Origin of the sequence: Motiliproteus sediminis, from assembly GCF_017912535.1 — a bacterium.
In the GTDB taxonomy this organism is placed as follows: Bacteria; Pseudomonadota; Gammaproteobacteria; order Pseudomonadales; family Balneatricaceae; genus Motiliproteus; species Motiliproteus sediminis.
The window spans coordinates 57,672-453,073 of record NZ_JAERQK010000003.1 but is presented as its reverse complement, the minus strand read 5'-3'; the positions used below and the strand labels follow the sequence as shown (position 1 = coordinate 453,073).

368 protein-coding genes, 5 tRNA genes and 1 other RNA gene (1 of these 374 only partly in view) are annotated in these 395,402 nt (G+C 59.8%); 173 read left to right on the top strand and 201 right to left on the bottom strand.

From position 1 onward, the window contains the following. The 4 genes from JJQ76_RS08975 to JJQ76_RS08960 all read left to right on the top strand — a co-directional run. Positions 1 to 941, top strand: a 941-nt coding sequence (locus JJQ76_RS08975) for an alanine/glycine:cation symporter family protein (protein ID WP_210396447.1), incomplete at its 5' end; no start/stop codon positions are given. 60 nt (positions 942 to 1,001) lie between these two features. Then, a complete protein-coding gene (gcvT, locus tag JJQ76_RS08970) occupies positions 1,002 to 2,129 on the top strand; it encodes a glycine cleavage system aminomethyltransferase GcvT (protein WP_210396446.1) in 1,128 nt (375 codons plus the stop codon). Positions 2,130 to 2,201: 72 nt separating this feature from the next. After that, positions 2,202 to 3,155: a lipoyl synthase gene (gene lipA / locus JJQ76_RS08965; RefSeq protein ID WP_210396445.1), complete on the top strand. Its 954-nt coding sequence runs from the start codon at positions 2,202 to 2,204 to the stop codon at positions 3,153 to 3,155. Further along, entirely contained in the window at positions 3,152 to 3,700 is a 549-nt protein-coding gene (locus JJQ76_RS08960) for a hypothetical protein (RefSeq protein ID WP_210396444.1), read from the top strand. The genes lipA (JJQ76_RS08965) and JJQ76_RS08960 overlap by 4 nt, the downstream gene beginning before the upstream one ends. Before the next feature lie 10 nt (positions 3,701 to 3,710). Here the strand turns inward: JJQ76_RS08960 and JJQ76_RS08955 are convergent, their stop codons facing one another. Then, complete coding sequence (locus tag JJQ76_RS08955; protein ID WP_210396443.1) at positions 3,711 to 4,277, bottom strand: 2-hydroxychromene-2-carboxylate isomerase; 567 nt, start codon at positions 4,275 to 4,277, stop codon at positions 3,711 to 3,713. Between the two features lie 107 nt (positions 4,278 to 4,384). Between JJQ76_RS08955 and JJQ76_RS08950 the strand changes: the two genes are divergently transcribed. Further along, positions 4,385 to 4,714 (top strand): late competence development ComFB family protein, encoded by a 330-nt coding sequence (locus JJQ76_RS08950; RefSeq protein WP_210396442.1) that lies wholly within the window; start codon positions 4,385 to 4,387, stop codon positions 4,712 to 4,714. Positions 4,715 to 4,835: 121 nt separating this feature from the next. Here JJQ76_RS08950 and JJQ76_RS08945 read toward each other — a convergent pair whose 3' ends face one another. The 3 genes from JJQ76_RS08945 to JJQ76_RS08935 are packed head-to-tail and all read right to left on the bottom strand — an operon-like array spanning position 4,836 to position 8,232. Next, entirely contained in the window at positions 4,836 to 5,579 is a 744-nt protein-coding gene (locus tag JJQ76_RS08945; protein ID WP_210396441.1) for a ferredoxin--NADP reductase, read from the bottom strand. A gap of 60 nt (positions 5,580 to 5,639) precedes the next feature. Further along, the gene (locus JJQ76_RS08940; protein ID WP_210396440.1) at positions 5,640 to 6,215 is read right to left on the bottom strand and encodes an acyl carrier protein phosphodiesterase; all 576 of its coding nucleotides are present in this window, start codon (positions 6,213 to 6,215) and stop codon (positions 5,640 to 5,642) included. Positions 6,216 to 6,231: 16 nt separating this feature from the next. After that, the gene (locus tag JJQ76_RS08935; RefSeq protein WP_210396439.1) at positions 6,232 to 8,232 is read right to left on the bottom strand and encodes a methyl-accepting chemotaxis protein; all 2,001 of its coding nucleotides are present in this window, start codon (positions 8,230 to 8,232) and stop codon (positions 6,232 to 6,234) included. 274 nt (positions 8,233 to 8,506) lie between these two features. On the opposite strand from JJQ76_RS08935, the gene JJQ76_RS08930 reads away from it, so the two are divergent. Then, a complete protein-coding gene (locus JJQ76_RS08930; RefSeq protein WP_210396438.1) occupies positions 8,507 to 8,719 on the top strand; it encodes a cold-shock protein in 213 nt (70 codons plus the stop codon). 41 nt (positions 8,720 to 8,760) lie between these two features. Here JJQ76_RS08930 and aceK read toward each other — a convergent pair whose 3' ends face one another. Together aceK and JJQ76_RS08920 are read right to left on the bottom strand one after the other, a co-directional pair. After that, complete coding sequence (gene aceK, locus JJQ76_RS08925; RefSeq protein WP_210396437.1) at positions 8,761 to 10,506, bottom strand: bifunctional isocitrate dehydrogenase kinase/phosphatase; 1,746 nt, start codon at positions 10,504 to 10,506, stop codon at positions 8,761 to 8,763. A gap of 85 nt (positions 10,507 to 10,591) precedes the next feature. Continuing rightward, a complete protein-coding gene (locus JJQ76_RS08920; RefSeq protein WP_210396436.1) occupies positions 10,592 to 12,778 on the bottom strand; it encodes a YgiQ family radical SAM protein in 2,187 nt (728 codons plus the stop codon). 269 nt (positions 12,779 to 13,047) lie between these two features. Here JJQ76_RS08920 and JJQ76_RS08915 point away from each other — a divergent pair, with 269 nt between their 5' ends. Then, complete coding sequence (locus tag JJQ76_RS08915) at positions 13,048 to 13,434, top strand: DUF3461 family protein (RefSeq protein ID WP_210396435.1); 387 nt, start codon at positions 13,048 to 13,050, stop codon at positions 13,432 to 13,434. Between the two features lie 4 nt (positions 13,435 to 13,438). Here the strand turns inward: JJQ76_RS08915 and JJQ76_RS08910 are convergent, their stop codons facing one another. From JJQ76_RS08910 to JJQ76_RS08890, 5 genes are all read right to left on the bottom strand, one after another. Beyond that, positions 13,439 to 15,445, bottom strand: a complete 2,007-nt coding sequence (locus JJQ76_RS08910) for a transglutaminase TgpA family protein (RefSeq protein WP_210396434.1) — start codon at positions 15,443 to 15,445, stop codon at positions 13,439 to 13,441. Further along, positions 15,442 to 16,413 (bottom strand): DUF58 domain-containing protein, encoded by a 972-nt coding sequence (locus tag JJQ76_RS08905; protein ID WP_210396433.1) that lies wholly within the window; start codon positions 16,411 to 16,413, stop codon positions 15,442 to 15,444. The genes JJQ76_RS08910 and JJQ76_RS08905 overlap by 4 nt, the downstream gene beginning before the upstream one ends. A 4-nt stretch (positions 16,414 to 16,417) precedes the next feature. After that, positions 16,418 to 17,317, bottom strand: coding sequence for an AAA family ATPase (locus JJQ76_RS08900; protein ID WP_210396478.1), 900 nt, complete (start codon positions 17,315 to 17,317; stop codon positions 16,418 to 16,420). Positions 17,318 to 17,387: 70 nt separating this feature from the next. Next, a complete protein-coding gene (locus tag JJQ76_RS08895; RefSeq protein ID WP_210396432.1) occupies positions 17,388 to 19,061 on the bottom strand; it encodes an adenylate/guanylate cyclase domain-containing protein in 1,674 nt (557 codons plus the stop codon). 67 nt (positions 19,062 to 19,128) lie between these two features. After that, the gene (locus JJQ76_RS08890; protein WP_210396431.1) at positions 19,129 to 20,454 is read right to left on the bottom strand and encodes an HD-GYP domain-containing protein; all 1,326 of its coding nucleotides are present in this window, start codon (positions 20,452 to 20,454) and stop codon (positions 19,129 to 19,131) included. 333 nt (positions 20,455 to 20,787) lie between these two features. Here JJQ76_RS08890 and JJQ76_RS08885 point away from each other — a divergent pair, with 333 nt between their 5' ends. The 3 genes from JJQ76_RS08885 (at position 20,788) to JJQ76_RS08875 (ending at position 23,670) form a co-directional block, all read left to right on the top strand. After that, entirely contained in the window at positions 20,788 to 22,050 is a 1,263-nt protein-coding gene (locus tag JJQ76_RS08885; protein WP_210396430.1) for a PilT/PilU family type 4a pilus ATPase, read from the top strand. Next, a complete protein-coding gene (locus JJQ76_RS08880) occupies positions 22,047 to 23,153 on the top strand; it encodes a class I SAM-dependent RNA methyltransferase (RefSeq protein ID WP_210396429.1) in 1,107 nt (368 codons plus the stop codon). The genes JJQ76_RS08885 and JJQ76_RS08880 overlap by 4 nt, the downstream gene beginning before the upstream one ends. A 73-nt stretch (positions 23,154 to 23,226) precedes the next feature. Continuing rightward, positions 23,227 to 23,670 carry a YtoQ family protein gene (locus JJQ76_RS08875; protein ID WP_210396428.1) on the top strand — a complete coding sequence of 148 codons (444 nt, stop codon included), beginning with the start codon at positions 23,227 to 23,229 and terminating at the stop codon, positions 23,668 to 23,670. 248 nt (positions 23,671 to 23,918) lie between these two features. Here the strand turns inward: JJQ76_RS08875 and JJQ76_RS08870 are convergent, their stop codons facing one another. The 3 genes from JJQ76_RS08870 to JJQ76_RS08860 are packed head-to-tail and all read right to left on the bottom strand — an operon-like array spanning position 23,919 to position 26,632. Further along, positions 23,919 to 24,581 carry a DUF3299 domain-containing protein gene (locus tag JJQ76_RS08870; RefSeq protein ID WP_246480489.1) on the bottom strand — a complete coding sequence of 221 codons (663 nt, stop codon included), beginning with the start codon at positions 24,579 to 24,581 and terminating at the stop codon, positions 23,919 to 23,921. A gap of 18 nt (positions 24,582 to 24,599) precedes the next feature. Then, a complete protein-coding gene (locus JJQ76_RS08865) occupies positions 24,600 to 25,955 on the bottom strand; it encodes an FtsX-like permease family protein (RefSeq protein WP_210396427.1) in 1,356 nt (451 codons plus the stop codon). Between the two features lie 38 nt (positions 25,956 to 25,993). Continuing rightward, the gene (locus JJQ76_RS08860) at positions 25,994 to 26,632 is read right to left on the bottom strand and encodes an ATP-binding cassette domain-containing protein (protein ID WP_343232508.1); all 639 of its coding nucleotides are present in this window, start codon (positions 26,630 to 26,632) and stop codon (positions 25,994 to 25,996) included. Between the two features lie 492 nt (positions 26,633 to 27,124). On the opposite strand from JJQ76_RS08860, the gene JJQ76_RS08855 reads away from it, so the two are divergent. After that, on the top strand, positions 27,125 to 27,577 hold the full coding sequence (locus JJQ76_RS08855) for a cytochrome c (protein WP_210396425.1): 453 nt from the start codon (positions 27,125 to 27,127) through the stop codon (positions 27,575 to 27,577). A 21-nt stretch (positions 27,578 to 27,598) separates the two neighbouring features. Here JJQ76_RS08855 and JJQ76_RS08850 read toward each other — a convergent pair whose 3' ends face one another. The 11 genes from JJQ76_RS08850 to JJQ76_RS08800 form a co-directional block, all read right to left on the bottom strand. Beyond that, positions 27,599 to 27,937 carry a hypothetical protein gene (locus JJQ76_RS08850; protein WP_210396424.1) on the bottom strand — a complete coding sequence of 113 codons (339 nt, stop codon included), beginning with the start codon at positions 27,935 to 27,937 and terminating at the stop codon, positions 27,599 to 27,601. A gap of 55 nt (positions 27,938 to 27,992) precedes the next feature. Next, the gene (gene sthA / locus JJQ76_RS08845; protein ID WP_210396423.1) at positions 27,993 to 29,393 is read right to left on the bottom strand and encodes a Si-specific NAD(P)(+) transhydrogenase; all 1,401 of its coding nucleotides are present in this window, start codon (positions 29,391 to 29,393) and stop codon (positions 27,993 to 27,995) included. Positions 29,394 to 29,477: 84 nt separating this feature from the next. Continuing rightward, positions 29,478 to 29,723, bottom strand: a complete 246-nt coding sequence (nqrM, locus tag JJQ76_RS08840; protein ID WP_210396422.1) for a (Na+)-NQR maturation NqrM — start codon at positions 29,721 to 29,723, stop codon at positions 29,478 to 29,480. An 8-nt stretch (positions 29,724 to 29,731) separates the two neighbouring features. Continuing rightward, entirely contained in the window at positions 29,732 to 30,766 is a 1,035-nt protein-coding gene (locus JJQ76_RS08835) for an FAD:protein FMN transferase (RefSeq protein WP_343232507.1), read from the bottom strand. A 12-nt stretch (positions 30,767 to 30,778) separates the two neighbouring features. Then, a complete protein-coding gene (nqrF, locus tag JJQ76_RS08830; protein WP_210396421.1) occupies positions 30,779 to 32,002 on the bottom strand; it encodes an NADH:ubiquinone reductase (Na(+)-transporting) subunit F in 1,224 nt (407 codons plus the stop codon). A gap of 37 nt (positions 32,003 to 32,039) precedes the next feature. Further along, entirely contained in the window at positions 32,040 to 32,648 is a 609-nt protein-coding gene (nqrE, locus tag JJQ76_RS08825) for an NADH:ubiquinone reductase (Na(+)-transporting) subunit E (RefSeq protein ID WP_210396420.1), read from the bottom strand. A gap of 13 nt (positions 32,649 to 32,661) precedes the next feature. Further along, entirely contained in the window at positions 32,662 to 33,312 is a 651-nt protein-coding gene (locus tag JJQ76_RS08820; RefSeq protein WP_210396419.1) for an NADH:ubiquinone reductase (Na(+)-transporting) subunit D, read from the bottom strand. Positions 33,313 to 33,315: 3 nt separating this feature from the next. Next, positions 33,316 to 34,098, bottom strand: a complete 783-nt coding sequence (locus tag JJQ76_RS08815) for a Na(+)-translocating NADH-quinone reductase subunit C (protein WP_210396418.1) — start codon at positions 34,096 to 34,098, stop codon at positions 33,316 to 33,318. Beyond that, on the bottom strand, positions 34,088 to 35,296 hold the full coding sequence (locus tag JJQ76_RS08810; RefSeq protein WP_210396475.1) for an NADH:ubiquinone reductase (Na(+)-transporting) subunit B: 1,209 nt from the start codon (positions 35,294 to 35,296) through the stop codon (positions 34,088 to 34,090). The genes JJQ76_RS08815 and JJQ76_RS08810 overlap by 11 nt, the downstream gene beginning before the upstream one ends. 2 nt (positions 35,297 to 35,298) lie before the next feature. Continuing rightward, positions 35,299 to 36,633, bottom strand: a complete 1,335-nt coding sequence (locus JJQ76_RS08805; protein WP_210396417.1) for a Na(+)-translocating NADH-quinone reductase subunit A — start codon at positions 36,631 to 36,633, stop codon at positions 35,299 to 35,301. 252 nt (positions 36,634 to 36,885) lie between these two features. Further along, complete coding sequence (locus JJQ76_RS08800) at positions 36,886 to 38,322, bottom strand: glyceraldehyde-3-phosphate dehydrogenase (RefSeq protein ID WP_210396416.1); 1,437 nt, start codon at positions 38,320 to 38,322, stop codon at positions 36,886 to 36,888. 187 nt (positions 38,323 to 38,509) lie between these two features. Between JJQ76_RS08800 and mfd the strand changes: the two genes are divergently transcribed. Both mfd and JJQ76_RS08790 read left to right on the top strand, forming a co-directional pair. Next, complete coding sequence (gene mfd, locus JJQ76_RS08795; RefSeq protein ID WP_210396415.1) at positions 38,510 to 41,959, top strand: transcription-repair coupling factor; 3,450 nt, start codon at positions 38,510 to 38,512, stop codon at positions 41,957 to 41,959. Then, a complete protein-coding gene (locus JJQ76_RS08790; protein WP_210396414.1) occupies positions 41,956 to 43,005 on the top strand; it encodes a CsiV family protein in 1,050 nt (349 codons plus the stop codon). Before mfd ends, JJQ76_RS08790 begins: the two co-directional genes overlap by 4 nt. A gap of 292 nt (positions 43,006 to 43,297) precedes the next feature. Here the strand turns inward: JJQ76_RS08790 and JJQ76_RS08785 are convergent, their stop codons facing one another. The 5 genes from JJQ76_RS08785 to JJQ76_RS08765 form a co-directional block, all read right to left on the bottom strand. Continuing rightward, positions 43,298 to 45,343: a molybdopterin-containing oxidoreductase family protein gene (locus tag JJQ76_RS08785; RefSeq protein ID WP_210396413.1), complete on the bottom strand. Its 2,046-nt coding sequence runs from the start codon at positions 45,341 to 45,343 to the stop codon at positions 43,298 to 43,300. 115 nt (positions 45,344 to 45,458) lie between these two features. After that, a complete protein-coding gene (locus JJQ76_RS08780; RefSeq protein WP_210396412.1) occupies positions 45,459 to 48,368 on the bottom strand; it encodes an EAL domain-containing protein in 2,910 nt (969 codons plus the stop codon). Between the two features lie 230 nt (positions 48,369 to 48,598). After that, positions 48,599 to 50,869: a phosphoenolpyruvate--protein phosphotransferase gene (gene ptsP, locus JJQ76_RS08775; RefSeq protein WP_210396411.1), complete on the bottom strand. Its 2,271-nt coding sequence runs from the start codon at positions 50,867 to 50,869 to the stop codon at positions 48,599 to 48,601. A gap of 132 nt (positions 50,870 to 51,001) precedes the next feature. Next, positions 51,002 to 52,519: a diguanylate cyclase domain-containing protein gene (locus JJQ76_RS18235; protein WP_210396410.1), complete on the bottom strand. Its 1,518-nt coding sequence runs from the start codon at positions 52,517 to 52,519 to the stop codon at positions 51,002 to 51,004. Between the two features lie 143 nt (positions 52,520 to 52,662). Continuing rightward, entirely contained in the window at positions 52,663 to 52,980 is a 318-nt protein-coding gene (locus JJQ76_RS08765; RefSeq protein WP_210396409.1) for a DUF1820 family protein, read from the bottom strand. A gap of 183 nt (positions 52,981 to 53,163) precedes the next feature. On the opposite strand from JJQ76_RS08765, the gene miaB reads away from it, so the two are divergent. The 5 genes from miaB (at position 53,164) to lnt (ending at position 58,467) form a co-directional block, all read left to right on the top strand. Then, on the top strand, positions 53,164 to 54,507 hold the full coding sequence (miaB, locus tag JJQ76_RS08760; RefSeq protein WP_210396408.1) for a tRNA (N6-isopentenyl adenosine(37)-C2)-methylthiotransferase MiaB: 1,344 nt from the start codon (positions 53,164 to 53,166) through the stop codon (positions 54,505 to 54,507). Positions 54,508 to 54,580: 73 nt separating this feature from the next. After that, the gene (locus tag JJQ76_RS08755) at positions 54,581 to 55,564 is read left to right on the top strand and encodes a PhoH family protein (RefSeq protein WP_210396407.1); all 984 of its coding nucleotides are present in this window, start codon (positions 54,581 to 54,583) and stop codon (positions 55,562 to 55,564) included. Beyond that, the gene (gene ybeY, locus JJQ76_RS08750; protein WP_210396406.1) at positions 55,561 to 56,040 is read left to right on the top strand and encodes an rRNA maturation RNase YbeY; all 480 of its coding nucleotides are present in this window, start codon (positions 55,561 to 55,563) and stop codon (positions 56,038 to 56,040) included. The genes JJQ76_RS08755 and ybeY overlap by 4 nt, the downstream gene beginning before the upstream one ends. Beyond that, a complete protein-coding gene (locus JJQ76_RS08745) occupies positions 56,037 to 56,888 on the top strand; it encodes a CorC family transporter (RefSeq protein WP_210396405.1) in 852 nt (283 codons plus the stop codon). The genes ybeY and JJQ76_RS08745 overlap by 4 nt, the downstream gene beginning before the upstream one ends. Before the next feature lie 7 nt (positions 56,889 to 56,895). Then, positions 56,896 to 58,467: an apolipoprotein N-acyltransferase gene (gene lnt / locus JJQ76_RS08740; RefSeq protein ID WP_210396400.1), complete on the top strand. Its 1,572-nt coding sequence runs from the start codon at positions 56,896 to 56,898 to the stop codon at positions 58,465 to 58,467. On the opposite strand, the gene JJQ76_RS08735 is transcribed toward lnt, so the two are convergent. Further along, positions 58,400 to 58,948 carry a zinc ribbon-containing protein gene (locus JJQ76_RS08735; RefSeq protein WP_210396398.1) on the bottom strand — a complete coding sequence of 183 codons (549 nt, stop codon included), beginning with the start codon at positions 58,946 to 58,948 and terminating at the stop codon, positions 58,400 to 58,402. The two genes, lnt and JJQ76_RS08735, sit on opposite strands and share 68 nt — an antisense overlap. Positions 58,949 to 59,091: 143 nt before the next feature. On the opposite strand from JJQ76_RS08735, the gene leuS reads away from it, so the two are divergent. From leuS to JJQ76_RS08690, 9 genes are all read left to right on the top strand, one after another. Next, entirely contained in the window at positions 59,092 to 61,683 is a 2,592-nt protein-coding gene (leuS, locus tag JJQ76_RS08730) for a leucine--tRNA ligase (protein ID WP_210396396.1), read from the top strand. A gap of 1 nt (position 61,684) precedes the next feature. Beyond that, the gene (locus JJQ76_RS08725; RefSeq protein WP_210396395.1) at positions 61,685 to 62,188 is read left to right on the top strand and encodes an LPS-assembly lipoprotein LptE; all 504 of its coding nucleotides are present in this window, start codon (positions 61,685 to 61,687) and stop codon (positions 62,186 to 62,188) included. Next, positions 62,185 to 63,204: a DNA polymerase III subunit delta gene (gene holA, locus JJQ76_RS08720; protein WP_210396393.1), complete on the top strand. Its 1,020-nt coding sequence runs from the start codon at positions 62,185 to 62,187 to the stop codon at positions 63,202 to 63,204. Before JJQ76_RS08725 ends, holA begins: the two co-directional genes overlap by 4 nt. Before the next feature lie 140 nt (positions 63,205 to 63,344). Continuing rightward, positions 63,345 to 63,932, top strand: coding sequence for a GspH/FimT family pseudopilin (locus tag JJQ76_RS08715; protein ID WP_210396474.1), 588 nt, complete (start codon positions 63,345 to 63,347; stop codon positions 63,930 to 63,932). Continuing rightward, the gene (gene pilV, locus JJQ76_RS08710) at positions 63,923 to 64,483 is read left to right on the top strand and encodes a type IV pilus modification protein PilV (RefSeq protein WP_210396391.1); all 561 of its coding nucleotides are present in this window, start codon (positions 63,923 to 63,925) and stop codon (positions 64,481 to 64,483) included. The genes JJQ76_RS08715 and pilV overlap by 10 nt, the downstream gene beginning before the upstream one ends. Before the next feature lie 2 nt (positions 64,484 to 64,485). After that, positions 64,486 to 65,616, top strand: coding sequence for a PilW family protein (locus JJQ76_RS08705; RefSeq protein WP_210396473.1), 1,131 nt, complete (start codon positions 64,486 to 64,488; stop codon positions 65,614 to 65,616). Next, a complete protein-coding gene (locus JJQ76_RS08700; RefSeq protein ID WP_210396389.1) occupies positions 65,613 to 66,089 on the top strand; it encodes a pilus assembly PilX N-terminal domain-containing protein in 477 nt (158 codons plus the stop codon). The genes JJQ76_RS08705 and JJQ76_RS08700 overlap by 4 nt, the downstream gene beginning before the upstream one ends. Before the next feature lie 30 nt (positions 66,090 to 66,119). Next, entirely contained in the window at positions 66,120 to 70,691 is a 4,572-nt protein-coding gene (locus JJQ76_RS08695) for a PilC/PilY family type IV pilus protein (protein WP_210396388.1), read from the top strand. After that, the gene (locus JJQ76_RS08690) at positions 70,691 to 71,167 is read left to right on the top strand and encodes a type IV pilin protein (protein WP_210396472.1); all 477 of its coding nucleotides are present in this window, start codon (positions 70,691 to 70,693) and stop codon (positions 71,165 to 71,167) included. Before JJQ76_RS08695 ends, JJQ76_RS08690 begins: the two co-directional genes overlap by 1 nt. A 71-nt stretch (positions 71,168 to 71,238) precedes the next feature. Here the strand turns inward: JJQ76_RS08690 and lipA (JJQ76_RS08685) are convergent, their stop codons facing one another. From lipA (JJQ76_RS08685) to JJQ76_RS08625, 13 genes are read right to left on the bottom strand one after another with little or no spacing between them, the layout of a single operon-like run. After that, positions 71,239 to 72,213: a lipoyl synthase gene (lipA, locus tag JJQ76_RS08685; RefSeq protein ID WP_210396386.1), complete on the bottom strand. Its 975-nt coding sequence runs from the start codon at positions 72,211 to 72,213 to the stop codon at positions 71,239 to 71,241. Positions 72,214 to 72,215: 2 nt separating this feature from the next. After that, positions 72,216 to 72,857: a lipoyl(octanoyl) transferase LipB gene (lipB, locus tag JJQ76_RS08680; protein ID WP_210396385.1), complete on the bottom strand. Its 642-nt coding sequence runs from the start codon at positions 72,855 to 72,857 to the stop codon at positions 72,216 to 72,218. Then, positions 72,857 to 73,123, bottom strand: coding sequence for a DUF493 family protein (locus JJQ76_RS08675; protein ID WP_210396383.1), 267 nt, complete (start codon positions 73,121 to 73,123; stop codon positions 72,857 to 72,859). Before JJQ76_RS08675 ends, lipB begins: the two co-directional genes overlap by 1 nt. A 29-nt stretch (positions 73,124 to 73,152) precedes the next feature. Further along, positions 73,153 to 74,007: an aminotransferase class IV gene (locus JJQ76_RS08670; protein WP_210396381.1), complete on the bottom strand. Its 855-nt coding sequence runs from the start codon at positions 74,005 to 74,007 to the stop codon at positions 73,153 to 73,155. Between the two features lie 13 nt (positions 74,008 to 74,020). Further along, positions 74,021 to 75,175, bottom strand: coding sequence for a D-alanyl-D-alanine carboxypeptidase family protein (locus JJQ76_RS08665; RefSeq protein WP_210396379.1), 1,155 nt, complete (start codon positions 75,173 to 75,175; stop codon positions 74,021 to 74,023). Positions 75,176 to 75,233: 58 nt separating this feature from the next. Then, positions 75,234 to 76,061: a septal ring lytic transglycosylase RlpA family protein gene (locus JJQ76_RS18140; RefSeq protein ID WP_281411971.1), complete on the bottom strand. Its 828-nt coding sequence runs from the start codon at positions 76,059 to 76,061 to the stop codon at positions 75,234 to 75,236. Continuing rightward, positions 76,046 to 77,056 (bottom strand): lytic murein transglycosylase B, encoded by a 1,011-nt coding sequence (gene mltB, locus JJQ76_RS08655; RefSeq protein WP_246480487.1) that lies wholly within the window; start codon positions 77,054 to 77,056, stop codon positions 76,046 to 76,048. The genes JJQ76_RS18140 and mltB overlap by 16 nt, the downstream gene beginning before the upstream one ends. A gap of 48 nt (positions 77,057 to 77,104) precedes the next feature. After that, complete coding sequence (gene rodA / locus JJQ76_RS08650) at positions 77,105 to 78,250, bottom strand: rod shape-determining protein RodA (protein WP_210396377.1); 1,146 nt, start codon at positions 78,248 to 78,250, stop codon at positions 77,105 to 77,107. Beyond that, positions 78,250 to 80,124, bottom strand: a complete 1,875-nt coding sequence (gene mrdA, locus JJQ76_RS08645) for a penicillin-binding protein 2 (RefSeq protein ID WP_210396376.1) — start codon at positions 80,122 to 80,124, stop codon at positions 78,250 to 78,252. Before mrdA ends, rodA begins: the two co-directional genes overlap by 1 nt. A gap of 8 nt (positions 80,125 to 80,132) precedes the next feature. Then, positions 80,133 to 80,600 carry a 23S rRNA (pseudouridine(1915)-N(3))-methyltransferase RlmH gene (gene rlmH, locus JJQ76_RS08640; protein WP_210396375.1) on the bottom strand — a complete coding sequence of 156 codons (468 nt, stop codon included), beginning with the start codon at positions 80,598 to 80,600 and terminating at the stop codon, positions 80,133 to 80,135. Positions 80,601 to 80,603: 3 nt separating this feature from the next. Next, on the bottom strand, positions 80,604 to 80,942 hold the full coding sequence (rsfS, locus tag JJQ76_RS08635; RefSeq protein WP_210396373.1) for a ribosome silencing factor: 339 nt from the start codon (positions 80,940 to 80,942) through the stop codon (positions 80,604 to 80,606). A 6-nt stretch (positions 80,943 to 80,948) separates the two neighbouring features. Further along, positions 80,949 to 81,614 carry a nicotinate-nucleotide adenylyltransferase gene (nadD, locus tag JJQ76_RS08630; RefSeq protein ID WP_343232505.1) on the bottom strand — a complete coding sequence of 222 codons (666 nt, stop codon included), beginning with the start codon at positions 81,612 to 81,614 and terminating at the stop codon, positions 80,949 to 80,951. A 1-nt stretch (position 81,615) separates the two neighbouring features. Next, positions 81,616 to 82,872 carry a glutamate-5-semialdehyde dehydrogenase gene (locus JJQ76_RS08625; protein WP_210396372.1) on the bottom strand — a complete coding sequence of 419 codons (1,257 nt, stop codon included), beginning with the start codon at positions 82,870 to 82,872 and terminating at the stop codon, positions 81,616 to 81,618. A 139-nt stretch (positions 82,873 to 83,011) separates the two neighbouring features. On the opposite strand from JJQ76_RS08625, the gene JJQ76_RS08620 reads away from it, so the two are divergent. Next, positions 83,012 to 84,373 carry a HAMP domain-containing protein gene (locus tag JJQ76_RS08620; RefSeq protein ID WP_210396370.1) on the top strand — a complete coding sequence of 454 codons (1,362 nt, stop codon included), beginning with the start codon at positions 83,012 to 83,014 and terminating at the stop codon, positions 84,371 to 84,373. A 15-nt stretch (positions 84,374 to 84,388) separates the two neighbouring features. Here the strand turns inward: JJQ76_RS08620 and parC are convergent, their stop codons facing one another. The 8 genes from parC to JJQ76_RS08580 are packed head-to-tail and all read right to left on the bottom strand — an operon-like array spanning position 84,389 to position 93,430. Continuing rightward, positions 84,389 to 86,680 carry a DNA topoisomerase IV subunit A gene (gene parC / locus JJQ76_RS08615; protein ID WP_210396368.1) on the bottom strand — a complete coding sequence of 764 codons (2,292 nt, stop codon included), beginning with the start codon at positions 86,678 to 86,680 and terminating at the stop codon, positions 84,389 to 84,391. 60 nt (positions 86,681 to 86,740) lie between these two features. Continuing rightward, a complete protein-coding gene (locus JJQ76_RS08610; RefSeq protein ID WP_210396366.1) occupies positions 86,741 to 87,436 on the bottom strand; it encodes a sensor histidine kinase in 696 nt (231 codons plus the stop codon). Next, on the bottom strand, positions 87,433 to 89,007 hold the full coding sequence (locus JJQ76_RS08605; protein WP_210396364.1) for a response regulator: 1,575 nt from the start codon (positions 89,005 to 89,007) through the stop codon (positions 87,433 to 87,435). Before JJQ76_RS08605 ends, JJQ76_RS08610 begins: the two co-directional genes overlap by 4 nt. 31 nt (positions 89,008 to 89,038) lie before the next feature. After that, positions 89,039 to 90,934: a DNA topoisomerase IV subunit B gene (parE, locus tag JJQ76_RS08600; protein ID WP_210396362.1), complete on the bottom strand. Its 1,896-nt coding sequence runs from the start codon at positions 90,932 to 90,934 to the stop codon at positions 89,039 to 89,041. Then, a complete protein-coding gene (locus JJQ76_RS08595; protein WP_210396360.1) occupies positions 90,927 to 91,547 on the bottom strand; it encodes a YqiA/YcfP family alpha/beta fold hydrolase in 621 nt (206 codons plus the stop codon). The genes parE and JJQ76_RS08595 overlap by 8 nt, the downstream gene beginning before the upstream one ends. Positions 91,548 to 91,598: 51 nt before the next feature. After that, entirely contained in the window at positions 91,599 to 92,363 is a 765-nt protein-coding gene (locus JJQ76_RS08590; RefSeq protein ID WP_210396358.1) for a metallophosphoesterase, read from the bottom strand. After that, positions 92,360 to 92,806: a DUF1249 domain-containing protein gene (locus JJQ76_RS08585; RefSeq protein WP_343232504.1), complete on the bottom strand. Its 447-nt coding sequence runs from the start codon at positions 92,804 to 92,806 to the stop codon at positions 92,360 to 92,362. Before JJQ76_RS08585 ends, JJQ76_RS08590 begins: the two co-directional genes overlap by 4 nt. Then, a complete protein-coding gene (locus JJQ76_RS08580) occupies positions 92,807 to 93,430 on the bottom strand; it encodes an NUDIX domain-containing protein (RefSeq protein WP_343232503.1) in 624 nt (207 codons plus the stop codon). 160 nt (positions 93,431 to 93,590) lie between these two features. Between JJQ76_RS08580 and hemG the strand changes: the two genes are divergently transcribed. Continuing rightward, complete coding sequence (gene hemG, locus JJQ76_RS08575) at positions 93,591 to 94,928, top strand: protoporphyrinogen oxidase (protein ID WP_210396355.1); 1,338 nt, start codon at positions 93,591 to 93,593, stop codon at positions 94,926 to 94,928. Next, complete coding sequence (locus tag JJQ76_RS08570; RefSeq protein ID WP_210396352.1) at positions 94,894 to 95,988, top strand: M48 family metallopeptidase; 1,095 nt, start codon at positions 94,894 to 94,896, stop codon at positions 95,986 to 95,988. The genes hemG and JJQ76_RS08570 overlap by 35 nt, the downstream gene beginning before the upstream one ends. On the opposite strand, the gene JJQ76_RS08565 is transcribed toward JJQ76_RS08570, so the two are convergent. Together JJQ76_RS08565 and JJQ76_RS08560 are read right to left on the bottom strand one after the other, a co-directional pair. Continuing rightward, positions 95,985 to 97,040, bottom strand: coding sequence for a hypothetical protein (locus JJQ76_RS08565; RefSeq protein WP_210396350.1), 1,056 nt, complete (start codon positions 97,038 to 97,040; stop codon positions 95,985 to 95,987). The genes JJQ76_RS08570 and JJQ76_RS08565 overlap by 4 nt on opposite strands. A gap of 87 nt (positions 97,041 to 97,127) precedes the next feature. Beyond that, positions 97,128 to 97,748 (bottom strand): MiaE family protein, encoded by a 621-nt coding sequence (locus JJQ76_RS08560; RefSeq protein WP_210396467.1) that lies wholly within the window; start codon positions 97,746 to 97,748, stop codon positions 97,128 to 97,130. Positions 97,749 to 98,013: 265 nt separating this feature from the next. Between JJQ76_RS08560 and acnB the strand changes: the two genes are divergently transcribed. Beyond that, positions 98,014 to 100,614 carry a bifunctional aconitate hydratase 2/2-methylisocitrate dehydratase gene (acnB, locus tag JJQ76_RS08555; protein ID WP_210396348.1) on the top strand — a complete coding sequence of 867 codons (2,601 nt, stop codon included), beginning with the start codon at positions 98,014 to 98,016 and terminating at the stop codon, positions 100,612 to 100,614. Between the two features lie 116 nt (positions 100,615 to 100,730). Then, on the top strand, positions 100,731 to 101,138 hold the full coding sequence (locus JJQ76_RS08550) for an immunity protein Imm33 domain-containing protein (protein WP_210396346.1): 408 nt from the start codon (positions 100,731 to 100,733) through the stop codon (positions 101,136 to 101,138). Here JJQ76_RS08550 and JJQ76_RS08545 read toward each other — a convergent pair. Further along, on the bottom strand, positions 101,123 to 101,899 hold the full coding sequence (locus JJQ76_RS08545) for a hypothetical protein (RefSeq protein ID WP_210396344.1): 777 nt from the start codon (positions 101,897 to 101,899) through the stop codon (positions 101,123 to 101,125). The two genes, JJQ76_RS08550 and JJQ76_RS08545, sit on opposite strands and share 16 nt — an antisense overlap. Positions 101,900 to 101,904: 5 nt before the next feature. After that, positions 101,905 to 102,468 (bottom strand): hypothetical protein, encoded by a 564-nt coding sequence (locus JJQ76_RS08540; protein ID WP_210396343.1) that lies wholly within the window; start codon positions 102,466 to 102,468, stop codon positions 101,905 to 101,907. A gap of 318 nt (positions 102,469 to 102,786) precedes the next feature. Between JJQ76_RS08540 and JJQ76_RS08535 the strand changes: the two genes are divergently transcribed. Together JJQ76_RS08535 and JJQ76_RS08530 are read left to right on the top strand one after the other, a co-directional pair. After that, positions 102,787 to 104,229 (top strand): sensor histidine kinase, encoded by a 1,443-nt coding sequence (locus JJQ76_RS08535; RefSeq protein ID WP_210396342.1) that lies wholly within the window; start codon positions 102,787 to 102,789, stop codon positions 104,227 to 104,229. Beyond that, the gene (locus JJQ76_RS08530; protein WP_210396341.1) at positions 104,226 to 104,867 is read left to right on the top strand and encodes a response regulator; all 642 of its coding nucleotides are present in this window, start codon (positions 104,226 to 104,228) and stop codon (positions 104,865 to 104,867) included. The genes JJQ76_RS08535 and JJQ76_RS08530 overlap by 4 nt, the downstream gene beginning before the upstream one ends. On the opposite strand, the gene JJQ76_RS08525 is transcribed toward JJQ76_RS08530, so the two are convergent. Beyond that, positions 104,836 to 105,372 carry an O-acetyl-ADP-ribose deacetylase gene (locus tag JJQ76_RS08525; protein ID WP_210396340.1) on the bottom strand — a complete coding sequence of 179 codons (537 nt, stop codon included), beginning with the start codon at positions 105,370 to 105,372 and terminating at the stop codon, positions 104,836 to 104,838. The genes JJQ76_RS08530 and JJQ76_RS08525 overlap by 32 nt on opposite strands. A 307-nt stretch (positions 105,373 to 105,679) precedes the next feature. On the opposite strand from JJQ76_RS08525, the gene nhaB reads away from it, so the two are divergent. Continuing rightward, positions 105,680 to 107,191 carry a sodium/proton antiporter NhaB gene (nhaB, locus tag JJQ76_RS08520; protein ID WP_210396339.1) on the top strand — a complete coding sequence of 504 codons (1,512 nt, stop codon included), beginning with the start codon at positions 105,680 to 105,682 and terminating at the stop codon, positions 107,189 to 107,191. A 63-nt stretch (positions 107,192 to 107,254) separates the two neighbouring features. Here the strand turns inward: nhaB and JJQ76_RS08515 are convergent, their stop codons facing one another. From JJQ76_RS08515 to JJQ76_RS08470, 10 genes are all read right to left on the bottom strand, one after another. Continuing rightward, entirely contained in the window at positions 107,255 to 107,668 is a 414-nt protein-coding gene (locus JJQ76_RS08515) for a c-type cytochrome (RefSeq protein WP_210396338.1), read from the bottom strand. A 70-nt stretch (positions 107,669 to 107,738) separates the two neighbouring features. After that, positions 107,739 to 108,743 carry a UDP-N-acetylmuramate dehydrogenase gene (murB, locus tag JJQ76_RS08510; RefSeq protein ID WP_210396337.1) on the bottom strand — a complete coding sequence of 335 codons (1,005 nt, stop codon included), beginning with the start codon at positions 108,741 to 108,743 and terminating at the stop codon, positions 107,739 to 107,741. Further along, positions 108,736 to 109,218, bottom strand: a complete 483-nt coding sequence (locus JJQ76_RS08505) for a low molecular weight protein-tyrosine-phosphatase (RefSeq protein WP_210396336.1) — start codon at positions 109,216 to 109,218, stop codon at positions 108,736 to 108,738. The genes murB and JJQ76_RS08505 overlap by 8 nt, the downstream gene beginning before the upstream one ends. 3 nt (positions 109,219 to 109,221) lie before the next feature. After that, entirely contained in the window at positions 109,222 to 109,623 is a 402-nt protein-coding gene (locus tag JJQ76_RS08500; RefSeq protein WP_210396335.1) for a bacteriohemerythrin, read from the bottom strand. A gap of 13 nt (positions 109,624 to 109,636) precedes the next feature. Next, on the bottom strand, positions 109,637 to 110,416 hold the full coding sequence (gene kdsB, locus JJQ76_RS08495; protein WP_210396334.1) for a 3-deoxy-manno-octulosonate cytidylyltransferase: 780 nt from the start codon (positions 110,414 to 110,416) through the stop codon (positions 109,637 to 109,639). After that, the gene (locus JJQ76_RS08490; RefSeq protein WP_210396333.1) at positions 110,416 to 110,601 is read right to left on the bottom strand and encodes a Trm112 family protein; all 186 of its coding nucleotides are present in this window, start codon (positions 110,599 to 110,601) and stop codon (positions 110,416 to 110,418) included. Before JJQ76_RS08490 ends, kdsB begins: the two co-directional genes overlap by 1 nt. Then, a complete protein-coding gene (gene lpxK, locus JJQ76_RS08485) occupies positions 110,602 to 111,585 on the bottom strand; it encodes a tetraacyldisaccharide 4'-kinase (protein WP_343232502.1) in 984 nt (327 codons plus the stop codon). Then, a complete protein-coding gene (locus tag JJQ76_RS08480; protein WP_210396332.1) occupies positions 111,585 to 112,004 on the bottom strand; it encodes an ExbD/TolR family protein in 420 nt (139 codons plus the stop codon). Before JJQ76_RS08480 ends, lpxK begins: the two co-directional genes overlap by 1 nt. Before the next feature lie 9 nt (positions 112,005 to 112,013). Then, complete coding sequence (locus tag JJQ76_RS08475) at positions 112,014 to 112,634, bottom strand: MotA/TolQ/ExbB proton channel family protein (protein WP_210396331.1); 621 nt, start codon at positions 112,632 to 112,634, stop codon at positions 112,014 to 112,016. A gap of 55 nt (positions 112,635 to 112,689) precedes the next feature. After that, a complete protein-coding gene (locus JJQ76_RS08470; RefSeq protein WP_210396330.1) occupies positions 112,690 to 114,939 on the bottom strand; it encodes a DNA internalization-related competence protein ComEC/Rec2 in 2,250 nt (749 codons plus the stop codon). Between the two features lie 95 nt (positions 114,940 to 115,034). Between JJQ76_RS08470 and JJQ76_RS08465 the strand changes: the two genes are divergently transcribed. Beyond that, a complete protein-coding gene (locus tag JJQ76_RS08465) occupies positions 115,035 to 115,568 on the top strand; it encodes a DUF2062 domain-containing protein (protein WP_210396329.1) in 534 nt (177 codons plus the stop codon). A gap of 62 nt (positions 115,569 to 115,630) precedes the next feature. Here the strand turns inward: JJQ76_RS08465 and lolD are convergent, their stop codons facing one another. Both lolD and JJQ76_RS08455 read right to left on the bottom strand, forming a co-directional pair. After that, positions 115,631 to 116,314, bottom strand: coding sequence for a lipoprotein-releasing ABC transporter ATP-binding protein LolD (gene lolD / locus JJQ76_RS08460; RefSeq protein WP_210396328.1), 684 nt, complete (start codon positions 116,312 to 116,314; stop codon positions 115,631 to 115,633). Then, entirely contained in the window at positions 116,307 to 117,551 is a 1,245-nt protein-coding gene (locus JJQ76_RS08455) for a lipoprotein-releasing ABC transporter permease subunit (protein ID WP_210396327.1), read from the bottom strand. The genes lolD and JJQ76_RS08455 overlap by 8 nt, the downstream gene beginning before the upstream one ends. Positions 117,552 to 117,649: 98 nt before the next feature. On the opposite strand from JJQ76_RS08455, the gene JJQ76_RS08450 reads away from it, so the two are divergent. The 4 genes from JJQ76_RS08450 to JJQ76_RS08435 are packed head-to-tail and all read left to right on the top strand — an operon-like array spanning position 117,650 to position 119,721. Beyond that, positions 117,650 to 118,207: a PilZ domain-containing protein gene (locus JJQ76_RS08450; RefSeq protein ID WP_210396326.1), complete on the top strand. Its 558-nt coding sequence runs from the start codon at positions 117,650 to 117,652 to the stop codon at positions 118,205 to 118,207. Next, entirely contained in the window at positions 118,204 to 119,064 is an 861-nt protein-coding gene (locus JJQ76_RS08445; protein WP_210396325.1) for a DNA replication terminus site-binding protein, read from the top strand. The genes JJQ76_RS08450 and JJQ76_RS08445 overlap by 4 nt, the downstream gene beginning before the upstream one ends. Next, complete coding sequence (locus JJQ76_RS08440; RefSeq protein WP_210396324.1) at positions 119,061 to 119,435, top strand: hypothetical protein; 375 nt, start codon at positions 119,061 to 119,063, stop codon at positions 119,433 to 119,435. The genes JJQ76_RS08445 and JJQ76_RS08440 overlap by 4 nt, the downstream gene beginning before the upstream one ends. Beyond that, a complete protein-coding gene (locus JJQ76_RS08435; protein WP_210396323.1) occupies positions 119,425 to 119,721 on the top strand; it encodes a helix-turn-helix domain-containing protein in 297 nt (98 codons plus the stop codon). The genes JJQ76_RS08440 and JJQ76_RS08435 overlap by 11 nt, the downstream gene beginning before the upstream one ends. A 167-nt stretch (positions 119,722 to 119,888) precedes the next feature. Here JJQ76_RS08435 and JJQ76_RS08430 read toward each other — a convergent pair whose 3' ends face one another. After that, the gene (locus tag JJQ76_RS08430; protein ID WP_210396322.1) at positions 119,889 to 120,227 is read right to left on the bottom strand and encodes a hypothetical protein; all 339 of its coding nucleotides are present in this window, start codon (positions 120,225 to 120,227) and stop codon (positions 119,889 to 119,891) included. A gap of 142 nt (positions 120,228 to 120,369) precedes the next feature. On the opposite strand from JJQ76_RS08430, the gene JJQ76_RS08425 reads away from it, so the two are divergent. Then, on the top strand, positions 120,370 to 121,767 hold the full coding sequence (locus JJQ76_RS08425) for an FGGY family carbohydrate kinase (protein WP_210396321.1): 1,398 nt from the start codon (positions 120,370 to 120,372) through the stop codon (positions 121,765 to 121,767). Here JJQ76_RS08425 and JJQ76_RS08420 read toward each other — a convergent pair. From JJQ76_RS08420 to JJQ76_RS08405, 4 genes are all read right to left on the bottom strand, one after another. Beyond that, complete coding sequence (locus JJQ76_RS08420; protein WP_210396320.1) at positions 121,753 to 122,487, bottom strand: glycerophosphodiester phosphodiesterase family protein; 735 nt, start codon at positions 122,485 to 122,487, stop codon at positions 121,753 to 121,755. The two genes, JJQ76_RS08425 and JJQ76_RS08420, sit on opposite strands and share 15 nt — an antisense overlap. A 12-nt stretch (positions 122,488 to 122,499) precedes the next feature. Continuing rightward, a complete protein-coding gene (locus tag JJQ76_RS08415; protein WP_210396319.1) occupies positions 122,500 to 123,177 on the bottom strand; it encodes a DUF1614 domain-containing protein in 678 nt (225 codons plus the stop codon). A gap of 66 nt (positions 123,178 to 123,243) precedes the next feature. Continuing rightward, a complete protein-coding gene (locus JJQ76_RS08410; RefSeq protein ID WP_210396318.1) occupies positions 123,244 to 125,385 on the bottom strand; it encodes a tRNA(Met) cytidine acetyltransferase TmcA in 2,142 nt (713 codons plus the stop codon). Positions 125,386 to 125,443: 58 nt separating this feature from the next. After that, positions 125,444 to 126,157, bottom strand: a complete 714-nt coding sequence (locus JJQ76_RS08405) for an SIMPL domain-containing protein (RefSeq protein ID WP_210396317.1) — start codon at positions 126,155 to 126,157, stop codon at positions 125,444 to 125,446. A 699-nt stretch (positions 126,158 to 126,856) separates the two neighbouring features. Here JJQ76_RS08405 and JJQ76_RS08400 point away from each other — a divergent pair. The 4 genes from JJQ76_RS08400 to JJQ76_RS08385 are packed head-to-tail and all read left to right on the top strand — an operon-like array spanning position 126,857 to position 131,053. After that, a complete protein-coding gene (locus JJQ76_RS08400; protein ID WP_210396316.1) occupies positions 126,857 to 127,708 on the top strand; it encodes a putative selenate ABC transporter substrate-binding protein in 852 nt (283 codons plus the stop codon). Beyond that, entirely contained in the window at positions 127,708 to 128,397 is a 690-nt protein-coding gene (locus tag JJQ76_RS08395) for an ATP-binding cassette domain-containing protein (RefSeq protein ID WP_210396315.1), read from the top strand. Before JJQ76_RS08400 ends, JJQ76_RS08395 begins: the two co-directional genes overlap by 1 nt. Further along, positions 128,394 to 129,908: a PhnE/PtxC family ABC transporter permease gene (locus JJQ76_RS08390; protein WP_210396314.1), complete on the top strand. Its 1,515-nt coding sequence runs from the start codon at positions 128,394 to 128,396 to the stop codon at positions 129,906 to 129,908. The genes JJQ76_RS08395 and JJQ76_RS08390 overlap by 4 nt, the downstream gene beginning before the upstream one ends. Further along, the gene (locus tag JJQ76_RS08385) at positions 129,908 to 131,053 is read left to right on the top strand and encodes a methyltransferase (protein ID WP_210396313.1); all 1,146 of its coding nucleotides are present in this window, start codon (positions 129,908 to 129,910) and stop codon (positions 131,051 to 131,053) included. Before JJQ76_RS08390 ends, JJQ76_RS08385 begins: the two co-directional genes overlap by 1 nt. A gap of 135 nt (positions 131,054 to 131,188) precedes the next feature. Here JJQ76_RS08385 and dsdA read toward each other — a convergent pair whose 3' ends face one another. Beyond that, entirely contained in the window at positions 131,189 to 132,508 is a 1,320-nt protein-coding gene (gene dsdA, locus JJQ76_RS08380) for a D-serine ammonia-lyase (RefSeq protein WP_343232501.1), read from the bottom strand. 88 nt (positions 132,509 to 132,596) lie between these two features. Continuing rightward, positions 132,597 to 133,562 (bottom strand): tRNA dihydrouridine synthase, encoded by a 966-nt coding sequence (locus JJQ76_RS08375; RefSeq protein ID WP_343232500.1) that lies wholly within the window; start codon positions 133,560 to 133,562, stop codon positions 132,597 to 132,599. A 137-nt stretch (positions 133,563 to 133,699) separates the two neighbouring features. Here JJQ76_RS08375 and JJQ76_RS08370 point away from each other — a divergent pair, with 137 nt between their 5' ends. Then, entirely contained in the window at positions 133,700 to 134,482 is a 783-nt protein-coding gene (locus JJQ76_RS08370) for an enoyl-CoA hydratase (protein WP_210396312.1), read from the top strand. On the opposite strand, the gene JJQ76_RS08365 is transcribed toward JJQ76_RS08370, so the two are convergent. Then, on the bottom strand, positions 134,479 to 134,706 hold the full coding sequence (locus JJQ76_RS08365; protein WP_210396311.1) for a hypothetical protein: 228 nt from the start codon (positions 134,704 to 134,706) through the stop codon (positions 134,479 to 134,481). The two genes, JJQ76_RS08370 and JJQ76_RS08365, sit on opposite strands and share 4 nt — an antisense overlap. Before the next feature lie 117 nt (positions 134,707 to 134,823). Between JJQ76_RS08365 and JJQ76_RS08360 the strand changes: the two genes are divergently transcribed. Continuing rightward, the gene (locus JJQ76_RS08360; RefSeq protein ID WP_210396310.1) at positions 134,824 to 135,438 is read left to right on the top strand and encodes a flavin reductase family protein; all 615 of its coding nucleotides are present in this window, start codon (positions 134,824 to 134,826) and stop codon (positions 135,436 to 135,438) included. Here the strand turns inward: JJQ76_RS08360 and JJQ76_RS08355 are convergent. From JJQ76_RS08355 to JJQ76_RS08345, 3 genes are all read right to left on the bottom strand, one after another. Then, complete coding sequence (locus JJQ76_RS08355; protein WP_210396309.1) at positions 135,435 to 137,411, bottom strand: ATP-binding protein; 1,977 nt, start codon at positions 137,409 to 137,411, stop codon at positions 135,435 to 135,437. The two genes, JJQ76_RS08360 and JJQ76_RS08355, sit on opposite strands and share 4 nt — an antisense overlap. Beyond that, the gene (locus tag JJQ76_RS08350) at positions 137,411 to 138,109 is read right to left on the bottom strand and encodes a response regulator transcription factor (protein WP_210396308.1); all 699 of its coding nucleotides are present in this window, start codon (positions 138,107 to 138,109) and stop codon (positions 137,411 to 137,413) included. The genes JJQ76_RS08355 and JJQ76_RS08350 overlap by 1 nt, the downstream gene beginning before the upstream one ends. Before the next feature lie 80 nt (positions 138,110 to 138,189). Next, positions 138,190 to 138,405 carry a hypothetical protein gene (locus tag JJQ76_RS08345; protein ID WP_210396307.1) on the bottom strand — a complete coding sequence of 72 codons (216 nt, stop codon included), beginning with the start codon at positions 138,403 to 138,405 and terminating at the stop codon, positions 138,190 to 138,192. Positions 138,406 to 139,108: 703 nt separating this feature from the next. On the opposite strand from JJQ76_RS08345, the gene JJQ76_RS08340 reads away from it, so the two are divergent. The 6 genes from JJQ76_RS08340 to JJQ76_RS08315 all read left to right on the top strand — a co-directional run bounded on the left by JJQ76_RS08340 (position 139,109) and on the right by JJQ76_RS08315 (position 148,278). Next, the gene (locus tag JJQ76_RS08340) at positions 139,109 to 140,056 is read left to right on the top strand and encodes a LysR family transcriptional regulator (protein WP_210396306.1); all 948 of its coding nucleotides are present in this window, start codon (positions 139,109 to 139,111) and stop codon (positions 140,054 to 140,056) included. Positions 140,057 to 140,209: 153 nt separating this feature from the next. Next, a complete protein-coding gene (locus JJQ76_RS08335) occupies positions 140,210 to 142,384 on the top strand; it encodes a malate synthase G (RefSeq protein WP_210396305.1) in 2,175 nt (724 codons plus the stop codon). Between the two features lie 193 nt (positions 142,385 to 142,577). Continuing rightward, positions 142,578 to 144,863, top strand: a complete 2,286-nt coding sequence (locus JJQ76_RS18230; protein ID WP_210396304.1) for an NADP-dependent malic enzyme — start codon at positions 142,578 to 142,580, stop codon at positions 144,861 to 144,863. Positions 144,864 to 145,373: 510 nt separating this feature from the next. Continuing rightward, a complete protein-coding gene (locus JJQ76_RS08325; RefSeq protein WP_210396303.1) occupies positions 145,374 to 146,981 on the top strand; it encodes an isocitrate lyase in 1,608 nt (535 codons plus the stop codon). A gap of 271 nt (positions 146,982 to 147,252) precedes the next feature. Further along, positions 147,253 to 147,825: a hypothetical protein gene (locus JJQ76_RS08320; RefSeq protein ID WP_210396302.1), complete on the top strand. Its 573-nt coding sequence runs from the start codon at positions 147,253 to 147,255 to the stop codon at positions 147,823 to 147,825. Positions 147,826 to 148,083: 258 nt separating this feature from the next. After that, entirely contained in the window at positions 148,084 to 148,278 is a 195-nt protein-coding gene (locus tag JJQ76_RS08315) for a hypothetical protein (RefSeq protein ID WP_210396301.1), read from the top strand. A 130-nt stretch (positions 148,279 to 148,408) separates the two neighbouring features. Here the strand turns inward: JJQ76_RS08315 and JJQ76_RS08310 are convergent, their stop codons facing one another. Further along, positions 148,409 to 149,242: an FkbM family methyltransferase gene (locus tag JJQ76_RS08310; protein WP_210396300.1), complete on the bottom strand. Its 834-nt coding sequence runs from the start codon at positions 149,240 to 149,242 to the stop codon at positions 148,409 to 148,411. Positions 149,243 to 149,272: 30 nt separating this feature from the next. Then, positions 149,273 to 149,980 (bottom strand): DNA polymerase III subunit epsilon, encoded by a 708-nt coding sequence (gene dnaQ / locus JJQ76_RS08305; protein WP_210396299.1) that lies wholly within the window; start codon positions 149,978 to 149,980, stop codon positions 149,273 to 149,275. Between the two features lie 118 nt (positions 149,981 to 150,098). Between dnaQ and rnhA the strand changes: the two genes are divergently transcribed. Continuing rightward, on the top strand, positions 150,099 to 150,563 hold the full coding sequence (gene rnhA, locus JJQ76_RS08300) for a ribonuclease HI (RefSeq protein ID WP_210396298.1): 465 nt from the start codon (positions 150,099 to 150,101) through the stop codon (positions 150,561 to 150,563). 70 nt (positions 150,564 to 150,633) lie between these two features. On the opposite strand, the gene JJQ76_RS08295 is transcribed toward rnhA, so the two are convergent. The 7 genes from JJQ76_RS08295 to JJQ76_RS08265 all read right to left on the bottom strand — a co-directional run bounded on the left by JJQ76_RS08295 (position 150,634) and on the right by JJQ76_RS08265 (position 160,606). Then, a complete protein-coding gene (locus JJQ76_RS08295) occupies positions 150,634 to 151,569 on the bottom strand; it encodes a LysR family transcriptional regulator (RefSeq protein ID WP_210396297.1) in 936 nt (311 codons plus the stop codon). A gap of 74 nt (positions 151,570 to 151,643) precedes the next feature. Continuing rightward, positions 151,644 to 154,772 carry an efflux RND transporter permease subunit gene (locus JJQ76_RS08290; RefSeq protein ID WP_210396296.1) on the bottom strand — a complete coding sequence of 1,043 codons (3,129 nt, stop codon included), beginning with the start codon at positions 154,770 to 154,772 and terminating at the stop codon, positions 151,644 to 151,646. A 12-nt stretch (positions 154,773 to 154,784) separates the two neighbouring features. Then, entirely contained in the window at positions 154,785 to 155,918 is a 1,134-nt protein-coding gene (locus tag JJQ76_RS08285) for an efflux RND transporter periplasmic adaptor subunit (RefSeq protein WP_210396295.1), read from the bottom strand. 209 nt (positions 155,919 to 156,127) lie between these two features. Next, entirely contained in the window at positions 156,128 to 157,429 is a 1,302-nt protein-coding gene (locus JJQ76_RS08280; protein WP_210396294.1) for a sodium ion-translocating decarboxylase subunit beta, read from the bottom strand. 12 nt (positions 157,430 to 157,441) lie between these two features. Continuing rightward, complete coding sequence (oadA, locus tag JJQ76_RS08275) at positions 157,442 to 159,247, bottom strand: sodium-extruding oxaloacetate decarboxylase subunit alpha (protein ID WP_210396293.1); 1,806 nt, start codon at positions 159,245 to 159,247, stop codon at positions 157,442 to 157,444. 51 nt (positions 159,248 to 159,298) lie between these two features. Further along, entirely contained in the window at positions 159,299 to 159,550 is a 252-nt protein-coding gene (locus JJQ76_RS08270) for an OadG family protein (protein WP_210396292.1), read from the bottom strand. A gap of 240 nt (positions 159,551 to 159,790) precedes the next feature. Then, positions 159,791 to 160,606, bottom strand: coding sequence for a class I SAM-dependent methyltransferase (locus JJQ76_RS08265; protein ID WP_343232499.1), 816 nt, complete (start codon positions 160,604 to 160,606; stop codon positions 159,791 to 159,793). Positions 160,607 to 160,696: 90 nt separating this feature from the next. Here JJQ76_RS08265 and gloB point away from each other — a divergent pair, with 90 nt between their 5' ends. From gloB to JJQ76_RS08215, 10 genes are all read left to right on the top strand, one after another. Next, on the top strand, positions 160,697 to 161,470 hold the full coding sequence (gene gloB, locus JJQ76_RS08260) for a hydroxyacylglutathione hydrolase (protein ID WP_210396291.1): 774 nt from the start codon (positions 160,697 to 160,699) through the stop codon (positions 161,468 to 161,470). A gap of 115 nt (positions 161,471 to 161,585) precedes the next feature. Next, the gene (locus JJQ76_RS08255) at positions 161,586 to 163,256 is read left to right on the top strand and encodes a LysM peptidoglycan-binding domain-containing protein (RefSeq protein ID WP_246480483.1); all 1,671 of its coding nucleotides are present in this window, start codon (positions 161,586 to 161,588) and stop codon (positions 163,254 to 163,256) included. 116 nt (positions 163,257 to 163,372) lie between these two features. Continuing rightward, positions 163,373 to 165,190 carry an extracellular solute-binding protein gene (locus JJQ76_RS08250; RefSeq protein ID WP_210396290.1) on the top strand — a complete coding sequence of 606 codons (1,818 nt, stop codon included), beginning with the start codon at positions 163,373 to 163,375 and terminating at the stop codon, positions 165,188 to 165,190. Next, positions 165,190 to 166,293 (top strand): microcin C ABC transporter permease YejB, encoded by a 1,104-nt coding sequence (locus JJQ76_RS08245; protein WP_210396289.1) that lies wholly within the window; start codon positions 165,190 to 165,192, stop codon positions 166,291 to 166,293. Before JJQ76_RS08250 ends, JJQ76_RS08245 begins: the two co-directional genes overlap by 1 nt. Positions 166,294 to 166,309: 16 nt before the next feature. Beyond that, positions 166,310 to 167,335, top strand: a complete 1,026-nt coding sequence (locus JJQ76_RS08240) for an ABC transporter permease (RefSeq protein WP_210396288.1) — start codon at positions 166,310 to 166,312, stop codon at positions 167,333 to 167,335. A 17-nt stretch (positions 167,336 to 167,352) separates the two neighbouring features. Further along, positions 167,353 to 168,993 (top strand): ABC transporter ATP-binding protein, encoded by a 1,641-nt coding sequence (locus tag JJQ76_RS08235; RefSeq protein WP_210396287.1) that lies wholly within the window; start codon positions 167,353 to 167,355, stop codon positions 168,991 to 168,993. A gap of 20 nt (positions 168,994 to 169,013) precedes the next feature. Beyond that, on the top strand, positions 169,014 to 169,760 hold the full coding sequence (locus JJQ76_RS08230) for a DUF2971 domain-containing protein (protein WP_210396286.1): 747 nt from the start codon (positions 169,014 to 169,016) through the stop codon (positions 169,758 to 169,760). A 39-nt stretch (positions 169,761 to 169,799) separates the two neighbouring features. After that, positions 169,800 to 170,291, top strand: coding sequence for a hypothetical protein (locus tag JJQ76_RS08225; RefSeq protein ID WP_210396285.1), 492 nt, complete (start codon positions 169,800 to 169,802; stop codon positions 170,289 to 170,291). A gap of 854 nt (positions 170,292 to 171,145) precedes the next feature. Further along, the gene (locus JJQ76_RS08220; RefSeq protein WP_210396284.1) at positions 171,146 to 172,321 is read left to right on the top strand and encodes a type III PLP-dependent enzyme; all 1,176 of its coding nucleotides are present in this window, start codon (positions 171,146 to 171,148) and stop codon (positions 172,319 to 172,321) included. 131 nt (positions 172,322 to 172,452) lie between these two features. Continuing rightward, positions 172,453 to 173,097: an alanyl-tRNA editing protein gene (locus tag JJQ76_RS08215; RefSeq protein ID WP_210396283.1), complete on the top strand. Its 645-nt coding sequence runs from the start codon at positions 172,453 to 172,455 to the stop codon at positions 173,095 to 173,097. A gap of 56 nt (positions 173,098 to 173,153) precedes the next feature. Here JJQ76_RS08215 and JJQ76_RS08210 read toward each other — a convergent pair whose 3' ends face one another. The 7 genes from JJQ76_RS08210 to JJQ76_RS08180 form a co-directional block, all read right to left on the bottom strand. Beyond that, positions 173,154 to 173,837, bottom strand: coding sequence for a hypothetical protein (locus tag JJQ76_RS08210; protein ID WP_210396282.1), 684 nt, complete (start codon positions 173,835 to 173,837; stop codon positions 173,154 to 173,156). Next, positions 173,837 to 174,400: a cyclin-dependent kinase inhibitor 3 family protein gene (locus JJQ76_RS08205; RefSeq protein WP_210396281.1), complete on the bottom strand. Its 564-nt coding sequence runs from the start codon at positions 174,398 to 174,400 to the stop codon at positions 173,837 to 173,839. Before JJQ76_RS08205 ends, JJQ76_RS08210 begins: the two co-directional genes overlap by 1 nt. Positions 174,401 to 174,539: 139 nt before the next feature. Further along, entirely contained in the window at positions 174,540 to 175,952 is a 1,413-nt protein-coding gene (locus tag JJQ76_RS08200) for an AMP-binding protein (RefSeq protein ID WP_210396280.1), read from the bottom strand. Beyond that, positions 175,934 to 176,920: an o-succinylbenzoate synthase gene (gene menC / locus JJQ76_RS08195; RefSeq protein ID WP_210396279.1), complete on the bottom strand. Its 987-nt coding sequence runs from the start codon at positions 176,918 to 176,920 to the stop codon at positions 175,934 to 175,936. Before menC ends, JJQ76_RS08200 begins: the two co-directional genes overlap by 19 nt. Before the next feature lie 15 nt (positions 176,921 to 176,935). Further along, positions 176,936 to 177,832, bottom strand: a complete 897-nt coding sequence (menB, locus tag JJQ76_RS08190; protein ID WP_425515228.1) for a 1,4-dihydroxy-2-naphthoyl-CoA synthase — start codon at positions 177,830 to 177,832, stop codon at positions 176,936 to 176,938. Between the two features lie 15 nt (positions 177,833 to 177,847). Then, positions 177,848 to 179,584: a 2-succinyl-5-enolpyruvyl-6-hydroxy-3-cyclohexene-1-carboxylic-acid synthase gene (gene menD / locus JJQ76_RS08185; protein WP_210396278.1), complete on the bottom strand. Its 1,737-nt coding sequence runs from the start codon at positions 179,582 to 179,584 to the stop codon at positions 177,848 to 177,850. Further along, the gene (locus JJQ76_RS08180; RefSeq protein WP_210396277.1) at positions 179,550 to 180,899 is read right to left on the bottom strand and encodes an isochorismate synthase; all 1,350 of its coding nucleotides are present in this window, start codon (positions 180,897 to 180,899) and stop codon (positions 179,550 to 179,552) included. Before JJQ76_RS08180 ends, menD begins: the two co-directional genes overlap by 35 nt. Positions 180,900 to 181,240: 341 nt before the next feature. Here JJQ76_RS08180 and JJQ76_RS08175 point away from each other — a divergent pair, with 341 nt between their 5' ends. Together JJQ76_RS08175 and JJQ76_RS08170 are read left to right on the top strand one after the other, a co-directional pair. Beyond that, the gene (locus JJQ76_RS08175) at positions 181,241 to 182,590 is read left to right on the top strand and encodes a (Fe-S)-binding protein (protein ID WP_210396276.1); all 1,350 of its coding nucleotides are present in this window, start codon (positions 181,241 to 181,243) and stop codon (positions 182,588 to 182,590) included. A 173-nt stretch (positions 182,591 to 182,763) separates the two neighbouring features. Further along, positions 182,764 to 183,327: a hypothetical protein gene (locus tag JJQ76_RS08170; RefSeq protein WP_210396275.1), complete on the top strand. Its 564-nt coding sequence runs from the start codon at positions 182,764 to 182,766 to the stop codon at positions 183,325 to 183,327. A gap of 57 nt (positions 183,328 to 183,384) precedes the next feature. On the opposite strand, the gene JJQ76_RS08165 is transcribed toward JJQ76_RS08170, so the two are convergent. Continuing rightward, positions 183,385 to 185,352 carry a methyl-accepting chemotaxis protein gene (locus JJQ76_RS08165; RefSeq protein ID WP_210396274.1) on the bottom strand — a complete coding sequence of 656 codons (1,968 nt, stop codon included), beginning with the start codon at positions 185,350 to 185,352 and terminating at the stop codon, positions 183,385 to 183,387. Between the two features lie 124 nt (positions 185,353 to 185,476). Continuing rightward, positions 185,477 to 185,686 (bottom strand): hypothetical protein, encoded by a 210-nt coding sequence (locus JJQ76_RS08160; RefSeq protein WP_210396273.1) that lies wholly within the window; start codon positions 185,684 to 185,686, stop codon positions 185,477 to 185,479. Positions 185,687 to 185,813: 127 nt separating this feature from the next. On the opposite strand from JJQ76_RS08160, the gene JJQ76_RS08155 reads away from it, so the two are divergent. Together JJQ76_RS08155 and JJQ76_RS08150 are read left to right on the top strand one after the other, a co-directional pair. Next, positions 185,814 to 186,932 carry a phosphoserine transaminase gene (locus JJQ76_RS08155; RefSeq protein WP_343232498.1) on the top strand — a complete coding sequence of 373 codons (1,119 nt, stop codon included), beginning with the start codon at positions 185,814 to 185,816 and terminating at the stop codon, positions 186,930 to 186,932. A 130-nt stretch (positions 186,933 to 187,062) separates the two neighbouring features. Beyond that, positions 187,063 to 188,226, top strand: coding sequence for a phosphoglycerate dehydrogenase (locus JJQ76_RS08150; protein WP_210396271.1), 1,164 nt, complete (start codon positions 187,063 to 187,065; stop codon positions 188,224 to 188,226). 4 nt (positions 188,227 to 188,230) lie between these two features. On the opposite strand, the gene JJQ76_RS08145 is transcribed toward JJQ76_RS08150, so the two are convergent. Next, positions 188,231 to 188,926, bottom strand: coding sequence for a zinc-dependent peptidase (locus tag JJQ76_RS08145; protein ID WP_210396270.1), 696 nt, complete (start codon positions 188,924 to 188,926; stop codon positions 188,231 to 188,233). Between the two features lie 120 nt (positions 188,927 to 189,046). Here JJQ76_RS08145 and JJQ76_RS08140 point away from each other — a divergent pair, with 120 nt between their 5' ends. The 9 genes from JJQ76_RS08140 (at position 189,047) to JJQ76_RS08100 (ending at position 194,219) form a co-directional block, all read left to right on the top strand. Continuing rightward, positions 189,047 to 189,541 (top strand): GNAT family N-acetyltransferase, encoded by a 495-nt coding sequence (locus tag JJQ76_RS08140; RefSeq protein ID WP_210396269.1) that lies wholly within the window; start codon positions 189,047 to 189,049, stop codon positions 189,539 to 189,541. Positions 189,542 to 189,808: 267 nt separating this feature from the next. Beyond that, positions 189,809 to 190,330 carry a 3'-5' exonuclease gene (locus JJQ76_RS08135; RefSeq protein ID WP_210396268.1) on the top strand — a complete coding sequence of 174 codons (522 nt, stop codon included), beginning with the start codon at positions 189,809 to 189,811 and terminating at the stop codon, positions 190,328 to 190,330. 141 nt (positions 190,331 to 190,471) lie between these two features. Beyond that, complete coding sequence (locus JJQ76_RS08130; RefSeq protein ID WP_210396267.1) at positions 190,472 to 191,254, top strand: SDR family oxidoreductase; 783 nt, start codon at positions 190,472 to 190,474, stop codon at positions 191,252 to 191,254. Then, positions 191,254 to 191,739 (top strand): hypothetical protein, encoded by a 486-nt coding sequence (locus JJQ76_RS08125; RefSeq protein WP_210396266.1) that lies wholly within the window; start codon positions 191,254 to 191,256, stop codon positions 191,737 to 191,739. Before JJQ76_RS08130 ends, JJQ76_RS08125 begins: the two co-directional genes overlap by 1 nt. Before the next feature lie 18 nt (positions 191,740 to 191,757). Further along, the gene (locus tag JJQ76_RS08120) at positions 191,758 to 192,384 is read left to right on the top strand and encodes a LysE family translocator (protein WP_210396265.1); all 627 of its coding nucleotides are present in this window, start codon (positions 191,758 to 191,760) and stop codon (positions 192,382 to 192,384) included. 8 nt (positions 192,385 to 192,392) lie between these two features. Further along, complete coding sequence (locus JJQ76_RS08115; RefSeq protein WP_210396264.1) at positions 192,393 to 192,800, top strand: VOC family protein; 408 nt, start codon at positions 192,393 to 192,395, stop codon at positions 192,798 to 192,800. Between the two features lie 3 nt (positions 192,801 to 192,803). Continuing rightward, positions 192,804 to 193,226: a GFA family protein gene (locus JJQ76_RS08110; protein WP_210396263.1), complete on the top strand. Its 423-nt coding sequence runs from the start codon at positions 192,804 to 192,806 to the stop codon at positions 193,224 to 193,226. A gap of 103 nt (positions 193,227 to 193,329) precedes the next feature. Beyond that, complete coding sequence (locus tag JJQ76_RS08105; RefSeq protein ID WP_210396262.1) at positions 193,330 to 193,929, top strand: YigZ family protein; 600 nt, start codon at positions 193,330 to 193,332, stop codon at positions 193,927 to 193,929. Then, positions 193,926 to 194,219: a hypothetical protein gene (locus JJQ76_RS08100; RefSeq protein WP_210396261.1), complete on the top strand. Its 294-nt coding sequence runs from the start codon at positions 193,926 to 193,928 to the stop codon at positions 194,217 to 194,219. The genes JJQ76_RS08105 and JJQ76_RS08100 overlap by 4 nt, the downstream gene beginning before the upstream one ends. Here JJQ76_RS08100 and JJQ76_RS08095 read toward each other — a convergent pair. Beyond that, the gene (locus JJQ76_RS08095; protein ID WP_210396260.1) at positions 194,203 to 194,964 is read right to left on the bottom strand and encodes an alpha/beta fold hydrolase; all 762 of its coding nucleotides are present in this window, start codon (positions 194,962 to 194,964) and stop codon (positions 194,203 to 194,205) included. The genes JJQ76_RS08100 and JJQ76_RS08095 overlap by 17 nt on opposite strands. After that, the gene (locus JJQ76_RS08090) at positions 194,961 to 196,055 is read right to left on the bottom strand and encodes a M14 family zinc carboxypeptidase (protein WP_246480478.1); all 1,095 of its coding nucleotides are present in this window, start codon (positions 196,053 to 196,055) and stop codon (positions 194,961 to 194,963) included. Before JJQ76_RS08090 ends, JJQ76_RS08095 begins: the two co-directional genes overlap by 4 nt. A gap of 188 nt (positions 196,056 to 196,243) precedes the next feature. On the opposite strand from JJQ76_RS08090, the gene JJQ76_RS08085 reads away from it, so the two are divergent. The 10 genes from JJQ76_RS08085 (at position 196,244) to JJQ76_RS08040 (ending at position 204,630) form a co-directional block, all read left to right on the top strand. Further along, positions 196,244 to 197,008 (top strand): META domain-containing protein, encoded by a 765-nt coding sequence (locus JJQ76_RS08085; protein WP_210396259.1) that lies wholly within the window; start codon positions 196,244 to 196,246, stop codon positions 197,006 to 197,008. Between the two features lie 125 nt (positions 197,009 to 197,133). After that, a complete protein-coding gene (locus JJQ76_RS08080; protein WP_210396258.1) occupies positions 197,134 to 198,252 on the top strand; it encodes an HD domain-containing phosphohydrolase in 1,119 nt (372 codons plus the stop codon). Then, complete coding sequence (locus tag JJQ76_RS08075) at positions 198,249 to 199,664, top strand: GGDEF domain-containing protein (protein ID WP_210396257.1); 1,416 nt, start codon at positions 198,249 to 198,251, stop codon at positions 199,662 to 199,664. The genes JJQ76_RS08080 and JJQ76_RS08075 overlap by 4 nt, the downstream gene beginning before the upstream one ends. Positions 199,665 to 199,765: 101 nt before the next feature. Then, positions 199,766 to 200,125: a MaoP family protein gene (locus JJQ76_RS08070; protein WP_210396256.1), complete on the top strand. Its 360-nt coding sequence runs from the start codon at positions 199,766 to 199,768 to the stop codon at positions 200,123 to 200,125. Further along, a complete protein-coding gene (locus JJQ76_RS08065) occupies positions 200,118 to 200,558 on the top strand; it encodes an ATP-dependent zinc protease family protein (protein ID WP_210396255.1) in 441 nt (146 codons plus the stop codon). Before JJQ76_RS08070 ends, JJQ76_RS08065 begins: the two co-directional genes overlap by 8 nt. 49 nt (positions 200,559 to 200,607) lie before the next feature. Next, a complete protein-coding gene (gene rimK / locus JJQ76_RS08060) occupies positions 200,608 to 201,519 on the top strand; it encodes a 30S ribosomal protein S6--L-glutamate ligase (RefSeq protein ID WP_210396254.1) in 912 nt (303 codons plus the stop codon). A 1-nt stretch (position 201,520) separates the two neighbouring features. Continuing rightward, positions 201,521 to 202,561, top strand: a complete 1,041-nt coding sequence (locus JJQ76_RS08055) for a succinylglutamate desuccinylase/aspartoacylase family protein (RefSeq protein WP_210396253.1) — start codon at positions 201,521 to 201,523, stop codon at positions 202,559 to 202,561. Between the two features lie 68 nt (positions 202,562 to 202,629). Continuing rightward, complete coding sequence (locus tag JJQ76_RS08050; RefSeq protein ID WP_210396252.1) at positions 202,630 to 203,526, top strand: LysR substrate-binding domain-containing protein; 897 nt, start codon at positions 202,630 to 202,632, stop codon at positions 203,524 to 203,526. After that, complete coding sequence (locus tag JJQ76_RS08045) at positions 203,523 to 203,792, top strand: biotin/lipoyl-containing protein (protein WP_210396251.1); 270 nt, start codon at positions 203,523 to 203,525, stop codon at positions 203,790 to 203,792. Before JJQ76_RS08050 ends, JJQ76_RS08045 begins: the two co-directional genes overlap by 4 nt. 94 nt (positions 203,793 to 203,886) lie before the next feature. Next, complete coding sequence (locus JJQ76_RS08040) at positions 203,887 to 204,630, top strand: TSUP family transporter (protein WP_210396250.1); 744 nt, start codon at positions 203,887 to 203,889, stop codon at positions 204,628 to 204,630. Between the two features lie 181 nt (positions 204,631 to 204,811). Here the strand turns inward: JJQ76_RS08040 and JJQ76_RS08035 are convergent, their stop codons facing one another. Then, positions 204,812 to 206,701 carry a GumC domain-containing protein gene (locus JJQ76_RS08035; RefSeq protein WP_210396249.1) on the bottom strand — a complete coding sequence of 630 codons (1,890 nt, stop codon included), beginning with the start codon at positions 206,699 to 206,701 and terminating at the stop codon, positions 204,812 to 204,814. Positions 206,702 to 206,823: 122 nt separating this feature from the next. Here JJQ76_RS08035 and hxpB point away from each other — a divergent pair, with 122 nt between their 5' ends. Next, positions 206,824 to 207,492 carry a hexitol phosphatase HxpB gene (gene hxpB, locus JJQ76_RS08030; RefSeq protein WP_210396248.1) on the top strand — a complete coding sequence of 223 codons (669 nt, stop codon included), beginning with the start codon at positions 206,824 to 206,826 and terminating at the stop codon, positions 207,490 to 207,492. Here hxpB and JJQ76_RS08025 read toward each other — a convergent pair. The 9 genes from JJQ76_RS08025 to JJQ76_RS07985 all read right to left on the bottom strand — a co-directional run bounded on the left by JJQ76_RS08025 (position 207,489) and on the right by JJQ76_RS07985 (position 218,247). Then, the gene (locus JJQ76_RS08025; protein ID WP_210396247.1) at positions 207,489 to 207,836 is read right to left on the bottom strand and encodes a HopJ type III effector protein; all 348 of its coding nucleotides are present in this window, start codon (positions 207,834 to 207,836) and stop codon (positions 207,489 to 207,491) included. The two genes, hxpB and JJQ76_RS08025, sit on opposite strands and share 4 nt — an antisense overlap. 1 nt (position 207,837) lies before the next feature. After that, entirely contained in the window at positions 207,838 to 208,437 is a 600-nt protein-coding gene (locus tag JJQ76_RS08020; RefSeq protein WP_210396246.1) for an HD domain-containing protein, read from the bottom strand. 242 nt (positions 208,438 to 208,679) lie between these two features. Next, positions 208,680 to 209,669 (bottom strand): DUF2955 domain-containing protein, encoded by a 990-nt coding sequence (locus JJQ76_RS08015; protein ID WP_210396245.1) that lies wholly within the window; start codon positions 209,667 to 209,669, stop codon positions 208,680 to 208,682. 11 nt (positions 209,670 to 209,680) lie between these two features. Next, entirely contained in the window at positions 209,681 to 210,781 is a 1,101-nt protein-coding gene (locus JJQ76_RS08010) for an HlyD family secretion protein (protein WP_210396244.1), read from the bottom strand. Between the two features lie 55 nt (positions 210,782 to 210,836). Further along, positions 210,837 to 212,255, bottom strand: coding sequence for a phospholipase D family protein (locus tag JJQ76_RS08005; RefSeq protein WP_210396243.1), 1,419 nt, complete (start codon positions 212,253 to 212,255; stop codon positions 210,837 to 210,839). Between the two features lie 176 nt (positions 212,256 to 212,431). Beyond that, positions 212,432 to 213,556 (bottom strand): hypothetical protein, encoded by a 1,125-nt coding sequence (locus JJQ76_RS08000; protein WP_210396242.1) that lies wholly within the window; start codon positions 213,554 to 213,556, stop codon positions 212,432 to 212,434. Between the two features lie 61 nt (positions 213,557 to 213,617). Next, entirely contained in the window at positions 213,618 to 214,733 is a 1,116-nt protein-coding gene (locus tag JJQ76_RS07995; protein ID WP_210396241.1) for an HD-GYP domain-containing protein, read from the bottom strand. A 135-nt stretch (positions 214,734 to 214,868) separates the two neighbouring features. Then, entirely contained in the window at positions 214,869 to 216,767 is a 1,899-nt protein-coding gene (gene gss, locus JJQ76_RS07990; RefSeq protein WP_210396240.1) for a bifunctional glutathionylspermidine amidase/synthase, read from the bottom strand. Positions 216,768 to 216,777: 10 nt separating this feature from the next. Then, positions 216,778 to 218,247, bottom strand: coding sequence for a RimK family protein (locus JJQ76_RS07985; RefSeq protein WP_210396239.1), 1,470 nt, complete (start codon positions 218,245 to 218,247; stop codon positions 216,778 to 216,780). Positions 218,248 to 218,473: 226 nt separating this feature from the next. On the opposite strand from JJQ76_RS07985, the gene JJQ76_RS07980 reads away from it, so the two are divergent. From JJQ76_RS07980 to JJQ76_RS07960, 5 genes are all read left to right on the top strand, one after another. Then, positions 218,474 to 219,631: a GNAT family N-acetyltransferase/peptidase C39 family protein gene (locus tag JJQ76_RS07980; protein WP_210396238.1), complete on the top strand. Its 1,158-nt coding sequence runs from the start codon at positions 218,474 to 218,476 to the stop codon at positions 219,629 to 219,631. Beyond that, positions 219,628 to 220,140: an MgtC/SapB family protein gene (locus JJQ76_RS07975; protein WP_210396237.1), complete on the top strand. Its 513-nt coding sequence runs from the start codon at positions 219,628 to 219,630 to the stop codon at positions 220,138 to 220,140. Before JJQ76_RS07980 ends, JJQ76_RS07975 begins: the two co-directional genes overlap by 4 nt. Before the next feature lie 110 nt (positions 220,141 to 220,250). Beyond that, positions 220,251 to 220,718: a bacterioferritin gene (gene bfr, locus JJQ76_RS07970; RefSeq protein ID WP_210396236.1), complete on the top strand. Its 468-nt coding sequence runs from the start codon at positions 220,251 to 220,253 to the stop codon at positions 220,716 to 220,718. A 10-nt stretch (positions 220,719 to 220,728) separates the two neighbouring features. Continuing rightward, positions 220,729 to 221,202, top strand: a complete 474-nt coding sequence (bfr, locus tag JJQ76_RS07965) for a bacterioferritin (RefSeq protein ID WP_210396235.1) — start codon at positions 220,729 to 220,731, stop codon at positions 221,200 to 221,202. An 84-nt stretch (positions 221,203 to 221,286) separates the two neighbouring features. After that, a complete protein-coding gene (locus JJQ76_RS07960) occupies positions 221,287 to 221,481 on the top strand; it encodes a (2Fe-2S)-binding protein (protein WP_210396234.1) in 195 nt (64 codons plus the stop codon). 127 nt (positions 221,482 to 221,608) lie between these two features. On the opposite strand, the gene fabV is transcribed toward JJQ76_RS07960, so the two are convergent. The 3 genes from fabV to JJQ76_RS07945 all read right to left on the bottom strand — a co-directional run bounded on the left by fabV (position 221,609) and on the right by JJQ76_RS07945 (position 225,579). Further along, positions 221,609 to 222,811 carry an enoyl-ACP reductase FabV gene (fabV, locus tag JJQ76_RS07955; protein ID WP_210396233.1) on the bottom strand — a complete coding sequence of 401 codons (1,203 nt, stop codon included), beginning with the start codon at positions 222,809 to 222,811 and terminating at the stop codon, positions 221,609 to 221,611. A 90-nt stretch (positions 222,812 to 222,901) separates the two neighbouring features. Further along, positions 222,902 to 224,044 (bottom strand): GGDEF domain-containing protein, encoded by a 1,143-nt coding sequence (locus JJQ76_RS18225; protein ID WP_210396232.1) that lies wholly within the window; start codon positions 224,042 to 224,044, stop codon positions 222,902 to 222,904. Between the two features lie 65 nt (positions 224,045 to 224,109). Beyond that, a complete protein-coding gene (locus JJQ76_RS07945) occupies positions 224,110 to 225,579 on the bottom strand; it encodes a cobyric acid synthase (RefSeq protein ID WP_210396231.1) in 1,470 nt (489 codons plus the stop codon). 88 nt (positions 225,580 to 225,667) lie between these two features. Here JJQ76_RS07945 and cbiB point away from each other — a divergent pair, with 88 nt between their 5' ends. From cbiB to JJQ76_RS07925, 4 genes are all read left to right on the top strand, one after another. Further along, the gene (cbiB, locus tag JJQ76_RS07940; RefSeq protein WP_210396230.1) at positions 225,668 to 226,597 is read left to right on the top strand and encodes an adenosylcobinamide-phosphate synthase CbiB; all 930 of its coding nucleotides are present in this window, start codon (positions 225,668 to 225,670) and stop codon (positions 226,595 to 226,597) included. After that, entirely contained in the window at positions 226,594 to 227,613 is a 1,020-nt protein-coding gene (gene cobD, locus JJQ76_RS07935) for a threonine-phosphate decarboxylase CobD (protein ID WP_246480474.1), read from the top strand. Before cbiB ends, cobD begins: the two co-directional genes overlap by 4 nt. Next, complete coding sequence (gene cobO / locus JJQ76_RS07930) at positions 227,603 to 228,211, top strand: cob(I)yrinic acid a,c-diamide adenosyltransferase (protein ID WP_343232497.1); 609 nt, start codon at positions 227,603 to 227,605, stop codon at positions 228,209 to 228,211. Before cobD ends, cobO begins: the two co-directional genes overlap by 11 nt. Positions 228,212 to 228,377: 166 nt before the next feature. Next, a complete protein-coding gene (locus JJQ76_RS07925; RefSeq protein WP_210396229.1) occupies positions 228,378 to 230,198 on the top strand; it encodes a sensor domain-containing diguanylate cyclase in 1,821 nt (606 codons plus the stop codon). Here the strand turns inward: JJQ76_RS07925 and JJQ76_RS07920 are convergent. From JJQ76_RS07920 to JJQ76_RS07895, 6 genes are all read right to left on the bottom strand, one after another. Next, a complete protein-coding gene (locus JJQ76_RS07920) occupies positions 230,195 to 233,302 on the bottom strand; it encodes an efflux RND transporter permease subunit (RefSeq protein WP_246480461.1) in 3,108 nt (1,035 codons plus the stop codon). The genes JJQ76_RS07925 and JJQ76_RS07920 overlap by 4 nt on opposite strands. A gap of 9 nt (positions 233,303 to 233,311) precedes the next feature. After that, positions 233,312 to 234,559: an efflux RND transporter periplasmic adaptor subunit gene (locus tag JJQ76_RS07915; RefSeq protein WP_210396228.1), complete on the bottom strand. Its 1,248-nt coding sequence runs from the start codon at positions 234,557 to 234,559 to the stop codon at positions 233,312 to 233,314. Then, positions 234,552 to 235,946, bottom strand: a complete 1,395-nt coding sequence (locus JJQ76_RS07910) for an efflux transporter outer membrane subunit (protein ID WP_210396227.1) — start codon at positions 235,944 to 235,946, stop codon at positions 234,552 to 234,554. Before JJQ76_RS07910 ends, JJQ76_RS07915 begins: the two co-directional genes overlap by 8 nt. Positions 235,947 to 236,061: 115 nt before the next feature. Next, positions 236,062 to 236,547 carry a DUF1499 domain-containing protein gene (locus tag JJQ76_RS07905; RefSeq protein ID WP_210396226.1) on the bottom strand — a complete coding sequence of 162 codons (486 nt, stop codon included), beginning with the start codon at positions 236,545 to 236,547 and terminating at the stop codon, positions 236,062 to 236,064. A gap of 76 nt (positions 236,548 to 236,623) precedes the next feature. Then, positions 236,624 to 237,577 carry an HlyD family secretion protein gene (locus JJQ76_RS07900; protein WP_210396225.1) on the bottom strand — a complete coding sequence of 318 codons (954 nt, stop codon included), beginning with the start codon at positions 237,575 to 237,577 and terminating at the stop codon, positions 236,624 to 236,626. A 6-nt stretch (positions 237,578 to 237,583) separates the two neighbouring features. Continuing rightward, positions 237,584 to 237,970 (bottom strand): DUF3302 domain-containing protein, encoded by a 387-nt coding sequence (locus tag JJQ76_RS07895; protein ID WP_343232496.1) that lies wholly within the window; start codon positions 237,968 to 237,970, stop codon positions 237,584 to 237,586. Positions 237,971 to 238,089: 119 nt separating this feature from the next. Between JJQ76_RS07895 and JJQ76_RS07890 the strand changes: the two genes are divergently transcribed. Both JJQ76_RS07890 and JJQ76_RS07885 read left to right on the top strand, forming a co-directional pair. After that, the gene (locus JJQ76_RS07890) at positions 238,090 to 238,938 is read left to right on the top strand and encodes a DUF2971 domain-containing protein (RefSeq protein ID WP_210396224.1); all 849 of its coding nucleotides are present in this window, start codon (positions 238,090 to 238,092) and stop codon (positions 238,936 to 238,938) included. 93 nt (positions 238,939 to 239,031) lie between these two features. Continuing rightward, positions 239,032 to 239,721 carry a hypothetical protein gene (locus tag JJQ76_RS07885; RefSeq protein WP_210396223.1) on the top strand — a complete coding sequence of 230 codons (690 nt, stop codon included), beginning with the start codon at positions 239,032 to 239,034 and terminating at the stop codon, positions 239,719 to 239,721. 37 nt (positions 239,722 to 239,758) lie between these two features. On the opposite strand, the gene JJQ76_RS07880 is transcribed toward JJQ76_RS07885, so the two are convergent. The 5 genes from JJQ76_RS07880 to JJQ76_RS07860 form a co-directional block, all read right to left on the bottom strand. Further along, on the bottom strand, positions 239,759 to 240,595 hold the full coding sequence (locus JJQ76_RS07880) for a 23S rRNA (adenine(2030)-N(6))-methyltransferase RlmJ (protein WP_210396222.1): 837 nt from the start codon (positions 240,593 to 240,595) through the stop codon (positions 239,759 to 239,761). A gap of 162 nt (positions 240,596 to 240,757) precedes the next feature. Further along, entirely contained in the window at positions 240,758 to 241,396 is a 639-nt protein-coding gene (gene bluB, locus JJQ76_RS07875) for a 5,6-dimethylbenzimidazole synthase (RefSeq protein ID WP_210396221.1), read from the bottom strand. Between the two features lie 176 nt (positions 241,397 to 241,572). Further along, positions 241,573 to 241,648: transfer RNA gene (locus JJQ76_RS07870), tRNA-Ala, on the bottom strand. A gap of 29 nt (positions 241,649 to 241,677) precedes the next feature. Then, positions 241,678 to 241,753: transfer RNA gene (locus JJQ76_RS07865), tRNA-Glu, on the bottom strand. A 36-nt stretch (positions 241,754 to 241,789) separates the two neighbouring features. Continuing rightward, positions 241,790 to 241,865 (bottom strand) — tRNA-Ala (locus JJQ76_RS07860). 260 nt (positions 241,866 to 242,125) lie between these two features. Here JJQ76_RS07860 and JJQ76_RS07855 point away from each other — a divergent pair. Next, the gene (locus tag JJQ76_RS07855; RefSeq protein ID WP_210396220.1) at positions 242,126 to 242,476 is read left to right on the top strand and encodes a hypothetical protein; all 351 of its coding nucleotides are present in this window, start codon (positions 242,126 to 242,128) and stop codon (positions 242,474 to 242,476) included. 60 nt (positions 242,477 to 242,536) lie between these two features. Here the strand turns inward: JJQ76_RS07855 and gltX are convergent, their stop codons facing one another. Next, a complete protein-coding gene (gene gltX, locus JJQ76_RS07850) occupies positions 242,537 to 244,027 on the bottom strand; it encodes a glutamate--tRNA ligase (RefSeq protein ID WP_210396219.1) in 1,491 nt (496 codons plus the stop codon). Between the two features lie 152 nt (positions 244,028 to 244,179). Between gltX and znuA the strand changes: the two genes are divergently transcribed. Continuing rightward, positions 244,180 to 245,106 (top strand): zinc ABC transporter substrate-binding protein ZnuA, encoded by a 927-nt coding sequence (gene znuA, locus JJQ76_RS07845; RefSeq protein WP_210396218.1) that lies wholly within the window; start codon positions 244,180 to 244,182, stop codon positions 245,104 to 245,106. Between the two features lie 352 nt (positions 245,107 to 245,458). Here the strand turns inward: znuA and JJQ76_RS07840 are convergent, their stop codons facing one another. From JJQ76_RS07840 to JJQ76_RS07830, 3 genes are read right to left on the bottom strand one after another with little or no spacing between them, the layout of a single operon-like run. Beyond that, positions 245,459 to 246,064, bottom strand: coding sequence for a nucleoside deaminase (locus JJQ76_RS07840; RefSeq protein ID WP_210396217.1), 606 nt, complete (start codon positions 246,062 to 246,064; stop codon positions 245,459 to 245,461). Positions 246,065 to 246,087: 23 nt separating this feature from the next. Continuing rightward, positions 246,088 to 246,945, bottom strand: coding sequence for a sulfurtransferase (locus JJQ76_RS07835; protein ID WP_210396216.1), 858 nt, complete (start codon positions 246,943 to 246,945; stop codon positions 246,088 to 246,090). Between the two features lie 44 nt (positions 246,946 to 246,989). Next, a complete protein-coding gene (locus tag JJQ76_RS07830; protein ID WP_210396215.1) occupies positions 246,990 to 248,267 on the bottom strand; it encodes a tryptophan--tRNA ligase in 1,278 nt (425 codons plus the stop codon). A gap of 172 nt (positions 248,268 to 248,439) precedes the next feature. Between JJQ76_RS07830 and JJQ76_RS07825 the strand changes: the two genes are divergently transcribed. From JJQ76_RS07825 to yaaA, 3 genes are all read left to right on the top strand, one after another. Next, positions 248,440 to 248,727 carry a hypothetical protein gene (locus tag JJQ76_RS07825; protein WP_210396214.1) on the top strand — a complete coding sequence of 96 codons (288 nt, stop codon included), beginning with the start codon at positions 248,440 to 248,442 and terminating at the stop codon, positions 248,725 to 248,727. A gap of 87 nt (positions 248,728 to 248,814) precedes the next feature. Then, on the top strand, positions 248,815 to 249,048 hold the full coding sequence (locus tag JJQ76_RS07820; protein WP_210396213.1) for a DUF2789 domain-containing protein: 234 nt from the start codon (positions 248,815 to 248,817) through the stop codon (positions 249,046 to 249,048). A 65-nt stretch (positions 249,049 to 249,113) separates the two neighbouring features. Further along, positions 249,114 to 249,893 (top strand): peroxide stress protein YaaA, encoded by a 780-nt coding sequence (gene yaaA, locus JJQ76_RS07815; RefSeq protein WP_210396212.1) that lies wholly within the window; start codon positions 249,114 to 249,116, stop codon positions 249,891 to 249,893. Positions 249,894 to 249,972: 79 nt separating this feature from the next. Here the strand turns inward: yaaA and hpf are convergent, their stop codons facing one another. Next, positions 249,973 to 250,320, bottom strand: a complete 348-nt coding sequence (gene hpf / locus JJQ76_RS07810; RefSeq protein ID WP_210396211.1) for a ribosome hibernation-promoting factor, HPF/YfiA family — start codon at positions 250,318 to 250,320, stop codon at positions 249,973 to 249,975. A 138-nt stretch (positions 250,321 to 250,458) separates the two neighbouring features. Beyond that, positions 250,459 to 250,737, bottom strand: a complete 279-nt coding sequence (locus JJQ76_RS07805; RefSeq protein ID WP_210396210.1) for a peptidylprolyl isomerase — start codon at positions 250,735 to 250,737, stop codon at positions 250,459 to 250,461. 114 nt (positions 250,738 to 250,851) lie between these two features. Here JJQ76_RS07805 and nhaD point away from each other — a divergent pair, with 114 nt between their 5' ends. The 4 genes from nhaD (at position 250,852) to JJQ76_RS07785 (ending at position 254,359) form a co-directional block, all read left to right on the top strand. After that, positions 250,852 to 252,276, top strand: a complete 1,425-nt coding sequence (gene nhaD / locus JJQ76_RS07800; protein WP_210396209.1) for a sodium:proton antiporter NhaD — start codon at positions 250,852 to 250,854, stop codon at positions 252,274 to 252,276. A 514-nt stretch (positions 252,277 to 252,790) separates the two neighbouring features. Further along, positions 252,791 to 253,171, top strand: a complete 381-nt coding sequence (locus tag JJQ76_RS07795; protein ID WP_210396208.1) for a hypothetical protein — start codon at positions 252,791 to 252,793, stop codon at positions 253,169 to 253,171. 18 nt (positions 253,172 to 253,189) lie between these two features. Then, positions 253,190 to 253,825 carry a hypothetical protein gene (locus JJQ76_RS07790; RefSeq protein WP_210396207.1) on the top strand — a complete coding sequence of 212 codons (636 nt, stop codon included), beginning with the start codon at positions 253,190 to 253,192 and terminating at the stop codon, positions 253,823 to 253,825. Between the two features lie 66 nt (positions 253,826 to 253,891). Next, complete coding sequence (locus tag JJQ76_RS07785) at positions 253,892 to 254,359, top strand: hypothetical protein (RefSeq protein ID WP_210396206.1); 468 nt, start codon at positions 253,892 to 253,894, stop codon at positions 254,357 to 254,359. Positions 254,360 to 254,766: 407 nt separating this feature from the next. Here JJQ76_RS07785 and JJQ76_RS07780 read toward each other — a convergent pair whose 3' ends face one another. The 4 genes from JJQ76_RS07780 to JJQ76_RS07765 are packed head-to-tail and all read right to left on the bottom strand — an operon-like array spanning position 254,767 to position 258,641. Further along, on the bottom strand, positions 254,767 to 255,645 hold the full coding sequence (locus tag JJQ76_RS07780) for a Tim44 domain-containing protein (RefSeq protein WP_210396205.1): 879 nt from the start codon (positions 255,643 to 255,645) through the stop codon (positions 254,767 to 254,769). A 26-nt stretch (positions 255,646 to 255,671) separates the two neighbouring features. Continuing rightward, positions 255,672 to 256,550, bottom strand: a complete 879-nt coding sequence (locus JJQ76_RS07775) for a DMT family transporter (protein WP_210396204.1) — start codon at positions 256,548 to 256,550, stop codon at positions 255,672 to 255,674. Continuing rightward, positions 256,550 to 258,250, bottom strand: coding sequence for a potassium channel family protein (locus JJQ76_RS07770; RefSeq protein WP_210396203.1), 1,701 nt, complete (start codon positions 258,248 to 258,250; stop codon positions 256,550 to 256,552). The genes JJQ76_RS07775 and JJQ76_RS07770 overlap by 1 nt, the downstream gene beginning before the upstream one ends. Before the next feature lie 7 nt (positions 258,251 to 258,257). Then, entirely contained in the window at positions 258,258 to 258,641 is a 384-nt protein-coding gene (locus JJQ76_RS07765) for a DUF6394 family protein (protein ID WP_210396202.1), read from the bottom strand. A 129-nt stretch (positions 258,642 to 258,770) separates the two neighbouring features. On the opposite strand from JJQ76_RS07765, the gene JJQ76_RS07760 reads away from it, so the two are divergent. Together JJQ76_RS07760 and JJQ76_RS07755 are read left to right on the top strand one after the other, a co-directional pair. Next, positions 258,771 to 259,043, top strand: a complete 273-nt coding sequence (locus JJQ76_RS07760; RefSeq protein ID WP_210396201.1) for a hypothetical protein — start codon at positions 258,771 to 258,773, stop codon at positions 259,041 to 259,043. An 81-nt stretch (positions 259,044 to 259,124) separates the two neighbouring features. Next, entirely contained in the window at positions 259,125 to 261,884 is a 2,760-nt protein-coding gene (locus JJQ76_RS07755) for an insulinase family protein (protein ID WP_210396200.1), read from the top strand. Between the two features lie 8 nt (positions 261,885 to 261,892). Here JJQ76_RS07755 and JJQ76_RS07750 read toward each other — a convergent pair whose 3' ends face one another. Beyond that, positions 261,893 to 262,471 carry a hypothetical protein gene (locus JJQ76_RS07750; RefSeq protein WP_210396199.1) on the bottom strand — a complete coding sequence of 193 codons (579 nt, stop codon included), beginning with the start codon at positions 262,469 to 262,471 and terminating at the stop codon, positions 261,893 to 261,895. Next, entirely contained in the window at positions 262,472 to 263,914 is a 1,443-nt protein-coding gene (gene sbcB, locus JJQ76_RS07745; RefSeq protein WP_210396198.1) for an exodeoxyribonuclease I, read from the bottom strand. Between the two features lie 73 nt (positions 263,915 to 263,987). Between sbcB and JJQ76_RS07740 the strand changes: the two genes are divergently transcribed. Together JJQ76_RS07740 and JJQ76_RS07735 are read left to right on the top strand one after the other, a co-directional pair. Next, positions 263,988 to 264,479, top strand: coding sequence for a YchJ family protein (locus JJQ76_RS07740; RefSeq protein WP_210396197.1), 492 nt, complete (start codon positions 263,988 to 263,990; stop codon positions 264,477 to 264,479). 184 nt (positions 264,480 to 264,663) lie between these two features. Beyond that, positions 264,664 to 267,399: a DUF349 domain-containing protein gene (locus tag JJQ76_RS07735; protein WP_210396196.1), complete on the top strand. Its 2,736-nt coding sequence runs from the start codon at positions 264,664 to 264,666 to the stop codon at positions 267,397 to 267,399. A 4-nt stretch (positions 267,400 to 267,403) separates the two neighbouring features. Here JJQ76_RS07735 and JJQ76_RS07730 read toward each other — a convergent pair whose 3' ends face one another. The 3 genes from JJQ76_RS07730 to JJQ76_RS07720 all read right to left on the bottom strand — a co-directional run bounded on the left by JJQ76_RS07730 (position 267,404) and on the right by JJQ76_RS07720 (position 270,838). Continuing rightward, positions 267,404 to 269,113, bottom strand: a complete 1,710-nt coding sequence (locus JJQ76_RS07730) for an AMP-binding protein (RefSeq protein WP_210396195.1) — start codon at positions 269,111 to 269,113, stop codon at positions 267,404 to 267,406. Positions 269,114 to 269,229: 116 nt separating this feature from the next. Then, complete coding sequence (locus JJQ76_RS07725; RefSeq protein WP_210396194.1) at positions 269,230 to 270,009, bottom strand: class II glutamine amidotransferase; 780 nt, start codon at positions 270,007 to 270,009, stop codon at positions 269,230 to 269,232. Positions 270,010 to 270,088: 79 nt separating this feature from the next. Next, positions 270,089 to 270,838, bottom strand: a complete 750-nt coding sequence (locus JJQ76_RS07720) for a TIGR00266 family protein (protein ID WP_210396193.1) — start codon at positions 270,836 to 270,838, stop codon at positions 270,089 to 270,091. A gap of 307 nt (positions 270,839 to 271,145) precedes the next feature. On the opposite strand from JJQ76_RS07720, the gene JJQ76_RS07715 reads away from it, so the two are divergent. Beyond that, positions 271,146 to 272,330 carry an acetyl-CoA C-acyltransferase family protein gene (locus tag JJQ76_RS07715; protein ID WP_210396192.1) on the top strand — a complete coding sequence of 395 codons (1,185 nt, stop codon included), beginning with the start codon at positions 271,146 to 271,148 and terminating at the stop codon, positions 272,328 to 272,330. Between the two features lie 97 nt (positions 272,331 to 272,427). Beyond that, the gene (gene putA / locus JJQ76_RS07710; RefSeq protein ID WP_210396191.1) at positions 272,428 to 275,547 is read left to right on the top strand and encodes a bifunctional proline dehydrogenase/L-glutamate gamma-semialdehyde dehydrogenase PutA; all 3,120 of its coding nucleotides are present in this window, start codon (positions 272,428 to 272,430) and stop codon (positions 275,545 to 275,547) included. Between the two features lie 7 nt (positions 275,548 to 275,554). On the opposite strand, the gene ppnN is transcribed toward putA, so the two are convergent. The 3 genes from ppnN to cobB all read right to left on the bottom strand — a co-directional run bounded on the left by ppnN (position 275,555) and on the right by cobB (position 278,929). Beyond that, positions 275,555 to 276,928: a nucleotide 5'-monophosphate nucleosidase PpnN gene (gene ppnN / locus JJQ76_RS07705; RefSeq protein ID WP_210396190.1), complete on the bottom strand. Its 1,374-nt coding sequence runs from the start codon at positions 276,926 to 276,928 to the stop codon at positions 275,555 to 275,557. A 64-nt stretch (positions 276,929 to 276,992) separates the two neighbouring features. After that, positions 276,993 to 278,216, bottom strand: a complete 1,224-nt coding sequence (locus tag JJQ76_RS07700; protein ID WP_343232495.1) for an MFS transporter — start codon at positions 278,214 to 278,216, stop codon at positions 276,993 to 276,995. Then, positions 278,213 to 278,929 carry a Sir2 family NAD+-dependent deacetylase gene (cobB, locus tag JJQ76_RS07695; protein ID WP_210396189.1) on the bottom strand — a complete coding sequence of 239 codons (717 nt, stop codon included), beginning with the start codon at positions 278,927 to 278,929 and terminating at the stop codon, positions 278,213 to 278,215. The genes JJQ76_RS07700 and cobB overlap by 4 nt, the downstream gene beginning before the upstream one ends. A 113-nt stretch (positions 278,930 to 279,042) precedes the next feature. On the opposite strand from cobB, the gene JJQ76_RS07690 reads away from it, so the two are divergent. Then, the gene (locus tag JJQ76_RS07690; RefSeq protein ID WP_210396188.1) at positions 279,043 to 280,425 is read left to right on the top strand and encodes a PhoH family protein; all 1,383 of its coding nucleotides are present in this window, start codon (positions 279,043 to 279,045) and stop codon (positions 280,423 to 280,425) included. A gap of 200 nt (positions 280,426 to 280,625) precedes the next feature. Beyond that, positions 280,626 to 283,223, top strand: a complete 2,598-nt coding sequence (locus JJQ76_RS07685) for an EAL domain-containing protein (RefSeq protein ID WP_210396187.1) — start codon at positions 280,626 to 280,628, stop codon at positions 283,221 to 283,223. An 82-nt stretch (positions 283,224 to 283,305) separates the two neighbouring features. On the opposite strand, the gene JJQ76_RS07680 is transcribed toward JJQ76_RS07685, so the two are convergent. Both JJQ76_RS07680 and JJQ76_RS07675 read right to left on the bottom strand, forming a co-directional pair. Further along, the gene (locus JJQ76_RS07680) at positions 283,306 to 283,506 is read right to left on the bottom strand and encodes a hypothetical protein (protein WP_210396186.1); all 201 of its coding nucleotides are present in this window, start codon (positions 283,504 to 283,506) and stop codon (positions 283,306 to 283,308) included. Then, entirely contained in the window at positions 283,507 to 284,565 is a 1,059-nt protein-coding gene (locus JJQ76_RS07675; protein ID WP_210396185.1) for a porin, read from the bottom strand. 417 nt (positions 284,566 to 284,982) lie between these two features. Here JJQ76_RS07675 and JJQ76_RS07670 point away from each other — a divergent pair, with 417 nt between their 5' ends. Next, positions 284,983 to 286,767 (top strand): DEAD/DEAH box helicase, encoded by a 1,785-nt coding sequence (locus tag JJQ76_RS07670; RefSeq protein ID WP_210396184.1) that lies wholly within the window; start codon positions 284,983 to 284,985, stop codon positions 286,765 to 286,767. A 70-nt stretch (positions 286,768 to 286,837) separates the two neighbouring features. Here JJQ76_RS07670 and JJQ76_RS07665 read toward each other — a convergent pair whose 3' ends face one another. The 3 genes from JJQ76_RS07665 to trmH form a co-directional block, all read right to left on the bottom strand. After that, entirely contained in the window at positions 286,838 to 287,167 is a 330-nt protein-coding gene (locus tag JJQ76_RS07665) for a hypothetical protein (RefSeq protein ID WP_210396183.1), read from the bottom strand. Positions 287,168 to 287,217: 50 nt separating this feature from the next. Beyond that, complete coding sequence (locus JJQ76_RS07660) at positions 287,218 to 287,694, bottom strand: cupredoxin domain-containing protein (RefSeq protein WP_210396182.1); 477 nt, start codon at positions 287,692 to 287,694, stop codon at positions 287,218 to 287,220. A 153-nt stretch (positions 287,695 to 287,847) separates the two neighbouring features. Further along, a complete protein-coding gene (trmH, locus tag JJQ76_RS07655; protein WP_210396181.1) occupies positions 287,848 to 288,507 on the bottom strand; it encodes a tRNA (guanosine(18)-2'-O)-methyltransferase TrmH in 660 nt (219 codons plus the stop codon). 138 nt (positions 288,508 to 288,645) lie between these two features. Here trmH and JJQ76_RS07650 point away from each other — a divergent pair, with 138 nt between their 5' ends. From JJQ76_RS07650 to JJQ76_RS07640, 3 genes are read left to right on the top strand one after another with little or no spacing between them, the layout of a single operon-like run. After that, a complete protein-coding gene (locus tag JJQ76_RS07650; RefSeq protein ID WP_210396180.1) occupies positions 288,646 to 289,503 on the top strand; it encodes a prephenate dehydratase in 858 nt (285 codons plus the stop codon). Continuing rightward, on the top strand, positions 289,500 to 289,967 hold the full coding sequence (locus JJQ76_RS07645; RefSeq protein ID WP_210396179.1) for a hypothetical protein: 468 nt from the start codon (positions 289,500 to 289,502) through the stop codon (positions 289,965 to 289,967). The genes JJQ76_RS07650 and JJQ76_RS07645 overlap by 4 nt, the downstream gene beginning before the upstream one ends. Before the next feature lie 2 nt (positions 289,968 to 289,969). Continuing rightward, a complete protein-coding gene (locus JJQ76_RS07640) occupies positions 289,970 to 290,605 on the top strand; it encodes an SCO family protein (RefSeq protein ID WP_210396178.1) in 636 nt (211 codons plus the stop codon). Here the strand turns inward: JJQ76_RS07640 and JJQ76_RS07635 are convergent. From JJQ76_RS07635 to recQ, 5 genes are all read right to left on the bottom strand, one after another. Then, a complete protein-coding gene (locus JJQ76_RS07635; RefSeq protein WP_343232494.1) occupies positions 290,602 to 291,156 on the bottom strand; it encodes an elongation factor P hydroxylase in 555 nt (184 codons plus the stop codon). The two genes, JJQ76_RS07640 and JJQ76_RS07635, sit on opposite strands and share 4 nt — an antisense overlap. Continuing rightward, positions 291,153 to 291,827, bottom strand: a complete 675-nt coding sequence (locus JJQ76_RS07630) for a hypothetical protein (RefSeq protein ID WP_210396177.1) — start codon at positions 291,825 to 291,827, stop codon at positions 291,153 to 291,155. The genes JJQ76_RS07635 and JJQ76_RS07630 overlap by 4 nt, the downstream gene beginning before the upstream one ends. 95 nt (positions 291,828 to 291,922) lie before the next feature. Beyond that, complete coding sequence (gene ttcA / locus JJQ76_RS07625; protein WP_210396176.1) at positions 291,923 to 292,849, bottom strand: tRNA 2-thiocytidine(32) synthetase TtcA; 927 nt, start codon at positions 292,847 to 292,849, stop codon at positions 291,923 to 291,925. Positions 292,850 to 292,938: 89 nt separating this feature from the next. Then, complete coding sequence (locus tag JJQ76_RS07620) at positions 292,939 to 293,364, bottom strand: YqaA family protein (RefSeq protein WP_210396175.1); 426 nt, start codon at positions 293,362 to 293,364, stop codon at positions 292,939 to 292,941. 327 nt (positions 293,365 to 293,691) lie between these two features. Beyond that, the gene (recQ, locus tag JJQ76_RS07615) at positions 293,692 to 295,494 is read right to left on the bottom strand and encodes a DNA helicase RecQ (RefSeq protein WP_210396174.1); all 1,803 of its coding nucleotides are present in this window, start codon (positions 295,492 to 295,494) and stop codon (positions 293,692 to 293,694) included. A gap of 283 nt (positions 295,495 to 295,777) precedes the next feature. On the opposite strand from recQ, the gene JJQ76_RS07610 reads away from it, so the two are divergent. Then, positions 295,778 to 296,233 (top strand): hypothetical protein, encoded by a 456-nt coding sequence (locus tag JJQ76_RS07610; RefSeq protein ID WP_210396173.1) that lies wholly within the window; start codon positions 295,778 to 295,780, stop codon positions 296,231 to 296,233. 94 nt (positions 296,234 to 296,327) lie between these two features. After that, positions 296,328 to 296,939 carry a YecA/YgfB family protein gene (locus JJQ76_RS07605; protein WP_210396172.1) on the top strand — a complete coding sequence of 204 codons (612 nt, stop codon included), beginning with the start codon at positions 296,328 to 296,330 and terminating at the stop codon, positions 296,937 to 296,939. On the opposite strand, the gene JJQ76_RS07600 is transcribed toward JJQ76_RS07605, so the two are convergent. The 6 genes from JJQ76_RS07600 to JJQ76_RS07575 form a co-directional block, all read right to left on the bottom strand. Continuing rightward, positions 296,936 to 297,322 (bottom strand): hypothetical protein, encoded by a 387-nt coding sequence (locus JJQ76_RS07600; protein WP_210396171.1) that lies wholly within the window; start codon positions 297,320 to 297,322, stop codon positions 296,936 to 296,938. The two genes, JJQ76_RS07605 and JJQ76_RS07600, sit on opposite strands and share 4 nt — an antisense overlap. Positions 297,323 to 297,378: 56 nt before the next feature. Continuing rightward, complete coding sequence (locus tag JJQ76_RS07595; protein ID WP_210396170.1) at positions 297,379 to 298,503, bottom strand: phospholipase D-like domain-containing protein; 1,125 nt, start codon at positions 298,501 to 298,503, stop codon at positions 297,379 to 297,381. Positions 298,504 to 298,544: 41 nt separating this feature from the next. Next, positions 298,545 to 300,365 carry an ABC transporter ATP-binding protein gene (locus JJQ76_RS07590; RefSeq protein ID WP_343232493.1) on the bottom strand — a complete coding sequence of 607 codons (1,821 nt, stop codon included), beginning with the start codon at positions 300,363 to 300,365 and terminating at the stop codon, positions 298,545 to 298,547. Positions 300,366 to 300,371: 6 nt separating this feature from the next. Continuing rightward, entirely contained in the window at positions 300,372 to 300,683 is a 312-nt protein-coding gene (locus JJQ76_RS07585) for a BolA family protein (RefSeq protein WP_210396169.1), read from the bottom strand. A 9-nt stretch (positions 300,684 to 300,692) separates the two neighbouring features. Next, positions 300,693 to 302,087 carry a DUF3422 family protein gene (locus tag JJQ76_RS07580; protein WP_343232492.1) on the bottom strand — a complete coding sequence of 465 codons (1,395 nt, stop codon included), beginning with the start codon at positions 302,085 to 302,087 and terminating at the stop codon, positions 300,693 to 300,695. Positions 302,088 to 302,226: 139 nt separating this feature from the next. Further along, complete coding sequence (locus JJQ76_RS07575) at positions 302,227 to 302,589, bottom strand: hypothetical protein (RefSeq protein WP_210396168.1); 363 nt, start codon at positions 302,587 to 302,589, stop codon at positions 302,227 to 302,229. A 69-nt stretch (positions 302,590 to 302,658) separates the two neighbouring features. Between JJQ76_RS07575 and JJQ76_RS07570 the strand changes: the two genes are divergently transcribed. Both JJQ76_RS07570 and JJQ76_RS07565 read left to right on the top strand, forming a co-directional pair. Beyond that, on the top strand, positions 302,659 to 303,333 hold the full coding sequence (locus JJQ76_RS07570) for a hypothetical protein (RefSeq protein WP_210396167.1): 675 nt from the start codon (positions 302,659 to 302,661) through the stop codon (positions 303,331 to 303,333). Next, on the top strand, positions 303,317 to 304,096 hold the full coding sequence (locus JJQ76_RS07565; protein ID WP_210396166.1) for a class I SAM-dependent methyltransferase: 780 nt from the start codon (positions 303,317 to 303,319) through the stop codon (positions 304,094 to 304,096). The genes JJQ76_RS07570 and JJQ76_RS07565 overlap by 17 nt, the downstream gene beginning before the upstream one ends. Here the strand turns inward: JJQ76_RS07565 and JJQ76_RS07560 are convergent. Then, positions 304,093 to 304,761 carry a haloacid dehalogenase type II gene (locus tag JJQ76_RS07560; protein WP_210396165.1) on the bottom strand — a complete coding sequence of 223 codons (669 nt, stop codon included), beginning with the start codon at positions 304,759 to 304,761 and terminating at the stop codon, positions 304,093 to 304,095. The two genes, JJQ76_RS07565 and JJQ76_RS07560, sit on opposite strands and share 4 nt — an antisense overlap. A gap of 174 nt (positions 304,762 to 304,935) precedes the next feature. Here JJQ76_RS07560 and JJQ76_RS07555 point away from each other — a divergent pair, with 174 nt between their 5' ends. From JJQ76_RS07555 to JJQ76_RS07540, 4 genes are all read left to right on the top strand, one after another. Next, positions 304,936 to 305,724, top strand: a complete 789-nt coding sequence (locus JJQ76_RS07555) for an RMD1 family protein (protein WP_210396164.1) — start codon at positions 304,936 to 304,938, stop codon at positions 305,722 to 305,724. Positions 305,725 to 305,815: 91 nt separating this feature from the next. Continuing rightward, positions 305,816 to 306,346 (top strand): hypothetical protein, encoded by a 531-nt coding sequence (locus tag JJQ76_RS07550; RefSeq protein WP_210396163.1) that lies wholly within the window; start codon positions 305,816 to 305,818, stop codon positions 306,344 to 306,346. A 179-nt stretch (positions 306,347 to 306,525) separates the two neighbouring features. Further along, positions 306,526 to 307,890: a TrpB-like pyridoxal phosphate-dependent enzyme gene (locus tag JJQ76_RS07545; protein ID WP_210396162.1), complete on the top strand. Its 1,365-nt coding sequence runs from the start codon at positions 306,526 to 306,528 to the stop codon at positions 307,888 to 307,890. Positions 307,891 to 307,900: 10 nt separating this feature from the next. After that, positions 307,901 to 308,770, top strand: a complete 870-nt coding sequence (locus tag JJQ76_RS07540; protein WP_210396161.1) for a DMT family transporter — start codon at positions 307,901 to 307,903, stop codon at positions 308,768 to 308,770. A gap of 31 nt (positions 308,771 to 308,801) precedes the next feature. On the opposite strand, the gene JJQ76_RS07535 is transcribed toward JJQ76_RS07540, so the two are convergent. Next, positions 308,802 to 309,446: a nitroreductase family protein gene (locus JJQ76_RS07535; RefSeq protein ID WP_210396160.1), complete on the bottom strand. Its 645-nt coding sequence runs from the start codon at positions 309,444 to 309,446 to the stop codon at positions 308,802 to 308,804. Between the two features lie 134 nt (positions 309,447 to 309,580). On the opposite strand from JJQ76_RS07535, the gene JJQ76_RS07530 reads away from it, so the two are divergent. Next, positions 309,581 to 310,174, top strand: a complete 594-nt coding sequence (locus JJQ76_RS07530; protein WP_210396159.1) for a DUF6515 family protein — start codon at positions 309,581 to 309,583, stop codon at positions 310,172 to 310,174. 4 nt (positions 310,175 to 310,178) lie between these two features. Here the strand turns inward: JJQ76_RS07530 and JJQ76_RS07525 are convergent, their stop codons facing one another. Then, a complete protein-coding gene (locus tag JJQ76_RS07525) occupies positions 310,179 to 310,355 on the bottom strand; it encodes an oxidoreductase-like domain-containing protein (protein WP_210396158.1) in 177 nt (58 codons plus the stop codon). Between the two features lie 201 nt (positions 310,356 to 310,556). On the opposite strand from JJQ76_RS07525, the gene JJQ76_RS17925 reads away from it, so the two are divergent. The 7 genes from JJQ76_RS17925 to JJQ76_RS07485 all read left to right on the top strand — a co-directional run bounded on the left by JJQ76_RS17925 (position 310,557) and on the right by JJQ76_RS07485 (position 320,117). Further along, complete coding sequence (locus tag JJQ76_RS17925) at positions 310,557 to 312,338, top strand: flagellinolysin (RefSeq protein ID WP_281411966.1); 1,782 nt, start codon at positions 310,557 to 310,559, stop codon at positions 312,336 to 312,338. Between the two features lie 80 nt (positions 312,339 to 312,418). Beyond that, positions 312,419 to 312,961: a hypothetical protein gene (locus JJQ76_RS07510; protein WP_210396157.1), complete on the top strand. Its 543-nt coding sequence runs from the start codon at positions 312,419 to 312,421 to the stop codon at positions 312,959 to 312,961. A 67-nt stretch (positions 312,962 to 313,028) separates the two neighbouring features. Beyond that, positions 313,029 to 314,132: a substrate-binding domain-containing protein gene (locus JJQ76_RS07505; protein ID WP_210396156.1), complete on the top strand. Its 1,104-nt coding sequence runs from the start codon at positions 313,029 to 313,031 to the stop codon at positions 314,130 to 314,132. Then, positions 314,129 to 315,970, top strand: a complete 1,842-nt coding sequence (locus JJQ76_RS07500) for a LuxQ periplasmic sensor domain-containing protein (protein WP_210396155.1) — start codon at positions 314,129 to 314,131, stop codon at positions 315,968 to 315,970. Before JJQ76_RS07505 ends, JJQ76_RS07500 begins: the two co-directional genes overlap by 4 nt. A gap of 129 nt (positions 315,971 to 316,099) precedes the next feature. Beyond that, positions 316,100 to 317,269, top strand: a complete 1,170-nt coding sequence (locus tag JJQ76_RS07495; RefSeq protein ID WP_210396154.1) for a DUF3095 domain-containing protein — start codon at positions 316,100 to 316,102, stop codon at positions 317,267 to 317,269. 328 nt (positions 317,270 to 317,597) lie between these two features. Continuing rightward, entirely contained in the window at positions 317,598 to 318,650 is a 1,053-nt protein-coding gene (locus tag JJQ76_RS07490) for a Glu/Leu/Phe/Val dehydrogenase dimerization domain-containing protein (protein ID WP_210396153.1), read from the top strand. A 63-nt stretch (positions 318,651 to 318,713) separates the two neighbouring features. After that, positions 318,714 to 320,117, top strand: a complete 1,404-nt coding sequence (locus tag JJQ76_RS07485) for a sodium-dependent transporter (protein ID WP_210396152.1) — start codon at positions 318,714 to 318,716, stop codon at positions 320,115 to 320,117. Positions 320,118 to 320,182: 65 nt separating this feature from the next. On the opposite strand, the gene JJQ76_RS07480 is transcribed toward JJQ76_RS07485, so the two are convergent. After that, on the bottom strand, positions 320,183 to 320,449 hold the full coding sequence (locus tag JJQ76_RS07480; protein WP_210396151.1) for a hypothetical protein: 267 nt from the start codon (positions 320,447 to 320,449) through the stop codon (positions 320,183 to 320,185). Between the two features lie 326 nt (positions 320,450 to 320,775). Here JJQ76_RS07480 and JJQ76_RS07475 point away from each other — a divergent pair, with 326 nt between their 5' ends. Then, positions 320,776 to 321,348 carry a GIY-YIG nuclease family protein gene (locus tag JJQ76_RS07475; protein ID WP_210396150.1) on the top strand — a complete coding sequence of 191 codons (573 nt, stop codon included), beginning with the start codon at positions 320,776 to 320,778 and terminating at the stop codon, positions 321,346 to 321,348. On the opposite strand, the gene JJQ76_RS07470 is transcribed toward JJQ76_RS07475, so the two are convergent. The 4 genes from JJQ76_RS07470 to JJQ76_RS07455 form a co-directional block, all read right to left on the bottom strand. Next, complete coding sequence (locus tag JJQ76_RS07470; protein WP_210396149.1) at positions 321,345 to 321,638, bottom strand: hypothetical protein; 294 nt, start codon at positions 321,636 to 321,638, stop codon at positions 321,345 to 321,347. The genes JJQ76_RS07475 and JJQ76_RS07470 overlap by 4 nt on opposite strands. A gap of 147 nt (positions 321,639 to 321,785) precedes the next feature. Further along, on the bottom strand, positions 321,786 to 322,058 hold the full coding sequence (locus JJQ76_RS07465) for a hypothetical protein (protein WP_210396148.1): 273 nt from the start codon (positions 322,056 to 322,058) through the stop codon (positions 321,786 to 321,788). Between the two features lie 77 nt (positions 322,059 to 322,135). Next, the gene (locus JJQ76_RS07460) at positions 322,136 to 323,068 is read right to left on the bottom strand and encodes a D-2-hydroxyacid dehydrogenase (protein WP_210396147.1); all 933 of its coding nucleotides are present in this window, start codon (positions 323,066 to 323,068) and stop codon (positions 322,136 to 322,138) included. A gap of 51 nt (positions 323,069 to 323,119) precedes the next feature. Beyond that, the gene (locus JJQ76_RS07455) at positions 323,120 to 323,611 is read right to left on the bottom strand and encodes an MOSC domain-containing protein (protein WP_210396146.1); all 492 of its coding nucleotides are present in this window, start codon (positions 323,609 to 323,611) and stop codon (positions 323,120 to 323,122) included. 109 nt (positions 323,612 to 323,720) lie between these two features. Here JJQ76_RS07455 and JJQ76_RS07450 point away from each other — a divergent pair, with 109 nt between their 5' ends. From JJQ76_RS07450 to JJQ76_RS07440, 3 genes are all read left to right on the top strand, one after another. Further along, positions 323,721 to 323,912: a hypothetical protein gene (locus JJQ76_RS07450; RefSeq protein ID WP_210396145.1), complete on the top strand. Its 192-nt coding sequence runs from the start codon at positions 323,721 to 323,723 to the stop codon at positions 323,910 to 323,912. 224 nt (positions 323,913 to 324,136) lie between these two features. Further along, entirely contained in the window at positions 324,137 to 324,820 is a 684-nt protein-coding gene (locus JJQ76_RS07445; protein WP_210396144.1) for an LOG family protein, read from the top strand. 115 nt (positions 324,821 to 324,935) lie between these two features. Next, positions 324,936 to 325,595, top strand: a complete 660-nt coding sequence (locus JJQ76_RS07440) for a class I SAM-dependent methyltransferase (protein ID WP_210396143.1) — start codon at positions 324,936 to 324,938, stop codon at positions 325,593 to 325,595. 24 nt (positions 325,596 to 325,619) lie between these two features. Here JJQ76_RS07440 and JJQ76_RS07435 read toward each other — a convergent pair whose 3' ends face one another. Together JJQ76_RS07435 and JJQ76_RS07430 are read right to left on the bottom strand one after the other, a co-directional pair. After that, positions 325,620 to 325,943, bottom strand: a complete 324-nt coding sequence (locus JJQ76_RS07435; protein WP_210396142.1) for a HesB/IscA family protein — start codon at positions 325,941 to 325,943, stop codon at positions 325,620 to 325,622. A gap of 287 nt (positions 325,944 to 326,230) precedes the next feature. Next, positions 326,231 to 326,881 carry a hypothetical protein gene (locus JJQ76_RS07430; RefSeq protein WP_210396141.1) on the bottom strand — a complete coding sequence of 217 codons (651 nt, stop codon included), beginning with the start codon at positions 326,879 to 326,881 and terminating at the stop codon, positions 326,231 to 326,233. 284 nt (positions 326,882 to 327,165) lie between these two features. Here JJQ76_RS07430 and JJQ76_RS07425 point away from each other — a divergent pair, with 284 nt between their 5' ends. After that, positions 327,166 to 328,704 (top strand): alanine/glycine:cation symporter family protein, encoded by a 1,539-nt coding sequence (locus JJQ76_RS07425; protein WP_210396140.1) that lies wholly within the window; start codon positions 327,166 to 327,168, stop codon positions 328,702 to 328,704. 770 nt (positions 328,705 to 329,474) lie between these two features. Here JJQ76_RS07425 and JJQ76_RS07420 read toward each other — a convergent pair. Beyond that, the gene (locus tag JJQ76_RS07420; protein ID WP_210396139.1) at positions 329,475 to 329,963 is read right to left on the bottom strand and encodes a tellurite resistance TerB family protein; all 489 of its coding nucleotides are present in this window, start codon (positions 329,961 to 329,963) and stop codon (positions 329,475 to 329,477) included. A 143-nt stretch (positions 329,964 to 330,106) separates the two neighbouring features. On the opposite strand from JJQ76_RS07420, the gene JJQ76_RS07415 reads away from it, so the two are divergent. After that, positions 330,107 to 331,153: a substrate-binding domain-containing protein gene (locus JJQ76_RS07415; protein WP_210396138.1), complete on the top strand. Its 1,047-nt coding sequence runs from the start codon at positions 330,107 to 330,109 to the stop codon at positions 331,151 to 331,153. Between the two features lies 1 nt (position 331,154). Here the strand turns inward: JJQ76_RS07415 and JJQ76_RS07410 are convergent, their stop codons facing one another. Continuing rightward, on the bottom strand, positions 331,155 to 332,189 hold the full coding sequence (locus tag JJQ76_RS07410; protein WP_210396137.1) for a GGDEF domain-containing protein: 1,035 nt from the start codon (positions 332,187 to 332,189) through the stop codon (positions 331,155 to 331,157). Positions 332,190 to 332,352: 163 nt separating this feature from the next. Beyond that, on the bottom strand, positions 332,353 to 333,069 hold the full coding sequence (locus JJQ76_RS07405) for a YebC/PmpR family DNA-binding transcriptional regulator (protein WP_210396136.1): 717 nt from the start codon (positions 333,067 to 333,069) through the stop codon (positions 332,353 to 332,355). 237 nt (positions 333,070 to 333,306) lie between these two features. Between JJQ76_RS07405 and JJQ76_RS07400 the strand changes: the two genes are divergently transcribed. Beyond that, positions 333,307 to 333,816, top strand: coding sequence for a cytochrome P460 family protein (locus JJQ76_RS07400; protein WP_210396135.1), 510 nt, complete (start codon positions 333,307 to 333,309; stop codon positions 333,814 to 333,816). 40 nt (positions 333,817 to 333,856) lie between these two features. On the opposite strand, the gene JJQ76_RS07395 is transcribed toward JJQ76_RS07400, so the two are convergent. Beyond that, positions 333,857 to 335,110, bottom strand: a complete 1,254-nt coding sequence (locus JJQ76_RS07395) for a cyclic di-GMP phosphodiesterase (RefSeq protein WP_281411965.1) — start codon at positions 335,108 to 335,110, stop codon at positions 333,857 to 333,859. Positions 335,111 to 335,339: 229 nt separating this feature from the next. On the opposite strand from JJQ76_RS07395, the gene JJQ76_RS07390 reads away from it, so the two are divergent. After that, positions 335,340 to 336,581 (top strand): sensor histidine kinase, encoded by a 1,242-nt coding sequence (locus JJQ76_RS07390; RefSeq protein WP_210396133.1) that lies wholly within the window; start codon positions 335,340 to 335,342, stop codon positions 336,579 to 336,581. A 153-nt stretch (positions 336,582 to 336,734) separates the two neighbouring features. Further along, positions 336,735 to 337,514, top strand: coding sequence for a hypothetical protein (locus JJQ76_RS07385; RefSeq protein ID WP_210396132.1), 780 nt, complete (start codon positions 336,735 to 336,737; stop codon positions 337,512 to 337,514). A 56-nt stretch (positions 337,515 to 337,570) separates the two neighbouring features. Here the strand turns inward: JJQ76_RS07385 and JJQ76_RS07380 are convergent, their stop codons facing one another. Then, positions 337,571 to 337,852, bottom strand: a complete 282-nt coding sequence (locus JJQ76_RS07380) for a peptidylprolyl isomerase (RefSeq protein ID WP_210396131.1) — start codon at positions 337,850 to 337,852, stop codon at positions 337,571 to 337,573. 170 nt (positions 337,853 to 338,022) lie between these two features. On the opposite strand from JJQ76_RS07380, the gene JJQ76_RS07375 reads away from it, so the two are divergent. Beyond that, entirely contained in the window at positions 338,023 to 338,676 is a 654-nt protein-coding gene (locus JJQ76_RS07375; RefSeq protein WP_210396130.1) for a TetR/AcrR family transcriptional regulator, read from the top strand. A gap of 40 nt (positions 338,677 to 338,716) precedes the next feature. On the opposite strand, the gene JJQ76_RS07370 is transcribed toward JJQ76_RS07375, so the two are convergent. From JJQ76_RS07370 to JJQ76_RS07360, 3 genes are all read right to left on the bottom strand, one after another. Beyond that, complete coding sequence (locus JJQ76_RS07370) at positions 338,717 to 339,472, bottom strand: TIGR01458 family HAD-type hydrolase (protein ID WP_210396129.1); 756 nt, start codon at positions 339,470 to 339,472, stop codon at positions 338,717 to 338,719. 55 nt (positions 339,473 to 339,527) lie between these two features. Further along, entirely contained in the window at positions 339,528 to 340,802 is a 1,275-nt protein-coding gene (locus JJQ76_RS07365; protein ID WP_210396128.1) for an FprA family A-type flavoprotein, read from the bottom strand. A 203-nt stretch (positions 340,803 to 341,005) separates the two neighbouring features. Continuing rightward, on the bottom strand, positions 341,006 to 341,500 hold the full coding sequence (locus tag JJQ76_RS07360; protein WP_210396127.1) for a hypothetical protein: 495 nt from the start codon (positions 341,498 to 341,500) through the stop codon (positions 341,006 to 341,008). Between the two features lie 184 nt (positions 341,501 to 341,684). Between JJQ76_RS07360 and JJQ76_RS07355 the strand changes: the two genes are divergently transcribed. The 3 genes from JJQ76_RS07355 (at position 341,685) to JJQ76_RS07345 (ending at position 344,973) form a co-directional block, all read left to right on the top strand. Continuing rightward, positions 341,685 to 342,410, top strand: coding sequence for a trypsin-like peptidase domain-containing protein (locus JJQ76_RS07355; protein ID WP_210396126.1), 726 nt, complete (start codon positions 341,685 to 341,687; stop codon positions 342,408 to 342,410). Positions 342,411 to 342,664: 254 nt separating this feature from the next. Further along, positions 342,665 to 343,801 carry a hypothetical protein gene (locus JJQ76_RS07350; protein ID WP_210396125.1) on the top strand — a complete coding sequence of 379 codons (1,137 nt, stop codon included), beginning with the start codon at positions 342,665 to 342,667 and terminating at the stop codon, positions 343,799 to 343,801. Next, positions 343,801 to 344,973 carry a hypothetical protein gene (locus JJQ76_RS07345; protein ID WP_210396124.1) on the top strand — a complete coding sequence of 391 codons (1,173 nt, stop codon included), beginning with the start codon at positions 343,801 to 343,803 and terminating at the stop codon, positions 344,971 to 344,973. The genes JJQ76_RS07350 and JJQ76_RS07345 overlap by 1 nt, the downstream gene beginning before the upstream one ends. A gap of 445 nt (positions 344,974 to 345,418) precedes the next feature. Here JJQ76_RS07345 and JJQ76_RS07340 read toward each other — a convergent pair whose 3' ends face one another. Together JJQ76_RS07340 and JJQ76_RS07335 are read right to left on the bottom strand one after the other, a co-directional pair. Beyond that, complete coding sequence (locus tag JJQ76_RS07340; RefSeq protein WP_210396123.1) at positions 345,419 to 346,453, bottom strand: sodium:calcium antiporter; 1,035 nt, start codon at positions 346,451 to 346,453, stop codon at positions 345,419 to 345,421. Positions 346,454 to 346,589: 136 nt separating this feature from the next. Then, the gene (locus JJQ76_RS07335) at positions 346,590 to 348,566 is read right to left on the bottom strand and encodes a di-heme-cytochrome C peroxidase (protein ID WP_210396122.1); all 1,977 of its coding nucleotides are present in this window, start codon (positions 348,564 to 348,566) and stop codon (positions 346,590 to 346,592) included. 384 nt (positions 348,567 to 348,950) lie between these two features. Here JJQ76_RS07335 and JJQ76_RS18220 point away from each other — a divergent pair, with 384 nt between their 5' ends. Continuing rightward, a complete protein-coding gene (locus JJQ76_RS18220; RefSeq protein ID WP_210396121.1) occupies positions 348,951 to 349,721 on the top strand; it encodes a PEP-CTERM sorting domain-containing protein in 771 nt (256 codons plus the stop codon). 134 nt (positions 349,722 to 349,855) lie between these two features. On the opposite strand, the gene JJQ76_RS07325 is transcribed toward JJQ76_RS18220, so the two are convergent. Genes JJQ76_RS07325 through JJQ76_RS07315 form a run of 3 tightly spaced genes read right to left on the bottom strand, consistent with a single transcriptional unit; the run spans position 349,856 to position 355,501 of the window. Beyond that, on the bottom strand, positions 349,856 to 353,344 hold the full coding sequence (locus JJQ76_RS07325) for an SbcC/MukB-like Walker B domain-containing protein (RefSeq protein WP_210396120.1): 3,489 nt from the start codon (positions 353,342 to 353,344) through the stop codon (positions 349,856 to 349,858). Further along, a complete protein-coding gene (locus JJQ76_RS07320) occupies positions 353,341 to 354,060 on the bottom strand; it encodes a DUF4194 domain-containing protein (RefSeq protein ID WP_210396119.1) in 720 nt (239 codons plus the stop codon). The genes JJQ76_RS07325 and JJQ76_RS07320 overlap by 4 nt, the downstream gene beginning before the upstream one ends. Then, positions 354,050 to 355,501, bottom strand: coding sequence for a Wadjet anti-phage system protein JetA family protein (locus JJQ76_RS07315; protein ID WP_210396118.1), 1,452 nt, complete (start codon positions 355,499 to 355,501; stop codon positions 354,050 to 354,052). Before JJQ76_RS07315 ends, JJQ76_RS07320 begins: the two co-directional genes overlap by 11 nt. 280 nt (positions 355,502 to 355,781) lie before the next feature. Between JJQ76_RS07315 and JJQ76_RS07310 the strand changes: the two genes are divergently transcribed. The 3 genes from JJQ76_RS07310 (at position 355,782) to JJQ76_RS07300 (ending at position 358,202) form a co-directional block, all read left to right on the top strand. Then, a complete protein-coding gene (locus JJQ76_RS07310) occupies positions 355,782 to 356,303 on the top strand; it encodes a GbsR/MarR family transcriptional regulator (RefSeq protein ID WP_210396117.1) in 522 nt (173 codons plus the stop codon). Positions 356,304 to 356,394: 91 nt separating this feature from the next. Then, a complete protein-coding gene (locus tag JJQ76_RS07305) occupies positions 356,395 to 357,309 on the top strand; it encodes a DUF808 domain-containing protein (protein ID WP_210396116.1) in 915 nt (304 codons plus the stop codon). Between the two features lie 80 nt (positions 357,310 to 357,389). Beyond that, positions 357,390 to 358,202, top strand: a complete 813-nt coding sequence (locus tag JJQ76_RS07300) for a hypothetical protein (protein ID WP_210396115.1) — start codon at positions 357,390 to 357,392, stop codon at positions 358,200 to 358,202. A 13-nt stretch (positions 358,203 to 358,215) separates the two neighbouring features. On the opposite strand, the gene xni is transcribed toward JJQ76_RS07300, so the two are convergent. Both xni and JJQ76_RS18215 read right to left on the bottom strand, forming a co-directional pair. Continuing rightward, positions 358,216 to 359,046, bottom strand: a complete 831-nt coding sequence (gene xni, locus JJQ76_RS07295) for a flap endonuclease Xni (protein ID WP_210396114.1) — start codon at positions 359,044 to 359,046, stop codon at positions 358,216 to 358,218. Then, on the bottom strand, positions 359,046 to 359,426 hold the full coding sequence (locus JJQ76_RS18215; RefSeq protein WP_210396113.1) for a helix-turn-helix domain-containing protein: 381 nt from the start codon (positions 359,424 to 359,426) through the stop codon (positions 359,046 to 359,048). The genes xni and JJQ76_RS18215 overlap by 1 nt, the downstream gene beginning before the upstream one ends. A gap of 100 nt (positions 359,427 to 359,526) precedes the next feature. Here JJQ76_RS18215 and JJQ76_RS07285 point away from each other — a divergent pair, with 100 nt between their 5' ends. From JJQ76_RS07285 to JJQ76_RS07260, 6 genes are all read left to right on the top strand, one after another. Next, positions 359,527 to 360,948, top strand: a complete 1,422-nt coding sequence (locus tag JJQ76_RS07285; protein ID WP_210396112.1) for a NosD domain-containing protein — start codon at positions 359,527 to 359,529, stop codon at positions 360,946 to 360,948. A gap of 103 nt (positions 360,949 to 361,051) precedes the next feature. Then, positions 361,052 to 361,127: transfer RNA gene (locus JJQ76_RS07280), tRNA-Asn, on the top strand. A gap of 27 nt (positions 361,128 to 361,154) precedes the next feature. After that, positions 361,155 to 361,230, top strand: a tRNA-Asn gene (locus tag JJQ76_RS07275). Positions 361,231 to 361,565: 335 nt separating this feature from the next. Beyond that, positions 361,566 to 363,326, top strand: a complete 1,761-nt coding sequence (locus JJQ76_RS07270; RefSeq protein ID WP_210396111.1) for a sensor histidine kinase — start codon at positions 361,566 to 361,568, stop codon at positions 363,324 to 363,326. 279 nt (positions 363,327 to 363,605) lie between these two features. Continuing rightward, on the top strand, positions 363,606 to 364,223 hold the full coding sequence (locus tag JJQ76_RS07265; protein WP_210396110.1) for a LysE family translocator: 618 nt from the start codon (positions 363,606 to 363,608) through the stop codon (positions 364,221 to 364,223). A gap of 6 nt (positions 364,224 to 364,229) precedes the next feature. Further along, positions 364,230 to 365,126, top strand: a complete 897-nt coding sequence (locus JJQ76_RS07260; RefSeq protein ID WP_210396109.1) for a DMT family transporter — start codon at positions 364,230 to 364,232, stop codon at positions 365,124 to 365,126. Between the two features lie 9 nt (positions 365,127 to 365,135). Here the strand turns inward: JJQ76_RS07260 and JJQ76_RS07255 are convergent, their stop codons facing one another. Next, positions 365,136 to 365,573 carry a YbaN family protein gene (locus tag JJQ76_RS07255; RefSeq protein WP_343232491.1) on the bottom strand — a complete coding sequence of 146 codons (438 nt, stop codon included), beginning with the start codon at positions 365,571 to 365,573 and terminating at the stop codon, positions 365,136 to 365,138. Further along, on the bottom strand, positions 365,560 to 365,877 hold the full coding sequence (locus JJQ76_RS07250) for a DUF1244 domain-containing protein (protein ID WP_210396108.1): 318 nt from the start codon (positions 365,875 to 365,877) through the stop codon (positions 365,560 to 365,562). Before JJQ76_RS07250 ends, JJQ76_RS07255 begins: the two co-directional genes overlap by 14 nt. Positions 365,878 to 366,219: 342 nt before the next feature. Between JJQ76_RS07250 and JJQ76_RS07245 the strand changes: the two genes are divergently transcribed. Both JJQ76_RS07245 and JJQ76_RS07240 read left to right on the top strand, forming a co-directional pair. Further along, positions 366,220 to 366,558 carry a P-II family nitrogen regulator gene (locus JJQ76_RS07245; protein WP_210396107.1) on the top strand — a complete coding sequence of 113 codons (339 nt, stop codon included), beginning with the start codon at positions 366,220 to 366,222 and terminating at the stop codon, positions 366,556 to 366,558. A gap of 32 nt (positions 366,559 to 366,590) precedes the next feature. Then, a complete protein-coding gene (locus JJQ76_RS07240; RefSeq protein WP_246480460.1) occupies positions 366,591 to 367,877 on the top strand; it encodes an ammonium transporter in 1,287 nt (428 codons plus the stop codon). Between the two features lie 96 nt (positions 367,878 to 367,973). On the opposite strand, the gene JJQ76_RS07235 is transcribed toward JJQ76_RS07240, so the two are convergent. Together JJQ76_RS07235 and JJQ76_RS07230 are read right to left on the bottom strand one after the other, a co-directional pair. Continuing rightward, positions 367,974 to 368,243, bottom strand: coding sequence for a hypothetical protein (locus JJQ76_RS07235; protein ID WP_210396106.1), 270 nt, complete (start codon positions 368,241 to 368,243; stop codon positions 367,974 to 367,976). A gap of 125 nt (positions 368,244 to 368,368) precedes the next feature. Then, a complete protein-coding gene (locus JJQ76_RS07230; RefSeq protein WP_210396105.1) occupies positions 368,369 to 369,724 on the bottom strand; it encodes a DEAD/DEAH box helicase in 1,356 nt (451 codons plus the stop codon). Between the two features lie 150 nt (positions 369,725 to 369,874). Between JJQ76_RS07230 and JJQ76_RS07225 the strand changes: the two genes are divergently transcribed. The 6 genes from JJQ76_RS07225 (at position 369,875) to JJQ76_RS07200 (ending at position 378,210) form a co-directional block, all read left to right on the top strand. Beyond that, positions 369,875 to 370,153, top strand: a complete 279-nt coding sequence (locus tag JJQ76_RS07225) for a hypothetical protein (RefSeq protein ID WP_210396104.1) — start codon at positions 369,875 to 369,877, stop codon at positions 370,151 to 370,153. 105 nt (positions 370,154 to 370,258) lie between these two features. After that, positions 370,259 to 372,286 (top strand): sensor histidine kinase, encoded by a 2,028-nt coding sequence (locus JJQ76_RS07220; protein ID WP_210396103.1) that lies wholly within the window; start codon positions 370,259 to 370,261, stop codon positions 372,284 to 372,286. Beyond that, positions 372,286 to 374,457 carry a putative bifunctional diguanylate cyclase/phosphodiesterase gene (locus JJQ76_RS07215; protein WP_210396102.1) on the top strand — a complete coding sequence of 724 codons (2,172 nt, stop codon included), beginning with the start codon at positions 372,286 to 372,288 and terminating at the stop codon, positions 374,455 to 374,457. Before JJQ76_RS07220 ends, JJQ76_RS07215 begins: the two co-directional genes overlap by 1 nt. A 258-nt stretch (positions 374,458 to 374,715) precedes the next feature. Beyond that, complete coding sequence (locus JJQ76_RS07210) at positions 374,716 to 375,693, top strand: YbgA family protein (protein ID WP_210396101.1); 978 nt, start codon at positions 374,716 to 374,718, stop codon at positions 375,691 to 375,693. Further along, positions 375,683 to 376,561: a MerR family transcriptional regulator gene (locus JJQ76_RS07205; protein ID WP_210396100.1), complete on the top strand. Its 879-nt coding sequence runs from the start codon at positions 375,683 to 375,685 to the stop codon at positions 376,559 to 376,561. The genes JJQ76_RS07210 and JJQ76_RS07205 overlap by 11 nt, the downstream gene beginning before the upstream one ends. A 245-nt stretch (positions 376,562 to 376,806) precedes the next feature. Further along, positions 376,807 to 378,210 carry a solute carrier family 23 protein gene (locus JJQ76_RS07200; protein ID WP_210396099.1) on the top strand — a complete coding sequence of 468 codons (1,404 nt, stop codon included), beginning with the start codon at positions 376,807 to 376,809 and terminating at the stop codon, positions 378,208 to 378,210. A 65-nt stretch (positions 378,211 to 378,275) separates the two neighbouring features. On the opposite strand, the gene JJQ76_RS07195 is transcribed toward JJQ76_RS07200, so the two are convergent. Then, complete coding sequence (locus tag JJQ76_RS07195; RefSeq protein WP_210396098.1) at positions 378,276 to 379,562, bottom strand: M18 family aminopeptidase; 1,287 nt, start codon at positions 379,560 to 379,562, stop codon at positions 378,276 to 378,278. Positions 379,563 to 379,570: 8 nt separating this feature from the next. After that, positions 379,571 to 380,080 (bottom strand): BamJ family beta-barrel-assembly machinery protein, encoded by a 510-nt coding sequence (gene bamJ, locus JJQ76_RS07190; RefSeq protein ID WP_210396097.1) that lies wholly within the window; start codon positions 380,078 to 380,080, stop codon positions 379,571 to 379,573. Between the two features lie 165 nt (positions 380,081 to 380,245). Here bamJ and JJQ76_RS07185 point away from each other — a divergent pair, with 165 nt between their 5' ends. The 3 genes from JJQ76_RS07185 (at position 380,246) to rpsA (ending at position 384,999) form a co-directional block, all read left to right on the top strand. Then, positions 380,246 to 382,327, top strand: a complete 2,082-nt coding sequence (locus JJQ76_RS07185; RefSeq protein ID WP_210396096.1) for a carboxy terminal-processing peptidase — start codon at positions 380,246 to 380,248, stop codon at positions 382,325 to 382,327. 4 nt (positions 382,328 to 382,331) lie between these two features. After that, on the top strand, positions 382,332 to 383,108 hold the full coding sequence (locus JJQ76_RS07180; protein ID WP_210396095.1) for a hypothetical protein: 777 nt from the start codon (positions 382,332 to 382,334) through the stop codon (positions 383,106 to 383,108). Between the two features lie 208 nt (positions 383,109 to 383,316). Beyond that, positions 383,317 to 384,999, top strand: a complete 1,683-nt coding sequence (rpsA, locus tag JJQ76_RS07175) for a 30S ribosomal protein S1 (RefSeq protein ID WP_210396094.1) — start codon at positions 383,317 to 383,319, stop codon at positions 384,997 to 384,999. Positions 385,000 to 385,054: 55 nt separating this feature from the next. On the opposite strand, the gene JJQ76_RS07170 is transcribed toward rpsA, so the two are convergent. Further along, complete coding sequence (locus JJQ76_RS07170; RefSeq protein WP_210396093.1) at positions 385,055 to 385,927, bottom strand: LytTR family DNA-binding domain-containing protein; 873 nt, start codon at positions 385,925 to 385,927, stop codon at positions 385,055 to 385,057. Positions 385,928 to 386,073: 146 nt separating this feature from the next. On the opposite strand from JJQ76_RS07170, the gene JJQ76_RS07165 reads away from it, so the two are divergent. Continuing rightward, entirely contained in the window at positions 386,074 to 386,604 is a 531-nt protein-coding gene (locus JJQ76_RS07165; protein ID WP_210396092.1) for an outer membrane beta-barrel protein, read from the top strand. Between the two features lie 61 nt (positions 386,605 to 386,665). On the opposite strand, the gene JJQ76_RS07160 is transcribed toward JJQ76_RS07165, so the two are convergent. The 8 genes from JJQ76_RS07160 to JJQ76_RS07125 form a co-directional block, all read right to left on the bottom strand. Further along, the gene (locus tag JJQ76_RS07160) at positions 386,666 to 387,112 is read right to left on the bottom strand and encodes a YcgN family cysteine cluster protein (protein WP_210396091.1); all 447 of its coding nucleotides are present in this window, start codon (positions 387,110 to 387,112) and stop codon (positions 386,666 to 386,668) included. Beyond that, positions 387,112 to 387,399 carry a YcgL domain-containing protein gene (locus JJQ76_RS07155; RefSeq protein ID WP_343232490.1) on the bottom strand — a complete coding sequence of 96 codons (288 nt, stop codon included), beginning with the start codon at positions 387,397 to 387,399 and terminating at the stop codon, positions 387,112 to 387,114. Before JJQ76_RS07155 ends, JJQ76_RS07160 begins: the two co-directional genes overlap by 1 nt. A gap of 11 nt (positions 387,400 to 387,410) precedes the next feature. Beyond that, complete coding sequence (gene rnd / locus JJQ76_RS07150; RefSeq protein ID WP_210396089.1) at positions 387,411 to 388,580, bottom strand: ribonuclease D; 1,170 nt, start codon at positions 388,578 to 388,580, stop codon at positions 387,411 to 387,413. Beyond that, positions 388,577 to 389,173, bottom strand: coding sequence for a recombination mediator RecR (gene recR / locus JJQ76_RS07145; RefSeq protein WP_210396088.1), 597 nt, complete (start codon positions 389,171 to 389,173; stop codon positions 388,577 to 388,579). Before recR ends, rnd begins: the two co-directional genes overlap by 4 nt. 2 nt (positions 389,174 to 389,175) lie before the next feature. Continuing rightward, positions 389,176 to 389,502 carry a YbaB/EbfC family nucleoid-associated protein gene (locus tag JJQ76_RS07140; protein WP_210396087.1) on the bottom strand — a complete coding sequence of 109 codons (327 nt, stop codon included), beginning with the start codon at positions 389,500 to 389,502 and terminating at the stop codon, positions 389,176 to 389,178. A gap of 6 nt (positions 389,503 to 389,508) precedes the next feature. Next, entirely contained in the window at positions 389,509 to 391,476 is a 1,968-nt protein-coding gene (gene dnaX / locus JJQ76_RS07135; protein WP_210396086.1) for a DNA polymerase III subunit gamma/tau, read from the bottom strand. Positions 391,477 to 391,712: 236 nt separating this feature from the next. Then, an RNA gene (ffs, locus tag JJQ76_RS07130) (signal recognition particle sRNA small type) lies at positions 391,713 to 391,809 on the bottom strand. A 79-nt stretch (positions 391,810 to 391,888) separates the two neighbouring features. Beyond that, positions 391,889 to 392,434 (bottom strand): TlpA disulfide reductase family protein, encoded by a 546-nt coding sequence (locus tag JJQ76_RS07125; protein ID WP_210396085.1) that lies wholly within the window; start codon positions 392,432 to 392,434, stop codon positions 391,889 to 391,891. A gap of 113 nt (positions 392,435 to 392,547) precedes the next feature. Here JJQ76_RS07125 and mnmL point away from each other — a divergent pair, with 113 nt between their 5' ends. Then, the gene (mnmL, locus tag JJQ76_RS07120; protein ID WP_210396084.1) at positions 392,548 to 393,468 is read left to right on the top strand and encodes a tRNA modification radical SAM protein MnmL/YtqA; all 921 of its coding nucleotides are present in this window, start codon (positions 392,548 to 392,550) and stop codon (positions 393,466 to 393,468) included. Positions 393,469 to 393,516: 48 nt separating this feature from the next. Here the strand turns inward: mnmL and JJQ76_RS07115 are convergent, their stop codons facing one another. Continuing rightward, the gene (locus JJQ76_RS07115) at positions 393,517 to 394,212 is read right to left on the bottom strand and encodes a Crp/Fnr family transcriptional regulator (RefSeq protein ID WP_210396083.1); all 696 of its coding nucleotides are present in this window, start codon (positions 394,210 to 394,212) and stop codon (positions 393,517 to 393,519) included. A 60-nt stretch (positions 394,213 to 394,272) separates the two neighbouring features. Beyond that, positions 394,273 to 394,965 carry a hypothetical protein gene (locus JJQ76_RS07110; RefSeq protein ID WP_210396082.1) on the bottom strand — a complete coding sequence of 231 codons (693 nt, stop codon included), beginning with the start codon at positions 394,963 to 394,965 and terminating at the stop codon, positions 394,273 to 394,275. 141 nt (positions 394,966 to 395,106) lie between these two features. Here JJQ76_RS07110 and JJQ76_RS07105 point away from each other — a divergent pair, with 141 nt between their 5' ends. After that, positions 395,107 to 395,402, top strand: partial view of a succinylglutamate desuccinylase/aspartoacylase family protein gene (locus JJQ76_RS07105; RefSeq protein ID WP_210396081.1) — the 5' end (the start) only. The gene runs 940 nt beyond the window's last position; the window shows 296 of its 1,236 coding nt (coding positions 1–296); it begins with the start codon at positions 395,107 to 395,109; the stop codon falls past the right edge of the window.

Genomic DNA, 395,402 nt, shown 5'->3' with positions numbered 1-395,402 from the left:
GTAAAAAATGGGCCTGGATGGGCACCCTGTTCGCCATCTTCGGCACCATCGCCGGCTTCGGCATCGGCAACACCGTCCAGTCCAACTCCGTGGCCTCGGTACTGGAAGCCAACTTCGGCCTGCCACTGTGGATCTCCGGCGTGGTGCTGATGGTGCTGACCGCGGCGGTGCTGCTGGGTGGGATCAAGCGGATCGGTAGCGTGGCCGGCACGCTGGTGCCCTTTATGGCGATCGCCTACCTGCTGGCCGGTCTGACCGTGCTGGCGATCAACGCCGAAGCGATTCCGGCAGCGCTGGACCTGATCTTTACCCACGCCTTTACCGGCACCGCAGCCGAAGGTGGCTTTGCCGGGGCGGCGGTCTGGGCGGCGATCCGCTTTGGTGTGGCCCGCGGTATCTTCTCCAACGAGGCCGGTCTCGGTAGTGCACCGATCGCCCACGCCTCGGCGCAGACCAACAACCCGGTACGCCAGGGGCTGATCGCCATGCTCGGTACCTTTATCGACACTATCATCATCTGCTCCATCACCGGCCTGGTGATCATCACCTCCGGCACCTGGACCAGCGGTGAATCCGGTGCAGCGCTGACCTCCATGGCCTTTGCCGACGCCCTGCCGGGTGTGGGTAACTATCTGGTGGCGATCTCGCTGGCGATCTTCGCCTTTACCACCATTCTCGGCTGGAGTGTCTACGGCGAGCGCTGCGCCGAGTACCTGTTCGGGGTGAAAGTGATCGTACCCTTCCGCATTCTGTGGATTGTGGCGGTACCGGTAGGCGCTATGATCGGCCTGGACTTTGTCTGGCTGCTGGCGGACACCCTCAACGCGATGATGGCGATCCCCAACCTGATCGCGCTGGCACTGCTGAGCCCGGTGGTGTTCAAGCTGACGCGGGAGTACTTCGATCCTGCGTCCGTCGCCGCACGTGAACAGACCAGCTAATGAACCAACCGATCAGCGGGTCATCAGCCCGCTGATCATTGACACATTCAGGAGACGCTGATGACAGCCCCAACCGAGACCCTTGCCAAAACTCCGTTGTACGACCTCCATCTGGCCCAAGGCGCCAAGATGGTTCCTTTCGCCGGTTACGAAATGCCAGTGCAGTACCCTCTGGGGGTCAAGAAAGAGCACCTGCATACGCGTGAAAAAGCAGGCCTGTTTGACGTTTCCCACATGGGTCAGGTGCATCTGACCGGGGCTGACGCAGCCGCTCAACTGGAGAAGCTGGTGCCGGTAGACATCATCGGCCTGCCGGCAGGCAAGCAGCGCTACGCGCTGTTTACCAATGACCAGGGGGGCATTATGGATGACCTGATGGTGAGCAATCTGGGCGACTCGTTGTTGGTGGTCGTCAATGCTGCCTGCAAAACTCAGGACATCGCGCACATGCGAGCCAATCTCGGGCCCTCGGTCACCATTGAGGTGCTGGATGATCGGGCACTACTGGCCATTCAAGGGCCCGCGGCCGCTGCGGTGATGGCCCGACTGGCCCCGGAAACCAGCGATATGGTGTTTATGGACTACCGCTCCATGGCCATCGCCGGCATTGATTGTTTCATCGGCCGTGCCGGCTACACCGGTGAGGATGGCTTTGAGGTATCCGTGCCCGCCGCCGATGCACTCCGTTTCGCCGAGCTGCTGCTGGCAGAACCTGAAGTCGAACTGATCGGCCTCGGCGCACGCGACTCACTGCGGCTTGAATCCGGCCTCTGCCTGTACGGTCATGATATCGACACCACCACCACGCCGATTGAAGCCAGCCTGATCTGGGCAATCAGCCCCTGTCGCCGCAGCGGCGGTGAGCGCGAAGGCGGTTTCCCCGGTGCCGCCGTAGTGCTGGAACAGATCCGCACCAAAGCGGTTGCACGCAAGCGCGTCGGTCTGATTGGCCAGTCGCGCGCACCGGTGCGCGAAGGCACCGAACTGGTGGACGCCGACGGAGCGGCCATCGGCACCGTAACCAGCGGCACGCTGGGCCCGAGCGCCGGTTATCCGGTGGCGATGGGTTACCTCAGTGCCGAATACGCCACCCTCGACACCGAGGTTTACGCCATGGTGCGCGGCAAACCATTGGCGATGACCGTGGCCAAAATGCCGTTTGTACCGCAGCGCTATTACCGTGGTTAATCGGGCTGACATGACCGCACAAAACGGCCTTCGCAACACCACAAGGCCGTTGTTTACCGCCGGGAGGCTAACATGGAGCTGATTGAACTGGCCCAACTCAAAGGTGAGTCCAAGATGTCTCGCCTGAAACACAAGCCGGACGCCAATCGGCCACGCTTGCGCAAGCCTGAATGGATTCGCATAGACGCGCGCAGCAACGCCAACGTAGCGGCGGTAAAGGCGGAGCTACGCAGCAAAAATCTGCATACCGTGTGTGAGCAAGCCTCCTGCCCTAACCTGGCTGAATGCTTCAGCAAGCGCACCGCAACGTTTATGATCATGGGCGCAATCTGCACCCGTCGCTGCCCCTTCTGCGACGTTGCCCATGGTCGCCCTTTGGCGCTCAACCCCGATGAACCGGCGGAGGTTGCCAACACCGCCGCCAAACTCGGCCTCAGCTACGTGGTGATCACCTCAGTGGATCGCGATGATCTGCGTGACGGCGGCAGCGCCCATTTCGCTGCCTGCGTGACCGCCATGCGCAAACGCAACCCGACAACCCGCATCGAGATTCTGGTGCCGGATTTCCGCGGCAAGCTGGACCTCGCCCTTGCAACCCTGGACAGCGCACCACCGGACGTATTGAATCACAATTTGGAAACGGTACCACGGCTCTACCAACGTTGCCGTCCCGGCGCCAGCTACCGGGGATCTCTGGAACTGTTGCGCCGCTACCGCGAACGGCATCCCGATTTGGTGACCAAATCGGGGCTGATGGTGGGTCTGGGCGAAACAGTGGCAGAGATTGTCGAAGTAATGCACGACTTGAGAAGCCATGGTGTAGAGATGCTCACCATCGGTCAGTACCTACAGCCCAGCCGCCACCACCTCGCGGTGGAGCGCTACGTCACCCCGGAGGAGTTCGGCGAACTGGAACAACTCGGGTATGACCTCGGTTTCAGCAATGTCGCCGCCGGCCCGATGGTGCGCTCCTCTTACCACGCGGACCTGCAAGCCAGTGGCGAGCCGCTGGGAAGGTCGCTATGATCCTTCAGCCCCACGACGCCGCGCTGGTTTACCTGCAGTTGGCCGCGGCGACCGGGCGGGCGGAGCTATACGAAGATCAGCTGTTATCACCCCTTCGCCTGCAGCACAGCGCCACCGACCCGCGGCTGCTGATTGCGCTGGGGGAGATCAGCGGCTGCGACCGCCCGCTCACCCCACTCCAACTCACTCGATTGTCCGATGCATTACTCCTCTGGCTGTCGGTGAATGAATGGCTGGTGCTACCCCACGGCCGCTTTGGCCACGACCTTGAGCAGGCGCTGTATCAGAGCTTTGGTGACGGTATATCGCTGGAACTGATCCCGGACGGAACCTTCGAAGCTGCCCTCAGCCCGGCAGCCCGGACCATGGTCGAGGCTGCTCCCGGATATCCCTTGAACAGCCCGCAAACGGACAGGTCGGCGCCACCCTGTGTGCCTGCCAGTGTCTGCATCCATCCCTGGACTCGCGGCGCCAGCTATGATCTGTTGCTAACCCGTGCTGACCTCAAGCAACTGCAGTCATGGATGGACCCACTCCAGCACTAGCCACGCGGGCCTAGCCGTTTAGGGCCCGCTCCACCAGAAAAAGGCGATCGTTGCCAAAGAAGAGCTGATCATCAACCACTAAAGACGGAACCCCGAACCCCCCTTTGGCGATCAACTCCAGGGTACCCTGTTGCAGCAGTTCACGCGCCTGTGGCGTCTCAGCTGCGGCCAGAAGTTCGCTACCAACCAACGTTTCGAGCACCTCCGGGTCACCCAGATCACGCCCTTCGATCCACATAGCTTCGAACAACACTCGCGACAACTCCATCCGCTCCGCTTCGCCCAGGGTCGACAATACCGTCATCGCCCGTCCGGTTCGTTGCGGGTGCAGCGCCGGCCACTCAAAGGGAATACCGTAATAGCGGGCCAGCTCGGCGGTATCACGGCGCAGGTAGTCGGCCTTGGCCGCAACGCTGAGCGGCGGCGGATTGCCGCTCTGCTCCAGCAGTCTTGGCAATGACACCGGCTTGAGCAGCATTGCCGCGCCGCTGCGCTTTACCAGCCCCGGGAGGCGGCAGAAGCAAAGGTAAGCATAGGGACTGAGAACATCATAGTAGAACTCGATGGTGCGGTGCACGGGGCCTCCTTTCCAACCAGATAACAGCGCATTAAGGGCGGGGTACACCCACCGAAGGTTCTGATCTACACTACAGCAACGCAATGAAATAACGAAGGAATACAGTCATGTCGATCGGCGAGAATATTCACAATTACTATGAGAAGATGGTCAACGACGAACTGAGCCAGCGCTTTCTGGAAGGCAACGCCGATGTTGATTATCTGGCGGACGTTGCTTGCGTGGCGCTCAATCACCTGCCACCGCGCTATTTCCGCCACGAGATCGATATGGCTTTTTACCTCTCGCCGCTGGAGTTCGAGGAGATGCGCACCAAAGTCAAAGCCGCAGTAGACGACGCGATTGAATACGTGGATCGCAGTCATCGCGAAATGGAGCAACCGGCCGGCGCGTCAAAAGCCGAACCGGTACCCGAAAGTGACGCGCTCGAACAGTGATTCCAACCTTCGCCTGATCGCCGCCCTCCATTCAGGGCGGCGATCACATTGACTCCACCACCCGGATCACATCAGGTTCGAGACGACGGTACCGACCGGCTGGCACCAAGGGGGGATCCCCCTACCAATAACGCTCCACTGTGATATGTCCCGGAGTGTGGCGTAGATTTTTCTGTAATCCCCGCGACTTGAGTATCTCCATACTGTCTTTAACCATCTCGGGATTACCGCAGATCATCACCTGACTGCTGCTGGGCCGCAGGTTAACGCCGGTGCGTTGCTCCAGCGAGCCATCCTCCAGAGCGGTAGTGATCCGGCCAGGCATGGCACCCTTGACTTTTTCCCGGCTGACGAAAGGTAGCCAGACAAAATGCTCGGCATGCTTTTTTGCCAGTGCATCCATGCGGTCGGCATAACAGAGGTCCTTTGCTTCACGCACCGCGTAAGCCAACACTACCTTGTCAAAACGCTGCCAGGGATCGGCAGTTTTAAGGATCGACAGAAACGGACCGATGGCGGTGCCGGTTGCCAACAACCACAACTCGCGCCCGTCAGGCACTTCGTCCAAGGTTAGAAAACCTGCAGCCTTGGGAGCCAGCCAGATGGTGTCGCCGATTTCCAGTTCCAGCAGTTGATTCGACAACGGGCCGCCGGGAACAGAATTGAAAAAGAACTCGTGGTAGGTCGTACCAGGCGGATTAACAAAGGAGTATGGCCTGGCGATTCGGGTGCCATCGATATCCAGCGCCAGGCGGGTATACTGGCCCGCTTTATAGGGTTCGATATCGGCTTCGATCTGTAGCGAGTGCAGCTCGTCGGTCCAGCGACGATTTTGCAACACCTTGCCTTCCACCCACTCGGTCATAGCGCCTCCACGCGTGCTAATTTCCTGTCACTATAGACCCTTAGGCGATGATCTGCGGTATCAGTGCGATGCTTTTACATAGTTGATTAACGCCGGAAAGAACTGCTCGAAATCCTGTTCCAGCGCCCGATAATGGCGCCGTACCTCTTCACCGCCCTGCGCCAGACTCGTCGGCCGGCTAAGCCGGTCAGCGGTACGCGCCAGCGCTGTATCGATGCCCTCCAGTTCAGCGTAAGCGGCTAGCCAACGCCGCGTATAGAGCCGCCGCAGTGGTTCACGCATTCGAGCAGGAATCGGCCCCGTATAGCGGGCCAGATCGGCGTACGTTTGATCAAGGAAGGCTGCCAGTGAGAGGGAGTGATAACGCGGCCAGTGACGACAGAGGAAGTGATCGAAGGTCAGGTCGATGATAATACCGGCGAAACGGCGCCGCGGTCCCTGTAACCGCTGGCGCGCCCCAGCGACAACCGGATGCTGATCGGTAAAGGCGTCAATGCGACGATGCAGCAAAATACCCTCGCGCACGGCGGCCGGCAGAGTATCGCTGACGGAGCCACGATAAAAATCCCCCATCAAATTGCCCACACGCGACTCCGGCGTCGGATCGGCAAAGTACAGATGGGCGAGGTAATTCATACCCTCATTCTAGTCGCTAAGCTCGATCGGATCGACGGCTGAAGCACGCCCCTAGCTGCTGCAATCGCTCGCCCAAAGCGGCTAGATTGGCGGCCACCCGGCGAGAGTTTCTGGCGCCCGCGCGGGTCCGCTCCACTTCGCTCTCGATCCCGTGCAGACCGCTGTTGATCGAAGCGGTCTGCTGCAACTGCTCCCGTGCGATCGCAGTAATTTCGCCGTTACAGCGGGCAATATCATTGATAGCCGCTGCAATCCCACCCAGAGCCTGCTGCACCGACAGAGCTTGTTTCTCCGTTTCACCAGCCAGTGAGGCGAGTCCTCCCATCGCCTCGGTGACGTTACCAGTGGTGTTGACCAAACGCTTGATGTTGGCTTCGATGGACTCGGTCGACTGCTGGGTTTTCTGCGCTAACGCTCGCACTTCATCGGCAACCACCGCGAAACCGCGCCCATGCTCTCCCGCACGAGCCGCCTCGATAGCGGCATTCAGGGCCAACAGATTGGTCTGCTCCGCTACCGCCTCAATCATCGCCAACACCCCTTTGATCTGTTCGGTTTCGGCGCTCAACGACTGTACCTGCTCAGCGCAGTCGCGCGCCGTCGCAGCCATCCGCTGGTTGGTATGAGCACTCTCATCCACGACCGGCAGTTCGGCCGCCACCCGTGATGAAACCGTTCGCGCGTGCTGCTCCGCCTGTTCGGCTTCGCCAACCACCTGCTCACCCCGCTGCTGCAACTCCTCCGAAGCTCCGGCGATCTGCTCCACCGCCCCTTGCAGGCGCTGGGCAGCATCTTCACTGACAGCCACATCCGCAGCCACCTGCTCGCCATTGACTACCAACTGTTCGATCCCCTGCTCCAGCTCCTCCACCATGGTAGCGATATGGGCGACAAAGCGGTCGAAGTCTGCCGCTATCCGACCCAACTCATCACGCCCGTCCACATCGAGACGTTGGTCCAGTTCGCCCCGGCTGGCGATGCTGGCCATCGCGCGGTGTAGTGCCAGAATCCGTACCACCATCAGTTGGCGCACGCCTAGCCCCACCAGAAGCACGGCCACCAACACCATCAGCATACCGATGCTGGCCCGCAGCGTAACGCCCTGCAGAAGCTGCTCCCGCTCTTTGGCAGCCGTATCCTGCTGCTGCTTGAGCGCCAGACTCAAGTGATTGTTCTGGTCCAACGTGTGCTGAATATCGACGCTGGTAGCGGCAACCTCCGCCGCCCGCTGGTTAACCGCCTGGGTGCTCTGTTTGACCGCAGCCGCATAGCGAGCAGCCGGCTCGCGTACCGCATCCATGACCACCGCTATGCGCTCTGTCTGTAGCTCGCGGTAACGGTCCAGTCGCGATGCAACGCGGTGATCAGACAGGTCGTAACGTAGATACCCCTTGCGCAGATTACGTCGGGCACTGGCCAGCTTCTTATCCAGCCTTGCCAGTTTGGCGTCAGTCGCGTCGGTTTTTCCGGCCAGGTCCATGATCTGATCCAGCAGCGCAGCGTTGGCTGACTCTTTGAGCGCATGAGCCGCCAACGCGCGGTCAATCAGGCGTTCACTTTGAAACTTCAGCAGCGCGATTCGCAATGCGTCCCCAGCGAGATCCTCCTGCAACCGCCGCCGCTCCGTTTCCACCTCAGCGCTTACGGTTGCCGAGACTTCGCCCGCCAGGACTTCATCGGTCAGCTCGCTACCGATACGACGCTCGTCAGCGGCATAGCGCATCACCCGCTCCAACAGTCCGAAGCCTTTACCTTCGAGCTGCTCAAGGCTCTGTTGATAGGCAGCGCTTAACTCACCGTAGGTCTTTAGCAGGTCGAGATTACGACGCTGCAGAGTTTGGTCCGACTCGCTCAGCCCCTGCCGCTTTGCGGCCAATGCGCTGTCGGCTTCAATCAGTGCACCTAGCGCCTGTGCGTCCCTGAGCATCACCAACCCGAAAATACCGAACAGGATCAACATCAAAAAGGTGACGCCGATGGTCAGCCGCTGCAGTCCCAGATCTCTAGCCCAGCGCATAGGTACTCCTTTACTCGTTATTCGACTCCGAAGCATTAACGAGTATGCCAGTATTTGCCAGGGAAACAGGGGGGACCAGATCAATAACCGGACCAGTTGTGCGTTTTATAGCCATGGGTTAGAGTCTGACGCGTAGCTTTGATCCTGACGGCAAAACCCCGGCCTGCGGAATCCGATGTACCGCGTCAGCTTCGGTTCGACGGCGCCAGCGTTGCAAGGCATACAAGAATAACAAGCCCAGCCAACCTGCTTATACAGCAACGGAGTTTGAATAATGTCCGACGTTATTACCGGGACCGTTAAATGGTTCAACGATGAAAAAGGTTTTGGATTTATTGCCCAACAAAGCGGACCCGACGTATTCGTCCACTACACCGCGATCAACAGTAACGGTGGCCGCCGCAGTTTGAGCGACGGGCAAACGGTTTCATTCGAAGTAACCGATGGCCAGAAAGGGCCGCAAGCGGTCAACGTTACCCCGGTGTAACCCCCTCTCCCCCAAGGGCCTGCTGGCGCGGGCCCTTGTTATCACAGCCATTGTGCACCCCGATCAAATCGCTTGCGGCGGCGATAGGGAAATACATCCACCACCTCTCCGGCAATGATCGCCTCCTGCAGGCCCTGCCAGTAGGCGGGATCAAAGATCTCGCGATGGCGCTGCATGAAGACGCGCCTCACGTCGGCCCGACTGGCCAGATAGGCGGCAAACTCTTCCGGAAACACATCGTTGGGCGCAACCGAATACCAGGGTTCGCTGGCCAGTTCGTCTTCGGGGTAGCGTGGCGGCGGTACCCGCCGGAAATTGCATTCGGTCAGATACAGGATCTCGTCATAGTCATAGAAAACTACCCGCCCGTGACGAGTTACGCCAAAATTCTTGAACAACATGTCACCGGGGAAAATATTGGCCGCTGCCAGTTGGCGGATAGCGTTGCCGTATTCGTCGATAGCATCGTTGAGCCGAGCTTCGTCGGCATCGTCGATATAGAGGTTTAACGGAATCATGCGCCGTTCGGTCCACAGGTGGCGCACCCTCACCTTGTCCCCCTCGACACTGACCGACGACGGCGCCACTTGCAGCAACTCCGCCAGCAGCTCATCACTGAAGCGATCCCGTTCGAACACAAAGTTACTGAACTCTTGCGTATCCGCCATCCGTCCCGCTTTATCGTGCCGTTTCACCAGGCGGTATTTTGCCAGCACCGTATCGCGATCGACCTCTTTGGTGGGGTGAAACCTGTCCTTGATGATTTTAAAGACCACGTCGAGAGACGGCAGGGTAAACACCGCCATCACCATGCCCTTGATTCCGGGCGCGACCACGAATTGGTCGCTCGATGCAGCCATATGGTCGAGAAAATCGCGGTAAAAGACAGTTTTACCGTGTTTATAGAAGCCCAGCGAACTGTACAGTTCGTACAGCTGCTTACCCGGCATCAACTGCTGTAGAAAGCGCACATATTCAAACGGCACCGGCGCCTCCACCATAAAGTAGGAGCGGGTAAAGCTAAAGATGATGCTGACCTCGTCCGGATTGAGGATCAGGGTATCGACATACACCCCGCCACGCTCGTTATTTAGAACCGGCATCACAAACGGCATCCCGCGCTTGCCATCCGCACCGACCACACGGCCAACCAGATAGGCCCCCTTATTGCGATAGAAAACCGACTTGATGATCTCCAGTACCGCATCGCCACCGACTCGCACCCCGTCAACCGGGTGCTCTTTGATGTAGCGCACCAGATTGCGTATGTCGCGGCGGCGATTTTCATACGGTATGCAGAAGGCATAATCGTCCAGGATCTTCCCGATCAGGCGCGGTAACGAGCCACGCAGTGGGTAACGATTAAGGATACCGGTGGCGGGCGGTGACCAGTTCGGCGGCAGTTCGGAGCGAATGAAGATTTTCTCTTCATCGATGGCCTGATGGGCGAAAGTACGACAGTAAATGGAGTTGAAATAGGTCTCGGCCAATTCGCCATGGGGGCGTTCAACAATCAATGCCACATAGGCGCGCTTGGCCCGTTTCCATACCTGATCACTGGAGAGAGCACTGCCCACCGCGGCGTGGCATTGTTCTACCGTTTGTCCAACCGACTGGTCATAAAGGTCGACCCGCTCGGTGGTAGCGCTTTGCATGCCGTGCCAGTCTGCACGCTCAAAGCGCTGCCGGGCACCTGCTGAGAGCTGTTCGAAGCGAGCACGGTAGTGGTCAAAGCCGCGCACGATGGTCTGCGCAATGGCATCTGCCCGCTGGGCGTCGGTTGACATTCGCTCCTCCTGTGCTTGGCCGGCAGCTCAAAACCGGTGCTTCGAGTCAGAGCATAGTTTAAGCGTTGAACCAGAAACCCGCTGGTCAGGAGCCTTTGGCCGCAGGTCTCGCGAGGGAACGCCGGGCATTTGCGCTACGACCCGATGTTGCAGATGAGCGTTGACTGCCGGGCTTGAATCCCGTGGCATCACCAGCTGCCCGCGCCTTGCCACGCCCGGCCTTTCGGCGCGGCCCCGCCGCGGCCTTGGCTCGTGATTGTGGCGTTTCGCCCGGTGGTACCAGCGCTTTGGGGCCACGCCCAATCAGTTCCCTCCGCCCCATTTTCAGCAACGCCTCACGAATCAATGGCCAGTTTTCCGGATCGTGGTAACGCAGTAACGCTTTGTGCAACCGACGCTGGCGAGCGCCTTTGGGAACGGTGATGGTTTCGCTGTCTTTACCGATCTTCTTCAACGGGTTGCGACCACTGTGATACATGGTGGTGGCGTTGCACAGCGGTGAGGGAATAAAGTTCTGTACCTGATCCAGCTTGAGGTTGTTCTGTTTCAGCCACAGCGCCAGATTCAGCATGTCTCCATCCTCGGTACCGGGGTGGGCCGAGATAAAGTAAGGGATCAGGTACTGCTGCTTGCCCGCTTCGCGCGAGAAGCGTTCAAACATTTTCTTGAAGCGGTAATAAGTGCCCATACCCGGCTTCATCATCTTTGACAGCGGCCCCTCTTCGGTATGTTCCGGGGCAATCTTGAGGTAGCCGCCCACATGGTGAGTCACCAGTTCGCGCAGGTATTCCGGGTCCTCCACCGCCAGATCGTAGCGCAAACCCGATGCAATCAGCACCCGCTTGATTCCCGGTAACGAACGGGCCTTGCGGTACAGTCGGGTCAGGTGACGATGATCGGTACCCAGGTTGCTGCAGATGCCGGGATAGACGCAGGACAGCCGCCGACAGGAGGCCTCGATGTTGGGGTCTTTGCAGGCCAGGCGATACATGTTGGCGGTCGGCCCACCCAGATCGGAGATAGTACCGGTAAAGCCCTCAACCCGGTCCCTGATTGCTTCAACCTCTTTGAGGATGGAGGCCTCCGAGCGATTCTGGATGATCCGCCCTTCGTGCTCGGTAATGGAGCAGAACGTACAGCCGCCAAAACATCCGCGCATGATATTGACCGAAAAGCGGATCATCTCCCAGGCCGGGATTCGCGCCGCGCCATAGGCAGGGTGCGGCGCACGCGCGTAGGGAAGGTCGAACACCGCATCCAGTTCCGGCGTATCCAGCGGCAGCGGTGGCGGGTTGACCCACAGGTCACGGTCACCGTGGCGCTGCACCAGTGCACGCGCGTTGTGGGGATTGGTCTCCAGATGCATCACCCGTGAAGCGTGGGCATACATCACCGGATCGCTACTGACGGTAGCGTAGTCCGGCAGACGAATGCAGGTCAGATCGCGGGGATAACGGCGGTCCAACAGGCGCACGGGCTGAGCCCCCTCCGACTCATGCTCCTTTTCGCCGTCACTGCAAGGCGTCTCATGATAGGGGTTTTGCGGTGCAGCGGTTCTGCCGGGGCGATCCACCTCGGTGGAATCGATCAGGGCGAACTCCGCTGGCACCTCGCGCCGCATCACTGCCGTACCGCGCAGGTGGGACAGCTCGGCAATGTCGCCGCCGGTGTCCAGATGCCGAGCCACGGTGATTAACGCCTGTTCGGCGTTGCCATAGAGCAGCATCTCTGCCTTGGAGTCCGGCAGCACCGAACGGCGCACCTTGTCGGACCAGTAATCGTAGTGGGCGATGCGGCGCAGGCTCGCTTCGATTCCTCCAAGAATGACCGGCACCTCGCTGAACGCCTCGCGACAACGCTGAGCATAAACCACCACCGCGCGATCAGGCCGTTTACCGCCCTCACCGTCGGGGGAATAGGCATCGTCGTGGCGTAGCCGTCTTTCCGCGGTGTAGCGGTTGATCATCGAATCCATATTGCCGGCGGTAACGCCGAAAAAAAGTCGCGGCCGGCCCAGACGCTGAAAATCACGCTTATCACGCCAGTTCGGCTGGGCGATGATGCCCACCCGCAACCCCTGCGCTTCCAGTACCCGACCGATCACCGCCATACCGAAGCTGGGATGGTCAACGTAAGCATCGCCCGTCACCAGAACGACATCACACTGGTCCCAGCCCAGCGCTGTCATCTCAGCCCTGGACATGGGCAGAAAGGGAGCGGGGGGACGCGTCGTGGCGCGACTTTTAAGGGAGATTTGACGTGCTGCGCTCATGGGAGCCTTTGACCAAGCTGAAAGGTCAACCATTATACGGGCTTTGCACCTCAAGCGACAGCCGCCGGATGGTCGCTCCGGTGATCGCAGGGTAACGATAGCGGGGATGTGCAGGCACGGTCGGACTACGGCGACCAATATAAACAACACAAACGTTTCTTATATTGATCAAAGACAGGGTTTTGAGGTTGCCAGTTTTCATCCGGCTCGACTAAAGTTGAACGACATCATCCCTAACCCGACCCCCTGAACCCGAGCAAGGATTCTTCATGAGCAGCTACCCTACCCTTACCGAAATGGGCATTACCACCCTCGAGGAAATCACCAAATACACCCTGCGCCAAGAGGGCGATCAGGACGTACTCAAGATCTATTTCCGGCGGGAAAAGGGATCGCTGCTACCGAAAAGCAAGAAGTTCAAGTTCGGCCGTCATACCAAGACGGTACGGGTCGACAGCAGTCAGAACAAATACAAAGAGATTCAGGAAACCGCGCCGTTCTTGATGAGAGCGATCGATGAGCTACACCAGCTGGTCAAGCATGAGCACGAAGTCAAAGACCTGCGCGAAAAGCTGCTCGACGACGTCGCCCATCTCGAAAAGGTGATGCTGACCAAAATCGCCGAGATTCGCCGCGACATCGAACAGATAAAGTAGCGTTTCAGGCCAGGCTGCGCCGCAACCGACGTAGCCGTTTGACCGCACCGGGAGTAGGCTCGGCACGATAGAGATGATCGTCCAGCAGCCGAGCGCACTGCTGATACTGGCGCGCCTGGCCCGGAAACGTTTCTCCCAGACGCTGCAGGTAACGGCCGGGCGCTTCGCCCGGTTGCCGCGCCACCCCGCGACGCTCCCCGTCGGCACACAGGCGCTGGTACTCCTTGAGCACCGGGTCGCGTGTCGTGGCGCCATTGCGCCACAGCACCCAAAGCGCCAGCACACCCAACACCGCAGCGATGGCCACCACCAGCGCTACTCCCAGCCGCCGCCAGTCAACCCCGCCCAGCCAACTGGACAGCCAGCGTCGCTGGCTATCGGCATCGTAGCCCAGCACCGACCGGTGCCAGGCAAAGTTGAGGTAATCCCAGCCCAGACGTAGCTGTGACACCCAGGCCCACTGGCGGTACTGCAGCGGGCTGAATCCGCTGTCAGCCAGGAAACTACCCTCGCCGGCGACCGCCTGTTCCAACCCCTCGGCCACGCGCGACGGCGCCACCACTGCGGTGGGGTCCACCCGTTGCCAGCCCTTGCCGGGCAGCCATACCTCTACCCAGGCATGGGCATCGAACTGATGCACCAGCACATAATTGCCCAGCGGATTGAACTCTCCGCCCTGATAACCGGTTACCACGCGCGCGGGCTGTCCGGCCGCACGCAGCAGGAACACCAACGCACCGGCATAGTGAGCGCAAAAGCCCCGGCGGCTGTCGAACAGAAACTGGTCAACGCGATCACCGGACAGTAGCGGCGGCTTGAGGGTATAACTGAACGGTTGCTGCCGGAATAAAGCCAGCGCATTGCTGACCAGTTCTTCGGCGTCGCCGGAACGCTGTCGCAACTGCAGCGCCAACTCCCGACTACGCGGATTTCCGTCTTCGGGCAGCTGCAGATTTCGCCGGGCCAGCCAATAAGGCAGCTCCGGATCAAGGCGATGATTCAACGCGGACTCAACCCGGTAGCTGAACGGCTGACTGACGGGAACCCGGTTGACCAGCCGGAAGTCACGGGTCTGGCCGATCCCGCGTTGATCGCTGCGGGCCAGATCGAGGGCGAACAGCCAGCGCTTGTCGGTCGGCTCCATAATCACCCGGTAGGCCGTAGCTTGCCCCAACGCTTGCTGGCTGCTGCGCCACGGATTGGGGTTGCCGGGCCAAACCACCCAGTCAGGGTGCAACTGTTGGGGGTGACGACGCCAGGTGCGGCCGTCAAACTGGTCCAGCACCAGGGCTCGCCAATACAGCTGATCGGTTGCCGGGACCGCGCCTTCGAATTCGACCCGAAAAGCCAGTGCCGGCGACTGCGACAAACGCGCAATGTCGCCGGGTGTCATCTCGTCGGACAACCCGGTGCGTGCGCTAGCGGAAGGCTGCTCTAACGCCCAGATCGGTCCAATGCGCGGAACCAACAGGAACAGAACCAGAGTCAACGGCACGCTCTGCAGCATCAGCCTGGCCGCCAACCATGCGGTACGGCGCGGCGCCGTCTGTAGCGGCGACTGATGCAACCCCAACAGAGCTGCGGTGACCAGAAAACAGACCAGCAACAGATAGAGGGTATCGACGATCTCCAGCCGGAAGAAAAATGCCGTGGCCACCACGAAGTAGCCCAGGATCACCACGACGAACGCGTCACGCCGGGTGTGCGTTTCCATCAATTTGAAGCAGAAGCCCAAAAGCAACAGTGCCGATCCGGCTTCAGGCCCCATCAGGGTGCCGTAGTGTCCCCACACCGCGGCGCCACCGGAAAACACCAGCAATGCGCGCAGCCAGCCTCCGGGTAGCGCCCAGCGGCCACGGTAGACCATGATCCGCCAGCCACCGCACAACAGACACACCAGGGTTACCCAGATGGGCAGCCGGTCAACGTGGGGAATGATACCGGCAAACATGGCCACCAGTAGCCAAGTCATGGCGTTGCGTGGAATCTGATAGGCCACGACGCCGGTCATGGTTGGACCTCTCCATAGAGAGCCAGTGCCTCCAGGCAGTGGCGGCGATGCAACGCGCCATCGGCGGGACCCAACTCGACACCCGGTAGTCGCAAGCCGTAACTGTGGCCCTCTTCGGCCAGCTTGCAGACCCAATAGCAGAGTCGCCCCAGCCGCTCCTCAACGCCGAATCCCGCAAACGCCTCCCACTCCAACCACCATTCACTGCTACGTCGGGTAACAAAGGTTTTACTGTGCAACTCCTGGGTCCGGGCATAGCTGCGCCAGGCAATGTGGCGCGGATTATCGCCGCGTTGGTATTCCCGCAGGCCATGAAAATCGTCGCTGCCCTCCTCGGTCTGCTGTTCACCGGGACGCTTATCAACATGCAAGCGCTGCGAATAATCACAGACGATGGGGCGCGGATAAACCAGCACTGCCATATCCAGATCGATCCAGCTCCAGGCCCGTTGCAGGCCCAGGGGGTAGTTACTTTCCAGCATGAGTCTGCGCGGTCGGTAGCGCCCTCGCCGCGTGACGGGCAGCAGCAGAGTGGCTGCGGCAGTATCGCAGTCAACCAGATCGACATACTGGGGTATTGCCCGCCCCCAGCTAAGCTTTACCGCTTGGTGCTGGCGACCACCGGCGGCGCTCAAGCGCAGGGTAAAGGCCGCTTCTTCGCCGACAAAAGCACCCTCGGCACGCCCGGCACTGACCCTGAGGCCGGAGAGATTAGCAAAGGTATGCAGGATGCTGATCATGAACAAACTGACTAACAGAAACGCCGTTCCCAACACCAGGCTGTTGCTGTAGTTGATACCGCCCAGGAAAATGGCGAAGGTCATCAGCAGAAAATAGACGCCGTTGCGCGTCGGCAGAATGAAGATGCGGCGCTGGTTGAGCGTTGTAGCGCGTGTTCGCGGAAGGCGCCGGCGCAGCCAGTTGTCAGACCACTGCCGCCACCACCGGCGAACCATCAGCACCGCCATCACCCTACTCCGTCACGTCGACCGCATCGGCGAGCAAACGGGCCAGCGACACGCCGCGGTGGCCGCTGTGGTCTGAAGCGCCTCGCAAGCGGTGTTCTGCCACTGCGGGCAAGACTCGCTGCAGGTCTTCAGGTATCACGTAGTCGCGCCCTTCCATCAGTGCCCACGCCTGGGAGGCGCGCTTGAGCGCCTGCGCTCCTCTGGGAGACAGGCCACAGTTGAAGTCACTGCTCTGGCGGCTGAAATCGAGCAACCGCTGAAGGTAATCGATCAGGCTGTCGGAAACAAAAATCTGCTCCACCTGGCACTGGATACGCTGCAGTGCAGGCAGGTCGATCACCGCGTCAAGACGGTCGATAAAGCGCCGCGGGTCCTGCCCCATTAGCATCTGCCGCTCCGCTTTCTGATCGGGATAGCCCAACTCGATGCGCATCAGAAAACGGTCCAGTTGTGATTCTGGCAGGGCAAAAGTACCGGCCTGGCTGGCGGGGTTCTGGGTCGCAATCACAAAGAACGGCGCCGGTAACGGCATGGTTACCCCGTCAGCAGAGACCTGACGCTCCTCCATCGCCTCCAGCAGTGCGCTTTGCGCCTTGGGCGTTGCCCGGTTGATCTCATCGGCCAGCACCACCTGGGCGAATACAGGCCCTGGCTGAAATTCGAATGCACCCCGTTCGCGATCAAAAACAGAGGCGCCGATGATATCGGCCGGCAGCAGATCACTGGTGAACTGAATCCGTTTGAAGCTGAAACCCAGTACCGTTGACAAGGTTCGCGCCAGTGTGGTCTTGCCCATTCCGGGCAGATCCTCAATCAGCAGATGCCCGCCGGCAAACAAACAGGCCAGCGCCAGGCGCACCTGGGTGCGTTTACCCAGGACCACCCGCTCCACTGCATCCACCATCTGGGTGATCTGGTCGCGGCTGACAGCACGAGCCCGACTGTCATCGACCGCACGGCTGTTCGGGGGCGTATTACTCATATGCTCGGTCCTTGAATGGCTGGTTGCTGCTCTGGCTGATTTCGAGCTGTTGGGGGTGGGTCACCAGCATCACATCAATGGGCTGGTACCGACCACGAAGCGGCAACTGTCGGATATCGCCCGGATAATCCACCCCGGCCGCGGTGATCACATCCAACGATACCAGCAAGGGCACCTTTAGCGGCTTGCTCTGGGACTCCAACCGCGCAGCGGTGTTGACCGTATCACCCACCGCCGATAACAGCGGCGAACTGGGAGGCCCCATGGTACCCACCACCGCTTCACCACAGTGGATACCAATTCCGATACGCAGCGGCTGTTCAAGTTCCCGCTGCAGGCGCTGATTGAGCGATTCCAGCCGGCGAAACATCGATTGTGCCCCGCGCAGTGCGTCCTGGCACGCCGTCTGGATATCGCCCTCAAGACCATACAGTGCCATCAGGCCATCGCCATTAAATTGGGCATAGTGGCCATTGGTCTCAACCAGGGCAGCCGACATCTCGGCGAAAAACTGATTGAGTATAAACACCACGTCATAGGGTAACCGCTGCTCGCCCAAGCGGGTGGAATCGCGCAGATCGACAAACAACACTGCCACCGCCTGCTCTTTACCTTCAATGCCACCGGGGCGACGCACGTAGTCCATGCCGTAGCCGGGCGGTATCAACGGAATGACTGCAATGTCGCTGTTGACCCGTAGCTGGCAGGCCAGGCGCGTCGCGGCATCCGCGCGGATCCCCTCCAGCGCACGCCGCTCGGCATCACCGGGGGGCGCCAATTGCTCCAGTCCGCGGGTTACCCGGACCCGGCAGGTGGTGCAACGCGCCCGTCCGCCACATACCGACGAGTGATCGACGCCCGCTCCGCGCAACGCATCGAGCAAGGTTTCCCCCGCCGGCGCGGCGATCACGCCGCGTTCCGGATGCTCGACCATTACCGAGCCAAAATTCACACGATAGACAGCACGCGCATAACGCGCCAGCACCACCAGCAGCAAGCCGCCCAGATAGAGGTTCATCAGCAGGCTTTCCAGCCCGCCGATAAAGGCCATGGTGTCAGGATCGCGGGCAACCAGCGCCGCTTTACGTGCGGCCATATCCACGGTGCCCAGCTCCCAGCCGATACGGTAGAAGCCCATCAACGCCAGCATCGGCACCAGGGTGGCTAGCACCTGCCACAGCCCCAGCACCTGCCGGTACCCCTGCTTCAGCCGCAACCAATAGTGCAATCCGATCAGCAGATGAGCCCAGACCACCAGAATCAGCGCAGTCTGTCGCTCCACCTGATTGGGCAATGACCATAACGCGGTAATAACGTGCCGGTATTCAACCTCTACCCCCATGAGATCCATGGTCACCCGGGTACCGATCAAATGCACCAGCAGCAGCGGAGGTATCGCCAGCCCCAGAATAAGCTGTGCCGCTTCCCACAGCGGCATCCGCAGAGTCGAGCGACGGTACAGCGCGTAGTAGGCCAGGAGCACATGAGTCAGTAGGGAGCCGTACAGCAGGAGTTTGAGTGGCGGGCTGCCCCAGGCTGCCGCCAAGCGCTGTCGGACCGCCTCCATCGCATCGAGCGATGCCAGACCGAGGGCATGATTGAGGAGGTGCAAGACAACAAAGACTGCCAGCACCACGCCGGTAAACAAACGCAGATTGCGCACCATCAGGCGTTTTCTACTCTATTGGAGGCTTGTTGAAGGGTAAGGGTAGACCAGCGCCATCACCCCCGGTTCAATGGATCACCACCTGATCCAGGTCCGCCATCTGTTCAAGACCCTGTTGCAACACCTCCGCCGACGCGCCCTGCAGTGCATGATCGTCATGCAATGCAGTCAGTACCTTACGCAACTGATTGAACTGCCAGTTAACTTCCCCTAGCATCAGGTGAAGCTCATCCGCCATCGCGTAGAGTTCATGCTCCTCGGCAGCCCGCTCAATCAACTGTTTCAAACTTAACGACAGCAACCCCGATGAGGCTACCGCGAACCAACTGTTCTGAACCTGCAGCGAGGCAGTACGCAGTCGACCCGCTGCCGGCTGTTCCGGCAACACCTCCATCAATTGCGCCACCGATTCGAAACAGCGTTCCAGATGCTGATGGGCAGCCAGCATCTGCTCTATGATGCTGGGCATCTGGTCGTCCGAATGCATCCTTGCCTGCTGCAGCTCGCCGGAGCGGATGATGCTCACCGCAGCCCGATACGCCTCCTGATCGTAACTGCGTGCGTTCAGCTGCAGAATCGGCAGCAGGTTAGCCAGATTGCTACCGGGACTTTTAAATCTCAGCATCCGCACCGCACAGAGGCTGTCGGCAACCGCCACCACCTGCCCTACGGTGGACAGTTCTTCGGCAAATCGCGCGGACGGATAACCGGTTCCATCCCGGCGCTCATGATGTTCAAGCGTGGCGCGCGCCACGCCCGCGGGCAAGTGTGGCACCTGACGCAAGAACAGTTCACCGATACGGGGATGGCTCTGGATAGCCCGCCACTCTTCAGTGGTCAGTTGGCCTTGCTTGTCGAGAATCTCAGCCGCGATATGCAGCATGCCGGAATCGTGCATCAATCCCGCTAAAAAGGCTTCGTTCTGGGATTCAAGGTCAAGTTTCATCTGGCGCGCCAGCGCCAGTGACAACCAAGCGCAGAAGATACCTTTCTGATAATCATGGGGCCGGCGCATGGCCATTACCGTCAACTTCTGCATCAGCAACGGGTAGCGCGCATATTCGCGACACTGCTCCCGCAACGACAGGTCGAGCGCAATCGCTTGATTGATAGCCAGACAGTCAGGGTAACGCTCAAACAGCTGTTCAAACGCCTTCAGCAGCCGACCACTGTCGATCTGGTTGGAAAGGTCAACCGAATGTTCCAACGGTCGGGTCAGCTTGTGCCGGATCACCCGCTCAGCCAGCTCTTCGGACAGCGGCGTACCCTTCTTTATTAGCAGCGCGCCCTGTTCGGTATAGATATCTTCAGCGGCAAGCACTTGGTTGCGCGCGTTCACCTTGGACAGGTGACGGGCATATTCGTCGACAACATTGGCATCGAGTTCGCTCATCTTCGCACTCCTTCGACGATAGAGACCTCTGCGAGGATTCAGGTCGCCGACTGTCGTTGGCCGCCTGATACTCGGTTTAATTATCCTCTCTTGAGGAGCGGAGAAATTGTCCTGCATCAACCTTTTATCCGCCCCGCTGAACAATCTTGTCCAACTGTACAAAAAACGCGCTAACCCCCTTGCATCACACTGCTCCCGCATTAAAGATAACGGTATAAAAAGAGCATTGATCCAGGCCAAAGAAATCTCATTTGCCTGGCCTTGAGGGCCGGCATCACCCCGATCGGGTGATACAATGCCGCCGGTCAAAAAATCCAATCAGTGAGGTACGCAATGGCGGAGGAACTGGATAAATATCTGGAGATGATGGTGGATATGGAAGGCGCGGACCTGTTTCTCGCCACCAACGCCAAGCCCAGCTCCAAAATCCACGGCAAACTGGTCCCTCTGGCCGAACATGTCATGCCACGCGGGCGGATCAAGGAGATCGCCTACGACATCATGGATGAGGAGCAGATTGCCGAGTTCGAAAAGCGCCCGGAGATGAACCTGGCCATATCCAAGCCAGGGCTGGGGCGTTTTCGGGTCAACATCTTCCGTCAGCGACACGAATACTCGATGGTGATCCGCTCCATCAGCACGGACATCCCCGACATCAAGAAGCTCGGTTTGCCGGAGACGTTGCCCAAGCTGATCATGGAGAAGCGCGGGTTGATTCTGTTCGTCGGTGGCACCGGCTCCGGAAAATCGACCTCGCTCGCGTCACTGATCGATTACCGCAACAGCAACAGCGCCGGCCACATCATTACCATCGAGGATCCGGTAGAGTTCGTTCACCGGCATAAGAAATCGATCATTAATCAGCGCGAAGTGGGAGTGGATACACTGTGCTACCGCGACGCGCTGGAAAACACCCTGCGCCAGGCGCCCGATGTGATCCTGATCGGCGAGATCCGCAGCGCGGAAACCATGGAGCACGCGTTGGCGTTCGCCGAAACCGGCCACCTCTGCCTCTCCACCCTGCACGCCAACAACGCCAACCAAGCGCTGGGGCGGATCATCAACTTCTTTCCCGAAGAGCGGCATAAGCAGCTGCTGCTTGATATATCCCTCAACATGAAAGGGATCATCTCGCAGCGCCTGATACCCACCGTAGACGGCAAGCGCGCCGCCGCCATCGAGGTGATGACCGGCTCCCCACGAGTGTGTGAACTGATCAAGAACGGCCAGATCGACGAGCTCAAGGAGGTGATGGAAAAGTCCGCCAGCTCCGGAATGCAGACGTTCGACATGGCGCTGTTCAACCTGTGGAAAGGGGGCCGCATCTCGGCCGAGGAAGCGTTGCGCAACGCGGATTCGAAAAACAACCTCGCCCTGCGTATGCGCCTGGTCGCCAAACAACGGGCGGAAGCGGCAGAAAGCAAGGGCGAGGACGCTGCACCCGGCCCCGACACCAGCAACACAGACGAGCCAAAGCTGTCGCTATCGCTGGAACCGGTGGAAGAAGAGAAGCCGGATGATGACAGCCCCGAGCAGGATGATGCTCGCGGCCAGGTGTACAACCGTGCCTCGAGCAAAGGCCCCGCCAAGGAGTGACACTGGCACTGCGGTCCGGATGCGAAGCCCACTGCCCCGGCTGCCGGCACCGCACCCTCTCCGGCGATGACAGCCTGCGCCAGAAGTACCAGTTTCTCGCTTCACAGCTTGAACCCTGGCAGGCGCAGTTACAACCGGTGGCCTCAGTCACCGGTGAGCAGCGCTGGGGTTACCGTGACCGCGTGCAGCTGAGCTGCGCCTGGCAACAGGGTTGGCGCGCAGGCCTGCGCCGGCGCGACGAGCTGATCCCGATCCCCCACTGTCCGGTACAGAGCCCGCGCGTTCGCCGCGCACTGGCACTGCTGCTGCCGCTGTTACCACCGCCCGAGCAGGACTTTCAGCTCGCGTACTGGGTCCAGAGTGGTGCGCAACTGGTGCTGGTACTGAAACAAGCCGCGCTCCCCGAATGCCCTTGGTTGAGCGCGCACCTCTGGGCACAACTGCAACACCTGGGCATAGAAGGCCTGTGGCTCCATCTGCACCCCAGCGCTGGTCGCAAGGTATTGGCAAAACCAGGCTGGCACCTACTGCGGGGCGCGGCCTATTCCCGTGACGCTTCCGGCCTGATTCATGGCCCCGCCGCGTTTCAGCAGCTCCTGCCACAGCTGTTTAATCAGGCCCTCGATTGCGCCGAAACCTTCTTGCAGCCAAGCGCCAGCACGCGAGTACTGGATCTCTACAGCGGCAGCGGCAGTAGCCTGCGGCGCTGGCACCAGCATGGCGCGGCCGTGTTGGGCGTAGAGATCAGCGCCGCTGCTATCGACTGTGCCGCCCGCAACGTACCAGAAGCCCCCATACTGAGGGGCAGCTGCGAAAACCGGTTGCCCCAGCTGGAGCAGTGGCGCAGAGAGAATTCCAACGCCCACTATCTGCTATATACCAATCCACCGCGCACCGGCATGGAATCGGCGGTAACCGACTGGGTCGCCCAGCAACTGCGCCCTACACGCATCGCCTACCTGTCCTGCAGTGCCGGAACGCTGGCCCGCGATCTGGCTCAACTAACCGCCAGCGGGTACCGCGTTGAGACACTGCAGCCATTCGACTTCTTCCCCCAGACGCATCATGTCGAGACACTGGCCCTGCTCCAACGAGAGGGATAACCGGTCGCACCAGCGATCAGGCTTATTTATACTGGCCGCTACCCTGCCCCAGCGCTGTTGCGAAGGAAAAACGATGCCACTGACTGTTTATCTATCCGGCGAAATACACACAGACTGGCGCCAGCAGATCATTGCCGGCTGCGAGGCCAGACAGCTCCCGTTTCACTTCACCTCGGCAGTAACCGATCATGATGCTAGCGATGCCGCCGGTGACCCCCTGGGCACCGAAAGCGACAACTTCTGGCGCGATCATAAGTCCGCCAAGGTCAACGCTATCCGCACCATCTCGTTGATCGAACAGTGTGATCTGGCGGTGGTCCGCTTTGGCAGTCAGTACAAACAATGGAACGCCGCCTTCGATGCCGGCCAGCTTGCGGCAAAAGGCAAGCCCTACATCACCCTGCATGAGCGTGATCTGGTTCACCCGCTGAAAGAGGTGGACGGCGCTGCCATGGCCTGGGCACAAAGCCCTGAACAGGTGGTGGAACTGTTGGCTTATATCGCCCGTGAAAAGTAGAGGGCCTTAAGTCATCGACCGCTAACAACTCGGGCAGCCAACGTCGGATGCAGGAAACACCCGCTGTTTGGACCGGCCCGTTCAGGCAATCGATCGGTCGGCTTTGCGAACAAAGTAGTCAGTTAAACTTCTCTAATTATTAGCGACCTAAGGGCTGTAAATTCTAGACAGCGAGACCTTTTTTCCGAAATGAGGTGTTAGGCAATGAAAGCTCTACGTGCCGAAGAAACCACGATCTAAAGCCTTCGTTACTGTGAAGCTTCAAACTCAAGGTCATCGACCACTAACTGGTAGCCGGTTTCTATCTGACTGGCACCGTCAACCAGGCTTAATTCTGGGTTCGCCGCTTCAGTGCGCATCAGGCCTCTGACTTTTACAATGGTGTAGAAGTGGGTTGGCGGCGGCACCGGGGATGTCAGGCGGGCATAAACGATCTGATTGGGTGGTGGCGGCGGTTCATGGATGCAGGCTCCTATGTAGGGCACCAGTAAGAATTCGCTGACCAATTGGCCGGTAAACTCTAGGGGCAGAAAGAATCCGCGCATTTCGATGCGTTGCTGGTTGAGCTCAGGATTAGTTGTTTTTCCTTCGCGAATATACTGCTCAATCAGTTTTTCACGCGTTTTGAACAGCTGATCGACGTCCAAACCCTCCTGAGTCAGGATTACTCGCTCAATTTCGGCCTGCTCCATCAGCTCTGGATTAACCTCAAGACCTTGCGCCTGGTTATCTACCACATCAGCGATTATCGACAGGCGATCCAGCTGCAGGTCGCTGAGTGAGTCGAAGGGATTATCCATCGGGGGCGGCAGGTGGGCAGTAAGGGTTTCCCAGGTGATCTGGCGTACCTCAGCAGCAACCGATAACTGGGCAACCAGCCCCAACAGAGCCATCGTTAGCAAGCGTTTCATAGTGTTCCTTTGATCACCCTAATGTCTGGCTGAAAGGCCATCGGCCAGCGTGTAGTAGTAGATATGTACTGCGGGGATCAGACTAATGACAAGGCCAGCCACCACAATACCGGCTAACCAATAAATCTGCTCCAGAGATAACCACTGAAAGTGCAGATCAATTCCCCACTGGCTGAGTAGCCAGGGCTGGGCCAGCGCAATCGATCCGTACAGGAGCCCTAACCCAAGCAGCAGACCCAGTAACAGAATCACCAGTGCCTCACCGAGGATCAATGTAACAATATGGTAAGGCCGTGCTCCAATCGCTCGCAGCATCGACATTTCACGACGGCGTTGCTGCAGGCTGTTCAGCAAAATGATCAGCATCCCCACCAGACTGACGAGCAGGACCAGCGCCGACACCAATAACAGTGCGTTTTCTGCGACCGATACGAGATGCCACAGTTCCAGCAGCGCCACACCCGGCATCACCGCAGTAAGCGGCTCAATCTTGCTGGTGTTAATCATGTGCTGCATGGCCAATGCCTGGTTACGTTGTTTTAAACCGAGATAAAAGCCGCTTATCTGGCGGTTATCATGCGCAGAGTGAAGGTCGTCGGATGCGGGTGTAGCCACCATGCCAGGGGCGTCATGCTCGCCATGCTCGTCATGCTCGTCATGCTCGTCATGCTCAGAATGATGGCCCGGGTGGGCATCTTGATCGTGGCTATGTAATGCGGTTCGTGGCTCGGGGGTTCTGGCGCTTCTGCGCGCCAGGGGGTCATGTCCATGCGCCGCGTTGTCCTGTCTTTGGTGTATTTCGTCGATGGCATTTAAGCTAACGAACAATGTCCGATCAAACGCGGTACCCGTGGGTGCCAGGATGCCACTCAGGGTTTGCGCATGACGATCATGGTGTAGAAAGCTCTCGCCGCTGCCATGTGACAAGATCAGCTCCTGCCCCAAGCGATAGCCGTAACGGCGTGCGACTTCGGCACCGATGACGACCTGATGTTCTTTCTGAAACCAGTCCCCTCGTTGCAATTGCAGGGGTTGCTGGTCGCCATACTTAAAATGCTCGAAAAAGCTATCGGTTGTGCCGATGACCGGAAGCCCACGATGACTGTCACCCAGCGAGATCGGGATACTCCAGCGGACTCTGGGGTCGCTGCTGATCTGCTGGTAGCTACTCCACTCAACACCTGTGCTGATAGCGCCAACCTGAAACACGCTGGATAGCAATAAATTGATGGAGCTGGTTCGAGCGCCGACGATCAGATCTGTGCCTGATAGCGAATTAATAAAGCTCTGCCGGGCCTGTGTACGCAAGGTATCTATCGCCAATAGCAGCGCGATACTCAGGGCTAACGACGCAACCGCCAGGCTCAGTGTCAACTTCCGGTTACGAAAGCTCTTCCAGGCTAGGTTAGTGATCATAAGGCTGGCCCCTGCTCAGTGAGTGCGACACGCGCACTGTCTTGATACTGCAGGGTCATCTGCCGATCAAACAGGTCTGCCAGCTGGGCGTCGTGGCTGACAAACAGCAAAGCCGCACCGCTGGCCTTGCACTCGTTGAATAGCAGGTCGATAAATTGCTCTCGGCGTTCGCTATCCAGCGATGAGGTTGGTTCATCGGCGACCACCAGCTCGGGGGACCCCATCAAGGCCCGCGCAACGGCTATACGCTGTTGTTGTCCCACACTGAGCTGGTGCACCGGTAGCTTTAGCCATCTGGGATCAGCCATATCCAAATGGGATAGCAAGCGCACTGCTTCCTCTGCCACGCTGGAAGATTTGGCAAGCGCACGCTGCCTGCGTAGTGCTGAAAATTGGCACGTGAGCAGTACGTTTTCTACCGGCGTCAGGTAGGGGATGAGGTTGAACTGCTGGAAGATCATACCGATATGATCGGCTCGCAAGTGATCCCGCCGACCTGCACCTACCTGTCCTAGCGATTGGCCGAGCAATCTGATATGACCCTGCTGTGGTCTGAGTATGCCGACCAACAAACTCAACAGGGTTGTTTTGCCGCTGCCACTGGGGCCATGAATGAACAGGCACTCATTCGACACCAAGTCGAGCTGCTCAACCTGAAGACCAAAACCAGAATCGTTTGCCCACTGATAAGTGAGACTTTCAACCTGTATTACTGGTGCGACCACCGTTGCTCCCGACTAATTCAGTGACTTGTGCTACGAACAGTTTTCTTAGGGCTTATTGGGTCAGACAAGTTCCCGGAGGGGGCTATCTTAACAGCGGGTAGACCTGTGAGCAGCTGATCTATATATGTCTGTTTTGTCGCATCAGGAGTCGCCAAGGCGCGCTCGCTGAAAAGTCAGCTTTCGTGGTTTTCACTTGTATACCTGCCAACGAATATCAGCAACGGCTAACAGGCCGCTACGATGCCACCAGTGACCGCCGACGACCGGGTGGTCATTGATAGCGGGAGATCGCATCAATTGACCGAAAGCGGCCCTATATGACGCTCAGCCTTAAATCCAATGGCGGTTCTGTGCTAGCCTCCCTGTTATTCGCAGAATAACAACTAAAAGAGTCGCCAAAGCATGTACTTAACCAAGCTTCTCAGCACCGTCACCGCGGCCGCGGTTCTCAGTGCCGTTACCCTACCGGCTGTCGCCGAGCAGGATGGTCGTCACAGCATCGTGCTCCGCCCGAAAGAACAGGCGATGATGCTGGAGGATATGCGCCGCTATCTCCACGGAATCCGTAAAATTACCACGGCCCTCTCGCGTGAGGACAATGCCGCAGTAGAAAAAGCTGCTCGCGAACTGGGGACCATCGCCATCTACGAGGTAAAGCCGATCGCCAACGATCCGCTGGTCCCGCGCTTCCGTTCGCTGGCAACCCGGCTACATGAGGAGTTTGAAGAGATGGCCGATGCCGCCAAAGAGGGTGAAACACCGAACCAGTTGCTCAGGCGTCTGAGCAAACTGATGAATCAATGTGTAAAGTGCCACGAAACCTATAAGACCGGCTCTTATCCCCAGCAATACTGACAAGGCGAAACCCGTGGCGGCTTATCCGGCCGCCCTGTCGTCCAGTTCGAGCCACTCAATCCGCCGAATGCCCGCCAGCCGACTGCGGGTCGTCCAGCCGCACGCAGGCGCTCTCACCCGCCCCAGCACCCAGCTGTTGCCAAGGCGCTCAGCTTGCGCCAGCAGGCTGTAAAACGCCTCCGCCCGACTGCCAAGCCCGCTTTCATCAAGCACGAACCGGATCTCATGACCGCAATAGTGATCACCGGTGAATTCCACCCCCGACGGCACCACCGCCAGTTCACGACAGAGCTGATTCAGCAGCACCTGCGCGTTCTTCTCGCTCTTGGCATTGGTCTTCAGTATCCAACGGGTTTTCATCGACTCACGGTTACCGTTGAAAGAGTGAGGCGGGCGCGAACGCCCGCCGGTCAACTCAGATATTGGCGATGCGGTTAAGGCCGGCAATCGCGGCCACCCGGAAGGCTTCCGCCATGGTGGGATAGTTGAAGGTGTTGTTGACGAAGTAGGCGATGGTGTTGGCCTCGCCCTTCTGGTTCATGATCGCCTGACCGATGTGGATGATCTCCGAGGCCCGGTCGCCAAAACAGTGAATACCCAGAATCTCCAGCGTTTCGCGGTGGAACAGAATCTTCAGCATCCCCACCGGCTCACCATAGATCTGCGCGCGGGCCAGATCTTTGAAGAACGCCTGACCGACTTCGTAAGGTACTTTAGCCGCGGTCAGTTCCATCTCGGTCTTGCCGATAGAGCTGATCTCCGGAATGGTATAGATACCGGTGGGCACCTCGTTGATATAACGGAAGTCGTCAGCCTGCAACATATCGGAAGCTGCCGCCCGGCCCTGATCAATGGCCGCCGACGCCAGACTGGGCCAGCCAATCACGTCACCCACGGCGTAGACCCCTTCTACCTCGGTGCGATAGTGATCGTCCACCTTCAGCTGGCCTCGGCCGTCACCCTTGAGGCCGATATTCTCCAGCCCCAGCCCATCAGTGTTGCCGGTACGTCCGTTACACCACAAGAAAGCGTCAGACCGGATCTTCTTGCCCGATTTGAGCGTCAGCACCACGCCGTGGTCGTCACCCTCCACGGATTCGTACTCCTCGTTGTGGCGGATGGTGCAGCCGTTATTGCGCAGGTGATAGCTCAACGCATCGGAGATCTCGTCGTCCATGAATGAGAGCAGCCGGTCCCGGTTGTCGATCAGGTCGACCTTGACCCCGAGGCCGGCAAAAATGGATGCGTACTCACAACCGATCACGCCGGCACCGTATACGATCAGGGTACGCGGGGTGTGTTCCAGCTTAAGAATGGTATCGGAGTTGTAGATCCGCTCGTGGGCGAAGTCGATATCCGCCGGGGTATAGGGGCGCGATCCGGTGGCAATGACAATATTCTTGGCCCGCAGGGTGTCGTTGTCGCGGTTGGCGTGTTCGACCAGAACGGAATGCTCATCGATAAAACGCGCCGTACCAAAATACACATCAACACGGTTGCGGGCATAAAACCCGGTACGCAGCATCACCTGATTGGCGATAACCTTTTCAGCCCGCTTCAAGACCTTTGGGAACGAGAACCACATCGGCCCGCCGATATCCCGAAACAGCGGATTGGTATTGAACTCCATGATCTGCTTGACCGAATGACGCAGCGCCTTGGACGGCACCGTGCCGACGTGAGTGCAGTTGCCACCCACCTGATCACGCATCTCGACTACGGCAACCCGGCGCCCCTTTTTGGCGGCGTTCATCGCCGCACCTTCGCCCGCCGGGCCCGACCCGATCACGACCACGTCATAATCATAAACCGCCATGAAACTCCCCTATCACACTCAACTAGCACAGGTGGATCTTATCGGTGCCTATGGCCAGCACCCGCCCACTCAAATTGGTTTGGTTTACTTTTTAGGCAGCTCGTAGGCCAGGTCCGTGTCGTCCGCCTGTTTGGCCTGCTGAGCCTCTTGTTCTTTCTCACACTTATTGGGATCGTCACCGCAGATGGGGCAGGTGTAATCCTTTTCGCCCAACGCTGCGCCCACGCCGCCGCAGGAGCCTTTAATGGGCGAGCGCCCGAACATCACGCCCACGGAGGTCGCCGCAATAACCAGCAGCATCACGACAAAGGTAATAATCAGGGTTTCCATAGGTCACCTCATTGAATCAGAAACGGTTTAAACGCTTCCGTTGCGTATTCAGCAAAACCTTCATCGGTTTTGACGATAAACAGCACCGCAAGGTCCATAGCCTCAGCCAATCGGCGGCCACGCTCATCCCCCAGCACCATCATGGCAGTTGCCAGCGCGTCTGCGCGGGCACAGGAGGGATCCAACACCGTCACCGATGCCAACCGATGGGTGATCGGCTTTGCGGTAGCCGGATCGATGGTATGCGAATAACGCACCCCGTCCTGCTCAAAATAGTTGCGGTAGTCACCGGAGGTGGCGATAGCGGTTTCGCTTGCCCGAATCACCTCCTGCACATCACCACGAGTGCCCGCCAGCGGACTTTCCACCGCGATCCGCCAGGGCTGGCCATCGGGTTTGATACCATGAGCCCGCAGCTCCCCGCCTACCTCGACAAGGTAGGCTGAAAATTCCGGCGCCAGCAAATCCGCCACCGCATCGACGGCATAGCCCTTGGCGATGGCAGACAGGTCGAGATACTGATCTGCCGTCTTTAGCAGCGCCGGAGGCTCCGATCGCACGCTAATGGACTGGTAACCGATCCGACCGCGCAGCTCATCGATCTGTTGTTGTGAAGGAGCTTTAGATATGACCCCGTTGGGGCCAAATCCCCACAGGTTGACCAACGGGCCAACGGTCATATCAAAAGCACCTTGGGTCTGTTCACTGATGGTGAGCCCCAAAGCGACCACCCTGGCAGTCTCGTCACTCACCGCAAACCACTGGTTTGCTTCCGCCCGGTTAAAGCGGCTGAGTTCGGAGTCATCCCGATAGGTGGACATTCGTTGATTGATTCGGTCCAGCACCGCCTGCACTTGCTGGCGTGTCGCGCGCAGATCCAGATCCTGTGACGCAACCACTTTGACCGAATAGGTGGTACCCATGGTGGTACCGGATAACGTGTGAACGGCGAGCTCAGGCTCGCCGTTCATGCATCCCGCCAAGGCCCAGGCTGCGGCAACAAAAGCCAACAGCCGGGCAAGGCGGTTCAGGTGATGCGTCACGCTCAAGGGCGATTAACCACCAAAGTCATCAAGCAGGATGTTCTCGGGCTCAACGCCCAGATCTTCCAGCATCTTGATAACCGCAGAGGTCATCATCGGCGGTCCACACATGTAGAACTCGCAATCTTCAGGCGCTTCGTGGTCCTTCAGATAGTTTTCGTACAGCACGTTGTGGATAAAGCCGGTGTAGCCGTCCCAGTTGTCTTCCGGCAGCGGATCAGACAGGGCCAGGTGCCACTCGAAGTTGTCGTTCTCTTCCTGCAGCTGGTCGAACTCTTCCATGTAGAACGCTTCGCGCATGGAGCGCGCACCGTACCAGTAGGACATCTTGCGAGTCGACTTCAAACGCTTGAGCTGGTCAAAGATGTGCGAGCGCATCGGCGCCATGCCGGCACCACCGCCGACAAACACCATCTCCGCATCGGTATCCTTGGCGAAGAACTCACCAAAGGGACCGTATACGGTAACCTTGTCGCCCGGCTTGAGGCTGAAGACGTAGGAAGACATCTGCCCGGGGGGCAGGTCGTCACGACCCGGAGGCGGAGTAGCAACACGGATGTTGAACTTCACCACACCCTTCTCTTCGGGGTAGTTGGCCATGGAGTACGCGCGGATGACGGTTTCGTCAACCTTGGAGACGTAGCGCCAGATGTCGAACTTGTCCCAATCGGGGTGATATTCGGGATCGATGTCGAAGTCTTTGTAGGCTGCCACGTGCGGCGGGCATTCCAACTGCACATAACCACCGGCGCGGAAGTCCACGTTCTCACCTTCGGGCAGACGCAGGGTCAGCTCCTTGATGAAGGTAGCCACGTTGGGGTTGGACTCAACGGTACACTCCCACTTCTTGACGCCGAAGACGTCGTCTTCAACTTCGATCTTCATGTCCTGCTTGACCGCCACCTGACAGCTCAGGCGCCAGCCTTCGCGGCGCTGACCTTTGGTGAAGTGGCCCTCTTCAGTGGGCAGCATTTCACCACCACCCTCTTCGACAACACACTTGCACTGCGCGCAGGTACCACCACCGCCACAGGCGGAGGAGAGGAAGATACCCTGGCCCGCCAGGGTACCGAGCAGCTTGCCGCCAGCCGGTGCCTTGATGGTTTTTTCGGGATCTCCGTTAATTTCAATGGTCACGTCGCCGGAATTGACCATCTTGGAGCGGGCGAACAGGATCACCGCTACAAGGGCCAGTACCACGACCGTGAACATGATTACACCAAGTATAATTTCCATGTTCGTTTAACCTTTATTCTGCTCTATTCCGCACAGCTTAGAGCTGTACCCCGGAGAAGGACATGAAGCCCAGCGCCATCAGACCGACGGTCACGAAGGTGATGCCCAGACCACGGAGACCGTGGGGCACGTCGCTGTACTTCATCTTCTCGCGAATACCCGCCAGTGCGGTGATCGCCAGCGCCCAGCCGGTGCCGGCGCCCAGACCATAAACCACCGACTCGCCGAAGTTGTAGTCCCGCTCCACCATGAACAGCGCACCCGCCATGATGGCGCAGTTAACCGTGATCAGGGGCAGGAATACGCCCAGAGCGTTGTAGAGAGCCGGCACAAACTTATCCAGGAACATCTCCAGGATCTGAACGATCGCGGCGATAACGCCGATATAGGAGATAAGTCCCAGGAAGCTCAGGTCGACATTCGGCAGACCGGCCCAGGCCAGTGCACCATCCTTGAGCAGATAGGTGTAGATCAGGTTATTGATCGGCACGGTGATGCCCAGCACCACGATAACCGCAATACCCAGACCCAGAGCGGTCTGCACCTTCTTGGAGATGGCGATAAAGGTACACATCCCCAGGAAGAAGGCCAGAGCCATGTTTTCGATAAAGACTGACTTTACGAACAGGCTAATAAAATGTTCCATGACGCTTCTCCCCTTACTTGGTGTTAGGAGCCATAACGAATTCCGGCTCCTCAACCTGGTCCTTCTTCAGGGTACGCAGACCCCAGATCATCAGACCGATAACAAAGAAAGCGGAAGGCGGCAGCAACATCAGACCGTTCGGCACGTACCAGCCACCGTTGGTAACCAGCGGCAGGAGTTCAAAACCGAACAGCGAGCCTGCACCGAACAGCTCACGAATGAAGCCCACGAACATCAGTACCGCACCGTAACCGAGGCCATTACCGATACCATCCAGGAAGCTGATTCCCGGGGGGTTCTTCATGGCGAAGGCTTCCGCCCGGCCCATAACGATACAGTTGGTGATGATCAGCCCCACGAATACCGACAGCTGCTTGGACAGATCGTAAACGAACGCCTTGAGCACCTGATCCACCACGATTACCAAAGAGGCAATAATGGTCATCTGCACGATGATACGGATGTTATTCGGGATGTGGTTGCGGATTGCCGCGATAAACAGATTCGAGAATCCGGTAACCGCGATTACTGCCAGCGACATCACCAGCGCCACATTCATGCTGCTGGTTACCGCCAGCGCTGAACAGATACCGAGGATCTGGAGCGCGATCGGGTTGTTGTCCAGAATCGGTTTGACGACTACGTCTTTTTTGGTATCAGCCATGATTTACACCTCACCCTTGCGCAGCTTGGCCAGGAAGGGCGCGTAGCCGTTCTCACCCAACCAGAACTGCACCAGATTGGTTACACCAACGGACGTCAAAGTAGCACCGGCCAGACCATCGATCTTGTGCTCGGCACCCTTGGACGCCGGATCAACAGTACCCTTGATCAGCTGAATCTCTGGGTTGAGCGGGTCATCACCGTAAACTTTTTTGCCCGGCCAAACGCCTTTCCAGCGGGGGTTGTCAACCTCACCGCCCAGTCCCGGAGTTTCTGCATGCTCGTAGAAACCGAGACCTTCAACGGTGTTCAGGTCGCCCTTAAGCGCCATAAAGCCGTAAAGCGTTGACCACAGACCTTTACCATGGATCGGCAGAATCAGGGTTTCGATCTCGTCACCCTTCTTGATCATGTACAAGGTCTTGTAGCGGGAGTGCTTCTTGATACCCGCACGGTCAATGCTACCGGTCAGGGTTACCGCAGAAGCCGGATCCTTAGCTGCTTTGCGTTCATCCAGTTTGGATGGATCAACATCGTCAGCCCAGGTATTGGTTTCAAGATCGATCACGCGGGATACCACGTTTTCGTCAAACACCTGCTGTACCGAGCGACCAGCCGCATCGATATTGGCCGCAGCCAGGATATTGGATTTAAGGTCAATTTCCTTGTTAGCCAACTGCTTGGGCTTGAGGCCAACAGCCGCTGCCGATACGAACACCGCGCACACGACGCACAGCGAGATCGTAACGATCAGCGTTTTGGAGATAGTATCGTTATTAGCGGACATTACGCTGCATCCTCCGTTTAACGTTGGCCTGCACCACAAAGAAGTCGATCAGCGGCGCGAACAGGTTGGCGAACAGGATCGCCAGCATCATGCCTTCGGGGAACGCGGGGTTGACCACACGGATCAGTACCACCATCACGCCGATCAGCGCGCCGAACCACCACTTGCCGGTATTGGTCATGGAGGCGGACACCGGGTCAGTCGCCATAAACACCATACCGAAGGCAAAACCACCCAGAACCAGGTGCCAGTGCCAGGGCAGACCGAACATCGGGTTGGTGTCGGAACCGATCAGGTTGAACAGCAAGGTCATGCCGATCATCCCCACCATCACCCCGGCAACGATGCGCCAGGCTGCAATGCGGAAGAACATCAGCGCCGCACCACCGATCAGGATGGCAATGGTGCTTACTTCACCCACAGAACCTTGAATGTTACCCAGGAAGGCATCCATCCAGGTAATGTTCTGAGCCAGTACCGCTTCAACGCCACCCGCCGCTGCGATACCCAGAGGAGTCGCACCGGAGAAGCCGTCAACGGCGGTCCAGACCGCGTCACCGGAAAGTTGCGCCGGATAGGCGAAGAACAGGAACGCACGACCCGCCAGCGCCGGGTTGACGAAGTTCTTGCCGGTACCACCGAACACTTCCTTGGCGACAACTACACCGAAGGTAATGCCCAGCGCCACCTGCCACAGCGGAATAGTGGGCGGCAGGATCAGCGCAAACAGGATAGAAGTAACGAAGAAGCCCTCGTTCACTTCATGGCCACGCTTCATCGCGAACAGCACTTCCCAGAAACCACCAACCACGAACGTGGTGAGGTATACGGGCAGCCAGTAAACTGCGCCATAAATGAAGTTATCCCAGGTGCTCGCCGCGTCGTGTCCGGCAAACATGCCGATCAGCGCGCCGCGCCAGCCTTCGACTTCGGTGACACCCAGTGCCGCCATCGCCGTGTTGGCCTGATAGCCCAGGTTGTACATCCCGGCAAAAACCGCCGGAAAAGTACACATCCACACCAGGATCATCATCCGCTTCAGGTCAACCGCGTCGCGAACGTGCGCCGCTGATTTTGTTACCTGACCGGGGGTGTAGAAGATGGTATCGACCGCTTCATAGAGGGCGTACCAGTTTTCGTATTTGCCGCCTTTGTGAAAGTGCGGCTCAAGCTTGTCCAGAAAACCACGGATGCTCATCATCAGCCCTCTTTCTCGATCTGCGTCAGGTTGTCGCGAAGAATCGGACCGTACTCGTACTTGCCGGTACAGGCATAGGTACAGAGTGCGATATCTTCTTCGTCAAGCTCCAGCGCGCCGAGGTTAATCGCCGTATCCATATCGCCCACGACCAGTGCACGCAGCAGTTGGGTCGGCAGGATATCCAGCGGCATAACGTCTTCAAACTGCCCTACCGGCACCATGGCCCGCTCGGAACCGTTGGTGGTGGTAGTGAAGTTAAACAGCTTAGAGCTGAACTTGCCGGTTACCACGTTGAGCAGAGAGTGCTTCTCTTTACCCGGCGCGATCCAGCCCATGAAGTCGCGTGAGCGACCTTCGAGCAGCACGCTGATCTGGTTGGTGTAACGGGTCAGGAAAGCAAAGGGGCCTTCCGCGATAGCGCCGTTGAAGACAGATCCGGAAATGACACGGTTATCCGCGTTCTTAACCCGGCCTGCTACCAGCTCGTCGGTATTGGCTCCAACACGAGTACGCAGCAGCGTCGGCTCGGACACCTGCGGGCCACCCAGCGCAACAACACGTTCAACCGACAGACGACCGGTAGTAAACAGCTTGGCGATGGCGATCACGTCCTGGTAACCGATATACCAAACCGTCTTGGTAGCGCTGACCGGATCCAGAAAGTGAATGTGGGTGCCGGGGTTACCCGCCGGGTGAACACCTTCAAACTCAGCCACGGTAGAAACCCCCGCGGCCGGGATGTCTGCGCCCGCTGCTTTACACAGGAACAACTTACCCTGCACCAGCTTGGCCAGAATCTCCTGGCCCTGCAGGAAAGCGTCTTTCTGCTCAGCGATGATTACCGCCGGATCCGCGGATAGCGGATTGGTGTCGATCGCGGTGATGAAGATGGAGCTGGGCTCGCTTCCGGGAGCGGGAACCTTACTGAATGGGCGGGTGCGCAGCGCGGTCCAGAGACCGGACTCAACCAGGTTTTCCACCACCTGCTCGCGGCTCAACTGGCCGAGAGCTGCGGCGTCAGTTTGCGGGAATTCAACAGCATCATCGCCGTCGATCTCAATTACTACAGACTGCAGAGCCCGCTTCTCACCACGGTTAATCGCAGACACGACGCCACTTGCTGGCGCTGTGTATTTGACACCGGGTGTTTTCTTGTCGGTAAAAATCACCTGGCCGAGCTTCACTCGGTCGCCTTCACGAACAGCCATAGTAGGCTTCATGCCCACGTAGTCTGTGCCGATCACGGCTACCGAGCGCACTTCAGCACCATCAACGATGGTCTGACGCGGTGCGCCGGCAATAGGTAGATCCAGACCTTTGTTGATCTTGATCATACGCCTCACCCAATCAAAAAAGCTTTACTTTCAGGAACCTGTAAAACACCTGCACCGACTGAAGCACAGAACTGCGTTTTATCACTCAGATCCCTACCAAAAAAACCGCACAATTATAAAGATTTGGACCACCTTTTTCTACTCAACCAATGGGCTAGAAGGCAGCTTTTCCAAATTTTTTGCACCGCCGTCGCCGGGCCACAAAAAAAGCCGCTATCTAGCGGCTTTTTCGTTCATAACCGATTGAATCTCTTATCCTTCAATCGGGTAAGCTTGGAGCGTCGAGCGAGTCACCTGCTGCAGCAGACGGACCACCTGGCAGCTGTAACCAAACTCGTTGTCGTACCAAACGTAGAGCACACAGGAGTCACCGGCACCACTGACGATGGTCGCCAGCCCATCGACGATACCCGCCGCACGGCTGCCGACAAAATCAGTGGAAACCGCTTCCGGAGAGTTGCTGTAATCGATCTGCTTCTGCAATTTGGAATGCAGGGCTGCATCACGCAGATAGGTATTGATTTCGTCCTTGGTGGTGGCCTTTTCCAGATTCAGGTTAAGAATCGCCATGGACACATTCGGCGTCGGCACGCGGATCGCGTTGCCGGTCAGCTTGCCTTCCATTTCCGGCAGCGCCTTGGCAACCGCCTTGGCAGCACCGGTTTCGGTCAGAACCATGTTCAGGCCCGCCGCACGACCGCGACGATCACCCTTGTGGTAGTTGTCGATCAGATTCTGGTCGTTGGTGTAAGCGTGAACCGTCTCAACGTGACCATTTTTGACGCCGTACTTGTCGTTGACCGCCTTCAGTACCGGCGTAATGGCGTTGGTGGTACAAGAAGCCGCGGACAGGATCACATCTTCCGGCGTCACGTCACCGTTATTCACACCCATCACGATGTTCTTAACACCCTTGCCCGGCGCGGTCAGAATGACGCGAGAAACACCGTTGGCACGCAGATGCAGCGACAGGCCGTCGTGATCACGCCACTTACCGGTGTTGTCGATCACCACGGCGTTGCTGATGCCGTAAGCGGTGTAATCGATAGTATCGGGCGCGTCGGAGTAGATCACCTTGATGACGTTACCGTTGGCAACGATGGCGCTATTTTCTTCATCAACAGTAATGGTACCCAGGAAAGAACCGTGCACGGAGTCACGACGCAGCAGGCTGGCACGCTTTTCCAGATCACCACCCTGACCACGAACCACAATGGCGCGCAGGCGCAGGTTCTGACCGCCACCGGTTTTTTCGATCAGCAGGCGCGCTAGCAAACGACCGATACGACCAAAACCGTAGAGCACAACATCAGTGGCCGGCGCTTCTTCGCCGTTGTTCAGCGCACCCGCCAGCTCCTTGTTCAGGAACTCTTCCATCGACTGACCGTTAGCTTCACGCTTGAACTTGACTGCCAGCTTGCCGATGTCGATATGGGAGTGCCCCAGATCCATCTTATCCATCGCCTGCAGTACCGGATAGGTATCCAGCGGCGACAGCTCTTCACCTTCGATCTGGCGCGCAAAGCGGTGCGCCTTGAGGATGTTGATAACGGAACGTTTAACAACGATCTTGCCGAATACAGAGGTTTCGACTTCACGGTCGCGATACAGACGGCCGATTACCGGGATCATCGCTTCAGCGACGGCTTCACGCTCTTTCCATTCAGCAAAGACTTGTTCTTGACTCACGGGGGCTACTCCAATGTCGTCAGAATTTTGGGAGGCCGTATTATGCGCTTTTCCCTTATTTCGGGCAAACCACCAAACCTAGACTTTAGAATCAATCTTCAGCGCCCGTTTTATAATCGCTGCGTTGCGCTTACCGGGCCAGCCGTTACAATGCCCGCTGAACCCGCTAGCGAGCCCTTCTGCCCCAATGTCATCACTGCTGCTTTCCCACCTGCCGCCGCAAACAGATACCCAGACCCGCCACCTCGGCAACCTGCCTGACAGCGCCCAAAGCCTGCTGATCGCAGAGGCCGCTCAGGCATTTGACGGTGTATCACTGACGGTTTGCAGCGACTTTGAAGCAGCGGCGCGGCTGGAAGACGAGATCCGCTTTTTCGCACCGCAGCTGAACGTACTCAGCTTTCCCGACTGGGAAACCCTGCCGTTCGATAATTTTTCACCCCATCAGGATATTGTCTCCCAGCGCCTGACCGCCCTGCAGCAGCTGCCGCAGCTCAAGCGCGCCATTTTGGTGGTGCCAGCCTCAACCCTGCTCCACCGACTGCCGCCCAAAAGCTTCGTCAGCGCCAACAGCCTGGTGCTCGATATCGGCCAGAAAATAGATCCACTGCAACTGAGGGACGAACTGACCGAGGCAGGCTACCGCGCCGTGGAAACCGTCTACGAGCATGGCGAGTTCGCGGTACGCGGCTCGATCGTCGACATCTACCCCATGGGCAGCGATCTGCCACTGCGCATCGACCTGTTCGACGACGAGATCGACACCCTGCGCACTTTCGATCCGGAAACCCAGCGTTCGGTCGACCGCCTCGACAGCGTGCGCCTACTACCCGCCAAGGAGTTCCCGCTCAACAAGGCGGGCATCAACCGTTTCCGCCAGAACTGGCGCGACCGTTTCGATGTCGATCCGCGCCATTGCAGCGTCTACCAGGACATCAGCAGCGGCATTGCCCCGGCGGGGATCGAGTATTTTCTGCCACTGTTTTTTGACCAGACCGCCACCCTGTTCGATTACCTGCCGAGCAAGACCCAGCTGTTTACTTTCCCCGGTCTGGAGCGGGCGTGCGAGGAGTTCTGGCGCGAAAGCAACAGCCGGCACGAAAGTCGCGCTCACGACATTCAACGTCCCATTCTGACACCTCAGGAACTATTCCTGCCGGTTGAGCAGCTATTCGCCCAGCTCAAGCCGCTCCCGCGCACCCAACTGGAGCATGGCAGCACCGCACGCCACGGCACGGCATTACCCTTTTCCTCGCTACCGGAGATTACCGCCGACGGCCGGGCCGAGCAGCCGCTGGCCCGACTCGAGCAGCAGCTGCAGAGCCGCGGCGGACGTACCCTGTTCTGCGTCGAGTCCGCCGGGCGCCGAGAAGCCCTGCTCGAACTGCTGGCGCGCATCGGCCTGCGCCCCACGACGGTCAATGGCTGGCTCGGCTTTCTCAACGACAGTTGTCAATACGCTATCACCACCGCACCGGTATCCAGCGGCTGGTGCTGGGGCGATGAACTGCAGCTGATCACCGAAGCGCAACTGCTCGGCCAGCGGGTACTGCAGCAGCGACGTCGTCAGAAAGCCACGGACAACAGCGAACTGATCTTTCGCAACCTCACCGAACTGCAGGTGGGCGCACCGGTGGTGCACGACCAGCACGGCGTCGGCCGCTACCTCGGCATGCAGACACTGGAGCTGGATGGCCAACCCAACGAGTTCCTGACGCTGGAGTACGCTGACGGCGCCAAGCTGTATGTGCCGGTATCCTCGCTGCACCTGATCTCGCGCTACTCTGGCGCCAGCGACACTCTGGCACCGCTGCACAAGCTGGGCAGCGAACAGTGGAGCAAGGCGCGGCGCAAGGCGATGGAGCAGATCCGTGACACTGCCGCCGAACTGCTTGACATCTACGCCCGCCGCGCCGCTCGCAGCGGGCGCGAGTTCACCCTGGACGAGGTGGACTACCAGCAGTTCGCCCAGGGGTTCCCGTTCGAGGAAACCCCGGACCAGGAACAGGCCATCAACGCTGTCATCGCCGACCTGCAGAGCAAGGTGCCGATGGACCGCCTGGTCTGCGGCGATGTGGGCTTTGGCAAAACCGAAGTTGCCCTGCGGGCGGCCTTTATTGCCATCCAGAACGGCCAGCAGGTGGCGATACTGGCCCCCACTACGCTGCTCGCCCAGCAGCACTACCAGACCTTTCAGGATCGGTTTGCCGACTGGCCGGTTCGGGTCGAGGTGCTGTCGCGCTTCCGCAGTGGCGCAGAACAAAACAAAACCCTTAAGGGCCTCAACGAAGGCCAGGTCGATATCGTGGTCGGGACCCATAAGCTGCTCGGCAGCGATATCCGTTTCAAAGACCTGGGGCTACTGATCATCGACGAGGAACACCGTTTCGGGGTGCAGCAGAAAGAGAAGCTGAAGTCCCTGCGCGCCCAGGTCAACATTCTGACCCTTACCGCCACCCCGATACCGCGCACCCTCAATATGTCGATGGCCGGCATTCGCGACCTGTCGATCATCGCCACACCGCCGGCGCGCCGACTCTCAGTCAAAACCTTCGTGCGCGAAAAAGACAAGCCGCTGATCAAAGAAGCGATCTTGCGTGAACTGCTGCGCGGCGGGCAGGTGTACTACCTTCACAACGAAGTCAAAACCATCGACAACCTCGCCGCAGAGCTGCGCGAACTGGTGCCGGAAGCGCGGATCGCCATCGGTCACGGCCAGATGCGCGAGCGAGAACTGGAACAGGTGATGAGCGACTTCTATCACAAGCGCTACAACCTGTTGGTCTGTACCACCATTATCGAAACCGGTATCGACATCCCCAACGCCAACACCATCATCATCGAGCGTGCGGACAAGTTCGGCCTCGCCCAGCTCCACCAACTGCGCGGGCGGGTGGGCCGCTCCCACCATCAGGCCTACGCCTATCTGCTCACCCCCCATCACAAGGCCATGACCGCTGACGCCATCAAGCGACTGGAGGCGATTGAAGCGGCCAATACCCTCGGTGCGGGCTTTACTCTGGCCACGCACGACCTGGAGATCCGCGGCGCCGGCGAGCTGCTGGGTGACCAGCAAAGCGGCCAGATTGAAGGCGTAGGCTACGCGCTCTATATGGAGTTGCTGGAACAGGCCATAGAGTCGATTCGCAAAGGCGAAGCGCCGTCCATGGACAAACCCCTCAGTCACGGAGCCGAAGTGGATCTCAAGCTGCCAGCCCTGATTCCGGAAGAATACCTGCCCGATGTCCACAACCGGCTGATTCTCTATAAGCGAATCGCCAGCGCCAAGAACGCTGACGAGCTCAAAGAGTTACAGGTCGAGATGATCGACCGCTTTGGACTGCTGCCCGAGCCGGTCAAGAACCTGTTCCGGATCACACTGCTGAAGATCCGTGCTCAGGCGCTGGGCATCACCCGGCTGGATGCGGGCCCGAGCAACGGCCGGATCGAATTCAGCGGCGACACCGCGGTCGACCCCTTTATCCTGGTGAAACTGGTACAAGGCCAACCCCAGCGCTATGGACTGGAAGGCGGCAACCGGCTTAAATTCAATCTCGACATGGCCACCAGCGAACAGCGGTTTGACGCACTCGAACGGCTGCTGCAACAACTGACACCCGAGGGGAGATCCGCGTGATACAACAATCAATGGCAGCCGCTACCCTGCTGAGCCTGGCCCTGAGTCTGCCATCCGCGGCACTGGCCAACGATCCAGACCCGGACGCCCAGCCGGCGCCGTGGTATGAGGTGGAGCTGTATATCTTCGCTCAGGCGGACGACAACCTGATGGCAGAATTCTGGGACGAGCGCATTACCGCCCCTCCACCGCCGGAAAACGCCCTGCTGCTGCTCCAACCGGACGAAGACCCCAACCAATCGGCACGTTTTCTGCCGGCCAATCCTGCGGCAGAAACCTCCGCTCTGGCCGCATCGGCAGCCACAATCGCACCACCGCAACCGGCAGCACCACTGTCCGGCGACCTCGCCAGTAGCGCAGCTGTCAGCGCGCCAAGAGTGGTCGACACAACCTTGTATCAGAACGACGCCTACCGCCGCCTGGGTGAAACCCAATGGCAGCTGCCGGTGACCGCACAACGCTGGATCAATCGTGGCTACCAGCCACTCTTTCACGCAGCCTGGCGCCAGCCGGTCTCAGAGCGCGGCCAAAGCCTACCCATCATCGTCTCCAGTGAAGTACTTGCCAGCGACGGCACTCCGGCACTCAGCGGCGTTATTGAACTATCCATCAGCCGCTACCTGCACCTGGACGCCGACCTTTACTACCGGATTCAGACCCCACCGGGCTGGATCTCGATGCGCCCCAAAGGACCCGATGAGCTGGAGCAACCCCAGACATCCAGCAGCGCGGCCTCACTGTCATCATCAGAGATTCTGGCGATCTCGCCGCAGACGTCCGAGCCGACGCCGAGCACGCTGCAACTGGTGATGCCCGAGCCCGGGATATTGACCCTGCGGCTGCAACAGAGCCGTCGGATGCGCTCAGGCGAGCTGCACTACATTGACCACCCGATGCTTGGCCTCATTGCGCGGGTAACCCCCTACGAGCTCCCACAACCGGAACCCGAACCCCTGCTACCAACACCCCGGGAGACAGCCTCCGATGCTGCTACCACACAGCCGGCGCGCTCGGCCGTAGCAGCCGAAAAAGATGAGAAAAACTAACCTGACGGCTGAAAAACTGTCGTTTGCCCAGCGTTATACCAAGGTCTAATATGGCTACCAATCCTGCTTTGCAGGGGGTTTGGACATCAACCTGAAGAGCGTTACCAACCGGGTTACTTTCAGCCGATGCTGAACAATACCCCACAGCGACGAACTTCAGTCCGGCTTGCTCAAAGCCCACGGTGTTCGCTGTCATTGTCGACGGCTTGGCGCTAACGCGCTGTGTTTTATCCTCATCTTTAGGCTCCCTTTCAGGGAGCCTTTTTTTTACTCCTACGCATCACCTGATAAGTCAGCCTGCAGATCTGACCCACACCGCTACGTCGTGAAACGCCGCGCCACCACCAGGCAGAGGCGCGTCGGCCCCCACCAGGGCATTGATACCCACACCGTCAACAAAGTCCCTGCCGGGCCAGATCCCCTCCACAACCACCAATCCAGACGGAACGCGGTCGGTAAAAGACGCGACCAGCAGCACCTCGCCCCGTGTATTTCCAACCCGCACCAAACCCTGATCCGATAACCGATATTCTGCTGCATCACCGGGATTTATCAGCAACTTCGGCTGCTGCTCCCGGGCTCTGGAACTATCCGTCTCGGTGAAGCTGGAATTGAGGAAATGGCGTGCCGGCGGAGTAATCAGACGCAACGGATGACGCTGATCCACCCCTTCATTAACCGGCCAGTAATCCGGCCATTCCGGCATCTGAACCTGCTCTCCGGTCGGCCAGTCGGGCCGTAAGCGAAACCGCCCATCGGGCTGGGCAAAACCATCAAGAAATCGCATCTGCTCCGATGGTAACGAGCAATCAAGCCGCCCCATGCTGTCCAACTGCTCCAGGTCGGGATAGCCCGAGGCCAGCAGCGTTGCATCAATCAACTCGCGCTCGCTCCAGCCACAGGCGACATGCTCCGCGCCCAGCCGCCGCGCCAGCTGATTGATCAGCCAGTGGTTGGAGCGCGCTTCCCCGAGCGGCTCAATCCCTTGCAAACCGAGCTGCAGGTAGGGCTGACCATAACTGGTGTAAAGATCATCGTGTTCCAGAAAGGTGGTGGCAGGCAGCACCAGGTCGGCGAGCAGTGCGGTATCGGTCATGAACTGCTCATGTACGCAGAGAAACAGATCCTCACGCAGCAGCCCTTGCCTTACCCGTGCAGACTCCGGTGCAACGGTGGCGGGGTTGCTGTTTTGCACCAACATCGCCTTGACCGGCGGCCCACCCTGCAAGTCAGCCGGCTCACCCGCTAACACGGCGCCGATCCGGCACATATCAAGTTGACGCACAGGGCGCGCATGATCGGACGCTTCGATCAGGGTTTTATCCAGATGAAACAGGTCCGAAGTTGCCAGCAATGCCCCCCCGCCCCGCTCCTGCCAGGCCCCGGTGAGGGCCGGCAGACAAGACACCGCATGGACGTTAACCGCACCATTGCGTTGGCGACTCATCCCCAGACCGATGCGAATGAAGCTCGCCCGCGCGCGCCCATAAAGCCGGGCGAAATGCTCGATCTCCGCTACCGACAGTCCGGTCAGCGGCGCGGCCCAAGCCGGCGTGCGGTCGATCAGATGCGCTTCCAACCCGGCAGGATCATCGGTATAGCGCGCCATGTACTCACGGTCGACCAGTTGATCGCGAAACAACACATGCATCATCGCCGTCGCCAACGCGCCATCACTGCCCGGTTTCAGCGCAAGGTGCAGATCCGCCTTGTCGGCAGAGTGATTACGGTAAGGATCGACCACTACCAACCGGGCACCGCGCTTACGCGCCAGCGCAATATGGGTCATGGTATTCACCTGCGTTGCCACCGCATTACAGCCCCAGAGCACGATCAGGTCGCTATCAACCAGTTCGCGCGGATCAGTACCACAGATTTTGCCCGTCCCCGCTTTCCACCCTGCGTAGCCAATCGCGGTACAGATGTTAGTGAGCTGGCCGGAATAGCCCATCAGGTTGCGTAAGCGGTTGATGCTGCCGCGTTGCACCTGCCCCATGGTGCCGGCATAAAAATAGGGCCACACCGCCTCTGCCCCCCAGGTTTCAGCAACCTGATTCATCTGTTGCGCCAACAGATCCAGCGCCTGATCCCAACTGATCGGCTTGAATTGCCCACTTCCCTTGGCCCCTGTGCGCCGTAACGGTTGGCGCAGCCGTCCGGGGTGGTGCACCCGCTCCGCGTAACGCGCCACCTTGGCGCAGATGACACCGGCGGTAAAAGGGTTGCTCTTGTCACCGTGAATGCGACCAATGGTGTTGTCGTCACGGCGCTCCACTTTTAGCGCACAGGCCGATGGGCAATCGTGGGGACAAGTCGAAGAAAAGAACGCCGACGTCATGATCAAGCTCCAGAATTAGACCGCGGTAGGTTGAATAACCGCCTCGAAGCTTAGCAAGCGCCGGCGCCGTTAACGAGCAACCGCAACAGGAAAAGCAGAGTGTATGGCAATCAGATCAGCGGCCACTATCGAGCAATAACTGACGAAACTCGGCCGCCGGCAGCGGTCGGCTGAACAGGAATCCCTGCATGGTATCGCAACCTTCAGCGGCGAGGCAGCTCCGCTGCTCGTCGGTTTCCACCCCTTCGGCGACAACCTGTAACCCCAGAGACTGCGCCAGTGCCAAGATGGCGCGGGCAATCGCCATATCGTGCTCGTCACCGGGAATGTCGCGAACAAAAGAGCGGTCGATCTTCAAGGTATTGATGGGGAAACGCTTGAGATAACTTAGCGACGAGTAGCCGGTACCAAAGTCATCCAACGCAACGCGCACCCCCAGCCGCTGCAGTTGCGCCAGCAGCTGTTGGGCGCATTCTGGGTCATCCATCAGCATGCTTTCGGTCAGCTCACACTCCAACTGGGAGGCCGGCAACCCGGTTTGGGACAGCACTTCCGCCACGTGGCGGGTAAGTGAAGCGTCACCAAACTGCCGCGCCGACAGATTGACTGCGATGGAAAGATGCAAACCCAGCTCACGATTGAGGTCTGCCACCTCGCGGCAGGCCTCCGCCAGCGCCCACTTACCCATGCTGCCAATCAGACCGATCTCCTCGGCGGCGGGAATAAAGTCGTTAGGCGGGACCATGCCCCGGACAGGGTGCTGCCAGCGCATCAATGCCTCTGCACCGGTAATCCTGCCACTGCGCAAGCACACCTTCGGCTGGTAGTAGAGTACGAACTCGCCGGCCTCATTGGCGCGCTTGAGATCCAACTCCAGCTCTAGCCGTTGGCGGGCGCGTTCATTCATTTCCGGGGCGTAGAAACGGAAACTATTGCGCTCTTCCGCCGCCCGGAACATCGCCGCTTCGGCGTTAGCTAGCAGGACATCCGCACCGCCCTCTCCGGTTGCGAGCGTAATTCCGATACTGGCGGTCAGAGTGAGGTGATCACTGCCAACTTCGATCGGCTCGGCCAGACACGCCATCAGCTGCTGGGCGCGATGAACGATCTGGCCATCATCAAGATAATCGAACATCAGCCAGGCAAATTCGTCAGCCCCCAGACGGGCGACGGTATCCGCTGGCTGAGACAGATTTTGAAGACGCTGCGCCACGGTCTGCAGCACGGCGTCAGAACCGACCACGCCTAGGGACTGATGAACGATTTTGAAGCGATCCAGATCCAGCACCAAGAGCGCAAAGCGGCGATTGTTGCGACCGGCATGAATCACTGCCTGTTGCAGGCGGTCACGCAGCAAGTTTTTGTTGGCCAGCCCGGTCAGGCCGTCATAGTTGGCCAGTTGTTCCAGCTGACGCTCATAGCTTTTATGCGCGGTAATATCATCGATGACGCTGATGTAATGGGTTGTTTCTCCCTGCTCATCTTTCACCGGAGCGACGGAGAACTGGTTCCAGAACAGACTGCCGTTGCGGTGATAATTGCGCAGCACCACTTCCGCAGGCAAGCGCCCACGCAACGCTGCTTTGAGCTTTTCGAGTTCCGGCTGGCGGCGATCATCGCCTAACAGGAAGCGTCCATTGCGTCCAATGACCTCATCAGCGGGGTAACCGGTAATGGTTTCGAACGCTCGGTTCACATACACGAAGGGATTGTCCGGCAGCGACAGATCCGAGATGGCAATACCGCTACTGGCCGCATCCATGGCCCGGGTTAGCAGACGCATGCGGCTCTCTGCCTCGTAGCGCCCGGTAACGTCGAGCAAAGTACCCACCACAACCGGCTGCCCCAGATATACGGACCGGGCGCCGAACACCTCTATCCGCAGACGCCGCTGGTCAGCGCTCCATCCGATAAGTTCGTAATGCAGGCTATCGAGCTCGCCGTCGATACGCCGACGCAGGTTTTCCGCCACCCGTTCGCGGTCTTCCGGGGCCACCAGCTCCATTACTCTCATGCCAACAATCGCTTCGGGGGTATAGCCGAAGATGGCCGCCAATTGGGGGTTAGCAAACACGAACCGGCCATCCCGAATCATGTAGATACCGGCAACGGAATCCTCGGCGATGGTACGGAATCGCAGCTCACTTTCCTGCAGAGCTTCGCGAATACGATGAGCGCTGATGCCGAAACAGAGGTCTTCGCTCAGCTCTTGCAGCAGCGCTTGCTCTTCAGCATCGAACTGCGCCGGGTCGTCAGCATAGAGGTGCAGCACTCCATAGAGCCCCTGCTCCTCGTTTAGAAAGGGTAACGCCAGGCTGCTGCAGGCCCCTGGAGCCTCAGCCCCGACCGCATCACCATGACGCAGATGCGGCCGCAGACTGCGGAGCACCTGCTCCGAAACAGCAGGATCCGGCGCAAGCTGGCCCGCCCCACCTCCAGACGCCGCCACGTGGGCAACCGGCAACAACAGCGAATCAGCGGATGAGGCCAATCCGATCCAGGCGTAACAGTAACCACCAGCTTCAACCAGTTCTTCCGTGATCCCTACCATAAGTTCGGGCTCGGACCCCGATCGCACCAGGCACTGGTTACACGCCGACAGCAAACGATGCATTCGAACCCGCCGCTGCAGCGCCTGCTGGGATCGGCGCAGGGATGACACATCCTCTTTGATTGCGACGTAATGGGAGATCGCGCCGCGGTCGTCATGAATCGGGGCGATGACTTGGCTTTCAATGAACGTCTCGCCGGACTTGGTGCGATTAACCAGCTCGCCGCGCCATACCTGGCCGGCACTGATGGTCTGCCAGAGATCACGATATACCGCGGAATCGGTAAGGCCACTTTTCAACACGCTGGGGCGCTGACCGATCAGCTCCTGCTGGCTGTAGCCGGTCCGCTCCACGAAGGTATCATTAACGTATTCGACCACCCCGTCAGGGTCGGTAACACAGATGGCCACGGGGCCCTGATCGAGAATCTGGGCCATAACCTTGAGGCGCAGTGAAGAGTGGGCTTTATCCATGCCCGCCCCCCATCACCTGGATGATCTGAAACCGGTGGAACAGGACAACCACAAGGGTCTTCCGGGAAGATAGGAGCATGAGACTCGACACATCAGATTCGCAATCACCGATGCCCGAGGCGTTGAGCCGGCAGACACCGCTTTAATCACTTAAGCATACGTCAGCAGCGCCAAACAGCCAGATCGAACAACGACTTAATTGATTTGTGTCAGATTTACACCACGCAGGGCTAAGAGCGCCCGGAACGAATCAAACCACCCAGTCCGCTCTTTTCGAGAAAGCGGTTGAGCATATCGCGAATCTCCCGTTCATCGGACATCCGCAACGCATTCATCAGCAAGCCTTCCACCTGCGCCCGCTCCACCGAGCGGATAACATGCTTTACCCGCGGCAGGCTGTAGGCATTCATACTCAGCGAATCCACGCCCATGCCCACCAACAGCAAAACCGCCGCCGGGTCCGCCGCCAACTCGCCACAGAGACAAACCTCCAGCCCATGCTCGCGAGCCTGGATCATGACCTGATTAAGCGCACGAATGACACTGGGGTGAAGACGGGAGAACAAGCTGGCGACCTGTTCATTGTTACGATCGACCGCCAACAGATACTGGGTCAGGTCATTGGTGCCGATGGAAACAAAATCCAGCCGCCAGGCAAGGAAGTCCAGAAGATACATGGTCGAGGGTACCTCGATCATCACTCCGACCTGGGGTTTTAGCACCTCAAGCCCATCCTCTCGCAGACTACCGATCGCTTTGTCGAGCAACTGCAAAAAGCTGTCTACTTCACCCACGCTACTGACCATGGGCAGTAGAATTCGCAAGTTATCCATCCCTACCGAGGCGCGCAGCATGGCTCGCAACTGCCCCAGAAAGATCTCCGGGTGATCCAGGGTAAAGCGAATACCACGCCAACCGAGATAGGGGTTGGCCTCGGACACCGGAAAATAGGGTAATGGCTTGTCACCGCCGATATCCAGGGTGCGCATAGTCACCGGGCGAGGATGAAAGGCACCCAACACCTTGCGGTAGACCTGATACTGCTCCTCTTCGGTGGGAAAGGTCTCATGGACCATGAACGGGATTTCGGTACGGTACAAGCCGACGCCCTCGGCACCTTTCTGCAAGCCCGGAGTAATATCAGACAGCAGGCCGGTATTGACCAGCAGTGACAGACGACGTCCATCAATGGTCTCTGCCGGCAGATCACGAAGCTTGTCCAGCGAGCGGTCGAATTCCTGCTCCTGGCGTTGCAAGCGGCGAAACTCTGCCAACAGCGCTTTACTGGGGCGAAAGTGAACCCGTCCTTGATAACCATCGATGATCGCTTGCTGGCCTTTTAGCAGGCGCAGCGGCAGCTCCCCCACCCCCATGACCGCGGGCACGCCCAACGCACTGGCCAGAATGGCTGTGTGCGACAGCGCCGATCCCTGCTGACAGACAATCCCTGCAAGGCGCTCCTGGGGAATGTTGGCGATATCGGACACACTGACCACCTCCCCCACCAGAATGCAAGGCTCACTGTAGTTGGTCACGACCGTTTCAGGTTCAATCAAAAAACGCAGCAAGCGCAGGCCAATATTACGAATATCTTCACCGCGTGCGCGAAAGTAGGGGTCTTCCATCGCTTCAAAGATCGATGCCAGCTCCTCGATCGCCTGCTTCAGAGCGGCAGGCGCAACCAGCCCGCCTTCGATCCGGCTGCGCACTGCGTTTTGCAGATCGGCTCCGTCGAGAATCAGACGGTAGGCATCGAAAATCGCCTTCACATCGCCGGGGGTCTCTTCCATCTGCGCCCGCCCGGCTTCAAGCTCATTGCGCACACCCGTTACGGCATGCTCAAAGCTGACTAGCTCGCTGGCTTTATCCAGCGCACAGAGTTCATCAACCTGACGGAAGCTGAGGGAACCGCCCGGCACCACAATCTTGCCAATACCGACACCGGTGGAGCCGATGGCACCGTTAACGAAGGTATGGGAAGAGGTGTGACTCTGCAGCAAATTAGACACTTTACCGCTGTTGATGGCGTGACTGAGGATGCCCGCCAGGTGCGCGGCGATGGTGACCATAAAGGCTTCATCTTCGCCATCGAACCGGCGTGCATCACGCTGCTGGCCGACCAACACTCCGACCAGCTGACGGTAATGAACGATGGGCGCACCTAGAAAAGCGTGGTACTCGTCCTCATGCGCTTCCGGGAAATAGTGGAAGTTGGGGTGACTAGGCGCGTCTTCGATATTAAGCAGTTGCTCGCGTGCGCCAACCAACCCCACAAGGCCATCGCCGAGCGGCATGCGGATACGGCCGACGGACGCAGGATCGAGCCCCTGAGTACACATCAGCACCAGCTCCTGACTGTCCGCATCCATCAAGTAGATACTGCAAACATCCAGCGCCATCACCTCTTTTACCTGGGTCGATAAAATCCGCAGGATCTCATCAAGAGATGCAGCCGCACTGGCATCTTGAACGATACGCTGTAGGCGGGCCAAACTTGGCATGGGACAGACTCCTTATCACCACCGGTGTCGCAAACGAATCAACAGACCTCTCGACGCAAGTCAGCAGGCGGCGCTCTTAGCCCTAGATCATTAATCAGAATCGCTAAAAAGGAAAGCGGGGCCGACAACCAATCAGCGGCAGACCCGGTTGCGTCCACCGGATTTAGCCCGATACAACGCATTATCAGCCAACTCGCTGATTTCACGCGGTGTTGCCCCATCCTCAGGAACCAGAGCCGCCACCCCGGCACTGATAGTCACCCAATCAGCCGTTGATGACGCTTCATGGGGCAAACCGGTTTGCCGTACCGCTTCGACCATGGCCTGGGCAACGGTTTCAGCGCCCTCTCGCGTGGTTTCCGGCAATATAGCCATAAACTCTTCGCCCCCATAGCGGGCCAGCATATCAGCCGGACGCCGCAAACAACGCGACATCGCCTTGGCCACCTGACGCAGACAATCATCCCCCAACGAATGACCATAGTGGTCGTTGTACGCCTTGAAATGGTCAATATCGATTAGCACCAGTGCCAGGGGCTCGCCATGTCGCCGCAGTCGCAACCACTCCTGTTCCAGCTTGCGGTCACATTCCCGCCGATTGGGCAATTCGGTGAGGTAATCCATGCGCGCCAGCGACGCCAGCAGGGTCGCGCTGCGTTTCATGCGCAAATGCAGGTCCAGCCGGGCCTGACAGACCTTGGCATCGCCAAGATCAAACAGAACATCGGTGGCACCCACGTCAAAACCAGCCAGTTCAATACCGGGGTCACTGGCGTCTGCCAGCAATATCAGCGCGGTATACCGAAACACCGGCAGCGCCCGCAACTCGGAGCAAAACGTCAACGCTTCGTCGCGCGCCTGCTGCGCATCAATTACCACCATGTCCGGTAAACAATCCTGATCCTTGAGCCACTGGTGGGCAGCGGCAAAATCGCTCTGCTGGGTAAACTGGTATGCCGCATCCAGCTCAGTAGTGTTGCAACGCTCCTTGCCCAGATTACCGACCAACAGGATTGCCTGGCGCGGTTTGAGCTCACAGGCGGCCAGACTTTCCGGCGCCAAACCGATCTCCTCTCCGGAGAAAAAATTGGACAACAGGTCGTAGGTTGGAAAACCCAGTACCGGCTTGTCCGCGGCCACCGACACCATCGCCGGCAAGCGGGTATGAAAACGTTCGCCCTCCCACTCCCGTTGCCAGCCAGCCAGCTGCTCAACTACTTGATCGGCAGCAAGATTCGCTTCCGGATAGTCAACCCCTACCGTGCGACAGAGCTGGCCCAGCACCTGCGGGTCGGAGATATTCTCACCACGCTGCCAATACGCACGATAGATACGGGTGCGCAGCTCGGCACGCGGGTGACGACCGATATCCGCGAGCGCCACCAGTAACCGGTTAGCCAGGCGGGTCGATGGGCGAAAATCGGGGGTCACTATGTTCACTTCCGGTGCGCGCTTGCGTACCACGGCCACCTCATTAATGAGCTGGGTCTGGTCCACCAGAGTCGACTTACCGGCATCCGCGGCGGGCATATGTTCGATTCCGCGCCATTCCACCTTGGCGCTTTCACCCATAGCAAGAATGCGCTCGTTAAGCGCAAAGCAAAACGGGCAATTGAAATCGGAATAAAAAACGATCGCTGGGTCAGACACCGGCACTCCCCTGTTTCAGCAACGCATCACGGCCTTCTCTGGCCATCTCATTGAGCCAGTTTAACCGCTGTCGAAGGGGTTACAACCGCTAGCCTGACAAAAGCTGACCGCCATCAACTCCGCATCGATCCGTCATCCGGGGATTAATCGCGTTTGGGCAGCGTCACGGGGAAGGCCGCCACCGATCCTTTGGCGTCCGAGATTTTGCTCACCCCCTCCTTCGCCACTTCGTCAATGCGCACTACTGCGTGCATAGGGATGAAGCTCCGCTTGACGTCCTGAAACAGGTTCTTCAGTTTTTCTTCGCCGGGATCGACCACCACCTGCGACTGCGACCCGAAAACGAGTTCCTCGATCTCGACAAAACCATATAAATCAGAGCTATAGACCGCACGGGCATAGACTTCGAACAACTGGTCCTGATTGACGAACATTACGCGGTAGAGATGTTTGCTGGCCATAGTGTCATTGCTCAGAAAATTTGCGCCATTTTAGGCGCTCCCTCGACGTTATAAAAGCGCCCTTCTCCACCGCTATTACGCGCACGACAGCATTGCTGTCGGACCGGTCGCACGTGGTATAATCAGCCGTTTTACGCTGAGCGGTTATCCGCTCCGCAGAAGCACACAGAGGTTGTTGAATCCATGGCAAAGAAGCTTTACATCAAAACCCACGGCTGTCAGATGAACGAGTACGATTCCTCGCGCATCGCTGACCTGCTGGGGGAAAGCCATGAGATGGAGGTCACCGACAACGCCGACGAAGCGGATATTCTGCTCCTCAATACCTGCTCGATTCGCGAAAAAGCACAGGAAAAGGTATTCCACCAGCTGGGCCGCTGGAAAAAGCTCAAGGAGCAGCGCCCCGAACTGGTCATTGGCGTTGGCGGCTGCGTCGCCAGCCAGGAGGGCGCCGCCATCCGCAGCCGGGCACCCTATGTTGACATGGTGTTCGGCCCGCAGACCCTGCATCGCATTCCCGAGATGGTCGATCTGACCCATCAGGGCCAAAGCGGGTTGGTCGACGTCAGCTTCCCGGAGATCGAAAAGTTCGATCGCCTGCCCGCGCCCAAGGTTGAGGGTGCGGAAGCCTTTGTTTCCGTCATGGAAGGCTGCAGCAAGTACTGCACCTTCTGCGTAGTACCCTACACCCGAGGCGAAGAGGTCTCGCGCCCCTTGGGTGACGTCCTGCAGGAGATCGAGCAACTGGCCGAACAGGGGGTTCGCGAAGTCAATCTGCTGGGACAGAACGTCAACGCGTATCGCGGTGCTACCGGCGATGGTGAAACCGCCGACCTGGCTGAACTACTGCATCTGGTCGCCGCCATTGACGGTATTGACCGCATCCGCTTCACCACCTCGCATCCGATGGAGTTCGGCGATAGCCTGATTCAGGCCTTCGCCGACATCCCCGAGCTGGTCAACCACGTCCACCTGCCGGTCCAGAGCGGCTCCGACCGCATTCTGGCCGCCATGAAACGCGGCCACACCGCGCTGGAGTACAAGTCGATTATCCGCCGGCTGCGCAAAGCCCGACCGGGGATCAGCCTGAGCTCCGACTTCATCATCGGCTTCCCTGGCGAGACCGCGGCTGACTTTGAAGCGACCATGAACCTGATTCATGATATCGGCTTCGACCACTCTTTCAGCTTCATCTATAGCGCCCGTCCCGGCACCCCGGCGGCGGAGCTGCCTGACAGCACCGATGACGACACCAAGAAGCAGCGTCTGGCGATTTTGCAGCAACGCATCAACGGACAGGCAATGGCGATCAGCGAGGCGATGGTAGGCACGGAGCAGCGCATTCTGGTGAGCGGATTCTCCAAAAAAGACCCTGGCAAACTACAGGGACGCACCGAAAACAATCGCGTGGTCAACTTCAGCACCGATGATCCCGAGCTGATCGGCCAGTTCGTAACCGTTCGCATCGACAAGGCCTACCCCAACAGCCTCGCCGGCGAACTGCTGCCAGCGGAACTTGCCGACTAGGCCAGAGCCGAACCATACTGAGAGGCACAGCGCCTGTGTCTCATTGTCTTCCATCGCGAGGTGAGTAGTTTCCTTGAGCACCGAAACCGCAGTAAAACTGACACTGGAACCCGACAACCCCACCCATCTGGCCAACCTGTGCGGGCAGCTGGATGAACACCTGAAACTGATTGAAGTGCGCGTTGGCGTACAGATACGCAATCGCGGCAACAACTTTCAGCTGGTGGGCGAAGATAGCAAGACCCGCGCGGCCACCACCCTCCTCAAAAATCTTTACCGGCAGGCAAGCCAGGGCACCGAACTGACGCCAGAGATGGTGCATCTGTCGCTGCAGGAAGCCGCCGTGGCGCAGCAGGGCCAGACAGGCAAACAAGGCGACACCATCCAAACCCGCAAGGTCCTGATCCGGCCCCGCGGTGAACACCAGCAGAACTATGTCCGCTCGATCCGTGAGCTGGACATCAACTTCGGTATCGGTCCGGCCGGCACCGGCAAGACCTACCTCGCCGTAGCCTGTGCGGTTGATGCGCTGGAGCGCGACCAGGTCCGCCGTATTCTGCTGGTTCGCCCCGCCGTAGAAGCCGGGGAAAAGCTCGGTTTTCTGCCCGGCGATCTGGCACAGAAGATCGACCCTTACCTGCGCCCCCTATACGACGCGCTCTACGAGATGCTCGGGTTCGACACCGTCAGCCGACTGATTGAACGCAATGTGATCGAAGTGGCACCGCTGGCTTACATGCGTGGCCGCACCCTCAACCACGCCTTTGTGATTCTCGATGAAAGCCAGAACACCACCAAGGAGCAGATGAAAATGTTCCTGACCCGCATCGGTTTCGGCTCCACCGCCGTCATCACCGGCGACCTGACCCAGGTCGATCTGCCACGCGGAGCCCTCTCTGGATTGCGGCATGCCCAGCAGGTACTGCATGGCGTTGAAGGGATCGGCTTTACCCAGTTCGATGCTCGCGATGTCGTGCGCCACCCGTTGGTTCAACGGATAGTACAAGCCTATGATGCCCATGATGAGCAGCAGGCCCAGGGCGACCACAAAGGATGAGCGGCGCCTGTATAGACCTGCAGATTGCCAGCGACCAGCCCGACCTGCCCTCGGCCGAACAGCTGCAGCAGTGGGTAGAAGCGGTCACCGCCAGTCTGGCTGATCCCGTGGAGGTCACCATACGCCTGGTGGACCAGAGCGAAAGCCAACAGCTCAACCGTGACTATCGGGGCAAGGACAAGCCCACTAATGTCTTATCTTTTCCCTTTGAAGTTCCCGAGGGAATCGAACTAAACTTGCTCGGCGATCTGGTGATTTGCGCACCGGTGGTTGCTATGGAGGCGGCGCAGCAGAGCAAGCCGCTGCAACACCACTGGGCCCATATGGTCATACACGGTACGCTCCACCTGCTTGGTTACGATCATATCGATGACAGGGAGGCGGAAGAGATGGAAGCACTGGAAACCCGCATACTCGGCAAACTGGGCATCCCCGCCCCCTACGAAACGCACTACGAGGCACCGGAAGGACAATGAGCGAAGATCGATCGAGTAACGGTCAGGGTCAGCGATCCTGGCTGGACCGAATAACACAGGCTTTTTCCGATGAGCCTAAAGATCGAGACGACTTGCGGGGTCTGCTTCGCAACGCCGAAAAAGCCAACCTGCTTGACCCCGAGGCGCTGCGCATTATCGAAGGTGCCATGGAGGTATCCGACCTTCAGGTCCGCGAGATCATGATCCCACGCCCGCAGATGGTGGTGATCGATTCCAACGTACCACCACGGGAGTTCCTGCCGGAGATGATCGCATCAGCCCACTCCCGTTTCCCGGTGATCGGAGACTCCCCCGACGAAGTAATCGGCATTCTGCTGGCCAAAGACCTGCTGCCCTATTTTCTCAGTGGCGGGATCGACGAATTCAGTATCCGTAACCATCTACGCCCCGCGATCTTTGTCCCGGAGAGCAAACGGCTGAACATTCTGCTGAAGGAGTTTCGCGATAACCGCAACCACATGGCGGTAGTGGTGGATGAATATGGCGGCATCGCGGGCCTGGTTACCATTGAAGACGTTCTGGAGCAGATCGTTGGTGATATCGAAGACGAGTACGACGACGACGAAGATGACACCCAGATCAAGCAGATAGAAGCCAACTGCTACCTGGTCAAGGCGCTAACCCCGATCGACGACTTTAACCAGCGCTTCGGCAGCACGTTCAGCGACAGCGAGTTCGACACCATCGGTGGCATTATCACCCAGGGATTCGGGCGTTTGCCGGCACGGGATGAATCGGTAGAGATAGACGGGTTCAGCTTCCGAGTGCTTAATTCAGACAACCGCCGCATTCGCCTGGTCCAGGTATCCGTACTCGACGCAGAGTAACCAGCCCATGCTTCCGCTTGCAAAGCTGCCGGGTACCGGCACCCTGCGTAATTTGCTTACGCTACTCGCCGGCACATTGGCACCTTTGGGCTTCGCCCCGGTGGATGCCTGGCCACTGACGCTGTTGTCGATGACCCTGTTTCTGGGACTCATCGGCAGCGCCGACCGGCCTGCGCTGTCCGGCTGGTTGTTTGGCGTCGGTTTTTACGCCACTGGTGTCTCATGGGTGTTTGTCAGCATCCATCAATTCGGCCCGGCGCCTATCCCCCTCGCGGCCTTGCTGACGGCACTGTTCGTCGCCGGCATCGCTCTGTTTTTTGCGCTCCCGGCTTGGCTTCTGCGGCGGTTACGGCTAACCCACCCACTCAGCATCGCGTTTGGCTTTCCAGCCCTATGGGTGCTGGGTGAATGGTTCCGCAGCACCTTTTTGACCGGTTTTCCCTGGCTCCTGAGTGGCTATGCCGCACTCGACACCCCCCTTGCCAGTTGGGCCCCGGTCGCCGGGGTGTATGGCGTCAGTTTTATCCTCGCATCGGTATCAGCCGGGCTATGGCTGCTGATCTCCGCCACCAGTGCCAGCGTTCGCTGGAGCGCAGCCATCTCAGTCGCGCTACTGCTGGGAAGCGGCGCTGCATGGTCGCCCGTCAACTGGGTTACGCCACAGCCCTCGCCGCTGCGGATCAGCATTGTGCAGGGAAATATTGCCCAGCAACTCAAATGGCTGCCACAACAGCGCGAACAGATACTGCAGCGCTACATTGAACCCAGCCGCCAATTGGATGACACCGACCTGATCCTGTGGCCAGAGACAGCCCTGCCTCTCCTGCTGGATCAAGCACTCCCCCGGCTGGAACCCTTGCTGCGGCTACTGGATGACCGCCAGATCGGCTTGATCACCGGCGCAGCAACCCGGCTCGCCAAGCCCGATGGCTGGCGCTACCACAATTCAGTGGCAGGACTTGCCGGCGCCAGCGGGCTGTATCACAAACAGCGCCTGGTGCCGTTTGGCGAATATGTGCCGCTGGAAGGCTGGCTCCGCGGCCTGATCCGCTTTTTCGATCTACCGATGTCCAGCTTCAGCCTGGGGCCATCGCACCAACCGCCGCTACGTAGCGGAGATTACGCTTTGGCGCCCTTTATCTGCTATGAGATCGTCTATCCGGAACTGGTTCGGGAAGCGGCGCTGCAAAGCGACTTTCTTCTCACCATCAGCAATGATGCCTGGTTCGGTGACAGCCTTGCGCCTCACCAACACCTGCAGATGGCCCGTATGCGTGCGCTGGAAAACGGCCGTCAGCTGATCCGCGGCACCAACAATGGCATCAGCGCATTGATCGACGAAACAGGCCAGGTGATCGCCCAATCGACGCAGTTCAAAACCGAAATATTGCGTGGCGAAGTGTCAGCGATGAGCGGCACCACACCCTTCACCCGTCTCGGATCGACACCGCTGCTGCTTCTGTGCACCCTGATCCTGGGGGTCATCGGTTGGCGCCGGCGATACCAGCTGATCACACCATCGGCGGGGAGGGCTCGCGCTCGAAGTAACGCCCGGCACACTGATGGCAAGGTTCGATAAGCGCCGTCTCTGTCAACACGGCCAACTGTCCGCAGGAGAGACAGCGTAGCGCGCCAACGCCCGCCACTTCCCCGGCCAGATAGGTTTCCGCACCGTGATCCAACCGCTGAGCCAGCTCCATCTGATCCACCGTAGCCGGGTCCGCCAGCAAACCGAACATGTCGACCACGCGCTGTTCCAGCGCATTCAGATCAAACTTCAGTAACGCCGCGATGCTCTCTCCGGTTTTGTGTGCGATCCGACCCAGCTCGCTGATATCCCGCTTGACGTAGGCCGACAGCAGATCCAGCTCTTCGCGGGTCATTTCACGGGCCGCCAGCTCCAGTTCCGCGGCTTCTTCAATCTTGTCTTTGATATAGGGCCACGAATGCTCCTCCAGATCCTCGACCGAGCGGTAGACCCGCTCGACGATCCGGTCGTACGCGGCTACGGCACTCTCGCTGAGAGAGCTGCGTTCATCTTCTTTTTTGGAAGGATCCATCGACGACTCCGTTGGCTGAAAACCCTTATCTGCACTGCGCCTTCTATTGTATCCTAGTCGCTAAATTCCGATTTACCTTTGACTGCAAAGGCGGCAACCACCACAATGCCGCCTTTGCGTTTTAAATGGACATCCACGGCGAAATGAAAGAACAGTACAACCCCAGCGAGATCGAAGCCCAGGCGCAACAGCACTGGGACGTTAACGACAGTTTTAAAGTCAACGAAGATCCGGATAAGGAAAAGTTCTACTGCCTGTCCATGTTCCCCTACCCCAGCGGACGACTGCATATGGGGCACGTACGCAACTACACCATCGGCGACGTGATCACCCGCTACCAACGGATGCGCGGTAAGAACGTACTGCAGCCGATGGGCTGGGATGCTTTCGGGTTGCCGGCCGAAAATGCGGCTATCAAAAACAAGGTCGCACCCGCCAAATGGACCTACGAAAACATTAACTACATGAAAGCTCAGCTCAAGCAGCTGGGCTTCGGCTACGACTGGTCACGCGAAGTCGCCACCTGCCATCCAGAGTACTACCGCTGGGAGCAGTGGTTCTTTACCAAGCTGATGGAGAAAGGCCTGGTCTACAAGAAAAACGCCATGGTCAACTGGGATCCCGTTGACCAGACGGTATTGGCCAATGAACAGGTAATTGATGGCCGCGGCTGGCGCTCCGGCGCGCTGGTGGAACGTAAAGAGATCCCTCAGTGGTTCCTGAAGATCACCGACTACGCCGAAGAACTCCTCAAGGACCTCGACCAGCTGGAAAACTGGCCGGAACAGGTTCGCACCATGCAAAAGAACTGGATCGGCCGCTCTGAAGGGGTCGAACTCAGTTTCCATGTGCAAGGTGACGGCGACCTGACCGTATTCACCACCCGACCGGACACCCTGATGGGCGTCACCTATGTGGCCGTCGCGCCACAGCACCCGTTGGCTCAGAAAGCAGCAAAAGCTAATCCCTCACTCGCCGGCTTCCTCGAAGAGTGCAGCCACATGAAAGTCGCCGAAGCCGATATGGCGACCATGGAAAAGCGCGGCATGGCGACCGGTTTCAGTGCAGTACACCCCATTACCGGCGATACCGTACCGGTCTGGGTAGCCAACTTCGTGCTGATGGAGTACGGCTCCGGCGCGGTGATGGCGGTCCCCGCGCACGACCAGCGCGACTGGGAGTTCGCCCGCAAATACGACCTGCCGATCAAGCAGGTGATTACCCCGGACAGTGTTGACGCCAACTGCGATATCGAACAGGAAGCCTTCACGGACAAAGGGGTACTGATCAACTCCGGTGAGTTCGACGGCTTGACCTCGGCTGACGCCTTCCGCGCCATCGCGTTCCACCTCAAAGAAGCCGGTAAAGGCGACATTCAGGTTAACTATCGCCTGCGCGACTGGGGTGTTTCCCGCCAGCGCTACTGGGGTACACCAATTCCGGTCATCAACTGTGGCAGCTGCGGCTCCTTGCCGGTCCCCGAGCAAGACCTGCCGGTAGTGTTGCCGACCGATATCGAGTTTGACGGCTCCGGTTCGCCGATCAAGTCGATGCCGGAGTTCTACGAAACCACTTGCCCCAACTGCGGCGGCGCGGCAACCCGCGAAACTGACACCTTCGACACCTTCATGGAGTCCTCCTGGTACTACGCCCGTTACGCCTGTCGTGACGCCGCCGACGCCATGCTGGACCAACGCGCCGACTACTGGGCTCCGGTCGATCAATACATCGGCGGTATCGAGCACGCCATTCTGCATCTGCTCTATTCACGCTTCTTCCACAAGCTGATGCGCGATCTCGGCCTGGTCAACTCGGATGAGCCCTTTGCCCGGTTGTTAACCCAGGGCATGGTTCTGGCCGAAACCTACTACCGCGAAGACGACAAAGGCGGTCGCCACTGGTTCTCACCGCAAGAAGTCGAGATCAAGCGCGACGACAAAGGCGGCATCAGCAGTGCGGTGCTCAAGAGTGATGGCCAGCCGGTGGTTTTTGCCGGCATCAGCAAGATGTCCAAGTCCAAGAATAACGGCATCGATCCTCAGGTGATGATCGACCGTTTCGGTGCCGACACGGTACGCCTGTTCATGATGTTCGCAGCCCCCCCGGAGCAATCACTGGAGTGGTCAGACAGCGGCGTAGAAGGCGCCAACCGCTACCTGCGCCGGCTTTGGAAGCTGGTCTACGAGCATGTCAGCCGCGGACCGGTCAGTGCCCTTGAACCCCGATCTCTGGATGACAAGCAGCAGGCGGTGCGTCGCAAGACACACGAAACCATCGCCAAGGTCACCGACGACATTGAGCGCCGGCAAACCTTTAACACCGCCATCGCCGCTGTGATGGAGCTGACCAACACCGTCAGCCGCTTCATCGACACCAGCGCACAGGGTCGCGCAGTCACTCAGGAAGCGCTGGAAGCAGCGGTGCTGCTGATCTCGCCCATTGTTCCTCACGCCTGCCATCAGTTGTGGGCCGATTTGGGCCACGGCAGCGATGTTCTCAACCAGGCTTGGCCAGTGGTTGATGACAGTGCCCTGACCCGGGATTCGCTCCAGATCGTAGTGCAGGTCAATGGCAAGCTGCGTGGCAAGATCGAAGTGCCCGCCGACGCGGACCGCGACTTTATTCAGCAGGCCGCGCTGGCCGACGAGAACGTCGCCCGCTTTACCAATGGCGTTGTTCGTAAGGTCATTGTGGTGCCGGGCAAGCTGGTCAACATTGTCGTCAGCGGCAAGTAAGATGATCCGCCGGCTGCTGCTTCCGCTTAGCCTCAGCCTGCTATTGGCAGGCTGCGGCTTTCAGCTGCGCGGATTAGTGGCCGTTCCCGAAGCGCTGCAGACCCTGACTCTGGAGGGCGACAGCAGCACGCCGGTCTACCAGACGCTGGAACGCCAGCTACGTGCCAACGGTATCGAGCTGGTCAGCCCACCCCGCGAGACTCACTACCGGATCGCACTCTACTCCGAGGGTTTTAACCGCCGCGCCGCCAGCCTTAACACCCGCGGCAAAACTGAAGAGTACGAGCTGCGCTCGCAGCTGCGCTTCGAAATTTTCGATCGCAACGGCGACAGTGCCACCGGGCCACTCGAAGTCAGCGCAGAACGAACCTATCGCTACGACGAGAACAACATCAACGCCATGCAGGCTGAAGAAGCGCTGCTGCGGGATGAGCTGCGGCAGAATATCGCCAGCCAGGTGATACGCCGCTACCTGGCGTTAGCAACCACCGCGTCCGGTTCATGAAGCTTACCCCGGAACAGCTCTCAGGCCATCTGCAGCGCTCACTGCTGCCGGTCTATCTGCTCTCCGGCGATGAGCCGTTGCTGATTCAGGAAGCCGCCACTACCCTGCGTGCAACGGCGCGCAACGCCGGCTACGCCGAACGGGAAACCCTCCACGCAGATGCCGGTTTTCAGTGGGAAAACCTGCTGGAGCGCGCCAACAGCCTGTCGCTGTTCTCAGACAAGCTCCTGCTGGAGCTGCACATTCCCAACGGCAAGCCGGGCCAGAAGGGCGGCCCCATTCTGGAGCAGTATCTCAGTTCACCCTCTCCCGACACCCTACTACTGATCTATACCCCCCGCATTGACGCGGCCACGCAGAAAACCCGCTGGTTCAAGGCGATCGACAACGCCGGCGCTACGCTGGCGTTCTGGCCGGTCGAAATGGCGCAACTGCCGGGCTGGATCAACCGCCGCTTTCAGGCCGCCGGTCTCAGCTGCACCCCATCAGCGGCGCAACTGTTGGCTGAGCGGGTTGAAGGCAACCTGCTGGCTGCCAGTCAGGAGATTGAAAAACTCAAGCTGGCGGGTATAACCGGCTGCGTCGATGAAGAGCAGATCATCAGCGGCGTTAGCGATAGCGCGCGCTTTGACGTATTCACTCTGACCGACGCTGCCCTCGCCGGCAAGACCGGCCGTAGCCTCAAGGTGTTGCAGGGCTTGCGCAGCGAAGGTGTCGAGGCAACGCTGGTTCTCTGGTCGCTCAGCCGCGAAATCCGTACCCTGCTTGAATTGGCCCTGGAATGCCGAGGCGCACCGCCCAGCGACGCCCAGTGCAAAAAGCACCGCATCTGGGGCAAGCGCAAATCACTGGTGGGCGCAGCCCTCAGTCGTACCCCTCCCCGCCGGCTGGAGCACCTGCTGCAACAGTGTGCCGCCGCCGACCAGGCCATCAAGGGGATGTCACCCGCCGCTCCATGGGATCTACTGGCGCAGCTGATCACCGGATTATCCGGCAGCTCGCCGCGCGCCGATTAAAACAACCGTTTTAGTCATCCCTTATTTTCTTGACTTACCTCAACAAAGCCCTTGGCTAACACTGCGCTAGATCAAAGCAGACTGCCCAGTATCGGCCTAAGGTTTACAGTGAGATAGTGGAACCAGGCCGGACATAGCCAATGAAAGATGCACAGGGGTTTACCTTAATCGAGCTGCTGGTGGTGATCAGCGTAGTCGCCATCCTGGCGGGCTTGGTGGTACCCGGCTTTACCAGCTTTATCCGCGACAATCGCATGACCAGTCAGATTAACACCCTGGTGGGAGCGATCCACTTTGCCCGTGGTGAAGCGGCTAACCGGCGTAGCATCGTTACCCTCTGCGCCAGCAGCGACCAGGCCACCTGCAACACCACCAACTGGGAGGCGGGATGGATCATCTTTACCGACAGCAACAACAACGGCGATGCCGTTATTAACGGAAGCGATGAACTGCTGCTGGTTCAGGAAGCTCTGGACGGCAACACTACCTTGCGCAGCAGCGGTTTTAATTTTGGCGGCGCCGGCAAGTTCCACTACGCGGCCACCGGCTTCATGATGGCAGCCGATCCGCAAGCCGGCACTTTTACCCTCTGTGACGAGCAAGGGGCCAGCGACGCCCGTGCCATTATCGTCAATATCTCCGGGGTGTCGCGCCTGGCCACCGACGAGAATAACGACGGTATTGTCAACGACCATACCGGAAACCTGGGGAATGTCTCATGCCCTTGATTGCCTGCTACTCGCGCCTGTCGCGCAGTTCCCAGCGCGGCGTGAGCATGATGGAAGTGCTGATCGCGCTGGTACTGCTGACGACCGCGTTATTGGGAGCTACCGCCCTGCAGCTAACCGGATTGCAAAACAACCGTAGTGCCTACTATCGCTCTCAGGCCAGCCTGCTGGCTTACGACTTTGCCGACCGCATCCGGGTCAACGCCGGCTACGCCTTGGCCGACAGCACCCGCTACGAAGTCGATACCGCTTCACCGGCAGTACCCTCTGCCACCAGCTGTGCACCAACGCTCAATGGCTGTTCCGACAGCCAGATACGCGATATCGACCTGCGCGAATGGTACGAAAACTTTTTCGACGTGACCGGTGTCGGCCATGACGGTAGTGATTACCGGCCTCTCCTGCCCTCCGGCACAGCCGAGGTGACAGCCACCGGCCCGGACTACACCATCACCATCAGTTGGCAGGAGGTGGACTGGAACGTGGGCGCCAACAGTAACAGAAGCGACACCACCAAACAGTTCATTCTCGATTTTAACGTGACGGATTGACGATGATGCAGCATAGCCGCACGCTCACAGCACGCCACAACCAGCGCGGTTTGTCGCTGATCGAACTGATGATCGCACTGGTAATCAGCAGTTTTCTGATGCTAGGGGTGTTTCAGGTGTTCGTGGGTTCGAGCGGCACCGACCGGATCTCTCACGCTTTCGCCCGCGTGCAGGAAAACGGCCGTCTGGCGATCGATATTCTTACCCGTAGTCTGCGGATGGCGGGTTATCAGGGCTGCATTGATACTGAAGTTATCGACCTGCGGGTCATAGCCAACAATGCACCCAGTCTGGATCTGACCAATGAAGCAGTAATCGGTTATGAAACCGACCACTCCAGCTGGGATGCGATCAACCGCAACGACGCACTGGACCCCATCAGCGGTGCCCTGGTCGGCAGTGACGTGGTGTTCGTACAGTTCGTCAACCCAACCGGAACAGATGTGGTCTGCACCGGGGCAGCCAACTCTAATAGCTGTTTTAGTCAGAACGCCAACATCAAGATCAGCGATAACAACGCGGGCTTTACTCAGCACGATATTGTGGTGGTATCTGATTGTGTCAATGCCGACATGTTCCGCATCTCCAACACCGCCAAAGACGCGAGTGATAATTTCAAAGTCACTTTGGCCCACGCGAATAACGTCAATAGCAGTAATAGGCTGAGCAAAGCCTACGGCGAGGACGCCCAGGTGATGAAGTTCGAAGCCTTGGCCTACTACATCAAGGACACCGGTCGCCGCACCGATCAGGGCGGCGCCATCTACGCGCTGTACCACTACGACGCCATGTACCACGACGGGGCGGGCAACTACGGCATCGAACAGGAGCTGGTGGAGGGGGTTGAACAGCTTCAGATCCTCTACGGCCAGCGCCGCACGGACGGCAATCTGCGTTACGTCACCGCCGATGACGGCGACCTTGATTTCAGTCAGGTGGAAGCGCTTAAAATCGCGGTCCTGGTCAGTAGCAGCCAGAACGTTTTGCCGGACGCTGACAGCAAGGATTACCTGCTGCCGGGAGCCACCGTTGAGCCGTTGGGGGCGGTAACGCCCGAAGCCACGCACCCGGGCGACCGCCGACTGCGACAAGTGTTCGCTACCACCATCCAGCTGAGGAACCGTAACCGATGAACGCTTCGCTTACGCCTAACAGCAGCTCATTACCAAACCGCCAGCGCGGAGTGGTACTGGTGGTCTGCCTGCTGGTGATCATGGTCGTTACACTGATCGCTGCCACCGCCACCAAAACCTCGACCTACGAAGAAAAAATGGCGGCCAATGCCCAGACCTACAACCGGACCTTCCAGGCGGCGGAAAGCGCCGTCGAACTGGCGTTCACCAACGAAACCATGATGATGGAAGCGATTGATGCCTCAGACAGCATCTCTTCCACCACCTCAACGGCGGTTGGTAGCCATGGCGTTGTCGCCACGGCCAGCATTCGATTTCGTGGCGAAGGCATCGCGCCCGGCAACTCCATCGGTACCGCCAGCACCTACATGTACGAAATTAATGGCGAAGGCGAGCTCGACGAAATGAACACCAGCACCCTGATTCGCCAAGGGTTCTACCGCGTCAGTTTTGTGACCTCTACCAATCAGTAACAGGGACTTAAGAAAGTCGGGGAGTTAATCATGAACAGCTTCAAAACACGCACCAAGGTGGTTATCGGGAGCTTTCTCAGTACCTGGCTGGTCTGCACCCCTGCCTGGGCAGACGATACCGAGATCTATTTTGGCGGATCGACCAACATCGCGGTTCGCCCCAACGTGCTGTTTATCCTCGACACCTCCGGTTCCATGGACGGCTACGATGGTGGCAGCGTCACCCGTCTGGACCGGATGAAACAGGCACTCACCAACGTACTTAACACCTCCACCGACATCAACGTCGGTCTGATGCGGTTTACCAACCCCGGCGGGCCCGTGCTCTATCCAGTGCGTTATATCGACGAGGTGGTCAGCACAGCGGGCGCCTCCACTCCGAGTGGCACCATTGTCAGCCAGATTACCAATGGCAGCGACGACGCGATCGAACGCAGCGATGGCACCACCCTGATCGATGGCGCGGTACTGGAAACCATTCAGCCCACCACCACCACCGTGTTTGAGAAATTCATCAGCAACGGCGATGACGATGCCGAGCAGAACCTCGGTAATAACAATGTCAGCACCGGCAGTTCCGATCTGGAACTGATGCATGACGGCAGCACCGAACAGCTCGTGGGCTTGCGCCTGCGAAATGTCGACATCCCCAAGAATGCCAGCATCGTCAATGCCTACCTGCGCTTCGAGATCGAAGACTATGACAATGGCGATCTGAGCGCCAGAATCTGGGGCGAAGCCGAAGACGACCCTCGGCGCTTCAGAAGCAACAAGAACAATATCTCCAAGCGGGCACGAAGCAGCGCCAGTGTGGACTGGTCGATCACTGATGCACCGGCCGCCAACGATTACCTCTACACCCCGGACATCAGCACGATTGTCCAGGAAACGGTTAACCGCTCCGGCTGGGTAGCCAATAACAGCATGGCTTTCATTCTTGAGCATGTTAGTGGCCCCTCCGGCAACCGGCGCGTTGTGACCTCTTACAATGACGAATCCGACGCCGTTAAGCTGCATGTGGAGTATTCCAGTGGCCTGGGGGGCGGCACCGCCCAGACGATCGGCCTGCGTTTCAACGAAATCATGGTTCCGCAAGGGGCGACCATTACATCCGCTACCCTCAGCATGACCGCAGAAAGCAACAACGCCGCTTCAGCCACCCTCACCTTCCAGGGCGAAGCCGCCGACCAGAGTGCTCCCTTCGAGGAAGCCAACGGCAACATTTCGGGACGCAGCAAAACGAGCGCCACCGTTGGCTGGACCGGCGCGCCGGCGTTCAACGCCAATAGCACATACACCAGCCCGGACCTGACCAGCATCGTGCAGGAGATCGTCAACCGTGGCGGCTGGTGCGGAGGTAACAGCCTGAGCCTGTTTATCACCGGCAACGAGCTTCGTGATCTCAAGTCGTTCGAGAACAACATTGACGAAACCGCAACCCTGAATATCACCTACAACACCGCGACCGTGCCTAACGGCGCCTGTGTGTACAACCAGTACGCCGCCAATATCGTCCATGGTAACGACGATGCCGAGCAGGATGGTTCATCCATGGATCTGGACAGTACCGACCTGGACTTGGGTGATAAGATCATTGGCCTTCGTTACCAAAACCTGCCGCTAATTCAAGGCGCCCAGATCACCAACGCCTATATCGAATTTACCGCCGACGAAACTGACAGCGGAACTGCCAATTACACCATCTACGGCCATAACAGCGGTGACTCCGGCGCGTTTACCACCGCCACCAATAACATCAGCAACCGCAGTAAAACTACGGCCAGTGTCAGCTGGAGCCCGGAGACATGGAACAGTGTCGGCGGCCAGTACCGCTCACCCAACATCGCTCCCATCCTGCAGGAGATTATCGCTCGCGGCGATTGGAGCGCGGGCAATGCCCTCGGTCTTGTTATCGAGGGCAGTGGCGACCGGGTCGCCGAGTCCTATGACGGCAGCACCCTGCCGCCCCGGTTGGTGTACTACGCCAAAGCTTCCGACATCAACAACTCAACCAACACCGTGCGGTCCGAGCTGATTCAGGCGATCAGCGGCCTGCCCCACGATGGCTGGACACCAATCGTTGACACCCTCTACGAAGCCGCCCGCTATTACCGCGGTGAGCAAGTGCTCTACGGGGCCAGCCGCAACGGCTCGGGCACACGTCTGTCGCACCCTGATTCGTACACCGAAGGCGCCGGCTTCAGCCGCTCCCCCGCAGGGTGTGAGGAGAGCGGCGCGGGCAGCTGTTCCAGCGAAGCGATCACCGGTACAGCCACTTACGTCAGCCCCATCGAAGAGAGCTGCCAGGCCAACTACATCGTGCTGCTGACGGACGGTGAGGCCAATAACAACCACTCGGCCGACCTGATCAAGGCGATGACCGGCGATGCCAGCTGTGTTGGCGGCAGTGCCGACCAGGCCTGCGGCATTGAGCTGATCAAATACCTTAAGAGCAACGACCAGGATGGCAATCTGGCGCAGGATCAGACCATCAAGACCTATACCGTTGGCCTTGAGTTCTCTACCACCTGGCTGCAAGACCTGGCCGACGCAGGTGGAGGCTCGTTCTATCTGGCGGAATCCGCCCAGGATCTGACCAACACCTTCGACACCATTATCAAAACCATCAAAGCGGCCAACAGCACCTTTGTGGAGCCCAGCGTTACCATCAACCAGTTCAACCGCTTTGCCCACCGTGACGACGTTTACTTCGCCCTGTTCAAGCCACAGGAAACCGCCAAGTGGTACGGCAACCTGAAGAAGTATCAGCTCAAGGGCAGCCCGGCGGAGCTTTACGATAATCGTAACCCGCAGCAGTTGGCGGTGGATCCGGATACCGGCTTTTTCGGCATCAACAGCCAGAGTTTCTGGTCACTGGACGAAGACGGCAATCAAGTGGAAAAAGGCGGTGCGGCGAGTATGCAAACCGTGTCGCGGAACATCTATACCAATGTTTCCGGGGCCGTGCTTAGCGCCACCGAGAACCAGTTGCACGAGAGCAATACGCTGGTCACGGACGCACTGCTCGACATCGTCGGCCAGACCGCCCAATACCGCGAAGACCTGATCAAATGGGCACGCGGCCTGGATGTCAACGGCGCGCCGCGCAAGCAACTGGGCGACCCGCTGCATTCTCGTCCAGAACTGGTGACCTATGACGGTTTCTCCAACCCGATCGAAAGCACCATCTTCTTCGGCACCAACGAGGGCTACTTGCACGCGGTCAATATCAACACTGGCCAGGAACAGTTCGCTTTCGTACCCAAAGAACTGCTGGGCAATCTCAACACCTTCTACACCAACAACGTTGTTGACCCTCGCCCCTATGGTCTCGATGGCGGTATCACTCTATGGACCAAGGACATCAACGGTGATGGCGATCTCAAAGACACCGGCGAGTTCGCCTACCTTTACGTGGGTATGCGTCGCGGCGGGCGCAGCTACTACGCGCTGGATGTCACAGACGTCAACAATCCGGAACTAATGTGGCAGATCGATGGCGGTAACGGTGACTTCACCGACCTCGGCCAGACCTGGTCGAAGCCGATTAAAACCCGCATTCGCCTGAACAACGTCAAGCGCGACGTATTGGTCTTTGCTGGTGGCTACGACACCAATCAGGACAACGTCAGTACCCGCACCGCCGACAGCTTTGGCAATGCGGTGTTTATGGTCGACGCGGTAACCGGCGCCAAGATCTGGTCTGCCGGTGGGGACAACAGCCACGACGAGGTGGTTGGCGACATGGATTACAGCATCCCCTCTGAAGTCAAGGTCATCGATATCAACCGCGACGGTTTCGTGGACCAGATGTATGTCGGCGACATGGGCGGTCAGATCTGGCGCTTTGACGTCGATAACGAGCAAAGCCAGCCCCAGCACCTGGTCGATGTGACCAAGATTGCGGTTCTGGCTGATAACACCGAAGCCGGTAACCGCCGCTTCTACTACCCGCCCGACATCGCACTCGCCGTTGAGGGCAAAGATCGCTATCTGGCGCTGGGAGTCGGTTCAGGCTATCGCGCTCACCCGCTTAATCAGGTGATTGAAGATCGCTTTTACATGATCAAGCTGTTCGACGTCTACGAGAAGCCGTCAAGCTTTACTCCGCTGACCGAAAACGATCTTTACGACGCTACCGACAACCATATTCAGCAGGGTGATGCGACCCAGAAAGCGGCCGCCGAGCTGGCGCTGTCCAACAATTACGTTGGCCGCAAACAGGGCTGGATGTTGAGGATGACCAATCCGGGCGAGAAAGTGCTGGCTGGCAGCGCCACGATCCAGAACCAGATCATATTTACCACCTACGAACCGACACCACCCAACTCCGGTTCCTGTAATCCGGCGCAAGGCACTAGCCGTGCCTATCTGGTCAGCTTGTTCAACGCCACACCGATGCTGGACATCAACAAGGATGGCACCACCAACAAGGACGATCGAGTGATTCAGCTGGCCATCGGCAGCATTCCCGCATCGCCGACGGTCATCGATACGGTCGATTCCAAACCGACTGTCTGGGTAGGACCTGAACGCCTTGATGAGGTCGACACCGACGTTGAGTCTATCCGTACCTACTGGATCGAGGTGGTCAACCCATAATGGCACACAACCACATGCACGCCCGCCGGATGGCGGGCTTCACCCTCACCGAGCTGATGATCGCGGTGGTCATCATGGGTATCATCACCGCCATCGCCTACCCCAGCTATCAGTCGTATCTGATCGACAGCCGGCGCAGTGACGCGCAGAACGCCCTGCTCGGTTTCGCCACTGCACTGTATCGCTACAAGACCGACAACAACAGCTACGCCGGGGCACAAAGCGGCACGGGATTCCCGAACCCGCCGGAGACAACGGTCTATCCGTCCCAAGCACCCATCGATTCCGGTGACAAGTTTTACAACCTCACCATCGAATCAGCCAACGCCAGCGGTTTTACCGTAAGGGCAACCCCGATCAACGGTACCGCACAAGCGGGCAACGGTTTTCTTGAACTTACCTCCACCGGTATCAAACGCTGGGATGTGAACGATAACGGCGCTATCGATAGCGGTGAAAACAGCTGGTCAAACTGATCTGCCGGCACTAAAAAGGGCGCCGCGGCGCCCTTTTGAGCTATTAGCTATACCGTGCTATCCAGCCGCGGTTATTTCACCTGTTCTCCATGGGCCTGTTTATCCGCATGGTAAGAGGAGCGCACCAGCGGACCACAAGCTGCGTGCTTGAAACCCAGCTCTTTGGCGATACGGTTAAACTCATCAAACTCCTGCGGATGGACAAAACGATCCACTGGCAGATGGTTACGACTCGGCTGCAAGTACTGACCGATGGTGAGCATGTCCACGTCGTGGGCACGCAGGTCTTCCATCACCTTGACGATTTCGTCGTTTGATTCACCCAAACCCACCATCAACCCGGACTTAGTGGTCACTTCCGGGCAACGAGCTTTGTACGCCTTCAGCAGATCCAATGACCACTGATAGTCTGAGCCGGGGCGGACCTGTTTGTACAGGCGCGGCACCGATTCCAGATTGTGATTGAATACATCCGGAGGCGTCTGTTGCAACGCTTCCAGCGCGGGTTCCATACGGCCGCGGAAGTCCGGCACCAGAATTTCGACCTCGATCCCGGGGCTTAACGCCCGGGTTTCGGTAACACAGCGACCAAAGTGGGCAGCCCCGCCGTCGCGCAGGTCATCACGATCGACCGAGGTAATCACCACATATTTCAACTGCATGTCGGCAATAGCCTGAGCCAACTCCAATGGTTCCTTGTCGTCCAGCGGGTTCGGGCGCCCGTGAGCAACATCGCAGAAGGGGCAGCGGCGGGTGCAGATATCGCCCATGATCATGAAGGTAGCTGTACCTTTGCTGAAGCACTCGCCCAGGTTCGGGCAGCTGGCTTCTTCGCAAACGGAGGCCAGTTTGTGATGACGCAACCGTTGCTTGATACGATTCACTTCAGGCGACGCGGGCATACGCACCCGCAACCAGTCGGGCTTGCCGCGCATGGCATCGCGCTCGCTTGGAACCACTTTGACGGGAATGCGCGCCAGTTTTTCTGCGCCGCGCAGCTTAACGCCTTGCTCGACCTTGACCGAGCTCTTGTTGGATTCAGACATCGTTAATCCAGATGATGTTGCAAAAGAGTGGAAGTATACCCTAAGCGGCTGGTCAAGTATTCCACCAGCCGAGCGCTCACGTCAGCAACCTCAACGCCGGCGCGACAGGCGCTCAGTTGGGTCATTCTAAGGCCAGCGTAACCACAGGGATTGATCCGCTCAAAGGGGCGCAGATCCATATCTACGTTCAGCGCCAGACCGTGAAAACTGCAGCCACGACGAACCCGTAGTCCCAGCGAGGCGATCTTGTCACCGTTAACGTAGACGCCGGGGGCATCAGGTTTGGCAGCGCCCTCAATCCCATACTCGGCCAGTACCGCAACCACCGCCTCTTCCATCAGTGTCACCAGTTCGCGCACTCCGAGCTTGAGCCGTTTCAGGTCCAGTAGCAGGTAAGCCACCAGTTGCCCAGGGCCGTGATAGGTCACCTGACCACCACGCTCAACCTGCACCACGGGGATGTCGCCGGGCGCCAGAAGGTGCTCGGCCTTGCCCGCCTGACCCTGAGTAAACACCGGAGCATGCTGCAGCAGCCAGATTTCGTCATGGTCTGATTCGCCCCGCCGTGCGGTGAACGCACGCATAGCCTCAAGTACCGGTTCATAGGGTTGCAGGCCGAGCTCACGGATAATCACCCTGGTCATCAGATAACCATCTGTACCAAGCCGGTCGCCATCAATGCCTTGTGGATCGCTTTCAACTGGTCCGGCCCGGTGGCCGTGATGTGGCAACGTACGGAGACAAAGCGGCCATTACTACTGGCTTGAGCGCCAGTGTGATTAACATCGCTGGCATGCACACTGATAACGTCGATCACCAGCTTCTCAAAGCCAACCTGATTGCGGCCGATCACCTTGATAGGGTACGCGGCGCAGGGAAACTCAATTTTGGGAGCGTCGGGATTACTCATGATTGTCTAACACTGCTGTGGAGGTACGACTAGGCTTGCCGGACCTGTTGTTCAAATTGGCGATACAGGTTCGCCACTCGGGCCCAAAGCGGCCCTTTACGTCCTGTGCCCACGAGCTGGTCATCGAGCCGCAGCACCGGCACAATACCGCGGGTGGAGCTGGTGATCCAAATCTCATCAGCGCATTTCACCCGCTCCACCGCCACTGCCTCTTCACGGCAGCAAATGCCGTCTGCCGTGGCCAACTCAAGCACCAGATCGCGGGTTGTTCCGCCCAGGATAAACGGGCCATTGGCAGGCGTTACAATCCCCCCCTGCTCCACGATCAATACATTGCAGGCCGAGCCTTCAGTTAACAGGCCGTCACGAACCAGTATCGCTTCCTGAGCTCCGGCAGTGAGCGCCTGCTGCAACATCATCACATTGGCCAGTAGCGCGGTGGACTTAATGTCGCAACGCTGCCAGCGGATATCGTCGATTAAGGTGGCAGTTATCCCAGCGACCCGCTCGGGATCACCTTCTAACGCGGCCGGAATCGCGTAACAATAGGCAAATACCGTTGGCTCCAGTCCCTCGCTATAGCGGTGATTACGCTGGGCCTCACAGCCGCGGGTAACCTGAAGATAAACCGCCTGATCACCGCCGCCGTTGCGTGCCACCAGCTCTTCACACAGAGCCGCCCAATCCAGCCGATCAGCGATTGCGACCGCCCGCAGACTGCGCTGCAGACGTTCCACATGTTCCACCAGCCGGAATCCCTTACCGGCGTAAAAGGGAATCACCTCATAGACGGCGTCCGCAAACAGAAAACCGCGGTCAAAGGCGGAAACCAGAGCCCGTTCACGGGGCAGGTAAGCCCCGTTCAGGAACACCGTCTCGCTCATGAGCGTGTCCGCGTTAGCTGATCAGGCTGTAGAAAAAGAGCAGGATCGCGTGCCAGATACGCTTCATCAGACTGCCCTCTTCGACGCCTTCCAACGCCACCACCGGGGTATCCAGAATCGGCTCACCGTTGAGAGTGATGTTAACGGTACCAAAACTGTCGCCGCGAGAGACGGGGGCCTTGATCACAGAGTCGAGATCGAGTGCCACGGACATGGCGCTGCTCTGCCCACGGGGAATGGTCACTGAAATCGGCGTGGTGACCCCCAGCTCGACGCTATCTTTAACACCAGCCCAGAGTTTGGCCTGATTCAGCACTTCGTTGGCTTGGTACAGTTGGACCGTTTCGTAGTAGCGGAAGCCGTACGCCAGCAGTTTCTGGCTTTCCTGCGCTCGCGCCTCTTCACTGCTGGTACCCATAACCACGGAGATCAGGCGCATGCCGTTACGCTCTGCCGAAGCCACCAGACAGTAACCCGCCGCATCGGTATGACCGGTTTTGAGACCGTCAACGGTGCTGTCACGCCACAACAGTTTATTGCGGTTAGGCTGGCGAATCTTGTTATAGGTAAAGTACTTCTCAGCGTAAATACCGTAGTGCTCGGGATAATCACGAATAATTGCGCGCGCTAGCAGAGCCAGATCGTAGGCGCTGGTAAAGTGATCGTCAGCCGGCAACCCGGTGGCATTTTCAAAATGTGAGTTGCGCATACCCAGCAGCTGCGCATGCTGGTTCATCAAGTCGGCGAAGGCGCCTTCGCTACCGGCAATATGTTCTGCCATGGCGACGCTGGCGTCGTTGCCTGACTGGATAATAATCCCCTTCATCAGGTCACTGACTTTCACTTGGGTGCCCTCGCGAATAAACATGCGCGAACCTTGGGTGCGCCACGCTTTTTCACTCACCAACACCAGATCATCTTTGCTGATACTGCCCTTTTCCAACTCATAGTCGATCAGATAGCTGGTCATCAGTTTGGTCAAGCTCGCCGGCGGCAGCTTTTCGTGTTCGTTGCTGGACACCAGGACTTTACCGGTCTCGGCATCCATCAGAACGTAAGCAGACGCCGCCAGACTGGGCGGAGCGGGGATTAAAACCGGCGCCGCAGAGGACGCGACAGCAGTAAACAGAATGCTGATAAGAACACTAAGCTTGACGAAAATTCTCATAATAAAACGACTATTTAGGGGGTGATAACGAGAGAAGGCGATAACTGTAACCAATGGCTCAGGGCAAGTCTACCACGGCCACCGGCGGCAACCCGGCCGCCGTTAGCAGCGCTTCAACATCAGCGCTGGACGTTTCCGGTGCCAACGGCCCGACCCGCACCCGATAGAGCGGACGGGGCTCATCACTCGTACTGACACGCACCGGTGTACCAGGTAGCAGTGACTGAGCGCGGCGCTGCACCGACTCGGCTGCGGCACGGCTGGAAAACGCTCCCACCTGCAGCATTGTGACCGGCAGCCCAGCGGACGGTTCCGCTGCCGCACGCCCTGCCGCGGCCTGATCGGTAAGCCATTGACGGGGATTGATTGCTCTCAGCTCAACCCTCGCCGTTCCCCGCTCCAACATACCCAAGCGGAAAGCTGCCGCGTAAGAGAGATCGATCACGCGTCCATCATGGAACGGGCCACGATCGTTAACCCGCACCACCACCTGACGACCGTTTTCCAGATTGGTTACCTGCACGTAGGTGGGCAGTGGCAGATGTTTATGGGCCGCGCTCATGGCATACATATCATACACTTCGCCATTGGAGGTTTTGTGGCCGTGAAACTTGTTGCCGTACCAGGAGGCGACACCTCGCTCGCTGAATCCGTCGCTGCTGGCGAGCACCTCGTAATGGCGACCAAGCACCTGATAGGGCGACCGATTTCCACCGCGACTGAGCGGCTCTAGCCGCGGTACAGCGTCCGGCACATGCGACAGGTCCACAGTCCCTGCCGGGCCATGATCCTGGTCGATGGCATAACGTGACGGCGGCTGGCCGGAGCAGGCGGCCAGCCCGAGCATCAGGGCAACCGCGGCAGCTCGCTTCAGGACTGCTGCCATTGGTCCCGGATCGCCTGACTCAGTTGATAGACTGCCATGGCATAGAGATGACTGTGGTTGTAGCGCGTGATCACATAGAAATTCGGCAGTCCCAACCAGTATTCTTCGCCCTGGTTGATCTCCAACCGCATCGCAGTAGCCTGGGTATCAGCGGCCACAGGCACGGTGGGACGCACGCCCCGCTGGCGCCACTGCTCCACGCTGATTTCCGGTTTCAGTGAACCGTTGAACTGTGCAGGGTCAGCACCGGCGCTCACTTCTGCCCTCACCGTTACCGGGGCCCCGGCTGACCAGCCGTGGCGCTTGAAATAGTTGGCCACGCTGCCGATGGCATCGACCGGGTTGGTAAGAATGTCACGCTTGCCATCGCCATCAAAATCAACCGCGTAGTTGCGGTAACTGCTGGGGATAAACTGGCCAAACCCCATGGCTCCGGCGTAGGAGCCCTTCAGCGATGCCACCTCCAGCGGCTCCTCCCGGAGCAGATAAAGAAGCTCGCGCAGCTGACCCTCAAAAAAAGCCCCCCTTGGCGGATAATCGAATGCCAGCGTGGCTAACGCATCCAGCACCCGGTAGTTGCCGGTGATGCGCCCATAATGGGTTTCAACCCCGATAATCGCCACGATGATCTCGGCCGGTACCCCATAGGTATCACTGGCGCGCTGCAAGGTATCGGCATGCTCTTTCCAAAACGCTACACCGCGCTCGATCCGTTTTGGCTGGATAAAGATATCGCGGTACTCACCCCAGCTTTTGACCCTTTCAGCCGGTCGGGAGATCGCCTTGATGATAGAGTCCTGCCGCTGGGCATCACTCAGCAGCTGTTCGACGTAGGAGCGGTCAAATCCTTCGCCGACCATTTTATCGACAAAGGCCCGGGCCTGTGGGCTATCACTGTAACTAGCAACAACAGCACCCGGGCTGAGTAGCCACAATCCCAGCAGCATGCCCGGCAGAGTGTTCCGTTTAACCGGTTTGGGGTAAAAAAATCGCATTCAGACCGACCCTCCCTATTCAGCGGGTAACATTTAGCGAGTAACCATTTAGCGAGTAACCATAGTGCGATGAGTATGGATAGACATGATGATGCCAAAACCGGCCAGCAAAGTAACAATGGAGGTGCCACCAAAGCTCACCAGAGGCAACGGCACGCCGACTACCGGCAAGATGCCGCTAACCATACCGATGTTAACGAACACATACACAAAGAATGTCAGTGACAGGCTGCCGGCCAGCAAGCGACCGAAGGTATCCTGTGCATTGGCAGCAATATAGAGCCCCCGGGCGATAATACAGAGATAGATAGCCAACAGCGCCAGCACGCCCATTAACCCCAGTTCCTCGGCCAGTACCGCGATGATGAAGTCAGTGTGGCTTTCAGGCAGAAAGTCCAGCTGCGACTGGGTGCCATTAAGCCATCCTTTACCATAAATGCCGCCGGATCCAATCGCCGTTTTCGATTGGATAATGTTCCAGCCAGCCCCAAGGGGGTCACTTTCCGGGTTCAGAAAGGTGAGCACCCGCTGGCGCTGATAGTCACGCATCACCATCCACAGCAGGGGGCCGCTGGCAGCGGCGAGCGCGGCGGCGGCCAGTACATAGCGCCACAGGATACCTGACAACAAAATGACAAATATGCCGCTGGACGCGATCAACAGCGAAGTTCCGAGATCCGGCTGTTTTGCAATCAACAGTACCGGCATCGCCATCAGCACCAGAATCACTCCCACATGGCGCAGACTCGGAGGCAGAGGCTTTTCAGCAAAGTACCACGCCAGGGTCATCGGCACGATCAACTTCATCAGCTCCGACGGCTGAAAGCGGGGCAATCCCGGCAGTTGCAGCCAGCGCTGCGCACCTTTGGCACCGACTCCGACCAGCAGTACCGCTATCAAGGTGCCGATACCGATCACAAACAGCCACGGCGCGGCGCGGCGAAAGTGGCGCGGATTGATGCAGGCGATAAGCATCATCACAACAAACGCGACCCCATAACGGATGAGTTGACGCTCTACGGCCGCGACACTCTGTCCGGATGCGCTGTAAAACACGAAAATGCCGTAGCTTGCCAACAGCAGCAGCAGCGACAGCAGAATAAAATCAAGATGGGTATAGGACCACAGACTGCGACCACGGCGCAGATCAACGGCGGCTTCCGGCATCGTCCTTTGAAAATCGCGGTAATTCATCAGCCCTGATCCGCCAACTGAACATCCTTCTGTCGGAGCATGTAAAAGTCAAAAAGTTCACGCGCGACCGGCGCCGCGGCACTGCTGCCACCACCACCATTCTCCACCACTACCGCAACGACAATCTGCGGATCTCGCGAGGGTGCGAAGCCGACAAACAGGCCGTGATCGCGCAACCGCTCTGCCAGCGCCTCGGCATCGTACTCTTCGTCCTGTTTTATCCCGACCACCTGCGCGGTACCGGTTTTGCCGGCTATACGGTAATCCGCCCCCTGACCCGAGCGGCGCGCAGTACCGTGCTCACCGTGCATCACCTCCTCCATGGCGGTGATGATGTGATCCCAGTAGCCATCCCTCTTCAACTGCACGTCCGCCAACTGTTTGCGCTCTGGCACAGGCAGTTCAAATTCCGGTTCATCAATTACTCGTTGCAGCATGCGCGGGTTAACCCACCGTCCCCGATTAGCAATCACCATGGTTGCGGTAGCCAGTTGCAGCGGAGTCGCCACCATAAAGCCCTGGCCAATGCTCAGGTTGAGGGAATCGCCGGTGTACCAGGGCCGCCCGCGGACTCGTCGTTTCCATTCCTTGCTCGGTAAAATCGCGCCGTTGGCTTCAGGCAGATCAAGACTCGTAACCCGGCCGAAGCCAAAACGCCCCAAATAATCGGACATGGGGTCTACCCCCATCCGGTGGCCGATATCGTAAAAATAGGTATCGCAGGACTCGGCGATCGCCGTTTTTAGATTGACCTTACCATGCCCCCAGCGCTTCCAGTCGCGGTAGTAACGCCCACCCTCGGTCAACTGGTACCAACCGGGGTCTGAAATGGTATACGCGGGGCTGACGGTGCCACTGTCAATGGCGGCCAATCCGACCATCATCTTGATCGTTGATGCCGGCGGATAACGTCCCCGGATGGCACGATTGAACAGGGGTAGGTCTTCCGACTGTTGCAGCGCGCGGTAATCCCGGCCGCTGATGCCGGTAACAAAGAGGTTAGGGTCGTAGCCGGGATGACTTACCAAGGCCAGAATTCCGCCCGTACGTGGATCAAGGGCTACCACCGCCCCCCGCTGCTCGCCAAGGGCCTGTTCCGCTGCCAGCTGCAGCTCGATATCCAGATGCAGGCGGATATCTTGCCCCGGTTGGGGGTCCTCCCGCTCGAGCACACGCAGAATCTGGCCCCGGGCGTCGGTCTCCACCTTTTGCAGGCCGACCTTTCCATGCAGGCGGTCCTCGTAGAACTTTTCTACTCCCAGCTTACCGATGTGATGGGTAGCACTGTAGTTCTGCTGGTCAACACGCTCCAGCTCCCGCTCATTGATTCGCCCCACGTAGCCCAGGGCGTGCACCAGCGAACTGGCATACGGGTAGTAGCGGGTCAGATCGGCATCGATCTGTACCCCGGGTAGGCGATGAAAATTGACCGCAACCCGGGCGATCTCGGCCTCACTCATGCGAAATCTCAACACCACCGGCTCATAGGGTCGCCGCCGTTCGCGCAAGCGCTTGTGAAAGCCGGCGATGTCGCGCTCGGTCACTGGTACCAGTTGCGCCAGCTCGGCGATGGTGGCGTCAATATCATCGGTACGTTCGCGCACAATGCTGAGATTATGGGTGGGCCGGTTGTCAGCCAACAGTCGCCCGTTGCGATCGTAGATCAGCCCGCGAGTTGGAGCGATAGGCTCCAGCTGAACCCGGTTGCGATCAGAGATGGTGGCATAGCGATCATGTTCGAACACCTGCAAATAGACCATCCTCGCAGCCAGTGCACCCATCAGCAGCACTACTACGGCAAACGCCAACAGGGTGCGACTGGCGAACGTCCGGCGCTCACTGAGATGGTCTTTGATGGGGGAGTGACGACGCATGAATATGGCTACTTGTGGTAGGGGTGACCCTTGGTGATAGTCCAGGCGCGATAGAGTTGCTCCGCCAGCAACACCCGAACCAGCGGATGCGGGAGGGTCAACGGCGACAGCGACCAACGCTGCTCAGCCAGCGCCAAGGCACGGGAGTCCAAGCCGTCCGGGCCGCCAACGAGCAGACTGATGTTGCGCCCGTCCATCTGCCAGACCTCAAGCTGGGTAGCCAACTGTTCCGTACTCCAGGCTTTGCCTTTGACATCCAGCGCGACCACCCGGTCGCCTTTGCCGATAGCGGCCAGCATGTCGTCACCCTCGCGGGCGATAGCGCGGGCGGTATCGGCATTTTTCCCCCGGTGCCCCAGGTTCAGCTCCACCAGTTCGAGACTCAGTTCCGCCGGCAGGCGTTTGACGTACTCTTCATAGCCATTGGTCACCCAGCGCGGCATCCGGGTTCCCACCGCCAGCAAGCGAATCCGCATGTTTCAGGCCTCTTCGATGGCGTCCGGTCCCCACAAACGCTCAAGATCGTAGAACGCACGTGTGGTCGGTTGCATGACATGAACCACCACATCACCCAGATCCACCAGCGCCCACTCACCACCGTCAGTGCCCTCAACCCCCATGGGAATTTCACCGGCGTCCTTGGCGGCGCATACCACCGCTTCAGCGGCGGAGCGAACATGACGATTGGAAGAGCCACTGGCGATAACCATAAAGTCGGTCACGCTGCTTTTTCCACGTACATCAAGCACAAGAAGATCTCGCGCCTTAATCTCTTCCAGAGTGGTTTCCACCAACTGGATCAACTTTTCTGTTTGCATAAACCCTCAGTCGTGAGAAGTAACATAAAGACCCTGCTCGCGAATAAAACGCCAAACCGAGTCTGGTATTAAGTAGCGAGGCGAACCGCCACGAGCGATCACCTCCCGTATCTGGGTCGCCGATATTGCCAACGGGGTAAACTCCTGCCACAGCACGCCCCCCGCCGGCCGTCGTCGCAGATCCGCCGGATCCGAAAGTTGGTGGCAAACAACCCAATCGGCCAGCGGGTGGTCAGGTGACAACACCCAGCCAGGGCGGCGCACAACCACAATATGGGCCAACTGCAGCAGCTCCTCCCAGCGGTGCCAGCTCTGCAAACCCAGCAGGGCATCAGTGCCGATGACCATGGCTAGCGCACAATCCGGTCCTAACTCTGCCCGTAACGACCCCAGCGTATCGACACTGTAGGAAGGGCGGTCAGAGCGCAGCTCGCGATCATCGGCCAGCAAGCCAGACTCTCCCTCAATGGCCAGCTCAACCATTCGCAAGCGCTGCTGGGCACTGATGGAGGGCCGATCTCGGTGTACCGGCCGGTGACAGGGAATTAAATGGAGCCGGTCTGGGTGGAGCCGATCTCGAAGCTCCAGTGCAGTACGCAGATGGCCATGATGAACGGGATCGAAGGTCCCCCCCATCATGGCCACCAGCGAAGGCCTTGTATCAGTCGACACGTTATTGGCGGATATGTCCGTCACCCAGAACCACGTATTTCTGTGAAGTCAGACCTTCCAGTCCGACCGGGCCACGCGCGTGAATTTTGTCCGTGGAGATACCGATTTCGGCACCCAACCCATACTCGAAACCGTCGGCAAAACGGGTAGACGCATTGACCATCACCGAGCTGGAATCCACCTCGGTCAGAAAACGCCGCGCCAGGGTGTAGTTTTCGGTGACGATCGCATCGGTGTGATGCGAGCCGTAACGGTTGATATGTGTGATCGCCTCATCCATGGAGTTGACCAGTTTGATCGCCAGTACCGGTGCCAGATACTCGGTGCTCCAGTCCTCTTCACTGGCGGGCACTGCATCCTTGAGCAGCTCAACCGTGGCGGCACAGCCACGCAGCTCCACGCTCTTCTCTGCGTACAGACCGGCCAGATCCGGTAACAGCGACGCCGCCACCGCGCGATGAACCAGCAGTGTTTCCATGGTGTTACAGGTACCGTAACGATGGGTCTTGGCGTTGAGCGCGATCGACAGCGCCTTGTCGCGATCGCACTCGGCATCGAGATAGACGTGACAAATGCCATCGAGGTGTTTGATCACCGTAACCCGTGCGTCGCGACTGATACGCTCAATCAGCCCCTTGCCGCCGCGCGGCACCACCACATCGACATACTGCGGCATGGTGATCAACTCACCCACCGCAGCACGATCAGTGGTTTCAACCACCTGTACCGCGGTTTCCGGCAGCCCGGCAGTACTCAATCCCTGGCGAATACAGGCCGCAATTGCCTGATTGGAGTGAATCGCTTCCGATCCGCCCCTCAGAATAGTTGCGTTTCCTGACTTGAGACACAGGCTCGCCGCCTCCGCAGTTACGTTAGGACGAGATTCATAGATGATCCCGATCACCCCCAGAGGTACCCGCATCTTGCCCACCTGGATGCCCGATGGCATGAAGTTCATATCGGTGATACCGCCCACCGGGTCCGGCAGTGCCGCGACCTGTCGCAGGCCTTCGACCATGCCGTCAATCCGTTCCTGGTTCAGCTCCAGTCGATCCAGCATCGCCGCGTCCAAACCGCTGGCCCGGCCCGCTTCCAGATCGCGTACGTTAGCGGCGATCAGCGCGTCGCGCGATTCATGAATGGCTTCGGCCATCGCCAGCAAGGCTTTGTTCTTGAGGCCAGTATTCGCCCGTGCCAATGCAACAGCCGCCTCACGCGCCTGCTGCCCCATTCGTGTCATGTAGTCTTTGACGTCCATCGACCCACCTTTTGCTCACATTGCGGCGATTATAACGCGATCATCTCCCCCGTTGTACGCCTTATTCCGAACCTGCCCTTAACCCATTGGAAGGCTCTTGCTATGATGCGCGGAACATCACACAGGACTCCCCCCAGGCATGAAGATCGGCTTACCACAGCACGCGCTTTTTGAACGCTTTGGCCGCTTACCGGTGAGCGTCAAAATTCTGGGACTGCTGGCGGTCTGTCTGGGGCTCAGCCTAGTGCTGACAACTACCCTGTTCGATCACGAAATGCAGCGCTACCGCGGCCAGCAACAGCAACAGCTGAGCGAACAACTGGGGCGCCAAAGCGCTCAGGTTGCAGCCACCCAGATACTCTCCAAGGACTGGGTTAGCCTGACGGTAACGGCCAACCAGTTGATCGAGCACCCACAAATCAGCGGCGTTACCATCGTTGATGCCAGCGGTGAACCACTGGCCCAGGCTGGCAACCGGCAACAGACACCGCATAACACGCCCATAACCCTCAACGGTACAGAACTGGGCGAGATTCAACTTTATCTGGACAGCGGACCACTGGCACAGGAGTTGTCGCTGGCGTTCTACCGCACGTCGCTGGCCGCCATCACCACTGTGCTTGGCTGCTGGCTGGTGCTGTTTGTCTACCTGCGCCGCTTTGCTGCCCCGCTGGCGGAGCTGGTGCGCGCAACGGACGAGCTCCTTCACGGCGACAGCATCACTCCCCTGCGCCAGAGCGGTGCAGATGAACTCGGCCGCATCGCCGCCAATCTTAATCAGCGCTTTGCCCGGCCCGAGCCCGAAGTTGAAACTGAAGCCCCCCCCGCTCTCGCAACCGCCGCCGAGACCCCGGCAGCTTCGCCGGTCGCTGCTGGCGACAGCCACTGCAGCGATGCCGCCACCCAAACGGCAACAACCGACGCCAGTCATTCACCATCCTCGCTATCCCCCGCTGCCCACTATCTGTTCTACGTGGACCATTGCAGCACCGCGAGTGAGAACCTCACCGCCGATGAACGGGCCCGGCTTCTGGAGCCCTATCGCCGCAGCCTGGAGCAGGTCAGCCACCTGTACAAAGGGGTGTTTGAGCTCGACGATGAGGGCAACTGGTGGGTAGGATTCAACCAACTGGACAACGAGCACAGTCATGGCATCAACGCCTTGTGTGCCGCACAGCTTTTCAACGCTCTTTACCGTGGCACCAATCAGCGCGCCATCCGGCAGATGCAGCCGGTTGCTAACATCAAAATGGCACTACTGGGCGGCAACGAATCCTTCGCCGCCCTGCTGCAGGAAGCCCCGCTGCTGTGCCGCGCCGTTGAAGCGAACCAACTGATCGTGGACGAGCAGCTATTCAGTGTGCCGCAACTGCTGCAACGGCTGCTTCAGGATGCCCAGTGCCGTTCACTCGAGCAGCCGGCACGCCTGCTCTCCAGCCTGGGCCCGGACTATCAGACCCTGATCGACCAGCAAGCCGAACACTTTCTGAAACAGCCCTAGACGAGCGCCACGACGCTACTCCAGCTCGCAGCCAGTTCCATCATCGGGCTCGACCAGTTCGCCCGCACCTTCCAGACGGTCAACCCGCTGAAAACCGCGGGGCAATTTGCTACCACGCCGCCCGCGATCACCACGGTAGTGTTCCAGATCAGAGGGTTTAAGGGTGAGGTGACGCTTGCCAGCGTAGATAGTGAGTCCGTCGTCACCATCAACCACCGCGACCGCGACCACAAACTCTTCACGCGCCGCCGCGCGCGCACTGGGTACGTTGATGATCTTGTTACCCTTGCCGCGCGCCAGTGCCGGCAGGTCAGCCACTGGGAACAGCAGCAGGCGACCTTCGTTGGTCACCGCCGCCAGCAGCTGACTGGCACCATCCCGAACCGGCTGCGGACAGAGCACCCGGCTGTTTTTCGGCAGGGTTAACACCGCCTTGCCTGCCCGGTTCTTGCCAACCAGATCAGCGTATTTACAGACGAAGCCATAGCCTGAATCGGAAGCCAGCAGGTACCGGTCGTCATCTTTACCCACCAGCACCGCATCGATAGAAGCACCGCTCGGAATCGTCAGGCGTCCGGTCAGCGGCTCACCCTGCCCGCGCGCCGAGGGCAGGGTATGGGCGGGCAAGCTATAGGCCCGGCCGGTGGAATCGAGGAACACGGCGTTTTGATTGGTTCGCCCCTTGGCCGACAGCTTGTACTGGTCGCCCGATTTATAACTGAGTGCGGCGGCATCAACATCATGCCCCTTCGCAGCACGAACCCAGCCCTGCTTGGACAACACCACGGTAATGGGATCAGCACCAAGAAGGTCCACTTCGCTCAACGCTTTGGCCTCCGCACGCGCAACGATGGGAGAACGACGGTCATCCCCGTAATGCTCAGCAGCTGCTTGCAACTCATCCTTGATCAGTTTGCGCAGTTTGGCTTTGGAGCCCAGCAGCGCCTCCAGCTTCTTGCGCTCTTTGGCGAGCTCGTCCTGCTCACCACGGATCTTCATCTCCTCAAGTTTGGCAAGATGGCGCAGTTTCAGCTCAAGGATCGCTTCGGCCTGTATGTCAGTAATGCCGAAGCGCTCCATCAACACCGGCTTGGGCTTATCCTCATTGCGGATAATGGCGATCACTTCGTCGATATTAAGGAACGCGACCAACAGGCCATCGAGGATATGTAACCGGTCGAGCACCTTGTCCAGCCGGTATTGCAATCGTCGAGTGACCGTTTCAACGCGAAAACCGAGCCACTCGCCAAGCAGTGTCCGCAGATCTTTTACCGCCGGGCGCCCATCGGTACCTATCATATTGAAGTTGACCCGATAGGTTCGCTCCAGGTCGGTGCTGGCAAACAGGTGCGCCATCATCTGTTCCACATCGACGCGATTAGAGCGCGGCACAATGACCAGGCGGGTCGGGTTTTCGTGATCGGACTCATCACGCAGATCCGACACCATTGGCAATTTCTTGGCCTGCATCTGGGCCGCAATCTGCTCCAACACTTTGGCGCCCGAGACTTGATGCGGAAGCGCAGTGATGATCACCTCGCCGCTCTCCTTGGCGTAGACCGCGCGCATCCGTACCGAGCCACGGCCGGTTTCGTAGAGCTTTCGCAGCTCGTCGCGCGGAGTAATGATCTCCGCCTCGGTGGGGTAATCCGGCCCCGGCAGATGCTCGGCCAGCTCACTCAGGGTGGCATCCGGGTTATCCAGCAGCGCCAGACAGGCGTTGACCACTTCGCGCAGATTATGGGGCGGAATATCCGTTGCCATACCCACGGCAATACCGGTACTGCCGTTGAGAAGCACGTTGGGCACCTGTGCCGGCAGCAGCAGCGGTTCGCTGAGGGTACCGTCGAAATTAGGCCCCCATTCCACCGTACCTTGCCCCAGCTCACCCAACAGCAACTGGGAGTACGGCGTAAGGCGCGCTTCGGTATAACGCATGGCGGCAAAGGACTTAGGATCGTCAGGCGAGCCCCAGTTGCCCTGCCCATCGACCAGGGGATAGCGATAGGAAAATGGCTGCGCCATCAGCACCATCGCTTCGTAACAGGCAGAATCACCGTGGGGGTGAAACTTACCCAGCACATCACCCACGGTACGCGCGGATTTCTTGAACTTGGCACCCGCCTTGAGTCCCAGCTCCGACATGGCGTAAACGATGCGTCGCTGAACCGGTTTGAGGCCGTCACCGATGTGCGGCAAAGCCCGGTCCAGAATGACGTACATGGAGTAATCCAGATACGCCTTCTCGGTGTATTCCTTGAGCGAAAGGCGCTCGATGCCTTCGTCAATCTCGATACTACTGCTCATTGATCTCTCAACGTTAGTCCCGAAGCCAAGCGGCCTCGCGATCGATTAGAAAAATGGAAGTCAGGGTAAATAAAGTTCGAAGCAGCCCCCGCCCAACGAGCCACCGTTGGACAAGCGCACTTCACCACTGCGCCCTTCACGCTGATGGGCAGCGGCTACTTTGACCGCAAAATAGAGCCCGAACCCGGTACTGCCGGAGATAAAATCAACGCCCATGGCCTCACCCTCCAGGCGCCCCAGCATCCGCTCGGGAAATCCGCGGCCGTCGTCTTCCACCCGGATGACCAGCCCTTCGGCGGCGGTATCGGCCGAGACCTGAACGTTCTCCGCGGTCACCTGAACCTTGCCGTTGGCATAGCGGATCAGGTTGGTGAGGATATTGCCCAGGACTCCCTGCACCAACGCCGCGTCAAAGTCCCAGCTGAGATCCGAGGGTACCTGCTGCTCAATCACCACCCCTCGCGGTGCCAGCAGCGGCTGATTCATCAGTACCAGATCCTCAATAAACTCATCCAGGTAGACCTCATCCTGGCTAAAGCGATACTGCTGCTGCTCCAGCTTGTACAGCGTCATCAGCTGAATCAGGTAGTTGTTCAGCCGTGCGGCTTCAAACTGGAGCTGGCCGCAACGTGGATTGGTTTGGTCAAGCTCGGCGCTGAGTTCATCCACCAGATGAACCAGCATGCCGATAGAGTTCTTCATGTCATGCACGGACGCGGCAAGAACGGTAGAAAAGTCGATCGAATCGCGCATCATTGGGCCTCACCCAGCCGCTGTTTCAACTTCAGATACCGAGCCTGCAGGTTGTGATAAAGCTTGGAGCGACTGTCATCCTCCTTAATTCCGGCGACGCGCTGTAACGCCTCACCCGCCTGCTCCAGCAACTTGCGATCCATACCGAACTTGACGATATGGTGCATCGCCACCTGCGCCAGGTTGAGGTTTACCGCAAAGCTGCGCGGCTTCTCTCTGGCTGCCAGCTGCAACACTTTCAGCGCGCGTTCAATATCGCCCTGATCATAGAACTCGACCGCCTGGCGGTTATGGCTGGACTCCTCCTGCTGCATCGCATGCACCAGGTTGCCCACCAGATCCTCGCGGCCTTTGTCTTCCAGACGGGTAATCAGGCTTTCCTTGAGGTCCGCACGCAACGCGCCGGTTTCATCGTGCTGGCAGATATCGTAGGCCTTAAACAGCGCCTTGTCCGCTTCACTGAGATTGCCTTGCACGGTATGAATCTGGTGATCCACTAACCGCGAGCGCAGGTTCACTTCTGCATCACCCTTGTACAGCTGACGCAGTTCATCCATGGTTCCCAGCGCCTTGAGCTCGGCGTTCTTTTTGCTCAGCCCTTCGGCGCTCTCGAGTTTGTTGACCAGCACCTCACTTAACTTGATGTACGTGTCGGGTTCGCGAAACACCGAGTGTTTGCCGATTTTAACCGCACGCCCAAGGGCCACTTCAGCGCGTTCGGTATCGCCGTTTTCAAGCGCCAGCTCACCGAGCAGGGTCTGCCGGCGAATGTTGATTGGCGACACCTTGACCGCGGATTCCAGCGACTGCTGGGCGGCGGCAAGGTCACCTGTCTGCTGCTGGCAGCGCGCCAGCCAGTCCCAGGCCTGCACGTAACCGGCGTCCTCCTGAACGAGACTGGAAAAGGTCGCAGCGGCCTTCTCAAGGTCCTCCTGGAAGTAATAACTTTTCCCCAGCCCCAGCTTCGCCCAGGCCAGATTCTTGATCATCAACACCTGCTGGAACAGTGCCGTGGCGGCCGGGTACTGTTTAGCCTGCATCAATAACTCGGCCTGCAACTTCAACGCATAACCACTGTATCGGCCGCGTTCGGCAGCCAGCTGTTCACAGAGCGCGGCAGCTTCAGTCAACTGCTCTTTGTCCCGCAAACGATAGACCTCTTTGAAAGCTTCGCTGCGATCCAGCAAGCGTTCCAGGCGGGTCAGCAGCACCTCTTTGGTAAACGGCTTGGTCAGGTAGTCATCAGGCTGGTACTCAAGCGCACCGCGCACCATTTCCGCGGTGTTTTCAGCGGTAATCATCACAAACAAATTGCTGCTCTTCAGCAGATTGCGATGCTTGGACTCCTCCAGGACATCGTTACCGGTGCGCCCCTCACCCAGGTTGTAATCACACAGGATGACGTCGTAGCGATTCTTGTTGATCGCTTGCAGCGCGTCGTCGCCGTTGTGGACAACATCGATATCGCTAACGCCGTAACTCATCACCATAGTGCGCAGGGCACTGCAGAAATTGGCGAAGTCATCGATGATCAGGAAACGCAGGCCGCTGAAATTATGCTTGCCTTGTCCCATAGTTGTTCTCCCAGATCCCTGTCAGGTGCTGTCACACCTCGGCCAGATTGCCTTTGCTCTGCAACCATTCCTTGCGATCACCGGCGCGCTTTTTCGCCAACAGCATATCCAGCACCTCGTTGGTACCATCGCCAGGCTCAACGCTCAGCTGCACTAGCCGGCGGGTATCGCGGGCCATGGTGGTTTCTCGCAGCTGCAGCGGATTCATCTCGCCCAACCCCTTGAAGCGCTGGACATTAATCTTGCCGCGTTTATTTTCCGCGGTAATGCGATCAAGAATCCCTGATTTTTCTTCATCATCAAGAGCATAGAACACTTCTTTGCCCACATCGATCCGATACAGCGGCGGCATCGCCACAAATACATGACCTGCAGCAACCAGCGGCTTAAAGTGGCGCACGAACAGAGCGCACAACAGGGTGGCGATGTGCAGACCATCCGAGTCGGCGTCAGCCAGGATACACACCTTGCCGTAGCGCAGGCCTTCAAGGTTGTCGGAGCCGGGATCAACGCCGATAGCCACCGAAATATCGTGCACCTCCTGTGATGCCAGAATCTCGGCTGAGTCCACCTCCCAGGTGTTCAGAATTTTGCCTCGCAGCGGCATAACCGCCTGATACTCACGATCACGCGCCTGCTTGGCCGACCCGCCGGCCGAATCACCCTCAACCAGGAACAGCTCCGAGCGACTGGCGTCGGCACCGGCACAGTCGGCCAGTTTTCCCGGCAGTGCCGGACCCGCGGTTACCCGTTTGCGCGCCACTTTCTTGTTCGAGCGCATCCGCCGCTGGGCGTTATTGATGGCCATCTCCGCCAGCTGTTCACCCAGGTCCGTGTGCTTGTTGAGCCAGAGACTGAACGCATCTTTGACGGTGCCGGTAACGAACGCGGCTATCTGACGCGAGGACAACCGCTCTTTGGTCTGGCCGGAAAATTGCGGATCCTGCATTTTTACCGACAGCACATAGCAGCACCGGTCCCAGATATCCTCCGGGGATAGCTTGACGCCGCGCGGAAGCAGGTTACGAAATTCACAGAACTCGCGAATCGCCTCCAGCAGGCCGCTGCGGAAACCGTTCACATGCGTGCCGCCTTGCGCGGTAGGAATCAGGTTGACGTAGCTTTCCGCTACAATATCGCCACCCTCAGGCAACCACTGCACTGCCCAATCCACAGCCTCATAGTCGCCTTTAAGCGCGCCGACGAAGGGTTCGTTTGGCAGGGTTTCAAACAGCTGAGTAGCGCCGATCAGATAATCGGTCAGACCATCTTCGTAATACCACTCGTGCTGCTCTTTCTCCTTGCCCGAGAGATCGGTAAAGGTAACTTTGAGGCCGGGACACAACACCGCTTTGGCCCGCAGCATGTGACGCAACTTAGTCAACGAGAACTTGGGGCTATCGAAGTAGCTGGGATCCGGAAAAAAGCGCACGGTGGTGCCGGTGTTGCGCTTGCCGCAACTGTCGATCACCTCCAGCTCGGAGACCTTTTCGCCATCGGCAAAGCAGATTCGGTGCACCTGACCATCGCGCTTGATGGTCACCTCGAGCAGTTTCGACAACGCGTTCACCACCGACACCCCCACCCCGTGGAGACCGCCGGAGAACTGGTAGTTGTCGTTGGAAAACTTACCACCGGCATGCAAACGGGTAAGAATCAATTCAACCCCGCTGACGCCGTGCTCCGGATGAATATCCACCGGCATGCCGCGACCGTTATCGGATACCGACATGGCACCGTCGGGATGCAGGATCACATCCAGCTGGTCAGCGTGGCCGGCCAGCGCTTCATCGACTGAGTTATCGATCACCTCTTGGGCAAGGTGATTGGGCCGATCCGTTTCGGTATACATGCCGGGGCGTTTGCGCACCGGCTCCAGGCCGCTAAGGACCTCGATGGCGTTGGCGTTATAGGTCATATTACTCATCGATGGTTAATTCTCTCTCGATCGCCTGCGCCAGGTCAGGATCCTGTGCAAAGCGGAAAATACGTGCCCAGCTGCGCTCAAACTGGTCAAAGCCATGACTGCCACCCTCTTCAATGTGCTGCTCACTGGCGGCAAACCTGGCCGTAGCTTCGCGATAATCGAGCACCTCATCCGCAGTTTGCACCAACAACAGGTAACGGGACGCCGCCAGCACGGGACAGTGCAGTGCCTGCAACTGGCGCAGATGGTCACGGGTAAGCAGGTAGCGCTCTTCGGTGTAGATGTTCTCGTTCTCGCCCAACCAGCGATCCAGCAGTTCAAAAGGCCGCACCGATGGGTTGATCAACACCGCTTTCAGATGGTCGTAATGCTCAGTCAGCCAAGTAGCGTAGTAGCCGCCCAGCGAGCTACCGAGAAGCACCGTGGGGCGGTCATCAGACTCCACCAGTGCCCGCAAGGTGGCCATGGCATGCCGCGGCCAGTGCGACAGGGCCGGTACCCGCAAGCGTTCACCCTGCCCTTGAGCCTCCATCCAGCGCTGCAGCTGCTGCGCCTTGTATGACGCAGGCGAGCTGTTGAAACCGTGTACGTAGATGTAAAGGGGCTGGGGCATCAGCTACTCGTTGACCAGGGAATCGGGGCAAAATAACCCATCGTCACCGGCTCAGGCAAGCGGCACCCGTTCGATTCCGGTTGCCAGCTCACCGGCAGCGCCGAGGCGCAACCAGCGATACCCGGGCAGCGCTTCATTGCCGTCGCATTCCAGCTCAAGTGACGCACAACTGCGACGAAACTGCACCGCGGTCGATGGGCAGCTCAACACCCGCAATGGCAGATCGCGATAGTCCCACACCTGATGCAGATGTCCGCAGACCACCACTGAGCGCGGATGCAGTCTTGCAGCGCTCTGCCAAAAGCCGTCGGCGTTCTGCAAACCGATTGCATCCTGCCAGCGGCTATCCACGCGCATGGGATTGTGATGCAGAACCACCAGCGCCGGGCGCGGATCCTCCGCCGCCCGCCGCAGGGTTGCCTGCGCGGCCTCGGTCAGCGAACCCGCTCCGCGGCCATCTGGCTGTCCGGTGCTGTCGAGCAACACACACTGCCAACCGCAACCCGCGGGCCAAGGAGGCCCGACCGGTCGCACCAGCTGCATCAGCTCGACGCTGTCATGGTTGCCGGGTATCCAATACCAGGGCACGCCAAAACGGTCCAGCCTGGCCGCCAGTGCGGCGTAGTCCCGCTCGCTGCCGTTGTGGACGTTATCACCGGTCACCAGCAAGCGATCAGCTTGAGGAAATCGCTCCGCTATCGTGGCCAAGACCTTATCCAGCCGTGCCGACACGTCGAGATTCCGGTAACGCTGCTGGGGCATGGGAGGCAGGTGAAGATCGCTGATCTGGACAACCCGTAGCTCAGGGGTGCTCATGCGATGGCAAGCCGGTCCGCACTGTGTCCGTGAGCCAGACAATGAGCAAGCCACTCTGCCAGATAGCGATTCAGCTGGGCTTTCTCGTCGGGATGATGCATCTGGTCGTTGGGATAGGGGTAGAACCCCTTGAGCTGACGGCGCTGCTTGCGACAGATCACCTCAGCCATACGTGCATCGTGATAAAGACGCACCACCAGCACCGGCATCTGCAGCCACTCGGTGTCGCACACCTGCTGTTCCAGCGTCAGGGTACTGGTGTAGGCAAAGCGCTCCTCAACCTCAATGCGAACCCGGACCCGATGCTGTTTCCAAGTCACTTCAAACAGGTAACTGTCCCGTTCATCGAAATCGGGCATCAGCTTGCACAAACGCAGGTAGTTGGCCTCGCAATCAGCCATCTGCCGCGACAGATCTGGAACGTACTTCTTGCGCAACATCATCTACGCTCCCCACGCCATCCGTAAACGGCCACTGTTCAATTGCAACCATTGTAGCGCCATGATGGTTGCCGCGTTGTTTATTCGCCCGGTTACCACCCCCTGGTAGGCATCGGCGCGGTCTACCACATGAACGAGAATATCCTCACCCTCGTCCGCCAGCCCATGAACGCCGCCCAGCCCGGAACTATCGACTTCAGCACAGAGCAGGTGAATCACCTCGCGGCTGCCGCCGGGGCTGACATGGTAGCGGCAGATGTTCTCCATCCGTCCCAGCGTTGCCGCAGCTTCTTCGGCCGCTTCCCGTCGGGCCACATCGGCGCAATCCTCACCCGGCTCAACAATGCCTGCTACCAGTTCCAGTAGCCAGGGTGAATGCTCGTCATCGAGCGCACCAATACGAAACTGCTCGACCAGCACGACGGCATCGCGCCGCGGGTCGTAGAGCAACACGCACACGGCGTCATCACGCACAAAGAGCTCCCGCGACAGCATGCTGGCCGTTTCGCCCTCGAACAGAGCGTGCTGTAACCGCAACCGCTCCATCCGGAAAAAGCCGTCATACAGGGTTTCCCGTTGCGATACGGTCACATCGGCCTGACTGAATTTGGGGGCGGGCAACGACACCGGATACTCCTGCTGGTGGACTGGACTCACTATAGCGGGTTCGCCCTGCCTGCTCCACCGGACACCGCGGCCACCCCAGTGCCATTGATCCAGCACAATTGAATAATCATTGTCGACGTATATAGTTACGGCATTCCTGCATTTACCTAGTGAGCAATCAATGAGTCGTTCTTTCCTTGTCATCGGCGCCGGTATCTCCGGACTCTGCACCGCCTGGTTTCTAAAACAGCGCGGTCATTCCGTTACCCTGCTGGAAACCCGTGACCAGGCCGGTGGCAATATCCGCACCCTTCATCAGGACGGCTATTTGATCGAACGCGGCCCGAACTCAACCCTGAACAGCCGCCCCGCCCTTGCCACCCTGTTCGAAAGCCTCGGAATCAGTCCGCTAGAAGCCAACAAAAGCAGTAAGAAACGCTACGTGCTGCGCGACGGTTCGCTGCACCCGCTTCCCATGGGCCCTGGCGATTTTATCCGTACACCGCTGTTCAGTGGCGCGGGCAAATGGCGCCTCTTAGCCGAACCCTTTATTGGTCGCGCCAAAGAGGAGGAGAGCGTCGCCCGGTTCGTAGAGCGTCGGCTGGGGCAGGAGTTTCTCAACTGGGCGATCAACCCTTTTGTCTCCGGCGTTTATGCTGGCGATCCGGAACAACTTTCGGCGCGTGCCGCCACCGCCAAGGTATACGCACTGGAAAAGGAGTACGGATCGCTGATGCGCGGCGCCCTGGCCAAGATTCTGTTTCATCGTCACAAAGGCGGTGCCGGGCCGGCCGGTTCCATGATCTCCTTTGATGCCGGCATGCAGGTCATGACCGACACCCTCGGCGACCGGCTCGGCGACGCTCTGTGTACCGGCGTGTCTGTCGACATCCTGGAGCAAACGGCTGACGGCTGGTGCGCGCGCGCCGGCGAACAGCAATGGTCCGCCGAGGAGGTGGTGCTGGCACTGCCAGCCAAAGCCTGCGCCCAGCTACTCGAGCCGTTGCTACCCGCCCTGCCGGAGCTGTTTGACGCCATTCCCTACCCGGCGGTTGCATCGGTATCACTCGGGTTCAGGAAATCCCAGGTGGCACACCCGCTGGATGGCTTCGGTTTTCTGATTCCGCGCATCACCGGTGTCGAAACCTTGGGCGTTTTGTTCCCGTCCAGCGTATTTCCCAACCGCGCGCCCGAGGGGCACTGCCTGCTGACCGCATTTATCGGCGGCACCCTCAATCCGGAGCTGGCCGACCTTGGCGACGACGAAGTTACCCGACGCGTGCTGCGCGACATCCGTCCGCTACTCGGGATTGAAGGTGAACCCGCAGTGATCAGCGTCAACCGCTGGCGCGAAGCGATCCCCCAGTACACTCTGGGCCACCTGGAGCGCTTGGCCAGCATCGACGGGCTACTCAAGAGCCTGCCGGGACTGCACACCCGTGCCAACTGGCGTGAGGGTATCTCGGTAGCGGACTGCGTTCAGAATGCGTTCGACTTCGCCCAACGCCAAGGTGTTTAACCCGGCGTGGCTGCGCGCCGCTGCGCCGCTGCTGGCGCTCGTGCTCAGCGCCTGCGCCACGCCGACCCACCGCCCCGAAGCTCCGCCGGCCGGGCTACAGGCTCTGGAGCAGGAACGCCAGCAGGCGATCGCCTTGAGCAGCCAACAGCAGGCCCTCAGCCGGCTCAATCGGGTAGCCTGGCCCCTGCAGCGCGCCGCCGCCGAGCTCTGTCCCAAGCCGGCTGAAGCTTCGCTTGGTATCCGCCTGGGCAACCGCTACTTCTTCAGCGAAGGGCTGCGCCCCAGTGCCTTGAGAATGCTGCAAGCCGGCGATGTGCTGCAGGTGCTGGACGTCGTTCCCGACAGTCCGGCGCAGCAACAGGGGGTCATGAGAGGTGACCACCTGATCAGGCTCGAGGGCAACGATCTGCCCGTTGCCGAGCGCGCAACCACCGAACTGCGCCCGCTGCTGGATCAGCTGCAGCCGCAGCAGGCGGTCAAACTACAGCTGATGCGTGACGGACAGTCACATCTGGTTACCCTGACCCCCGCAGCCCTGTGCCGCTATCCGGTGGTGCTGCTGCACAGCGACAGCATCAATGCCTATGCTGATCACCGCTCCATTCAGATAACCCGCGGCATGCTGGGCTTCGCTGGCAACGACTGGGATCTGGCATTTGTAATAGCGCATGAGCTGGCACACAACCTGCTCAGCCATGTACCGGCTACATTTCGTAACGGCGCCATCGGTGGCGTGGTCGACCTGTGGTTGCTGGCAAGCGGTGTGCCCTCTCCCGGACTGATGGCCCTGGCGGGAAGCCGCGCCTATTCCCAGGCGTTTGAAGCGGAAGCGGATTATGTGGCGCTCTATCTGATGGCGCGAGCGGGCCTGCCCCTTGACCAGGACAGCAACTACTGGCGCCGCATCGCCGCCTGGCGGCAGAGCGGCATCACCCCCGACACCAGTGCCACCCACCCCGACACCAGCCGCCGCTATCTGCTGATGCAACAGACCCTGGCGGAGATTCGCCACAAGCAGACAAACGAGCTCCCGCTCCTGCCTGGCGCACCCGGCATTTAAGCGACTCTGGCCGCGGCGTGTCTGGCGAACACCTCGGACGCCCGCCGATACGCCGCCTGATACACCGCCTCACGCTCAACAAAGTACTCGTAATAACGGATACGCGCCTGGTACTCCACCGGCACCAGCTCGATCTTGCTGTAGGGCTTGCCCGGCTGCAGTAACTGTTTATCCAGCAGCTCGTTGATCAGCGCTATCTCGGCGGTTTCGCCCGGATAGGAGGCGTTAAACCACACCAGGGTAACGAAGTTGGCCACCTCAAGCGCATTCTGGGGCAGTTTGCCCCGCCACTCATTGGTCTGGGGGCGCACCGCATAAATCCTGGTGGCCGCAGGTACCAGCTCGCGAATGATCATCTGCCGGTGATAAGCACCATCAACCCGGGTACGCGCGCGCCCCTGACGATCCCTGAAGCCATAGAGATAGAGCCACAACGCCGCATCAACCGCTTCAAACACCATCTCCGGGTCGCTCTCGTCCAACACCCGAACCAGCGTACCGTTGTGGCACTTTGCATCGCGGTAGCGCCCGGGTCTGCCATCCTGGAGCAGCGCCTGCGCGCGGCGATTGAGATACAACACCTCCTCCCCGGCAGGGACGTCATAGGCGTTAAACATCAGGCCGATATTGTTTTCCGTGGCAAAGCGCATTCCGATAGCGGTCAGCGCCTCTCGCGAGCGCTCCGGCACAAACACCATGGCAGGCATTAACCGGTTCAGGGCCTCGTGGCGCAGTTGATCCCAGTAATGCTCGGCATCGAAGCTGAAGTAGGGCTTGGACAGGTTGCGCCAGTAATCGGCTACCGCCGGCTGGAATATACCCGGATCACCCACCATCGCCATCAGCGGGCCGTCCAGCCAGCTCAGCGATTGCGGCAGCATGTTGGTTTTGTCGATGTCACGCATCAGCTCGCGGTAAAGACTGACCGACTCTCCGGTAAGCGGATCCTTTTCATCATGGCTCTGCAAGAGGTAACGCCAGGTCCAGTAGATCTGGCCCGAGGTACAACTGATCAACTCAGGCGTGACGCCGCTATCCAGTGCAGCCTCCAAAAAACCTACACCATGGGCGTTAAAGCCCCCCCAGGCCTCCCAACGAAAATGCGGTACGTCCGGTCATGGTCACAACTCCGTTATCGATCAACCTGCAACAACCCCTGAGGGCACGCCGCTATGGAAACGAAACTCCGTATCATGCGACTGGATCAACTCCGCTTCGGCGGCGGCAAAGAAAGCGATGCGATCGGCAATCGGCTCCTCTGCGGCCGCCTCAGCCAGCTCAAGATAATCCCGGTAATGCCGCCCCTCTGCTTTAAACAAGGAACGGTAATAGCGGGCAAGAGCCTCATCCTCAAGATGAGGCTCCAGCGCCGCAAAGCGCTCACAGGAGCGTGCTTCGATAAAGGCACCGATGATCAGCGTATCAACTAAACGTGCGGGCTCATGGGTACGCACATGCTGACGCAACCCCAGCGCATAGCGTGAGGGAGTCAGATGACCGTACTGAATCCCCCGCTCCTTCATCAGTCCCAGCACCTGTTCGAAATGGATCAGCTCCTCGCGTGCGATTCGACTCATGCGGTTTAGCAGGTCCGGCTGGTCGACGTAGCGAAACATCAGGTTCATTGCGGTAGACGCGGCTTTTTTTTCGCAATGGGCGTGGTCAATCAGCAGTGTGGCGAGATCATCGGTGGCCGCATTGATCCAGCCCGCGGGGGTCGGACAGGGCAAAAACGTGCGAATTTCGTCCAGCAGATCCATAGTCATCTCTCAGTCATTGTGCAGGAGCACCATTATAAGGTAACCCGATAGCCACCATAAGGAGAACAAATAGACTTACAAAACAATAACAAAGAGGATCCGTTACCCCAAAGTATTAGCCTACAGATTGTCGACAATACTTAACTTAAGCGGCGGATTTCGCTAGAATCCCCCCCGCCAAATCAGAATTCGATTTCCACATCGACAGGGTCTGTCAGTCGGCCGCTCAACGGTCCCGGCCCTGATGCATAACGAGGGCTTTATCGTGCTTGAAGCATACCGTAAACATGTAGAAGAACGCGCCGCCGAAGGCGTCCCGGCCAAGCCGCTGGACGCAGAGCAAACCGCGGCTCTGGTCGAGCTGCTGAAGAACCCGCCGGCGGGCGAAGAGGAATTCATCCTGGATCTGCTGACCAACCGTGTACCGGCGGGTGTAGACCAGGCTGCCTACGTAAAGGCAGGCTTTCTGGCTGCTATCACCAAGGGTGAAGCCAGCTCTCCGCTGATCGACAAAGTAAAAGCGACCGAATTACTGGGCACCATGCTGGGCGGCTACAACATCGCGCCGCTGATCGACTGTCTGGACAACGACGACCTGGCCCCGACTGCGGTTAAAGCGCTGTCTCACACCCTGCTGATGTTCGATGCCTTCCACGATGTGAAGGAAAAAATGGACGCAGGCAACGCCTTCGCCAAGCAGATCATGGAGTCCTGGGCCAACGCCGAGTGGTTTACCTCCAAGCCCAAGGTTGCCGAAAAGATCACCGTTACCGTGTTCAAGGTACCGGGCGAAACCAACACCGATGACCTGTCTCCAGCCCCGGATGCCTGGTCTCGTCCCGACATCCCGGTTCACGCCAACGCCATGCTGAAAATGGCGCGCGAAGGCATCGAACCTGAAATTCCCGGTGTCAAAGGCCCGCTGGCTCAGATCGAAGCCGTTAAGGCCAAAGGCCACCCGGTTGCTTACGTTGGCGACGTTGTCGGTACCGGCTCTTCCCGTAAGTCCGCCACTAACTCCGTGCTGTGGTTCTTCGGCGACGATATCCCTTACGTACCCAACAAGCGCGCTGGCGGCTACTGCTTTGGCGGCAAGATCGCACCGATCTTCTTCAACACCATGGAAGATGCCGGCGCTCTGCCGATCGAAATGGACACCGAAAAGATGAACATGGGCGATGTCGTCGACATCTACCCTTACGAAGGCGTAGCCAAGAACGCTGAGACCGGCGAAGAACTGTGCAAGTTCGAACTGAAAACACCGGTACTGCTGGACGAAGTTCAGGCTGGCGGTCGTATCCCGCTGATCATCGGTCGCGGTCTGACCACCAAAGCCCGTGAAGCCCTGGGCCTTGAGCCTTCAACCCTGTTCCGCGTACCGGTACAGCCGGAAGATACCGGCAAGGGCTACTCCCTGGCTCAGAAGATGGTTGGTAAAGCCTGTGGCGTTGAGGGCATCCGCCCCGGCACCTACTGCGAGCCGAAGATGACCACTGTTGGTTCTCAGGACACCACTGGTCCGATGACCCGTGACGAACTGAAAGACCTGGCCTGCCTGGGCTTCTCCGCCGATCTGACCATGCAGTCGTTCTGTCACACCGCGGCTTACCCGAAGCCGGTTGACGTCAACACCCACCACACCCTGCCTGATTTCATCATGAATCGCGGCGGTGTATCCCTGCGTCCGGGTGACGGTGTAATCCACTCCTGGCTGAACCGCATGCTGCTGCCCGACACCGTAGGTACCGGTGGTGACTCTCACACCCGTTTCCCGATCGGCATCTCCTTCCCGGCCGGTTCCGGTCTGGTTGCCTTCGCTGCTGCTACCGGCGTTATGCCGCTGGATATGCCGGAATCGGTACTGGTTCGTTTCAAGGGCGACACCCTGCAACCGGGCATCACCCTGCGTGACCTGGTTAACGCCATCCCTTACTACGCCATCAAGCAGGGTCTGCTGACTGTTGCCAAGGCAGGTAAGAAAAACATCTTCTCTGGTCGCATTCTGGAGATCGAAGGCCTGCCTAACCTGAAGGTTGAGCAAGCGTTCGAACTGTCTGACTCCGCCGCCGAGCGTTCTGCCGCTGCGTGCTCCATCAAGCTGGACGAAGCACCGATCGCCGAGTACCTGCGTTCCAACGTTGTGATGCTCAAGTGGATGATCAGCCAGGGCTACGGTGACGAGCGCACCATCTCCCGTCGTATCGCGGCAATGGAAGAGTGGCTGGCCAATCCGCAGCTGATGGAAGGCGATGCCGATGCAGATTACGCAGCGGTTATCGAAATCGATCTGAACGATGTGAAAGAGCCGATTCTGGCTTGCCCCAACGATCCGGACGACGTCAAGCTGCTGTCCGAAGTTCAGGGCACCAAGATCGACGAAGTCTTCATCGGTTCCTGTATGACCAACATCGGTCACTTCCGTGCAGCCGGTAAAGTACTGGAGAAGATTGGCAAGCAACTACCCACCAAGCTGTGGGTTGCACCGCCGACCAAGATGGACCAGTACCAACTGACTGAAGAAGGCTACTACGGCATCTTTGGCCGCGCCGGTGTGCGCACCGAAATGCCCGGCTGTTCACTGTGCATGGGTAACCAGGCACGCGTTGCTGCTAACAGCACCGTAATGTCGACATCTACCCGTAACTTCCCGAACCGTCTGGGTGACGGCGCCAACGTCTACCTCTCCTCTGCCGAATTGGCAGCGGTGGGTGCTGCGCTGGGCAAGATCCCGAGCTTTGACGAGTACATGGAATATGCCAAGGATATCAACACCATGGCTGCCGACGTGTACCGTTACCTCAACTTCAACGAGATTGAGAGCTACCAGAAAGCGGCGTCTACGGTGATCCCCACCGTTGAAGCCTAAGCTGGCCCGGTAAGACCAAGCCCCGCTCCGGCGGGGCTTTTTTTTGGATTTATCGATGCAGGCGCTATCATGGCACCTGCATCCACGACGACCTGCAATCACAGAGAGAAGCTGTTATGTCTGACCAACCCACCATCGCGGCCGACGAGCTGGAACGCCCTTTTCTGGCTCTGGTTTCCAAGCTGGTAGTCGGCGAAAAGCCCTGTCCCGTGCGCTTTATGTATCGCACGGTTCCCGCCAACCTGCGCGATACGGGCTGGCGTATGTACAGCGGCTACGAAGACCAGGACTTTCTGGCTGACTCCAAGAACATGCAACCCTACCCCACCGCAACTCTGATCCAGATGGACAACTCGCTGGATGAGCTACTGGGATCGAAGCCGGGGACAGTGTGGGAACGGGTGCCGGGCGATGCCTGGCAAGAGGTTCACGACTTTGAAATTCCGGTAGAAGAGGATGTCAGCACGTCGGTCACCAACGATGTGGATACCCTGAATCCAGCCGACAATCAAGTGATAAAGTAAACGCTGCCCGGCGAGGAGCGGGCGCTCCGGAATCCTGCGCCCTCCTCCCCAAGATAGGGCTTGCAGCAACGCATCACTTCCTCACCCAGAGAGTCGAGGTGATACAGCGGCTCCGTGCAACTCAATGCATGCAGCGTAACCGGGCTCTTAATCCCTCCGGCGTCGGCAACCGCCTGCAGACGACAGTTCCAAGCCCGCCCCCAAGGCTCGTCAGCCTCGCTCAGCAACACCTGACAGGGGACCCTCAGCAAGCCTGCAACCGCACCGGGAGAAGGTTGCGTCGCTGAGGACGGCGACAACGCGACCGTCCGTTGTCCGGCCCCCAGCCCCCCCTTCGGCCAGGCGTTCGACAGATCACCCACCAGCACTATGGCACTAGCCTTGCCGGGATTCGCCATGACCCAGCTCTGCGCCGCTTGCACACTCTCGTCCACGCCCAACAACAACAACGGCTCGGTGAGCCAATCGGTTGCGCTAGCCAATCGCTGCAGCGCGGTCTCAATGCAGTGTGTCGAGCCGGCCGACCTTTGGTTTCGAATGACCAGCAGGCGAGCTTGGTGCCTAATGACCGCCGGCGCCAAACTGACCGCCAGCTGCTCCACTGAACGTCCTGCGGGCGATAGCGCCAGCAACAATCCGCGACTGCGTTGGTGACGCCCTACCCACAGCATCTCCTCGCCGCCGCCGACAGCCACACCCCGTCCAATCTGCTGCAGTCGCTGCATCCGATCATCGCGCACATCGCATGCGGGAGTGCTCATTGCCGCTAGCCAGCTAGTGCGTGAGGAAACCAGGACGCGGCACCGCGCTGAACCTTGCCTTGATACTGCGGCAACCCCAGCCCCACGCTCAGCTCGACACTCAACATGACGCAGGATTCCTGACTATCATTGACCATTTTGAGCATATCCCCCTGGGTGATCTGCCACAGCTCACCAGGGCGCATCTGAATCCGCTCATCACCAATCTCGGCAATCATCCCGCGCTGCCCTTGAAGCATCAGGCAGTAAAGCACCCGATCATCGTCGGCAACGCGCCGCCGCTCGCTTGCGCCGGGGGCCAGCCATGACAACCGCACCGGCCCAACCAGCTGCCGCCGCTCGCTTGCCAGAGTAGCCAAATAGCCCTGGATCCCTGCAAGCTCGACATCAACTCGCCGCGCTCCCTGCACCAGTTGTAGCTGATCGTAGAACCCCTCGATCCCAACCGGCTGTGTGGCATCAAGGGCATGCTCGCTGTCCTGCGAATTCAACTGCCGGTCGATCTGGGCCAGGTCCTGGAGCAGCGTCTGGTCGACGCGTCCCAGATGAATCATCTTAAAGTTGTGCATAGCATCACCTTATGAACCCGTTGTGCCGCAGCATTCAGGCGCCCGCGGATAAATAGAGTCAAGGGGCAGGGGCAGTTGTCGCCAAACGGGGGGGGGGGAGTTCGAATACCGCTGCCAGCGCCCCCGACTCTAATTCCGCGAAACCTACGTGTTAACGTTGGCACCACAACCGGGATAGTTTTCCGTCCTGTACAGCATGATCCTGGAAATCTCCTTCGCCTAGGCACCAAGGCCCGGCTATTATTTCGACCACAGGTCTGATGCACTTTCAGACCAAAGTCCGTAGGCTAAGGCGCAACACCCCCTTAGGATCAACAGATGACAACCCTGACAAGCCGCACCGACAGCGAATCGGCCATCGCCCACCGCTGGCGCAACCTCAGTCTGATCGGCCAGTTCACCCTGACCAGTGCCGTCGTGCTGATTCTGGGTATGGCGCTGATCGGCTTTTGGGTTACCGACCAGATCAAGAACGGCGTGATGCGCAATACCGCATCATCCACCGCCATGTTCATGAGCAGCTTTATTGAACCTGTGGTTCAGGAACTCGCCCATCAGGATAGCCTGTCACCGGAAACCCATACCCTGCTGGACGAACTGCTCAACGGCACTGATCTCAGCCGGCGAGTGCTCTCGTTCAAGGTATGGAAGCAGGATGGTCTGGTAGTATTCAGCTCCCGGCATGAGCTGATCGGTAAACGTTTTCCGGTAACTGCAGACCTGGAACGCGCCTGGCGGGGCGAAGTCAGCGCCGAGTTCGATCAACTGGTTGACGAGGAAAACGCGCTGGAACGTGCCGAGGGCGTAGCGCTGCTGGAGGTCTACAGCCCGATCAGGCAAAACCGCACCGGTCGTATCATCGCTGTCGCCGAATTCTACGAACACGCCGAAGAACTCAATTCCAACCTTTTCTGGTCGACCCTGACCAGCTGGCTGGTGGTGGGGGGCGTCACCCTGCTGATGTTAGGTGCACTGTCCGTTATCGTACTGCGCGGCAACCGCACCATTGAGCAGCAACGCCGAGCGCTGGAAACCCAGGTTGCCGACCTCTCCTCACTGCTGAATCAAAACGAAGAGCTGCGCAGTCGCCTCCAGCGGGCCTCTCGGCGCACCGCTGAGATCAACGAGCGCTACCTGCGCCGCATCAGCGCCGATCTGCACGATGGCCCGGCCCAACTTATGGCCTTTGCCCTGCTCCGGATCGATAGTTTGCGCCGAGTGGTTCCACAAGATGAGAGCGGCACCGGACTCCATGATGTAGACACCCTGCGCCAGTCGCTTACCGACGCACTCAACGAAGTACGCGCCATCTGCACCGGACTGGCTCTGCCGGAGCTACGCACCCTGTCCCCGGAGCAGCTGCTGCGCAATGCTGCCAGCGCCCACGAGCGCAGCACCGGTACCGAGGTAGAGGTAACCATTGAATCAGCCCCGGCCTGGCTCAGCCAACCCTACAAGATCTGCGCCTACCGGTTCGTTCAGGAAACCTTAAGCAATGCCTATCACCATGCCAACGGCGAGGGTCAGAAAGTCCGCATGCGCTGTGTCAGCGGGCTACTGGAGATCGAGGTCTCCGACAGCGGGCCCGGCCTCCAGCGTGGATCTGCTCCGGCAGGAGATCACGGTCTGGGCCTGCCGGGATTACGGGAAAGGATCGAAAGCCTGGGAGGCAACATGCGCATCCTCTCCAGCAAAGGCCAGGGAACCCGCGTTATGATGACCTGCGAAGTCACCCCCCAAACGGACGAGGAGCACCCATGAATCCGATCCGGATCGTACTTGCCGACGATCACCCGCTATTTCGCGAAGGGGTCGCCAAAACCCTGAGCGACAGCGGACGCTTTGAAGTCGTCGGGCAGGCAACCACGGCCACCGAAGCGCTGGAACTGGCCGAAAGCCTGCAACCGGATCTGGCACTACTTGATATCAGCATGCCCGGCAGCGGTATCGAGGCGGCCCGCCGCATCAGCCAGGACTGCCCCGGCATCAATATCGTCATGCTGACCGTGTCGGAGCAAGACGATGACGTCATGGCGGCGCTTAAAGCCGGGGCACGCGGTTATGTGCTCAAGGGTATTGGCGGGGAGGAACTGGCCGATGTGCTGAGCGCGATAAAGCGCGGAGAGTCGTACGTGTCACCATCCCTTGCGGGGCGCCTGCTGGCCGAAATGCAGAACCCGTCGCGTGAGCTCGGCAATGGCCCGTCGGAACTCACCGCGCGCGAGGAACAGATACTGCGCTTGGTAGCCCAAGGACTCAGCAATCGAGAAGTGGGCGAACGCCTGGAGCTGCAGGAGAAAACGGTCAAGCACTACATGACCAACATTCTGCAAAAGCTGCAGGTGCGCAACCGGGTAGAAGCGACCCTCATTGCCCGGGATCGCTATCACGACCTGTAGGCACCAGAAGGGCCGCATAGCGCGAAGCCATCTCTTCGGAAAAACAGCAAAAAACCACTTTTTTCAGCCCCAGTAGAGTCTCCAGCTCCCGTCGGACGGCCTCGATGGCAACCGGTACAGCCTCATCGGGCGGATAACCGTAAACACCGCAGCTAATCGCCGGAAACGCGATAGTCTCGGCCCCGTGGGCTTTAGCCAGGCGCAGACTGCGCCGATAACAGCTCGCCAACAGATCCGCTTCGCCGTTATTGCCACCACTCCACACCGGCCCTACCGTGTGAATCACATAATCGGCTGGCAGCGAGAACCCAGCGGTAATCTTGGCATCGCCGGTAGCGCAGCCACCCAGTTGACGACACGCCTCCAGCAACTGCGGTCCTGCCGCACGGTGAATGGCCCCGTCGACACCGCCTCCGCCAAGGAGGGAGGGATTGGCCGCATTGACAATCACATCCACCTCAAGACGGGCAATGTCAGCGCACTCAACATCAAGGGTTGCCACCATCCGACGCCTCCTGCTCACCAACTGCCATATATCAATATAATCAGCTGATTTTTTGGGATTTACTATACGTTCGACCTATGTCCATCCGCCGCCGTATCTGGCATAGTACTGCGGTTTTGTGGCTCCGAACCAGCGCTGGTCCCGTACGCCTGAAACGCTGCTCGCCGGCGTTAGCAGACGCACTCCTCGAATCAGCATAGCTCGGGTACAGGGTATAACTATAACCACCTCCTAATCCCCACATACAGAGCCGGTCCCGCACGGTCGAGCCGGCCTCGTCTAAAAACTTAGGTGTAGGAAAACGAGAATGACAAGCACATTCCCTCAAGCGTTCGTGCGCAATTTCCTCGGAAATTCGCCCATATGGTACAAGAAGACCATCCTGGCCTTCCTGGTCCTCAATCCGATTCTGCTGCTCGTCGCCGGCCCCGTCGTGACCGGCTGGATCCTGATTTTTGAGTTCATATTCACGCTCGCCATGGCGCTCAAGTGCTACCCGCTGCAGCCGGGCGGCCTCCTCGCCATCGAAGCACTGGTGATTGGCCTGACCAATCCCCATACGCTGTTGCATGAGGTCGAGCAGAACCTGCCGGTACTGCTGCTGCTGATGTTCATGGTGGCCGGCATCTACTTCCTCAAGGGGATGCTGCTGTATGTTTTCACCAAGATCCTGTTGAACGTACGCGATAAAATCAAACTGTCGTTGCTGTTCTCCTTTATGGGCGCCTTCCTGTCTGCATTCCTGGATGCACTGACAGTAACAGCTGTGCTGATCAGTGCCGGTGTCGGCTTCTACGCCGTGTACCACAAAGTGGCGTCCCACGGTCAAGATCACGACCCCGACCACAAACACGATCACTCCGGTGACGAGCACCTGGCGGAAGAGCGCCGGCAAGAACTGGACGATTTCCGCGCCTTCCTGCGTAGCCTGCTGATGCACGGCGCGGTCGGTACTGCATTGGGTGGCGTCTGTACGCTGGTGGGCGAGCCGCAGAACCTGTTGATCGGCGCCAAGATGGGCTGGAACTTTATGGAGTTCTTCCTGCAAGTAGCCCCGATCTCCATCCCGGTTTTGTTCTGCGGTCTGGCGACCGTGGTTGTAGTCGAGAAGAAGAGTCTGTTTGGCTACGGCGCCCAGATCCCGGAAAACGTGTTCAACATTCTCAAGGATTTTGACGCCAAGCAGGAAGCCAAGCTGACCAAGCGAGACCGCGCGCAACTGTATGTGCAGTTCGCCTGCGCCGCGTTCCTGATTGTCGGTCTGGCGTTCCACCTGGCTGAGGTGGGCTTTATCGGCCTGACCGTTATCATTCTGGCCACCGCCTTCAACGGCATCACCGAAGAGCACCAGATCGGCAAGGCGTTTGAAGAGGCCCTGCCCTTTACCGCGCTGCTGGTGGTATTCTTCGCGGTGGTTTCCGTGATTCATGACCAGCACCTGTTCAAACCGATCATCGATGCGGTGCTGGCGATGGATATTGGCGTACAGCCGGCGATGTTCTTTATCGCTAACGGCATTCTGTCCGCCATCAGCGACAACGTGTTCGTAGCCACCGTTTATATCAACGAAGTGGCTGCTGCCTATGATGCGGGCAGCATTACCCGTGAGCACTATGACCACCTGGCTATCGCCATCAACACCGGCACCAACCTGCCCTCGGTAGCAACCCCCAACGGTCAGGCAGCGTTCCTGTTTCTGCTGACTTCCGCCATCGCACCGCTGGTACGCCTCTCCTATATGCGGATGGTGATCATGGCCCTGCCCTACACCATCGTGCTGAGCGTTGTTGGCCTGCTAGCCGTAGTGGTAGTCCTGTAAACGCAACACATGGCACAAAAAAAGGGCTCCAATCCGGAGCCCTTTTTTATTCGTTGCGGCCTGTTAATCGCGCAGGGTTTTGAGGTAATCGATTAACTCCGCCCGCTGGTCAGGATCCGTAATGCCATTCATGGTTTTCTTGGTACCGGGGACGAAAGCGGAGGGGCTTGCGAAAAATTCATCCAGCTCCTGCTCTGTCCACTGCCCGCCTTTTTTCTTTAACGCGATGGAGTAACCAAACCAATCCGCCCGCGCCTTGGGTGCATCAACCACACCCCAAAGGTTTGGCGCGCTGCGATAGGGGCCGTTCTTTTCCAGACTGTGGCAAACTACGCAGGCCCCGGCTGCACTGTCCTTGCCATAAGGTTCTGCCGGTAGCGACGAGCTGCCCGACTTGGCAAAACTGATCACCGACAACGCGCCCAATACCGTTACCGCCGTTGCGGCGATTCGCCGCTGTCCAACGCCTGACTTCATAGTGACACTCCCTTTAACCCCAAGCAGCTAAGGTTATTCAGAATAGACCAGCACGAGGACAAATGAGAAATCAGTAGATCCGCGGTTCGATCTCCAGCTCGACGCCAAAGCGCTGCCGGATATCCCGCTGAATGCGCGCGGCCAGCTGCAGCAGTTGCTCGCCCGTCCCGCCACCACGATGCACCAGCACCAGCGCCTGACGGTCATGCACGCCAACGGCCCCCTCTACATAGCCTTTCCAGCCGGCATGATCGATTAACCAGCCCGCTGCCAGCTTCATACCCGCACCGTCGGGGTAAGCAACCAGCTGCGGATACTGCGCACGCAGCTGTTGATAGATGACCAGATCAACCACCGGATTCTTGAAGAAGCTGCCGGCATTAGGAATCTGATCAGGGTCCGGCAATTTTGCCTGACGCAGGGCCACCACCGCGTCAAACAGATCTCGCGCTGTCGGCTGTTCCAGCTGCCGGAGAGCGTCCCGAATACCCTGATAACCCAGTTCAAGGGCAGCAACACGCCGCAACCGGAAGCGCACCGCCAACACTACAACCGCATCACGTAAACCGCGCTTGAATACACTGTCGCGATAGCTGAAGTCGCAATCCGCATTATCGATCCAGTAACACCGGCCGTTAGCACGGTCCAGCACCTCCACCGCATCGATGTAGTCTTTTACTTCAACCCCGTAGGCCCCGATGTTCTGAATCGGCGCCGCCCCCACCGTGCCCGGAATCAAGGCCAGGTTTTCCAGTCCGTACCAGCCCTGGGAAACACAGTGATCCACAAACGGATGCCAGGGCTCACCCGCTTCCGCGGTTACCAGAACCCAATCGTCATCCTGCGATTGAGCCGCAATACCGCGGGTGATGATACGCACAGTGGCACCGGGGTAATCCCCCCGAAGAACAATATTGCTTCCCCCTCCCAGGATCAGGGGAGCGCCAAACGGACGGGCAGCGGCAAGGGCATCGACGAGCTGTGCCCGCGAGCCAACCTCAAACAGGGCGGCACAGCGCGACGGCAGCCGCAGGGTATTCAGATCTGTAAGGGTGTGCGGGGCCGGTTCAGCCATGAAGACGCTGCTGGATATCGCTCAACAGTCCATCGGCAGCCGCTTCGATCAGGTCCAGCACCACTTCGAACCCTCGTGATCCACCATAGTAGGGGTCGGGCACTTCCCGAAACGGCTGATCGGGGGCGTAATCCAGAAACAGCGACAACTGCGCGCGGGGATCCGGCGGCTGGATCGCGCGCAGCGAGGACAAGTTATGCTCATCCATCGCCAGAATGTAATCGTAGCGATGAAAATCCTCCGCCAACGCCTGCCGGGCACGCAACCTGGAGAGGTCATAACCGCGCTTGCCAGCCGCTGAGACCGAACGATGATCGGGAGCCTTGCCGATATGGAAAGCGGCGGTACCGGCAGAATCAACATCGATCAGCTCGGCAAAACCGGCATCCTGGACCTTCTGCTGAAAAATACCGTGGGCGGTGGGAGACCGGCAGATATTGCCGAGACACACAAATAAAACGCCTATCCGCTGCATAGCTCAACCGCGCCCGCTGATAAAATCACTAACCAGACGATCACTTTTGAGAATGTGGTTGCCCAGCCAGTTGTTCATGAATTCGAGCAGTTCGATACTCACAATGCGCTCACCACGACGGAAGGTTTCCAACTGGTGGCGTACCTCTGCCATCAGTTTTTCATGCTCTCGCTGATGCTGCTCCAATCCCGGGTACTGGATCTCTCGCATTACCACCTCTTCCTGGTGGAAATGCTCACGGGTATAGGCCAGCAGTTCTTCCAGCACTCCGCCGACGGCATCCTGCCCTTCACCGACACACACCGCTTCATACAGTTGATCCAGTAGTGCAAACAGCTTGCGATGCTGGGCGTCTACCTCCGCATCGCCCATGGCGTACTCGTCACGCCACAAATATCTGGACACCCTTAATCCTCCTTTACGCGTCGGCTGCTGAAGTTGCCATGTGTCGCCGTACCTGCTCAAGATCGTCCAGCGTATCAACGCCGGCCGGTACCGCTTCGTCGGCACGATCCACATGAATGAAAGCGCCGTTCCATAACGCCCGTAACTGTTCAAGAGACTCGGTACGCTCCAGCTCGCAGCTGGGCCAGCGGACGAAATCATTAAGCAGCTTCACCCGGTAGGCGTAGATCCCGATATGGCGCTGGTAATCGAACCCGGTCGGCAGTGCGGCGGGTAATTCATCCCCGGCGAACGCATCTCGTGGCCACGGAATTGGCGCCCGACTGAAATAAAGCGCACGCCCCTCCGCGTCAGAGACCACCTTGACCGCGTTGGGGTTCAGCAGGGTTTCGGTATCTTCCACCGGTTCGGACAGGGTGGCGATCACCGCCCGCGGCTCGGCAGCCAGATTGTGCGCGACCTGATTGATGATCCGTGGCGGGATCATCGGCTCATCGCCCTGCACGTTAACCACAATATCGTCGGCATAAAAACCGCGCTGGCGTACCACCTCCTGCAACCGGTCTGTGCCGGAGGGGTGGTCCGCGGATGTCACGCATACATCGGCACCAAAAGCGGTTGCCGCTTCGGCGATACGTTGATCATCGGTAGCCACGATAACCGCCCGTGCTTCACTGGCACAGGCGCGTTCGTAAACATGCTGGATCATCGGCTTGCCATTGATCTCCAGCAGCGGCTTGCCGGGCAAACGGCTGGAGGAGAAACGGGCGGGGATGATGACCGTAAACGACATTACTTCTGCTCGCGCTCTTCAGCGGTCAGTTCACGCGCTTCGTTTTCCAGCATCACCGGAATCCCATCGCGGATGGGGTACGCCAGACCGCTGGCACGACACACCAGCTCATTTTTCTCTTTGTCCCACTCCACCGGTGCTTTGGCCACCGGGCAAACCAGGATATCCAGTAGTTTCTTGTCCATTTAACAACCTTTATCTGCAACCGCCCGCAAACGTGCGGCCAGCTGTTGGAAAAATTGCGCCGGCAGCTCTGCGTTGACGGGCAGATAATACCTGTTGTCCGACGCGAATGCGCGACATTTTACCGCATCCTTGGCGGTCATGATCAACGGCAACGGGTCACCAAATTCCAGATCCTCCGCGCGAATCTGGTGATGATCCGGCAGGGGGTGTTCCTGCGGCTGATAGCCAAGTTGATGCAAGGTTCGGAAAAAACGTTGTGGGTTGCCAATACCGGCCAGCCCATGTACCGGCCCGGGCGATATGTCAGCTTCAGTGCCATCCAGACGCCGGACCGGCCCCGGTAACAGGGTCATGCGGTGAGCTCCGGGATGCATCCAATCGCCACCGTTAATCACCACCAGATCGACCTCATCCAGGCGCGACGCCGGCTCTCGCAGAGGGCCCGCCGGCATCAGTGCTCCGTTGCCCAGTCCGCGCTCACCGTCCACCACGGCGATCTCAACATCACGCCCCAGCGCGTAGTGCTGCAGCCCGTCGTCACTGAGTATCAGGTTACAGTCTGTATTCGCAAGCAGGTGACGCGCGGCACGGGCACGGTCCGGATCAACCACTACCGGGCAGCCGGTCGTCTGGGCCAGCAGCAGCGGCTCATCGCCACAGGCGCTTGCGGCAGTATGCTCTTCGACCCGCAGCGGATAATGATCGCTGCGCCCTCCATAGCCGCGACTGACAATACCCGGTCGCCACCCCTGCTCCACCAGCCAGGTACAAAGCGCTTGGGTCAGAGGCGTTTTACCGGTCCCGCCAACACTGATGTTGCCAACCACCACTACCGGTACCGGTGCCTGCCAGACCGTTTTATCGCCCTGACGGTATTGCCGCCGCCGTTTGGCAGCAAGGGCGCCGTACAGTGCCGCCAAGGGACGCAACCAGAATGGCGCGCGGTCGCGGCCGTACCAGAGTTGCTGCAACCAGGCGCTCACTATTCGCTCTGGTCGCGACGCGTGGTGATACTGAGATGGATAAACCCGAGCTGCCCCGCGGCATCCATCGCCGTGACCACCGATTGGTGGGGAGACAAGGCATCGGCGGTAATTATCACCGGCAGGGTTTCCTTGTCACGCGCCTCCTGACGAATGGCGCGTTTGAGGGTGTCGAGCTGGCCGTTTACCAGCGTCTTGCCATTAACTGCAAACTGACCATCGGCGGTAATGCTGATATCAATCACCAGAGGGTCCTCGACGGAGACCTCCGTCGACGCCTTAGGGAGATCGATTTTGAGGTGGGTTTCCTTGGTGAAGGTGGTCGACACCATAAAGAAGATCAGCAGCAGAAACACCACGTCGATCAAGGGCGTCAGGTTGACACTGACCTCTTCGGAACGCTGTCGCTTGAACTGCACGGCGCGCCCCTACTCGAAGTCCACGTCGCGGTCACCGTGGATCACTTCCACCAGTTTGACCGCTTCCTGCTCCATCTCCACCACAAGGGTATCGATACGGCGAAGAAAATAGCGATGGAGAATCAGTGCAGGAATAGCCACACTGAGGCCTGCGGCGGTGGTAATCAAGGCTTCGGATATCCCTCCCGCCAGCACGTTGGCGTTCCCGGTGCCCTGAATCATGATCTCGCTGAACACCTTGATCATTCCGACTACGGTTCCCAGCAGCCCGAGCAGCGGCGAGATTACGGCGATAGTTCCCAGCGGGTTGAGAAAGCGCTCCAGTTCATGGATGACCTTGCCGGCGGTTTCGCTGATGCTTTCCTTCATCAGTTCACGGCCATGCTTGGAGTTATTGATGCCGGCGACCAGAATCTGCCCCAGCGCCGACGAGTTGCGAATACGCGCCAGCTGCTCCCGATCCAGGTTGCCCTTTTTCACCAGCGCCCAGACCTCGGTCAGCAAATGACGCGGTGCTACGCGGATCCGCCGCAACGTCCAGAATCGCTCCACACCGATGGCCAACGCCACCACCGAACAGAGCAGTATCGGCACCATCAACCAGCCACCTGCAGTAATCAACTCGAACACGCTTGCCTCCTATGCGCAAAACCGCCCGTAATGTAACACACATAGAGCGCGAGACTTAATCCCACCAATAATGAAACTGCAACCCCGGCCAAGGATCGAGGCGCACCAGCCCGTCGGCACTCAGACGCCACTGCAACATCCCTTTTTCTGCGGTATTGAACAGCGTCGCTCCACGGTCACGCAACCGCGCTTGTACCGTCTTATGGGGGTGACCAAAACGGTTACGATACCCGGACGAAAAGACCGCGGTTGAAGCCGATACTGCATCGACAAAAGCAGGGGTCGATGAACTGCGGCTGCCATGGTGGGGCACTAGCAACCAGTCGGATTTCAGCATCTGCCCATGAGTCGCCACCAGCGCGGCTTCGTCAATCCGCTCAATATCGCCGGTCAACAACGCCGCTCTCATGCCACTACTGATCCGCAGCACGCAGCTGGCATGATTTCCGGACAATCGTGACGATGACGCCGGTGGGTACAGCACCTCGAATAACACGCCGTCCCAACGCCAGTACTGGCCGGCTCGGCAAGGTAAGCCACCGGTCAACGGCGCCTCGCCACTGAACAGCTCACCCACCCCGAACGCCTTGCGAACCGCCGCCAGACCACCACTGTGGTCACTGTCATCGTGGGTTATCATCACCCTGTCCAAATGCTCGATCCCCTGGCGACGCAGATACGGCAATACGGTCACCTCCGCGGCGGCGAAACCGGAACGGAAGCGGGGACCGCTATCGAACAGCAGCCGGTGACCTGCGGTCTCAACCAGCACCGCAGAACCCTGCCCCACATCAAACACCGTCAACCGTGCGCTGGCGGGTGCCGGGGTATCAGCAGCGGGCCACAGCAACGGCATCCACAGCACAACTCCCAACCAACGCCCGGGCAGCGCCCGCGGCGCCAGCATCAGCAAGGAGCCCAGCGAGGCCAGCAGCACCCCCGGCAGGGAAACTCCGCCGGGGGTCCACAGGTATGCCAGCGCACCCGCCTGGGCCAGGGCCATATCGAACCACCCCATGGCCACACCCACCCAGCTTAGCGGTTCCACGCCCATACCAAGCAGATAGGCCAGCAGCGCCAGCAGCGCTAACGGCAACAGCAGCAAGGTCACCAGCGGGATGGCGATCAGATTGATTAAAGGTGACCAAAGCGACAACTGGTGGAACGCCAGCAACAACCAGGGGCCGATACCGAGAAAAGCCGCCCACTGGGCCCACAGCATCGACTGGAGAGGCGATGTTTTGGCACCGCCACGACCCCCAAAGGCGTACAGCAGACAGCCCGCCGCGGCAAACGACAGCCAGAAGCCCGCACTCCGCAGCGCCAGCGGGTCAAGTAGCAGCACGGCTGTCGCCGCCATCCACAAACGCTGGGCGTTCGAACGCGAACGCCAACTGACCCAGCCGTACAACAGCACCGCCACCATCACCCAGGCCCGCTGGGCGGGCAGCCCCCAGCCAGACAACGCAGCGTACAAACCGGCCACCAGCAACGCTGATACCAACGCAGTCTGCTGCCGGTAATGCAGCCGCAGCCGTGGCTGCAGGCGCCCGATCCGCACCATGGCTCCATACACCAGCAGCGCCACCAAGCCGATATGCATGCCGCTAACAACAAACAGATGCAAGGTGCCGGTATCACGCAGGCGCTGCCACTGGGCCTGGCTCAACCCGCGACGGTCCCCCAACAGCAGCGCTGCCAGCAGGGCGCCGCGCTCTGAGTCCAGCGACAAAAGCTGATCGGCCAACTGCCAGCGCCAACGGTCCCATCGCCCCTGCAAGCGGGCTTGACCCCGATACGCATCGACGTCTGCCCGGTAAACGTACCCAGTGGCATCAATCCCGGCGCTTAACAGACTCAGGTCGCGATCAGGCCCGGCGGGATTACGATAGCCATGGGGACGTTTCAAGCGCAGGTCGAACTGCCAGCGCTCTCCCGGCAACGGTAGACGCTGGCACTGATACCAGCTCAGGCGCAACAGCCGTGGGGCGGAAGCGGCAGGCTGTGGCCAGTGATCGACATGCGCATCAAAGCGGCAATAGTCGTCGCGGCTCAGGGGCAGACCCACAACGGTCACTGCCACCGACAGGGTTTGCCCCTCAAGTTCGACCGGCAGCCGATGAGCGAGTTGCCACTGCCCCCAACCGATCCCCCAAACCAGACCCAGCAGCAACGGCCACAGCGGTCGCCCATAAGGATGCAGACGCAGCAGCAGCGCCATGAACAAGAGTACAACGGTAACGGACGGCGCGGGCAGAGCGGGCCAGAAAGCCACCGACGCCAGCGCCAGGCAAAACCGGATCATCCCTGAACTCCAGTTGGCTTAACCGAGGGTAACGTGCATAATTCAGCGAGTTATAGATCTTAGACCCGATAACAACCAGAAAAGAACCCTTTTTCATGCCGCGCCGTTTTATCAAGCGCTACATGCCGGACGAAGCGACGATCAAGGAGCACCCCCATCTCAGCAAGCTGGGGCGCTTTATTCACGATCCCAATCTCTGGCACCTGAATCGCAACTCCGTGTCGCTGGCGTTTCTGGTGGGCATGTTTTGCGCTTTTCTGCCGATACCGATGCAGATGGTGGTTGCAGCGGCGCTGGCGATTCTGGTCCGCAGCAATCTGCCCATCGCCGTGGGCCTGGTCTGGATTACCAACCCACTCACCATGCCGCCCATCTTTTACGCCACCTATCGAGTCGGTATGTACCTGCTTGGCAACCCGGTGGAAGATGCCCAGTTTGAACTCACCATGGAGTGGTTTACCCGGGAACTGTCGCGCATCTGGTGGCCACTGCTGCTGGGTTCCGTGGTTTGCGGCGCCGTAACAGCAGTCGCCAGTTACTTTGGCGTTCGCTACCTGTGGCTGTGGCGCGTCGGGCGTAGCTGGAAGAAACGCAGCCATCGCAACCGCAAGCGGCCCGACAACGACTAACCGGCCGAGAAAACAAAAAAGGCCGCAAACCGCGACCCTTGATATCTCCCCGCCGCGCGACCCTAGTCCTCTACCAACCGGCCGTCGATCAGGCGCAGCACCCGATCCATTCGCCCCGCCAGCTCAACATCATGAGTCACGACCACAAACGCCGTGTTAAGGGTTGCATTCAGCTCCGCCATCAAGGTTTGTACATCCTCGGCCGTATGAGAGTCGAGATTGCCGGTGGGTTCATCCATCAGCACCGTACCGGGCTCGGCGACCAACGCACGCGCTATCGCCACGCGCTGGCGCTCACCACCGCTCAGCTGAGCCGGCTTATGCTGCAAGCGACCGGACAGACCGACGCGCCCCAGCATCTGCTCCGCCCGCTGCCGGACTTCATCCCGCGGGGTCTGCCGTAACAGTAGCGGCATCGCCACGTTCTCCAGCGCGCTGAACTCGGGCAGCAGATGGTGGAACTGATAGACGAATCCCAGATGCTGGTTGCGCAATCTGGCTCGCTGGTTCTGATTCAGCCTACTCAGCGCCTGACCACCCACAGTCACCTCACCGGAGCTGGGATCATCCAGACCGCTGAGGATATTCAGCAGCGTGCTTTTGCCCGATCCGGAGCTGCCGACAATGGCAATACGATCACCCGGTGCAATGCACAGATCAATGCCACTCAGCACCTCAACCCTGGCACCCGCCTCCTGATAGTGCCGGCACACATCACGACACTCGATCACCGCCTGATCACTCATAACGAAGCGCCTCCGCCGGTTTAGTCTGCGAGGCGCGGTAGGCGGGATAGATGGTTGCCAACAGACTGATCAGCAGCGACGTCAGGGCGATGACCGCAACGTCCGGCCAACGCAACTCTGAAGGCAGGTAACTGATGAAGTACACCTCGGCGCTGAGGAACTGAATATGAAACACCTGCTCGATCCAGGCCACCACGTCAGTGACGGTCAGCGCCATCACCACCCCGAGCGCGGTCCCCACCAGCGTACCCACACAACCGATATAGCCGCCCTGAACGATAAAGGTCCGCATGATGGTGCCGGAACTGGCACCCATGGTGCGCAAGATAGCGATATCGGAACGTTTGTCCGCCACGACCATCACCAGCGTCGAAACGATATTGAAGGCCGCCACAGCGACAATGATGAACAGCAGCAATCCAATCATTTTCTTTTCCAGCTGGATCGCTTGAAACAGATTGCCATGGGTGCGGGTCCAGTCACTGACGCGATAGCCACCCTCCAACGTCCGGGCAATCCGGCGAACTTCGCGAGGTGCGTCAAACAGGCTATCAAGCTTCAAACGGACACCTTCGACGCCGCTGCTAATGCGCTTGATCCGGGCCGCATCCTCAAGATGGATGTACGCCATGCTGGCATCGAGTTCCGCGCCCACGCTAAAGACCCCGACGAGGGTAAAACGCTTGAGGCGGGGAAAGACCCCAGCCACCGAAATCGACGCTTCCGGTAACACCAGCGTAATTTTGTCACCCAGCTGAACACCGAGCGAACGTGCCAGTAGATCACCCAGCACGATGCCAAACTCGCCACCTTGCAGCGCATTCAGCTGCCCCTGGGTCATATGCTCTCCCAGAATCGATACCCGCGGTTCGTAAGCGGGATCAATACCATTGACCAACACCCCCTGAACCACGCCGTGCGAAGTCAGCATACCCTGGGCCGTGATGTAGGGCGCGGCCCCAACCACCTTGGGCTGGTTTTCCAGCTCCTCAATCAGCGGCTGCCAGTCCTGTATCTCGTTGCGATACAGGCTCAGGGTGGCGTGTGGCACCATACCCAGTATCCGTTGACGCAGCTCACGGTCGAAGCCGTTCATCACCGATAGCACCAGAATCAGCACCGCCACCCCGAGGGTGAGGCCGATCATGGAAACCGTCGAGATGAATGAGATGAAGTGGGCCCGCCGCTTGGCGCCGGTGTAACGCAGCCCGATAAAAAGAGACAGAGGTCTAAACATGGGGCGGAATTAAAACACAGTTGCCCAGCCTGCCGCACTACTAATCGCCGCCTTGGCTGGGATATAGTTAGCACATTATCACTGCAGGTAACCGATTGATGTCCGAGGCTGATCGTCGCCACACATTCCGCATGCCGGACCGCGCTACGGTGGAGTTGAAAAAAATGACTTCAACCGAGCAGTCGCTCACAGCGCTGTTTCCGCCATCCACCTACGACCAACTGCTGCAACAGCTGTGGCTGACAGACCAGGAGATTGATCGTCAGTTACGTCGCCTGGAGGAGCAGGAGCGCTCTGTTGGCCACTGCCTGCGCCTGTTCAGCCAGAAACTGGAGCTGCTGGCACAGGCGGCCTGCCGGAGCGACACGGACCAGAAAACCCTCGCCATCGATCTGAGTGAAGGCGGCTTCTCGTTGCAAACTGACACCCCGCTCTCCATCGGCACCCGCTACGCCTTACGCCTGCGTCTGCAACCCCGCGGCATTCCGTTGGTGTGTCATACCGAGGTGGTCTACAGCCACAGCGGCAGTGACGGCAAGATGCGCCACGGATTTCGCTTTGTTGACCTGAGCGAGCAACAACGCCTGATGCTTATCCGCCACCTGTTTCAGCTGCAGGCTGAAGCACGCCGACAGCAGCATGAAGCCAACGCATGACCGGGTTTCCCCACAGCGATCTCGTTACCGCTTATGATCAGCTGACGGCCGCGCTGGCCCGCTTCGCCAACGCACTGCACCACAGCGACCACTCCCTCTGGGTTCCACTCACTGACGCAGAAGTGGCCGCAGGGATCGATCCGCGCAGCAAGGCTATCGCGCTGTACTGTAATCTGTGGCACAGCGGCGACGGCGACGGGCGCCGCACCGAATCGCGCCACGGATTGGTCGCCATCGACGACTCACTGGTACCCCAAGTACAGGAAATCAACGCCGCGAAACGCCACTTCCAGCAAGCCACCCGTCCCTTTAGCCAACAGCAGGCGGCTTGGCGCAAGCACCTGCAAACCCGCGGCGCAGAACTGCGCGACGCCCTGGCCACCAAGGGACTGACCCGACTGCACCTGAAACAGTGCTATCGCCAGTTACCACTGGTAGAGCGCCAACCGGAACACGTCGGTTTCAACTGGTACAGCTCCGGTCGCAGCATCAAGCGAGTCAGCCTCGGCGCGGCACAGGACGCACTCTGTAAAATGGGTGGCGACAAACCGCACATCGCGCTGCAGCTCAAACAACTAGGCCAGTTGCCGCCCGATACGCCGTTAGCCCAAGTGCAACAACAGGCCCCGTTAATGCGCTGCAATCTGCGTTTTGCAACCGCACCGGAACGCCAGGCCCTCAACTTGTCGCTACCCCTGCTTTACGTTGCGCACCCGGGACAACCACTACCCAGTCACAACGAGCCGCCACTGACGCCCCCCGAAGGCCGACAGCGCCGGATCCGAAGCGACTGCCGTCTTGAAGAAGAACCCTTTCTGCCCAGCCTGCGCATCCATCGTTATCAGGAGGGACCATGAACCGCAATAGCGACAACCCTCTGCTCTACCAGTTGCTGATGGCGTCGGGTTTGCTCGCCCTGATCGGCTGGTTTGCCCTGATGCGCCAGGTCGGCTTCATGAGCTGGTTAACGAGCCTGGGCCCCGACAGCCACATCGGCGCTCTGAATCTGGTTGCCATCATGCTGTGGATGCTGCCGGCGCTGCTGATCTGGAAGTATTACCTGCGCTGGATCAACCGCCGCCTCAGGGTGCGCGGTATTTACTATGAAGACAGTTATTACGGCAACAACGCGCAAAACCACTCTTCCGGCCCCGAGTGCCCGGATGACACCACCGACCAGCCCCGGGGTGGCGCGCCCCAACACAAAGGCCCTGAGCATGACTCCTGATCTGAACCCCACTTTCTGTCGCCGGCTACTTGTCGCTCACCTGATCGACACACTCGAACGCCCCAGCGTGCCGACACTGATGACGGTCACCGGTTGGCCACGCCGCACCCTGCAGGACATCATCAAGGCGCTCCCCGGCTGGGGAATAGAGGTCACCTTCGTCGAGGACGGCGTTCGCCATAACGACGGCTATTATCGCCTGAGCAGTTGGGGGGCGTTCCGGCAAGAGTGGATCAGCGCCCAGCTCGACCGTCTGTGCAAAGTGGTCGAGCTGCGGCTGCCATAAAGCATGAGCACTCGCCTGCCACCATCACCGCGGCGCAACTGCCGCGACTGCAATCATTTCAGGCTCACCGAGCAGGGACCACGCTGCCGCTTCCGTGGCGGCAAGCCTGCCGGAATTTGCGCGGTATTCAGTCGCACACAGAGGGTGCAACAGCCGGGCAATAGCCGCTAGGCATCGATCCGGCGATGGGCCCTCAACATCCACGCAGAAAAGCCGGCAACCAGAAACATCAACGCCGCTGCCAGGGTGAGCGACAGACGCTGCTGCCCCTGAAAGTACTGATAAACACGCAGACAGCCGACACCCACCAGACTATAGAGAAATGGCGCGGCCTCGCAGACTGCAGCGGCCAACCGGGAAACACTGAGGGCCTGCGCGCTGTAGCCACTGATCCATCGGTAGGCGCCCACGCCGTACATCAACGCCCAAGCAACCACGCGATCGGCGAGGTAATCACAAAAACCACTTCGATTCCGGCAACGATAGAGACATAGGCATCGCTTCATCTGCCAATCGACTCAGCATCGCGCAGCTCCCGAACGCTGCTTTAGCATGCCCGACTATAGCGATCTCTGAACGATCTATACTGCCGGCATCTCTCCACTGCGCTTGCGCTGACGCCACCTTGTCGAAGGCCTGCTGACACCGATGACAGACCCGCTGTTTTTGATACTCGATCAGGGCGGCAGCCAGAGCCGCGCGGTTCTGGTGGATGCCCTCGGCACCGTAATCGACAGCCGCTACCAGCCGGTACACACCCGGCGCCCGAGCGATTTTCAGGTGGAGCAGGACCCTTGGCAATTGATTCGGTCGCTGCAGCAAGCTGCCAACACACTACTTAAATCACTGACAGCAGCGGAGCGCACCGCCATTCAGGCTTGCGCCATCGTCTGCCAACGCTCCAGTCTGCTGGCCTGGGACCAGGTCGCCCAGCGACCATTGAGCCCGGTGCTCAGCTGGCAAGACCAGCGCGGCGCAGCCTTTATGCCTGACTCAGCAGCGCCGCTGGAGCAGATCCAACGGATTAGCGGCCTGTTTCCCTCCGCGCATCACGGTGCCAGTAAGTGCCGCTGGCTACTCACTCACGACCGGAAGATTCAGCGTGCCGCGGCGGACAACCGCCTGCTGTGGATGCCCTTGGCAACCTTTCTGGTTCACGCCCTTTGCCATATAACGGCCGTTGACCCCGCCAGCGCCCAGCGCACCCTGCTCTGGAACCGGCACCGCAACACCTGGGATCCATCGTTAGCGCGGCTGTTCCGGCTGGAACCGTGTCAACTTCCTCGGATCCAGCCCAGCCTGAGCGACTGGGGGCATGCCTCACTGGGGCCGCTCTCGCTTCCCTGCCAGCTGCTGGGAGGCGACCAGTCACTGGCCCCCTTCTCGGAAGGGCACCTTGCACCGGGCGAGGTCCGGATCAATCTGGGCACCGGGGGCTTTCTCTGCACCTCGCTACCGGCGCCGCTCGCATCTACCCGGCTGCTAAAGAGCGTGGCCTATAGCGATGAGCGCGAACTTTACACCTGGCTCGAGGGAACCATAAACGGCGCTGGCGCCGCGCTGACATGGGCCCGGGAGCAGGGAGCACGTGACGACCAGCAGGAGGACCCCGGCCTGTTCCTGAACGCGGTGGGCGGACTCGGTTCACCGGATTGGCGGAGCGGGCTACACAGCCGCTGGCTGGCGGATAACGGCCTACGCTCTTTACGCGCCGTCGAAGAAAGCATTCTGTTCCTGCTACAGAGAAATCTCGCCGCCATGAGCCACTGCGGTATCAGCCCCCGAACGCTGAGCCTTGGCGGAGGGCTGTCGCTGCGTCCACAGCTGGCGCAAAAACTGGCCGACCTGACTCAACTCCCCGTCACCCTCGCTGGCGACCATGAGGCAACCGCCCGCGGCGCGGCCTGGGTGCTGGCAGGGCGACCGCAGTCCTGGAGCAGCGGTGGCAAAACGCTGCACCCCACCCCCAACAACGCACTACACCGCCGTTACCGGCGCTGGGATGAGGCGATGCAGGCGTGGCTATCACCCTCAGCCGCCGTGTAGCACCCGCAACATCTGGCCAATATCATCGGTTTCAATCAGCGATGCCCCCCGCTCTGCCAGCGCAATAGCGCGCATCGGATCAGACGTCTCGTAGAGGGCCAGATGATAAGGTAGATCCGGATAACAGGCCGCAAATGGCAGCCGCTGATGATTCAGGAACACCGCCTCCGGAGCCAGTTTAACGACACTTTGCCGCTGTAACTGACACCATTGGGTCAACACTGGCGCGATGCGCGGGTAGCCACGCTGACGAGCCTGCACCAGCACCGGCAGCGAAAAACTGATCAGCACAATCTGCGACCGGCGCGGCCAGATCAGCGGCCACAAGCAATCCAGCACTTGGGCCACACTGAAACCCCGCAACGATACCCGCTTTACCTCCAGATAGAAGGTGATATGCGGGTGCATCTCCAGCATCGGCATCAGCGCACTCAAGGGAAGCAACGGCTCCCCTTCGAACCGGCGCCCAAAGGCTTGCGGTGCATAGGCAGACAGCGCAGCCAGCTCGGCAGCACTCTTCTGTTCCAGCCGCCCGCTGACACCGCAAAGACGCCGCAACTCACGGTCGTGGAACATGAACGGCACTCCGTCAGCACTGAGCTGAACATCACCCTCCAGCGCGGTAGCTCCGGCATCGATGGCCGCTTCAAATGCCACCCGGGTGTTTTCCGGGTAGCAACAACTAAACCCGCGATGGGCAATCAGCTGAAATGAAGACACGGCGCGCTCCGTTCAGAGAAGTTGGGGGATCAGATCATGCTGCCGAAGCAGTTCGGCGGTCAACATGGCAAACAGCCCAGACAAGAAAATCGCATCCATCAGCCCAGCCCCGCCGATAAATATTCCCCGCCGCTGGGCGCTGCGCAAACGCATCAACCGCGACAGATGCAACAGATCTCCCCCGACCAGAGTACCGACGACCGCCGCCAGATAGGCGGCCAGCAGATACTGTTCGCCGCCCAGCCACAAACCGCCGACCGCCGCCACGGTGACCGCTGCGGCCAGATGAATCACGATGCCACGCCGCCGGGACACCCTGCTGCAGGGATAGACCACCACCGCGACCATCAGCGCCAGCAGCGACAGCGGTACCAGCTCCAGCGCCTGCTCCCGAGCAAGATAAAGCCCGAAGAACAGCGGCATCACCACGCCTCCCAGATTGAGATTGATGGTCACCCGCGCCCCTGGCAGCCCGGCACACGCAGGCAGGTTTTCTTCAGCCGCTGGCCGACTGACGGACGAACCGGCATCCACTGCCAGCAACCGCACATTGACCAGACTGAGCAGAATCAGTGCCAGCAGCCCATAGTGAACCTCCCAAGGGGAGAGGGCGAGCTTATGCAGCACCTCGCTCAACACGCCAAGGCGGAAGAAAAGGAACAGTAGCAGCAGTGTGATCAGATAATGCAACCTTGCGACTCCCGTTGCGACACCTGACTGAAGTATGGAGTCCGGGAATAGAGTTGCCAGCAGAGGTTAGTCATCCAATAACGGTCCCACCCGCTGGCGCAGCACTGCGGGCAGCAGATCCAGTGCAGTTTGACGCACCACCGGCAGCAGCAGCTGCCGCAAGCGCGCCTCAAGCTGGCGCCGACCGGTCAAACCGCTGGCGGCACAGCAATCAGCAACGCTATGCCGCTGCAAAATACGGCTGATCAGCAACGCTTTCTCGTCACTGCGCCAATGCGACAGCCCCAGCTGCACGCGCAGAAAGCTGCGCAGAACCGGCTCCGCCTGCTCAAAGCCGCGACCACCCAGCACGTACGCTACCAGATCCATCGCATCCTGAGGGTCGAGCGGCGCATCCGGCTGGTTCGCCGCGGGCGTGGGCGGCGGTTGCTGCGCCAACAGGGTATCCACCAACGTCGGCTCCAGATCCCGATAAGCGCCGGCCAGTTGGGCTTCCAACTGCGCCCAGAAGCGGGCCGCGACGCTGGCCACCAGAGTCGAGGCCTCCGCGTTCAGGGGCTTGAGTACCAACAGCGAATGCGCTCCACTGGCAGCATCACGCTGCAATCCCAGGCGCACCGGTTGGTAACCGGCATGCTGCCAAAACTGTGGCAGATGGTCACTGGCAGCAAAACTGGACCCCAGCAGGTCCGCGCCATCCGCGTTGTCGTCCAGCGATTGCAACAGCCGGCTGCCCAACCCGCAGCGTTGCAGATCGGGGTGCACCGCAATGCGCACCACCCGCTGATAACGGAGGTTGGCCGCTTGCAACCACCCCGATTGTGCGATCAGCGCCTGCGGCAGCAGATGGCCGGCCGGGCGACGCTGACCCAACCACACATCTGTGGCCAGAGACGGATCCAGCGGTCCTTCCCGCAGCGTGAGCATGGCGGCCGCTACTTGTCCTTGGCAACGAATCAGGTGGACCCCCATGCCCGGGGCTTGCAGCAGGTCGCGCAGGTCGTTGGGGGTGGTCTGATAATGGGCCAGTACCAGCAGCGCGAACAACTGGCGCAGCAGCAGCGGCTCGGCCAGCAACGCCTCGCCCTGCCAGCACTCAACCGGCAGTGGCTCCCGGTCCGGCGCGGACTGGGAGGACACATCGTCGAAGCGAGCAGGTTCGGCATCGAGCATCAGGGTGCGATAGAGCCACTGTTCCAGCGGATCCCCCTCTGCCCAACGAATGGGAGCGACCATAGTTAACGCCCGCCAGCCCGGCGTACGGGATGATAATTCCGCCCGAAAGCGCACTTCAAAACCACGTCCGGTACCCTCGTACCCTTGCGTGGTGGTACAGAACACCACCCGGGCATACTGCTCCAGCAGTTGACTTAATAATGGCGCCGGAATCGAAGCGGCTTCGTCCACCAACAAAAGATCAGCCGGCGGCCGCTGGCGCAACAGTTGGTCGGGTGCCATATAGCGCACCTCACCCTGCTGCCAGCGAATGAGATCCTTGGCAACCGAAGCATCGGGTAGCGACGCGGATACGCGCTCAAACAGAGTGTTTACCGCCGCTCGCTTCGGTGCCGTCACCAACACCCGCTGACGCCCCTCGGTGAGCAGGATGGCAGCGGCAATTCCCAGCGCCGCACTTTTACCCCGTCCGCGTTCGGCGGTCACCACCAGCGGACGCCGACGGTGCCCCCTGACTACTTGCAATACCGCGGCCACAACATGGCGCTGATCCTCACCCAGACAACCATGTTGATCAGCAACCGGCGGCGGGGAGCACGGTGCCGGGGCCAACCGCGGCAGGGGCTGCCCTTCCGCCAGCGCCAGCCACTCCTCGCTTCGGCTCAGCTGTCGCAGTAACCAGCGGTCGAATGCGCCGGACCATTGCTCTGGCTTCAGATCAAGCAGCAATACACCGCCGCCAGCAAGGGTGCCGGCGACGATGGCAAGCAGGTCCGGTGCCAACGGCTGCCGGCCATGAAGGATAGCCAGATCAAACTCCTGCCCCAACAACCGGCGCGCCTCGCCAGTGGTGATTCGGTCAACATCGACGGTCAGGGTACGTGAGCAGGCATACACCGCGCCCAGCTCGTCGCGCCAGTGAGCCCGCCATTCGGCACTGCCGGTCAGCCACAACGGCACGCGATGACGCCGTCGAATCGCTGCCCCCTGCAACTCGTTAAGCCAGCGTTGATGATGATAATGAAGTGACACAGGCAGCAGTCCCTAGCCGAAAGGACACATACTAACGGGAATCCATGACCGCGCCCATTCAGGGCTGGATACGATAGCGCACCACAACCGCAGCCCGAACCTCAATATCACCGGCCTCGATCACCGGCGCGGCACCCGCAGCCCGCATGGTCATGGCTTCAAGGCGCACACCCGACAGCGGCCGGGGCGACTGGCTCTCGACCTGCAGCTGATAAAGCGCCCCCAACCCCACACCCGCCGCATCGGCAACACTATCGGCTTGCTGACGCGCCTTTCGGGTCGCCAGTTGCAGCGCTTGCAGGTAATGACCGTCAGCATCAGCCAGGGAAAACTGCAGCTGTCCGACTTCGTTGGCGCCAGCCTCCACTGCGGCCTGAATCCAGAGCGGCAGGCGGGTTAGCTGCTCGGTAACCAGGCGGATCTGATTGCTGACCCGATAACCCACTATCTGGGCCTGCCAATCAGCGCCGGCATCGCGCGGGCGCGGGCTCCACTGAGGCTGCACCGCGAGGGCACGAGTAGTGAGCGCGCCCTGAGGCACCCCGGCACGGTGCAGCGCCTTAACTACGCGCTCACTCAAGCGACCACTCTCGGCCATCGCCGCATCGGCATCACGCCCCACATTAACCACGCCCAACTGCAGCGTCGCCTGGTCGGCGGGAACCTCAAGCACAGCCTCGCCACGCGTCTGCAGCAAGGGCAACGACTCCTCGGCCTGGGCAGAGATCGCCCACACCCACAACGCCGCCACAAAAAGCACAAGTTTGCCCATGTTGTCTATCCCCTTCAGGCGAAATTCAAGGTGAAATATCACCACTTTTTCTATTGACAGCAGGAAGATTATTCACACTTAAAACCAACCTCGCCCTCCCCTGTCGCAGTTAGTGTAGAAACACCTTGGCAGCAACACAACATCAATATAACTAATTGTTTTATATTGATTTATGTATTTGTGTCAAAAATTCACCATTTTGCTGCAAGGCCTGTAACACTGCGGCACGGGGGGATTTGCTCCAAGTTTACTCACACAGTTATCCACAGACTGTGTGGAAAATCCGCCAGACCGTAGAAAGCATAAGGGATTGCGCGGGATCACACAGGTGAGACGAGAACAACAGCAGGTTGAAGCCGCAGAATAAGACGGCCTAAAAAGTAAAAAGGCCGCCAGATCTCCTATCGTGGCAGCCTCTTAAGTATCCTTGTTGCAACTTGCCGAACATCCTGTTGCGGCCAATTCCGTTTGTTCCGTGTTGCAGTAGGTATACTATCGGCCAAATTCGCACCGATAGCTCTAGGAATATTTCCTAAAAACGCACTCGCACAAAAAATTAAGTTCGGCTAATTAAGCCCTGGCAGGATTTAATCCGGTGACCACGGCAGCTTGTTTTCCCGCGCCCGGCTCTTGCTCTCGCAAGACAAAACCCTACAATGGCGGTCCCCCTATCGCTCCTCTATTGAACAGGACGCCAACATGAAAAAATTAGCCTTTCTGGCGCTCGGCTGCTTGCTGAGTCTGTCGGCACACGCCGCGACCTTCACCTTTACCGCTATCCCCGATCAGGACGAAACCCTACTGCGGGAACGTTTCGGTAAAATTGCCAATTATCTCAGTCAGGAGCTGGGCATCGACGTCGCCTACGTTCCGGTCAAATCCTATGCTGCTGCGATTACCGCCTTTCGCAACAATCAGGTCCAGCTCGCCTGGTTTGGCGGCTTGTCCGGAGTTCAGGCGCGGATGCGTGTCCCGAATTCCGAGGCCATCGCCCAAGGCTATGAGGACCAGTTCTTCAAAAGTTACTTTATCGCTCATCACTCTACTGGCTTAGTCCCGGGTGACACGCTGAGCAGCGAACTTCAGGGCAAAACCTTTACCTTCGGCTCCAAAGGCTCCACCTCGGGCCGCCTGATGCCGGAGTTTTATCTTCGCCAGCAGTTCGACCAGGCACCGGAAACTCTGTTCGAACGCGTGGGATTTAGCGGAGACCATTCCCGTACCATCGCGCTGGTCCAGTCCGGCGCCTATCAGGTCGGCGCGGTTAACTACGCCGTCTGGGAGCGCGAACTGGCGGCCGGCAATATTGATACCTCCAGCGTCAGCGTGATCTGGGAAACCCCCACCTACCCCGACTACCAATGGTCAATCCGCGGTGATGTGGACGCCACCTGGGGCGAGGGTTTCAAAGCCAGGGTCAAGCAGGCGCTGTTATCGATGGACGACCCGGAGCTGCTCGCCTCTTTCCCGCGCCAGAGCTTTGTTGAGGCCAGCAACGACGACTTTGCGCCGGTGGCAAAGGTCGCACGCTCTATCGGCTTGATCGACTGATGTCGCCGCCGGTCGCCAATGGCACCGGCCAACCGCTGCTGCAACTGAGTCAGCACAGCCTGGCCTACCAAGGCCAGACGGTGCTGACGGATGTGACGCTCACCATCGCCACCGGCGAGAAGGTGGCGCTGATCGGCGAAAGCGGAGCCGGTAAATCCACCCTGCTCAAGCTGCTGCGATCGCAGCAGCCGCAGCAGAGTGCATACTGCCCCCAACATCTGGGATTGGTGCAGCCCCTTAGCGTGTTTCACAACATCTACATGGGGCGGCTGAACCGCTACAGCTGCTGGCACAACCTCCGCAACCTGATCTACCCGACCGCTGAACGAATGGCAGAGATCGGCGCGCTGGCCGCTGAGCTTGGCATAGCCGGCCACCTGCGTCACTCCGTCGACCGCCTTTCCGGCGGTCAGCAGCAGCGCACCGCGCTGGGGCGCGCACTGTACCAGCAAAGCCCGCTCTTTATCGGTGACGAGCCGGTGTCCTCGGTGGATGAATATCAGGCCGATGCTCTTTTGGCGCTGATTAACCAACGCCACTCAACCGTGGTGGTCGCACTGCATGATCAGCAGTTGGCGCTCAAGCACTATCAGCGCGTTATAGGCTTGCGCGCCGGACGGGTGGTACTGGATGCACCCACCGATCGCCTCAGCAGCACCGAACTGGCCGCCGTCTACCCACAATCATGACCGCCCCTGCCCGCTTCGATACCACCGCCGGCCGCTACCGTCGACTGAGTCTGGGCCTGGCGCTAACCGCTCTGCTGGCCCTCACCCTGGCGGATATCGACTGGGTAAACAGTTCCCCCTGGTTCGAGCTGGGACGGATTGGATGGGGGATGCTGACCCCGGACTTTTTCGGCGTCGAGTCGCTGGCAAGTGCCGTCGCCAACACCCTCGCCTTTGCTCTCCTTGGGGTCGCCGTTGCCAATGTCACCGGGTTTATCTTTGCGCTGCTGTTTCGCTGGCGCCTAGTACAGCTATTCTGCGCCCTGATCAGAGCGGTGCATGAGCTGTTCTGGGCGCTGCTGTTTCTGCAGCTGTTTGGACTGGGCACGCTGACCGGCCTGCTGGCAATCGCTATTCCCTATACCGGCATCTTTGCCCGGGTGTATGCCGAAATACTGGAGGAAGCCGATCAGCGTCCGGCGGAGCTGGTCCCGGTTGGCAGTGGCTGGCTCAGCACCTTTGCCTACGCGCGGATACCACCGGCTTTTGCCCACCTGAAGAATTACGCCCTTTATCGGCTGGAGTGCGGTATCCGTTCAAGCGCGGTACTGGGCTTCATCGGCCTGCCGACGCTGGGGTTCCACCTGGAAACCAGCTTCAGCCAGGGGCTCTATTCGCAGGCCGCAGCGTTGCTTTACCTGTTTTTTGCCCTGATCGCCTCCATCCGCCTCTGGGTGCGCCCCTGGCTGATACCACTCTATCTGGCCATGGCACTCTATTGGCTTCCGTTTGACGGCTACTGGTCCGTGGCCACACTGCAACAGTTTCTGGGCTATGACATTGTGCCGGCGCCGTTACGCGATGCTGGCGTGCAGGCCTTGGCCGAGCCCCGACTCTGGTGGCCCTGGCTGCAGAACCTATTGCTGCAACAGGCGCTTCCCGGCATCGTAAACACGCTGGTACTGAGCATTATCGCCATGGTCGCCTGCGGCATACTGACACTGCTGCTGTTCCCGCTGGTCTCAACCCTGTTTATGCCGCGTCAGGGTCGTTCCACCGGCCACCTGCTGCTGGTGGTGCTGCGTTCAATTCCCGAGCTGATTCTGGCCTTTATCATTTTGCTGGTCACCGGGCCCTCGATGCTGCCGGCCATCATTGCCCTGGCGCTGCACAACGGCGCCATTATCGCCCATCTTATCGGCCGCTACAGCGATGCTCTGTTGCTGCGCGACGACGCCAGCCGCGGCATCAACCGCTACCTGTTCGAAGTACTACCGCGAATCTACCCCCAGTTTCTCGCTTTTTTACTCTACCGCTGGGAAGTGATCATGCGTGAGACCGCGATTCTCGGTATCCTAGGCATCCACACGCTGGGCTTCTTTATCGACTCGGCCTTTGAAGAGCTCCGTTTTGACCGTGCCCTGCTGCTGATTCTGATGACCGCCCTGGTTAACATGGCGCTGGACCAACTGGCTCGCGCCCTGCGGCGACGACTACAACTGGATGCCAACCCGCAACAGGCCCGCTACTGATGACCACTACCGAAGAGCGCTGCAACACCGACTTGGGCAGCTTTGCCCTGCATCGCTATCCCCGCCGCAAGCAGGAAACCCTGCGCGCCTGGGACGCCGCCGATGAGCTCATGCTGAACCACCTGGCCCGGCAGCAGGGAGAGCCGATCCCGCCATCACCACTGATTCTGAACGACCACTTCGGAGCCTTGGCGGTACCCCTCCACGGGACCCGACCGATTAGTGTCAGTGACTCCTACATCAGCCAGCTCTCTACCCGCGCCAATCTGGAGAGTAACGGCCTCGACCCGACTGCCGTTACCCTTGAGCACAGCCTCACACCGCTACCACCGGCCCCGCCGCTGGTGCTGATCAAGATCCCCAAAACCCTGGCGTTACTGGAGCATCAGTTGCGTTGCCTGCGCGAGGTGCTACAGCCGCAAAGCCGGATCGTTGCCGGAGCCATGCTTAAGACCCTGCAACCGTCGGTGTTTGTCCTGTTCGAACGCTGTATCGGCCCGGTCACTACGTCGCTGGCGAAAAAGAAAGCACGGTTGCTATTCGCACAGTTTGATCCCGCGCTGGAACCGGGCCCATCACCCTTCCCCAGTCGCTACACCCTGGAATCCCCGCGGCTGGAGCTGGTCAACCATGCCAATCTGTTTTCTCGCGAGAAGCTCGACATCGGCACCCGCCTGCTACTGGCCAACCTGCCGACGGGTGACCACTACCGTGACATCATGGACCTGGGCTGCGGCAACGGCGTACTCGGAGTATGCATCGCACGGGAGCACCCCGATGCCAGGCTCTATTTCCGCGACGAGTCCTTTATGGCAGTGGCGAGCGCCGAGCACAACTTTCGTACAGCGTACGGTGAGACACGCCCGGCCCACTTCGACGCCGGGGATTGCCTGACCGGCGTGACGGACAACAGTCTGGATCTGATTCTGAACAACCCGCCGTTTCACCAGCAGAACGCGGTGGGCGACCACATCGCCCGGCGCATGTTCGCACAATCACTGCGGGCGCTGCGCCCCGGCGGTGAGCTGTGGGTGATCGGCAACCGTCACCTGAGCTACCACGTGCAGCTCAAGAAACTGTTTGGCAACTGCCGGGTTGCGGCCAGCAATCCCAAGTTCGTGGTACTGGTGGCGCGAAAGCGTTGATGACCACTGATAAGCGGAGCTGCCCCCCGCCACCACACAACCCTTCAACGTCGAACCACAACTGCGGGGGAGCTAACTCGCAGCAGCGTTAAGGCATGAACCCGATGGGTTCGCAGGGGTGTTCCGGATTGTTCATCATGCGCCGGGCGGTGGATGGGGGCCGGGTTGATAGTAGCTCTCCAACTCGTCGGCAGGCACCATACTGCCGCCGGTCGTCCACACCAGATGAGCGGCGTTGGCCAGATAAGGCACCAAGCCGTTATCCTCCAGATAGCGCTGTCCCTGTGCCAGCAGTCCCAGCGGTCCCGCCAAGCCTGCCACCGCCGAAGGCTCCATCGCCACCCCTTCACTGTCACGCAGTAACGCCAGCAGCCGGTAAAGGCTGTCGTCACTCAGGGTATAGATACCGCTCAGCAAGGGTTGCATCAGTTTGCCCACGAAGGATGAAGAGCGGCCACAGGCCAGTCCATCGGCACAGGTCCGGTTATCGAGACCGATATCCTGCACCGCTATCTGCTGAAACAAGCCCGTGTGCATGCCGAGCAACATACAGGGCGACTGGGTCGGCTCGGCAAAGAAGCAATGCACGTGGGGACCAAACTGCTGCTTGAGACCAAAGGCGATACCGCCGGGAGCCCCGCCCACGCCACAGGGCAGATAAACCAGTAACGGCCGCTCTGCACTGACCTCGATCCCCTGCGCCGCGAGCTGGGGCCGTAAGCGCTGAGCAGCCACCGCGTAGCCCAAAAAAAGGTCACGCGAATTTTCATCATCGACAAAATGGCAACGCGCCGTCGCCAGCGCTTCAGCCCGACCTTCAGCAACCGCGGCGCTGTAATCCCCCGGATGTTCGACCACCGTCACCCCCAGCGCACGCAACCGAGATTTCTTCCATTCACGGGCATCGGATGACATATGCACCACCACGCGAAAGCCGAGAGCGGCCCCCATGATGCCGATGCTTAGGCCGAGATTGCCGGTCGAGCCCACCACCAGACTATGGCGGGCAAACAGTGTGCGCGCCGCCGGCGAAGCGAGAGTGCGATAATCACTATCGGGAGTCAGCAAGCCAGCGTTGGTTGCCACCTGCTCAGCCACCTTGAGTACTTCATGGATGCCACCCCGTGCCTTGACCGAGCCGGACACTGCCAACGCGTGATCACATTTGAGCAGCAACCGCCCCGGCAGCGCCAAACCGGCCAACCGTTGCAGCGCTGCCTGGGCCGCCGGGATCTCACGCAGCGGCGATTCGATCAACCCGCCGTCGGCAGCGGTGGCGGGAAACTCGGCGGCGATATAGGGCGCAAAGCGCTGCAACCGCGCCGCGGCCTGGTCAATGTCAAGCTGATCGCTGGCGGACCCGGGATCAGACAGGTAGCGAGGGTTGAACCACCACTGTTCCTGCAGCGCCCGTAACCGCCGTACCACCGGATCGTTAACCAACGACTCCATCATCCCGGACTCCACGCTATGCATGCCAAGAGTTGCAACCGATACCGCCGCACCTCGCCCGGCATGTAACCGCCACCTGCGTATCCCCCCTTCAGGCGGACCGCGCCAACATGGGCTGTGCCAGCAGTTCGCTAAGCGACTCCAGCCGATTCTCCGTGCGCAATTGCTGAAACAACACCTCTGCCTCCGGGTAACTGCGCTTGAGCATGGCCAGCCACTGTTTCAACCGTCCCGGCGCATGCCGGGGCGAAACCCGTTCACACACCTCAGCAAAAAATCGACTCAGCTCCACTTGCAGCTGTAACCACTCCAGCGCCACCGGTGCCTGCCCTGCCAGGGCCTGGCGGATCTGTAGCGCCAGGCCCGGCCGGGCCACCAACCCACGTCCAAGCATGACCGAATCACAGCCGCTCAGCTCACGGCAGCGGAAATAATCTTCGACGGAGCACACATCACCATTGGCAACCACAGGAATGCTCAGCGCGGCTCTGATTCGTCCGATGGCGGGCCAGTCGGCACTGCCCCCGTAGCCCTGCGCCTTGGTGCGACCATGGACACAGAGCTCATCAGCACCACCGGCTTCGATCGCCACAGCATTATCCAATGCCAGACGGCTGTCGTCATAACCCAACCGCATTTTCGCGCTCACTGGCAGCTCTGCCGGCACCGCGCTGCGCACCGCTGCCACAATCCGCTCAATCAACGCCGGCTCCTGCAGCAACACCGCACCGCCGCGGCTGCGATTAACCGTTTTCGCCGGACAACCGAAATTGAGATCAATCGCCGGTGCCCCGAGCGACGCGGCGCGCCGGGCACAAAGCGCCAACAACGCCGGATCGCTACCCAGTAACTGCACCCGAACCGGCACGCCGGAAGGCGTGCAACCACCACTGTTTAGCTCCGGACAAAGACGGTAAAACACCTTGGGCGGTAATTCGGTTTCGGACACCCGCACGAACTCTGTCACCGCACGGTCTAAACCGCCGATACGGGTCAGGGTGTCGCGCATAACCGCATCCACCAGCCCCTCCATCGGGGCCAGAATAAGTTCATTCACGCCTTTCTCCGACGGGCTTGATCTGGGCGTGGCAGCTTATCATGACGCCCCTGTGCGACCAAAGATGCATAGGCAACACGCTCCAATGACCTAGGATAAACCCTTACTTACCCCTCACCCTGAACGGGAGCCCCAGAATGAGCACCAACGAACTGCTACTGCGCGAGGATCAGGGAGCCATCACCCGGCTCACCCTGAATCGCCCCGCGGCGTACAACGCGCTGTCGCTGGAACTGATGGAACGGTTGATCGACGAGTTCGCCAACATTGCCGCCGATACCCGGATCAGCGTGGTGATCCTGCGCGGCAGCGGGCGCGGTTTCTGTGCCGGTCACGATCTCAAGCAGATGACCGAGGGTGCGGATCACGAGCTGCAGCAACGCACCTTTGCAACCTGTTCCCGCCTGATGATGACAATCACCGAGCTACCCTTGCCGGTAATCGCCGAAGTACATGGCATCGCTACCGCCGCAGGCTGCCAACTGGTGGCCACCTGCGACCTGGCGGTGTGCAGCGACGATGCGCGCTTCGCAACGCCGGGAGTCAACATCGGCCTTTTCTGCTCCACGCCGATGGTGGCGCTGACCCGAAATATAGCGCCCAAACACGCCATGGAGATGCTGCTCACGGGAGAGATGATCAGTGCGCAACGCGCTTACGAAATGGGCCTTGTCAACCGGGTGGTAACCGCCGATGAGCTGCCGAAAAGCGTGATGACACTGGCAGAAACGCTGGCATCGAAATCCTCGGCAACGCTGGCAGTAGGCAAGCAGGCCTTCCATGCGCAGTTACCCCGCTCGTTGGCTGATGCCTACGCCCACTGCAGCGAGGTGATGACCTGCAATATCCAGAGTGAGGACGCTCAGGAAGGTATCGACGCCTTTCTCAACAAACGCACACCACGGTGGAAAGGACGCTAGCCGCACTCCTCTAAAACCAACACACGTTTGATTCCAAATCGGCGAGCGACCGAAGCTGCCAGTCCGCGCTCTCTGAATACCTGCACCTCGCCGTCGCAGGTCAACGGCAACAGCGCGTCATCTTCATCCCTGAGAAGGAGCACCCAGCCCTGCTGGCCCTGCTCCACTATCGCGGACTTGAGAGCTCCGATAGCGCAGCCAGTCTGCACATCGAAGAACTCCATAGATCACTCCAGAGGTTAAATAAGGCGGTACCGCCTAAGCATAGCACCGCTGTGACAAAACGATGCTTCAGCGCCACTGCTTCGCTACTATTAGCCTCTCAGCAAAGGAGAACCACTGTGCAGATCGATCTCAATCAGCTACCCGCGGATCAGGTGTATTTCACCATGATTCAAACACTGATCCCTCGCCCTATCGCCTGGGTGTTGTCGAGCAACGAAAACGGCAGTCTCAACCTGGCTCCCTTCTCTTACTTCAACGCGGTCGCCAGCAACCCACCGCTGGTAATGATCTCACTGGGCAAGAAGCCGGACGGCACCCCCAAGGACACCCGCGTCAACATCGAAGCGCGCAAGCAGTTCGTGATTCACCTTCCTCACGCCGGGCAACTGGATGCAATGAACCAGAGCGCCATCACGCTGCCGGCCGGCGAATCGGAACTTGAGCACCTCGGCCTGGAAACCGACCCCTTTCCCGGCAGCCCGGTGCCGCGCATCAGGGGCAGCCGGATTGCGTACGCCTGCGAGCTTTACGAAATTCATGAGATCGGTGCCACCCCCCAGGCGATGATTCTGGGCAAGGCCAATCAGATCTACATCGATGACAGCGTTGTGGTGACAGATGCCAAAGGGCGGGTCAAGGTCGATGCCAGCCGGGTCGACCCGATTGGTCGATTAGGGGCTTCCGAGTATATGGCGGCGGGCGAGGTACTGGTGCGCCGGCGTCCGGCCTAAGGGGATAATATCCGCGGTAAGGCCAGTGCGACCGCCACGCCGTTGTCGCGATTACTGGCCGCTACGGTGCCTCCGGCCGATTCGATGATCAGACGAACAACATACAGGCCCATTCCCAGATGCGGGCAGTCAGTGGCCTGACCGCCGCGACCGGTCACCAATGACTCGAACAGGCTACTCTGCAGCCCTTCAGGTATTGGCGCACCCTGATTGAACAGACTGAGTTGCCAGCTATCGGCACCCGGCTCCAGGTTCAGGGTAACCTCGCTGCCGGCCGGTGCAAAGTCGGCGGCGTTGTCTAACAGCTTGTCCAGAGCCTGCTCCAGCCGCAGCGGGTTGGCCTGCGTCCAGGCCTCCTGCGGCAGCCCCCCCAGCACCAGTCGGTGGCGGCGATACTGATCCCGGTGATCCAGCATGTAACGCCGCACCAGCCCACTTAGCTCCACCGGCTCCAGACGCTCTTCCTGCAGCGCCTCCTCCAGGCTGGTAGCCTCAGCCAGCGCAGTCAGAATCAGGGTGAGACGTTCCACCCCACGTTCCGCACTGTCGATATAACGTCGCTCATGATCGCCGAGCGAACTGTCACGCAACATCTGCAGCGAGGTACCGATGGTATTGAGCGGATTACTCAGTTCATGGCGCAACGCTCGTGGCATCCGCTCAAGGTAAGAGGTGTAGTGCTGCAGTCGCCCAAGCAGGGTACTGATCTCGGTTCCCAGCTGCCCCAGCTCGTCACTGCCCCGCTGCGCTTCCGGTAGCAATGGGCTGACAACTCGGCCACGCTCGTCGAGGCTTTTTCGGGTTGCAGAGCCCAGCTGACGAATGCGCCGCGTGAGCCGCGCACCAAACCACAGCAACCCCAACATAATCAGCCCAAACACCGCCGCAGTGAGAGCCGCGGTTTTCACCAACGTCGTGCGTTGAAGATCAAGAATCTCCCGCGTCGCAACCTCAACCAGCACCACCCCGATCACCGCGTCACCAGCGCCTCTAATGGGTTCGGCAGCCAGGATCCGCTCCTGCCCGGCGCTTCGGTAACGGTCGATTACCGAGCTTCCGGCCAGCGCCTTGTGCACACTCTCCGAGGCCCGCTGCTCCAGCCCCGGAGTAGCGCTGTGAAAGTTGGAAACCGCGCGAACCACCGCCTGCCGATCCAGCACCCGAATATGGCGGCCGGATTGACGCAACCCCGCGATTAACCGCTGCAGCTCCGGCGCATGCAAGTGAACCGCACGCCCACGATGGCTGCCGCTGGCCAGCACCGCGCCGGGCGTACGCGCCACACTATTGTCAACATCCACGGCCGCCAGCCACACTCGCGGGTCCTCTGCCAAGGCAGCCAGGGGCAGCTCGATCTCTACCTGATAACCGCCCTCACGCTCCTGCCAGTTAGCCTGTAGCGGCACCTTGACGGGGCCAACCGGGTGCCGCCAGAAGCGATCCGCAGCATAGACTTCCGCGAGTCCGATCGCTTCCGCAGCGATCACCAATCGCTGCGCGGCACCGCCGTATCGCAGCGCCAGGCGCAGATGGTCGCTGCTATCCAGCGCTGCGATCGCGGGGTGGCGAAATACCCGGGTGGGATCGTCAACCTGCACCATCAGCCACAATGTTGCCCCACGTTGCGCCAGCCGGATGCGCATGGCGAAACCAGCGTTACCGTCAGCGCCCCGTTGGGGTGGGATCGCTATCGGTCTGATGCGCGGGTCCCAGTCGTCGTCGTAACCGTCCAGCACCATGTACTGGTCGGTAGGCCAGGCGTACAACGCCTCTTCATCGGCAGGCAGCGGCGAAGAGGCGAGCAGGTCATCACGCTGCTGCAGAAGCGTGGCTACCGCCTGCGCCGTAAGCTGCTGGGCATTTTCCTGCCCGCGAAGCAGAAACTGCTGCATGTCCTGCAGATAGTGATAACCAAGGAAAGGCAGCAGTAACAACCCGGAACAGAGCCACAGCAGGGTTCTGCGCAGACTCATCAGCACCCATCTCCACGCCAGCGGTAGCCGGCACCATAGACGTTTTCCAGCGCTGCGAATTGAGCGTCGATCTGTTCGAACTTACGCCGGATATGGCGGATATGGGTATTAAGGGTGTTATTGGTCACACAGGTTTGACGGGTAACGGCCGCCAACTCGTCGTACGTGGTCACCACCCCGGCGCGGGCGACAATCTCTGCCAGCAGGTTGCATTCGGTCACCGTCAGCGGTACATCAACCCCCTGCCATTTGACCGCTACCCGATCCCGATCCAACTGCAACCCCTGCGGAGAGGGAGCGTCGACTGCGGGCGTTAGCGCACGGCGCTTGGCAGCCTTGAGCAGCGCGCCGACCCGCTCAACCAGCAGAGTCAGCGAAACCGGCTTGGTTTGATAGTCCCACGCCCCGAGACGCAGACCAAACACCTGATCAATCTCATCGCTGCGGGAGCTGAGAAAAATAACCGGCAGCTCCGGGTAGCTGCCAAGCAGATCCGCACACAGCTCAAAGCCGGCATCGGCTTCATCACCCAGCATGACGTCAAGGAGTACCAGATCGGGCTTGTGCTGCAGCAGACCTGCACGCGCAGTCACGCGATCAGCATACGCAGCAATCCGATAGCCGCGCCGGCGCAGGGCCTCTCCATAGTTATGGCGCTGATCTGGATCATCTTCGACTACTGCAATTAAGGCAGGCAACGGCTTACTCCGCTTGCAAACAAAGCGCTAAAGGTAGCCTATCGGGAAGGGGGTAACAACGCACAACGGCCCTGTCAGGGTCAGGAAGCCAACTCCGCGCACACGGCACTGCGAAAGTTGTCCAGCAAGCGGCTCAGGGAGGCCCGCTGAGCCGGATCAGCATTCGCCAGGTGGTCCTGCAGCCGACCAATATCCTGTTCCAATTGGGCGGCGCTGTAGCCGTAGTTCTGCGCTCGCCAGCGAAGATGCTGAAGCTCAAACAGCAGGCGCTCATATTCCTGAGTGTAATGAGTCATGGTTGTCTTCCCTGACTGAAAAAGCAAACGGCTAACACAACAAAATGACAGCTTCTCAAGACTAAAGCCGAGGTGATATATATCAAATAGGAATAAATCCTAAACTGCCCTGCTCCGCCCCCATGTAGTGACTTTTTATACACATGCTGAGTTTCTTTAACGCTTTCGACACCCTATCGTCACACAAACCGGAAAACTTCCTTAAAAACACCATTGACAACAACTACTCCGTTGTAATTAAACATGCTTTTTAGATTGGTTATTTTTTAACCAGATTGTCGCTAGCGGGCTATCTATCGCGCTTTCAGGCATCTTTTCAAAACTGACTCACAGACTTATCCACACCTTCTGTGCATAGCTATCTGCAGCCCTTATAGCGACAGCCCTCGTGCCGTTTTGCCGGACGCCACGAAGGCAGAAACAGAGGTCGATAGACAGAACAAACCCTAGACCAAAGTCTAACCACATCGTGATCAACTAGACGAAAAAAAGCCTCGCAAAGCGAGGCTGAATCCGGCGACTCTGGACCTGTCGCGGAACCGGTAGTCGAACTACCGGCGAGGGGATGCACCAATTGCAACTCAGACGATCTGCTCTGCCGGGTCGTCGTCCATCAGAGCAGTGAACGCGATGGTGTAGACAGAGAGTAACCAGCCTGAAATAATTTCCCTAATTTATAGTTTCTATTTTCGTCATCATTCCTATGAATATTGATCGTATCGATTTGAATCTACTGGTTTACCTGGATGTGTTGCTGCGCGAGCGCAACGTCACCAAGTCGGCCAGCCAGTTGGGATTGAGCCAACCGGCGATGAGTAACGGTCTGCGTCGTCTGCGCGACCTGTTTGAAGACCCGCTGCTGGTGCGAACCAGCGATGGCATGACTCCGACCGAGCGCGCGCTGGAGTTGCAACCCGTGGTGAGGGAAGCACTGGCGCAACTGGAAAAGGCAATTCAGCCACAGGTACCCTTCGATGCCGCCACCTCTGACCGGGTATTTCGAGTGATGGCCAGCGACTATGCCGAATCGACACTGCTGCCGCAGGTACTCAGCCGCCTGCGGGTCGAAGCACCCAACACCACCCTCGATATCATGACCCCCAGCGACGTCAGTTTTCTCGACGTCGAGCAGGGCAAGGTAGACATGGTGATCAACCGCTTCGATTCCATGCCGCAGTCGTTTCATCAAAAAAGCATCTGGAGCGATACCTTTTCCTGCGTCATCAGCCGCGATAATCCCATTCTTGATAACTTCGATCTCGATGCTTATCTGGGCGCCCACCATGTTTGGGTAAGTAAAACCGGCTGGGGAGTTGGCGTAGGCATCAATCCACAGGATGTGCAGCGTCTGGGCTGGGTCGACGAAGCGCTCAACCGCCTGGGTAAGAAGCGCAACATCACGGTGTTCACCCGCCACTACACAGCGGCCATGATTCTGGCCGAAGGACGCGACCTGGTAGTGACCCTGCCGTCCCGCGCAGCCAACCTGCTCAAGAACAGCCCCTCCGTGGTAATTCGCAAGCCCCCCTTTGATATTGATCCCTTTGATCTTAAGATGGCCTGGAGCCCGCTATTGCAGCACAACTCTGGCCATCAGTGGCTGCGCCAGTTGATCAGTGAAGTGGCGGCAACCATGCCCAGCGACAGCTGAGCGCACACCGAAAAGCATTCAGCAAACGAATAGTGAGCATAATAACGATAAATTAGATAAATTCTGGTCCCTCGCTTTAGAATGGATTCACCTTATCTTCTGTCTACTTAGGGAACGTCCCTCCGGGGGCGGCACAGCTTTGAGGCCCATACTATGACCGCACGCACTCAGATCGGCGGCTTGCAGATCGCCAACACGCTTCACGATCTGCTGGTTAACCACATCCTGCCCGACACCGGCGTCAGCGCCGACCAGTTCTGGAGCGGACTGGAAGCTATTATCAACGACCTGGCTCCCAAAAACCGCGCCCTGCTCGCCAAACGCGACCAGCTGCAGGCCCAGATCGACCAGTGGCACCGCGACAACGGCGCGGGGGACTTCGCTGCCTACAAAGCCTTCTTGCAAGAGATTGGCTATCTGGTCCCGGAAGGACCCGACTTCAAGATCACCACCGATAACGTGGAACCCGAGATTGCCGACCAGGCCGGTCCACAACTGGTAGTACCGATCATGAACGCCCGCTTCGCCCTCAACGCTGCCAATGCGCGCTGGGGGAGCCTGTACGACGCCCTTTACGGCACCGACGTACTGCCGGAAACCGGTGGCGCCGAGCGCACCGCCGCATACAACCCGGTACGCGGCGCCAAAGTGGTCGAGTACGCCCGTGACCTGCTGGATCAGGCCGCACCGCTGGCGGCCGGCAGCCACAAGAACAGCGCCGGTTATGCCATTATCGATGGTCGCCTGCTGGTGACACTGAACGACGGCGGCACCAGCGAACTGGCTGACAACACCCAACTGGCTGGCTACCAGGGTGATGCCTCCAAGCCCAGTGCCCTGCTACTCAAACACCATAACCTGCACCTCGAAGTGCAGTTCGATGCCAGCCACCCGATCGGCAAAGATGATCCCGCCAATATCAAAGATGTTCTGGTAGAAGCCGCGCTGACCACCATCATGGACTGCGAGGACTCGGTCGCCGCAGTGGATGCCGAGGACAAGGCGCAGGCTTATGGCAACTGGCTCGGCCTGATGAAGGGTGACCTTCAGGAAACCTTGGTCAAGAACGGCAACAGCATCACCCGCGCGCTCAACCCCGATCGCGAATACACCACGCCGGACGGCGGCGAGCTGACCCTCAAGGGACGCTCCATGCTGTTTATCCGCAACGTGGGTCACTTGATGACCAATCCGGCGATCATCGACAAGGATGGCAACGAGATTCCAGAAGGGATCATGGACGCCATGTTTACCGTCTGTATCGCCATGCATGACCTCAAGGGCAACGGCAGCCTCAATGGCAAGTCGATCCGCAATTCCAGTGCCGGCAGCGTCAACATCGTCAAGCCGAAGATGCACGGCCCGGAGGAGGTCGCCTTCACCGTCGAACTCTTTGGTCGGGTCGAAGATGCGCTGGGCCTGCCACGCAACACTATCAAGGTGGGGATCATGGATGAGGAGCGTCGCACCTCGGTCAACCTGAAGGAGTGCATCCGCGCTGCCAGCGAACGGGTAGTATTCATCAATACCGGCTTCCTGGACCGCACCGGCGACGAGATCCATACCAGCATGGAAGCGGGCCCCTTCGCACCCAAAGGCAAGCTCAAGACCATGGCCTGGATCCTCGCCTATGAAGATCAGAACGTCGATATCGGGCTGCAGTGCGGACTACCGGGGCGCGCTCAGATCGGCAAGGGGATGTGGCCCATTCCGGACAACATGGCCGACATGATGGAAGCCAAGATCGGCCACCCCATGGCCGGCGCCAACACGGCCTGGGTACCCTCTCCCACCGCCGCCACCCTGCACGCTCTGCACTACCACAAGGTCAGCGTGCCGACCCGGCAGGAGGAACTCAAGACCCGCGCCCGCGCCAGCGTCGACGACATTCTCACCATCCCGCTGCTGGGCGATCAGCAACTGACGGCAGAGGAGATCCAGAAGGAACTCGACAACAACGCCCAGGGAATCCTCGGCTATGTAGTACGCTGGGTCGATCAGGGTGTCGGCTGTTCCAAGGTCCCGGACATCAACAACGTGGGACTGATGGAAGACCGTGCCACGCTGCGAATCTCCAGCCAGCACCTGGCCAACTGGATTCGTCACGGTATCTGTACCAAAGAGCAGGTGCTGGCGTCGCTGAAGAAGATGGCGCTGGTGGTTGACGACCAGAACGCCGGCGACCCGCGCTACCGGCCGATGGCCCCGGCTTTTGACGGCATCGCCTTCGAAGCCGCCTGCGATCTGGTGTTCAAGGGCTGCGAACAGCCCAGCGGCTACACCGAGCCGCTGCTGCACGCCCACCGCCAGGCGGTGAAAGCACAATAACCGACCTCTGGCTTGGGCCAAAAGGATTAGGCCGCTAGGGTTACCCCTAGCGGCCTTTATTCTCTCTGCACTTAGCCGTTGCCATCCTGTAGACTGGTGGGATTGAGAAAACGCATTCCTTACCTGGCGATCACTTTCACAGTCCGTCGCCAGCCTCACGTATTCTGATTGTCGAACAAGAAGGACCCGTCGCATGACCGACAACTTTAAAGAGAGCGCCCTGCGCTATCATGCCGAGCCGACGCCCGGTAAGCTCTGCATCCAACCCACCACACCGCTGTCCAACAAGCGCGACCTGTCCCGCGCCTATTCCCCGGGTGTCGCTTACGCTTGTGAAGCGATCGTCGAGGATGTCAACGAAGCCGCCCGGATGACAGCCCGCGGCAATCTGGTGGGCGTGATCAGTAACGGCACCGCGGTACTGGGGCTGGGTAATATCGGTCCGCTAGCCTCCAAACCGGTGATGGAAGGCAAAGCGGTACTGTTCAAGAAATTTGCCAATATCGACGTGTTCGACATTGAAGTGGCAGAAAACGACGTCGACAAGCTGGTTGATATCGTCTGCGCCCTGGAGCCCACCTTCGGCGGTATCAACCTTGAAGATATCAAAGCGCCGGAGTGCTTTATCGTCGAGGCCAAGTGCCGCGAGCGGATGAACATTCCCGTGTTCCACGACGACCAGCACGGCACCGCCATCGTCGCCGCCGCCGCGGTCTACAACGGCCTGCGCGTGGTGGAAAAGAGCATCGAAGATATCAAGTGCGTGGTTTCCGGTTCCGGCGCGGCCGCCATCGCCTGTGTCGACCTGCTGGTGAGCATGGGACTGCAGAAAGAGCACGTCACCCTGATCGACCGTACCGGGGTAATCTACAGTGGTCGCGGCGAAGGGATGAATCCCTGGAAGGAGCGCTATGCCCGCGACACCACCGATCGCACTCTGGATGATGCCATCGATGGCGCCGATCTCTTTATGGGCCTCTCCAGCCCCGGCGTACTGACCCCGGAGATGGTCGCCAAAATGGCACCCAAGCCGCTGATTCTGGCGATGGCCAATCCCACGCCGGAGATCATGCCGGAACTGGCCAAAGAGGTGCGTCCGGATGCAATTCTGGCCACCGGCCGCTCCGACTATCCCAACCAGGTCAACAATGTGCTCTGTTTCCCGTTCATCTTCCGTGGTGCGCTCGATTGCGGTGCCACCACCATCAACGAAGAGATGAAGCAGGCTGCGGTAAAAGCGATCGCTGATCTGGCGATGAAGCAAGCCACCGACGTGGTCGCCGAAGCCTATGCCGGCGAAGACCTGACCTTTGGCCCCGAATACCTGATTCCCAAGCCGTTCGACCCGCGCCTGATCGAAGAGGTACCGGTGGCAGTGGTGCAGGCCGCCATGGATAGCGGTGTCGCGACCCGACCCATCGCCGACCTGGACGCCTACCGCGCCAAGCTGCATGAGTTTGTCAACGCCGCCGGACTGTTTATGCAGCCGATGATCGAAGCCGCCAAGCAGGGCCCCAAGCGCCGTCTGGTTTACGCCGAAGGCGAGAACGACGACGTATTGATGGCGATGCAGGCTATCGTCGACGAAGGGGTGGCCAAGCCGATCCTGATCGCCCGTAACGAAATCGTCCAGGCCTCCATGGAGCGGCTGGGCCTGCGCTTTAATCTGGGTGAGGACGTCAGCGTATTCGATCCGCGTGACTGCGATCACCACGACCAGTACTGGCAGCACTACCACGACAAAGTAGGCCGCAAGGGGATCACCGTTGAAGCCGCCCAGGCCGAGATGCGCCAGAATCCCACCGCGCTGGCCGCCACCATGGTCTCCATGGGTGAAGCCCACGGCATGATCTGCGGTAAGGTCAACCGCTTTGAGACCCACTTCCGCCAGATCAACCAGGTACTCGGCAGCAACGGCCACGCTGCCTCTGTCTGCGCCCTGCTGCTGCCCTCCGGGCCGCTGTTTCTGGCTGATGCTTTCCTCAACGTCGATCCCGATGCCGAGGAACTGGTGGCGATCACCGAAGCCAGCATAGACTTCGTCAAACAGTTTGGTGTCGAACCCAAAGTGGCGCTGCTGTCGCACTCCAACTTCGGCTCCTCCAGTAGTGGCTCGGCGCGCAAGATGCGCGATGCTGCAGCGATGCTGCGCGACAAGCACCCCGAGGTCCAAGTCGATGGCGAAATGCACTCCTACACCGCCATGAACGAGGAGCTACGCCAGCGGATCTTCCCCGGTGCCAATCTCAGCGGCAGCGCCAACCTGTTGATCATGCCCAATCTGGATGCCGCCAACATCGCCCTGGGGCTGATTCGCTCGCTCACCGACGCGCTATTGGTAGGCCCGTTCCTGACCGGCATGAACAAGCCAGCCCACATCGTTATTCCGTCCGTGTCCGCCCGTGGCATCTTCAACATGAGCGCCCTGACCGCCGCCCATGTTGAACGCTACTGCGAAGACAACGTCTGTCTGCCGTAATCTCGACCACCTGCAGTGACGCTAACGGCAGCTCCGGCTGCCGTTTTTTTGTCGCCTCTGCAATGCAAAGCTATTAACCCTTAGTCGCAAGAGAGCGCGCAGAAAACACCGTGCAAACAGGTCCCGGGGTGCATAAAAATCAAACCTTAACCGAACACACTAACGCTCCACACCTCCATCAAGCACTCCCCAAACCGCATTAGCGCAATCAAAAAACCCCAATAAATTATTTATTTAATAGGCATTATTCCTATTTGAACGCACCCGCAGCAAAGGCTAATCCAGATCAATAAACCGCAGCAGCAAAGCCGGTATAAAAGTGCGTGGTGAATATTCACAGGGGCGTCAGGCCAAGGTCTAACATTCACCAGATGGATACTGAAAATAGAGAATATTGATTTCTTTTATGCTGAACGAGGCAGTAGAGTAACTTCCAAGAGTCGCCCAGCAGCCTCGGGAAGGCGCCCTGAAAGCGATAGAGATTTAACCTCCATTACGAAGGAACTAACCATGTCAGAGATCCAGAAAGACATCGACTCGGTTGCCACACTCCGCAGCGCTCACGGTTCATCCTGGGACGCGATCAATCCGGAGTACGCTGCTCGCATGCGTGCGCAGAACAAATTCAAAACCGGTCTGGACATCGCCAAGTACTGTGCCGGCATCATGCGTCGCGACATGGCCGCTTTCGACAAAGACAAGACCAAGTACACCCAGTCACTGGGTTGCTGGCACGGTTTCATCGGTCAGCAGAAGCTGATCTCCATCAAGAAGCACTTCGGCTCCACCGAACGCAAGTACCTGTACCTGTCCGGCTGGATGGTTGCTGCGCTGCGTTCCAGCTTCGGTCCGCTACCTGATCAGTCCATGCATGAAAAAACTGTGGTAGCTGATCTGGTTCGTGAACTCTACACCTTCCTGCGTCAGGCGGATGCCCGTGAACTGGGCGGCCTGTTCCGTGAACTGGACAAGGCTCGTGAAGCCGGCGACAGCGCCAAAGAAGCCGAGATCCAATCCAAGATCGACAACCACGAAACCCACGTTGTGCCGATCGTTGCTGACATCGATGCAGGTTTTGGTAACGCCGAAGCCACTTACCTGATGGCCAAGCAGATGATCGAAGCCGGCGCTTGCTGTCTGCAGATCGAGAACCAGGTTGCTGACGAGAAGCAGTGTGGTCACCAGGACGGCAAAGTGACCGTTCCTCACGCTGACTTCCATAACAAGCTGCGCGCCCTGCGTTATGCCTTCCTGGAGCTGGGTGTTGACGAGGGTGTTATCGTTGCTCGTACCGACTCCGAAGGTGCTGGCCTGACCAAAGAGATCGCGGTTGTTAAAGAGCCGGGTGATCAAGGCGACGTTTACAACTCCTTCCTGGATTGCGAAGAAGTCACCCCTGAGGAAACCTCTGAAGGTGACGTACTAATCAGCCGCAACGGCAAGCTGGTTCGTCCCAAGCGTCTGCCTTCTGGTCTGTACCAGTTCCGTCAGGGCACTGGCCACGAGCGTTGCGTGTTCGACTGTATCGAAGCGATCAATGCCGGCGCTGACCTTTTGTGGATCGAAACCGCAGTTCCGACGGTTCACGAAATCAAGGAGATGATGGACGAAGTTCGTAAAGTTCACCCGGATGCGAAGCTGGTTTACAACAACTCACCTTCTTTCAACTGGACCCTGAACTTCCGACAGCAGGCGTACGATGCTTGGGTTGAAGCTGGCAAAGACGTTTCCGCTTACGACCGTGACAAGCTGATGTCTGCCGAGTACGACGATTCCGAACTGGCTGCAGAAGCTGACGCTCGCGTTCGCACCTTCCAGGCAGATACTGCACGTGAAGCGAACGTATTCCACCACCTGATCACTCTGCCGACTTACCACACGGCGGCCCTGTCTACCGACAACCTGGCCAAAGAGTACTTCGGTGAGCAAGGCATGTTGGGCTACGTAGCTGGCGTACAGCGCAAAGAGATCCGTCAGGGTATCGCTTGTGTTAAGCACCAGAACATGTCCGGTTCCGACATCGGCGACGATCACAAAGAGTACTACGCGGGTGAAAACGCTTTGAAAGCGGGTGGCGCCAAGAACACCTCCAACCAGTTCAACGACGTCGAAGTATAACGACCGCTGAACAGCACAGTGTTCCCCCTTACAGTGGCTCAGCTGCGGTAAGGGGATAAAAGGCGGCCCACGGGTCGCCTTTTTCGTTTCAGCAACGGCTACGCCCCACGTACTGTGTTCCAGGGTAACGACCAATAGCGACCCTATTTGCCGTTATCTTGATGTAACGAGCCTTGATCTGACCGCCGTGGCGGTTATGATGACGCGCCCGAGAGGGCCGGGATACCGGCCATTTACCGATACGATATCATCGACCAAGAGAGGTGCTGTTATGACTCAGGTTCCTGCCCACTTACAGGATGCTGCAACGTTGTTAAGCGAGACCGGATTCGCCACCAGCAACGTCTGGTACCACGGCACCTCGTCGGCCCTGTTGGAATCCATCATGACAGAGGGGCTTAAGGGCTCTGGCGATCAGGCACTACAACAGTCCGTTGCAAAGACGTTGGAAACCATCGGTCACAACGACCTGGAGCAGACCAAGGAACCGGTTTTTCTTACCCAGAGCCGCGAACTAGCCTATTACTGGGCGCAGCAATGCGTGCGTAACCGCAGTGTCCGCTTTGAGGGTGAAGAGCAACCCGTTGTACTGGCACTGGAGCTGCCTGAAAGCCTGCAACAACAGGTCAAGCCGGATGTGGGAGCGGCCGCCATGCTGATCGCACGCACCGACGAGTATTTCGACTATTTGGAAGATCTTTATAAACAAAACGAGGTAGCGTTCCCCCTACTACACCCCACCCAAACCGACCGCGCTGACTACCTCGACAAGCTGGGCATGGCCTATATCGATCTGGATATCGAACCGCAGTACCTCTGTGACGTGACGGACGCACCCGCCTAAACGCAATCGCCATTCAGAAAAGGCAGCCCCACGGAGCTGCCTTTTTTGTTCCCGCACGCCCGCAACCAGCCCGGATGACTAACCAATGTCATTTTCGTGAAGTTTCTGTGAATTCTGGCCACATGCATGGCAAACGGAGTTACAGCCTGCTTAACTGTATCGCCAACGTATATACATTGTTGATACCAATCAGCAAGCATCTACGTGACGGACCTCAGGCTCTTCCTGGCCGTCTCATGCTGGCAGGGGTAAACCCAAGTGGGCGGTAGAAAGAAAGACAAAAAGAAGGATAGCCAGCTGGTCATTCGTATCAGCGCGGCGGAACGGGACGAGTTCGTTGATCTGTGCGATCAACTCGACACCAGCGCAGCGCGAGAGGTACGGCAGTTTATTCGCGAGTTCATGAAACGACAGCACCAACTATCCAAGGAGCACTCCGATGGCCAAAGCTAAAGTAAAGGAACTGAAAAAAAGCATCAAAGCGCGCAAGGCGAAGATCGCCAAGCATGAAGACAAATTGAAAACCTTGAAGAAAAAACTGAAAAAAGCCGCTTAAAAGGCGGGAACCAGGGTGCGGCCGGGTCTAGACACCCAACCCGGCCGGCACCACACCAGGGCTGCAGAAAAGCAGATTGTAAACCGCATTGGTATCGACGCGTTCATCGTCCAGCAGCGGTTTAAGGATCGCGCCATCGCAAAGATCATAGCGGCCCTTGGCAGCCACATTGATCAGGTAGCAGCTGTACCCCCACTCACGGAATCGTAGCCGTAGCCCATCGCTTGATGCCCCGTAACGGTTCAGCGCCGTAGGGTTTATTTCACAGATAACCGCCCCCGGAGCCTGACGTGCGAAGAACTCGGTGGCGCCGTTCAAAATGTGCAGTTCGCACCCTTCGGCGTCCAGCTTGAGCAACCGCGCAGGACGGGGAAGATCCTGCAGCCACTGGTCCAAAGTAGTGGTGGTGACCCGGAGCGAGCTGCTATCAGCCAGCGTCGCCAGCCTGGATTCGCCCTCGTTGTTGGTATCCTGCACAAACGCCGCCCGACCCGCACGGTCGCTGATGGCGCTGGGAATGGTGGCGATATCGCCGAAGCCGTTGCGTGCCATGTTACCCAGCAGCGCCATGTAACTATCCCGCTCTGGCTCGGCCGCCCTCACCGCGCCGCTTGCCCCCACCAGGCTGCGCATCAACAGGGTGTAGAAGCCCACATGGGCGCCCACATCCACTGCAATATCACCGGGTCGCAACAAGCTGATCACCACCCAACTGGTGAACTGTTCGTACAGGACACCCTGCGACAGACACTGGATCATCTGTGCTTCGGTGGCGCGGGCAGGATTCAGACCGATGGCAAATTCCGCACAGGGGTTATGAGGCGTGGCAAAGGCAACGCGCAGGTTCACAGTTGAGTTCACGTAGTCATCCTCTGACCGGGCGATGGTTGATCAGTGGCTTGCGCCGCGCCAGACGCTACCACCGCTCTTCTTGTCGATGCGATCCAGCATCGCCTCATGGGCCGCTTGTTCCTCGGCGGTAGCGTTGATCACCTGCAGTTGGAACTGACCGGGAGCGACGCGCCGAATCGGCGTCGGTGCATCACTGCCGTCAGCGCCGGCGCCCAGCGACAAGCTGGTCTGGCCGCCGGTCATCATCAGGTAAACGTCGGCGAGGATCTCGGAGTCGAGCAACGCCCCGTGAAGAGTACGCTGCGAGTTATCAATAAAGAAGCGCTTGCACAGGGCATCCAGGTTGTTCTTCTGTCCCGGAAACATCTGTCGCGCCATCACCAAGGTATCAAGGACGGTGCAGATATCTTCTACCCGGCCGTTATCAGGGCCGGCCAATGCAAACTCGTGGTTGATAAAGCCAACGTCAAACGGCGCGTTGTGGATGATCAACTCCCCCCCGGCGATAAACGCCTTGAACTCCTCCATTACCTCATGGAACAGCGGCTTGTCGGCGAGAAAATCGTTGGTGATGCCGTGTACTTCGATCGCCTCGGCGTCAATCTCGCGCTCCGGACGAATGTAGCGGTGGTAGGTACGCCCGGTCAGCTTACGGTTGATCATCTCGACACAACCGATCTCGATAATGCGGTGACCTTCGGACGGTTCAATACCGGTGGTTTCCGTATCCAGGACGATCTGACGCATAGTGTTTCTGAACTCGCTCTCAATTAACGACGGGGTCGAAGGAACCCTAACGCGGCCTATCTTATCACAGCCCGACTCACTACAATGGCCCCTCACACACTGGATAGATCGACCCGTTTTGAAACAGATTACCGCATACACCGATGGTTCATGCCTCGGTAATCCCGGCCCCGGCGGCTACGGCGCACTGCTCCTTTTTGGCAAGCATCACAAGGAACTCAGTCAAGGCTATCGTCTGACCACCAACAACCGCATGGAGTTGATGGCCGCCATCGCCGCTCTGGAAGCGCTAACCGAGCCTTGCAAAGTGATCCTGACCACTGACAGCCAGTACGTGCGTCAGGGCATCACTCAATGGATTCAAGGCTGGAAACGCAAAGGCTGGAAGACCGCCAATAAGCAACCGGTGAAAAATGTCGACCTCTGGCAACGCCTGGACGCCGCCACCCGGCAGCACGATATCGATTGGCGTTGGGTCAAGGGTCACAGTGGCCACCCTGAAAATGAGCGGGTGGACGATCTGGCACGTGATGCCGCATCAGGCGACAACCTGATTGAAGATAGCGGTTTCAAACCCGGCTGAAGCCGCTGTTTCGGCAAGGCCACCGGCAGCAGGGTACAACCTCACACTCGCACCAGAACCCCTTGCCCAACTAGTGCAGTGATGCATCCAGAAACAGGTTATCGATCAGCACCTTAACCTGTTCACGATGGGTTAGTACGTGGTCGAGAAACGCCTGCGCCGCCGGCGACAGTTTCTTCTCCTGATGATGTACCAAGCACCAGGTCCAGAGAATCGGTAAAGTTTCTACGTCCAGCGCCACCAGGCAGCCGGTGGCCAGTTCCAGCGCCACGCTGTGACGCGACAACACCGACAACCCCAAGCCGGCCATCACCCCCTGCTTGATGGTTTCACTGCTACCGAGTTCCATGGTCTGATTGAGTTCGATACCGTTGTGCCGAAAGTGATCTTCGATCGCTTTGCGCGAGCCGGACCCCTCTTCGCGCATTAGAAAACACTCCTCCTGCAACACGCTCGGCGGCAGCGCTTTTTTGCCCACCAGCGGATGATCCGGTGGTGCAATGGCGATCATCGGGTTATCGATGATGGGATAACTGCACAGTTTCATATCGTCCGGTACCTGCGCCATCAGAGCCAGGTCGTCTTCATTGTTCATCAGCCGGCGCAATATCTGCCCACGGTTGTTGACCTGCAAACTGAGGGTAATCTCCGGATACTGGCGATGAAAATCGCCCAGCAGATGCGGAACGAAATACTTGGCGCTGCTGACCGAGGCGATCCGCAAACTACCGTGCATCACTCCCTTCATCTGGGTCAGCGCCATTTCGAGATTATCCAGGCGGGAGAAGATATCTTCGCAGGAATGCTGCAGTTCCCGCCCGGCGTTGGTCAAAAAAAGCTTCTTCCCCACCTGCTCAAACAACGGCATTCCCACATGTTCCTCCAGCTGTTTGAGCTGGATGCTGACCGCCGGCTGGGTCAGGTGCATCTCTTCCGCCGCCTTGGTAAAGCTCATGTGACGGGCAACACACTGAAACAGCGACAGCTGGCGCAGGGTCATTTTCATGCGGGGTCCTCAACGAAGAAAAACGGCAACCCGAAGGTTGCCGTTGCCAGTGTACTGAATCAGCGGCGCTGACTCTAGCCGCTATTATCGGTTGCTGCGCCACCCTTGAAGCGCTCACGCAGCCCCTGCATGACCACGTAAAAATAGGGCACCAGCAGGGTACCGACGATACCCGCGGCCATCATCCCCCCAAACACCGCATAACCAAGCGAATTGCGGCTCTCAGCCCCGGCGCCGGTGGCAATCACCAACGGCAGCACGCCGAGAATAAAAGAGAACGCCGTCATCAGTACCGCACGGAAACGCATTCTCGCCGCCTCCAGCGCCGCTTCCTTGATCGCCATTCCCGCCTCCCGCTGCTGCTTGGCGAACTCGACGATCAGGATCGCGTTCTTCGACGCCATGCCGATCAGCAGTACCAGCCCAATCTGGGTATAAAGGTTAACTTCGGCACCCGCCACCAGTACGTTGAGAAACGCCCCCAGCACGGCCAGTGGCACCGCCAGCATCACCGCAACCGGAATGGACCAGCTTTCATACTGGGCAACCAGAAACAGGTAGGTGAAGATCAGCGCCAGGCCGAAGATAACCGGTGCCAGATTACCCGCTTTGATCTCTTGGTAGGTCTGGCCTGTCCAGCTGTAGCTGTAGCCCTCGGGAAGCACCTCGGCCGAGACCTCCTCCAGCGCCTTGATCGCCTGACCACTGCTGAAGCCCGGCGCGGGTATGGCGTTGATATTGGCGGAACTATATAGGTTGTAGCGATTCAGCACCTCAGGCCCGAGGGTCGGCGTTACCCGCACCAACGTCGATAGCGGCACCATCTCGCCTTCGGCGCTGCGAACGTAGAAACGGGCAATATCCTTGTCCGAGTTACGGTACTCGCCCTCCCCCTGAACCATCACCCGGAACACTTTGCCGAAGCGGTTAAAGTCGTTGACGTAGCTGCCACCCAACATCGTCTGCAGGGTGCCGAACACCTCCGTCAACGGGACTCCCAGCGCCTTGGCTTTCTCCCGGTCCAGGTCGATGAACATCTGCGGAACATCAGCACGATAGTTACTGAACGCAAAGGCGATCTCCGGGCGCTCGTTGGCCTTGAGGATCACCGCCCGCATCACCGCCGCCAACTCCTGCGGCGATCTGCCGGCGGTGTCCTGCAGCACATATTCCAACCCGCCCACTGCCCCAACACCGGGCAAGGGCGGCAGGGTAAAGGCGCGGGCGCTGACCTGTGGATTCTGGTTATACAGCCGCTGCAGCTTCGCCAGTATCGCCTTATCGGTCAGTTCGGGAGCAGCACGCTGCTCCCAGTTATCCAATACCACCACCATCAGGCCGCCATTGGACGCCACCGAACCGGTCAACACCGAGAAACCGGATGCGTGAATCACATTGGTCACTCCCGGTTCATCCAGAGTCCGCGCCACCAACTCCCTCATCACCGCCTCGGTCCGGTTAAGGCTGGCTCCGTCCGGTAGTTGCAGATCAACCAGAAACGCCTTCTTGTCCTCGGCGGGGACAAAGCCGCCCGGCAAAGTACTCGCCAGATAGCCGGTGGCGCCCAACGCCCCCAGAAAGAGAACGCCAACCACCAGCGCACGACGGATCAACGCCTTGACCCAGTTGGTATAACCGCGGGTCAGCGCATTAAAGTAGCGATTGAACAAGGCATGAAAACCGCTCTCGTGCTTCTTTGGCACTTTCAGCAACGAGGCACACAGGGCCGGTGACAGAGTCAGCGCATTGACCGACGAGATCAGCACAGAGATACAGATGGTAACCGAAAACTGGGCGTACATCTGGCCGGTAATTCCCGGCATAAAGGCCGTCGGCGCAAATACCGCCAGCAGCACCAAAGTCGTGGCTATAACCGGCCCGGTTACCTCTTCCATCGCCTTGAGCGTTGCGTCACGGGGTGACAATCCCTCCTCTTCCATCAATCGGGTGACATTCTCTACCACCACGATGGCATCATCCACCACGATACCGATGGCCAGAATAAGGGCAAACAGCGATACCGTATTGATGGTCATGCCCGACGCCAGTAACACCGCGAATGTTCCGATCAGCGACACCGGAATGGCGATCGACGGTATAAGGGTCGAACGCACATCCTGCAAAAAGAGATACACCGTGAGGATAACCAACACGACCGCCACCAACAGCGTAACCACCACCTCTTTGATCGACACTGAAACGAACTCCGTCGTGTCGTAGAGAATCAGGTGATCAAGTCCGTCCGGGTAGCTTTGCGACAACCGCTCCATGGTCGCACGCACATCGCTGGCCACCTCCAGCGCATTGGCGTCCGGAGACTGGTAGATGGCGACCAACGCACTGGGGTTGTTGTCCAGTTTGCCCTGCGAGTCATAGGACTGGCTACCGAGTTCCACCCGAGCCACATCGCCGACCACGACCTTGGAGCCATCGTTATTGGAACGCACCACCACCGCCGAAAACTCTTCAGGGCTGGTCAGTCGCCCTTTGGCCTGGAGGGTATATTGAAACTGCTGATCGGGGTCCACCGGTGCGGCACCAATGCGCCCGGCAGCCACCTGAATATTCTGCTCCTGCAGCGCCGCGATCACATCCTGCGCGGTCACCGATAAACTCGCCAGACGGTCCGGATCCAGCCAGATCCTCATGGCGTAGTCCATTGCGCCGATCACCGATACATCAGATACACCATTGATCCGCGCCAGCTCATCCTTGACGTAAATACCGGCGTAGTTGGCCAGAAACAGGCCATCGATATTGTCGTTGGTCGAAACCAGATTGACGATCATGACAAAGTTGGGGCTCTGCTTCTTAACCCGGACCCCCTGCTGGTTCACGATTGCCGGTAACCGGGGCACAGCCTGCTGTACCCGGTTCTGCACGTTAACCTGTGCCTGGTCGCTATCGGTGCCTACATCGAAGGTAACCGTCAGCGAATAGGCACCGTCATTGGAGGTTTTCGATGACATATAGAGCATGTCATCGACTCCGTTGACCTCGGCCTCGATGACCTGTGCCACGGTTTCCTGCAACACCTCGGCGCTGGCCCCGGGATAGCTGGTGGTAACGCTCACCTGGGGCGGTGACACTTCGGGAAACTCGGCCACCGGCAGCAGCGGAATCGCAATCGCGCCGACCAGGGTCAGAACGATGGAGATAACAAAGGCAAACTTGGGCCTGAAGACAAAGAACTTGCTGATCATCGAACCGCCCTCTTATTGATTGGCCTGAAACGGTTCGATGGTCTGCTCCGTCGCCTGCACTTCGATACCGGCGCGTATCTTCTGCAACCCTTCAACCACGATGCGCTCCCCCTCCTGCAGCCCTTCCACAACCTGCCACTCCACACCGTATCGATCGCCCAGCGTGACCAGGCGCTTGACGACCTTATTGCCATCGCCCACCACCATCACAAAGCGGCCTTGCTGATCCTCCTGCACCGAGGCCTGGGGAATCAGAATGACCTGTTGTTCCGTTGGTACCGATACCGTGACGGTCACATACATACCCGGCAACAACAGGCCGTCCGGATTGGGAAAACTGGCGCGCAGGTTGATGGTTCCGGTACGCGAATCAACTCGGTTATCGACAAACTCAATCGAACCACCGCGCTCATAGGGGTTACCGTTGGGCATCAGCAGTCTCAAATCGAAGGTGTCGAGAGTGGGCTTCTGACTGTCGTCAAGGCGCGCCTGCCGCGCATTGGCCACCTGCTGCTCGCTGGCCTGAAAGTTGACCCACATGGGATCGAGCTGCACCAGAGTGGCCAACGTGACCTGGGGAGAGATCAAATCACCGATGGATACCAGCGAGGCGGAGATACGACCACTGATCGGAGCTTCGATACGGGTGTAATCCAGTTGCAGCTGGGCGGCGTCGACCGCCGACTGCGCCTGCACCACTTTGGCCGCTGCCTGATCCTTGTTGGAGGTCAACTGATCCATGTCGCTATCTGAAATCATACCCTGCGGATGCAGCTGTTTGCCGCGGTTGTAGTTCCGCTCGGCCACCGACAACGCCGCCCGGGCCTGAGTAAGAATCGCCTGCTGCTGCGACAGCGCCGCCTTGAATGGCGCTGGGTCTATCTCGAACAGCAGCTGGCCCTTCTCGACCTGATCACCCTCCTTGAAATCCCGACGCAGCAACGGACCACTGACCTGGGCCTGCAGTTTGACGTCCTCCGACGCCTGAGTACGGCCAACAAACTCGGCATTGGGGGTTACCATGTCATAGCCTACGGTGGTGACCACCACGGCGGGCTTCGCTGGCGGTGCGGGTGGAGGTGCTTGATCACATCCCGCCAAGAAAGTGAGTAAGGCACATCCCATCCAAGACGGCAGGCGTGACATGTTGATCTCCTTATATACAGATACTTAGCAAACTTGGTTAAGCATAGCCGGAGCGCCACGATACGCACTGTTAAGTAAAGAGAAAATTAACCACGCAGCTTATTGAATATAACCACTATTTATTGTCAAAAATTGCTGATTTACCGAAGACTGAACAAAAAAAGGGGGCCAAAGGCCCCCAAAGAGTGTGAATCGCGAAAGGGAAACCGCTAACCCACGAACTTGATCATCACCCCTGCCGCTACCGCCGAGCCGATAACACCAGCGACATTAGGTCCCATTGCGTGCATCAGCAGAAAGTTCTGCGGATTCGCTTCCAGGCCAATTTTATTGGACACCCGCGCCGCCATGGGCACTGCGGACACTCCGGCTGAACCGATCAAGGGGTTGATAGGGTGCTTGCTTACCTTGTTCATCAGCTTGGCCATCAATACACCAGCCGCAGTACCGATCCCGAAAGCAACGATACCCAGCGCCAGAATGCCCAGAGTGTTCAGGTCAAGGAACTTGTCTGCGCTCAGCTTGGAGCCGACCGACAGGCCAAGAAAAATGGTAACGATATTAATCAACGCGTTCTGGGCGGTATCACTGAGGCGGTCAACCACCCCGCACTCGCGCATCAGGTTACCAAAGCAGAACATCCCCAGCAGCGGTGCCGCGTCAGGCAGCAGCAGCGCTACCAGAATCAGCAGCAGGATCGGGAAGAAGATCTTCTCGGTCTTGCTCACATGGCGCAGCTGGGTCATGGCGATCTTGCGCTCATCCGCCGTGGTCAGCGCACGCATGATCGGTGGCTGGATCATCGGCACCAGTGCCATGTAGGAGTAGGCAGCCACCGCGATCGCACCCAGCAGGTGCGGCGCCAGCAAGCTGGCGACATAGATAGCCGTAGGCCCGTCAGCACCACCGATGATGCCGATAGCGGCCGCATCCTGAATGGTGAAATCCATAATACCCAGCGCTGACAACCCCACCGCACCCAGTACCGTGGCAAAGATACCAAACTGGGCCGCGGCCCCTAGAAACAGGGTCTTGGGGTTCGCCAACAGCGGACCAAAGTCGGTCATCGCTCCCACGCCCATGAAGATCAGCAGCGGCGCTGCACCACTGGCGATCGCCACAGTGTAGAAGTTGTACAACATGCCGTTGTTGAAGCCCGCATCTGCTGCGGTCTGCACCGCCAGCAGGTGGGCGGCCGCATCGGCACTGGCATAGGCTTCCTTGATCGCCTTGAGAGCAGCACCCGCGTCCAGCCCTACGGCCTGGGCAATCGAACCAACCAGCTCCGGCGTTCCCAGATGCAGCGCGTTTTCCACCGCTGAGAACGCCAGCCCCGCCTCGGGAATGTTGGCCATAATGCCACCGAAACCGATCGGCACCAGCAGCAGCGGCTCGAAGTTTTTCTTGATCGCCAGAAACAGCAGCACCAGACCGACAGCGATCATCACCGCTTGCCCCAGCGTCATATTGTAGATGCCGGAGCTGACGAACAGTTTGATTACGTTATCCATAAGGAAGCGCCCTTACGCCAGCGTCAGCAGGGTATCCCCTACCTTCACCGCATCACCTTCTTTGACGCTGATGGAACCAACCGTACCGGACTTGGCCGCCCGCACTTCGGTTTCCATCTTCATCGCCTCAAGAATCACCAGCACGTCACCCTCCTGCACCATATCACCGGCCTGCACCTGCACTTTCCAGATGTTGCCGGCCAGCGGCGCCGCCACCGGCTCGCCACCGGTCGCTGCCGGCGCAGCCGCCGCGGATGCCGTCGGAGCCGGAGCAGAGCCGCCTACCGGAGCCAGAGCGGTCACATCGCCGCCCTCGGTGACCTGCACCACATAGCTCTGGCCATTGACGTTGACGGTGTAGACATCTTCACCGCTGCTGCTCTTGGCCGGTGCCGGGGCCGCCTGGGCCTGTTCCAGCGTCGGCGCCGGTTCGAACGCAGACGCATCGCCACGATTCTCAAGGAACTTCAGCCCGATCTGCGGGAACAGGGCGTAGGTCAGGACGTCGTCGATTTCACGCTCACCGGTTTGCAGGCGGAAATCTTTATCCTTCGCCAGTTTGCGCAGTTCGTCAGTCAGTTTGTCCAGCTCCGGCTCCAGCAGGTCGGCCGGACGACAGGTAATCGCTTCACCACCGTCCAGAACCCGCGCCTGCAGCTCCGCATTGAAAGGAGCAGGCGCCGCACCGTATTCCCCCTTGAGGATACCGGCGGTCTCCTTGGAGATGCTCTTGTAACGCTCACCGGTGAGCACGTTCAGCACCGCCTGGGTACCAACGATCTGTGACGTCGGGGTTACCAGCGGAATCAGGCCCAGATCTTCACGAACCCGCGGAATTTCTTTGAGTACGTCATCGAACTTGTCGGCCGCACCCTGCTCTTTCAGCTGGTTTTCCATGTTGGTCAGCATGCCACCCGGCACCTGAGCTACCAGAATGCGCGAATCGGTACCCTTCAGAGACCCTTCGAACTTGGCGTACTTTTTCCGCACTTCACGGAAATAAGCAGCGATCTCTTCGATCAGCTCCAGATTCAGACCAGTATCACGATCGGTACCCGCCAGCGCGGCAACAATAGATTCGGTCGCACTATGACCGTAGGTCATCGACATGGAGGAGATCGCGGTATCAACCCGATCGATGCCTGCCTCCGCCGCTTTGAGGATAGTCATGTCAGACAGGCCGGAGGTGGCGTGGGCGTGCAGATGCACCTCCAGGTTGGTCTGCGCCTTCAGGCGCGAAACCAGGTCGAACGCATCGTACGGCGTCAGAATGCCGGACATATCCTTGATACAGATGGAGTCGGCACCCATATCTTCGATGGTCTTGGCGTAATCGACCCACATTTCGGTGGTGTGAACACGGCTCTTGGTGTAGGAGATGGTGCCCTGAGCGTGGCCTTCGAACTCTTTAACCGCCTTCAGTGCGGTCTCGAGGTTACGCGCGTCATTCATCGCGTCGAACACGCGGAAAACATCAACGCCGTTAGTTTTGGCGCGCTCGACAAACTTCTTTACCACATCATCGGCGTAATGGCGGTAGCCGAGTATATTCTGCGCCCGGAACAGCATCTGGTGGCGAGTATTCGGCATCGCCTTTTTCAGTTCACGAATGCGCTCCCAGGGATCTTCACCGATAAAACGGATACAGGAGTCAAAGGTAGCGCCGCCCCAGGTCTCCAGCGACCAGTAACCAACCTGGTCCAGCTTTTCAGCGATCGGCAGCATATCGTCGATCCGCATACGGGTAGCAAACAGAGACTGGTGCGCGTCGCGCAGTACGACATCGGTAATGCCTAACGGTTTTTTTGTATCGGTCATATCGGTGTGCCTTATCCTGGAAATCTGTTTGTTATTGATCGGTGTTCACGCCTACTTGCGATGACGTTGTCGATACTGATGCACCGCCGCCGAGATCACGGCCAGCAGCTGCGCCTCGTCCGTCGCGGCCGGCGCGGCGCGCCTCGGGGCCGCGGGGACTACTTCGGGTTCGGGCAGATAACGGGTCACCAGCACCGACATCAGGTTGGTAACTCCCACCAACAGCGTCAGAAAGATGAACACAAAGCCCATCCCGAACACCATCAGGGTCAACCCTTGTGAGATCAGATCGTTGTTTTCCATCGCGATGCTCCTGTCCCTGTTCAGGGTGTGCATTCTTATTTCCGACCATCAGAGTCGGTTCTTCAGTTAGCAAAACAATACCCGAGCGCCAGATATAAAATAAAATTAATATTTCTGATACTTTGCATAAACAAAAGCAAATGAACTAGTCAAACCCCCTAATAGCCTGGGCTACAGCAGGGTGACCAGTACCTAACAAGCGAAAAAAAACCGTTCGAGCAGACGGGTAAATGGACTTCCCTAGGCTTCGCGCGCGCTGTCGCTGTCAGGCGGCGACTGCCGCGCCACCTGACGACCGGCCCGTGACGCTGTCGGTTTTGCCACGGGGAAGACTAGCCGCCGGCGCCAGCTTCTGCCAACCGACGTCGGTGCCAGCGTCTCCTTGCTGGCAACCATTACCAGAAAGGCACCATTATTGGTGTGGTAGCGCTCACCCCAACGCTCGACAAACTCAAGTCGATTCCGCCAGCGGGCACTCTCTATGGGAGGGCGATAAAAGCCGGAGCAGGCGCGGTCCTGTTTCAGCTCCAGCAGCGTCAGCCAGTCCTGCAAACGCCCAACGGAAAGGAAATGGCCGCGCCAGGGAACCTGCCCCTTGCGCTGCCGAACCAGTCGGCTCAGGCCCCAGAAGCTGAAGGGATTGAATCCCACCACCACCAGTTTGCCTCCCGGGCGCAGCACCCGCGCCGCCTCACGCAACACCTGGTGCGGGCTCTGGGCAAAGTCGAGGGCGTGGTGCAGCACCACTGCATCGATGCAGCCATTGGCCAACGGCAGCTCTTCGGCACGACCGATCACCGCCGCATCATCCATGCCCATCTCAATGCGCGGCATCAGCACAAACTTATGGCCGCCGGAAGCATGCTCCAGCAAGTCGGTTTCGGCATGCACCCCCACCTGCAGCATGTGGTAGCCAAAAAGCGTAGGCATCACCCGGTCCATCACCCGCTTTTCCGCCGCCAACAGCTGCTGCCCCAGCTCACCATTAAACCAGGCACGCACCTCCTCGATGCTCTCACTGAGCGGCGCTAAGGTCTTGGTGTTACTGAGTTTCACAGAGAGTTCTCCACAAGCTTTGGGGCGGCACGCATGTCGGCTATTATAGGTCAGACTAGGTCCAGGTCACCGTCTTATAGAGGAAGGATTATGCTGCAGGTTCAACCGATTCCCGCCTTCGATGACAACTACATCTGGATGGCGGGCGCCGCCGGCGATACGGCGGTACTGGCGGTCGACCCCGGCGACGCCAGCGTGGTCGAGCACTGGCTGACCCAGGAGGGCAAGAATCTGGCCGCTATTCTTATCACCCACCATCACGCCGACCATACCGGCGGCGTTGCCGCGTTGACCGCCGACCGCGACATACCCGTTTATGGCCCGGCCAATTCGCCCTGCAGCCTGATTACCCACCCCCTCAATGACGGCGACCAGCTCGACCTGCTGGGAGCATCTTTTGCGGTGCGGGCCACCCCGGCCCACACCCTCGACCACATCAGTTACTACTTGGCGGGCAGTCAACCGCAGCTGTTCTGCGGCGACACCCTGTTTCTGGCGGGCTGCGGTCGCCTGTTTGAAGGCAGCGCCGAGCAGATGCAGGCCGCGATGGATTACTTTGCCTCGCTACCCGACAACACCGAGGTCTACTGCACCCACGAATATTCACTCGCCAACCTCAGGTTCGCCCAGGCGGTAGAACCGGACAACAGCCACATTCAAGCCGCCATTGATCGTTGTCAGGAGTTGCGTAAGCAACACTGGCCCACCCTGCCCAGCCATATTGGCGAAGAGAAACGGATCAACCCCTTCATGCGCACGCGTGATGCGGATGTCGTGACCGCAGCCGGCAAACGGGGAACCGGGAGCTGCCAACCGGGGTCAGAGACCCTCGCAGCGATCCGCCAGTGGAAGGATGTTTTCTAACCACAGTTTGACCCTTGTCCTTGCTCCAGCTCCAGCGGCTCCCTAAAATCGAACGGAATTACCGGCGCGGCCTGTAACACCGCGTGCCGCCGCGCCGTTGCAACGAGGTACTGTTTTGACCATAAAAATATCCCGCCGTGGGCTGTTCATCGGCAGCTTCATCATCTCCCTTGCTGGCTGCCAGGCGCTGTCTGTCGACCCGACCCGCTCCACCGATCAACTGGTGCCGGCGGAACCGGCCAGCGCCGAATCCAGCGAAACCGAAACAGCGCTCGCCAGCGCGCTGATTGACCAGGTGCAACCGGCAGCCCCTATCGACCACCCGAGCGTTGAAGTCACCAGCCCTGCGGAGCCGGTCGAGCAACCCGCGCCTGCCGATCTGTGGCAGCTGACCCGCGACAACTTCCGTCTTGACCATAACATTGACGATCGCCGTGTCACCGCCCAGGTCAACTGGTACGCTGGCCACCCCCGCTATCTCGATCGCGTTGCCCAGCGCGCCGAACGTTACTACTACCACGTGCTCCATCAAGTGCTGGAGCGCGGCCTGCCCGCCGAGCTGGCGCTGCTGCCGATTGTGGAAAGCGCCTTCGACCCGTTCGCTTATTCTCACGGCCGTGCTGCCGGCCCCTGGCAGTTTATCCCCAGCACCGGCAAACACTTCGGCCTCAAGCAGACCTGGTGGTACGACGGCCGCCGCGACGTGATCGCCTCCACCGAAGCGGCGCTGGATTACCTGACCCAGCTCAACCAGCGCTTTGACGGCGACTGGCTGCTGGCGCTGGCCGCCTACAACGCCGGCGGCGGCAACGTCTCCAAGGCGATCCGCAAGAACAAAAAACGGGGTAAACCGACCGACTTCTGGAATCTCGATCTGCCGCGCGAAACCAGCGCCTACGTGCCCAAGCTGATCGCCTTGGCCAAGCTGATCGACGACCCTGCCGCGTACCAATTGAGCTTCCGCTCGTTGCCCAACGAACCCTACTTTGCCGCTATCGACGTCGGTTCACAGATCGATCTCGCCAAGGCCGCCGAGCTGGCGGAGCTGGAGATCGACGAACTCTACCTGCTGAACCCCGGCTTCAACCAGTGGGCTACCGACCCCAAGGGCCCGCATCGCCTGCTGGTACCGGTGGCCAACGCGGATATTTTTGAGGCCGCGCTGGCAGAATACCCGCCGGAAAAGCGGGTCACCTGGAAACGCTACAAGGTCAAATCCGGCGACAGCCTGATCACCATCGCCAAGAAGCACCACACCACCCCGGACACCCTGCGCAGCGCCAACAGTATCCGCGGCAACATGATCCGCGCCGGACAAGTACTGCTGATCCCCACCGCCTCGGAAAGCGCCACTGTCTACGCCTACAGCAAAGGCCAACGGCAGGCCAAGAAGAACGAGCGCATTGCCCTGCGTTCCGGCAAGCAGAAGCTGGATTACTATGTCCGCCCCGGCGACAGCTTCTGGAAGATCGCCAGGGAGTACGGTGTCGGCGTGCGTGAACTGGCCAGCTGGAACCAGATGGCTCCCGGCGATCCGCTGCGGGTCGGGCGCAAACTGGTGGTCTGGCAACCCCAAGGCGAGCTGGTCGCCAGCAACGGCAGCCGTCAGGTGATCCGCAAGGTCGGCTATACCGTGCGTAACGGCGACTCCCTCGCCCGCATCGCCAGTCGCTTCAAGGTACGGGTCAGCGATATCAAACGCTGGAACAACGAGGTCGCCAGCGCCAAGTACCTGCAACCGGGCCAGCAACTGACGCTGTTCGTGGACGTCACCGGCTCGCGCTAGCCCGCCTGCGCGGGAACCTCGGCCCCGATAGAACGGTCCGATGCAGCACGCCCCCTTTATGGGGGCGCGCTAAGCTGTTATAAAAATCAGCACGTTGACACAAGGATTGGCTGTTCATGACTGCATCGCGACTCGGCTCCACCCTCGCCCTTCTGTTCGCCCTGCTGGCCCTGCCCGCCAGCGCCGCCGATCTTACCGGCGCCCACGGCATCGCCATGCACGGCAGCCCCAAGTACGGCCCCGATTTTCAGCACTTTGATTACGTTAACCCCGACGCCCCCAAGGGCGGTCTGGTGCGGCAGTGGTCGCTGGGTACCTTTGACAGCTTCAACCCTTTTATCATCAAGGGCACCCCGGCGGACGACATCGGCCTGATCTACGACAGCCTGATGGTCAAGTCGCTGGACGAACCCTTCACCCAGTACGGCCTGCTGGCCAAGTCGGTGGATATGCCGGACAACCGCCGCTGGATCCGCTTTCACCTGCGTGAAGAGGCCCGTTTCAGCGACGGTGAGCCGGTGCGCGCCGACGACGTGATCTACACCTTCAAGCTGCTGCGTGAACAGGGCAATCCGTTCTACCGCGCCTACTACGCCGACATCGAAGCGATTGAGGCGATCGACCCGCTGACGGTAGAGTTCCGATTCCGCGACTCTGAAAACCGCGAACTGCCGCTGATCGTCGGCGAGGTGGCGGTGCTGCCCAAACACTACTGGGAGGGGCGTGATTTCAGCGCCCCCGGTCTCGACATCCCGGTCGGCAGCGGCCCCTACCTGATCGACAGTTTCGATCCCGGCCGCAGTGTCACCTTGCGTCGCAACCCCGACTACTGGGGTGAGAACCTGCCGGTAATGCGCGGCCGCCACAACTACGGCGCCATCCGCTACGACTACTACCGTGACAGCACCGTATCGCTGGAGGCCTTCAAGGCCGGCGAGTACGACTTCCGCCAGGAAACCTCCTCCAAGAACTGGGCCACCAGCTACCAGGGGCCGCAGTTCGACAGCGGCCGGATCAAGACCGAGCAGGTCAAGCACAGCAACCCCACCGGCATGCAGGCGTTTATCTTCAACCTGCGCCGCGACAAGTTCAGCGACCCGCGGGTGCGTCAGGCGCTGGCCTACGCCTTTGATTTCGAGTGGACCAACACCAACATCTTCTACGGTGCCTACACCCGTACCCACAGCTACTTCTCCAACTCCGAGATGGCCGCAGACGAACTACCCACCCCGGCAGAGCTGGAGATCCTCCAACCGGTCCGCGATCAGGTGCCGCCCGAGGTGTTCAGCAGCGTCTACCGTGCCCCCAGCACCGACGGCAGCGGCAACAACCGTACCCAGCTGCGCAACGCCATGCGGCTGCTGAAACAGGCTGGCTGGGAGATCAACAACGGCAAGCTCAGCAACGCTGACGGACAAACCCTCGACTTCGAACTGCTGCTGGTACAGAAAGAGTTTGAGCGCGTGGTGGCGCCGATGATCCGCAACCTCAAGCGCCTCGGCATCGACATGAGCATCCGCATCGTCGACGTCTCCCAGTACATCAACCGCCTGCGCAGCTTTGATTTCGACATGGTGGTCTACGGCTACGGCCAGTCCAACTCCCCCGGCAACGAACAGCGCGACTTCTGGCACTCGGAAATGGCCGATCTTTCCGGCAGCCGCAACCTGATGGGGATCAAGAACCCGGCAGTGGACTACCTGATCGAGCAGATCATCGCCTCGCCGGACCGCGAACAACTGGTGCTGCGCACCCGCGCGCTGGACCGGGTGCTGCAGTGGAACCACTATCTCATTCCGCAGTTCCATATCGACAGCTACCGCTTGGCCTACTGGGACAAGTTCGAGATGCCGGCCCAACGGCCGCCCTACGGCCTCGGCTTTGATACCTGGTGGCTCAAGGCTGACGCACGCCAGGAGGCCGGCACCAACTGATGGGCGCCTACATTCTCCGCCGCTTGCTGCTGATCATTCCCACCCTGGTCGGCATCCTCACCATCAACTTCCTGATCATCCAGGCCGCCCCCGGCGGTCCGGTGGAGCAGACCATCGCCCAATTGGAAGGGTTCAACACCGACGCCACGGCCCGCATCGGCAGCTCACAGCAAAGCGACATGGCCCAGGGCGGCAGCGGCGGGGGCAACGGTGACGGCAGCAGTTATCGCGGCGCCCGCGGGCTGGACCCGGCGCTGGTAGCGGAGATCGAAAAACTCTACGGCTTCGACAAACCGGCCCACGAGCGTTTCTTCGATATGCTGGTCAACTACCTCAGCTTCGACTTTGGCAACAGTTTCTACAGCGACAAGTCGGTGGTCGACCTGATCATCGAAAAGCTGCCGGTATCGATCTCCCTCGGCCTCTGGGCCACCCTGATCACCTATCTGGTGTCGATTCCGCTGGGGATTCGCAAGGCGGTGCGCGACGGCACCCCCTTTGACGTCTGGACCAGCAGCGCCATTATCGTCGGTTACGCCATCCCCAACTTTCTGTTCGCCATCCTGCTGATCGTGCTGTTTGCCGGCGGCACCTACTTTGACTGGTTTCCGCTGCGCGGCCTCACCTCGCCCAACTTCGACGAGCTGAGCCTCATGGGCAAGATCGGCGACTACTTCTGGCACATTACCCTGCCGGTACTGGCGTCGGTGATATCCAGCTTTGCCACCCTCACCATGCTGACCAAGAACAGCTTTCTCGACGAGATCAACAAGCAGTACGTGCTCACCGCGCGCGCCAAGGGCCTGAACGAAAACCAGGTGCTCTACGGCCACGTGTTCCGTAACGCCATGTTGCTGATCATCGCCGGGATGCCGGCGGCGCTGATCAGCATCTTTTTCACCGGATCGATGTTGATCGAGGTGATCTTCTCCCTCGACGGCCTTGGCCTGCTGGGTTACGAAGCGGTTATTAACCGCGACTACCCCGTCATCTTCGGCACCCTCTACATCTTCACCCTGCTGGGGCTGATCCTGAAGCTGATCAGCGATATCACCTACGTTTTAGTCGACCCGCGGATCGACTTTGAGAGCAGGGAGCACTGACCATGACAGGAATGGTATGGCGATGAGCCCGATTAACCAGCGCCGCCTCGCCCGCTTCCGTGCCAACCGCCGCGGCTACTGGTCGCTGTGGATCTTTCTGGCGCTGTTTGTTGTCAGCCTGGGGGCCGAACTGATCGCCAACGACCGCCCGGTATGGGTGGAGTACCGCGGCGACAGCTACTGGCCGCTGTGGAACGACTACCCGGAAACCACCTTCGGCGGCGACTTCGAAACCGCCACCGACTACACCGATCCCTACATCATCGAGCAGATCAAGACCGGCGGTGAAGGCCGCGTCGTCTGGCCGTTGATCCCCTTCAGCTACGACACCATCAATTACAACCTCGATCAGCCGGCACCCTCGCCGCCGGATGCCAGCAACTGGCTGGGTACCGACGATCAGGGCCGCGACGTACTCTCACGGGTGATCTACGGCTTTCGGATCTCGATTCTGTTCGCGCTGATCCTGACCGGCCTGAGTTCGGTAATCGGGGTGGTCGCCGGCGCGGTGCAGGGTTACTACGGCGGCAAGGTGGATCTGCTGTTCCAGCGCTTTATCGAGATCTGGTCGGGGCTGCCGGTACTGTTTCTGCTGATCATCCTCGCCAGCATCGTCGAACCCAACTTCTGGTGGCTGCTGGGGATCATGCTGCTGTTCTCCTGGATGCAGCTGGTCGACGTGGTGCGGGCCGAATTCCTCCGCGGGCGCAACCTCGAATACGTGCGCGCCGCCCGGGCGCTGGGGCTCAGCAACCGGCTGATCATGTTCCGCCATATCCTGCCCAACGCCATGGTCGCCACCCTCACCTTCATGCCCTTTATCTTCAACGGCTCGGTGGTCACCCTCACCGCGCTGGATTTTCTCGGCTTCGGCCTGCCCCCCGGCTCCCCCTCGCTGGGCGAACTGGTGGCCCAGGGCAAAGAGAACCTGCACGCCCCCTGGCTGGGCATTACCGCCTTTGTGGTGCTGAGCCTGATGCTGACCCTGCTGATCTTTATCGGCGAGGCGGTGCGGGACGCCTTTGACCCGCGCAAGGTGTAAGCGCCAAGGAACCGATGATGAACACTGACCTCGACCCCAGCTCCACCGCCACCACTCTGGCCCCCGGCCAGCCGCTGATCCGGGTCGATGACCTCTGCGTGCGCTTTGGTGACGGCACCGCGGCGGTGGATGCGGTCAAGGGAGTCAGCTTTACCGTAGAAGCGGGCAAAACCACCGCACTGGTGGGCGAGTCCGGTTCCGGCAAGTCGGTCACGGCGATGGCGATCCTGCGTCTGCTGCCCTACCCCAAGGCCAGCCACCCGCGCGGCAGCATCCACTACGGCGACCAGGAGCTGCTCAGCGCCCCGGAGCCGCGTATGCGGGCGCTGCGCGGCGACCGCTTCGGCACCATCTTTCAGGAGCCGATGACCTCGCTCAACCCGCTGCATACCATCGCCAAGCAGATCGGCGAGACCCTGTGGCTGCACAAGGGGCTCAAGGGCGACCAGGCGCGGGCACGGATTCTGGAGCTGCTTACTCTGGTCGGCATCCGCGAGCCGGAAAAGCGCCTCGCCAGCTACCCCCACGAACTCTCCGGTGGCCAGCGCCAGCGGGTGATGATCGCCATGGCGCTGGCCAACGAGCCGGAGCTGCTGATCGCCGACGAACCCACCACCGCGCTGGACGTCACCATTCAGGAACAGATTCTCAACCTGTTGGCGGAGCTACAGCAGAAACTGGGGATGGCGATCCTGCTGATCAGCCACGACCTCAACGTGGTACGCCGTTTTGCCCACCATGTTTGTGTGATGAACCAGGGCGAACTGGTGGAACAAGCGTCCACTGACGCCCTGTTCAGCAACCCCCAGCACCCCTATACGAAGAAGCTGCTGGACGCCGAACCCAGCGGCCAGCCAGCCCAGTGCCCGCCGGCTGCCGAAACTATCCTCGCCACCGACAACCTCAAAGTATGGTTCCCGATCAAGCAGGGGCTGCTGAAACGCACCGTCGATCATATCAAGGCGGTCAACGGCGTCACCCTCGACCTCAAGCCGGGGCAGAGTCTCGGCGTGGTCGGCGAATCCGGCTCCGGCAAGACCACCCTGGCGCTGGCGCTGCTGCGCCTCACCCGCAGCGACGGCCCCATCACCTTCGAGGGCCAGCGCATCGATCCACTGGGGCAGCAGCAGGTTACCCCGCTGCGCAAGCAGATGCAGGTGGTGTTTCAGGACCCCTTCGGTAGCCTCAGCCCACGGATGACCGTGGGCGAGATTGTCGGCGAGGGGCTCGGTATCCATCAGGCCGACAGCCCGGCGGAGCACGAAGCGCAGATTATCGAGGCACTGACCGAGGTCGGCCTCGACCCGGACACCCGCCACCGCTACCCGCACGAGTTTTCCGGCGGCCAGCGCCAGCGGATCGCCATCGCCCGCGCACTGGTGTTGAAGCCGCGGCTGCTGGTGCTGGACGAACCCACCTCGGCGCTGGATCGCACCGTGCAGTCGCAGATCATCGAGCTGCTGCGAGATCTGCAGCAGAAGCACCGGTTGAGTTACCTCTTTATCAGCCACGACCTCGCCGTGGTCCGAGCGCTCTGTCACCAGTTGCTGGTGATGCGCGCCGGGGAGGTGATTGAGCAGGGGGATGCGGGGGAGATTTTTGCCAATCCTAGGCAGGAGTATACGAGGCAGTTGCTAAAGGCGGCGTTTGTGGCTTAATAATCCAATTATTCAATTAAATGATTTATAAATTCAGATCTTTCAACTCCGACTTCAAATTTCAACCCTTTACAGAAGGAAAGCTTTATTTCGCAAGCCCGAACCAATTCAACGATCCTTACGAATTAAAACCTAAGGTAGTCGGGCTTGACACGTTAGAAAAACGCGAAGCATTTGTGGATAGTTTTATTAATAAAAACTTAAACAATCTAAATTTTAAACAAAGGAAGGAGGAACGGCGCAAAGCATTGCGAAGATTACTGGATATAGACCTTGTTGAAAAAGACATACACGATACGCTTTCTCAGTACGGTATTTTTAGTACTGCCAAGAGATGGGAACATATTCTGATGTGGTCACACTATGCGGATTCCCATAAAGGTTTCTGCATAGGCTTCGATTTCAATCAGAATTTCGATAGAGAAATGGGACTGCCCATTACCGTTACTTATAGTGATCGCTATCCTGAGCTAACCCCAGGGCAACTTAGTGATTATGACCAGCTATTTAGAAGCACGGTAGGAACAAAGTCTGATGCATGGTCGTACGAAGAAGAAGTTCGCTATATAAAATTGAAAAGGGATGGTGGAGCAGGACTATATTCATTTTCCAAAGAAAAGATTATCGAAGTAATCTTAGGTGCGAGCATTACCGAAAAAGATAGAAGCGAGATCATCTCAATAGTTAGTAAAGAGGCACCTCAAGCAAAAATATATCAAGCAACAATATCTCAACATGTTTATGGACTGGATCGGAAAGAAATTTAATCAGCTTATGGTTATTATTAAAGATCTGAAAACTATCCAATGCCCTTCACCCCCTTCCACCTAGGCCCCGGCATAGCCATCAAAGCCCTGCTACAAGGCAGCTTTAGCCTGATGGTATTTGGCTGGGCGCAGATCCTGATGGATATCCAACCGCTGCTGGTGATGCTGACTCGTGAGGGGCATCTGCACGGTTTTTCCCACACCATTCTCGGGGCGCTGTTGATTGGACTGCTGGCGGCGCTGAGCGGCAAGGTTCTGGCCGAACTGGGGCTGCGTCTGCTGGGTTATCAGCGCCTGCACCCCATCACCATCCGTTGGCCGGTGGCGCTGCTGTCAGCGCTGATCGGCACTTTCAGCCATGTGTCGCTCGATAGCATCATGCACGCCGACGTGGAGCCGTTTTATCTCTTCAATCTGGATAACCCGATGCTGGGTTGGATCTCGGTATCGGTGCTGCATTGGCTTTGTGTGGGGAGTGGGGTTATCGGCGGGTTGGTATATCTGGTTGTGGCTCGGGAGCTTAGGCGCTGAATTCGGGGGGTGCCGTTCAGCTTCTGAGCCAACGCGCTCATTCCCGCGTCTGCTTGCAAGCCTCTGTTCCGCCCACCCGGGCGGCCCTATTCTTTGGCAAACGTTCCAAAGAACAGGGGAAGAAAGAACTACTTGTGCTTTATGCCCCCTGGTTCCGCCGCCCTGCGGGTCCACTGCGCGTGGAGCGAAGAATCCGGGGATCGTCAGAATGGCCGTCCCTGGCCATGCTGCCGCCGCTTCGCGCATCCGGCGCTCGCCCCTGCGGGCCTTAATCGGATTATCCGCCCCATGCTCGTCGGCTCCAAAGGGGCTACGTCGCAGCCGAGCGACCGCATTTCTCTGTAAATCAGTTTTTTGCCCGTTACGAAGGAGTTCAGCGCGCAGGTCCAGCAGGGCTACTTTTGCGGGCGAGTGCTTTGCCGGGCAGGATGCCCAAATGCCGCGAGAGGCCATGGATGGCCGTAGCGGCCTTGGTTACTTTTTGTCACGACCGACAAAAAGTGACCCGCCCGGGTGGGCGGAACACAGACTATCCAGCAGTCTAACCAACGATTCGATTACACAAGCCTGCCAGCTTCTCGGATATGGCAACCATAGGAGCTACACCACCCGGTGCTCACCCCTCTCCGCAGATGAATTCAACACCCAGTTCCCGCCCAAATCGATGAAAAAATATCTCCGAGAACGACGCAAGCAACCCATTGACTTAGCACTGGATTAAGCAGCAAATGCACCCCATTATCCAGGTCATTTTTTCTTAGCCCGCGCACCCTTGTCGCCCCCTCCCCGCGACCGCGCAAAACCCTCAGCAATCCCCACTTATCGACCTTAATCCAGAGAGCCTACACTCGCCCATGAGCGACCAGACTGCGTTCAACCTAGCCGACTACTACGATACCGACACCTTTAACCGCATCACCACCTTTGCCGCCGGCAAAGAGACCCCGTTTCTGGTGGTCGATACCGCCACCATCGACCGTCACTACGAGAAGATGGTGGAGGCCTTTCCGTACGCCAGCATCTATTACGCGGTCAAAGCCAACCCGGCGCCGCAGATATTGACCATGCTGCGCGACAAGGGCGCCAACTTCGATATCGCCTCGATCTATGAACTGGAAAAGGTACTGGCGCTCGACGTCAGTCCGAACCGCCTCAGCTACGGCAACACCATCAAGAAGGCCCGCGATATCCGCGCTTTTTTCGATAAGGGCGTGCGCCTGTTTGCCACCGACTCGGAAGCTGACCTTCGCAATATCGCCCGCGCCGCGCCGGGCTCCCGCATCTACGTGCGCATCCTGACCGAAGGCACCCAGACCGCCGACTGGCCGCTGTCGCGCAAGTTTGGCTGCCAGACCGATATGGCGATGGACCTGCTGATTCTGGCCCGTGATCTGGGGCTGGAACCTTACGGGGTGTCGTTTCACGTTGGTTCCCAGCAACGCGATATCGGTGCCTGGGACGCGGCGCTGGGCAAAGTGAAGGTGATCTTCGAGCGCTTGCGCGACGAGGACGGAATCGAACTCAAGATGATCAATATGGGCGGCGGCTTTCCCGCCAACTACCTCACCCGCACCAACGACCTGGCAACCTACGCCGCCGAGATCAGCCGGTTTATCCGCGAGGACTTTGGCGAGGACTTTCCGGAGATCATTCTGGAACCGGGGCGCTCGCTGATCGCCAACGCGGGGGTGCTGGTAAGCGAGGTGGTACTGATCTCTCGTAAATCGCGCACCGCGCTGCACCGCTGGATCTATACCGACGTGGGCAAGTTCTCAGGGCTGGTAGAAACCATGGACGAGTCGATCAAATTCCCGATCTATACCGATAAAAGCGGTGAAGTGGAGGATGTGGTGATCGCCGGCCCCAGCTGCGACAGCGCCGATATCATGTACGAAAACTATAAGTACGGCCTGCCGCTGAACCTGGCCATTGGTGATCGGCTCTACTGGCTCTCCACCGGGGCCTACACCACCAGTTACAGCTCCATCGAGTTCAACGGCTTTCCGCCGCTGAAGGACTACTACATCTGACCGACCGGATGATCCCCGTTCCCGGTGATCAGCGCTACCGGGGACTCACACCGACCGACGAGCATTTAGCCAACAGGGCCCGGCGGTGTTAGGCTCAATGCTGCCTAGAGAGCCGCCCGCTTGAGACACCGATGACCCACAAACTGTTCTGGCAAGATCCCTACGCCACCTCACACCAAACCGTAGTATCCGCGGTCGAGGGTGACCAGATCGAACTGTTCTCGACCATCTTCTTTGCCTTCTCCGGTGGCCAGGAGAGCGACCAGGGCTCCATCGCCGGAATGCCGGTCATAGACGCCTGCAAGGAAGGAACGCAGATCCGTTACACCTTGCCCACGGATCACGGCTTGCAGGTCGGCCAATCGGTGCAGATCAACATCGACGGCAACCGCCGTTATCGCCTGATGCGCCTGCACTTTGCCGCCGAGCTGGTGCTGGAACTCTGTTACCGCGAACTAACCGGTGTGACCAAGATCGGCGCCCATATCGGCCAGGATAAAGCCCGCATCGACTTTGTCTGGCCCCAAAGCCTCTCACCCCTGCTGCCCGCGCTGGCGGAGCAAGCCAACCGGATCATCGCCGCTGATCTGGCGATTCACACCGGCTTTGACGATGAGGCCAATGAACGCCGCTACTGGGAGATCGAAGGATTTTCACAGGTGCCCTGCGGCGGTACTCATGTGCGCACCACCGGCGAGATCGGGTCGATCCAGCTCAAGCGCAACAATATCGGCAAGGGCAAGGAACGCATCGAAATCAGGCTCTGCGCCCCATGAACGGCGATTGAAGCGGCGCAAACGCTAGCGCAGCACAACCACCCGGCTAGCGAGCATCACAACCTCGCCGCCATAAACGCTTTCCTCGCCACCAGCTTATCCGCCAGCTTCTGGCTGCCACCCGCCGCCAGCACCGCCGCGCACACTGCCTGATCGGTCAGCACCACCACCCGCTGAATCGCAGCACCCAACGCCGCCTCATCCATCCCGGCAAACAGCCGCCGCGCATGGGGGTTATCCGGATCACTGCGTAGCCGTTCCAGCTCGTGAACCTCGGTGCCGAACGCCGGCCCCTTGGGGTCGCCCTGGGCACGAAAACTGAGCGCTCCGCCCAGATCGAGGGTGATCACCCGCCCATTCGCGACCCCCTGGTTGTCACCGTTAAAACCGGCCACATCCCAGTTAGCGGTCCAGGCATGGACGCCGAACCAGCGCTGCGCCTGAAGGATCTCATCGTCACTCAGGTGGGCAACACAGGTTTTATCCAGATCCAGCCAGCGAGTAGCCACCTGATCGGCAGCCAGGGTATCGACGTAGTCCAGCGTCGGCGCGCCCGCCAGTTGGTAGAGCCTTGCCGCGATCCGTTCGTTGCGGGCCAACTGGGGCGATTCCAGCGTTTTTACGTAGTAGCGCTGCCCGGAGGCATCCTCATAGATACCACCCGGATTGCTGCCGCGCTGGCCAGCGATACGCGTCAGGGCGGTGGTATCGATCGCCACCTGCTCAAGCTTGGGGCTCATTACTCCTGATCCACCAGCGCTTGGGTGTTGCGCACCAGATTGAGCTGCGACGGCGTTTCGATCGCCCCGCGCCGTTCACGGCGCACTAGCCGGATCGCCTCTTTGGGCGGCATTCCCAGCTCCACCAGCAACCGCGCCGCGATCATCCCGGCGCGGCCAAGCCCCCCTTTGCAGTGGACGACGATATCCTGCCCCTGCCGCAAGCGCTGGCGCAGCGCCTTGCCCTCGCAGAGCCAGCGCTGTTCGAACTGTGCATCCGGTACTGAGTAGTCGGCAATCGGCAGATGGCACCAGTCCATGCCGTGACGCTCGACCGCCTCACCCAGTTGCGGCACCTTGAGCAGGCCCAGTTCAAACGACTCCACCAGGGTCACCACCAGGGTTGCGCCCCAGGCGCTGATCGCCTGCAGATCCGCATCCAGATCTCGCGCCCAGGCACCGGTCAGCGCATGCGGGTCCTGTTTACCGGGGCAGAAGGTGATGCCGATCCGCCCCTGATCATCGCTGGCACGCACCGCCGCGATCTCCAACGGGTGGGTTTGACTGGATCGAATGGGACTCATTAGCGCACTCCGTAGCAACTGGGTGATAAAGCGGACCGCCCGCTTGTTGTAAAGCCAACATGATTAGCCGCTCAATCTAACCGGCAGCAAATCGCGGGCCAGCTTCAGCTGGCTACAGGCGTAATCGAGCGATAAGGACTTACTGCGAAAAAATCTGCTCGGCCGCCCAACGGAGCAATGCGGAGCGCTGCACCTTCAACGCGCCTTCCTGCTCCGGCAACGCCAGCACGGCAATCGGCACCTTGTAGCCCGGCAGCCGCTTACGCAGCCACTGCCGTAACGGCTCCGCCTGATCGGGCAGGGTCAGACCCGCCACCAGTGCCACCGGTCGCTGGCCGAACTCGGCATCCGCTACTGGCACCACCACGCAGACCGACACCCCGGGATACTGGGCTATAACCCCTTCGATCTCTTCGGGCTGAATATTCTCACCGCCACTGATGAACTGGTTATCCAGCCGCCCCTGCACCTTTAGCCCGGTGGCTGTCAGCGCGCCCAGATCACGAGTATGGAACCAACCAGTTTCATCCAGCGGCCGGCGCAGCACACCGTCCTCGTCGTAGCCGAGAAACAGGGTGTCGCCACGCACCAGAATCTCGCCGTCGGCGGCAATCATCAGCTCACGCCCCGGCAGCAGGGTCGCCAGCAGCCCGTCCGGGTTGACCAGGCCGGTCATCACCTGTGAGCTCATTTCGGTCAGGCCGTAGCTGATCAGCACCTGCAACCGCTGCGGTTCCAGCCAGTCGAGCAGTTGCGGTGAAAAGGCACTCCCCCCCAGCAGCAGGGTGCGCAGGCAGCCGCCGTCGAGGCGTACACCCTCCGTTCTCAACCGCAACAGCTGGGTACCGACCGCCGACAGATGGGTGGGGCCGGTAGTTGAATCCGTCACCAGCTCGGCTACGGTGCGCTCCGAAGCGGGGATTTGCAGACAGGCTCCCGCCAGCAGGCAACGGAAGATCAGCGCCAGCCCGCCAACATGATGGAACGGCAACACCGCCGCCCAGCGATCACCGGGGCGCAGCGGAATCAGGCTCTGGCTGCCGCGGGCGCTGGCGTAGTGGTTGGCATAGCAGTGCAGCGCCAGTTTGGGCGTGCCGCTGCTGCCGGAGGTAAACACTCCGGTAAAAGGGAGATAGGAATCGATGGCGGTGACCGTTTCCGAATCCCCGCTGCAGCTCTCGAACAGGCGCGGCGACCATACCGCGGAGACCTCATCATCACAGCTCCGCTCCGCCACCCGCCAGCGCGGCGCGGCGCGCTGCAGTTGGTTGCTGAGAGCGTCATCCGGCTGGCCGGGATTGATCACCACGGCGGTGAGCTTTAACCGCAACGCCGCCAGCAGCCAGCGCACCAGCGCACCGCGATCACTGGTAACAAGCGCCAGCCGATCACCGGCTGCAACCCCTTGCCGGCTGAGCTGGCCACAGAGACCAGCGACCTGTTGCTCCAGATCGGCAAAGCTGACGGTGAGCCCGCCCTCCTCCAGCGCCGGTTGCCGGGGCCAGCGTTGCGCTGCCTGCCACAACGGACACGCTATCTGTGCCACAGGCATGACAGCGCCTCCAGCGGCAGCAACGGCCGGGTTGAGTTTGGCAGTGGACGGATCAGATCCTTGGAAAAATAACTGAGGGTATCCAGCCCCGGCGGCTCCTCGGGCGTCAACTCGGCGGCCAGCGCGGCCAGCTGCCCCAGCGCCAGTGGCGATTCAAAACAGCTGCTGAGCAGGGTACGCAGGCCGCGCTCGCTCGCTTGCCCCAACCAACTCTGCAACCGATACCGCGAGCCGATCAGGGTGGGTTTCAGAATCAGCGCCTGCAACGCGTCGCAATCGGGCAACTGTTCGCCGCATTCGACGAGACTCTCATCCAGCCCCAGTGGCAGCTGGTGGCGTTCTGCCCAAGCCAAAGAATCGCTCAGTTGCTGGCAAGGCTCCTCGATATAGTCGATGGCGCTGCGGACTTCATGGCTCAGCGCGGCGGCGAATTGATCAGCCTCTGCCATCGTCCAGCGGCGGTTCAGATCGAGCCGCAGCCGTAGCACCGGCGCATCGTCGAGAAGGTGCCGCAGCCACGCGGCTTCCTGCGATGGGGATACATTGCCGAGTTTGAGTTTGATCGACGTCGGCGGCTGCCGTTTCAACCGCTGCCACTTAGCCTGCTGCTGGTCGCGGTCGCCCGCCAGCAGCGGATAACCGCCGGCGGTCGGATCACCGAGCAGCGGGCCCCGTTCAAGCTCGCGCAAAGCACAATCGAAGGCAAAGGTCGCTGCCGGTGCGTCCGGGCTGGACGTTGCCGGCTCCTGACTCACCCACGCGTGCGCAGCCTGGCGCAGCGCCTGCTCCGCCTCGGCCAGCGATTCAGGACTGAAACCGGTCAGCGGCGCCGCTTCACCCAACCCCTGCCGCTCGCCCTCACGGAGTTCAAGGATCAGCCCTTCGCGCTCAACCAGGGTGCCGAAGGCTAGCCGCAACGGCCGGGATAACGGCAGCCGGTAGCGATAGAGAGCGGCGCGGCGCGTCATCGGGGCTGAATCAACTCAGGGCTGACGCTTGAACTTGTTGAACTCGGGGCGGCGCTTCTCCATAAAGGCGTTACGGCCCTCCTGCGCCTCTGCCGACATGTAGAACATCAGGGTGGCATTGCCGGCCAGCTCCTGCAGCCCTGCCTGACCGTCGCAGTCGGCGTTCATCGCCGCCTTGAGGCAGCGCAGCGCCATCGGCGAGTTCTGCAGCATCTCGCGGCACCAGCGCACGGTTTCACGCTCCAACTCCGCCACCGGGACCACAGTGTTCACCAGCCCCATATCCAGCGCCTGCGCGGCGTCGTACTGGCGACACAGGAACCAGATCTCACGGGCTTTCTTCTGCCCCACGATGCGCGCCATGTAGCTGGAGCCGTAGCCGCCGTCAAAGGAGCCCACTGCCGGGCCAGTCTGGCCGAAGCGGGCGTTGTCAGCGGCGATGGTGAGATCGCAGATCAGGTGCAGCACGTGGCCGCCACCGATGGCGTAACCGGCTACCATCGCCACCACCGGCTTGGGGCAGGTGCGGATCTGGCGCTGAAAGTCGAGCACGTTGAGGTGCTCGGTGCCCTCGCCATCCTGATAGCCGGCATCACCGCGGATCGACTGGTCGCCACCGGAACAGAACGCTTTGTCCCCGGCTCCGGTGAGAATAATGCAGCCGACGTTGGCGTCGTAGCGGGCATTTTCCAGTGCCCGCATCATCTCCTGCACGGTACGGGGGCGAAAGGCGTTGTGAACCTGGGGACGGTTGATGGTGATCTTGGCGATCCCCTCGCCCTTGTGATAGCGGATATCCGCGTAATCGGCGCTGCAGTCCTGCCACTCGATCGCAGCGTACAGTTCCGCTTCACTCATGCCGTACTTCATCAAAACCTCCAGATAGCCCACCGGCGCGTCCGGCGCCGGCATAAGAAACCGTTGATATTAACCAGATTTGTGGGCGGCGGTAAGGCTGCGGACGAAGGCGACCGTGTCATCGGCATCTGCGCGCACTTCGATCACCCCGCCGCCGTTGGCCAGCAGCTGCTGATACGCGCTGGTAAATGCCGGCAGCGACTGGGGGCAGTGGTAGGCCACCCCGAACTGGGCGCAACCGGCTGCAAAGTCGAGGCCGTGGGGACGCTGGTAGTGCTGTTCCAGCAGCGCCTGATCCGGCACCGGTAACAGCTTGAAGATGCCGCCGCCGTCATTGTTGAGCACCAGGATGACCAGCGGTACCCGTAGCTGACGCAGCAGAATTAAACTGTTGAGATCGTAGAGAAAGGCGGTATCGCCCAGCAGCAGGGTTACCGGCCCCTCACCCGCCAGCGCGGCGCCGGCCGCAGTGGCGATCAGGCCTTCGATGCCGCTGGCGCCACGATTGGCCAGAATCCGCAGCCGGCGCTCGGCAGGCGCGGTTCCGGCGAGCATATCCAGCAGCCGGATCGCCAGGCTGTTACCCGCCACCAGCGTGCTGCCGGCGGGCGCGTGCTGCAGCAGCTGATAGACCGCGGTCGCTTCGCCAAGCTGCGAATCCGCTGCCATGCGCGCGTTGAGGCTGTCCGCCAGTGCACGATTCTCAAGCGCCAGCGGCAATGACCGCGCACCAGCGCTCACCTCCGCTGTCGGCAGCGGTAATCCCCGGCACCATGGCTCCGCCTCCAGAGCGAAAAAGACGTTGTGATTGCGCCCCGGATCGAGGGCGTAATCCCCCGGGTGCACGACCCAGAACTGGTCCCAGTCGTGAGCGTCGATAAAGCCCTGAAACGCCTTGGAGACCAGCCGACCGCCAAACTGCAGCAGGTGGCGCCGCCGGCTCAGCAGCGCCCGTCCGGGGCCGGCCAGCACGCTGTCGATCTGGGTCACCGCCTCGGAATCAAACTTCAACGGCGACTGGATATCCGCGATCAACGGCCAGCCAAGGGTCTGGGCCAGCGCCGTGATCGCGGGTGTGTGGCGCACCTGGGCGCCTGCCACCACCATCCCGGGGGCATCCCGGAACATCTGCCACTCCGCCGCACTCGGCATCACGGGCTCGGACGGTGACAGCGGTTCACCCCAGGGGGCATCGCTGCCACGCCACTGCGCCAGCGGAGCCAGATAATCGCTGAAGTCGGTGTTCTTGGCACCGGGATAGAGGGGCTCGTCAAAACGGCAGTTAACCTGCAACACACCGCCGGCGGGGCTCTCTATCGCCGCCAGCCCGGCGCTCAGCCGCTGCAACAACTGGTCAGGGGGCAACTCGACACTCGGCGGCTGCAGCCGTACCACCCGGCGTGGATAGTCGGCGAAGATGTCGCTCTGGCGTATCGCCTGGTTGGCACCACAATCCTGCAACCGCGGTGGTCGATCCGCGGTGAGCAGCACCAGCCGCGCTCCGGTGAGGCTGGCTTCGATCAGGGCGGGATAGAGGTTGGCCACCGCGGTGCCGGAGGTGGTAATCACCGCCACCGTGGCGTCAGCCGCCTTGGAGATGCCCAGCGCCAGAAAGCCGAGCCCGCGTTCATCCAGATGATGATGCAGACACAGCCCCGGACGCCGAGCGGCTGCCAGTACCAGCGGCGTGGAGCGGGAGCCCGGCGCCAGACAGAGATGCCTGATACCGCGACGCTGAAGTTCCTCCAGCAGCAGCTCGGCCCAGAGTTGATTAAGACTGGTGTGCGACGCGGGAAACATGCTCATCCTGAGAACAATCGCGGGCAGCGGCCACGTCAAACAGACTCAGTGGCAGCGCGATCTTGCGCTCCAGCTCCCGCCACTCCTGCGCCGCCTCGGAACCGGCAACGATCCCGGCGCCGGCGTAAAGATCCAGCTGCCGCCCCTCGACCAGGCCGCTGCGGATAGCGACTGTCATTTCGCTCTGGCCGCGCTGGACCGGACCAAAGCAGCCGGCATAACCGCCACGGTTGAAGTGCTCGTGCTGGCGAATAAAGGCGGCCGCCGGCCCGGCCGGCAGACCGCTGACGGCGGCGGTGGGGTGCAGCAGCTGCAGCAGATCGGCATCATTAACACCGGGTTTCAACGCGCCGCTGAAGGCGCAATAGAGGTGCTGCATATTGGGTTGCGGATAAAGCCCTACCGCGTCATCGCCGCGCAGCAAATCACAACAGCGGGATAACTTACGCTGCAGATCCTCCACCACCAGCGCATGCTCGTGGCTGAGCTTGGCGTCGATGCAGCCCACCGAACAGCCGACCGAGAGTGAAGCATCGGAATTCCAGAAGGTGCCGGCCAGCGCCTCAGATTGCAGCTGGTCGCCCGCACGCCGGTAGAGACGTTCGGGAGAGAAGGAGAGAAAGCCCCGCTGCCCCTGTTGCAGCGCCAATTGATAACAGCGCTGCCCCTGTTCGCGCCAATGCTGAAACAGCGACCACAGCGAGATAGCGCCGCCGGCTTCCAGCCGGGTGCGCCGCGCGAGCACCACTTTGGCCAGCTCGCCACGGTCAATGGCCTGACGAACAGCGTCCACATCGGCGGCCCATTCAGGCGCTGCCGGCTGGTCCTGCCGGATCACCGCGGGCAAGGGGCCGGAGCGATGCACCCGCTGGTGCCAGCCACGCAGGGAAGCCGCCACCGAGGCGGCACGCTCCGGTGGGCACTGGACCAGCAACTGCCATTGCTGCTGCTGACGCAGGATCGCCAGAACCGGCTGCACCAATAACGCGTCGGGCCACCCTTGCCAGGCTAGCTGCGGATCAAAACCAGAGAGCCAGAACCGTAACGAATCGCTCGGCTGACGCAACTGCTGCCGGGCGGCATCGCCCTGCCAGCGCGGGCCCCAGTCCAATACGGCCAGCTCGGCCGCACCATCCCGCGCCCGCCAGTATATTTTTTCGTCGCCATTCTGGGCGGCCAGCCAGGCCGCCAGATCGACCTCGGTGTCCAGCGACAGCGCATGGGTTATCTGCAGCGCCGGCGCCGATGTCGCCGGTGACGCCTTATCGAGGCGGCTGGCCACCACTTTGGCGGCCTCAAGCAGGGGTTGAAAAACAGTCATAAATCAACGAATTCGATACGGCTGTGTATGGTTATTAATTAGAGCATGATTTGAGACCGGTTGCTCAAGTAGATATAGCTCTGACCACAGTCCTGGACCAGAGTTACCCCCTGCGTTGGTCGCGCTTGTCACTGTCGCTTTTGTCACATTGGTGGTGGTGCTACCGAGCCTGGGCGCAGCGGTCCGCCAGCAGGCTTGCCCCCATCCGCCGCTGCAAGCCGCAACACAGGCGGCGTGTCGGTTATCGAGGGCAGCATCGCTCACTGCTAGCGCACAGCGGACCCGTTCTTGCATTTCTGCAGTGATGAGCAACATCTTCTGCAGCGCAGTACGAGGCAAACATGAAGACAGCACTGGACTGGAGCGACTATACCGACGCCGGCATGGGTGATGCCTACGCCGACATCCCCAAACATGGCGGTGACTACGGCAAGGCGGTAGCGGTGTGCATCAAAAGCGGCCTGTGCCAGCAACCGGGCGACCGCGGTCTGATGTGCCCCAGTTTTCGTGCCAGCGGCGACAAACGGCTCTCCCCCGGCGGGCGGGTCGAACTGCTCAAGCAGTTGCTTAATCAACCTGCGGGGTTTGCCGCTGAACTGCCTGCCGGCCTGAGTGCGGCGATGGACAGCTGCGTCAGCTGCAAAGGCTGTCGGCGCGAGTGCGAAAACGCCGTCGACATGGCACGGATCAAGATCGAGTATCTGGCCCAGCGGCGCCATCTCCCCATGCCTGCAGGCAGGCGACTGCGCGCCCATCTGTTCGCCACCCTGCCCCACTGGTTGCACTACCGGCCGCTGTTCAAAAGTCTGATCCGCTGGCGCAACAGCTCGCGCTGGCTGGCGCAGCTGGGTCAGCGTTGGTTGGGCATTGCCGCCGACGAGCCGTTGCCGCAACCCGCGCTGCAACCCTTCGACAAGTACGCGGCTTATCGCCGCACACCGGAGCAGTGCGATCTGTTGTTGCTGGCCGACACCTTTGGCCATCATTTTGAGCCGCAACTGCTCGATACCTGCCTGCAACTGCTGCAGCGGGCAGGTTATCGTGTCGCCATCGCCGCCCCGGCGGCGGGCGACGCCGAACCGGATCGCCCGCTCTGCTGCGGCCGTACCTACCTGTCACAGGGCTGGGTCGATGAGGCCCGTGACGAAGCCCGGCGGATGCTGCAAGCGGTTGGCCCCTATGTGGAGCGTGGCGTGCCACTGGTGGGACTCGAACCCTCTTGCCTGCTGACCCTGCGTGATGAGTATCGAGCTCTGGGACTGGGGCAAGCGGCTGAAACCCTCGCCGCCAACAGCCTGCTGCTGGAGGAGTTTATCGCCCGCGAACAGCGCTCCGGACGCTGGGCGCTGGCCTTTGCCCTCGATACCGAACTGGACGTGTCGCCCCACTGCCACCAGCGCGCCTTCGGTGCCATGCGCGCCACCCGTCGGGTGCTGCAGAGCGTGGCTGGACTGCGTTTCACCCTGGTGGATAGCGGCTGTTGCGGCATGGCTGGCCATGTGGGGCTGGAAGCGGAACAGCAGCCCCTCAGCGACACCCTGTGGCAGCAGAGTGAAGCCGCACGCGCCCCCGAGGCACCGCTGACCCTGCGCAACGGCTTCAGTTGCCGCCACCGGCACCGCCAGCGGGCAGCCACCCCAACGGCACACTTGGTAGAGCTGCTCAGTCAGGCACTGCCGCCCGGCGAATAGCCACCGGATTCTCTGTCAGCAAGCCGACAATGCGTAAGATTGCCGGCGATATTGTCGTATTTGGACAGCAAGAGCTGCCAACAAGCCACGCCAATACAGTCAGTTAGCGCAGATTATCGCTGGCCCCTTTTTTGCTCTGCTGTTTGCAAACCTCATCAATCAAGGAGATTTCAATGATCATCAAGCAGTTCGAAGAGCGCGGCCTGTTGCTCAACATCGCTTTTGTGCAGGAAGCGGGCAAGCCGGACACTCTCGGTTTTCGCGGCCGTCTGGCGCTGGTTGAAGCGGAAGCCGGCGATTCCGCCGGCAACCGCAAAACGCCCGGCATCGTGATGGAGCAGACCATCCTGCTGTCCCAGGGTGACCATCTCAAGCTGCTGGCCGGCTCGCTCGATCGGCTGCAAGATCTGCCCGCACTGGTCGAGATGTACCACGACGCGCTGACGCCGGAAACGCTGGCCATCATCTATGTGGTCAACGCCACAACCCCGATGCAGGTGGAGTTTAACGGCTGCAACTTTGCTCTGATTCCGATGCAGGAAGGGGTGGTCTGGAACGAACTGATGGACGTGGCCGGGCTGGACAAGGCCGACCTGAAAAAGAAAGGGTCAGGCGAAAAGGTGATGATCCTGTTTAACGGGCTGGGCAGCTACAAAGCCAAGGGCGAGCCCCTCAGCTTTGACCAGGCCCTGACCCATACGGCCGACATCAAGCGGGTCGAGCGCGGCGCACTCTGATCCTGCCGCCAGACCTCAGTCCCCGCCGGCAGCAGCAAGCCGGCGGGGACCTCATCGTTACCCCGCCTGCTGCTCCAGCCGGTTGATCATCTCAACAATATGCGAGGACAGCGCTCCCACTTTGGCGTACTCCCTTTCGGCTTCCTGCTGCTGCCCACGGTTGCGCAGTTCGACAATATCCCGGATCAAACGGTGCAGCTCGGCGTGCGGCGCCTCAATCGCCTGAAACGCCTGATGATGGCCGTACTCCGCGACGCCCTCACCGTAGTACCAGTTGCCGAAGTCGCAGTGTTGATGGGACACCGCCTGCTCCACACTGAGGGATTCCTGACCATCCAGAAATCCGCGCAGGCGTGATTTCCAGGCCAGATGTGCGGTCTTGGCGGCCGACAGATCAAGACCATGATCGTTGGAGAAGCGGAACTGCTTAACCTGGATGTTGAGCTGCGCCAGCAGATCACCGATGCGGGTACTTACCTCGACGCCTTCATGGGCCTGATCCATGGTTTGCGCCGCGACCTGGGCGATATCGCTGACATTGGTGCTGATGCTGCCGGCTACCTGGTGCTGGTCTGCGGATGCTGCGGCGATGCCGGCGTTCATCTCGCGAATAACGCTCACCGCCGCGGTAATCGACTGCAACGAGTCATTGGCCCGCCGCGCCTGCAGGACACTCTGCTCCGCTTCTGACCGCCCCTGCTCCATCACGTCCACCGCTTGCTGCGCTGCGCCCTGCAGCGAATCGATCATGGTCTGGATTTCGGTGGTGGAATCCTGGGTCTTTTGTGCCAGGCTGCGCACCTCGTCCGCAACCACCGCAAAGCCACGCCCCTGCTCGCCGGCGCGGGCGGCCTCAATGGCAGCATTAAGGGCGAGCAGATTGGTCTGGTCGGCGATGGCCCGGATCACATCAAGGATGCCACCAATGTTTTCGGCGTCAGCGTGCAGTTTGCCAATCACCTCGGCGGCCTGGGACACCTGCCCGGAAAGCCGTGAAATGGTCTCGGTGGTCTCAGCCACCACCTGCTGCCCGGCCGCCGCTTCGCGGTCGGCCTCACCCGCTGACTCGGCGGCGCGGTCGGCGTTGGCATTGATGCTGGCAACGGTCTGCGACATCGATTCGATCGCGCTGACCATCTGTTCAGTGGTGGCGCTCAAGCGCCCCATCTGATCCAGCGTGCGCTGCGATGCACCGGACATCTGGTCACCCGACTGACCCAGTTCACCGGTGGTCATGGCCACCTGCCGGATTAGCCGGTGGATAAGATCGACGAAGCGGTTAAAGCTCGACGCCACCTGCGATATCTCGTCCTTGCCGGTAGCATCCAGCTGCACCGCCAGATCGGCACTGCCGGAAGCGAGCCGGGTCATGGTGTCCGACAGCCGCCGCAGCGGCGGTATCAGTTTGAAGTACACCAGCGCTAGGGCGAGCATCAGCATAACGGTCACCAACAGACCGAAGAACACCGCGCTGCCCACCGCATCCTGGGAGGCGGAGTCCAGCAGATCGGAGGCCGCCTGACGCTGCGGCTCCACCTGTTCAGCCAGCGCCGCGAGCTCGGCGGCCAGCGCTGCCGAGGCATCATCCAAACCGACTCCGGGGGCTTTCATGATCTGATTACCGGCCTGCTGCCCCTGGTCGATGTACGCGCGCGCCATCCGCACCCCCACCTCGTGCAACCGTTCACTGCCGGCGGTCACCCGCTCCGCGGCGGGACGATAGTCGGGATTGAGCGCAGACAGCGCCTCCATCCGCTGCCGCACCGCCGTCAGGTTGGCCTCCGCTTCGTCAAAACCGCCTTCGTCAGCGGTGGCTCCCACGTCCGTCAGAAACTGCTGAATCTGCACCACGTGGTAACGGGTGGTGTGGAAGATCTCGCTGGCCTGCGACAGCGCCCGCTCTTTTTCGACCAACTGATGAAGCTGCTGAAACAGCGAATAATTGAGATAAAACAGAGACGCCATTAACAAGGCGATGATGGCGACAGCCGATAGCACGATCTGCCGCGCGCTGAATCTATTCATGATACCGCTCCCTGGTTTGAACAACGCCACCGCAGGTGGCACTGTTCAGGTTAGATCGGGAGGGAGCCGCGCCCAATAGGACGCGGGCTTAAATTAGCAAAAACTGAAAAACTTCTGATCAAGATCAGGGATTGGGCGCCTGCCCCTGGGTTAACAGCTGCAGTTTAGCCAGGCAGGCAAACACCATCAGACCAACCCCGGCGGTAAACACGGTCATGGCGTCCATACCCCACAACCAGTAATTACCGCTGATCCGGACCAGACCCGCAATAACGCAAAACAGGACTCCCACGGCACCGGCACCGTTGCCGAGCCAAGTAACGGCCTGATTCATGGCGACGAACTCCCTTCTGTTAAGTGAATCCATCAAGCATAGACCATGAGCATTTTGTGACCATGGCCGGTTTCTGGTAACTTCGGAGCACTTTTTTTCGCACTGCCACATGACTGAGGATAGCCGCGTGCCGACACGTCCCACTGTTAAACCGCAAAACCCCAATTTTTCATCCGGCCCCTGCAGCAAACGTCCGGGCTATGACGTCTCCAAGCTGGAGCTGTCCACCCTGGGGCGCTCGCATCGCTCTGCGTTGGGTAAAGCCACGCTGAAACAGGCGATTGACGACACCAAGGAGCTACTGGGACTGCCCGCCGATTACCGCGTGGGTATCGTGCCCGCATCCGATACCGGCGCGGTTGAAATGGCGCTGTGGAGCCTGTTGGGCGCGCGCCCCATCGATGTTTGTGCCTGGGAGTCCTTCGGCGCCGGCTGGCACACCGACATCACCAAGCAGCTCAAGCTGGAGTGCAACCTGCTCTCTGCCGACTACGGCCAACTCCCGGATCTGACCCAGACCAACCCGGACCATGACATCGTATTTACCTGGAACGGTACTACCTCCGGTGTGCGCGTTCCCAACGGTGACTGGATCAGCGATGACCGTCAGGGCCTGACCATCTGTGACGCCACCTCGGCCGTCTTCGCCATGGAGATGCCCTGGGAGAAACTCGACGTAGTGACCTTCAGCTGGCAGAAGGTGCTGGGGGGCGAAGGCGCCCACGGCATCCTGATTCTGAGCCCGCGTGCGGTGGAGCGGCTGGAAAGCTACACCCCCAGCTGGCCGTTGCCGAAGATCTTCCGCATGACCAAGGGCGGCAAGCTGATCGAGGGGATCTTTGAAGGCGCTACCATCAACACCCCCTCCATGCTGTGCGTGGCGGACTACATCGATGCCCTCAACTGGGTTCGCGAGCTGGGCGGAGTTAACCAGCTGATCGCCACCAGTGAGGCCAACCTGCAAGCGATTGAAGCCTTTGTTGATCAGCACGAGGGGTTCAGTTTCCTGGCTGCGGACGCCTGCCTGCGCTCCAGCACCAGTGTCTGCCTGTCTTTGGATCTGGCGGCGGATCAGGTCAAGGCGCTGGTCAAGTTGCTGGACAGCGAAGGCGTAGCCTACGACATCGGCTCCTACAAGGACGCACCGGCGGGCCTGCGCATCTGGTGCGGCGGCACCGTGGCCACCCGCGACGTGGAAGCACTGCTGCCCTGGCTGGCCTGGGGCTACGAGCAGGTCAAGGGCTAAACCACTTGCTGCTACCGTCCGCGGACGGCCTGTGAGTCGGTAGCAGCCTGATCAGATACACCCCAAGCGTTGTCACCTCCTGCCGTGCAGAAGGGAGACAACGCCGCATAATAATCAGGAACCGGACGCCATGTACAAGATTCGCACCTATAACGCCATCTCCGTCAAGGGACTGGATCGTTTTCCCCGTGACCGCTATGAAATTGCCAGCGAGCTACCGCAGCCAGACGCCTTTCTGATCCGTAGCCAGAAGCTGCACGAGATCGACTTCCCGAACTGTCTCAAGGCGATCGGCCGCGCCGGCGCCGGGGTCAACAACGTGCCGCTGGAACGCTGCAACGAGCAGGGTATCGTGGTGTTCAACGCACCTGGCGCCAACGCCAACGCCGTCAAGGAGCTGGTGCTGGCCGGCATGTTGCTGGGCTCACGCGACATCTATCAGGGGATGAAGTTCGTCGACAGTCTGGAACCGCAAGAGGGCCTTGATCCGCTGCTGGAAAAGGAGAAAAAGCGTTTTGCCGGCACCGAGCTGACCGGCAAGACACTGGGCGTGGTGGGGCTGGGCAACATCGGCTCGCTGGTAGCCAACATGGGTCTGGCGCTGGGGATGAAAGTGATCGGCTACGACCCCGCCATCAGCGTCGAGGCGGCCTGGCGGCTGTCCAGCGATGTCGAGAAGATGGACAACCTCAACAGTCTGTTCGGTCGTGCTGACTACATCAGCCTGCATCTGCCGGCACTGGAGGCAACCAAGGGGTTGATCAACGACAATCTGCTCGCCGGTGCCAAATCGTCGCTGGTGCTGCTCAACTTCGCCCGTGGCGAGATCGTCGACCGGGACGCGGTCACCCGCGCACTCGATGAAAATCGCATCCACCGCTACGTCTCAGACTTTCCCGCCAACGACACCCTGCGCCACCCCAAGATGCTGCAGATGCCGCACATTGGCGCCAGCACCGGTGAAGCGGAGGAGAACTGCGCCATCATGGTGGCAGACCAGCTGATGGACTTTCTGGAAAACGGCAACATCCGCAACTCGGTCAACTTCCCCCAGATCGGCCTGCCGCGAACCACCCCGGTACGGCTGACCATCACCAATCGCAACGTCCCCAAGGTGCTGAACCAGATCACCGCGATCATCGCCGAACACGAGATCAATATCGTCGACATGCTCAACAAGAGCCGCGACGATATCGCCTATAACATCATCGACCTGGCCGAGTGCCCCTGCGACAGCTCGCTGGCGGCACTCGGCGCCATCGATGAGGTGATCAACCTGCGGGTGATCAACTGATCGGCTAAGCGGGGCCCTGATCGTCTGCCTCAGGCCAGGGCCCCAGGATCTGCCCCATGTCGATTCCAAACAGCTGCACCAGCTCCGGATAGAGATCGGGATATTCTGCCGCCAGCTCCAGCGGTGCACTGAAGAACGCCTCGGCCGCCGCGGCCAGAAACTCCTCCGGCCCTTCGGCGGCGTGATCGTCAAGCAGGGTTGCTTCGTCCACCAGCAACTGCTGCTGCAGCGCCGCCAGGCCGTCACGCTGGGCCGCGCTGCCACCACTGATCCCCAGCAACTGGTCCATCACGTGGGTAAACTCGTGAACGCCCAGATTCTGGCAGTAATGAACCTGCTGGCTTTCCGCCAGCAGCGGCGCCCACGCTAGGACCACCTTGGAGCAGTCAAAGGCCTGGCCGTCCAGATCAGCCAGGTCGGGATAGAGCAGAATCCAGCGGGTCGTGCGGAAGAAACCCACCGGCTGGGTACGCCCGGCCAACGCCGCCAGCCCGGCGACCAGAATCTTCTGCGCCTCGGTTACCTGAAGACCGTTACAACCGTAGAAGGTCTTACCCCTGAGAAAGTCGGGCACGAACCGCACCAGCTCCGCTTGCACCGTTATCGGCAGCAGCTCGAACAGCGCCATATCGGCCCGCAGTACCGATTCGATCAATCCGGCATCGGGGCCGGCGGCGGATTCTCCGAACAGCGAAATCAACGGCTTCAACTCCCCAGGCAGCGGTTTTCAGTGTCGCCCATTTTACCCCTCAGGCCCAGCCACGGGGGCTGACCCGCGCAAACGACAGCACTATACTGGCAGGCCCAGCCAGGAGCCACCATGAACAACAGCCAAACCATCGACATCCTTCCTATCCGCGCCGAACATGCCGCCGCCGTGGCACAGATCATCCGCCAGGTCGGCGCCGAGTTCGGTGCGGTCGGCGAAGGGTTCGGCCCCGGCGATGCCGAGGTGGCGGCGATGCACCGTCACTATGGTCGCGATGACCACAGCGCCTATTTCATCGCCCTGCTGGACGGCCGGGTGGTCGGCGGTGGCGGGATTGCACCTCTGGACAGCAGTGCGAGCCTGTGTGAACTGAAAAAGCTGTTTCTGTTGCCCGAGGCCAGAGGGCGCGGGATCGGGCGAGCACTCAGCGAACGCTGCCTCGCTTTCGCCCGCGAGGCCGGTTTCCGCCGCTGCTATCTGGACACGCTGGCCTCGATGACCACCGCCATTGCCCTCTATCGCCAACTCGGTTTTCAGCCGCTGGATGCTCCGCTGGGCGAATCGATTCATGGGGGTTGTGACGTCTGGATGCTGAAGCAGCTCTGACCTGCATACTCTGACCTACATACTCCCCCTGCCAACGAGCCCCACTCACCCGCCAGTCACATGGCGGTGACCGCCCAGCCTGCAAACACGGGGACGCCCGCGGGAGTCCACAGCATCGCCGCCTTCCGCACCCCGGGTTGACCCTGATCAGGAAATGATCACTTACCGAATATCACCTAGTGACCTGTAAACCGGCAACCGTTACCCTCGGCAGCGACTTTCAGACAGCAGCAGCGGGGCCATGGACCGTTGCTAACCGGAACAGTAATGCGGCAACCCCCACACCCCTACATCATCGATATCGAAGCCTCCGGCTTCGGCCCCCACAGCTACCCGATCGAGGTCGGTCTGGCACTGGAGCCGGAAGAGCGCTTCAGCACCCTGATCACACCGGAGCGCTACTGGGCGCACTGGAGCGAGCAGGCAGAATCGGTGCATGGCATCAGCCGCCAAACCCTGCTCGACCACGGCCACCCGGTGCGCCAGGTAGCCGCTCGGATCAATCGTCGCCTCAAAGGCTGCACCGTCTACAGCGACGGCTGGGTCGTGGACAAGCCCTGGCTGATCACCCTGTTTGCCGCCGCCGGTATGGCGCCGCAGTTTGCCATCAGCGCTCTGGAGATGATCCTCAGTGAAGCGCAGATGGAGATCTGGCATAGGGTCAAAGCCGACATTACCCGCGAGCTGGCGGTTACCCGCCACCGCGCCAGTCACGACGCCCTGATCGTGCAGCAAACCTACCTGCGCACCCGCGCGATGACGGTCTCCTCCACCCCGCGCAGCGCCTGACAGCACCCCGCCAAGGCAATCACCCATTGCCGCTGGCGCCCCCCTGGAGTCCAGCTTACCCTCAATCACGTCATGCATCCGTCAGGTTAATGGCGGCGCTGTTTGCTATGCTGCTCGCTGCCATCTAGCGGAACCAACACCATGGTTACAGTCCCAACCTCTGCCCCTGACCGCAAGACCGCTCCCGTTGCCCTGGTGACCGGGGCAGGCCGCGGCATCGGTGCCGCCACTGCACAACTGCTGGCAGCCCGAGGCTACCGAGTCGCGATCAACTATCGCCAGCAGCGCAGCGCAGCCAACCAGGTCGCCGGTGCGATCCGTGCCGCGGGTGGCGAAGCGATCACCCTGCAGGCTGACGTCAGCCGTGAGAGCGAGGTCGAGGCGCTGTTTCGCGCCGTCGACCAGCGCTGGAATCGACTCGACGCTCTGGTCAACAACGCCGGTATCCTGCGTCCTCAGGCCCGAGTGACCGAGATGGACGCCGAGCGCATCAACGCCATACTGGCGGTGAACGTTACCGGTACCCTGCTCTGTTGCCGCGAAGCGATTAAACGGATGTCGACCCGGTTCGGCGGCCAGGGCGGTGCCATCGTCAACCTCTCCTCCATCGCCGCACGTCTGGGAGCGCCTCAGGAGTATGTCGATTATGCCGCTTCCAAGGGCGCGGTCGATAGTTTGACCATCGGCTTGTCCAAAGAGGTTGCCGGCGAAGGTATTCGGGTCAACGCGGTACGCCCCGGCATCATCGACACCGAGATCCATGCCAGCGGGGGTGAGCCGGGACGGGTGGCGCGTCTGGCCCCGCAGTTGCCGATGGGGCGTGGCGGCAGCGCCGCGGAGATCGCCGCGGCAGTAGTCTGGTTGCTGTCAGACCAGGCCAGCTACGTAACCGGCAGTTTTATCGACGCAGGCGGTGGCCGCTGATGATGAACACCCCCGTTCACGAAGGAGTACAACTCACTCCCGATGACTGGTTTCAGCAGGCGCTGGGCGCGTTTGCAGTGCCGAAACCGGCGCACTTTACCGACTACCGCCACTGCGACGAATGCGCTGAGCATGATGACACGCTGCGCCGCTTCGACGTGCACAGCATCGGCGCGGCCCAGCTGTGTTCGCCCAGCTGGGACCCGATCACTTTTGCCAGCCCCGAGGGCAAACGCTACTATCTGCCGGCCATGATCCGGCTGGCAGCATCGACCCTCGCCGCAGACTATTACCTCGATCAGTTGCTCTTCCATCTGCTCGGCGATGGCGAAAACAACACCCTGGTCGCCGCATGTACCCCCGCTCAACGCGCGCTGGTGGTGCGCTTTCTGATCTGGCTGCTGGAGTACCATCTGGACCAGCTCGACAACGACGGTCTCGGCGACCAGCTGTTGCAGGCGGTAGCCATCTGGGATCTGGACTGAACATAAGACGGGGGCGTCATGCTACCACTGGACACTCTACTTGGATTTACCGCTGCCGCGCTGCTGATGGGGCTGGTGCCGGGGCCCGACAACCTTTACGTGCTGGCCCAGTCGCTCCAGCAAGGCCGCCACGCCGGTTTATGGGTGACGCTGGGGCTGTGCAGCGGTCTGGTCGTCCATACCCTGGCGGTTACGCTCGGGGTCGCCGCACTGCTGGCAACCTCGGCCACCGCCTTCATGCTGCTCAAAATACTGGGCGCCGGTTACCTGCTGTACCTGGCCCGGCAAGCCTTCCGGGCCGGCCACAGCGAATCTCCGGCGGTCACTCCTCTGAGTCCCCGGCAACTCTATCGGCGCGGCATCCTGATGAATATCAGCAACCCTAAGGTAGCGCTGTTTTTTCTCGCTTTTCTGCCCCAGTTTGCCGACCCCACCCGGGGCGAAGCGCAGGCGCAGCTGCTGACTTTGGGGTTACTGTTTATCCTCACCACCCTGGCGGTGTTCGGTGCCATCGCTTGGGGCGCGGGCATGGCTGGCGAGCGGCTGCAGGGTTCAGCGACAATCCAGCGTCTGCTGCAGCGCCTGGCCGGCACCCTGTTTCTGGGCCTGTCACTGCGCCTGCTGGCCAGTACGCGCGAGGGCTAAGGATGGCCATGGGCGAGCTGAGTTACGTCACGCTCGGGGTGGCTGATCTGGCCCGCTCCGTCGGATTTTACCGCGACGGCCTCGGCCTCAACCTGGTCCGCGCCAACGAGCAATTGGCGTTCTTTGACCTCGGCGGGGTGCGGCTGGCACTCTACCCCGCGCTGGCGCAGGAGACCGGTGCGGCGGCCCCGGAGCCACGCGCCGGCCATAACAGCCTGTCGCTGAACCTGCCCTCCAAGGGGGCGGTGGACCAGCTGCTCGCACAGGCACTCCGAGCCGGAGCCAAATCTCTGCGCTCGCCGGCAGCGCCGCCCTGGGGCGGCTACCGCGGATACCTCCGCGATCCGGACGGATTCATCTGGGAGCTGGTATGGCACCCGGATTATGTTCGGCGCCCAACCAACAGCAAGGAGTAGATCATGGCTGAAGCCCTCAACGGTCAATGCCTGTGCGGTCAGGTTCGCTACCGGATCAAGCCACCGCTGCACCAGTTTCACCTCTGCCACTGCAGCCGCTGCCAGCGCTCCACCGGCAGCGCCCATGCCGCCAACCTGTTCGCCGACCCTGACGCGATCGAATGGTTGCAGGGGGAGACGGCGTGCCGCCGTTTCGACCTGCCGGAAGCGCGTTTTTTCTCTCGCTGCTTCTGCACCCATTGCGGCTCGCCGGTGCCCTGCCTCGCCCGCAACGGCAAGTTGCTCACCATTCCGGCGGGCGGCCTGACCGACCCGGTTCCCTGTGCACCACAGGACCATATCTTCTGGGAGGACCGGTGCGACTGGTACGACCAGGCCGTCGATGAAAGCTGCCCGCGCTTCGCCATCTACCCCGATCAGGGTTGACCGATTCCGGCGGCAACCTGTTTAGCCGCCGGCTCACTGCTGCCCTGTACAGTCAGCAGCAAAGCAACGACAATGGCTTTTTGCTCAGCTGATTCGCCGTTCGATGTCCCAGCCCTACCCCGTCCCTGTCGCTGCTGCCGAGGTGGAAACCGAGGTCAGGAAAAGTCGTTTTATCGCCCGGGCGCTCCCCTGCAGTGATCGCGAACAGGCGATGGCGCTGCTGGCACAGGCGCGGCTGGAGTTTGCCGATGCCCGGCATCACTGCTGGGCCTACCAGCTGGGTGATCCGGCCTGTCCGCAGTCGGCTGCCATGAGCGACGACGGAGAACCCAGCGGCACCGCCGGCAAACCGATTCTAAACGTAATCAGCCACCGCGGAATTGGCGACCTTATGGTGATCGTGATCCGTTACTTCGGCGGCATCAAACTGGGGGCTGGCGGTCTGGTGCGCGCCTATGGGCAGGCGGCAGGTCAAGCGCTTGACGCCCTGCGGCTGGAACAGACCGAGCCCTGCTGCAACCTCACCGCCCGGCTCGACTTTGCCCAGGAACAACGGCTGCGTTACTGGCTGCAGCAGCACCAGGGGAGCGTGGTGCAGATCGACTATGCCGAGCGGGTTTGCGTAGCCCTGATCCTGCCCGAACGCCACCTTGAGCAATGGTCGACCTTCTGCCGCGCCCACGGGGTGGAGACAACGCCATGAGCGGCGCAACAACCCGGAGCAAACCCTGCAAACCGTCCACCCGGGAGGCGATGCAGCGCCTGATTGATGAGATACGTCTGACACTCCCCTTCGACTTGCCCCAGGCAGAGCTATGCAACGGCCCCTGCAGCGGCTGTCCCAAGAAGCTGCTGGAATTTATTGATACCGAACTGGACGAGTGGCAGCACCGCCTGGCCCGAGGCGAACAGCCACGGCTGGGTGACATCTCTCGGCTGGCACGCCGTGCTCGCAAGATCCATCGGGTGATGGAACTCAATCAACTGCTCTAACGCCAGCCGCTGCCAGCCACCAGCCTTTGATCGCCGCCGTCACCCAGCCGGCGTCGTCGTGCGGCAGATCGTGCCCGGCCCAGGGATGCAGCTCCAGATGCCCTCCCAAAGAGCCAGCCAGCGCCTGCGAACAACGGGCGCTGACCATTCGGTCGCCACCGCTGGCCAACACCAGTAGCGGCTGGTTCGCTTGCGGCAGCGAGCCGCCGGAACGGGCGGCTAGCAGTTGGCGCAGCAGGTTGAGACGGGAAACGGGCTGGCACCGTTGCAGCTGCTGCCAGTAGGCCACCGTTACCGCTCGCCGGCGACGGTCGGCGCAGGTGAGGTCGAACACCAGCGGTTCACGCCACCGCGATGGCAATAACCAGCCCCCCAACAGCGCCAGCGCCGCCAGTGGGCGCAACCGCTGCCAGACTGGCGACAATGCCGCCAGACTGCTGTTGATCAATACCACCCCTTGCACCTCTTGCGGAAAGCGGCACGCCCAGTTGAGCGCCACCATCCCCCCCATGGAAAGCCCGACCAACACGCGGGGCGCCGACGGCAGCCCACTGCGCAATCCATCGACGTAACCATCTACCGCGATCGGCGAGGGTTGCCGGTAGCGGTCACCACTACCGGGGAAAGCAGCGCAACACACCGACGCGCCGTCAAGGGCCACGGATAGCTGCGACGGGAAATCCCCCCAGTGCAGAGGCTGGCGTCCCAACCCACGCAATAACAACCATTCCGGGCCGCTACTCATCGGTACCACCGTTCCAGTGCGGCACGCTCGAGCTGTTGCCTCTGCTCGCCCTGCGGCTGCCACTCTTGCCAGGAGGCTGCCGCGGCCAACAGGAAGTCGAGCAGCAGCAGGTGCCGCCTTAGCGTGCGTTTGAGGCGGTGCTCCACCACCGGATTGAACAACCCCGGCACGCTGAACAGCTGCCGCGGGTTTTTCTTGACCCAGCTCCAGGAACCCATCTCCAGCGTAAACGGCAGCAGCGGCGGCCCTTGATGGGCCTCGTTCTCAAGGTAGAGGTAATCCCACAGATCGCCGTGAGTCATGTAGTTACGATGCTGAGGCTCAACAACGTAGGGGTGATGGGGGTAACCACGATCAAACAGCTGCGCCAGCGCGGCAAACTCGGACAGCCGCGCGGGAGGGCGGGCCCGACCGGCAAAGGGAAACCAGAGGTGGTCGCGCACCCCGAAGCCGGAGTGGCAGTCCAGGACCAGCGTGAACGGGCTCCGGCTCTGAATGGCGCGCACTTCGGCCACCAGCGTTTGTGCTTCCGCTTCCATCGGAGCGTCGGCCTGGCCGCGATACCACAGCAAGCGAGGTGAGAGGCGCTGTCCGCCCAGCCAGGGGGTCGCGCGGGTCTCCGCGTCCAGCGGTGCGTTGCGCATCAGGTCAACCCCCTGGCCATTGCTGCGCCAGCCACGGGCCATTCCGGCAGGATTGACCAGCGGCAGAAACACCACCCGCACCGCCTCCAACAACTGGCGCAGATGACGGTCCCAGCCACTCCGCTCCAGCAACGACGCCAGGTAGCTGAGCAGTAGCTGGGTACCGATCCGTTCCAGACCGTGAACCCCGCCGACAAACAGCAGCGTAGGCCGCACGGGAGCGCCGTCACCCAGCTCCAGTCGGGGCCAGGGCCAGCAATCGTCACCGTCGGCGATAGAGGTCAGGCTGCAGACCTGCAGGCGCTCCGGGTAACGGAGGCAAAGAGACTCCAGCTGCGCCAGTTCGGGAAGGCGCTGGCTGCTGCCACGCCCGGTCAGCGCCCACATGCCCGCGCTCACGCCAGAGGCGCTGCGGGAGACCGTCGGGTTAGCGGAATCGCGGGGCATGGTTGCATCAACGTCAAGATATTGATGGCAGTCTAGAAAATATGCCACCACAGTGGGTTACAGTTTGACGACAATCATCCCGGTGGGGAACCGATGCCGGTTTTTGGCATCCATAGGTCGGGGCTTGGATCGTCACCTGTTCCACCTGTTCATCATCTGCCCAAGCCCCGTTTAACCAGGAGATTCACATGTTGCACCCGCTATCCGTCGGCCGCCGGCTACTGACACTATGCGCCGGCCTGCTATTCCTTACCGCCTGTGCGCCTAACGACATCCGCGTCAGTGGTTCAGCCGTCACCCCTCTCGACACGCCGCTGGGTGTGGGCACTGTGCTGGAGATCAAGGTTCAGGATACCAGCCTTGCCGATGCCAAAGCCCAAACCCTTGCCACCCTGGCCATAGAGGCGCCCGAAGCCAACCAACCCTTCAGCCTGGATGTGCCGGCCAAGACAGTGGATTCGCGCCACCGTTACAGTGTCAGTGCCCGGATCATTCATGAAGGCCGGTTGCTGTTCATTACCGACCGCCACTACCCGGTGCTGACGGCGGGTCAGGACCGTCAGCTCAAGCTGCAGTTGGTGGCGGTAAAGCCGGTACCTCCGGCAGAGCTGGTTCCCACCCGTTGGATTCTGAGCCAGTTACAGGGCGAGCCGCTACCAGCGCTGGAGCGGCAGCCCTTTATGCAACTGAACGCAGAGGAGGGCCGCGTCAATGGTCATTCCGGCTGCAACGCCTTTGCCGGAAGTGCCAGACTGGGCACGCCCGCACTGCAGTTCGGTGCGCTGATGGGCACGCGAATGATGTGCGACCCGGCCACCATGCAGGTGGAAGACCGTATGCTGCAACTACTCAATAAAGTGGCAGCCTGGCGGATCACCGCTGGCCAGCTCACGCTGTTGAATGACCAGGGTCAGGCTCTGATGCGTTTTAGTGCGCCGGCGGCTGAGCAGTAGTGCCAAGCCGAGCGCCCGCTGCTACAGTAAAACCTGCCGCGGCATCAACGGAGTAACGCTGCAGCCGTCACTAAAACATGCATAACATGAACACAGGGATGTCCATGCTCCCCGAGCGTTTATTGATGACTAAACTCAGCCAGCGCCTGCAGGATCTGCACAAGACGCTTAGAGAACAACAGCCGCACCTCACCCGGGTAGCGGTAGCCCTGTATGATGATGCCACCGGTCTGGTGACCACCTACGCCTACAGCAGCGACATCAAGAGTCCACTGCTGCATTACAGTGCATCACTGCAGGAGGTCCCCTCGCTGCAACAGCTTGCCGTCCGCGGTCAGGCACGCCTGGTTCAGGACCTGACCACCTTCGCCGAACACCCGTCGGAACACACCAGAGCGCTGATCAAGGCCGGTTATCGCAGCAGTTTGACGGTGCCCATGCACAACAATGACCAGTTGCTCGGCTTTGTGTTTTTCAACGCCGATCAGCCTAACTGCTTTTCCCGCTTCCAGATTCCGCAGCTGGAGATCGCCGCCTATGCCATTTCGTTGCTGATCGTGCAGGAGCGGACCGAAGTCAACACCCTTCAGGCCACCATGAAGTCCGCTATTGAGGTTACCCATGAACGCAACCCGGAAACCGGCGAGCACCTCAAACGGATCGCTGGATTTACCCGCCTGATCGCCTGCGAGGTGGCGACGCACTTTAACCTCGATGATGAGTTTATCGAGCATCTGGTGCAGTTTTCGGCGATGCACGACATCGGTAAGATCAGCGTTCCCGACCAGATACTGCTGAAGCCGGGCAAGCTGACGGCGGACGAATTCGAGGTGATGAAAACCCACACCAGTCGCGGTCGCACACTGGTGGACCACCTGATCCGTAATCACGCGTTGGAATCGCTGGACTACATCGCCATGCTGCGCAACATCATCGAGCTGCACCACGAGAACTGGGATGGTAGCGGCTACCCCCATGGCATCAGCGGCGATGAGATCCCGGTGGAAGCGCGGATCGTTGCCACCGCCGACGTGTATGACGCGCTCACCAGCGAACGCCCCTACAAGGACCGTCTCAGCACTGACCAGGCGGTTGAGCTGATGCTCGCGATGCGGGGAGTCAAGCTCGACCCCCACTGCGTTGATGCATTCATCAAGCGGCTGGAAGACGCCGAGCTGATCCGCTCGCGTTTCGCTCCCGACGAACACGCCGAACTGCCCCCCACGGACCGCGACCGCCGATGATATCGAAATCGCGCTCGGTTTATACCGTACTCACCGTTGGTATTCTGCTCAGCATCGCCACCGGCACCTGGGTTTATGAACTGGAGAGCGAACGCCTCGAAGCCCAGTTTCTGGTAACCGCGAAAGAGAAAGTGGCGGCAGTCAACCTGCAGATCAACGAGGGCTTTGCGGTGGTTGACTACGTTCGCATCGTGGTTGAAGAGAGCGAACCCGACGGCGAGTCCCTGCGCCATATTTTTCAGCGTTTCCATACCCAAAGCCCGCTCCTGAACGGTATCGCCTGGGCGCGCCTGGAGCAGCATCAGGGGCGGCTCAGTTTGCCGGTCATGCTGGTGGAGCCGGTCAAGCGCTACAGCAGCTGGCTGGGGCACGATCTGGCACTGGTGCCGGACTTCCTGCAAAGCGCCCGTCCGGTATTGGCCGGTGAACAGCTGACCCAGGTGCTGTCGGTTAAAAATCCGGTGGGCGATGAGCAGCAGATCACCCTGACCCGCACCCACTCGGTCGAGCAGGACAGTTTCGGCCTGATTGTGGCGTTGTTGGATATACCGGCTCTGCTCGAAAACGCCGTGGGCCAGGTGCCGCTCAGAGGCGCCCTGATCGAGCTGACGATCGAATCCGCCAATCTGGGCCAACGCAGCTTCCGCTGGCCGGGTAACCAGCTGCCCAAAACCCGCTCCGGACTGTATTACGAGACCGTACTTGAGAACCCGGCCCACATCCCGCTGCGCGCACGGGTGATGCCGCTGCAGAGTTACTTTGACCAGCGCCAAACCATGACCGGCTGGCTGACTGCGTTGTTTGGTATCGCCCTGACCCTGCTGGTGACCCTTTATCTGAGCAGCCAGGTGCGCTTGCGCCGGGAGATGGAACGACTGTCGCTCACCGACGCCCTGACCGGCATCGCCAACCGCCGTCAGTTCGATCAGTGCCTGGCGCGCGAATGGCAGGCTTCCCGCCGCTCCCAGGAGCCGATCAGCCTGCTGCTGATCGACATCGATCATTTCAAACGCTTCAACGACCACTATGGCCACGATGCCGGCGATGACTGTCTGGCAAAAGTGGCACAGCTACTCAGCAACAGCATCGCCCGCCCCCGGGACTTGCTGGCCCGCTTCGGCGGCGAGGAGTTTGCCGTCATCCTGCCCAGTACCGACGAAAGCGCACAGGAGCTGGCCGAGCGCTGCCGTCTGGCGATCGAGCAAGCCCAGATACCCCATCAGGGAGCACCAGATCGCACGCAACTGACGCTCTCTATCGGCTGTGCAACCTTGCGGGCCAAAGCGCATCAGTCGCCCGACACATTGATCAAACTCGCTGACGAAGCGCTGTACCACGCCAAAGACCGGGGACGAAACCGGATCGAAGTCGCTACCCTGAGCAAAGAAAATTCCGCTGGAACTGGTGGGTAAATTTTATTCTGTCGATAAGATTTTTTTGTTTTACCCACTCCCCCCCCTTACCCATACTCCACACAACTTTGACCCCCCGTTGAACGCAGTGGAGGTACCACATGGCCACAGCCCAACAGCAATTCAGCAGTTTCTTTAGCGACCGAAAATTCCGCGACGACGACAACTTTCCCTATGGATTCGACCGTAGCGGCGAGTTCACTCCGGCGCAATCCGCTGCCTTGGTGGCTCACGGCTGGGCGATGAAGCAGCTGGCCACGGGTGAACGCGCCCCGGTCACTGAGGAAGAACACACCTTTGTTGCCTTCTGCCGTGGCGCACATCCGGCAGCGACGGTATACGAGAAAGCCTGGGAGCGTTACACCCGGGTATGCCAGAAGGACAAGCATTTCTACACCGTGGGTGATTCGCGACCGGCGACCAACTCCGGCGACGATTTTGACGATTTCGATGATGACTGAGGCCCAGCCTCAGGCTATCGGCTGGCGGGAGTGGGTAGCACTCCCGCAGTTAGGGATCGAACGACTCAAGGTGAAAGTGGATACCGGTGCACGCTCCTCGGCGCTGCACGCTTACTTCGTGGAACCCTTTACCCGCGATGGCAAGGCGTGGGTGCGCTTCGGCATCCATCCCCACCAGAACGACGAAACCCGCACCGTGATCTGCGAAGCAGCGGTTCATGACCGCCGCAAGGTGCGCGATTCCGGCGGTCATGAAGAGGTCCGCCCGGTCATACTGACCGAAGTACACCTCGGTGAGCGACGCATATCGGTTGAGGTGACGCTTACCAACAGAGATTCAATGAAATTCCGCATGCTATTGGGCCGCACCGCGCTCAAGTCGGATTATCTGGTTGCGCCGGCAGAATCCTATCTGCTCGGCGAGCCGCGCTAATCGGGTTCATACTAGAACCCACTCCCCCCATTCCATTCAGGTTGATTCCATGAAGATCGGCATTTTGTCCCGTAACCCATCCCTGTACTCCACCCGCCGGTTGGTGGAAGCTGGCCGAGATCGCGGCCATGAGGTGCGCGTCATCGACGCCCTGCGCTGCTACATGGATATCAATGCCCGCACCTCGGCGATCCACTACAAAGGTGAAAACCTGACCGGATACGATGCCATCGTTCCCCGTATCGGCGCATCGGTCACCTTTTACGGCACCGCGGTGCTGCGCCAGTTCGAGATGATGGGCGTCTATCCCCTGAATGAATCGGTCGCCATCAGCCGTTCGCGTGACAAGCTGCGCTCCATGCAGCTGCTGTCGCGTAAAGGGATCGACATGCCGCGCACCGGCTTTGCCAACAAGCCCGGAGATATTCCCGACCTGATCAGCATGATCGGCCAACCGCCTCTGGTACTCAAACTGCTGGAGGGAACCCAGGGGATCGGCGTGGTACTGGCAGAAACCAGCAAGGCAGCGGAAAGCGTATTGCAGGCTTTTATGGGCCTCAAGGCCAACATCATGGTACAGGAGTTCATCAAGGAGGCCGGCGGTGCCGATATTCGCTGTTTTGTGATCGGCGACCGGGTAATCGCGGCAATGAAGCGCCAGGCCCCGGAAGGTGAGTTCCGTTCCAATCTGCACCGGGGTGGCAGCGCCTCGCTGGTGCGCATCACTCCGGAAGAACGCGCCATCGCGGTCAAAGCAGCCCGCACCATGGGGCTTAATGTGGCCGGTGTCGACCTGCTACGCTCGGCGCGCGGCCCCCTGATCATGGAGGTCAACTCCAGTCCGGGACTGGAAGGCGTGGAAACAGCCACCGGCAAGGATGTCGCCGGGGCTATCATCCGTTTTATCGAGAAGAACGCCCACGCCCGCGTCAATAAGTCGCGCACCCGAGGAAAAGGCTAAATTGAAACGCGCTCCGTTTGAGATCGCCGGTGAGACGGTCGCCCCTGGCGAACGCCGCATCGTGGCGATCAACCTCGCACGGCTCTATACCCACACGCCGCTCGATCTTGAGATCGAAGTGATCCACGGGCGCCGCGACGGACCAGTGCTGCTGGTTTGCGCCACCATCCATGGAGACGAGCTGAACGGCGTTGAAATCTGCCGCCAACTGATGCTGCACCGCTCATTAAGCCGTCTGCGCGGGACCCTGCTGGTAGTGCCGGTGGTGAATATTTTCGGTTTCATCCAGCACAGCCGCTATCTGCCTGACCGACGCGACCTCAATCGCTGCTTTCCCGGCAGCGAACGCGGCTCCCTCGGCAGCCGCATCGCGCATCTGTTCCATACCCAGGTACTGCGGCGTTGCAGCCACGTGATCGACCTGCACACCGGCGCCATTCACCGCAGCAACCTGCCGCAGATACGCGCCAACCTCGACAACCCGGCGGCGGAAAGCATGGCGCGTGAGTTTGGTGCGCCGATCATTCTTGATGCCCAGCTTCGCGACGGATCGTTGCGCGAGTGTGCCGACCAGAATGGCATACCGCTGATTCTTTACGAAGCCGGCCAGGCCTTGCGCTTCGATAACAACGCCATTCGCGGCGGCGTTCGTGGCATTCTTAACGTCATGCGCGCACTGGATATGCTGCCGGCGCTGAAGCGCCCGCGCCCGGCATTGCAACCGGCGGTGGCGCGCTCCAGTTACTGGCTGCGGGCTGAAGCCGATGGCATTTTCCGCTCCACCCTCAAGCTGGGCCAACGGGTCAGCCGCGGACAGGCGCTGGGTATCATCACCACCCCTTTCAGCAGCCGTGAAATGGAGGTGACCGCCAGTTACGCGGGGCTGATCATCGGCCGCAACAACATTCCGCTGGTCAACGAAGGCGATGCGCTCTATCACATCGCCCGCTTTGATACCGTCGCCAGCGCCGAGAAGCGGGTCGAAGCGATCTCGGAAGAGATCGGCGCGCACTCGCTGCCGGAAGAGCCGCCCACCATCTAATTAGGGCTTGCATCCACCGGCGGCGAACGCTATACAGCGGGTAAATCCGATCCAGACCAGGGACGCCCGTGAGCAGCTCCGTCGATACCGCACTCCTGCGAACCTTTCTCGAAGTCCAGAAAACCCGCCACTTTGGCCGGGCGGCTGAAAACCTCTATTTGACCCAGTCGGCGGTCAGCTTCCGCATCCGCCAGCTGGAGGAGCTACTGGGGGTCAAACTGTTTGAACGCTATCGCCACAACATTCAGCTGACCCCCGCCGGCGAGCGCCTGGTCAGCCATGCCCAGGCCATCCTCACCGCCTGGCAACGGGCTACCCAGGAGGTCGGACTGCATGAGCGGCAGCGGCTGCAGCTGGTATTGGGCGCCCCGTCCAACCTCTGGGACGCGGTACTGCAGGAACATCTGGTTTCCATTGCGCGCCAACTGCCGGATGTGGCCCTCAGCACCGATACCCTCAACAGCCACGCGCTGGTTCGCAGCCTGCTGGAACACACCCTTGATCTGGCGGTACTGCTCGATCCTCCCAAGGTGGAAGAGCTGTCCACCGACTCTCTCGGCTGGCTGGATCTGGTGATGGTTTCCAGTCGCGAACTGCAAACACCGGCGCAGCTGGATGAAACCGACTTTGTGTTGATCAACTGGGGCACCGCGTTCAGCATCCGCCAGGCCAAGGCGGTCAGTCACACTCTCAACCCGGTTCTGCAGACCAGCCAGACCAGCATTGCGCTTGAATATCTGCTGCGCGACAACGGCGCTGCATTCATGCCCCTGCGGGTGGTGGCACCTCTGCTCGATGAGGGGCAACTGCACCGGGTGCCCGGAATCGCCCAGGTGCGGCGGGAGCTGTTCGCCGTCTACCGTAACAACAACGGCAAGCAGCAGGCCATCGCCGAGCTGGTCAACACCATGCGGACCCACACCGCCAACGGACAGTCCGGCGGCACGCCCCTGCAGCCCGAATGACCGCCAGCATCGCGATACAGGTCCCCGACGAGCCGGAGTGCTGGGACAGTTGCGGCACCTGCCGCAGCGAGCTGCTGGAGGTGGTAGAGCTGTTGGTATCACCCGGCGACCGGGTTGATCTCTACCAGCCGCTACTGGTGGTGGAAGCCTACAAAACCGACATGGAGGTGCTCTCCTCCGCCAGCGGTGTGGTGGAGCAGTTGCTCGTTATCCCCGGTGACGAGGTTTCCCCCGGCGACGTAGTAGCGTTGGTCCGTCCCCTGTAGCCACATGACACGGCGCCCCCCGATGGCCGGCGTGCCTTAGAACTCTACCTGAAAACGGCGTATGCTGCGGAACTGACAACCAGAGCCCGGTGCCATGCTGCTCGACCTCCACGCTATTGCTCCCCTACTGCTGCTGGTAGCCTTTGCCGCCTACGTGCAAACCATCGCGGGGTTCGCGTACGGGCTGATCCTGATGGGCGTCATCGGTTGGCTGAAGCTGATTCCGCTGGCCGACGCCGCGATTCTGGTCAGCCTGACCTCGCTGGTAAACGTGCTGGTCGCCCTGCGCGGTGATTGGGCGGGTATCAACCGGGGCACCCTGGCCGCTATCTTGCTGGGACTGATCCCCGGTCTGCTGGGAGGTATCTGGCTGCTCGACTATCTTTCCAGCGAAACCGAACAAACCCTGCGCCTGCTGCTCGGCGTGACCCTGCTCGGTGGCGGCTTTCTGCTGATGCTCAAACCGACCCCGTACAGGCAGCCCTCCCCGACCTGGACGCTGGGCTTTTTCGGTCTCCTTGGCGGGCTGGGAGGCGGCTTGTTCAGTGTATCCGGGCCGCCGGTGGTATTTCACCTCTACCGCCAGCCGCAACCGCTGGCCGTGCTCAAGGCCACTCTGCTGGCCGTATTCGGCTTCTCGACCCTGTTGCGTATTCTGGTTGTCAGTGCGCAGGGGCAGATGGACGCGCAGCTCCTGCTTCTGGGCGCACTGGCAGCGCCGGTGGTAAGTCTCGCCACCCTGGCTGGACGCCGTTACCCGCCACCCCTGTCGGAAACCAACCTCAAACGCGGCGCCTTCCTGCTGGTCACCCTGATGGGGATCACCCTGCTGCTCTAGTGTGCAGCTTCGCGCCTGGTGGCACATTTGAACGAAGTGGTTATTTCGCCGACCTAAGCGCGGCGGAGTCATAGTGGAGCTACGGCAGCAACGAGCAACGAGCAACGACGGATGGCGGAATAAGGAACCGTTATAGGTGCCGAATAGCGTGACCCGGCACACGGGCCTCAATTAACCGAACCTACAGCAACGCCGGATAGTGCGGATTGATCTCCTCCAGCATACGTGCCGGCCCCGCAGGCAGGCGCTGCTGCAACGGATCCAGCACATCCACCGGCAGGGGCCCCAGACGACGCTCCAGCTGTTCCAGCCCCGCCCCCTGCTCCGCCAGAAAACAGAGATAGGTATGCGCCAGCTGCTCGCCGGAAATATCGCGGTCACGCAGCTGCGCCCGCTCCGCCGTAGCAGCCAGCCGCTCATCCAGTTGATCCGGACTGAGCGGATGGCCGTCCTCTGCCACCAACAGCGGCTGCAGACGCTGATCTGGCCCCTCAAAACTTTGCCGCAGCGACCGGCTCAGCGCCGGCGCCAACGACAGCTCCCGCGGTGGCAGCGACGGAACGCTGAGGCGTTCACAGCCATCGGCAAGGTGATACCAAGCCAGCCGGGATACCTCACGCAGCTGCACCCCACTCAACAGCAACATGATCAGCAACCGCTCCTGCTGATCGGCGCAGCGGAGTAACTCCCGACAGGTGGCAACCGATAACGGCGCCACTCCCACGCTGTGGATCACCCGCGGTGGCCCTGGCACGGGCGGCGCCGGCAGGCGCGCCCCATGCAGGAGTCTGGCACTCATCATCCCCTTAAGTATCGACAGCGCCAGTGCAAGCAGTGCTGCCAGCAGCAGCGCCCAACCGCTATCACGCCAGTAGTCGGGCGCCACCGTCCGTGTGGATGAAACGGCTGGTTCCAGCACATGGATACGCACGTCGCGGCGCGGCGCCTGACTGAATGCGAGACGCTGGTTACGCAATGTCGCCAGTTCGGTATTCAGAAGCGCCAACTGCTCGCGCCGGGCCTGCAGCGTCAGCAGCCGCCCTTCGAACTGCCGTACCGCATCATTCTGGGCTGCAAGCTCGGCCAGCATTACCTGCTCCTGCGCCCGGCTGCTGTCGACCTGACGCTGTGCCCGCTGCAGCTGTTGCGTCAGCGATTGTCGCTGACGCTCATCAATCTGCGCCTCAATCTGCCGCAAACGGTGCTGCAGCGCCTGCGCCTCGGGATTAATCTGCAGATAGCGCCGGGTGTATTGCTCCTCCAGAGTCTGCAGCTGGTCCTTTATCTGTACCGCACGCCGGCTGAGGTTGTCGATCCCGGCTTGATCCTGCGCCTGCACCAGGATTTCGCCACGCCGTTTTGCCGCCAGTAAGGCGTCACGCTCAGCTTCAGCCCGGCGACGCTGCTCGGCAATACGGTCCAGCGACTCGGCCAGCCCGCGAATGCGATTCATTACCCGGTTCTCATCCCGCTCGATTGACGCAATCTGATGCTCGCGCTGATAGGTCTCCAGTTCCTGCTGTACCTGCTGCTGCATGCGTTCCAGCTCCGCGACCCGTTCATCAAGGCGCGCCCCCTCGGCGCGCGTAATCTGATCCTGACGTTGGGAAAAGCGTTGCTGATACAGGGTGATCCAGCGCTCAACCACCGAAGGTGCCAGCGCTGGATCACCGGCTTGCGCCACCAGTCGCACCAACTGGCTATTGGGCAACACCTCCACCTGGAGGTTTGAACGCAGTTCGTCCAGGGTCACCACCACCCCCAAACTGCCAAGCTGTTGCTGCAGGGTCTGCAACAGCGGGTGGCTTAATAACACCTGCTGATGCAGCACCATCTCCTCAGGCGGCGACTCGGCCAGGGCAGACTGATAGCGGGGAGGGAACTGCACCTGCAGCAAGGCATGGCTCTCATAAAGTGCCGGGCGCGACCAGACCCAGGCCAGCGCGATCGTTCCGAAAACCATCACTAACACCGCAAACCAGCCCCATCGGACCGGCAGCAGCGCCTTGGGTGCGGATGCCGAATTGGGTGGGCGCTGATTGCCAGGCCCGTCTTCAGACCACTCGGTCATGGGTTCGCCTTCTCTGCTGGACGCTACCGTTGAGCTTAGCAACCGATAACGCCGCTAACCTGCGAGCACACCAGACAATGCGAACAGGCGTTTAGCTGTGCCGCCATGCTAAGCTTGCCGGCATGGGCCTCCAGATCTCCGCTGATGCCATCGTTTTCGACCTTGACGGTGTGCTGATCAACTCCGAACCGCTGTGGCGACAGGCGGAGATCGAACTGTTCGCCAGCACTGGCCTGTGGTTGAGCGACAGTGACTGCGCCCTGACGCAGGGCTTACGGATCGACGAGGTGGTTGACTACTGGTGCCGCCGGAAACCGGGCCTGCGCTGCGATCGCACGGCGCTGGCGGCCGCCATCATCGAACGCGCGATCGAACTGATACAGCAGCAGGGCGCGGCGCTACCCACTGCCGTGGAGACGGTGCATAACTTGAAGCAGCAGTACCCGCTGGCGATAGCCAGTTCCTCATCGTTGCGGCTGATCGACGCGGCATTGCAGCGATTACGGCTCACTGACTGTTTCCGCCAGCGGCTGTCGGCTGAACAGGAACTCCGCGGCAAACCTCATCCGGCGGTCTACCTGGCCGCCGCCAAAGCGTTGGGGATCGCTCCCGAACGGTGCGTTGCGATCGAAGACTCGGTTAACGGCATGCTGGCCGCCCAAAGGGCCGGAATGAGCGTGGTGGTGATACCGGCTAAGGAACAGCGCCAGCGTCCTGAATGGGCAGAGGCTGATCGGTGTCTGGAGAGTCTGGCGGAACTACCGGCAGCGCTCGCGCCGGTTACCGGCTAACGCGGCGTCAACGCAGGCGCCTCAAACACAACCCCCGCCCAGCCGTCTGCCATGAACGCGCGAATGTTAGCGTGGCTGCTTCCACCGGGATCACCCAGCACTTCGTCGCGGTAATAGTGGCCGAACAATGCTAACGTCTGCGCTTGGGTCAAGCCCTGCATCTTGGCGAACGCCAACAGGCGGCAGGAGCCTTCGTTTTCACCGGCCGCGTTGACCACCTGACGCGCGCCGATTCCGTTGTGGAACGCGGTGGGGTGATAGTGATATTCGGCAGCGATAACCGCCTGAACCTCAGCGAATTCCACCGGCAATCCAGCGCGAACGCGTTGCAGTAACTGGTTCAATTCATTGCTCTCCCAATAATGGCTGGCTGCCCGGATAGCGGATATTCAACCGCGCCAGACCCTCGGCAATCAGTTGCTGGGCTTGCCGAAACAGGCGCGGATCGCCGTCACGAAGCACTTCGATCTGCAACGCTTTTTCCACCAGGTAGATACGTGCAAATCCCGGATCATTGTCCACGATCTCGCTAACATTATCGATAATGTCGGCCAGCTTGATGGTCTTGGCGTCGGCCTGCGCACGGGCCGTATGTTCGCGATCGATCCGTTTACGCACTGCCCGGTTGCCATCCTCGTAGCGACTGATATTGGTCAGGTCAATCACCAGCGAGGTAACCCGGTCACCAAACCGGGAACGGAGCTGCGGCGCGGTGACCGGGGTATCTTCCAAGACATCATGCAACCACGCGGCGGCGATCATTGTCTGGTCATCGCTAACTTTGGCAACGCGCCCGGCCACGGCCTGCGGGTGAACCCAATAAGGCGCGCCGCTGTACTTGCGCCGCTGGTTGACTGCGTCGTGGGCAGCGATAGCAAAGGCTCGGGCTTGGCTTATCAAACCGTCCTTGTCATCACCCTGTTGCTGTTCGCGCTCGCTCTTCACGCCACACCCTCGACTTACCTCGATGTCTCAACCCACCTTAACCACAACTCAATCCATAGCCATTGATATCCACCAGAACGACTAATGCCTCCCGGCGTTTGTTCCTGTCTGCGGCTAGCCCCCCAAGTTCAGTCCGGCTATTGATTATGATAGCCGAGCGTTCGCCTGCAACTGCCACTTGCGCCGCGCCGAACCGCTCCGGGTCCGTTCGATGGCAGCATATGACCCACTCACCGCCGCACTCAACCACCGCTGTCCGGTTGCGGCCGCCGTGGGTACAACAACGCCATCGCCAACCCGCAGTAGAGCGCGACCAATAGCAGTGCCAGCAAACGCTCGCCCAGAGCGCCCGGGTCATTTACACCATCGACAGGGATCGTTGCGCTAAGGGCGACCAGATAGGCCATAAATGCTGTCTGCAAGTAGACAGGGATAGGCACAGAGCGCAGTAATCCAGACATCCACAGAGACCCACACAGTGCCAGCGACCATAGTGCCGGAGGGGATGGCAATATTGCCGACGCCATTAATACCGGTACCCCGGCTGCGATTCCGACAATATTGCCAAACAGAGTTTCCAAGCGGGTTTGACGGCCGCTTCCACGCTCGCGGGCCGCCAGAAAGGTGGCCAACGTAGCGGCCACGAACACCGCGCTCCCCAGTACAAAGTGCAGACAGAAGTAGAGTGCGCTGGTAAACACCAATGCCTTCATCACTACAGTCACGGGGCGATCCGCGCCAACTGTTCCGCGAACCTCACCACCCTCCACCGGCTCACTCCGCTCCGGCCACAGACAAAAGGCAGCGATAGCCGCCAGCACGCCCAAGATAAACATGGCCGTAATCCACAGCGGCAATATCCACGCTGAAAGTCGCCCGGCCATCAGCAGTACCATGGTAATCGGCATGATAATCAACAGCAGCCGCGCCACCAGATCATCAGGGTTATGCGCCTGCCGACCAAAACCCACCAACGCCATGGCTAGCACCGCACTCCACTGCGCGGCCGGGTAGTCATGCAATAGCTCACCGATTGACGCCACCGGCACACAGATGAGCACGATAAGCCCGGTTAACTTCATCACCAGCGGCCGGGTCGGCCTCTGCGGAGAGATAAACAGCACCAGCACGCAAAACAGTGCTGGAAGAAACGGCAGCGGTAGCCGCAACCAAAAACAGATGCCAAACAGCACCAGCGGCGCCACTGCAAACCGCAGTTGCCTCAGCGCCATGGCATCCCAGCTCAAAACAGGTAAGTCAAGATGCTGACAAGGCGAATCCATGCAGCGCCCAACATCGACAGCATCCCGGCCTCTTCGGTATACACCAGCACCGATGCTTCTGAACCATAGCGCACGCCAGACGGCGGCCTCTGATCGAATGTAACCAGTACCGGAAAGCGGACGTCACCGCTGGAAGCGGGGGCATTCATCAGTCCGCTGCTGCTCTCCGTCGATGTACCACCAGCGATACCCCAGCCAACGCTGCGCACCGTCCCCTGAAACACGCGCCCAGGTAACACTTCAAGGACAATATCCACTGGCAGCCCCGGTCGAATATGTTCAAGCGAATTTTCGCCGTACATAGCAGTAATCCAGATATCGTCGGCGTCAATGAAAGTCATCGCTGCCGAACCAACTCCCACGTAGTGCCCCGGGGCCAATTGGACATTAGTGATCACCCCCTCGCCCGGCGCTTTTACTTCGGTGCGTAACAGGTCCAGTCGCGCCCGACGCAAGTTGGCCAGCGCCTCCTGCAAGCGCGGGTTTTGCTGCCCGCTAGGCCCAAGGTTTGCCTTAGCTTTTTCCAGATTGGCTTCCGCTTCATCCACGGCGCCTTCCGCCTGAAGATATGCCGCCTCGGCTTGGTCGTACTGAGACTGCGACAATAATCCACGTCGATTGAGGTCACTCGCCCTTTGCACCTGCAAACGCGCGTTATTGCGGACCGCTTGAGCCTGAATTACCCGTGCCTGAGCGGTTTGCACCGCAGCAGTATCGGCACCGATGACAAGACCTACGGTAGCCAAGTGGGCTTCCTGCTGGGCCAGTGCCAGCTGATAGTTGTCCGTTTCGATACTGAATAACAACTCTCCCTTCTCAACCAACTGGTTATCAACCACCGCCACGTCATCCACCAGACCTGCCACCTGCGGAGCGATCCGGATTAAATTCGCCTGAACGATGCCGAAACCGCTAAAGGGAATCACACGTTGAGCCCATACTGAGTAAAGAAATAGGCTGGCAGTAACCATCGTCAAATACAGCGCTAGCCGGCGCACTGGATCGGGCTGTTGAGGAGCGGGGGCATTAACGGGATCGAGCGATTCAACCGGCTCTGACATAGGCATCACTCCGTTGGTTTATCGGCAGCAGGCGCACCGGGACGGCGAACCACGGCTATAGTAGATCTTCAATAACGATCCAAGACAGCATCGACGCCATCAAGCGTTGCCAAAGGGTGGTATTCGGCTCGGATTGATACGTTACATCACCATCCTCACGCCACTCTTTCCAGCTTAGACGTCCGTCAGAAATATTTACCTGATAGGCACGCTGGGCGATGGACAGCGCAAAGGCATCGCTCAACCCCTGAGCCAACGGCTCACTTTCAAACACCACTCCCATCTCAGTGTTGATATAGGCCGAGCGCGGATCCATGTTGAACGATCCCACGAACAGGTAGCGCCTATCGACCCCAATCACCTTAGCATGGAGGCTGGCACGCGAAGAGCCCGCAGCGCTCTGGTTTTCTTTGTTTTGCGGCGGCAAGGAGCGAGCTTTCATCTCCCAGAGTTCAACACCCTGTTGCAGCAACGGCTCGCGATACCGCATGTATCCGGCGTGTACCAGAGTCACATCGTTAGTCGCCAGCGAGTTGGTAAGTACCTTCACCGAAACCCCGTTGTCGACTAAGTCACCAAGCTGCTCCACCAGTGCCTCACCCGGCACAAAATAGGGCGAGACGATAATCAACTCAGCGCCAATCTGCGTCACCCAGCGCCCCATATGCGAAACCACCGCGCTATCAGCCAGTTCACTTTTCGCGTCGATCAGACCGGGCGGATCGTAAAGCACCTCGGCTCTCCCCCAAACAAACGGTAAGCGCCCAATAGCGCCCGAGGCCAGGTAGGTATGTTGCGCGACCGACTCCGGCAGCGGGGGCGGTGCACTTGTTGTCGCACCAACCAGCGACTCCCTGCCCTCTTCCGCGACAAACGGCACCACCCACTTGCTGTTCCAGTAACGGTCAAACGCTGCGGCGACCTCGGCAACGGCGGGCCCCACCATCAGCACATCCATATCGGCAAAGGTACTGTGCCCACTGATGTCAAAGTACTCGTCACCCACGTTGCGACCGCCCACCACGCTGAACGCGCCGTCCACGGTCAGAGATTTGTTGTGCATACGGTGGTTAAGTCGGGAAGGCTCCAACAGCAAGTTAAGTCCTCGCCAGCTGCGGTGGCGAAAAGGGTTATAGAGCCTTACGCTGATCTGCGGATGAGCATCCAGGGTCAGCAACGCCGGGTACTTGTCTGCCATATCGAGATCATCAAGCATCAAGCGAACCCGAACGCCACGTTGTGCCGCGTGAAGCAGCTCCCGAGCCAATAACGCACCGGAAAGGTCGTCGTGCCAGATGTAATACTGCAGATCCAAACTTTGTTCGGCCCCACGAATCAGCGCAATGCGCGCCGCCAGCGCATCCTGACCACGTGACAGCGCCACAAAGCCAGACTGGTCCGGACCACCGCGTTCACGGCTTGCCAGCAGTGAGGCGCCCTGACGGCCCAGTGCGGTTTCGATACTCAACGGCACAGCATAACTCGGCGGTGCTGCGACTGCAGGCACTCCCGAGACGCAACCGGAAAGTACCAAAGGAAAGGCGGGGAAAATGAGCCACGACAAACCTATAAGAAAAACCTTCCGTCTGACTGCCCGTGATCGCGGTCGCACACGTGCCAAAATAACCGTCCAAAGAGAACGTAAACTATTCATACGCGAATCCGCACCTCGCGGGCATCGATCATTTGCTGAATTGCCACTTCAAGGTCGATCTGATCCGGGTTGTCAGCGGGCTGGTTGAGCAATTCCGCCAACAACTCGGCCTGCTCCAGGGTGCGGGCGTTTCCCTGACCGTCCTGCACATAGGCGGCCCAGGGGACACACTTGGTGAGCGGAAACAGCTGACCCGGCTCTGGCGAGATATCGATATTCACACAGGACACAAACAGCAGCTTCTTGTCGCGGTACTCCCGCGCTTTGGCAATGCTGCGAAAGGTGCGGTCAAACTCAGCCTGGGTGTTGAACTGTGCCGCCGACAGCAGGGGCGCCGGTGAGGTAACGATCTCTGGCATGTGCGGCAACAGGTTTTCTTCCAGTTGGTCGCGAACGCTCTGGGCATCCCCGTCCGGGCGCCGAAAACTGAACAGGTCCGAACTCAACGCATCACCAATGGGCTCCCGCCCTCCCGGGCGCCAGAACTCGGGTTCGGTGCGCTCAATCAAGCTAGCGGCGGCGACAAACACCCGCGCCGTGCTCAATGTCCGTACCAGCCGCGGCAACCCCTCGCTGTCCAGCGCCAGCAACCGGTCAAGACGTGGAAACAGCCCTTCCAGGCGGCGCTGATCAAGCAGCTGGTTATCGACCACCACCGCTTCCACGCCTTGCTCTTCGGTTAGTTGGATGTTGTCACGGGCAAACTCGTACTCCTGCTGGTACCAACGTAACAGCTCACCCAGCTTGCCGCAGGTGGTGGTGCGATGATTGTCCTCGGTCTGCAGCCGGCAGTACTCGCCAAAGCGGCCGCTGTCCGGGTCATAGCCCACGTGGCTGGCCTGAATCACCACCAGATCTTTACCATGATGGGCGTGGGGCCCATGGCGATCGGTGGCGACAATACCGCCGACCTGGCCGTGATTAAAGGGAAAGGCGCCAAAATGCTTGGCGATCAGGATCACGGGGAAGCCCTGACTCTCATCAGAGCAAAAGGCTCGTGACGGCATGATGTTTCCCGCTTCAAATCCGAGTGAGCGGCAGTAGTTATACAACCGCGGCGCAAACTGGCTATAGCGCATCATATACTCGGGGCGGAATTCGCAGGTGACGGATTGGCTCATGCGGGACTCTATTAATTATTGTTTTGCCTTTTTATAGTCCAACGCCGCCGCGGTTGCAGGGTCAGCTACTCGACTGTTCTTCGGGCAGGAACGGCTCATCCCGATAGCGCGCCTGGATCTGTTTGAACTCTTCGGCACAGGCAAAGGCAGCTTCGACGCACACCGGATCAAACTGGGTGCCGGCATTACGCAGCAAGTAGGCGAAGGCATCGTTTACCGCCCACGCATGTTTGTAGGGGCGTTCACTGGTCAGCGCATCAAACACGTCCGCCACCGCCACGATGCGGCCTTCAATGGGAATAGCCTCACCCTTGAGGCCGTTGGGGTAGCCACTGCCATCGTAGCGTTCGTGGTGGCAGCCGATGATATTGAGCAACATATCGGTATGGCGGATGCGCTCCAGCCCAAACTCCTTGATCATCATCTGCGCCATCTCCACTCCGCGCGCCACATGCGCTTGCGCTTCCCGATACTCCTCCGGAGTGAGTTTGCCCGGCTTCAGCAGGATGGCGTCGGCGATCGCGATTTTGCCGATGTCGTGGAGCTGTGAAAAATTGAAGATGAACTCAACCTCTTCATCACCCAACCCAAAACCGGGAGCAACGGTCTTGGCAATCAAACGCGAGTAGGTGGACATCCGGCGCAGATGGTTGGCGGTTTCCTCATCACGATGACGGCTGAACTCGCGGGCAACCGTGACCGCACCGCTGAGGGTACGAATAGCCGCAAACTGCACCGCGACGATAGCGGCCAGCACCTTGGCATACGGCTGCAGCTTATCGATTACCCGCTGGTTGAAGTAACAAGGCTTGTCGGAGTCAAAAAACAGGAACCCTACCAGTTGATCGTCAAAAATCAGCGGCTCGGTATAACTGGAGTGGTAGCCGGCTTCGACAATTTTGCGACTGTGGAGCGTATTGGCCCGGCGCAGGATATCCAGGTCATCGAGTACTCGGGGTTTACCATCGCGGGCCAACTGCTGCAACGAGGGCACATCCGCCAGTTTCACTTCATAAAACATCAGCGGCGATTCGCCATCAGTGCTGTTGGCGAAGGTTTTCAGGGTGTCACTGGGCTGGTCGTAGATCGCCACAGCCACCCGGCAGAGCTGGTGAAACTGGCTGCGCAGGCTATTGTGAATCCGCAGCAGTGTGTCACCGATGGAGTTCTCGATCATCCTTAACCGTACTCAAGCAATGGTTATTGTTGAGTTAAGGTTTAGCAGATTCGCCCTGATCTCTCTATGGGAATTCGGCGTAATTGGTTCAAATGGCCAGCCGGCATCAGCTGTCTCCGGCAGTGGCAACAGCAGCTACGACGACGCCGCAGCTGCTGCCGAGGCAGCACCCCATTGCTCATCGGCAACCACCCGCAGCGGTAGCAGATCACTGGCATTGGTGATCACCGGTGAGCGGTCGACACGCACAGAGGCCGCGCTGTACTTACCATCCACGCTGAAGGTACCGACCTGCACATAAAGCTGCTGCAGCTGGGGTAAGGGGAACAGCTGTTGATAGACCTGCTCCTGCTCACCGAAGCGACCTCCGGTTTCCTCGGTCAGCTCGCGGCTCGGGTCCACCAGGCTGATATTGAAGCCGCAACGCCCGGCGATTGGCTTACTGACGTAGCCCTTGGCGACCAGCGTCGTTGACAGCTTGTAGTCGGTTTCAAGCAGATATGGACTCTGAGGGAACAGCTGCCACAGCACCGGCAGGATCGCTTTATTGCTCGGCACCAGCGTCCACAGCGGCTCAAACACCATCACCTCCGGGCGTAGCAGCACGTCGACCAGACGGAGATTACCCTGGCGTGGGCGCGCCGCCCCGATCGCCGCCAGGGCCTGGTCTTCATCACACTCGGCGCGCAGTTGGTCCAGCGCGGTTTCCCAAGCCCAGGTTTTCCATACCCAAAGCACGCGCTCGCCATCGCTGTCGACTACATGGCCACTATCGTCCCATCTGAGTCCGCCCATACCCCGAATCCGCTTGGTCCGATAGCCTGCAGCCTCAGCCGCCGATGCCATGTAGGCAGCGTGATAGTCCTCTTCAGGGTCATCATCCTGAAGAATATGTAACAGCGAATCGACGTCATTCTTGCGCCAGGCTCGCACCAGATCGGCGTATAGCGCCGCTCCCGGATCACGCCCCTGGGTCACCCCTGCTGCGTCAAACCAGCGCTGCTGCAGCAGGCCGGTTTCCAGGTAGCAAGAGGCGGAATCGGCGTTGTACTCGTACACTTTGAGCCCCCGCTCCGATAGCGAAAAGTCGAAGCGTCCGGTCACCATCTGATTGCGACGGTTGTTCCAGGATGCGCGCAGCTTGGGCCAGATGGAACGCGGCAGATTGAAACGCGCCAGCAGCTCATCATCCTGAAGCACACGGTGAGTGGCGTGCATGAACATGGCATGCAGTTCGTTGGTGGCGTGCTTGAGTTCCGCTTCAGCGCTGGCAGATAGCGCGAACCAGAGCCGCTGCTGCCAGGGATCGCTGCTCAAGCGGGCGCCCCCCATAGCCGCGGCGTAGGCACGCTGTTCCGGGCGGCTGAGGTCCAGCCAATCCTCCGGCGGTGGCTCCGACAGCTCGCGCAGATCGAGATTGAGCAAGTCAGGGGACAACTCCTGCCGCGGCAGCGCATGGGTCGCATCGTCGGTGGCGGTAACCCAGCCAAGGATCGAACCCTGGGCGAACGTGCACGACACCAGATAGCCACCCGTTTCGGTGCGCAGCAAGGCCAGCTCGCGCCCCCAGTCCTGCCCGGGCGGCCAGAGTCGATGGTCCAGATTCTGCTCGGCGATTCGTACCCGGTCCTCAAACACCGCCGTCACTATCGCTACGTGCCCGGTGTCCTCGAACTCCCCACCCTCAGCCCAGATCAGCAGGGAGCCGGGCTCCGGCGGCCGCTGACCGCCGTTGGCGAAGGACTGGAGTGCCACCGGCGCGTTATCACGCACCGCTCTGCCGCTGCGTAGTTCGAATATGTCGTACGCCATCGCCACGTCGTCAAACAGCCAGCCACGATTGAGATAGAGCCAGCGCCGGGCAAACTCGACGCACTGCCATTTGTAGCCCATAAACACGCCGTCGTGATAACTGCGGAACGACTCACGGTCCGGGTATGCTGCGCTGTCGGCGCTGGGGTAATGGGAGGAGTACACCGGCACGCCACCGGGGGCGTAGCCCAGCACTGTGCCGAAGGGGGCGGGTGTATTCATGGCAGCTACCTCAGTCGTGCCGGCCGCGCAGTTCCAGCCGGCGCGCAAACTCCTGCATCACCTGCAGGTAAAGCTCGTCACCGAGGTACTTGTCCTCTACCCCGGAATCGATACTGGGATTATCGTTGACCTCAATGACCACCGCGCGATTGCCGCTCTGCTTGATATCGATGCCGTAGAGACCATCACCGATCAGCTTGCTCGCCTTCATCGCCACCTGCAGTACCGGTTTGGGCACCTCAAAGGTAGGCAGGGTGTCAAAGCCGCCGGACTGCACCGCACCCTCACCGTGCTTGTAGATCTGCCAATGCTTTTTGGCCATGTAATAGCGACAGGCGTAGAGCGGCTTCTGGTTCAGTACGCCGATACGCCAGTCGTATTCGGTGTAGAGAAACTCCTGCGCCAGCACCAGCGCTGATTGCTTCAGTAGCCCCCGGCTGTGCTCGCGCAATCCCGCCCAGTCATCTACCTTGGCCATGCCGCGGGAGAACGACCCGTCGGGTATTTTCAGCACAATAGGGTAACCCAACCGTTCCGCTACCTCATGCAGACGCGCCTCGTCACTGCTGCAGAGGATCTCCGTCCGCGGCGCCGGAATCTTGTGGCGCCGCAGCAGATCGCTCAGGTACACCTTGTTGCAGCAGCGCATGATCGAGGCGGGATCATCGATCACCACCAGCCCTTCCGACTCGGCTTTTTTGGCAAAGCGGTAGGTGTAGTCATCGATGGCGGTGGTTTTGCGGATAAACAACGCGTCGAACTCCGCCAGCCGCTGCAGGTCGCGCCGCCCGATCAGTTCCGCTTCGATACCCACCTTGGCTGCCGCTTTGATAAAACGCTTCAGCGCTCTGGGATCGCTCGGCGGCAGACTCTCCTCCGGATCTACCAGTATCGCCAGATCGTAACGCGCCGGCTTGCGCGCGCTGGGTTTGCGCCAGATTTTGCGGCTGAACTGATCCAAGGCGCGGGCAAACAGGTCCTGATCCCCTTCAGTGGTGAGATCGCTGAGGCCCAGCAGCTTGAGCTCTTTCACCTGCCAGCGGTCACCCTTGAAGCGCAGCGCCACTTCGAGCATCGGACAGGGCAGACGCTCGAACAGCTCCTGGGCTAACGGGCGCAGATACACCTCGGCGGTATCACCAAAGAAGCTGCGAAAGCGCAGTTCCGACTCACCATGCTGTGGCTGCAACCGTTGCAATTGTTCGATCATACCGACCAGTTGCAGCTGGTAGAGCGCGCGGCGGCTGAGATCGTTAATCACTTTCAGCGAAGGCAGAATATGATGCTGCCGCGCTTCCGCCAGCAACGAGCAGTAGTAGCCGGGCGACAGATAACGCCGGCTACGGCACAGATTAATGACCCGCACCCGGCCCTTGGGCTCTGGCAGGTTGAGATACTCTTCAAAACTAATGACATCACCGCTGGGAAAATAGGGCGACCAGTCTTCCAGGGTGTCGACAACGATGAGAAGCGTCGACATGATAACTCCGTGGGTGGGGTAAATGTGGAGCCAGAATTTGGCGCGATTCTGCGCCTATTCCATGCCTCGGGCAACACTTTTTTAGTCCCCCTATGCCGCCCCGTGACCGCTCCGGCAAAAATCGCCACAGCCCTATTGCCACGGGGCCTACAGCAGATCTACACTGACTGGCATTCGCTCATTTTGAGCCACCTTCTCCCCGCCCTTCCGGAGGCGTATTCTGGCTATGTCCCTGCCCGCCCGATCTGTGCTGCTGCGTGCCGCCGATCACGATGACCTCGACGCCCTGGTAGAACTTGAAAATGCCTGTTTCGATGGTGACCGTCTCAGCCGACGCAGCTTTCGGCACCTGCTGCGCGGGCGCCACAGCCAGTGCCTGGTGGCGACCAGTGAGGGTCAGGTTGTTGGCTATATTCTGCTGCTGTTCCGTCGTGGGTCATCGTTGGCACGGGTCTACTCGCTGGCAACCGCTCCGGCTTGGCGAGGGAGCGGCATCGGCCGGCAACTGTTACAGGCCGCAGAATCCGTGGCACGCGAACGGCGCTGCCTGTTCGTGCGGCTGGAGGTGCGTGAAGACAATCCCGCCGCGCTGGCTCTCTACCGCGCCAAGGGATACAAGCTGTTCGATACCGAACCGGACTACTACGATGACGGCGCAACCGCCCTGCGGCTGGAAAAAGCATTGGCGCATACGCCGCCCCAGCCGCACCAGCGCCAGCTGTTCTATCGCCAGAGTACTCCCTTTACCTGCGGACCGGCGTCGCTGATGATGGCGATGGCATCACTGGATGCGGACAGCTGTTCACTGGATACCCGTACCGAGATCCAGCTCTGGCGCGAAGCGACCACCATATTCATGACCGCCGGCCACGGCGGCTGTTCACCGGAAGGCCTGGCGCTGAGTGCCTGGCAACGCGGCTTCGACGTTACCCTCTACCGCCAATGCCATGACATCCCTTTTATCGAGGGGGTGCGGGACGAGCGCAAGAAGCAGGTAATTCGGCTGGTACACGACGATTTCATCGAGCGGATCAACGCCAGTGAGATCCAGTTGCAGGATACCGCTATCACCCCGGCGCAGTTACAACAGCATATCGCCGCCGGCGATTGTCTGATCACGCTGATCAGCACCTGGCGTTTGAACCGCAATAAAGCTCCACACTGGGTATTCGTGGCCGGCTGTGACGAACGATTCGTCTATCTTAACGACCCGGATCCGGATGAAGATGGACACCACCCCTTCCACGACAGCATTCACCTGCCGGTCAGTCATCAGGAGTTCGAACGCATGGCCTGTTTCGGCAGCCAGAAGCTGAAAGCGACGCTGGTACTGCGCCCTGCCGGCGGCGAAACCCTGGCTGACGCCGGCAACATCGTCGAATGAACCTAGACCTGACCCTCAGCGCCCTGCTCGATCTGGCGCCACTCCAGTGGAGCAGCATCCTCGCAGCGATGCTCTCGGCCACCATCATCGGTCTGGAGCGCCAGTTGCTGGGCAAGCCGGTGGGTATCCGCACCAGTACCCTGATCTGCCTCGGCACCTACGTCTTTATCGCCATCTCTAACCACGTGATGCGCGATGTCACCGACCCATCCCGGATCATCGGTCAGGCGGTCACCGGTATCGGCTTTCTTGGGGCCGGGGTAATGATGTCCCGCGATGGCGCCGTGGTCGGTGTTACCTCCGCCGCCTGTATCTGGATGCTGGCCGCGATCGGCGTCACCATCGGCGTTGGCGAGCCGCTGCTGGGAGTCAAACTGGCACTGCTATCGGTGCTGGTTCTGGTCGGGGTTGATATCGCGGAGAACAGCTTCAAGGCGCTGCAACGCGGCGTACATCGTCGCCTGGGGCGCCATGGACGCCAGCCACGGGATCCTGAAAGGCTGCCCTGACGGCCCGCACATCTCGCTTTGCTAAATTGACAAAGCGCAACCAACCTCTAGGCTAACTGAGTGATAACGCGACATGGCTCCCCTTTTTTATTCCAGCTCAGGAGTCCCTCATGAAAGGTGACAAACAGGTGATCCAGCAACTCAACGCCGTGTTGACTCTGGAGCTCACCGCCATCAACCAGTATTTCCTCCATTCGCGCATGCAGCGTAACTGGGGGTTCGATGAGCTCAACGAGCACAGCTACAAGAAGTCGATTCAGGATATGAAACAGGCTGACGACCTGATCGAACGTATTCTGTTTCTCGAAGGCCTGCCCAACCTGCAGGATCTCGGCCGCTTGCGCATCGGCGAGAACATCCCCGAGATGCTCGAGTGCGACATGAGCCTGCAACTGGCGGAGTTGACCACGCTTCGCAGCACCATCGCGTTGTGTGAATCTCAGCAGGACTACGTCAGCCGCGAGCTGCTGGAGAAGATCCTCGATGAGGAAGAGGAGCAGGTGGACTGGATCGAAACCCAACAACACCTGATTCAGACCACCGGCATTGAAAACTACCTGCAGAGCCAGATGAGCTGAGGAGGCCACCATGAAAGGCAACGACAAGGTGATCGCCGCGCTCAACGGGTTGCTGGCCTCAGAACTGACTGCGATGGACCAATATTTTATCCACTCCCGGATGTATCACGACTGGGGGCTGGAAGCCCTTTACGAGCGAATCGCCCATGAATTTGACGATGAAAAAGAGCACGCATCGAAGTTGATTGAGCGAATCCTATTTCTTGAAGGCACCCCGGATATGGTCACGCGCGAACCGCTGCGCGTCGGTAAAAACGTGCCTGAGATGCTCAAGAATGATCTGTTGGTGGAGTACGAAGTGGGCGATGCCTTGAAACAAGCCATCGCCCTGTGCGAATCGGAATCGGATTATCAAAGTCGTGAAATTCTGGAAACCTTGCTAGCCGATACCGAGGAGGATCACGCCTACTGGCTCGAACAGCAACTGGGACTGATAGACAGAGTGGGGCTGCCCAACTACCTGCAATCCCAAATGAGCAGTTAGTATAAGCGCTATAACAAAACGCTATTGATAATCCTTCTCATTTCGATTAGCATGGACGATGTTGATCATGAGTGAGGCCGTGTTATGTACGTTTGCGTTTGCAAAGAGGTGACCGACAGCCAGCTGCAGCAAGTAGTGGTGGAAGGTGCAGATAATCTGCGCCAAGCCAGCCGCTGTACCGGACTCGGTACCCAGTGTGGTAAGTGTTTCTGTTTCGCACGCGAGCGCATCGAACATCATCGCGCACACGCCTCCCGGCAGGACAGCCGGGTAGCCTGATCGGCCAACCCCCAACTCCTTTACGCACCTCCGGGTGCGTTTTTTATGCGCCCGTGCCGGCTAAGGAGCCTGGTCTATTCGCCAACAAAAAACCCCGCCGCAGCGGGGTTTTGATCAGGGTCGACGTTTAGATATCTTCAACGTCAAACTCAGCTACCGGGCTGACGTCGGCGTCGTAGTCAACGCCTTCGATACCAAAGCCGAACAGGCGCAGGAACTCATCCTTGTAGCCCTGATAATCGGTCAGCTCGCGCAGATTTTCGGTAGTCACCGCCGGCCAGATTTCGCGACAGGCGTTCTGCACGTCGTCGCGCAGTTCCCAGTCGTCAAGGCGGAAGCGGTTACCCTCATCGGTCTCGCCCGCCGCCTGGTCGTCACGGAACAGGCGCTCACGGAACAGCCGGTTGATTTGCTCGATGCAGCCTTCGTGCAGGCCCTTCTCTTTCATCACCTTGAACGCCATGGCGATATAGAGCGGCATCACCGGAATCGCAGAGCTCGCCTGGGTAACCACGCTCTTCAACACTGCCACGTTGGCGCTGCCGCCCTTGGCGCTGAGGCGCTGGTCGAGTTCGTTGGCTGCGCGGTCCAGGTCCATCTTGGCTTTACCCAGAGCACCGTCCCAGTAGATCGGCCAGGTGATGTCTGTACCGATATAGCTGTAGGACACAGTGCGTGCGCCTTCGGCCAGCACGCCGGCCTTATCCAACGCATCAATCCACAGTTCCCAATCCTGACCGCCCATCACCGTGATGGTATCGGCGATCTCCTGCTCGGTGGCAGGCTCGACTTCCGCTTCGATGATGGTGTCACGGTTGGTATCCACCGCAGTGGAGCGGTAAGTTTCACCGATCGGCTTGAGGCAGGAGCGCACCACTTCACCACTGTCCGGCAGCTTGCGTACCGGGCTTGCCAGCGAGTACACCACCAGATCGACCTGCCCCAGATCCTGCTTGATCAGATCGATGGTCTTCTGTTTGGCTTCGTGGGAAAAGGCATCGCCGTTCAGGCTCTTGGAATAGAGCCCTTCCTCTTTGGCGCACTTGTCAAACGCTGCGGAGTTATACCAGCCGGCGGTACCGGTCTTCTTTTCGGTACCCGGCTTTTCGAAGAAAACGCCGATAGTCGCTGCCCCACAGCCGAACGCGGCGGTGATACGTGAGCACAAACCGTAGCCACTGGAAGCACCGATCACCAGCACCCGCTTGGGACCATTGGCGATGGGGCCGCCCGCTTTGACGGTGGCGATCTGTTGACGAACGTTGGCCTCACATCCGACGGGATGGGTAGTGGTGCAGATAAAACCACGAATTTTCGGTTGGATGATCACGGTCTGACTCAATCCTTCTGGTTAACGGTGACAAAAAGTGGCGCCATTATAGCCCGGAGCCACACCGGAATGCGAAATCGATCTCCGCTTTCAGGAGCTCGCCGATCCTTCACTATCGACAAAGATCCGGTCACGCCCGGCGGCCTTGGCCCGGTACAGCCGGCTGTCGGCGATCTCTACCAGTTTGGCACAGTCGTTTAGCTCCTCCAGTTCGCATAGATCAGCGATTCCGGCACTGAAGTAACAGGTCAACGTCGCCTTGCCGCGACGAACCGGTGAGGCGATTAACGCCTCACGATAACGGCTAAGCACGGTCTGCGCCTGCACCCGATCAATCCCGATAAACAAGACCGCAAACTCTTCCCCCCCGTAGCGCGCGACGAGATCGTAAGGACGACAATGACGCTTGAGCAAAGCGGCAAAGTGACTCAGCACCTCGTCACCGAAGAGGTGGCCGTGGTCATCGTTGACGGCCTTGAAATGGTCAATATCGAGCATGGCGAAAGAGAGTGGCGCATTATCGCGCCGGGCCTGGGCGCAGGCCGGCGCCATACGGTCGAAGAAATGGCGGCGATTGAACACACCCGTTAGCGGGTCGGTTATCGAAAGCTGTTCCAGCTTTTCTTGGTATGCATGGGTCTGGGTAACGTCCATCAACGTCCCCAGCGCGCGAAAAGCGGCGTTACCATGGGGCAATCGCTTGCCGGCAAACTGTAGCCAGCGATCCCCGACCCGCATGACCTGTTCGAGGTTATAACCGGGAGAACTTCCCTGCATGCGACCCCGCAAGCTGCGAAACAGCTCACATGCCGGGTGCCGGTCCTGCAGACTGAGCACCCCCTCACCGGCTTCAACGCCCAACAGCTCGGCGCTGCGCCGATCGAGGTAGAGTTCGTCATTGTCGAGGTTCCAGTCCCAGCAACCCAGATCAGCGCCCCAGAGGGCCAACGCCAAACGCTGCTGGCTGTCGCTGAGTTCGTCCTCAGCGCGCCAGCGATTGCGGATTTCCGCTCTTAGGCGGTGGTTTAGACGCATCACCAGATGGACTGCGATCACCAGTATCAGAATGCCGATACCGACCAACGGCACCGGAACCTCACTGGTTTGATAGAGGTAGTCCAGACCCGCGAAGCAGGTACCGCTGAGCAGGGCCAGCAGAAGACCCAGCCACGGGGCCAGCCCCCATCGTGACGGGTGCCAGCCCTGATCGATTCGCCGCAACACCCTGACCACGTAGAAACCTCCCGGAACCTGCCGGAAGTTTAGTCCACACCGTGCCTGGTGTTATTAACCCCGATTCAATCCAGCAGTGACTTTGGCGTGATCATCGACAGCAATTGCTCAAGATCAAGACTGGCTTCGAGCGCGTCCGCCAGGCGGTCGATACCCTCCTCCTGCAGCGCGCTGAGGTCCTGATGCCGGGGGCGCTCCAACCCGGCCCAGCTGAGCAGCGCCGCCAGTGCTTGCGGATGGTCGAATAGTCCGTGCAGATAAGTGCCAAGGATCTGGCCATCATTGGAACGCGCACCATCGCATCGTCCGGCAAGCGTTACCAGCGGCTGCTCCAGCGCCTTGCCGCAGCTGATACCGGCGTGAATCTCGTAGCCGGTCACCATCGCCCCCCAGGGCTGCAACCGGCCCTCGACCCGGTGCAGCTGTTTCTGCGGTTGCAGCCGGGTGGAGAAATCCAGCAGCCCCAGGCCCGGGGTGTCGCCGACGCGACCCTCAATTCCCTGCGGGTCGGACAGCGTCTGCCCTAGCATCTGAAAGCCGCCGCAGATACCCAGCAGCTTGCCGCCATAACGCAGGTGACGCGCAATAGCGTTCTCCCAACCGTTGGCACGCAGCTGTTGCAGGTCACTGGCGACGCTCTTGGAACCGGGCAAAATAATGAGGTCAGCAGCCGGAATCCTCTGCCCCGGGCCAACAAAAATCAGCTCTACCTGCGGGTGCATCCGCAACGCATCAAAGTCGGTATGATTCGAGATCCGCGGCAGCACCGGCACTGCCACTTTCAACAACGGCCCCTCGGCATTGAGGTTCTGCGCGGCGATGGCGTCTTCTGCTTCCAGATAGAGCCCCTGCAGGTAAGGAACCGTGCCCAGCAGCGGTTTGCCGGTACGCTGTTCCAGCCAGCGGTTGCCCGGCTCCAGCAGGGCGATATCACCGCGAAACTTGTTGATAATCAGTGCTTCGGTGCGCTGGCGTTCGCTGTCACTGAGCAGCTCCAGGGTCCCCACCAGATGGGCAAACACCCCGCCGCGGTCGATATCGGCGATCAGGATGACCGGGCAGTCGACCGCTTCAGCGAAGCCCATATTGGCGATGTCGCGGTCGCGCAGATTGATCTCCGCCGGACTCCCCGCCCCCTCGACGACTACCAGCTCATACTGTTCACACAAACGCCGATGGGACTGCAGAACCGCCGCCAGCGCCCGCGTTTTGTAATCATGATAGGGACCGGCTTCCATCTCGCCGATGGGGTGGCCATGGACGATGACCTGGGCGCCGGTATCGGTATTAGGCTTAAGCAGCACCGGATTCATGTCGGTATGGGGTTCCAGCCCACAGGCGCGTGCCTGTACCGCTTGCGCGCGACCGATTTCACCGCCGTCAACGGTGACCGCGCTGTTAAGCGCCATATTCTGCGGTTTGAACGGCGCCACCCGAATACCGCGGCGATAGAACAACCGACACAATCCGGTTACCAGCGCACTCTTACCCGCATCGGAAGTGGTGCCCTGAATCATCAGCGTCTGTCGTTGCATGGTTGCTACCTGCTTGCCTTTCATCAATGGCGCATTAAGATGACGCCGGTCTTTCGCTTTCTCGCCTTGCTACCCTGCCGGATCCGCCATGCTGTTCAGCCTGCTCATCCTAGTCTTTGCCCTGATGTTAGACGCGTTGCTGGGCGAGCCACGCCGCTGGCACCCACTGGTGGGATTTGGCCGGCTGGCTGCGGCTTTGGAGCAGGCATTGTACGGCAGCCGCCCGACAACACCAGTGCAAATGCGTGCCAAGGGTGTCGCCGCACTGGTGATCGCCATCGCCCCACTATCCATCCTGGCCTGCCTGATCACTTGGTTACCGGGGGGCTGGCTGTTTGAACTGATCGGTCTTTATCTCTGTCTGGGTCGCCACAGCTTGCGCCAGCACCTGCTGGCCGTCGCCACGCCACTGGCAGAGGGCGATCTCGAGCGGGCACGCAGCCACCTCGGCCGGATCGTCAGCCGCGATACCGATTCCCTCGATCAAACCGGGATCGCCGCTGCGGCGGTCGAATCGGCGCTGGAAAACGGCCATGACGCCCTGTTCGCGACCCTGTTCTGGTTTCTGCTGGCCGGCTTGCCCGGCGCCCTGCTCCACCGGCTGGCCAACACGCTGGACGCCATGTGGGGGTATCGTAATGAGCGCTACCGTGAGTTTGGCTGGGCAGCGGCCAGACTCGATGACCTGCTGGGTTGGATCCCCGCGCGGGTCACCGCACTGGGCTACGCCGCCTGCGGCGCAACAGCGGTGGCCCTGCATGCGTGGCGCACCCAGGCAGAAGCCCATGACAGCCCTAATGCGGGACCAGTGATGGCAGCCGGCGCCGGCGCGCTGGAGGTTCGGGTCGGCGGCGACAACCTGTATCAAGGCCGGCTGCGCCGGCGCCCGCGTTTCGGCTTCGGCGCGACCGTTAGCCATATCGACATTCAGCGAGCGCTGAATCTGATCGACCGGACGCTACTGCTATGGCTGCTGGTCGTTTTGGCGCTGGCACTGGCCGTGGGGAGCAGCTCATGATGCTGGAACATGGCGGACGCCTGCACGCCGCAGCCCGCAAATACCAGCGTCCGCTGGAGCAGTGGCTGGACCTCTCCACCGGCATCAATCCCCACGGCTGGCCGGTTGCAGCGATTCCATCAGCGGTCTGGAACCGCCTTCCGGAGCCAGATGACGACCTCACGCAGGTGGCCCGCGAGTATTATGGCTGCCGATCCCTGCTGCCCCTCGCCGGCAGTCAGGCAGCTATCCAAGCACTACCGCAGCTACGCCCTTGTGGACAGGTTGCGCTGCCGCGTATCGGCTATCAGGAACACCTCAACGCCTGGCACCGCGCGGGGCATCGTGTCAGCCTCTATGACCAACTACCCGACGATGCCAGCGGCTATGACGTTGTGGTGGTGATTAACCCCAATAACCCCAGCGGCGCGCACACAGCAGCAAGTCGGTTACTGACACTGCACCGGCAGTTAGCCTCCGGCGGCGGCTGGTTGGTGGTGGATGAGGCGTTCGCTGACGCCGCACCGGAGCAGAGTCTGGCGGCATACAGCGACCGTCCGGGATTACTGCTGCTGCGTTCGGTGGGCAAGTTCTTCGGTCTGGCCGGCCTGCGCGCCGGTTTTCTACTGGCAGAGCAACCGCTGTGCGCACGCCTGGAGCAGCACCTCGGACCTTGGGCCATGAGCCATCCGGCCCGCTGGGTGTGCATCCACGCTCTGCAGGACCGCCATTGGCAGAACGACACCCGCCGAATACTGGTTCAGGAGAGCCGCCGGCTGACACAATTGCTGCAGCGGCTAAACCCACAAAAAACCGCCGGTTGCGCCCTGTTCCAAACCCTCTACCATGAGCGGGCGACACAACTGCACCAGCAGTTCGCCGATCACGGGGTGCTGACCCGATTATTCAACGACGCCCGCCTGTTGCGGCTGGGGCTCCCCGCAGATGAGGCTCAGTGGCAACGGCTAACGCAGGTTGTTGACCAACTGGCCGGCACTCAACCCACCTCTGCGACAACGAGACCGAATGATGACTGACGAGCAACGCGACCAGCGCCACCACGCCCGCATGCAGCGCAAGAAGGCGATCATCGACGCCAAGATCCAACGAGCCACTGAAGAGCGCGGAATTCTGGTGATCCTCAAAGGTACCGGCAAAGGCAAAAGCAGTTCCGCTTTTGGCATGGTGGCACGAGCCCTCGGGCACGACATGCAGGTGGGTATCGTGCAGTTCATCAAGGGTAAGTGGCAGACCGGTGAAGAGAAGCTGTTTGCCAACCATCCGGCGGTGCGATTTGAGGTGATGGGCACCGGATTTACCTGGGACACTCAGGATCGCCGTGCCGACATTGCAGCGTCTGAACAGAGCTGGTCAAAGGCGGAGCGGATGCTCGCCGACGAGCATCTATCACTGGTGGTACTGGACGAAATCACCTACCTGTTCCAATACGACTACCTGCCGCTGGAAAAGCTGCTCACCGCGCTCTCCCGGCGCCCGGCACATCAGCACGTTGTCATTACCGGTCGCCCCTGTCCCGATGCCCTCGAAGCGGTAGCCGATACCATTACCGAGGTGCGCAACCAGCGCCACGCCTTTGCCAGCGGGATCAAAGCCCAGCCCGGGATCGACTGGTGACAGCCAAACGGCAACCCCGCATCAGCCGGTACCGACTTTGGCGTGCGCCCGACGATGGCGCACCCCTGTCGCATCCATAGCCCGCCGGGTTAATAAATTACCCTCAGCGGGTGGTTTTCCACTAAGCTAGCGTTCAGCACCCATTTGGATAGACGCATAGAGAGATATGGTCAACACCACGCGCGAAAGGATCCTCGCCGCCCTTGCCGCCAGCGGCTTTCTGATCTTGCTGCTGACGGCCATCCAGTTGGGCTTCAACTACTGGCTCCACGAAGCCGAACGCCATACCCGCCTGATCGCGCTGGATTCCGCCAAGAACCTGGAACGCAACGTCGAGCGCTCGTTGGCGGGCGCCAAGGTACTGGGAACCTACATCGAAGTGACCGGCGGGCGCAGTGATAATTTCGAGGCGATCGCCGACAGCATTCTGCACAACCTGCAGGGGATCACCAACCTGCAACTCGCACCTGATGGCGTCATCGCCAAAATCTACCCTCTGGCCGGCAACGAAAAGGCGATCGGCCATGACCTGTTGCAAGACGACAAACGCCGTGCCGAAGCCCGCAAGGCGATCGAAACCCACAAGCTAACCCTGGCCGGCCCCTTTGAGCTGGTTCAGGGCGGTGTAGCGATCATCGGTCGTCAGCCGGTGGAGATTGAGCAGCAGTTCTGGGGATTTGCCTCAGCGCTGATTCGGATGGATCAGGTGATGGCGATGAGCGAACTGGACCAGCTTGCCGCCGCGGGCTACGGCTACAAGTTGTGGCGCAACCATCCCGACAGCGGCGAGCCGCAGGTGATAGCCGGTGACCGTTCACTGACGGCGGAGATTCTCACTCAGGCCACCATTACCCTGCCCAACTCCACCTGGTATCTGGACGTCGCCTACTTCAAACCGCCCAAGTTCCGGGCCGCCAACGCCCTGGCCTTGGCGCTGGCGCTGCTACTCAGCCTGATTATCGGCCACTGGGTTTTTCATCTGCTCGCCCGGCCACGATTATTGGAACACCAAGTGGCCGTCAAGACCGACCAGCTGCAGCACACCAACCGGCAACTGCGCCATGAAAGAACCCAACTGGGGCTGTTTCGTAGCGCCGTAGAGCAGAGTGGCAATGCCATCGTCATCGCTAACAGCGAGGGGGTGATCGAATACACCAACCCCCGCTTTCAAGAAGTCACCGGGTTTTCCTCCGACGAGGCCCGTGGTCGCTACCCCAGCATCATCAAATCGGTCTTTACCTCCCCCCAGGAGAACAGCGAGCTCTGGCAGACCTTGAAGAGCGGCAACGTCTGGCGCGGAGAGCGCCGCAACCAGCGCAAAAACGGTAGCCACTACTGGTCGCTGATGCACATCGCACCGATCCGCGACGAACAGGGCTCCATTACCCACTACATCTCCGTCAGCGACGATATTACCGACGCCAAAGAGAACCAGCTGCTGATCGAAAAACTGGCCTACCATGACTCCCTCACCGGGCTTGCCAACCGGCGCTACTTTGTCGACCGACTGGAACAGGTGGTGCGCTACAGCGAACGTCACCAGCGCTGCTCGGCGGTGCTGTTTATCGATCTGGACCGGTTTAAAGCTGTCAATGACAGCTTCGGCCACGAGGTGGGCGACAGCCTGCTGGTTGAGGTGGCCAACCGGCTGCTGAAGATGACCCGCAAGAGCGACCTGTGCGCCCGCCTCGGCGGTGACGAATTTACCGTACTGCTGACCGAAGTAGATTGCGCGCAGGGCGTCTATGCAGCCACGGAGAAGATCATTGAGGCGCTACGGCAACCGTTGGTTATCGATGGCCACGACTGTGACGTCAGCGCCAGCATCGGCGTCAGTCTGGTTGGTCAGCAGCATCAGAGCGCGGGTCAGGTTATCCGTCAGGCGGATATGGCGCTGTACCGGGCCAAAAACGCCGGGCGTGACCAGTACCGGGTGTACCAGGCTGAAAGCGATCTCGACGCCAGCGAGGAGCCGGAGCCGCACTAAACGGTTTCCGGCTCCAGCGGTCGAGGCCCGCGCAATAGCCGTTTTATATCCTCGAGCACCAGATAGTTGACCGGAATAATCAGCAGGGTGATCAGGGTTGCGAACAGAATACCGAAGCCCAGCGACACCGCCATCGGGATCAGGAACTGCGCCTGGGTGCTTTTCTCGAAGATCAGCGGCATCAGTCCGATAAAGGTGGTTAACGAGGTGAGCAGCACCGGGCGGAAACGCGCGGCTCCCGCCTGACGCACCGCTTCGGCCAGCGCGACCCCCTCAAGCTTGCGCCGGTTGATAAAATCCACCAGCACCAGCGAATCATTGACCACCACCCCCAGCAGCGCCAGCATCCCCATCAGGCTCATCATGGTCAGTGGCATCCCCATCAACCAGTGACCGCCGATGGCACCGACCACCCCGAAGGGTATGACCGACATCACGATCAGCGGCTGCAGGTAGGATTTGAACGGGATCGCCAGCAGCGCAAAGATCACGAACAGTACGCCGATCAGACCGAAGAACAGCCCCCGGAACGAATCACGCTGCTCTTTGGCCTCACCCTCAAGGCTGTAGCGAACCTCGGGGAACGCCGGCAAGCGCTCCTCCAGATACGCCTCAACATCACGCTTGATCGCTTCCAGATCCGCCTCCTCCTTGTTGGCGTCGGCGGTGACGTTAACCGTGCGACGTCGGTCGATACGGTTGATCGAGGCCGGGCTGCGCTCTGGCGTCAGCCGTGCCACCTCGCTGAAGGGCACTTCGGTACCGTCCGCGGTCCTGATCTGCATCCGCTCCAGGGTCTGCAGCGACTGGCGCTCATCAATGGGGTAGCGCACCAGCACCTTGACCTCGTCACGGGCGCGCAAAATGCGTTGCACCTCGAAACCGAAGAATGCCTGCCGCACCTGCCGGGCCAACTGCGACAGGGTCACACCGAGCACTTCGGCTTCCGGCTTCAGATCGATCTGCAGTTCCTGCTTGCCGTTGGAGAGCGAGTCGGCGATATCGAACAGGTGGGGATAGGTCGACAACCGCAGGCGCAGCTCTTCCGCCAGCAGGCGGAGCTGGTCCAGATCGTTACCGGTCAACTGAATATCCACCGGGTCACCACCACGACCGATTTCGGCCCGGTAGTTGATCGACTCGGCACCGGGGATCTCTCCGATCTGTTTGCGCCACTCGCGCACCAGCTCCGAACTGGTGATCTCCAGGGTACGGTGCTCCGGCGCCACAATCTCAAACATCACCCGCCCCCGGTTGGCGCCGTTATTGGCGGAAGCCGACAGTATATGGGTGATGATGCTGGCGCCGGTTTCCGGCTCGATGTATGTGTCCTGCAGTTTTTGCGCGGCGGCGGTGATCCGCTCTATGTGCCGATCGGTGACCGCAAAGGGAGTCCCCGCCGGCATCACCAGCGTGGCGCGGGCCACTTCACTCTGTACCCGGGGAAAAAACAGGAACTTGGTCCAGCCCGCCGCCACCGTGGCAAACACAATGCTGCTGATACCGATGATGGTCGCCAGCGCCAGATAACGATGCCGCAGCACCCGCTCAAGTACCGGACTGTAGTAGCGCTGCACAAACCGTTCTAGCCCGCCGGCGATAGCACGTTGCACCCGGCTGATGCGTGAATGCTCGTTGGGTGGCCGAAGGTGCCGCAGATGCGCCGGCAGCACCAGTTTCGACTCCACCAGCGAAAACAGCAGCACCGGAATGATCACCAGCGGGATCTGTTCGAAGATGGCACCGCGCACCCCGTCGATCATCATCAGCGGCACAAAGGCCACCACCGTGGTCAGTACCCCGAAGGTTACCGGCACCGCGATCTCATGGGTGCCTTCTATCGCCGCGCGGGCGCTGTCACCATGGCGGGTGTAGTGGGTATAGATGTTTTCCCCGGTGACGATGGCGTCGTCCACCACGATCCCCAGCACCAGAATAAAGGCGAACAAACTGACAATATTAAGGGTGACCCCCATCTCCGGCATCAGCGCAAAGCCGCCAGCAAAGGCCACCGGCAACCCCACACAGACCCAGAACGCGACCTTGGGGCGCAGGAACAGCGCCAGCAACAGCATCACCAGAATGCCGCCCTGAATAGCATTTTTGGTCAGGGTCTGCAGCCGCGCATTGACGATCTTGGAGCGATCGCGCCAGTAATCGAGCGCCACCCCTTGCGGTAACTGCGGCGCTTTGGCGCCGATATAATCACGCACCTGACGCGCCAGGGTGATGGAGTTCTGATCACCCACCCGATAGACATCGATGGAAACCGCAGGCTGGCCGTCAAAGCGGGTTTTCACCGGATCCTCTTCAAAGCCGTCGCTGATCCGGGCGATATCACCCACGGTAACCCGGGTGCCGTCAGCCCGGGTCAGCACCGGTATGCGGCTGAACTGGGCCGCGTTATAGGCCTGGCCACGGGTGCGCACCAGGATATCAGCACCGCCGGTACGGATATTGCCGGCCGACAGGTCCACCGAGCCATCGCGCACCGCGGTTGCCACCTCAGCCAACGTCAACCCGTACTCCTTGAGGGTGTAGTCGGATACTTCGATCGCCAGCTCATAGCTGGGAGCGCTGTCCAGCTCGACCTGGGTAACGTTAGGCAGATTCAGCAGGTCGTCGCGCACCTGCTCGGCCAGGCGACGCAGCTCGATGGCATCCCGCTCGCCATAAACCACCACACTGATCACTTCGCGAACCCGCTGCTGCAGGCTGACCACCGGACGTTCCGCATCGACCGGAAAGGTGTTGATGGCATCCACCCGACTCTTGATATCATTCATCAGATCGCGTGGTTCGGTACCTTTGGCCACTTCAACGCTCACCAGCACTGAGCCTTCGGTGGAGCGTGAGAACAGACGGTCGATCCCTTCCAGATCCTGCACCGACTCCTCAATCCGGATCGCCAGCGCCTCTTCCACTTCAGAGGGGGTCGCACCGGGATAGCTGACCCTGACGTTGATCAGGTCCAGTTCGATATCCGGAAACACCTCCAGCGGGAGCCGGCTGGCGATGGAATGGAGCCCCGCCAGCAGCACCGCCAGCATCAGCAGATTGGCCGCTACGGGATTGCGGGCAAACCAGGTGATCAGGCCGTTCATACTGCCCCCTTAACCGGCCGGGTCGGTTGTGGCAACCGGCGCTACTGCAGGCTTCTGGGCCTGCTGCACCAGCGGCTGCCCGTCAACCGTTGCCTTCACCAGCGCGCCTTCGGCACCGGTACCCAGCGGCGTCAGGCTGAGGATATCGCCCCCTTTGAGTCCCTCGGCCACGACCACATAGTGCTCGTCAAACCAGACCGGCTTAACCGCGCGCGCCTGCAAACGCCCCTGCTCCACCAGCAACACGCGGTTGTCTTGTCGAACGGCGCCACGGGGCAGCACGAACACCCCGTCAATCTGCTCGCCGGTAATGCGGGCGCGCACGAACTGGCCGATTTTTAACGGTGGGTTACCGCGCTCGTTGCGACCATAGGGGTCATCCACCTGCGCTACCACATAGAGTTGCCGGGTGGCCTGATCGATCGCGCCCTCGACCCTCACCACCCGCCCAGCCCAACGGTAGAGCCGATTACCCAGCGTCGCTTCCAGCATCACCTCGGGCTGGTTAGCGCTGCTGACGCCTCCGTCACGGTACTGCTCCGGCAGGTCGATATACTGCAATTGACGGCTCTTGAGCGGCAGGCGCACCTCGACGTAATCCACGGCATAGACAGAGGCCAGCTCTGTGCTGGGGGTTACCACCTGACCCACATCCACCAACTTGGTCAGCACCCGCCCGGCGTAGGGGGCCTTGATCTTGGTCCTTTCCAGATTGAGCTCCGCCGTGGTCAGCCGTGCCCGAGCCGAGGCGATGGCCGCCTGCGCCGCCGCCACCTGCGGTCGCCGTAGCACCAGGTCGCCGGCATCTCCGTCACCCAGCCGCTCCCAATCGCGCTGCGCCTGACGGGCACGGGCCTGCTCTTCACTCAACCGCAGTTGCGCCTCCACCAGCTGTGCTTTGGCGATCTCCAATTCGGCTCGGTAATCGCGGTCGTCGATCTCCACCAGAACCTCGCCCGCCTCAAAAAAAGCGCCCGCGCGGAAACGCTCGGAGATGGCGACAACCTGACCGGAGATCTGCGGGATCAAGCGGCTTTCGGTTCGCGGCTGAACCACCCCGAATGAATCGAGTTCCACCTGGAACCGGGTTGGCTGCAGGCGCATCGCTTCCACACTGACCACCGGCTGCTGGACCGAGCGCCCGCGCTCGGCCTTGGGCTTGTTGTTGACCAGGTAATACACCACCGCCAGACAGAGCCCGAGAACCAGCAAGGGGAGCAGTAAACGTTGCCAGAGAGGCGGAGTAAGGTTAGTCATCGGTGTTACCCGTCTGCTGTGATGGAGCCGCGGCAAAGTCCCCGCCCAGCGCCAGATGAAGATTGATGCGCGTCTGCAACTGGCGGTTGCGCGCCGCAATGTAGGCACTGCGCGCATTAAACGCTCGGCGTTGCGCTTCCAGCACCGTTACAATATCGACCAGCCCGCGGCGATACTGTTCATAGGCCAGTTGCTCCGCCAGATCGGACTCCGCAACCCCCAGCGCCAGCGAGGCCACCAGATTACGCAGTTCGGACTCCTGTTCCAGCGCGCCCTCTACCTCACTGAAAGCCTGCAACAGGGTGGCGCGGTAACGCTCCTGCGCCTGTTCAAAACGCGACGCGGCCTGCCCCTCCAGCGCCTCAAGCCGACCGCCGTCAAACAGCGGCTGGGCAAGGTTGCCAAACAACGACCACACCAGGCTGTCACCGCTCAGTAGCTGGCCCAGTTCGTCACTGCTGCCGCCCAGCGATCCGGTAAGGCTGATCCGCGGAAAGCGGTCGGCATGGGCGGCGTCCTGACGCAGGCCAGCCGCCACCAGTCGCAGCTCCGCGGCGCGAATATCTGCCCGGCGCGCCAGCAGCTGCGAGGGCAGCCCCACCGGCACCGCCGGCGGCAATGGCGGTAGTTGAGCATCGACCACCAGCGCCCGCCCGGGATAGCGCCCCAGCAGCGTTTCCAGCTCGCGCAAACGGTCTCCCACCGCGCTGCGCCGGTCCGCCAAGCGGCTGCGCTCCGTAGCCAGGTTGGCGCGCGCCAGATGGATATCCAGCGCCGCAACCAGACCAGCACGATAACCGCTCTCCAGTACCTCCAGGCTTTGCTCCAGATTCGCCACCAGCCGCTCACTTAACTGCTGCTGCTGCCGGGCCTCCACCGCCAGAAACCAGCCTTTGGCGACATTCGCCGCCAACGATAAACGCGCTGCACGCAGGTCTGCCGCCAGGGCGTCACGATCGGTGACCGCCGCCTGCGCCGCCCGCGACAAACGCTGCCACAGATCCAGTTCCCACGCGGCGTTCAGTCCGGCACTAAAGCTGTCACTGCTGGTGCCGGCACGCCGGGCGCGCCCGCCCTGAAAGTTGGCATCAAGCGACGGTTGCTCCGCTGCCCCCGCCACATCGGCAGCAAAACGGCTCTCACGCAACTGGAACTCCGCCACCCGCAGAGTCGGGTTGGACGCCAGTGCTTCGCTGACCAACGCCTCCAGCCGGCTATCGGCAAAATGCTGCAGCCAGGGCTCCGCCACCGGCTCCATGGCATCGGCTATGTGGGGTTGCTGCCACGCAGGCGCGCCCGGCAACGGCGATTCGGGCGCCACCTCAACCGGTGCCCAGACGCTGCAGCCTCCGAGCAGCAACAGTGATGTGATCAGTAACCTACGCAACGGGTATCCACGACTCAATAACGACCTTCAGACAGCGGCAGGGTACCGCGACCGGAAACCAATAGTAGCCAGCGGGGTCAGGTTTTACACCCCTTTTTACATAGCTTTACAGACATCAGCGTGCCCCCTGACCGGCAGTAAGATACTGCTGCCGCAAGCGTTCTACACGAGTCCGATTAGCACCCAGATCGCTATGCCCTTGGCGAGACGCGGAGCGCAGCTGAATCACCCCGGCAGCGGGATCGAGGCGGGCCTCCAGGTCGTCGACAAAGCCAAACAGCGCGCTGGTATAGGTCGCGGCCAGGTAGTCGTCGTTGCGACCAACCACAACCCCTCCGGTGGACTCGATCGCAGCCGCCAGCTGCTGCCAGGCGGCTTCAGGCGAAGTTGCTACCGGCAGCGGCGCGACCCGCTTATCCGCAGGGGTTCCCGCTTCACTACGAACACAATTGGGCTTGCTGGAGCATGGACTCAACTGGCCGGCGTACATACCCGGCGCCTGCCCCTCTTTCGAGGCTTGAGCCTTGAACACCAGCATTACCACCAACGCCAGCAACGAGCCACCAACGGCAACCGCCAGAATATGGAGCAACTTCATCATTCTTCCCCGTTAAACGTAAAAGGCCTCCCGATCTGGAGGCCTCCTGCTTGCTGACCGATCAGCCCCCGGAGTGCACTCAATGGAAGGGAAACAGATAGTTCATCCAGCTGGCCATACGCAGCAAGATCTTACGCATCACCGCCACGTGAGTGAAGTGATCGGTATATATAGCGGACTGGCCGTACGCCCCGCCCGGGAGCTGGTACTGGTCGATGCGCGAGTCGGTGATCCGCAGCCGGACCGCCACACGCCCCGGCACCAGCGCGGTGCTCTGGTCCAGCATGCGGCCATCGGCCATGGTCTGGCCCTGCCCCATGGCCGGCAGCACACTTTCAACGACCGCGCTGAAGACCACGCCCGGGATGCCGTCAAACAGCACTTCCGCATCAGCCCCCTCGATCAAGCGCTGAATGCTGTTCTGACGAAACCAGCCGACCACATACTGACTCTCGGCCGGCACAAACACCCCGACCGGTCGTAGTGGTAAGGATACGGCACGAACCCCGGGGCGGATCACCAGCTGGGTAACATAGCCATCGGTGGGCGCCCGATACTCGGTATTGGCCAGATCGAAGCGGGCACTATCCAGCTGCGCACTGAGGTCTATATAGTCCTCTTCAGCCTGATCAAGATCGATCTGCCGCCCCAGCTTGCGCGCCACCAGGTCACGGGCACGATTGAGGTCTTTAAGCGCCGCATCCACACGGGCCTCAAGGCTGGTCACCTTCTGCTGAAAAGGCTGCGGATCGATTCTGAAAATCAGATCGCCAGCGGTCAGCGGTTGATTGGGTTGCGCGGCCACCTCAATGACCCGCCCGCTCACGTCGGGTACCATCGGCACGGTCACAAAGTATCGCCGTGTCATTTCCGAAAACGGGTGGTTGTAGTTCATTAGGAAGACCAACGAGCCGATCAGCACAATGCCCCCAAGCACGGCGGTAGGAACGGTCCATTTATTGAGCGGGATTTTGAAGGCCTTGAATACGGCCACACAGATCGCGGTATAGGTCAGGATCAGCAGCAAATCCATGCGATGTTATCCCTCTTCTCGTTGGGCGTGAGATGCCGCCAGTTGCTCCAGCTGCTCGCGCAGCTCGGCAACCTCCTGGCGCAACACCTCTACCTCTCCGGTGGAATCGGCACCATCGGTTGAAAACCCCCAGCCGCGATCGGCGCGATAGAGCGTCGCCCAGATCCACAAAAAGGGCCACAACACATGCAACGTAAACAGACTCACCCAGCCTGCCACGTGAATCGCATCCTGATGAGGATGGTGTCGATGTACGGCGATTTCGTAGGGGATATCGTGGATCACGATCACCCCGTAAAACAGCGTAATGCCGACAAAGATCAGCATCCCCAATGCCACATATTCCAGCATCAACGTTCCCTCCATGCTGGTGGTATCCAGATAATGCAGCATAGTCGCACCTGCATCACGGTTTGCCAACTAAACCGGCAACGGCCTCTTAGTGCGGATTGTAATCTCAACGCCACGAATCTGGACTAGGCTACCCGCAACATCCGTTTTGGTGCCCTGCCATGCGCAATCTCAACGCCCAGCTTTACGCCAACCGCCCCGACGAAACCCTGTTTCATTACACCTCGCTGCAGGGCCTGTCCGGTATCGTTGAGAGCGGCGCCATCTGGGCCAGCGACGTGCGCTACCTCAACGACTCGGCCGAAATCCGCCACACCACCGAGCTCATTCTGGAGCAGAGCCACCGACGCATCGACGAGGGCAGCGGCAATGTCGCCTTACTGGCCCAGTTTCAGGAGTGGTTGTCGCGCGGTATCAGCCGCGACCATCTGCTGCTGGGTGCCTCCTTTCGTGCCAACGGCAACCTGCTGTCCCAGTGGCGAGGCTACAGCTCTCTGGGCAAAGGGGTCAGCCTCGGGTTTCGGCCGGACACCCTGATCAAGGCCGCCACCGAGCAGGGCTTTCGCATCGGCCGTTGCATCTACGCGCCGGAGCAGCAGCGCCAGCTGATCGAAGCGCTACTGGATAACCTGGAGCAGCTGGCCGAGGATAACCACGGCGGCGACTACGAAGCTCTGTTCCGCTCCGCGGAAGAGGATCTGCTGCATACCGCCGCATTGCTCAAACACCCTGCCTTCGCGGAGGAGGCCGAGTGGCGACTGGTCACCTCCATAGCTGCCGAAGGCTCCCATCCCGGTCTCAAATTTCGTGAAGGCCGCTCCATGCTGGTGCCCTACGTCGAACTTCAGCTTGCCGGGCCCGGTCAACCGCTGCCTCTCGATCAGGTGTATCTCGGTCCAACCCCCCACGCGGCGCTGTCGATGCAATCCCTCGGCCTCTACCTGCAGCGACGCGGTATCGAACCTCCGGCGGGCATCCTCTACTGCAAGATCCCCTATCGGGGACGCTAGCCCTAGGTCCTGCCCAACCCAACGCCGTATAATGGGTGCGCCAGCTGTCCGGGCCGACATCTACCCGGGTCCTATCCATTTGCAGGAGTTACCATGTTACGCGCCATCGTTTTTCTCGCTTCCGCGCTGCTGCTGAGCGGCTGTCAAACGCTGCAGGGGCTGAAACAAGCGTCAGTCAACCCCGCTGCTGCCCAAGCCGGCGAACTGCGAGGCGAGATCGGCACCCTGACCCTCACTCCGGACCGCCGTCTGCTGTTGACCAATATCACCACCGGACAGCTCTGTGCCGAGCCCCCTGCCGAAGCCGCAGAAACAGTTTCCCGCGCCATCGCCGACGCGCTGCGGGCCGCGGAAACCTCCCCGTCCGGGCAAGCTCTCCCCTTGGCCAGCGGCCGCACTGAAAATGTGCAACGGCTCTACCAACGCGCCCACACCCTGCAGCTGTTTCGCGATGCCGCATTCTACCTTTGCATCAACGCCATCAATCAGGGCGATGACCCGAACAGCACCAACGGGAACTACGCCCGAGCGGTAGAAAATCTGGTAAAGATGCTACAGGAACCATTGCGAGAAGAGATCCGTTACTACTACCAGGCAGAGATCGCCCGCAGCAGCCGCAGCAATGAGCGAACCGATGTGATCGTCTGCGCGCCGACCTCAGGAGGCTCTCGCGAGCCAGCACCGGTGCTATGCCAGCGCATGCCCGCTGTGGAGAAAGCCAATCCGGGGATCATTCCCCCGCCACTCACCCCCGAAGGTACAGCACCCCGTCCGGTGATGTAGGCACGAATCAACGCGGCAGGCGGGCAGCAAGGTGCGCTTATTCGCCTGCCAGTTCGACAATCCGGTAACGACCTCCGCCCTCCGGCGCCAGCCTCTCGGCCAGCCAGGGCAAAGTTATCTCCATCTCCGCACGTAACTGCCATGGCGGGTTGATCACCACCATACCGCTGCCGCCCATGCCGGGCGAAGTGTCCGGCGCCACACAGAGTTCATACAGATCGATGCGGGCAATGCCGCTCGCCTTTATCGCCTGCTGTAAGCGGTCGATACGCGCCCGATCGACCACCGGATACCAGAGCGCATAAATACCGGTAGCAAAGCGACGATGGGCGTCCTTCAACCACTTCACCACCCGTTCATAATCGCTCTTGATCTCGTACGGAGGATCGATCAGTACCAGACCGCGACGCTCTTTCGGCGGCAGCGCGGCCAGCCCGCCGACATAACCGTCCCCTTCGATAACCCTCACCCGACGATCGGCAGCAAAGCGCTGTTTGAGCACCTGCTGCTCGGAACTGTGCAACTCGTTCAGCAGTAGTCGATCGACATCGCGCAGCAGCTGCGCAGCCAGCACGGGTGAACCGGGATAGGCATCCAGACTGGCACCGCAAAATATCGCCACCTGGTCATGATAGGCCTGCAGCGGGGACGGAAGGTGATCGCACTGCCATAACCGGCCGATGCCATCACGGTACTCGCCGGTCTTCTGCGCCCGCGCATCGGCGAGCGAATACGCCCCGCCTCCGGCGTGGGTATCCAGATAACAGACCGGCTTCGGTTTTTGCACCAGATATTGCAGACAACGCACCAGCACCAGGTGCTTCAACACATCAGCGTGGTTTCCGGCATGAAAGCCGTGGCGATAACTCAGCATGACAACAGAACTCGATGGGGGGCAGAGACTGCCGATCTGCATCGGCAGCGATGATAATTAAAATGCAGTTACAGATGTGCCGACAGCTGCATCCGGGGCAGTGTAATCGATTTTGTGTCAGAACGGACTGCTACTCACCGGGCCGACACCTGTGACGCAGCATCACCACTGGTTCCGGTGAATCAGGTCAGCAAGCTCCATGCGCGGCAGCCAGCCGGCTTTTTCGAGCTCCGGGCGCTCGTGAAAGCGGGACACATAACCGACACACAGATAGGCGATCGGCACGATATGCTGGGGGATGCCTAACGCCTCGCGCAAGCGGTCATGATGAATGATACTAACCCAGCCAACGCCCAGATTTTCCGCCCGCGCCGCCAGCCACAGGTTTTGTACCGCACACACCGAACTGTACAGATCCATCTCCGGATTGGCGGTCCGCCCGATCACCACCGGGCCGGTACGCGCGCGGTCGCAGGTGATGCAGATTCCCAGCGGCGCCTCGGTGATACCTTCCAGCTTGAGCTGCTGATATACCGCCCGGCGCTCGTCATCGAACAATCCTGCCGCCTCGCGATGGGCCTCTTCAAAACCGGCCTTCACCCGCCGCTTAACCTCGACATCACTGACCAGCACAAAGTCCCAAGGCTGCATAAAGCCGACACTCGGCGCATGATGGGCCGCAACCAGAATACGGCGGATCACATCGTCCGGGACCGGATCTGGCAAAAACTCACCGCGTACGTCACGGCGGTTAAAGATGGTCTTGTAGACGGCGTCCCGCTCTTGTTCATTAATGATCAAACTGGCATCCCTGATGGTAAATAGGCGCCATTATAGCGCGGGCTGAGGAGTACCCAGATAGCCGAGATAGCCGAGATAGCCGAGATAGCCGAGATAGCCGAGATAGCCGAGATAGCGTAAACAAAGACGTACGTGCCAATGGAGAGGCAAAAGCAAAGCGGCAAAATGAAAGAGATTGGTGGAGCCTAGCGGGATCGAACCGCTGACCTCAACACTGCCAGTGTTGCGCTCTCCCAGCTGAGCTAAGGCCCCACATCATTTCCGCGAAAGCAGAAAAGAGATGGCGTCCCATAGGGGGTTCGAACCCCTGTTACCGCCGTGAAAGGGCGGTGTCCTAGGCCACTAGACGAATGGGACGCTGGATTCGTTTTGCGCGGCCAAACCCGAAGGGTTTGGTGGAGCCTAGCGGGATCGAACCGCTGACCTCAACACTGCCAGTGTTGCGCTCTCCCAGCTGAGCTAAGGCCCCTCTGCAAAACGTGGGCGTATTCTATCGACCGGCCCTGACGCTATCAAGGGCTTTGTGGAAAAATTTTTAACGCTTTTGAGCAGGCTCGCTGCACCTGCCAATGTGACCCCGCCAGCCTCGCCGCGAGCCAGTCCATCCCTCACGGCATACCATTATTGATCGCTCGATCAGCTAACAATCGTTCTCCTGACCCGGGTCAACGAATCGTGCCAGGTTCAGCTCTAGAATCCGCCCCGATCACCAGCACACCGAGTAACCTTATGAATTTTATGACTTCCATCACCATACCCGCAGTAGCGATAGCTCTGGTCAGCACGCTGGGGTGCCGTCATGAGCCGGGCCCGCTGGAGGGGCGCTGGGAGGGACAACTGGTATCCCAGGGCATGGTGCTCGATATCGGTGAAGTGGAGTTCGGTCCGGATTACCTGAAGATGGGCGAAGGTACCATTCACCACCAGCAGCTGCGGTTCAATACCGATGCCGACCAGGTAGCCATCAGCCAGCCCAACGACCCTCGCGCCTTCGTGCGCGTTCGCGTGATCAGCAGCGAACACGCACAGATGACTATGGAAGGGGTCAACGGCTACATTGAGCTGAGCCGGGACGGCTGATCGGTACCGGACACTAAAAAGGGGCCGTTGGGCCCCTTTTCAGTCTGTGCCAATCCGCGGCTAGGCAACTGTCGCCAGAGCTTTGAACTCTTTTTCCCAGCGCTTGGCCTCTTTCTTGGAAGCGCCCCCCAGAGTATTGAGCGCATGACGCACTCTGGCGCGGGCAATATCCGGCCCCAGAATAGCCATCGAGTCGATCACCGACACCGACGCCGAGCTGCCGGAGATGGCCACGAACAGCGGTGCCAGGAAGTCACGAATCTTGATATCCATCGCCTTGGCCACCGCACCCAAGCCCTGGAAGATGCTGTCCTTATCCCACTGCCGCGTCGCCTCAAGCTGCCACAGGGCAAACTGCAGTACCTGACGCACCTGATCCCGCTCCAGGCTCTTGTGCTCGAAATCGGACTCGTTGAGTTCGAGCATTCCTGACAGGAAGAATCCCGCCAACGGAATCACATCCGAGAACTTGTCCACCCGCGGCTGAATCAACGGCACCACCGGCATCAGGTAATCGCGGTTCAGCGCCCAGGCCTTGACCGCGTCAGCGAACGCTTCCGGCGTCAGCTCTTCACGAATCCACAGGCCGTTAAGCCAGCTCAGCTTATCCTGATCGAAGATCGGCCCGCCGAGGGAAACCCGGGTAATGTCAAAATTCTCGAACATCTCCGTCAGTGAAAATTTCTCCCGCTCGTCCGGCATCGACCAGCCCATGCGGCCGAGGTAGTTGACCAGCGCTTCTGCCATGTAGCCCATGCGCTGGTAGTAAATGATGCTGGTGGGGTTCTTGCGCTTGCTCAGCTTGCTCTTGTCAGGGTTGCGCAGCAGCGGCATGTGACATAACACCGGTGCTTCCCAACCGAAGTACTTGTAAAGCAGCAGATGCTTGGGCGCCGAGTTGATCCACTCTTCGCCGCGGATCACGTGGGTGATCTTCATCAGGTGATCGTCAACCACATTAGCGAGGTGGTAGGTAGGCATACCGTCCGCCTTGACCAGCACCTGCATATCCACCTGCGCCCAATCGATCTCGATCGGCTCGCGCAGCATATCATCGACCACGCACACGCCTTCGCTCGGCACTTTCATCCGCACCACGTGGGATTCGCCGGCAGCGACCCGATCAGCGACCTCCTGCTCGGACAGGTGCAGGCAGTGACCGTCATACCCGGGCGTCTGCTTGTTGGCCATCTGCTCCTTGCGCAGCTCGTCCAGGCGCTCGGAACTGCAGAAACAGCGGAACGCATGACCTTTGTCCAGCAGCTCTTGGGCGTGCTTGGCATAGATGTCACGTCGCTCGCTCTGCCGATAGGGCCCACAGTCGCCTCCGACATCCGGGCCTTCATCCCATTCCAACCCCAGCCAGCGCAGGGAGTCGAGAATCATCTGCTCAGATGCGGCGGTGCTGCGTGCCTGATCGGTATCCTCAATGCGCAGAATAAACTGACCACCGTGCTGACGCGCGAAGGCCAGATTGAACAGTGCGATGTAGGCGGTGCCGACATGGGGATCACCGGTGGGCGACGGGGCAATACGGGTACGAACGGTCATCAGTCTCTCGCTTGGCGAAGGGGTAGGAAAAAGAGCGCATTATAGCGGCTCGGCGACCTCATCGCCTAGGCCACCGCAAAGGCTTGCAAATGTTACACTATAACATTACATTGCTTCCCTTCCTTATCAGCGGATAACCTCAACCACTCATTATGCGCAAAATAACACTCGCCCTGTTCACCCTGTTCGGCCTTGCAATTCACACCACCAGCAGCCACGCGGTGACCGTTGTCACCACCATCAAGCCACTACAGTTAATTGCCAATGCCCTGCTTCCCGAGCCAAACCAGAGCGTTGCGCTGCTACCCAACGGTGCATCACCCCATGATTATCAACTGCGCCCCTCAGACCTGCGCCGCCTCAACGACGCCGACCTGGTAATCTGGGTGGGGCCGACCATGGAAAGTTTTCTGGGTAAAGCGCTGACATCGCTGCCGGCAAACGTCAACCTGCTGCAGCTGAGCGATACCGCAACGCCCATCAATCAGGGCCACCATGGGGAGCATGGGCATGGGCATGGGCACGGGCACGGGCACGGGCACGGGCACGGAGATGAAGAAGCCCCGCACGGCGATGACAATCCACACCTGTGGCTGGATCCGGAAGCCGCCATCACCATCGCCGGGCAGATAGAGCAACGTTTGAGGCAGCTGGACCCCGACAACGCCAAACATTACCGCGAGGCGCTAGCCCGTTTTATCGCCGAGGTTCGTGCTACCGACCAGCAGCTGCGCGCCCAACTTGAGCCGCTGGCGGGGCGCGGCTACTTTGTGTTTCATGATGCCTACGCCCCGTTTGAAAACCACTACGGACTGAACCACCTGGGTGCGTTCACCCTCAGCCCGGAACGGGCGCCCGGGGCCCGCCATCTGCAGGCCATCAGGGCCGAACTGGAAAGCGCCAATGCGGTATGTGTGTTTGCCGAGCCTCAGTTTCGCTCATCCCTGGTGACCGCGGTGACCGATGGCCTGAACGTGGGTCGCGACGAACTGGATCCACTGGGTGCCGATGCCGACAGCTACCCTGCCCTGCTGCAAAACCTGGCAGCGGCGTTTGGTCGTTGCCTGACACCAGGGTAACCGCACTAACGGGCGCAAGGCAACATCAAATGATTGTTTTAACAGAGATTAAATTTTTTTCTACAATATGGGAACCGAAAACTACCCGCCAGAGTCCTATTACTTGAACCCCAGATTTGTTTTTTGGTTTGCATCTTCTCCTTCCATTTGCCCCGCCCCCGAAGCGGGGCATTTTTTTGCTTCTTCACTGGATATGACCGGTCGGACAATGTCCGCTCCGCACCGTCCTTTGCCGTTTCACCGCAAAAAAACCGGCACCCCCGGCTGGTGCTCCAACCGCAGCAGGTTCAGAAGCTGACAGAGCGGCAATGCCGATAGCAAAACAGGGTGGAGTAACGACCAATGACAGGTCTCAGTCGCCGGCTCGACCGTTATAGATAGGGCCGCCCTGGCGCTGGTATTGATGCAAGACCGCTCGTGCGTCATCGCGCAGCAGATCGACCACCACCTCAATACCACGCGCTGCCAGCGCCCCGCGCCAATCCATCGGTTTGGGCCCTTCGTCAAAGCCGATCGCGCGGGCGTCGGCATCCCGCGCGCCGCAAAGCAGACGCCGCACGCCGGACCAGGGGGTGGCACCAAAACACATGGCGCAGGGTTCGGTACTGGCCACCAACTCGTAGGCAGGCAGCCCCTCAGCTCCCAGATCATGGGTCCCCAGCAACTGTTGCGCCATCGCCGTAGCGACCATCTCGGCGTGCCAACCGCTCCAGCAGGACGACACCACCAGATTGACCCCGGGGGCGACCAGCTTGCCGCTGTCACGTTCGAATATCGCCGCACCAAACGGGCCACCACTGCCCTCCTCGACGTTACGCCGCGCCAGTGCGATCACCAGCGCCATCCGCTCTTCCAGTGTTTCAAAGCGGTGGTCAACCGGGGGCAGCACCGCCTCAACCCAATCGGGCAAGCATAACGAGAGCTGGGGGAATCGTTGATCGTCACTGCAGCAGTTCATCGCTGTTCTCCTGACCGAGTGGGTTAGGCGGACTCGTCGCCCGTAGCCACCGGCCGTGCCGGATCGCGAATCCATTCGCTCCAGGAACCGGCATAGAGCCGCGCGCCGGACAGGCCCGCATGCTCCAACGCCAGCAGGTTATGGCAAGCGGTCACACCCGAGCCACACATCATCACCAGTGCTGACGGTTCGGTAGCGCCGATCAGCGCGCGCCACTCCTCAGCCAGCTGCGCGGCCGGCTTGAATCGCCCGTTATCATCCAGATTAAGATTGAGCGGTCGGTTGAGCGCCCCCGGTACATGACCGGCGACGGGATCGATCGGCTCCACTTCACCACGATAACGCTCCGGGGCCCGCGCATCGACCAGCAGCCCTTCACCGGCTTGTTGCCGTGCGGCTACCGACTCGCTGTCAAGCACGGCGTTGAAACGCAGGCGCATATCGAAAAATCTGGCTTCAGGCTCAGGCTCGCTCTGTTCGAGCGGCAGGCCGGCCTGTTGCCAGGCAGGCAAGCCGCCATCCAGCAGCGCCACCGACTCGTGACCGAGCCAGCGCAGCAACCACCAGGCCCGCGCCGCCATGGCGCCGCCCATATCGTCGTACACCACCACCTGGGTGTCGGCGTCGATTCCCCAGGACGCGAGTCGCTGTGCCAGCAGGGTCGGATCCGGCAGTGGATGCCTTCCGCTAGTTGGGGTCACCGGTGAAGAGAGATCAGCGTCAAGGTCCGCAAAGCGCGCCGCGGGAATATGCCCGGCCAGATACGCCGCACGGCCAGCGCCCGGATCAGCGAGATTGAAACGACAGTCCAACACCACCACAGAGGCCTGATCCAGTAAGGCCCGGAGTGAGTCAACATCGATCAGTGTGCGGTATTCCATAGGCTCTCCCGGTCTAGATCCCTGCGCCGGTTTTCACGGCTGCTTTACAGGTAGGGTGCCAGCTCCTCGCGGAGCACCTGAAGTTCATTTTCCGCCTTCTGCTTGGCTTTCTTTTTCAGCCCGGCAATTTCCGCTTCCTTGGCTACCACCACTTCGGCGGCGGCCACTGTTTTATCAGCTGCCGCGGCCACCTGATCCAGCAGCGGCTGCACCTGCATCATGATCGCGCGTCGACGGCCCGCTTCAGCACGGGCTATCTGCTCAGCACTGGCTTCTTTCTTTTGCTTGGTTTCACCACCGAAGCTGGCCGTGGCATCCAGCGCACTGATTCCCACGGCTTGCTTGACCTGCTGCAGCAGTGGCGCGGCGTAGGCACGGGCACGCTCGCCGCCCTTCTGCAGCTCACGCTCCAAACTGCCCAGGTCGTCCATCAATTCGTTGTAACGCTGACGCGGCTGCTCCAGATAGGCGTTGAGGGTTTCGAACAGCTCGGTTTTGGCATCACCCCAGGCGATACCATCGAGGAAGCGCTGGCGGTAAGCCGCGGTTTCTTCGGGCCTGGCGAACAGACTGTAGAGTTCGAACAAGGTGCTGCTGTCCGGATCTTTCGGCTCACCCGGCTGGCGCGAGTCGGTAACGATCTGATTGATCAGCTTACGCAACTGGTCGGCCGTGCAGAACAGCGGAATAGTATTGTCGTAGCTTTTGCTCATCTTGCGGCCGTCGAGGCCGGGGATGGTCAGCGGCTCCTCCTCCACCATCGCTTCGGGCAGGGTAAACAGCTCGCGATAGGTATGGTTGAAGCGGCCGGCCACATCGCGCGCCATTTCGATATGTTGAATCTGGTCCTTGCCCACCGGGATCTGCTGACCGTTGAACATCAGAATGTCCGCCGCCATCAGGATCGGATAGCTGTAGAGGCCCATGGTGACGCCGTCATCAAGGTCCTCTTTGCCGGCGTCGCGGTTGGCATCCAGTGCGGCTTTGTAGGCATGGGCCCGATTCATCAGCCCCTTGGAGCAGAGACAGGTAAGGATCCAGCTCAGCTCGGAGATCTCCGGTACATCGGACTGGCGGTAAAAAGTGGCGTTGTCGGTATTCAGTCCCAGCGCGATCCAGGTCGCGGCAATCTCCTGGCGCGAGCGCGCCACCCGCTCCGGGTCATGGCATTTGATCAGCGCATGCAGATCGGCCAGAAAGAAGAACGATTCCAGGCTGGAATCCTGACTGGCCGCAATGGCCGGGCGAATGGCCCCCACATAGTTGCCAAGATGCGGGGTGCCCGTGGTGGTAATACCGGTAAGAACGCGTGTTTTGCTCATGGAACTGTCTGGCTATCCTGTCGAATCAAGGCCGCTATGATACGGAATTGCGCTCGCCGTTGCCACGCGCCGCCAACCTGCCTACAGTATCGGTTTTCGGGTGCGGCCCGGACGGCGTAAATCCGCCGGGCCGCACCTGCCATCCCCCAGGCAACACCCGCAGAGGCACCACGTGGAACTCGAATCCCTCGGCTCATGGATAATCGTTCTGACCTTCGTCGTCGCGTTTATCTATCTGCTCAAAACCAGCCCCAGCTCCAAGCCTTTGGCGCTGGCGGCCAACTTTTCTACCGCGGTTCTGATCTGCTTTTGCGGCCTGCTGTTTGCCGGCGCGGTGAGCTATCTGGCAGTGCAGCTGCAGATTCCGCTGCAGCACCCGCTGCTGCTGGCCTTGTTGGTTCCGGTAGGGAGTGTGCTGGCCATGCTGGTTCGCCACCGCTGGAAAGCCGCTCAGCGATAAATCGATACTGGCGGGCACTATTTCCTACCCTAATAGTCAACTATACTGCTGACGAGTTTTCGCTACACCACCAACGCAGGAGGGGCTATGGATACCAGCACTCACACCCTGAGCACGCTATTTGAGCAATTGGGGCTTCCGAGCGACAGCCACTCGATTGACGAGTTTATCGCTCATCACCGGATGAAAAACTCACCTGAAGCGCTGCAGGATCACGCCTACTGGAGCCCCAGTCAGGCGCGTTTTATTGCTGAAGCACTGGAGCAGGATTCGGACTGGACCGAGGTGGTCGACGAGCTGAACACCCGGCTACACAGTTAATCCTTGATCTTTATCGTGCGGGCAGTAGGCTGACTACTGCCCGCTTGTTTGCTTCAGGACCACCAATGCTGATACTGATTTCACCCGCCAAGACTCTCGATTTCGATACGCCACCTACCACCGATCAAGCGACCCAACCGGATTTTCTCGATCAGGCGGAAGCCCTGATCAAGCAACTGCGTGAATACCCGCCGCAGCAGATCGCCACTTTGATGAAATTGAGCGACAAGCTGGCAACACTGAATGCCGCCCGCTTCGGCCAGTGGCAACGCCCGTTCACTACCGACAATGCCAAGCAGGCGCTACTGGCGTTCAAGGGGGATGTGTATACCGGGCTGGATGCACCGTCGCTTGATGCCGCTGGGCTCACGTTCGCCCAGCAGCATCTGCGCATTCTGTCAGGGCTTTACGGCTTGCTGCGGCCCCTGGATTTGATGCAACCCTATCGGCTGGAGATGGGCACCAGGCTGGCCAACCCCGCCGGCAAGGACCTCTACGCCTACTGGGGCGAGCAGATCACAGAGGCTCTCAACCAGCTATTGCAACAGCAGCAGATCGATACCCTGGTTAATCTGGCCTCCAACGAATACTTTAAGAGCGTGCAACCCAAGTCGCTCAACGCGCGCCTGGTCACCCCGGTGTTCAAGGACCAGAAAAATGGACAGTACAAGATCATCAGCTTCTACGCCAAGAAAGCGCGCGGCCTGATGGCCCGCTACGCAATCGATCATCGCATTACCGACGCCGAGGCACTGAAAGGGTTTGATAGCGAGGGGTACTACTACGCCCCAGCCCAGTCAGATGCCGATACCTGGGTGTTCTTACGCGACCACACCGATAACTGAGCCTTCGCGCGGACACCCGACCCACAATGAAACAAAAAAAGGCCCCATTGGGGCCTTTTTACTTGGTCGAGGTTTCCAATCAGACGGCTTCTGCGTCCAGCGGTTCCTCGTCCTCCATCACGGCGGGCTTGGGTGTACCCTTTTTGTGAGTCAGCTTGTCTTTAATCTTACTCAGCTGGCGGTCGATCTTGTCGCTCATGGCGTCGAAAGCCACGTAGAGATTGTCGCCGGATGCCTTGGCGAACACATCCTTACCCTTGATATGCAGGGTTGCTTCGACTTCATCCTGACGTTCGGATTGTTCCATGATTACCTGCGCAGAGCTGATCTCGCCGAAACGCTCCTGACAATCTTGCAGCCATGCTTCGACTTTTTCCTGAACAGCGGGAGACACTTTACCGTGACGGTTGTTGATACTGACATTCATCTTAGATCCTTACTGCAGGACACTGCAGATTGGGGGAAACACACTTTCCTTATACGCCGATAAGGGAAGCATTCAACCGGTCCGTTGACCCTATCAGCATAGACCCATGATCCGGATCAAAACAGCTCTCGATAACCTTCAGCCGCGATAAATCACTTCGATCAAATGATAACCAAAAGAACTTTTTACCGGTCCCTGCACCTGGCGCAGGGGTTTGGTGAATATCACCCGATCAACCGACCTCACCATCTGCCCCGGACGCACCTCACCCAGGTCGCCACCGCGCTTTTTTGAAGGACAGAGGGAGTGCTTTCTGGCCAAAACGCCAAAATCGGCCCCTTTGGCCAGCTGCTGTTTGAGTTTCTCCGCTTCGGCAGCGGTTTTCACCAATATATGGCGTACCAGTGCAAATGCCATCCTGTTGTCCTCATCTCAAGGTACAAGTCTACGTACCACTTTTGGCGATAGCCAGATGTCGCCGCTCTATCTACACTGAATCAACAACATCGGACGTTTCCAAGGAAGCCTTCAATGCTCAAACCACTGCTGCTGCTCGTTGTCCTCTTTGCTCCCGTCACCGCCCACGCTGCCACCGGTCCGCTCAATCTTACCGCCACCGGTGTTGGCATCACCTGCCTGATCATCTTCGTCATCGCCTATCTGGTCGTGATGCTGGAAGAGAAGATCCACATGCGCAAATCCAAGCCGGTGCTGGTGGCAGCGGGGATCATCTGGGCGCTGATCGGCTGGTACTACATCCAGCAAGGGCTCAGCGGCCCGGTGGAAGAGGCCTACAAACACACCCTGCTGGAGTTTTCCGAGCTGATGCTGTTCCTGCTGGTGGCGATGACCTATATCAACGCGCTGGAGGAACGACGGGTGTTCGATGCCCTGAGGGCGTGGATGGTAAAGAAAGGCTTCAGCTATCGCACCCTGTTCTGGCTCACCGGCTTTCTGGCGTTTTTTATCTCGCCTATCGCCGACAACCTGACCACCGCCCTGCTGATGTGTGCCGTGGTGATGAAAGTGGCCGAGGGGGATAACCGCTTTATCAACCTGGCCTGCATCAACATCGTGGTGGCGGCCAACGCCGGCGGCGCCTTCAGCCCCTTTGGCGACATCACCACGCTGATGGTGTGGCAGGCGGGCAAAGTCACCTTTATCGAATTCTTTGACCTGTTCCTGCCGTCGCTGGTCAACTTTATTGTCCCGGCCGCGTTGATGACCCTGGCCATTCCGCGCCGGGTACCCGGCGGCCTCAACGAAGCGGTCGAACTGAAACGTGGCGCTCGCCGGATTCTGGGGCTGTTCCTGCTGTCCATCGCCACCGCGGTCAGCTGCCACACCTTGCTGCACCTGCCGCCGGTACTGGGCATGATGGCCGGCCTGGGGTACCTGCAGTTCTTCGGCTATTTCTTGCGGATGACCCTGCCCCGCTCGCTGGAGAAAAAGCGCGCAGCCGCAGAAGCAGCCGGCGATCAGGAACGGCTGCAACGCCTCGGCAGCGTGGTGCCGTTTGACGTATTTAATCGTGTGGCGCGTTCGGAGTGGGACACCCTGCTGTTCTTCTACGGGGTCATCATGTGCGTCGGCGGGCTCGGCTTTATGGGCTATCTGGCGATGCTGTCGGACCTGCTCTACACCCAATGGGACGCCACCAGCGCCAACGTTGCACTCGGCCTGTTGTCGGCGGTGGTGGATAACATTCCGGTGATGTTCGCCGTGCTGACCATGGACCCGGCCATGTCCCACGGCCAGTGGCTGCTGATCACCCTTACCGCCGGCGTCGGCGGCAGTCTGCTGTCTGTGGGTTCCGCTGCGGGGGTCGCGCTGATGGGGCAGGCCCGCGGCATCTACACTTTCTTCGGCCACCTGAAATGGGCCCCAGCCGTAGCCGTTGGCTATGCGGCTAGCGTGTGGGTGCACCTGTGGCTCAATGCATCGCTGTTTCACTGACCGATGTCTCGAGCGCTATCAGGTCACGATGGGGTGACCTCGGAGGTCCCGCGCAGAATGAGAACACGGCTTGGAGAATCTTGCCCCGAAATGGTGAGTGCCTAGTTGGCCAATATCCCCAGCCGCCCCGTCAGCCGCGCTGGAAGATGGGCCAATATGACCGCTCTTGGCCCCAAAGCTGACTTTGAGAGTAATGAGTGAGTGCTTAGATAGGCTGTACTGATGGCTGGAATACAGCATATCTGGACGGTATTGGAAAAAGCGCTCGTTTTGTTAACACCGACTGCACGGTTTGCTCTGGAAAGCTCACACCAAATTCTGCATGAACAGTGTGTTAGGGGCGGCGGGCGTTGAGATGCTGCGCGACCCCACCAAGCCATATGTGCATGCTTGTTTTCATCGGAGAAAGATGACAGGTTTTCTCAAATTTCTTGATCTTTTCAGCGTTTGCTAACCTGTATTTAGAGTATCAATACGCTCGTTCAAGAATAAGCTGTTATACGCAAGGAGCATCATGAGATCTCGATTACTGTTGTTAATGTTAGTCGGTTTGAGTATTCACGTTCCCGCTGGTGTCGTGAAGAGTATTCATGTTGAAAGAAGAGATATTGGTGAGTCTCTTGGAAAGTTTGTCCTTCCAGTTGATATTAAAGGTAAGGGATATATTTCAAAGGAAGTATGGCGCAGTCCGAAAGGAATAAAATGTACAGCCTCATTGTTTGAGCACAGCAAAAAAAACAAGGGCACATTTGAGTGTGTATCGCCAGAACAATATAAGGCTCAAGTCGCTCTGGACTGTTCGGAAAACCACAGCGCTGAAACAGCGGTATATTTGTTTTTTGGTAAGGTAAGCAGCGATAGCGAAGTGGGTAATTTATATGTTTGGTGTGAGTAAAGCGTATAACAAGGCGGCATGTTTTCCAACGTCGGTGCATTCACAGGAGCTGATAACAAAGTGACTGATATATTTACTAATGTAGGTGACTTTGAGAAGAGGCTATCACTACCAGATGGGTTCTACACCAAGCTGCTAAAAGAAGACGACTGGTCATTTGCCATAAAGATTAGCGCATTGTTTGAGGCCGCTTGTACACACACATTGATCTCCAAGTTGGGTACGCCAGAGTTAGAAGATAGCTTCTCCCATTTAGATCAAGCCAACGGTAGGTATGGCAAAGTAAAGTTACTTAAATGCTTAGGCGTCCTCTATCCTGAGCAGGCTATTTTTCTGGAGAGACTTGCCTGCTTACGAAACCAGTTTGCCCACAATATATCTAACGTCGAGCTTACTCTTGACCAATTAATTCAAGATATGGACGCCCACCAAAAGAAGTCTTTCGTAAGGTGGGCTGGTCATGGTGTCGTAGAACAAGCAAAAATCGGTGATAATAAAGTGCAAAGAGAGGACTTCGTGCTAGAAAATCCAAAATTTTCAATTTGGCTGACAGCTGCCGAAGTTATTGCGTGTATGTATTTAGAAGTTGAGCAGGCAGAATACATTCATAAAAATGGAATTTACCAGTGGCTAAAAAACTGTATTGATGAATAGCAGGGATTGTTTAGTGTTTAATATTTTCAATTAACACTTCTAGCAGTCACAAATAGGAGATTGTAAATGGATCCGGGTACTGCAGCATTAGCTGGCGTAGGCTTAGCATTTCAACTGATTATTTTGGTTGCTTTTTGGCGCTTGTTGAAGTTCATATGGAAAAAGTTGTCTCGTCAGAATAATGGTCTACAAAAAAAAATTTATGATAAACCTGACTCATCGCCTAGTTCGAGTCAAAAGACAATGCATCCTAAACAAGCGACTGTTGAGCAAAAGCCTTCAATGCTGAGGGTTTCAGCCAAGATGTCAAAGACTGATAGTGGTAGGTCTTTGGAAAAGTCTTTCCCGAAAGATTATAAGTTGGAAATACTCTTGGCTAAATATAAGTTGAGAGGTAAAGCAGCGATACATGTATCTCAAAAGACGGTCCAGTTCTCTACTCACTGGGCTCCAACGATGAATGCTCACAATATTCATGCGTTTAGATCCTATGTCAAAGCTTTCAAAGAGAATAGGTTGCCAACTCAACTCTAGACAGAAAGCCTTTTTAGGTTTTATCAATATAGAAATCGTTAAGGTTCAGTTCGATTTTCAATCTACAACAAGTACAAACCAGACCACTCCAAGTGGCTGGTTTGTGTTGATAGTTGCCGCCGCAAGCCGCTCTATTAGCGATCTCTAACGGTCGGGAAAGTTCGCGAACCAGACCTCTATTTGAACACGCCAAAAGCCGTATAAAGCGCATCATTCGGGGAATAAGGTGCTTTGCTGTCGGGATTCGCCCTGAATGTGCCACATAAAAAAAATACCCGCATCAGTTGATGCGGGTATTTTCGCTAACTCGAGAGTGTTTTTACACACTCTCCTTGGCGGGGTTCTTTTTACCACGGGATCCGACCCGAGCAACAGCCCGGCACGGATTCGTCGAGCTCTTCAGGAGCTCAAGGCTGCTCGATACCGACGATAAACCAGTCCGCATCGGCCCGGGTCAGATCCCGAGTCAAATGCCAGATCTCGTTGAACTCGGTGGTGTCATTACCGGCGCCTTCACGCATCCAGCCGTAGAAGTTGATGCTCAATCGGGCTTCCTGATTGGCTTCGCTGTAACCCACGATATCCGCCATCACCGATACCAGATCGTTATCCAGAGTGGCCGCGCCAAGACGCTCCCGTTCAGCTACCAGGTCTGCATACAGCTCGGCGCTGCAGTAGGTTTCGATGGTACTCAGATCGTTGATCGACCAGGCCCGCTGGAGTTCGGCAAAGTGCTGCCGCGCGCCCTCGATAAAGGCGTCTTTGTTGAACCAGCCCGGCAGCTCCACTTCGCTCTCGTCAAAGCGGGCCGACATCAACGGAGTGGGCTCGAAGCTGCCGCCAGAAAGGGGCTCGGCGGTTTGTCGCGCCATTGGCTGCTCGCCCCCCGCATGCCCGGCGTAACTGGGCTGGGGTCGTACCGGCTGGCTGCGGGCAAACAGTTTGAACAGGACAAAGCCGATCAGGGCGATGATCAGAACATCCATCAGCTGGATACCGTCAAACGCGCCGCCAAAGAATAGCGCGCCCAACAAGCTGCCCGCCAGCAGACCACCGAGCATGCCCCCCATTCCGGGGCGCGCCGCGGCCGTTTTTTGCTGGCTGCCGGTGGCTGCCTGCTGGGTGCTGCTTGGTCGCGGAGCCGCAGCCGGCGCAGCCTTCTTCTGGGTGAAAAAGCTTTTGCCCAGGCTGCCGCCGCCACCAAAGCGCTTGGCTTCAGCGTCCAGCGGCGCGAGCACCAGACCCAACATCAGTGCACAACAGAAAGAGCGAAGTAGTCCTGTCATTATGTCTTGCATCCCCAGTATGAAAATTAGAGCACCCGGCTCTGCCGGCCGGTAGCCAGATAGATACCCGCGAATATTAAGCCGATGCCCAGCAGATGAAAAGGCAGTACGGATTCCCCGAGGAACAGCACTGACAGCAGCAGCCCAAAAACCGGCATCAGATGAATATACAACCCTGCCCGTTGCGCCCCCAGCCGGGAAACACCGTGGTTCCAGAAAAAGTACGCCAGTACCGATGGAAACAGCGCCACGTAGCCTACCACCATAACACTGGAACGGGACCATTGGATATGCGCGCCGGTACCCAGTTCCCAAAGGAACAGGGGTAGCAGCATCGCTACGCCCAATCCGATGGTGCTGCCAAGCAGTGCCAGCGCGCTGAGCGCCTGCGGCCGCCAGCGCAAACAGAGGGTATACAGCGACCAGGTCAGTACCGCAGCCATAATCCAGAGATCACCGGGATTCAGAGCCAGCGCTAACAGCGACGACCAGTCGCCACGGGTAACGATAAACAGCACGCCGGAGAGCGACAGCAGAATTCCCATCAGCTGAATCGGACGAACAGGTTGCCCCAGCAAACCCGACAACAGCAGGATCACCACCGGCACCGCCGACTGCATCAGGGTGGCGTTGGTGGCGGTTGTGTGCTGCACACCGAGATAGACAAAGGTATTGAAGTTGGCCACCCCCAGCAGCGCCAACAAGAGCAGCATGCGGTAGTGTGTCAGCAACACCTGCCGCTCACGCCAAAGAGCCGGCAACACCCAGGGAGCGAGAATCACGAACGCCAGACTCCAGCGCAGAAGCGCCAGTGATAACGGCGGGATCTCCAGATGCATCGCCCGCGCCAGCACAAAGTTGCCGGACCAGAACAGGGTGGTCAACACCAACAGCAGGTGGGCCATCAACGGCTCGTGGACAGGCTGCGCAGCCAGCGCCACAACGTGCCGCCGGCACTGCTGCGATCGCCCATCAGGCGATCAAGCACGTTACGGTTATCGATCGCCCAGAGCATCTCCCGATTACCTTCCGCCAGGCCACAGAACAGCACCTTGTCGCCCGGTTGCAACGACCAGTCGCTATCCGGCAGCAAGGTGGACTCGCCACGACGGGTAACCATCAAACAGATCACCGGCAGCCGCTGCTCCAGGTCACGCTGGTCGGTCATCAGCAGCGACAGGGTCAGGCTGCGCCCCTCGTCGTAGGCTTCCTGTATCGCCGGGGTTTCCTGCGCACCGATCCGAAACGCCCAGCTGTCGAGCTCGTCGTCGCCGGCTACGTTGCTCATCCGGTTGACCAGCCCCCGGGCCCACTCCTCCGGCTGGCGCGCCATCAAACCCAGAAAGCGGCTCAGCATCGGCGTCTTGATCAGCGACAGAATGTTGTGGGCGATAATCTGCGCCGGCTCCATCACCAGATCGGTGTTGGCGGCCTGAAATACCGGCCGGTTGGCGTGCAGATTCTGCCGGGCTACGGTAAACAGGTTGGGGTTCATCTCCAGCGCGGTCATGATAATCGACAGGTTGTTGGCGTCGTTTCCGGTACCGGCCACCAGCCCCACTGCGGTGCGGATATTACCCTCATCAAGGGTCTCTGCCTCAGTCCCCTGCCCCTGCACATAGGGGATGTCGAGTCCCGCCGGTTCGGGGTGAACGTCAATCAGCGTCAGGCTGACCGGTTTGTCGGCAAAGCTGCGGTGCAGGGCACGACCAAAGCGGCCATAGCCGCAGATCACCCAGGCACCCTGGGTCTGCTTTTTGATACTGCTCAGTGCCCGGTGGGTGGGATTGGTCAGCCAGTCATACGCCAGGTGGCGGTAGGGCGCGTGCAGTGCCAACGCCAGATATTCGGCGTAAGTTACGAAGGGGTCGATAATATGATCGGTACCGAACGAGGCCAGATTCGCGGTGGTAACGTCCGATTCGCTGCGGCAGATAACCGTGAGTTCGGGGGCCAGCAGCTTGCTGGCGATGGCGATGGCGAGGTTCACCTCGTCTTCGTTGGTCAACGCCAGCACCCCGAGGCAGTTTCTGCGCTGCAGACCGGCGTCGGTGAGTACGTCCGGTTCCGAGGCATCGGCGCACAAACCGGCGGTGCTGAACTCCAGATCGTCGGTTTCCAGCGCGTCGATTCTTTCCTGGTCGATATCCACCACCACCGCGCGGATACCGCGGCGTAACAGCTGCTTGACCACCAACGAGCCGGTCATGCCGTAGCCACACACCAGATAGAAATCGTCCTCGGTGCGTTTGACGTGACGGCGAAAACCGACCCGGTTCATCAGGCGAATGAAAGCCTGATCCTGAAACAGTGCTAGCAGCTTACCGATGCCGTAAAGCCACGCAATCACGGTGGCGTAAATGGTCACCGTGGTCCACATCCGCTGCCCGTCGGTAAAAGCGTAGGGAACCTCGCCAAAGCCGATGGTGGAGCCCATGAAGCTGACGAAGTAAAAAGCGTGAAAGAAACTCATCTGCCACGGCTGGCCCTGATCATCGACCCCGGGAATCAGCACGAAGCCAAAGATCGACACCGCGTACACGCTGATCAGGGTGATCAGGGGCGCCCGCAGACGCCGGAACAGGACAAAGAAGATATTATTCATGGGAGCCTCAGCGGCGCACCAGTATCGTCTCGACCATCAATAGAATTACCGAAGTGATGTTCGCCAGCAGCGCTCCGGCCGACAGCGACACCACGCTGGCCATGATCGCCGGCGTCATTCCGGTGGCACTGACATGTTCGGCAAAGCCCCAGACCACCGCCGCAGCCACCAGCTGAAGGTCCGCCACCAGACTGGTGGCCAGCAGCACGGCACCGATATGGGTACGGTCGCCAAACTTGAGCACCGTGGCGATCAGGCTGACCACAATGGCGAAGAACAGCTCGTAGACGTTGTGGTGCGCGGGGTCGTCGATCTCGCCCACGTAAAAGCCAAAATTGAGCGTCAGCGCCAATACGATGAAAAACGCGAACACCACCTTTTCTCTGTTCATCCCTGCCCCCACACGTTAACTTTCCGTGGATTCTAAGCAATGCACCGCAGCAGTGCCATAGCCGTGGCTGCTATCGGTCCGGTTGGGTAGAATGCACCCTGTTTTTTGACCCGCCGACCGGAGTAACTCGTGAGCCAACCCCTCGACCAACGCTACATCAACATTGCCCGCGCCTGCCTGAACGTTCTCAACAACGTCAACCCGGCGCTCAACCGAGACCAGCAGATCAGCGCGGTCTACGATGCCATCGACGCGGCCATCAATGATCTCTACAAGCAGCAGGAGCAGCAGTTGGGGCAGGCCTTTACCGCGCTGCGCGCCATCACCCGGCTTGATCCGGAGAAGCACAGCGTTGAGGACGCTATCGCCCTGGCCCGCCAGGTATTGCCTGCCAGCCACTGAGTCGAAAAACAGCCCCGCCGGGAACCGCGGGCGCCTGACCGGCTCTAACCAGAACTTTCTGCAGATGCGAAGAGGGATGCCATGACTGCGCTATCGAAACAGTTGCGTTTCGGTTTTTTACTGCTGGCGCTACTGGCCAGTGCCGTCAGCCACAGCGCCGAGCTGATCACCAGCCCGGCGGATAACCGCAGCTACCGGGCACTGGATCTCGACAACGGCCTCAAAGTGCTGCTGATCAGCAGCCCGGACGCCGACAAGGCCGCCGCCAGTCTGGAGGTATCGGTGGGCAGTGGCGCAGACCCTGAGCAGCACCCGGGGCTGGCGCACTTTCTCGAGCACATGCTGTTTCTGGGGACCGAAAAGTACCCGCAAGCGGGCGCCTATCAGGCCTTTATCAGCGAGCATGGCGGGCGCCATAACGCCTTTACCGCCTACGACCGCACCAACTACTTCTTCGATGTGGATCAACAGCATCTGGAGCCGGCGCTGGACCGCTTCGCCCAGTTCTTTATCAACCCGCTGTTCACCCCCGAGTATGTCGACCGTGAACGGCATGCCGTCCATTCGGAGTACCAGTCCAAGCTCAAGGACGATGGTCGCCGCGGTTACGCCGCGCTGAAACAGGCGCTGAACCCCGAACACCCGCTGGCCAAGTTCTCGGTGGGCAGCCTGGACACCCTCAGCGACCAGCCTGACTCAGACCTGCAAACCGCGCTGCGCGAGTTCTACCAGCGCCACTACAACGCCAACCGCATGTCACTGGTTATTCAGGGGCCGCAATCGCTGGACACGCTGGAACAATGGACCCGGAGCAAATTCAACGCCATCAGCAGCGGCGACAGCACCCTGCCATTGTCGTCTGCGCCGCTGTTCCAGCCCAAGCAACTTCCCGCCCAGCTGAACGTGCAAAGCTTGCGTGAACTTTACCAGCTCAGCGCCACCTTCCCGGTGCCGCCGGTAACGCCCTACTGGGATAAAAAACCGCTGCATTATCTGGGTGCGCTGATCGGTCATGAGGGCCCCACCAGCCTGCTGGCAGAACTGAAGCGCCGTGGTTGGGCCCAAGGCCTGAGTGCCGGTGCCGGCTTCAACCACGATGACGCGGCGTCGTTTTCAGTCAACGTGGAATTGACCCCGGAAGGCTTCGCCCACTACAACAAGGTCGTTGATCTGCTGTTCTCGACCATCAACCTTATCGCCCGCGACGACATCGAAGAGTGGCGCTACGCGGAAGAACGGCAGATCAGCGAAACCGCCTTCCGTTTCAAGGAACCCTCACGGGAGCTCTACGACGTGTTGCGCCTGGCGGGCAAGCTGCGCCGCTATCCCACCGCCGAACTGCTCCACGGTGACTACCTGTTTAGCGAGTTTGATCCGGAGCTGATTCGACGTTACCTCAGCCATCTGAACCCGGATAATCTGCTGCTGACCTTGACTGCCAGCGAGATCGACACCGACCGCGTGGAACCCTATTACCAGACCCGCTACCAACTGCAGGCGATCGATAACGACCGCCTGCAACGCTGGCGCGCCCGGGAGCCGGTAGCTGCGATCCAACTGCCCAAGCCCAACCCCTTCCTGGCCGAGGACTTCAGCCTGCAACCGCTGGCGGGGATGGAGCGGCCACAAGCGATTGTCGAACGACCGGGGCTACGTTTCTGGTATCAACAGGACGATGATTTCCGCTTTCCGCGCGCCAATCTCTACCTGACGGTGAGATCGCCCGTCGCCAACGACACGGTGCGCCATAATCTGCTCACCGCATTGTTCGTGAAGCTGGTCAACGATCAACTTAACAGCTACCTCTACCCTGCCAACGTAGCCGGCTTCAGCACCAGTCTGTACCCGCACATTCGTGGATTTAGCCTGCGCCTGTCCGGCTATAGCGACAAACAGGAGCGGTTGCTGCAAACGGTGGTGGACAGCCTGCCGGGGTTTGAGGTCGACCCTGATCGCTTTGCGATAATCAAGACCCAGATGCGCCAGCAGCTGGAGAACCGCAAGCAGTCAACCCCCTACGAACTGGCCTTTGACCAGTTGCAGGACCGGCTGATGCAGCCGGGGTGGTCGATTGATGAGCGCCTGGCCGCACTGGAGGCGATCGATGCCAAAGCACTGCAGGCGCATATCCCCAGACTGCTGGGACAGGGTAATCTGGAAGCACTGGCCCATGGCAATCTTAGCCGCGATGATGCGCTGGAGCTGGCCGCCGTGCTGGAGCAGCGCCTGCTCAGCCAGATGAAACCGGTAGCGGTTGCCCCGGGAGAGGTCCAGTCGCTGGAGGTCGGTCTTGAGCGCCTGCCGGTCGCCGCTGACCACAATGACAAGGCGGTCATTCTCTACCTGCAAGGGCAGGAGGACGGCCTCAAGGAGCGGGCGCTGTTTGGACTGATCAACAAACTGATATCCGCCCCCTTCTACACCGAATTGCGGACCGAAAAACAGCGTGGCTACGTGGTCTTCAGCACTGCATACCCGCTTCAGGAACGCGCCGGTATCGCACTGGTGGTGCAATCCCCTTCCACCGCTACCAGCACGCTGGTTGCCGATATCAACAGCTTCCTCGACGGCGTCGGTACATTAGTAGAGGCGATTGACGACACCCGGCTGCAACAGCTGAAGCAAAGTTTGCTGGTTAGCCTGCTGGAACGGGACAAGAAGCTGAGTGATCGCACCAACCGCTACTGGCAGGAGCTGGATCGGGAATACCTGAACTTCGACAGCCGCGAGCAGCTGGCAGCGGCAATTCGCGCGGTCAGCCGGCAGGACCTGCTCGACACGGCTGAACGCTTGCGTCAGCGGCAGCTACTGCTGGAAGCCCAGCGGCCGCCGGCCAACTAGCCGTCGGGCTACTGTTCCGAGTCCGCCGCTTCCTCCACCACCGAGAGGGTGGCAGCATCCGCAGCCACCGGCGCGGAGCTGCTCACCCGACGCATTCCTCGGACGGTCGGCATCGGCATCGGCGGCGGCGGAGGCAACTCCGCCTCTTCGGCGGCGCGGGCATTCAACTCCTGAAAGATGCGATCTTCACCGACACTTTGACGCTCGACGATACGCTGGGCGGGAATGGTATTGACCGGCGGCGCGGAGGGCTGTTCGGCGGGAATGACTGTGGGCTCCGGCAGCTGCATGTCAGGGTAGTTGCGCGGTGCGATCTCAACCATCGGTTCGCGATCGAACTGGCCGGTCTCCATATTGCGGTAGACAGTTTCCGCGTCTTCCTGCAGATCGCTGATGCGATCTACCGGGATCTCCGGAAAATCCTCTTCCTTTAGCGGCTTGCCTAATTCGGCCGAATGCGGAATCTGGTGATAGCGCAGCTCCTCGACCGGCTGCGGCGGCACCTCAAGATAGGGCAGCGGCTCCTCGGCAACGGCAGGCGTCACCAGGCAGCAAAGCAACAGCGGTACGGTGCGGCGAATCAACATTCAGACAGGATAAATGGACTCCCCATAAGCAGCAAGCTCCTCCAGCAGATGCATCTTCTCCGCCGCCGGCTGTTGCGCTGCCAACTGATTGAGGCGGCTGTAAAAGGCCTCAAAGGTCAGAGCCCCTTTCGGGGGCTGCTCAAGCAGCCGCTGCTGACGGTATTGCTCCCACTGCTGCTGTTCTTCTGCGGACAACGTGGCGGGATAGTTGCGCGCCCGGTAGCGAAACAGCATCTCTTCCAAACGCCCGTCCTGAAAAGCAAAGGTTTCCTCCCCCAGCAGCGAAGGATCAGTAGCGCGCACCCGATCCATAGCCGCGCGATCAGCCGGCGAAAAAAAGCCGCCGCTGTATAGCATCAAGTCGGGATCGCCACCACTCTCGAACCCCAGGTCGCTATAGATCAGCTGCAGCTTTTCAGTCAGCCCCTCGGCCGCCCGCAGCAGCCCCAGATGGCGTCGGCACTGCTCGCCGGATATCTGCAGTCGAGCCGCCTCCTCGGTGGTGAGCATCGTGGCGGGGGCCAGCATCGGGGTCCGGTTGAGGTGAACCAGTTTCAGCGGTATCCGCTCTTCGCCTTCGGCCAGATCCCGGCTGGCGGTATAGAGCTTCTCCCGCACCAGCTCCGCGGCCTGGGTCAGCAAGGGGGTGGGATCGACCCGCAAATCATAAACAATTACCGCATTGCGATTGGTCAGGTGTGCTGCCAACGGCACCACCAGCGCGGTATTACTGACCTCTGCCGAGTAGCGGGAGGAGATATGCAGCACCGGTTTCATCCGCGCCACGTCCAGTTGCGACGCAGCAAAGCGTTTGTCCCGTAACTTCAGCGCATACTCGAACAGACGCGGCTGGCGCTCTTTCACCAGACGAGCCACGGCGATGGTGGCATACACATCGGACAAGGCATCGTGCGCGGCCTCGTGGCTCAGGCCGTTGGCGCGGGTCAGATCCTCAAGCCGCAGACTGGGGGTGCCATCCTCGTACCGCGGCCATTCGATCCCCTCGGGCCGCAACGCCCGCGCCATACGCAGCATATCGATCACATCCCAACGGGAGTTACCGTTCTGCCACTCGCGACCGTAGGGATCGATGAAGTTGCGGTAGAAACCGTAGCGTGTCACTTCGTCATCAAAGCGCAGACTGTTGTAGCCGACGCCGCAAGTCCCCGGTTGCGCCAGCTCGGCATGGATTCGAGCCATAAACTCGGCCTCACAGACCCCCTCTTTAAGCGCGGTTTGCGGGGTGATCCCGGTGATCAGGCAGGCTTCCGGATGGGGCAGATAGTCATCCGCCGGTTTGCAGTAGATCATCAGCGGATCACCGATGGGATTGAGCTCCCAGTCGGTACGGATACCGGCAAACTGGCAGGGGCGATCCAGGGAGGGGGTAGCGCCAAAGGTTTCGTAATCGTGCCAGTAGAATGTCGGGGTCGAGTTAGCCATGGGGTCGGTCCTGTCCTGATTGCCGCTTATGATAAAGTAACCGCCCCCCCAACTGCCAACAGGTACACGGTCGATGCCCCGCCCCCCTGTGTCATCCGCATGCCCCTGCGGCAGCGGTCAACCTTTTGCCTTGTGCTGCCGCCCTCTGCTGCACGAGAAACAGCAGGCCGCCACGGCCGAACAGCTGATGCGCTCCCGTTTCTGTGCCTTTGCGCTGGGTTACTTTGATTACCTGATTGAAACCCATCATCGCGATTTTCGGCAGGCGTTGTCGATCGAGGCGCTGCAGCAACAGGACCAGCACACCCGCTGGTTGGCTCTGGAGGTTCGTGATTGCGATGCGGGTTCGCCAACCGACGCCGCCGGCGAGGTGCACTTCGTCGCGCGCTACCTTGAGGGTGATCGGCTGGGCGAACTGGAGGAGCGTTCAGCGTTCGTGCGCGAGCAGGGGCGCTGGTATTACACCCGGGGCAAACCGGAGTTTCGCGCCCTTGCCACCCTTGGTCGCAACAGTCCCTGCCCCTGCGGGTCTGGCAAGAAGTACAAACGTTGTCATCAGCAATGAGTGAGCGAATCGCTTTCGAAGCGCCGCCAAAAGTCATAGAATGGCCGCCGGGAAGATGTAACCATAACAACGCAAAACACACGTCCCCTCGACCGCCAACGCGCCTCGCGGCCATGGCCGTCCGACTTTGCCACTGCTCGTGGCCTTGGCGGTATTCATTCATAAATTTTCGATCGGTTAAGGCATGCAGTTGATCCTGACAAACCTGTTTCGCCCCAAGTGGCAGCACCCGCGGTCTGACGTGCGCAAAAAAGCGGTGGGTAATCTCGATCCCGGTCAGGATAACGATCAAACCATTCTCGAAACCATCGCCCGCGAGGACCGTGACCCCGATGTCCGCCGGCAAGCGCTGAATAAACTGGTTAATGTCGACTGCCTCAGCCAACTGGCCGACCATGATGTCGACGCCGGTGTGCGCCAGAGCGCCCTCAACCGTCTGTGTGATCTGGTCACCGGCCTCGATGCCATCGAACTGCCCATGGCGCGCCGGCTACAAGTGCTGGATCGCCTTGCCCAGACCGACTACCTGCTGCACGTGGCGCTCAAAGGCGACTGTTACGAGATCCGGCAAGAGGCGGTACTGCGACTGGTGGACGAAAGTGCATTGGCCAAGGTGATCACCGATGCCGACAGCCGTCCCCTGCGGCAACTGGCAGCGGAAAGCATTCGCGACCCCGAGCTACTGCAGCAACTGATTCGTCAGGTACGACAAAGCGATAAAAACCTGTACCGCACTCTCAAGTCTCGACAGGACGCCCAGCGCGACGAGGCCCAACGCGAACAGAGCCGTCAGCAAGCCCAACAGCACCTGTGCCAAGCGCTGGAAAAGTTAGCAGAAGAGAGTGTTGCGCCCCACTACCAGGCCAAGCTTCAGGGGCTGAAACTGCAGTGGGACAGTCTCGATTTCGAACCTGCCCACAACTACCTCACCCGGTTCGACAAAGCCCATGCCCAGTGCGTGCTTAAAGCAGACCGTTACGCCGAGGAACTGGCCGAACGCGACCAGCAAGCCTGCGCGCACAGTGAGCAACAACAGTTGCTGGCGACCATTCGACAAGCCGCCGAGGCCCTCACTCAGCCGACGGCAGCCGACCAGCGCAGCGCCACTTCCGAACTGGAGCACTGGCAGCAGCGTTGGCAGGAGCTGGCCGTTATCCGCCCCGTGACCACCAGCGAACAACAGCAGTTCGACCAATGCCACGCCAATGTTTCGCAACGACTGGCACACTGGCAGCGCTACGACGAGCTGGCGCCGCAGCTGCAAGCCGCTGATGAGACTGAACAACTGACAGCGCTGCTGGAGCAGCTGGCGTGGCCGCGCCAGTTACCGACCACGCCGCTACTGCAACACTGCCGGCTGCGGCTGACCACGCTGCAGCAGCAACTACAGCCGGCTCCCGAGCCGGGCGATGACGCTCTGCGGGATCACCTCGAACGGCTCGAGCAAGCATTGGACCAGGGCGCACTCACCGCTGCCACGGATGCCATCCGGCCGCTACGGGAGCAGCAGCGCCAGCTGCGCGGACGCGACAAACAACAGTTTACCCGTCTCAACGCCCGCTATCAGGAGCTGCAGGGATGGCAGCAATTTGCCACCCGGCCCAAGCTGGAAGCCCTTTGTCAGGCAATGGAAGCCCTCTCCGCCGACGACTCCCAGGCGGTCGCCAATCGTGCCGCCCAGCTCAAAGAGCTGCAGCAGCAGTGGAAGCAGCTCGACAGCCCGTTGATTCCACACGGTCTGCGACGCCAGTATCAGCAAGCCAACGACCGGGCCTACAGTAACTGTCGCGATTACTTTGACCAGCAACGCCAACTGCGCCAGCAGAACCTGAGCCAGCGTGAACGGCTGTGCGAGCAACTGGATCATCTACTCCAGCATACCGACTGGTCCCGTGCCGATCTCAAGTCGCTGGTGGCCAGTAATCGGCAACTGCGCAGTGACTGGCGCCATTTCAGTCCGGTGGAGCGAGCACCCGGCAAGAAACTTCAGAAACGTTTCAATCAGGGCCTCAAGGCGCTGGAGCAGCAGCTTGACCAGATGCGCCGAAGCAACGGCGAACTAAAACAGCAACTGACCGGGCAGGCTGAGCGCCTCCTGGGCGACTCCGATCTTGACGCCGGTGCCGAACAAGCCCGGGAGCTGCAACGCCAATGGAAACAGCTGGGGCCCACTGAGCGGGAGCTCGAACAACAACTTTGGCCGCGGTTCAACGATGCCTGTAACCAGCTGCACCAGCGTGCCAAAACTGCGCGGGCCGACAACGAAGAACAGGCCCGACAGCAGTGCGAAGCGCTATGCGTTGAGCTTGAAGACACGCACCAGCCACTGCCCCTCAGTCCGGCACGGCTGCAACAGCAGTTCCAGCAGCAACTGGATCAGTTGGCTGACGGTCGGCGCTTGCAGCGCCGTTTCGAAACCGCCCTGTTTGCATACCAGCTGCGTTGTCATCCGCAGGAGCCGGACTGGAGCGCACTGCAGCAGCTAGAGCAGCAGTGCCAGCAGTTGGAAAAGGCGCTACTGGACGGCCAGCAACCGCCGTTACAGCCGATCAATGGGACGCTGCCAGAGACCCTGGCTGACGATGTCCGGGCTGCGGTGGCGGCGCGGCTTGACGCACTGCAACGCATCAGCGCGGCCCCCGACGGGATCGATGCGCTGCTGGCGAGCAGCGACCGGGCACTGCGACTGCTCTGTATCAGACGGGAAATTCTCTGCGGACAGACCACGCCGGACGAGGATCAGGCGCTGCGGATGGAGTACCAGATGGAGCGACTACAGGACGCCCTGCAGCAAGACAGCAACGAACCCACCTGCGTGCGTTCGATGTTGCAACTGCAGCGCTTGTGGCTGACGGTCCCCTTTAACAGTTTCTTCGAAGAGCTGAACCAGCGTTTTACCGACGCCCCGCGCCCGGAGTGATCCGTCAGCTGCTTTGCTGAGCACGGCCATTGCCGTTGCTGCGGCCGTTACCCTGTCGTTCGGCATCGCGCAACTGGCGGCGCAACACCTTGCCGACATTGCTCTTGGGCAGTTCACTGCGAAACTCCACCAGCGCCGGCACCTTATAGGCCGTTAGCCGCTCCCGGCAGTAGTCACGCAGCTCTTTGACCGTCAATTCGGCGTTGCGACTGACGACATAGGCCTTGATCTGCTCCCCGGTGACCTCGTGGGGCAAGCCAACCACCGCGCACTCTTCGACATCCGGGTGTGAAACGATCACCTCTTCAAGCTCACCCGGGTAAACGTTGAAGCCCGAGACAATGATCATATCTTTCTTGCGGTCGACGATACGGATGTAACCGTCATCCTGCACCTGCGCCACGTCACCGGTGCGGAACCAGCCATCGGCATCCAGCACGGCGTCGGTTTCCAGCGGCTGCTTCCAGTAGCCCTGCATCACTTGCGGGCCGCGCACACAGAGTTCCCCCACACCTCCTACCGGTACGACCGCACCCTCGTCATCGATCAGGCGCACTTCTGTTTCCGGCATCGGCACCCCGATCGTCCCCAGCTGCGCTGAACCGGGCGGGTTCAAAGACACCACCGGCGAGGTCTCGGTCAGGCCATAGCCCTCGTTGATGCCGTGACCGGTTACCGCGCGCCAGCTGTCAGCCGCCGACCGGGTCAGCGCCATTCCGCCAGACAGGGTAACCTTGAGGCGACTGAAGTCGAGTTTCTGGAACTCCGGGTTCTTGCACAGGGCCACGAACAGGGTGTTGAGGCCGGTAAAGAAGCTGAACCGGTAGCGCTTGAGCTCTTTGACGAAGGCGGGAATATCACGCGGATTAGCGATCAGCACCACCTGCACCCCGGCTTCCATCATCACCATACAGTTCACGGTGAAGGAGTAGATGTGGTAAAGCGGCAGCGGTGCGATGGCAATTTCGCCCTCGGGATCAAAGATACCGCCGATCGCCTTCTTCACCTGGCGCACATTGGCAACCAGGTTGCTGTGGCTAAGCATCGCGCCCTTGGCGATACCGGTGGTACCGCCGGTGTACTGCAGAATAGCCAGATCATCCGGATCAATGTCCGGCGCCTGATAGCGCTCTCCCTGCCCCAGACCCAGCGCCTGTCGATAGCTGATGGCCGACGGCAGCTGGTAAGCAGGCACCAGTTTTTTCACATGACGCACCACCGTATTGACCAGCAAGCGCCGCCACAGCGGCAACGCATCCCCAAGATCAGTGATAATCAGATGATCGATACCGAACCGGGGCAGAATCTTCTCCACCTTGTCGGCCAAATTGGACAGCACCACCAGCGCGCGAATGCCGGCGTCGCTGAACTGGTGCAGCATCTCCTGAGTGGTGTAGAGCGGATTGGTATTGACCACCACCAATCCCGCCCGAAGAGCGCCGAACAGCACCACCGGGTACTGAATCAGGTTGGGCAGCTGGATGGCGATGCGGTCGCCCGGCTGCAGGTCGGTATGGCACTGCAGGTAGGCGGCAAAGGCACGGCTCTGCCGCTCCAGCTCCTGAAAGCTGATGCTGTAGCCCAGACTGGTGAAGGCGGGGCGCGTTCCGTAACGCTGACACGCGCGATCGAAGACGTCGAGTAAGGTATGATAATCCTGACCGGATGAGGGAAGCGTGTCCGCTGCGTTTATTGTTGTAGTGCAGTCCTGCATGATGATCCCACAAGTGCGCCGCTCCAAATGACGGGCACCTAAGTCTAATATACTTTAGTCGGATTCAAGCAGATTTTAGCCGGGCTGCAAACCCCTGTTGATAAGAAAACGCTTAATTAACCGTTAATTGGAATCTCCAAGCCATCCTTGAGGAGCAACAGCTCACCCGGTTCCATCGGGGTCCAGACTTCGTTGTCCGTCAAGGGAACGGTGGTCACAACGGTTACCACATCCGTGGGCTGGGTTTCCTGGCAGAAATCTACCGTCACTTCCGCGTCGGTCAGAGAGGCGTGCCCAAAGGGGGCCCGTCGGGTGATCCAGCTGAGTTTACTGCTGCAGTAGGCCAGCAGGTGACGAGAGTCACTCAGCAGCATATTGTAAACCCCCAATTGGCGCAGGCTGTCGCAGCGTTCGCGGATAAACGCAATCAACGCCGGATAGTCATCGGGCGGTTCGGGAAACGCCCGCCGAACCTCCCCCAGCAGCCAGCAAAATGCGTATTCGCTATCAGTGGTACCCACCGGACGGTAAAAATCGAGCGGCAGGTCGAAGATGCGCGCATCCAGCTGGCCGTTATGGGCAAAGGCCCACATTCGCCCCCACAGCTCACGGGAAAACGGATGGGTGTTGGCCAGACAAACATCGCCCACGTTGGCCTGACGGATATGGCTGATCACCACATGGCTTTTGATCGGATGACGCCGAACCAGCTCCGCTACCGGCGATTCGACGCTGGGTTCCGGATCGTGAAAAGAGCGAATCCCCCGCCCTTCGTAAAAGGTGATCCCCCAGCCGTCACGATGCGGACCGGTGCGCCCGCCGCGCTGCATCAGACCGGTGAAGCTGAAACAGATGTCGGTGGGAACATTGGCACTCATCCCGAGCAGTTCACACATGATTGGAGTCCTTGGCTGGATTGGTGGGCGCAGCTAGGTTAATCAGACCCGTGCCCCGGAACAAGTCCCCGGATTGACCTCAGGATTCGCCCTTGTCGCTGCCGCCCAGACCAGGAGCCGCCGCCAACAGTCGGTCGGCCAGGCGGGAGAAAGGCAGGCTTTGCAGCCAGACCGTGCCGGTGCCACTGAGGGTGGTGAGGCAGATCCCCTCCCCGCCGAACAGCATCGACTTCAGCCCGGACACCATCTCGATGTCATAATCGATGCCGCTACTGAACGCCACCAGGCAGCCGGTATCGACCCGCAAGGTCTGATTATTGAGTTCTTTACGCACCAGCGTCCCGCCAGCCTGCAAAAAGACATTACCGTCGCCTTCGAGTTTCTGCAGAATAAAGCCCTCGCCACCGAAGAAACCGGCGCCCAGGCGGCGCGAAAACGCAACCCCGATCCGGGTGCCACGCGCGGCCGCCAGAAACGCATCTTTCTGGCAGTAGATCACCCCGCCCACCGCGCCCATCGCCACCGGCATGATGGTCCCGGGATAGGGTGCAGCGAAAGCGACCCGGCGCTTGCCCTCACCACGATTCTCAAAGTGGGTCATGAACAACGATTCACCAGTAATAGCGCGTTTACCAGCAGAGAAAAGCTTGCCAAAGAAGCCCTGCTCCGGGTCCGAGCCATCGCCCAGTTTGGTTTCAAAGGCGATGCCGTCTTCCATGTAGTTCATCATTCCGGCCTCGGCGATCACCGTTTCTCCAGGGTCGAGTTCCACCTCAACCACCTGCATGGCGTCACCAAAGATCTCATAATCCACTTCGTGACTGTTCATCGAGCTTCCCTCACCGCTGTCAATTTCAAGCAGCTTAGCACGCCCCGGTCACCAACTTTTGCTACACCGGAAATGTCATTTGTCTAGGTCTTGTCACTTTCCAATGCTATGGTGTATTCGCTTTAGCCAGAAAACGCTGTGCGCATGACACAGGGAGTGGTGCAAGAGCAAACTAGATATCTTAGTTTTTCCGGCGTACACCGGTCATCGGCCTCCCGATGACCCCATTCAGCCTCAGTCCATGAGACCCGGCCGGCGCCGACTAAAACAGATGATCTCTACGTGACATCATTACAAGGGGTAAGAAATGGCAAATCGTGAAGTCTTCGTTCTGAGTGCGGTTCGTTCCGCAATTGGTGGTTTTGGTGGTTCTTTGAGCGGCATGGAGCCCGCCGAGCTGGCCGGACAGGTGATGAAAGAAGCCGTGGTCCGTTCCGGCGTTGATCCTCAGAAGATTAATTATGTAACCGTCGGCAACTGTATCCCGACGGAATCCCGTTACGCCTACGTGGCGCGTGTGGCCTCCATCCAGGCCGGCCTGCCAATGGACTCCGTAGCGATGGCGGTCAACCGTCTGTGTAGCTCCGGCCTGCAGGGCGTGGTCTCTACCGCTCAAGCCATCATGCTGGGTGACTGCGATTACGGCGTCGGCGGCGGCGTTGAAGTGATGTCCCGCGGTACTTACTTTGCACCGGCGATGCGTTCCGGCGCCCGCATGGGCGATACCGGCATGATCGACGCCATGGTGTCGGTTCTGACTGATCCCTTTGGCGTGGGCCATATGGGTATTACCGCCGAAAACCTGGCTGAAAAATGGGGTCTGAGCCGCGAAGAACAGGATGCGTTCGCGGTTGAATCTCAGCGCCGCGCCGCGGTAGCGATCGAAGAAGGCCGTTTCAAGTCGCAGATCGTGCCGATCACGCTGAAGAGCCGCAAGGGTGAAACCATCTTCGATACCGACGAGCACGGCAAGCCGGGCACCACCATGGAAAGCCTGGCCAAGATGCGCCCGGCGTTCAAGAAAGACGGCACCGTTACCGCCGGTAACGCCTCCGGCATCAACGACGGCGCAGCCATGCTGGTGCTGGGCGGTGCCGATGCCGCCGAGCGCGATGGCTACAAGCCGATGGCTCGCCTGGTCTCTTACGCCGTCGCCGGCGTCCCCAACGAGATCATGGGTGAAGGCCCGATCCCGGCTTCCAAGCTGGCGCTGCAGCGCGCCGGCCTGAGCCTGGATCAGATGGACGTAATCGAGTCCAACGAAGCGTTCGCAGCGCAGGCGTTGGCCGTTACCAAAGGCCTGGGACTGGATCCGGCCAAGACCAACCCCAACGGCGGCGCCATCGCTCTGGGTCACCCGGTCGGTTGTTCCGGTGCATTTATCGCCACCAAGGCACTGTACGAGCTGGAGCGCACCAACGGTCGCTACGCGCTGGTCACCATGTGTATCGGCGGCGGTCAGGGTATCGCTACCATCTTCGAGCGCGTCTAACACGCAGCTTACTGAGCGGCCCCACGGGCCGCTCTTATCTCTCGTCTACACTTACCTGCACGCCCGATAGTCCCACCCACCTGTGCAGGACACGCCCATGTTTTCAGCCGCGCAGCTGTTTTCCGGCGAACTACTTCACCATACTCCCGAACACATTCTTGACCAACTGCGGCGCTGCTACGACGCCGACCAACAGCGTTATATCGATGGGCTGCTGCCGCTACTGAGGTTTGACGCCGATGACGAGCGGCTGACTCGTGAACGCTGTGAGCGCTGGGTCCGCGCGTTGCGTCGTCACCCGCCCTCCGGTCTTGCCATTGAAGCGCTGCTGCAGGAGTTCCCGCTGGGGCGCGCCGACGGCCTCGCCCTGATGGCGCTGGCGGAAGCGCTGCTGCGTATTCCGGACAGCAGTACCGCCGATGCTCTGATCCGCACCCGCCTTCGCGGAGCCGACTGGCGCAGCCACGACGACCACGACAACCTGTGGCTAAAGAGTGCCCACCAGGGCTTAAAACTGGCGCAAAGCCTTATTGCTTCCGAGCACCACCACAGCCTCGCCGGCATCGGCCAGCGCCTTGGCCAACCGCTGATACGCCAAGCCCTGAAACAGGCCGTAGGGTTGATCAGCGACCAGTTCGTCTGCGGGGAAACCATCTACGAAGCGCTCGATAACAGCCAGCAACTGCTGGCCGACGGCGACACTGTTTCCTTCGATATGCTGGGAGAAGCGGCGCTCTGCGCCGAGGATGCGCAGCGATTCTTCGACGCTTATCAGCACGCCATCAGCGCGCTGGGCTGCAATGAAAGCTACCCGCCGGGGGCGCTCAGACCGGCCGTATCGATCAAACTCAGCGCGTTGCACCCGCGATTCGAATGGAGCCAGCGCGAACGCTGGCGGCCGGTGCTGAATCAACGGATGGCGTCATTGATCAGCCTTGCCCGGCAGCACCGGATTGCGGTCACCATCGACGCAGAGGAGTCGGACCGGCTGGAGCCGACGCTCGCCCTGTTCGCAGACCTGCTCGCCGGCCCCGCCCACGGATGGGGACTGCTGGGTATCGCGGTACAGGCATACTCCCGGCGCGCGCTGGCCACGCTGGCCTGGCTAACCGCCACAGCCCGCCACCACCGCACCTCCATACCGGTGCGACTGGTGAAAGGCGCCTACTGGGACAGCGAAATCAAATGGGCGCAACAACGTGGGCTGGAAGACTACCCGGTATTTACCGCCAAGAGCGCCACGGACCTCAACTACCAGGCCTGCGCCCGTTACCTGTTCTGCGGTCACAGTCGCGACCGCCTGTACCCCCAGTTTGCCACCCATAACGCCCGCACTCTGGCGGACATTCTCACCCTCAGTGACGGTCGCCCGTTTGAATGCCAGCGCCTGTTTGGCATGGGTGAAGCCCTCTACCGGGAAGCTCGTAACAGCCACAGCTTTCCCTGCCGGGTCTACGCGCCGGTGGGCGCCCACCGCGAACTGCTGCCCTATCTGGTACGCCGCTTACTGGAGAACGGCGCCAACAGCTCATTCGTCAACCAGATCTATCATCCGGGCACCGGGCTCGAGGCACTGGCCGTACCGGCCACGGCACAGTGGCCACCGGCCGGATCACTCCCACGGCCAGCCGAGATCTTTGCGCCGGAGCGCGCCAACAGCCGCGGACTCAACCTGCAGCGCCCGGACACGGCCAGCTGTCTGGAAGACTGGATGGCGGAACCACTGCCCTGGCGCCAGGCTGCGCCGCTGATCAACGGGTCGTCCTGCCTGCAGGGCGAGCCCGTGCGACTATTTTCGCCTCAGGACCAACAGCGCGATATCGGCGACCTGTATCCCACCGACGCCGCAACGGCCACCCGGGCGATCGACTGCGTCAGCACCGCGGCCCAGTCCTGGGCCGCCACTCCCGCGGCGGCCCGCGCCGCCTGCTTGGATCGCCTGGCAGTACTGCTCGAACGCCACCGCTCGCAACTGATCCCGCTGCTGGTGGCCGAGGCGGGTAAAACCCTGCCTCACGCTCTGGACGAAGTGCGCGAGGCAGTGGACTTCTGCCACTACTACGCACGTCAGGCAGAAAAACTGTTTACCCCACAATCGCTGCCGGGCCCCACCGGGGAGGACAACCGCCTGCTGATGGCGCCCCGTGGCCTGTTTGTCTGCATCAGTCCCTGGAACTTTCCGTTGGCGATCTTTACCGGCCAGGTCAGTGCGGCGCTGGTCTGCGGCAACGGCGTAATCGCCAAGCCGGCACGTCAGACCAGCCTGATCGCAACCCTTTGTTGCGAGCTGATGCTGGAAGCCGGCATTCCGGTCGGAGTACTGGCGCTGCTACCCGGCCCGAGCGAAGGGTTCTGCGACCAACTACTGGCGGATCAGCGCATCGATGGGGTCGCCTTTACCGGCAGCAGCGCCAGCGCGCTGGCTATCCAGCGTCGCCTGGCAGCGCGTGAGCACGCGCCCATCGCCACCCTGATCGCCGAAACCGGTGGCCAGAATGCCATGATCGTCGACAGTAGCGCGCTGCCGGAACAGGTGGTTCGCGATGCGCTGGACAGCGCCTTTGGCGCCGCCGGCCAACGCTGTTCGGCGCTGCGCCTGCTCTGCCTGCAGGAGGAGATCGCCGACAGTATCGAAACCCTGTTGATCGGTGCCCTCAAGGAGCGCCAACTGGGAGACCCCGCCCAACTGGCCACGGATATTGGCCCGGTAATCGATGCTCAGGCTCAGCAGCTGCTGCTTAACTATCTCAGCCAGCAGCAAGCCGCCGGAAGGCTGCTCTATCAAGGCACGGTCGGTGACCATTTGAGTCAGGGGAGCTTTGTTGCCCCCGCGGTGGTGCGGCTGCAACGGGTCGATCAACTGGGTGAGGAACAGTTCGGCCCGATCCTGCACCTGCTGCGCTACCGCGCTGACCACAGTGAGCAGTTGGTCGATGCCATCAATCAGCTGGGCTACGGCCTGACACTCGGCATCCATAGCCGCAACAGTGCTCACGCCGAGGCTTTGGCGATGCGCGCCCGGGTGGGTAACGTCTATATCAACCGCCACCAGACCGGTGCGGTAGTAGGCAGCCAGCCTTTCGGCGGCTGCGGCCTGTCCGGCACCGGCCCCAAGGCGGGCGGTCCCCATTATTTGCGCCGCTTCGTGTACGAAAAACACCTGTGCACCGACACCACCGCCTGGGGCGGCAATGCCGCGCTGCTCAGCGACCGCTAGGGCACGACTACAGGTTGATCCGGTAGCAGGGCTTGTAGTTGGCGTGATTGAGCTTCATCCGCCGCTGCTCGACAAAGGAGCACAGCAACCTGTCGAGGGCGCGCATCAGAGCCGCATCGCCGGACAGCTCGAACGGGCCGTGGGCCTCGATCGCCTGGATACCTGATTCCTTGACGTTGCCCGCAACAATACCGGACAACCCGCGACGCAGGTTTGCCGCCAGCTCGAAATTGGGTTGGTCGCGGTGCAGGTCCAGCTTGGCCATGTTTGCGTGGGTGGGTTCAAAGGGCTGCTGAAACAGCTCATAGTCGATATGCAGCGGCCAGTTGAAATGAAAGGATTCGCCGGTCGCCTTGCGGTAATCGGTCACATCCGCCATTCCCTGACGCATCTGGCGCGCCACTTCGGCGGCATCACCGGTGATAATGCGGTAGCGACGGGCCGCACTGTCGCCCAGCGTATCGCGGATAAAGCGGTCGATAGTCTGGAAATACGCCGCCGCCGATTCCGGCCCGGTAAAGATCAATGGAAACGGTAACTCGCGGTTCCGCTCGTGCAGCAGCACCCCCAGGATATAAAGAATCTCCTCCGCGGTGCCTGCGCCGCCGGGGAAAACGATAATGCCGTGACCAAGGCGCACAAAAGCCTCAAGACGCTTTTCAATGTCAGGCATCACGATCAGTTCGTTGACGATGGGGTTGGGTGATTCGGCGGCGATGATGCCGGGCTCGGAGATACCCACATAGCGGCCGCTGAAGTTGCGCTGCTTGGCGTGGGCGATGGTCGCTCCTTTCATCGGCCCTTTCATCGCCCCGGGACCACAGCCGGTACAGATATCGAACCCCCGCAACCCCAACTCGTAACCCACGTTCTTGGTGTATTTGTACTCTTCACGATTAATGGAGTGGCCACCCCAGCAAACCACCAGATTAGGCTTGATCCGCGGCGTGATCGCATCGGCATGACGAAGCACGTGGAAGATCTCGTTGGTGATCGCCTGAGACGGGCTCAGATGCTGGTCATTGAAGCCCAGCTCGTCGCCGACATAAAGCAGATCACGCAGCACTGAAAACAGATTTTCACGGATGCCGGTGATAATCTGGCCATCAACGAAAGCGCTGGCCGGGGCATCCACCAGATCCAGTTGCAGGCCACGGTGCTTCTGGCTGATGCGGATATCAAAATCGCGATACATCTCCATCACTTCACGCGAATCATCCACTTCGCTACCACAGTTGAGAACCGCCAGGGCACACTTGCGGAAGACCCGGTAGAGACCGGTCTGGCTTTTGTCCTGCAGCCGATCGATCTCGTACTGGGACAGGGTGTCGAGATTGTGTTCGGGGGTAACGCTGGTGGTGACGCGTTGAATCGCTGTCATGGCCACTACTCCTACTACGGGGCTTCAACCGAAGAAGCTACAATAACCTAACTGTAGCAAAAACCTATATTTTTTCGGTCACTAACGCCTGATCGTCACAACCGCGGCCACGGCGTTCAAACCACAGCAGCACCATGACCATCCCCACCAACGGTGCCAACATGATCAGGTTGACCGGTGCCCATCCCAATGCATTCTGCAACGCGCCGGCACCGAACGTCGCGGCCATCACGGTTACCGAAACCAAGACATCGTTCAGCCCCTGTACCCGGGCTTTCTCTGCGGGTTGGTACGCGTCGGTCACCAGACCGGTGGCACTGATATAAAGAAAGTTCCAGCCTATCCCCAGCACACCCAGCGCCAGCAGAAAATGCCACTCGGACACCCCCTGCAGGTTGATCAGAATGCAGGCAATCATCAAGGCGCAGCCCGCCAACATCATCGGCCCGGTACCAAAACGGCTGATCAGCCGTCCGGTTACAAAAGAGGGCGCAAACATGCCCAGCACGTGCCACTGAATCACCCCGGCGGTGGCGGCAAAGCTGTGGCCGCAGGCCAGCATCGCCAGCGGTGTTGCGGTCATGATCAGCGCCATCACCGCATAGGAGACCATCGCCCCCAACACCGCCACCACGAAGACCGGCTGGCGCGCTACTTCCGCCAGCGGCCGCTCCTCCCCTTCAACCTCGGCTGACGAGGGCGGCGGAATGCGCACCAGACCCAACAGCGCCAGTGCCAGCAGGTAGAGCCCCACCAGGCCGGCAAAACTGCCGGCATAGAGAACCTCGGGCAGCCAGTCGCGGGTCCAGATCGCCAGATTGGGACCCAACACCGCGGCCAGCAGACCGCCGCTCATCACCCAGCTGATGGCACGGTGCTTCTGCTCTGCCGGCGAGGCATCCACCGCCGCAAAGCGATACAGCTGGCTGATACCGATACAGCAGCCAAGCAGAAAGGTGCCGCAACAGAACAGTGCAAACAGGCCCCACCACAACCCCAGCAACGCCACCATTGCTCCAGCGATCCCCACCAGGTTGCCAAGGACGAAACCGCGCCGGCGGCCGATCCGCTTCATCAACAGCGACGCCGGCAAGGTCGCCACCATCATGCCGCCAAACTGGATCGCCACCGGGAGCGTGGCCAGTAGCGGCGACAGCGCCAGCTCCTGACCGATTAACGCCGTCACCGCGACCAACAGGATATTGCCGCTGATCAGCAACGCCTGGCAGAGCGCCAGTAGCAGGACGTGACGGTTGATAAACCAGCGTGCAAATAGCGACTCACTCACAACCGGCCACCCAGCACCGCATCGACAAACTGTGGCACCACCTCGGAGGCGGGGCCATAAACATGATGTTCGAACGCATTGCGCGTTTTACTCGGTTCCAGATTCAGCTCCACCGTGTAGGCCCCGTTGAGAGAGGCAGTTTCAACGAAACCGGCTGCCGGATAAACGTTGCCGGAGGTACCGATGGAGAGAAACAGATCGCAGTTTTCCAGCTCGTCGTAGATCCGCTCCATCCCCTTAGGCAACTCACCAAACCAGACGATGTCAGGGCGCAGCAAACCCGGCCGATCGCAGCACTGGCAGTGAGTGGCCGGTGTCATATCGTCGTTCATGGGGTATACCCGCCCGGTGGCAACGCAGCGGGCGCGCAGCAGCTCACCATGCATATGCAACAGGTTGGTGGAGCCGGCGCGTTCGTGGAGGTCGTCGATATTCTGGGTTACCAGTAGCAAGCGCCCGTCAAAGCGACGCTCAAGTTCGGCCAGCGCCACATGGGCGGCATTGGGCTGGGTGGCTGGATCCAGCAGCTGTCGGCGGCGCAGATTATAGAACCGGTGCACCAGCTCTGGATCGCGCTCGAATGCCTCCGGCGTAGCTACATCTTCAACCCGGTGGTTCTCCCACAGGCCATCGCTGGCGCGGAAGGTTTTTAGCCCGGACTCCGCCGAGATACCGGCGCCGGTCAACACAACAATGGAACGAAGCGACAACATAACGGGGTGACCTGTATAACCTAAACTGGTATACGGGTAAGGTAATGACTAACCGGTTGAATGGAAAGCTCGCAAACCGGTGGCAGGATTCATCGCATCAAGGAGATACATCTATGGGCGCATCGAAGCTTTACATTCTCGATACCAATGTACTGCTGCACGACCCGAACTGTCTGACCGAATTCAAGGAACAGGATATCGTCATCCCGATGACGGTGCTTGAAGAGCTCGATGACATCAAAGACCGCAAGAAAAACGTCGCTCAGGAAGCGCGAATCGCCATCCGCGCCATCGATCGCATTCTAAGTGTCGCCGACCCTGACCAGATCAACTCCGGCGTGCAGATCACCCTGCCCACCGCTGACCCCGACGCCAAGCTCGGCAAGCTGTCGATCTTCCCTGACCATGAACTGCAGATGCATCCCGGTTTTCTACCCGCGCAAACCAACAAAGACAACCGCATCATCAATTCGGCCCTGCACCTGCAAACCAGCCACGCTGACCGCCAGGTAATCCTGGTTACCAAAGATATCAACATGCGCCTCAAAGCCCTGGGCGCGGGCCTGAAGCGGGTCGAGGATTACCGTACCGACCAGCTGATCTCCGACCTCGATCTGCTCACCCCCGGCTACCATCGGATGGAGGGCAACTTCTGGGATCTGGTTGACGAGGTCAAGACCGAGCAGCACGACGGCCGTACCTATCATCGCATCGCCCGCGCGCTGTTGCCGGACACCTTTCCCAACGAATATATCTATGACGACAACGACTTCGCCGCACGGGTGGTGCGTGTCGATGAACTGGAAGTCAAACTGCAGGATATCAGCCAGCGCTTCCTGATGGATCGCGACTGCTGGGGGATATCACCGCTGGACCTGCCGCAAAGCTTTGCCATGGACGCGCTCAACGACCCCGAAGTTGACCTGTGCATTCTCAACGGTGCGGCCGGCTCGGGCAAAACCCTGCTGGCACTGGCCTCGTGCCTGGAGATGGTGATCGAGCAGGGGCTGTTCAACAAGATCATCGTCACCCGCAGCACCCCGCCGGTGGCGGAAGATATCGGTTTCCTGCCGGGCACCGAAGAGGAGAAGATGACCCCCTGGCTGGCCGCTATTCACGACAATCTGGAGGCGATGCACGAACACGACGAGCAGCCGCAGAGCAGCATCAAATACACCATTGAGAAGGCCAACATCCAGTTCAAGTCGCTCAACTTTATCCGCGGACGCAGCATCCAGGATGCCATCGTACTGATCGATGAGGCGCAGAACCTGACACCCTCGCAGCTGAAGACCATTCTCACGCGCTGCGGCCGCGGCACCAAGATGGTGTGCCTCGGCAACCTGGCGCAGATCGATTCCAACTATCTGACTCCGTTGACCTCGGGCCTGACCTACATCGTCGAGCGTTTTCGTGACTACGAAGGAGCCGCCACCATCCACCTCGAAAGCGTAGTGCGCAGCCGTCTGGCTGAATACGCCGAGTCTCATCTGTAACCCCACCGGGGGCGCCCATCGGGCCGCCCCGGTGCGCTCTGGGGCGGGTAAACCCGCCCCGCTTGATTTGCGTCAACAAACTCTGAAGCGGAGTCACGCGGCTGTCATATACAATGGCGGTCTCCGCAGCGTGACCGGATAAACGCCTTCTGGCCTGTTGTCCGCTCTCGCCAGGCGACAGGTTGAGTGGGGCAAAAGCGATGAAGTACAACAGGTCGATGAAGTGGTTTTTGTTGAAAACGGCGTTCCTGTTTTCATTTCTCGGCTTCTTTATCATTTACTGGGCGGCCAATGAAGCCTACGTCAAAGCGGTAAAGAGCAACGCCATCGCGGTATCCAACCAGCTCGCCATCAACACCTTCAACTCCATGTTCCAGGTCATGCGTCAGGGGTGGACTCGTACCCAGCTGGAGACCTTCATCGGTACATTGGAAAGCACCAACAACCAGAACAGTCACACCATCACCATTTTCCGCGGTAACAAGGTGATGGAAGAGTATGGTCCGATCGAGCAGCCCGCACTCGACGCCTTCAATCAACGCACCCTGAGCAGCAATAGCGCCCACTTCGACGAAAAAGACGACGTGCTGCGCTACAGCTATCCGCTGCTGGCCAGACAGGAGTGCCTGGCCTGTCACACCAACGTCAAACCGGGTGAAGCGCTGGGGTTGATTGAAGTGCGCCAGAATCTGACCCCGCTGATGAGCCACGCCAGAGATGATCTGCTCCGCCGCCTGATCTACATGGCGCCCTTCCCGTTTATCCTTTCGCTGATCGTGATTTTTTACCTCAACCGGCGCATCAACCGCTCCATGTCGCAGTTGGAAGAGAGCATCGACAAGGTTAACAAGGTCTCGGATCTGAACGATCTCGACCTGCAACAGCGCGACCTCGGATTCAGCGAGCTCAATCAGGTCTACAGCAAAGTAGAAGGGCTGGCGGAACGGATGCGCACCATCGCCGTCGACCGCGAACTGCTCGAATTCGAGATCCGCTTGCTGGAGAAATTCATCATCACCTCAGAGGTGGTCCGTGACTGGCGCGAGTACGTCAGTCTGCTGCTGAACGACATCAACACGGTGATGAACGCCTACACCCTGTTCTCCATCTTCAAGGTGGACGACGAGGTGTTTGATCTGGAGATCTTCTGGTACGGACCGCCGACGGACCATACCCGACGGATGATGGAGCAGGAGATCCGCAAAGCGCTGGACAACACCGCCTCGTTCCGCAACCTGCAGACGCTGAAGATCAACCATAACATCGCGGGTCGCAACCGCGCCCCGATCGAGCTGAATCTGGACGACATCCGGCTGCAGACCAAGTCGCTGTTTCTGGAAGTTCCCAAGATCGGCGGCATCGTCGGCATCGGTGTTCAGGTAGGTGTCAGCCAGGACGAAAGCCGCCGATTGGTCATGGAGAGCATTCTGTCCACCCTGATGAACGTGGTCGGCTCGGTCAAAGCGATCTACAAGTACACCAAGGATCTCGAATACTATGCTACCCGCGATCCGCTCACCGACCTGCACAACCAGCGTATTTTCTGGGAGATGCTCAATTACGAAGTGCTGCGGGCACAGCGCCACGAATACCACTTCGGTCTGCTGGTGATCGACCTCGACAACTTCAAGTCAATCAATGATGGCTTTGGCCACAGTTTCGGCGACCGCTACCTGCAGGAGGTCGCCAAATCGATCCGTGAAGCACTGCGCGCCGGCGATATGCTCGCCCGCTACGGCGGCGACGAATTCACCGTCATTTTGCCTGAAGCAACGCTCGAACAAACCCGTGAAGTGGCCGAACGGATCCAGCGCAACCTGCAGAAGATGAGCAGCGTCACCCCGTCTGGCGAGACCCTCGAAACCGGCATGTCCATGGGCGTGGCGGTCTACCCCGAACACGCCTCCAGCGCCAAGGACCTGTTCATGTTTGCCGACAACATGATGTACAAGGCCAAGGGGCTGGGTAAAAACCGCATCTACATCCCCAACGAAGACGACGTGGTGGAGGTGTTCAAGGATATCAGCGAGAAAAGCCTGCTGATCAGCAAGGCGATCAAGGAGAAGCGCGTCATCCCCTACTTCCAGCCGATGATGGGTAGTGAATCAGGGATCATCGAAGCGGTTGAGGTACTGAGCCGCATTCAGCTGGACGGCGATAATGTGATGGGTGCCCATGAATTTATCGAGATCGCCGAAACCATGGGGGTTATCCATTGCCTTGACTTCGCAGTCATGGAAAAGGCATTCGAACGGGTCAACCAGGAACAGTTCAAGGGGCTGGTATTTCTTAACATGTCGCCCCGTTCGCTGGTTCTCAGCGAGTTTCTACCCGAGGTCAAACGGATTACCGAAGAAGCCGGAATAGCGCCGGAGCGGGTGGTGTTCGAGATTACCGAGCGCGATACGGTCAAGAACATGACCATGCTGGAAAAATTCGTCGGCAGCCTCAAGGCGGAAGGCTTTCAGCTGGCGATCGATGACTTTGGCTCAGGCTTCTCATCGTTTCATTATCTCAAGCACTTCCCTATCGATTTCGTCAAGATTGAAGGGGAATTTGTCGCCAATATGGTCAGTGATGCCAAGGACAACGCCGTGGTGCGCTGCATCGCCAGCCTCGCCCATGAACTGCACGCCAAAACCATCGCCGAATATGTTGAAAGCGAGGAGGTGCTGCAGGCGGTCAAGTCGATCAACGTCACCCTGGCACAGGGTTACCACATCCGCCGGCCGGCGCCCTATATTTTCGAACAGCCTCCGCAACCGGCTCTGGCTGAAAGCCTCGCTTCGGATACCTGATCCAGGTTGCAACGGGAGTAACCTCGGAGAACCCCAAGGGCAGGCCTGTTACCTGCCCTTGGGGTTTATGATCGCGGCGGAGTCATTCCGATGCGGGCGCAGTCTGCTCGCTGTTTGGCCCGATGGTCACCGTGACTTCACCACTGCTGCCGGAAAACAGGCCAGGGCCCGCGGGAGTTTCCGTCGGATCGGTATAGGCCACCGGCTGGGCACCACTGCACCCTACCAGCAACACCAACCCGCTGGCCATCAGCACGCCCCTGAGCATGGCTGACACCACCATCTAGAACTTCACCCGTGCGCCAACCAAGGCAACCAGCACATCCTCGTAATCGGTTGCTCCCGAGTCATCATCCAGCTCGTAGTTGCGCACACCGACATAAGCCTCGGTGGAAAACGCGGGAATGGTGCGCACATACTGGGCGCCGTAGGAGCTACCCTCGTGACCCGCTTGCAACTGGTCGGTAACGTGATAGTCAACCGAGTAGGCGTTGTGACCCATCCTGTATCCCAGCTTCAGATAGATAAAGTCAGAGTCCTTGCCCACCTTGACGTCCCGCTCACCGACAGCCGCAGTCACGTTAAAGCCGCCATCCAGAGCCACCGATACCGAACCCGCGGTCTGGGTATCGTTGTTGCCGCCGTCAAAGTCGACATATCCGAGGCCGGCCGCGACTTTCATCCCGTCGTACTGAGCGCTGTAGTGAAGGCCGATATCGCCGGTGCCCTCATCGGAGTGACTGGCCGCGATACTCAACCCGGAAAAACTGGGCGAGTCGTAACGCAAACGGTCCTGTCGGCCGTTGCCGTCCATATCAGACAGCGCACTGCCCACGGTGATACCGGATGAGGGCACGGTAGCGGTGTCACCTTTGGCTCTGAAGATCAGTCCCCCGCCAATATCCACGGTTGAGGCATAACCGGCCAACGCTGTGCCTGACAGGTCTTTTTCGGAGGTACCATCGGTTGCGGTTGAGCCCTGTCCAACGGACAGCTTGCCCCAGCTGTCTGCGACGGTGAATTCAAGAATCCGCTCACCCACATCAAAACCATCGCTGGCACTTTTATCCTGATTGGTAACCGCCGTACTTTGTGATTCCGCCTGCAGTTCAATATTCACTCCCACCGTGGTGGTATCAACAGTCGTGGAGCCATTGATTCGAAAGCGGGTCGAGGAGGCATCGTTATCGACGTGGCGAACCTGGGACTCCTCGCCATCATCGAAGAACATCACCGCACGGTTAATGTGGCCGGAGAATTTGACATCCACTTCGGCCAACACCGGCGCCGAAAACATAGTAGCTGCCACCGCGGTGGCAAGCATCCGTTTCTGAACAGTCATAACATTCACCCTTTTGATTCGTTAACAGGCTCACACCGCCAGGACCTTGATCCTGCTGCAGCGCAGTCCTGTCGAAGAAAACCATCCCTTACTCAGCCCACACACCTTACCTTTCCAAACCCAACGACCAGCCTCCCCCTGAATAACAGCGTTGTAAGCAACACCCACCAGCAACTTTCCCGGTAACGCCTGTAGAAGCCGCCCCGGACCAGCGGGCGCAACAGTCTGTTATGTACTAGACCAGCCCCGCCAAATGATCCATCTACTCCCCCTCCAGATGGCAGTTTTGTTACAACAGCTGTTTGAATACCGTCGCCGAAGTACCACCTTGGCCCCGAAATAGAGATATAACGTGCACCAGCCCCAACTTCGCGCTATAATCCCGCTCTTTTACACCTCCCCCCTGGATTCCATCCTATGTCATCCCCCAAATTCAGCGACTTGTCGCTGGCTGCGCCGTTGCTTGAAGCCCTCACCGGCCTCGGCTACGAAACCCCCTCACCCATTCAACAAGCTTGCATTCCCGCTCTTCTGAACGGCGAAGACGTGCTCGGCATGGCCCAAACGGGTACCGGTAAAACCGCCGCTTTCGCGCTGCCTCTGCTGCAGAAGATCGATATCGAACGCACCCATCCGCAAGCACTGGTGCTGGCACCGACCCGCGAACTGGCAGTACAGGTGGCCGAAGCGCTGCAAGCGTACGCCCGCCATATGCGCGGTTTTCACGTACTGCCGATCTATGGCGGCCAGTCCTACACCCTGCAGCTGCGCGGCCTTAAGCGCGGTCCGCACGTCATTGTCGGCACCCCCGGCCGAATTCGTGATCACATCGCCCGCGGCACGCTAGACCTGTCCAGCATCCAGATGCTGGTACTGGACGAAGCCGACGAGATGTTACGGATGGGTTTCGTTGAGGAGGTCGAAGCGATCATGGCGGAAACCCCCGCCGAGCGTCAGACCGCGCTGTTCTCAGCCACCATGCCGGAGCAGATTCGCCGCATCACCAAGCGCTATATGCGCGATCCGCGTGAGCTGAAGATCGCTGCCAAGACCTCAACCGTCGAGAATATCGACCAGAATTACTGGCTGGTCTCCGGAGTCAACAAGCTCGACGCGCTGACCCGTCTGCTGGAAACCGAGAGCTACGACGGCGTAATTATCTTCGCTCGTACCAAGACCGCCACAGCTGAAGTAGCAGAAAAGCTGGAAGCCCGTGGCTACGCAGCCGCGGCCCTTAACGGCGACATGAACCAGGCGATGCGGGAGCGGACGGTACAGCGGCTGAAAAACGGCCAGCTCGATATCGTCGTTGCTACCGATGTTGCCGCGCGCGGTCTTGATGTAGAGCGCATCAGTCTGGTCGTCAACTACGACATTCCCCTCGATACCGAAGCCTACGTACACCGCATTGGCCGTACCGGTCGTGCCGGGCGCAGCGGCAAGGCGATCCTGTTCGTTGCTCCGCGTGAACGGCGCCTGCTGAAGGCAATCGAGCGCGCCACCCGCCAGCAGATTCCATCCATGGATCTCCCCAGCCGCAACCGGGTAACTGAAGTGCGCATCAACGCCTTCCGTGAACGCCTGGTCTCGGTACTGAACGAAGATCTCGATTTCTACCGCGACCTCAGCGCCAAGCTGGTCGCAGAGCTGGAGCAGCCGCCGGAGCAACTGGCCGCCGCGCTGCTGTTCCTTGCCCAGCAGGACAAGCCGCTGCAACTGCCGCCGGAGCCCGAACGCCCCGCCCGTGGCGAACGCCCTGACCGCGGCGATCGTCCGGAACGTAGCAAGCGCGCGAAAGCCAACTTCGGTGACGAGGTCAGCTGGATCCGCTACCGCATCGAGGTGGGTCGTGAAGACGGTTTGCAGGTGAAGCATGTCGTCGGCGCCATCGCCAACGAAGCGGATCTCGACAGCCGCTACATCGGCCACGTCAAGCTCCACGACGACCACACCACCGTCGAGCTTCCTGACGGCATGCCGCAGGAACTGCTCAATCACTTCAAGCAGGTGCGGGTATGCAACAAGCCGATGCAGATGAGCACTGCCGAGGATCAGCGGGGTGTCGGGGAACGTCCGTCAAAAGGCGGCAAGAAATTTGGCAAAGGCAAGCCCGGCGCCAAAAAGCCCCACCGCAAAGGTCCGCCGCGCGCCGACAGCAAAGCGCCGCGCAAAGAGAGCAACGCCCCCCGCCGGCGCGACTGATCCGGATCACCTTCGCCGCACAAAAAAGGCCCGCACTGCGGGCCTTTTTTATTCGAAACCACCGCTTCGTTTAACGGCAGTAATAATCCTCCACCCAGGTGCGATCGTCACCTTTAACGATCAGGAAGGCATCAATACAGCCGCTCCCCTCATCAAGGCCGTAAAGCAGCGCACTGGAGTTGGGCCAACCATACCGGGGAATGGTCATCTCGTAGATCGGTTTGCCCAGCTCAGCTATCAGCTCTTTGTAATCGCGCCCTGCCCAGCGGGCATGCATCGCCTTTTCGCGACTAGCACCACTCATACCGGCTTTTTCTTCAACTTCTGCGACTTCAGGCTCCGAAGAGCATCCCTGTAGAGCCAGCGCGAGCAGCAGCGCCGGCCATCCCAATCTGTTCATGTGCAGTCCTGGTCCCTTAATTAACGCGGGGAGTATGAATGGCTGACGACCTACTCGGCCGCCTCGATGGTGAAGAAACCTTCCATGCCGTCGTCCCGGTGCCCTTCGACGCTGCAATACACCTCATATTCACCGGTTTTGACCGGCACCAAATAGAGGTTAGCACTGGTGTTGGGCTCCAGCAGCAAGCTGTGGGCATGGGGGGTATCGATCTCCACACCGCCTATGATCAGCTTCTGAAACACCACCGAATGAAAAAACGCCAGATCCACCAGATCATGTTCATGCCGGTCACTGACGTTCGTCAGGACCAGCTTGTAGGGCTTACCCGCAGTAAGCACAACATCGTCCGGCGTAAAGAGGTTGTCTTCCAGCAAGATCGAGATGGTTTCCGCCTTTTTCCAGTCGATATTGGCTGGCATCCAGGTGATCGTCGGATCATCATGCCCCGCTTCGGCATAAACCGGGCCGGTAACCGCCAGATTCAGCCCTAACACCAGTCCAGTCAAACCCGCTTTAACGCCCATACCAAGCAAAACCCCTCACAAATTTGCGGCTATTGTCATACGTGCGTATGAGGCACGCATTGACCCATATCATCAAGCCTGAGAAACCTTCGTTCAACCGCGCAAGACAGCAAAAGTGACTCGCGCATTTGCCACCGGCGCTGGCCACGGCCCTCAGCCGACAAAAGGCTCCACCAGCTCACCCGCATCGTCCAAAGGCGGAAAATCGATCCCCTTACGCACACAATAGTCTGCCAACTGCGGGTGAATCCAGCGAAACAGCGTACGCCGGTATTCAGCGGCGTCCAGTCGGCAATGGTCGTACAAACCCGCATCAGCCCGCTGCTGTCGCGCTTCGGCCAGTATAATGCCGGCCGCCACCGACACATTCAGGGAGCCGACCATCCCCATCATCGGCACAAGCACGTGGTGATCAGCCCGTCGGGCGGCCTGCTCGCTCACGCCTTGCATCTCGGCCCCCATCAGCAGTGCCGTTGGTCGGGTATAGTCAATCTGGCGATAATCCACCGCCCGCTCCGACCAGTGAGCCACTACCAGCTGCATCCCCTGTGCCCCCACGGCATCCAGCGCGCTGTGGTTATCGGGGTGGGAAACCACCTCCACCCACTGGCCGCTGCCACGCGCGGTACCCCGGTAATCACGGTAACCTTCACGCGGCACCACCGCATGAACCCGGTGGATGCCAACCGCATCGGCGGTGCGAATCAAAGCGGACAGGTTCTGCGGTTTATTCACTTGATCGGCAATCAGAGTAAGGTCGGGCTGACGGTGGTCCAGCACCTGCTTGAACTTGGCAATGCGCGCGGGGGTCATAAGCGTAAACAATTATCGATCTGGCAGTACCGCCATACCCTACCCAAGCCAGGCTGCGATTGCTACTGACGATGCTGCGCCCGCGGCACAAACCGGCTAACATAGCGCTCTTTGGTTTTGTCGAGTCGAGCACCGTTCATGTTAGAAGACATCATCGCCTATCAGGGCCACGAAGGGGCCTATTCTCACCTTGCCTGCCGGCACGTACATCCGGAGATGACGGCCCGGGCCTGCAGCTCGTTTGTCGCCGCCATGATGGAGGTAGAACAGGGTAAGGCCAAGCTGGCGATGATTCCGCTGGAGAACTCAACGGCAGGACGGGTGGAAGAGATCTACCGCCAGATGCCAAAAACCAAGCTGCACATCGTTGGCGAACATTTCGAGCCGGTCAATCATTGCCTGGTGGGGGTGCCCGGCACCCGGCTGGAGCAGCTGCGCACCGTCGGCTCTCACCCACAGGCGCTGGCACAGTGCCATGATCGCATCCGCACACTGAATCTTGAACCCGTAGCCAAGCTCGACACCGCGGGTGCCGCGCTGGAGGTCAGTGAACGCGGCGACCCCAGCCACTGCGCCATCGCCTCCAGCCTAGCCGCAGAGCTCTACGGCCTGGAGATTCTGCAGCAAAACGTGCAGGACGTGGTCGGCAACACTACCCGTTTTCTGATCCTCTCTGCCACCAGCCACATGCCAGCCTACCAACCGGGTAAAGACTACATCACCTCAATGATGTTCAAAGTGCGCAACATCCCCGCCGCGCTCTACAAAGCGCTGGGCGGCTTCGCCACCAACAACGTCAACCTGGTCAAACTGGAAAGTTATATGGCCGGCGGCACCCTGCGGGAAAGCACCTTTCATCTCGATGTCGCCGCCCACCCTGACCAGCGCTCCATGCAGCTGGCGCTGCAGGAACTGGACTTTTTTGGCGTCGATATCCGTAACCTCGGTACCTACGAAGCCCACCCCTTCCGCCACGACCACGAAATGATCGAATGAGCAGCCGGGTCGACAGTCATGGCGGCAACCGCCAGTGGATCATTCTCGGCGTTTGCGCGCTGTTGGTGCTGCTCGCAGCGCAGCTGGGCTATCGCTGGATCGAAGGCCGAGCGGCAACCCTGAGTGCGGCCGCCGACTGCGATCTCACCCAAGGCTGTCAGGCGGGCTCCGGTCGGCAACAGGTCCGGCTGCACTTTGACCGGGCGCCAGCCTCCCACCAGCGTTTTATCGCCACGGCGGAGCTGAGCGGACTATCTGCCGACAGCGTGGTTCTCGACCTGCAGGGGGCCGAAATGTTCATGGGGGTAAACCGGTATCCACTGCATCGCGACGCCAGTGGGCGCTATCGTGGTGAAGTGCAGCTGCCGGCCTGCACCAGCGGACGGATGCAGTGGAATGCACGGGTGGTGCTGGGTACCGGCTCCACCCAACAGGTGGCTACTTTTACTTTTTGGGCTAAATAATCATGACGATCCGACTTAACCGACTGGAACGCTTCGCGCTGGTTCTCACACTACTGCTGGCGGCCTTGAGTGCGGGGCTATACTTTGGCGCTTCCGGCACGTCAGACACCCCTGACACCGCCCCCGGGAGCAACGGCTTCGGCGGCGACTTCACCCTGCAGTCGCCCACCGGCCCGCTTGCACTGCATGACCTTCAGGGGCAAGTGGTGGTGTTGATGTTTGGTTACAGCAGCTGCCCCGACGTCTGCCCCACCGGGCTGGCCAACGTGGCGGCTGCTCTGGATCAACTTACTCCCGCTGAGCTCGAGCAGGTGCAACCGCTGTTTATATCGGTCGATCCGGAGCGCGACACCCCGGAGCGCCTGGCGCAGTACGCACCCTACTTTCATCCCAAGATCATCGGCCTGACCGGCGACCTGGACGCCCTCAGCAGAATCGCCCTCAGTTATGGCGCCTTTTTCCTCAAAGTAGAGCTCCAGAACTCGGCCCTCGGTTACGCCGTCGATCATACTGCGCGCATTTACCTGCTGGACGCCACGGGTCAGATGCGCGCGCTGATGGATCACAACGCACCGCCGGCTCTGCTCGCTACGGCGCTGCGTGAACTGCTGCCCCGATCCAGCCCTGAAAAGGGTTAGAGGTCGGCCAGATGAAAATCCGCTGCCACAGGCAGAGGCTGGTGATAGCGGCCGGCTAGTGCCCGCACCAGCCTGTCGGCGCGCGGGTTCAGACCCTGCTGCAGATAGCGCCGGACCTGTGCCAGCACCGCACGGCGAAACCCCTCCGGATCGCCTCCTTCGCCACTGAGGTTGTCGCTACTGGTGCGAAAACGGAAGCCGCAGGCCCGCGCCAGAATCCACTCCAGCGCCTGAGGCTTGACCTCCACCTGCTCGAATTCCGCCTGCTCCGCAGCACTGCGCCCGTCAGGGCGATACCAGTAACCGAAATCCTGCTGCAGACGACGCTCCGGACCCGCCACCAGCCAGTGGGCTATCTCGTGCAGTGCGCTGGCAAAATAGCCGTGCGCGAAGATTATCCGGTGCCGGGGGTGTTGCTCCGTAGCGGGTAGATACAAGGGTTCGTCAGCACCGCGTACCAACTGGGTGTTTTCCGTGGTGGCAAAAAGATCGTTGAACAGCTCAATCAGTGGGTCACAACAGTGCGCCTGTGAGGGCTGCGCCAAAATCACTGAAACGCTTCCCAGCGATTGCCATTGAGCCACCAGGTGCGGCCGCTCTGCTGGTCGATCCGCGCCGCCACATAGCCTTTAACATCTTTACTCGCCGGGCGCAGCACCACCTGGTAACGCGACACCGGCAGCATGTCGCTCTCTTCCACTTCATTCCAGCGCCCATCCACCGCACTCCAGGTCAAACCGGTGACCTCGTCATACTTGAAAATCACCCACACTCCCTGGTCGGTGTAGGTGGATGCCAACCGGTACTGCGGCCCTGCCGGATCCTGCCGGGGCGGTTCGGTGCTGGCGGCAGCCGACGCGGACATCTGCTCCAATCGGTCCACCATCATCGCCAACTGCTCCAGCGCACCGTTGTCCTGTTGCGACTCCTGCGGTTGCGCGGCCAGCAACATCTGCAGCTGCTGCAGCGCCACCAACTGCTGCTGGGCACGCTGCTGCAGCTGAGCAAGATTCTGGTTGGATTTGATCGTCTGCTCCTGCAACAGTGTCAGACGGTTCTCGACACTGGCGATAGCCTGCTGCTGGGACTGCAGCTGTTGTTCCACGCGCGCGCTGGTTTCGGCCGCAGCCACTGCCGCCGAGGGGGCTGCAGGCTGTGGTTGAAGCTGATGCTGGCAGGCGCTCAACAACAGTGTGGCGGCAAGAGTCAGGGCGCGTTTCATCAACAGAATATCCTTCGCTGCGAATCGGTTATGGCTGCCACAATCAACACGGGCAGCCTGAAGCTGCCCGTTATTCTACCCGCCATGAGCCGAGATTACAGGGCCAGCACGTCCAGCAGTTGCGGCTCCTGATTGTCGCCGCCTCGTCCAAGCTCCAGCCCTTTGAAGTCAAACAACTGCGTATCCGCTAGATGGGAAGGCACCACGTTGCGCAGGCTGCGGAACATCACTTCAATCCGCCCCGGGTGCTGCTTGTCCCAGCTCTGCAGCATCTCCTTGATCACCTGACGCTGCAGGTTTTCCTGCGACCCGCACAGGTTGCAGGGAATGATGGGGAAATCTCGCAACTCGGCGTAACGCTCAATATCTTTCTCACGACAGTAAGCCATAGGGCGGATAACGATATTATTGCCGTCGTCGCTCCTGAGCTTGGGCGGCATGGTTTTCAGCTTGCCCCCGTAGAACATGTTGAGAAAGAAGGTTTCAAGAATATCGTCACGATGGTGTCCCAACGCGATCTTGGTGGCACCGATCTCCTGGGCAAAACGATAGAGAGTACCGCGACGCATCCGTGAACAGAGCCCACAGGTGGTCTTGCCCTCCGGGATCACCTCTTTTACCACCGAATAGGTATCGCGTTCGACGATGTGGAAAGGCACCCCGATGCGGCTCAGGTATTCGGGTAATACGTGCTCGGGAAAGCCCGGCTGCTTCTGGTCCAGATTGACCGCCACCACCTCGAAATCGATCGGCGCGCTTTTCTGCAGGTTGAGCAGAATATCGAGCATGGCGTAAGAGTCTTTTCCGCCGGAAAGACAGGCCATCACCTTGTCACCGGCTTCGATCATGCCGAAATCCTCGATCGCCCGCCCCACCTCGCGCCGCAGCCGTTTCTGCAACTTGTTCACTTGGGCCGTGCGTTTTTTGGCCGCAGCATCCGGCGCGGCCTTGGCGTCAACGGCGGGCTGATCAGCGACCGAGTCACAAGTCGATTCGGCGCTTGCCGGGTCAAAGATATCCATGAGAAGCCTATTGCTGGATGGTTAAAACAGGGGCGGGGATTTTACTGGCAATCCAGCTAGGAAACCAGCACCGGCTGCGCGTTTTTTGATCAGCCCACGACACCTTGCACCCCCGCCACCAGCAGCGCGTAACGCCCCGCTTTGCCCGCCAGAATCAGCAGCGCTGCCGGCAGTAGCCGCATCTTGAGCCAACCGCTGATAAAACAGAGCGGATCACCTACCAGCGGCAGCCAGGAGAGCAACAGTACGGGGTAGCCGTGACGCTGCATCCAGACGCGAGCCCGCTGCTGGCGAGGACTAAGATCGCGCAACGGCCAGCGCCGCGCCACCCACCAGCCCATCCCCCAGGTCACCAGGCCGCCGAGGGCATTGCCGGCGGTGGCCACGGCCAACGGCAGCCACAGGGGGTAGTCGCCACTCTGGATCAGGTAGATCAGCACCAGCTCGGAGCCACCGGGCAGCAGGGTCGAAGCGATAAAGCCACTGGCAAACAGGGACCAGAGTTCGGTACTCACTGATCGCTGCCATGCCTGTTTAAAAATCGTTTTCTCACTTTCAGCCCAGTAAGAGATGGACTACCAGCAGGGATACACCAACAAGCAACCACGCTGAGCCAAAGATCTTTGCCGGGAGCCCGTGAAGCCAACCGATATCGTTAAAAAGCCGACCTTTGAATAAGATCAAACCACCCGCGACGATTAACAGCGAAGCGCCGAACCCATTATTCAAAAAAACAACAACCGCTATGATCCCAACGAGGTTGTTAGAGACAGCGAAAATCCAATTCATGATAAGTATCTCAGCTCCGGCCCATAACCGCCGTCCGATGCTGCAGTCAATAATCAGCTCTGAAACGACAACAATACGTCAAGGAACTCGTCACCGTAGCGCTCCAGCTTACGCTTGCCGACCCCGGTCAGCCGGCCCAAGGCGTAGAGCGAATCGGGCCGCTGCTCCACCATTTCGCTGAGAGTCGCGTCGTGGAAGATCACGTAGGGCGGTACGTCCTGCAGATCGGCCAGATCACGGCGCAGGTTGCGCAGCGCTTCGAACAGGTCACGATCCTCGCCGCTGAAACGCTGATGGGTCGCCACCCGCACCCCGCGCTTGCCGGCTTCACGCTTGTCTTTGCGCAGCAGGATCGATGCCTCACCGCGCAGCAGGGGGCGGCAGGCATCGGTCAACCGCAGCGCGCCATAGCCGTCCAGTTCGACCCCCAGCAGCCCGCGCGCCACCAGCTGGCGAAACAGCGAACGCCACTCGTCCACCGCCAGATCTTTGCCGATGCCGAAGGTGGTCAGCCGGTCGTGCTGGTTGGACTTCACCTTGTCGGTGGGCTTACCCTGCAGCACGTCGATCACATGAGCGACGCCAAAACGCTGACCGGTACGGTAGATCGCCGACAGCCCCTTGCGCGCAGCCTCGGTGCCATCCCAGGTCTCCACCGGATCCAGGCAGGTATCACAGTTGCCGCAGGGCGGGTGTTGGTTTTCGCCAAAGTAGCTCAGCAGTGCCTGACGGCGGCAGCTGGTGACCTCGCACAGCCCCAGCATCGATTCCAGCCGCTGGCGTTCGATCTGCTTTTGCAATTCTGGCGCCTCGCCCCCTTCCAGCATCTGGCGCAGGAAGATCACGTCCTGCAGCCCATACACCATCCAGGCATCGGCGGGTTCGCCGTCCCGCCCGGCGCGGCCGGTCTCCTGATAGTAAGCCTCGATCGATTTGGGCAGATCCAGGTGGGCAACAAAGCGAACATTCGGTTTGTCGATCCCCATACCGAAGGCGATGGTAGCCACCACGATCAACCCCTCTTCGGCCAGAAAACGGTGCTGGTTGGCAGCCCGCTCCTCCGCCGGCAGGCCGGCATGATAGGGCAGCGCGTTGAAACCCTCGCGGTTGAGCCACTCGGCGGTCTCCTCCACCTTGCGCCGCGACAGACAGTAAACAATCCCGGCATCATGACGATGCTCCGCGTCCAGAAAGCGCTTCAGCTGCTGCCGAGCATTCTGCTTCTGGGCGATACGGTAGCGAATATTGGGCCGATCGAAACCGCGGGAGAACACCGCCGCCTGCTCCAGCGCCAGGCGCTGGATAATCTCCTGCTGGGTGCGCCGGTCGGCAGTGGCGGTCAGCGCGATGCGGGGAATCTGCGGGTAGCGTTCATGCAATACTGAGAGGCGCAGATACTCGGGACGAAAGTCGTGCCCCCACTGGGATACGCAGTGCGCCTCATCGATGGCGAACAGGGCGATCCGACAGCTATCGAGCAGCCCCAGCGTGCGTGGCTGCAGCAGCCGTTCCGGGGCAATATACAGCAGATCCAGCTCACCATTACGCAGCTGGTCCTCCACCTGCCGGATCGCTTCCATATCCAGAGTCGAATTCAGGAACGCCGCCTTGATCCCCAACTGCAGCAGCGCCTGTACCTGATCCTGCATCAGCGCGATCAGCGGTGACACCACCACCCCGGTGCCGGGCCGCAGCAGCGCCGGTAGTTGATAGCAGAGTGACTTGCCACCCCCGGTGGGCATCAGCACCAGCGCATCCTGGCCGGCCAGCAAGGTCGCCACCACCTGATCCTGAGGCGGGCGAAACTGGTCGTAACCGAAGGTATTGCGCAGACAAGCGAGGGCGTGATCAGACATGGGCGGGGATTATGGGGGATGCGCCGGTTGCTGTCACTGCCAACCGTTCCCCACAAGGCGGCCACTCTTCTGTTATTAACCCGCGGCTTAATGGACTGACGCAAGAACGCATCACCTATGGCTACCGGGGTAATGCCAGTAACCGCTGAGCCAGTTGCTTCACACTGGGATGCCTGCGCAACGGAGCCGAGGGCAAGCTGTCCCTCTCATACGGCCGTTCGAGAAGCGCACCCGTGCGGCGGCTAAACTGCAGCAGGTGACGGGTTACGCCAAGGAGAAGCCCATGATTGAACAACTGCTTGCCTTGCTGGTAGCGGAGAACACCAAACTGGCGGTTACGGTGATCAGCTCCGCGGTCGGTGTCTTTCTCACCATCGCCAAGATCAAGTCGATGCTGCCGCGCCCCCGCCTCTACCTCAAAGAGGATATCGAGATCATGAACAGTCTGGACAAATCGCAGGAAGAGCACCAGATTGTGGCCGCCTACATCAATCGCAAGATCCGCTCCATCTACCTCAAGCAGGATGATGAGCCAAAGCCCCTGATCGCCGGACGCACCAGTTCGGTGATCATCGGCATGCTGATGATGGTTTCGGGCATCTACCTCACCTATGCGGTCCACGAGAGCGCCAATTGGGGCGCCGGCTGGTATATCGGCACCCTCTACCTGTCGATTGTCGGTGTGGGAGTGATGGCGGCAAAGGGTCTGGTGAATCGGCGCCGCCCCGACTCAGAGTGACGCCGCGGCGACCCTGCCGCAGCGGTCGCTACGCTGCCCCTTTCAGAGTACAATCCGGCCAACCCACGAGCCTGCTGAGCAATCCGGAGCCATCATGAGCGCACTAGCCCTGCCCAACCCGCTGACCGAAGCTGAAATCGATGAGCTGGAAAGTTTCATCTTCTCCGACGCCGTATCCGAAGAGGCACTCGACTACATCGGCATTCACGGTCTGCTCTCTGCGCTGGCCATCTGTCCGGAGCCGGTCGCCAGCGACGAGTGGCTGGAAGTGATCTTCGACGGCACTCCGGGCTATATCGACGATACCCAAAAAGACCGGATCGAGGGCTGGCTGCAACGGGAGTTCGCCGCCATCAGTGAAGAGCTCAACCAGGAGGAAGCCCCGGAGTTGCCATGCGACCTGGTGCTGGACGACGAAGAGCAACTGCTGCAGGGATGGACTCAGGCGTTCATGGAAGGGGTGTTCATGCGCGAAAGCGCCTGGTTCAGCCAGCGCGAAGAAGAGGTTGCCGAACTGCTGCTACCGATCATGCTGGCCTCGGAACTGTTCGACGACCCCGAACTGGTCAAAATGCGCAAAGACAGGAAGCTGTGCCAGCAGCTGATCAACGAAATACCTGATCTGCTGACCGACCTCTATCTGTTCTTCCGGGTACCGGAAGAGAAACAGAAGCCGCCGTTAAAATCCGGTAAAGGGCGACGCTAATTGGGCTCCGGCCGGGGTGAAAAGTTGCCGTAGGGCCAGAAGGTTACCCGGCTGAAGCCGCCGATACGCAGCACTCTCACCCGGTCACCGCGATTAAGCCGCCCCGCCTGCGACACCGGCTGAACGATATCCAACGCTTCACCGCTATCAAGCAGGATGCGCATATCCAGCGCTTCCTCGTTGGCGCCATCGCCCTGCTCCACCTCAACCGACGACACTGACAGCACCATACCGAACTGCACCCACTGCACCGGCGCGGTCGCCGCAGGCACCTGTTCTTCACGGGGTGGCACGGTTTCCGGGGCGGTGTCAGTACTGCGCTCACTCACCGGGGCACAGGCCACCACCAGCAGCGACAACAGGCAGACCCACACTCTGCTCATAGCGACTCTCCTTCCGCTTGCGCACAGTCGAAGTTTAGTCGTTTCTTCCCGCGAGGCTAAAACAGCCGTAACAGCAACGCGCTGACGTAACCGACGACAAAACTGAAAATGCGGTGCCCGCGCGGGCGCTGCTGCCAGCCGGCCAGGGTGATCTCCTGGCTGTCAGCCTGATCGGCGACAAACGTCTGCACCACCTTGGCAGCCAGATCCGCATCCTGCACCTCCTGGTTGGCCTCAAGGTTCCAGCGCAGATTCCAGTGGTCCATGTTGCACGATCCCAACGATACCCAGTCATCGCACAGGCTCACCTTGGCGTGAACAAAGCGCGGCTGGTATTCGAAGATCCGCACCCCAGCCAGCAACAGCTGATGGTAGTAGCGCCGCGCTGCGTGGTAGAGCCAGGGATGATCGGTGTAAGGCCCGGGCAGCAGCAAGCGCACATCCACCCCTCGCCGAGCCGCCCGGCGCAGCGCCCGCCGTACCGACCAGGAAGGCAGAAAATAGGCGGTTACCATCCACACCCGCTGCTCGGCGCGGTTGATCTGACGACGGAAACTGACTTTGATCCCCTGATGCAGCGGCCCCGCGGTCGTTGCTATCTTCATCCGCTGGTGTCCACAGGGGGGCGGCATCTTCGCCGCCGCCAGTTGCTCACCGGTGACCCACCACCACTGTCGGGCAAACAGGGTACGCCAGTCGCCGACCACCGGCCCCCGCAGACGCAACATCAGCTCGTGCCAGGGCGGCTGATGGGTGGCGCCGGAGTAGAACTCATCGGTAAGACCGGTTCCGCCGGTGAAGACCTCTTCACCGTCAACCAGCAGCAATTTGCGGTGATCGCGTGCCAGATTGAGACTGACGTTACGCAACCGGATAGGGTTATAGACCGCCAGTTGCACGCCGGCCCGGATCAGCCGCTGGCGATCCGCGCTGGCCAGCTCTCGCCCACCAAAGCCGTCGATCAGCAGACAGACGCGCACCTCACGTTCACTGGCGGCCACCAGCGCCTCGATCAGGCGGTCCATCAGCGCACCGGAACGGACATAATAGAACTCCAGCAACAACTCCCGACGGGCGCTCCCGATCGCGCCCAGCATCGCCGGAAAGTAGCGGGCGCCATCCACCAGCAGCTCACTGCAGTTGCCCTCGTGCCAGGACCATTGGTGCCGATTCAAGCGCACCCATTCACTCCGTACCAGCGGTAACACCGGTCGCGCCATCGCTAGTGCTGCCTCTCTCCATAGAGTTTGGCGTACAGGCCGTTCTCCGCCAGCAACTGCTGGTGACTGCCCTGCTCGGCGATCTGGCCATCTTCAAACACATAGACCCGGTCAGCCTGCTTCACTGCACTCAGGCGATGCGCCACGATGAGCGTGGTCCGGCCGGAGAGAAAACGCTCCAGAGCCCGGTGCAGCGCATATTCGGTCTCGGTATCCAGCGCCGAGGTGGCCTCGTCGAGAATCACCACTTTGGGATCAGACAGCACCATCCGCGCAATCGCCAACCGCTGGCGCTGGCCACCGGAGAGCCGCACCCCTTGACGGCCCACACGGGCGTCGAGCTGATGCTCCAGCGCCGCGACAAAATCCTCCAGCTGCGCCACCTGCAGGGCTGACCACAGCGCCGAATCATCCGCCGGACGGCCGAGGGTCAGGTTGCTGCGCACCGTGCCGTTGAACAGCGCCGGATGCTGCAGCACCGTGGCAACGTTATCGCGCACCCGCTCCAGCCCGATTCGTTCCACCGGTACACCGGCAAAACGGATCACCCCGCGCTGCGGCGGATAAAGCCCCAGCAGCACCTGTACCAGAGTCGACTTGCCGCCGCCGCTGGCCCCCACCAGCGCCACTTTTTCACCCGGCGCGATCGCCAGACTGATCCCCTTCAGCACCTCCTCACCGGCACGATAGGAAAAATGGACGTTGTCCAGCTCAATGGCAACGGTACGGTTACCGGCGAACGGGTCCTCCAGACAGGGATAATGAGGCTCCTCATGCAGTTGCTGCAACCGGTCGATCCGTCCCAGCGCAGCGTTGGCGGCATAGTAGGCGTACTGCATGTTAAGCACCTCCTGCACCGGAGCCATCATGAACCAGAGGTAGCCGAACACCGCGATCATCTGGCCAACGGTCAGATCCGAAAACACCACCATCAACATCGACAGCGCGCGAAAGATATCGAATCCCACCAGAAACACCATAAAACTGAGACGGTTGGCGGCATCAGAGCGCCATTCAAAGGCGGTGGAGTGGTCACGCACCGCGGCAGCGCCATCGACCAGCCGCTGCAGATAGTGACGTTCTCGGTTACTGGCCCGGATCTGCTGGATCGCGTCGAGGGTCTCGGTCAGCGCCCCCTGAAACAGCTCAAAGGCGCTGTTCTCGGCGTGCTTGAGTTTTTTCACCTGCTTGCCGATCACCATGGTGAGCCAGATCACCAGCGGGTTCATGAACAGGATGAACAGCGCCAGTTGCCAGTGCAGCCACAGCAGCACCAGCGCCGCGCCAAGGATGCTGAGCGATGCCACCAGCAGTTTGCTGACCGAACTGCCGATAAAGCGGTCAATGGTGTCAACGTCAGTGACAAAGTGAGATGCCACCGCACCACTGCCGATGGTTTCATATTCAGCCATGGAGATGCGCCCCAGACGCTGCAGCAACCCCCGCCGCATCCGGTAAACGATCTCTTTGGAGATGATGGTGAACTGGCGTCCCTGCCACACCGTCAGCACCAGCGCTATTACGCGCAATATCACCGACAGCGCCAGCACAGCGAGGATATAAAGCCAGGGGCCGTGCCACTCAACCGGGCTCCAGCGATCAATAACGCCAACCAGCAGAGCGGGCTGCTCAAGCAGCACTTCGTCCACCAGTAGTGGCATCAACAGCGGCAAGGGTACCGCCGCGAGGGTGGCTGCGATCGCCACCAGGTTGGCGACTATCAGCTCTCGACGGTGCTCCTTGGCCACCGCGATCACAAAACGCCAGTCGTAGCGCCGGGGGCGGTGTGTGGCGCCAGCCTGCAGTGTCAGGGGGGCGGTCACTGTGGTTTAGTGCGCACTCCGACAGGGCGCGGACTTGGGCACTGTCTGACCATTGGCCTGCCACTCTTCCGGAGTATGAGTGTGCATCACCAGAGCGTGGATGCCCCCGTCCTGCGCCAGCTCGTCAGCCAGCAGGCCGTAAATCAGTTGGTGGCGAGCTACCCGTCCCTTGCCGGCAAAATCGTCCGACACCACCACCAGCTTGAAATGGCTGTCGGTGGCCGGCCCACGGTGCAGGTGGCTTTCGTTTTCGATCGCCAGATGACTCAGTTTGAGACCGGCGTTGAGTTTCTGTTCGATGATCGCTTGCATGCCCATAACGATTGCTTACTCCTCTGCCGCCGCGCGTGCCTGTGCCCCACGGTCGAGCGAATTAAAGTGATGATGGATGCGGCGCGTGCCCCACCACACCAGACCAACGACCAGCGGAATCGCCATCCCGGTCGCCAGTGATTTATTCAACGGGACGCCTAACTCGTACAGGCTCTCAAATCCCAGTTTAGCCAGACTCACCAGATAGTAACTGATCGCCGCCACCGACAACCCCTCCACCGTCTGCTGCATCCGTAACTGAATGCGGCTACGGCGGTTTAGCGCTCCAAGCAGCGACTGATTCTGTTGCTCCACCGCCAGCTGGATCCGGGTACGGAGCAGCCGACTGGCTCGATCAACGCGGGTGGACAAATCCTCCAGGCGTTTATTGACCACCTCGCAGGTACGCACCGCCGGAGTCAGGCGGCGCACCAGAAATTCGTTCAGGGTCAGGTGGCCCGCCACTTCACGCTCGCGCTCACGTAACACATCAAGGCGCTGCTGAACCACCCCGTGGTAAGCGATCGAAGCGGAAAAGCGGTAACTGGCCCGCGCCCGAAACGCTTCCACCTGGGCCGCCATTTTCGACAGTTTGATCATCAGGGTACGGTCATCACTGCCGCGTTCCGGCGTCGCCACGTCATCGGTTACCTGCTTGAGTTCCAGTTCCAACTGGCTGAGTTGCGGCGACAGCTCACGCGCCAGCGGCAACCCCAGACTGGCCATCAGGCGATAGGTTTCCAGCTCGACAAAGCGCTGCGTCAGGCGCCCCAACTGGGACTCGCTCAAGCCGCGATTGTAGATCATGAAACGGCCATAGCCGTCGCTGTGAAGGCGGAAGGTGGTCCACACCATCGCCTTGCCATTAGCGGGCTGACTGCCCACCAGGCGCAGCTTCTCAAAATAGTTGGCAACCTGCTCCACCGCGGGCTCGTCGGCGTCGCGAACATCCTCAATCAGCACATGGAACGCCGCCACCACCTGCCCCGGCAGACGGTCGATCCACTCTTTGGGGGCATAATCGATAGCGTTGCGCTGGAAAGGCTCGCTCTTAAGCTCGCCCTTGCGGATGAAGGTGTAGCCGGAGAACTCGTTATGCCGCTCCCAGCGCAGTTCGAACAAGCCGAAGTCCTGGTAGAAACAGGGCATGGTGGTGGTCGGACCGGTCACCTGATACTGCTCGCACAACGCGGTCAGCAACTGGTGCTCGGCTTCTTTGTACTGCCCCCCATGCAGTACCGCAATGTGGGTCATCTGCGCTGGCATCGCCACCACCTGATAGGGGCGGCTGTGCAGTTCGTTATAGAGCTCGTCACGCAGCGGGTGAACCGCCAGATTAGGCAGCGACTGACGCAGCGCCGCGGCGCTGGACTCGAAAGAGGTCATGGAGACCGTTTTTGGCTCGTGCACTGATCTACTCCAACACTATCGGCACGATATTCAACGGGTTGCAAAACGAACGCCGGGAAGGCCGATGAGAAAAGTCATTCGACCTTTGTATCATACGGCCGCGTAAATGGGTATGACACCTCGGCACTATGAGTCTTGGTTAATCTTCCAGTTCCGCGGTCATTAACAGCTCGCTACCGAGATCAAACGCCAGCAACAGCTCGCGGGTTTCAAACCAGTCGCGAAACAGGGCTTCACTCAGGCTGCCCGGCCAGGCATCCGCAAACTGGTCCCAGGCTGCCAGTTCATTCTCAAAAATCTGGCGCCAATTCTCCGGCACCGCGGTTTCCAGCGCCAATGCGTCCTCCTGCTCGTCGACCAGATAGACCCGTCCCTCGCGCCGATGCGCTTCCAGTTCCATCGGGTGGTCCAACCCGCTGACCTCCGGACCCAGCCCGTTGACCCAGTCGGCGTAAGGTTGTCGCGGCAGAACCATAATGGCCGAACGATTGATCAGTTTCACAGTGGTTGTTGCCTCCGTAGTCTGCGGTTTTATACTGTGGGGCTCGACCAGTCGAAAAAGCCTTCGCCGATGATCATTCCCGTGCTGCCTTCGCTCGCCAATCGCGAGCAATGGATCGCCTTTTGCCGGCGCGAACGCCCCTACTGCTTTGTCAGCGAACCGGATACTCTGGTGGATATGCAGAGTAGCTTTCTGACCCTGACTTTACTCAATCGTAGCGTGCGCGACGGGCGTCAGGCGACCAAGTACAGCATAGGCTCCCGCACCAGTCTGGAACCGGCGTGGCAGTTTATCAAGGCCTGCCACTTCGACCTTCAATTTATGGTTGATGGGTTGCAGCAGGTCAACTTTGACGGCAATGCCCGTGACAGCGGCAATTTCCGGCCGGCGGCAAACGTCCGCATCCGCAAGTTTTTCGCCAAGGAAGCGGCGGTGATATCCCCTGCTCTGCTCGGCACGCTGGAGCCGTTGCAGGCCATACCGGCGGTTTGGACCCTGACCGAGCTTTGCCAGATTCTCGCCAATGAGCAGTATCAGCAACTGCGTCTGACCTTGCCCCAGCTGGGCCAAGCCACGCCCTCTCCCGGTCGCGAACGGCTGCTGCATCAGTTGATCAACGATCCCCATGGCTGGCAGCTCAGCTACGACGGTGAACAGCTCAGTCTTGGCCGTGATGGCACCCTGCTGCTGCAACTGCAACCGGATCTACGCCTGACTGAGCTGCGTCGTGACCTCATTATCTGATCTGCCCGCATTGCGGGGCAACGAAGGTAAGCTGTTGTGGCAGCAACAGGGAGCGGCGGCGCTCAGGGTACGACAGTGGCAGCGCTGGCGCTGGCTGACATTGGGGGAGCAGACCGCCACGCTGCAGGGGCTACAGCATCTGGACCGGCCGGATCTACCGCAACTTCCTTACGCTGTCGCCATGCTCGCCGGAGCACTCGCCCTGCACCAACCGCGTTCGTTGTTGAATCTGGGTCTGGGCTGCGGCGCATTTGAGCGTTTTTTCCGGCGTCATTTCCCGTTGACCCGGGTGACCAGCGTCGAACGAGACCCGGCGATTATCGAGGCGGCACAACAATGGTTCGGGCTCGCTTCGGACCATCCGGTAATTTGTGGCGATGCCGCGCACTTTGTCACCCTTACCCCGCTGCGCTTTGACTTGCTGTTCTGTGACCTGCACGACGGCAACGACCAGGCCCTGGTACACGCACCTGACTTTTGCGAGCAACTCCTGCGCCCGCTTGGTTCTGCAGGGGTACTGGTGCTGAATCTACTCGGTGTCGACGAAAGCAAACTGCTGTCGTTGTTGATGAGGGTTCGGCGCCAATTGCCAGCGGTGTGGCTGATCGAGCCCCCGCGCTCCAGTAATCTGGTACTGGTGGCCGCCAAGCAACTGCCAGCCCTCAACGAGCTGCCGCAGCGCGCTGCCGAACTCAAAAGCGAAACCGGCGTCGATCTGGCCCCCTACCTCAAGACGCTGACGGCAGTGCCGCTACCGGCTTAATCGAGCGCGTCGGCCAGTGCTGACAGCTCCGTTACGATCCGCTCCGGGGCATACTCCCAGGCATCGAACACCGCCGTGGGAGTGCGTCGTACCCACACCGTGCGCAGCCCTTCGGCACGGGCGCCGATAACATCGAAGGGGTTGCTGGAGATCAGCCAGGTCGCCGAAGCCTGCTGGTCACAGCGCGTGAGCAGGTGCTGGTAAACCTTGGGATTGGGCTTAAAGGTACCGATCTCGTCGACGCTGACCACATCCTCGAAATAGTGCTCAATCCCGGCATGAGCGAGCAGGCCCGCCACCGCATCTGCGGTGCCGTTGGAGAACGCCACCATGCGCACGCCCTGCGCCTGCAAGCGCTGCAAACCAGTTTCGGCATCGGCAAAGGCGGGCAGGGTGGCGTAACAGGCCATCAGTGCCTGCTTGTCCTGCTCATCGAAATCGACCTGCAACAGTTCACAGCAGTAGTCCAGCGCCTGGGCCGTACAAACGCCAAAGTTACGGTAACGGCCCATCAGCCCGCGACGAAAGGAGTACTCCAGCTGCTTGTCACGCCACAGGGCGGAGAACGCCGCCGCCCGGTCACCGATCCGCGTTTGCAGCGCCGTGATCACTCCCTGGGTATCGATCAAGGTACCGTAGACATCAAAGGCTAATAGTTGTCCCATGCCAGGCTCCCACGGATAGTTGTTATAACCTGTGAATGGTTGAGCTTATCGCGCTGGTCCGGAAGGGCAAATTTATTTCCAGACACTACTCCCGGATAACGGCAGACAGGCGCATAATCGCGCCGATTGCACTCCCCATAATAGCGCCGCGCGACAGGCTCGAGGATCGATACCATGACCGCACCTACCCCCCGTTTCGTGCTGGCGGCCTGCATCGCCCAGGACTTTGATCCCGACCTGCTGCCCGCCCTGATGGCCACCCATCAGGCAACCCGAAGCCGGGGCAGCTGGCATCTGGTGCGCCCCGAGGGCGAGTACATCATCTTCGGTTATGGCACGCTGGTGGTCTGGAGCCACGAGCCGCTGGAGCATCCCTGGAGCTGGCTGGAGCCGGTCTGCATACGGCCGCTGCCGCGCCCTGAACTGGACCACTTCAGCTGCCATCAGGGTGAGCAGTTCCGAGTCCATGAAGATCATATTCTGCTGGATCAAGACCACCTGCTGCAGCGGGTAGCGGTCAGCCACGCCATCGCCCAAAGCTGCAAGCTGGCCAGTTTTGAGGAGGGGGCTAAGGGGATGATGCTGGAATCGCAACAGCTCACCAACGAACTCGCCCAACGCGGTCGCATCCGTATGGGGCGCAAATCACTGGCGCGCTGGCGCGGTCGTATCCATCAGTTCAAAACCGATATCGTGCTCCGCTTTGACCTGCTTGATACGCCCGATTTTTTCTGGGAGTACCCGGAGCTGCAGCCCTATTACGACAACACCGCCGGCTATCTGGAACTGGAACCGCGGGTGACCCTGATCCAGCACAAGCTGGATACCCTGGGCGACGTGCTGGCGATGCTGGCGGAAGAGCAGAAACATGGTCACTCATCGTTTCTGGAGTGGATCATCATCTGGTTGATCGCCATCGAGATAGTAATCTTCTTCGTCCACGACCTGTTCGGCTGGGTCTGACGCGATCTACACGACCGTTTGAATCCGACCCCAACCGCCTGATCTGGTGCAACTATGATTAGTGGCACCACACCCGACAGGAGGGCTGACCATGGCTTGCTCGGCAGAGGACTGTACGGTCATTATTTACCAACTGTCCGATCCCCGTTTCGAAACCACAACCAACTGTCCCGGCAAGGGCGATGATGACATCGTCCGCACTTATCCGGTTCCGACCGAAGACGACCCCAGCGGTATCTACAACATCTATCCCCATCCGGAGATGCGCGACGCTTTCGCCAGTGCTATTGCCCGCGCCATTAAAGACCACCCCAAGCGTGAAGAGCTGGGTTGCGGTAAAGGTTGTGGTTGCAGCGAATCGGTTGACCCGGAAGACGCCCTGCGCACGGAGCGCCGGGTAGCCTTTCGCACCTGTTTTACCTACAACGATGGCGGCAAGGCGATACTCGCCGGGTCTTATCTGCTAACCACCACACGCATCAAAGGCATCTGCACGCCGGGAACCACCGCACTACCGCCACCCAGCGTGCCGGTCATCCGCGACCCGGACGAAGTACGCGACGAGTGCGACTGCGACGGCAACAACAAGCGCACCGGCAAGAAGCGTAAAAAGACCCCGTAGCGGCCGCCGTCCAGCCCCGCATCCAGCCAGGGCTGGACGGTGACCGTCGTTACAATTTGCTACCCAAGAGCCATTGCCGCTGCTTCTTCAACTCTGCTAACGTCACCGGGTCAGGACTTCTAAAACAATCGATTAGACCTTCGGGGTGTAAGCCCCTTAGTACCCAGCAAGGACCCGAAATGAACGACAGCGTCAAATACCTGCTCCCCGAAAACCGTATTCCGCGCCACTGGTACAACATCGTCGCCGACCTGCCGCAAGCGCCGGCTCCGGTATTACACCCCGGCACGCAGCAGCCGGTCAGCGGCGCCGACCTGTCGCCGCTGTTTGTCGATGCGTTGATCGAGCAGGAGGTGACCACCGAACGGGAAGTGGAGATCCCGGAGCCGGTGCGCGAGGTCTACCGCCAGTGGCGCCCGGCGCCGCTCTACCGTGCCCGCCGGCTGGAGAAGGCGCTGGGTACCAGCGCCAAGATCTTCTACAAGTACGAAGGGGTCAGCCCGTCCGGCTCCCACAAGCCCAACACCGCGGTGCCGCAGGCGTTCTACAACAAGGAAGCGGGCATCAACAAGCTGACCACCGAAACCGGCGCCGGTCAATGGGGCTCATCGCTGGCGTTCGCCGCCTCGCTCTACGGCCTCGACGTCGACGTCTACATGGTCAAGGTCTCCTACAACCAGAAGCCCTATCGCCGCGCGCTGATGGAAACCTACGGAGCCCGTTGCGTGCCCTCACCGTCGATGGAAACCGCCGCCGGTCGCGCCATCCTCGCCGCCGATCCACAGAGCCGCGGCTCCCTGGGGATCGCCATCTCCGAAGCGGTGGAACTGGCCGCCCAGCGCGACGATACCAAGTACGCCCTCGGTTCGGTGCTCAATCACGTGATGCTGCACCAGACCGTGATCGGCCTCGAAGCGATGGAACAGATGGTGATGGCCGATGCCGATCCGGACGTGGTGATCGGCTGTGCCGGCGGTGGCTCCAACTTTGCCGGACTGGCGTTCCCGTATATCGGTCGCAACCTGCGTGAAGGTAAAAACACCCGCATCGTCGCCGCCGAACCGGCCGCCTGCCCCACCCTCACCCGCGGCACCTTCGCCTACGATTTTGGCGACACTGCCCACCTCACCCCGCTGACCAAGATGCACACCCTGGGTAATAGCTTCATGCCCCCCGGCTTTCATGCCGGCGGGCTGCGCTACCACGGCATGTCACCGCTAGTGAGCCACGCCAAGGAGCTGGGACTGCTGGAAGCGGTGGCGTTGCCGCAAACCCGTTGTTTCGAAGCGGCGGTGCAGTTCGCCCGCGCCGAAGGGATCGTACCGGCACCGGAGTCTTCCCACGCCGTGCGTGCGGCGATCGACGAAGCGCTGGATGCCAAGGCCAAAGGCGAGGAGCGCACCATTCTGTTCTGCCTCTCCGGTCACGGTCACTTCGACATGCAGGCCTATACCGATTACTTTGCCGGTAATCTCAATGACATCACCTACGACGAAAACCTGCTCCAGCAGGCGCTCGCCGAACTGCCCAAGGTGAGCGGCTAAGGGAGTCCCCATGACCACCGCCGCTCTGCAACCACGGATCCTACTGCTGATCGTCGCGGCCCTGATCGCCTTCGCCGCCAATTCGGTGCTGGGGCGACTGGGGCTGGAGGATGGCAGCACCGACCCTGCCAGTTTCACCGCGGTGCGGCTGGTGGCGGGCAGCCTGATGCTGCTGTTGCTGGTGCGGTTGAGTCAACGCGACGACAGAGCCCCGCGCGGCCGTGGCAGTTGGCACGGCGGTCTGATGCTGTTCGCCTACGCGGCCTGCTTCTCCTATGCCTATGTCTCGCTGGCCACCGGTACCGGGGCAGTGATTCTGTTCGGTGCGGTGCAGCTGACCATCATTCTGGCCAGTCTGTTAAGCGGTCACCGGCTGCGGCGGCTGGAGTGGCTGGGCGTGGCGTTGGCATTTGCCGGGTTCGTCTACCTGATGCTGCCCGGCATCGATGCGCCCGATCCGTTCGGCTTCGTTCTGATGGCACTGGCCGGTATCGCCTGGGGGTTTTACACCCTGATCGGGCGCGGCTCCTCGTCACCGCTGACGGATACCGCGTTCAACTTCACCCGCACGGTACCGATGGTGGTGCTGTTGCTGGCGGCGGTAATCATGATCGACCAGCCGCGGCTGTCGGAACGTAGCTTTCTGCTGGCGGCCGCCTCGGGCGCCATCACCTCCGGGATCGGGTACGCCATCTGGTACCGGGTGTTGCCCTCATTGACGCCGACCCAGGCCGCAGTGCTGCAACTGTTGGTGCCGGTACTGGCGGCATTGGGCGGAGTGGTACTGGTCAGCGAGCCCCTGACCCTGCGGCTGGTGCTGGCATCACTGCTGATTCTGGGCGGAATTCTGCTGGTGATCGAGGCCCGCCGACGCGGCTGACGGGCCTGTTATTTAGGTTCGGGGGTGCGGATTAGCGAACTTCGGTTACCAGCTGCTCGCGCTGGAAACGCACCTTGGCGGCCTTGTCGAGGCTGTTGAAGTCATCGGTGGAGCGCTGGCCGACCACACCCACCACCACCGAGGTCAAGCCACGCGCCTTGAGCGCCATCAGCTCATCCATTTTTTCCGGCAGGAACCCTTCCACCGGGCAAGCATCCAGGTCCAGCAGCGCGCAGGAGAGCAGGAACTGGCCAAACATCAGGTACACCTGTTTCTTCATCCACTCCAGCCGTTCGGCATCGGTCATGGTGTTGACGTACGCCGTCATCATCGCCACCCGCTCTTCGTTCACCGCAACACCGCGCACATCCGCCGCCAGTTGTTCTATCTCTCGCACCTCGTCCGCGCCAAAACGGGTCTTGGCGCAGAACAGAAACAGGTGCGAGCTATCCCTGAACTTGGGTTTATTGGCATCCCAGGCCGCGTCTGCAATACGTGCTTTTTCCCCGGCACTGGTGATCAGATAAAGGTGCCAGGGCTGGCTATTAATCGAGGATGGTGCCAGACGCAGGGTTTCAACCAGGATTTCAATCTTGGCTTCATCGGCTGCACCGCTGGGATCGAACACTTTGGTGGCGTAACGCTGCTCCAGGGCCTGCTGCAGGGATTTGATCATTGCTCGTGTGCTCCGCTTGATTGGCTCGCGCATTATCGGCACCCCACGGGTTAGACTCAAGCTCCGAAGCTGGATCGGAACGCGGCCCCCAAAATCCGGTCTTACCGGTATACCGAACATGGAAACAACGCCCCATGACGCCAACCATTACATCGCTAGTTATGGCCGTGCTGATGCTGACAGCCCACGTCAGCGTGCCGGACGCGAAGGCCAGTGACGACCATCGCCGCCACCCCAACTACAACGATCCCCGTTGGGATGACCACCGTTGGTACCGCCGCTACGGTTACCACCGCCCCGGCTATCACTACCCGCGCTGGTCTCATCTGCCCGAATCCGCGGTCCGCATCGTGATTCAGGGCGACCACTATTACCTCAGTCAGGGACTCTATTTCCGGCCCGACCGGGGCGGTTATATGGTGGTGCGACCACCGGTGGGCCAAGTGATCGAGCAGCTACCCGCGGGATACCACACCATCGACGTCGATGGCGGTACCTACTACGAGTTCGGCGGGGTTTGGTATGCCTGGAACCAGGCGGCACGCAACTACCGGATCATCGATGATCCGCGCTTTGTCAGGCCAGCGCCGGAACGGGTCATCAGCGAACTACCGGCCGCGGCCGAGCCGGTTACCATCGAGGGGGTGGATTACATGCGCTATCAGGGGCGCCACTACCTGCCCAGCTGGCAGCAGGGCGCACCGGTGTATATCGAAGTCAGGCCCTGAGCGATCAGGCGGCGGAATCGTTGCTGGTCACCGGTGCTGACGCCTCTGCTTGCGCGGCCTGCTGTTCGCGCCACGCCGCCAGCTCGTCGTAATAGCGATCCCAGACACAGGGACAGCAACTGCCACCACCACAACATTCATGCGGCGCGGGCGGTTCAGGCTTTTCAACAATCGGCGTCATCAGAACAGCTCCTGTCAGTTCAACACTCAGACCATATCCTACCATTTAGGTTGGTTATGCCCAACCGGCAGCAGTGCAACTTTGGTCGCGAAAGCGATTAATCAATCAAATATCAATACCTGCATATACGCAAAATTAACCTAAAGCCAATCGGTTGACGGCCGTTAACTGCACTAACTGTATTTGGCAGTGGATAGCCCGTTGATCATAAACACCAACCTCGCATCGCTCTTTGGCCAGCGTCAGCTGCGTGAATCCGGCAACGCCATTGCCGGCTCCATCGAGCGTCTCAATTCCGGTCTGCGCGTCAACAGCGCCCGGGATGATGCCGCGGGGTTGGCGATTGCCAACCGCATGACCACCCAGATTCGCGGCTTGGATCAGGCCGCACGTAACGCCAACGATGCCATCTCCATGATGCAGGTGGCAGAGGGTGCTCTGGGCGAAGTCACCAACAACCTGCAACGGATTCGGGAACTGTCCGTTCAAGCCGCCAACACCGGTGGCATGAGTGACGGTGACCGCGCCAATATCCAGAAAGAGATCGATCAGCTGGTGGAGGAGATATCACGCATCTCGGCCACCACCAGCTTCGGCAAAACCAAGCTGTTTGGCGGTGCCGGGCAGATCACCGATCCCACCAAGGCCGGTATTGTCGAAGGACTGAAAAGCTACTGGATTGGCGAAGCGGTAGATCGGATAAGCCAGTTCTACGGCATCAGTGCCAGCGGCGGACCGGCTCTCGATGTGGAGATTACCGATATCACCACCGACGGCGTGCTGGCTCAGGTCGCCAGCGGCTTTGTCGGCTCCACGCTGGTGTCGCAAACGCTGCAGCTGGACCGCGACAGTTTCACCCCGCCCAATCTGCCCAACGGTGGCACCGGTCCGCTCTACAGTGACCGCATTATCGCCCACGAAATGGTACACGCGGTGATGGCCCGCACCATGAACCTGAACCAGCTGCGCAGCGACACCAACGGCTGGTTTACCGAAGGCACGGCGGAATTTATTCAGGGCGCGGACGAACGCATTCTCAGCGATATTGCCAACGTCGATAACAACGCTGGCGACGTTATCGACACCACCGCCGATTACCAGGCGCTGCTGAACAAGCTGGGCGATGGCACCACCGCAGGCACCTACGCGTCCGGGGCCATCGCGGTCGCCTACCTGCATGACGAGTTGAAAAACGCAGGGGTCACCGATGGGGTCAAGGCGGTGATGCAATATCTGTCGGCCAACCCGACCGAATCCCTCGGCGATGCGCTGCTCAATGTCGGCAGCAGCCCCTGGGGCGGTGCTGCAAACGCAGGTGCGGCACTGGCTAACTTTATCAAGGACTTCAACGGCCAGGGCGCGGGAACAGCGGGCAGTGCCTCACGTGACGGCTTAACGTTTATGCAAGCCAAAATGTCGATCGCCAACCTGACCAACGACGATACCGGTGCCATTGGCGGTCTCGATGCAGACGGCGGGCCGGAGCTGACCGCTGAATCGGTGCTGCCCAACGTGGAGAACCTCGAAGAGCAACCATGGACAGGCGTCACCATCAACTTCCCCAGCGAAACCGCGGCGCTAGGGCCGTTGTCATCGACCGAGTTCGAGTTCCAGATCGGCATGAACAAGGGCGATACCATCACGGTCAACACCGGACAGGCGGACTCGGCCACCCTGCTGATCAATAGCCTCGACGTCACCACCGATGCCGACGCCGCCATCATCGCCGTCGACAAGGCGCTGGCCAAAGTCGATGCGCGGCGGGCAGAGCTGGGTGCCACCATCAACCGTCTTGATTCCACCATCGCCAACCTCCAGAACATCTCCGAAAACGTCAGCGCCAGTCGTTCACGTATCATCGACACCGACTACGCCGCGGAAACCGCCGAGCTGACCAAGAACCAGATCATCCAGCAGGCTGGCAACGCCATGCTGGTGCAGGCCAACGCCGCTCCCGAACTGGTACTGCAGCTGCTGCGCTAGAAAAAAACGGTACGCAAGTAGCATTGTTTTATCCCTGTCAGGGGCTAGGTTAGGAGCATCATGCTGCCAGGAACGCTGCCATGCTCCGCTTTGCGTCCGTTCTGTTTTTCCTCTGCCTGCTCTCCTCACCGGGTCAGGCTGACAACAACCGCACCCTGACAATCAAGTTGCTCGACAACCACGGCGATGCGATCGCCATCGGTTCGCTGAACCTATTTGCCCAGCAAACAGGGTACAAGTATCGCCTTCACCTTGATCACAGCCGCTTTACCGATCACTTTCTATCCATGAAAGAGATGAAGTGCCTGGAAGGTAAAGAGCTCTGGTGTCACTTGCCCTACCCCTACGCCAGCCCACGCCTGATCAGCGCTGATGACCTGCGCTGGCTGGAGCATGACCTGCTGTTCCTGTTCAAGCGCCCGGGCGAGTTCGGTGCTGATTTCTGGAACGGCATCTACTACCGTCTGAGCTGGCAAGGCGACCATATTGTTGGCACCGCCAACGCCGTCGACCTGAATCTGCTGGCGTCGCCGCCGGAGAATCATGAACCGCCGCTGGGGCAATGGGATATCGAACCGGTCGATCCACAACAGCGCTGGCTGACAACGATCCGCATTCGTTAAATGGCGGCAGACGCGACGCTTAAAAAACGGTAAATTACGCCCTTTTTCCACACAAAGAATAGGGCCGATGACTTTTTCACCCACCCGCTGGCTGGCACTGCTGTGGCTACTGAGCTGGCCTCTGGCCGCCGCTGCGCTGGACGATTACCAGCTTCTGGATGACTTTTACAACGAGAATCCGCAGCAGTTGACTCTGGCCCGGCAGCTACGAACCCAGGTTCAAGATTTGCCGCGCCAGGCGCCCGAACATCTCCCGCCGATACGCATAGCGGTGGTTTACCCGGCCCAGCAAAAATCGGACTACTGGCGTCGCAGCCTGCAGGTGTTTACCCACCGCCTTGACCGCCTGGGGCTGGACTACCAACTGGAGCGCTTCTTCACCCGCCCGGTACTGGACGAAACCGAACTCAAGCAACAGCTACGTGACGCACTGCAGAGCGATCCCGACTACCTGATTTTTACCCTCGACTCGCCGGCCCATCGCAAGGTGATCGAGCGTCTGCTGGTAAGAGGCCGTCCGAAGCTGATCTTGCAGAACATCACTACCCCGTTACGGGATTGGCAAACCGCCCCGCCGCTGCTCTACACCGGCTTCGACCATCAGCAGGGCACCCGAATTCTGGCCGACACCCTGTTCGTCAACCCCACCGAGCCGGCCCCGCAACGGATCAGCGTCATATTTCGTGATCGCGGCTATGTCAGTGCCATGCGCGGCCAGACCTTTATCAAGCTGGCGCAGCTGCATGGGGCTGAAGTGGTATCGCGTTACTATACCGCCGCCGATCAGGAAAGCGCTCGCCTGGCGACACTCGACGCCCTTGACCAGAACAGCGATATCGACCTGTTCTACGCCTGTTCCACCGACGTCGCCTTCGGTATCCAGGCGGCGTTGAAAGAGCGCGGGGTGCAGCACCGCATCCGGGTAAACGGCTGGGGCGGCGGCGTTGAAGAGCTGGATGCGATCGCCCGCGGCGAGCTTGATCTGACCGTCGTTCGCCTCAATGAAGAGAGCAGCATTGCCATGGCCGAAGCCATTCTCAACGACCAGTTGGGATTGCCCGTACCACAGGTCTACAGCGGCGAGATGCGCCCCCTGACCCGGCAACAACCGGCAAGCATTCAGAACGCCCTGCGCGCCCTCGCCTTCCCCCACAGCAGGGAGCAACCGTGAAACGCGGCATCTCAATTTTCACCCTGCTCGGCGGCGCGGTACTGATGGGCTGCCTGATACTCAGCGGCATTCTGCTGGGCGTCCAGTTCCAGCACGCCGACGAGCAGGCGACACGGGAACGTGACAGCGCCTTCGCCCTCAGCCGCGCGCTACTGCAGGCGGTGCTCAACGGTCACCTTGAGCGCATCGACAGCCAGCTCACCCAGCTGATCAATCAGGAGGAGCTGGATATCGGCCCGGGCCTCGCCGACTTTCAGCAGCTGCACCAGCGCCTGACGGTGCTGGAAGGCCAGGGACAGACGCGGGCCTTTGACCGCCTGATCCTGGCGACGGCGGACAACCGAAAGTGCCACGACCACGGCGACCCGTTTTTCCGCGCCAACTGCGAACAGCTGATTCGCCAGTTCGACGATCCCCTTTACCGCTGGCACCTGTTCAGCAGCGGCGACTCGCTGGACCAGATCGGTCTGATGGCGCGTGAACCGCTACTGGAGAACGGCAGCGGCCGAGTGCTGGGTTACCTCTATGCGGCAACCCTGCTCAGCGATAACTTTGCCCTGCTCAACAAACTCAACGCCGCGCTGGGAGGCTTCAGGTTGACGGTGGCACTCACCCATCAAGACCGCATTCTGGTGAGCAACACCCGCCTGGACAAAGCCCAACGGACCGCCGTTGCTGCCGCGCTGGAGCACAGCCATACCGGAGTCCGCACCGGCTCGCTCTACGCCCGCGCCGATGGCATCCGCCTGGATCACGAAACCGGAGTCCTGCAACTGGTCACGATAGTGCCGGCCGACAGCGCCGATCATCTGGCAGCGCGGATGACCGGCCAAGCCATATCGGCGCTCACGCTTGGCACCCTGCTGGCCATCCTGCTGAGCATGGTAGCGGTTAAGCTCACCCTGCAGCCGCTGGTGAATCTGTTGCACTACACCCGCGCACCAGACCAGCGCAAAGAGCTACCCAAGGCCGGAGTCGTGGCCGAGATCAATCAGGTGATCAAACTGTTGGCACATCATGTCAATGAACTGGACAGTTCGCGACTGACGCTCAAGCGCTACAGCGACGAGCTGGAAGCAACCCACCGCGAAGTACAGCAGAGTAATCAGTCACTGCACCAACGCTCCGTCGAACTGGAACAAAGCAACCTGCGTCTTGAGCAGTTGATGACCCAGAACAAATCGCTGCTGCACCAGCTGTTCCACCTGCAGGAGGAGGAGCGCAAGCATCTGGCCCAGGAGCTTCACGACGAACTGGGGCAAACGCTGGCGGCGGTCAGCACCGAAGCCCACATTATTCTGCAACGTCTGGGCAGGGATCACCCCGATTATCCAGGTGCCGAGTCGATCTATCACCGCGCACAAGAGATGTACGATGTGGTGTACAACCGCATCGTCAGCCTGCGCCCACTGCCGCTCAACGATCTCGGCCTGAGCGAAGCGATCGGCCACATGCCGGTGCTGCTGCAGCTGCAGGATCAGGGCTGCAATGTCGAGCTGGACCTCCCCCCGCTACCAAGACTGGCAGGAGAGATCGAGATCAGCCTGTTCCGGATTGCGCAGGAAGCCCTGAACAATAGTTATCGTCATGCCGCGGCGACCCAGGTCGCCGTGTCACTGCAGTTCAACCGTGGCACCCTGCAACTGGTGGTGCGCGACAACGGCAAAGGCTTTGACGTCAGCAAGCAACAGCAGCTGGCCGGCTTTGGCATCAACGGAATGCGCGAGCGTTGTCACGCGATCAATGGCTCCCTGCACCTGGAAAGCGGCGATAAGGGAACCTCGCTGCTGGCCCAGGTGCCGATACCCACCACCGCGCTGCTAACCGCCTCCCCCTGACGCTGAACGGGACGCCTCGTCCGTACCAGGGGGCAACCCTCCTACCCCTTAACCTCATACGCTGCAACACCGCCACTCTGGCGCGCCGCAGCGGGTTAGCCTATGGTTGAGCCAGTAACAGGACGCGCGATGCCCACTCCAGCCGATACCCAGCGTTTCTACGCCAATCTGCCTGCAACCACAGAGTTTGCCCGCACCCTCGACGAAGGACGCTTTGCCCCGGCGCCTGACGACTGGCACCTGATCGTTACCGACATCGAGAACTCCACCCGAGCGATTGATGCAGGACGCTATAAAGCGGTCAATCTGGTGGGGGCCGCCTGCATTAGCGCAGTACTCAACGCCAGCGATCGCAGCAACATCGGTTATGTATTTGGCGGCGATGGCGCCACCCTGCTGGTACCGCCCTGCGCTATCGACAACGCACTCAGCGCACTGGCTGGATTGCGCACCCTGGCACAGCAGCAGTTTGCCCTGACCCTGCGTGTTGGTTCGGTACAGTTGCGCACCCTCCGCCAGCATGGTGCCCGGTTGCGGGTGGCCAAACTGCAGCTCTCCCCCGGTAACAGCCTGGCGCTGTTTTCCGGCGGCGCCAGTGCACTGGCGGAGCAGATGATCAAAACGGACCAGCGTTATCACTACCGTCGACCGCAACCGCCATCGGCCGCCGACCTTTCCGGCCTTTCCTGCCGACTTGAACCGCTGGAGAGTAGCAAGGGGGTGATGCTCAGCCTGATCGTGCAGGTTAGCGCCCCGCCGACCGATCCCATCCACAGCGGCTACCAACCGGTGTTAACCGCAATCAACCAACTGCTGGGCGGCACCGACCTCAACCACCGGCCGGTGCGCGCCGACAACCTCCGTTGGCGCTGGCCGCCAGCAGGGCTGGGTGCCGAGATCCGCGCCGGCCGCGGCCGGCATCGTCACTGGCTGTGGCCGCTAAAAGTACTCCTCAGCACCCTGGTTCATGTTTGCCTTAATCGCCTTAATCTCTCCGCAGGGCACTTCAATCCCCGCCGTTATCGGGATGAGCTTCGCCGAAACAGTGACTTTCGCCGCTTCGATGACACCCTGCGGTTACTCCTAGATTGCAGCAGCGATGAAGCGGACCAGATCGAGGCCTGGCTCCAACAGCAAGCCGAGGCTGGCCAGCTCGACTACGGCTGTCACCGCGCCTCTCAAGCGCTGATGACCTGCATGGTATTCGATCTGCAGCGCAGTGAGCATATCCATTTTGTCGACGGGGCCGACGGCGGTTTCACCCTTGCAGCGCGCGCGCTCAAAGCGCGTAGAGGATGATCCAAAGCGGCGCGGCCATTATTTTCACCGAGCGTTTAATATTTAACATTGACGTTAACGTAAACTTGCATTAGCGTAACCCCACGCCTCACAAGGGCGAACCAGCAAGCACCGGTTACCTCCGGGATAACAACAAAAAACTGCACCGCGCTGCGATCCAGTGACGGTAAAGGAACCTGATATGAACGCTGTACTCTCGATTCGGCCCTGCGCCCTCAGCGCGGAGCCCCGCCCTGCTCTCCAGCTATCGCTATCTCCCGGTCCGGTGCCACGCGCCTAGCCGCACCCTGCACCCGTTCCACCAAAAATCGATACCCGGAGACACTCCATGAATGTTTTCAGCCATCCTGAATTTGATCACCACGAAGCCATCCACTTCTGCCATGACGAAGCCTCTGGCCTCAGGGCGATTATCGCCGTTCATAACACTAACCTCGGCCCCGCCCTGGGTGGCTGCCGCATGTGGCCCTATGCCAGCGACGAGGAAGCCCTGCGTGATGTTCTCCGCCTCAGCAAGGGCATGACCTATAAATCAGCCCTGGCCAACCTTCCCCTCGGGGGCGGTAAGTCCGTCATCATTGGCGACCCCCGCCAGCATAAAAGCGAAGCACTGTTACGCGCCATGGGGCGCTTTCTGGAGCAACTGGGCGGCCATTACATCGCCGCAGAAGACTCCGGTACCAGCGTTCAGGACCTGAAGGTCATGGCATTGGAAACCGACCACGTCGCCGGTGTGCAAACCCGCCCCGGCCTCCTTGGCGGCACCGGCAGCGGCGACCCCTCACCCGCTACGGCTTACGGCACCTTTATCGGCCTCAAGGCCGCGGTAAAGCATAAATTGGGGCGCGACGATCTCACCGGACTGCGGGTAGCGGTCCAGGGCGTGGGCAACGTTGGCTTCCGCCTCGCCCGCCACCTCCATGACGCGGGTGCCAAGCTGTGGGTCAGCGATATCTATCCGGAGCAACTGCAGCGCGCCAAAGCAGAACTGGGCGCGGTGATCGTGGACTCCAACGAGATTATCGACCTCGACGTCGATGTATACGCCCCGTGCGCCCTGGGTGCGGTGATCAACGATGACAGCATCGAGCGCCTGCGCGCACCGATCGTTGCAGGCGCCGCCAATAACCAGCTGGCTGAAGCACGGCATGGCCAGATATTGACCGACCGCGGTGTGCTCTACGCCCCCGATTTCGTCATCAATGCCGGTGGCATTATCGACGTTTGCTACGAACGTCAGGGCTACGACGCTGACCGGGTTCGCAGCCACGTGGAACAGATCGGGCCCACCCTCAGTGAAATTTTTGCCCGCGCCGAGCGCGAGCAACTGGCGACCGCGCTGATCGCCAACCAACTGGCCGAGGAACGCTTCCGCCTTTAACCCCATCCGATTACGCCCCGACAGATCGGGGCGCCCACAACAATAACAACTCAGGAGAGATCGATGTCCAGCACTTCAACCACCCTTACCCGCGACGCCAGCGGCGAACAGGCGCCGCGCCTGTGGTCCTCACGCTTTGCCTTCGTGCTCGCTGCTACCGGTTCAGCCGTGGGCCTTGGCAATATCTGGAAGTTCCCCTACATCACCGGTGAAAACGGTGGCGGGGCTTTCGTTCTGGTTTACCTGCTCTGTATCGCTCTGATCGGCCTGCCGATCATGATGGCCGAAGTAATGATCGGTCGCCGCGGCGGCCACAACCCCATCACCACCATGAAGAACCTCGCAGCCAAAGCCGGAATCTCGGCCCGCTGGCAGGGGCTGGGCTGGCTCGGCGTGGTCGGCTCGTTCATTATCCTGTCGTTCTACTCGGTGATCGGTGGTTGGGCTGTTTCCTACGTTGGCACCAGCGCTACCGGCACCTTTGCCGGTGCCGATGCTGACGCCGTCGGCGCGCTGTTCGGCAACCTGCTGGGCAGCCCCTCGACCCTGCTGCTATGGCACACCCTGTTCATGGCGCTGGTGATGGTGGTGGTCGCACGCGGTGTGCGCGCCGGTCTGGAAAAGGCCACCACCTGGTTGATGCCGGCGTTGTTCGTACTGCTACTGATGCTGGTCGGCTACGCCTTTACCACCGACAGCTTCGGCCAGGGCGTCAGCTTTCTGTTCAGCCCGGATTTTTCCAAGCTCAGTACCGAAGGGGTACTGACGGCTATGGGGCACGCCTTCTTTACCCTCAGTCTGGGGATGGGCGTGATGATGGTCTACGGTGCCTACCTGCCCAAGCAGGTCTCCATCGCCAAGGTCAGCATCGCCGTTTCCTTGATGGATACCCTGGTCGCGTTGCTGGCAGGTCTGGCGATCTTTCCGATTGTGTTCGCCAACGGTCTCGAACCCGGAGCAGGCCCCGGCCTGATCTTCCAGACCCTGCCACTGGCCTTTGGCCAGATGCCGGGCGGTACCCTGTTCGGCACCCTGTTCTTCGTGTTGCTGGTGTTCGCCGCCTGGACCTCAGCGATCTCCCTGCTGGAGCCGGTTGTCTCCTGGGTTGAGGAAAACAAGGGCATCAGCCGGGTCACCAGCACTCTGGTTGCCGGCGCCGCCATCTGGACCATGGGCCTGCTGACCATTCTGTCGCTGAACGAGTGGTCCGGATTTCACCCGCTGGGCATGTTCGCAACCTTCGAAGGCAAAACCATCTTCGACCTGCTCGATTACCTGACCGCCAACATCATGCTGCCCCTTGGTGGTTTGCTGGTTGCGCTGTTCGCCGGCTGGGCACTGCGTCGTGACAGCGTGCAGGACGAGCTGGGGATGGGCGACAGCGCCATGTTCCGGATCTGGTACGGGCTATTGCGTTACGTGACCCCGATCGGGGTGCTGGTCGTGTTCGTCTACAACCTGATCTGATCGATCGCCAGTAGACGCAAAAAGCGGGGCCTCGGCCCCGCTTTATTGGTCAATATTAGCGCTGCTCAGTCGCTGCCTTCCTGATTGGCTGGCCAGGGTTCGTCGAGTACTCGGCGCACAAACGCCACTTGGCTGGCTTGCTCAAGCACCTCCTGAAAGCGCTGTTCATTGACCACGCTATCCATACAGAAACGGTTGCCGATATAGCCCAGATAAGCCCAGCGCGCCGCCGGGATAGCGTTGTTCAGGCGCTGTTGCAGGGTTTTGAAAGCCACTGATTTCAGGGGCTGGCCATCGATCTGGTAATCCAGCACCAGGGTTACTCTGCGCATGATCACACTCCTTTGTAAACGCTTGCCAATTTATGCCATAAACGCACACAAATTTCACCGCTAATCCTCATCTCATTCCGCAAACCAGCAGACGTGGTTCAGGCATAGTCAAGGATCACGCGCCATAGTCCCGCGTGTACCACATCGGGTGAACGTTGGCGGAGCTCTTGATCAATCAGGTTAACAGTGGCGCTCCCATCCGGGCACTACCCGGAAATATCCCCGATGACAAGACTGGCAATCGGATTAGTGCGCTCTATAATACGCGCCCTTTCGAGCGGGGCCAGACCCCGGTCTGGTTGTACTCGCAGTAGGAACAAACTCCCGTGATCGTATTTACCCTCACCAACACCCTATCGGGGCAAGTTTACGTTGGCACCACCCAAGATTGCCCGCAACGACGCTGGGGACAGCTCTGTGCTGCGGCCCATGAAGGCCTGGAGGATGACCTTTTCAGTGATATCCGCCACTGTGGCGAAAACAGTTTTGAGTTGCGGGAGTGGGCGGTAGCCGAGTCGCTGAGCGAACTGCGTCAGCTGGCTGAAGAAGCGCTGACTGAACATGACGCGCTATCGCTACAGGGGATCCGCACCCGGCCGACCCGGCGTGCAACCCGCGACACTACGCCGCAACCAAGCCAGGCCAGCCCCAAGCGCTCAGCAGCGCAACGCAAGGCGTCAACGGTTGGCACAGCCACGCCGGCGGTCAGTATGGACGGTCCAGAGAAACTGCCCACCGGGCGGGTACGAAACAGCGACAAAGAGAGAAAATTACGCGCCGCCATAGAGCAGCAAAAGATCGAACGACTGGCTCAGGAGAGAGCGCAACAACAGGCGCAGGCTGATGAGATGGCGGCCATCATGGCCCGCATCGACAGCCGCGGCGGCAAACGGAGTTAAAAACCAACAGCGATCAGCGGCTGCTCCAGCGACAACAGACGACGCAGGCGCTGTCGGTACTCCCGCGCGCGGCACTGCAGACTGTCGCAGGCGAAAAGCTCAATCCCGGCGATGGTAGCCTCATCAAGATCCAGCAGCGCGGCCAGTGCGATCTCTCGCCGCTCGCGCTCACTGCTGGCACCCTGCATCAGGGTGACGGTATCGATACCCTCGACAAAACGACGACGAGCATGGCGTGCAATACGCTCAAAGTCGCTATTACCCAGACATTCGGAGTTAAAACAGGTCATACCACTCTCGCTGCAGACACCTGACGCCGGCCTGTGACGCCACCGGTACGTGGTTCTGCCCACGAGTACAAGACTAGCAGCCAACATGCTGCATTGCACCAATCCGTTAGTCTAAAAAAACTACGACTTTCGAACGATCTCGCGCGACTATTCCAGACCGAATCCTTCAGCCTCCGGTTCGCCGCGTTCACACAGCCGATGATACTCCGCAATCGCTTTCAACAGCCGGCCATGCTCCTGCTCGTCCTGACCAAATTTGAGGTACGTTTCGGTCAGTGCCAACACCTTTTCCAGATGCTCCAGTCGATAGTGACCGTTGAGCAGTGCTTTACCGATAAAGTAGCAATCCTGTCCGCTTTCGCGAAGATGCGCGGCACGCGCCAGCGCGCGCTGCAACTCATATTTAGTCGGTGTACCCATGATCATCCCCCCCGGCGAAAGCTCTGTTTCCCCTAGCCTAACAGGCCTACTTACAGCATAGCTCAGCGACTGTCGACTCAATAACCACGCTCGAAGTCCACCCTGTGAAGCAGCGGCATGCCGGCGCTGAAACGGTGGTAGTTATCGATAAAAATCGGCGCTATATCGGCAACCCGGCTCGGCGCGGCGGTATGGGAGGTAACCAGTAGATTGGGCGTCTGCCACAACGGGTGCGAGGATGGCAGCGGCTCTTGCCTGAACACATCCACCACCGCCGCACGCAACCGGCCACTGCCAAGCGCCTGTATCAGGGCCTCTTCGTCAATCAGATTACCGCGTCCCACGTTGATCAACACCGCTCCCGGTTTGAGAACCGAAAAAGCCTCGCCATCAAGCTGGTTGCGGGTAGCAAGCGTGCTCGGCAATGAAGCCACCAAATAGTCGCAATGAGGCAACATCTCCGCTAACTGGCCTTGGCAATAGGCGCGCTCCAATGTTGGATGAGCACCACCGCTGCGCGAATAGCCAAGTACTGTCAGACCAAAAAATCGCCCGGCCTCGGCGAGCGCGGTGCCGATGCTACCCATGCCCATCAACCCCAGTGTTTTGCCTCGCAAGACACCTGGCTCAACCGGGTGCCAACGCTGCTGACGGGTTGCGTGATAATGGTCGCGATGCTGGCGTTCGATGGCCAGCAGATGACCGAACACGTACTCCACCATCAGCGGACCGAACACGCCACGAATGTTGGTCAGCTGGTAGTGCCGGGCAGGCTGGCGTATCAACGGGGTTACGCCCGCCCAGGTGGACTGCAGCCAGCGCAGATCAGGCAGCCGGGGCACCAGCGGCGCGATCAGATCCGGGTCGGCCAGGACCACGGGCACCTCTGCCAGCGCGCTAGCCGCCGGGGTCTCGGTGAACGTTAACGGTGCTGTCGTCAGGCTGGTCGCCAGTGCGTCGGCGTAGGCGTTGGCCTGCTTGCTGACAATGGCAACAGAGGGTTCTGACATGGGGTCTCCTGATAAGCGTATTGCGGATTTTAACGACACCACTGCTGCGCATTAAAGTCTGATCAAGGCATCGCCAACTCGCAGTATGCCGGTTTTGCTGATGCGGGCACACAGACCACCATGCCCCAGCATCGCCGCGAAACCGCCCGGCCCCAACACCGATTCCATCCGCGCGCAGGGGTGACACCACGCAGTTGCCTCAAACTCGGCCTCCCCTATCGCAAAACGCTGATGCCGCAGGGCGTTGAGGTTGATCCCGGATACCAGGATATTGCGTCTCAAAATCACCGGATCGATGGCATCACGCCCCAGATAAAGGGAGATCTGAGCGATAAACTCGCGACTGATAAACGTAACCTGACGCCCACTACCCGGGCGCCCCTGACAGCGACGATCTCCTTCCAGCCCCTGCCCCTCTAGCGCACACACCTGATCGACCACCCGGATCTCGCCTTTGCGCTCCTCACGCAGGCCGATCCACTCCACTCGCCCCGGTGGCAGGTCGCTAGTGTAGCGTGCTATGAGTCCCCCTTGACTGCTCATACCTCTCTCCTGAATGACGGCTCTTTGCCTTATCTCAAGGTTATCAGACTCCGGGCGTGCTAAAGTGTCACCTCGTTGTCCGAAAAATCGCCCTTAAGGGAGGCCTATGATGGATGTCAGTCAAGCCCTCGCGCCCGCCATGGCGACTATCGAAACCGCACGCATGCGTGAGAATGTCACCGCCAAACTGCTGAAAGAGTCGCTGGAGATGCAAGGCGAGCAACTGCTGCAGCTGATTCCGCCGGTACCCCAAGTCGACCCCAGCTCAGCCATTGGCCAGAATATCGACCTGTACGTCTGACGCCGCAGCCAGAACGCCCCGTTCAAAGCCAAGTAAGAAAGGCACTACTCCCGGTAGCGCCTTCTTGGTGGGCCCGACCTGATAAGCAGCGCTTACCGCGACAGGTTCTATCCGCTTTTCCGTCGCCCCGCTGGCGTCGGTCCGTTTCAGCACCATGCCAGCTGAAGCGCCGACCTGTAAGCCGCTATACTCCCTGAATCTAGCCTGCGACGGAGCCCACCGCGATGATTGAGGACATAAAAGGTGAAGAGAGCTGGCGCCTGCTGCGCATTCTCGCCGAGTTTACCGAAGGCTATGATCGCCTCTCCGATCTGGGCTGGGCGGTCACCATCTTCGGCTCCGCGCGAACCGAACCCGAGGATCCCTATTACCAGCAAGCCCGCGCTCTGGCGCAGCGCTTAGGTGAAGAGGGGTTTGCGATTATCACCGGCGGCGGACCCGGCATCATGGAAGCGGGTAACCTCGGCGCCCGCGACGCCGGGGTTGCATCGGTGGGGCTCAATATTCAGCTACCGATGGAGCAGCACCCCAACCCGTATCAAAACCTGTCTCTCGACTTTCGTTACTTCTTCGCCCGCAAGGCGATGTTTATCAAATATTCGGTGGGCTATGTGTGCATGCCCGGCGGCTACGGCACGCTCGATGAGTTCTTCGAGGCTCTCACCCTGATGCAAACCATGAAAATCTATCCGTTACCGCTGGTACTCTACGGCAGTGAGTTCTGGCAGGGGCTGATTGATTGGCTCAAAACTGCACCGTTGAAACAGCGCCTGATCTCGCCCGAGGACCTTGATATCGTCACCATCACCGACGACATCGAGGTGGTGGTCAAGGCGATCTGTGATCACCGCAGCTGGAAAGAGGAAAAGATTCGCCAGGCGCAACAAAGCCTTAACAAGGGGCCCTGAGCCCGCCCGCTGGATATATATTCGCCAGTTATCGGGGCAGCGCGTACAATAACGCCATTGCGTAGCGAATCGGTCCGATGTGAGGGAACTGCGTTCACCTGACAGAGACCGTCCCATGTCCGCTCTTCGGCTGCGCTACCAGACCCTCGAGGTTGGTAGCTACGATGTTCACCTGCGCACCCTGCGCGATAATCAGCAGTATCAGGACGACCTGGGCATCGCCGAGTCGTTGGGAATATCCTCGGCCACCTGGCCTCTGTTTGGCATCATCTGGCCCTCCGGTGAGGTGCTGGCAAACCAGATGCTGGTGCAGGAGATCGAGGGCAAACGGATTCTCGAAGTGGGCTGCGGTATCGGCCTGTCGAGCCTGCTGCTTAACCAGCGCAACGCCGATATTACTGCTACCGATTACCACCCCGAAGCGGGCCGTTTTCTGGCTGAAAATGTGCGCATCAATGCCGGCGAGCCCATTCCCTTCGTGCGCACCGGCTGGGATGACCCCCAAAGCAGCCTCGGTCAGTTCGACCTTATCATTGGCAGCGACCTGCTCTACGAACAGGAGCACGCCATCCTGTTGGCCGGGTTTATCGACCAGCACGCCAGGCCGGCCTGTCAGGTAGTCATGGTCGACCCCGGCCGCGGACACCATGCACGCTTCAGCAAAATGATGATCGCCCGGGGTTTCAGCCACTGCCAGAACCACCCGCACGACACCTCGTATCTCGAACGCCCATTCAAGGGCGTCGTCCTAAGCTACGAGCGTACCGCGGCTTGAAACCGGCACAACTCTGGGCAAAGTTCAGGCGGTAAACGATTTGCCGCAACTGCACTCGCTGCCCGCGTTAGGATTGCTGAAGGTAAAACCCGACCCCGACAGCGCGTCAACGAAATCAACCGTCACCCCGGCCAAGAGGGGTTGGCTGGCTGGGTCGATCAGCACGCTGAAACGCCCGGCATCGACAACCAGGTCATCCGCCGCTGGCGCGGCCTCCAGACTCATTTCGTAGGCAAGGCCGGAGCAACCGCCACCGGTTATCCGCAGCCGCAGCGCATTGGCGTCACCATCCGCCCCCTGAATAAAACGCCGAACCGCCTTACGTGCGTTGTCGGTCAAACTGATCATGTTTAGCTCCTGATTCTTGCTAGTGGTACCGGAGCTATCGCAACATCGATGCCAATCTGCGCACTTGATTAACTAACTGAAATATAAAGAATCAGTCGCACATCGCCTCGCTGCCACTGTGACATTTGTCACCTTTCCGACCTGTTTTCGTCACTCGCGTGGCAATTACTCCAGCCGTTAACCGCACTTATGGGGAGGGGGAGGGGGATGGTTTCCCCCTCCTACACGATCCATGTGCCAGCTTGGCAGCTGTCGCTACCCATCAAAAAGAGGGTGTCGGCGGTTTCTTAGTCCGCCGCGAAACAATAAAACTTTCCGGCGCCGCCGGTCCGCGCCAGTGCCTCCTGACTGCAACCGCGACTGGCGTGGGCTGAATTCCATGAGACGTTGCCGCCGCCGTGGCGGTCATGATGCCCCACCTGCGCACTGCCTTCGCCGCTGCTGGTCCAGTTATTACAGGTATGGTCCTGTTCATCGGGGAAATAGGCCATGCCGTCATCGCCACTGCCGGTCAATATATCGTGCTCGTTGGGCTTGTCGTAACGCCCCTTGATCCGGTTCCCCTGTTCATCGAGTGCAGTTTCCAAGGTGATGGTTTTGTTATAGAGATGCAGATCGGTCAGATTGGCGGCTATCAGCACCCCCTGAGCGTTGTACCAGGGACCATTACCGATCCGGTGACGCGCCGACACTCCTCGCTTGTCCGGCAGCTCGGTGCTCAAGTAGGCGCGCCAGACGCGTTCCCCGGCCCCCGCCGCCGCTGCCAGCTTCTGGCAGTGGGCGTCAGCGCCTTCCAGACCGCCAAGATCGGCACCATTGCCCATGCCCACACTGGTCACAAAAAAACCCATCGGGCGCTCTTCGGCCTGCAATGGAAGCACCAGTACCAGCATTATTGCGCCGCACAGGGTGCGGCAGTAACCCTTCAACCAATTCATAGCCCATCTCCTCAAATAGTGGCCGGTATCGGCACGGCAACCCAGAAACACCAACACCTGACAGCGCCGACTATTCCGTAGATCTTTGCCAATAAAAGCTCAGCTGAAAGGAGAACCATCCGCACCGCGAACTTCCGCATGAAAGGCGCCCCTGGCACTGCCAGCAGCGTAAATTTTTCTGATCACCACTGTAAATTTTCCTCATCGAATGCCGTATAATCCGCCGCTGCTTTGGGCAAGCCTCCGCCAGAGAGGCATACAACCGCTATTAGAGGAACCGTTGAATGCAAGCCTTTGTCGACTTTATGAACGGCATTATCTGGAGCCCCGCGCTGATCTATCTGTGCCTTGGCGCCGGCCTTTTCTATTCCATCCTGACCCGCTTCGTGCAGATCCGCCACTTCGGCGAGATGTGGCGCCTGTTGTTCTCAGGCAAGAGTTCCGACAAGGGGATCTCGTCGTTTCAGGCCCTGGCCGTGTCGCTGTCCGGCCGCGTCGGCACCGGTAACATCGCCGGTGTCGCTGCTGCCATCGGCTTTGGTGGTCCCGGCGCCGTATTCTGGATGTGGGTGGTTGCCTTTCTGGGCGCCGCCACCGCGTATATCGAGTCCACCCTGGCGCAGATCTACAAGGAGGAGCAAGACGGCCAATACCGTGGCGGGCCGGCCTACTATTTCGAAAAGGCGATGGGCCAGAAGTGGTACGCCTGGATCTTCGCGCTGGCCACCATCCTCGCCTGCGGATTGCTGTTGCCGGGGGTGCAGTCCAACAGCATCGGCAACGCGGTAGAGATGGCTTTCGGCCCCGGTCAGATGATCCAGACCGGCATGGGCGAGCTGAGCTCGGCAAAAATCATGTCAGGGCTGGCCGTGGTACTGATCCTTGGCTTTATCATCTTTGGCGGGGTCAAGCGGATCGCCCGCTTTACCGAAGTGATCGTGCCCTTTATGGCGCTGGCCTACATCATCATCGCCTGCGTCATCGTGGCCCTGAATATCGATGCCCTGCCCGGTATCTTTGCCATGATCCTGAGTGACGCCTTTACGCCCATGGCGGGTGTTGGCGCAGCCATCGGCTGGGGCGTAAAACGGGGCGTATACTCCAACGAAGCCGGCCAAGGCACGGGCCCGCACGCCGCCGCTGCAGCCTCGGTTCAACATCCAGCGCAGCAGGGCTTGGTACAGGCGTTCTCGGTCTACATCGACACCCTGTTCGTCTGTACCGCTACCGCGCTGATGATTCTGATCACCGGTGCCTACAACGTGCACGGTATGGGTGACAGTTTCCTGGTGCAGAACATCACCGCCAGCGCCGCCGCCAACAGCCCGGCCTTCACCCAGATGGCTGTAGAGAGCGTGCTGCCGGGCGTAGGCAAACCCTTTATCGCCCTGGCACTATTCTTTTTCTCCTTCACCACTATTCTGGCTTACTACTACATCGCCGAAACCAACGTTGCTTATATCAAGCGCAGCCTTAACATTCCCGGCCTGACGCTTGCCCTGAAGGTGGGCCTGATGAGTGCCACGTTTTATGGCGCGATCAAAACCGCTAATCTGGCCTGGGGGCTGGGTGACGTCGGCGTCGGCCTGATGGCATGGCTGAATATCGTCGGTATCGTGGCGATCTTCTTTATGGCCAAGCCGGCGCTGAAAGCACTGAAGGACTACGAAGCACAGCAGAAAGCGGGGGTCAGCGAGTACAGCTTTGATCCAGAAAAACTGGGGATTGAAAACGCCGACTACTGGACCGGCAAAGCGAAAGCCAAGCCATCCTCTCAGGCTGATGATGACGATACCCTGATGGGCGAACCTGCCCGCGCCTAAGGGAGCAGCACACTAGCAAAGGCCAGCTTCACGCTGGCCTTTTTTGTGGCCATGAGGCGGCAGCTGACGGCGCGGAGCGGACATTTTTGCTCGGCTGAGAAGCGACTCAATCAATGGCGTTTGAAGCTCATTTGCTGTGTTGCTTGAAAGCCTTTGTTCCGCCCACTCGGGCGGCCCTATTCTTTGGCAAACGTTCCAAAGAACAGGGGAAGAAAGAACTACTTGTGCCTTATGCTCCCCTGGTTCCGCCGCCCTACGGGTCCACTGCGCGCGGCAACGGTGATTCTGGCGGATCGAACGGCACATGCCTGTGCCGCAATCCGGCTCGGCGTCCATGCCTCGCCCCGCGCTTTGCGCGGGCCTGATCGAATCCCCGTCGCCGTGCTCGTCGGCTCCAAAGGGGTTAAGTCGCAGCCGAGTTACTGCATTCCTACTCACGCCAGAAAAGCAGATAACGGCACCCGGAGTGCGGCTGGCACCCCCGGCCCTTCGAAAGACGACGAGCACTGGACGCCCTTGAGGGTGTTCAGCGCGCAGGTCCCGTAGGGCGGCTTTTGCGGGCGAGTGCTTTCTTGCCTACTTCTTTATCACGACTGATAAAGAAGTAGGTCGCCGGGAGGCGAAACAGGGAATATCAAACCACTATGAAAACGAGCTTTGAAGCACCGACTTGCCGCAGCTAAGTATGTCCGCTCCGCTCCGATACCCGCCGCCGCACGATGCCGCTGTAACCACCCGCGCAGGCCGCGGGGATGGAAACCCACCGGTGGTTATTGAGGTCGAGAGCCCGTAGGCAGTGCAACGCCAAGTCGCTCAGCCACCTGCAGCTTGGTACGAATGAAATCACTGTGGGAGACATGAATCAGATCAGCCACGGTGCGAATGTAGTGGTCCTCATACTTATCCAGCTCACCATCGGCAAAGGCCACCTCCCACAGCATCGCGATCAGGCGCCGTTTGTGTTCAGAGCTGTAGTGCTCGTTGATCAGGCGAGTAAAGGGATAGAGCGAAACAGACTTGTCGACCTCCTGTCGTGCCAGCGCCAGCACTGCATCGATGGCCGCGTCCTCAAGCCCGAAGCGTGATCTAAGCCCCTGCAGCACCGCATGCTGTTCGGTGTCGTCAATACGATAGTCAGCCCGCGACGCTTCGATCAGCAACGCGGCGGTGGCGACTTTCAACGCCTGCTGTTCATCGACAGGGCTTCCGCTGCGGGTATCCAGCTGAGTGCCAAAAAACTGTTTCAAAGCATCGATCATCAGGTCAGCTCCCGGTCGGGCGATTGCGGTCCATGAAGGCTTGGAGTCCGTCGAGGCTGAATTCGTTCCGGTCGCCAAGGGGTTGCCGGTTGTGGCCAGAGGGTCTTAACTGACCTGCATAACGAACCGACTCAGAGCACGCCATGCCCACACACTATCGGGATCTCATTCACTGGCTTTCGCCTGTTTCGTTGTTACTCACGCTCCTGGCCTCCCCTGCCGGCTGGGCCGAAGCGCCGACACGCTACCTGCTGATCCCCAAACAGGAGAATAGCGAATTCTTTGAACGCGCCAAAGCCGGCTGTATCAGTGCCGCCCGCACCCTTGCGGATACCGAATGCCTCTACCGCGGACCGGCACTGACCGATTTTCGCGCCCAGGACCAGTTGCTGCAGCAACTGCTGAACGAACAGTTGGACGGCGTTGCCATCTCAGTGGTGCGCTCCGATTATCTCGCCACAAATGCTGTTGCCGCGGCCCGCACCCGGGGCATACCGGTGGTCACCTTCGATGCCGATTTCGACGAGCAGGACCTGGCCGCACAACCGGGGCTGCGGCGCACCTTTATCGGCACCGACAACTTCCAACTGGGGTTCGCCTTGGGGGAACGACTACGCCAGCTCAGACCAAACGGCGGCACACTCTGCATCCTCAACGGCCATCCGGACTCCCATAACCTGCAGTTACGCCAGCAAGGACTGCGCGCCTCTCTTAAACAATCTCGCCACCGCCTCGACCTGCGTCTGGCCGAAAGTGACTGGCAGGAACACCCCCGCTGCCCTCTCTATAACGGCGACGACATGCAGGTTGCCCTCGCCCAGCTACAGCACATGTTGCGCGAATCCTCACAACAGGATGAAGGGCTGGCGCTGGTTACGCTGGGGTTCTGGCCTCAGCTGCACCCCGATTACGCTGACACAGTCGCCCCGTTTCGCGCCCTGCTCGACCGGCACCACACCCTGCTGCTGTTCGCCGACACCCTTGACCGGCAACTGCAGCACCTGGCCAACGGCCTCAGTCATGGCAACGTGGGCCAGATGCCGGATGTAATGGGGTATGAAGCGATCATGATGCTGGAACGCATCAACACGCGGCGCGCGGTACCGCGGCGTGTGGTGACCCCGTTGCGGATCTGCTACCGCAGCGATGCCCCCGGCTGTCAGCCGCAAAACGACCGGCAGCCCCCTTAAGTCAGAGATCCGTACCGGTAAACACCCCGCCGATATCGCAACCGCGCACCCGGTTGCGACCGTCAGCCTTGGCGCGATACAGCGCTTTATCCGCACGCCCAATCAACGACTTGGCACTCTCATCGCTGCCGGCTGCAGCTACACCGACGCTGGCGGTGATAGAGATAGAGTCTCCGGCCGGAGTTTGAAACCGTTCTGCGGCCAGCGCCTGATTGATCCGCTCCATCGCTATCATGGCCCCGTTGAGATCCGCTTGCGGCATCAGTACCGCGAACTCTTCACCGCCATAGCGGTAGGCACTGTCTACGGCGCGCAGCATCCCACGCACGCAGGTTCCCACGCCCTCCAGGACCTGGTCGCCAAACTGGTGCCCCCAGGTGTCATTGAGGCGCTTGAAATGATCGAGATCCAGCATGGCCATGGCCAGCGGCTGTCGATAGCGTCGAGCCCGCTCCAGCTCGCTACTGATCTCCATATTGAAGTGACGCACGTTGAACAGCCGAGTCAACTCATCCAGCGAGCTCAGTTCGCGATAGCGCTGTTCACTGGCTATCAACCGTTGTTCGGCCTGCTTGCGCTCGGTTATCGGAGTCAGGGTTTCAATCGCGCCGACGATAGCACCCGCGCTGTCGTGCAACGGTGAAGCGGTGAACGCCAACCACTCGCCGCGGTCACCCAGATCCGGAAAGAAATCCTCGGCAACAAAGGCCCCCTCCAACAGCTGCGAGGGGTGATATTTATCGCGATAGAAGTCATCAACCCCTCGCTCCAGATTGCCGGCCACGATCAGGTCGGCCATGGTGGGACGGCGATGACTGTAGAACGCCTGCCAGTGATTGCTGCTACCGACGATCGTTCCGGCTCTGCACCCACTCAGCGTTTCCAGCGCGCGGTTCCAGTGGGTAACAACATGGTGCTGATTGATCACAAAAGCGGGAATGGCGATATTGTCTATCAGTTGCTCAATAACTGCATCATCGAGCCCCTCGGTGACCGCCGCCATGATCTGATCATCCGCAGACCGCTTTGAATCCATCAAGGTACCTCTTGTAAAACCCGACAGCGCACGCCTCGGCCGCAGGATGGGGGACAGAGGGCCGGTATCCGTTAATCTTAGTCGCTAATTACCCCTGTCGCTCCGATCGTCAGGCACAAAAAAGCCCGCTAGATGGCGGGCTGTGGATCGGCAGCCGGACTGGTCAGAACTCGGCGTTGTGGTAGACCCGCTGCACATCGTCGACATCGTTGAGCATATCAAGGAAGCGCTCCAGCAGCGCCACGTCGTCACCCGCCACCGCGGTCATGGTCTGGGGTAGAAACTGGATCTCGTCCACTTCGAACTCACCACCCTCAAGGTAGTCGCCGAGAGCGTTGCGCGCCTTGGCGTATTCGGTATGCGGTGCAAAGACGGTGATCTTGCCCTCTTCGCATTCGATGTCGGTGACGTCCACGTCAGCCATCATCAACGCTTCCAGCACCGCCTCTTCGTCGTCACCGGCAAATACGAAGATGGCGCAGTGATCGAACATGTGGGCCACGCTCCCCTGAGTGCCGATCTTGCACTTGGTCTTGGTGAAGCAGTTACGAACGTCGCCGAAGGTGCGGTTGGGATTATCGGTGAGGCATTCGATCATCACCATGCAGTTACCGGGACCGAACCCTTCGTAGCGAGCCGGTGAAAAATCCTCGCCGCCGGCACCGCTGGCCTTGTCCAGCGCCTTCTCGATCACATGGGAGGGTACCTGATCACGCTTGGCCCGCTCGATCAGGCCACGCAGGGTCAGGTTGCCGTCCGGGTCAGTACCGCCGGATTTGGCGCAGACGTAAATTTCACGTCCGTACTTGCTGTACACCTTGGATTTGGCATCGGAGGTTTTGGCGATCGATTCTTTACGGTTCTGATAGGCGCGGCCCATGGCGGTCTTCCACTCGCTGACAAATAAACAGGAGTGCGAAGTCTACGTTTTTCGGTCACCGGAGTGAATCATCGGGCGTAAAAACCCTCTCGGGGACCTGGCTGACAGGCAAGACAACGCGTACGCAGGATGCGGTGACCAGCGGCGGTATCGACTATCTTCAAACATGCATAGCCGCCCGCCGGCATGCACGGTTCGCGCTTCGCCCGCGGGCGACCCAACCCGGAGGTACTCCCCATGAAATCCCCAGCACTGGTTGCAGCCCTGACTCTGGGCTTGCTCGCCCCGCCCCTGTGGGCCGGGCCTGAAAATGTCGCTGACCCCGGCAACTACCGCACCAGTTTTACCCAGTACTTCAGCGGCGATCGCACCGCAAACGACAAACAGGTGATTCGTATATTCGCCAACGAAACCGCTATCGCCGGCAAGCAAAAGGACGGCAAGCTCCCCTACGGTTCGGTGGTGGTCGGCGAGCTCTACAGCGTGAAGCTGGGCGCAGACGGCACCGCAAAAGTCAGCGATCTGGGTCAACGGATTCCCGACCAGCTAGCGGCTATCGTGGTAATGGAACGCGGCAAGGGATTCGATCAGGGCTACCCCGACGCCCTCACCACCGGCGACTGGGAATTCGCGGTATTCAGTCCAGCCGGCGAGCGACTGGATAAAGACATCACCGCCTGCCGCACCTGCCACCACCCGCTCAGCGACAAGGAGTTTCTGTTCTCCTATCAGCACCTCGGGCAGTAGCCACAAGGCCGTCGCAGCCACTGCGGCGGCCTGGCGACCGTTACAGCGAGTCGACGAAGTACCCCATGCGCTCCTCTATCCCCAGATACTGATAGATCCTGCTGGGGTACTCGCCCGGCTTGAGCACCGCCTCGACCTCCAGCTGCGGATGCTCTGCCAGATTGACGATCAGCGCTTCCTCCTTGGGTACTTCATCACTGTAGAGCAACAGTTCCGGCCGCAGCAGCTGCTTGGGGTTAACCGCCACCACCAGACCGATGCTGTCATCGTTCAACCTCACCACCGTGCCGGGTGGATAGACCCCCATATGGTGGATAAACAGCTGCAACAGCTCGTTGTCCAGTTTGTCTGCGTAGCGTTTGAACATCAGTGCCAAGGCGTTTTTTGGCGTCAACGACTCCTGTGCCACGCGGGCGTTACAGAGGTTGTCGTAGATGTTGCAAATAGAAACGATCTGCACCTGTTTGGGAATCCGGGCCCCGCCAATGCCATGGGGATAACCGCTGCCATCCAGATATTCGTGATGCAGTTCGATAATAGCCTGTGCCATTTTCGGCAGCGTCCGCACCTTCTCGGTGAGCCGACGCCCCAACACCGGATGCTGCTGCAGGACACGCTCTTCCGGCAGTGTTAGCTTGCCGATTTTGGTCACCACCTGTGACGGCAGCGCGATTTTCCCTATATCGTGTAACAGCGCACCCAAAGCCAGCTGACGCAGAGCCTCGCCCTTGAGCCCCGCCGCCGAACCCAGCATCAGGCTCAGCACCGTGACGTTGACGTTGTGGTTGTAAAAACTGTGCTCCCCGGCCCCGAGATTGACCAGATTGGTGAGCAGCTCGCTACTGCCATCGAACTCCGCGGCCAACCCCTCAACCACCTCATCGGCATCCTGGATCGCGTTCGCAGGCTCGGTGCTCAGCGCCTTGGCGATCTTCTTCATCTTCTCCGCCTGCTCACGGTACTTGCTCGCCACGCTGTTATGACGCTGGCGATACCCCTGCGCCTTGCTCAGGGTGGCCTGCTTTTCAGCCATCATATCGTCGGCGTTCGGGGCGCTGTCGTCGCTCTTGGGCGGCGGCGGGTTCCGTATGGCGTTACGGTCCGACCTGGCCGGAATCACCGTGATCTCGCACAGCCCCAAACCCTTGATGGTCTCAATATCCTTGGCCTTGGTCAGTTTGAAGCGCGCAAACAGAAACGGGTGCTTGGTCCAGCCCATTTCCAAGTCAACGAACATACCGAGCCGAAGTTTATCAACCGGGATTCTGAGACTTTTTTCCTCTGGCTTTTTCATGCGATCGGTGTTGCCATGGTGTGATACAACTCGCGAGGGTAATGGATCGGCATAGCTTAACGCGAAGCCGCCCATTTGTATTAGATACAGATCATTTCCACCATCGGTTCAAGCCGCCACTATATTGCTTTGGGCTTATGGAAGCGGCGAATAAAGGCTAGACTAACTCGCGTGACGGCAGTGCCTCAGGCACGCCTCAAAGAAGGACGACCACACTCAGGGAGCGAGTATGTCTGACCCGGTTCAACAAACCATTCTGGCTATTGACGACAGTGCCTCAGCGCGAGAGTTGCTGGCACACCTGCTGCAACTTCAGGGTTATCAGGTGTATACCGCCACCGACGGCACCACCGGCCTGGAAGCGGTAGCCGAGGTGCAGCCTGATCTGATTCTGCTGGACATCAACATGCCGGGGCTGGATGGTTTTCAGGTTTGCGAGCAACTGCAGGATGAACCGGCATTCAGCAACATTCCGGTGATTTTTCTTAGTGCCAATTCCGACTCCGACAGCAAAGTGCGCGCCTTCAGCAGCGGCGGGGTCGACTTTCTCACCAAGCCGTTTCAACCGGAAGAGCTGCTGGCCCGGGTTTCGACTCACCTCAAACTGCAGCGCTACCAGCAGCGCCTGCAGGGCAAGAACCAGGAGCTGAAACAGCTGCTCGACGATCGCGAACGACTGCAGGGGCAGGTGATCCAGAACGAAAAAATGGCCTCCATCGGCACCCTGGCCGCCGGCGTTGCCCACGAGATCAACAACCCGATCGGCTACGTCAACTCGAACCTCACCAGTCTGGGGCACTACGTCGATAACCTGATGACGCTGCTTGACCTGTACCGACAGGGCGAAGCCACGTTGAGCGACCAGCAGCTGGCGAATGCGATCCGCAACCACAAACGCCAGATCGACTACGACTACCTGGTCGACGACCTGCCGGCCCTGATCAACGAATCGATCGAGGGGCTGGAGCGGGTCAAAAACACCGTACTTAACCTGAAGAACTTCTCCCACGCAGGCACCGGTGAAAAGGTCTGGTGCGACCTGCAACAAGAGGTGGAAAACACCCTCAGCGTGGTCTGGAACGAACTCAAGTACAAAGCTGAGGTGGTCAAAGAGTACCGCAACGTGCCCAAGGTGTACTGCGTGCTGTCCCATATCGGCCAGGTTCTGATGAACCTGCTGGTCAATGCCGCCCACGCAATTGAAGAGCATGGCACCATCCGGATCAGCACCGGCTGTGACGCCCACTGGGCCTGGGTGGATATCGAGGACGACGGCAAGGGGATCCCTGCCAACGTATTACCGCATATCTTCGACCCCTTTTTTACCACCAAACCGCAAGGACAAGGAACGGGGCTCGGTCTCTCGCTGTCGCTCGGCATCATCGAAAAACACCAGGGCAAGCTCGAAGTTCAGAGCGAGGTGGGCAAAGGCAGTCGCTTTCGGATCAAGCTGCCGCTGGATCCGGATTGACACCAAGCCCCTCAGACCACCCATCATGATGAGCACCAGGTGTCATAATAATTTACACCGCCCTGCCGAAACCTTCCCAACCTGTTGATAAATAAAGAACGGCATAAATCATGCTTACTCAAAGTTGGCATAAACACACGCAGGAGGCCTGCCATGAAGCTAAAGATTGCGGGTGCCGCTCTCGGCGCCATACTACTGTCAACCTCTGCCTGGGCAGTCCCTACTCCCATTGATCTCAATACTTTCGTTCAGGAAGGACCACTCGGCAACGGTAACTGGAATGTGGCTGGGGATGGGAACAGCGTTACGCAAACCATCAACGGCAACCCGACGGCTTTCGTTAGTCCCAACGATTTCTTCAACACTCAGTTTCAAGGTTCGTTTTCGGCTGGCAACGACGGGGATGACGACTACATGGGGTTCGTCTTCGGCTTTGACGCTGACGACACCACGCCGTTTTTCCTGTTCGATTGGAAGCAGGGCCAGCAACTCGGATCGGCACCCGGCTTTTACCTGTCAGAGGTCACCGGCGGACTCAATGCAATCCCGTTTGCCAACCACCATCTCAGCACGACTGGTTACAATGTAATCGCTACCAGCCTAGGTATGGGATGGGTTGATAACATTGTTTATGACTTTACTCTGGAGTATACGGAGACGCTGATCAAAATAGATATTGCAGGCGGCGCTTTTGGCGCTGGCCAAACCATTTTCAATATCGCGACCGTAGGCAACACCACCGGTCGTTTTGGTTTTTACAACTACTCTCAGTCGCAAGTCACCTATCAAGGCTTTACCGAGGCTGCGGCTCCCTCATTTTGTGAGCAGAACCCCAGCTCCCCACAGTGCACCAACCAAGTTCCGGTACCCGCACCAATCGCGTTAATCGGCCTTGGATTGCTGCTCATGAGACGCACAGCACTACGCTCATGAACAGAAAAAAAGGCCACCTTGCAAGGTGGCCTTTTTAGACATCCCGGATATTCAGCTCAATCGTCCCGCTGGGTCACTTCCAGCAAGTGGTAACCGAACTGGGTACGCACTGGCCCCTGCACGGTGCCGACTTCGGCGCTAAACACCACCTGGTCAAATTCAGGCACCATCTGGCCACGGCCAAAAGATCCCAGATCACCGCCCTGACCGCCGGAGGGGCAGCTGGAATGGGTTTTCGCCAGTTCACCAAAATCGGCTCCGGCTTCAATCTCTGCTTTCAGCGCCATGCACTGGGCTTCGCTGTCCACCAGAATGTGACGCGCGCTTGCTCTTGCCATGATCATCTCTCTCACTTGTGGTTGGGGGACCAGCCGCAGCCGGTTTACCGGCACTCTGCCTTGTGTCGGGCCACAGATCAACCGTTGCCCCGGGATTTCGCACCGCAGCCGGGGCCGCTAGCGCACAGCGACTATAGTAACCGGTGCCGGAACCATCAAGGAGCGACACCATGCCCCCCCACACCCCCTCGGCCGACGCTATTCTCGACGCAGCCCTCAAACTGGCGGACCAACAGAGCTGGGAGAGCCTGCGTCTGCATCAGGTGGCGGATACACTGGGCTGTTCACTGGAACAGATCCGCACCCATTACCGCCAGAAAGAGGATCTGATCGACGCTTGGTTTGATCGTGCCGACCGTGCCATGTTGCTGGCGGTGGCGACACGGGAATTCAACACCCTGCCGCCGTTGCAGCGGATCGAACAGGTGATGATGGAGTGGTTGCTGGCGCTGGCGCCGCACCAGCGAACCACCCGGCAGATGCTGCTCGGCCGACTGGAGCCCGGTCACCTGCATATCCAGATCGCCGGCATCATGCGCATCAGTCGCACCGTGCAGTGGATGCGTGAAGCCGCCGGACGTAATGCCGCCCACCTCAATCGCGCGGTGGAAGAATCGCTGCTGACCAGTCTCTATCTGGCTACCCTGAGCCGCTGGTTACTGGACGATTCACGCGATTTCGCCAACACCCGGCGGCAACTGCAGCGCCGGCTTAAACGACTGGAGCCGCTGTTGAAGCTAACCGAAGGGCAGCGTGAGCGACCGTTGGCCCTGCTACCTAGCGCCAAGCCCCAGCCCGGGCAACAGACACCGGTTCAACACTGACAGCGGTCAGCACTGCACAGTCAAGCCGGGGCGCCAGCCGCTAGGGTGACAGCGCCAGCTCGACCGCCTCGGTTACGGACGCCACGCATTGGAACTCCCCGCTGATTCGCTGCTCATCCCCCGGTTCATACTTGCCGGTACGCACCAAACAGCCACCCAGTCCGGCGGCCAACGCCCCTTCTACATCACCATGAACGTCATCGCCCACCATCAACACCTGGTCAACGTGCAACCCGGTAGAGGCCAGTACCTGGGCAAAGAACGCCGCCGAGGGCTTGCCGATAATCACCGCTTCACAACCGGCGGCATACTCGATCGCGGTAACAAAAGCACCGGCATCCAGATGCAGCTCGTCATCCAGGCGAAAATAACGGTTGCGACCGATGCCGATCAGCGGTGCTCCGGCATGGCAGAGCTGAAAAGCGCGATCCATGGCGGCGTAGCTGAAGCCTTCAGCGGCATCACCAACCACGACCGCGTTGGGTGCATGCTGGTCGAGATCGGCAAACTCGGAACGAATTGCGTCATGAATCAGACAGTAGGGCCGCAGGCCGTGGTTGACGACCCAGTCATGGGCGGCGCGGGGTGCGGTAAACAGCGCTTGCGGCTCGATCTCCAGACCGATGGCGGCCAGATCCTGAACCAACTGGTTGCCCGTGCGCCGCGATGTGTTGGTCACAAAGCGCACCGTCACGCCACCGGCGCGGGCCAGTGCCAGCGCCTCTGCGGCCCCCGGCAACGCCTCGTGGCCGCTGTACAGCACCCCGCTGAGGTCGAAAAAGATCCCTTGATACATGGCTCCTCCCGCTTACCTCTGGTGGCAGTGAGTATAGAAGCTGTACCGGAGTCGTTCAGTCGTCGCTGCGCAGCGCCCGGGCCATATCGACGCCAAACTGCTGGCACTCCGCCAGCTCCGCGTCGGTGGGGATCAGCCGGACCTGCTTGCCGGTCAGGGGCACCTGAATCTTCAGCCCCTTGAGGCGGTCCTCCACCAGACCCACCGCCTCGCCGCTCCAGCCAAAGGAGCCGAACACCGCGCCACGCTTGCCACGCACCTCGATCAGCGCCAGCGACGACAGCAGATCCCACACCGGTTTGACCGAATCGCCGTTGATGGTGGGCGTACCGAACATGATACCGTCAGCGCCTTCGATCAGGTCCACAAAGGGGGCCACCTCACTGCCCTCCAGATCGTAGAGCGAGGCACGCACACCCTCCACCTGGCAGGCGCCGGCGTAGATCGCCTGCGCCATCCGTTCGGTGTTGCCGTAGGAGCTGATGTAAAAGATCAGCAGGGTCTTCTCGTCGGCGCCCACCTCGCTGTTGAACGCCGGCTGTGACAGCTCACGATAGCGCGTCAGATAATTGCGCGGATTATCGCGCAGCACCGGCCCATGGGTCGGCGCAATGATCGCCAATTCAAGGGGGTCGATCAGCGCCAGCGCATTCAGTACATAGCGTTTGAACGGCCGCATGATATGGGCGTAGTAGTACTCGAACGAGAAGCGGAAGTCGCCCACCCGGTCGTTGAACAACCGCGGGTCGCAGAAGTGGCAGCCGAACACGTCACCGGAAAACAGCACCCCCTCCTCGGGCAGATAGGTGCACTGGGTATCGGGCCAGTGCAGAAAGGGGGTATGCAGAAAGCTCAGGGTGCGATCACCCAGCGACAGGCTGTCACCGGTATCGACGCTGGTGAACTCGAACTCGCTCCCTTTGAGCAACGCCTTCAACATCACCTGCGCTTTCTTGGAGATAAACAGCCGTGCCTGCGGCGCCCGCCGCATCAGTTCCGGCAGCGCACCGCTGTGATCCGGCTCCAGATGATTCAGCACGATGTACTTGATCTCCTCATAGCGAGCGACCGACTCCAGCCGGCTGAAAAACTCGGCAGAAAAGGACTCCTTGACCGTGTCGATCACCGCCACACCCTCGCTGCCACGCACCAGATAGCTGTTGTAACTGGTGCCGTTGGCGGTCTTAAGGATGATGTCGAAAGTACGCAGGCCGGGGTCCAGCGCGCCGATCCAGTGAACCGACGGTGAGATCGCCACGGCGTCGCGGGTGTCGGCCGGATTGGCCGCCGTCTGGACAGTCAGCGTCGGGGTAGCCAGGGGTGCAGTCATGGGGTACGCCTTGTCAGGTTGCGGGTATTACCGGGAGCTGTTGCAATCCCCATGCCCCTCCCAAATCACCTTGGCAAGCAGCAATAGCAGCGGTTAACCACCGCGGATCGCCATTCCTGTCACAATCGCTGTCACAAAGCCGACAACGGTTGTCGGACAAAACGCTGGGGCGTTCCCTCCGGGTAAAGCGGCGAGATGGCCGCTCAGATGGAATGATCCGCCACCGTTTGCAGCAGCGCGGCGGCACCCAATCGGTCGTTGGCGTCCAGCGCCTGCACCTGTTCCAGCATCGCCACCGCCTGCGGCTGCTCGCCCATCCGCAGCAACAGCAGCGCCGCGCCCTTGAGCGCCATCAGGTAAAAACGCACCAGGGTAAAGGAGCGACCGACGCCAGCCTGCAGATGGTTCGAATCGATCTGCCGCCAGTCCTCGGGAAAGCCGATCAGCGGCGCCACCACGGCCATCGCCCGGTGAGCCACCGCCAGCGCGTCGGCATGACGGTGCTGGTAAAAGTAAAAACGGTAGCGCGCCACCAGCACCGTGAGATCCTCTGGCGCCAGCGCCGCCGCCCGCTGCAACAGCGCATCGGCACCGCCGTCGGCATAACGTTGTGCGGCCTGGGCAATCAACGCCTGCACCTCGGGCAGCGAAGGCTGGTCGAAATAGAGTGGTTCGGGAGCGAAATCCTGCAGATCCATAGTGGTTCTCCTGCGCCGGCCTGATGCGGATTGTCGGTTTTGTCAGCCAGCCCACTCCGGCTGCAAGTTTAGCGCCAGCCCGCAGACCACCCCGTTGCCCGCCCTGTAGCCCACCCGGCTGACCGCAGAGTAACGCTACAGCTGCTATTCTGATGCAGCCCCCATCACCTCAGCCGGACCCGCCATGGCCATCGACCGCGTGTTGCTCACCACCACCCCGATTCAGACCTTTGCTGGCCAGCAGGCGCTGACCAACGCCAGCGGATTCTTCTTTGCAAACAACCAGCGCCTGTTTCTGGTGACCTGCCGCCACGTGCTGATCGACGCCGACAGCGGCCACCACCCGGACCGGATCGAGATCGAACTGCATATCGACCCCAGCAACGCCACCCAATCAGTCAACTACTCCATCCCCCTCTACCACCAGGGCACCGCCCTCTGGCGCCAAGGGGAAGACAGCGCCGGCGCGATCGACGTGGCGGTGATCGAGATCGACCGCAGCGCCTTTCCCAAACCGGCGGTCTACGCCGCCTTTGGCCCCGACCATCTGCACCCCGACCTCGACCGGGTAACGATCGGCACACCGATGCTGATCATCGGCTTTCCACTGGGATTCCACGACACCCTGCATCACCTCCCGGTAGCGCGCCAGGCGATCAACGCCTCGTCGTTTTCGCTCCGTTTTCAGGGCAGCGGCTATTTTCTTACCGACGCCCGCACCCATCGAGGCTCCAGCGGTGCGATGGTGGTGATGCGCAATGACGCCGCCGCAGACGATCAACTCCCCTGGTGGCTGATGGGCGTTCACTCCGCCCGGCTGGATGTGAGCAACCGCGAAGAGGGCGTGGACGAAGCACTGGGACTGAACTGCGCCTGGTTTGCCGACATCCTGCTCACCCTGACCCGTTAACCCACCCGCTTATCGCCGCTGCTACGCCGCCGATCCTGCGCAGGCGTTAAAAAGCAGAACTAAGCCCGTTGCAATTGAGGGGCTAAATGGTTACAAACAGGGTTGAGCAGCGGCCAGTTTTATTAGCAAAAACAAATAAATAGTCATCGCCGCATTGCACTTCAACCCGTGTGCCGTTTTCAGGGAGGAAATATGGCAACCGCAGCTACCGCACCCAAACCGGCCTGCCCGCCGCGCACACCGCAGGCGCTGCGGTGAAAAAGATCCTCTACAGCGGTAACGATGCCAGCGGGCGCAATCAAAGCGGCTTTATCGACGCCGGTAGCAACCGCGACGCCCTCGATAGTTTGCATCAGCAGGGGCTGAACGACGTCCAGCTGCACGACGACGCCGCGTTGGCGATCCCCCGCGACGATCTGGATCGTTTAAGCCCGAAGCAACAGGCCGCGCTGGCCAAGTTCGAACTGCAACTACGCCAGCACCCCAGCACTCTCACCTTTATTCGCGGCATCCTCTGGCAGAGTCGATGGCTGATCACCCTTGGCGTCGGCCTGATCGGCTGGGGCCTTTACAGTGACACTCTGTGGCTGTGGCTCTGCGGCATCCCCATCGCCACCGCCCTGCCCGCCTACGCACTGCTCAACTACCGCACCGCCCAGCGCTACGACGCCCTGCTGCGCGCCTCTGCGCTGGGTGAGAACCAGCAGGTGCGGGAACTGGTGGAGCAACTCAAGCCGCAGTTCACTCAACCGGAGATGGCCTTCGACCTCGCGATCCGCAACGCCTGCGCCCTACGCGACAGTGAACCGCTAGCCACCGCGCTGGAGAGCCTCACCCCCTGGCGCCACGCCATCGAGGAGTCCTCACCGGGGATGTTCGAAGGCCAGACCGCGCTGGTATTCCACGCCTACCGCAAGTACGACGGTTTTCTGCAGCAGATGCGCCTCGCTTACCGCCATTCCAACGAAAGCCCCACCATCGCCGTCGACCTGGCGCTGACGGAAGCCCGCTTTGGCGATCTGGAACGGGCGGAAGAACTGCTCGCCAGCATCATGAAGGAGCAACTACCGCCCCACGGCCAACCTTTTATCCACTGGACCCGCGGCCTGATCGCCAAACGCCGCGGCGAACCGGAAGCCCGCCAGCACCTGCGCACCGCCCTTACCGGCCTCACCGCCATCGGCGAAAGCCCCGCCGTCTGGCCCGCCCTCGCCCTTTGTGCGGGGTATTACCTGTCGGTGCTAGACCCCGAGCGGGATAAGGAAGAGGCGGAGCTGTTGATGGGGATGTTTGGGGAGATTTTGATGGGTGGTGGCGATGGCCTGCTCCACACAGAATTGTGCACCAAAGTTCATGTGCTGCACCAACGACACAGAATTATTAATTCATAATGGATAAAACGTACGCAGAGTGGCTTTTAGTTATTGCTATCGGCTTATCGATAGTAGCCCTCGGTGCAATACTAGATTTTTTTCTAAAAGACAAAGAAGTACGAGTTATTCATGACAGGCTTTATAAGTGGTCAACACTAATTTCCGACCTACCATTACTAGAGTGGCAAATTAGAATAGCAAGAAAAGCCGAGAGCTTTCTTTCGTTTATTACTGACATATCAATCGGAAAAAACATCGAAAACACAAACATTAAAAACAACAACGAGCACGAAACAGTAACAAGAGTAAAAATAAACAGATCTCAAAGAATAAAAAACTATATAGTCATTGCTATAATCGTTTCTATTTCGTGGGTGACTATATACACAATATATAAAAACATGTGGATATTTCAAATATTTGGAATACTTGGAATATTTATCCTATTACCTTTGATAGTAATGTTTCAGCAAGTTTTTTTTAGCAATGAAAGACTAGGTATAATAATACAGGAAATATCATTTGTTGCTATAGTAAGCAGCTTTTTTAGTTGCATAATAACGACCATAGCGATAGTAGTATCAAAATACTTGATACCTACAGAAATTCTAGATTCCCACTGGTTCCATATAGAAAACAAATCACTAGTTGTGACAAGGCCTTTTCTTCTAGCATCTATAAATTATATATTCGATTTTCTAACCATATGGATTACGCTTCACTTGCTGAGAAGTGTAATTAGCAGAAAAAGAAATCTAGCCCTAGCATCAATTGTTGATATCTTAGCCAGCTACATCCTCATGATAACACTATACACCGGCTTAACCATAATTACACCTAACAACGAACTGAGCATTATTGATTCATTATTACATTCATTAAACTCAACATACAATAATGCAGAAAACATAGTAAATCTGATATATCAATCGAAAGAATGGCATGATTTTAAATGGGAAAAAGATCTTCATCTAACGCCTGTACTTTCATCCACCTTTGCCCCTGTAACCGTTTACATGTCAGTATTTTTTGCTATATCCCTATTAAAGCCTTTTGTGTGGATAACAGCGAGATTCTTTTCCGTAATATCTAGCAGGGAGGAGTCTGTTTTTAAACAGCTAGGCACCCTTATCACGTTAATAATGGCCGCAGCAAAAGCAGTGTTCGACTACTTAACAATTCAGCCATAATATCAAATACTGATTCTGATCCTAAAGCGCACGGGGCAGGACTTGCTTTTATACTTGTTGCGCACCTCAGCATGTTACGGCAACCCATAGCCCCTTTGGAGCCGACGAGCATGGGGTGAAGAATCCGATTAAGGCCCGCAAGGGGCGAGCGCTGGATGCGCGAAGCGGCGGCAGTATGGCCAGGGACGGCCATTCTGACGATCCCCGGATTGTTCGCGCCACGCGCAGTGAACCCGCAGGGCGGCGGAACCAGGGGAGCATGGGGCACGGGTAGTTCTTTCTTCCCCTGTTCTTTGGAACGTTTGCCAAAGAATAGGGCCGCCCGGGTGGGCGGAACAGAAGCCCTCAAGCCGCACTGCTAATGAGCGCTAACAACCTGCCCCGCCAGTAACAAGCAAAGCCACGTCACATCACACCGATGCAAGGTTACACCCCTTCAGGCCCCTCAACTACTCACCAACACCACCACTCCCCCCAGATACAACAGCAACATCAACGCACTCTCGAAGCCGATATTGGCAACCCCGTACTTCTCCCGCCGCAGCATCCCCAGCATCAGCACCGCCGCCATCACCAGACTCAACACCAGCCAGAACGACTGCTGGTGAGTCACCGCGTGATAGATGGAACCCTGGCGATAAAACAGATCCGACAACGACAGAAACAACACATCAAAGGTGTTGCCACCGATGATGTCGCCTACGGCCAACGTCAACGCTCCGCGGCGCACCGCGGCGATGGCGATCACCGCCTCTGGCAATGAGGTGGTAGTGGCGGTGAACAGGGTGCCGACCAGCCCCTCACTGAGTCCGGTCAGCGCCACCAGCTCCAGACTGGCCTCCGCCAGTACCCAGCCGGACACCGCCACCGCCACCGCCAACAGCAGAAATTCCGTCCACAATCGCAGCAGCCGGCGCCGTGGCGGGCGCTGTTGGCGCTGGGGTTCCTCGTGGGTTTCGTGGGTTTGTTTCGGGTACCACATCGGTTGCTGATGAGCCCCGGAGGTCAGTTTTAGCCCCAGCAGATACGCGCCGAACAGCATTACCGAGATCGGGTGCAAACCGAACCAGGTGACATCAGGGGTATGCCCGGCCAGCACCGCGACCGCCAGCAACATGATCAACACCCCACCCTGGACCAGATTGGCCTCTGAGGCGGCCGCGTGCTCCAGGTTGGCGCGCCGATAGGCCATATCGGCCAGTGCCAGAAAGGTGGTTTGCGCCGCGATGCCCCCCACCGCGTTGCTGACCGCCAACTGGGGGTGGCCCTCATAAGCGGCGGTCAATGAGGTGACCAACCCCGACAGCGAGGTCATCGCGCCCAGAAACACCGCGCCGACGATCGCCTGCCCCAGGCCAGTAGAATACGCCAGCCGTTCGGCGCGCACGGTGATGGTAACCCCGCACAGGGCGATCGTCAGTCCGGCGATCACAAACACCGCCAGACTCAGGGTGACCGAACCGCCGATTATGGATTCCATAAAACTGCGCCCACGGCCCTCCTGCCCCATACCAGAAACAAAGCCAAGCCGAGCGGGATCAGTATCCTGCCGGCTTGATGCTAGTTCCCACTACTGTAGTCGAGATGGCGCAGCCGTTACCCGCCGATGCTGTGCGCTACAGGGTCTTCAGGTACTCCACCAGCGCTCGCCGCTGCGGCTCGGTAATCGGCTCGTCAACCACCGTGGTCACCACCTTACCCGAGGGATCGCGAATCACCTTGCCGCTGCTATCCACCTTGGGGAATGGCGTTTTGCCGACCGCGTACTCGTGCCCGGCGTTGCTGTTGCTGGGCAACGAGGTATCAAACACCAGCTGCGGATATTGCCCGATATCGAGCTGCACAAAGCCGACTTTTTCCGGGTCCAGTTCGCGGTTGCCGACGGTGAACCGGTTTGGCCGGCAGGCTTTGCCCGCGGCGATCTCCTGATCGCTGCAGCTGGGCAGGAACAGGTCGTACAGGCTGGGTACCGAACCGTTGTGCAGGTAGGGGGCTGTCGCCCAGATACCGTGCAGATTGCGCCCCTTGTAGGTGTTCAGATAGCCATTGGCGACCTCAAAGTCGACGTTACGATCGAGGTTGGATTTGCCCGACAAGGCGTTGTAGGGGTTGTCGACAAAGGCAGCGATAAAGGTGCCCACTTTGCGCCAGAAGCCTTCAGTCATCACCCCGCGGGCAACGCTGCCCAGCGCCGGTGCCACCGCCACCTGCTGGGTATTGAGCGGGTCGGAACCACATGGCACCAGATCGGCACCGTCGTACAACCCCCGGTCACCGCAGGCTCTGAGTGCGTTGGTCGCCATCAGGGGATCGGTGCCGATCATCTGCACGCTGCTGAACTGGGCGCGGATCATACGGCCCGTGTCGGTACGATCGACCGGTTCAGCGCCGTTGATCTCCTGCTGGAAGGTGTTGCCGGAATGGCACCAGTTGCATTTGAACTGACGGTAGACCCGGGCACCCTCTTCAGCCAGTGACCAGTCGATCGCCAGGCGCGGGTCGGGCTCCGGCAGGGTTGCGTTGACCGCGTCGGCCATATCGGTCCACAGCGGCGAACGCAGATCCTTGAGGTGCGACTCCAGCCGCACCTGGTTGCGCGACTCGACCGATGAGGGATAGTCGTAACGACCGGGCCGCTTGGGCTTGACCTCAAAGGTGGCGAACACCCCCAGTACCTCTCCGGTATTGCGCCCCAGCGGGCCAAACCCCAGGCTGGAGGTGTTATCGGCGATACCGTTCCACTGCACGAAGTCGTGCTGCGGGGTGCCCCACAGGTGCGGATAACTGACCGGTGCGTTGGCCGGGTTGGTAATCTGGTTCGGCTCCAGGTGGACCATGATGCGATTAAAAATGCGCCCGAACGCATCCAGCCGGCCGTAGCCGTAATCAACCACCGTTGGCTGACCGTCCACTTGGTGAACCGGAAGGTTCATCAGGTTATAGCGGCGAATATCGTCGTAGACCGCGGCTACCTCCTGCTTGAACGCTGCGCGCTTGTCGGCGTCGGCCCCGGCGCCGAGCACGTCATCCGCCAGTTGCTCAAACCGCGGCCCCGACCGGCTCTCTTCCAGGGCCTGCTCCAGCTCTTCAAACATCAGCTGGAAGTTGGCCATCGCCGGGCCACCATCGATGCGGATCGCCAGATCGCGCACGTTGACCTGACCGGTGTGGCAGGCCGCACAAGTCAGACCAACGTAGTCCTTGCCCTGGTAGCTGTCGATCACAAATCCGACCGGCAGTCCGTCGCCGTTGTCCAGCGAGGGCGTCTGCACCAGATAGCGCAGGCGGTTCATGTTGTCGTCGCTGCGAAACAGCTCATCGCTGCCGGGTTGGCGCAGATGGAGAAACAGCCGGTAGGGCATCAGGTCGGAGCCCTGGGTAGTGTTGTAGAACCAGAGGCTGTCATCCGATGCCCAGTTTTGATCCAAGTACACCACTTGTTTCGCCGAGTCGCCAAAGTACTCCGCTGCCATGGCCACCCCGTTGTGGTCGCCACTGGGAAAGCCCTGAGAGAAGTAGGTACAACCGGACAGGAGCGTCACAGACAGCAGCCCAACCAGCAGCACGCCTCGCTGCCATACATCTGTTTTCATCGAAGTACTCTCCTGCCACAACCACATAATTTATAAAACAGATTAGTGTATGAATGATTTAAACGGATAACTTAATAAATACCGCGCCAATTATCGGGCCCGATAAATGGAAGGCACAGCAGCCGAGCCGCCAGTATCGACACACAATCGAAGGTGACGCCCCCTTATCACTGAGCAAACAGATCAAAGACGCAAAAGCCGTGCGCCCCCGCACTCCCCAGCCACATCACATCATTTGATGTCGAAAAATTTTACATATTAGCGAGCAACGAATAACCCCGAATCAAATAAAGCCACTGTTTTAAAACATCGTTTAAATTGCTGGCACACCACCTGCATAACGACAAGGGCAGTCATGGATTACCTACCCTAAGGAGACAAACCGTGAATAAACGACTCTGTTTGGCAGTTGGGACGGCCGCTCTGCTGCACGGTGCCAGCGCAGCGGCTACGCCTTTCACCACAACATCACTCACCAGCAAAGGAGCTCTCGCTGGCGGTTTCACCGAGGTTGGTGGCATCGTGCTGGACTTGGTTGGCAGTAACGGCAATCGACTGACCAGCCAACTCTCTGCAAGCTCTTTGTTTGTTGGCTTCTCGGGAGCTGGCGTCAACCCGGTAATAATCGGCACCCAGACCGGCTTTAACGCTGGCGTTACCGGAGCACTGGGCGGCGGTATCGCCGAGGCAGCCATTCGTATCACTCTTGACGATGGTGACAACGCAGCAGGCAATTTTGATGAGGATGATAATACGCTGCTGCTGAACGGCTTAAACTTCGGCAACTGGTCCGATGTGCAAGCGCAAAGCACGTCATCTAATGGCCTGATCGCGGGTTCATTCAGCGGCGGTGGATTTCGAAATAATACGCTGGATACAGGCTGGTTCTTCAGCTCTGATGCCACTCTGTTGGGCGACCTGTTCGCCTCACTCGTCAGCACTGAGGAGCTGATTTACGGCCTCTCAGACGTTGACCCGGACGACAATTTTTATGACTTCACCCAGGGCGTTGATGGCGGCCTGATCGATGTCAGCGTTGGACCAACCATTACCCCCAATCCGGGCACCGCGGTACCCGAACCTGCATCCATTGCCCTGTTGGGCCTGGGTCTGGCGGGAATCGGTTGGACTCGACGCCGAAAGGTCAAGAGCTAATCAGTTAAACACCGACCCTGTGGCAGAAGTATGGATTTCTGAACCGGGGACCGGCTAAGCCCGCGCACATCGCTGACCATAAGAAAAGCCGACTTTAAAGTCGGCTTTTTTTCGACACATGGGGTTAACGGAGACTAAATCATTTCAACCCTTTCCGTCGTTTCTCCCCCGGCGTTCTCACCCTCTGCCGCAGATTGCTGCTGCTCCGCCAGCTGGGCTTCACGCGCCTCGCGGGCTTCCCGGTAGGGGTTGTCGGAATCCAGTAACTCCTTGCCCTTCTTGGTGGGGAACTCCACGTCCAGATCCACAATGGCACCGTCACGGCAGACGTTGATGACGGTATCCATGGTGGCGGCCATCAGCGAGTACTTGTCGTCCGGTGCGGCGATCAGGGTCTGCAGGCCCAGATCCCCCATAAAACCGAGGCTGGTCTGGGTGTTCTCGGCGTCCAGCTTGTTGAACGCTTCGTCGAACATGGACAGGCTCATACCGCCCACCGGCTTGCCGTCCGGCATCTGCTTGATGCGGTAGGTGGCGCCGAGGCCAGCGGCGATGGCGACGTAGAACGGCACCTGGTGCTCACCACCCGAACCGGTCTTGATCCGCTGGCTGAGGTTGGTCTTGATGTTGCCGTCCAGATCCTTGATCACCAGTTCGAAGTTATAGAAGTTGCGGTAATCCTGCAGGATGCTGGATTCGCCTTCGTCCTTGAGTACTTCGTGGATCTTCTCCAGTGCTTCGCGGTGGGGTGAGTCGGCCGCCACGGTGCTGTCGAACAGCCCGCCGGCATTGGCCTGGTCGATACGCGAGTAGGTTTCCACCAGCTTGAGGATATCCTTCAGCTCCGGGTTGGGAGTCATGGTGAAGCTGTACATCTCCTTGTGGAAGGGACGGTGCTTCAGGTGGTTGTTGAGCTCGCGGATCAGCTCCTTGATCTTGTCGATCTGGTCGTTCAGGTGGGCCACGAAGTCGGAACGGAAGGCGGTCTCGGCCTCGATCCGGGCCCGCTCCGCCTTGGTGGTGTAGTGGGCCAGTTCAGTCTGCTTGAGGGCGTCGATGGTCTTGCCGACATACTCTTCCAGCTGCTCGTGGGTAGAATCGGGAGTGATCTCATCCAGTTGCTGGTGGCTGGAGCCGGTGCCGTGGTAACGCGCCTTGTACTGGGCCACCGCGTCGCGCACCTGGTTCTTCTTCTTGTCGACCAGGGTGATCTCGTTCTGCGCTTTGCGGGCGGCGTCGAAGATCACCCGTTCCAGCTCACCACCACAGGATTCGTCCAGGTAGTCGCGCTTCTCCTGCGCGGAACCGGCATCGAACAGCTGCCGCTCTTCGACTTTAGCGCGGGCGGCGGCGTGCAGTTCCAGCTCTTTCTCCAGCACTTCAAGGCTGGCTTCGCTCTTGATCATCTTGGTGCGCAGGCTACGTAGCTGCTCCACCACTTTCTGGTGGGCCGCCTGGGTAGTGGACTGGGCTTCAACCAGATCGGCCAGCTTCTGCTGGATGCCGGTGTCGTCCTGATTGCGCAGGTCGGTGATCGCCTGACGGTAACCGTCCACTTCGGCCTGCACCATTTCGCGGGCGTTGCTGAGGCTGTAGGTGTTCTCGGTCACCCCGGCCAGCGCCGCGGTCAGCTTGATCAGCAGCTCCTTGAGACCGTTAAGATCGTCGTGGCGCTTCTGCTCGGCGTTGTACTTGGCCTGCAGCTTTTCAAAGTCCTGATCCTGACGCTGCAGCTGCTGGGCGCGGTGACGGATACCCATCATCGGCGCCTGCTCGTGGATAGCCGTGGTGGAGCCCTCGCTCTGCAACATGCAGTCCGGGGTCAGGGCGCGCTCATGACGCAGCAGCTCCGCCTCGCTCTCTACCGCCATCACCCCGCCGAGGGTGCGATTGATATAGGCCAGCGCGTGCTTGTTTTCACAGTCCACGTACTCGGCCAGCGAACCGGACTTGGCGCGGTCGAGCCAGCGCTCCGAAGTGGTGGTGTTGACGATCCGGCAACCCTTCAGATGGCGGGCGCGGCGGCGATAGAGGGTGATGGCGTCCTTGACCCGATCCGGGTCGACGATCAGCGCTTCACGGCGGTTGCCGAGGAAGCTCTCAATGGCGGTACGCCAGTGGTCGTCGTTGATCTCGGTGAGTTCACACAGCGGGGTGGACTCGATGCCGTATTCGGTCAGAATCTCCATCAGCTCGCGGGTGTTGCGCTTGAGCGGCGCGCGACCCTGCTTGAGCTGTTCGATGGCACCCTGAAACCCTTGCAGCTGATCACGATAACCGCTGAGGGCGATCACCGAGCCTTCAAAGCGGCGGCTGATCTCCAGGCGCACGTTATCGATCTCTTTCTTCAGCGCTTCGAGGCAGTTGTCCACCTTCATCGGTTCAGTCGGCCAGACGCTGCCGAGCAGGTTCTCGCCCTCACGCCAGAGGCCGACCGCCTCTTTCACCACACCGACAAAACTGTCAGGCAGCAGCGCTTCATGGTGGGCAAAGCCGACCGTGCCGCGCAGCAGGTTGTAGATGGCGCTGATCTTGTCACTGACCACGGTCAGCTCGTGCTGCTTGGCCTCGATCTTGAACTCCAGTTCCTTGATCTTGCCGGCGCTGTCGGAGTTGTTGAGTTCGGCGCGGGTGTCGGCCAGCTCCTGCATCAGCCGCTGCAGCTCGACCTCCTGCTTGTCGGCCTCCAGTTGCAGGCTCTGCTCTTTGTCGCGGTCCTCTTCCAGTTTTTCATCGACGCTTTCACGCTTGAGGTCGGCCTCTTCAAAGCGGGTTTCATGCACCACCCACTCGTACTCGACCGCGTTCTTGGCGTTGCGGCGCACGCCGATACAGAGGTCCTGCGCTTTTTCCAGCTCTTCGATGCGGGTGGAGACCTCTTTGGTCTTGGCCTCCATGGCGCGGTACTCCTCCAGCGACTTGCGGAAGTCGCCCACATGCACCTGTTTCTCATCCAGCACATACTCGCGCACGAAGCGGGTGGGGCTGTCGATGGGAGTGAACTTGATGGCGTTGCGGAAGTTCTTGAGGAACTTCTCTTCATCCACCGGGATGCTGGGGTCGTGGCTGAGTACCGCCATCACTTCACGCAGGAAGCGGCCGGTGCGTTTTTCCAGCACCATCTCCGGGCAGCGCGAACGCAGCTGGTCACGCACCGTCAGCCAGGGTTTGGGAATGCGGCCGCCCTTGGCGCGTTCGGTGAAATCGTCCAGGGTGACCTCGGTGCCGGGCAGAATGAAACGACCTTCCACCTCCTCTTCCGGGCTGGCCAGACTGGCGGAGATGGCCAGGCCGATGGTGTCGACGTGGCCGTCGTCTTCATCCTTGAACTCCATCGCCAGATAGGTGATGGAGTCTTCGCGGGTGGTGTTGGTCTTGGCCGCGCTGTCGTCGAGAAAGCCGAGACAGTAGGTGCGCAGGCTGCGCTCGGACTTTTGCCCGGCGCTGGCGTTAAAGCTGAGGTAGCGCTTGTTGCCGCCCACCAGTACGGTCTGGATCGCGTCCAGCAGCGATGATTTACCGGAACCGTTGGGACCAACGATGGCGACGTTGCCGCGAATCGGGATCTCTACCACGCCAAGCACATACCAGTTGACCAGTACGATCTTGTTCAACAGCTTCATTGCACGGGCTCCTCTTCGGTCTGGTCGTTGGCGGCGGTGGCTTCTTCACTGTCGTTGGCGCTGGGGGCATCGCTGCCGAGGTTGTCCTGCTCCTCCAGCTCATCTTCGGTGACGGCGTCGTTTTCCAGCTCGTCAACGCTGGCACCGAGGGCTTCCAGCTGGCGTACCCAGTCTTCCACCACCACCTGGCGGATGCTGGGGTTGATCATCAACGGTATGTTCTTGGGATCGGTTTCCGGCGGCTTGCCCCGTTCGATGATGCCGTGACGGTTGAACAGCGACAGGATCTCCTTGAAACGGGTTTCGTTGGGGATCTCCTTGCCGGTAAGGTTTTCATACAGGCGCAGCAGCTCGTCCGATTCGATAAACGCCTTGCCACCCTCGACGTCGAAGTTCTCCAGCCGCTCTTCGTACTGCTGGCGCAGACAGAGCAGGAACAGCGATTCGTCGATCCGCAGACGCAGGTAACGCTCCTCGCCCTTGGGGATCAGGCCGATGTAGGACTCGTCCGGCTGATAGCTGAGTGACCACCCGATCGCCGCAAACAGGTCGGTAAAGTAATCCACGTGGGCCGAGATCAGAAAGTAGTGCGGCCGGTGCGAAGGTTTGTCGGCGTAAAGAAACTGGCTCACCAGCAGCTTGTTGGCCGCGGCGATGAAATCTTCTTCATCCTTGGCTCCGTCGCGGCTGAGAATTTTCTTGAGATCACCGAGCATGCTGGGTTCCTTTCTCTACGGTCTTGCTGGGGTTATTGGGCTTGCGCTGAATACTGAAGTCGCGGCACTCCACCATGCCGGCGACTTCGACGTAGCGGTCTTCAATGGTGAGTTCGTAGTTGCCGATGATCTGTTTCACCTTCTTGCCGAGGCTCGGCATATGGCGCACGTAACTGAAGGCGATGTAATCCTCGATCGACTCGATCTTGAACTCCGCCGCCTTGACGGTTTTGGCACTACCGAGGTGACGTTCCAGATAGGCTTCAAGCTTCTGGCCGTTGATCTGGCGGCGCTCCTTGTACTCCTTGAAGCGTTCGCGCATCGCCAGCACTTCGGGGTCGATCACCCGCTGCTGGATAATGGTGAGGCTCGGCGGGGTGCGCTTGCGCGGCGCCGCGCGCACCGACTTGGGCGACAACAGCTGGTAGTGTTCCAGGGTGGTCAGTTCCGGCAGATCCGCTTCATCCTGCTCCGCCAGCGCGCCGATCAGGCGTGACAGTCGCGCGCTCATGCCGGGGGTAGTCTTGTCCATGTAGCGGACGGTATCGGCCACCCGTTTCTCCAGCCGGAAACGGAACTCGTCGATGGCCGCCAAGCGCTCATCCACCGATTCGAAGATGCGGATGATGCGGTTGATATGCTTGTGCACCGTGGCTTCCGCTTCCGCTTCACCCAGCTCCAGCACCTCCTGATAGTGATCGATCAGCTGGGCCAGCTTGACCCGGTCAAACTGCAGTTCGCGCAGCATCGACAGCAGCGACCGGCGGAAGCGGAACGGGTTGTTGTGAGTCTTGAGGGTCTTGTAGTCGCTGACCAGGATCGCCTCAACGAAGTGTTCAAAGAAGTTACGCACGATCTCCTGAGCGTTGGTGCTTTCGGCAAAGCTCTGCTTGAGCTCCCGCAGACCCAGCAGCATATCGGTCAGGTGGGCGCTGAACTCGGCCGAGGTGCGGGCGGCCTCCTGCAGGGTCAGACCGCGGCCGGAGGGATCCTTGATCGCCGCTTCCACCGAGCTCAACACGTTCAGCACCGCACCGCCGTAACTCTTTTTCTTGAAGCTGGCGATGCTGGTAAGGGTGCGCAGAATGTGACTGATGGAGGGCGCCATCAGCACGTAGGTGCGGTAGAGCTGCTGCTCCTCATCCAGCCAGCCGGTTTTCACCAGCCGGCGGTAGATACGGCTGGCGTACTCGGCGGTCGAGCGCGGCAACTCCGGTTCGTTGACCGAATCGCTGTCCTCTTCCGGCGTCCAGCTGCGGATACCGTGCTTGATGATCGCCTCTTCAATGGTGGAACGCACCAGATCCTTGGGGATAAAGGGGTCGATCAGGTCTTCGTCAAAGTACAGGTCCGCCAGCTCGATCAGCACGCTCTGGTAGATGTGTCGGTTCTGGCCGGAAAGAGGTACAAACAGCTCGTCTGGCAGCTTATTGAAAAGCATCGGATTCCCCGGTTGTAGAGCGCTTGGGCGGTCACTTTCACCGGCGTCCCGTGCCGGTAAAAACAGCGTTGAGCCCGCCGTAAAACGCTCGATTCTACCCTAATTAGAAGGGTCAAAACACCGCTAAAAAGCCGCTGATGCACGGCTTATTGACGCCCCTCAAGAGCACCCCCTGCCAGCCGTTGATTCCGTTGCGTTTAAGGCCGCGAACAGCGGTTTGAACTTGACAGATGGCGCCGGTTTTCCCAGTGTCTAACTACCCCCTCATGAGAAACGCCCGATGCAACTCACCCCCGCCATGCGACGGTTTATTGATCAATGGAGTGACCTAGGCGCCCGCTGGGGTGGCGAACGCCAACTGTCGCAGGTCCATGCCCTGCTCTATCTGGCCCCGGAAGCACTGTCGGTGGCGCAGATCGCTGCGGCACTGGCGCTGGAACACGACAAGGTTGCGCGCCATATCGACACCCTCAGCGGCTGGCGCCTGATCACGCCCTCGCGCAGCCCTGACGGCAGTGACAAACAGTACTCGGCCCACGCCGATATCTGGGAGCTGGTGTTTGTGATGATGGAGGAGCACCAACAGAAGTCGCTACAGCCGGCACTGGACGCGCTGGCAGCTTGCGTTCAGGAGGCCGAGCACGACGGCCAGACACCCATCGCTACCCGCCTGAGAATGAGCGCCACCCGCGACTTTCTCGCCGATACCGCCGGCTGGATTCGTCAGCTGCGCCGCCTCGATGGCCCGGCGCTGCGCACCATGCTGCGCTTTGGCGGCAAGCTGCAGCGGCTATGGCGCTGAGGATTTAACCGGCCCGCCGCGGCAACTATTGACGCCACCGGCGCCAGGCCAGACGATAGCAACCTGATCCGTCATTGATAAGGACTTCGCCATGGCCGGCGCCAACCTGCTCGCCCTGATCGACGATATCGCCACCCTGCTGGACGATATCGCCGTGCTCTCCAAAGTGGCCGCCAAGAAAACCGCCGGGGTGCTGGGTGACGATCTGGCACTGAGTGCCGAGCAGGTCTCCGGGGTCCGCGCCGAGCGCGAACTGCCGGTAGTGTGGGCGGTGGCCAAGGGCTCGTTCAAGAACAAGCTGATCCTGATTCCGGCGGCGATGCTGATCAGCGCCGTTGCGCCCTGGGCGGTGACTTTGCTGCTGATGATCGGCGGGCTCTATCTCTGCTTTGAAGGGGCGGAAAAACTGGCCCACAAGTTCTTGCACGATACGCAAGCACGCCGCCAGCAACAGCTGCAGGCCGTCCGCGATCCCCACGTGGATCTGGTCAACCTGGAACAGCAAAAGATCAAGGGCGCGATCCGCACCGACTTTATCCTCTCTGCCGAGATCATCATCATCGCCCTCGGTTCAATTCAGGACGCGCCGCTGCTCAATCAGTTGCTGATTGTCTGCGGCCTGGGGGTACTGTTTACCGTCGGCGTTTACGGACTGGTGGCCGCCATCGTCAAGCTGGATGATGCCGGCCTCTACCTGCTGGAAAGCGCCGGCGACCAACCCGGACTCAAGCGCAGCCTGGGGGCGGCACTATTACGCGCGGCGCCGGGACTGATGAAGCTGCTCTCCATCGTCGGCACCGCGGCGATGTTTCTGGTGGGCGGCAGCATCCTGGTGCACGGTCTGCCCTTTGCCCATCATTGGCTGGAGGCGGCACTGCACGCCGTCGAAGGGATAGCCCTGCTGCCGCTGGTGGTGCCGGTGCTGCTGGACGGGCTCGCTGGAATGGTGGCAGGCACGTTGGTGCTGGCGATCGTTGCAATCGCGTCCCATCTAAAGCGCTCATAGCCCGGTAGTCGGATAACTGCACCGGCTGGCATCGCAACCGCGACCGCTATACTTATGGCTCCCACCGATGAGGGCCCGCCATGCCCGAACAACAGTCCGGCAGCAATCTGCTACTCGGTATCATCATAGGTTTGGCGTTACCTCTCGCCTACGTCAAGTTCGGTTTCAGCCTGCCTGACTGGCTGCAGCCGGTGCAGAAAGTGCAAGAAGCTGCCGTCGGCACCCTGATCGAGCTGAGCGTTGACCGTAACAACTTTGCTGAGATCCAGCGCGAGACCGCCCTGAAGATCGGCGGCGACCGCTACCTGGCACTGGACAACAGTCTTGGCGGCTTTATTACCGAAGAGTATGCCTGGCAAAGCCGGACCGAGCGCGCCGTGCTCGGCCTGAGAGAGCAGTTGCGCCACATCAGCAGAGTCAGCGATAGCGGATCATTCCCCAACCTGCAAAGGCACTTGCAGCACCTGCTGACGGAATTACCGAACATCGCCGCCACCGACCAGGTACTGATCAAGCGTTTTCTAGAGCGCCGGTTTGCCGGCGCCACCCCGGAAGAGATTATCCAACAGCTGATCGAACTGCCCCGGGAGTCACTCCTGCAGCGCTACCATCGCAAGGCTTCCATCTGGTTCAGTCTGGATTCAACGGCGCCGGTTCGCGCGGAGATCTACAACCAACAGCAACAGCTTCTGGGGCTGCTGGTCAATGCGCGCCTGCCTGCAGGGCAGTACCGATTGGACTGGGATTATTCCGACGCCAACCGCCAGCCAGTTGCGGCTGATCAGCGCTATCACTACCGCCTGTGGATCGCTGACCAGTTGCTGCGCACCGGGCCCCTGCGTCGCAACGATCGGGACGATCTGCTGGAGGAGTTGCGCGGGCGGAGCCAATAGCCCCCGGGAGACACTAGCGCAACGCAGGCGCGCCACCCCGAACGCTGGGTTCGGCCATCTCCGCTCCCACTCTGAAATCGCTCAGCTTGCAGTCCAGCTCCAGATCGGTGCGCAGTTTAACCAACCGCCGCGCCAGCTCCACGTGATGCCACTGCCCCTCGAGCTTGTTGCGTTGGCCCGGTTTCAGCTCCTCCAGATGGGCAAACACCCCCTCCAGATCAGCGTAGTCACCGAGCAGCTGCGCCGCGGTTTTGGCACCGATGCCATCGACACCGCGGATGTGATTGGTGCTGTCGCCGGTCAGGGCGAGGTAATCACAGAGCTGAGCCGGTTCGACCCCAAAGCGGTGACGGACAAAGTCGGCATCGATCGCCAACCGGGCAAAGTGGTCCCACAGCAGCAGATTGTCGTTGCCGAGTGCCAGCAACTGGGCAAAGCCCTTGTCGGTGGATACCACCGTGACCCGCCCGCCGGCGGCCAGGGTTTTGGCCGCCAGGGTGCAGACAATATCGTCGGCTTCAAGATTGGCATAGGTGAGGCTGGTCAGCCCCTTGTAGCGGAACAGCTCATGAAAGCGTTCCATGCCGGTTTTGAGCTTATCCGGCATCGGCTTGCGGCCGGCCTTGTAATCGGGATACGCCAGATGACGCCAGCTTTTCTGCCAGCCATCAAAAGCACAAACCCCATGACTGGGCTGAAAGCGACTGAGCAGCCGCCCTACGGCGTGGGCGGAGGAGTTCAGCGCCCCCTCCAGCGCCTCGTCACCCTCCCCCGGCACCGCCGCGTGAATACGCCGGATCAGGTTGAGAGCGTCGATCAGTAACAGATGGGGCTGTTCCGCCATCAGAGCGACTCGACTCGCAGTGCCCGCGCCAGATCAGCGCGCATGGAGGCAGTGGGCTGACGCTGGCCGGTTTCGATCTGGATCAGGTTCATCATCCCCAGCTTGGACGCCTTGGCCAACTGGCTCTGATTCATGCCCGCACGCTTGCGCAGCCGCACCAACTCGGCCGGATCAAAGGGCGTATCGGCAACGGCTTTTTCGACCCCAGCCCTGGCGGATGTTATGGCCGGCTCCGGCGCGCGCTCAGGCACTGGCGCCACCGCCAGCGGCGCTTCACGCCCCTCGGCACGGCGCAGCAGTTCAAGATAATCCGCATAAGGGAGCACCGCATACTCCGGTTCGCCGTTGCGGCTGATCACTTGTACCCGCTCTTTACTCACACCAGCCTCCGTCGAAAAGGAGCCATTATAGCCACAGCCAAAGGGAAAACGGACCCGAACGCTGCTTTACTGCCTTGAAAGAGTCCGCCACTATCCGCCCATGCCGACTATCCCGTTCCCATACCTGCGACCGTTGCAACAGCTGTTGGCGTTACTGCTGGCAGCCGGCAGCCCAGTGGCGAACGCCGCGGTAATCACGGTCAGCACGCCCGCATCCCTGCATCAGGCGCTTGCCAGCGCCCGCGCCGGCGATGAAGTGGTGCTAAGGCCGGGTATCTATCCGCTGCAGCGCTTCGAATCGCACCACGGCGGCACCGCAGCGGCGCCGATCCGCCTGGTCGCGCGACCACCACATCAGGCGATTATCCAGGCCCGGCGCCAGGAAACCTTCTCCATTTACCATCCTCACTGGCAGTTTGAAGATCTGGTCATCCGCGGCACGGCAACTACCGAACACGCCTTCCACCTGTCCGAGAACGCCGATGACATCATGATCCGCAACAACCAACTGATCGACTTTCACAGCCATATCAAGGCCAACGGCAAGCTGGGAGCGTTTCCGGACCGGGGGGTGATCGAGGGCAACCTGATCTACAACCGGGCTCCACGAGAGACCAGCGCCCCGGTGAGCCCCATCGATATCGTTGGTGGTCGAGACTGGGTCATTCGCGCCAACACCCTGCGTGATTTCGGCGGGCGGCGGCAAGATCAGATCGCCTATGGGGTGTTTCTCAAGGGCAATTCACGCAACGGCCTGATCGAACGCAATCTGGTTATCTGCGCCGACCAGCATCAGGGCGGCTGGCGTATCGGGCTGTCGCTCGGTGGCGGCGGCACCGCCCCGCCGTATTGTGAACAGCAGGATTGCAGTTACGAACACCGCAACGGCGTTATTCGCAACAACGTAGTGCTGAACTGTTCTGACGCAGGCATCTACCTGAAACGGGCATCGGCATCTCTGATCGAACACAACACTCTGCTGCTGACCCGGGGTGTCGACGTGCAGCTGTCACCCAGCAGCGCTGTGATTCGTCGCAACCTGATCGATGGTGTGATCGAGGCGCGCAAGGGAGGCCGCATCAAAGCCAGCGACAACGTCATCAATAGCTGGAACCTGTATGCACGCTTTGATGTGGCAGCAGCGCGACTCTCCCACCGCATCTCCGACTATCCGGCCAAATACCCCTCAGTTTTCAGCCAGGGCTTTATCGCCTGGCTGCAACAGCGCCTTGAGGCCAGCGGCCGGTGGTTAGCGGAAAGCCCGTTGGGATTGGGTCACAGCGGTACACGCAGGCAACTACCCGCCATTAACGATGCCAACCTGGCAGGGCTCGCAGAGGAAGCGTTATGGCGACCGGAACTGTCCCCCACCCTTGCCAGCGACTTCTGGGGTAGGCAGCGACCGGCAAAGGGGGTATACGTTGGCGCCATCGACCTTCGTACCTCAGCCTGCAATCTTCAGCCGCGCATCGCCAGCCCCCTCCAACCCAGCACTTTACCCTGCCTGCAAACGCAGAAATGACCTGCGCGCATAGAACAAGACGCAACCGAACGGAATCCATAACCGCAACGCCTTGACCCCCTCAAAAAAGCTCTTTATTATTCGCGCCCACGGTTAAGGCGATTCCCCGATAGCTCAGTTGGTAGAGCAAATGACTGTTAATCATTGGGTCACTGGTTCGAGTCCAGTTCGGGGAGCCAATCGCCAGACAACCGCAGCCATATCGGTCCCCGATAGCTCAGTTGGTAGAGCAAATGACTGTTAATCATTGGGTCACTGGTTCGAGTCCAGTTCGGGGAGCCATCTGCTAGTTTTTCTCTCTTGTTCAGACGTGTTCAGAATCACCTAACACGATGAATCTAATCTGAACTTCCAGAATCCTGCTTTCTGCTTCACACCCGTTCTCCGTCCGAGTGACCACGGGACTATTGGCATCGCTGCCTGTGGGCTGGCGGCCAGATACCCAGCGCGCTCAAGAGCCTTCTTCAGCGGCTTGATCTCAGGCAGTCACCGGCGGATCACAACAAGGCTTTCTTTCAGTAATTGATTTTTAGCCACGCCAGCCTTGAACTAAATATTCAGACATCGTTATATAAGCAGACCAGTCCCCGAACAAGCATTCGCGAGGAATGCGCGGAATGACTACACCAGAACAGGCCATCAAGCCTACTTCAAAGATTCCAGTAGAGAGCGAGTTCACGCATCTGGCGGCGTTCTACCTTAACCATGAGGACTGGTTAATGGAGCGCGTCCTCGACTATGCGAAGCGACAGGATTACTGCCGCTATACATCGACCCTCGTGGAGGCTTGGCGACTCTCGATTCACGGGATCAGTACCGCGTTCTCCCAGGCCGCTGCGATCTACGATAAAGTCCCGGAGCTTCATCCCGACGAGGTTTACTGTGACGATCCTGTTGCGGCGTTCGGTGTAGAAGAGGCCCGCAAACATCGCGAACGAGGCATCAACCTCTCCATGTTTCTGGGTCTGTTCAAATACTACCGGCAAACGTACCAAGACCTGCTGGCAGAAAAAATTGAGCGCCCAGACCAACACAGGAGCTGGCTACTCTATACCGATCGGCTGTTCGACCGCTTTGAGTTAGCCTTCCTCAACGAATGGAACCAATACTCCGAGCCCTCACTGGTGGCCGAGCTCCAGAGTGCCAACCGGGACATCACGAACCGCAAAAGCGACTTCCTGACCATGCTCGAAACCATCAGCGAAGGAGTTATTGTTTTCAATCCGGAGGGCCGGGCTCGCTATGCCAATCTGGCGGCAGGTATCCTATTCAATGGCAAACAGATCCCCGGCACAGGGCAGTTTGGCCAGACCAACGAACGTCGCCTGGAGGCCATTCCCCCGCTTGCCCAGTTTAAAAAGCTGGTAGATGAAGAGGGTCTGCTCGAAGTCGAGCGCGATGGCAAGCACCTCTGTTTTGGAGTGAAAATGCGAGAGTTGCTGGATATTAGCGGCAAATTCAACGGCAAACTTGTCATTTTGAACGACCAAACCCATTACGTAGAACAGTCGAAGCAACTTACAGAGCAATGCGCTGCGCTGACTGAGGCACTCAGTGAACTGGAAAAGACCCAACAGTATCTGGTGCAAACTGAAAAGATGTCATCTATCGGGCAATTGGCAGCAGGCATCGCCCACGAAATCAATAACCCGATGGGCTTTATAAGCTCCAACGTCAACAGTTTTAAGCAGTACAGCAAGGACCTGCTTAAGCTGCTGCAGGCTTATCAAGAGCTAAAGCAACAGCTTGGGGATGATGGTAAAAGCCAGATCAGTCAATTAGAGCGAGAGATTGATGCGGATTATCTAGAAGCCGATCTTGCCGATCTGATCAAGGAGACCCAGGACGGCTGCCAACGAGTCTGTAGAATCGTTTCTGACCTGAAAGATTTCTCGCGTGCGGGAGAGGGAAAGATCGGTGCTGTTGATATCGAAAAATGCATCGAAAGCGCCATCAACGTGGCTTGGAACCAGATTAAATATAAAGCTACTGTGAAGCGCGAATACGGTAACGCAGGGGTCATCAAGTGCGATGCCGGGCAAATTGGGCAGGTTCTGGTCAACCTGCTGGTTAACGCGGCTGATGCAATAGACAGGCAAGGCACTATCCGTGTCGGTACTCACCGGACCGCAGATTCGGTAACAATCGAAGTTGAAGATAGCGGCTGCGGTATCGATCCAAAGCAGATCAATCAACTGTTCGAACCGTTCTTTACGACCAAGCCGGTAGGATCCGGCACTGGATTGGGACTTTACATTTCTCATCAAATCGTTGAGCGCCACGGAGGTGAGATTCGCGTTAGCAGCGAACCGGGCCAAGGCTCCATGTTCGAGATTGTCCTGCCCATCGCAGCCAAAAGCAGAGCTGCAGATTCATAGCTACTGCTGATCGCCGCCGTAGAGAAAATGCTTGAACAGGTACGCCAAAGGCGGCTCAAACGGCAACTCATGGCCACACAACTACACTGGGGCACCCTCCCGCGACCCTACGTCCACGTCGAACAGCAGCTTCCGGGGGCTAAGGGTTCGATCTGATCATCGGGTCACTGGTTCGAGTCCGGCCTGGGGGGCCATATCGCGGTTCTGCGATCATCTTTATCACTGTTCGGCGATGGTCCCTCTCTGATAGCATCGCTCCTCTGTCGCGAGGAAGCCGCCATGACCGTTGAAAGCGCCCTGACTTTTTTTATCGCCATCTTTATCTTCGGGGTGACCCCGGGCCCCGGCGTGTTTGCGATTCTGGCCCGCGCTCTGGCACAAGGCGCGGCACCCTGCACCCTGTTGGCGCTGGGGATGGTAGTCAGCGATATCGGCTATCTGATCATGGCCTGTTTTGGTCTGGCGGCCATCGCCACCAACTGGGGCGAGCTTTTTACCCTGATCCGCTGGGCCGGGGCGGCCTACCTGATCTATCTCGGCTGGAAGCTCTGGACCACGCCGATCAGCGCCGATAACGCGCCCCATGCCACCGATCGCAGCGGCCTGGGTTTGAGCTTCATTCAGGGCTTTCTGATCTCCGCCTCCAATCCCAAGGTGATATTGTTCTATATCGCCTTTCTCCCCACCTTTATGGATCTGAGCACGCTGTCAGCGGCAGACATTGCGCTGGCATCACTGCTGACTCTGGTTGCCCTGATGGCGGGGCTGATGCTGATCGCGCTGACCGCCTCGCGGGCACGACGCTGGTTCCGCTCCGAACGGGCCATGCGCGGACTGAATCGTGGAGCCGGCGGCATCATGGCCGGCGCAGGCGTGTACCTTGTCAGTCGCGGTTAGCGGGTCATGACAACGACCACGACAACACTCGAACCCCCGATACTCACCCCCTATCTACTGATGGCGGTCGCGTCGGCGGTGCTGATGGCTACCATCGGCATCGTCTCCCGGGTGACCGGGCTGGCGGCGGAAACCGTCACCTTCTACCGGCTGTTTCTTGGCGCCCTGCTGATGCTCGGCTGGTTGCAGGCCAGCGGCCGTCTCTACCTGCTGCGCCAGCGCCCCAGCGTCAAGCTGGCTCTCAACGGCGCGCTGCTGGCCGGTTTTATCCTCTGTTACGTGCAGGCGATGAATTACACCACCATGGCCAACGCCATCATGATGATCTATCTGGCGCCGGTAGTCGCCGCCGTGGGGGCTCACCTGTGGCTGAATGAGCGGCTTACCTGGCAGAGCAGCACCCTTATCGCTCTGGCTCTGCTGGGGTTCGCCATGATGATGGAGTTCAGCGTCAGCCTTGGTGGCGGCAGTCACGCAACCACCGGACTGCTGTTCGGCGCGGCCTCAACCCTGTGCTATGCCGCCTTCATGCTGGTCAACCGCACCCTGCCGGCGAGCACTGACGGCTACAGCAAAACCTTCTATCAGCTACTGTTCGGTGCGCTGGTGATGCTGCCCTTTGTGCTCAGGGCCGGTGAATCCGTTGCCATCGAACAGTGGGGCTGGCTGCTGGCTGCGGGGCTTTTCCCGGGATTCCTGGGAATTCTGTTTGCCGTCAGTGCGCTGCAACAGCTCCCGGCCGCGACCTTCGGCACCCTGGCCTACCTGGAACCGATCGCCGTGGTGACGTTTGGCTGGGTATTATTCGGCGAAACACTCAACCTGCTGCAGCTCGCGGGATGCGCCACCATTATCGCCAGCGGCGTGCTGCAGGGCCTGCACGCCCGTCGGCGCAGCTACTAACCCGGTGGGTTAATAGTCACCATCGCTGGTACGCCAGATGAACAGCAGCAGTGCTGTCATCATCAGCAACAACAACCCTTTGACCCACAACTGCTGGATCAACAGCAACGACACCGAAAACGTAGCCAACACCAGCACCGTTGCCCGCCACTTGACCCTTGGCCGAATTGCCCGCTGCTCTTGCCAGTCACGGATTGGCGGACCGAACCAGCGATGCCCCAGCAACCAGGCATGAAAACGGGGTGAAGAACGGGCAAAGCAGGCCGCCGCCAGCAACAGGAACGGCGTGGTTGGCAGCAAGGGCAACACAATACCGATAACGCCCAACACCACGCACAACAAGCCGAGACCGGTCAGCAACCCACGTGTCAGAGGGTGATGCGCGTGCGATAGCGGAGGTTGCGCCTGCGGCCGCAGCGACGGCCCAGACGGTTCAGTTGTGGCCACTGATCTCGGCGTGCAAGGGTTTGGTGGCTTCAAAGGTCTCCAGCTGTTCGGCACTGGCCTTACCCTGATAATTGGCCTTCCAGTCGGCGTAGCTCATGCCATAAATACGCTCCAGCGCCTGGTCGTAATCCATTGCGACGCCCTCCGCTTTAGCGGCGGCCAGATACCACTTGGACAAACAGTTGCGACAAAAACCGGCAAGGTTCATCAGATCGATATTCTGTACGTCGGTGCGTTTTTGCAGGTGGGCGACCAGACCGCGAAACGCGGCCGCTTCAAGGCGGGTTTGGGTGTCCTGATCCATTGCGATAATCCTGTGATGGTTGTAGTGCAAGCATGGTGGCGACCGTTGCGTTATGTCAACCACTCGGCACCTCCGGCTTCCCGCTTCAACTTAGCCGCCGCGGGGTTATCCACAAGACCGCATGCGCGCGCACTAATCAGGACCGCACGCATCTTTTTGGTGCGCCTTATCAAGCCGACGCACCACCGATTTGCACTAAAGCGCCCCAATAGCGCCCAGAACAGACATAACCATTTGTTTTTTAATGGCACCAAAATATGGCACGAAAACTGCTCTTGCATCGCTCATTCATTAACAGAACCGGGGATGTTCGCCCGCTCTGCACTAAAGGAGTGAATGCGCGTGAAACTGATTACCGCCATCGTTAAACCATTCAAACTCGACGACGTGCGTGAAGCACTGTCTGAAGTGGGCGTCAACGGCGTCACGGTCACCGAGGTTAAAGGCTTCGGCCGCCAGAAGGGCCATACCGAACTCTATCGCGGAGCAGAGTACGTGGTGGACTTTCTACCCAAGGTCAAAATAGAAGCGGCGGTGGCCGATTCGCAGCTCGATGCCGCCCTTGAGGCGATCGTCAAAAGCGCCAACACCGGCAAGATCGGCGATGGCAAAATTTTTGTGCGCGCGCTGGAAAACGCCCTGCGAATCCGAACCGGCGAGACCGGCGACGACGCCCTGTAACTGCTTAAATCAACGACTACCGGAACCCGACGATGCTGAAAAAACTCGTACTGATCGGCTTGGCCATGCTGCCGGGCCTGGCGAGCGCCGACGAACTTAACGGTGCCAACACCGCCTGGATTCTAACCTCCACCGCGCTGGTGCTGTTCATGACCCTGCCGGGTCTGGCGTTTTTCTACGGTGGCCTGGTGCGTTCCAAGAACGTGCTTTCGGTGCTGATGCAATGCTTCGCCATCGCCGGCGCCGCTTCAATCATCTGGCTGATCTTCGGCTACAGCCTGGCCTTTGGTGAGGGCAACGCCTGGATCGGCGACTTCAGCAAGGTGATGATGGCCGGTATCGGCAAGGACACGTTGGCCGGTGATATTCCCGAGCCGCTGTTTATGCTGTTCCAGATGACCTTCGCCATCATCACCCCGGCGCTGGTTATCGGTGGCTTTGCGGAACGGATGAAGTTCAGCGCCATGCTGCTGTTCAGCTGCATCTGGCTGGTGCTGGTCTATGCGCCGGTAACCCACTGGGTGTGGGGCGGCGGCTGGCTGGGCCAGATGGGCCTGTACGACTTTGCCGGCGGCACCGTGGTGCACATTACCGCCGGTGTGGCCGCGCTGGTAGCGGCCATCGTTCTCGGTCCACGCAAGGGCTTCCCCACCACCGCCATGCCGCCGCACAACCTGACCATGTCGGCCGCCGGTGCCGGCATGCTCTGGGTGGGCTGGTACGGTTTCAACGGCGGTAGCGCCCTGGCTGCCAACGGCGATGCGGCCATGGCGATGCTGGTGACCCACATCTCCGCCGCCGCCGGGGTGCTGGTCTGGTCGTTCATCGAATGGGCCAAATTCGGCAAACCGAGCCTGCTCGGCGCGATTACCGGCATGGTCGCAGGCCTTGGCACCATTACCCCGGCTTCCGGTTTTGTCGGTCCCGGCGGAGCACTGGTGATCGGCATCCTGGCGGGGGGGATCTGCTTTTTTGCCACCCAATACATCAAGCGCACCCTCAAGATCGACGACTCCTTGGACGTCATGCCAGTGCACGGCGTTGGCGGCATTCTGGGTACCCTGATGGCCGGGGTGTTCTCCAGCACCAGTCTGGGCGTGTTCAGCGGCTTCGGCTTTGCCGATGGTATTGAAACCATGGGCGGCCAGGTCTACGTACAGCTGGTTGGCATCGTCGCCACTTTCGCTTACACGGCGGTGGTCACCTGGATCATCCTCAAACTGGTTGGGGCACTGGTGGGTCTGCGGGTCACCGAAGAGGTCGAGATTCAGGGTTTGGATACTTCCGAACACGAAGAGTCCGGCTACAACCTGACCTGATCATAAGCGGAACATAACAAGGGCGGCCACTTGGCCGCCCTTTTTTTCGGACCTTTAGGTCCCTCGCCCGACACAACGCCGGACTGAACTGAATCTCTAGCTTGCGCGTTGCTGACTGTGGCGCTCGGAAAACGCCGCAATGACCTGCTCCAGCTGCCGCTCACGAGCGAGGTCGTTGTGCACTCGCGCTTCCAGCAGCGTTTCACCCAAAATACGCAGCAACTGCTTACGCCCCTGATCACTTTGCACCAGACTGCCCGCCAGCGCCAGCGCCTGCAGACGGCAGCTGTGCTCATGCGCAGCCACCGCGTCGATCTCATCCAGCGTCAGCTCGCAATAGTCCAGACAGTCTTCAAAGGTCAACATGACCTGTACCTCGTCAATGAGTCTTAATAAGCCAGCATAGCTAAGCATAACCACAACAACAATGAGGATTATTCATTGGCGCTGCTCGTTACTTGCTACATGTTGCGATTGACAGCCAGATATCGCTAGGGTTCGCTGTCATCCGTTTTTTTCCGCTTGAGCGGCGCAAATCCATCACCAAGACGCTGCTCCACCGGCGTGGCCGGCGTGCGACGCTTACCGATCTGCTTGCGATCACGATGGCGCTGCTTGCCCTTCTCGACGGGTTTGGCTTTACGCGGATCGGGTTTCTTGCGCTTGCCGCTGCGTACCGCTTTGCCGGAAGCCTTGAGCTTTTCCGGCCCCTTGTACTTGCCTTCCAGCCCCGGCACATCACGGCGTTCAAACTTGATTCGCAGGTAGCGCTCGACACTGGCCATCAGATTCCATTCGCGCGCGCTGATCAGGCTGATCGCCAACCCCTCTTCGCCGGCCCGGCCGGTGCGGCCAACCCGGTGAACATGCTCGTCACCGCTGCGCGCCATATCGAAGTTGATGACCAGGTTCACACCCTTGATATCCAACCCCCGCGCGGCCACATCGGTGGCAACCAGAATCTGCAGCCCCCCCTGACGCATCAGTTGCATGATCCGGTTGCGCTCGTCCTGGGTCAGGTCACCATGCAACACGCCGGCGCGGTAACCGTGAAAACGCAGCAGGCTACCCACCTTGTCGGCACCGGCTCGGGTGTTGGAAAACACCACCACTTTGTCAGGCTGCTCAATCTCCAGCAGACGACGCAGCAAGCGCTCTTTGTGTTTGATGTCATCGGCGAGCACGATCTGTTGCGCTATCTGGGCATGCTGATCGCGGGCACCGCTGAGCAGCAGTCGCACCGGATCGCGCAGCACTTTGTCGATCACCTGCCCCATCCGCTTGGGCGACAACGTAGCAGAGAGCAGCAGCGTCTGACGAACACTGCTGCAGGCGTCGGCGATGGTCATCACATCGTCGGCAAAACCCATATCGAGCATGCGATCCGCTTCATCGAGCACCAGCATCTCCAGATCGGCCAGATCCAGACTGTTGGCACTCAGGTGCTCCAGCAGGCGTCCCGGTGTCGCGATCACAACCTCCGGGTTTTTACGCAACTCTGCGCGCTGAAACTTGAACTCAACACCGCCGGTAATCAGCCCCGCCTTGATCCGGGTGAAACCGGCCAGGTCACTGAAATGCTTCAACACTTGACGCGCCAACTCGCGCGTGGGCAGCAGAATCAGAGCCCGGGTACCGCTATTCGGCGCGTCCTGGGCCACCATGCGCTGCAACAACGGCAACAGGTACGCGGCAGTTTTGCCGCTGCCGGTTTCTGCGCTGGCAAGCAGGTCCTTACCCGACAGGGCAGCCGGAATGACCTGCTGCTGGACCTCAGTAGGCTGCTCAAAACCCAGTTTGTTGACTGCTTTTAGCAGGCGCTCATGAAGAGAATATTCGGCAAACAACTCAGTGCTCCTGATGAATTACCCCGACCGGATCCACGCCCGCTCGATAAAGAGGCGCTATTGTACTCTGTTTACCGCCTACCGGCTCCCCGCCTCGCAACATTACCCCGGCAATGGTATAAAGGCCTCGTTCAGCTACCGGAGCCTAACGTGACCTTACCCGCCTCGCTGCTACGCATTTTTGGTCGTATCTCGCTGCTGTTTGCCACCGCGGGGCTGGCCAGCGCACTGTTGGGCTGGTATCCCGAACACCGCTCATGGGATTCCTACCTGTTCATCGTTCTGATGCTCGCCGCGGTCTCGGCGGCGCTGGTGTTGGCGGGACGCCTGCGTGAACGTAACGACCCGCTGGCGGACCGCGCCGTTCCCTCTTCGCTGGTGGCCTACTTGCTGTTTATTCTGATGGCACTACGCTGGCTGCTACCCTGACCGGCACACGCTTTATAAGCAATTGCTTTATATAAAAATACGCCTAATCAGAGCGTTGACTGATCCCTGAGGCCATGCAAGACTGCGGCAAAGAACGGGATCACCATGCCAACAACAAAGTCCCTTCTCGCCACCGGCGAACTTCCAGCGGTCCCCCACCTGCTTCTGGCCTTGCTCCAGGAATTAGTCACATCTTCCCTAACCCCCGCATCACTGTATCGGACCCTGCTGCATGACCCAGCCCTGTGCGCCGATCTGCTGCAACAGGCGACCGACGGCAGCGCCAACTCCGCGGGCGAACTTCAGCTCCAGCTGCCGTACCCAGCCACTGACGGCCTGCAAACCCGTCTGAGGCAGCGCGCCAGCCGGCAGTTTTTCCGCCCGCCCGACAGCGATTCATTGGCGGCTCTACAGCGAATCTGGGGGCACCTGGCGCGACTTCAGCAAACAGCCGAGCTGATGACGGCCACCCTGAGCGCCGCCGAGCGACAAGAGCAACAACTGACGCTGGCCTGCCTGCCCCTGGGCTGGCTGCAGCAGCTGGGTCACGACCCTCAGCGCTTCGGCCCCGGTTACCGCGACGCCACATCGGTGTTTCAGCTCAGCCCGGAGCGCCACGCCAGCGAGGATCCGGGCCTGCTGGCAAGCGCCGACTGGTTGCAACAACTGGCCCCCGCCAGTCTGGCTGGAGACGCGCTGCGCTACCTGCTCTGGGAGAGTCGGCAGCTTCAGTTCGCCGCACCGCTGATCGTTCGTACCGCCGCGATTTTCCGTCTGGCGCTGCCCGGATTCGGGCCGGATGACGACCCGCTGCCACTGCTTCACGCGCTGGGATATGACAAGGCCGCCGCGCGGGCACTCCAGCGAAAGATCAACGCCCGGGCGAACGGTGCCGAACAACAGAGCCTGCGCGCCCAACAAAGCTTCCAGCCCTCCCAGCTAGCCGCTCATATCGAACAGTTTGCCGCGCTTCCCGGCATGCCACCGCCCAGTGGCGGCACCCTCTGGTCTGCCCTGCATCGGCACGCCGTAGCGCTGCTGGATGAGCCTTTGCTGCTGCTGTACCCCGACGCGCGGCAGATCCGTATCGCAGCGGCATCGTCATGGCCACCGAATCTGCTGCAGCAGCTGCAGGTCCCGCTCGACCATCCACACTCGCAACTCGCCGCGGCGCTGCGCCAACCCCGGCCGCTCAGGATCTCGACCGATACCCCGGCGCTGATCGACCGCCAACTGCTGCGTCTGCTCGACACCACTCACGCCCTGTGTCTGTCGCTGCAAGACGACCAGGGCCGGGTGGAAGCCCTGCTGCTGAGTGCTACTCTCGCCCGCCCCGACCAGCAAGCCCGGGCTGACTATGCAGGCCGGCACCTCAGCCAGATGATGCGGCAACTGCGTGCTGCAGAGCAGCGCCATCAGCACCACCGCGATCACCTGCAGGCACAACAGCAGCGCCGCGCCGCCGAGCTGGTTCACGAGATTGCCAACCCCCTGAGCGTGACTCGCAACTACCTGCAGATTCTGTCACGCACCTTGGAAAACAACGACCAGCCACTGACACCACTGAACACCATTCGTGACGAGCTGGCGCGGATCGAATCCCTGCTGCAGGATTTCCGTAGCGACGCTTCAACCTCAACCGATCCGGAACAGGTTCTGGATCTGAATGCTACCGTTCGCCAGCTTTGCGATCTGTTCGACGGCGGCAGCGGAGGAGTCCAGATCAGCACCCAGCTGGACCCGACGCTGCAACCCTTTGCCTGTGCCACCGACCCGGTACGCCAGATCGTCACCAACCTGCTCAAGAACGCCTGCGAAGCGATGGCCGGCGAGGGCCAGATCACCCTGCGCACTCGAGCAGGAGTCAATCTCAACGGCATCCGCCATGCAGAGCTGCGTATTCGCGACAGTGGCCCGGGACTACCCGACAGGGTGCTGGAACAGGGCATGCTGCCCACCGCGACTGCACCGCCCGCTCTTGGTCAACCCGGTCGAGGTCTCGGTTTGCAGATCATTGCCGATCTATGCCGCCAGCTGGGCGCCAGCATCAGCTGTCGCAATCCGCTGGATGGCGGAGCCCAGTTTGTATTGTTACTTCCTTGCCCACCCTCCGAGCCGGAGAAGGAGTTTTGATGTCCCTGCGCAACTGGCTCGGCACCAGCTATCTGGCCAGTGCCGACAAGGATCCAGAACAGGCCGCGACAGACGCCGCCGCCATCGTGGTAATCAGTGACGATTCACGCCTGCGCCAAAGCCTGCGCGACCTGCTGCAGGCCTACGAGCACCTCTGCTTTGGCGCCAACGACTGTGCCAGCGCACTGGCGCTGCACCAGCGTCAGCCGGCAGACCTGATGGTGGTCGATCTGCAACACCCCCGCGCCAACGAGCATGCCCTGCGCCAGCTGCGCAAGATACTGCCGCAGATTCCGTTACTGCTAATCAGTAGCAGCGCCGATCCGGCCACCGCTCGCCGCTTTCTGGAACTGGGCGCCAGCCAGCACCTGCGCAAACCCTTTGTGCCGGAGGAGCTGCTCACCGTCATCGATACCCTGGTGCAGCGCCAGCGGATGGAACAGCGAATGGCCGAAATACATCAGCAGCTGACGGCCTCCGAACAGCGCCACCGTTTTTTCGTCAACAACTCCCCCGATGTGATCTACATGCTCGACACGGATGGTCATTTCGTGTTCGTCAACGAGCGAGTTACCACGCTGCTGGGCCACCCCGCCGACCAGCTGATCGGTCGTCACTACAGCGAGCTGGTGCATCCCGATGACCGCGAGGCGGTCCGCTTTGCGTTCAGCGAGCGGCGTACCGGGCTGCGCGCCAGCCATGGAATCGAGTGCCGCCTGCTGCCCTCAAGCGCCGCCAATGATGCCGCCGCCGAGGCGGTGGTGATCGAACTTAGCGCCATGGGAATCTACAGCCACCCAGATCAGCACCCCCAGCGGCAGTTCATCGGCACCTACGGTGTCGCCCGTGACATCAGCGCTCGCAAGCAGGCTGAAGCGCAGCTGCAGTTCCAGTTATCCCATGACCTGCTCACCCGACTGCCCAATCGCGCCCTGTTTCACGATCGGCTCAAGCAGGCTATCGCCCAGGCCCACCGCAATCAGGGCGGGCTGGCGGTGCTCTATCTGGACCTCGACCGGTTCAAGGTGATCAACGATAGTCTCGGTCACCAGGTGGGCGACCAGCTGCTGCAATCGGTCGCCCAGCGTGTACGCGGCTGTCTGCGAGAAAGCGACACCCTCGCCCGCGTCGGTGGAGACGAGTTCAATCTGCTGCTGCCGGGCATTCGCAACGACCAGGACGCAGCCACCAGCGCCGACAAGATCCTCAAGGCGCTGGAAACGCCGATCGAGCTCGAAGGGGTCGAAGTGTTTACCAGCTGCAGCATCGGCATCGCTCTCTATCCCCGCGACGGCGAGACTCTGGATCAACTGGTCCGCCACGCTGACACCGCCATGTATCAGGTCAAGAAGCGCGGCAAAAACAGCTACCAGTTTTACCACCCGGCGATGAAAAACCTGCACTCCCGCCACCTCACCCTGGAAAACGGCCTGCGTCGGGCGCTGGACGAAGACCAGCTCTGCCTCCATTTTCAACCGCAAATGGCTGTCGATAGCGGCGAGGTGACTGGCGTCGAAGCCCTGCTGCGCTGGCAGCATCCGGAGCAGGGACTGGTGATGCCGGACGAATTTATCCCACTGTCCGAAGAGAGCGGCCTGATCGCTCCCATGGGCCGCTGGGTGCTGGATCATGCCTGCAGCGTGCTGGCGGACTGGAGCCGGCACGGCTTGCGCGACCTGACCCTGGCGGTCAACGTGTCGGCGCGGGAACTGCTGCAGAACGACTTCAACCGCTATGTACTGGATACGCTGGAACGCCACGGCGTGGCCGCGCACCAGCTGGAACTGGAGATCACCGAAAACGTGCTGATGCAGGATATGGATCAGGCAGTAAGCAAGCTGCGCGCCCTGGCGGAACAGGGAATCCGGGTGGCGGTCGATGACTTCGGCACCGGCTATTCATCCCTCAGCTATCTGCAGCGGCTGCCACTGGACACCCTCAAAGTGGACCGCTCGTTTATCAGCGCGATCACCACCGCCGATGAGCGCAACGCTATTGTCACGGCCATCGTTGCGATGGCGCGCGGCCTCGGCCTCAATCTGGTTGCCGAAGGCGTGGAGTCGGACGCCCAGCTTCGCTACCTGCAAGGGCTCGGTTGCCCCAAGGTCCAGGGTTACCTGATCGGCCGGCCGATGCCGCCCCAGGAGCTGCTCCGCCGCCTGATCGCCTGATCCCTCCCGCCACGCAATTGTTGGCTCAGCGCCAACCGACTACCCGCCCGACCTCTCCTCGGCGCCCCCGGTCGAAGGGGGCGCAATCAGCTAAAGCGGCCACTACCCACTCGAGCCCACACACCCCCTTCCGGTGGTGCTGCCCGGCAGCGGGTGCCAGCGCAAAAAGCTATACATAAAACTTGTACAAAAACCCTTTAATTGCTATACATCATCCAACAGCGCGGTTCGCTTGTCTCACTTTATAAGGTAAAACCTATGCCAATCCTAAACAAAACAACCCCCACCAAGCGCCTCACCCTCGGCATCAGTGCCTGCCTGACCGGACAAAAGGTACGCTATAACGGCGCCCACAAGCGGGCCGGTTTCTGCCTTCGACTGCTCGACTCGATCGCGGAGTTGAAACCGGTCTGCCCCGAGGTCGGCATTGGTCTTGGTACCCCTCGTCAGCCGATTCGACTGGTGGCGACCGACCGCGGCGTACGGGCCCGCGGCAGTGACGACGCCAGCCTCGATGTGACCGAGCAACTGACCGAGTTCGGCCAACGCTGGGGAGGTGCGCATGATGAGCTGGATGGTTTCATCCTGACGCAGAAATCCCCCAGCTGCGGGATGGAGCGGGTCAAGATCTATCGCGAGAACGGCTACCCTGCCAGTCATGATGGTACCGGACTGTTCGCCGCCGCTCTGCGCCAAGCCCAGCCGTTGCTTCCGATCGAGGAGGAGGGCCGGCTGCACGACGCCCGCCTGCGCGAGAATTTTTTCACCCGCTGCTATACCTATCGCGCCTGGCGCGACCAGGTTGGCGCCCGACCGAGCCACAAGGCGCTGGTCGCCTTTCACTCCCAATGCAAGTACCTGCTGATGGCCCACGATCCGCGCGCCTGTACCGAACTCGGGCGGCTGATTGCCCAACGTCCGGATGACGGACAGATCGAGGCGCTGTGTCAGCGCTATATCAGTCGCTGCATGCAGGTGCTGACCAAGGTTGCCACCCGCCGCGGGCACACCAACACCCTGTTGCACTTGCTGGGCTATCTCAAGGGCAAACTCAGCCAGGGGGAACGCGACGAGCTGCTGGAGGGGATTCATGGCTACCACCAGGGCCATTTGCCGCTGGTAGTGCCGCTACGTATGATGCGTCATTATCTGCGCTTGCGCGGAAGCCGCTACGTTCAGCAACAGCGGTATCTGCAGCCACACCCTGAAAATCTGGGACTTCACAATGCCATCTGACCAGCCCAACAGTGAGATAGAGCAACCCCGCTATCCGATCCGAGAGGTAACCCGGCGCACCGGCATCCCCACGGTTACCCTGCGGGCATGGGAGCGCCGTTACGGCCTGGTGGTGCCCTCGCGCACCAGTAAAGGACACCGACTGTACAGCGAAGCCCAGATTGCCGAGCTTAATCGGGTTGCCGACTGGATCGCCCGTGGAGTGCCCGTTAGCCGGGTCCGGGAGGTGCTTAAAGGTCAGTTGCCCGGCGAAGAACTGCCGGCCACGGACTGGCCCGCATCGCAACAGCAACTGCTGACAGCGATTGCCAACTTCGACGCCATAGCACTGGAGCAGCAACTGAACCACCTGCGTCGCGAGCTGCCCGGCGCCCAGCTGGCCACCAAACTGCTCCACCCGCTTCTGGCCGAACTGCGCGGCCAGCGCCATCAAGGGCCGCTCAAACAGGCCGGCTACCGCTTCGCTCTCAGTGCGCTGCGTGATGCCTTGATGCACCAGTTGCGACTACAGCACAAGAGCAGCGGTGCGCCACGTGTCGGCTGGCTGGTCATCGGCGATGAATACCTGGAACTGCGGACGCTGATCGATACTCTGGCAGTGCCCGCCTGCCGCCCGCACTGGCTGGGACGCAACCTGCCGCTGGACGCGCTGGCATCGGTACTGCAGTCACAGCCGCTCACGTCACTGTTTCTGGTCACCGAAACGCCGCTGTCGGCCAGCGAGTTACGCCAACTGGGCGAGCAGGCTCGCGGCTGTCAGTTGCCGCTTTATCTCTGCGCCCCCGCGTCGGCAGCCACCATAACAGACCGCCTCGTTATCGAACTCGAAAGCCCTGACGCCCTGAATAGCCGGCTAAAAAATGACTAGGAATCACTTTCTGCTCAAAAAATAAGCAAAAACCCCTAGGTACAACCCCTTATACTTTGGTAACAAGCCACCACCAAAGTCGCATGAACAACTGTCGACTTCGGCCTCTCTCCCCCCTACTGTGGGCCCCGTGCTTTCGCTCAAAACAAAAACAACAGCTGCGCAACACAGGACCGGAACCTGTGCGCCGTTGTTGGCCGTGGGTTCCTGAACGCGACTTAAGGAAAAACAGGATAAAACAACCCATGGCACTGACCGAGCGCAAGTACGGCGAAGAGCACCCCTATTGGGCTGCCGGGCCGTTTAAAATCAGACTTCCATTTATTCACTACCGCTGGGAAATGGCGGAAACCATCCAGGCGATGATCATGTTCGTGGTCGCCATGGCAATGATCCCGCTGCTGGAAAAATACCTGGGCCTGCCCTATGACGTTGCCCTGGCGTACGTTGTGGTCTGCGGTATCGGCTTTATGCTGCCCAACCTTCTGGGCACCCCCTTCGTACCCGGCTGGATCACCCCGGCAATTCCGGTGGTGCTGCTGTTTATCGGTGACTTCGAACCCGGCCCCGATGCCATCAAGGCGCTGGTGGCGCTGCAACTGGTGGTGACCTTTATCTTCTTCTTCCTCGGCGTCACCCGCCTGGGTACCAAGCTGGTCAACCTGTTCCCGAGCTCCATGAAAGCAGGCATTCTGCTGGGTGCCGGGATCGCCGCGATTACCGGCGAAATCTCTGAGGGTGGTCGCCTGGCCACTACCCCCTACGCGCTGAGTATCGGCTTCGCCGTCACCGCCTACATGCTGTTCTCACTGTCGTTCCGCGACCTGATCGAAAAGCACCGCTGGGCCAAGATCATCTCCAGCTACGGCATGGTGCCCGGTACCCTGATCGCCATGGCGATCGGCTGGGTCATCGCCGAATACCCGCTGCCCGACGTCCAGTTCGGTCTTTCCTCACCCGCCTTCGGCGAGATGTGGAACTACCTGCCCTGGACCATCGGCTTCCCCGACCTGGAACTGTTCTGGTTGGCGGTCCCGACCGCGATCATCGCCTACATCATCGCCTTTGGTGACATCATTGTCGGTCAGTCACTGCTCGACCGCGTTGATCACCTGCGCCCCGACGAAAAGATCGAAGTCAACGTTGACCGTGTCCATATCGTCACCGGTATCCGTAACCTGATCCACAGCCTGTTCGCTCCCTACCCGGGCCTGGCGGGTCCGCTGTTCACCGGCGCCATGGCCACCATTGCCGAGCGCTACCGTTACGGTCGCGGCGCCATGGACACCATCTACAGCGGTGCGGGCGTATTCTGGATCGTCGGCTTTATCGCCCTGTTCATGCTGCCGCTGGTCACCCTGTTCAAGCCGGTGTTGCCGATTGCGCTGTCCATCACCCTGCTAATCACCGGTTACCTCTGCATCAGCGTTGCGGTTGAACAGGTCGACAACGCTACCGCCATGGGCGTCGCTGGTACCATGGGTGTGGTGCTGGCCGTCTACGGCGCAGCCTGGGGCCTGGCTGCCGGTGTCGTGCTCTACTTCATCATCGAGAAGCGCACCAAGAAAGCGCTTGCAGAGCACGCGGGTGAGGAACACGCGGAGCCGATCCATATCGAAGAGAAAGCCGCGGACTACGGCAACGCCTGATCCCGCGTTCAGCGATAACAAAAAAGCCAGCGCATTGCGCTGGCTTTTTTGTTCCTGAGGCCCCGTTAACGGCGGTTCTGAAACCGCCGTAGCAACCGGTACAAGCTGTACGCGTCGTCGCGACCAGCCAGCTCTCGAATGGAGTGCATGCCGAAGGTCGGCACCCCGATATCGAGGGTCTCAATCCCCAACCGCGAGGCGGTCAACGGGCCGATGGTGCTGCCACACCCCATATCCGGACGCACGCTGAATACCTGCAACGGCACTTGCTCCTGTTCCGCCAACTGGCGCAAGCGGGCGCTGGTTTCACTGTTGGTAGCGTAACGCTGGTTGGCATTCACCTTGATCACCGGCCCGCGGTTGAGCAGCGGGCCGTGATTGGCATCGTGCCGATCGCTGAAATTGGGATGCACGCCGTGCGCGTTATCAGCCGATATCAGCTGCGAATTGGCGATCAGACGGTTGCGCTCTTCAACCTCCGGCACCAGACGTTCGATCACCGATTCCAGAAACTGCCCCTGGGCCCCGGTGGTCGATTCACTGCCCACCTCTTCGTGGTCGTTGCAGACCAGCATGGCGCCGCCGGATTGGTCCGCGAGAATACACTGCAGTCCGACAAAGCAGCTGAGCAGATTATCCAGCCGGGCGCTGGCGATAAACGCCTGATCCAGACCGACCATTGCCGGGCGCTGCACGTCATAGCAGCAGAGCTCAAAGTCCAGCACCCGTTCGACCGCAACGCCGTCACGTTGCAGCTGCTGCTTCAGCAAACCCCTGAGGTCCGGCTTCTCACCGTCAATACCGGGTTGGGACAGCAGCAGCGGCAGATGCTGGTGGGGGTTGATACTGCGGTTGCTGTTCTGTTCCCGATCCAGATGAATCGCCAGGCTGGGAATCACCGCCACCGGGTTCTTGAAATCCACCAACGCCTGACCCAACTGCCCGTCCGGAGCGGCGTAACTTACCCGTCCGGCCAGCGACAGGTCACGGTCGAACCAGGGATTGAGCAGCGCGCCGCCGTACACCTCGACGCCCAGCTGAAAGTACCCCTGTTTGAGGCGCTCCGGCAGTGGTTGCACTTTAAGACAGGGGCTGTCGGTATGGGCGCCGATCAGACGCAGACCGGTAGCGGCAAGGTCGGCTTCGGCCGGCAGGGTAAAGGCGATCAGTGCCGAGCCGTTGCGGATTACCTGGTAGCGCCCCCCGGCTTTCAACTGCCAACGCTGACGTTCATCAAGGCGCTCAAAGCCCGCCCGGTCTAGCTCTGCGGCCATCTGTTCAACGGCATGAAAAGGCGTTGGCGAAGCCGCCAGAAACTCCAGCAGCAGCTGATTGAAGTTGGTTTGTTGCATAGCGATGATCAGCCTCCGTTTGGCAACACCTGAAGCAGCTCCAGCTCAAACACCAGTGCCGAGTTGGACGGGATTTTCGGCGACGGACTGCGCTTGCCATACGCCAACTCCGCCGGCACAAACAGCTCCCAGTGACTGCCAGCCGGCATTAATTGCAGCGCCTCGGTCCAGCCGGGGATCAGCCGGTTAACCGGAAATACCGCCGGCTCACCGCGGTCGTAGCTGCTGTCAAACGGCGTACCGTCAATCAGCGTTCCGCGGTAGTGGGCCCTCACCCTGTCGGTCAACTGCGGGCGCGTACCGCTGCCCTCGCGAATAATGCGATACTGCAATCCGGTCGCCGTCGTGACCACGCCCTGGCGTCGGGCGTTCTCCGCCAGAAACACCCGTCCGGCTTCGGCGTTGAGGGAAGCATCAGCTTCGAGCTTGTCGATCCGGCCCAACAGTTCATTATCACAGCCGCTCAACGACAGCGCTCCCAGCACCACTATCAGTGGCGCCCAGTAATTAAACCTCACCTGAAATTGCTCCTAATTCGGTCTCGAAGGTACAAATCATATCCTGCCCGTTATACTTATGCAGCAAAGGCGGTGCCGTGCCGAACCGACACCCCCCGGACCGAGGAACCGAAACCGGTTATTGCCGGTCCCACAATTACAACGACGGCAATGAGTGGACACTACGTGATTAAACTGCTTTCCCGCACCACCCTATCCATAGCGTTACTGGTCGCAACCCTGCTCCCGCCCACGGCTCACGCCGTGCTGGCGGAACTGCCCGATTCCTTGCCAACGCTGGCACCGGAGCAGGTACACCGCGACACGCTCAGCGATATCAACAAGGCGTTACGCTACGGCCACTACCGCAAGCGCACGATCGACAACCAGTTCAGCAGCGAGTTGCTGGACGCCTACCTCAACCGCCTCGACCGTCATCGCCTTTACTTTCTTGCCAGTGATATTGCCGAATTTGAGCAGCACCGCGACCGTCTGGACGAAGCGCTGCGCAACAAGGATCTGAGCGCGGGATTCTTTATATTCAATCGCTACCAGCAGCGCACCGAGGAGCGAATTCGCTACATGCTGGATCAGATCGAGCAGGGGCTGACCCAGCTCGACTTCGGCCGCGATGAAGAGATGCAGACCGATCGCAAGGAGGCCGCTTGGGCCCATAGTGCCGTCGAGCTGGACAACCTGTGGCGACAGCGACTGAAAAGCGCGGTACTGAACTTCAAACTGTCCGACAAAACTCTGGAAGAAGCGGCCGAGATCCTCAGCAAACGCTACCGCAACCAGTTGCACCGGCTTTACCAGACCAACGCCGACGATGCCTTTCAGGTGTACGCCAACACCCTGACCAGCCTTTATGGCCCGCATACCCAGTACTTCTCGCCGCGGCGGACGGAAAACTTCAACATCGACATGCGCCTCTCTCTCGAAGGGATCGGCGCGGTACTGCAGAGCGAGGATGAGAACACCAAGGTGGTCCGTCTGATTCCCGGCGGCCCGGCAGCCAAAAGCGGGGTTATCGGCCCGGCAGACGTGATCGTCGGCGTGGCTCAGGGCAATGATGAACTGGTTGATGTCGTAGGCTGGCGGCTGGATGAAGTGGTCGACCTGATACGCGGCCCCAAAGGCTCGGTGGTGCGCCTGGAGGTGGTGCCGGCCGGGAGCGACGCCAAGCAGACCAAGCTGGTCAGCATTACCCGTAACGAGGTCAAGCTGGAAGAGCAGGCAGCGAGCAAAAGCATTCTTCAGGTTCCGCGTAACGGCGAAACCCGCAAGATCGGAGTGATCAGCATTCCCACCTTCTACATCGACTTTAACGCCCTCAGAAACGGCGACCCCGATTACCGCAGCACCACCCGTGACGTGCGCCGGCTGCTTGATCAACTGATCGCTGAAGGCGCCGAAGGACTGGTGATCGACCTACGCAACAACGGCGGTGGCTCGCTTAAAGAAGCCGTGGACCTGGCGGGGCTCTTCATTCCGCAGGGGCCGGTGGTACAGATCAAGGACTCCTGGGGGCGAATTCGGGTCGAGTTTGATCACGATCCCACCTACTACGACATACCGCTGGTGGTGATGGTTAACCGCCTCAGCGCCTCGGCATCGGAGATTTTTGCCGGCGCCATCAAGGATTACGACCGCGGCCTGATCGTCGGCAACCAGACCTTCGGCAAGGGTACCGTCCAGGCGTTACACCCCCTTGATTTCGGCCAGCTCAAGCTGACACAGGCCACCTTCTACCGGGTCTCCGGCGTCAGCACGCAACACAAAGGGGTGCTGCCGCACCTGCAGTACCCGTCGGTTTACGACCCTGACGAAGTGGGCGAAAGCACTCAGGAGGGCGCGCTACCCTGGGACGAAGTAAAACCGCTACCCCATCGCCGCTACCCTCCGTTAACACCGTTACTCAGCAATCTGGAGCTGGCGCATAACCGCCGCGCGGCGATGGACCCGGACCTGATCGCCCTTAGCGAAGGCATCGAAGAGGCTCAGCGACGCCAGCGCGACACTCTGCCCCTGCAGGAGGAGCGCCTGCGTGCCCTGCGTAAAGACAATGAGCGCTGGCGACTGGAGCTGGAAAACCGCCGCCGTGCCGCCAAGAACCTGGAACCACTGACCAGTGTTGCAGAGCTTGAACAGGCCAGTACGGGCACCGCGCACAGCTCCCGCCCCGCCGAAGAGGATGCACTGATTCGAGAAAGCGGCGAAGTGTTGATCGACCTGCTTGACTCCCGGATGCTATCTCGACAACAGTAGCCGCATGCCCAATATCAAACTGATCATTCTCGGCTCCATAGTCGTCGTTCTGCTCGGCGTGCTCGGCGTGGGCGGCTACTTCCTCTACGGCAAGGTAGAAAAGCAGCATGAAGAGAACGTCAACAAACTGGCCGATTTCGGCACCAAGGTAATCCCGATCAAGGGCGGCCCTGAAGCAGTCACCGTCGGTACCGAAGGCCAGCTGCAGCTGCCACCTGACATCGCCGAAAAGAAACTCTCACCCACCGAAAAGATCATCATCGCTCTCAGCCGCGAAAAGGAGCAACTGGCCTCTGAACTGACCATCGCCAATGAAAAGGTTGAACGGCTGGAGCGCGAACTGCTGGCACTGCGCGCCTACCGCACCGAAAACGAGCGCTACGCCCCCCTCCCCCTGCAGGAGGAAAGGATTCGCGCCACGGAAGTGCTGACCGATTTTTTCAACTCATCCTCAGATGCCACCCGCTTCAACAGCTTCCAGAAAGAGGTCATGGCGCTGGCCGCGGCGTCGGTGTACCTCGATATTCTGCGGGAGTACCGGCTTAGCTTTGACGAAAGTGAGAAGGACATCATCGTACATGAACACCTGCCCGCGTTCGGCTTCTGCTTTGGCGACGGCATCATTTTCGTCCCCAACAGTAAAACCGAAGAGCGCAACCTGCTGGCATACTACAAAAGCGGTGACGAAACCCTGATCAATGACCGTCTCGCCCGCGACCTGAACGAGATTACCGCGCCCTGCCTCAAGCCGCTCAACGAGCGCATCAACGCCATGCTCTGACGTCACCCCGGCCAGTCCAGCCAACCGGAAATAAAGCTGTATTCCCCAGTAGGTTACTGTATAATTCGTGCCTCATTTTCCCATTTGGCGGCGTAACGTCAGCCTGCTGCCTCGGGAAAACTACGTTGAACTGACCTGTGCAAGCTGACGGTACAGGGTTTTAACTGTGGTCCCGGTCACTGCAACCGGCCGACCCCTAGGACTGAAAATGAGCGAAAGCTTTGCTGAACTTTTTGAAGAATCCCTGAAAGATATCGACATGAAGCCCGGTTCACTGGTAACCGGTACTGTTATCGATATCGACGCCGACTGGGTAACCGTTAACGCTGGTCTGAAATCTGAAGCGGTTATTCCGCGCAGCCAGTTCGTTAGCGCCTCTTCCGAGCTGGAAATCGCCGTCGGCGACGACGTTTGCGTTGCTCTGGAAGCGGTTGAAGACGGCTTCGGTGAGACCAAGCTGTCTCGCGAGAAGGCCAAGCGCGCCGAAACATGGCAGCAGCTGCAGAAGGCCTTCGACGCTGAAGAAACCGTCAAGGGCATGATCAACGGTAAGGTCAAAGGCGGCTTCACCGTTGCGATCAACAATATTCAGGGCTTCCTGCCGGGCTCTCTGGTTGACGTACGTCCGGTTCGTGACGTTGATCACCTGGAAGGCAAGGAGCTGGAATTCAAGCTGATCAAGCTGGATCCCAAGCGCAACAACATCGTTGTCTCCCGTCGTGCGGTTCTTCAGGAAGCTAACAGCGCCCAGCGCGACGAGCTGCTGGCCACTATTCAGGAAGGCATGGAAGTTAAAGGCTTCGTCAAGAATCTGACCAACTACGGCGCGTTCGTAGATCTGGGCGGCGTTGACGGCCTGCTGCACATCACCGACATGGCGTGGAAGCGTATCTCTCATCCGAGCGACATGCTGACTCCGGGCGACGAGATCACCGTTAAGGTTATCAAGTTCGACAAAGAGACCGGCCGTCTGTCTCTGGGTCTGAAACAGCTGCACGATGATCCGTGGAGCGACATCAAGCAGCGCTATCCGGCTGGCACCAAGGTGCAGGCACGCGTTACCAACCTGACCGACTACGGCTGCTTCGCGTCGCTGGAAGATGGTGTTGAGGGTCTGGTACACGTATCCGAGATGTCCTGGACCAACAAGAACATCCACCCGTCCAAAGTTGTTCAGCTGGGCGACGAAGTGGAAGTGATGGTTCTGGACGTGGACGAAGAGCGTCGTCGTATCTCCCTGGGCATCAAGCAGTGCGCTGACAATCCGTGGGTAACCTTCTCCGAGAAGTTCTCTACCAACGACAAGGTTTCCGGCACCATCAAGACCATCACCGATTTCGGTATCTTTGTTGGTCTGGAAGGCGATCTGGATGGCCTGGTTCACATGTCTGACATCTCCTGGGAAGGCGACAACGAAGCGGCCCTGCGCAACTTCAAGAAAGGCGAAGAAGTGGAAGCGGTTATCCTCTCCATCGACGCCGAGAAAGAGCGCATCTCCCTGGGCATCAAGCAACTGGACGGCGACCCCTTCAGCGATTACGCAGCAACCAACGCCAAGGGCACCATCGTTAATGGTACCGTCAAGAGCGTTGACGCACGTGTAGCTGTTGTCGAGCTGGCCGAAGGCGTTGAAGGCATCCTGAAAGTCTCCGAGCTAAGCGTTGATCGCGTTGAAGACGCGCGCGACGTCCTGAAGGAAGGCGAGCAGGTTGAAGCCAAGATCGTCAACGTTGATCGCAAGAACCGCACCATCAGCCTGTCTATCAAAGCGAAAGACGCAGCTGACGAGAAAGCGGCCATGGCTAACCTGAACAAGCAGCAGCAAGCTGAAATCAGCGGCCCGACCACCATCGGCGACCTGATCAAGCAGCAGCTGGAAGGCAAAAGCTAAGTCTTAGCTTTTCAAGCCATCAAAAAAGGAGCGCCGCGGCGCTCCTTTTTTTTCGCTAATCAGCACGACCATGAACAGGGCGACCAACCCTCAGACTCGCCCTCACCAACCCAATTCGCCGGCGGCTGACTGCAAACTTACAACCGCCTGGCAAAAAGACGTACACCGTTCCATGGATGCTCGAGACGCGCTCTACATACCCAAGGCTCACCCACACCGAGCGACTAATCTGCACCCCGCAGGCACCCGCCGAAGTCTTTAAAAAATCGCTGAGCGAGCACCTGACCAGCGTTTCTCCACCGCTGGAAAATACCGTAAGGTAGTGCTGATCGACCTGCACAGCGTAGAGATCACCGCGCTTTGCCGGTGGCACGTCTGCCAGTATTTCCGGCCATCGACCCGCACTGTCCGCCGTGCTGTCAACCAAATCCGCCGACGATGAACGACCACTGCCCGCAAGCAACAGCACCAGACCCCACAAAACGGCGACAGCCGGAGCAATATCGAGTGTCTCCATAACCACCATCGCGCCCCACCATCTCGCGCTCGCCAATTCCGGGTCATGAATTCCGAAGCTGCGATCTATCCCGAGCGATAACACAGCAGCCAACGGCAACGTCAGAACAAGCGCCAGCAACACTGCCACAGGCACGGACACTCCTCTGCGCATCAGCGGTGCGGCACTGAAGAGCAGCAGCATCAGAATAGGAAAACAGTGCAGCCACCAGAACAACAGCCGAGTCTGCCGACTGAAATCAGCCCCCTCATCGCCCATCAAGGTAGCAAGGAGCAGCGCTAACAGCAGCGCGAGCAAAATCGCGGATCGAAAAATAGCGGTGCGCGGCGGCAGTGGATAACGAGGGTCAAGCATCGCTGTCGCCGGGGCGCGCACCTGCTCCACCCAGAAATGTTCCAATCGATCGATCAAGCCGCCCTCCCCTGCAGACAGCCCCAAACCGTTCACGCCAAGCATAGACCACTGATGCCAAAACACCGGGTTTTCACCTGCAGGGGCAAGCCATAGGCACGCCGCCAGCGTATATCTTCAGCCAGGTTCCGAAAAGGAGATCTCTCATGACCAAAGCAACCTATGCTCTTCTAGGCCTAAGCTTCCTGGCCGCACCGGTCCATGCGGACGGGGTGGCCAAGATAAACACTCACTACCTGTGGAATAGCGATGAATTCGATGATGAGCAATCCTTCGGCGTCGCGCTCGGCTATCGCTCCGCCGCCCACGCTATTGAGGTGGAATTACAGATAAACGGAATGGATTCGTCCAGGCCAGGTTTCGATGTAGACGCCGATTTGATCACCTATGCCGTTAATTATGATTACCACTTTGGCCAAGGCGAATCGCTCAGCTACTACGCCGGGATCGGAGTCGGCTATAGCGAACCCGAGTTTTACACCTCAGCCTCCATGCAAGGCAGGGACAGTATCACGCTCTGGCAGGCACGTCTGGGGGTCGAGCACCAGCTCAGCAACCGGCTATTCGTCGGTGCCGAACTGCGCTATCAGGATTTCGGTAGAATTGAGGACAACGGCGTCAGTTTCCAAATCGGCTCACCCCTGTCCGTCGGCGCATCGCTGGGCTACCGATTCTAACTTCAGCCCACGGACAGCAGCGCCGGAGAACACCTAGCGGTCGCCAGCCGGCGCTGCAATCTTATAGCTGGACACCGTCCAAGACCAGATCGTACCAGTCGTCATCACTGACGGTCAGCTCACTGACGGCCCATTCCCGCACCGACACGCCAGCCTCGTGCACGGTCAGCGGTGAACCACTGATCAAAGGATGCCACTCAGGCAGCGGCTGCCCTTCGCTCAACAGCCGATAGGCACAGGAGCGCGGCAACCAGCTGTACTCAACAACCGTTTCCGGACGCAGCTGCAAACAGCCGGGAACCCGCTGCTGCCGATGCGGATAATCACTGCAACGACAGGATTTCAGGTCAAGCAGTTGACAGGCGATCGCGGTATACAGGAACTCGCCGGTATCTTCGTCTTCAATCTTGTGCAGACAACACTTACCGCAGCCATCGCAAAGCGACTCCCACTCGGCATTGCTCATCTCTTCCAGCGATTTACCCTGCCAGAACGGCTGCGCGGCCATCAGTACTTGCCTTCGGTGGGAGCCTTGTAGAGATCGAGCAGGTACTCCTCCTTGGCCGGCGGCATCTGCAGGTAGTAACCCTTGTCACGAATCTGCGCCAACACCTCTTGTGCGTCAGCGCGTGCCAGCTTTTTCTCCGGCGTGATCAACAGCGTCATCGCCTGCTTAGCCGCACCAAACATCTCCAGCAGCGGCTCCGGCACCCGCTGCAGCTCTTCACGCTTATCGACGTACAGGTACATCTCGTCTTTCCTGGTGCTCTTGTACACCGAACAGATCATCTTCATCAGCATTACCACTAGCTAGTCTGCTGCAACGCCTGCAACAGCGGTTGTCCTATCAGGGGCTCACGCCACCCTGTCAGTCCCTGGGGCAGACAATAGCCACCGCCCCCCATTCCGGAACGCACCAGCGCTTCCAGATCACGCTTGCGCACCAGCAGCTCCGGGGCTATGTCCCACTCCGCAGCGACGGCCTGTACCGTTTTTTTCAGCACCTTGACCCGATTACCTTCCGATGAGGGCAACGGCGCGCCGGGCGCTTCGGGAACCGTGGCGCTATCCTGCGCCGCCGCCACCAGACTGAGCAAGGCTTCGCCATCCTTGGACAGCGTGCGCCCGCGGATCTGCTCGATGCGCGACAGCTCCCCCAGAGTGCGCGGCTGCTTCATCGCAATACCGACCACACTGTTGTTATGCAGCAGAAAGTTGCGCGGCATGTCGCGCACCCGAGCCTCGCGCTCTCGCCAGGCCGACACCGACTGCAGCACTTTGAGTTGTTGCGGCTTTAGCTTCCAGGCCTGACGGAAACGGTGGTAATACTGGTCCGGATCAGGCGTGACCAGCGCCTCGTCAGCGAGCTGCTGACATTCGGCCAGGACCCAGTCGTAGCTGCCCTTTTCACGCAGCCGGGTGGCCAAACGCTGATAGATCTCGTCCAGATAAACCACATCGAGCGCGGCATAGCGTCGCTGAGACTCTGTCAGCGGGCGCTGCAGCCAGTCCGAGCGCGTCTCCTGCTTGTCGACACTGAAGTTAAAGAAGGTCTCCAGCAGTCGCTGATAACCGATGGACAGCCCAAAGCCTGCAAACGCACAGGCCACCTGGGTATCAAACAGCGGCTGGGGAACCGCGCCGTAACTGCTGGCAAACAGCTCAAGATCCTCGCTGCAGGCGTGCAATACCTTGAGCACCTTGGAATCTTCGAACAACCCCACCAGAGGAGCCATACTATCGATGGCCAGCGGATCTATCAGATAAACCCCTTGAGCACAGGCCACCTGAATCAACCCGGGTTTAGGGTAAAAAGTATCGGTACGGATAAATTCGGTATCGAGCCCGATCACCGGCTGCTGTCGCCACTGGAGACACAACGCCTCCAAACGCGACTGGCTGTCTACCCATTCGGCAGCGGCCACCTTTTGATCAAAGCGCGCCTGTACGGTTTGTTCCAGCGGTCGATTAATCACAGTTGTTTGCGTCCTGCAAAAGCATGAGCCAGGGTTCCACCGTCCACGTACTCCAGCTCTCCCCCCAAGGGGACCCCGTGTGCGATACGGGTAACTGTAATAGCCAGCGGTCGAACCTGCTCGAAAATATAGTGCGCCGTGGCTTCGCCCTCGACAGTCGGATTGGTGGCGATCACCAATTCGCTGATATCACTGTGCTGCACCAACTCCAGTAGCTGCGGAATGCCAACCTCTTCAGGCCCCAGCCCATCGATGGGCGACAGGTGTCCGTGCAGCACATAATAGCGCCCGCGGAAGCTGCCCGTCTGCTCGATGGCGAGGACATCAGCGGGGGTTTCCACCACGCAGATCAGCGATTCATCGCGCCGCTCGCTGCTGCAGATCTTGCATTCATCAAGCTCGGTCAACGTGCGGCAGCGACGGCAATGCCCTACCCGCTCCATCGCTTCGCTGAGGGATTGGGCCAGCTTCAGCGCGCCAGAGCGATCACGCTCCAGCAACTGAAACGCCATCCGCTGGGCGGACTTGGCTCCAACGCCGGGCAACACCCGCAGCGCACCAATCAACTGATCAATCAGGGGGCTGAACGACATATTCAGAACGGCATTTTGAAGCCGGGAGGCATGCCCATGCCACCGGTCAACGCAGCCATTTTCTCCTGGTTGCTGGCTTCGATCCGACGCACAGCATCGTTAACCGCTGCGGCCAGCAGATCCTCAAGAATCTCTTTGTCCTCTTGCAGCAGGCTCGGATCAATTTCGACCTTACGCACATCGTGACGACCGGTCATGGTGATTTTCACCATACCGGCGCCGGACTCGCCGACCACTTCCGCATTCGCCAGCTCTTCCTGTGCCTGCTGCAGTTTCTGCTGCATCTCCTGGGCCTGCTTCATCAGGTTGCCCATACCACCTTTCATCATCGCTCTCTACCTCGTGGGTTCGGGATCTAAAGGACGCACCGATGCAAGATCCAGGCTGGCATCAAAACGCTCAATGATCGCCTGTACATTGGGATCCTGTTCAATGGCGGCTAGCGCCTCCGCCTGACGCTCACGCTGCTTACGCGCCTTGTATTGCGCCGGCGTTTCACGACTGCTCTCTGCTTCGACCACAGCCAGTGTGACCGGTGCCGAAAAATACTCACTCAACGCGGCCTCAATCCGCCGGGCATGGGTATCGTTGAACAGATGATACTGTTGCGCCCCGAGGCTAAAACAGAGCGTGCTCTCTTTTACCTCCTCCAGTGCGGCGTTTGCGGCTATGTTGTAGGTCATGCCGGTGACGCCAATCGCGGCCAGGAGAGAAATCCAATCCTCCGGCTGCAACGCATCCAGCCGCAGCGCCGGCGTGTCACCGGCAGGCGCAGCTTGCGCGGAGGTGGAGTGTGCATCAACCCTGGACTCAGCCGCGACCTCCGGCTGCAGAGAAGCAACCCGAGACGGGGCTGTCAATTCGGGGCCGGGATCCAGCACAGGATCCGACGCCACCGCCTCCTCGAACGGCGCTACGGCGCCTTCAGTCGAGAGGGGGTGTTCCACCCCCGCCGCCGGGGGCTCAGGCTTTTTTAGCGGGTCGTCGCCCCCGGATTGCTCCCAAGGGGGCATCTGTTCGTAAGCTGACAGATCTTCGCCATCGGCCACATGGTTATCGCTCTCATCTGTCACCGGCGGGCGCGGTGATGGAGAGTCGGCAGCAGTAGCGCTGGCGGGACGGGGATCGGCCTGCTCCGCCTGTATTTCCGGCGCGGTTACCACCGGCGTAGCGACAGCCTCCGGTGTCGAAGCGTCTGGCAACGCTACCTCCCCGGCCTGTACCGGGCGGAAGGCGATCATTCGCAGCAGCGTCATCTCAAGCCCGTCACGGGGATCAGGTACATGCGGCAAGTCTCGCCGCCCGTTGAGCGCTATCTGATAAAAAAGCTGTACATCTTCGGCCCGCAGACTGCCCGCTAAGGCAACAACGGCATCCCGGTCGCCCTGGCTGTTATCGACACTGTCCGGCACCATCTGCGCCAAAGTAATGCGATGCAGCAGACTCAGCAGCTCCGCCAGCACGCCGTCGTAGTCAGCACCAAACTCCGCCATGCTGGCCACCGCCTGCAACGCACCCGACGCCGATCCGGAGCCCACCTGCTGCAGCAGAGTCATCACCTGACGGTGGTCAACGCTCCCCAGCATGGCGCGCACATCTGCTTCGCGCAGCTCGCCACTGCAGAAGGCGATTGCCTGATCGGCCAAACTCATAGCGTCACGCATACTGCCGCTGGCCGCTCTGGCCAACAACCACAAGGCCGCATCTTCGTAGCTAAACTGCTCCGCCGTCAGCACCATCTGCAGATGCTCAACGATCCGTTCCGCCACCATATTCTTCAGATTGAACTGCAAGCAGCGGGACAGGATAGTCACCGGCAATTTCTGCGGATCGGTGGTGGCCAACAGGAATTTGATATGGGGGGGCGGCTCTTCGAGCGTCTTCAGCAGCGCGTTGAAACTGCTGGTGGAGAGCATGTGCACTTCGTCGATCAGGTAAACCTTGTAACGGCCCTGACTCGGCGCATATTGCACGTTTTCCAGCAACTCGCGAGTATCTTCTACCTTGGTCCGCGATGCGGCATCCACCTCGATCAGATCAACAAAGCGGCCTTCACTGATCTCACGGCAGGGTGAACACTGGCCACAGGGACGGGAACTGACGCCCTGTTCGCAATTCAGTGCTTTGGCAAACAGACGTGCGATGGAGGTCTTGCCGACCCCGCGGGTACCGGTAAACAGGTACGCGTGGTGAAGGCGGTTACTGTCGAGGGCGTTGATCAACGCCTTGAGGACATGCTCCTGCCCCACCATCTCGTGAAAGCTGGCGGGGCGCCATTTGCGTGCGAGTACCTGATAGCTCATGAAGTGTCGATAATCTGCCGGAATGTCCGAGCGTTACGCACGCCCGATTTTGGCCTCCTATGCTAGCGGCAAGCGCCCCGGATAGCCAGCAAAAGGCCAAGTTTTAGTCGCCGCCAGGACCAGTCATCCGACGGCAAAGATACAGCAAGGAGGGCAAAAACCAAGAGCACGGAGAGGCCCCAGTACACAGGAACAAATTGAGACAAAAACCGGCTGACGAGCCCAAAATGGAGGCGGCCCCGCAGCCACACCCCGGCACACGAGTCCACCGCTGTGGCTGCTCCCTTCCGGGCCTGACCAGGTTCACGGTTTATCGTTGCGGGGGGACCACAGGGCCACCATAACGAAGCCGCCAATGTAGCGACGGGGCGGGATTATCCCTGATCCCCCATCACCTTGCAACCACAATCCCTCAGGGTTGGGCGATAAGACGACGCACCATCTCGTCCGCCTGCTCGTCATCCCAGTCCGCGTAGCTGCGCAGGTAACTCAGCACGCGCCCATCGCGATCAAGAAAGAAGCTGGCAGGAAACACATCCACAGGATAAACCCGACCAAACTCGGCCGTGGTACTGGTGTAGAGGGCCAGATGCTCAAGTTTGAGGTCGTCATAAAACGTCTTCACCGCATCGAACCCGGCGCGATCCAGCGCCACCGCAACCACCACGAAATCATCGCCGCCCAGCCGCTGCTGCAACCGGTCCAGTGCCGGCAACTCGCGGATACAGGGCGGGCACCAGGTGGCCCAGAGGTTCAACAACACCACCTTGCCCTTGAATGCGCTCATATCCAACGACTGCTGATTATCCAGCACCAGCTTAACCGGCTCGACTACTTGCGGCGGGTCGAGCACGATAAAGCTGTTGACGGTGCCGTCGGAAGGCTCGGTTTCCTCATGGTTGGCAACGGCGGAAAAGCTGGCCAGCGACAAAAACAGCAACAGAGCGGCACAACGCATAAGTAAGACTCCCGATCAACAATGGCGCCATTGTACGACCTGTGCCTGATCTGTGCATCCACCCGTGCACCTCGTGCTATTATACCGGCCCGCAACGCCACCCCACCGACATCATGCAGCTTTACGATCATATCAACGGCCTCGGGCGCGACCTCAAGCAGCGCTTCGGCGAGAAAGTGCACAAACTCAGCATCAACGCCGGCTTTACCTGCCCCAATCGCGACGGCACCCTCGGTCGCGGCGGCTGCACGTTTTGCAACAACGCCTCGTTTAACGCGCACAGTCGCCAGGCCCCCAGCATTCGCGAACAGCTTGAAAGCGCCAAACCGGATATGCGCGCCAAGCGCTATCTGGCTTACTTTCAGGCCTACACCAACACCTACGCCGAAACCGAGGCGCTGCGACAACAGTATGAACAGGCGCTGGCAGTGGCGGATATGGTGGGGCTGTGCGTGGGCACCCGACCCGACTGCGTGCCCGACGCCACCCTCGATCTGCTCACCGGATACAAGGATGCCGGTTACGAGGTTTGGCTGGAGTTAGGCCTGCAGACCGCCTTTGACACCACCCTGGACCGGATCAATCGTGGCCACGACTTTGCCGCTTACGTGGACGCGGTCAATCGGGCCCACGCCCGGGGGCTCAAGGTGTGCACCCATCTGATCGTTGGCCTGCCGGGCGAAGCGCCAGAGGATAGTCTGGTCACCCTTGAGCGGGTGTTGGAGCACGGCTGCGAGGGGCTGAAGCTGCACCCGCTGCACATCGTCAAGGGCAGCATCATGGCGCGGCAGTGGAAGAAGGGCGAGATTGACGCCATCAGCCAGGATGACTACGTGAGAGTGGCCGCCGATATGATCCGGCACACGCCCTGGGAGGTGGTCTACCACCGCGTCACGGCTACGGCCCGCAAACCCACGCTGCTGGCGCCGGAATGGTGTGAGAATCGCTGGCCGGCGTTCAACGCCATCGCGGGCGAACTGGTTGAAAAAGGCGGCCAGGGCAGCGCCCTGAAGAGCGCGGCCTCAAACTGTTAAAACAACTGACCAGCGCCCCCTCCATCGGCCGCTGGCGCGCAGCACAGCTTACTCGGTGACGTTCTGCAGTTTGTCGATATCCAGTACGCGAATTTCGCGACCTTTAATGACGATCACCTCGTTTTGTGCCAGCCGAGCCATTATTCGTGACAGGGTTTCGGGCTTGACCGATAGCCGTGACGCAATGACATGCTTGGGAGTTTCGAGATAGATGGTGCAACCGTCTGCTGCATTGGATGGCAATAACCCCAGCAAAAAACGAACCACGCGGTGGGTGGCGTTCTGCTGGGTTAGCTGCACCACATCGTTTAAACGGGCGTGCAAGCGCATGCTGAGATCGCCCAGAATGCGCATGCAGGCATCGCTGTTGTTGCGCAACAGGGGTATATAGGCATCGCCGGGGATCGCAAACAACCGTGTGGCGCGCACTGCTTCCGCGGTTACCGGGTAGTTAGGGCGCTGCATGAAAAGCACCGCCTCGGCGAGCGCCTGCCCGGGGTTGATCAACTCAACCACTTTTTCATGGCCGTCGGCGGTGGTGTGAAACAATTTGATCTGGCCGTCTGCCACTAAGTAGAAACGCTTGGCAGGCTCTTGCTGGCGGAACAGATACTGCTCCGCCTCAAGGTTAACCTGCTCGACGCGCTCAACCAGTTGCTGAAGCTCTGACGGTGACAGCGACGAAAACAGGTAATGGCGTTTGAGCGAGGCGACAACAGCGTCGCGGTCGACGAGTAATGACATGGAGTGATCCGGCCGATTGAACAGGTCGGCCAGTATAGCACTCCATTGGGTACGGTAAGGTCAGCTGACGCGGCGCATCTTCTTGCGGTTCTGGATCACCAGACACTGCTCCGCATAAGGCTGCTGTTTGAGGATCACCTTGAGCAAGGTGTCGTGGCCGATCGGCAGAAACTCGGCTTCGTCGACCATCTCTTTCAGCGGGCCGATCGCCTCTACCCGCTCATGCTTTTGCAACCATTCCATCACCAGAATATTGGAACGGTCGGTAAGCCCGGTACGACGGCAGCTTTCGCGAATCAAACATTGATCGCAGATGGGGTTCATCTGCTTTTTACGGTGGACAGTTTTGGCCTGTATGGCCGAGCCACGATAACGGCGCCAGTCATCAATCCAGGATATTTTGCGGCGAGAGATGCGGATGGCCAACACATAGCCACCGTAGACCATCAACGCAAAGCCGGCCCAGAATACGATCCAGCTTTCGATAAAGCGCACCGCCAACACCCCCATTCCGATAAACAGGAAGGGCAGGGACTCGTAAAAATCCTCGTGCAGAAACAGATTTTTCTGGCTCTTCGGCATCCGCTTGTTGACCCGGCGCGCGTCTGAACGCAGCACCCAGGTAATCGCTCCGGCCGTGTACAGCACCCAAGCGAACAGAATAACCATCCAGTTGGATTGAGTCGAAATCAGCCCAAGGGAACCGAACAGGTAGAGGTAGGGTAAAACTTCGTACAGAGGCCGGGGTAACATGAAGCTCAGAATCCATTAAGCAGCTGACGTAGCCGCCTATGTTAACCGAAGGTCACTTTTTCAGCAGTGGTTTACGCCGCTATAGTTGATCCAAGTCATGACCTTCATCTACCGATGCCCTGTTTAAAAGTTGAACCATGCATGAACGTCAACAACGACCTTACACGCGGGCTGTGCTTGCTGGCCGCCCTGCTCGGTTTTCCCGCCCAAGCCTCGGAGCAGGACGAGGAAGACACAGCGAAGGGCCTCCGCCCTGTGAGTACCTCGCCGGCATCGACGGCAGCGGCCGCTACCGGCAACGTGCAGCTGTTGAGCCGCGAGCTTTCACCGGGCACCACAACCACCCTTTACTGGAACAGTCAGCAGCTACTCGGTGCCACAACTGCCCCCATACCGGTGCTGGTTACCCGTGGCAAGCAACCCGGCCCGGTAGCATG

What these genes read in the sequence shown, in the direction of transcription:
- JJQ76_RS07795 (WP_210396208.1), top strand. Translation starts at nt 252,791, where the DNA reads ATGAGATCTCGATTACTGTTGTTAATGTTAGTCGGTTTGAGTATTCAC.
- JJQ76_RS08960 (WP_210396444.1), top strand. Translation starts at nt 3,152, where the DNA reads ATGATCCTTCAGCCCCACGACGCCGCGCTGGTTTACCTGCAGTTGGCC.
- JJQ76_RS08930 (WP_210396438.1), top strand. Translation starts at nt 8,507, where the DNA reads ATGTCCGACGTTATTACCGGGACCGTTAAATGGTTCAACGATGAAAAA.
- lipA (WP_210396445.1), top strand. Translation starts at nt 2,202, where the DNA reads ATGGAGCTGATTGAACTGGCCCAACTCAAAGGTGAGTCCAAGATGTCT.
- ptsP (WP_210396411.1), bottom strand. Translation starts at nt 50,869, where the DNA reads ATGCCAAGTTTGGCCCGCCTACAGCGTATCGTTCAAGATGCCAGTGCG.
- JJQ76_RS08450 (WP_210396326.1), top strand. Translation starts at nt 117,650, where the DNA reads ATGTCCGAGGCTGATCGTCGCCACACATTCCGCATGCCGGACCGCGCT.
- mltB (WP_246480487.1), bottom strand. Translation starts at nt 77,056, where the DNA reads ATGCGATTTTTTTACCCCAAACCGGTTAAACGGAACACTCTGCCGGGC.
- JJQ76_RS08735 (WP_210396398.1), bottom strand. Translation starts at nt 58,948, where the DNA reads ATGGATCCTTCCAAAAAAGAAGATGAACGCAGCTCTCTCAGCGAGAGT.
- JJQ76_RS07445 (WP_210396144.1), top strand. Translation starts at nt 324,137, where the DNA reads ATGATTGAGGACATAAAAGGTGAAGAGAGCTGGCGCCTGCTGCGCATT.
- JJQ76_RS07360 (WP_210396127.1), bottom strand. Translation starts at nt 341,500, where the DNA reads ATGGATCTGCAGGATTTCGCTCCCGAACCACTCTATTTCGACCAGCCT.
- JJQ76_RS08885 (WP_210396430.1), top strand. Translation starts at nt 20,788, where the DNA reads ATGGCGGAGGAACTGGATAAATATCTGGAGATGATGGTGGATATGGAA.
- JJQ76_RS07355 (WP_210396126.1), top strand. Translation starts at nt 341,685, where the DNA reads ATGGCCATCGACCGCGTGTTGCTCACCACCACCCCGATTCAGACCTTT.
- JJQ76_RS07715 (WP_210396192.1), top strand. Translation starts at nt 271,146, where the DNA reads ATGGCAAATCGTGAAGTCTTCGTTCTGAGTGCGGTTCGTTCCGCAATT.
- JJQ76_RS07155 (WP_343232490.1), bottom strand. Translation starts at nt 387,399, where the DNA reads ATGAAGATGATCTGTTCGGTGTACAAGAGCACCAGGAAAGACGAGATG.
- ybeY (WP_210396406.1), top strand. Translation starts at nt 55,561, where the DNA reads ATGAGCGGCGCCTGTATAGACCTGCAGATTGCCAGCGACCAGCCCGAC.
- JJQ76_RS07680 (WP_210396186.1), bottom strand. Translation starts at nt 283,506, where the DNA reads ATGGTGGTGTCAGCCATGCTCAGGGGCGTGCTGATGGCCAGCGGGTTG.
- JJQ76_RS08035 (WP_210396249.1), bottom strand. Translation starts at nt 206,701, where the DNA reads ATGACCGAGTGGTCTGAAGACGGGCCTGGCAATCAGCGCCCACCCAAT.
- JJQ76_RS08620 (WP_210396370.1), top strand. Translation starts at nt 83,012, where the DNA reads ATGAAGATCGGCTTACCACAGCACGCGCTTTTTGAACGCTTTGGCCGC.
- JJQ76_RS08110 (WP_210396263.1), top strand. Translation starts at nt 192,804, where the DNA reads ATGGCTGAAGCCCTCAACGGTCAATGCCTGTGCGGTCAGGTTCGCTAC.
- JJQ76_RS08915 (WP_210396435.1), top strand. Translation starts at nt 13,048, where the DNA reads ATGAGCAGCTACCCTACCCTTACCGAAATGGGCATTACCACCCTCGAG.
- cobO (WP_343232497.1), top strand. Translation starts at nt 227,603, where the DNA reads ATGATGACTGACGAGCAACGCGACCAGCGCCACCACGCCCGCATGCAG.
- JJQ76_RS08890 (WP_210396431.1), bottom strand. Translation starts at nt 20,454, where the DNA reads ATGAGCGAACTCGATGCCAATGTTGTCGACGAATATGCCCGTCACCTG.
- JJQ76_RS08165 (WP_210396274.1), bottom strand. Translation starts at nt 185,352, where the DNA reads ATGAATAGATTCAGCGCGCGGCAGATCGTGCTATCGGCTGTCGCCATC.
- JJQ76_RS08470 (WP_210396330.1), bottom strand. Translation starts at nt 114,939, where the DNA reads ATGATCCGGTTTTGCCTGGCGCTGGCGTCGGTGGCTTTCTGGCCCGCT.
- JJQ76_RS08920 (WP_210396436.1), bottom strand. Translation starts at nt 12,778, where the DNA reads ATGAGCGCAGCACGTCAAATCTCCCTTAAAAGTCGCGCCACGACGCGT.
- JJQ76_RS07265 (WP_210396110.1), top strand. Translation starts at nt 363,606, where the DNA reads ATGACCGTTGAAAGCGCCCTGACTTTTTTTATCGCCATCTTTATCTTC.
- JJQ76_RS08270 (WP_210396292.1), bottom strand. Translation starts at nt 159,550, where the DNA reads ATGGAAAACAACGATCTGATCTCACAAGGGTTGACCCTGATGGTGTTC.
- JJQ76_RS08395 (WP_210396315.1), top strand. Translation starts at nt 127,708, where the DNA reads ATGTCGCCGCCGGTCGCCAATGGCACCGGCCAACCGCTGCTGCAACTG.
- JJQ76_RS07980 (WP_210396238.1), top strand. Translation starts at nt 218,474, where the DNA reads ATGTCCCTGCCCGCCCGATCTGTGCTGCTGCGTGCCGCCGATCACGAT.
- hpf (WP_210396211.1), bottom strand. Translation starts at nt 250,320, where the DNA reads ATGAATGTCAGTATCAACAACCGTCACGGTAAAGTGTCTCCCGCTGTT.
- recQ (WP_210396174.1), bottom strand. Translation starts at nt 295,494, where the DNA reads ATGTCTGATCACGCCCTCGCTTGTCTGCGCAATACCTTCGGTTACGAC.
- JJQ76_RS07345 (WP_210396124.1), top strand. Translation starts at nt 343,801, where the DNA reads ATGGATAAAACGTACGCAGAGTGGCTTTTAGTTATTGCTATCGGCTTA.
- JJQ76_RS08675 (WP_210396383.1), bottom strand. Translation starts at nt 73,123, where the DNA reads ATGAGTAATCCCGACGCTCCCAAAATTGAGTTTCCCTGCGCCGCGTAC.
- JJQ76_RS07740 (WP_210396197.1), top strand. Translation starts at nt 263,988, where the DNA reads ATGCCCCGCCCCCCTGTGTCATCCGCATGCCCCTGCGGCAGCGGTCAA.
- JJQ76_RS07770 (WP_210396203.1), bottom strand. Translation starts at nt 258,250, where the DNA reads ATGAATAATATCTTCTTTGTCCTGTTCCGGCGTCTGCGGGCGCCCCTG.
- JJQ76_RS08705 (WP_210396473.1), top strand. Translation starts at nt 64,486, where the DNA reads ATGATGCAGCATAGCCGCACGCTCACAGCACGCCACAACCAGCGCGGT.
- JJQ76_RS08320 (WP_210396302.1), top strand. Translation starts at nt 147,253, where the DNA reads ATGACTCAGGTTCCTGCCCACTTACAGGATGCTGCAACGTTGTTAAGC.
- JJQ76_RS07735 (WP_210396196.1), top strand. Translation starts at nt 264,664, where the DNA reads ATGCAGTTGATCCTGACAAACCTGTTTCGCCCCAAGTGGCAGCACCCG.
- nqrF (WP_210396421.1), bottom strand. Translation starts at nt 32,002, where the DNA reads ATGGAAATTATACTTGGTGTAATCATGTTCACGGTCGTGGTACTGGCC.
- JJQ76_RS08140 (WP_210396269.1), top strand. Translation starts at nt 189,047, where the DNA reads ATGAACAACAGCCAAACCATCGACATCCTTCCTATCCGCGCCGAACAT.
- JJQ76_RS07995 (WP_210396241.1), bottom strand. Translation starts at nt 214,733, where the DNA reads ATGATCGAGAACTCCATCGGTGACACACTGCTGCGGATTCACAATAGC.
- JJQ76_RS08490 (WP_210396333.1), bottom strand. Translation starts at nt 110,601, where the DNA reads ATGGACAAGAAACTACTGGATATCCTGGTTTGCCCGGTGGCCAAAGCA.
- JJQ76_RS07425 (WP_210396140.1), top strand. Translation starts at nt 327,166, where the DNA reads ATGCAAGCCTTTGTCGACTTTATGAACGGCATTATCTGGAGCCCCGCG.
- JJQ76_RS08665 (WP_210396379.1), bottom strand. Translation starts at nt 75,175, where the DNA reads ATGAGAATTTTCGTCAAGCTTAGTGTTCTTATCAGCATTCTGTTTACT.
- JJQ76_RS08670 (WP_210396381.1), bottom strand. Translation starts at nt 74,007, where the DNA reads ATGAGCGAGACGGTGTTCCTGAACGGGGCTTACCTGCCCCGTGAACGG.
- JJQ76_RS07285 (WP_210396112.1), top strand. Translation starts at nt 359,527, where the DNA reads ATGCCGACTATCCCGTTCCCATACCTGCGACCGTTGCAACAGCTGTTG.
- JJQ76_RS07855 (WP_210396220.1), top strand. Translation starts at nt 242,126, where the DNA reads ATGAATTTTATGACTTCCATCACCATACCCGCAGTAGCGATAGCTCTG.
- JJQ76_RS07605 (WP_210396172.1), top strand. Translation starts at nt 296,328, where the DNA reads ATGAGCGCACTAGCCCTGCCCAACCCGCTGACCGAAGCTGAAATCGAT.
- aceK (WP_210396437.1), bottom strand. Translation starts at nt 10,506, where the DNA reads ATGTCAACCGACGCCCAGCGGGCAGATGCCATTGCGCAGACCATCGTG.
- JJQ76_RS08910 (WP_210396434.1), bottom strand. Translation starts at nt 15,445, where the DNA reads ATGACCGGCGTCGTGGCCTATCAGATTCCACGCAACGCCATGACTTGG.
- trmH (WP_210396181.1), bottom strand. Translation starts at nt 288,507, where the DNA reads ATGACCCCCGCGCGCATTGCCAAGTTCAAGCAGGTGCTGGACCACCGT.
- JJQ76_RS08445 (WP_210396325.1), top strand. Translation starts at nt 118,204, where the DNA reads ATGACCGGGTTTCCCCACAGCGATCTCGTTACCGCTTATGATCAGCTG.
- JJQ76_RS08440 (WP_210396324.1), top strand. Translation starts at nt 119,061, where the DNA reads ATGAACCGCAATAGCGACAACCCTCTGCTCTACCAGTTGCTGATGGCG.
- JJQ76_RS08085 (WP_210396259.1), top strand. Translation starts at nt 196,244, where the DNA reads ATGTTGCACCCGCTATCCGTCGGCCGCCGGCTACTGACACTATGCGCC.
- JJQ76_RS07560 (WP_210396165.1), bottom strand. Translation starts at nt 304,761, where the DNA reads ATGGGACAACTATTAGCCTTTGATGTCTACGGTACCTTGATCGATACC.
- JJQ76_RS08850 (WP_210396424.1), bottom strand. Translation starts at nt 27,937, where the DNA reads ATGAAAACCCGTTGGATACTGAAGACCAATGCCAAGAGCGAGAAGAAC.
- nhaD (WP_210396209.1), top strand. Translation starts at nt 250,852, where the DNA reads ATGCTCAAACCACTGCTGCTGCTCGTTGTCCTCTTTGCTCCCGTCACC.
- JJQ76_RS08010 (WP_210396244.1), bottom strand. Translation starts at nt 210,781, where the DNA reads ATGTCAGAGCCGGTTGAATCGCTCGATCCCGTTAATGCCCCCGCTCCT.
- JJQ76_RS07200 (WP_210396099.1), top strand. Translation starts at nt 376,807, where the DNA reads ATGGCACTGACCGAGCGCAAGTACGGCGAAGAGCACCCCTATTGGGCT.
- JJQ76_RS08690 (WP_210396472.1), top strand. Translation starts at nt 70,691, where the DNA reads ATGGCACACAACCACATGCACGCCCGCCGGATGGCGGGCTTCACCCTC.
- JJQ76_RS08950 (WP_210396442.1), top strand. Translation starts at nt 4,385, where the DNA reads ATGTCGATCGGCGAGAATATTCACAATTACTATGAGAAGATGGTCAAC.
- JJQ76_RS08210 (WP_210396282.1), bottom strand. Translation starts at nt 173,837, where the DNA reads ATGAGCCCCAAGCTTGAGCAGGTGGCGATCGATACCACCGCCCTGACG.
- JJQ76_RS07540 (WP_210396161.1), top strand. Translation starts at nt 307,901, where the DNA reads ATGACCACCGCCGCTCTGCAACCACGGATCCTACTGCTGATCGTCGCG.
- JJQ76_RS07835 (WP_210396216.1), bottom strand. Translation starts at nt 246,945, where the DNA reads ATGGAATACCGCACACTGATCGATGTTGACTCACTCCGGGCCTTACTG.
- JJQ76_RS07765 (WP_210396202.1), bottom strand. Translation starts at nt 258,641, where the DNA reads ATGAACAGAGAAAAGGTGGTGTTCGCGTTTTTCATCGTATTGGCGCTG.
- JJQ76_RS07215 (WP_210396102.1), top strand. Translation starts at nt 372,286, where the DNA reads ATGTCCCTGCGCAACTGGCTCGGCACCAGCTATCTGGCCAGTGCCGAC.
- recR (WP_210396088.1), bottom strand. Translation starts at nt 389,173, where the DNA reads ATGTCGTTCAGCCCCCTGATTGATCAGTTGATTGGTGCGCTGCGGGTG.
- JJQ76_RS07525 (WP_210396158.1), bottom strand. Translation starts at nt 310,355, where the DNA reads ATGACGCCGATTGTTGAAAAGCCTGAACCGCCCGCGCCGCATGAATGT.
- dnaX (WP_210396086.1), bottom strand. Translation starts at nt 391,476, where the DNA reads ATGAGCTATCAGGTACTCGCACGCAAATGGCGCCCCGCCAGCTTTCAC.
- holA (WP_210396393.1), top strand. Translation starts at nt 62,185, where the DNA reads ATGAAGCTTACCCCGGAACAGCTCTCAGGCCATCTGCAGCGCTCACTG.
- JJQ76_RS08610 (WP_210396366.1), bottom strand. Translation starts at nt 87,436, where the DNA reads ATGATGCGCGATTCGATCGACTTTTCTACCGTTCTTGCCGCGTCCGTG.
- JJQ76_RS07455 (WP_210396146.1), bottom strand. Translation starts at nt 323,611, where the DNA reads ATGAGCAGTCAAGGGGGACTCATAGCACGCTACACTAGCGACCTGCCA.
- cbiB (WP_210396230.1), top strand. Translation starts at nt 225,668, where the DNA reads ATGCTGTTCAGCCTGCTCATCCTAGTCTTTGCCCTGATGTTAGACGCG.
- rsfS (WP_210396373.1), bottom strand. Translation starts at nt 80,942, where the DNA reads ATGCAAACAGAAAAGTTGATCCAGTTGGTGGAAACCACTCTGGAAGAG.
- JJQ76_RS07250 (WP_210396108.1), bottom strand. Translation starts at nt 365,877, where the DNA reads ATGGATCAGGACACCCAAACCCGCCTTGAAGCGGCCGCGTTTCGCGGT.
- JJQ76_RS07420 (WP_210396139.1), bottom strand. Translation starts at nt 329,963, where the DNA reads ATGATCGATGCTTTGAAACAGTTTTTTGGCACTCAGCTGGATACCCGC.
- JJQ76_RS08065 (WP_210396255.1), top strand. Translation starts at nt 200,118, where the DNA reads ATGACTGAGGCCCAGCCTCAGGCTATCGGCTGGCGGGAGTGGGTAGCA.
- JJQ76_RS08765 (WP_210396409.1), bottom strand. Translation starts at nt 52,980, where the DNA reads ATGGCCAGCAAACATCTCTACCGCGTAATGTTCGTCAATCAGGACCAG.
- gcvT (WP_210396446.1), top strand. Translation starts at nt 1,002, where the DNA reads ATGACAGCCCCAACCGAGACCCTTGCCAAAACTCCGTTGTACGACCTC.
- parE (WP_210396362.1), bottom strand. Translation starts at nt 90,934, where the DNA reads ATGAGTAATATGACCTATAACGCCAACGCCATCGAGGTCCTTAGCGGC.
- JJQ76_RS07535 (WP_210396160.1), bottom strand. Translation starts at nt 309,446, where the DNA reads ATGATCAAATCCCTGCAGCAGGCCCTGGAGCAGCGTTACGCCACCAAA.
- JJQ76_RS08365 (WP_210396311.1), bottom strand. Translation starts at nt 134,706, where the DNA reads ATGGAGTTCTTCGATGTGCAGACTGGCTGCGCTATCGGAGCTCTCAAG.
- murB (WP_210396337.1), bottom strand. Translation starts at nt 108,743, where the DNA reads ATGGCTGAACCGGCCCCGCACACCCTTACAGATCTGAATACCCTGCGG.
- JJQ76_RS07805 (WP_210396210.1), bottom strand. Translation starts at nt 250,737, where the DNA reads ATGGCATTTGCACTGGTACGCCATATATTGGTGAAAACCGCTGCCGAA.
- JJQ76_RS08240 (WP_210396288.1), top strand. Translation starts at nt 166,310, where the DNA reads ATGGCGATGAGCCCGATTAACCAGCGCCGCCTCGCCCGCTTCCGTGCC.
- JJQ76_RS07370 (WP_210396129.1), bottom strand. Translation starts at nt 339,472, where the DNA reads ATGTATCAAGGGATCTTTTTCGACCTCAGCGGGGTGCTGTACAGCGGC.
- JJQ76_RS07470 (WP_210396149.1), bottom strand. Translation starts at nt 321,638, where the DNA reads ATGACCTGTTTTAACTCCGAATGTCTGGGTAATAGCGACTTTGAGCGT.
- JJQ76_RS08370 (WP_210396312.1), top strand. Translation starts at nt 133,700, where the DNA reads ATGAGCACCAACGAACTGCTACTGCGCGAGGATCAGGGAGCCATCACC.
- JJQ76_RS07320 (WP_210396119.1), bottom strand. Translation starts at nt 354,060, where the DNA reads ATGCTCGGTGATCTCAAGAAAATTCTCAGCCGCGACGGAGCCAAGGAT.
- JJQ76_RS07490 (WP_210396153.1), top strand. Translation starts at nt 317,598, where the DNA reads ATGAATGTTTTCAGCCATCCTGAATTTGATCACCACGAAGCCATCCAC.
- JJQ76_RS08715 (WP_210396474.1), top strand. Translation starts at nt 63,345, where the DNA reads ATGAAAGATGCACAGGGGTTTACCTTAATCGAGCTGCTGGTGGTGATC.
- JJQ76_RS07125 (WP_210396085.1), bottom strand. Translation starts at nt 392,434, where the DNA reads ATGCGTTGTGCCGCTCTGTTGCTGTTTTTGTCGCTGGCCAGCTTTTCC.
- JJQ76_RS08080 (WP_210396258.1), top strand. Translation starts at nt 197,134, where the DNA reads ATGACTAAACTCAGCCAGCGCCTGCAGGATCTGCACAAGACGCTTAGA.
- JJQ76_RS08935 (WP_210396439.1), bottom strand. Translation starts at nt 8,232, where the DNA reads ATGCGCTGGGCTAGAGATCTGGGACTGCAGCGGCTGACCATCGGCGTC.
- JJQ76_RS08075 (WP_210396257.1), top strand. Translation starts at nt 198,249, where the DNA reads ATGATATCGAAATCGCGCTCGGTTTATACCGTACTCACCGTTGGTATT.
- rimK (WP_210396254.1), top strand. Translation starts at nt 200,608, where the DNA reads ATGAAGATCGGCATTTTGTCCCGTAACCCATCCCTGTACTCCACCCGC.
- JJQ76_RS07450 (WP_210396145.1), top strand. Translation starts at nt 323,721, where the DNA reads ATGGATGTCAGTCAAGCCCTCGCGCCCGCCATGGCGACTATCGAAACC.
- JJQ76_RS07555 (WP_210396164.1), top strand. Translation starts at nt 304,936, where the DNA reads ATGACCGCACCTACCCCCCGTTTCGTGCTGGCGGCCTGCATCGCCCAG.
- JJQ76_RS08205 (WP_210396281.1), bottom strand. Translation starts at nt 174,400, where the DNA reads ATGAGTCCCATTCGATCCAGTCAAACCCACCCGTTGGAGATCGCGGCG.
- JJQ76_RS07880 (WP_210396222.1), bottom strand. Translation starts at nt 240,595, where the DNA reads ATGCTGAGTTATCGCCACGGCTTTCATGCCGGAAACCACGCTGATGTG.
- menB (WP_425515228.1), bottom strand. Translation starts at nt 177,832, where the DNA reads ATGCCGGCGCCGGACGCGCCGGTGGGCTATCTGGAGGTTTTGATGAAG.
- JJQ76_RS08175 (WP_210396276.1), top strand. Translation starts at nt 181,241, where the DNA reads ATGAAGACAGCACTGGACTGGAGCGACTATACCGACGCCGGCATGGGT.
- JJQ76_RS08000 (WP_210396242.1), bottom strand. Translation starts at nt 213,556, where the DNA reads ATGAGCCAATCCGTCACCTGCGAATTCCGCCCCGAGTATATGATGCGC.
- JJQ76_RS07335 (WP_210396122.1), bottom strand. Translation starts at nt 348,566, where the DNA reads ATGAAAACAGATGTATGGCAGCGAGGCGTGCTGCTGGTTGGGCTGCTG.
- JJQ76_RS07890 (WP_210396224.1), top strand. Translation starts at nt 238,090, where the DNA reads ATGCGCAATCTCAACGCCCAGCTTTACGCCAACCGCCCCGACGAAACC.
- JJQ76_RS07660 (WP_210396182.1), bottom strand. Translation starts at nt 287,694, where the DNA reads ATGGGCGTTAAAGCGGGTTTGACTGGACTGGTGTTAGGGCTGAATCTG.
- JJQ76_RS08540 (WP_210396343.1), bottom strand. Translation starts at nt 102,468, where the DNA reads ATGCACAACTTTAAGATGATTCATCTGGGACGCGTCGACCAGACGCTG.
- JJQ76_RS08090 (WP_246480478.1), bottom strand. Translation starts at nt 196,055, where the DNA reads ATGCCCCGCGATTCCGCTAACCCGACGGTCTCCCGCAGCGCCTCTGGC.
- ttcA (WP_210396176.1), bottom strand. Translation starts at nt 292,849, where the DNA reads ATGGATATCTTTGACCCGGCAAGCGCCGAATCGACTTGTGACTCGGTC.
- JJQ76_RS07650 (WP_210396180.1), top strand. Translation starts at nt 288,646, where the DNA reads ATGTTAGAAGACATCATCGCCTATCAGGGCCACGAAGGGGCCTATTCT.
- JJQ76_RS07775 (WP_210396204.1), bottom strand. Translation starts at nt 256,550, where the DNA reads ATGGCCCACCTGCTGTTGGTGTTGACCACCCTGTTCTGGTCCGGCAAC.
- JJQ76_RS08215 (WP_210396283.1), top strand. Translation starts at nt 172,453, where the DNA reads ATGACCCACAAACTGTTCTGGCAAGATCCCTACGCCACCTCACACCAA.
- JJQ76_RS08870 (WP_246480489.1), bottom strand. Translation starts at nt 24,581, where the DNA reads ATGAAACGCTTGCTAACGATGGCTCTGTTGGGGCTGGTTGCCCAGTTA.
- JJQ76_RS07400 (WP_210396135.1), top strand. Translation starts at nt 333,307, where the DNA reads ATGAAATCCCCAGCACTGGTTGCAGCCCTGACTCTGGGCTTGCTCGCC.
- lipA (WP_210396386.1), bottom strand. Translation starts at nt 72,213, where the DNA reads ATGTCTGAATCCAACAAGAGCTCGGTCAAGGTCGAGCAAGGCGTTAAG.
- JJQ76_RS07830 (WP_210396215.1), bottom strand. Translation starts at nt 248,267, where the DNA reads ATGAGCAAAACACGCGTTCTTACCGGTATTACCACCACGGGCACCCCG.
- JJQ76_RS08100 (WP_210396261.1), top strand. Translation starts at nt 193,926, where the DNA reads ATGAGCGGCGCAACAACCCGGAGCAAACCCTGCAAACCGTCCACCCGG.
- JJQ76_RS08700 (WP_210396389.1), top strand. Translation starts at nt 65,613, where the DNA reads ATGAACGCTTCGCTTACGCCTAACAGCAGCTCATTACCAAACCGCCAG.
- JJQ76_RS07905 (WP_210396226.1), bottom strand. Translation starts at nt 236,547, where the DNA reads ATGATGAAGTTGCTCCATATTCTGGCGGTTGCCGTTGGTGGCTCGTTG.
- gltX (WP_210396219.1), bottom strand. Translation starts at nt 244,027, where the DNA reads ATGACCGTTCGTACCCGTATTGCCCCGTCGCCCACCGGTGATCCCCAT.
- JJQ76_RS08405 (WP_210396317.1), bottom strand. Translation starts at nt 126,157, where the DNA reads ATGGGCAAACTTGTGCTTTTTGTGGCGGCGTTGTGGGTGTGGGCGATC.
- JJQ76_RS08290 (WP_210396296.1), bottom strand. Translation starts at nt 154,772, where the DNA reads ATGATCAGCAAGTTCTTTGTCTTCAGGCCCAAGTTTGCCTTTGTTATC.
- ppnN (WP_210396190.1), bottom strand. Translation starts at nt 276,928, where the DNA reads ATGACAGCGATTCAACGCGTCACCACCAGCGTTACCCCCGAACACAAT.
- yaaA (WP_210396212.1), top strand. Translation starts at nt 249,114, where the DNA reads ATGCTGATACTGATTTCACCCGCCAAGACTCTCGATTTCGATACGCCA.
- JJQ76_RS07140 (WP_210396087.1), bottom strand. Translation starts at nt 389,502, where the DNA reads ATGATGAAAGGTGGTATGGGCAACCTGATGAAGCAGGCCCAGGAGATG.
- JJQ76_RS08530 (WP_210396341.1), top strand. Translation starts at nt 104,226, where the DNA reads ATGAATCCGATCCGGATCGTACTTGCCGACGATCACCCGCTATTTCGC.
- JJQ76_RS07340 (WP_210396123.1), bottom strand. Translation starts at nt 346,453, where the DNA reads ATGGAATCCATAATCGGCGGTTCGGTCACCCTGAGTCTGGCGGTGTTT.
- JJQ76_RS08220 (WP_210396284.1), top strand. Translation starts at nt 171,146, where the DNA reads ATGAGCGACCAGACTGCGTTCAACCTAGCCGACTACTACGATACCGAC.
- JJQ76_RS07210 (WP_210396101.1), top strand. Translation starts at nt 374,716, where the DNA reads ATGCCAATCCTAAACAAAACAACCCCCACCAAGCGCCTCACCCTCGGC.
- JJQ76_RS07690 (WP_210396188.1), top strand. Translation starts at nt 279,043, where the DNA reads ATGGGCGCATCGAAGCTTTACATTCTCGATACCAATGTACTGCTGCAC.
- dnaQ (WP_210396299.1), bottom strand. Translation starts at nt 149,980, where the DNA reads ATGCGTCAGATCGTCCTGGATACGGAAACCACCGGTATTGAACCGTCC.
- JJQ76_RS07325 (WP_210396120.1), bottom strand. Translation starts at nt 353,344, where the DNA reads ATGAAGCTGTTGAACAAGATCGTACTGGTCAACTGGTATGTGCTTGGC.
- JJQ76_RS08235 (WP_210396287.1), top strand. Translation starts at nt 167,353, where the DNA reads ATGAACACTGACCTCGACCCCAGCTCCACCGCCACCACTCTGGCCCCC.
- bfr (WP_210396236.1), top strand. Translation starts at nt 220,251, where the DNA reads ATGAAAGGTGACAAACAGGTGATCCAGCAACTCAACGCCGTGTTGACT.
- JJQ76_RS08780 (WP_210396412.1), bottom strand. Translation starts at nt 48,368, where the DNA reads ATGGATAAAGCCCACTCTTCACTGCGCCTCAAGGTTATGGCCCAGATT.
- hxpB (WP_210396248.1), top strand. Translation starts at nt 206,824, where the DNA reads ATGGGCCTCCAGATCTCCGCTGATGCCATCGTTTTCGACCTTGACGGT.
- JJQ76_RS08905 (WP_210396433.1), bottom strand. Translation starts at nt 16,413, where the DNA reads ATGGCGGTGCTGATGGTTCGCCGGTGGTGGCGGCAGTGGTCTGACAAC.
- nqrE (WP_210396420.1), bottom strand. Translation starts at nt 32,648, where the DNA reads ATGGAACATTTTATTAGCCTGTTCGTAAAGTCAGTCTTTATCGAAAAC.
- JJQ76_RS07720 (WP_210396193.1), bottom strand. Translation starts at nt 270,838, where the DNA reads ATGAACAGTCACGAAGTGGATTATGAGATCTTTGGTGACGCCATGCAG.
- JJQ76_RS07550 (WP_210396163.1), top strand. Translation starts at nt 305,816, where the DNA reads ATGGCTTGCTCGGCAGAGGACTGTACGGTCATTATTTACCAACTGTCC.
- JJQ76_RS08785 (WP_210396413.1), bottom strand. Translation starts at nt 45,343, where the DNA reads ATGACGTCGGCGTTCTTTTCTTCGACTTGTCCCCACGATTGCCCATCG.
- JJQ76_RS07895 (WP_343232496.1), bottom strand. Translation starts at nt 237,970, where the DNA reads ATGCTGCATTATCTGGATACCACCAGCATGGAGGGAACGTTGATGCTG.
- JJQ76_RS07195 (WP_210396098.1), bottom strand. Translation starts at nt 379,562, where the DNA reads ATGCAACAAACCAACTTCAATCAGCTGCTGCTGGAGTTTCTGGCGGCT.
- JJQ76_RS07505 (WP_210396156.1), top strand. Translation starts at nt 313,029, where the DNA reads ATGACTTTTTCACCCACCCGCTGGCTGGCACTGCTGTGGCTACTGAGC.
- JJQ76_RS08725 (WP_210396395.1), top strand. Translation starts at nt 61,685, where the DNA reads ATGATCCGCCGGCTGCTGCTTCCGCTTAGCCTCAGCCTGCTATTGGCA.
- JJQ76_RS07260 (WP_210396109.1), top strand. Translation starts at nt 364,230, where the DNA reads ATGACAACGACCACGACAACACTCGAACCCCCGATACTCACCCCCTAT.
- JJQ76_RS08170 (WP_210396275.1), top strand. Translation starts at nt 182,764, where the DNA reads ATGATCATCAAGCAGTTCGAAGAGCGCGGCCTGTTGCTCAACATCGCT.
- JJQ76_RS07270 (WP_210396111.1), top strand. Translation starts at nt 361,566, where the DNA reads ATGACTACACCAGAACAGGCCATCAAGCCTACTTCAAAGATTCCAGTA.
- pilV (WP_210396391.1), top strand. Translation starts at nt 63,923, where the DNA reads ATGCCCTTGATTGCCTGCTACTCGCGCCTGTCGCGCAGTTCCCAGCGC.
- JJQ76_RS08605 (WP_210396364.1), bottom strand. Translation starts at nt 89,007, where the DNA reads ATGGGACAAGGCAAGCATAATTTCAGCGGCCTGCGTTTCCTGATCATC.
- JJQ76_RS08130 (WP_210396267.1), top strand. Translation starts at nt 190,472, where the DNA reads ATGGTTACAGTCCCAACCTCTGCCCCTGACCGCAAGACCGCTCCCGTT.
- sthA (WP_210396423.1), bottom strand. Translation starts at nt 29,393, where the DNA reads ATGGCGGTTTATGATTATGACGTGGTCGTGATCGGGTCGGGCCCGGCG.
- JJQ76_RS07110 (WP_210396082.1), bottom strand. Translation starts at nt 394,965, where the DNA reads ATGTTACCCCGGCCTCTGTACGAAGTTTTACCCTACCTCTACCTGTTC.
- JJQ76_RS08875 (WP_210396428.1), top strand. Translation starts at nt 23,227, where the DNA reads ATGCCACTGACTGTTTATCTATCCGGCGAAATACACACAGACTGGCGC.
- JJQ76_RS08545 (WP_210396344.1), bottom strand. Translation starts at nt 101,899, where the DNA reads ATGAGCACTCCCGCATGCGATGTGCGCGATGATCGGATGCAGCGACTG.
- JJQ76_RS07645 (WP_210396179.1), top strand. Translation starts at nt 289,500, where the DNA reads ATGAGCAGCCGGGTCGACAGTCATGGCGGCAACCGCCAGTGGATCATT.
- JJQ76_RS08815 (WP_210396418.1), bottom strand. Translation starts at nt 34,098, where the DNA reads ATGTCCGCTAATAACGATACTATCTCCAAAACGCTGATCGTTACGATC.
- JJQ76_RS08515 (WP_210396338.1), bottom strand. Translation starts at nt 107,668, where the DNA reads ATGAAGTCAGGCGTTGGACAGCGGCGAATCGCCGCAACGGCGGTAACG.
- JJQ76_RS08280 (WP_210396294.1), bottom strand. Translation starts at nt 157,429, where the DNA reads ATGGATAACGTAATCAAACTGTTCGTCAGCTCCGGCATCTACAATATG.
- JJQ76_RS08285 (WP_210396295.1), bottom strand. Translation starts at nt 155,918, where the DNA reads ATGTCACGCCTGCCGTCTTGGATGGGATGTGCCTTACTCACTTTCTTG.
- JJQ76_RS07365 (WP_210396128.1), bottom strand. Translation starts at nt 340,802, where the DNA reads ATGACTGCACCCCTGGCTACCCCGACGCTGACTGTCCAGACGGCGGCC.
- JJQ76_RS07395 (WP_281411965.1), bottom strand. Translation starts at nt 335,110, where the DNA reads ATGAAAAAGCCAGAGGAAAAAAGTCTCAGAATCCCGGTTGATAAACTT.
- JJQ76_RS08115 (WP_210396264.1), top strand. Translation starts at nt 192,393, where the DNA reads ATGGGCGAGCTGAGTTACGTCACGCTCGGGGTGGCTGATCTGGCCCGC.
- JJQ76_RS07755 (WP_210396200.1), top strand. Translation starts at nt 259,125, where the DNA reads ATGACTGCGCTATCGAAACAGTTGCGTTTCGGTTTTTTACTGCTGGCG.
- JJQ76_RS07785 (WP_210396206.1), top strand. Translation starts at nt 253,892, where the DNA reads ATGGATCCGGGTACTGCAGCATTAGCTGGCGTAGGCTTAGCATTTCAA.
- mnmL (WP_210396084.1), top strand. Translation starts at nt 392,548, where the DNA reads ATGCAGCTTTACGATCATATCAACGGCCTCGGGCGCGACCTCAAGCAG.
- JJQ76_RS07115 (WP_210396083.1), bottom strand. Translation starts at nt 394,212, where the DNA reads ATGTCATTACTCGTCGACCGCGACGCTGTTGTCGCCTCGCTCAAACGC.
- bfr (WP_210396235.1), top strand. Translation starts at nt 220,729, where the DNA reads ATGAAAGGCAACGACAAGGTGATCGCCGCGCTCAACGGGTTGCTGGCC.
- JJQ76_RS08820 (WP_210396419.1), bottom strand. Translation starts at nt 33,312, where the DNA reads ATGGCTGATACCAAAAAAGACGTAGTCGTCAAACCGATTCTGGACAAC.
- JJQ76_RS08390 (WP_210396314.1), top strand. Translation starts at nt 128,394, where the DNA reads ATGACCGCCCCTGCCCGCTTCGATACCACCGCCGGCCGCTACCGTCGA.
- JJQ76_RS07510 (WP_210396157.1), top strand. Translation starts at nt 312,419, where the DNA reads ATGCTCCGCTTTGCGTCCGTTCTGTTTTTCCTCTGCCTGCTCTCCTCA.
- menC (WP_210396279.1), bottom strand. Translation starts at nt 176,920, where the DNA reads ATGACGCGCCGCGCCGCTCTCTATCGCTACCGGCTGCCGTTATCCCGG.
- JJQ76_RS08560 (WP_210396467.1), bottom strand. Translation starts at nt 97,748, where the DNA reads ATGGATCTGCTGGACGAAATTCGCACGTTTTTGCCCTGTCCGACCCCC.
- JJQ76_RS07885 (WP_210396223.1), top strand. Translation starts at nt 239,032, where the DNA reads ATGTTACGCGCCATCGTTTTTCTCGCTTCCGCGCTGCTGCTGAGCGGC.
- znuA (WP_210396218.1), top strand. Translation starts at nt 244,180, where the DNA reads ATGCGCAAAATAACACTCGCCCTGTTCACCCTGTTCGGCCTTGCAATT.
- JJQ76_RS08745 (WP_210396405.1), top strand. Translation starts at nt 56,037, where the DNA reads ATGAGCGAAGATCGATCGAGTAACGGTCAGGGTCAGCGATCCTGGCTG.
- JJQ76_RS07440 (WP_210396143.1), top strand. Translation starts at nt 324,936, where the DNA reads ATGTCCGCTCTTCGGCTGCGCTACCAGACCCTCGAGGTTGGTAGCTAC.
- JJQ76_RS08095 (WP_210396260.1), bottom strand. Translation starts at nt 194,964, where the DNA reads ATGAGTAGCGGCCCGGAATGGTTGTTATTGCGTGGGTTGGGACGCCAG.
- JJQ76_RS07790 (WP_210396207.1), top strand. Translation starts at nt 253,190, where the DNA reads ATGTTTTCCAACGTCGGTGCATTCACAGGAGCTGATAACAAAGTGACT.
- JJQ76_RS07915 (WP_210396228.1), bottom strand. Translation starts at nt 234,559, where the DNA reads ATGACTAACCTTACTCCGCCTCTCTGGCAACGTTTACTGCTCCCCTTG.
- JJQ76_RS08015 (WP_210396245.1), bottom strand. Translation starts at nt 209,669, where the DNA reads ATGGCGCTGAGGCAACTGCGGTTTGCAGTGGCGCCGCTGGTGCTGTTT.
- JJQ76_RS07390 (WP_210396133.1), top strand. Translation starts at nt 335,340, where the DNA reads ATGTCTGACCCGGTTCAACAAACCATTCTGGCTATTGACGACAGTGCC.
- JJQ76_RS07160 (WP_210396091.1), bottom strand. Translation starts at nt 387,112, where the DNA reads ATGGCCGCGCAGCCGTTCTGGCAGGGTAAATCGCTGGAAGAGATGAGC.
- leuS (WP_210396396.1), top strand. Translation starts at nt 59,092, where the DNA reads ATGAAAGAACAGTACAACCCCAGCGAGATCGAAGCCCAGGCGCAACAG.
- JJQ76_RS08245 (WP_210396289.1), top strand. Translation starts at nt 165,190, where the DNA reads ATGGGCGCCTACATTCTCCGCCGCTTGCTGCTGATCATTCCCACCCTG.
- JJQ76_RS07375 (WP_210396130.1), top strand. Translation starts at nt 338,023, where the DNA reads ATGCCCCCCCACACCCCCTCGGCCGACGCTATTCTCGACGCAGCCCTC.
- rpsA (WP_210396094.1), top strand. Translation starts at nt 383,317, where the DNA reads ATGAGCGAAAGCTTTGCTGAACTTTTTGAAGAATCCCTGAAAGATATC.
- JJQ76_RS08505 (WP_210396336.1), bottom strand. Translation starts at nt 109,218, where the DNA reads ATGCAGCGGATAGGCGTTTTATTTGTGTGTCTCGGCAATATCTGCCGG.
- JJQ76_RS08400 (WP_210396316.1), top strand. Translation starts at nt 126,857, where the DNA reads ATGAAAAAATTAGCCTTTCTGGCGCTCGGCTGCTTGCTGAGTCTGTCG.
- JJQ76_RS07300 (WP_210396115.1), top strand. Translation starts at nt 357,390, where the DNA reads ATGCCCGAACAACAGTCCGGCAGCAATCTGCTACTCGGTATCATCATA.
- oadA (WP_210396293.1), bottom strand. Translation starts at nt 159,247, where the DNA reads ATGACCGATACAAAAAAACCGTTAGGCATTACCGATGTCGTACTGCGC.
- JJQ76_RS07410 (WP_210396137.1), bottom strand. Translation starts at nt 332,189, where the DNA reads ATGGATTCAAAGCGGTCTGCGGATGATCAGATCATGGCGGCGGTCACC.
- JJQ76_RS08455 (WP_210396327.1), bottom strand. Translation starts at nt 117,551, where the DNA reads ATGTTTAGACCTCTGTCTCTTTTTATCGGGCTGCGTTACACCGGCGCC.
- JJQ76_RS08810 (WP_210396475.1), bottom strand. Translation starts at nt 35,296, where the DNA reads ATGAGCATCCGTGGTTTTCTGGACAAGCTTGAGCCGCACTTTCACAAA.
- JJQ76_RS07315 (WP_210396118.1), bottom strand. Translation starts at nt 355,501, where the DNA reads ATGCTTTTCAATAAGCTGCCAGACGAGCTGTTTGTACCTCTTTCCGGC.
- JJQ76_RS08625 (WP_210396372.1), bottom strand. Translation starts at nt 82,872, where the DNA reads ATGGACGTCAAAGACTACATGACACGAATGGGGCAGCAGGCGCGTGAG.
- JJQ76_RS08120 (WP_210396265.1), top strand. Translation starts at nt 191,758, where the DNA reads ATGCTACCACTGGACACTCTACTTGGATTTACCGCTGCCGCGCTGCTG.
- JJQ76_RS08945 (WP_210396441.1), bottom strand. Translation starts at nt 5,579, where the DNA reads ATGACCGAGTGGGTGGAAGGCAAGGTGTTGCAAAATCGTCGCTGGACC.
- miaB (WP_210396408.1), top strand. Translation starts at nt 53,164, where the DNA reads ATGGCAAAGAAGCTTTACATCAAAACCCACGGCTGTCAGATGAACGAG.
- JJQ76_RS07480 (WP_210396151.1), bottom strand. Translation starts at nt 320,449, where the DNA reads ATGCGCAGAGTAACCCTGGTGCTGGATTACCAGATCGATGGCCAGCCC.
- JJQ76_RS07685 (WP_210396187.1), top strand. Translation starts at nt 280,626, where the DNA reads ATGAAGTACAACAGGTCGATGAAGTGGTTTTTGTTGAAAACGGCGTTC.
- JJQ76_RS07530 (WP_210396159.1), top strand. Translation starts at nt 309,581, where the DNA reads ATGACGCCAACCATTACATCGCTAGTTATGGCCGTGCTGATGCTGACA.
- lipB (WP_210396385.1), bottom strand. Translation starts at nt 72,857, where the DNA reads ATGACCAGGGTGATTATCCGTGAGCTCGGCCTGCAACCCTATGAACCG.
- JJQ76_RS07610 (WP_210396173.1), top strand. Translation starts at nt 295,778, where the DNA reads ATGATTGAACAACTGCTTGCCTTGCTGGTAGCGGAGAACACCAAACTG.
- JJQ76_RS07975 (WP_210396237.1), top strand. Translation starts at nt 219,628, where the DNA reads ATGAACCTAGACCTGACCCTCAGCGCCCTGCTCGATCTGGCGCCACTC.
- JJQ76_RS07600 (WP_210396171.1), bottom strand. Translation starts at nt 297,322, where the DNA reads ATGAGCAGAGTGTGGGTCTGCCTGTTGTCGCTGCTGGTGGTGGCCTGT.
- JJQ76_RS08180 (WP_210396277.1), bottom strand. Translation starts at nt 180,899, where the DNA reads ATGACTGTTTTTCAACCCCTGCTTGAGGCCGCCAAAGTGGTGGCCAGC.
- kdsB (WP_210396334.1), bottom strand. Translation starts at nt 110,416, where the DNA reads ATGTCGTTTACGGTCATCATCCCCGCCCGTTTCTCCTCCAGCCGTTTG.
- JJQ76_RS08535 (WP_210396342.1), top strand. Translation starts at nt 102,787, where the DNA reads ATGACAACCCTGACAAGCCGCACCGACAGCGAATCGGCCATCGCCCAC.
- JJQ76_RS07960 (WP_210396234.1), top strand. Translation starts at nt 221,287, where the DNA reads ATGTACGTTTGCGTTTGCAAAGAGGTGACCGACAGCCAGCTGCAGCAA.
- JJQ76_RS08135 (WP_210396268.1), top strand. Translation starts at nt 189,809, where the DNA reads ATGCGGCAACCCCCACACCCCTACATCATCGATATCGAAGCCTCCGGC.
- JJQ76_RS07310 (WP_210396117.1), top strand. Translation starts at nt 355,782, where the DNA reads ATGCAACTCACCCCCGCCATGCGACGGTTTATTGATCAATGGAGTGAC.
- JJQ76_RS08150 (WP_210396271.1), top strand. Translation starts at nt 187,063, where the DNA reads ATGTACAAGATTCGCACCTATAACGCCATCTCCGTCAAGGGACTGGAT.
- JJQ76_RS08805 (WP_210396417.1), bottom strand. Translation starts at nt 36,633, where the DNA reads ATGATCAAGATCAACAAAGGTCTGGATCTACCTATTGCCGGCGCACCG.
- dsdA (WP_343232501.1), bottom strand. Translation starts at nt 132,508, where the DNA reads ATGATGGAGTCGTTGGTTAACGATCCGGTGGTACGGCGGTTACGGGCG.
- JJQ76_RS08160 (WP_210396273.1), bottom strand. Translation starts at nt 185,686, where the DNA reads ATGAATCAGGCCGTTACTTGGCTCGGCAACGGTGCCGGTGCCGTGGGA.
- JJQ76_RS07665 (WP_210396183.1), bottom strand. Translation starts at nt 287,167, where the DNA reads ATGAACAGATTGGGATGGCCGGCGCTGCTGCTCGCGCTGGCTCTACAG.
- putA (WP_210396191.1), top strand. Translation starts at nt 272,428, where the DNA reads ATGTTTTCAGCCGCGCAGCTGTTTTCCGGCGAACTACTTCACCATACT.
- JJQ76_RS07945 (WP_210396231.1), bottom strand. Translation starts at nt 225,579, where the DNA reads ATGCAACGACAGACGCTGATGATTCAGGGCACCACTTCCGATGCGGGT.
- JJQ76_RS08525 (WP_210396340.1), bottom strand. Translation starts at nt 105,372, where the DNA reads ATGGTGGCAACCCTTGATGTTGAGTGCGCTGACATTGCCCGTCTTGAG.
- JJQ76_RS18140 (WP_281411971.1), bottom strand. Translation starts at nt 76,061, where the DNA reads ATGGCAGCAGTCCTGAAGCGAGCTGCCGCGGTTGCCCTGATGCTCGGG.
- JJQ76_RS08585 (WP_343232504.1), bottom strand. Translation starts at nt 92,806, where the DNA reads ATGATGTTGCGCAAGAAGTACGTTCCAGATCTGTCGCGGCAGATGGCT.
- JJQ76_RS08895 (WP_210396432.1), bottom strand. Translation starts at nt 19,061, where the DNA reads ATGGTGCGCAATCTGCGTTTGTTTACCGGCGTGGTGCTGGCAGTCTTT.
- JJQ76_RS07820 (WP_210396213.1), top strand. Translation starts at nt 248,815, where the DNA reads ATGGATACCAGCACTCACACCCTGAGCACGCTATTTGAGCAATTGGGG.
- menD (WP_210396278.1), bottom strand. Translation starts at nt 179,584, where the DNA reads ATGAGCATGTTTCCCGCGTCGCACACCAGTCTTAATCAACTCTGGGCC.
- nhaB (WP_210396339.1), top strand. Translation starts at nt 105,680, where the DNA reads ATGACAAGCACATTCCCTCAAGCGTTCGTGCGCAATTTCCTCGGAAAT.
- JJQ76_RS07165 (WP_210396092.1), top strand. Translation starts at nt 386,074, where the DNA reads ATGACCAAAGCAACCTATGCTCTTCTAGGCCTAAGCTTCCTGGCCGCA.
- JJQ76_RS07900 (WP_210396225.1), bottom strand. Translation starts at nt 237,577, where the DNA reads ATGGATTTGCTGCTGATCCTGACCTATACCGCGATCTGTGTGGCCGTA.
- JJQ76_RS08900 (WP_210396478.1), bottom strand. Translation starts at nt 17,317, where the DNA reads ATGGTGGATGCAGTGGAGCGGGTGGTCCTGGGTAAACGCACCCAGGTG.
- JJQ76_RS07495 (WP_210396154.1), top strand. Translation starts at nt 316,100, where the DNA reads ATGCCCACTCCAGCCGATACCCAGCGTTTCTACGCCAATCTGCCTGCA.
- JJQ76_RS08340 (WP_210396306.1), top strand. Translation starts at nt 139,109, where the DNA reads ATGAATATTGATCGTATCGATTTGAATCTACTGGTTTACCTGGATGTG.
- cobD (WP_246480474.1), top strand. Translation starts at nt 226,594, where the DNA reads ATGATGCTGGAACATGGCGGACGCCTGCACGCCGCAGCCCGCAAATAC.
- JJQ76_RS08570 (WP_210396352.1), top strand. Translation starts at nt 94,894, where the DNA reads ATGCGTTCGACTTCGCCCAACGCCAAGGTGTTTAACCCGGCGTGGCTG.
- hemG (WP_210396355.1), top strand. Translation starts at nt 93,591, where the DNA reads ATGAGTCGTTCTTTCCTTGTCATCGGCGCCGGTATCTCCGGACTCTGC.
- JJQ76_RS07485 (WP_210396152.1), top strand. Translation starts at nt 318,714, where the DNA reads ATGTCCAGCACTTCAACCACCCTTACCCGCGACGCCAGCGGCGAACAG.
- nqrM (WP_210396422.1), bottom strand. Translation starts at nt 29,723, where the DNA reads ATGGAAACCCTGATTATTACCTTTGTCGTGATGCTGCTGGTTATTGCG.
- cobB (WP_210396189.1), bottom strand. Translation starts at nt 278,929, where the DNA reads ATGTTGTCGCTTCGTTCCATTGTTGTGTTGACCGGCGCCGGTATCTCG.
- JJQ76_RS18230 (WP_210396304.1), top strand. Translation starts at nt 142,578, where the DNA reads ATGACCGACAACTTTAAAGAGAGCGCCCTGCGCTATCATGCCGAGCCG.
- JJQ76_RS07640 (WP_210396178.1), top strand. Translation starts at nt 289,970, where the DNA reads ATGACGATCCGACTTAACCGACTGGAACGCTTCGCGCTGGTTCTCACA.
- lnt (WP_210396400.1), top strand. Translation starts at nt 56,896, where the DNA reads ATGCTTCCGCTTGCAAAGCTGCCGGGTACCGGCACCCTGCGTAATTTG.
- rlmH (WP_210396375.1), bottom strand. Translation starts at nt 80,600, where the DNA reads ATGCGGATTCGCTTGCTGGCGGTGGGAACCCGGATGCCGCGCTGGGTG.
- JJQ76_RS08040 (WP_210396250.1), top strand. Translation starts at nt 203,887, where the DNA reads ATGCTGCTCGACCTCCACGCTATTGCTCCCCTACTGCTGCTGGTAGCC.
- JJQ76_RS07630 (WP_210396177.1), bottom strand. Translation starts at nt 291,827, where the DNA reads ATGAAACGCGCCCTGACTCTTGCCGCCACACTGTTGTTGAGCGCCTGC.
- JJQ76_RS08045 (WP_210396251.1), top strand. Translation starts at nt 203,523, where the DNA reads ATGACCGCCAGCATCGCGATACAGGTCCCCGACGAGCCGGAGTGCTGG.
- JJQ76_RS07780 (WP_210396205.1), bottom strand. Translation starts at nt 255,645, where the DNA reads ATGACAGGACTACTTCGCTCTTTCTGTTGTGCACTGATGTTGGGTCTG.
- JJQ76_RS08200 (WP_210396280.1), bottom strand. Translation starts at nt 175,952, where the DNA reads ATGCCTGTGGCACAGATAGCGTGTCCGTTGTGGCAGGCAGCGCAACGC.
- JJQ76_RS08325 (WP_210396303.1), top strand. Translation starts at nt 145,374, where the DNA reads ATGTCAGAGATCCAGAAAGACATCGACTCGGTTGCCACACTCCGCAGC.
- JJQ76_RS08225 (WP_210396285.1), top strand. Translation starts at nt 169,800, where the DNA reads ATGCCCTTCACCCCCTTCCACCTAGGCCCCGGCATAGCCATCAAAGCC.
- JJQ76_RS07205 (WP_210396100.1), top strand. Translation starts at nt 375,683, where the DNA reads ATGCCATCTGACCAGCCCAACAGTGAGATAGAGCAACCCCGCTATCCG.
- JJQ76_RS07385 (WP_210396132.1), top strand. Translation starts at nt 336,735, where the DNA reads ATGAAGCTAAAGATTGCGGGTGCCGCTCTCGGCGCCATACTACTGTCA.
- mfd (WP_210396415.1), top strand. Translation starts at nt 38,510, where the DNA reads ATGTCATCACTGCTGCTTTCCCACCTGCCGCCGCAAACAGATACCCAG.
- JJQ76_RS08425 (WP_210396321.1), top strand. Translation starts at nt 120,370, where the DNA reads ATGACAGACCCGCTGTTTTTGATACTCGATCAGGGCGGCAGCCAGAGC.
- rodA (WP_210396377.1), bottom strand. Translation starts at nt 78,250, where the DNA reads ATGAATTACCGCGATTTTCAAAGGACGATGCCGGAAGCCGCCGTTGAT.
- JJQ76_RS08070 (WP_210396256.1), top strand. Translation starts at nt 199,766, where the DNA reads ATGGCCACAGCCCAACAGCAATTCAGCAGTTTCTTTAGCGACCGAAAA.
- lolD (WP_210396328.1), bottom strand. Translation starts at nt 116,314, where the DNA reads ATGAGTGATCAGGCGGTGATCGAGTGTCGTGATGTGTGCCGGCACTAT.
- JJQ76_RS07180 (WP_210396095.1), top strand. Translation starts at nt 382,332, where the DNA reads ATGCCCAATATCAAACTGATCATTCTCGGCTCCATAGTCGTCGTTCTG.
- JJQ76_RS07985 (WP_210396239.1), bottom strand. Translation starts at nt 218,247, where the DNA reads ATGTCGACGCTTCTCATCGTTGTCGACACCCTGGAAGACTGGTCGCCC.
- JJQ76_RS08695 (WP_210396388.1), top strand. Translation starts at nt 66,120, where the DNA reads ATGAACAGCTTCAAAACACGCACCAAGGTGGTTATCGGGAGCTTTCTC.
- JJQ76_RS08855 (WP_210396425.1), top strand. Translation starts at nt 27,125, where the DNA reads ATGTACTTAACCAAGCTTCTCAGCACCGTCACCGCGGCCGCGGTTCTC.
- JJQ76_RS07235 (WP_210396106.1), bottom strand. Translation starts at nt 368,243, where the DNA reads ATGTTGACCTTTGAAGACTGTCTGGACTATTGCGAGCTGACGCTGGAT.
- JJQ76_RS07545 (WP_210396162.1), top strand. Translation starts at nt 306,526, where the DNA reads ATGAACGACAGCGTCAAATACCTGCTCCCCGAAAACCGTATTCCGCGC.
- JJQ76_RS08385 (WP_210396313.1), top strand. Translation starts at nt 129,908, where the DNA reads ATGACCACTACCGAAGAGCGCTGCAACACCGACTTGGGCAGCTTTGCC.
- JJQ76_RS08940 (WP_210396440.1), bottom strand. Translation starts at nt 6,215, where the DNA reads ATGAATTACCTCGCCCATCTGTACTTTGCCGATCCGACGCCGGAGTCG.
- JJQ76_RS07730 (WP_210396195.1), bottom strand. Translation starts at nt 269,113, where the DNA reads ATGCAGGACTGCACTACAACAATAAACGCAGCGGACACGCTTCCCTCA.
- JJQ76_RS08105 (WP_210396262.1), top strand. Translation starts at nt 193,330, where the DNA reads ATGTCCCAGCCCTACCCCGTCCCTGTCGCTGCTGCCGAGGTGGAAACC.
- JJQ76_RS07925 (WP_210396229.1), top strand. Translation starts at nt 228,378, where the DNA reads ATGGTCAACACCACGCGCGAAAGGATCCTCGCCGCCCTTGCCGCCAGC.
- JJQ76_RS08250 (WP_210396290.1), top strand. Translation starts at nt 163,373, where the DNA reads ATGACTGCATCGCGACTCGGCTCCACCCTCGCCCTTCTGTTCGCCCTG.
- JJQ76_RS07240 (WP_246480460.1), top strand. Translation starts at nt 366,591, where the DNA reads ATGCTGAAAAAACTCGTACTGATCGGCTTGGCCATGCTGCCGGGCCTG.
- JJQ76_RS07415 (WP_210396138.1), top strand. Translation starts at nt 330,107, where the DNA reads ATGCCCACACACTATCGGGATCTCATTCACTGGCTTTCGCCTGTTTCG.
- parC (WP_210396368.1), bottom strand. Translation starts at nt 86,680, where the DNA reads ATGAGCAGTAGTATCGAGATTGACGAAGGCATCGAGCGCCTTTCGCTC.
- JJQ76_RS08335 (WP_210396305.1), top strand. Translation starts at nt 140,210, where the DNA reads ATGACCGCACGCACTCAGATCGGCGGCTTGCAGATCGCCAACACGCTT.
- JJQ76_RS08295 (WP_210396297.1), bottom strand. Translation starts at nt 151,569, where the DNA reads ATGAAAATGACCCTGCGCCAGCTGTCGCTGTTTCAGTGTGTTGCCCGT.
- JJQ76_RS07465 (WP_210396148.1), bottom strand. Translation starts at nt 322,058, where the DNA reads ATGGGTACACCGACTAAATATGAGTTGCAGCGCGCGCTGGCGCGTGCC.
- JJQ76_RS07585 (WP_210396169.1), bottom strand. Translation starts at nt 300,683, where the DNA reads ATGGGCATGCAAGCGATCATCGAACAGAAACTCAACGCCGGTCTCAAA.
- JJQ76_RS08345 (WP_210396307.1), bottom strand. Translation starts at nt 138,405, where the DNA reads ATGACTCATTACACTCAGGAATATGAGCGCCTGCTGTTTGAGCTTCAG.
- xni (WP_210396114.1), bottom strand. Translation starts at nt 359,046, where the DNA reads ATGGCGGAACAGCCCCATCTGTTACTGATCGACGCTCTCAACCTGATC.
- JJQ76_RS07430 (WP_210396141.1), bottom strand. Translation starts at nt 326,881, where the DNA reads ATGAATTGGTTGAAGGGTTACTGCCGCACCCTGTGCGGCGCAATAATG.
- JJQ76_RS07570 (WP_210396167.1), top strand. Translation starts at nt 302,659, where the DNA reads ATGATCATTCCCGTGCTGCCTTCGCTCGCCAATCGCGAGCAATGGATC.
- mrdA (WP_210396376.1), bottom strand. Translation starts at nt 80,124, where the DNA reads ATGCGTCGTCACTCCCCCATCAAAGACCATCTCAGTGAGCGCCGGACG.
- JJQ76_RS07435 (WP_210396142.1), bottom strand. Translation starts at nt 325,943, where the DNA reads ATGATCAGTTTGACCGACAACGCACGTAAGGCGGTTCGGCGTTTTATT.
- JJQ76_RS07405 (WP_210396136.1), bottom strand. Translation starts at nt 333,069, where the DNA reads ATGGGCCGCGCCTATCAGAACCGTAAAGAATCGATCGCCAAAACCTCC.
- gss (WP_210396240.1), bottom strand. Translation starts at nt 216,767, where the DNA reads ATGAATACACCCGCCCCCTTCGGCACAGTGCTGGGCTACGCCCCCGGT.
- JJQ76_RS08590 (WP_210396358.1), bottom strand. Translation starts at nt 92,363, where the DNA reads ATGAGCACCCCTGAGCTACGGGTTGTCCAGATCAGCGATCTTCACCTG.
- JJQ76_RS07725 (WP_210396194.1), bottom strand. Translation starts at nt 270,009, where the DNA reads ATGTGTGAACTGCTCGGGATGAGTGCCAATGTTCCCACCGACATCTGT.
- JJQ76_RS08550 (WP_210396346.1), top strand. Translation starts at nt 100,731, where the DNA reads ATGTCTGACCAACCCACCATCGCGGCCGACGAGCTGGAACGCCCTTTT.
- JJQ76_RS08230 (WP_210396286.1), top strand. Translation starts at nt 169,014, where the DNA reads ATGATTTATAAATTCAGATCTTTCAACTCCGACTTCAAATTTCAACCC.
- JJQ76_RS08435 (WP_210396323.1), top strand. Translation starts at nt 119,425, where the DNA reads ATGACTCCTGATCTGAACCCCACTTTCTGTCGCCGGCTACTTGTCGCT.
- JJQ76_RS07380 (WP_210396131.1), bottom strand. Translation starts at nt 337,852, where the DNA reads ATGGCAAGAGCAAGCGCGCGTCACATTCTGGTGGACAGCGAAGCCCAG.
- JJQ76_RS07675 (WP_210396185.1), bottom strand. Translation starts at nt 284,565, where the DNA reads ATGACTGTTCAGAAACGGATGCTTGCCACCGCGGTGGCAGCTACTATG.
- gloB (WP_210396291.1), top strand. Translation starts at nt 160,697, where the DNA reads ATGCTGCAGGTTCAACCGATTCCCGCCTTCGATGACAACTACATCTGG.
- JJQ76_RS07305 (WP_210396116.1), top strand. Translation starts at nt 356,395, where the DNA reads ATGGCCGGCGCCAACCTGCTCGCCCTGATCGACGATATCGCCACCCTG.
- JJQ76_RS08465 (WP_210396329.1), top strand. Translation starts at nt 115,035, where the DNA reads ATGCCGCGCCGTTTTATCAAGCGCTACATGCCGGACGAAGCGACGATC.
- JJQ76_RS08355 (WP_210396309.1), bottom strand. Translation starts at nt 137,411, where the DNA reads ATGAGTCTGCGCAGAACCCTGCTGTGGCTCTGTTCCGGGTTGTTACTG.
- JJQ76_RS07750 (WP_210396199.1), bottom strand. Translation starts at nt 262,471, where the DNA reads ATGTTGATTCGCCGCACCGTACCGCTGTTGCTTTGCTGCCTGGTGACG.
- JJQ76_RS08430 (WP_210396322.1), bottom strand. Translation starts at nt 120,227, where the DNA reads ATGAAGCGATGCCTATGTCTCTATCGTTGCCGGAATCGAAGTGGTTTT.
- JJQ76_RS07220 (WP_210396103.1), top strand. Translation starts at nt 370,259, where the DNA reads ATGCCAACAACAAAGTCCCTTCTCGCCACCGGCGAACTTCCAGCGGTC.
- JJQ76_RS08125 (WP_210396266.1), top strand. Translation starts at nt 191,254, where the DNA reads ATGATGAACACCCCCGTTCACGAAGGAGTACAACTCACTCCCGATGAC.
- JJQ76_RS07460 (WP_210396147.1), bottom strand. Translation starts at nt 323,068, where the DNA reads ATGTCAGAACCCTCTGTTGCCATTGTCAGCAAGCAGGCCAACGCCTAC.
- JJQ76_RS07840 (WP_210396217.1), bottom strand. Translation starts at nt 246,064, where the DNA reads ATGAACTGCTGCAGTGACGATCAACGATTCCCCCAGCTCTCGTTATGC.
- sbcB (WP_210396198.1), bottom strand. Translation starts at nt 263,914, where the DNA reads ATGGCTAACTCGACCCCGACATTCTACTGGCACGATTACGAAACCTTT.
- JJQ76_RS07670 (WP_210396184.1), top strand. Translation starts at nt 284,983, where the DNA reads ATGTCATCCCCCAAATTCAGCGACTTGTCGCTGGCTGCGCCGTTGCTT.
- JJQ76_RS07920 (WP_246480461.1), bottom strand. Translation starts at nt 233,302, where the DNA reads ATGAACGGCCTGATCACCTGGTTTGCCCGCAATCCCGTAGCGGCCAAT.
- JJQ76_RS08595 (WP_210396360.1), bottom strand. Translation starts at nt 91,547, where the DNA reads ATGCCCCAGCCCCTTTACATCTACGTACACGGTTTCAACAGCTCGCCT.